Source organism: Halomonas litopenaei (assembly GCF_017303055.1).
In the GTDB taxonomy this organism is placed as follows: domain Bacteria; phylum Pseudomonadota; class Gammaproteobacteria; order Pseudomonadales; family Halomonadaceae; genus Halomonas; species Halomonas litopenaei_A.
The window spans coordinates 57,672-519,044 of record NZ_JAEKJT010000003.1; the positions used below are offsets into that span (position 1 = coordinate 57,672).

Annotated in this window: 361 protein-coding genes, 5 tRNA genes and 2 pseudogenes (1 of these 368 cut by a window edge); 141 read left to right on the forward strand and 227 right to left on the reverse strand. The window is 62.1% G+C overall.

Going from position 1 to position 461,373, the window contains the following annotated elements; genetic code table 11:
* Positions 1-305: the final stretch of a TRAP transporter large permease gene (locus JF545_RS04405; RefSeq protein ID WP_206939614.1), read on the forward strand. 1,000 nt of this gene lie to the left of the window's left edge; 305 of the gene's 1,305 nt are visible here — the last part of the coding sequence; its start codon lies beyond the left edge, outside the window; its stop codon occupies positions 303-305.
* A gap of 9 nt (positions 306-314) precedes the next feature.
* Here the strand turns inward: JF545_RS04405 and JF545_RS04410 are convergent, their stop codons facing one another.
* The 3 genes from JF545_RS04410 to JF545_RS04420 all read right to left on the reverse strand — a co-directional run bounded on the left by JF545_RS04410 (position 315) and on the right by JF545_RS04420 (position 4,455).
* Positions 315-1,517, reverse strand: a complete 1,203-nt coding sequence (locus tag JF545_RS04410) for a hypothetical protein (protein ID WP_206939616.1) — start codon at positions 1,515-1,517, stop codon at positions 315-317.
* Positions 1,518-1,786: 269 nt separating this feature from the next.
* The gene (locus JF545_RS04415) at positions 1,787-3,583 is read right to left on the reverse strand and encodes an ABC transporter ATP-binding protein (RefSeq protein ID WP_347401305.1); all 1,797 of its coding nucleotides are present in this window, start codon (positions 3,581-3,583) and stop codon (positions 1,787-1,789) included.
* A 260-nt stretch (positions 3,584-3,843) separates the two neighbouring features.
* Positions 3,844-4,455 carry a superoxide dismutase gene (locus JF545_RS04420; protein WP_206939619.1) on the reverse strand — a complete coding sequence of 204 codons (612 nt, stop codon included), beginning with the start codon at positions 4,453-4,455 and terminating at the stop codon, positions 3,844-3,846.
* Between the two features lie 367 nt (positions 4,456-4,822).
* On the opposite strand from JF545_RS04420, the gene JF545_RS04425 reads away from it, so the two are divergent.
* The 4 genes from JF545_RS04425 to JF545_RS04440 are packed head-to-tail and all read left to right on the forward strand — an operon-like array spanning position 4,823 to position 9,206.
* The gene (locus tag JF545_RS04425) at positions 4,823-5,590 is read left to right on the forward strand and encodes an ATP-binding cassette domain-containing protein (protein ID WP_206939628.1); all 768 of its coding nucleotides are present in this window, start codon (positions 4,823-4,825) and stop codon (positions 5,588-5,590) included.
* Positions 5,591-5,646: 56 nt separating this feature from the next.
* Positions 5,647-6,594 carry an iron-siderophore ABC transporter substrate-binding protein gene (locus tag JF545_RS04430; RefSeq protein WP_242520692.1) on the forward strand — a complete coding sequence of 316 codons (948 nt, stop codon included), beginning with the start codon at positions 5,647-5,649 and terminating at the stop codon, positions 6,592-6,594.
* Entirely contained in the window at positions 6,581-8,569 is a 1,989-nt protein-coding gene (gene fhuB / locus JF545_RS04435) for a Fe(3+)-hydroxamate ABC transporter permease FhuB (protein WP_206939632.1), read from the forward strand. The genes JF545_RS04430 and fhuB overlap by 14 nt, the downstream gene beginning before the upstream one ends.
* Positions 8,570-8,621: 52 nt before the next feature.
* Positions 8,622-9,206, forward strand: coding sequence for a peptide-methionine (S)-S-oxide reductase (locus tag JF545_RS04440; protein WP_206939641.1), 585 nt, complete (start codon positions 8,622-8,624; stop codon positions 9,204-9,206).
* 90 nt (positions 9,207-9,296) lie between these two features.
* Here the strand turns inward: JF545_RS04440 and JF545_RS04445 are convergent, their stop codons facing one another.
* The 3 genes from JF545_RS04445 to JF545_RS04455 all read right to left on the reverse strand — a co-directional run bounded on the left by JF545_RS04445 (position 9,297) and on the right by JF545_RS04455 (position 13,519).
* Positions 9,297-11,399, reverse strand: a complete 2,103-nt coding sequence (locus tag JF545_RS04445; protein ID WP_206939644.1) for a TonB-dependent siderophore receptor — start codon at positions 11,397-11,399, stop codon at positions 9,297-9,299.
* Positions 11,400-11,530: 131 nt separating this feature from the next.
* A complete protein-coding gene (locus JF545_RS04450; protein WP_206939645.1) occupies positions 11,531-11,713 on the reverse strand; it encodes a hypothetical protein in 183 nt (60 codons plus the stop codon).
* Positions 11,714-11,842: 129 nt separating this feature from the next.
* Positions 11,843-13,519, reverse strand: coding sequence for a multidrug ABC transporter permease/ATP-binding protein (locus JF545_RS04455; RefSeq protein WP_206939653.1), 1,677 nt, complete (start codon positions 13,517-13,519; stop codon positions 11,843-11,845).
* 518 nt (positions 13,520-14,037) lie between these two features.
* On the opposite strand from JF545_RS04455, the gene JF545_RS04460 reads away from it, so the two are divergent.
* Positions 14,038-14,637 (forward strand): PRC-barrel domain containing protein, encoded by a 600-nt coding sequence (locus tag JF545_RS04460; protein WP_206939655.1) that lies wholly within the window; start codon positions 14,038-14,040, stop codon positions 14,635-14,637.
* 122 nt (positions 14,638-14,759) lie between these two features.
* On the opposite strand, the gene JF545_RS04465 is transcribed toward JF545_RS04460, so the two are convergent.
* The 5 genes from JF545_RS04465 to JF545_RS04485 form a co-directional block, all read right to left on the reverse strand.
* A complete protein-coding gene (locus tag JF545_RS04465; protein ID WP_206939657.1) occupies positions 14,760-15,560 on the reverse strand; it encodes an ABC transporter ATP-binding protein in 801 nt (266 codons plus the stop codon).
* Positions 15,561-15,691: 131 nt separating this feature from the next.
* Positions 15,692-16,795, reverse strand: coding sequence for a FecCD family ABC transporter permease (locus tag JF545_RS04470; RefSeq protein WP_242520693.1), 1,104 nt, complete (start codon positions 16,793-16,795; stop codon positions 15,692-15,694).
* An 8-nt stretch (positions 16,796-16,803) separates the two neighbouring features.
* Positions 16,804-17,772: a FecCD family ABC transporter permease gene (locus JF545_RS04475; RefSeq protein WP_261317286.1), complete on the reverse strand. Its 969-nt coding sequence runs from the start codon at positions 17,770-17,772 to the stop codon at positions 16,804-16,806.
* A gap of 29 nt (positions 17,773-17,801) precedes the next feature.
* The gene (locus JF545_RS04480; RefSeq protein WP_206939661.1) at positions 17,802-18,764 is read right to left on the reverse strand and encodes an ABC transporter substrate-binding protein; all 963 of its coding nucleotides are present in this window, start codon (positions 18,762-18,764) and stop codon (positions 17,802-17,804) included.
* A 157-nt stretch (positions 18,765-18,921) separates the two neighbouring features.
* Complete coding sequence (locus JF545_RS04485) at positions 18,922-20,913, reverse strand: ligand-gated channel protein (protein ID WP_206939668.1); 1,992 nt, start codon at positions 20,911-20,913, stop codon at positions 18,922-18,924.
* Positions 20,914-21,233: 320 nt separating this feature from the next.
* Here JF545_RS04485 and JF545_RS04490 point away from each other — a divergent pair, with 320 nt between their 5' ends.
* The 11 genes from JF545_RS04490 (at position 21,234) to JF545_RS04540 (ending at position 35,106) form a co-directional block, all read left to right on the forward strand.
* On the forward strand, positions 21,234-22,223 hold the full coding sequence (locus JF545_RS04490) for a LysR family transcriptional regulator (RefSeq protein ID WP_224908092.1): 990 nt from the start codon (positions 21,234-21,236) through the stop codon (positions 22,221-22,223).
* 234 nt (positions 22,224-22,457) lie between these two features.
* Positions 22,458-22,676: a DUF1656 domain-containing protein gene (locus tag JF545_RS04495; RefSeq protein ID WP_206939670.1), complete on the forward strand. Its 219-nt coding sequence runs from the start codon at positions 22,458-22,460 to the stop codon at positions 22,674-22,676.
* Positions 22,677-23,540 (forward strand): efflux RND transporter periplasmic adaptor subunit, encoded by an 864-nt coding sequence (locus tag JF545_RS04500; RefSeq protein ID WP_206939672.1) that lies wholly within the window; start codon positions 22,677-22,679, stop codon positions 23,538-23,540.
* Positions 23,540-25,714, forward strand: coding sequence for an FUSC family protein (locus JF545_RS04505; protein WP_206939674.1), 2,175 nt, complete (start codon positions 23,540-23,542; stop codon positions 25,712-25,714). The genes JF545_RS04500 and JF545_RS04505 overlap by 1 nt, the downstream gene beginning before the upstream one ends.
* 30 nt (positions 25,715-25,744) lie before the next feature.
* Complete coding sequence (locus JF545_RS04510; protein ID WP_206939676.1) at positions 25,745-26,620, forward strand: AEC family transporter; 876 nt, start codon at positions 25,745-25,747, stop codon at positions 26,618-26,620.
* A 57-nt stretch (positions 26,621-26,677) separates the two neighbouring features.
* The gene (locus JF545_RS04515; protein ID WP_206939678.1) at positions 26,678-27,820 is read left to right on the forward strand and encodes a PQQ-dependent sugar dehydrogenase; all 1,143 of its coding nucleotides are present in this window, start codon (positions 26,678-26,680) and stop codon (positions 27,818-27,820) included.
* A 378-nt stretch (positions 27,821-28,198) separates the two neighbouring features.
* On the forward strand, positions 28,199-29,401 hold the full coding sequence (locus JF545_RS04520; RefSeq protein ID WP_206939680.1) for a quaternary amine ABC transporter ATP-binding protein: 1,203 nt from the start codon (positions 28,199-28,201) through the stop codon (positions 29,399-29,401).
* Between the two features lie 5 nt (positions 29,402-29,406).
* On the forward strand, positions 29,407-30,240 hold the full coding sequence (locus tag JF545_RS04525; protein ID WP_308126719.1) for an ABC transporter permease: 834 nt from the start codon (positions 29,407-29,409) through the stop codon (positions 30,238-30,240).
* Between the two features lie 144 nt (positions 30,241-30,384).
* Positions 30,385-31,239, forward strand: a complete 855-nt coding sequence (locus JF545_RS04530; RefSeq protein ID WP_206939683.1) for a glycine betaine ABC transporter substrate-binding protein — start codon at positions 30,385-30,387, stop codon at positions 31,237-31,239.
* Positions 31,240-31,560: 321 nt separating this feature from the next.
* A complete protein-coding gene (locus JF545_RS04535) occupies positions 31,561-33,231 on the forward strand; it encodes a BCCT family transporter (protein WP_206939685.1) in 1,671 nt (556 codons plus the stop codon).
* A gap of 153 nt (positions 33,232-33,384) precedes the next feature.
* Positions 33,385-35,106 (forward strand): ArnT family glycosyltransferase, encoded by a 1,722-nt coding sequence (locus JF545_RS04540; protein WP_206939687.1) that lies wholly within the window; start codon positions 33,385-33,387, stop codon positions 35,104-35,106.
* On the opposite strand, the gene JF545_RS04545 is transcribed toward JF545_RS04540, so the two are convergent.
* From JF545_RS04545 to parS, 4 genes are all read right to left on the reverse strand, one after another.
* Complete coding sequence (locus tag JF545_RS04545; protein WP_206939689.1) at positions 35,067-35,789, reverse strand: 3'-5' exonuclease; 723 nt, start codon at positions 35,787-35,789, stop codon at positions 35,067-35,069. The genes JF545_RS04540 and JF545_RS04545 overlap by 40 nt on opposite strands.
* 6 nt (positions 35,790-35,795) lie before the next feature.
* Positions 35,796-37,694 carry a DUF294 nucleotidyltransferase-like domain-containing protein gene (locus JF545_RS04550; protein ID WP_206939691.1) on the reverse strand — a complete coding sequence of 633 codons (1,899 nt, stop codon included), beginning with the start codon at positions 37,692-37,694 and terminating at the stop codon, positions 35,796-35,798.
* Between the two features lie 96 nt (positions 37,695-37,790).
* Positions 37,791-38,282 (reverse strand): RES family NAD+ phosphorylase, encoded by a 492-nt coding sequence (locus tag JF545_RS04555; protein WP_347401307.1) that lies wholly within the window; start codon positions 38,280-38,282, stop codon positions 37,791-37,793.
* On the reverse strand, positions 38,279-38,752 hold the full coding sequence (parS, locus tag JF545_RS04560) for a type II RES/Xre toxin-antitoxin system antitoxin (protein WP_242520694.1): 474 nt from the start codon (positions 38,750-38,752) through the stop codon (positions 38,279-38,281). Before parS ends, JF545_RS04555 begins: the two co-directional genes overlap by 4 nt.
* Positions 38,753-39,584: 832 nt before the next feature.
* Here parS and JF545_RS04565 point away from each other — a divergent pair.
* Positions 39,585-40,748 carry a M20 metallopeptidase family protein gene (locus tag JF545_RS04565; protein ID WP_206939693.1) on the forward strand — a complete coding sequence of 388 codons (1,164 nt, stop codon included), beginning with the start codon at positions 39,585-39,587 and terminating at the stop codon, positions 40,746-40,748.
* A 21-nt stretch (positions 40,749-40,769) separates the two neighbouring features.
* Positions 40,770-42,011 carry an MFS transporter gene (locus JF545_RS04570; protein ID WP_206939695.1) on the forward strand — a complete coding sequence of 414 codons (1,242 nt, stop codon included), beginning with the start codon at positions 40,770-40,772 and terminating at the stop codon, positions 42,009-42,011.
* 76 nt (positions 42,012-42,087) lie between these two features.
* Here the strand turns inward: JF545_RS04570 and JF545_RS04575 are convergent, their stop codons facing one another.
* The 3 genes from JF545_RS04575 to dctP form a co-directional block, all read right to left on the reverse strand.
* A complete protein-coding gene (locus JF545_RS04575; protein WP_206939697.1) occupies positions 42,088-42,477 on the reverse strand; it encodes a DUF4168 domain-containing protein in 390 nt (129 codons plus the stop codon).
* A gap of 344 nt (positions 42,478-42,821) precedes the next feature.
* Complete coding sequence (locus tag JF545_RS04580; protein ID WP_206939699.1) at positions 42,822-45,017, reverse strand: TRAP transporter large permease subunit; 2,196 nt, start codon at positions 45,015-45,017, stop codon at positions 42,822-42,824.
* 136 nt (positions 45,018-45,153) lie between these two features.
* The gene (dctP, locus tag JF545_RS04585) at positions 45,154-46,335 is read right to left on the reverse strand and encodes a TRAP transporter substrate-binding protein DctP (protein WP_224908082.1); all 1,182 of its coding nucleotides are present in this window, start codon (positions 46,333-46,335) and stop codon (positions 45,154-45,156) included.
* Positions 46,336-46,925: 590 nt separating this feature from the next.
* Here dctP and JF545_RS04590 point away from each other — a divergent pair.
* The gene (locus JF545_RS04590) at positions 46,926-47,066 is read left to right on the forward strand and encodes a hypothetical protein (protein WP_206939701.1); all 141 of its coding nucleotides are present in this window, start codon (positions 46,926-46,928) and stop codon (positions 47,064-47,066) included.
* Complete coding sequence (locus tag JF545_RS04595; RefSeq protein ID WP_206939703.1) at positions 47,063-47,971, forward strand: DMT family transporter; 909 nt, start codon at positions 47,063-47,065, stop codon at positions 47,969-47,971. The genes JF545_RS04590 and JF545_RS04595 overlap by 4 nt, the downstream gene beginning before the upstream one ends.
* Before the next feature lie 19 nt (positions 47,972-47,990).
* Here the strand turns inward: JF545_RS04595 and JF545_RS04600 are convergent, their stop codons facing one another.
* The 8 genes from JF545_RS04600 to doeA all read right to left on the reverse strand — a co-directional run bounded on the left by JF545_RS04600 (position 47,991) and on the right by doeA (position 57,274).
* Positions 47,991-48,806, reverse strand: a complete 816-nt coding sequence (locus JF545_RS04600; protein WP_206939705.1) for a DUF1206 domain-containing protein — start codon at positions 48,804-48,806, stop codon at positions 47,991-47,993.
* A 161-nt stretch (positions 48,807-48,967) separates the two neighbouring features.
* On the reverse strand, positions 48,968-49,909 hold the full coding sequence (locus tag JF545_RS04605; RefSeq protein ID WP_206939707.1) for a cyclodeaminase: 942 nt from the start codon (positions 49,907-49,909) through the stop codon (positions 48,968-48,970).
* A gap of 115 nt (positions 49,910-50,024) precedes the next feature.
* A complete protein-coding gene (gene eutB / locus JF545_RS04610) occupies positions 50,025-51,044 on the reverse strand; it encodes a hydroxyectoine utilization dehydratase EutB (protein ID WP_206939708.1) in 1,020 nt (339 codons plus the stop codon).
* Between the two features lie 131 nt (positions 51,045-51,175).
* Entirely contained in the window at positions 51,176-52,585 is a 1,410-nt protein-coding gene (locus tag JF545_RS04615; RefSeq protein WP_206939709.1) for an aminotransferase, read from the reverse strand.
* A gap of 143 nt (positions 52,586-52,728) precedes the next feature.
* Positions 52,729-54,198, reverse strand: a complete 1,470-nt coding sequence (locus JF545_RS04620; protein WP_206939711.1) for an NAD-dependent succinate-semialdehyde dehydrogenase — start codon at positions 54,196-54,198, stop codon at positions 52,729-52,731.
* Positions 54,199-54,441: 243 nt separating this feature from the next.
* Complete coding sequence (locus JF545_RS04625; RefSeq protein ID WP_206939713.1) at positions 54,442-54,927, reverse strand: Lrp/AsnC family transcriptional regulator; 486 nt, start codon at positions 54,925-54,927, stop codon at positions 54,442-54,444.
* Positions 54,924-55,940, reverse strand: a complete 1,017-nt coding sequence (gene doeB, locus JF545_RS04630; RefSeq protein WP_206939723.1) for a N(2)-acetyl-L-2,4-diaminobutanoate deacetylase DoeB — start codon at positions 55,938-55,940, stop codon at positions 54,924-54,926. The genes JF545_RS04625 and doeB overlap by 4 nt, the downstream gene beginning before the upstream one ends.
* Positions 55,941-56,074: 134 nt before the next feature.
* A complete protein-coding gene (gene doeA, locus JF545_RS04635; protein WP_206939734.1) occupies positions 56,075-57,274 on the reverse strand; it encodes an ectoine hydrolase DoeA in 1,200 nt (399 codons plus the stop codon).
* Between the two features lie 287 nt (positions 57,275-57,561).
* Here doeA and JF545_RS04640 point away from each other — a divergent pair, with 287 nt between their 5' ends.
* Positions 57,562-58,992, forward strand: a complete 1,431-nt coding sequence (locus JF545_RS04640; protein WP_206939737.1) for a PLP-dependent aminotransferase family protein — start codon at positions 57,562-57,564, stop codon at positions 58,990-58,992.
* 30 nt (positions 58,993-59,022) lie between these two features.
* A complete protein-coding gene (locus JF545_RS04645) occupies positions 59,023-59,967 on the forward strand; it encodes a 2-hydroxyacid dehydrogenase (protein WP_206939739.1) in 945 nt (314 codons plus the stop codon).
* A gap of 119 nt (positions 59,968-60,086) precedes the next feature.
* Here JF545_RS04645 and yghU read toward each other — a convergent pair whose 3' ends face one another.
* From yghU to JF545_RS04670, 5 genes are all read right to left on the reverse strand, one after another.
* Entirely contained in the window at positions 60,087-60,962 is an 876-nt protein-coding gene (yghU, locus tag JF545_RS04650; protein WP_206939741.1) for a glutathione-dependent disulfide-bond oxidoreductase, read from the reverse strand.
* A gap of 153 nt (positions 60,963-61,115) precedes the next feature.
* Positions 61,116-61,874 carry an SDR family oxidoreductase gene (locus JF545_RS04655; RefSeq protein ID WP_206939743.1) on the reverse strand — a complete coding sequence of 253 codons (759 nt, stop codon included), beginning with the start codon at positions 61,872-61,874 and terminating at the stop codon, positions 61,116-61,118.
* 252 nt (positions 61,875-62,126) lie between these two features.
* A complete protein-coding gene (locus JF545_RS04660) occupies positions 62,127-63,236 on the reverse strand; it encodes an alkene reductase (protein ID WP_206939745.1) in 1,110 nt (369 codons plus the stop codon).
* A gap of 580 nt (positions 63,237-63,816) precedes the next feature.
* Positions 63,817-64,401, reverse strand: a complete 585-nt coding sequence (locus JF545_RS04665) for a TetR/AcrR family transcriptional regulator (RefSeq protein WP_206939747.1) — start codon at positions 64,399-64,401, stop codon at positions 63,817-63,819.
* 365 nt (positions 64,402-64,766) lie between these two features.
* A complete protein-coding gene (locus JF545_RS04670) occupies positions 64,767-65,324 on the reverse strand; it encodes a DJ-1/PfpI family protein (protein WP_206939749.1) in 558 nt (185 codons plus the stop codon).
* Positions 65,325-65,534: 210 nt separating this feature from the next.
* Here JF545_RS04670 and JF545_RS04675 point away from each other — a divergent pair, with 210 nt between their 5' ends.
* From JF545_RS04675 to JF545_RS04695, 5 genes are all read left to right on the forward strand, one after another.
* Positions 65,535-66,218, forward strand: a complete 684-nt coding sequence (locus JF545_RS04675) for a hypothetical protein (protein WP_206939751.1) — start codon at positions 65,535-65,537, stop codon at positions 66,216-66,218.
* Between the two features lie 338 nt (positions 66,219-66,556).
* Positions 66,557-67,483, forward strand: coding sequence for a lysine exporter LysO family protein (locus JF545_RS04680; protein WP_206939753.1), 927 nt, complete (start codon positions 66,557-66,559; stop codon positions 67,481-67,483).
* A 97-nt stretch (positions 67,484-67,580) separates the two neighbouring features.
* Positions 67,581-68,654, forward strand: coding sequence for a LacI family DNA-binding transcriptional regulator (locus JF545_RS04685; protein ID WP_347401309.1), 1,074 nt, complete (start codon positions 67,581-67,583; stop codon positions 68,652-68,654).
* A gap of 112 nt (positions 68,655-68,766) precedes the next feature.
* Positions 68,767-70,209, forward strand: coding sequence for an ATP-binding protein (locus JF545_RS04690; RefSeq protein WP_206939755.1), 1,443 nt, complete (start codon positions 68,767-68,769; stop codon positions 70,207-70,209).
* Positions 70,206-70,913: a response regulator gene (locus tag JF545_RS04695; RefSeq protein ID WP_206939757.1), complete on the forward strand. Its 708-nt coding sequence runs from the start codon at positions 70,206-70,208 to the stop codon at positions 70,911-70,913. Before JF545_RS04690 ends, JF545_RS04695 begins: the two co-directional genes overlap by 4 nt.
* A 71-nt stretch (positions 70,914-70,984) precedes the next feature.
* Here the strand turns inward: JF545_RS04695 and JF545_RS04700 are convergent, their stop codons facing one another.
* The gene (locus JF545_RS04700) at positions 70,985-72,508 is read right to left on the reverse strand and encodes a DUF3360 family protein (protein ID WP_206939759.1); all 1,524 of its coding nucleotides are present in this window, start codon (positions 72,506-72,508) and stop codon (positions 70,985-70,987) included.
* Positions 72,509-72,849: 341 nt separating this feature from the next.
* Between JF545_RS04700 and JF545_RS04705 the strand changes: the two genes are divergently transcribed.
* A complete protein-coding gene (locus tag JF545_RS04705) occupies positions 72,850-73,680 on the forward strand; it encodes a helix-turn-helix transcriptional regulator (RefSeq protein ID WP_206939761.1) in 831 nt (276 codons plus the stop codon).
* A 103-nt stretch (positions 73,681-73,783) separates the two neighbouring features.
* Here the strand turns inward: JF545_RS04705 and JF545_RS04710 are convergent, their stop codons facing one another.
* Positions 73,784-74,383, reverse strand: coding sequence for a LysE family translocator (locus JF545_RS04710; protein ID WP_206939763.1), 600 nt, complete (start codon positions 74,381-74,383; stop codon positions 73,784-73,786).
* 350 nt (positions 74,384-74,733) lie between these two features.
* On the opposite strand from JF545_RS04710, the gene JF545_RS04715 reads away from it, so the two are divergent.
* From JF545_RS04715 to JF545_RS04725, 3 genes are all read left to right on the forward strand, one after another.
* On the forward strand, positions 74,734-75,357 hold the full coding sequence (locus tag JF545_RS04715; protein ID WP_206939765.1) for a hypothetical protein: 624 nt from the start codon (positions 74,734-74,736) through the stop codon (positions 75,355-75,357).
* Between the two features lie 799 nt (positions 75,358-76,156).
* Positions 76,157-78,202, forward strand: coding sequence for a choline BCCT transporter BetT (gene betT, locus JF545_RS04720; RefSeq protein ID WP_206939767.1), 2,046 nt, complete (start codon positions 76,157-76,159; stop codon positions 78,200-78,202).
* 234 nt (positions 78,203-78,436) lie between these two features.
* Positions 78,437-78,784 carry a DOPA 4,5-dioxygenase family protein gene (locus JF545_RS04725; protein WP_242520695.1) on the forward strand — a complete coding sequence of 116 codons (348 nt, stop codon included), beginning with the start codon at positions 78,437-78,439 and terminating at the stop codon, positions 78,782-78,784.
* Between the two features lie 87 nt (positions 78,785-78,871).
* Here JF545_RS04725 and adhP read toward each other — a convergent pair whose 3' ends face one another.
* Both adhP and exaC read right to left on the reverse strand, forming a co-directional pair.
* Positions 78,872-79,900: an alcohol dehydrogenase AdhP gene (gene adhP, locus JF545_RS04730; protein WP_206939777.1), complete on the reverse strand. Its 1,029-nt coding sequence runs from the start codon at positions 79,898-79,900 to the stop codon at positions 78,872-78,874.
* A gap of 211 nt (positions 79,901-80,111) precedes the next feature.
* A complete protein-coding gene (gene exaC / locus JF545_RS04735; RefSeq protein ID WP_206939779.1) occupies positions 80,112-81,632 on the reverse strand; it encodes an acetaldehyde dehydrogenase ExaC in 1,521 nt (506 codons plus the stop codon).
* A 142-nt stretch (positions 81,633-81,774) separates the two neighbouring features.
* Here exaC and JF545_RS04740 point away from each other — a divergent pair, with 142 nt between their 5' ends.
* Complete coding sequence (locus JF545_RS04740; RefSeq protein WP_206939781.1) at positions 81,775-82,464, forward strand: LuxR C-terminal-related transcriptional regulator; 690 nt, start codon at positions 81,775-81,777, stop codon at positions 82,462-82,464.
* A gap of 186 nt (positions 82,465-82,650) precedes the next feature.
* On the opposite strand, the gene JF545_RS04745 is transcribed toward JF545_RS04740, so the two are convergent.
* The 6 genes from JF545_RS04745 to ptsP form a co-directional block, all read right to left on the reverse strand.
* The gene (locus JF545_RS04745; protein WP_318245678.1) at positions 82,651-84,054 is read right to left on the reverse strand and encodes an ATP-binding response regulator; all 1,404 of its coding nucleotides are present in this window, start codon (positions 84,052-84,054) and stop codon (positions 82,651-82,653) included.
* Entirely contained in the window at positions 84,038-85,270 is a 1,233-nt protein-coding gene (gene nosP, locus JF545_RS04750) for a nitric oxide-sensing protein NosP (RefSeq protein ID WP_206939783.1), read from the reverse strand. Before nosP ends, JF545_RS04745 begins: the two co-directional genes overlap by 17 nt.
* Before the next feature lie 112 nt (positions 85,271-85,382).
* A complete protein-coding gene (locus JF545_RS04755; protein WP_206939784.1) occupies positions 85,383-85,949 on the reverse strand; it encodes an antibiotic biosynthesis monooxygenase in 567 nt (188 codons plus the stop codon).
* Between the two features lie 356 nt (positions 85,950-86,305).
* On the reverse strand, positions 86,306-88,063 hold the full coding sequence (locus JF545_RS04760; RefSeq protein WP_206939785.1) for a PTS fructose-like transporter subunit IIB: 1,758 nt from the start codon (positions 88,061-88,063) through the stop codon (positions 86,306-86,308).
* Positions 88,060-89,061 carry a 1-phosphofructokinase family hexose kinase gene (locus JF545_RS04765; RefSeq protein WP_206939786.1) on the reverse strand — a complete coding sequence of 334 codons (1,002 nt, stop codon included), beginning with the start codon at positions 89,059-89,061 and terminating at the stop codon, positions 88,060-88,062. The genes JF545_RS04760 and JF545_RS04765 overlap by 4 nt, the downstream gene beginning before the upstream one ends.
* Complete coding sequence (gene ptsP / locus JF545_RS04770; RefSeq protein WP_206939787.1) at positions 89,058-91,949, reverse strand: phosphoenolpyruvate--protein phosphotransferase; 2,892 nt, start codon at positions 91,947-91,949, stop codon at positions 89,058-89,060. The genes JF545_RS04765 and ptsP overlap by 4 nt, the downstream gene beginning before the upstream one ends.
* Before the next feature lie 381 nt (positions 91,950-92,330).
* Here ptsP and cra point away from each other — a divergent pair, with 381 nt between their 5' ends.
* Positions 92,331-93,335 (forward strand): catabolite repressor/activator, encoded by a 1,005-nt coding sequence (gene cra, locus JF545_RS04775; RefSeq protein ID WP_206939788.1) that lies wholly within the window; start codon positions 92,331-92,333, stop codon positions 93,333-93,335.
* Between the two features lie 128 nt (positions 93,336-93,463).
* Here the strand turns inward: cra and JF545_RS04780 are convergent, their stop codons facing one another.
* From JF545_RS04780 to JF545_RS04805, 6 genes are all read right to left on the reverse strand, one after another.
* Positions 93,464-95,644 carry an ATP-binding protein gene (locus JF545_RS04780; RefSeq protein ID WP_206939795.1) on the reverse strand — a complete coding sequence of 727 codons (2,181 nt, stop codon included), beginning with the start codon at positions 95,642-95,644 and terminating at the stop codon, positions 93,464-93,466.
* A gap of 251 nt (positions 95,645-95,895) precedes the next feature.
* Entirely contained in the window at positions 95,896-96,411 is a 516-nt protein-coding gene (locus JF545_RS04785) for a molybdopterin-dependent oxidoreductase (RefSeq protein ID WP_206939804.1), read from the reverse strand.
* A 206-nt stretch (positions 96,412-96,617) separates the two neighbouring features.
* On the reverse strand, positions 96,618-97,436 hold the full coding sequence (locus JF545_RS04790; RefSeq protein WP_206940798.1) for a DUF2189 domain-containing protein: 819 nt from the start codon (positions 97,434-97,436) through the stop codon (positions 96,618-96,620).
* Between the two features lie 338 nt (positions 97,437-97,774).
* Positions 97,775-98,203: a universal stress protein gene (locus JF545_RS04795; RefSeq protein ID WP_206939805.1), complete on the reverse strand. Its 429-nt coding sequence runs from the start codon at positions 98,201-98,203 to the stop codon at positions 97,775-97,777.
* Between the two features lie 11 nt (positions 98,204-98,214).
* A complete protein-coding gene (locus JF545_RS04800; protein WP_206939806.1) occupies positions 98,215-100,809 on the reverse strand; it encodes a TRAP transporter permease in 2,595 nt (864 codons plus the stop codon).
* Between the two features lie 201 nt (positions 100,810-101,010).
* Positions 101,011-101,994 (reverse strand): TAXI family TRAP transporter solute-binding subunit, encoded by a 984-nt coding sequence (locus tag JF545_RS04805; protein ID WP_206939807.1) that lies wholly within the window; start codon positions 101,992-101,994, stop codon positions 101,011-101,013.
* A 388-nt stretch (positions 101,995-102,382) separates the two neighbouring features.
* Between JF545_RS04805 and JF545_RS04810 the strand changes: the two genes are divergently transcribed.
* Positions 102,383-103,222 carry a carbon-nitrogen hydrolase family protein gene (locus tag JF545_RS04810; RefSeq protein ID WP_206939808.1) on the forward strand — a complete coding sequence of 280 codons (840 nt, stop codon included), beginning with the start codon at positions 102,383-102,385 and terminating at the stop codon, positions 103,220-103,222.
* 97 nt (positions 103,223-103,319) lie between these two features.
* Positions 103,320-103,847 carry a macro domain-containing protein gene (locus JF545_RS04815; RefSeq protein ID WP_206939809.1) on the forward strand — a complete coding sequence of 176 codons (528 nt, stop codon included), beginning with the start codon at positions 103,320-103,322 and terminating at the stop codon, positions 103,845-103,847.
* A 68-nt stretch (positions 103,848-103,915) separates the two neighbouring features.
* On the opposite strand, the gene JF545_RS04820 is transcribed toward JF545_RS04815, so the two are convergent.
* From JF545_RS04820 to JF545_RS04830, 3 genes are all read right to left on the reverse strand, one after another.
* On the reverse strand, positions 103,916-105,211 hold the full coding sequence (locus JF545_RS04820; RefSeq protein WP_206939810.1) for a TRAP transporter large permease: 1,296 nt from the start codon (positions 105,209-105,211) through the stop codon (positions 103,916-103,918).
* Positions 105,201-105,677 carry a TRAP transporter small permease gene (locus JF545_RS04825; RefSeq protein ID WP_206939811.1) on the reverse strand — a complete coding sequence of 159 codons (477 nt, stop codon included), beginning with the start codon at positions 105,675-105,677 and terminating at the stop codon, positions 105,201-105,203. The genes JF545_RS04820 and JF545_RS04825 overlap by 11 nt, the downstream gene beginning before the upstream one ends.
* A gap of 113 nt (positions 105,678-105,790) precedes the next feature.
* Complete coding sequence (locus JF545_RS04830; RefSeq protein ID WP_431606256.1) at positions 105,791-106,822, reverse strand: DctP family TRAP transporter solute-binding subunit; 1,032 nt, start codon at positions 106,820-106,822, stop codon at positions 105,791-105,793.
* A gap of 360 nt (positions 106,823-107,182) precedes the next feature.
* Between JF545_RS04830 and JF545_RS04835 the strand changes: the two genes are divergently transcribed.
* Together JF545_RS04835 and JF545_RS04840 are read left to right on the forward strand one after the other, a co-directional pair.
* Positions 107,183-107,941: an outer membrane protein OmpK gene (locus JF545_RS04835; RefSeq protein ID WP_206939812.1), complete on the forward strand. Its 759-nt coding sequence runs from the start codon at positions 107,183-107,185 to the stop codon at positions 107,939-107,941.
* A gap of 87 nt (positions 107,942-108,028) precedes the next feature.
* The gene (locus JF545_RS04840; RefSeq protein ID WP_206939813.1) at positions 108,029-108,907 is read left to right on the forward strand and encodes a DMT family transporter; all 879 of its coding nucleotides are present in this window, start codon (positions 108,029-108,031) and stop codon (positions 108,905-108,907) included.
* Here the strand turns inward: JF545_RS04840 and JF545_RS04845 are convergent.
* From JF545_RS04845 to gcl, 9 genes are all read right to left on the reverse strand, one after another.
* Positions 108,904-109,416 (reverse strand): DUF192 domain-containing protein, encoded by a 513-nt coding sequence (locus tag JF545_RS04845; RefSeq protein ID WP_206939814.1) that lies wholly within the window; start codon positions 109,414-109,416, stop codon positions 108,904-108,906. The two genes, JF545_RS04840 and JF545_RS04845, sit on opposite strands and share 4 nt — an antisense overlap.
* Positions 109,417-109,428: 12 nt before the next feature.
* Positions 109,429-110,586: an ABC transporter ATP-binding protein gene (locus JF545_RS04850; RefSeq protein ID WP_206939815.1), complete on the reverse strand. Its 1,158-nt coding sequence runs from the start codon at positions 110,584-110,586 to the stop codon at positions 109,429-109,431.
* Entirely contained in the window at positions 110,583-111,254 is a 672-nt protein-coding gene (gene modB / locus JF545_RS04855; RefSeq protein WP_206939821.1) for a molybdate ABC transporter permease subunit, read from the reverse strand. Before modB ends, JF545_RS04850 begins: the two co-directional genes overlap by 4 nt.
* 6 nt (positions 111,255-111,260) lie before the next feature.
* Positions 111,261-112,067: a molybdate ABC transporter substrate-binding protein gene (gene modA / locus JF545_RS04860; protein ID WP_206939827.1), complete on the reverse strand. Its 807-nt coding sequence runs from the start codon at positions 112,065-112,067 to the stop codon at positions 111,261-111,263.
* 40 nt (positions 112,068-112,107) lie between these two features.
* Positions 112,108-112,830: a GntR family transcriptional regulator gene (locus tag JF545_RS04865; protein ID WP_206939828.1), complete on the reverse strand. Its 723-nt coding sequence runs from the start codon at positions 112,828-112,830 to the stop codon at positions 112,108-112,110.
* 179 nt (positions 112,831-113,009) lie between these two features.
* Positions 113,010-114,485: a pyruvate kinase gene (gene pyk, locus JF545_RS04870; RefSeq protein WP_206939830.1), complete on the reverse strand. Its 1,476-nt coding sequence runs from the start codon at positions 114,483-114,485 to the stop codon at positions 113,010-113,012.
* An 842-nt stretch (positions 114,486-115,327) separates the two neighbouring features.
* Positions 115,328-116,251 carry a 2-hydroxy-3-oxopropionate reductase gene (locus JF545_RS04875; RefSeq protein WP_308126718.1) on the reverse strand — a complete coding sequence of 308 codons (924 nt, stop codon included), beginning with the start codon at positions 116,249-116,251 and terminating at the stop codon, positions 115,328-115,330.
* Between the two features lie 60 nt (positions 116,252-116,311).
* Positions 116,312-117,094: a hydroxypyruvate isomerase gene (hyi, locus tag JF545_RS04880; protein ID WP_206939834.1), complete on the reverse strand. Its 783-nt coding sequence runs from the start codon at positions 117,092-117,094 to the stop codon at positions 116,312-116,314.
* A gap of 105 nt (positions 117,095-117,199) precedes the next feature.
* Positions 117,200-118,975 carry a glyoxylate carboligase gene (gene gcl, locus JF545_RS04885; protein ID WP_206939836.1) on the reverse strand — a complete coding sequence of 592 codons (1,776 nt, stop codon included), beginning with the start codon at positions 118,973-118,975 and terminating at the stop codon, positions 117,200-117,202.
* A gap of 648 nt (positions 118,976-119,623) precedes the next feature.
* On the opposite strand from gcl, the gene JF545_RS04895 reads away from it, so the two are divergent.
* Entirely contained in the window at positions 119,624-121,681 is a 2,058-nt protein-coding gene (locus JF545_RS04895; protein ID WP_206939837.1) for an EAL domain-containing protein, read from the forward strand.
* A gap of 49 nt (positions 121,682-121,730) precedes the next feature.
* Here the strand turns inward: JF545_RS04895 and JF545_RS04900 are convergent, their stop codons facing one another.
* The 3 genes from JF545_RS04900 to puuE all read right to left on the reverse strand — a co-directional run bounded on the left by JF545_RS04900 (position 121,731) and on the right by puuE (position 124,079).
* Positions 121,731-122,573 carry a bifunctional allantoicase/(S)-ureidoglycine aminohydrolase gene (locus JF545_RS04900; protein ID WP_206939840.1) on the reverse strand — a complete coding sequence of 281 codons (843 nt, stop codon included), beginning with the start codon at positions 122,571-122,573 and terminating at the stop codon, positions 121,731-121,733.
* 13 nt (positions 122,574-122,586) lie between these two features.
* A complete protein-coding gene (locus JF545_RS04905) occupies positions 122,587-123,075 on the reverse strand; it encodes an ureidoglycolate lyase (RefSeq protein WP_206939842.1) in 489 nt (162 codons plus the stop codon).
* A gap of 62 nt (positions 123,076-123,137) precedes the next feature.
* Positions 123,138-124,079, reverse strand: coding sequence for an allantoinase PuuE (puuE, locus tag JF545_RS04910; protein WP_206939844.1), 942 nt, complete (start codon positions 124,077-124,079; stop codon positions 123,138-123,140).
* Between the two features lie 733 nt (positions 124,080-124,812).
* Between puuE and JF545_RS04915 the strand changes: the two genes are divergently transcribed.
* The 4 genes from JF545_RS04915 to JF545_RS04930 all read left to right on the forward strand — a co-directional run bounded on the left by JF545_RS04915 (position 124,813) and on the right by JF545_RS04930 (position 130,438).
* The gene (locus JF545_RS04915) at positions 124,813-125,565 is read left to right on the forward strand and encodes an aspartate/glutamate racemase family protein (RefSeq protein ID WP_206939846.1); all 753 of its coding nucleotides are present in this window, start codon (positions 124,813-124,815) and stop codon (positions 125,563-125,565) included.
* Positions 125,566-125,656: 91 nt separating this feature from the next.
* Positions 125,657-127,018 (forward strand): NCS1 family transporter, encoded by a 1,362-nt coding sequence (locus JF545_RS04920; protein ID WP_206939848.1) that lies wholly within the window; start codon positions 125,657-125,659, stop codon positions 127,016-127,018.
* 104 nt (positions 127,019-127,122) lie between these two features.
* Positions 127,123-128,577 (forward strand): NCS1 family nucleobase:cation symporter-1, encoded by a 1,455-nt coding sequence (locus tag JF545_RS04925; RefSeq protein ID WP_206939850.1) that lies wholly within the window; start codon positions 127,123-127,125, stop codon positions 128,575-128,577.
* A gap of 253 nt (positions 128,578-128,830) precedes the next feature.
* Complete coding sequence (locus tag JF545_RS04930; protein ID WP_206939852.1) at positions 128,831-130,438, forward strand: inorganic phosphate transporter; 1,608 nt, start codon at positions 128,831-128,833, stop codon at positions 130,436-130,438.
* A gap of 192 nt (positions 130,439-130,630) precedes the next feature.
* On the opposite strand, the gene JF545_RS04935 is transcribed toward JF545_RS04930, so the two are convergent.
* The 3 genes from JF545_RS04935 to uraH form a co-directional block, all read right to left on the reverse strand.
* A complete protein-coding gene (locus tag JF545_RS04935) occupies positions 130,631-131,365 on the reverse strand; it encodes a GntR family transcriptional regulator (protein WP_206939854.1) in 735 nt (244 codons plus the stop codon).
* A 103-nt stretch (positions 131,366-131,468) separates the two neighbouring features.
* A complete protein-coding gene (locus JF545_RS04940; RefSeq protein WP_206939856.1) occupies positions 131,469-132,707 on the reverse strand; it encodes a urate hydroxylase PuuD in 1,239 nt (412 codons plus the stop codon).
* Between the two features lie 212 nt (positions 132,708-132,919).
* Complete coding sequence (gene uraH / locus JF545_RS04945) at positions 132,920-133,273, reverse strand: hydroxyisourate hydrolase (protein ID WP_206940801.1); 354 nt, start codon at positions 133,271-133,273, stop codon at positions 132,920-132,922.
* A 291-nt stretch (positions 133,274-133,564) separates the two neighbouring features.
* Here uraH and uraD point away from each other — a divergent pair, with 291 nt between their 5' ends.
* Positions 133,565-134,083, forward strand: coding sequence for a 2-oxo-4-hydroxy-4-carboxy-5-ureidoimidazoline decarboxylase (gene uraD, locus JF545_RS04950; RefSeq protein ID WP_206939858.1), 519 nt, complete (start codon positions 133,565-133,567; stop codon positions 134,081-134,083).
* A 272-nt stretch (positions 134,084-134,355) separates the two neighbouring features.
* On the opposite strand, the gene JF545_RS20055 is transcribed toward uraD, so the two are convergent.
* The 3 genes from JF545_RS20055 to JF545_RS04960 all read right to left on the reverse strand — a co-directional run bounded on the left by JF545_RS20055 (position 134,356) and on the right by JF545_RS04960 (position 136,176).
* Entirely contained in the window at positions 134,356-134,484 is a 129-nt protein-coding gene (locus tag JF545_RS20055) for a hypothetical protein (RefSeq protein WP_261315947.1), read from the reverse strand.
* The gene (locus JF545_RS04955; RefSeq protein WP_206939861.1) at positions 134,481-134,843 is read right to left on the reverse strand and encodes a hypothetical protein; all 363 of its coding nucleotides are present in this window, start codon (positions 134,841-134,843) and stop codon (positions 134,481-134,483) included. The genes JF545_RS20055 and JF545_RS04955 overlap by 4 nt, the downstream gene beginning before the upstream one ends.
* A 619-nt stretch (positions 134,844-135,462) precedes the next feature.
* Positions 135,463-136,176, reverse strand: coding sequence for a glutathione S-transferase N-terminal domain-containing protein (locus JF545_RS04960; protein WP_206939863.1), 714 nt, complete (start codon positions 136,174-136,176; stop codon positions 135,463-135,465).
* A 356-nt stretch (positions 136,177-136,532) separates the two neighbouring features.
* Between JF545_RS04960 and JF545_RS04965 the strand changes: the two genes are divergently transcribed.
* Positions 136,533-138,236: an L-lactate permease gene (locus JF545_RS04965; RefSeq protein ID WP_206939865.1), complete on the forward strand. Its 1,704-nt coding sequence runs from the start codon at positions 136,533-136,535 to the stop codon at positions 138,234-138,236.
* A gap of 500 nt (positions 138,237-138,736) precedes the next feature.
* Positions 138,737-138,889, forward strand: coding sequence for a hypothetical protein (locus JF545_RS04970; RefSeq protein WP_206939867.1), 153 nt, complete (start codon positions 138,737-138,739; stop codon positions 138,887-138,889).
* Positions 138,890-139,044: 155 nt separating this feature from the next.
* On the opposite strand, the gene JF545_RS04975 is transcribed toward JF545_RS04970, so the two are convergent.
* The 10 genes from JF545_RS04975 to JF545_RS05020 all read right to left on the reverse strand — a co-directional run bounded on the left by JF545_RS04975 (position 139,045) and on the right by JF545_RS05020 (position 151,196).
* Positions 139,045-139,569, reverse strand: a complete 525-nt coding sequence (locus JF545_RS04975; RefSeq protein WP_206939869.1) for a gamma carbonic anhydrase family protein — start codon at positions 139,567-139,569, stop codon at positions 139,045-139,047.
* 88 nt (positions 139,570-139,657) lie between these two features.
* On the reverse strand, positions 139,658-140,686 hold the full coding sequence (gene ltaE / locus JF545_RS04980; protein ID WP_206939871.1) for a low-specificity L-threonine aldolase: 1,029 nt from the start codon (positions 140,684-140,686) through the stop codon (positions 139,658-139,660).
* Positions 140,687-140,773: 87 nt separating this feature from the next.
* Positions 140,774-143,788 (reverse strand): FAD-binding and (Fe-S)-binding domain-containing protein, encoded by a 3,015-nt coding sequence (locus JF545_RS04985; RefSeq protein WP_206939873.1) that lies wholly within the window; start codon positions 143,786-143,788, stop codon positions 140,774-140,776.
* A gap of 64 nt (positions 143,789-143,852) precedes the next feature.
* The gene (locus JF545_RS04990) at positions 143,853-145,076 is read right to left on the reverse strand and encodes a pyridoxal-phosphate-dependent aminotransferase family protein (protein WP_206939875.1); all 1,224 of its coding nucleotides are present in this window, start codon (positions 145,074-145,076) and stop codon (positions 143,853-143,855) included.
* A 178-nt stretch (positions 145,077-145,254) separates the two neighbouring features.
* Positions 145,255-146,442: a CaiB/BaiF CoA transferase family protein gene (locus JF545_RS04995; protein WP_206939877.1), complete on the reverse strand. Its 1,188-nt coding sequence runs from the start codon at positions 146,440-146,442 to the stop codon at positions 145,255-145,257.
* 24 nt (positions 146,443-146,466) lie between these two features.
* Positions 146,467-147,261, reverse strand: a complete 795-nt coding sequence (locus tag JF545_RS05000; RefSeq protein ID WP_206939879.1) for an enoyl-CoA hydratase/isomerase family protein — start codon at positions 147,259-147,261, stop codon at positions 146,467-146,469.
* 28 nt (positions 147,262-147,289) lie between these two features.
* Positions 147,290-148,576 (reverse strand): TRAP transporter large permease, encoded by a 1,287-nt coding sequence (locus JF545_RS05005; protein ID WP_206939881.1) that lies wholly within the window; start codon positions 148,574-148,576, stop codon positions 147,290-147,292.
* On the reverse strand, positions 148,573-149,154 hold the full coding sequence (locus JF545_RS05010) for a TRAP transporter small permease (protein WP_206939883.1): 582 nt from the start codon (positions 149,152-149,154) through the stop codon (positions 148,573-148,575). Before JF545_RS05010 ends, JF545_RS05005 begins: the two co-directional genes overlap by 4 nt.
* A 63-nt stretch (positions 149,155-149,217) precedes the next feature.
* The gene (locus JF545_RS05015) at positions 149,218-150,192 is read right to left on the reverse strand and encodes a TRAP transporter substrate-binding protein (protein WP_206939885.1); all 975 of its coding nucleotides are present in this window, start codon (positions 150,190-150,192) and stop codon (positions 149,218-149,220) included.
* 527 nt (positions 150,193-150,719) lie between these two features.
* Positions 150,720-151,196 carry a GlcG/HbpS family heme-binding protein gene (locus JF545_RS05020; RefSeq protein ID WP_206939887.1) on the reverse strand — a complete coding sequence of 159 codons (477 nt, stop codon included), beginning with the start codon at positions 151,194-151,196 and terminating at the stop codon, positions 150,720-150,722.
* Positions 151,197-151,389: 193 nt separating this feature from the next.
* On the opposite strand from JF545_RS05020, the gene JF545_RS05025 reads away from it, so the two are divergent.
* Positions 151,390-152,049, forward strand: a complete 660-nt coding sequence (locus tag JF545_RS05025; RefSeq protein WP_206939889.1) for a GntR family transcriptional regulator — start codon at positions 151,390-151,392, stop codon at positions 152,047-152,049.
* A gap of 339 nt (positions 152,050-152,388) precedes the next feature.
* Here JF545_RS05025 and glcC read toward each other — a convergent pair whose 3' ends face one another.
* Positions 152,389-153,162: a transcriptional regulator GlcC gene (gene glcC / locus JF545_RS05030; protein WP_206939891.1), complete on the reverse strand. Its 774-nt coding sequence runs from the start codon at positions 153,160-153,162 to the stop codon at positions 152,389-152,391.
* Positions 153,163-153,374: 212 nt separating this feature from the next.
* Here glcC and glcD point away from each other — a divergent pair, with 212 nt between their 5' ends.
* From glcD to JF545_RS05080, 10 genes are all read left to right on the forward strand, one after another.
* On the forward strand, positions 153,375-154,874 hold the full coding sequence (gene glcD, locus JF545_RS05035; RefSeq protein ID WP_206939892.1) for a glycolate oxidase subunit GlcD: 1,500 nt from the start codon (positions 153,375-153,377) through the stop codon (positions 154,872-154,874).
* A gap of 296 nt (positions 154,875-155,170) precedes the next feature.
* The gene (glcE, locus tag JF545_RS05040) at positions 155,171-156,256 is read left to right on the forward strand and encodes a glycolate oxidase subunit GlcE (protein WP_206939894.1); all 1,086 of its coding nucleotides are present in this window, start codon (positions 155,171-155,173) and stop codon (positions 156,254-156,256) included.
* A gap of 98 nt (positions 156,257-156,354) precedes the next feature.
* Positions 156,355-157,602 carry a glycolate oxidase subunit GlcF gene (glcF, locus tag JF545_RS05045; protein ID WP_206939896.1) on the forward strand — a complete coding sequence of 416 codons (1,248 nt, stop codon included), beginning with the start codon at positions 156,355-156,357 and terminating at the stop codon, positions 157,600-157,602.
* A gap of 56 nt (positions 157,603-157,658) precedes the next feature.
* Positions 157,659-158,060 carry a heme-binding protein gene (locus JF545_RS05050; RefSeq protein WP_206939898.1) on the forward strand — a complete coding sequence of 134 codons (402 nt, stop codon included), beginning with the start codon at positions 157,659-157,661 and terminating at the stop codon, positions 158,058-158,060.
* Positions 158,061-158,152: 92 nt separating this feature from the next.
* Entirely contained in the window at positions 158,153-159,049 is an 897-nt protein-coding gene (locus tag JF545_RS05055) for a DMT family transporter (RefSeq protein WP_206939900.1), read from the forward strand.
* 157 nt (positions 159,050-159,206) lie between these two features.
* A complete protein-coding gene (locus JF545_RS05060) occupies positions 159,207-159,521 on the forward strand; it encodes a hypothetical protein (protein WP_206939902.1) in 315 nt (104 codons plus the stop codon).
* Positions 159,522-160,004: 483 nt separating this feature from the next.
* A complete protein-coding gene (locus JF545_RS05065; RefSeq protein ID WP_206939904.1) occupies positions 160,005-160,367 on the forward strand; it encodes a hypothetical protein in 363 nt (120 codons plus the stop codon).
* 477 nt (positions 160,368-160,844) lie between these two features.
* Positions 160,845-162,419 carry a bifunctional GNAT family N-acetyltransferase/carbon-nitrogen hydrolase family protein gene (locus JF545_RS05070; RefSeq protein ID WP_206939905.1) on the forward strand — a complete coding sequence of 525 codons (1,575 nt, stop codon included), beginning with the start codon at positions 160,845-160,847 and terminating at the stop codon, positions 162,417-162,419.
* Positions 162,419-163,261 carry a zinc-dependent peptidase gene (locus tag JF545_RS05075; RefSeq protein WP_206939907.1) on the forward strand — a complete coding sequence of 281 codons (843 nt, stop codon included), beginning with the start codon at positions 162,419-162,421 and terminating at the stop codon, positions 163,259-163,261. Before JF545_RS05070 ends, JF545_RS05075 begins: the two co-directional genes overlap by 1 nt.
* Positions 163,258-163,953 carry a TVP38/TMEM64 family protein gene (locus tag JF545_RS05080; protein WP_206939909.1) on the forward strand — a complete coding sequence of 232 codons (696 nt, stop codon included), beginning with the start codon at positions 163,258-163,260 and terminating at the stop codon, positions 163,951-163,953. Before JF545_RS05075 ends, JF545_RS05080 begins: the two co-directional genes overlap by 4 nt.
* Positions 163,954-164,158: 205 nt before the next feature.
* Here the strand turns inward: JF545_RS05080 and JF545_RS05085 are convergent, their stop codons facing one another.
* From JF545_RS05085 to JF545_RS05095, 3 genes are all read right to left on the reverse strand, one after another.
* Entirely contained in the window at positions 164,159-165,256 is a 1,098-nt protein-coding gene (locus JF545_RS05085; protein WP_206939910.1) for a sensor domain-containing diguanylate cyclase, read from the reverse strand.
* A gap of 106 nt (positions 165,257-165,362) precedes the next feature.
* Complete coding sequence (locus tag JF545_RS05090) at positions 165,363-166,700, reverse strand: glycosyltransferase (RefSeq protein WP_206939911.1); 1,338 nt, start codon at positions 166,698-166,700, stop codon at positions 165,363-165,365.
* Positions 166,701-166,876: 176 nt separating this feature from the next.
* Positions 166,877-167,776: a LysR substrate-binding domain-containing protein gene (locus JF545_RS05095; protein ID WP_206939912.1), complete on the reverse strand. Its 900-nt coding sequence runs from the start codon at positions 167,774-167,776 to the stop codon at positions 166,877-166,879.
* 165 nt (positions 167,777-167,941) lie between these two features.
* Here JF545_RS05095 and JF545_RS05100 point away from each other — a divergent pair, with 165 nt between their 5' ends.
* Positions 167,942-169,138 carry a TauD/TfdA family dioxygenase gene (locus JF545_RS05100; RefSeq protein WP_206939917.1) on the forward strand — a complete coding sequence of 399 codons (1,197 nt, stop codon included), beginning with the start codon at positions 167,942-167,944 and terminating at the stop codon, positions 169,136-169,138.
* 29 nt (positions 169,139-169,167) lie between these two features.
* On the opposite strand, the gene JF545_RS05105 is transcribed toward JF545_RS05100, so the two are convergent.
* Positions 169,168-170,073 carry a LysR family transcriptional regulator gene (locus JF545_RS05105; RefSeq protein ID WP_206939919.1) on the reverse strand — a complete coding sequence of 302 codons (906 nt, stop codon included), beginning with the start codon at positions 170,071-170,073 and terminating at the stop codon, positions 169,168-169,170.
* A gap of 208 nt (positions 170,074-170,281) precedes the next feature.
* Here JF545_RS05105 and JF545_RS05110 point away from each other — a divergent pair, with 208 nt between their 5' ends.
* A complete protein-coding gene (locus tag JF545_RS05110; RefSeq protein ID WP_206939920.1) occupies positions 170,282-171,358 on the forward strand; it encodes a tartrate dehydrogenase in 1,077 nt (358 codons plus the stop codon).
* 29 nt (positions 171,359-171,387) lie between these two features.
* On the opposite strand, the gene JF545_RS05115 is transcribed toward JF545_RS05110, so the two are convergent.
* A complete protein-coding gene (locus tag JF545_RS05115; RefSeq protein WP_206939922.1) occupies positions 171,388-172,308 on the reverse strand; it encodes a class I SAM-dependent methyltransferase in 921 nt (306 codons plus the stop codon).
* Between the two features lie 202 nt (positions 172,309-172,510).
* Between JF545_RS05115 and JF545_RS05120 the strand changes: the two genes are divergently transcribed.
* The 11 genes from JF545_RS05120 to msrA all read left to right on the forward strand — a co-directional run bounded on the left by JF545_RS05120 (position 172,511) and on the right by msrA (position 182,844).
* Positions 172,511-173,080: a lipocalin family protein gene (locus JF545_RS05120; RefSeq protein WP_206939925.1), complete on the forward strand. Its 570-nt coding sequence runs from the start codon at positions 172,511-172,513 to the stop codon at positions 173,078-173,080.
* 118 nt (positions 173,081-173,198) lie between these two features.
* Entirely contained in the window at positions 173,199-174,218 is a 1,020-nt protein-coding gene (locus JF545_RS05125; RefSeq protein WP_206939926.1) for an SMP-30/gluconolactonase/LRE family protein, read from the forward strand.
* A 693-nt stretch (positions 174,219-174,911) separates the two neighbouring features.
* Positions 174,912-175,904, forward strand: coding sequence for a succinylglutamate desuccinylase (locus tag JF545_RS05130; RefSeq protein ID WP_206939927.1), 993 nt, complete (start codon positions 174,912-174,914; stop codon positions 175,902-175,904).
* A gap of 222 nt (positions 175,905-176,126) precedes the next feature.
* A complete protein-coding gene (locus JF545_RS05135) occupies positions 176,127-176,897 on the forward strand; it encodes an ABC transporter ATP-binding protein (RefSeq protein WP_206939928.1) in 771 nt (256 codons plus the stop codon).
* Positions 176,898-176,915: 18 nt separating this feature from the next.
* Complete coding sequence (locus JF545_RS05140; protein WP_206939930.1) at positions 176,916-177,620, forward strand: ABC transporter permease; 705 nt, start codon at positions 176,916-176,918, stop codon at positions 177,618-177,620.
* A complete protein-coding gene (locus JF545_RS05145; protein ID WP_206939931.1) occupies positions 177,620-178,351 on the forward strand; it encodes an ABC transporter permease in 732 nt (243 codons plus the stop codon). The genes JF545_RS05140 and JF545_RS05145 overlap by 1 nt, the downstream gene beginning before the upstream one ends.
* A 196-nt stretch (positions 178,352-178,547) precedes the next feature.
* Complete coding sequence (locus JF545_RS05150) at positions 178,548-179,315, forward strand: transporter substrate-binding domain-containing protein (RefSeq protein ID WP_374107035.1); 768 nt, start codon at positions 178,548-178,550, stop codon at positions 179,313-179,315.
* Between the two features lie 391 nt (positions 179,316-179,706).
* Positions 179,707-180,474 (forward strand): transporter substrate-binding domain-containing protein, encoded by a 768-nt coding sequence (locus JF545_RS05155; protein WP_431606258.1) that lies wholly within the window; start codon positions 179,707-179,709, stop codon positions 180,472-180,474.
* Positions 180,475-180,584: 110 nt separating this feature from the next.
* Positions 180,585-181,742: a beta-aspartyl-peptidase gene (iadA, locus tag JF545_RS05160; protein ID WP_206939934.1), complete on the forward strand. Its 1,158-nt coding sequence runs from the start codon at positions 180,585-180,587 to the stop codon at positions 181,740-181,742.
* Positions 181,743-181,885: 143 nt separating this feature from the next.
* The gene (msrB, locus tag JF545_RS05165; protein ID WP_206939936.1) at positions 181,886-182,332 is read left to right on the forward strand and encodes a peptide-methionine (R)-S-oxide reductase MsrB; all 447 of its coding nucleotides are present in this window, start codon (positions 181,886-181,888) and stop codon (positions 182,330-182,332) included.
* A 2-nt stretch (positions 182,333-182,334) separates the two neighbouring features.
* Positions 182,335-182,844, forward strand: coding sequence for a peptide-methionine (S)-S-oxide reductase MsrA (gene msrA / locus JF545_RS05170; protein ID WP_206939938.1), 510 nt, complete (start codon positions 182,335-182,337; stop codon positions 182,842-182,844).
* Between the two features lie 109 nt (positions 182,845-182,953).
* On the opposite strand, the gene cadR is transcribed toward msrA, so the two are convergent.
* Complete coding sequence (cadR, locus tag JF545_RS05175) at positions 182,954-183,409, reverse strand: Cd(II)/Pb(II)-responsive transcriptional regulator (protein ID WP_206939940.1); 456 nt, start codon at positions 183,407-183,409, stop codon at positions 182,954-182,956.
* Between the two features lie 200 nt (positions 183,410-183,609).
* On the opposite strand from cadR, the gene JF545_RS05180 reads away from it, so the two are divergent.
* The 3 genes from JF545_RS05180 to JF545_RS05190 all read left to right on the forward strand — a co-directional run bounded on the left by JF545_RS05180 (position 183,610) and on the right by JF545_RS05190 (position 186,712).
* Positions 183,610-186,006, forward strand: a complete 2,397-nt coding sequence (locus tag JF545_RS05180; protein ID WP_242520696.1) for a heavy metal translocating P-type ATPase — start codon at positions 183,610-183,612, stop codon at positions 186,004-186,006.
* Between the two features lie 95 nt (positions 186,007-186,101).
* The gene (vapB, locus tag JF545_RS05185) at positions 186,102-186,332 is read left to right on the forward strand and encodes a type II toxin-antitoxin system VapB family antitoxin (RefSeq protein ID WP_206939942.1); all 231 of its coding nucleotides are present in this window, start codon (positions 186,102-186,104) and stop codon (positions 186,330-186,332) included.
* Complete coding sequence (locus JF545_RS05190; RefSeq protein ID WP_242520697.1) at positions 186,332-186,712, forward strand: type II toxin-antitoxin system VapC family toxin; 381 nt, start codon at positions 186,332-186,334, stop codon at positions 186,710-186,712. The genes vapB and JF545_RS05190 overlap by 1 nt, the downstream gene beginning before the upstream one ends.
* A 77-nt stretch (positions 186,713-186,789) precedes the next feature.
* Here JF545_RS05190 and JF545_RS05195 read toward each other — a convergent pair whose 3' ends face one another.
* The 9 genes from JF545_RS05195 to JF545_RS05235 form a co-directional block, all read right to left on the reverse strand.
* Positions 186,790-187,422, reverse strand: coding sequence for a YdcF family protein (locus JF545_RS05195; RefSeq protein ID WP_206939943.1), 633 nt, complete (start codon positions 187,420-187,422; stop codon positions 186,790-186,792).
* A gap of 309 nt (positions 187,423-187,731) precedes the next feature.
* Complete coding sequence (locus tag JF545_RS05200) at positions 187,732-188,460, reverse strand: glutamine amidotransferase-related protein (protein ID WP_206939945.1); 729 nt, start codon at positions 188,458-188,460, stop codon at positions 187,732-187,734.
* 89 nt (positions 188,461-188,549) lie between these two features.
* The gene (locus tag JF545_RS05205) at positions 188,550-189,728 is read right to left on the reverse strand and encodes an iron-containing alcohol dehydrogenase (protein ID WP_206939947.1); all 1,179 of its coding nucleotides are present in this window, start codon (positions 189,726-189,728) and stop codon (positions 188,550-188,552) included.
* Between the two features lie 7 nt (positions 189,729-189,735).
* A complete protein-coding gene (locus JF545_RS05210; RefSeq protein ID WP_206939949.1) occupies positions 189,736-191,121 on the reverse strand; it encodes an aldehyde dehydrogenase family protein in 1,386 nt (461 codons plus the stop codon).
* A 44-nt stretch (positions 191,122-191,165) separates the two neighbouring features.
* Positions 191,166-192,545 (reverse strand): glutamine synthetase family protein, encoded by a 1,380-nt coding sequence (locus JF545_RS05215; protein WP_206939951.1) that lies wholly within the window; start codon positions 192,543-192,545, stop codon positions 191,166-191,168.
* Positions 192,546-192,611: 66 nt separating this feature from the next.
* Positions 192,612-193,670, reverse strand: coding sequence for a twin-arginine translocation signal domain-containing protein (locus tag JF545_RS05220; RefSeq protein WP_206939953.1), 1,059 nt, complete (start codon positions 193,668-193,670; stop codon positions 192,612-192,614).
* A gap of 273 nt (positions 193,671-193,943) precedes the next feature.
* Positions 193,944-195,266 carry a TRAP transporter large permease gene (locus JF545_RS05225; RefSeq protein ID WP_206939955.1) on the reverse strand — a complete coding sequence of 441 codons (1,323 nt, stop codon included), beginning with the start codon at positions 195,264-195,266 and terminating at the stop codon, positions 193,944-193,946.
* Positions 195,263-195,838 carry a TRAP transporter small permease subunit gene (locus JF545_RS05230; protein WP_206939957.1) on the reverse strand — a complete coding sequence of 192 codons (576 nt, stop codon included), beginning with the start codon at positions 195,836-195,838 and terminating at the stop codon, positions 195,263-195,265. Before JF545_RS05230 ends, JF545_RS05225 begins: the two co-directional genes overlap by 4 nt.
* A gap of 170 nt (positions 195,839-196,008) precedes the next feature.
* Positions 196,009-196,968 carry a LysR family transcriptional regulator gene (locus JF545_RS05235; RefSeq protein WP_206939959.1) on the reverse strand — a complete coding sequence of 320 codons (960 nt, stop codon included), beginning with the start codon at positions 196,966-196,968 and terminating at the stop codon, positions 196,009-196,011.
* Positions 196,969-197,224: 256 nt separating this feature from the next.
* On the opposite strand from JF545_RS05235, the gene JF545_RS05240 reads away from it, so the two are divergent.
* A complete protein-coding gene (locus tag JF545_RS05240; RefSeq protein WP_206939961.1) occupies positions 197,225-198,025 on the forward strand; it encodes a TraX family protein in 801 nt (266 codons plus the stop codon).
* A 69-nt stretch (positions 198,026-198,094) separates the two neighbouring features.
* Here the strand turns inward: JF545_RS05240 and JF545_RS05245 are convergent, their stop codons facing one another.
* The gene (locus JF545_RS05245) at positions 198,095-199,030 is read right to left on the reverse strand and encodes a LysR substrate-binding domain-containing protein (protein ID WP_206939963.1); all 936 of its coding nucleotides are present in this window, start codon (positions 199,028-199,030) and stop codon (positions 198,095-198,097) included.
* 224 nt (positions 199,031-199,254) lie between these two features.
* On the opposite strand from JF545_RS05245, the gene JF545_RS05250 reads away from it, so the two are divergent.
* On the forward strand, positions 199,255-200,277 hold the full coding sequence (locus JF545_RS05250) for a YeiH family protein (protein ID WP_206939965.1): 1,023 nt from the start codon (positions 199,255-199,257) through the stop codon (positions 200,275-200,277).
* 130 nt (positions 200,278-200,407) lie between these two features.
* On the opposite strand, the gene JF545_RS05255 is transcribed toward JF545_RS05250, so the two are convergent.
* Positions 200,408-201,523 (reverse strand): 5-(carboxyamino)imidazole ribonucleotide synthase, encoded by a 1,116-nt coding sequence (locus JF545_RS05255; protein ID WP_206939967.1) that lies wholly within the window; start codon positions 201,521-201,523, stop codon positions 200,408-200,410.
* A gap of 55 nt (positions 201,524-201,578) precedes the next feature.
* Positions 201,579-202,100 (reverse strand): 5-(carboxyamino)imidazole ribonucleotide mutase, encoded by a 522-nt coding sequence (gene purE, locus JF545_RS05260; protein WP_206939969.1) that lies wholly within the window; start codon positions 202,098-202,100, stop codon positions 201,579-201,581.
* 234 nt (positions 202,101-202,334) lie between these two features.
* Here purE and JF545_RS05265 point away from each other — a divergent pair, with 234 nt between their 5' ends.
* Entirely contained in the window at positions 202,335-203,060 is a 726-nt protein-coding gene (locus JF545_RS05265) for a YbaY family lipoprotein (protein ID WP_206939971.1), read from the forward strand.
* 125 nt (positions 203,061-203,185) lie between these two features.
* On the opposite strand, the gene JF545_RS05270 is transcribed toward JF545_RS05265, so the two are convergent.
* From JF545_RS05270 to JF545_RS05285, 4 genes are all read right to left on the reverse strand, one after another.
* On the reverse strand, positions 203,186-205,189 hold the full coding sequence (locus JF545_RS05270) for a TRAP transporter permease (RefSeq protein WP_206939973.1): 2,004 nt from the start codon (positions 205,187-205,189) through the stop codon (positions 203,186-203,188).
* Positions 205,190-205,348: 159 nt separating this feature from the next.
* Positions 205,349-205,927, reverse strand: coding sequence for a DUF1850 domain-containing protein (locus JF545_RS05275; protein ID WP_206939975.1), 579 nt, complete (start codon positions 205,925-205,927; stop codon positions 205,349-205,351).
* 32 nt (positions 205,928-205,959) lie between these two features.
* Entirely contained in the window at positions 205,960-206,922 is a 963-nt protein-coding gene (locus tag JF545_RS05280; RefSeq protein ID WP_206939977.1) for a TAXI family TRAP transporter solute-binding subunit, read from the reverse strand.
* A 291-nt stretch (positions 206,923-207,213) separates the two neighbouring features.
* Positions 207,214-208,647: an APC family permease gene (locus JF545_RS05285; RefSeq protein ID WP_206939978.1), complete on the reverse strand. Its 1,434-nt coding sequence runs from the start codon at positions 208,645-208,647 to the stop codon at positions 207,214-207,216.
* Positions 208,648-209,004: 357 nt separating this feature from the next.
* Between JF545_RS05285 and JF545_RS05290 the strand changes: the two genes are divergently transcribed.
* From JF545_RS05290 to JF545_RS05310, 5 genes are all read left to right on the forward strand, one after another.
* Positions 209,005-209,292: an XRE family transcriptional regulator gene (locus JF545_RS05290; RefSeq protein WP_206939980.1), complete on the forward strand. Its 288-nt coding sequence runs from the start codon at positions 209,005-209,007 to the stop codon at positions 209,290-209,292.
* 325 nt (positions 209,293-209,617) lie between these two features.
* The gene (locus JF545_RS05295; RefSeq protein WP_206939982.1) at positions 209,618-210,286 is read left to right on the forward strand and encodes a hypothetical protein; all 669 of its coding nucleotides are present in this window, start codon (positions 209,618-209,620) and stop codon (positions 210,284-210,286) included.
* A gap of 335 nt (positions 210,287-210,621) precedes the next feature.
* The gene (locus JF545_RS05300; protein WP_206939985.1) at positions 210,622-211,776 is read left to right on the forward strand and encodes a GGDEF domain-containing protein; all 1,155 of its coding nucleotides are present in this window, start codon (positions 210,622-210,624) and stop codon (positions 211,774-211,776) included.
* A gap of 353 nt (positions 211,777-212,129) precedes the next feature.
* Complete coding sequence (locus JF545_RS05305; protein WP_206939987.1) at positions 212,130-212,330, forward strand: hypothetical protein; 201 nt, start codon at positions 212,130-212,132, stop codon at positions 212,328-212,330.
* A 69-nt stretch (positions 212,331-212,399) separates the two neighbouring features.
* The gene (locus JF545_RS05310; RefSeq protein ID WP_206939989.1) at positions 212,400-212,801 is read left to right on the forward strand and encodes a hypothetical protein; all 402 of its coding nucleotides are present in this window, start codon (positions 212,400-212,402) and stop codon (positions 212,799-212,801) included.
* A 121-nt stretch (positions 212,802-212,922) separates the two neighbouring features.
* On the opposite strand, the gene JF545_RS05315 is transcribed toward JF545_RS05310, so the two are convergent.
* On the reverse strand, positions 212,923-213,609 hold the full coding sequence (locus JF545_RS05315; protein ID WP_206939990.1) for a peroxidase-related enzyme: 687 nt from the start codon (positions 213,607-213,609) through the stop codon (positions 212,923-212,925).
* Between the two features lie 174 nt (positions 213,610-213,783).
* The gene (locus JF545_RS05320; RefSeq protein ID WP_206939992.1) at positions 213,784-215,283 is read right to left on the reverse strand and encodes a CoA-acylating methylmalonate-semialdehyde dehydrogenase; all 1,500 of its coding nucleotides are present in this window, start codon (positions 215,281-215,283) and stop codon (positions 213,784-213,786) included.
* Positions 215,284-215,514: 231 nt separating this feature from the next.
* Here JF545_RS05320 and JF545_RS05325 point away from each other — a divergent pair, with 231 nt between their 5' ends.
* Positions 215,515-216,480, forward strand: coding sequence for a LysR family transcriptional regulator (locus JF545_RS05325; RefSeq protein WP_206939994.1), 966 nt, complete (start codon positions 215,515-215,517; stop codon positions 216,478-216,480).
* Between the two features lie 142 nt (positions 216,481-216,622).
* Here the strand turns inward: JF545_RS05325 and JF545_RS05330 are convergent, their stop codons facing one another.
* From JF545_RS05330 to JF545_RS05340, 3 genes are all read right to left on the reverse strand, one after another.
* Positions 216,623-217,285, reverse strand: a complete 663-nt coding sequence (locus JF545_RS05330; RefSeq protein WP_206939996.1) for a LuxR C-terminal-related transcriptional regulator — start codon at positions 217,283-217,285, stop codon at positions 216,623-216,625.
* A 258-nt stretch (positions 217,286-217,543) separates the two neighbouring features.
* Positions 217,544-219,493 carry an acetate--CoA ligase gene (gene acs, locus JF545_RS05335; RefSeq protein WP_206939998.1) on the reverse strand — a complete coding sequence of 650 codons (1,950 nt, stop codon included), beginning with the start codon at positions 219,491-219,493 and terminating at the stop codon, positions 217,544-217,546.
* A gap of 166 nt (positions 219,494-219,659) precedes the next feature.
* Complete coding sequence (locus JF545_RS05340; protein ID WP_206940000.1) at positions 219,660-220,244, reverse strand: SprT-like domain-containing protein; 585 nt, start codon at positions 220,242-220,244, stop codon at positions 219,660-219,662.
* 96 nt (positions 220,245-220,340) lie between these two features.
* Between JF545_RS05340 and JF545_RS05345 the strand changes: the two genes are divergently transcribed.
* Positions 220,341-221,042, forward strand: coding sequence for a YecA family protein (locus JF545_RS05345; protein ID WP_206940002.1), 702 nt, complete (start codon positions 220,341-220,343; stop codon positions 221,040-221,042).
* Positions 221,043-221,152: 110 nt separating this feature from the next.
* Here JF545_RS05345 and JF545_RS05350 read toward each other — a convergent pair whose 3' ends face one another.
* A complete protein-coding gene (locus JF545_RS05350; RefSeq protein ID WP_206940004.1) occupies positions 221,153-222,268 on the reverse strand; it encodes a phospholipase D-like domain-containing protein in 1,116 nt (371 codons plus the stop codon).
* Between the two features lie 236 nt (positions 222,269-222,504).
* On the opposite strand from JF545_RS05350, the gene plsB reads away from it, so the two are divergent.
* The gene (plsB, locus tag JF545_RS05355) at positions 222,505-224,940 is read left to right on the forward strand and encodes a glycerol-3-phosphate 1-O-acyltransferase PlsB (protein WP_224851831.1); all 2,436 of its coding nucleotides are present in this window, start codon (positions 222,505-222,507) and stop codon (positions 224,938-224,940) included.
* On the opposite strand, the gene JF545_RS05360 is transcribed toward plsB, so the two are convergent.
* The 6 genes from JF545_RS05360 to ampD all read right to left on the reverse strand — a co-directional run bounded on the left by JF545_RS05360 (position 224,924) and on the right by ampD (position 233,266).
* A complete protein-coding gene (locus JF545_RS05360; protein ID WP_374107033.1) occupies positions 224,924-225,670 on the reverse strand; it encodes a class I SAM-dependent methyltransferase in 747 nt (248 codons plus the stop codon). The two genes, plsB and JF545_RS05360, sit on opposite strands and share 17 nt — an antisense overlap.
* The gene (gene tsaB / locus JF545_RS05365) at positions 225,667-226,386 is read right to left on the reverse strand and encodes a tRNA (adenosine(37)-N6)-threonylcarbamoyltransferase complex dimerization subunit type 1 TsaB (protein ID WP_206940006.1); all 720 of its coding nucleotides are present in this window, start codon (positions 226,384-226,386) and stop codon (positions 225,667-225,669) included. The genes JF545_RS05360 and tsaB overlap by 4 nt, the downstream gene beginning before the upstream one ends.
* A gap of 195 nt (positions 226,387-226,581) precedes the next feature.
* Entirely contained in the window at positions 226,582-227,238 is a 657-nt protein-coding gene (gene adk, locus JF545_RS05370; RefSeq protein WP_206940008.1) for an adenylate kinase, read from the reverse strand.
* 313 nt (positions 227,239-227,551) lie between these two features.
* Entirely contained in the window at positions 227,552-229,606 is a 2,055-nt protein-coding gene (gene aceF / locus JF545_RS05375; protein ID WP_206940010.1) for a pyruvate dehydrogenase complex dihydrolipoyllysine-residue acetyltransferase, read from the reverse strand.
* A 74-nt stretch (positions 229,607-229,680) separates the two neighbouring features.
* On the reverse strand, positions 229,681-232,353 hold the full coding sequence (gene aceE, locus JF545_RS05380; RefSeq protein WP_206940012.1) for a pyruvate dehydrogenase (acetyl-transferring), homodimeric type: 2,673 nt from the start codon (positions 232,351-232,353) through the stop codon (positions 229,681-229,683).
* Positions 232,354-232,696: 343 nt separating this feature from the next.
* Positions 232,697-233,266 carry a 1,6-anhydro-N-acetylmuramyl-L-alanine amidase AmpD gene (gene ampD / locus JF545_RS05385; protein WP_347401312.1) on the reverse strand — a complete coding sequence of 190 codons (570 nt, stop codon included), beginning with the start codon at positions 233,264-233,266 and terminating at the stop codon, positions 232,697-232,699.
* A gap of 102 nt (positions 233,267-233,368) precedes the next feature.
* On the opposite strand from ampD, the gene nadC reads away from it, so the two are divergent.
* Positions 233,369-234,226, forward strand: coding sequence for a carboxylating nicotinate-nucleotide diphosphorylase (gene nadC / locus JF545_RS05390; protein WP_206940016.1), 858 nt, complete (start codon positions 233,369-233,371; stop codon positions 234,224-234,226).
* 160 nt (positions 234,227-234,386) lie between these two features.
* On the opposite strand, the gene JF545_RS05395 is transcribed toward nadC, so the two are convergent.
* Positions 234,387-234,908, reverse strand: a complete 522-nt coding sequence (locus JF545_RS05395; protein WP_206940018.1) for a GNAT family N-acetyltransferase — start codon at positions 234,906-234,908, stop codon at positions 234,387-234,389.
* Between the two features lie 234 nt (positions 234,909-235,142).
* Here JF545_RS05395 and tsaA point away from each other — a divergent pair, with 234 nt between their 5' ends.
* Entirely contained in the window at positions 235,143-235,862 is a 720-nt protein-coding gene (gene tsaA, locus JF545_RS05400; protein ID WP_206940020.1) for a tRNA (N6-threonylcarbamoyladenosine(37)-N6)-methyltransferase TrmO, read from the forward strand.
* A gap of 93 nt (positions 235,863-235,955) precedes the next feature.
* Here tsaA and JF545_RS05405 read toward each other — a convergent pair whose 3' ends face one another.
* The 8 genes and pseudogenes from JF545_RS05405 to dapA all read right to left on the reverse strand — a co-directional run bounded on the left by JF545_RS05405 (position 235,956) and on the right by dapA (position 257,269).
* Positions 235,956-236,669 (reverse strand): SH3 domain-containing protein, encoded by a 714-nt coding sequence (locus JF545_RS05405; protein ID WP_206940022.1) that lies wholly within the window; start codon positions 236,667-236,669, stop codon positions 235,956-235,958.
* A 67-nt stretch (positions 236,670-236,736) separates the two neighbouring features.
* Positions 236,737-246,342, reverse strand: coding sequence for a hypothetical protein (locus tag JF545_RS05410; RefSeq protein ID WP_206940024.1), 9,606 nt, complete (start codon positions 246,340-246,342; stop codon positions 236,737-236,739).
* Positions 246,343-246,381: 39 nt separating this feature from the next.
* Positions 246,382-247,116 (reverse strand): annotated as a pseudogene (locus tag JF545_RS20205) (hypothetical protein); the annotation flags it as partial.
* A gap of 1,041 nt (positions 247,117-248,157) precedes the next feature.
* Positions 248,158-253,233 (reverse strand): Ig-like domain-containing protein, encoded by a 5,076-nt coding sequence (locus JF545_RS05415; protein WP_206940027.1) that lies wholly within the window; start codon positions 253,231-253,233, stop codon positions 248,158-248,160.
* A 556-nt stretch (positions 253,234-253,789) separates the two neighbouring features.
* Positions 253,790-254,503, reverse strand: a complete 714-nt coding sequence (gene purC, locus JF545_RS05420) for a phosphoribosylaminoimidazolesuccinocarboxamide synthase (RefSeq protein ID WP_206940029.1) — start codon at positions 254,501-254,503, stop codon at positions 253,790-253,792.
* Between the two features lie 55 nt (positions 254,504-254,558).
* Positions 254,559-255,359, reverse strand: a complete 801-nt coding sequence (locus tag JF545_RS05425; protein WP_206940031.1) for an MBL fold metallo-hydrolase — start codon at positions 255,357-255,359, stop codon at positions 254,559-254,561.
* Positions 255,359-256,324 carry a lipoprotein-34 gene (locus JF545_RS05430; RefSeq protein WP_206940033.1) on the reverse strand — a complete coding sequence of 322 codons (966 nt, stop codon included), beginning with the start codon at positions 256,322-256,324 and terminating at the stop codon, positions 255,359-255,361. The genes JF545_RS05425 and JF545_RS05430 overlap by 1 nt, the downstream gene beginning before the upstream one ends.
* Before the next feature lie 60 nt (positions 256,325-256,384).
* On the reverse strand, positions 256,385-257,269 hold the full coding sequence (gene dapA, locus JF545_RS05435; RefSeq protein ID WP_206940035.1) for a 4-hydroxy-tetrahydrodipicolinate synthase: 885 nt from the start codon (positions 257,267-257,269) through the stop codon (positions 256,385-256,387).
* A 213-nt stretch (positions 257,270-257,482) separates the two neighbouring features.
* Between dapA and JF545_RS05440 the strand changes: the two genes are divergently transcribed.
* Positions 257,483-257,959: a peroxiredoxin gene (locus JF545_RS05440; RefSeq protein WP_206940037.1), complete on the forward strand. Its 477-nt coding sequence runs from the start codon at positions 257,483-257,485 to the stop codon at positions 257,957-257,959.
* A 68-nt stretch (positions 257,960-258,027) separates the two neighbouring features.
* Here the strand turns inward: JF545_RS05440 and JF545_RS05445 are convergent, their stop codons facing one another.
* Both JF545_RS05445 and JF545_RS05450 read right to left on the reverse strand, forming a co-directional pair.
* Positions 258,028-259,131 carry an AI-2E family transporter gene (locus JF545_RS05445; protein ID WP_206940039.1) on the reverse strand — a complete coding sequence of 368 codons (1,104 nt, stop codon included), beginning with the start codon at positions 259,129-259,131 and terminating at the stop codon, positions 258,028-258,030.
* Positions 259,128-259,370, reverse strand: a complete 243-nt coding sequence (locus tag JF545_RS05450; RefSeq protein WP_206940041.1) for a sulfurtransferase TusA family protein — start codon at positions 259,368-259,370, stop codon at positions 259,128-259,130. Before JF545_RS05450 ends, JF545_RS05445 begins: the two co-directional genes overlap by 4 nt.
* Before the next feature lie 161 nt (positions 259,371-259,531).
* Between JF545_RS05450 and JF545_RS05455 the strand changes: the two genes are divergently transcribed.
* Entirely contained in the window at positions 259,532-261,043 is a 1,512-nt protein-coding gene (locus tag JF545_RS05455; protein WP_242520698.1) for a M48 family metalloprotease, read from the forward strand.
* 83 nt (positions 261,044-261,126) lie between these two features.
* Here the strand turns inward: JF545_RS05455 and nadA are convergent, their stop codons facing one another.
* The 7 genes from nadA to JF545_RS05490 all read right to left on the reverse strand — a co-directional run bounded on the left by nadA (position 261,127) and on the right by JF545_RS05490 (position 267,780).
* Positions 261,127-262,155, reverse strand: coding sequence for a quinolinate synthase NadA (gene nadA, locus JF545_RS05460; RefSeq protein ID WP_206940043.1), 1,029 nt, complete (start codon positions 262,153-262,155; stop codon positions 261,127-261,129).
* A 371-nt stretch (positions 262,156-262,526) separates the two neighbouring features.
* Positions 262,527-262,602: transfer RNA gene (locus JF545_RS05465), tRNA-Lys, on the reverse strand.
* Between the two features lie 40 nt (positions 262,603-262,642).
* Positions 262,643-262,718 (reverse strand) — tRNA-Lys (locus JF545_RS05470).
* 150 nt (positions 262,719-262,868) lie between these two features.
* Positions 262,869-263,729 carry a 23S rRNA pseudouridine(2605) synthase RluB gene (gene rluB / locus JF545_RS05475; protein ID WP_206940045.1) on the reverse strand — a complete coding sequence of 287 codons (861 nt, stop codon included), beginning with the start codon at positions 263,727-263,729 and terminating at the stop codon, positions 262,869-262,871.
* Positions 263,726-264,640 carry an SMC-Scp complex subunit ScpB gene (gene scpB, locus JF545_RS05480; protein WP_206940047.1) on the reverse strand — a complete coding sequence of 305 codons (915 nt, stop codon included), beginning with the start codon at positions 264,638-264,640 and terminating at the stop codon, positions 263,726-263,728. The genes rluB and scpB overlap by 4 nt, the downstream gene beginning before the upstream one ends.
* The gene (locus tag JF545_RS05485) at positions 264,637-265,629 is read right to left on the reverse strand and encodes a segregation/condensation protein A (protein WP_206940814.1); all 993 of its coding nucleotides are present in this window, start codon (positions 265,627-265,629) and stop codon (positions 264,637-264,639) included. Before JF545_RS05485 ends, scpB begins: the two co-directional genes overlap by 4 nt.
* Before the next feature lie 324 nt (positions 265,630-265,953).
* Positions 265,954-267,780 carry a DEAD/DEAH box helicase gene (locus JF545_RS05490; RefSeq protein WP_206940049.1) on the reverse strand — a complete coding sequence of 609 codons (1,827 nt, stop codon included), beginning with the start codon at positions 267,778-267,780 and terminating at the stop codon, positions 265,954-265,956.
* A 351-nt stretch (positions 267,781-268,131) separates the two neighbouring features.
* Here JF545_RS05490 and JF545_RS05495 point away from each other — a divergent pair, with 351 nt between their 5' ends.
* A complete protein-coding gene (locus tag JF545_RS05495; protein ID WP_206940051.1) occupies positions 268,132-269,253 on the forward strand; it encodes an efflux RND transporter periplasmic adaptor subunit in 1,122 nt (373 codons plus the stop codon).
* A 2-nt stretch (positions 269,254-269,255) separates the two neighbouring features.
* Positions 269,256-272,327, forward strand: coding sequence for an efflux RND transporter permease subunit (locus tag JF545_RS05500; RefSeq protein ID WP_206940052.1), 3,072 nt, complete (start codon positions 269,256-269,258; stop codon positions 272,325-272,327).
* A gap of 340 nt (positions 272,328-272,667) precedes the next feature.
* On the opposite strand, the gene JF545_RS05505 is transcribed toward JF545_RS05500, so the two are convergent.
* The gene (locus JF545_RS05505; protein ID WP_206940055.1) at positions 272,668-273,471 is read right to left on the reverse strand and encodes a crotonase/enoyl-CoA hydratase family protein; all 804 of its coding nucleotides are present in this window, start codon (positions 273,469-273,471) and stop codon (positions 272,668-272,670) included.
* 181 nt (positions 273,472-273,652) lie between these two features.
* Positions 273,653-277,570, reverse strand: coding sequence for a phosphoribosylformylglycinamidine synthase (gene purL, locus JF545_RS05510; RefSeq protein ID WP_206940057.1), 3,918 nt, complete (start codon positions 277,568-277,570; stop codon positions 273,653-273,655).
* Between the two features lie 156 nt (positions 277,571-277,726).
* Between purL and mltF the strand changes: the two genes are divergently transcribed.
* The 3 genes from mltF (at position 277,727) to JF545_RS05525 (ending at position 283,359) form a co-directional block, all read left to right on the forward strand.
* Positions 277,727-279,184 (forward strand): membrane-bound lytic murein transglycosylase MltF, encoded by a 1,458-nt coding sequence (mltF, locus tag JF545_RS05515; protein WP_206940059.1) that lies wholly within the window; start codon positions 277,727-277,729, stop codon positions 279,182-279,184.
* A gap of 13 nt (positions 279,185-279,197) precedes the next feature.
* Positions 279,198-281,159 (forward strand): GGDEF domain-containing protein, encoded by a 1,962-nt coding sequence (locus JF545_RS05520; RefSeq protein WP_206940061.1) that lies wholly within the window; start codon positions 279,198-279,200, stop codon positions 281,157-281,159.
* Between the two features lie 181 nt (positions 281,160-281,340).
* Complete coding sequence (locus tag JF545_RS05525) at positions 281,341-283,359, forward strand: GGDEF domain-containing protein (RefSeq protein WP_206940063.1); 2,019 nt, start codon at positions 281,341-281,343, stop codon at positions 283,357-283,359.
* A gap of 39 nt (positions 283,360-283,398) precedes the next feature.
* Here JF545_RS05525 and tadA read toward each other — a convergent pair whose 3' ends face one another.
* The gene (tadA, locus tag JF545_RS05530) at positions 283,399-283,887 is read right to left on the reverse strand and encodes a tRNA adenosine(34) deaminase TadA (RefSeq protein ID WP_206940065.1); all 489 of its coding nucleotides are present in this window, start codon (positions 283,885-283,887) and stop codon (positions 283,399-283,401) included.
* 125 nt (positions 283,888-284,012) lie between these two features.
* Between tadA and JF545_RS05535 the strand changes: the two genes are divergently transcribed.
* The gene (locus JF545_RS05535) at positions 284,013-284,825 is read left to right on the forward strand and encodes an acyl-CoA thioesterase (protein WP_206940067.1); all 813 of its coding nucleotides are present in this window, start codon (positions 284,013-284,015) and stop codon (positions 284,823-284,825) included.
* Positions 284,826-284,920: 95 nt separating this feature from the next.
* Here JF545_RS05535 and JF545_RS05540 read toward each other — a convergent pair whose 3' ends face one another.
* Positions 284,921-285,667 carry a TerC family protein gene (locus JF545_RS05540; RefSeq protein WP_206940069.1) on the reverse strand — a complete coding sequence of 249 codons (747 nt, stop codon included), beginning with the start codon at positions 285,665-285,667 and terminating at the stop codon, positions 284,921-284,923.
* 332 nt (positions 285,668-285,999) lie between these two features.
* Complete coding sequence (locus JF545_RS05545; RefSeq protein WP_206940071.1) at positions 286,000-286,206, reverse strand: hypothetical protein; 207 nt, start codon at positions 286,204-286,206, stop codon at positions 286,000-286,002.
* Positions 286,207-286,425: 219 nt separating this feature from the next.
* Between JF545_RS05545 and JF545_RS05550 the strand changes: the two genes are divergently transcribed.
* The 7 genes from JF545_RS05550 to JF545_RS05580 all read left to right on the forward strand — a co-directional run bounded on the left by JF545_RS05550 (position 286,426) and on the right by JF545_RS05580 (position 293,445).
* The gene (locus JF545_RS05550; protein ID WP_206940074.1) at positions 286,426-287,163 is read left to right on the forward strand and encodes a Crp/Fnr family transcriptional regulator; all 738 of its coding nucleotides are present in this window, start codon (positions 286,426-286,428) and stop codon (positions 287,161-287,163) included.
* A 235-nt stretch (positions 287,164-287,398) separates the two neighbouring features.
* A complete protein-coding gene (locus tag JF545_RS05555) occupies positions 287,399-288,094 on the forward strand; it encodes a GntR family transcriptional regulator (RefSeq protein ID WP_224851855.1) in 696 nt (231 codons plus the stop codon).
* A gap of 35 nt (positions 288,095-288,129) precedes the next feature.
* The gene (locus tag JF545_RS05560) at positions 288,130-289,338 is read left to right on the forward strand and encodes a CaiB/BaiF CoA transferase family protein (protein WP_206940078.1); all 1,209 of its coding nucleotides are present in this window, start codon (positions 288,130-288,132) and stop codon (positions 289,336-289,338) included.
* A gap of 111 nt (positions 289,339-289,449) precedes the next feature.
* Positions 289,450-290,742, forward strand: a complete 1,293-nt coding sequence (locus JF545_RS05565) for a TRAP transporter large permease (protein ID WP_206940080.1) — start codon at positions 289,450-289,452, stop codon at positions 290,740-290,742.
* 87 nt (positions 290,743-290,829) lie between these two features.
* The gene (locus JF545_RS05570) at positions 290,830-291,876 is read left to right on the forward strand and encodes a TRAP transporter substrate-binding protein (protein ID WP_206940082.1); all 1,047 of its coding nucleotides are present in this window, start codon (positions 290,830-290,832) and stop codon (positions 291,874-291,876) included.
* 34 nt (positions 291,877-291,910) lie between these two features.
* Positions 291,911-292,486 carry a TRAP transporter small permease gene (locus tag JF545_RS05575; RefSeq protein WP_206940084.1) on the forward strand — a complete coding sequence of 192 codons (576 nt, stop codon included), beginning with the start codon at positions 291,911-291,913 and terminating at the stop codon, positions 292,484-292,486.
* A complete protein-coding gene (locus tag JF545_RS05580) occupies positions 292,483-293,445 on the forward strand; it encodes a hydroxymethylglutaryl-CoA lyase (RefSeq protein ID WP_242520699.1) in 963 nt (320 codons plus the stop codon). Before JF545_RS05575 ends, JF545_RS05580 begins: the two co-directional genes overlap by 4 nt.
* On the opposite strand, the gene JF545_RS05585 is transcribed toward JF545_RS05580, so the two are convergent.
* The 4 genes from JF545_RS05585 to JF545_RS05600 form a co-directional block, all read right to left on the reverse strand.
* Positions 293,438-294,376, reverse strand: coding sequence for a CorA family divalent cation transporter (locus tag JF545_RS05585; RefSeq protein ID WP_206940087.1), 939 nt, complete (start codon positions 294,374-294,376; stop codon positions 293,438-293,440). The genes JF545_RS05580 and JF545_RS05585 overlap by 8 nt on opposite strands.
* A 79-nt stretch (positions 294,377-294,455) precedes the next feature.
* Complete coding sequence (locus JF545_RS05590) at positions 294,456-297,557, reverse strand: bifunctional diguanylate cyclase/phosphodiesterase (RefSeq protein WP_206940089.1); 3,102 nt, start codon at positions 297,555-297,557, stop codon at positions 294,456-294,458.
* Positions 297,558-297,834: 277 nt separating this feature from the next.
* Complete coding sequence (locus tag JF545_RS05595; RefSeq protein WP_206940091.1) at positions 297,835-299,673, reverse strand: ABC transporter ATP-binding protein; 1,839 nt, start codon at positions 299,671-299,673, stop codon at positions 297,835-297,837.
* Between the two features lie 83 nt (positions 299,674-299,756).
* Positions 299,757-300,941, reverse strand: coding sequence for a M24 family metallopeptidase (locus tag JF545_RS05600; protein ID WP_206940092.1), 1,185 nt, complete (start codon positions 300,939-300,941; stop codon positions 299,757-299,759).
* Positions 300,942-301,117: 176 nt separating this feature from the next.
* Between JF545_RS05600 and JF545_RS05605 the strand changes: the two genes are divergently transcribed.
* A complete protein-coding gene (locus tag JF545_RS05605; RefSeq protein ID WP_206940094.1) occupies positions 301,118-301,837 on the forward strand; it encodes a YebC/PmpR family DNA-binding transcriptional regulator in 720 nt (239 codons plus the stop codon).
* Positions 301,838-302,007: 170 nt separating this feature from the next.
* Positions 302,008-303,105, forward strand: coding sequence for a GGDEF domain-containing protein (locus tag JF545_RS05610; RefSeq protein WP_206940096.1), 1,098 nt, complete (start codon positions 302,008-302,010; stop codon positions 303,103-303,105).
* Positions 303,106-303,226: 121 nt separating this feature from the next.
* Here the strand turns inward: JF545_RS05610 and JF545_RS05615 are convergent, their stop codons facing one another.
* Both JF545_RS05615 and JF545_RS05620 read right to left on the reverse strand, forming a co-directional pair.
* Positions 303,227-304,039 carry an META domain-containing protein gene (locus JF545_RS05615; protein WP_206940097.1) on the reverse strand — a complete coding sequence of 271 codons (813 nt, stop codon included), beginning with the start codon at positions 304,037-304,039 and terminating at the stop codon, positions 303,227-303,229.
* Between the two features lie 115 nt (positions 304,040-304,154).
* Positions 304,155-305,876 (reverse strand): GGDEF domain-containing protein, encoded by a 1,722-nt coding sequence (locus JF545_RS05620; protein ID WP_206940098.1) that lies wholly within the window; start codon positions 305,874-305,876, stop codon positions 304,155-304,157.
* 295 nt (positions 305,877-306,171) lie between these two features.
* On the opposite strand from JF545_RS05620, the gene JF545_RS05625 reads away from it, so the two are divergent.
* The 3 genes from JF545_RS05625 to JF545_RS05635 all read left to right on the forward strand — a co-directional run bounded on the left by JF545_RS05625 (position 306,172) and on the right by JF545_RS05635 (position 311,116).
* On the forward strand, positions 306,172-306,474 hold the full coding sequence (locus tag JF545_RS05625) for a hypothetical protein (protein WP_206940099.1): 303 nt from the start codon (positions 306,172-306,174) through the stop codon (positions 306,472-306,474).
* 1,256 nt (positions 306,475-307,730) lie between these two features.
* A complete protein-coding gene (locus JF545_RS05630) occupies positions 307,731-309,692 on the forward strand; it encodes a YadA family autotransporter adhesin (RefSeq protein WP_206940100.1) in 1,962 nt (653 codons plus the stop codon).
* Between the two features lie 677 nt (positions 309,693-310,369).
* A complete protein-coding gene (locus tag JF545_RS05635; RefSeq protein ID WP_206940101.1) occupies positions 310,370-311,116 on the forward strand; it encodes an alanyl-tRNA editing protein in 747 nt (248 codons plus the stop codon).
* A gap of 172 nt (positions 311,117-311,288) precedes the next feature.
* Here the strand turns inward: JF545_RS05635 and guaA are convergent, their stop codons facing one another.
* From guaA to JF545_RS05660, 5 genes are all read right to left on the reverse strand, one after another.
* A complete protein-coding gene (guaA, locus tag JF545_RS05640) occupies positions 311,289-312,866 on the reverse strand; it encodes a glutamine-hydrolyzing GMP synthase (protein WP_206940102.1) in 1,578 nt (525 codons plus the stop codon).
* 108 nt (positions 312,867-312,974) lie between these two features.
* Positions 312,975-314,444 carry an IMP dehydrogenase gene (gene guaB / locus JF545_RS05645; protein WP_206940104.1) on the reverse strand — a complete coding sequence of 490 codons (1,470 nt, stop codon included), beginning with the start codon at positions 314,442-314,444 and terminating at the stop codon, positions 312,975-312,977.
* Positions 314,445-314,666: 222 nt separating this feature from the next.
* Entirely contained in the window at positions 314,667-315,923 is a 1,257-nt protein-coding gene (locus JF545_RS05650) for an ABC transporter substrate-binding protein (RefSeq protein WP_242520700.1), read from the reverse strand.
* Positions 315,920-317,401, reverse strand: coding sequence for a sensor histidine kinase N-terminal domain-containing protein (locus tag JF545_RS05655; protein WP_206940106.1), 1,482 nt, complete (start codon positions 317,399-317,401; stop codon positions 315,920-315,922). Before JF545_RS05655 ends, JF545_RS05650 begins: the two co-directional genes overlap by 4 nt.
* Positions 317,402-317,435: 34 nt before the next feature.
* A complete protein-coding gene (locus JF545_RS05660; RefSeq protein ID WP_206940108.1) occupies positions 317,436-318,101 on the reverse strand; it encodes a response regulator in 666 nt (221 codons plus the stop codon).
* Positions 318,102-318,321: 220 nt separating this feature from the next.
* Between JF545_RS05660 and JF545_RS05665 the strand changes: the two genes are divergently transcribed.
* The 4 genes from JF545_RS05665 to JF545_RS05680 all read left to right on the forward strand — a co-directional run bounded on the left by JF545_RS05665 (position 318,322) and on the right by JF545_RS05680 (position 322,497).
* Positions 318,322-319,305 (forward strand): Bug family tripartite tricarboxylate transporter substrate binding protein, encoded by a 984-nt coding sequence (locus tag JF545_RS05665; RefSeq protein WP_206940110.1) that lies wholly within the window; start codon positions 318,322-318,324, stop codon positions 319,303-319,305.
* Positions 319,302-319,736 (forward strand): tripartite tricarboxylate transporter TctB family protein, encoded by a 435-nt coding sequence (locus JF545_RS05670; RefSeq protein ID WP_206940112.1) that lies wholly within the window; start codon positions 319,302-319,304, stop codon positions 319,734-319,736. The genes JF545_RS05665 and JF545_RS05670 overlap by 4 nt, the downstream gene beginning before the upstream one ends.
* A 42-nt stretch (positions 319,737-319,778) precedes the next feature.
* Positions 319,779-321,284 (forward strand): tripartite tricarboxylate transporter permease, encoded by a 1,506-nt coding sequence (locus JF545_RS05675; protein WP_206940114.1) that lies wholly within the window; start codon positions 319,779-319,781, stop codon positions 321,282-321,284.
* A 142-nt stretch (positions 321,285-321,426) separates the two neighbouring features.
* Positions 321,427-322,497: an AbrB family transcriptional regulator gene (locus JF545_RS05680; RefSeq protein ID WP_206940116.1), complete on the forward strand. Its 1,071-nt coding sequence runs from the start codon at positions 321,427-321,429 to the stop codon at positions 322,495-322,497.
* A 24-nt stretch (positions 322,498-322,521) separates the two neighbouring features.
* On the opposite strand, the gene JF545_RS05685 is transcribed toward JF545_RS05680, so the two are convergent.
* The 4 genes from JF545_RS05685 to JF545_RS05700 all read right to left on the reverse strand — a co-directional run bounded on the left by JF545_RS05685 (position 322,522) and on the right by JF545_RS05700 (position 327,703).
* The gene (locus tag JF545_RS05685; protein WP_206940118.1) at positions 322,522-323,649 is read right to left on the reverse strand and encodes an alpha/beta fold hydrolase; all 1,128 of its coding nucleotides are present in this window, start codon (positions 323,647-323,649) and stop codon (positions 322,522-322,524) included.
* A 70-nt stretch (positions 323,650-323,719) separates the two neighbouring features.
* A complete protein-coding gene (locus tag JF545_RS05690) occupies positions 323,720-325,291 on the reverse strand; it encodes a GMC oxidoreductase (RefSeq protein ID WP_206940120.1) in 1,572 nt (523 codons plus the stop codon).
* Positions 325,288-325,905, reverse strand: coding sequence for a hypothetical protein (locus JF545_RS05695; protein WP_206940122.1), 618 nt, complete (start codon positions 325,903-325,905; stop codon positions 325,288-325,290). Before JF545_RS05695 ends, JF545_RS05690 begins: the two co-directional genes overlap by 4 nt.
* 61 nt (positions 325,906-325,966) lie before the next feature.
* Positions 325,967-327,703, reverse strand: coding sequence for an alkaline phosphatase D family protein (locus JF545_RS05700; protein ID WP_206940124.1), 1,737 nt, complete (start codon positions 327,701-327,703; stop codon positions 325,967-325,969).
* A 337-nt stretch (positions 327,704-328,040) separates the two neighbouring features.
* Between JF545_RS05700 and xseA the strand changes: the two genes are divergently transcribed.
* A complete protein-coding gene (gene xseA / locus JF545_RS05705) occupies positions 328,041-329,432 on the forward strand; it encodes an exodeoxyribonuclease VII large subunit (protein ID WP_206940126.1) in 1,392 nt (463 codons plus the stop codon).
* Between the two features lie 81 nt (positions 329,433-329,513).
* On the opposite strand, the gene glrR is transcribed toward xseA, so the two are convergent.
* The 6 genes from glrR to JF545_RS05735 all read right to left on the reverse strand — a co-directional run bounded on the left by glrR (position 329,514) and on the right by JF545_RS05735 (position 337,424).
* Positions 329,514-330,899 (reverse strand): two-component system response regulator GlrR, encoded by a 1,386-nt coding sequence (gene glrR, locus JF545_RS05710; protein ID WP_206940128.1) that lies wholly within the window; start codon positions 330,897-330,899, stop codon positions 329,514-329,516.
* 19 nt (positions 330,900-330,918) lie between these two features.
* The gene (locus tag JF545_RS05715) at positions 330,919-331,506 is read right to left on the reverse strand and encodes a hypothetical protein (protein WP_224908694.1); all 588 of its coding nucleotides are present in this window, start codon (positions 331,504-331,506) and stop codon (positions 330,919-330,921) included.
* Complete coding sequence (locus tag JF545_RS05720) at positions 331,503-333,008, reverse strand: sensor histidine kinase (RefSeq protein ID WP_206940130.1); 1,506 nt, start codon at positions 333,006-333,008, stop codon at positions 331,503-331,505. Before JF545_RS05720 ends, JF545_RS05715 begins: the two co-directional genes overlap by 4 nt.
* Before the next feature lie 931 nt (positions 333,009-333,939).
* Positions 333,940-335,250, reverse strand: coding sequence for an amino-acid N-acetyltransferase (gene argA / locus JF545_RS05725; RefSeq protein ID WP_206940132.1), 1,311 nt, complete (start codon positions 335,248-335,250; stop codon positions 333,940-333,942).
* A 144-nt stretch (positions 335,251-335,394) separates the two neighbouring features.
* Complete coding sequence (locus JF545_RS05730; protein WP_206940134.1) at positions 335,395-336,660, reverse strand: inorganic phosphate transporter; 1,266 nt, start codon at positions 336,658-336,660, stop codon at positions 335,395-335,397.
* 83 nt (positions 336,661-336,743) lie between these two features.
* Entirely contained in the window at positions 336,744-337,424 is a 681-nt protein-coding gene (locus JF545_RS05735; protein ID WP_206940136.1) for a TIGR00153 family protein, read from the reverse strand.
* A gap of 134 nt (positions 337,425-337,558) precedes the next feature.
* Here JF545_RS05735 and JF545_RS05740 point away from each other — a divergent pair, with 134 nt between their 5' ends.
* Complete coding sequence (locus JF545_RS05740; protein WP_206940138.1) at positions 337,559-338,455, forward strand: inorganic triphosphatase; 897 nt, start codon at positions 337,559-337,561, stop codon at positions 338,453-338,455.
* 219 nt (positions 338,456-338,674) lie between these two features.
* The gene (locus JF545_RS05745; protein ID WP_206940821.1) at positions 338,675-339,607 is read left to right on the forward strand and encodes an ion transporter; all 933 of its coding nucleotides are present in this window, start codon (positions 338,675-338,677) and stop codon (positions 339,605-339,607) included.
* Positions 339,608-339,663: 56 nt separating this feature from the next.
* Here JF545_RS05745 and JF545_RS05750 read toward each other — a convergent pair whose 3' ends face one another.
* Together JF545_RS05750 and JF545_RS05755 are read right to left on the reverse strand one after the other, a co-directional pair.
* Entirely contained in the window at positions 339,664-340,287 is a 624-nt protein-coding gene (locus JF545_RS05750) for an L-threonylcarbamoyladenylate synthase (RefSeq protein WP_206940141.1), read from the reverse strand.
* Positions 340,288-340,421: 134 nt separating this feature from the next.
* Positions 340,422-341,360, reverse strand: a complete 939-nt coding sequence (locus JF545_RS05755; RefSeq protein ID WP_222161609.1) for a PHP domain-containing protein — start codon at positions 341,358-341,360, stop codon at positions 340,422-340,424.
* Between the two features lie 233 nt (positions 341,361-341,593).
* Here JF545_RS05755 and JF545_RS05760 point away from each other — a divergent pair, with 233 nt between their 5' ends.
* Both JF545_RS05760 and mnmC read left to right on the forward strand, forming a co-directional pair.
* Positions 341,594-341,893 (forward strand): YciI family protein, encoded by a 300-nt coding sequence (locus JF545_RS05760; protein ID WP_206940143.1) that lies wholly within the window; start codon positions 341,594-341,596, stop codon positions 341,891-341,893.
* 285 nt (positions 341,894-342,178) lie between these two features.
* On the forward strand, positions 342,179-344,212 hold the full coding sequence (gene mnmC, locus JF545_RS05765) for a bifunctional tRNA (5-methylaminomethyl-2-thiouridine)(34)-methyltransferase MnmD/FAD-dependent 5-carboxymethylaminomethyl-2-thiouridine(34) oxidoreductase MnmC (protein WP_206940145.1): 2,034 nt from the start codon (positions 342,179-342,181) through the stop codon (positions 344,210-344,212).
* Positions 344,213-344,284: 72 nt separating this feature from the next.
* On the opposite strand, the gene JF545_RS05770 is transcribed toward mnmC, so the two are convergent.
* The 13 genes from JF545_RS05770 to ccmA form a co-directional block, all read right to left on the reverse strand.
* Positions 344,285-344,557, reverse strand: a complete 273-nt coding sequence (locus tag JF545_RS05770) for a YheU family protein (protein WP_206940147.1) — start codon at positions 344,555-344,557, stop codon at positions 344,285-344,287.
* Positions 344,554-346,599, reverse strand: coding sequence for an NAD-dependent DNA ligase LigA (gene ligA, locus JF545_RS05775; RefSeq protein ID WP_206940149.1), 2,046 nt, complete (start codon positions 346,597-346,599; stop codon positions 344,554-344,556). Before ligA ends, JF545_RS05770 begins: the two co-directional genes overlap by 4 nt.
* A gap of 248 nt (positions 346,600-346,847) precedes the next feature.
* Positions 346,848-348,848, reverse strand: coding sequence for a cell division protein ZipA (gene zipA, locus JF545_RS05780; RefSeq protein ID WP_206940151.1), 2,001 nt, complete (start codon positions 348,846-348,848; stop codon positions 346,848-346,850).
* 224 nt (positions 348,849-349,072) lie between these two features.
* The gene (gene smc, locus JF545_RS05785) at positions 349,073-352,570 is read right to left on the reverse strand and encodes a chromosome segregation protein SMC (RefSeq protein WP_206940154.1); all 3,498 of its coding nucleotides are present in this window, start codon (positions 352,568-352,570) and stop codon (positions 349,073-349,075) included.
* Between the two features lie 3 nt (positions 352,571-352,573).
* A complete protein-coding gene (gene ccmI, locus JF545_RS05790; protein WP_206940156.1) occupies positions 352,574-353,794 on the reverse strand; it encodes a c-type cytochrome biogenesis protein CcmI in 1,221 nt (406 codons plus the stop codon).
* On the reverse strand, positions 353,791-354,288 hold the full coding sequence (locus JF545_RS05795; protein WP_206940158.1) for a cytochrome c-type biogenesis protein: 498 nt from the start codon (positions 354,286-354,288) through the stop codon (positions 353,791-353,793). Before JF545_RS05795 ends, ccmI begins: the two co-directional genes overlap by 4 nt.
* Positions 354,279-354,827: a DsbE family thiol:disulfide interchange protein gene (locus JF545_RS05800; protein WP_206940160.1), complete on the reverse strand. Its 549-nt coding sequence runs from the start codon at positions 354,825-354,827 to the stop codon at positions 354,279-354,281. The genes JF545_RS05795 and JF545_RS05800 overlap by 10 nt, the downstream gene beginning before the upstream one ends.
* The gene (locus JF545_RS05805; RefSeq protein WP_206940825.1) at positions 354,824-356,851 is read right to left on the reverse strand and encodes a heme lyase CcmF/NrfE family subunit; all 2,028 of its coding nucleotides are present in this window, start codon (positions 356,849-356,851) and stop codon (positions 354,824-354,826) included. The genes JF545_RS05800 and JF545_RS05805 overlap by 4 nt, the downstream gene beginning before the upstream one ends.
* 42 nt (positions 356,852-356,893) lie before the next feature.
* Positions 356,894-357,364, reverse strand: a complete 471-nt coding sequence (gene ccmE, locus JF545_RS05810; protein ID WP_206940161.1) for a cytochrome c maturation protein CcmE — start codon at positions 357,362-357,364, stop codon at positions 356,894-356,896.
* On the reverse strand, positions 357,354-357,563 hold the full coding sequence (gene ccmD, locus JF545_RS05815; RefSeq protein ID WP_206940163.1) for a heme exporter protein CcmD: 210 nt from the start codon (positions 357,561-357,563) through the stop codon (positions 357,354-357,356). The genes ccmE and ccmD overlap by 11 nt, the downstream gene beginning before the upstream one ends.
* Positions 357,563-358,303 carry a heme ABC transporter permease gene (locus tag JF545_RS05820; protein ID WP_206940165.1) on the reverse strand — a complete coding sequence of 247 codons (741 nt, stop codon included), beginning with the start codon at positions 358,301-358,303 and terminating at the stop codon, positions 357,563-357,565. The genes ccmD and JF545_RS05820 overlap by 1 nt, the downstream gene beginning before the upstream one ends.
* A 50-nt stretch (positions 358,304-358,353) precedes the next feature.
* Positions 358,354-359,088: a heme exporter protein CcmB gene (gene ccmB / locus JF545_RS05825; RefSeq protein ID WP_224908690.1), complete on the reverse strand. Its 735-nt coding sequence runs from the start codon at positions 359,086-359,088 to the stop codon at positions 358,354-358,356.
* Positions 359,085-359,726 carry a cytochrome c biogenesis heme-transporting ATPase CcmA gene (gene ccmA, locus JF545_RS05830; RefSeq protein WP_206940167.1) on the reverse strand — a complete coding sequence of 214 codons (642 nt, stop codon included), beginning with the start codon at positions 359,724-359,726 and terminating at the stop codon, positions 359,085-359,087. Before ccmA ends, ccmB begins: the two co-directional genes overlap by 4 nt.
* 281 nt (positions 359,727-360,007) lie before the next feature.
* Between ccmA and lexA the strand changes: the two genes are divergently transcribed.
* Complete coding sequence (lexA, locus tag JF545_RS05835; RefSeq protein ID WP_206940169.1) at positions 360,008-360,481, forward strand: transcriptional repressor LexA; 474 nt, start codon at positions 360,008-360,010, stop codon at positions 360,479-360,481.
* Positions 360,481-361,131, forward strand: a complete 651-nt coding sequence (locus JF545_RS05840; protein WP_206940171.1) for an IMPACT family protein — start codon at positions 360,481-360,483, stop codon at positions 361,129-361,131. Before lexA ends, JF545_RS05840 begins: the two co-directional genes overlap by 1 nt.
* A 132-nt stretch (positions 361,132-361,263) precedes the next feature.
* Here JF545_RS05840 and JF545_RS05845 read toward each other — a convergent pair whose 3' ends face one another.
* The 4 genes from JF545_RS05845 to JF545_RS05860 all read right to left on the reverse strand — a co-directional run bounded on the left by JF545_RS05845 (position 361,264) and on the right by JF545_RS05860 (position 366,727).
* Positions 361,264-362,997: a lysophospholipid acyltransferase family protein gene (locus tag JF545_RS05845; RefSeq protein ID WP_206940173.1), complete on the reverse strand. Its 1,734-nt coding sequence runs from the start codon at positions 362,995-362,997 to the stop codon at positions 361,264-361,266.
* Positions 362,998-363,200: 203 nt separating this feature from the next.
* Positions 363,201-364,523: a sodium ion-translocating decarboxylase subunit beta gene (locus JF545_RS05850; RefSeq protein WP_206940175.1), complete on the reverse strand. Its 1,323-nt coding sequence runs from the start codon at positions 364,521-364,523 to the stop codon at positions 363,201-363,203.
* A gap of 9 nt (positions 364,524-364,532) precedes the next feature.
* On the reverse strand, positions 364,533-366,356 hold the full coding sequence (gene oadA / locus JF545_RS05855; RefSeq protein WP_206940177.1) for a sodium-extruding oxaloacetate decarboxylase subunit alpha: 1,824 nt from the start codon (positions 366,354-366,356) through the stop codon (positions 364,533-364,535).
* A gap of 128 nt (positions 366,357-366,484) precedes the next feature.
* Positions 366,485-366,727, reverse strand: a complete 243-nt coding sequence (locus JF545_RS05860; protein ID WP_206940179.1) for an OadG family transporter subunit — start codon at positions 366,725-366,727, stop codon at positions 366,485-366,487.
* A gap of 187 nt (positions 366,728-366,914) precedes the next feature.
* On the opposite strand from JF545_RS05860, the gene JF545_RS05865 reads away from it, so the two are divergent.
* Positions 366,915-367,913, forward strand: coding sequence for a tRNA dihydrouridine synthase (locus JF545_RS05865; RefSeq protein ID WP_206940180.1), 999 nt, complete (start codon positions 366,915-366,917; stop codon positions 367,911-367,913).
* Positions 367,914-368,160: 247 nt separating this feature from the next.
* Here JF545_RS05865 and JF545_RS05870 read toward each other — a convergent pair.
* The 10 genes from JF545_RS05870 to JF545_RS05915 all read right to left on the reverse strand — a co-directional run bounded on the left by JF545_RS05870 (position 368,161) and on the right by JF545_RS05915 (position 376,065).
* Positions 368,161-368,237: transfer RNA gene (locus JF545_RS05870), tRNA-Arg, on the reverse strand.
* Between the two features lie 95 nt (positions 368,238-368,332).
* Positions 368,333-368,409, reverse strand: a tRNA-Arg gene (locus JF545_RS05875).
* 94 nt (positions 368,410-368,503) lie between these two features.
* A tRNA-Ser gene (locus JF545_RS05880) sits at positions 368,504-368,596 on the reverse strand.
* An 85-nt stretch (positions 368,597-368,681) separates the two neighbouring features.
* Positions 368,682-368,876: a carbon storage regulator CsrA gene (csrA, locus tag JF545_RS05885; RefSeq protein WP_206940183.1), complete on the reverse strand. Its 195-nt coding sequence runs from the start codon at positions 368,874-368,876 to the stop codon at positions 368,682-368,684.
* Positions 368,877-369,068: 192 nt separating this feature from the next.
* The gene (locus JF545_RS05890; protein ID WP_206940185.1) at positions 369,069-370,319 is read right to left on the reverse strand and encodes an aspartate kinase; all 1,251 of its coding nucleotides are present in this window, start codon (positions 370,317-370,319) and stop codon (positions 369,069-369,071) included.
* A gap of 129 nt (positions 370,320-370,448) precedes the next feature.
* Positions 370,449-373,055 (reverse strand): alanine--tRNA ligase, encoded by a 2,607-nt coding sequence (alaS, locus tag JF545_RS05895; RefSeq protein ID WP_206940187.1) that lies wholly within the window; start codon positions 373,053-373,055, stop codon positions 370,449-370,451.
* Between the two features lie 217 nt (positions 373,056-373,272).
* Positions 373,273-373,752 carry a regulatory protein RecX gene (locus JF545_RS05900; protein WP_206940189.1) on the reverse strand — a complete coding sequence of 160 codons (480 nt, stop codon included), beginning with the start codon at positions 373,750-373,752 and terminating at the stop codon, positions 373,273-373,275.
* Positions 373,753-373,921: 169 nt separating this feature from the next.
* On the reverse strand, positions 373,922-374,995 hold the full coding sequence (recA, locus tag JF545_RS05905; RefSeq protein WP_206940191.1) for a recombinase RecA: 1,074 nt from the start codon (positions 374,993-374,995) through the stop codon (positions 373,922-373,924).
* A 225-nt stretch (positions 374,996-375,220) separates the two neighbouring features.
* Entirely contained in the window at positions 375,221-375,712 is a 492-nt protein-coding gene (locus JF545_RS05910; RefSeq protein ID WP_206940201.1) for a CinA family protein, read from the reverse strand.
* Positions 375,713-375,906: 194 nt separating this feature from the next.
* A complete protein-coding gene (locus tag JF545_RS05915) occupies positions 375,907-376,065 on the reverse strand; it encodes a YqaE/Pmp3 family membrane protein (protein ID WP_206940204.1) in 159 nt (52 codons plus the stop codon).
* Positions 376,066-376,437: 372 nt separating this feature from the next.
* Here JF545_RS05915 and mutS point away from each other — a divergent pair, with 372 nt between their 5' ends.
* On the forward strand, positions 376,438-379,026 hold the full coding sequence (mutS, locus tag JF545_RS05920; protein ID WP_409995506.1) for a DNA mismatch repair protein MutS: 2,589 nt from the start codon (positions 376,438-376,440) through the stop codon (positions 379,024-379,026).
* Between the two features lie 250 nt (positions 379,027-379,276).
* Positions 379,277-379,600: a ferredoxin FdxA gene (fdxA, locus tag JF545_RS05925; RefSeq protein WP_206940206.1), complete on the forward strand. Its 324-nt coding sequence runs from the start codon at positions 379,277-379,279 to the stop codon at positions 379,598-379,600.
* Between the two features lie 834 nt (positions 379,601-380,434).
* Here fdxA and eno read toward each other — a convergent pair.
* The 12 genes from eno to pilM all read right to left on the reverse strand — a co-directional run bounded on the left by eno (position 380,435) and on the right by pilM (position 396,903).
* The gene (eno, locus tag JF545_RS05930; protein ID WP_206940208.1) at positions 380,435-381,730 is read right to left on the reverse strand and encodes a phosphopyruvate hydratase; all 1,296 of its coding nucleotides are present in this window, start codon (positions 381,728-381,730) and stop codon (positions 380,435-380,437) included.
* Between the two features lie 105 nt (positions 381,731-381,835).
* Positions 381,836-382,687 carry a 3-deoxy-8-phosphooctulonate synthase gene (gene kdsA, locus JF545_RS05935; protein WP_206940210.1) on the reverse strand — a complete coding sequence of 284 codons (852 nt, stop codon included), beginning with the start codon at positions 382,685-382,687 and terminating at the stop codon, positions 381,836-381,838.
* A gap of 5 nt (positions 382,688-382,692) precedes the next feature.
* Positions 382,693-384,348 (reverse strand): CTP synthase, encoded by a 1,656-nt coding sequence (locus JF545_RS05940; RefSeq protein ID WP_206940212.1) that lies wholly within the window; start codon positions 384,346-384,348, stop codon positions 382,693-382,695.
* A 186-nt stretch (positions 384,349-384,534) separates the two neighbouring features.
* Positions 384,535-385,953, reverse strand: a complete 1,419-nt coding sequence (locus JF545_RS05945; protein ID WP_206940214.1) for an FAD-dependent oxidoreductase — start codon at positions 385,951-385,953, stop codon at positions 384,535-384,537.
* 34 nt (positions 385,954-385,987) lie between these two features.
* Positions 385,988-390,433, reverse strand: a complete 4,446-nt coding sequence (gene gltB, locus JF545_RS05950; RefSeq protein ID WP_206940215.1) for a glutamate synthase large subunit — start codon at positions 390,431-390,433, stop codon at positions 385,988-385,990.
* A gap of 547 nt (positions 390,434-390,980) precedes the next feature.
* Positions 390,981-392,099 carry a 3-dehydroquinate synthase gene (gene aroB, locus JF545_RS05955; RefSeq protein WP_206940217.1) on the reverse strand — a complete coding sequence of 373 codons (1,119 nt, stop codon included), beginning with the start codon at positions 392,097-392,099 and terminating at the stop codon, positions 390,981-390,983.
* Positions 392,096-392,644: a shikimate kinase AroK gene (gene aroK / locus JF545_RS05960; protein ID WP_206940219.1), complete on the reverse strand. Its 549-nt coding sequence runs from the start codon at positions 392,642-392,644 to the stop codon at positions 392,096-392,098. Before aroK ends, aroB begins: the two co-directional genes overlap by 4 nt.
* Positions 392,644-394,020 (reverse strand): type IV pilus secretin PilQ, encoded by a 1,377-nt coding sequence (locus JF545_RS05965; protein ID WP_347401313.1) that lies wholly within the window; start codon positions 394,018-394,020, stop codon positions 392,644-392,646. Before JF545_RS05965 ends, aroK begins: the two co-directional genes overlap by 1 nt.
* A 24-nt stretch (positions 394,021-394,044) precedes the next feature.
* A complete protein-coding gene (locus JF545_RS05970) occupies positions 394,045-394,575 on the reverse strand; it encodes a pilus assembly protein PilP (RefSeq protein ID WP_206940222.1) in 531 nt (176 codons plus the stop codon).
* The gene (locus JF545_RS05975) at positions 394,572-395,300 is read right to left on the reverse strand and encodes a type 4a pilus biogenesis protein PilO (RefSeq protein WP_206940224.1); all 729 of its coding nucleotides are present in this window, start codon (positions 395,298-395,300) and stop codon (positions 394,572-394,574) included. The genes JF545_RS05970 and JF545_RS05975 overlap by 4 nt, the downstream gene beginning before the upstream one ends.
* Positions 395,297-395,854, reverse strand: coding sequence for a PilN domain-containing protein (locus JF545_RS05980; RefSeq protein WP_206940226.1), 558 nt, complete (start codon positions 395,852-395,854; stop codon positions 395,297-395,299). Before JF545_RS05980 ends, JF545_RS05975 begins: the two co-directional genes overlap by 4 nt.
* The gene (gene pilM, locus JF545_RS05985; RefSeq protein ID WP_206940228.1) at positions 395,851-396,903 is read right to left on the reverse strand and encodes a type IV pilus assembly protein PilM; all 1,053 of its coding nucleotides are present in this window, start codon (positions 396,901-396,903) and stop codon (positions 395,851-395,853) included. Before pilM ends, JF545_RS05980 begins: the two co-directional genes overlap by 4 nt.
* Positions 396,904-397,140: 237 nt before the next feature.
* Between pilM and JF545_RS05990 the strand changes: the two genes are divergently transcribed.
* Positions 397,141-399,669, forward strand: coding sequence for a penicillin-binding protein 1A (locus JF545_RS05990; protein WP_206940230.1), 2,529 nt, complete (start codon positions 397,141-397,143; stop codon positions 399,667-399,669).
* A 103-nt stretch (positions 399,670-399,772) separates the two neighbouring features.
* Positions 399,773-400,534, forward strand: a complete 762-nt coding sequence (locus JF545_RS05995) for a DUF481 domain-containing protein (protein WP_206940232.1) — start codon at positions 399,773-399,775, stop codon at positions 400,532-400,534.
* Positions 400,535-400,712: 178 nt separating this feature from the next.
* On the opposite strand, the gene JF545_RS06000 is transcribed toward JF545_RS05995, so the two are convergent.
* Together JF545_RS06000 and rpmE are read right to left on the reverse strand one after the other, a co-directional pair.
* A complete protein-coding gene (locus JF545_RS06000) occupies positions 400,713-401,984 on the reverse strand; it encodes a malic enzyme-like NAD(P)-binding protein (protein WP_206940233.1) in 1,272 nt (423 codons plus the stop codon).
* A 377-nt stretch (positions 401,985-402,361) separates the two neighbouring features.
* Positions 402,362-402,574 carry a 50S ribosomal protein L31 gene (rpmE, locus tag JF545_RS06005; RefSeq protein ID WP_206940235.1) on the reverse strand — a complete coding sequence of 71 codons (213 nt, stop codon included), beginning with the start codon at positions 402,572-402,574 and terminating at the stop codon, positions 402,362-402,364.
* Positions 402,575-402,742: 168 nt separating this feature from the next.
* On the opposite strand from rpmE, the gene JF545_RS06010 reads away from it, so the two are divergent.
* The 14 genes from JF545_RS06010 to tatC all read left to right on the forward strand — a co-directional run bounded on the left by JF545_RS06010 (position 402,743) and on the right by tatC (position 422,751).
* Positions 402,743-404,968, forward strand: coding sequence for a primosomal protein N' (locus JF545_RS06010; protein WP_206940237.1), 2,226 nt, complete (start codon positions 402,743-402,745; stop codon positions 404,966-404,968).
* 130 nt (positions 404,969-405,098) lie between these two features.
* Positions 405,099-406,784: an arginine--tRNA ligase gene (argS, locus tag JF545_RS06015; protein ID WP_206940239.1), complete on the forward strand. Its 1,686-nt coding sequence runs from the start codon at positions 405,099-405,101 to the stop codon at positions 406,782-406,784.
* Between the two features lie 3 nt (positions 406,785-406,787).
* On the forward strand, positions 406,788-407,531 hold the full coding sequence (locus JF545_RS06020; RefSeq protein WP_206940241.1) for an SPOR domain-containing protein: 744 nt from the start codon (positions 406,788-406,790) through the stop codon (positions 407,529-407,531).
* Between the two features lie 641 nt (positions 407,532-408,172).
* Positions 408,173-415,000 (forward strand): Ig-like domain-containing protein, encoded by a 6,828-nt coding sequence (locus JF545_RS06025; protein ID WP_206940243.1) that lies wholly within the window; start codon positions 408,173-408,175, stop codon positions 414,998-415,000.
* A 330-nt stretch (positions 415,001-415,330) separates the two neighbouring features.
* Positions 415,331-415,849 (forward strand): ATP-dependent protease subunit HslV, encoded by a 519-nt coding sequence (gene hslV, locus JF545_RS06030; protein WP_206940245.1) that lies wholly within the window; start codon positions 415,331-415,333, stop codon positions 415,847-415,849.
* A 2-nt stretch (positions 415,850-415,851) separates the two neighbouring features.
* On the forward strand, positions 415,852-417,174 hold the full coding sequence (gene hslU, locus JF545_RS06035; protein ID WP_206940247.1) for an ATP-dependent protease ATPase subunit HslU: 1,323 nt from the start codon (positions 415,852-415,854) through the stop codon (positions 417,172-417,174).
* A 168-nt stretch (positions 417,175-417,342) separates the two neighbouring features.
* Positions 417,343-417,726 (forward strand): gamma-butyrobetaine hydroxylase-like domain-containing protein, encoded by a 384-nt coding sequence (locus JF545_RS06040; RefSeq protein WP_206940249.1) that lies wholly within the window; start codon positions 417,343-417,345, stop codon positions 417,724-417,726.
* Positions 417,727-417,837: 111 nt separating this feature from the next.
* Positions 417,838-418,584, forward strand: coding sequence for a bifunctional demethylmenaquinone methyltransferase/2-methoxy-6-polyprenyl-1,4-benzoquinol methylase UbiE (gene ubiE / locus JF545_RS06045; RefSeq protein WP_206940250.1), 747 nt, complete (start codon positions 417,838-417,840; stop codon positions 418,582-418,584).
* A 7-nt stretch (positions 418,585-418,591) separates the two neighbouring features.
* Positions 418,592-419,233, forward strand: a complete 642-nt coding sequence (locus JF545_RS06050; RefSeq protein WP_206940831.1) for a ubiquinone biosynthesis accessory factor UbiJ — start codon at positions 418,592-418,594, stop codon at positions 419,231-419,233.
* Positions 419,230-420,852, forward strand: a complete 1,623-nt coding sequence (gene ubiB, locus JF545_RS06055; RefSeq protein ID WP_206940251.1) for a ubiquinone biosynthesis regulatory protein kinase UbiB — start codon at positions 419,230-419,232, stop codon at positions 420,850-420,852. Before JF545_RS06050 ends, ubiB begins: the two co-directional genes overlap by 4 nt.
* Positions 420,853-420,873: 21 nt before the next feature.
* The gene (locus tag JF545_RS06060; protein WP_206940253.1) at positions 420,874-421,206 is read left to right on the forward strand and encodes a phosphoribosyl-ATP diphosphatase; all 333 of its coding nucleotides are present in this window, start codon (positions 420,874-420,876) and stop codon (positions 421,204-421,206) included.
* Between the two features lie 58 nt (positions 421,207-421,264).
* Complete coding sequence (tatA, locus tag JF545_RS06065) at positions 421,265-421,525, forward strand: Sec-independent protein translocase subunit TatA (RefSeq protein WP_206940256.1); 261 nt, start codon at positions 421,265-421,267, stop codon at positions 421,523-421,525.
* Positions 421,526-421,531: 6 nt separating this feature from the next.
* Positions 421,532-421,960 (forward strand): Sec-independent protein translocase protein TatB, encoded by a 429-nt coding sequence (gene tatB / locus JF545_RS06070; protein ID WP_206940258.1) that lies wholly within the window; start codon positions 421,532-421,534, stop codon positions 421,958-421,960.
* Complete coding sequence (gene tatC / locus JF545_RS06075) at positions 421,957-422,751, forward strand: twin-arginine translocase subunit TatC (protein ID WP_206940260.1); 795 nt, start codon at positions 421,957-421,959, stop codon at positions 422,749-422,751. The genes tatB and tatC overlap by 4 nt, the downstream gene beginning before the upstream one ends.
* Positions 422,752-422,923: 172 nt before the next feature.
* Here tatC and elbB read toward each other — a convergent pair whose 3' ends face one another.
* Positions 422,924-423,586, reverse strand: coding sequence for an isoprenoid biosynthesis glyoxalase ElbB (gene elbB / locus JF545_RS06080; protein WP_206940262.1), 663 nt, complete (start codon positions 423,584-423,586; stop codon positions 422,924-422,926).
* 209 nt (positions 423,587-423,795) lie between these two features.
* Between elbB and hemB the strand changes: the two genes are divergently transcribed.
* Positions 423,796-424,803: a porphobilinogen synthase gene (hemB, locus tag JF545_RS06085; RefSeq protein ID WP_206940264.1), complete on the forward strand. Its 1,008-nt coding sequence runs from the start codon at positions 423,796-423,798 to the stop codon at positions 424,801-424,803.
* Between the two features lie 47 nt (positions 424,804-424,850).
* Positions 424,851-427,073 carry a polyphosphate kinase 1 gene (gene ppk1 / locus JF545_RS06090; protein WP_206940266.1) on the forward strand — a complete coding sequence of 741 codons (2,223 nt, stop codon included), beginning with the start codon at positions 424,851-424,853 and terminating at the stop codon, positions 427,071-427,073.
* A gap of 214 nt (positions 427,074-427,287) precedes the next feature.
* On the opposite strand, the gene JF545_RS06095 is transcribed toward ppk1, so the two are convergent.
* On the reverse strand, positions 427,288-429,417 hold the full coding sequence (locus JF545_RS06095) for a PhoX family protein (protein WP_206940268.1): 2,130 nt from the start codon (positions 429,415-429,417) through the stop codon (positions 427,288-427,290).
* A 487-nt stretch (positions 429,418-429,904) separates the two neighbouring features.
* Here JF545_RS06095 and JF545_RS06100 point away from each other — a divergent pair, with 487 nt between their 5' ends.
* The gene (locus JF545_RS06100; protein WP_206940270.1) at positions 429,905-430,477 is read left to right on the forward strand and encodes a hypothetical protein; all 573 of its coding nucleotides are present in this window, start codon (positions 429,905-429,907) and stop codon (positions 430,475-430,477) included.
* A gap of 262 nt (positions 430,478-430,739) precedes the next feature.
* Positions 430,740-431,339, forward strand: coding sequence for a lysozyme-like domain containing protein (locus JF545_RS06105; RefSeq protein ID WP_431606259.1), 600 nt, complete (start codon positions 430,740-430,742; stop codon positions 431,337-431,339).
* On the opposite strand, the gene JF545_RS06110 is transcribed toward JF545_RS06105, so the two are convergent.
* The 7 genes from JF545_RS06110 to rho all read right to left on the reverse strand — a co-directional run bounded on the left by JF545_RS06110 (position 431,340) and on the right by rho (position 437,598).
* Entirely contained in the window at positions 431,340-432,434 is a 1,095-nt protein-coding gene (locus tag JF545_RS06110; protein ID WP_206940274.1) for a 3-deoxy-7-phosphoheptulonate synthase, read from the reverse strand.
* A gap of 4 nt (positions 432,435-432,438) precedes the next feature.
* A complete protein-coding gene (locus tag JF545_RS06115; protein WP_206940276.1) occupies positions 432,439-432,597 on the reverse strand; it encodes a hypothetical protein in 159 nt (52 codons plus the stop codon).
* 392 nt (positions 432,598-432,989) lie between these two features.
* Entirely contained in the window at positions 432,990-433,205 is a 216-nt protein-coding gene (locus tag JF545_RS06120) for a hypothetical protein (protein ID WP_206940885.1), read from the reverse strand.
* Positions 433,206-433,280: 75 nt separating this feature from the next.
* Positions 433,281-433,994 carry a dihydromonapterin reductase gene (gene folM / locus JF545_RS06125; RefSeq protein WP_206940278.1) on the reverse strand — a complete coding sequence of 238 codons (714 nt, stop codon included), beginning with the start codon at positions 433,992-433,994 and terminating at the stop codon, positions 433,281-433,283.
* Positions 433,991-434,770, reverse strand: coding sequence for an FAD-binding oxidoreductase (locus tag JF545_RS06130; RefSeq protein WP_206940280.1), 780 nt, complete (start codon positions 434,768-434,770; stop codon positions 433,991-433,993). Before JF545_RS06130 ends, folM begins: the two co-directional genes overlap by 4 nt.
* On the reverse strand, positions 434,767-436,260 hold the full coding sequence (ubiD, locus tag JF545_RS06135) for a 4-hydroxy-3-polyprenylbenzoate decarboxylase (protein ID WP_206940282.1): 1,494 nt from the start codon (positions 436,258-436,260) through the stop codon (positions 434,767-434,769). Before ubiD ends, JF545_RS06130 begins: the two co-directional genes overlap by 4 nt.
* A gap of 78 nt (positions 436,261-436,338) precedes the next feature.
* Complete coding sequence (rho, locus tag JF545_RS06140; protein ID WP_206940285.1) at positions 436,339-437,598, reverse strand: transcription termination factor Rho; 1,260 nt, start codon at positions 437,596-437,598, stop codon at positions 436,339-436,341.
* Positions 437,599-438,036: 438 nt separating this feature from the next.
* On the opposite strand from rho, the gene ppx reads away from it, so the two are divergent.
* Entirely contained in the window at positions 438,037-439,590 is a 1,554-nt protein-coding gene (gene ppx / locus JF545_RS06145; protein ID WP_206940287.1) for an exopolyphosphatase, read from the forward strand.
* Positions 439,591-439,674: 84 nt separating this feature from the next.
* Here ppx and tilS read toward each other — a convergent pair whose 3' ends face one another.
* From tilS to rpsB, 18 genes and pseudogenes are all read right to left on the reverse strand, one after another.
* Positions 439,675-440,961, reverse strand: a complete 1,287-nt coding sequence (tilS, locus tag JF545_RS06150) for a tRNA lysidine(34) synthetase TilS (RefSeq protein ID WP_206940296.1) — start codon at positions 440,959-440,961, stop codon at positions 439,675-439,677.
* A gap of 93 nt (positions 440,962-441,054) precedes the next feature.
* Positions 441,055-442,008, reverse strand: a complete 954-nt coding sequence (locus JF545_RS06155) for an acetyl-CoA carboxylase carboxyltransferase subunit alpha (RefSeq protein ID WP_206940298.1) — start codon at positions 442,006-442,008, stop codon at positions 441,055-441,057.
* Positions 442,009-442,162: 154 nt separating this feature from the next.
* Entirely contained in the window at positions 442,163-445,672 is a 3,510-nt protein-coding gene (gene dnaE / locus JF545_RS06160; protein WP_206940300.1) for a DNA polymerase III subunit alpha, read from the reverse strand.
* A 46-nt stretch (positions 445,673-445,718) separates the two neighbouring features.
* Entirely contained in the window at positions 445,719-446,360 is a 642-nt protein-coding gene (gene rnhB / locus JF545_RS06165; protein WP_206940302.1) for a ribonuclease HII, read from the reverse strand.
* 208 nt (positions 446,361-446,568) lie between these two features.
* Positions 446,569-447,759: pseudogene (lpxB, locus tag JF545_RS06170) on the reverse strand (lipid-A-disaccharide synthase); the annotation flags it as partial.
* A 76-nt stretch (positions 447,760-447,835) separates the two neighbouring features.
* The gene (lpxA, locus tag JF545_RS06175) at positions 447,836-448,603 is read right to left on the reverse strand and encodes an acyl-ACP--UDP-N-acetylglucosamine O-acyltransferase (protein ID WP_206940305.1); all 768 of its coding nucleotides are present in this window, start codon (positions 448,601-448,603) and stop codon (positions 447,836-447,838) included.
* Positions 448,600-449,043, reverse strand: a complete 444-nt coding sequence (fabZ, locus tag JF545_RS06180; protein WP_206940307.1) for a 3-hydroxyacyl-ACP dehydratase FabZ — start codon at positions 449,041-449,043, stop codon at positions 448,600-448,602. The genes lpxA and fabZ overlap by 4 nt, the downstream gene beginning before the upstream one ends.
* 113 nt (positions 449,044-449,156) lie before the next feature.
* Positions 449,157-450,197, reverse strand: a complete 1,041-nt coding sequence (lpxD, locus tag JF545_RS06185; protein WP_206940309.1) for a UDP-3-O-(3-hydroxymyristoyl)glucosamine N-acyltransferase — start codon at positions 450,195-450,197, stop codon at positions 449,157-449,159.
* A 58-nt stretch (positions 450,198-450,255) separates the two neighbouring features.
* Positions 450,256-450,759: an OmpH family outer membrane protein gene (locus JF545_RS06190; RefSeq protein WP_206940311.1), complete on the reverse strand. Its 504-nt coding sequence runs from the start codon at positions 450,757-450,759 to the stop codon at positions 450,256-450,258.
* On the reverse strand, positions 450,759-453,107 hold the full coding sequence (gene bamA / locus JF545_RS06195; RefSeq protein WP_206940312.1) for an outer membrane protein assembly factor BamA: 2,349 nt from the start codon (positions 453,105-453,107) through the stop codon (positions 450,759-450,761). The genes JF545_RS06190 and bamA overlap by 1 nt, the downstream gene beginning before the upstream one ends.
* 189 nt (positions 453,108-453,296) lie before the next feature.
* Positions 453,297-454,655, reverse strand: coding sequence for an RIP metalloprotease RseP (gene rseP, locus JF545_RS06200; RefSeq protein ID WP_206940313.1), 1,359 nt, complete (start codon positions 454,653-454,655; stop codon positions 453,297-453,299).
* Positions 454,656-454,746: 91 nt separating this feature from the next.
* Positions 454,747-455,958 carry a 1-deoxy-D-xylulose-5-phosphate reductoisomerase gene (gene ispC, locus JF545_RS06205; protein WP_206940314.1) on the reverse strand — a complete coding sequence of 404 codons (1,212 nt, stop codon included), beginning with the start codon at positions 455,956-455,958 and terminating at the stop codon, positions 454,747-454,749.
* Positions 455,955-456,761 carry a phosphatidate cytidylyltransferase gene (locus tag JF545_RS06210; protein ID WP_206940315.1) on the reverse strand — a complete coding sequence of 269 codons (807 nt, stop codon included), beginning with the start codon at positions 456,759-456,761 and terminating at the stop codon, positions 455,955-455,957. The genes ispC and JF545_RS06210 overlap by 4 nt, the downstream gene beginning before the upstream one ends.
* Positions 456,754-457,524 carry a polyprenyl diphosphate synthase gene (gene uppS / locus JF545_RS06215; protein ID WP_224851878.1) on the reverse strand — a complete coding sequence of 257 codons (771 nt, stop codon included), beginning with the start codon at positions 457,522-457,524 and terminating at the stop codon, positions 456,754-456,756. Before uppS ends, JF545_RS06210 begins: the two co-directional genes overlap by 8 nt.
* Before the next feature lie 194 nt (positions 457,525-457,718).
* Positions 457,719-458,276: a ribosome recycling factor gene (gene frr / locus JF545_RS06220; RefSeq protein WP_206940317.1), complete on the reverse strand. Its 558-nt coding sequence runs from the start codon at positions 458,274-458,276 to the stop codon at positions 457,719-457,721.
* Positions 458,277-458,280: 4 nt separating this feature from the next.
* Complete coding sequence (gene pyrH, locus JF545_RS06225) at positions 458,281-459,048, reverse strand: UMP kinase (RefSeq protein ID WP_206940318.1); 768 nt, start codon at positions 459,046-459,048, stop codon at positions 458,281-458,283.
* A gap of 156 nt (positions 459,049-459,204) precedes the next feature.
* Positions 459,205-460,074: a translation elongation factor Ts gene (gene tsf, locus JF545_RS06230; protein ID WP_206940319.1), complete on the reverse strand. Its 870-nt coding sequence runs from the start codon at positions 460,072-460,074 to the stop codon at positions 459,205-459,207.
* Between the two features lie 149 nt (positions 460,075-460,223).
* On the reverse strand, positions 460,224-460,967 hold the full coding sequence (rpsB, locus tag JF545_RS06235; RefSeq protein ID WP_206940321.1) for a 30S ribosomal protein S2: 744 nt from the start codon (positions 460,965-460,967) through the stop codon (positions 460,224-460,226).
* Between the last annotated feature and the right edge of the window lie 406 nt (positions 460,968-461,373).

Genomic DNA, 461,373 nt, shown 5'->3' on the forward strand with positions numbered 1-461,373 from the left:
TGGGTTGCTTCCTCGACGGTATCTCGCTGATCCTGCTGGTGACCTCGATCATCATGCCGGTGATCGAGACCGCCGGCTTCGACCTGATCTGGTTCGGCATCTACCTGGTCATCGTCGTCGAGATGTCACAGATCACCCCGCCGGTAGGGTTCAACCTGTTTGTGATCCAGGGACTCACCGGCCGCGACATCATGTCGATCACCCGTGCCACGGTGCCCTTCTTCCTGCTGATGATCGTGGCCATCGTGATCATGAGCCTGTTCCCCGGCATCGCTACCTACCTGCCCCAGGCGATGAGCGGATAGCCGCCGTTTTCAGACTCGCTGGCGCTGTCTCAGCGTCTCGATGATGCCTTCAAGCCGGCGCCGGGTCTCGGCGTCGGTCTGCTGGCTCATCAACTCATCCAGGGTTTCCACCACATCGGCGTCACGCCTTGCCCTTGCAGCACGATTGGCACTGTCTGTGCTGCCATCGGACAGCAAGGCGCGAATCATTCGGTCCAGCGTGCCGAACAGAAAGTCGATACTGTAGCCGGCGAGAAATCCCAGGGCGGCGCCGCTGAGCGCGACCTCTGCGCCCTTGTCGCTGGGAATCTGAGAAACGAACAGCACGATCGCCCCTCCCGACAGGGTACCGAGCACGATGCGATTGACGTGCTCGCCAATACGCGCCGGGTCGAAGGTGCGGCTGTAGAGTCGGCTGGCGGTGACCCGCAGCACGAAGGCAAAGGCCCCGAGCGCTCCATACAGAAACGCCTCGGTGTGACGCAGACCTTCGTAGAGAAATCCCAGGAGAGTGGCCTGCGCACCAGCGCCAACCGTCATGCCTGCCTCCGCGCCGATCGCTGACATCATCACATTGGAGATGATGGCCAGCATCACCACCGCCGCGGTGCACTGCCACAGCCGCATCAGGTAGCGCCCGGTGCGGCTATCGCGAAGTCTGCCGCTTTCCCGGCTGGGACGTGTCGCCGCCAAGGTGCGTGGGGAGATGCCCGGGTAGCGGCGCGACAGCTCCCGGTAACAGGCGACCAGACCGTCGATGTCGGCGCCGCTTAACGGAACGTTCTGCCTCTGCTGCTGGCGCGCCCGATAATACGCGGAAAGATCCACATCCAGCGGCACGCCTTCCGCTTCCAGCGCAAAGTCCAGCAACGCCGCCATGTCATCCAGCAACTGATCCACCCGGTCACCGCAAGGATCGACGCCGCGACTGTCGTCGGACCTCGACGGCTCTCGGCTTGGCTGAGTAGGCCCTTGCTCACCCGCCAAGGCCGATGCACTCGAGCGTTCTCGCGCCACACCCTCTGACACCCGGTGTTCCGATACGTCGAGGCCGCCAGCATTGAGGCGATTCGCATCGCAGCGCTTGCTGTCGTGGCGACCCGTATCGAGCGCGCCCGTGTCATGGCTGGCCGTATCCTGACTGCCTGTCTCAGAGCATTCCGTCTCAGGGCATTGTGTCTCGGGCGGCTCTGATTGAGCGGCCTTGGGACGCTGCTTGGCCGATATGCCCATGGCAGTTCCTCCCGCGAGCGCGAAGTGCTCGCTGCTGTACCGGGAGCTGGCCTGGTCATCAGGCTCCGTCACTACACCCTGCCGTCCCGGCGCAGCAAAGTGTGTAGTGACTTACTCACCCTAGACGCCCCGGGCCCGCTTGGCGACTTTTGCCGCCAAGCGCGATGGGCCTCTTTTCTGCTGCAGGCACGGCTTCTGCTACAGGCACGGCTACTGCCGCTTACTCTGAGGCTGGCGCTGGCGCGGAGCTGATGGCGCCAGCGGACAGCCTAGATGACCTGAACCGACTGGGCGGCCTCACCGGTCTGTACCTGCCACTGGGCGGCGTAGCGTCCGCCGCGTTCGATCAGCTGCTGGTGGGTCCCGCGCTCGACCACTCGTCCAAGCTCCATCACCACGATGTCGTCGGCGTGAACGATGGTGGACAGGCGGTGGGCGATCATGATCACGGTGCGCTCGCTGCCAATCCGCGCCAGCGAGCGCTGGATGGCGGCCTCGGTCTCGTTGTCCACCGCACTGGTGGCTTCATCCAGCACCAGCACCGGCGGGTCCTTGAGCAGCGCCCTGGCCAGGGACAGGCGCTGACGCTGGCCACCGGACAGACGTACGCCGCGTTCGCCGACTCGAGTATCGAGGCCGTCGGGCAGGCGTTCGATAAACTCCCAGGCCTCGGCAGTGCGGGCAGCACGGACGACTTCATCGAGACTTGCCTCGGGTCGTGCGTAGGCGATGTTGTCTCGCACGCTGCCCTCGAACAGGTAGACGTCCTGACTGACGAGTCCGATGGCATCGCGCAGCGCATTCTGGCGAAGCTCCGCTACCGGAATGCCATCCAGGACGACCTGCCCCTGGTCTGGATCGTGAAAGCGCAGCAGCAGCTTGATAAGGGTGGACTTGCCGGAACCCGTGGGGCCGACCAGCGCCAGGGTACGTCCGGCGGGCACCATCAGATCCACATCATCGATACCCGCGTGGCTCTCGGCGTAGTGAAAGCTTACTTTGTCGAACCGCACCTCCCCCCTGACCGGGGTCGGCAACGTGGTCTGACCGTCGTCGCGCACACGAATGGGTGTGGCGATCAGATCAAGGATACGACGCGTGCTGGCCATGGCCCGCTCGAACAGGTCGATGACCTGGGCCAACCCTGTCAGCGGCCACAACAGGCGCTGGGTCAGGAACACCAGTACACCGTAGGCTCCCACATTCAGTTCGCCGGAAAGCGCCTGCATGCCGCCGACGATGAAGGTCGCCAGGAAGCCGGTCAGGATCGCCATGCGAATCACCGGAATAAAGGCCGAGCTGATGCGAATGGCACGACTGTTGGCATCCACATAGGCTTCACTGTCGGCCTTCAGCCGCTCGGCCTCGCGGGCCTCGGCGGTAAAGCTCTTGATGGTGGCCATGCCCTGAATATTGTTCGACAGCCGACTGGAGAGCACGCTCACCTTTTCGCGCACGTCGGCATACAAGGGGCCCGCCTTGCGCTGAAACACGAAGGCCCCCCACAGGATCAATGGCACCGGGGTAAACGCCAGCAGCGCAATCAACGGGGACAGCACGAAGAACACGGCTCCCACCGCCACGACGGTAACCCCAACCTGGATCAGCGAGTTGGCTCCGCCATCCAGAAAGCGTTCGAGCTGGTTGACATCATCGTTCATGGTGGCCACCAGCTCGCCGGATGAACGCGATTCGAAGAAGCCCATGTCCAGGCGCTGCACGTGTTCGTAGGCGTCCTGTCGCAGGTCCGCCTGCAGGCGCTGGGCGAGATTGCGCCAGAGGATCTGAAACAGATACTCGAACAGCGATTCTCCCGCCCAGATAAAGAAGGTCAGCACCCCCAGCACAATGATCTGGGACGACGCCGAGACGAAGCCCAACCGGGCGACGAAGCTCTGCTCCTGATTGACCACGACGTCGATGGCGACACCGATCAGAATCTCGGGCGCGATATCAAACAACTTGTTGATAATCGAGCACAGGGTCGCGGCGACGATTCGCCGACGATAGCCTCGGGCATAGCGCAACAGGCGACCCAAGGCCTGCAGGCTGGAGGAAGTGGACACAGTGGTGGCTCCTTGCGGCTTACATCGGCGCCAGCGCTTCGCGTCCTCGGCACGGGGCGAAGACACGGGTGCTGAGAATGCGAAGCCGTTGATGACGTGCAACATGAACACGCTGGCGCAGGGCGAGACCCGGCCGCCGACACCAGCAATACGCGGCAACTACACAGCAACTGCACAGCAAAACGCCGCGGCCCTGGGGCCGCGGCGCGTGACCTGCTAACAGGTCGGACGACGTCGTGATGACGTCATGCCGGTGTCGATCAGGCAGTGGCTGCCTGGTAACGACGCTCGACTTCGTCCCAATCCACCACGTTGAAGAAGGCGGCGATGTAGTCAGGACGCTTGTTCTGATACTTCAGGTAGTAGGCGTGCTCCCACACGTCCAGACCCAGTACCGGGGTGTTGCCGTGCATCAGCGGGCTGTCCTGGTTGAGGGTGTTTTCCACCACCAGGGCACCGTCCGGAGTCACGGACAGCCACGCCCAACCAGAACCGAAACGGCCCAGAGCGGCCTTGGTAAAGGCATCCTTGAAGGCATCAAAGCCGCCAAGTTCCTTTTCGATGGCGTCAGCCACCTTGCCTTTCGGGTTGCCACCGCCGTTCGGGGACATCACCGTCCAGAACAGGGAGTGGTTGGCATGACCACCGCCGTTGTTGATGACCGGCTGGCGCTTGTCTTCGGGCAGACGCTCAAGGTTGGCAACCAGCTCGTCCACCGGCAGGTCTTCAAGACCAGTACCTTCCAGCGCACCATTCAGGTTGGTGACGTAGGTGTTGTGGTGACGAGAATGGTGGATCTCCATGGTCTGCGCATCGATGGAGGGTTCCAGTGCGTCGTAGGCGTAGGGCAGTTCCGGCAGAGTATGTGCCATGGTGATACCTCCTTCCTTGTAAAGTTGGGCTGATTCAGGGGGATAATCCTATCCCACTCACCAGCTTGCGTCATCGTGGGCCTCATACTATAGGCAAGTCGCGACGGTCTCGCTAGCGCCTGCAGCGCTGGAAAAGTTCTCGTCCAGCGGCGTCGCTTCAGCGACCTTGGCTCACCTCGGCAAGGCCCGATGCCGTAGGCCACAGGGTGGCATCTTTTACGCCTCTTCTACAAGGGTTAGCCAACGGCGACTGCCCGATGTTCCCTGATGACACATCGGATTGACAACAGCAAACAAATTGATAACCATTCCTATCCATTAAGAGTGTATTTCCGATCGCCCGGACGACCCAGCGGAGCCCTTGTTCATGTTCGACCTTCAGTCCGCCTCTTTCACGATTCCGGGCAAGACGCTGCTGGCCCCCACCAGCCTAACCTTCGACGCGGGCCGCGTGCATGGCTTGATCGGCCACAATGGCTCGGGCAAGTCCACCCTGCTCAAGCTGATGGCGCAGCAGCAACCGGTCAGCGCAGGACGCATCCTGTTCAACGGCCAGCCCCTTGAAAGCTGGGGGCGCCGTGCCTTCGCCAGGGAGGTGGCCTACCTCCCCCAGCACCTGCCTGGGGCCGAAAACCTGACCTGCCGCGAGCTTATCGCCTTTGGCCGCTACCCCTGGAAGGGACTGCTTGGGCGTTCGCGCCGAGACGACCAGGAACACGTCAGCAGGGCCATGGCACTGACCCACACCGAGGCCTTTGCCGAGCGCCTGGTGGACACCCTGTCCGGGGGCGAGCGTACTCGCGTGTGGCTCGCCATGCTGCTGGCCCAGGGCAGCCGTCTGCTGCTGCTCGATGAGCCATTGGCAGCCCTGGATATCGCTCACCAGGTGGAGGTGATGACCCTGGTGAAGAAGCTCAGCCGTGAGCTCGACCTGGGCGTGGTAATCGTGCTTCACGACATCAATATGGCCTCACGCTTCTGTGACCGCCTGGTGGCCCTGCACAGCGGCCAGGTCATCGCCGAGGGAAGCCCGGAGACACTGATGACCGGAGACGTCCTTGAGGATATCTACGGCATCCCGATGCAGGTCATGCCCCACCCCAGTGGCGAGCACGCCGTGGCCCTGGTGCAATGATGCTCCGTCGGCTTCCACTGCCAGCCCGCCCGCTTTTTCGACGATTGCCGCGACCCTTGCGTTCATGCTGGCTGACAGCACTGGCGCTGGGCGTGTTGTCACTGTCCGCCAGTTGCCTGGCCTCACCACGCATCGCGAGCCTCGACTGGACCCTGGCAGAAACGCTGGTCGCCCTAGAGGCACCGCCCATGGCACTGGCCCAGACCGATGACTATGAAAGCTGGGTGGGGCTCGAGGCACCCGCGCAGAGTGTCGATATTGGCCTGCGCACCCAGCCCAACCTGGAATTGCTGGCCGACCTGAACCCGGACGCGATCGTCATCTCTCCCATGTTTGCGAATCTGGCACCGCGACTGTCGGCCATTGCCGAGGTGAAGCAATTCTCGATGTACAGCGGGGACGGTGACTTCTGGAACGAAGCACTGACCCTGACCCGCGAACTGGGCGAACTGGTCGGCCGCCAGGTGGAGGCGGAGCGCCTTATTGCCAGCAGCGAGGCGCATATCGCGCAGATTGCCGATCGCCTGCCCGAGGACACGCGCCCGCTGCTGCTGATCCAGTTCATGGATGAGCGTCACGTGCGCCTGTTTGGTGACCACAGCCTGTATCAGGCCGTGATCGAGCGGATGGGCCTGACCAACGCCTGGACCGGCACCACCAATGTCTGGGGCTTCAGCTTGATCGGCATCGAACAGCTGGCCAACTACCCCCAGGCGCGGATCGTGGTGGTCGAACCTTATGTTGCGGGAGTGCGCGAGGCGCTGGCCGACAGCGGGCTATGGCGCCATCTGGGCAGCGTCAAACGAAACGACGTCGTGACCTTGCCACCGGTGTGGAGCTTTGGTGCCTTGCCTTCTGCCAACCGCTTCGCCAGCAAGCTGGGTGAGGCTCTGGGTGCAGACAGCCCCGCAGCCACCACGCCAACGACGCGCTCCGCCCAGCGCGAAACGACGGTGCTCCTCCCCTCCTCCCGTGATAGCGAGACCCTTCATGCAGGCCGTTGACACCCGCTGCTGGCGATCACACCGACTGAGTGCAACCGCCGCGGTGCTAGTCGTCCTTTGCCTGCTGGCGGCGTGGCAGTCCCTTGAAGGCCTGGGTGGCGCAAGCTCTGCCCTGGCCGCACTGTCCTCGCTTGACGTGACCACCCCCTCGTCACTGGTACTGCACTACAGCTGGTGGCCGCGACTGACCATTGCCTTGACCGCCGGCGCAGCCCTGGGCTTGGCTGGGGTGTTGATGCAGCAGGTGCTACGCAACCCCCTGGCAGCACCCACCACCCTGGGCGTCGCCAGCGGGGCCAACCTGGCCCTGATGATCGCCACCCTGGTCGCGCCGGGCCTGCTCGCCCTTGGACGGGAGTGGGTCGCCCTGTCCGGCGGTGCCCTGGCCATGGGCCTGGTATTTGCGCTGGGCTGGCGGCGCGGCCTGTCGCCTGGCGTGGTGGTGCTCGGTGGTCTGGTAGTGAATCTGTACTTCGGCGCCCTGGCCATCGTGCTACTGCTGTTTAACCAGGAGGCGCTCAAGGGGGTGCTGGTATGGGGTGCAGGATCATTGGCCCAGAATGGCTGGGACGGGGTGTTCTACCTGCTGCCTCGCGTGCTGGTCGCTGGCGCCCTGGCCATCTGGCTGATTCGCCCGCTGGCACTGCTCGAACTCGATGATGCCAGCGCCAAGAGCCTCGGCGTGTCACTCAAGTGGCTGCGCCTGGGCGGCCTCGGCCTGGCGGTCTTCCTGACAGGCTGCGTGGTGGCTACTGTCGGCATCATCGGTTTTATCGGTCTGGCGGCCCCCAACATCGCACGTATGGCCGGTGCCCGACGGCTGCCGGCGCGGGTGGGCTGGTCGATGCTGTTTGGCGCGCTGCTGCTGACCGTCACCGACCTGGTGCTGCAAGGCGGCATCGACGCACTGCCGACACTGCTTCCCACAGGGGCTACCACGGCGATGCTGGGTGCTCCTCTGCTGTTGTGGCTGATCCCCCGGCTCAAGCTGACGCCCCGTCGGCCACCACCGGCATCGGCTCCCCTGGTGCTGCGAACCTCGACGCCTGTCCCGCTGCTGGCAGGACTCGCAGCGGCACTGGTGATCGCCATGCTGGTCGGCATACTCGCCGGGCAAACCAGCACGGGCTGGTCACTGAGCACAGAGGTCCAGGTACTCGACTGGCGCTGGCCACGGATCATGGCGGCCGCTGGCAGCGGCGCCCTGCTGGCCATCGCCGGTACCCTGATCCAGCGCGTCACCGCCAACCCGATGGCAAGCCCCGAACTGCTGGGCATCAGTGGTGGCACAGCCATCGCGCTGATTATCACCATCTTTGTGGTGCCCGGACCCAGCCACTTGCTGCTGCTGGGAACCGGCACCCTGGGGGCGCTGGTGACACTGGCGCTGCTGGTTGCACTCAACCGCGCCAGCGGCTTCCAGCCCGAGCGCCTGCTGCTCAGCGGCGTGGCCATCACGGCGCTGTTCGACGCGGTGCGCTCCATCATCATGGTGGGAGGCGACCCCCGCGGGCAACAGGTCATGGCCTGGCTGTCTGGCTCGACCTACTATGTCGACCCGACCTCGGCGCTGGTGGTGCTGATGGCCGGTGCGGCCGTCGCCCTGGCTGCCCAGCTACTGGCCCGCTGGCTGGATATCCTGCCGCTGGGAAGCGCCACCTCCAAGGCCCTTGGCATCCATGTGGAGAATGCTCGCCTGGGATTGTTGGCAACGGTGGCGGTGCTGACTGCCGCGGCCACGCTGATCGTCGGGCCACTGTCCTTCGTCGGCCTGCTGGCTCCTCATATGGCGCGGCTGATGGGGTTCTCTCGCGCTCGCCTGCATCTGGCGGGTGCGGCGCTGATCGGCGCCCTGTTGATGGTGCTGGCCGACTGGGTCGGGCGACAGCTGCTGTTCCCCCAGGAGATACCTGCCGGTCTGGTCGCCTCGATTCTTGGCGGCAGCTATTTCATGTGGGGGCTGAAGAGACTGTAAGGCTCGGGCATGATGGTCGACCAAGCCGACACTTCCTCCCGGGGTGCCCGACATGCCAGACCAGCCCTGCAACAGCTTGCCCCTGCTCGCGCCCAGCAAGGCACGCCTGGCGCTGGGGGGCAGCTGTTACTGGTGCCTGGAGGCGGTCTATCAGTCGCTCAAGGGCGTCGACGCCGTTCACCAGGGCTGGGTCGCCGCCGAGCCCCCTGACAGTGACTTTCATGAAGCGGTGGTGGTGGACTACGACCCCTCGCGGCTACCCATGGACGTGCTGATCGAGATTCACCTGCACACCCACCACGCCACCTCTGGCCATGCCCTGCGCCAGCGCTACCGCTCAGCGGTCTATGTCCAGAACCAGGTTCACGCCCAGCTGGCCCGCCAGGTGCTGACCCAGCTGCAGGATGACTTCGATTCCCCCCTGGTGACCCAGGTGCTGCCTCTGGCCGCCTTTCGCGATTCCAAGCTGGCCTATCACGACTACTTCTACAGCGACCCCTCGCGGCCGTTCTGCGAGCGCTGGATTACCCCCAAGCTGAAGCTCTTGCTGGACCGCTTTAGCGAGGTCGCAGACGGCGAGCGACTGGCCCAGGCAGGGGTCAACAAGGCGCCGACACCTTCACAGCGTTGTTCTTGAAACGCCAGCCATGACGTCCTCCCGGCAGACACACAAACGCCCGACCGGCAGAGCCTGGTCGGGCGTTCTCGCTTAGACTACGTGCCGTGGTCAGAAACGGTACTTGATGCTGCCTACCACGCTGCGCTCTTCACCGTAGTAGCACCAGTAGTCACAGCCGGACACGTACTCTTCGTCGGTCAGGTTGTTGACGTTGACCTGGGCGGTCCACTGCGGAGTGATGTCATAGCTGACCTTGGCGTCCCACAAGGTGTAGGAGTCCACCTGGGTATCCGAGTAACGAGGATTGTCCTTGGTCTCGCCCACATAGCGCACGCCACCGCCCAGGTTAAGTCCATGCAGGGCTCCTGGCACTTCATAGTCCAGCCACAGCGACGCCTGGTTGCGCGGAATCAGACCCGCGCGCAGGTCTTGCTCTTCACGACTCAAGTCTACCCGTACATCGGTATAGGTGTACGCGGCGGTGACCTTGAGGTCATCGGTCACGTAGCCCACCCCCTCGATCTCGAAGCCCTGGGACTCCCGCTCTCCCCCCTGGCGATTGGCCGACTCACCGCTGGTGTAGAGGGTATCGCTTTCCTTGAGGTCGAATACCGCCGCGGTGACATAACCATCCAGCCAGTCAGGTGCATACTTCACCCCCAGCTCCCACTGTTCGCCATCGCTGGGGCGGTAGGCGCGGCCGTCCGGATCGGTGCCGATCTGCGGTGAGAAGGACTCGCTGTAGCTCAGATATGGCGAGATACCGTAGTCACCGAGGTACATGATACCGCCGGAGAAGCTCGTCTCATCCTCGGTACCACCGCCATTATCTTCACCGTTGATGCGATTGGTCACATCCACGCTGTCATGGCGCAGGCCGGCAAGAAAGATCCAGCGGTCGTCCAGACGCAGCTGGTTCTGAGCGTAGAAGCCAAGCTGCTCCTTGCCTTCATCATGGTCGCTACCTGTCCGCGATGACGGCGTGAAGTTACCGTACTCGGGATCAAAGATATCGAAGGGCAATCCGAAGGCGAAGTCATCGTAGTTGTCGTAGTCGATATCCAGGTTTTGATAGTCGACGCCAAGCAACAGGGTGTTCTCGGTACGATCGCTGTACCAGCGGCCGATAGCACGGGTGTCTACCGTGACCGCATCGAAGTCACCATCGCGATAGGTCAGGCCACGTTGGGCATTGCGATCATCCAGCAGATAAGACACATAGACGTCGCGCTCCAGCAGGTCCAGATGGCTGTAACGGAAGTTCTGCTCGATGTCCCAGGTGTCATTCAGACGATGGGACAGCTCGTAGCCCAGCGCCCACTGCTCATGCTCCTGACGCTCGTAGCCCGGCTCCCCGAGGTTGTCTTCGGGATCGAGCCGACCGAAAGGCGTGCTGTCGACGGTGCCGTAAGGCAGCTTGAAGCCGTTGGTGGGCGTCCCGTGGTCCTTCAGGTAGCTTGCCAGGAAGGTAATGCTGGTATCGTCGGACAAATCCACCGCCAGACTCGGCGCCAGATAGACGCGCTGGTTGTCCGCGTGGTCGATCTGCGCATCGTTCTCGCGGAACAGTCCCACCATGCGATAGCGAACATCGTCGCGGCCGGCCACAGGGCCGGAGACGTCGACGCCGACCTGCTCGTGGTTATCGCTACCGTACTGCAGCTCGATAAGCCCCTGCGGGTCTTCCGTCGGGCGTTTGCTGATGGCATTGATGACCCCTCCGGGAGGCGCCTCTCCGTACAGGATAGAGGCAGGCCCCTTGAGCAACTCAACGCTTTCCAGACCAAAGGTCTCGGTGCTCCACCAGAAGTAGCCACCCTCGCGGAACTGACGCAGGCCATCCTGATAGAGCGAATCTTCACCGTTGAAGCCGCGAATATAGAACCAATCTGCCTTGTTGTCCTGGCCGAACGGCTGCGATACCACGCCGCTGCGGTAACGCAGCACTTCGTCGTACTTGTTGACCTGGCGGTTATCGAGCTCTTCTCGGGAGACCTGGGAGGTTGACCTAGGTGTCTCCAGCACCGGCGTATCGACCTTCAGGGTAGACGTCGTCACGACCATGGTGTCACTGGCGACCTCAGTGACCGCTTCCTCCTGCGCCATCGCCAGCGAGGCCATCGGAAGCCACCCGACGATCAGGGGCAGCGTGGCATAGTGAACCGCCCGTGCAAGCGGGTGACGGGATAGTGAATGGTGCAGGGGGAGCATGGAGAACCTCGGAGGCAGCGTCAGAGCGAACGACCAAGCAGGAACGCCAATGGGAATCCTGCTCAAGAAAACAACAACATCTACATGCTAATTGTTTTCATTTAATCTCGCAATTTATCCTCCACGAGCAGTCAACGCTTCTCCACCAAATGCGGGTTACGGTCAACGATCGGCATATCGCTACGACCCAACCCGCCAAGATCTCCTCCTCCAAGCCACTCTCCAAGCCACTTTCCAAGCCACTCTCCAAGCCGCTCTCCCAGCCACTCTCCGGGCAGCTCTCCGGGCAGCTCTCCCAGCCCCCGTACCATCACGGTACGCGCCAGTCAGGGCGAGCTTGCTTAGTTCCTAGCTTGGTTGGGCTTGGTTGGGCTTGGCTGGGCTTGGCTGGGCCCACTGCGCGCCTTAGCCGACCAGCCTTCACTGTCGGACCGGTGAGTACGCTAATGTTGTTCAAGCCGCCCCACGGCATCACGACTGGCGGCCTCGCGATTTTCCCCGGTGAGTTCGATCAACTGTCCGGCGCGCATTTCCAGCAGTCGATCAGCGTGCTGAAAATAGTGATCGTCATGGCTGATGGCGAACACCGTCTTGCCCATGCTCCGCAGCTTGGGTAGCAACTCTTGATAGAACACACGCCGGAACTGCGGATCCTGATCCGCCGCCCACTCGTCGAGCAGCAGAATGTCGCGCTCCTCCGCCACCGCCATCAGCAGTGCAAGGCGTTTGCGCTGTCCCTGAGACAGCTCTGGATTGGTCACCCTTTGCCCATCGAAGTGCAGTTTGTCCCGCATCTTGAGCACATCGAGCCAGCGTTCCACCAGTACCGGGTCAGGCGAGGCCCCGTCGGGTCCGACCAGGGTGTCGAACTGATGAAAGTCGGTATACACCGCGGAAAAGCGCTGGCGAAACCCTTCTCGATCGCTGTCATTCAACACCTCGCCATCGAGCGTCATGCTGCCCTCATGGGGGCGATACAGTCCGGTCAACAGCTTTGCCAGCGTGGATTTGCCGCTGCCGTTGCCACCGATCAAAAACACCAGCTCACCTCGCTTAAGCGATAGATCGAGGGGGCCGACCACGAATCCACTAGAGTCCCCTGCCGAGGTGTGCGACGACGAATAGCGGAAGCTGACGCCCTCCAGCCGTAGCTCTTGCCATGCTCCGCTCACCGCCGCTCGACGGCCAAATCCCTGACGGGGCTCAGCCAGATCCAGCCCACGAATCTTGTCGAAGGCAACCTGAGCGCTCAGCAGCGTGGGCAAGGCACCCACCGCAGAGATCAGGGGGGTGCGCAGGAACAACAGGGTCAGCGAAAAGGTGGCCGCGACTTCGGTCGACGCCCAGCCCAGCCCGTTGGCCAGATAGAACACCACACCGATGGCGCCCAACATCATGATATTGGACACATTAACGGCACTGAGGTGATAGGTATCGGCACGAATGATGTGGTGGCGATAGCGCCGGGCATCGCTGTCGTAAGTGTCTTCGAAGAGTGCCTGGGCTCGGTCACGATTGAGCGCCAGCTCCTTGCGACCATCAATGACCGCCTGATAGTCGCGGTACAGCGCGTCCTCGGTCTCGCGCACCTGGGACAGGTGGCGATACACGCGCCTGACCAACCAGGCTCCGGCTGCCATGGTCGCCCCGACCCAAAGGCTGGTCACGATCAACAGCCCTGGCGACAACCAGCCGAGGTAAAGCGCTGAGCCTAGCGTCAATACAATGCCTTGAACCAGCTCGGGAAGACGCACGAAAGCGATCGTGATATTGCGCACATCGCTGGACAGGCTGGCCAACAATTCGGCACTGCCTAGACGTTCCAGGCGCTCGATATCGGTGTCCAGAATCTGCTTGACCAGACGCGAGCGAAGCCCATAGACGAAGTGATGTCCCAGCGTGGTCAGCGCCAGTTGCGAAGCCAGCGTCACGGCCAGCAGCGCCACCACAATACCCAGGAACTGGGGCAGAATACTGCCGACGTCTCCCGACACTTCGATCAGGCGGCGGTTGATGAAGGCGATCGCTCCAATCCCCAGGGCCGCGCTGACAAGGCTCAGAAGCATCACCCCGACAAAGGGCCAACGATAGTAGCGGTAGACGACACTTAATAGTTCCAATGACTCACGCCTCTCAGGGGGAATTTAGCTCGCTGAATGCTGCTCTGCGCCGCAGGACTTCTCCACGCTCACAGCCCACCACAGGGCGCAGCATCTTTGGCAACGTGCGACCAGGTCCATGGCTGTCGGCGTGTCGCGGCTGGCTTGTGACGACTGGCTTGTCACGGCTGGCTTGCACCACCAGGGCGTGCATTGTCCCAGAGCGAACCGGCGACGCAAGGGAAACACTGCACAAATGCCTGCGCCGCCGATTCGCAGCGATACGCGCGGCTCAACCGCCGTGCCTTTTCCCCATGGCTTCGGGCTATACGCTTCCCTGAACCTGTCATGAAGCAGCAACACGGGCTTACATATTTCTTTCACAACGCGCCCTTGAAATCTTGTACACAACCTCCACAATAGATATCACAGCGTCGCGATGAGCATCCTTGCGTCGCTGCAAGCAAGACAGGTTGCTGCACTGGAACACGCCGCAACCGAGAGGATCGCAAGAACCACTCGCCAGAAGGAGAAAAGGAATGATCCGCAAGAATCTGCTGACTACCGCTATCGCAAGCACTGTCTTCGCCGGCTCCATGGCCGTGGGCACCACCGCCCTTGCCGATCATCACAACGAGGGCGCGAATCAGGCCGCACACAGCGAGCCGCAAGGCCTCTACTCCGCTGAAGAGCTGCTCGATGCCGATGTCTTTGCCAAAGGCTCAAGCCAGGACGAAGTGGGCGAAGTCGAGGACATCCTGCTCGACAATGACATGAAAATCCGCGCCATCGTGGTGGAAGCAGGTGACCTGCTCGACCTGGGTGAAAACCAGTACGTGGTCGAGACCGGCGACTTTACCGTTCAGACCACCAACGGCGACAGCCTGGACAACATCGAATACTCCGTTCACCTGAACATCACCCAGGATGAAATCTCCGCACAGCCTGAGTACACCAACACCTGGTGGAATCAGACCAAGACCAACGTGCAACAGGCTTGGATGGACACCAAGGAAGGCGCTCAGAGTGCCTGGCAGACCACCAAGTCCGCCACTGCCAACGCCCTGACCAGCGCCGGTAATGCCATCGAAAACGCTGGCGACAATGCCGAAGACGCTGCACAAGATGCCGCCAATTAATGGGGTAGCTTGAACGTCACAGGCTAGCGTCCTTTGACGCCATCGCACACCCGGTCATCGACCGGGTGTGTTGCGTTTTAGGCCCACACTATAGGTCTAACGTCCCTGGGCTCAGAATCGCGTCAGCCCTGCTCGGACCGCCTCAAGCCTGCCAGCAGCGGCTTGCCCGTCAGCGGATCTTCCACCAGCGAACAGTCAACGTCATAGAGCTGCCTGACCAGGGCCGGTGTCACCACCTCCTGCGGCTTTCCCTCCGCGACTAGCTTACCGTCCCGCATCGCCACCAGATGGTCGGCATAACGGCATGCGCTGGTCAGGTCGTGCACCACCATGATGATGGTGCGCCCCTTGAGCACCAGCCGATGCAATAGCTCGAAGACCTCCAGCTGGTGGCCAAGATCCAGCGCCGACGTCGGCTCGTCCAGCAGAATAATGGGCGTCTGCTGGGCGATGGTCATGGCAATCCACGCTCGTTGGCGCTGTCCTCCGGAGAGCGTCTCCAGACCACGCTCGGCAAGCGTCTGTAGTCCCGCGCTGGCGATGGCCTGGGCGACCACGGCCTGATCTTCCTCACTCCACTGGCGATACCAGGACTGGTGAGGCTGGCGACCGAAGCGGATCAGATCATTGACGCTAAGCCCCTCGGGGGCGGAGGCCTCCTGGGGCAGCAAGGCAATGCGGCGCGCCAGGTCTCTTGCACTCAGGCGCTTGAGCTCCTGGCCTTGCAGCCAGACCTTGCCCTGTGTCGGCGTGTGCAGCCGTGAAAGTCCCGCCAGCAGCGTCGACTTGCCGCAGCCATTGGGCCCCACGATGGCCGTGAGCTGGCCTTGAGGAATGGTCAGGTTCAAGCCGTCGATGACGCGCAGGCGGCCATGGCTGAGCACCAGATCTTCCACCACGTAGGGGGCGGGCTCTGGGGCCATCGGCCGAGGCTCTTGCGGTGACGATGATGGGAGTGACATCAAGACTCTCTCAACTATCTAAACTTTCTAAATTTTCTAAATAGGCTCTAGACGTGCGCCCAACCATGGGCAACCGCTCAACAGAAGCTCCATCAGCGGCGCACCAGAATCCAGATCAGCCAGGGGCCACCGACCACCGCGGTGACGATACCCACGGGCAGCTCAAGCGGAGACAGCAACAGCCGTCCCACCAGATCGGCCACCACCATGACCATGGCCCCGGCGAGCCCCGCCCCGAGCAGCGGTACCTGACGGTTGCCGCAGAGGTGGCGCGCGACTTCAGGGCCCAGCAGCCCCACCATGCCCACCGGCCCTGCCACTGATACGGCCAAGGCAGTCAGCGCCACCGAGACCACCAGCACCTGGGCCCGGCGTCGCTTGAGCGGTGCCCCCAGGCCGGTGGCCACGGCATCGGAAAAGCGCATCAATGCCAGTGACCGCGACAGCCACAGCGCCAGCGGCACCAGCACGAGCAGCCCAACACCCAACACCTGCACGGCGCCGGCAGGACGCGCGTTCAGCGTGCCTACGGTCCAGGGGTAGGCCGCATTGGCCACATCGATGGCCGCCCGCGACAGCATCAATTGGGTCACTGCCCCAAAGATGGCACCGACCCCTATCCCGGCCACGATAAAGCGATAGCCACGGGCGCCCCCTCCCGCGGCCAGGCCGAACGTCAGCACAGCGGCAGTCGCCGCCCCGGCCAGCGCCATGGCGGAAGGCGCCAGGCTGAGCCCCATGCCCAACACCGAGGCCACCGCAAAAGCGGTGGCGCCGTTATCGATGCCAATGATGCCCGGCGTCGCCAGCCGATTGCGCGCCAAGGTCTGCATCAGGCAGCCGGCAAGCCCAAAGGCCAGGCCAGTGGACAGCGCCGCCAGCAGGCGAGGAAGGCGAAGCTGCTCGACCACGAAGGTATCAAGGGGCCCCGCCTGGTTGAGCATGACGTCCCACAGGGTCTGTGGAGGCAGGTGCTGCTCGCCGAGACACAGGTAGGCAAGGCTCGCCAGTCCTAGCGCAGCCAACAGTAACAGCACCCCTGACCAATGGCGCCGGTCGAGCAGCAGGCTGATCCCGCGATAACGACATAGCCACATGCCCTGGGGCAGCGGGCCGCGATGTTCGGCGCTCTCCGGGAGCGTGGCGGGGCTATTTGAGGGAGTATGCGAAGGGCTATGTGAGGAACAAGAAGGCATCGACATCATTACAGACTCGGCAGGCGACGGGCGCGCACAACGCTGATCAGTACTGGTGCCCCGCACAGGGCGGTCAGTACTCCCAGCGGCATTTCAGAGGGTGCCACCAGCCGTCTGGAGACGACATCGGCGGTCAACACCAGCAGCGGCCCCAGCGGCAGGCACAGCCATAGCGTGCGACGCAGCTCAGGCCCGGCAATGGCGCGGGCGACAAAGGGCACCACCAGCCCTACGAACGCTATGGGACCGGCCACGGCGGTGGCTCCGCCCACCAGTACCGCGACGATCAGCACCGCCATCAGACGCAGCCTGCCGGGGTGATGCCCAAGCCCAGCGCTGGCGCGCTCGCCCAGGGCCAGACTGGCCATGGGTCGCACTACCACGATCAGTGCCAGTCCCGCGATCGCCATGCTCGGCAGCACCGCCAGCAAGTCCTCCAGCTGACGTCCTGACAGGCTGCCTACCACCCAGAAGCGAATCTCGTCGGCGGCACGGCGATCGGTCAGCAGAATAAGTGACGTCAGGGCCCCCAGCAGGCCCGAGAATGCCGCCCCCGCCAGCACCAGACGAATCGGATCACTGCCCAAGCCACGGATGCGACTGACGCCCAGCACGCACAGGCAACCGGCCAGCGCCCCCAGTTGCGCCACACCGATGCGCAGCTGAAGCAGGCTGCCTCCCGCCAGCAACATCAGCGCCACGGCGAAGGCGGCCCCCGCGCTGACGCCGAGCAGGCCAGGTTCAGCCAGCGGATTGCGGGTCATGGACTGCAGCAGGGTGCCAGACACGCCGAGCGCAATGCCCACTACCAGGCCCACCAGGGTGCGCGGCAGTCGCAGCTGCCAGACAACGAAGGACGCCTCTTCACCCCCCTGCCCCATCAGCACTCGCAGAGAGTCGACCACACCGAGCTCACCCGCACCCACGGCAAGGCTCGCCATGACGGCGAGCCCAAGCAACACAAAGAGGGCCACCAATGGCCCTCCTGGAACATGTCGAAGTGACGTCACGGTGCGGCAGTGACCTCCAGTGCCCGCTCGATGTCATCGAGCACAGCCTGGGCGGCGATGGGACCATTGGCACTGGTCCACAGCTGACCGTTCACCGCCACGACGCGATCGTTCTCGACCACCGACAGCCGGGCAAACGCATCGCTTTGGCGAGCCTGGGCCAGTGCTTCCTGTCCCTTCTCGTCGAGCGTGGCAAGGAACAGCCAGTCACCGTCGACGCGCGACAGCGACTCGAGGCTCAGCGGGTCGCTATGCGGACGGTTGTCAGGCACCAGTCCATCGTCCTGAACGTCCAGGCCAGCGGCCTCGAGCAAACCGGTGGAAAACAGCCGAGTCGACATCACCAGCGGCCCCTGGGGCATCCAGCGAATCAGGAAAGCGCTGTCACCCGCGCTGCGCTCGGCGACCTGATCAGCCAATGAGGCGGCGCGGGTTTCCACTGCATCAATGGCTGCGTCCACCTGGTCCTGATGCCCCAGTGCGGCGCCAAACAGGCGGGCCTCATCCTTCCAGGCATTGGCATCGAAGCCCTGGGTAGTGGGCACGATCGTCGGCGCCAGCTGGGATAGCAGCGCGTAAGTCTCGTCAGACAGACGCGAGGAGGCCAGAATCAGGTCAGGCTTGAGCCCGACCACCGCCTCGACATTGACCTCGCCGGAGGTACCGACGATCTGAATATCGGGAACGTCATCGCGCAGATAGTCCGCCACATCCTCGGCGGCACGCGTCGCCACGGCACCCAGCGGCGTTACCCCGGCAGCCAGAGAAGCGTCCAACGCCCCTTCGTATAGCGTGACGACACGCGTCGGCTGCCCGTTGACCGTGACCTTGCCGTTAGCGGTCTCGAGCACACGACTGTCTTGCTGGGCACTGGCACTGACAGGCGCCAACAGGGCAAGAGCGGCCAGGCCGATCGCTGCCACCACCCCTGCGGATGTTTTACGGAACATTGCTCGCATCTTCTCTATTCCTTGTCGCACGCCTCTCCTCGGTGACATGCCGAGGAGGGGCGATGTGGAACGATATAGTAATCAATCTCAGTTGCAGTTGCTTGCCCAACCTCCTCGCTCATATCGGAACGGTGCGTTCGACGGAGCGGGACGCTGACGCTCTTCCTTAGAAGTCGACGTTCAAGCCGAGCCAGACGCGGCGTCCATCTTCGACGTAGCCGTACTCGTCGTAGTCGATGTCTTCATCAAAGAGGTTGTAGATGCCGACGTTGACGCGAGCGGCGTCGGTCAGCTGATAGCCGATGCCGGTGTCGACGAAGGTGTAGTCCGGCGCCACGATGGCACTCTGCGACGGTCCGGTGGTGGGCTGACTTTCGTCACCGCGATAGGTCACGCGTGTCCACTGGGACAGACGGTCGCTCACCTCCCAGTCGAGGTTGGCGGAGAATTCATGCTCGGGCAGCTGGGTCAGGGGCTCGCCTTCATACTCGCCGCTCTTCTGCTCGGAGTCGGTGTAGGTGTAGCTGGCGGACAGCTCCAACGACTGGCCGATGGGGGTCGACAACGACAGCTCGACGCCCTGCGTGACCGCCTCATCGACATTGACTCGGTAGGTCGGGTCGCTGCCGAACTGGTTGGGGCCATCCGTACAGATATCTACCGGACAGGCGATCCGGGTGATCTTGTCGTCAAAGTCGTTGTGGAACACGGTGGCGCTGGCAGACAGACCGCTGGCATTGTTGTACAGAAGCCCCAGTTCCTTGTTGACCGACGTTTCCGGCTCGAGATCCGGGTTGCCGTAGATGTTGCCGCCGCGGCTGACCTGGCCCCAGCCAGGGGTGATCTCGCGCAGATCCGGTGCCCGGTAGCCGGTGGAGACACCGCCCTTCAGCGTCCAGTCGGAGGTCATGTGCCAGACGCTGTACAAGCGAGGGCTGACTTCAGAGCCGTAGTTCTCGTCGTGATCCATACGCACCCCGCCGGTCAGCGACCAGTCGTCGAGGAGCATCCACTCGTCTTCGGCAAACAGGGCCCACTGACTGTTGCGCACATTGGTCAGATCGGAAATCTGATTCGAGGTCTGGTCGTCCAGCTCTTCCTCTTCGAAACTGGCGCCGACGGTGACAATATGCGCGCCCAGCGGCATGACCACACTCGACTTGGCGTTGGTGTTGGTGATCTCCATCTCGCGAGTCTTGTTGCGGGCTTCTTCGCGCTGGACGTAGGTCTCTGTGGTGCCGAAGGAGAAGCGACCGGTATGGGTCAGGGCCACGTATTCCTGGGTGAACTCGTCAAAGCTGTCTTCACAGCCACCACGGCAGCCGTCCGGGTCGACGCTGTTGCCAAGCAAGGCTTCGCGATCCTGCTCGGTACGGCTGGCCTCGAGCGCCAGATCATGATTGTCGGAGGGCGTCAGCGACAGCCTCGCGGTCAAGCTCTGGACCTGCTTGTCTTCGTAGCCATTGATGATGTTGTCTTCATCCCGCTGGGTGGCACGTCCGTACACCGTCAGCCCGAGCAGTCCCTCGGACAGCGGCCCAGAGGCATAGAAGTTGGCCTGCCGGCTGTCGCCAGAATCGCTGTCCTGCTGCAGGATGGTGTCCAGCTGCAGGTTGCCGTGCCATTCATCGGCCACCTTGCGGGTGATCACGTTGATGACACCGCCGATGGCGTCGGAACCGTAAAGGGTCGCCATCGGGCCACGCACCACCTCGATACGCTCGATCGCCTGCAGCGGCGGCAGCCAATCCTGCTCGAAGCCGGCGCTGCCATTGGGACGGGTCTCGCGGGTGCTGACACGACGGCCGTCGATCAGCAACAGGGTGTACTTGGCGGGCATGCCGCGCATGCTGATGTCATAGCCATTGTCACCACCGCCACCGCCGGTCACGATGACCCCCGGAACGTCGCGCAGCGCATCGGTCACGTCCTGGTAATAGCGTTTTTCCAGGTCTTCCCGGGTCACCACGCTGATCGAGGCCGGTGCATCGGCGATGCTCTGATCAAACCCGGCGGCTGTCACCACCACGTCATCCAGGGCAACATCATCAGCGGCCAACACCGGCAGGGCCGTGCATACGGAGGCTCCCGCCAGCCCGACGGCAAGGCGGCGAATGCTGATCGACAGAGGATGACGCGGCAGGGGGTGAGACAACATCGTTTTTTGCTCCGAGTGAGGTGGCAATCCACCTGGTGGCTCTTGCTCTGGCTTCGGCCCGCTGGGTCGTGGGTCTAAAGACGAAGCCTTTATGAATGTGAATATTTATCATTTAGATTCTTCCATCAAAGTTTCATAATTGCTGCAAAACACCCCGTTGCACCCTTCGCAACAGGCGATCCGCCACAGGTCGTCCGCGACAGGCCATTCGCGATCGGGATCTGTGGCTCGAACGTCGAGAGAGACACGCGAGGGTCCCGTTCTTGCCTCGGCGACGCTGCGCCGCAGCCCTAGAGAATGATTTTCATCCGCGTCAGCGCATGGCATACTGCAAGGCCTCTTCCTCTTCTTCAGCACGCCTGCGTGATGTGATGCCTGACCTCGACGAACTGCTAGCCTTCAACCGTGTCATGGAGACCGGAAGCCTGACCCAGAGTGCGATTCAGCTGGGCCTGGCCAAGTCGACCCTGAGCCGGCGGATCAGTCAGCTGGAGGCACGTCTAGGCCAGCCATTGCTCAAGCGACAGGCCAATCAGCTGTTGCCCACAGAAGCAGGACAGCGCTACTACGTCATCAGTCGCGAGATACTGAAGCTGGCCGATCAGGGACAGCGCACCCTCGACAGCCTGCGCGAAGACGTCAGTGGCGAGCTCCATGTCGAGGCACACCGCACCCTTACCCGTAGCTGGCTGGGTGGTGTGATGGAGACCTTTCTCGAGAAACATCCCGCCGTGCGTCTGACCCTGAGCACGGGGGAAGTGGCTGCCAGGGACCCCGACTTCCAGGGTGTATGCGTCTGGCTTGGCCAGGTAGAGGACGGCAACCTGCGCCAGGAGCGCCTTGGCGCTCTGGAGCGTGGCATCTATGCCCATCCCGACTACCTCGCCCACCACGGCGAGCCTGAATCCCCGGATGCCCTGGCCCACCACGCCTGGATTGACCTGATGGGGGAAAGCCAGAACGGCATCACCCTGACTCACCGCCAGGGCGGTCAGGTGCATTTTCAGCCGCCGGCCTCTCGTTTTCGGGTCGATCAGTCCATGCTGCATGTAGATGCCATTGCGCGCGGCCGGGGCATTGGCGTGTTGCCGGTGTGGATGGTTGAAGCCCGGGAGCGTCACCACCCTGGGGAACTGGTGCGCTGCCTTGATCACTGGTCGCTGACGCCCCTGCCGGTGACACTGCTATATGGCTTCGGTCATCAGCCGCGCAAGGTCACTGCCCTGCTCGATCACCTGCGTGATGCGGTGCCTACCGACTGGATCGGCCAGCGCCAGGAGCCACTTGCGCGCCGCCAAGCCGCTGGCTGATCCAAGGCCTCTGCCGTCGCGAGCTTGCTCCCCATAGGCCACCTCCCGCAGGTCAGCTCCTCCTCCACATCAACAGCCGGTACCTCACTACCAACGTCAGGCGCAAAGACGCGACATGGGACGGCAGGGCTGCCGTCAACGTCCGTTGTTTGCTAACCTTTCTCTGGCTTACTCGCTCTGGCTTACTCGATTCACGTAACGCATCCGGCACTTGGTTTGCCCAGGAGACATTCCATGGCGCTCAAGGAAGTCGCCCTGGGCGGCATCTACTTCAGTCCCCTGCTGGTCTACGCGATCCTCGGCCTGCTCTTGGCCGCGACACTGCGCTGGCTGCTGCATCGCTGGCTGGGCAGCTCCCGCTACTGGCACGAGGCGTGGCTGGATACCTCATTGTTCGTCATCTGCACCGCTGCCTTCGCCTGGCTCGGTGCCCTTACCCCTGGAGCCACCTGAATGCGCAAGTCGCTACGTGCGCTGATCACCTTGATCGTGGTCGCCGTCGCCATCGCCTGCGGACTATGGCTCTGGCATTACTACCTTTATACGCCCTGGACACGGGACGCCCGTATCGGCGCCGAGATCATCACCATTGCCCCCGATGTCTCCGGCCGTGTCACCGAGCTGGCCGTGGACGACAACGTTCGCGTGGACGCCGGACAGACCCTCTTTCGTATCGACCAGGCGCGCTATCAAGCGGCCTTCGACAAGGCCTCTGCCATCGTCGCCCAGCGCGAGGCGGAACTGGCGCTGCGTGAACATGAAGCGTCTCGTCGTGCGCAACTGAGCCGCCAGGCCATCAGTGCCGAAAACCAGGAGAGCGCCAATCGCAACCGGGATGTGGCCGCCGCCACCCTGGACCAGGCCCGCAGCGACCTGGCAAGCGCGCGTCTCGATCTGGAGCGCACCGACGTCACCGCCCCGGCGGCAGGGCATGTGCTGAACCTGCAGCTTGCCCAAGGCAACTACGTCACCCGTGGAACCGCCGTCATGGCCCTGGTGGTCGAAGGGTCCTACTATGTGACCGCCTACTTCGAAGAGACCAAACGCCCAGCGTTTGCGGTCGGGGATCCCGCCACGGTGATTCTGATGAGCGGAGATATCGAGCTGGCTGGCCACGTCGAGAGCATCGGCCGCGGGATTGCCGACGACAACACGGCGCCCAACAACCAGCTGCTGCCCCAGGTCGAGCCGACCTTCAGCTGGGTACGCCTGGCACAACGCATTCCCGTGCGTATTGCCCTGGATGAGCTACCCGAAGGGCTTGAACTGAGCGCAGGCATGACCGCTACGGTACGCGTCCAGCAAGAGTCGCGCTGATGCCGTTCTCTGTGTGGTGGCACGCCTATCTGACGCCGCCGGCCAGCGCGGTCAAGTTTGCCATCAAGGCGACGCTGGCCATGTTGCTGGCTCTGTATATCGCGCTCTGGTGCGACCTCGACCGCCCCTACTGGGCACTGATCTCCGCCGCCTTTCTGCAGATTCGACCCATGAGCGGCATGGTCCTTGAAAAAGGTATCAGTCAGCTCAGCGGCACCCTCATCGGCTGCGTCGCCGGCATCGCCATCATGGCTGCCTTTGTTCAGGCCCCCACGCCAGCCCTGGTGTGCCTGACGCTGTGGATTTCCGTATGTGCCTACGCTGCCTCGTTGACCCGCAACAACGCGTCCTACGGCTGCATCATGGCGGCAGTCACCGCCATGTTGATCGTGATCATCACCGCCAGTGCCCCCGGGGGGCTGTTCGCGATTGCCGTTGCACGCCTGTCGGAACTGGCCCTGGGCGCCATTTGCGCCACCCTGGTCAGTGCCCTGTTGTGGCCGATCCAGGTACGCGACCACCTGGCCGACCTGGCTGACCAGGTGGTCAATCATGCCTTTCTCCATGGTGCCCTGCGCCTCAACAACAGCGACGACATCGGCGCCTTGCAGTCCACCCTGACCGCCACCCTGACGCCACTGACCCAGCTTGAGACTGACAGTCAGGCGGCACGTTATGAAGGCCCGGAGGGCAGTGGACGTATTCGCGCCAGCCATGTGCTGACACGTCGCACCTCACGCCTGCTGGCCATCCTGCATGCCCTGCAGCAGCTGCTGCGCTACCACGGCGATCGGCTGCCCGCCGAGACCCGCCAGCTGGCCCGGGACATGGCGGAAGGTCTGCGTCTTAGCGCCGAGGGGCAAGGGGTGAGCCAGGCCCGTGAGCGCCTGCTGCAACTTCGCCACCGCGCCCTCAAGTGCGTCGAGCACGGCATCGACAAAGGCGGCACTTGTCGCGGCGCTGTTGATGGCACGTCTCTCAACACGTCTGACAGCACGTCTGGCGTCACTTCCAGCCCCCCTTCCGGACCTGCTGGTGAGCATCTCGATCCGGCCACGACCGGGGACCGTGACGGCGCCGAGGCCCTGCTACAGCTACGTCTCAATATGGGCATGCGCGAAGCCCTGGGCCATGCGCTGGTCATCCTCGATGCGCGTGAGGCCATTCATACCCCTGGCAAACGCCGACTGAAGGCACCCGCCCTGGCGTGGCACAGGGACCACCTGGCAGCAGCCCTGAATGGCCTGCGGGCAGGACTGGTGTTCGCCCTGCTGGCGACCTTCTGGCGCTACACCGCCTGGGACAATGGCCAGGTCGCGATGCTGGTCGGCACCCTGTTCTCGGCGTTCTTCGCCACTCGCGACAACCCTGCCATGGTCGCCGCGACCTTCCTCAAGGGCATGCTGGCGGCCATACCGAGTGCCTTCCTGTTCGGACACGTGCTGCTGGCCCAGGCCAACGACATCGTGACCCTGGCGCTGGTCTTCATGCCTCCACTGTTCGTCGGGCTGCTCGGTGCCGCCAATCCGCGGCTGATGGGATACTGCCTGGCCTTCACCATCGGCAACATCCTGTTGACCATGCCCGGCAATGGCATGGATCTCACGTTCGATGGTTTTCTCAACCGCGCCATTGCACTGGTGATCGGCCTCTCCACCGTGGTCACGGCGTTTCGCCTGTTGCCGGGCCTCCCCCTGGCGGTGCGCAAGCGCCGCCTGGTGAAAGCAACGGTCAGCGACCTGCATCGCCTATGGCAAAGACCGCCTCACCAGGCAGAAACGCGCTTTGGTGGTACCATGGCCGACCGCCTGCTGAGTCTCGCCCGGCATGACGATGCGCTCCCGGAACAGCGGCGCTATCTGCTATCGCTGGGGCTGGTCGGCCTGGACCTGGGCTACGCCAGCCTGCACCTGAGGCGCCGCCTCGGCGAACAGGCAACCCCTATACGACAGGCGCTCGACCGCTTTGCCGCAGCCTTGGCAGACGACTACGGCGCCAGTGCCCGGGGCGAGCCACCCGAACATATGCGTGCTACCGGCGAGCAGCTGCTCGAGGCACTGGAACAGCACGGCAATGATCCCGTGGAACAACGCCTGACCGCGGGCTTGATCGAAAGACTGACCATGTCGCTTGAACGCCAGGCCGAGCGCTCGCGCCTGGCGCGTGAGCGCTGACCTCCCCAACCTCCAGGAGATTGCGCTTCCATGTTTGCCGAACTCTTTGCGGTAATGGCCCCGGTCATCACCGGAGCAGGCCTCGGGTTCTTCTGGATTCGACGCGGCTTCGACTACCCGGTGGCCTTCGTGACCAAGCTGGTGTTCAACATCGGCACCCCGTCGCTGGTCATCGCCTCTCTGGCCGGCGCCGACATCGACGCGTCGAGCTTTGGCCGAACGATGCTGGCGGCCGCGCTGGTGCTGTGCGCCATGGCCGCCCTGACCTTCCTGCTGGCCGTCATCCTGCGTCGGGACTGGCGCGTGCTGCTGGCGCCCACCATGTACCCAAATACCGGCAACATGGGGTTGCCGGTCGTGCTCTACGCCTTTGGCCAGGCAGGCTTTGCCTTCGGCATCACCGTGATGGTCACGGTCTCGCTGTTCCAATTCACCCTGGGCACGATGCTGGCCAGCCGTGGCAATCCCTTCAAGTCATTGATCAAGACCCCAACCGTCTACGCCATCCTGATCTCGATGGCCTTGCTGTTCACGGACACCCAGCTGCCGCTGTGGCTGCAGAACAGCGTTGACCTTATCTCTGGCTTCACCGTGCCATTGATGCTGATCACCCTGGGGGTATCCCTGGCCAGTATTCAGGTCAGAAGCCTGCGTTCAGGGGTCTGGTTCAGCCTGCTGCGGATTCCGATGGCGGCCGGGGTGGCCTGGGGTGTGGGTACCTGGCTATCGCTGCCCCCCACCGCCCTTGCCATTCTGGTCGTGCAGATGAGCATGCCGGTAGCAGTGTTCAACTACCTGTTTGCCCAGAAGTCCCAACGCGAACCCGCCTACGTGGCCAGCCTGGTGTTCTGCTCCACCCTGCTATCCTTGATCTATCTGCCGGCACTGCTGGCATTGCTGTTGTAGCGTCTGTCGAGGCAGCGGTGCTGTCGGAGCCAGGCATCTTGATCAACGGGAGACTGCATGATCCGCCGCCTTATCCTGACTCTGTCATTGACCGCAACGGCCCCATCCGTCTGGGCGGAACCGCCGCCGACCGAAGTGCCCGGGCTCTACCATCCGGTGGCACTGGAAGTGATCACGGACGCGCTGGATACCCCCTGGTCGCTGACGTTCCTGCCGGATGGACGCCTGCTGGTCGGGGAGCAGCACGGCTCGCTCGCCCTGATCGACGACGGCCAGGTCGACACGTTGACGGGGCTGCCCGAGGTGTCGACCCAGGGACAAGGCGGGCTCTTCGACCTGGCCCTGCACCCGGACTATGGCGACGGCGTCCACGACTGGCTCTACTTTGCCTGGGCGCGTCCCGCCCAGACAGACGACTCCCAGGATGAAGGCGCCGAGGGCGATGCCACCGCTGTGTCTCGCGTGTGGTGGGACGGTGAAAGGCTCGGCCGCGTCGAGCCGGTATTCGTGCAGAACCGATTTTCTCGACCTGGACGTCACTACGGGGGCAGGCTGCTGTTCGATCGTCAGGGTCTGCTGTGGCTCAGCATCGGCGACCGTGGCGATGGCGAGCGGGCACAAGATGCGCGAGACCATGCCGGCAGCCTGTTGCGCATGACAGCGGAGGGCGCGCCAGCCACTGACAACCCTGCTATCGAAGGCGCGGCAGCGGAACTCTACTCCCTCGGTCATCGCAACCCCCAGGGGCTGGCCCTGGCCGCCGATGGTCGCCTGTGGGCCACCGAACATGGTCCTCGTGGCGGTGATGAGCTCAACCTCATCCAGCCTGGCGAGAATTATGGCTGGCCGGACGTCACCCGTGGTCGCGACTACGCCACCAACCTGCCACTGGGCGTGGACAGCGCACCGGGCAAGCGCGACCCGCTGCACGTGTTCGAAGGGCGCTTCGCGCCTTCGGGCCTGGCCGTGGTGAGCGGCAATGAGTTTGCGGACTGGCAAGGTGACCTGCTGGCCGGAGGCCTTCGCAGCGAACGCCTGGTGAGACTGCGTTTCGACGCCGATCAGTTGATCGAAAGAGAGGTCATTCTCGACGGCGAAGTGGGACGAATACGCGACGTCAGGGTGGGTCCCGAAGGGGCCGTCTACCTGTTGACCGACGCCAACCCGGGGCGCCTGATCCGACTCTCACGGGCTCGCTGAGGCCCCCTGCCACAAGGCCCACAGCCCGTCGCGAAAAGCCACAAAACTTCCTCGCTCCCATGCCTAAACGGCATGGGTGGCGATAGCTCTCATGCACAACCCCTTGCCCTGCGCGAGATTGCTTTCAAGCACTCCTCGCCCCCATGCTTAATTTGAATGATCTTTCAAAGACCTTTAGGGTATTGCACTTTTCTGCGCCTCAACGGTGAAAGATGGCATGCTTTCACCCAGCGTGGCTGCGGCAGGGAAAGCCGCAGCCCCGAGGCCTAGCTTCCAGCATTGGACGATGAACGCCGACGCCAACGACCGCATGACGTCGACCTTCATCGTTCGAGCGCCTGGGAGCCAACACGTCACCTGAAAAGGCATCCCGTACCCATGAGCGATAACCGATCCGTCAAGATCAAGGTTCGCGGGCTGAGCAAGGTCTTCGGCGACCAGCCAAAGAAGGCGCTCAAGCTTCGCGACGAGGGACTCAAGCGTCCCGACATCCTCGAGAAAACCGGCCAGACGCTGGGCCTGTCGAACATCGACTTCGACGTCCATGAAGGTGAGCTGCTGGTCATCATGGGCCTGTCCGGCTCCGGCAAGTCCACCTTGATTCGCTGTCTGAACCGGCTGATCGAGCCGACCGAAGGTGAGATCGTCATCGATGGCGAAGATATTCCCCAGCTGTCCGACAAGGCGCTGCTGGAATGCCGTCGCAGGCACTTTTCAATGGTGTTTCAGAACTTTGCTCTGTTTCCCCATCGCACGGTGCAGCAAAACGCCGAATTCGGCCTCGAGATTCGCGGCATCGACGCGGATACCCGAGCCAAGACGGCCCGCGACGCCCTCTCCCAGGTTGGCCTCAAGGGCTGGGAGGATGCCTATCCCAATCAGCTGTCCGGGGGTATGCAGCAGCGGGTGGGCCTGGCCAGGGCACTGGCCAACGACGCCAGCGTGCTGCTGATGGACGAGGCCTTCTCGGCGCTGGATCCGTTGATTCGCAAGGACATGCAGCAGGAGTTGCTGGAGCTTCAGCACCGCATGAAGAAGACCACCGTGTTCATCACCCATGACCTGGATGAGGCGCTGAACATCGGTGATCGCATCGTGCTGCTCAAGGACGGTGAAGTGGTGCAGATCGGCACGCCCGAGGAAATCCTGACCAAACCCGCCGACGACTACGTGGAACGCTTTATTGAAGGCGTCGACATGTCGCGGGTATTGACGGCATCCAGCGCCATGCGTCCGGTGCGTGCCACCGCGCGAGAAGATGATGGTCCGCGTACGGCGCTGCGCAAGATGAAAGAAAACGCCATGGACTCGATCTACGTCACCAGCCGAGACCGCAAGCTGATGGGGCTGGTCGAGGCAGACGCTGCCAACACGGCCATTCAAGCCGGTCAGGATCGTCTCGATGGTGTACTCACGCAGGACTTCCGCACGGTGGGCCCCGACGAGCCGTTGCATAATCTCTTCGCCCTGTTCAACGAGAAGAGCTTCCCGATCGCCGTGATCGACGACGAACGACGCCTGCTGGGCGTCGTCGTCAAGGGCGCGGTACTGGATGAACTGGCACAGGCAGGAGATCAATAATGGCGATCGAGATTCCTCGCATTCCCCTCGGAGACTGGATCGAGACTGGGCTGAACTGGCTGACCACAGAGTATTCTGGTGTCACCCGCGGCATCTCGCGATTCACCCAGACCGGTATTGACGGTCTCAACGATGCACTGATGTGGCTTCCCGACTGGGCTCTGCTGGTGATCATCGCAGGCCTGTGCTGGAAACTGGCCAGCCCGCGCCTTGCCATCGGTGCGGTGATTGGCCTGGGACTCATCTGGGACCTGGGCCTCTGGGATCCGATGATCGAGACCCTGACGCTGGTGGTGATCGCCACCCTGGTCGCCGTGATCATCGCACTGCCCGTGGGCATCGCCGCAGCGCTATCAGACAGGCTGTACCGAGCGATCATGCCGATTCTGGACTTCATGCAGACGATGCCGGCCTTCGTCTACCTGATTCCGGCTATCCCCTTCTTCGGCATCGGCTCGGTGTCCGCGATCTTTGCCACGGTCATCTTCTCGATGCCCCCGGCGATCCGTTTCACCACTCTGGGTATCCGCCAGGTGCCGGTGGAGCTGATCGAAGCCGCGGACGCCTATGGCGCCACCCGAGGCCAGAAGCTGTTCAAGGTTCAGCTGCCGCTGTCCCTGCCGACCGTGATGGCCGGCATCAACCAGACCATCATGCTGGCCCTGTCCATGGTCGTCATTGCGGCCATGATCGGCGCCGACGGTCTGGGTAGCGAAGTCTGGCGCGCGATCCAGCGCCTGCGCCCGGGTGACGGCTTCGAGGCTGGCATCGCCGTGGTCATTCTGGCGATGTTGCTCGACCGTCTGACCCAGTCACTGCGCAAGGAACGCAAGCAGTAAGGGCTGGCAGCGACGGATGGGGCACGGCCGTTGACGCCCGCGCGCCCCATCCATTTGCAAGATGCCACCGCCTGCTTCAGGCTTTAACAGCTTGGAAACACGGCTGATGGAACCTGTTTCACTCATCGCAAGGAGAGTCACCGCATGTCACTGAAGGCAACCCGTACCCTCGGCCTGGCGCTGGCCGTCAGCGCCGTCGCCACTGGCGTGAACGCTCAGGACAAGGGCTCCGTGCACCTGGCCTACGTGGAGTGGTCCTCCACTGTCGCCTCTACCAACGTGGTTCGTGCCGTACTGGAACAGGCCGGCTACGAGGTCGAAACGTCCGCTTTGTCCGCCGCCGCCATGTGGCAGTCCGTCGCCAGCGGCGACGCTGATGCACTGCTGGCCGGCTGGCTGCCGACCACCCATGAGGACTACTACGCTCGCCTCAAGGACCAACTGGTCGATGCAGGGGTCAACCTCGACGGCACCAAGCTCGGCCTGGTGGTCCCGGCGGACGCGGATATCAGTTCCATTGACGAGCTGAACGACCACGCTGACGAATTCAATGGCGAGATCATTGGTATCGATCCCGGCGCGGGCCTGATGCGTCTGACCGAGGAAGTGGTCGATGCCTATGATCTCGATCTGGACCTGCGCACCGGCAGCGGCGCCACGATGACGGCGGCGCTGGGCAGTGCCATCGACCGCGGCGAGCCCATCGTGGTGACCTCCTGGACACCGCACTGGATGTTCGCCCGCTGGGATCTCAAGTATCTCGACGACCCGCAGGGCGTCTACGGTGGTGCCGAGCAGATTCACACCATCGTTCGCCAGGGGCTCGAGGACGACATGCCGGAGGCCTACTCGATTCTCGAAAACTTCGAGTGGACCCCGGAAATGATGGGCGAAGTCATGCTGATGAATCAGGAAGACGACGCCGACCCCTATGAAAATGCCAAGCAGTGGGTCGAGAACCATCCGGACGTCGTCAAGGAGTGGCTGGGCGAAGCCTGAGCCCACTTTACCGTGTTGCGTCACTCCGACGCGGCCGTTTTCAGGGGTGCCCCAGGGCGCCCCTGCTGTCGTTGATGTCCTCCACGCTGTCGTCGCGGGAACGCTCTACAGCCGCGGAATGTGACATGCTTGTGGCAGCATTGGCAGCGCGTCCTCGGCCCCTGCCGTTGAAGATGCCGCTGGCAAGCGCCTTCAGACAGGCCACACTTCAGGCAGGCACGGCCAACAGACTGGCACAACAAACGAGCAACGAGTGACAGCAGCATGGCTTGACGGCAGCAACACTTTGCACCTCATCTTCAAACGCAAGGGAGATCGCACGTGGAAACAGACCCTAACCACAAGCCCTCGAGCGCCGATACCGGCAGCGAGGGGGTACCGGCCCCGGACGGGCCCGCCAATCTGATCGATACCGATTACGTCATCGGTCAGGACAATATCGTCACCAAATCCTTCGGCGTGGACGTCGACCTGCACGGCAAGGTCTTCTCCGTCTCGTCGCTGCTGATTCTGGTGTTCGTTATCCTGACCCTGGCCTTCCAGACCAGCGCCGAGCCGTTCTTCAACGGCATCCGCGGTTGGCTGACCAGCAACCTGTCGTGGGTCTTCCTGCTGGGCGGCAACGTCTTCGTGCTGCTGTCGCTGGGGCTGATCTTCACCCCTCTGGGCAAGGTCCGTATCGGTGGTGCTCACGCGACACCTGACTACAGTTACATGGGCTGGTTCGCCATGCTGTTCGCCGCCGGCATGGGCATCGGCCTGATGTTCTACGGCGTGTCCGAGCCGATGTCGCACTTCTCGACGGCGCTGGGTGGCACGACCGTCGGTGACAACGGTATTCGCACTGACTGGGCGCCTCTTGGCGGCGCCGCTGGCGATGAACAGGCCGCCGTCAATCTGGGCATGGCCGCTACCATCTTCCACTGGGGGCTCCACCCCTGGGCCGCCTACGCCATTGTCGGCCTGTCGCTGGCCATCTTTTCGTTCAACAAGGGCCTGCCGCTGACCATGCGCTCCGTGTTCTACCCGATTCTGGGTGAACGCGTGTGGGGCTGGCCTGGACACCTGATCGACATCCTGGCGGTGTTCGCCACCTTGTTCGGTCTGGCGACCTCGCTGGGTCTCGGTGCCTCCCAGGCAGCCGCCGGCCTCAACGAGCTGTTTGGCACACCGAACACCGACACCACCATGGTGCTGCTGATTGTCGCGATCACTGGCGTGGCGCTCTGCTCCATCATGCTGGGCGTCGACAAGGGCGTACAGCGCCTGTCCCAGGTCAACATGGTGCTGGCGTTCCTGCTGCTGGCCTTCGTGATCATCGTTGGCCCGACCCTGGCGATTGCCACCGGCTTCTTCTCCAACCTGGGGCACTACCTGGCTGAACTGCCAGCACTGTCCAACCCCTTCGGCCGTGAAGACGCCAACTTCGTGCAGGGCTGGACTGCCTTCTACTGGGCCTGGTGGATCTCCTGGTCACCGTTCGTCGGCATGTTCATCGCCCGTGTCAGCCGTGGCCGCACCGTGCGCGAGTTCCTGACGGCCGTGCTGCTGGTACCGACCCTGGTCTCGGTGCTGTGGATGACGTCGTTCGGCGGCACCGCCATCGAGCAGTACATCACCGATGGCTTCCAGGGTGTGCAGGATGCCGCACTGGAGCTGAAGCTGTTCGCCATGTTGGGCGAGCTGCCGCTGGCGTCGATCACGTCGTTCATCGGCATCGTGCTGGTCATCGTGTTCTTCGTGACCTCCTCCGACTCCGGCTCTCTGGTCATTGACTCGATCACCGCAGGTGGCAAGGTCGATGCCCCCAAGCCGCAGCGCGTGTTCTGGGCACTGATCGAAGGCGCCATTGCCATTGCCCTGCTGCTGGGTGGTGGCCTGACAGCGCTGCAGGCGGCAGCCGTGTCGACCGGTCTGCCGTTCACGCTGGTGCTGCTGGTGGCCAGCTACGCCATCATCAAGGGCCTGATGAGCGAGCCCAAGGCCGTCTGATTCGGCCTGACAGCTTCGTATCATCTACCGTCGGCGGCCTTATGGCCGCCGATGGTCGTTATGGCCGCCTGAAAAAGCAGCACCCTCCTGCCGGATAAGCCTCTGCTAAGGTTTGTCGTCTAGGGTGGCGGGCATCCGTTGATGGAGCCTGTCATGTCCAAGCTGACGTTGCTTAAGCGATCCCTGTCCAAGCACTGCCTATCCAAGCACCCCCTATCCCAGCACTCCCTGTCCAAGCTACCCCTGCCCCATTTGACACCATTGACCACGGTGATGCTGGCGGCAGCGTTGCTGATCATCGTGCGCGTGGCGTCTACCCCGTTGATGCCCATCGACGAGACCCGCTATCTGGGTGTTGCCTGGGAAATGTGGCAGCGCCACCTTTGGCTGGTACCCCAGCTCAATGGCGAGCCCTATGCCCACAAGCCGCCCCTGCTGTTCTGGGTCATTCATCTGGCCTGGGCGATCTTCGGCACCGACGACCCGGTCGGACGCCTTGCGGTGCCCTTGGTAGGTCTGCTGAGCTATCCCCTGCTGGCGGCCATTGTTCGCGTCGGATTCCCGCAAAGCGTCGCACAGGCGCGCTGGGCTCCCGGGCTACTGCTGGGCATGACGCTCTGGTCGGTCTTTTTGCCGCTATCGATGTTCGACATTCTGCTGACTACCTGCCTGCTGCTGGCAGTGCTCGGCCTGGTCGGCCTAGCGCGATACGGGGGGACAGGTTGGGTAGTGATGAGCGGCGTGGGGCTGGGACTCGGATTGCTGGCCAAGGGGCCGGTGATACTGCTGTATTGGCTGCCGCTGGCGCTGGGAATGGGCTGGTGGTCGCCGCGCTCACTTGGCGCCAGCGCGATGGCACTCTGTGGCGCTGGGACAATCGGCCTGGCCATGGGCCTGGCCTGGGCCTTGCCCGCGGCACAGGCCGGTGGAGCCGACTATGCCCATGACATCCTGTGGGGCCAGTTTGCCGGCAGGGTCAGTCATTCCTTTGCCCACGCCCGCCCCTGGTACTGGTACCTGCCGCTAATCCCGCTGGCGCTGTTTCCCTGGTCGATGACATCGTTGTGGTGGCGTCCCCGACTGACGTCCCGACTGGCCCGCCTGGCTCTGCTCGGCGTGCTGCCAGCGGTCCTTGTACTGAGCCTGATCAGCGGCAAGCAGGCGCACTACCTGATCCCGACACTGCCCTTCGCTGCGCTGTGGATCAGCCTGGGCTTGCCTAACAAGGGTCAGCCACTGCTGGCAAGCCACGGCAGATGGCTACGACAGATGCCATGGCTGGCAGTCCCGCTGCTGCTGGTCATGCCGGAGCTTTTGCAGACACTGGGAGGCGTTGCGCCTGTTCACAATGGCTATCGCGCGCTGGCGCTGGTTCCCCTGCTGCTGGCCATGATCGCTGCTCCTCAACGCTCTTCGCGCCTGGCCCTGCTGGTGTGGCCGGTCACCCTGACCTGCCTGCTGGTCAGCACCAGTCCACTGCTGACGCAGCGATATGATCTTTCGCCGCTGGCCCTGCGGCTCCATCAGCTCGAGACCAGCGATGCCCCCCTTGCCTATGCCGGGCGCTACGCGGACCAGTTCCAGTATCTTGGCCGGCTGGAACGGCCATTGATCGAACTGGCCGATGACGAGGTGGATCGCTGGTGGGCAGCCCATCCAGACGGTCTCGTCGTCACCAGTGATGACCAACTGCCGCTACCCGAGAATGCCACCGCCGTCCTCTATCAACCCTATCGAGGAAAAACCTATCGCCTGCTGAAGCTGGCACCGGACGAACGCTCAGCCAGCGAGACTGAGGCTAACCCTCCGCTGCTATCTGGCAGGAGGAGCAAGGCTCAGCTCCAGAGCATTCCGATGGGCGTTTCCGGAGCGTAGTTGCCGGCGACCTGGGCCTGCAGCAGCTCGGCCGTGGCGATGGCATCGGTCAAGGCATGATGTCCGTGGTAGTGAGGCAGGCCATAGCGCACCCGGCTGTCATGCAGGCGGATGGAGGCCGGCGGCCGCCCCATCCAGCGTCGAAAGCGCGCCATCAGTGATTGCCGATGGATTCTCGCCTCCAGGGACATGGTGTCGATGACCGGAAAACTCAGAGTCTCCTGCCACTTAGCCTGCACGGCAGCCTGCAGAAAGGCCCTTTCGATGTGGCGATAGTGCACCACCAGCAGGTGCCCGGCCATCGCCTCGAAGACCTCCTCGAGCACCTCTTCGATGCGCGGTGCTCCCTGGATATCGGCGTGGGTGATGTGATGGAAGGTGACCGATTCGGCCTTGAGCGTGCGGTGCGGCCTGACCACCCAGTAGCGTCGCTCCGACAGACGAATCCGTGACAGTGAGAACGGTACCAGGCCAATCGACACGATCTCGTCTCGCTTGGGGTCCAGCCCAGTGGTTTCCAGATCCAGGGCCATCAGCGGGGCCTCCTGCACGGGCAGGATCGGGGACAGATCCGCACCAGCAAAGAAGTCCACCAGGGCACGCTGACGACTCTGCTGGCGCCGGGCCACCAGGTAGTCATGCCAGTCAGGGGCCGAGCGTGTCTTGGGTCGAAGGAGTGGCATGGCCGCCTACCTGTGCGTCATCGGGTAGCGAAACTTGAGAAACTTCTGGGCATTGCTGAGCGCCTGGAAGGCATCCTTCAGGTGATGGCGCTCTTCGCTGGACACGTTTTCGGGCTCGATGTTGTTATCCGGCTGCTGCTCATGCTCGAGATCGATGACCTGATGGCGAATCCGCGACATCGACAGAAACTCCAGCGCGTAGCGCAGCCGGTCACTGACGCCTGGCGCCAGCAGCTGAGTGCGGTCGATGTCATCGAGTCGATCGAAGCTGTTCTGGGCACGGGACCCACAGGCCAGGGCATGGATACGAATCAGATCGACCATGGGAGCGGTGCCCCGGCGCTTCAAGTTGATCGAGTTGTTGTGCTTGCCGTCCTTCTCCATCACAAACGTCCGAAAGAAGCCAAGTGGCGGCGTACGGTTGAGGGCATTGCGCGCCATGGCGGCCAGGAAGCGCTTGTGCTGTGATGCCTTGGTAGCCACCAGGTCCTGCAAGGCTTCCACCAGCGGGTTGTCGCCATGCACGGTATCCAGGTCGAAGAAGATGGAGCTGTGCAACAGCCCCTCCGGCGAGGGCTGCTCGATCCACTGCGTGAAATAGCGCTTCCATACCGCCAAGGGCTGACGCCACTTGGGATTGGTGGCCATCACGTCGCCCTTGCAGTAGGTGTACCCGCAGGCGGCAAGGCCATCACTGACGCGTTTGGCCATGGTGGCGAAGTACTCGTCATGTAGCGCCGGGTCGAAGTCGTCGGAGAGAACCAGGGCGTTATCCTGGTCGGTGACAATGCTCTGCTCGTTGCGCGCCATGGAACCCAGCGCCATGAAGCAGTAAGGAACCGGTGGCGGCCCCAACTCCTCTTCCGCCATTTCCAAAAGGCGCCGGGTAAAGCTGCGACCGATGGTCGACAGCGCCTTGCCCACCATCTGCGAGTCGGCGCCATCATGCACCATCCGCACGAACGCTGCCTGCACGTCGGGGGCCAGCTTGGCCAGACTCTCCACCGATGGCTGGTGAAAGATATTGCTCACCAGATATAGGCTGCTCTGGGTCTCGTAGCGAATGATATCGGACAGATGCACGATGCCCACCGGTGAGCGCCGATGCATGACCGGCAGATGATGGATGTTGTTACGCAACATGCACAGCATCGCTTCCTGCACCGACTCATCGGACTGTATCGCGATCAGCCGACGACCCGCCACCTCCCCTACCGGGGTATCCGGTGACAGCCCCTCGGCGACCACCTTGGTACGAAAATCGCTGTCGGTGAGGATCCCGGTCACTTGCCAGTAGGTGCCCTCGCTGTCCTTGAAGGTATAGCGGGGATTGTCCCCGGGCTTGTCCAGCACCAGCACGGCGGACGCCTGGAAATCGCTGATCTGGCGGGCCGCGTGTTGCACCGTTGCACGGGCCTCCACCATCACGGGATAGCGGGTCAGCAGCTTGCGGATCCGCGTCACCATCATGTCGTTGTTCTTGCGCTGGCTTTCGACCGCCGTCTCGAGCCGGGGGCGATCCACCTCGACAAAGTCAGAGAAGGCTTCATCGGCCTCGCACAGCCGATGGAACATGGCCTCGGGAATGAAGTAGATCAGACTGTCTTCCAGCGCCTTGGCGGGAAAGCGAACTCTGCTGTGGCGCAACAGGCTGAAATGGCCAAAGATATCGCCCTCGCCAAGCAGGTTGTAAAGCTCACCGTTGCGGCGCGAGACCTCCACCGCGCCACTGCGGATGTAGCAGAACTCCTCGTGCACCGCATCGAGCTCGAGAATCGTCGAGCCCGCCTTGAAATAGCTGACCTGTACCTGGCTCGCCACCTCATCCAGCAGCTCATCCGTGAGGCCATCAAAGGGCGGGAAGCGCCCCATGTGCTGGCTGATTTCCAACAGTTCCGCTTCCATGGTGTCCTCCGCGCGGTGCCGGTACAGGCGCGCTACATGCTCGGCGCCCTCATGCAGAAAGGATGCGGGCCATGGCAATGGCTGTAAAGCGTTTGCTCACTCGGCGGGAGGATGCAGCCGTGGGTCCAGGGCGAAGGGCTCGATCACGACGATCTCGACGCTCTCCTGGCCCGTCAGCGGATTCATCACGATATTGCGACTATGTCGGGAGACCGTCGAAGGCACTGTTATAAAGGGATAACGAGACAGCAGCTCGTCGCCATAGCACTGCTGACCAAGGCTAGGCGATCCAGGAACCAACCAGTTGGGGTTGGGCAAGTCCTCGGGCACTACCTCAAACACGCTGCCAGGATCAGTGATACGCACGCACAACAACATATGGGGGATGGTATCCAGCGCCTTGAAACCCTTATGCACCGCGACTTCGAGAATCGCCGTTGATGGATCGCAGGCCCCATACACCGCCGCTCGCCCCTTTGTATTCCAGCGTCCGCCAGCCAGCTTTGCACCGACACCACTGCTCCAGCTGGCCATATGCCGCTCTCGTTCAAGCCGCCACAGCAGCAGATCCTTGCCAGCGGATGTCACGTGTACACTCCCTGATCCAGGCGGGTAAGAAGGTCGTCCACCAGCTCGTACCCCACCTGGGTGGTGAGAAGATCTATCGGCTTGCGCCCCTCAAGCCCCAAGGCGGGTGTTCCCATCCAACGCTCTGCTTCAGCAGCATCGCCCAACACATCTTCCGCCCTGGTAAGCACCTCGGCGAAACGCCAGGCACGACTACTCTGCTCAGTGTTAAGCGGCTCCGGCGACTTGATCCGACGATAAAGCGTGCGTTCGGACATACCGATCAGCTTGACGGCCATTGCCCTATCACTAAGCAGGTCAACTGATTCGACAAATCGCAATACATCGCGAGACGGCAAGCCCTTCTCGATCATCTCGTGAATGTACAGGGCCGTCGTTGCCTCGGGTGCAGGCTTGCCCAGCAGGCGCTCCAGCGTGCGTTGCAACAGACTCGTCTTGGCATCGAGGGCACATTCGGCAACCTTCATCATCAGCCTCATTGACAGCCATCTGTCAAAATAATAGTGCCATCTGGCAAAAGTGTCGAGAGACCTCAGCTTGACGTAAAGAAGGCCCGCTGACCCGGATAGTCAGCGGGGAGCGTTCCCCCAGTTCGTCTGGCGTGATCCCTATGGGCAACCGACCAGGACGGTGCCATCTCCTGAACGCGCTTCATCATGTCAGGACTTCGCGGAATGGCCTGGCCCCTGTCATGGAACGTCTCTACCCCGAGCCCACCGCACTACCAACGTGCGCTGCACACTGGCCAGGGTATGGCGGGTATGACGGATAGAGCGCAGGCAGCGTGAAGCATGACGGATGCCTATCAAGCGTTTCGATCACAGCGTGTTTTCTTCACCGCACCTGCATGCATAACACAGGGCGTGACACGAGCAGAGTTCTCACTTGCAGCACATGCAAGCGGCACGACATCAAGAGCCTGACATAGTTCCCAGCACAGCTCCTACTACAGCTCCTAACACCGCATTTATCTACCCAGGACAATTCGTAAGTCTAAAGCGTTACGTCATCTGGTACAGCGAGCACTTTCCTCGGGCAGTCCTTAAAAGATAAGTAAAAAGCCGAAAGACCTAAAAAAGTCATTATGGTGAATCATCTCATATACAAGCAGTTCGTGTAGAAACAGAAGCAAATGCCTTTTCCATAGAGGAATGTCAATTTTTCATCCGAAACCGCCATGCATTTTTATTGCAAACAAGAACGCGCTATTAAAAAATATTAATCGACAACACCTCTAGCAGCTCCGCGAAAAAACGCATCGCGTATAAGCGGAAGTTAAATTCCTATCCAGAAGGCATCAGCATGACACCTTTAGAGTTTGCGAAAGAGAACGCCAGATACACCATTGATCTACGTCAGCATTTCCACGAAAACCCGGAACTAAGCCAGCAGGAATTTAAAACGGCAGAGCGTATTTGTCATGAGCTCGACAAATTAAACATCTCCTATGAAAAGGAGGTGTGTGGTACTGGCATACTGGCAACCATTGAAGGTCAACCTGGGGATGTCGTTCTTGGCCTTCGTGCAGACATTGATGCACTGCCGGTCACGGAAGCCTCTGGCGTCTCATTTTCCTCAAAAAACCAAGGGGTGATGCATGCATGCGGCCACGACGGCCATATCGCCATGCTACTGACTGCTGCCAAGTTCCTGTCGGAGAACAGAGATACGTTCAAAGGAACAGCCAAACTTATCTTCCAGCCTGATGAAGAGCTTGAGGGCGCCGCTCAGAAGATCGTGGCCGAAAGAAGCGATTTTTTTGAAGATATGACAGCCATTGCTGGACTACATGTGTGGCCAGATATTCCCGTCGGCACCATCTCTGTCGATAGCGGTCCGCGCATGGCAGAAGCCGACTTCTTCGATATCACCATCGTAGGAAGCAGTGGCCATGGATCCATGCCTCACCAGACCATCGACCCTGTGTTGATTTCTGCGCATGTCATTACCAGCCTTCAGAGTATCTGCAGCAGACAGGTTGATCCCTTCCTTCCCACCGTGGTCAGCGTGTGCGCGGTCAATGGCGGAGTCGCTCACAACGCTATTCCCGATACCGTCCACCTCAAGGGCACATGTCGCTACTTCTCCAATGACACGAGAGACACCATAAAGCAGCGTATTGAAACCATCGTGCAGGGTGTTACCTCATCGTTCGGCGCAACCTACGAGATTGAATACCTCTATGGAGCACCATTCGTCGAGAATGACGAACACTTTTCATCGCTGGCACAGCAGTCCGTCATCAATACACTTGGAGCGTCCGCACTTGTCTCAGTCGCGCCCTCCATGGCGGGTGAAGACTTCTCGGAATATCTCCAGAAAGTTCCGGGGTGCTTTGGCTTCATCGGCATCGGAAAAGGTGAGGGACAGTATCCGCTACACCATTCGAAATTCGATATGCAAGAAGCCGGCCTGATCAACGGCGTGGCGTTTCTTGTCGATTATGCTTCTTCTCTCCTCAAGTAAATCCATCTGCAGAGAATACCCATGAACTCAAGGCTATTTAAGTATCTACAGATACTGGCGCTATCATCGGCCGGGGCGACCATCTATCTCATTCCCTACATCAGGTATGTATTCTACGATTACCAGATTGCGGCGATGGATATCAGCAATCAGCAAATTGGCCTACTGACCACTATCTATACGGTGGGCACCACCCTGCTGATGATCCCTGGGGGTATTCTGGCAGATAAGAGCTCCACCAAGCGCTGTATTATTTTATCGCTACTCTCGACGTCAATACTGACCTTCATCTACGCCTTCAACATGGGCTATGGCATCAGTCTGGCCATCTGGTTCCTGCTATCGTTCTCTACCGTGTTTGTTTTCTGGGGTGCCCTCATGAAAACGATTCGCCTGATCGGGGGAGAAAAAGAACAAGGGTTCATGTATGGACTTTACTACATGGGCAACGGACTCTTCGGCGCGGCCATCAATGGCATTGCTGTGTGGGTACTAGGCTTCTCGGACGACATGTCGCAGCAATTCTTCTACGTTGTCATGATTTACGGCATCAGTACCACGATTGCAGCAGCCGTCGTCTGGTTCCTCATCAAGGAGGATCGCGAGGCGTCCCGCAACCTTGTTACCAATAACTTTGATAGCTCGCAGATCGTGGTCCTGCTCAAGAGCCCAGTGCTCTGGATCTTCTCGGTCATTATCTTTGCCGCCTTCATGATTTTCTCCAGCAACGTCTACTTTACGCCTTATCTGACCGACATCTATGGGGTCTCTCCTGAGCAGTCTGGCATTCTTACCATCTTCAGAACCTACGTATTCTATATACTCGCTCCCGTCAGTGGTCTTATCGCCGACAAGGTGTTCAAGTCGACCAGCCGCTGGTTCGTGGTACTTTTCGCGATCCTTGCCCTACTCTACACCGGCGTGATCTACATGCCAGAAAATGCCAGTTCGACCATGGTCAGCCTCTATTCCCTGCTGCCAGGCATCTTCAGCTTGTCGCTCTACGGCATCGTGTTCTCCATCGCCAGTGAAACCAAGATCCCGGCATCTCTGATGGCTACCGCTGCAGGCATTGCTTCGGTGATTGGGTTCTCTCCCGACCTGTTCTCAGCGACGCTTTTCGGCCACTGGCTAGATCTGGACAAGGCGCTTGGCTACCACAATATCTTCCTCACCCTGGCCTTGGTCAGCGTGCTGGGAATGATTGCGTCATTCACCATCAGCGCCAGAGCAAGAAAGCTGGCCCTCCAGGTCAGCCACTGACGTAAGGCTGACCCCAAAACGAAGACGCCCCCTCCGGCGGAAAGCCGGAGGGGGCGTCTTTATGGACAGTCACCTATCAGGACTGCGCCATCTCCTGAACGCGCTTCATCATGTCAGGATTCTGCTGAATGGCCTGGCCGATGGCATTGAACTTCTCCACCTCGAGCCCGCTTTGCTGTACGGCCTCGACCATCTTCTGGTTGGCCTCGGTGCGCACATCCTGCTGGGCCTGCTGGTCCTCGGCCTCTTGCAGGCGCTGGGTGTAATCCTGAGAAATCGTGGCGATCTCCTTGGACGCATCGGCAAACTTCTGCAGTTCGGCGTCAGAGAAGTTCTGTGCCTGTACTGCTGCTTCCACGTCGGCGCTGGACGATGCCTGTGCGCTGGCGTCTTGAGCGTGGGCCGTGGCGCTCATCAGACCGGCGGAGAGCAGTGCGGCAGTAATCAGGGCAGTGAATCGTTGCATGAAGTCCTCCAGGAGGTCATTGAGAATTCGTCAATCGCTCGCCCATTGTGACGACGCACGTTCGCATCGGTTCCCCACGATCGTGTTACGGAATGCAAGCCAGCTGTCTCCAGCGAGCGACATCAGCGTGAAGAGCTGACCCCATGGTACGCCAACGGTGCGTCAGGTGAAGTGCAGAATAGCGGACACTTCTCGCGGTTTCTGTCACTACGTGGCGGGGGCAGCGACTCAGCCGTGCCGGCGCGGATGTGCCGACACTCGCGCCTGCGGCTAGCAAGCCAAGCACTGTCTCCCCTGCCACCGGATGCTCCGGCGACAGGGGAGAAGCGTTGGCCTAGCCGGCGCTATCCGTAAGCCAGGTTGGGTAGCCAGGTCACCAGCGCCGGGAACAGGATGACCAGCAACAGCCCCAAGGCCTGCAGAGCCAGGAACGGGAAGGATGAGCGGAAAATCTGCCCCATGGTGATATGGGGAGGACACACGCCCTTGATGTAGAACAGCGCATAGCCAAAGGGAGGACTCAGAAATGACATCTGCATGTTGACCAGATAGATGACCCCGAACCACAGCGACACATCGGCGGGATCTACGCCAGGCAGCCCCAGCACCCCGGTAAAGTCGAGCCCCTTGATCAGCGGCACGAAGATTGGCACCGCCAACAGCAGGATACCGACCCAATCCAGGAACATGCCCAGCGCCACCAGCAACACCATCATCAACGCCAGTACCGCGTAAGGACCGAGCCCAGCGCCGGCGATCAGGTCCTGCACGAAGGTCTGGCCCCCCTGCAGGATGTAGAAGCCAACAAAGATGCTGGCGCCGAAGATGATCCACATCACCATCGCCGTGGCCACCAAAGTCGTCATGCAGGCGGCGTGCAGATTGGGCCAGGTCAGGCGCTTATGCAGTGCCGCCACCAGCAAGGCACCGAAGGTTCCGATACCGGCCGCTTCCACCGGCGTGGCGACGCCGGTGAAGATGATCCCGAGTACCAACATCACCAGCGCGATGGGCGCCAGCATATTGCGCAACAGCCTCAGCTTCTCGGCGCTGGACACGCGATCTTCCACCGGCATCGGCGGTGCCACCTTGATGTTCAAGGTACCCCGCATCCAGCAATAGAAGGCGTACATGCCCGCCAGCAGGAGACCAGGAATCAGCGAGCCGAGATAGAGCTCGCCTACGGACTGCTGGGCGATGACGCCGTAGATGATCGCCAGGATCGAGGGAGGGATCAGAATGCCCAGGGTGCCGCCGGCCATGATCGAGCCCAGCGCTATCTCGGGCTGATAGTTGCGCTTGAGCATCGCCGGCAAGGCGATCAGCCCCATCGTCACAACGGCGGCCCCTATCACACCGACCATGGCGGCCAGCAAGGTGGAGGCAATGATGGTGGCGATGGCCAGCCCGGCCTTGAGGCCCCCCATCCACTTGTAGACCACATCGAACAGCTCTTCGATGATGCCCGCTTTCTCCAGTACCGCCGCCATGAAGATAAAAAGCGGGATGGCCGACAGCTGGTAATTGGTCATCATCGGGAAGATCCGCGATGGCATCAGGTTCAGCATGTGCTGATCGCCCACCAGATACAGGAAGACGACACCGAGCCCACCGGTGACGAAGGCCAGCGGCAACCCGGCCACCAGGACCACCATCAAGGTGCCGAACATCAGTAACGTCAGCTCGCCGATGCCGACGGTGGCCAGGGCATTCTCCAGGCTCATCGCCAGGCTTTCATAGTCGGTCAGAGCGATGTTGACCACTTCATACAGCGTGTAGGCACCCAGCAGCAGAGCCAGCCCCACCAGTACGGCAGCAAAGGTCCGGCTACCGGCGTGGCTCTGGCGGTGATGGGCGTAGGACTGCATATCGCGAATCAGCTGCGCGATGCCCTGCAGCAGCAACAGCAATGCCCCCAGGAACAGCATGAACTTGACCGGATAATACTGTACGGCCCATTCGGTGAAGGACACCTCATTGGCGTAACTGTCTCCAAACCACCAGACATCGCTGACCGACTGTGAGAAGAAGCGCCACCCGGTGGTCAGTAGCGCCAGGGTGAAGATAAAGAAGAAAATCGAGGTGACCAGGTCCAGCGCTGCCTTGTTGAGCGGCGCCGCCCGCTGGTAGAGGATATCGACTCGTACATGCCCCCCTTCACGCAGGGCGAAGGCACCCGCCAGCAGGTATTGCATGCCGAACATCAGGGTCATCGACTCATGCGCCCAGTTGGTCGGCGAGTTGAAGGCGTAGCGCATCAGCACTTCGTAGGTGAAGACAAAGGGGGCTATCAGCGACCAGTAAGCCACATAGCGACCGGCGAACCCCGAGATGCGGTCGATACCCGCCGTCAGCGCATTTCCCGGCGGCACATAGTCAGCCTGCTCCGACGACACAGGCGTCTCGGCCGTATCACTGCCGCTGACCTGACCGCCGCGGCGAAAACTTCTGTCCACCAACAGCATCACGACCAGCGGCAACCCCGCCAACACCGACCAGTACAGCCAGTGAGGCAGAACGAAATCGATCTGAAGATTCATTGACGCTCCTCCGCAGGCCGCCGGCTTGCTGCAGGCGACCACGGACCATTCATCGAAGCCGACCGGGCAGTCCCGGCCGGCACGTCAGTCATTCAGGAGTACTCGCGACGCTGGCGCCCCAGCGTCGCGGTTGTCCTCAAGCGTTGAGCTCGAAATCCTTGATGTCTTCTTCGGTGATCAGGGCCACCGCCGGGTCGAGCATGGTGTTGAGGTGGGCGCGGAACAGCTTCGCCGCATCCGGATCCTTGTTGGCCCATTCGAACCACAGCGGGATCGCGGCATCGCGGAAGCGGTCGGCATCCTCTTCTGACAGGTGGATGATCTCGACACCCTTCTCGCGATACTTCGGCCAGGCCTCGGCGTTGGCCTTCTGGATGGCGGCGTAGTGCTCGCGGGAGTAGGCAGCGACCAGGTCGTGCATCAGGTCCTTGGTCTGATCGGACATGCGCTCGTAGACGCGGCGGTTGACCGCGATGTCCATGAGGTCGACCGCCTGGTGCAGACAGGGCGTCGAAGGCGGGCCCATGATGATGTAGTCGGTCACCTGCCAGAAGCCCAGCTCGAAGTTGACCGCCGCACCGGTGTAATCCGCCGCATCAATCGTCCCCTTCTCGAGGGCAGGATAGACCTCTGAGCCAGGCAGCAGCGTGGTACGGGCGCCGATCTTGGCGAAGGTTTCGGCGACGATGCCACCGGGCATGCGGATCTTGACCCCAGCGAAGTCGTCGAAGCTTCTCAACGGCACCTTGGAGTGAATCAGGTTGAGGTCGTGGTGCACGTAGCCCAGCAGTTCCTGACCCTGTTTGCGGTAAAGATCCTTGGCAATACCGAAGCCGCCGTAGGCGCCGAACATCATGTCCCACTGGTGAGGCACGGACAGGCCCATGGGGTAGGCCGTCAGAAACACCCCAGCCGGCATCTTTCCTGGCCAGTAGACGGTGAACCAGTTCTGTCCATCGAGCACCCCATTGCGAACCGCATCGGCTACCTCGAAGGCGCCGGCAACGGCGCCAGCAGGAAAGGGCTCGATCGTCACTTCACCACTGGTGGCCTCGGCCACACCGTTAGCCCATTGTTCGAAGATGCGATAGCCGGTCGTCCCTGGCTGCCAGGACGATTGCATGCGGATGCGAATGCCCTGCTGAGCCTGCACATTGCCGACCCAGGGAGCCGCCACCGCAGCGGCAGAGCCCACCGCCGCAGCCTTGAGGAAGCGGCGGCGATCCGGCGTCACAGGACTGGCAGCGGCCGCATGGGTATCGAGAGGTGTCGTAGACATGCCAGGCTGATCTTGCCGGGACTTGTCGATCGGAGACATGGCAAAACTCCAGGTGGATCGGCACGCCGAGGGTCGGCGGTGCCAGGTGCGTTGTTGTTGTCGATCCATGGCGTCAGCATTGACTACCGCAGGCGTTCCCGGATGGGACCCAGGCCCTGCACGCGTCCATGCGCAGACATCCGCCACCTGACTGCAGGTATTTTCCCAGCGATGCGGCATCAGAGCTTGGGTGATGTGCGGCTCGAGCTGCTGCGCAGCCATATGCCGGCTCACCGCTTTGCTCCTAAAGCCCTGATGGAACGGAGCCCTGATTCACTAGAGCACACACCTGTCGCGGGACGGCTGTCGTCGAAAAAAAGCTAGCGAAAAGCACTAATACGGCCAACGCAGTGTTTCAACGCAAGTGCCTTCTCCGATTGGTCTGACCAGTGCCCATAGAGGCAAAAAAACCCGTAAAAACAACCCAAATCATGGTCTGACCAATCATCTGGCGACGTCTCGACCTACGACCAAAGCACGACAGCGACGGGACATCGGCAGCTCCAGCCCGGCCGTCTTTTCAGGCATCATGGGCTCTGCTTTCACGGCTCGCACCTCTGGGCCCTGGCTTATCGCAAAGGAGCCTCTCCATGGAACGGATCCTGTCTTCTCGGCAGTCGCCGGTATTGCTGCCCTTACTGACCACTGCATCCACCACTTCATGCGCCACTGAATTCGCCACCGTCGCGGCCACCACAGCGCCTGACGTGTGCTCCGAGACGCACCCATGAGCAGCACGAAGACGCTGCCTGGCGGACTGACAGCAGCCATGCCGTTGGTCTTCGTACTGCTGTGGAGTACCGGCTTCATCGGTGCCAAATTCGGCCTGCCCTACGCCGAGCCCTTCACCTTTCTAACCATCCGCTTCATCGCCACCCTGGCGCTGCTGGTGCCGATTGTGTTGCTCACTCGATCGGCATGGCCACGGGGGCTGCGTCTGTGGGGGCACGTCGCCGTATCGGGGTGCCTCGTCCATGGGGCCTATCTAGGCGGCGTGTTCTATGCCATCAGTCTGGGTATGCCGGCGGGGCTGGCCTCTTTACTGGTGGGCCTGCAGCCGCTGCTGACGGCGGCACTGGCGGGCCCATTGCTTGGCGAGAGGCTCACACCGGTGCAATGGCTGGGGCTCGTGATGGGGCTGGCAGGCGTCAGCCTGGTGCTGGGCGGCAAGATGGACCTGTCGGCCCTGTCCTTCGACGGGTTCGGCTGGCCTGCGCTGGCCTGTACGCTGGTCGCGCTGCTGGGTATCGCGCTGGGAACGCTGTACCAGAAGCGCTTTTGCACCGGCATGCCTCTGCTCGGGGGCAGCGTGGTGCAATATCTGGGCGCGCTGGCGCTGCTCGGTGGGGGTTGCCTGCTGCTGGAAAGCCGCGAGGTCGAGTGGACACTGACCTTTGTCCTGACCCTTGGCTGGCTGGTGCTGGTGCTGTCGATCGCGGCCATTCTGCTGTTGATGCTGCTGATCAAGCGCGGAGAAGCTTCCCGGGTCGCCAGCCTGTTCTACCTGGTTCCGCCGGTGACCGCGGTCGAGGCCTGGTGGCTCTTCGATGAAGGCCTGCCGGCGCTATCCCTGGCCGGCATGGTCATCGCCATCGCCGGGGTGGCGCTGACGATCCGTGCCAAGCGCGGCAGGTGATGCGCCGGCACCGGGCGCATCAGTCCACCTTCACCTGTCGGAAGCGAGCATTGATCACACAGTAGGTGCCGTAATTGAGCAGTCCTCCTGCCACCGCGGCCAACCACCATGGGCCAAAGGGCTGGGCGGCCAGAGCATCCAAGGCCCCACCCAGCCCCTCGGCCTGGCCTGGGTCGGCCTGCCAGGCAGCAGCCAGCAGAAAGCCTCCGATCAGTGCGAAGACCACGCCGCGAGCGGCCAGGCCCCAGCGGCTGAGCCCTGACGCGAGGTCTTTCTGGCGCTTGCTCATGTCCTGTCGTCGCCAGCGCTCCAGGTAGCTGGCGGTCAACGCACGCCAAGACTGGCGCACGCCAACACCGATAAAGATCAGGCCCAGTGCGGCTACCAGCCAGAGACCGCCAGGGTGGGACATCAGCATCGCTGTTCGCTCCTCGGCCCCTCCCGTGGTCTCGTGAGGATCATCCAGCAGCTCAAGCCCGTACCAGCCTAGACTGGCGTAGATGAGTCCGCTGATCACCAGCGCCGCCCGTGTGCCCAGGGCCTTCAGACTACGGCCACGATTCTCCACATCGAACAGTCCCTGCAAGCCACGCCAGGCGGCATAGGCATAGAGACCCGCCACCAGTGCCGCCAGCATCAGCGAGCCAAACGGTTGCCGCGCCAGATGAGCCAGGGCTTCCTTGGTGCCGACATTGTCACCGCCCAGTCCCACCGCCCCCAGCGCGGCCAGGATTCCGATCAGCAGATAGACAACGCCCTTGGCGGTATAGCCAAGTCGCGCCAGGATGACGATCCATCTACGCCGATGACGTAGAGGCGCAGGTAGAGAGGGCATGACAGCTCCAGACACTCAAGACCCCTCTATCCTCCGCAAAAAATCTCGTTTCAGCAAAAACGATTGGCAGCGCAGCCTCCCCCAGCGTCTGGAATCGTCCTGATTCGGCCTGTTATTGGCAAACTTGGCCATCACCGCCCTGACGTTCTGGCGATGAGCCGCTAGCCCAGCCGATTCAGGGCATGGGCGGCAATGGCCGTATCCTGCACGCCCGTCCCGGTGAGGTCACACACGGTAATGGTGGCATCGGACAGGCGCAGACGATCCCCACGCGCAATGACCTGGCCCAGTTCATGCACCTTGAACGGCACCTCACGTCCATGAAACGCCTTCAGCTCGCCGTTGGACTCGCTCTGGGCGCGGGTGTCACAGACAAAGGCGTCGGCACGCGTCAGTACGCTTTCGGCCAACTCCCGCTTATCCGAACTGTCCGACCCCATGGCGGTCACATGCACCCCTTCGGGCAGGTCGGCGGCCTCCAGAATCGGTGCCTGGGAAGGCGTGGTAGTGACGATGATGTCGGCCATCGCGCAGGCCTCACGCACACTGCCATGGACGTTCACGGTAAGCCCCGCCCCACGCATGGTCTCGGCGTACTCCTCGGCAGCCGCCCCACGCCGAGACCATACATCGACGATCTCGATGTCACGTACCAGCCGCAGTGCCTCGACCTGCCGGATGGCCTGCTCCCCGGCTCCCAACACGGTGACCCGGCGACTGGAGTCACGGGACAGGTACTTGGCAGCGATGGCGCCCGCCAAGGCGGTGCGCACCATCGTCAGATAGCCCTCATCGAACAGCACCGCATCGACCAGACCGGTGCGGGCCGAGAACACCATCATCAGGCCGTTCAGGCTCGGCAGGCCTATCTTGGGGTTGTCGAAGAACCCCGGGCTGACCTTGATCGCAAAGCGGTCGTGACCACGAATATGGGCGGTCTTGACGTCCACCTCGCCATTGGCCTCCTCTATGGCCATGGACAGGATCGGCGGCTGCACCACCTCGCCTCGCCCCAGCGCAGCGAAGCCCTCTTCGACGGCTGCCAGGGCGTGATGGTCGATAGCGACAGCCTGACGAATCTGTTCGCGGTTGAAGAGCTGCATGCATGGCTCCTTGTCATGGATAGGACACCTGTCACCTATCGGTGCCCTGTGAAGAAAGTCCTGAGGCGGACGCTGGATCAAGCCTTGGTCTCATGTGCGGCCTCAAGTGCGGGCCTCAGCCGCGAGGGCCATCGGCCGCACACCGGCGCGCCTGGTCAAGGGTATCCAGCGAGACGCCATTGCCGGAAAGTACCAGCACAACGCGCTCTCCGCGAACGTCCAGGTGGCCCTGCGCCATGGCCGCCAAACCGACAGCGGCGGCCCCTTCGACCAGGATCTTGTCGTGCTCGAGCAGGTCCACCATGGCCCGGGCGATGGCACGCTCCGACACTTGGCAATGGTCGTCCATCACCTGTTTGACCAGCTCGAAGGTGCAGCGATTGTCCAAGCCGATACCGCCACCCAAGGAGTCTCCCAGGCTCTCGACCTCGTCCACCTCTACCGGATAGCCCGCCGTGAGGCTGGCATGCATGGCGGCCCCCTCGGCCAGGCTGACACCGCTGACGCGGGCAGCAGGACGCACGCCCTTGATCGCGGCCCCAATGCCTCCCAGCAGTCCTCCACCGGACAGCCCCACGATCACTCGGTCAAGCTCGGGCAGATCTTCCAGCAGCTCGACCCCGATGGTGCCCTGGCCAGCCGCGATAAGGGGGTCATCAAAGGGAGGAATCAGCGTCATGCCCTCTTGCTCCACCAATCGCGCCACCTCCATGAAGGCCTCATCCTGGCTGGCTCCCACCTGTCGAACCTGAGCACCCAGGGCCTCGATAGCGGCGACCTTGTTAGCTGGCACCAATCGCGACAGGCAGATCACGGCGGGTACCCCGAGACGCGACGCCGCATAGGCGACCGCACGCCCATGGTTGCCGGTGGAGGCAGTGGTCACGCCACGTGCCAGGGCATCGCGTCCATCTCGCTCCAGCAGCGCGGCGATCATGTTGGTGGCACCACGCAGCTTGAACGCGCCGGTGGGCTGCAAGGTTTCGAGCTTGAGATACACCTCAGCGTCAAAGCGTTCAGACAGCGGTCGCGACAACACCAGCGGTGTACGTGTCACCTGGCCGGCAATCCGGTGTCGGGCCTTGAAGATCTGGTCCAGGCTCACGCCATGGGCAGAGCACGTGGAGGCTTGCATGGCTGTCTCCTTTTATGGCGCGCGACGAAGGCGACCGTCCTCCAGTGCCCCCGCCGCCGCGTAAAAACCGACAGGGGCCGCCTCCCTCAAGGAGACGACCCCATGTCACACACCGCAGATCAGCGCTGACGTCAGGCGGTCTGCAGTACGCCTTCCTTGACCAGCTGATCGGTGACCTTGTTCACGGCACGCTCGGCACGGGCGACAATTTCATCGACCTCGGCGCGGGTAGTGGTCAGCGGCGGCGCAAACCCGAGGATGTCACCCTGCGGCATGGCACGAGCAATCAGGTTCTCCTCGAGCGCCGCGGCGGCGATCCGTGGGCCCACCTTGTGGCTCGCGTCGAAGGCCTGGCGGGATTCAGGATCCACGGCAAACTCCAGTGCCGCCAGCATGCCCACCCCACGGGCCTCACCGACGATGGGATGATCGCCGAACACCGCCTGCATGCGGCTCTGCAGGTAGGCGCCGGTATCACGCGCGTTGCCGGTCAGGTTCTCACGCTCGATGATCGCCAGGTTGGCCAGAGCCGCAGCACACCCCAGAGCGTGGCCGGAATAGGTCCAACCGTGACCGATCGGGCCCAGCTCGCTGGTACCTTGCTCAAGCACTTGCCACACGCGATCCCCCACGATCACCCCGGACAAGGGCTGATAGGCACTGGTCAGGCCCTTGGCGATGGTGATCAGGTCGGGCTTGATGCCATAGGCGTGGCTGCCAAAGTCGGCGCCGATACGACCAAAGCCACAGACCACTTCATCGGCGATCAGCAGGATGTCGTACTTCGCCAGCACCGCCTGGATGGCGTCCCAGTATCCTTCGGGCGGTGGCACGATGCCGCCAGTGCCGAGCACCGGCTCACCAATGAAGGCCGCCACGGTGTCGGGACCTTCCGCCAGAATCATCTCTTCGAGCTTCTCGGCACAATAGGCGGAGAACTCGCGCTCGCTCATGCCGGCCTGCTCTGCACTGCGCTGGTAGTAATGGGGCGCCTCGGTGTGCAGCACGCCGGCCATGGGCAGGTCGAACTGATCATGGAACGCCTTCAGACCGGTCAGCGAGCCGGTGGCCAGGCCAGAGCCGTGATAGCCACGCTGGCGCGAGATGACCTTCTTCTTCTGTGGGCGGCCTAGAACGTTGTTGTAGTAGCGCACCAGCTTCAGCTGGGTCTCGTTGGCATCGCTGCCGCCCAGGCCATAGTAGACCTTGGACATGCCGGGACCCGCCAGCTTCAGAATCTGCTCGGACAGGGCGATCTGAGGCTCATTGGAGTGACCAACGTAGGTGTGATAGTAGGACATCTCCAGCGCCTGCTGGTAAATGGCCTCGGCGACTTCGGTGCGGCCATAGCCGATGTTGACGCAGTAGAGCCCGGCAAAACCGTCGATGAATTCGCGGCCGTCCTTGTCGACGATGTGAATGCCCTTGCCGCCGGTGATGACGCGGCCAGGCGCGTCGCCATGGGCGAAGTCACGCAGGTGCGTCGAGGCGTGAAAGGTGACCTTGCGGTCGCGATCGATCAGGTCCTGATGGGTGCTCATGTGGTTTCCTTGTTTCTTGCCCGTAGCGCTTACCGCTCTCGCCGAGAGAACGGATCAGCGGTTTCGTCATCAATGTCGACCCGTACCTGCTACGGGCCGACCGTCCTGCCGCGGTCATGTCGTCCATCACCGCAGGCTGTCATCTAGCTGCCAGAGACCGAGCCCAGTGCGCCGAGGCAGTAGTACTTGGTTTCCAGATATTCATCGATACCGGTGGCGCCACCTTCGCGTCCCAGGCCCGACTGCTTGACGCCCCCAAACGGCACGGGAGGACCGGTCATCTTGACCGAGTTCACCGACACCATGCCGAACTCCAGGGCGCGCAGCAGTTTCCAGATCCGCCTGATGTCATGGGTGTAGACATAGGCGGCCAGCCCGTACTCGGTGTCATTGGCCAGAGCGATCACCTCATCGTCATCGCGGTAAGCCGTCACGCCTGCGACCGGAGCAAAACACTCCTGACGCCATACTTTCATGTCCTGGGTCACGCCTGTGAGCAGCACCGGCATGAAGAAGTTCTCTCCCGGAGCATCCGTCTGATCCCCGGCGACCAAGGTGGCACCGCGGGAGACGGCGTCGTCCACGGTGGCACGGGCGTTTTCCACCGCCCGGCGGTGAATCAACGGCCCCAGGTCCACTTCGCTGAGCATCCCGTCGCCCACGGTCAAGGCGGCCATACGCTCGCTAAAGTGCGCCACGAAGGCGTCGTGGATCGACTCGTGCACCAGGATCCGGTTGGCCGCCAGGCAGTCCTGCCCCGCGGTCTGGAACTTGGCCGCCACGGCGGCCAGGGCCGCTTCCTTGGGGTCCATGTCCGGGCCCACGATGAAGGGCGCGTTACCGCCGAGCTCCATCGACACCCGCTTGACCGTCGGCGCGGATTGCTCCAGCAACAGCCGCCCCACACGGGTGGAGCCGGTGAAGGACACCGCCTTGACCCGGTCCTCGGCGCACAGCAGCGATGACACCTGGGCGGCATCCCCCAGCACCACATTGAAGATGCCCGCCGGGATTCCGGCACGCTCGGCCAGCTCCGCCAGGGCCAAGGCAGAGAACGGCGTCTCGTTGGCCGGCTTGACGATCACCGGGCACCCCGCCGCCATGGCTGCTGCTGCCTTGCGGGTGATCATCGCCAGCGGAAAATTCCATGGCGTGATCAGCAGCGCAATGCCGACCGGCTCCTTGATCGTCCCCAGCGCCGCGTTGGGAATGTGGCTGGGAATCGTCTCGCCGTAGGTTCGCTTGCCCTCCTCGGCGAACCAGCGCACGAAGCTTGCCCCATACTCCACTTCTCCACGCGCATCGGGCAGCGGCTTGCCCTGCTCGAGCGTCATGATCGTCGCCAGATCTTCGCGGTGCTGCTGCAGCAAGTCGTACCACGCCAGCAGACGTTCGCAGCGCTCGTCGGCGCGCAGGGCTCGCCACTGGGCGAAGGCCTCGTCGGCCACGTCCACACTACGACGGATCTGGGCCGGCTCGAGCAGCGGGATATGACCGATCACCTCACCATTGGCGGGGTTGATCACCGCTTCTTCGCGGCCTTCATCACCGTGGGTCCACTTGCCACCGATGTAGGCATACTGACGAAACAGACGCGGATCGCTGAGCTTCATGACGCTACCTCCCTAGTCGGTTCCGTCGTCTCATCAGGGGGACGGAACACCTGTATCAATGCCATGGCAGGCGCCACGCAATGACGTCATGGTAGGGGAGATATCAGGGACGGACTTTTTGAAGCCGCCGCTGGAAGATGGCATTTTTTTTGTCCCGACTCGCTACATCGAGGTTTTTTCTGCCATGCAGGTTTGTGCAAACCGATGACCCAGGCAGGCCCCTGACGAGGCCCGGCCCGAGCCTCAAGTAGCGCTGCTGTTCAGGGCGTCGATATCGACCCCCTGGCGCGGCGCCTTGACCTGCTTGGTCACGATGTAGGTGAAATAGCGCTCGATCCCGATGTCCGACGTCAGCCAGTCATCGATCAATCGCTGATAGGCGTCGATGGTCTCGGTCTCGACCTTGATCAAGTAGTCAACCCCTCCGCCGACGGCCACACATTCCGTCACCTCGTTGGTCGCATGAATCAAGGCCTCGAACCGCTGGAAGCTCTCGGCGTTATGGGCCTTGAGCTCGATCTGCACCCATACGGGGGTGCGCCGAACCAATGCGGCGGCATTGATTCTGGCGCAATAGCCTTCGATGACGCCGGCCTTCTCCAGACGCCTCACCCGCTCCCAGCAGGGGCTGACCGAGAGGTTGATGGCTTCGGCCAGCCGCGACTTGGTGATGCGCCCGTCCTGGGACAGGATGGACAGTATCTTGAGATCGTAACGGTCAAGTTTCATGACTCGCCCAGGGATTCCACCACTTCCGCGATCACCGCAATGGTGTCCCCCATGTTGACCTGTGCCGGAAAGCGACGGGCCGCCAGGATGCCATCGCGTTCGGCCCGATACTCGATGGGCTTGGCACCGCTGCGCGTCATGTCATACACCCTTGCAATCACATCACCGCGTTGAACGCTGTCGCCGAGGGCGTGGGTCAGTTCGAGCAGCCCGGTGTGTTCACTCTGCACGTAGCAGCTGGCATCCGGCATATCGAGATAGACCTGGGTCTCGGGCATCGCTACCTCACCCTGCTTCAAGCCGAAGTGAATCAAGATATTGTCGATGCCGCGCTCGGTGATGGCGAGGCTCTCGGGGGTCGAGGTGCCACCGCCACCCAGCTCGGTCGCGATGAAGACCTTGCCCTGACTTTCCACCACCGTATCGAACAGGGCCGCTGCATCGAGTTCGAACATCATCATGGCGTAGGGAGCGCCAAAGGCCTTGGCGCCTTCCAGCGCCTGACGCTGCTGCTCGGGGTTGTCGAGCACATGGGATGCACCAAACGGAATAATATCGAGGGTGCGGCCGCCAGAATGCAGGTCCAGCACGATATCGGCCATCGGCACCATTTCGCGAGTGAAATAGTCGGCGATCTTTTCCGTGACGCTGCCGTCGGGGTCTCCCGGAAAGCTGCGATTGAGGTTCCCGCCATCCATCGGTGAGGTGCGTCGTCCTACCTGGGCTGCTGGCGTGTTCATCATCGGTACGATGATCACCCTCCCCTGCACCTCTTCCGGCTTGAGCGATACCGAGAGTTTCTGCAGCGCCGTAATGCCCTCGTACTCATCACCATGGTTGCCACCGGTCAACAGCGCCGTGGGGCCCTCGCCATTGGCCACCACCGTCACCGGAATCATCACCGCTCCCCAGGCCGACTCGTCGTTGGAAATCGGCAGTTTGAGAAAACCGTGCTGAACGCCCTGGGCGTCGAAATCGACGGTCGCGGAAATCGGGCTCTTGCGCTTGCTCATGGGAACTCCAGAACAGAATCTGCGGAAAGCATGTCGATGCCGTCATGGGCACCGGATTATCGTGAGATCGCATCCGGCGCTGTGGTCCTGTCATGGCAACGGGACAGCAGCGCCGCAGCGGCCAGGGGAAACGCCTACTTGACGAATAGCTGACGCGGGAAGTTGGCCAGGGGCTCAGCCCCGTTTTCGGTGATCAGGATGCTTTCGGTAATCTCGAGCCCCCAGTCATCCATCCACATGCCCGGCATGAAGTGGAAGGTCATGCCCGGTTCGAGGATGGTATCGTCAGACGGGCGCAGGCTCATGGTACGCTCGCCCCAGTCCGGGGGATAGCTGATGCCGATGGGGTATCCGCAGCGGGCGCCCCCCCGGTCAAAGCCGTACTTGTCCATCGCCGCGCCGAGTGCCAGAGCGATATCGGCGGTACGATTGCCCGGCTTGGCCACCGCAAGACCGTTTTCGATACCTTCCAGCAAGGCCGACTCACCGCGCACGAACTCCTTGGGCGGCTTGCCCAGAAACACCGTGCGCGACAGCGGGCAGTGGTAGCGCTTGTAGCAGCCGGCAATCTCGAAAAAGGTGCCTTCCCCCTCGCGGAAGGGAGTGTCGTCCCAGGTCAGGTGCGGTGCCGCGGCGTCACTGCCCGTCGGCAGCAGCGGGACGATGGCCGGATAGTCACCGCCATAGACCTGACCGGTGCTGTCGGTCCAGCCTTCGATGCCGACACGATAGATTTCCGACACCAGCTTGGACTTGGCCAGCCCCGGCTCGATCATCTCGAGGATGCGCGAGTGCATGCCCTCGACGATACGCGCCGCCACCCGCATGTACTCGATCTCACGCGGAGACTTGATCGCTCGGCACCAGTTGACCAGTGCATTGGCATCCTGAAAACGCGCGTGGGGCAGTTCCTTGACCAGACTCTGATAGGCCTTGGCGGAGAAGTAGTAATTGTCCATCTCCATGCCGACCACCCCTTCACACCATGCCCGGTCAGGCATGATCGACTGCGCCAGATACTCCATGGGGTGCATGTCGGGGTTCTGGACGTAATAGTCGGGGTAATAGGTGATGTTGTCCGGATCCATCCAGCAGGTGCGCAGCGCACCGTTGCTGTCCTGACGCCGGCCGTACCACACGGGCTCGCCCTCGAGCCCCAGCAAGACGCACTGATGTACGTAAAAGGACCAGCCATCGTAGCCCGTCAGCCAGGCCATGTTGGACGGATCGCTGACGATCAGCACATCGATGCCTCGCATCGCCATCTCGGCACGCACCTTCTGCAGGCGCTGAGCGTATTCCTCACGAGTGAACGGCAGGGATACCTGAATCATGAAACCACTCGCCAAACAATGTCATCACCGAAAACCGGGCAACTAGAGGCCCGGCGCGCCCTTGCAGATGCCTTGAACGAACCGGCGTCAACCGCTGCCGAAGATGGGCCTGGGGCCTCGCCGCTTTCGTTCAATGTCTGCTTGATGCGGCATTGCTTCCCCTGTAGCGTGCGGAGGAAAGAATTGTCATGACAATCGTCATGAAGCGTCATGACAATGACTGATCAATGCCGTCTTGCTGATACTAGCACTACGTATAAGCTCCCGGTCAAAGGCTTTATTGCATCATGACAATTGATCTACTCGGCCAACTCGCTGCCCTGATCGATGGGCTTCCCGACGACGGCCAGCCAAAGTACCTGGCCATTGCGCGGGCGCTGTCCCGAGGCATACGCTCTGGTGAGCTTATGCCGGGCACTCGCTTGCCGCCCCACCGAAGATTGGCAGAGCACATTGGCGTCAGCGTACAAACGGTATCTCGCGCCTATGCACAGGCCGAAAAAATGGGCCTGGTCCAGGCCAGGGTCGGCAGCGGCACCTGGATCAATGCGCTGGACGACAATCGCGAGTCCGCTTATCTGCGAGCCGGAGAGCCCCGCTCGGAACAGGCATTGATTGACCTGTCGATTGCTCACCCGGTATGCCCTCCCGCCCATCATCAGCGCTTTCGTGACAGCCTGCGGGAACTGGCCGACACGGCGCATCCTGACGTGTTTGCCGCGTGCCGCCCGATTGCTGGACTCCCTCATCAACGCGAGCTGGCCAGCTGGTGGCTGAACGAGCGGCTGGGGATGCCTGGCGAGCCGGACGACCGCATCCTCACCAACGGTGGCGCTCACGGCATAATGCTGGCCATTTCCAGCGTGGTGCAACACGGTGATCTGGTGCTGACCGAAGCCCTGACCGACCATGGGCTGATCGCCCTGTCGCGAACACTTGGCTTCCAGCTGAGAGGCGTCGCCATCGATGGTCAGGGCATGGTGCCGGAGGCCCTGGATGCCGCCTGTCGCCGCTTCAAGCCTCGCGCCGTGTGCCTGACATCAAGCCAGCTCAACCCTACCGGAGCGACTCAGGGCGAGGCCCGTCGGGACGACATTGCCGCGATCCTCGAGCGGCATGGCGTCTGGCTGATCGAAGATGACGTTCACGCGTTGCTTGAGCCCCAACCCCTGGCCCCGGTCAGCGCGCGCATCCCCACCCAAGGGTTTCATGTCACCAGCCTGACCAAGGCCACCATGCCGGGACTGCGCGCGGGATATCTGACCGTACCTCGCAGCCAGCTTCACCATACGCTGCCACGCCTGCGCGCGACCTCCTGGATGGCCACGCCGCTGTGCTTTGAAGTGGCCAATGCTTGGCTGGAGGACGGCAGCGTGGATCAGATGGCGGCTCATCAACGGGATCTGCTTGCCGAGCGCCAGCGCTTGGCCGCCCGCCTGCTGGCGGAGCATGGCCGCGCCTCTCGCCCCACCAGCCTGCATGTGTGGCTATCGCTACCGGGAAGCTGGCGCGCGGAGGAACTGCAGCAACTGGCCGAACAGGAAGGCGTGGCGATCACCACGGCCACGCCCTTCATGGTGGAGCAGACTCCGGCCCCGCGACGAGTGCGTCTTAGCCTTGGCGCCGAGCCGGATATCGAACGCCTGGAGGAAGGCCTCAGGCGCCTGGCGCAGCTGCTGGATGACGCCCCGCCCCCCATGATGCAGATTGTCTACTAGACCCGACCTACCGCCCGCAGAGGACTGTCCATGAAAGTTATCGTACATACCGACCAGGCAGACCAGTGGCAGCGCGCATTGTGCGAACGGCTACCCGGCGCGACCATCTGGAAGAGCCAAGACACGGATCGACAGCAGCGCGCCGAGGCCGACTACCTGGCCGCCTGGAAACCGGATGAGACGCTGATGCGGGAGTGCTCCGGCCTCAAGGGCATCATCAACCTGGGGGCTGGGGTCGATGCCTTGCTGAACAATCCGGCCCTGCCCCGAGATGTCCCGATCGTCAAGCTGCGCGATGCGGGCATGGGCGAACTGATCGCCGACTACACCCGCTATGGCCTGCTGCATTTCCAACGGGACTTCGATCGCTATCAGCGCCAGCAGCAGCAGGCCCAGTGGCGAGAACACGCCGTCATCGACAAGCAGGAGTGGACGGTCGGCGTACTGGGTTTGGGGGCCATCGGCGCCAAGGTCGCCGCCACCATCGCCGCCGACGGCTACCCGGTGCTCGGCTGGAGTCGATCGCCCAAGTCGCTGGAAGATATCGAGTGCCTGCACGGTGACGCTGGACTGGAGCAGGCGCTGCAACGCTCACGCACCCTGGTGCTGCTTCTGCCAGATACTCCCGCGACTCACCACATCATCAACCAGCGCAGCCTGGCGCTACTGCCCCAGGGTGCCAGCCTGATCAACCCCGGTCGCGGCACCTTGATTGACGAGGCAGCGCTGCTGCAGGCATTGGGCCCGGCCGATGACCATCAGGAGGGTCGTCTGCGCGGGGCGCTGCTCGACGCCTTCCCGGTGGAACCCTTGCCGTCCTCCAGCCCGCTGTGGCACCACCCGAGGGTTCTGGTGACGCCTCACATGGCTGGCCCTACCCCGCTCAACGAAGCCCTCGACCAGGTCGCCGCCAGCATCGAGGCGCTTAGCCAGGGCAAGGAGATCGAGACCGTGGACCCCGAAGCAGGCTATTGATAGCAGCGCTCATTGTGGCCTGGAATCGCTGACACACCCTTGCGAACCAGAAAAAAAGGGCACCTCATGGAGGTGCCCTTCTGCGGTGGTTGATCAACGATCTTGCATCACGTCACTGCTCAGCTGTCACCGCCGATCTTGTCCTGGGTGCGCGTGTCGAAGTCACTGGCATCGTGCCGTTCATGCAGCTGCTCGGCAGGCTCGCCGAAGGTGCGATTGACCATGCGCCCACGCTTGACGGCGGGGCGGGCATCGATGGCCTTGGCCCAGCGCAGCACGTGGGTGTACTCGTGCACCGACAGAAACTCGGCGGCATCGTACAGCCGGCCCAGGACCAGCTGGCCGTACCAGGCAAACGTCGCCATGTCGGCGATGCTGTAGCTGTCACCCGCCAGGAATTCATGGTCGGCCAGGTGGCGATCCAGCACATCCAGCTGGCGCTTGGTTTCCATGGTGAAGCGATTGATCGGATACTCGTACTTCTCAGGCGCGTAGGCATAGAAATGCCCGAAGCCTCCGCCCAGATATGGCGCGGACCCCATCTGCCAGAACAGCCAGTTCATGGCCTCGGTCCGGGCCTTGTGGTCAGTGGGCAGAAAGGCGCCAAATTTCTCCGCCAGATACACCAGGATTGACCCCGACTCAAACACCCGCGTCGCTGGCTGAGTGCTGTGGTCCACCAATGCCGGGATCTTCGAGTTCGGGTTGATCTCCACGAAACCGCTGGAGAACTGGTCGCCATCGCCGATGCGGATCAACCAGGCATCGTATTCCGCCTGGTCATGGCCCAGCGCCAACAACTCCTCCAGCATGATATTGACCTTCACACCATTGGGCGTCGCCAGGGAGTAGAGCTGCAGCGGATGTTTTCCGACCGGTAGCTCCTTGTCGTGGGTCGGTCCGGCGATCGGCCGGTTGATGCTGGCAAATTGACCGCCACTTTCGCCTTCCCACTTCCATACTTTCGGCGGCTGGTACTGTGTGTCGTTGCTCATGATGTTCCTTCACGTGATGTGGGCATCATCCCGCTCAGACCGGGATCCGCTGTCGTCATGTTCGTCGGCAAATCGAGTCGGGTGGCAACGGCGCCACCCTCCTCGCCGCAACATGACCCGACAGCTGACTCAGTGCCGATGTTCCCGCCTAGCTTACAGCTCCTGACGGGTCGGGCGCAGCACCAGCTCATTGACGTCCACGTCGGCCGGCTGCTCCACCGCAAAGGCGATCGCGCGAGCCACCGCGTCAGCATCGATGGCCAGGGTGTAAAGCTCATTGACCCCCTTGGCCGTATCATCATCGCTGATCGATTGGGTCAATTCAGTGTCAATGGCCCCAGGGGAGATGTTGGTGGCCCGGATCTCGCCACCGGACTCCTGACGCAGCCCTTCGGTCAACGCCTTGACCGCGAACTTGGTCGCGCAGTAGACCGCCGCGGCCGGGAATACCACATGGCCCGCCACGGAGGACAGGTTGATGACGTGGCCCTCGTGCTGTTCACGCATGGTGGGTAGAACGGCGGCAATGCCGTAGAGCACGCCCTTGATGTTGACGTCCACCATCTGGTCCCACTCGTCTACCTTGAGCTTGTCCAGCGGCGACAGCGGCATCAGGCCAGCATTGTTGACCAGCACATCGATCCGCCCGAACTCGTCACGCGCCAGCTGTGCCAGGGCCTCTACCTGCTCACGATCGGTCACGTCGGTCACCCGGTAGACGGCTTGCCCACCTTCGGCCTTGATCTCCTCGCACAGGCGCTTGAGGCGGTCGTCGCGGCGAGCCCCCAGCACGAGCCTGGCGCCACCCTTGGCCAGACGCTTGGCTGTCGCCTCGCCCAGACCGCTGCTGGCACCGGTGATAATGACAACCTTGTCCTGGATGCCGTCGGTACTTACGTTCTTGATATCCATGCTGATCTCCATTATCGATCCGTGAAGACATCGACGCTCGGTAAAAACACCCGTCGCCCCATGTCGTGCACGAAGCACGCCCGTCTGGGGTCGCTCCGCGAAGGCCTCAGAGCGTCACCGAATGCGTCATCGAGACTGTCGTTGAGAATGTCATCTAGCGTGCCGTTAAGAGTGTCATTAACGGTGTCGTGTCTAAGCGCCACCGCACCCCCGCGGGGTGCGGGACTCGGCTCTCCGGGGGAGCCGTCTTCATCACTGTTCGTCGAGAAACGGATAGTCGGTGTAGCCCGTTTCATCGCCACCGTAGAAGGTGTCGTAGTCCGGCTCATTGAGGGGCGCATGGCGGCGGAAGCGTTCAGGCAAGTCCGGGTTCGCGATGAACGGGCGGCCGAAGGTCACCAGGTCCGTCTTGCCGGCGGCAATACGCTCGCGCGCTTCGCTGGCGGTGTAGGCACCGTTGGCAATGTACACGCCGCTGAAGCTGTCACGGATGGCGCTGATGATGGCTTCGGGACGGCCGTTCTCATGATTGCCCTGGAAGGAATCCTCGACCACCTCCAGGTAGGCAATGCCAACGTCATCCAGTGCCGCAGCGAAGGCAGGAAAGGTCTCTTCAGGCTTCTGGTCGTGCACGTCATTGAAGCTGCCCGTCGGGCTGATGCGCACGCCGACACGCCCCTTGCCCCATACGTCGACCACGGCGCGCACGACTTCCAGCGGCAGGCGCAGGCGGTTCTCGACACTGCCACCATAGGCGTCAGTGCGTGCGTTGCTGTCCGACTTGAGAAACTGATCGAGCAAATAACCGTTGGCAGCGTGGACCTGAACACCGTCGAAGCCCGCCTCACGCGCATTGATGGCGGCCTGGCGATACTGCTCGACGATACCGGGCAGCTCGTCAACGTCCAGCGCACGGGGGGTCGGCACGTCGACCATGCCTGATTCAGCGCTGATAAACGTCTTGGCCCCCTCCGGCTTGATCGCCGACGGGGCGACCGGGTCAGCCTTGCCGGGCTGTAGCTCGGGATGGGAAATCCGTCCGACATGCCACAGTTGGGCATGGATACAGCCGCCGTCCTCATGCACCGCATCGGTGACCTTGCGCCAGCCTGCGATCTGCTCCTGGCTGTGAATGCCAGGGGTGAACGCATAGCCCTTTCCCTGGGGTGAAATCTGCGTCGCCTCACTCAGGATCAGAGCGGCGCCCGCGCGCTGACGGTAGTAGTCCACATTCATCTGCTGAGGAATATCCCCTGGCTGCGCGGAACGCGAGCGCGTGAGCGGAGACATCAAGACACGATGCGGCAGTTCAATATCACCCAGTGCCTGGGGGGTAAAAAGCGGATCCTGTTCAGCGCTCATACAAAGCCTCCTGATCAGTGGTCATCGTCTTGGCGTGACGATCTGGCAAGAAAATGAAAAAGGTCGCCGTTGTTGCTGGTGCAACGTTTTCACGTGACGAGAGATTCCGTTGGCTGTCCTGCCAATGCCATCACGCCACCGCTAGACAGCCTAGGTGAGTAGCGCTGGCCGCCAGCACTGGAGACCCGTCCTGGTTGCTGGCAATGGAAACTAGCCCTGACGTCGAAACCTGACGCCTATCCCGGAAGGGACTCACCAGTGACGCTCTCTATCAATACACTTAATGTACAACTATTGAATAGATTTTCAACCATGCTGTACAAATTTTTAGACCAGTCTATTAGTGATTGCATTCAAAAAAAAGCACCATGAGCGCTGCACACGTCCAGCGAGCGGAATGCATCGCCGGACGCACTTGTCGCGACGCCCGAACAGCGCGAAACCCGAGGCCTAAGCGCTATCGGCGAGGCGTCAGGACTGTGCCCAATGCAGCGGCTCATTCGTGCAGGCACGTGTTCAGTCTTGCCGCAGTCTCGCCGCGATGCTGCCGAAGCGGTTCACGCTCTCCTGCTCTTGCGGCTCAGGCCTTGATACACGCCAGCAACGTGTCCTCAAACTCCGACATGGGCGAGCAGGTCCTCATCATCTTGGCCCTGAGCATGGCACCCTGCCAGCCCGCCAGGATGAACGATGCCATCGCCTCTGCGGAGATATCGCTGCGAATCGTCCCTGCTTGCTGCCCTTCTTTCAGGCAGCTGGCAAAGTAGCTTTCCCAGCGCTTGAAAATGCCGTCAAGGGCGTCTCGCAAGCAGTCACTTTGGGACGACATCTCCTGTCCCAGGGTGCCAATCAGACAGCCGCGCAAGTGTCCGCATTCCGCCATGCCTTGACGCGCTTCAGCGAAATAACGGTGCAGCCGCGCAAAGGGCTCGTCAGAAGAATGCACCAGCAAGGCCTGGAAGCGCTTGTCGTACTCTTCCGCGAAAGACTCAACAACCGCAAGGCCGAACGCCTCCTTGCTGGCGAAGTAGTGATAGAAGGACCCCTTCGGCACGCCTGCCGCCTTGAGCACCGCGTTGATGCCCGTGGCCGTATAGCCGTGCTCGGCAAAGGTGGTCATGCCGACCTGAATCAACAGGTCTCTGGTGGGAGCTTTAGTCGTCATACATCGCACACTAGACCAGTCGTCTACTCACGTCAACCCCATCACAGGTGACTCCGCCGATAACCGCCAGCCTGACCACCAAGGCCCGAATAACGGGGCCTTGGCGTCGAGCAAACACCCACTTCATGGCCTCGCCAGCAGCACAATGAGGCACCGAACCGACCACTAACTATAGGGATACGCTCTATCGATGTACCTCATCGTTACCCTTCAGGGTTTCACAGCGACGCTTACTTGCGGCGCTTACTTGCGACGCTTACTTGCAGCGCTTACTTGCGGCAATCGATTGGCGACGACACCCGTGCGAGAGCCTCCTCCCCTGCATGGGTCTCGCCACCGCCCGCTGCTGTCTGCAGCAGCGCGTTCTACAGCAGCGCGTTGAACTGGCGCAACCACTCCGGATGCGCCGGCCAGGCTGGCGCGGTCACGAACTTGCCACAGGTGATCGCATCGGTCACCTCGAGGTCGACAAATTCTCCTCCGGCCAGGCGCACTTCCGGCGCACAGGCCGGGTACGCGGAGATGCGGTGACCCGACAATGACACCGCGGCGGCCAACAGTTGGGCACCATGGCAGACGGCTGCAACCGGTTTTTCACTGTCGACGAAGTGGCGCACTACCTCCAGCACCCGTTCGTCCAGGCGCAGATACTCCGGCGCTCTGCCACCTGGGATTACCAAACCGTTGTAGTCTGCTACGGTGATGTCGGCAAAGGTCTCGTTCAGCGCGAACAGATGCCCCGGCTTTTCGGTATAGGTCTGGTCACCTTCGAAGTCATGGATGGCCGTCTTGACCGTATCGCCTTCCTTCTTGTCAGGACAGACCGCATCGACACGGTGCCCCATGGCCTGCAAGGCCTGGAACGGCACCATGATTTCATAATCTTCGACAAAATCTCCCGCGAGCAGCAACAAACGTGCCATAAGGCAGACTCCTTGGTCGTTGGAAACGGCGCAGGGTCGAGGCATTGACCGAAAAGTCGACGAGCGCAGGCACTTTTCAGACCCGCCTCACGCTGACCATGCTGTCATGCAGCGTAACCACTGATCCGCGTCATCGCCAGCGTCGCGGAACCTTGTCGCGGAATCGGCCTCCCACAGTAAGCGACCCGACTTGCCAGCACGGATAACACCATGGCCTCTATTCTCCACTATCGCCGACTTGTCACCCACTGCCGCCAGGCGCTCGGCGCCAGTCTGCTGTGGCTGCTGATCATGCCTGTCACGGCACAGGCAGCGACGCTATCGGCCTTCGACGCTCGCTATCACCTGTCGGTGGACGGCTGGCCGGATGCCACCGTCCATCACCGTCTGCAGCCAGAGGGCGAACATTGGCTCAGTGATATGCGCGCTCGCGTCGCCGTTGCAGAAGGTCAGGAAAGCGCGAGGTTCCTGAGCCAGGGGGCACAGCTTCAAGCCATTGGTTACGCCAGCGGCTACAAGCTGCTAGGTATCGGCAAGCGCTACCAGCTCAATGCACCGCAGCTGCGGCAGACCCCTGATCGGCAGACAGCGTTGATTCAGCTGTCTCGCCAGGTACAGCAGCATGGCTGCTCGCCCTCCTGTGAGCTTCGCTATCTCGACCACAAGGGCGAACAGGAACGACTGATTGCCACCCCCATGGCGTCACGCAGGATGGAAGTGCAGGGACGCTCCATCGACGCGCCCAGGGTTCGACTGGCAGACCCTGACAAAGACGACCGACACATGGTGGTGACCTTTCATCCTGAGCTTGCTGGCCTGTTGCTCGGCGTGACCTATACCAAGCGGGGCGAGCAGGTCAGCGAGCTGGCACTCACCTCACTCACCCTTCCGTGACCCACCCCCCATCCCAACCGAGGTCGCAGACCTCCGCTCGGCGGCGCTTCCCCCTCTCTTGCACCGACGACGCTCTGCCGCTTTGGTCGGCTTTCCCGGCCGACCAAATTTGCATAGAGTAGTGCGCTTTATGTTGGCACCGCAGGTAGCGAGGGACTTGTCCCAGCGCTCTACCTGCCCATGTTGCCCGCGGCTATCACCCGGGCGCTTCGTGCTGCGAGTGGATCGCCCATGGGAGCGATCCAGCCACCCCTTATACCGGCCGACCATCTCCTTTTCTCCCTGCGTTCTGGGAAGCGCCGACAAGCACTCTATCTATCAAGCAAGGATGCACTTTCATGTTTAGCGGTCTGCTGATCGTTCTGCTGCCCCTGGTACTGGGCTACCTGATCCCCGTTCGCAGCGCTGCGGTGCTTGGCTGGATCAATCGAGGCGTCAGCGCCTCCATCTATCTCATCCTGCTGCTGATGGGCATCAGCCTTGCGGGTTTGCCAGACCTCGGCAACCAGCTGTCGCGCATGGGCGGCCAAGCGCTGACGCTGTTCAGCGTGATTTCGCTGTTCAATCTGGCAGCCCTGTGGTGGCTGTCGCGGCGACTGCGACTGGATCTGGGGAAAAGGCAGGTCGTTGAAGGTGCGCCCACCAGCAAACTGGCCGCCATGGCTGGCTCACTGGCGCTGGTCGGGGTGGTCGTTGCAGGCCTGGTCCTCGGCCTGCTGCTGGTCGGCCGCTGGGGGGCGACCCCTTTCCAGCTGGCGGAGCACCTCGCCGAGTGGGTGCTGTACCTGCTGCTGGCGTTGATCGGCTGCCAGCTGCGCAATTCCGGCATGCCACTCAAGCAGATCCTGTTGAACCGACATGGTCTCTACATCGCCTTGACGCTGGCAACGAGCTCGCTGCTGGGTGGGCTGGCGGCGGCCCCGCTGCTCGACCTTGAGTGGAACGAGGGGCTGGCCATGGCCTCGGGATTTGGCTGGTACTCGCTGTCGGGCATTCTGATCGGTGAGCACCTAGGCCCCGCGCTCGGGGGCGTCGCCTTCTTCAACGACTTGACGCGAGAGCTGCTGGCCTTCGTACTGATTCCTCTGGTCATGCGCCGCTATGCGCCATTGGCCATCGGCTACGGCGGCGCCACCTCGATGGACTTCACCCTGCCGGTCATTCAGCAGCACGGTGGCGTTCGCTGCGTGCCCATTGCGGTGGTCAGTGGCTTTCTGCTGTCGCTACTGTCACCACCGCTGATTCTCTTCCTGGTGTCACTGTAGCTTCAAGCGTCAGCGCCTGGCAGCGGACCAGGCTTACTGTCGGCACGACATCATCCATCGCAGCCCTGCTGGCGACTGCATCGGAGGACATCCCACCGTGAGCACGTCCGATCGCCCTATCACGCTGAAGGATCTGGCCCAGCGCCTCAAGGTCTCGACGGCCACGGTGTCCAATGCCTTCAACCGTCCCGATCAGCTGTCGCGCGCGCTGCGCGAACATATCCTGGCCGAGGCACGCCGCCTGGGATACCCCGGCCCGGATGCCCGGGCGCGCAGTTTGCGCACCGGGCAGTCGCGCATCGTCGCGGTGGTACTGGCAGAAACCCTTACCTATAGCCTGAATGACGCCGTCTCCAGCGAGCTGCTCAGCGGTGTCACCGAGGTCCTCGACGCCCACGGCCACACCTTGTTGCTGTTGTCGGGACGTCAGGCGGGCTCACCGCGCCAGGCCGACGCGCTGTGCCACCCGGGTTCCGCCAGCATGGCCGACGGCTTTATCGTCTACGGCTTGATGCCCGGTGACCGCCTGATCAACGAACTTCCCGCCCAACGACCTCTGGTTGGCGTCGATTTCCATATCGATGCTCGACCTACCGTGCACGTCGACAATGAACAGGCGTGCTACGCCATTGCGCGCCACGCTCTGACCCACGCGCCCCAACGTGCGGCCATTGTGAGTCTGCGTCTGACCGTGGAGCCGCATAATGGTCGGGTCAGCCAGGAACAGGACTATTTAAGCGCCGACCACACCATCACCCGGGCCAGACTGGATGGCTTCCAGCGCGCGCTGTCCGAGCAAGGCATAGCCCCTGACGACGTGCCGGTGTGGAACATCGATGAAAACGTTCACGCTGTATGTGCCCCCGTGATCGCGGAGATTCTTGACCTTCCCGCCGAACAGCGTCCCGATCTGCTCTTGTGCATGTCAGACCGAATTGCCCTGACCGCGCTGACCCTGGCCGAGCAACGCGGCATCCGGGTGCCGCAGGACCTGCGCCTGACGGGCTTTGACGGCATCGAAGAGGGACAGTACCGCGCACCTCGGCTGACCACAGTACGTCAGAACAGCATCGAGAAAGGACGCGTCGCAGCACGCATGATACTCGGCCTGGAGCCCGCTCAGCACCAGCGCCTTTCCACCCAGTTGGTGCTGGGCGATACCTGCCCCTGAACCACCGCCGGCGACAAGCTGCACAAAGGTTTCACCGTTAATGACGCCTTTTCATGCCGAGCAATGGCATGCTGTGCTGGAACCACTGTCATCACGGTCAAGGAACTCGCGCATGTCCGCGAAACGTCTGTTTCGCCCAGCCTTCTCACGCCTGGGACTGAAGCTTTTCGCCATTATTCTGGTCGTCAACGTGGCCATTGCTGGCCTGGTCTTCGTGGCCATTTCTCGTAGTCTCGATCAGGGCTTCATCGAATACCTGGATCGTTCCCAGACCCGGCGCGCCGAAACCCTGGCGGAGGGGCTGGGCGAAGCCTGGGCGCGGCGACAGAACTGGCAATGGCTACGCCAGTCACCGCGGGCCTGGCATCATCTGGTGCGGCGACAGCTATGGCCCGGCGACAACCTGCCACCGCTGTCGATTGAAGGTGACCTGGGGGATCCACGGGATTTCGTACTGCACGACGAGAACGGACTGCCGGTCATCGGCCTGCCACCGGACAAGGATGACATGGCGGCAGAGCTCCGCTGGCTGCCGGTCATGAGTGCCGGGCGCCAGGTCGGGACCCTGGGTTATCGGCCTCCAGAACAGCTGATGGCCCGCATGGATCGACTGTTTCTGGCCCAGCAGCAGCGCAACCTGACGATCATCGTGATCGCACTGGCGCTGACGTCGCTGCTCCTGGCAGCCGCGCTGTCGTGGTGGATGGGACGCCGCGCCCGTGGCATGGCGCTGGCCACCCGGCGCCTGACCGAAGGCGACTACAGCATTCGCCTGCCCGAGCGTGGCCGCGACGAGCTGTCGAGCCTGTCACATGACTTCAACGTGCTGGCAGAAACCCTGGAGGCCAGTCGTGAGGCAAGAAGCCGCTGGGTATCGGACATCGCCCACGAGCTGCGCACGCCCCTGGCGGTGCTGCGTGGGGAGATCGAGGCGATGCAGGACGGCATTCGCGCCCTCGATCAGGACAATCTGCACTCACTGTCCCAGGAAGTGGGACAGCTGGAACGACTGGTCGCCGACCTGCGCCTGCTGTCACAGAGTGACGCTGGCGCGCTCGAAGTGCAGCTAGCCCCGCTGGATCTGGGCGAGCAGCTGTCCTCTCGCCTGGATGAGGCGGAGGGCTGGCTGAGTGACCACGGCATCAGCCTGGAGCATGATATCCAGCAGCCCGCCTGGATTCGTGGTGACATCCAGCGCCTGCGCCAGCTTTGGAATAACCTGATCGACAACACTTGCGCCTATACTCAGGCTCCTGGGCAGCTCAGGGTCCGACTCGAACGCGACGCCGACGACTGGCTGCTGCGCTGGGAAGATAGCGCCCCTGGCGTCCCGGCCAGCGAGCTGCCCCGCCTGACCGAGCGGCTATACCGCGTTGAAGGCTCCCGCAACCGCGCCAGCGGAGGCAGTGGCCTTGGCCTGTCCATCGCCACCGCCCTGGCACGGGCCCACGACGCCGAGATGACTCCCTCTCCTTCCGCTCTCGGAGGGTTATGCTGGACCTTGCGTTTTCCGGCCCTGCCCGACCACCTGCAGCAGCACGAGGACACCGAATGACTGATAACGACGCCGCCACCGACACGATCCTGATCGTCGAGGACGAGCCCAAGATTGCACGCCTGGTGGCGGACTATCTGCAGGGCAGTGGCTATGCCACCCACCACATTGACCACGGCGATCAGGTCGTTGGCTACCTGAGCGAGGTCGAGTCGCGCCCCAGCCTGGTACTGCTGGACCTGATGCTGCCGGGCACCGATGGCCTGACCCTGTGTCGCGAGATCCGCCAGCGCTGGCCCGATATTGCCGTGGTCATGCTCACCGCCCGCGTCGAGGAAGTCGACCGACTGCTGGGGCTGGAGCTGGGTGCCGATGACTATATCTGCAAGCCCTTCAGCCCACGAGAGGTGGTGGCCAGGGTCAAGGCCGTGCTGCGTCGCAGCCAAGCCCGGCACACTGACAGCCAGGCCAATCACGACCTTATCCTGGATGAGAGCGGCTGGCGCGCCCTGGCCAACGGCCAGGATCTCGGCCTTACCGCGGTGGAATTCCAGCTGCTCAAGGTCATGATGCATTCGCCGGGCCGCATCTTTGCCCGCGAGCAGCTGATGGATCACATGTACCGCGACCATCGCATCGTGTCGGAGCGCACGGTGGACAGCCACATCAAGAAGCTGCGCAAGAAGATCGCGGACATCTGGCCAGAACGAGAAATCATCCGCTCGGTCTACGGCGTCGGCTACAAGTACCAGCCGGAAGAGTGACAGCGATCACCCGCCGACAACGCAAGAGGCCGCCCTTGGGCGGCCTCTTGCGTCTGGCACGTGCGCTCGATCTAGAACAGCGCGGGAATCCCGTACTGTCCCTCGAACATGCCCACCGCCAGCATGGCGAACAGACAGATACCGAGCACCGCGGCGGGAATGACCAGCCGATCCGCCAGCGACAGCCGCCCGGCACGCTCGCGGTCACCGATCCAGCCATTATTGTCGAGCAGCATGGTCGCAGCCCAGGCAAGCACAGGGTTGGTCACCGCAGCGGCAAACAGGCATACCCCGGCCGCCTGGGCGTCCTTCCCTTCCTTGATCATCTGTACGCCGGCCTCGAGCATCGGCAGGAACACCCCCACCAACAGCGCCACGCACATGACCGGCGGCCACACCGCGATGTCCATGGGGAACCCCAGAATGGCAATGGTGATGGTCAGCAGGCCCAGCAGGATCGCCCCCGCCGGAATCGGTCGTTTGGCAATCGCTGCCGGGATCATGTAAGTGCCCCAGGAAGAGGTGATATTGCCTCCTCCAAGCGCAGTGCCGACCACCTGGCGGATGGAGCACATGGTCATGGTGTCATCGACGTCCATCAGCACCCTGTCGGCCCCCTTGGGATAGTTCATCTCCTGAAAGATGCGATGGCCGAGAAAGTCGGGGGACCACATGGCCACCGCCAGAATGGCAAACGGCAGTGAGGCGATAAAGTGCTGCACATTGGGCAGCCCCATCATCCAACCTTGTTCGGTGCTGCCCCACCAGTAGCTTGGGCTCAAGGGCGGAAGGCCTACTTCGGTGGTCAACTCAAGGTCACCACCTGCGCCCAGGGCGAGCGCCACCAGCAGTCCAGTGACCGCACAGGCAGGAATGGCCAGCCAGCGCTTGCCCAGGCGAGCCAGCACCGCATACAGCACAATGTTCACCGCCAGCACGATCAGAGCGACGTACCCCATGTCGCCGGAGAGGCCCAGGCCCCAAGATTTAAGATTGCTGATCTGGCCGATGGCCCCGGAAAATCCGAGGAAGATCAGCAGCCCCCCAGCGGTTCCTTGAGACGTCAGGTTGACCAGCCGCGACCCGCCCTTGATCCACGACAGCCCCAGACCAAAGGCGCCGATCCAAAGCGCCAGCGCCAGGGGATGCGCCCCGGCCAACGCCATGCTGCCGATCAGCGGAATCATCGGTCCGTGGTTGCCGGCCAGGTTGGCACGGGGATTGAAGATCCCCGAACCCAGCACGCAGAACAGCAGCACCGGGAGCAGCATCTCGAGCCGTGACACGGCGATGGCGAAATCCTTGCCCAGCTGGACACCTGGCCAGGCGGCCGACAGCCCATCGGCCCAGGACATCATCACCGCCGAGTACATCGCGATGATACCGATGGTACCTGCGATCGCCGGCACCAGATCCTCGATCTCGAAATTGAAGTCACGTCCGATCAAGTTAAGGCTGAAGCGCCTGGGACGCATGATCTTGAGTTCGTGCTCCAGATAGTCGGAGCGGCTGGCAAACTCGCTGGCATCCCGATGCAGCTCACGATAGCTGAGCGCCTCGGGCGATTGCGCCCGGGACGTGGCAGTGTCCGTCATGGTGATCTCACTTGTCAGAGGAAATCGACCCACTGCTCTTGCCACGCAGCGTCGTGTCCGACGGCCTTGTCGGCCAATGGATCGTTTCAGCAAAAAAGGTAAGTCACCTTATCCATCTAAGTGGCGATACTCGTTGATCGCCGTCAGCCTTTTCCCCGCCCTTGGCGGCCACGCTGTGCTCAGGGTGCATCCCTTGACCCAGCTCAGGCTCCACGGCACTTGCCTGCCGCGGGAAGATGGATAACAGTAGCTATCGTTGCTCTCCCTTGCGGCTCATCAACGAGACGTCCTTGTTAACTACAGAGCCCTTATTGATAGAGAGCCCGTCATCGAGATCCGTCATGCGCACTATTCCGGCCACCCTGTCCCGCTATCTGCGCGCCCATGACCTGCCCCAGCTCGAGGCCAGGCGGGTGAGAGGGGGGCATCGCCTCAGTCACGCCGCCCACAGCCATGACACCCTGTCACTGGGTGCCATCGTTCAAGGACACTCCCAGTTCCGCCATCGCCACCGCTCCCTTGAAGTCACCCAAGGCGACGTGGTGATGATAGAGCCCGGCGCCATGCATGCCTGCAATGCCCTGAGCGACGCTGACTGGGGCTACGATATGGTCTATCTCGACAGCGCCTGGCTGGCCGTCCAGTTGGACGTAACGTCGGACGACCTGCCGCCTCTGATTCGGCAGATCAGTCGCGATCCCGTGCTGCACCGCTCCATCATGGTCCTGACTGACACCCTTGCCTCCGCCGATGCCGACCGGTTGGAGCGGGACGCCGCCTTGGCCTTGCTGGTGGCTGAGCTGGCCAAGCAGATGGCACGAGCCGAGCCTCTGCGCAATGCTCCGCCCGACGCCCTGGCCCGTGCCTGGCAGCGTCTGAACGATGACTGGCAACATGACCTGAGCCTCGCCGACCTGTGCCAGGAGGCAGGCTGTCGCACCACCAGCCTGATCGCAGGCTTTCGACGCCACTATGCCACCACGCCCCATGCGGCCCTGATCGATCTGCGAGTGCGCGAAGCTCGCGATCGGCTGCGCCAGGGCCAGCCGATTGCGCAAGTCGCCAGCGATTGCGGCTTCGCCGACCAGGCGCATCTGCAGCGAACCTTCAAGAAACTGCTGGCGACCACACCGGGGCACTACGCCGAGGGTTCCCTCCCCCGCCACGCATAGTCGGCTTATCTCCCGCCGGATTGTTGCCGCCCTCGGGGCGGCTCTGGGCGTGTTGATGGCCAAGGGCGAGCAACGTCCGCGGATGATAGAGGGGCCACCCCGTTCAAGGCAGAAGCATCAATACGCCACTGCACATCAGCGTCACCGCCAAGCCGCGCTGCAGCAGCTGGCGACGTCCCGCATCGGCCAGCCACTGCCCCGCATGCGACCCGCACCATGCCCATACGCAGGCACTGGCAAAGCAGACCGTCCCCCACGTCAGGGTAAACACGGCCATATCTAGCCCTCCTCGCCCCGCAGTAAAGATCCCGAGCCCCGCCATGGAGGCGATCCACGCCTTGGGATTGAGCCACTGCATCAGTGCCGCCGTCATCAACCCTGGCGCTGTGCCATGGGCCTCTGCTCCCCAGTCGCCGCGGTCCTGCAGCAGTTTCCAGGACAGCCACGCCACGAACCCTCCACCCGCCGCCTTCAACACCCACTGCAATACCGGCAGCGCCTGCCAGACGCTGCCAAGTCCGGCCGCCAATACGCCTAGCAAGAGCGTGAAGCCAGCACATGAGCCTACCGCAAGGCGCATCGCTCGGGCGCCACCGTGGCCGATCCCGGCGGTCAGTATCAGCAGGTTCACGGGACCCGGCGAAAGCGACGCCACCAAGGCAAATCCCAATATCGCCAACAGTTCATCAGCAGAAAACGTCATGTCGTACTCCACACCCAGGGGAAAGCCTCAGCCTGAGGCTTCTGCTGGTGCGGGTATTGAAGAAAATTTCACCCACTGTCCCGCCAGCCTCCTGACCCAGTCTTGTTCCCTGTCTCGCCACCCGCCTCTTCTCACCACCAGCCACGTCCACCGCCTTCAAGCCTTCCGCCTGCCACGGCGGCTTTAACTGGAACAGCGTGTTGCATAACGTCGGCTGCGCTTGCCGCTTCTCTGCACATTGGCTGCATGTCAGTTGCACGACACCCCGCCAAGATGAATCACGTCAACAAGGGCATCGCCCGGACAACATCACCCTTGGTAAAGGGTCATCAACGCTGAAGGAGTCACACATGAAAACCACGTTTGCTCGCAAGGCCCTGCTGTCTGCCGCCATCTCCGCTGCCCTGCTGCCGATCGCGATGAGCGCTAGCGCGGCTCCGGATCGCCACGAAGGACCGCGTCACGCTGGCCCTGATATGCGCGCGGAGCTGTATGAGCGTGCCGGCATCGACGCCGACACCCGCGAAGCACTCAAGCAGGCAGGTATCGAGCATCACGAGGCCATCGAGGAACTGAACGCCGATTTCCGCGAACAGCGCCAGGAGATCCTCGGGGAAGATGGCATGGCCGCGCTGGAGCGCGCCCGTCATGAACTGCGCGAAGAGCGCGTCAATGCGCTGGTCGACAAGTGGGAGCTGTCCGCTGAAGACCGCGAGGCCTTCAATGCTGCCCGTGAGTCCTTCAAGGAAGGTGCCGAGGCTCTCAAGGCCCAGGACTTCGAGAGTGACGAACAGCGACACGATGCATGGCGCGAGCTGATGACGTCCTCCAGGGACCAGATGGCCAACATCCTCGACGAGCAGCAGATGCGAGAGCTCAAGCACGCCCTGATGCCGGGCCATGATCAAGGTCCTCGCGGCCACGGCGAGCGTCATCCTCACGAGCATGGCAAGCGCCACGCTCCCGAGGCCTGATCCCCGCCCACAAGGAAACACTGGCAGCCTGTTGCAGCTGATGACGCTACCGCAGCAGGCGGCCTCGGAATGACTGACGGTCACCAGGATCGTATCGCTGCAGTCACCGTAGCCTCTTGAGCGTCATCATCGATGCCGTGTTTCCCTAGGCGCCGGAATCGCTTTCCGGCAGCCCGTCGTAAGCCCCATGCCGCCCGGTATGGGGCTTTTTCATGGGTATCGCCCCCTTGTGGCGTGGATTTCTCGGCCGCGCTTCTCGTCTTCGTTTTTCTTTCCCATTCCTTGGCCCCGCTACTTAGTCCCGTTCTCTGGCCCCGTTCGTCGGCCCCGCTCCTTGGCCCCACCCTTCGTCCCCGTTCTCTGACCCGGTTCCTGCGCACCATGCCCAACGCTTTCTCCACGGTCTTTTGGTGACGACCTTGAAAGATGCATCGGGACTCTGTATTTTATTGAACGTTCAATCAATAAAATGTGAGCCTCCAACGGCTGGATAGGATCGTCAGCGACCCCATCCAAGAGCCGCCGCTTGGGTCGCGCTTACTGTCTCGCGAACACTCGCTGTGCTGGCGACCTGCCCTATCGGCAGCAGCACAATGAGCCTTCGGCCAGACGGCATTGATCGCGACACTCCGTCACCACCATTTCGTTAATTGCTCATCCAATTAACGAAATGGCGTAGCAGCAAGGAATGCCCGCTGGGAGATGCCAGGACGGCGCTACGGAGACCGGCACAGCAGGGCCTCGGTCAGCAAGTTGCCGGATCGGCTCAGTCTCATTTCATCCTCTAGGGAGCACGTGCATGTCACAACATGAAAACGCCTCCCGCGATCGTCTCAACCCCGTCGTCTTTCATGGCGCCGTGGCAGGCATCGTGGTCTTTCTCATCTTCACCATGACCTTGACCGAGCAGGCAGGCGCCTTGTTCGATGCAGGGCTCGCCTGGGTCAACGATACCTTTGGCTGGTACTACATGCTGGCCGCCGTGGCCTATCTGGTATTCGTGCTGGTGATCAGCCTGTCCCGCGTCGGCAACATTCGGCTAGGCCCGGATCACTCCCGCCCAGAGTTCTCGCTACTCTCCTGGGCGTCCATGCTGTTCGCTGCAGGCATTGGCATCGACCTGCTGTTCTTCTGCGTGGCAGAGCCGCTGTCGCACTATCTGACCCCTCCGGACATGGCACCGGAAAGTGCCGCTGCGCTGCGCCAGGCCGTCCCCCAGACCTTCCTGCACTGGGGCCTGACCGGGTGGGGCATGTACGTCCTGATGGGCATGGCTCTGGCCTACTTCAGCTATCGTCACCGCCTACCGCTGGCCATCCGGAGCGCGCTCTATCCGCTGCTGGGCAAGCGCATCTACGGCCCGATCGGCAATGCCGTGGACATCACCGCGGTCATTTCCACGGTGTTCGGTATCGCCACCAGCCTGGGCATCGGCGTCATCCAGCTCAATTACGGCCTGACGTTCATGTTCGGCGTGCCTGAGAGCCTTTCGACGCAAGTCGTGCTGATCGTACTGGTGGTCATACTGGCGACCATCTCCGTGGTGACCGGCGTAGAGAAAGGCATCCGTCGCCTGTCCGAGTTCAACATGCTGCTGGCTGCTGCCCTGCTGCTGTTCGTGTTGTTCCAGGGCGATACGCTTCATCTGCTGAATGCCCTGGTGCTTAACGTCGGGGACTATCTGGGTGGCTTTGTCGGCAAGAGTTTCGACACCTATGCGTTCGCCGGCAGCGACGCACAGCAGTGGAAGGGCTGGTGGACCATCTTCTTCTGGGGCTGGTGGATTGCCTGGACGCCCTTTGTTGGCCTGTTCCTCGCTCGTATCTCGCGTGGGCGCACCATTCGCCAGTTCGCCATGGGTGCCCTGCTGATTCCACTGGGCTTCATGATGGCGTGGATGTCCATCTTCGGTAACTCCGGGATCGACATGGTCGCCAATGACGGGCTGACGGTGCTGGGCGAGCAGGCTCTGGCCACGCCGCAGACCACCATCTATACCTTCCTGGAGCAGTATCCCTATATCAGCATTACCGCCTCGGTGGTGACGCTGCTGGGTGTGGTGTTCTTCGTGACCTCCGCTGACTCCGGGGCTCTGGTCCTGGCCAACTTCACCTCGATCCTGCGTGACGTGAACCATGATGCACCGATTCGCCTGCGCATCTTCTGGTCTGCCATCATTGGTCTGATTACCATTGCCCTGCTGATGGCCGGTGGTCTGGACGCTCTGCAAAGTGCGGTAGTGATCACAGCCCTGCCCTTCTCGCTGGTGATGTTTGCGATCATGGTCGGGCTGACTCGTGCGCTGCGCACGGAGAAGGAAAAGGCCGACGCGCGCAAGCTGGTAGCGGCCAGCGGTGAAGGAGGCAACTGGAAGGAGCGCCTGGATCGCGCGCTGGACACCTCCAATCGCGCCGGCGCGGAGTCCACCATCAAGCACGCCTTGCGTCCCGGCCTCGCCCAGTTTGTGGAAGAGCTCGAGCGCCGTGGCCAGACCGCCACCCTGAGTGAGGAGCAGATCGACGGCGAGCCGTTGCCGCGCCTGACCCTGCAGGTGGACTTCGATGAGATGCAGAGCTTCGTCTATCAGGTCAGACCACACCGCATGCGTACGCCGAGCTTCCTGCCCGCCGATGACGACTACTACCTGCGTCTGGACGTCCATCTGGCGGAAGGCGGCCTGGGGCAGAACCTCAACGGCTACACCCGCGGCCAGGTCATCGACGATGTGCTCGGCGAATACGAGCGTCATCTGCAGTTCCTGGCCATTGCCCGCCAGGGCACGCCGACACCGGCCATGCCTGGCTTCATCGGCGAGCCACCGGAAGGGGCGACTCAAGATCCCTGAACACCTTGGCGTTCAGATATCCCTGCAACATCAGCATCAACTGCGGCGGCCCCAGGGGCCGCCGCTTTCTTGTGCGTTGATAAAAGTGGTGCAGTGAGAGTGCTGTGGGGCTGACCAGGACTGAGACTGGCGAGAAGTGGTGCTGGCCCGGTCGTGAAGCTGCAAGCCAGCCCACCACCGTTGCTCCATCCCTCCATTGGCGCGATGCTACAAGGACTACCAAGGAGCTTACCGATGCCCGATGTCGATCAGATTCGCTACTACCATGCCCACCTCTACTACGACGATGCTTCCGGGCTTGCCCAGGCGCAGACGTTGGCAGACGCCTGCCAGGCACGCTTTGCCGTGCAGGTCGGGCGCTTTCATCAACAACCGGTGGGCCCACACCCACGCTGGAGCTGCCAGCTCTCCTTCGCCGCTGAAGACTTCGGTGCCATTGTGCCCTGGCTCGCCATCCACCGGGGCGACATGGACATTTTTGTGCACCTGGGTACCGACGATGACCTGTTTGACCACACTCAGGGGGTCATCTGGCTGGGCCAGAGCCAAACGTTGAACCTCGACATGTTTCACCGCGACTGAGCGGCAGAACGCAAGCACCTGGGCCTCGGATACCTGGGCTCCACCGCTTTCCCTTACGGGACCACCCTTCAGTACAGGAAGCGATCGTCAGCCCTGCATATCGAGCACCACCCTCCCCTCAATCTTGCCATCCAGCATGCGCCCGAAGATGTCGTTGATATTGGCCAGGCGATCGGTGGAAACGGTGGCCTTGACCTTGCCTTCACCGGCGAAGTCCAGTGCTTCCTGCAGGTCCTGACGGGTGCCGACGATGGAACCACGCACGGTGATGCCGTTAAGCACGGTATCGAAGATCGGCAGCGGGAAGTCCCCTGGCGGCAGGCCGTTCAAGGCAATGGTACCGCCGCGCCGAACCATGCCCTGGGCCTGTTCGAAGGCCTTCGGCGACACCGCCGTGACCAAGGCCCCGTGGGCACCTCCGATATCGCGCTTGAGCGCCGCCACCGGGTCTTCCTTGAGGGCGTTGACGGTCACCGTGGCGCCCAGCCTTTTGGCCAGCTCCAACTTGTCATCCGCGACATCAACGGCTGCCACATTCAGCCCCATGGCCTTGGCATACTGCACCGCCATATGGCCCAGTCCGCCAATCCCCGACACCACCACCCATTGCCCCGGGCGGGTATCGGTCATCTTCAGCCCTTTGTACACCGTCACCCCGGCACACAGCACGGGAGCAATCTCGACAAAGCCCACACTGTCCGGCAGATGACCGACGAAGCCAGCATCGGCGATCGCGTACTCGGCGAACCCGCCATTTACCGAATACCCGGTGTTCTGCTGCGACTCGCACAGCGTTTCCCATCCCCCCAGGCAGTGTTCGCAGTGCCCACAGGCGGTGTACAGCCAGGGAATACCGACGCGATCACCCTCCTTGATATGGGTGACCCCTTCGCCGACCGCCGCCACCTGGCCGACACCTTCATGGCCCGGAATGAAAGGAGGATTGGGCTTGACCGGCCAGTCGCCGTGAGCCGCGTGCAAGTCAGTGTGACACACACCCGATGCCGCAATCTTGACCAGCACCTCGCCTCTGGCAGGACGCGGCACCTCGACTTCCTCGATGCTCAGGGGTTGACCAAACTGACGAACGACGGCGGCTTCCATAGTGCGTTGCATGGCATGACTCCTTGCCTTGTTTCAGGCATGAGAAGACCTTGGTACGCCCATGTCGAGGACCCGCGATACATCATACTCATCACCACGCACACGACATTGACGACCAGGCGATGGGCGCCCAACAGGCGCCGGTAACATGCGCCAGGTTCGGCGCGATCACTCGGACTCTCCACTTGGCCAGCGGCGCTGCCACTGGCCAAGTGTCATTGGATCAGAAAAAACCCAGCGGATTCGTGTCGTAGCTCACCAGCAGGTTCTTTGTCTGCTGGTAATGCTCGAGCACCATCTTGTGGGTCTCGCGACCGACACCGGATTTCTTGTAGCCGCCGAAGGCGGCGTGGGCGGGATATTGGTGATAGCAGTTGGTCCACACACGGCCGGCCTGAATCCCGCGACCCATGCGGAAGGCCACGTTGATGTCGCGGCTCCACACGCCAGCACCAAGGCCAAACTCGGTATCGTTGGCGATGGCCAGGGCTTCTTCCTCGTCCTTGAAGGTGGTCACAGCCACCACCGGGCCGAAAATCTCTTCCTGGAACACCCTCATCTGGTTGTTGCCCTTGAGCAGCGTCGGCTCGATGTAGTACCCGGTATCCAGGGCCGGATCGACCTTGGCCTGGTTGCCCCCGGTCAGAAACTCGGCTCCCTCCTCACGGGCGATGTCCATATACGACATGATCTTGTCGAACTGCTCCTTGGAGGCCTGGGCACCCACCTGAACATCGGTGTCCAGCGGGTTGCCACGTTTGATCGTGGCGACCCGCTCCATCACCTTGGCCATGAAGGGTTCATACATGCTTTCCTGAATCAGCGCCCGCGACGGACAGGTACACACCTCACCCTGGTTGAAGAACGCCAGCACCAGGCCCTCGGCCGCCTTGTCGATGAATTCCGGCTCGGCATTCATGATGTCGGCAAAATAGATGTTGGGCGACTTGCCACCCAGTTCCACCGTCGATGGGATGATGTTGTCGGCGGCGCACTTGAGAATATGCGACCCCACCGGTGTCGACCCGGTAAAGGCAATCTTGGCGATCCGCTTGCTGGTCGCCAGGGCCTCACCGGCTTCGGCACCAAAGCCATTGACCACATTGACCACCCCGGCAGGCAACAGATCCCCAATGATTTCCATCAGCTTCAGAATGGAAGCGGGGGTCTGCTCTGCCGGCTTGAGCACTACGCAGTTGCCTGCCGCCAGCGCCGGGGCCAGTTTCCAGGTGGCCATCAGTAGTGGAAAGTTCCAGGGGATGATCTGGCCGACCACCCCTAGCGGCTCATGGAAGTGGTAGGCCACGGTGTGTGCGTCGATATCGGCAGCAGTGCCTTCCTGAGCGCGAATACAGCCGGCGAAGTAACGAAAATGGTCGACCGCCAGGGGGATGTCGGCGTTCAGGGTTTCGCGAACCGCCTTGCCGTTGTCCCAGCACTCTGCCACCGCCAAGGCTTCCAGGTTGGCCTCGATGCGATCCGCTATCTTGAGCAGGATGTTCGAGCGCTCCGTAGCAGAGGTGCGCCCCCAGGCCGGCGCTGCGGCATGGGCGGCATCCAGCGCCTTGTCGATGTCCTCCGCCGTTGAGCGTGGGATCTGGCAGAACACCTGGCCGTTGACCGGGCTGACATTGTCGAAGTACTGCCCCTTCACCGGAGCGACGAATTCACCGCCGATGTAGTTGCCGTATTGCTCGTCGAAGCTGACGACGGCGCCGGGCTGTCCGGGGTTTTGATAGATCATGGCGTGTCTCCTTTGTCAGGATGTTGTCGTTGTACGCCATTCCAGTCTTGGTCACGGACCCGGCATGCGACATACTGCCCTGGCAGGAGAGCGCCTCCTCCTTCGGTAGGAGGCTCATCGTGAAGAACGCGGAGAGCCCGACATGTACAGCCTGATGGTGGCTGACGATCACCCTCTGTTTCGCGACGCCATCACCGCGGTGATCCAGGCAGGACTGCCCGGTGCCTCGCTGCGCGAGGCGGACTGTTTCGCCGCTCTGGCCCAGGGGTTGGATGCCGATGACAATGTCGACCTGGTGCTGTTGGACCTGAACCTGCCCGATGCCTCGGGGCTCGATGGCCTCGATACCCTCAGGCGTGCGTTCCCTGGCGTGGCAGTGGCCGTGCTATCGGCCGAGAGTGACCGAGCCACGGTACTGGGGGCGCTGGATCTAGGCGCGGTTGGATACCTGCCCAAATCCACGCCTCGCCCGGACCTGCTGGCGGCGATCAAGCAGATTCTTGACGGGCAGATCTATCTGCCTGCGGATATCATGCGTCGGCCAGCTGAGCTGTCTGCCGTCAGGCCCTCTCCCGCCCCCGCGCAGAGCACGGCCACTCCCGTGGACGTGTTGAACCAGCTGACGAGAAAGCAGCTTGAGGTGCTCTCACTGGTCATCCGCGGAGCCTCCAACAAGGTCATCGCACGGGAGCTCGAGATCGCCGAGACCACCGTCAAGACCCACGTTTCAGCCATTCTCAAGAAGCTCGGGGTCAGTAGTCGAGTGCAGGCCATCCTGGCCGCCGACGAGTCCACCCTCTTGACCTGCCTGGCAAACCGACGGACCCGCTAAGGCGCCGACTACGACGCAGCCAGGTTTTCAGACAGCCGTGACCAGGGTCCGGAAGAAGACGTAGGGAAGGACAGCACACCGTGCGCCAAGTCAGCTGCGTCACTTCACTCACCCAAATAAAGTGCTACCGACACACCCCCTCCCTACCGTCGCGACACGAACCTTCCAGTGGCTCCCACGCTCGCCTCAACTCAAGAGATGCACCAATGCCTGGCGTAGCCGTAGCGGTTTCACCGGCTTCAACAGGCAGGTGATGCCCTGCTCGCGACAGCGGCGCTTGATGGCAGCGTCGTGGTTGGCCGTGATCAGAATCGGGACGATACCGCGCCCGCTGGCGGCAAGACGCTGGGCCAGGGAGAGCCCATCTTCCTCGTCATCGGCCAGGTGATAATCGATCATAACCACCCTGGGTCCCGCAGGGGTATCAGGCGCAGCCTCTGCACTGTCCAGGCTTTGCTCAAGTTCGCTGACTTCAAGCGCCAGCCGCGACTCGCAGCCCCATCCACCCAGCAGCGCCCGCATCCCGTCGAGAATAGCGGGGTCGTTGTCCAGTACCCATACCAGGCTGCCCGCCAGCACCTCTTCCCCGGGCAGGCGCTGTCTGTCGGGCGTCTCCAGCGGCGTCGGCACCGACTCGACAAGGGGAACCGTGACCGAGAACAAGGCGCCATGCCCGGGCCGGCTGACCAGCCGAATGGGATGATCCAGCAAGCGCGCGATGCGCTCGACAATCGCAAGCCCAAGACCGAGACCGCGCTCCTGCGCCTTGGCGTCGGCATCACCACGCCGAAACTCGAGGAAGATGTCCTGCTGGCGTGCTGCATCGATGCCTGGTCCGGTATCGCCGACCACAATCTCGAGACAGGCCGCTCCACCGATCTGCCGACGCCGACAGCCCAGCAACACGCGTCCGGACTCGGTATAGCGCACCGCATTGGACATCAGGTTACGGATGACGCGGGCCAGCAGGGCCAGGTCCGAGGCGACCCAGGCGCTGCTGGCGACGTAGCGCAACGCCAGCCCCCGCGCCCCCGCCATCTGGCGGCATTCTTCCGCCAGTACGTCCAGCAGCTGGGCCACTGAAAAGGGGGCGATATCCGGCGTCAGCACGCCCGCATCGAGCCGCGAGATATCCACCAGCGTCCCCAGCAGCAACTCCACATCCGCCAGGGAGCGATCGATGCGGTGGACCAGGCGACCGGGCTCATGGCCTAGCTGCTGCTCTTCCAGAGCGCTGGCAAACAGTCTGGCTGCGTTCAAGGGTTGCAGCAGATCGTGGCTGACCGCCGCAAGAAAACGTGTCTTGGAGGCATTGGCCGCTTCTGCCTCGCGCCGCGCCTCCTCCAGCCGCGCATTGGCCTCTGCCAGCTCATCGAGGGTGCGGTGCAGCGTCTCGGTACGTTCGCGCACCTGCTCCGCCAGCAATACGGCGTGTTCGAAGGCGCCATAGGGCGCCGACCCCATGCCCGCCGACTCGACGCGTTCCATCAACGCCTGACAGATCTTGCGCAGTCGCCGGTTCTCTTCCTCCAGCTCGTGTTCCAGCGCCGTCGTCAAGGTACTCGGCTGTCGCTCACCTGCCAGATCCAATCGCCACCCCCGTGAAGGTCTGATTGACGTGCATGCCATGGTGCTGTTCGCCATAGGTGTTGAAGCCGAGCACCGATGCCCCGGACAGCTGGCGGGAGGCCTCTGCCACCTGATCGAGGGCTTCTATCTCGAGGCGGCGTAGAAAGCAGTCGCAGCCGATGATCAACTGCGGGCTGCCTAGCCGCTGCCGCAGTCCGCCCAGGGTGTGCTCCAGCGCGGTGAGAATGGGCTCGGCAGCCATCGCGGTCAGCACGATGCCGGTTTCCACCGCACAGTAGAAGCTGAGACTGCCGTCGGCATTGGCACGCTGGATGGAGCGCACGTAGTAGGCATCCCCCAGCTTGACCGCCAGCGGGAAGCGGGCGAACACCCCTTCATCGAGCTGGCTGGCTGGCACTCCCACCCACCGCGCGTACTCATCGACAGCGGGCAGCGCATTGAGCTCCAGCACGCGCCGCCCCTCGGCGTCGGCACGGGTCACCACCAGCTTCTCCCTGCGGGCCTTGAGATGGTGGGACGAAAACACCTCGAAGGGGTGGCGGGTGGTGATCAGCACGACAACCGCAGCACCACTGTGAAAGCGCCCTGCCGTAAACACATGGGTATGGGCCAGGTGATTGTCGTCGCCCGCTGAGCCGCCAAAGCTCGGGATACCGCCAAGTGCGGCGTCGAGCGTCGCCAGCACCTGCTCTTCACTGGCCGACAGACCATCGAGCAGTGTCAGCGCAAACGCCTCTCCCGGCAGGCGTCGTCGCGCGCTGCTCAAGAGCGCCTCGACCCGACGCTGTGCGTCCGGCAATGTGACGTCGTCCAGCTCCTCGATCAGGGTCGTGGCGACGCCATAGTGCCGACGATCAAAGCCGATGGCCACGATGGAGCCGCGGGCATAGCCAGTTGGCGTAATCTCCCCGGCGCTGGTACACCCGGCCACCGGCAATTCACCAAACCTGGCGTCGATCGCCTCGGCCAGCTCGTCCAGCGGGTATTCGGCACTGACGAAGAACAGCACGAACCCAAGATCGGGGTGATCGAGTCCTTGCTTCAACTCCTGCGCCGCTGCCCCAGGCCGGGGATCGCGACTACACGCCACGCTCAGGCCAAGCGCCTCGTGGTCGCGCGCGACCGGGGCGGATATCCCGCTATCCGTCCCACGATCCGTCTCACTGTCCAGACCGCTGTTCAGACCGCTATCCAGACCACTATCCCTATCCGCCATTGAAGGTCCTCGGCTCCTGCCCACAGGGGCGCACGGCGTGTCACGCCGCGCTCCCTTGAGTGTAGGTGCCGCCAGGGTCACGACTCAATGCTCTGGTGTGAACTCGGCTGGCTCAGCTTCGACGTAGCTTGAACCGCGGCAGGCGCCGCGTGGGGGCCTGCAGCCAAGGCGCCAACAGGCGCGTGGAAAGGGGGATGAAGAGGAACACCATGACCGGCGTCAGCATCAATGTGCTGGCCAGCACACGAGGCACCATCGGCAGTGTCGCCAGCGCATCCCCCAACCCCCACTGGAACATCAGCGACACGGGAAAAAACGCCAGCCAGATGGCGATGGCCTGCTTCCAGCGCGGGGGGACTCTCGGTCCAGGCGACGAAAACCAGCTGTCCAGTCCCACCGCACGGCGTTCTAGCGGAGCATCAAACAGCCCGGCACCACGCTCAAGCCAAGCGCGGCGAGAGGCCGAATGCTCCCAGCGGGCCAGGGTGTCGGAGTCCTGAAAGCGAAAGATGATCTGGTACTCGTCGTCCCCGGGAGGCGGTGCCAGGATGCCGGAACCGAGATAACCGGGAAAATCCGCGGCAAGTTCACGGCCTTCGTCGAGCCAGACGGTAAAGTCGTGGTAGCGGCCTCGTGCGACGCGGCGTGCCACCATCAATGTGACAGGTTTGCTTGACATGGGATCTCCTCATCAACCGGAGTCGCCGCGCGATCAGCGCCGAACGCCTCCAGATACCCAGGGTAGGGGTTACTACGGGCCCGGTAAGGCCCACGCCGCGGCGGCTAGGGTAGTCAGCGGCAGCGGCAACGTCGGTACATGCTTTATCAAGCAAAATCCAAGCCATTATGACACAGCGCCGGTGGGCGTCATCTTTCTCTTGGCACCTTCGTCAAATGACAGCTTATCTTCTCGAAAAAAATCACTTTTACAGAAAAAAGGCCCGACCCACCAAGGGGCCGAGCCTGACCATCGCACCGACAGGACCCTTCGGGTCACATCAATGCACCACACCTGTGCAGCGTGTCACCTTTCCATCAGCTGCTTTCGCCAACGGGCATGGCAGACACCTCACTGCGTTTGATCGCCGCATAACCAAGGCCTGTCACCAGCGATCCGGCGACGATGGCCAGCAGGTACCACAGCACCGGCGTGATGGCGTTAGGGATCAGCAGCACGAAGACGCCGCCATGAGGTGCCATCAACTTGGCCCCCACCAGCATGGAGATGGCCCCGGTGATGGCTCCACCCAGCATGCTGACCGGAATCACTCGCAGCGGATCCTTGGCCGCAAAGGGAATGGCGCCTTCACTGATAAAGCACATGCCCAGCACAAAGGATGCCTTGCCCGCTTCACGTTCCGCATCCGCGAACTTTCGCCCGGCCACAAAAGTGGCAATCCCCATGCCAATCGCAGGCACCATGCCAGCCGCCATGATGGCCGCCATGGGGGCATAGGTTTCCGAGGCCAGTAGACCCACGCCGAAGGTATACGCCGCCTTGTTCACCGGTCCGCCAAGGTCAAAGCACATCATCGCGCCGAGCAGGATTCCCAGCAGCACCGCGTTGGTAGATCCCATGCTTTCCAAAAACGAGGTCAGGGCTGTCAGCAGCTGTGCCACCGGCTCGCCAACCACGTAGATCATCACCAGCCCCGTTACCAGGCTCGCGACCAGCGGGATAATCAGGATCGGCTTGAGCGACTCGACGCTGGAGGGCAGCCTGACGTAGCGCGTCACCGCCTTGGCCACGTAGCCGGCCAGAAAGCCGGCAAGGATGCCGCCAATAAACCCCGCGCCAATGTTCGAGGCCAACATGCCGCCAATCATGCCGGGTGCAATGCCGGGTCGATCGGCGATGGAATAGGCGATGTAGCCGGCCAGCACCGGCACCATCAGGGCAAAGGCGGTGCCACCACCTATCTCCATCAGCGCAGCCGGTAGTGTGCCCTCTTCCTTGAACGCCTCGATCCCGAAGACAAAGGACAATGCAATCAGCAGACCGCCGGCCACTACCATGGGCAGCATGAATGACACACCGGTCAACAGGTGCTTGTAGACCCCCTTTTCCTTGAAACTCTTGGCGGACTCGGCCTTGGCCTGCTCGCCACCACTTTCAAGGCTCGCCTCCTGCAAGGCAGCCTCGATCGTCTGACGAGACTTCTTCAGGGCGTTGCCGGTGGAGGTGCGATAGATCCGCTTGCCAGCAAAACGGCTGGGGTCCACTTCGATATCACAGGCCAGAATGACCACATCGGCGCTCGCGATCTCCTCGGACGTCAGCTGGTCCTGAGCACCCACCGACCCTTGAGTCTCGACGCGAATCTGGTGACCCGAGGCACGCCCGGCCTCCGCCAGTGCCTCGGCCGCCATGAAGGTGTGCGCTACCCCAGTGGGACAAGCGGTCACCGCTACAATACGCGCACTGCTTCCCGGCTCCTCGACAGCGCCCGCTGACTGCCCCTCGGCGCCGTCATTGAGCGGTGTAAAAACCTGCGCATCACGCGCCGCCTTGTCGAGAAAGGCATCAGGATCGCCCAGCGCGTCGGCCAGCTGGCCGCGATACAGCCGCTTGCCGCTGAAACGATGCGCCCCTGCCAGCGGCTCGCCGACGGCGATGACCAGTTCAGCCGCGGCCAGGGTGTCGTTGGACAGCGCCTCGACCTTGGCCAGGTTCGAATGCATCTCTACGGATACCTGCCAGCCCTTAGCCTTGGCTGCAGGCTCCAGGCGCTGAGCCGCCAGATAGCTCGTGACGCTGCCACTCGGGCAGTTCGTCAGCACAATCACATTCATGCCATTACTCCCCGGGCTTCGACGTCATTGCGGCGTCGCACCCTGGTGTCGGAAAGAAGATCGGAAAAGTCGCCGGCGTCGCTACATCCGACACCGGTATGGCGCACCGCTTCGGCGGATAGCGCCGTGGCGAATCTCAACGCCTGCTCGGCAGACCACTCGCACAGCACCCCATGGAGTAGTCCGGCGAACAGGGTGTCTCCGGCACATACGGTGTTGCTGACCTTGACGGCAGGGGGAAGCGACTGCCACAGCCCCTGCTGACCCAACCAGGTCACTCCAGAAGCCCCGGCCGAGACCACCACATCGCCGACGCCGGCAGCGAACAACTCCAAGGTCGCCTGGTGGATGGCGTCATCACCGGGCAGCGCACGCCCGGCCCAATCAGCCAGCTCTTCCACATTCGGCTTGACCGCATCGGCGCCGGCCTTGACCGCGACTCGCAGAGCTTCACCGCTGGTATCTGCCCACACCGGGATCCCGGCGGCCTTGACCCGAGAGATCAACTCACCCAGGGCCTGGGGGGCAATTCCCGGAGGCAGACTCCCTCCAATCATGACCGCCGCAGGCCGCAGCTGAGGCTGGCTCAGGCGCTGATCCAGGGTGTCGAGCAAGCGTTGCCAGTGCTCTTCCTCGAGCGCCAGCCCCGGCGCATTGATGTCACTGACGCGACCATCCTGCTCGGTCAGCTTGGTATTGATACGGGTAGCCCCTGGCAGCCGCACGAAGGCGTCTTCGACCCCCATGTCGGCAAAGGCGTCGACAAAGGCGGCGTCGTTGTCCTTGCCAAGGAAGCCGGTCACACACACCGGATGGCCCAGCGCGGCCAGCACTCGCGCCATGTTGACGCCCTTGCCCGCCGCGGTCAGTTCCACCGATTCAGCGCGATGCAGGGCGCCCGGCACCAGCTGCGCCAGCCCTACCGATAGATCCAGCGCGGGATTGGCCGAGATCGTCAGCACCGGGGCCTTGTTGGCCTCGTCCTGGTTCCGGCTCATTGCTGGGCCTCCAGCGCGCGGCGCACGTCACTGGCGGTGGGCTGTGCCAGAGACAGGGCGGCGAGCTCGCGCGCCTTGTCCATCGTCACACTCGCCAGTCTGGCCTTGACCATGGGTACCTGGCGCGCGCTGACCGACAGCTCGTCAATGCCCAGGCCTGCGAGCACCGGGATCGCCTGGCGGTCACTGGCCAGCTCGCCGCATACACCGACCCACTTGCCATGGTCATGAGCGGCTTGCACGGTCATTCGAATCAGCCTCAATACCGACGGGTGCAGGCCATCGGAGTCAGCAGACAGCTCCGGGTGGCCCCGGTCGATCGCCAGGGTGTACTGGGTCAGGTCATTGGTCCCGATCGAAAAGAAATCGACCTCTGGGGCCAGGCTCGGCGCCAGCAAGGCGCATGAGGGAACCTCGATCATGACGCCCAGCTGGAGCGATTCCCCGTCATGTCTCACCCCCAGCGTCTCCAGCACCTCATCAAAGATGGCGCGGGCAGCGCGAAACTCCGCCACATCCTTGACCATCGGCAGCATGATGCGCAGCGGACGGCCTGCGGCGGCCTTGATCAACGCGGTAAATTGATCGCGCAAGACCTGGGGACGCTTGAGCGCCAGACGAATGCCGCGAAGTCCCAGGAAGGGATTATCTTCCTGGGGCAGCGGCCAATAGGACAGGGGTTTGTCACCGCCCACGTCCAGCGTGCGCGCGACCAGCGGACGACCGTCCAGGGCGTCCATCGCTTCACGATACTCGCGCTCCTGGGTGGCCACATCGGGCAGCGAGGCGTGGGCCATGAACAGAAACTCGGTACGCAGCAGCCCGACGCCTTCCGCGCCGCGGGAGACGGCGTCATGTGCGTGGGCGGTATTACCCAGATTGGCCATCACCTCGATACGCTGGCCATCGCCTGTGCGCGCCTCACTGAAACGGGCCTCCCACGCCTTTTCCTTGAGCGCCTCGAGCTCTTCCATGCGCGACGCGAAGCGCTCGCGGCGCTCGGCCGTCGGGGCCGCCACGACCCAGCCCTCGTCGCCATCCAACAGCATGTCGGTGCCGCTGGTCAGCTGCAGCACGCCAGCGCCAGCCCCCACCACGGCGGGTATCCCCAGCGCTCTTGCCAGGATGGCGCTATGCGCCGTCGCACCACCACGTGCCGTGACGATGCCCCTCACCCGCTGGGTGTCCAGGCGAGCCACATCTGACGGGCCGATATCATCGGTGACCAGCAGGTAAGGCTCATCCGGCGGTTGCGGTAGTTCGATCTGACACAGAATGCCCAGCACGCGCCGCCCAACATCGCGCAGATCCGCGGCACGTTCGGCCAGCAACCGATCCGCCAGCTGCTCCTGGGCCCGCGCGGCCACGTCGATCGCTTGCCACCAGGCCGCCTCAGCGGATAACCCTTCATCGATTCCCTCACGCGAGGCCTCGGCCAGTTCGGGATCATCCAGCATTTCCTGGTGCATCGAGAGGATTGCCGCGACCTCGCCGCCTGCGGTACTGCGAATCAATGCCTCGAGCTGATCGGCACCCTGCTGAATGGCATCGGCCAGACGGGCCTTTTCCGCGGCAGGGTCGGAGGCATGCTCGGGATAGTCGAAGCGCGGTGTCTTCAGCACGTACAGCGGCGCCACTGCCAGTCCAGGAGAGGCGGCAACCGCGGTGACAGGTTCATCCTCCTGGGGCACTGTCGGGACTTCACTGTCCAGCGTGTCTGCCGCCATCGCCGCGGGTGTCGCTGTCGCAGTGGCAGACAGCGGCGTAACGTGCTCGCCAAGACCGTCCGTGATGGCCTCGGCCAGCTGCTCCAGGGCCATTTCAGCGCCATCGCCTCGCGCGGACAGCACGAGTTCCTGGCCGCGACGCGCACCCAGGCCAATCACCTTGGTCAAGGACGCCGCCGAGACCGGCTGGCCACCTCCGTCGGCCAGGCGTATTTGCACTGCCACCCCCGCTTCACGGGCCTTCTGCACCAGCACCTTGGCGGGGCGCGCATGCAGCCCATGAGCGTTGAGCAGCTGCACCCGCCGGCTAGCCACGCCACCGCCTTCGCCAGCCAGCAGGCTCAGCCAGGCATCGGCATCACCCTCGTCCAGCTCAGGTGCCGGGGTCGACGCCAGGGCGTCGACCAAGGACAGGACCGCGTCTGCCAGTGGCCGGCCCGCCTCCCCCTGGGCCGCAAGGCACAGCACGGCCTTGATCCGGCCACCCTGATGCTCGATGGCAGCGGCAGGGGTAACCACAGACATGCCTGGCTCCGCCACCCCGGTGTCGCTGGCATACAGCCACAGACCATGGCCGAGGGCAGCAGGCGCTTGCTCAAGCACGTCCCCGACAAAGCGACCATCGACCAGGCCGAGATGCCTGAGTCGCTGCGCGCCCGCCAGCAGCAGGTCAAACATGTCCTGCCCGGCCTGATTGAGCACCAACGTCTTTGCGTCGAGCCGGGCGCTCACCACCTTGCGTCCAAGCAGTGCCACCACCTCAGCGGCGGTGGTCGCCGCCGCCAGCTGCTGCGACACTCCCTCTTGGTCCAGCACATGGGTCAGGCTACGCAGAATATCGAGGTGCTCGTCGCTCTGGGCAGCGATCGTCACCAGCACGTGCACCTGCTGGCCATCGTGCCACTCGACCCCCTCGGGAAACTGCAATACCTGTACCCCTGTCTGCCGCACAGCCTCGCGACTGGCGGGAGTTCCATGGGGAATCGCAATCCCGTTGCCTAACCAGGTAGACGACTGGGCTTCCCTGTCGTGCAGTCCCTGGCGATAGCCATCTTCTACCAGATCGGCCGCCTTCAGCGCGTCGAAGGCCGTATCCAGGGCGTGGCGCCAGCTCTCGGCACGACAGTCCAGCAAGACGTCGTCGGCATTCAGCGTCAGCATCTGAAGTTCTCCTGGGCGAGGCTCCTGCGGGCCCCACCGGTAATGAACAGTCACTAGGGTGATACGAGACAGGCGGGATCGCCGGGACCATGGCGTTGCTGGGCCAGCGAGCCTTGTCCCTGCTCGGCCAGGTCTGGCGTTTGATCTGCCACAAAGCTGAATCGTGTCACCTCACCATGGCACAATGCTGGTACGATTCAGCGCATAAGGCAAGTCGCGTTTGTTAAGACTTTGGCAGGGGGCACCGCGACCGCCAACAGGTAGACTATCCCTGCGCGCATCTCGCGCAGGTACGTGACAGCGCAGGCATGAACCGGCGCCGCCGTCTTTCCGGCAACACCTACGCCGATACCGTGGCATCCACAAGAGGGAGTAAACCGCATGACCCTGGCCGAAATCGCTCGCTTGGCAGGCGTCTCTCGCACCACCGCCAGCTACATCGTGAATGGCAAGGCCAAGGAGCGTCGCATTCGTCAGGACACGGTGGATCGCGTCATGGCCGTGGTCCGCGAGCATGGCTATCGTGTTGACGCCCAGGCCGCCGCCTTGCGTAGAGGGACCAGCCGCATTCTTGGCTTGATCATTCCTGACCTGGAGAACTCCAGCTATGCCAGGCTCGCCAAGCACCTGGAACGAGGTGCCAGGGCCGCGGGCTACCAGCTGCTGATTGTGGGCTCCGACGACCAGCCGGACAGTGAGAAGGACCTGGCCCTGGCACTTCGGGCTCAGCGCTGCGAGGCACTTATCGTCGCAAGCTGTCTGGAGCAGCCGGAAATCTTCTACGCCGACATGATGGCAGAAGGCCTACCCGTCATCGCCATTGACCGAGGACTGTCGGCTGACCAGTTCGCCAGCGTTGTCAGTGATGACGCCAATGCAGCGGAACAGCTGACACGGTCGTTGATGACGTCCTCGGTAAAACGCATTCTGTGGTTGGACGCGGTACCCCACCTGTCGATCACCGCCGAGCGTCGCGCCGGCTTCCACCGCGGCATCGAAGGGCGCGAGCTGGAGTGCACGCTGGCCAGCGGCCACCAGTATGCCCGGGAGGAAGGCGCCAGAATGCTTGGCGAGTACATGGATGCCAACGGGCTGCCGGATGCGCTGGTTACCGCCTCATACATTCTGCTGGAGGGTGCGCTGGACGAGTTGATCGCCCGCGGAGGGCTTCCCTCTCGCCTGGCCATGGCCAGCTTCGGAGACAACCGGCTGCTGGACTTTTTGCCGCTGGCGGTCAATTCCGCCGTCCAGGATCACCAGACCATCGCCCACAAGGCCCTGGATCTGGCGTTGGAGGCGGTCAATGGACGCTATAATCCCCAGCGCACCGTCGTACCGCGTCATCCGCGCTGGCGGCGGCCGTTGCCCACCAGTTACCGCTCTTGACAGCGTCCAGGTCATTGCGCGATACGCGGATCACTCCTCAAGGATGACTTGCCCTTGGGGCGTAACGCTACTGTCGCCCGCGCTCTAGCCAAGGCCATGTCAGAGCCAGGGCCATGCCGGAGCCAATGTCATGCCAGCGGGAAACGGTATTGGCTCTGAGCGTAGGCCTCCAGGGTTCGCTCCAGCAGATCGGGCAAGCTGTCGATCACACCCCGCGCTTCCGTGGGACGCCCTTCCCTGACCCAGAATTCCAGGGCTTGGGCGGCTTCCGCCACGGCCTGGGCCCCGACTCCCGCGGCTTCACCGCGAAGCTGGTGGGCAAGTCGCGCCAAGGGTTCATCTTCGCCCTCGCGATAGGCCCGCTCGATATCCGGCAGCCGGGCTCGCGCCTGACGCCCGAACAGCTTGACCAAGGCGTTTCTGCGCTCGCCGCCCAGGCCCTCGTCCAACGCATCCAGTGTCTTGACGTTGATCAGCGAGGTCGCCGCGCTCGCTCCCTCGACAGCATGCCCCTCTCCTTGCAGATAGCGCTTGAGAACGCTGAGCAAGGTGCCCATCAGCAGCGGCTTGTTAAGGTAGTCATTCATACCGGCAGCCAGGCAGTCTGCCTCATCATGGCTGGCTCCACCTGCGGTCATGGCCACGACCGGTACGTCCCGCCGCCAGTCGGCAAAGCTACGCAAGCGCCGCGTCACTTCTCGACCATCAAGGTCCGGCATCTGAATATCCATCAGAATCAGATCGAAGCGACGCTCGCCGCACAGTGCCAGCGCTTCCTTGCCACTGGCCGCCAGGGTCGCGGCGCAACCCAGGCGTTCGAGCATCGCCATGGCCACCTCCTGGTTGACCAGGTTATCTTCGACCACCAGCAGATCCGCTTCGGCCAGCTGCTTCGGGGCCACCCGCGGGCGCCCGGAGGGGGCCGCCGGCATGGCACGCTCGTCCTGCTCACAGGCCACCAGAGGTAAGCTGAACCAGAATCGGCTGCCCTTGCCCCAGCGACTATCGACGCCGATCTCTCCGCCCATCGACTCCACCAGCCGTTTGGAGATGGCAAGCCCCAGCCCTGTCCCCCCGTAACGCCGTGCCACCGACGCGTCACCTTGCCTGAACGGCTCGAACAGCTGGGGCAGCAGCGAGGCATCCACACCCTGACCGGTATCGACCACATCAAACTGGATCCGCTCATCGTCCAGCCGCGTCACGGAAAGACGCACCATGCCGCGTTCGGTAAACTTGATCGCATTGGCCAGCAGATTCAGCACCACTTGGCGCAGCCGCCCGGGATCGCCTTCAATCCACGGCGGCAAGGTGTCATCCATGTGGCTCAGTAATTTCAGCCGTTTGGTCAGGGCCTTGGGACGGAAAAGATCGAGGGTTTCTTCCACCAGCCGGTCCAGCTGCACCGGCTGCACGTCCACTTCCATGCGGCCGGCTTCGATCTTGGAAAAGTCCAGAATGTCATCGATCATGCCCATCAACTGACGGGCACTGGAATGGATCGTGCGAGAGTAGTGATCGGCGCGTTCAGGCAGATCAAGGTCGCTTAACAGCTCACTCATGCCGATGACGCCGTTGAGCGGGGTGCGTATCTCATGACTGACGGTGGCCAGAAAATCCGACTTGGCCTGGCTGGCAGACTGGGCCCGCCGTGCACTGATCTCCAGCTCACCGCTCAAGGTCTCCAAGGCCTTGCGAGACGCCTCGTTGTCCCGCGCTTCCTTGAGCAGCACAGTAAGCATGACGCCCCCTGCCAGGGTCATGCCCAGAATCATCACCAGCAACAGCACATACAACCACTGGAGCCGCTGACGCTCCTCCGTATTGACCTCGGCCAGGTAGCCGTTGACGGCCATGATCAAGCGCTCGGTCTCCGTACTCAGGCGGACCAGTCGCTGATCAAGTAGGGATAAGGTATCGCTGTCCAGTGCTGACAGCACACTCACTTCCGCGTCCAGGTCTTTCATCAGGTCAGTGATCAACGACAACTGACGGCGTGCCGCTGGCGCTTGCTCCAACAACTCACTGATATCGCTATGCTGAAACAGGTTTAAACGGCTGTAGAGCAGATCAAACTCCAGCCTGAAATCGGCGACACCATGCGCTCCATGCTCGCCAAACAGCAGACGGTTGCGAAGCTGCACAGTGTCCCGGTCCAGCTTGTAGCTGTGCCAGGTCACGTCTTCCATTACCCGGTGGGCCAGATTGTCCTGGCGCCACGCGACCAGCCCGATCACCACCATGGCGGCGGCAAAAAAGGCCAGCGCGGCCACGGCGCTGAAGACAAGCCGAAGCGGATAACGCCTCATGCAACGCGGACGCCCAAGACGCCCTCCTCCCGCCACGGGCGTAAACGTCTACGCCGCAGCGAATGACGACACGAGCCGACGATGCCTCTGCTGGCTGCTGCTCTGACTGCTGCTACCTCAACGACGTGCACGCGCGGCACTGCCTCCTTGCAGGTCTGCAAACCACCTCCCACCACACTTTGCACCACCGATTCCTCATTACATGGCGTTCGACGTACCCGCCCGAGGCTTGTCACCACGGCGCATAGGCCTTAAGGCACCTCGATCGCATCCACTTGCCACACCGAGCGAAATTGGATGGTTTCGTTGTGCAGCTCAGGGTGGTCATCGAAGGGATAGAGCACAAACAGCGGGCCAAAATTTCGCACCGACATGACGTTATCGTCCTGGGACATCGCCAGTATCACGTCGTAGCGCTGGGCATCGGACACCGGAATATCCGCCACAAACCCGTTCAAGGCATGCACCCGGATGTGCCCAGCCCTGACGCCCGCCAATTCGAGGACACTGCGCAGAAGCGGGCCCTTGAAACGACTCGCCTGACGGTGCCAGGGGGTATCGGTCGTAAGCTCCCGCCCTTCGAGTTGCTCGAGCATCTGACGATCCAGCCACAGCTGATTTCCCACATTGGCATTATCGATGTCGCCTGACATCTTCAGCAGTACTGGCCCCTCTGGAGCAGGCAAGGAGTGGGCGTGCCCCACTTCCGCTACCAGCAACATTCCCAACAGCACGACCACTTGGCGAAAACACCCTGGCACCCGCATGACCTCTCCTGACACGTTACGCAGGTGTAGAGTACGTCATCGCGTACAAAAGGTCAGTCCAGCAAGCGGCCCCCGCCTTTGCTGATTCAAGAAAACTGGGCCCTGAACAGGAGATAAGCCCCTTCGCCGCTGCGAATCACTCTCAGACGCCAGACCCAGGCACCAGACCCAGGCGATGAGCCCTACGCCGGCGCCTGTCGTCAGGCTCAGGCGTCGGACTCGTCCACCATCTCGCACACCACGAGATCCTCGTAGGCGTGCCAGCTGGCGTGCCCCAGCACCGGCAAGATCAAGGCCAGCCCGATATAGAAGGTCGCCATCCCGATCAACACACAGCCGGTCAGGATAGCCGCCCACAGCAGCATCGGGCGGAAATTTCTGGCCACCGAGCGGATGCTGGCCTCGATCCCTTCCATAAACGTCAGGTCCTGATCCATCAGCGTCGGAATCGCAACCACACTGATCGAGAAGGCGCCAAAAGCCAGTACACAACCCACCGCCAACCCCACGGCCAGCATGCCGAACCCTTCGGGAGTGGTCAGCAAGGAGGCATAGACGGTTGCCGGATCAGGAGACTGCAGACCGAAGAACAGCGCGAACAGCAAGGTGGCCAGGCGAATCCAGGCGAGAAAGAAGATCATCATCATCACGCCCATCATCGCCAGCTGGCCGCCATGACCGCGCCAGGCGCCAAATGCATCCCCCAACGTCGGTGATCGGCCCTCTTCCAACGCGCGACTGATCCCGTAGGACCCTACCGCCACCAGCGGGCCGATAAACATGAACCCGGCCACCAGTGGCAACAGCCAGTGCCACAGGCCCATGGTCAACGCGCCCGCCGTGACGGCGATACTGAGCCCTACCCAGAACATGCCGTAAGAAAGGCTGACGGCCGTTGCCGCCCTGAAGTCCTCGAAGCCGGAAGCCAGCCATGCTCTTGGCCGTCCCATACCGACATTCTTGATGGAGATCTTGACCCTGGCGCCGCTTGCCAGCTTGTCCCGCCGTGAAGCTGCTGCACTCATCATCTTCACCCCCTCTACCAACGGCTAAGGGCTTGTACTATCGGCCCGTTATGCCACCAGTGATTCCATCGGTTGTTGCACAACCGTCATGGGAGTCTTAGCGCCTGACAAAGGGGTGTTTCGCGCTCCTAGGCGCCGGTCGACTCTCACTTGACTGTAGTTGATGGGCCGGGGCTTCGCCTTGAACCTACGCAAGCTTACGAAAAAGCCACGTGCCTGCGACGGCACTCACTCGCTCGTCTTCGAGGCCGTACCGCGGAGGCCACATCAACAATAAAAAGCCCCCTCACAAGGAGGGGGCTGCGGATAGCGGTCTATCACCTGGACCTGCCAGCGTCTCAGCGAACGATCATCACCGAACACTTGCTGTGGTGCACCACATGCTCCGCATTGGGGCCTATCACGTAGTCAGAGAACTTGCGCTTGGTATGCGACGCCATCACGATCAGGTCGGCATCGATCTTCTTGCCGACCTTGATGATGGCCTCCCATGGGGACCCATCGACGATGATGGCCTGAGACTGGACGTCATCAGGCACGTGCTGGTCGATGAACTCCTTCTGAGCCTTCTGTAACGCTTCCCGCGCCTTCTTGGCAAAATCCTTGGGGAAATAGGAGCCCACCAGCGGCATGCGATAGTCCGGCAGGACCGTCACCAGGTGCAGGCTGGCCTCAAAGTTCCGACACAAGGACAGCGCCACAGGCAAGGCACGCTCCCAGGAGGAGGGCTCGTTGAGATCGACCGGCAACAACAGTTTCTGATACATGTCAGGCCTCCTCAGACCGTAGCCTCGGTGGAATCATGCGAGCGACGACGGCGCTGCGCCAATACCACAAAGGCGAACAGCAGCAGCGCCGGGAACCAGATCAACTCCTTCGGCCAGCGATCCACCGGCGCCTGAATATCGACGATCTCCTGATCGAAGTCGAAGCCGAGATCCGATGCCTGACTGCCGTAGGTCACCATGTCGACCATGGCACGCCCATCGTCGATGTATAGCTCAAGGCCGAGGTTGAGCAGCCGCTCTTCTCCGCTCTCACCCTCGACAACGGGCAGAGTCATGTAGGTGGTCAGAGGATCACCGAAGGCATCTTCGCCCTTGACCTGGATACGCAGGGTACTGTCTTCGTCCACCTTGCCGTAAGTCTCGACAAATTCAGACGGAGCAATACTGCGGTACGGGTCATGGATCATGTCCATCCAGAAGCCCGGGCGGAACAGGCTGAATGCCACCAGCAGCAACAGGATGCTCTCGTACCAGCGGTTTCTTGTCAGCATGTAGCCTTGGGTGGCCGCGGCAAAGATCAACATGGCGATCGTCGCCACCACGAACACCAATACCCCCTGCAAGGGCGCTACATCAATCAACAGCAGATCCGTGTTGAAGATGAACAAGAACGGCAGTGCGGCCGTTCTCAGGCTGTAGTAGAACGCCTGGAACCCGGTACGAATGGGGTCGCCTCCCGAGACCGCCGCGGCAGCGAAGGAAGCCAGCCCCACCGGCGGAGTGACGTCCGCCATGATGCCGAAATAGAACACAAACAGGTGCACGGCGATCAACGGCACCAGCAACCCGTTCTGTTCACCTAGCTGTACGATCACCGGTGCCAGCAGCGCCGACACTACGATGTAGTTGGCGGTCGTCGGCAGCCCCATCCCCAGAATCAAGCTGAGCACGGCAGTGAAGAACAGGATCAGCATCAGGTTGCCCATGGACAGGATTTCCACCACGTCCGCGAGCACCAGCCCCACCCCGGTCTGAGACACGGCACCGACAATGATGCCGGCCGTCGCCGTGGCAATACCGATACCGATCATGTTACGGGCGCCGGTGACCAGGCCGTTCCACAGGTCCATGCCGCCTTCACGCAGGTCCTTGGCAAAATCGCCGCGGCCACGGAAGGCGTGCATGATCGGACGCTGGGTCAGCATGATGAAGACCATGAAGACCGTGGCCCAGAAAGCCGACAGCCCAGGCGAAAGACGCTCCACCATCAAGCACCAGATCAGGACGATGACCGGCAGCAGATACTGCAGACCCACCATGACCGTCGGGCGCGTCTGCGGCAAGGTGTAGATAGGCTCGTTGGGGTCATCCAGCTCCAGCTCAGGATATCCCGCTGCGAGCTTGAGCAGGGCCACATAGACCACGGCCAGCGCCACCGCAACGACCCAGGGAGTGGCATCGCCCAGTACCGGTTTCAGCCAGCCAAGGCCGTAGTAGACGCCCAGCGCCACCACCATCATCAGCAGCAGACCACCGAGGAACCCGATCACCTTGCGCACCAGTGGCTTCGGCGGGTTGGAGCTTTCCAGGCCCTGCATATTGGCCTTGAGCGCCTCGAGGTGAACGATGTAGATCAAGGCAATATAGGAAATCAGCGCCGGCAGGAAGGCGTGCTTGATCACCTCCACGTAGGAAATACCGACGTATTCCACCATCAGAAAGGCGGCCGCCCCCATGACCGGCGGCATGATCTGGCCGTTGACCGAGGAGGAGACCTCCACCGCGCCCGCCTTCTCGGAGGAAAAGCCCACACGCTTCATCATCGGAATGGTGAACGTGCCGGTAGTCACCGTGTTGGCAATGGAAGAGCCGGAAATCAGCCCCGTCATGCCCGAAGCCACCACGGCAGCCTTGGCCGGCCCGCCCTTGTAGTGGCCCAGCAGAGAAAAGGCGACCTTGATGAAATAGTTACCCGCGCCAGCCTTGTCCAGCAAGGCGCCAAAGAGCACAAACAGGAAGACGAAGCTGGTCGACACCCCCAGGGCGATACCAAACACGCCTTGGGTGGTTAGCCACTGATGATTGACCAAGCCATACAGACTGACACCGCGATGCGCCAGAATGCCGGGCATCCACGGGCCTGCCAGTGAATAAATGATAAAGATCGAGGCAATGATCATTAGTGGCGGCCCGAGCGCGCGCCGAGTCGCCTCCAGCAACAGCACCAGACCGGCCACACCGACGATGACGTCCTGCAGAATCGGTGCACCAGGACGCTGGGCAAGCTGCTCGTAGAACACAAACATGTACGCGCCGGCACAGGCGGCAAGAATGCCCAGCACCCAATCCTGCAAAGGAATACGATCGCGCGGCGAGCGCTTGGTGGCGGGATACGCCATGAATGCCAGGAACAGCGCAAAGGCCAGGTGTATGGAGCGCGCTTCGGTGGCATTGAAGACGCCAATGCCCGCCATGAACGGCAGCGGCGAGGCTATCCATAGCTGAAACAGCGACCACGCTGCGGCAACCCCCACCAGCAGTTTGCCTGGTCCACCCGCCGGATTGCGCGAGCCTGAGTCGCTGGAGGCGACCATGTCCTCAAGATCCACTTCTGCCGCCGTGGATCTTTTGTTGTCCTCAGTCATAAGCGTGCCCTGCCTTGGGAGAGGAATCGTGATGATGGTTGGCCGCGGCCACCATCCCCTGAGGCCCGAATGAACGGGCGCGTTGCAGATGCTGACGAGACAGTGACTGGCTCATCTCGTCGCCGGTCCACAACGCACTGCGCGGCCGCCCACTGGCTGACCGCGCAGAAATGCATCGGATATCCGTGTAACGGTAATCCGTTACTCGATCCAGCCCTGCTCACGATAGTAGCGAGCGGCACCTTCGTGCAGCGGGGCAGACAGGCCATTGGAGACCATGTCCTTCGGATCCAGCGTTTCGAAGGCCGGGTGCAGGCGCTTGAAGCGGTCGAAGTTGTCGAACACTGCCTTGACGGTCTGGTAGACCAGTTCGTCGTCGGCTTCAGCGCTGGTCACGAAGGTGGCCGCGACACCGAAGGTTTCGACGTCCTCGTCGTTGCCCTTGTACAGGCCGCCCGGGATGGTGGACATGGAATAGTAGGGATATTCCTCGACCAGTCCCTTGATGGCGTCATCGTTAAGGGGCACCAGGCGCGCGTCGACCGTGGTGGTGGCTTCCTGGATGGAGCCATTGGGGTGGCCGACCACATAGGCCATGGCATCGATGTTGTTGTCCGCCAGGGCAGAGGCCATTTCGGCCGCGTCCAGCTGGGAAGCCAGGGAGAAGGTGTCTTCGGTCCAGCCCTTGGCGTCCATCACCACTTCCATGGTGTTGCGCTGACCGGAACCCGGATTACCGATGTTGACGCGCTTGCCAGCCAGGTCATCCAGGCTCTCGATGCCGGAATCAGCACGGGCCAGGATCGTCAGCGGCTCACCATGCACCTTGAAGACGGCGCGCAGATCTTCGTAGGCGTCACCTTCGAAGTTGCCAGTGCCGTTGTAGGCCTGATACTGCACATCAGACTGCGCCACACCCATGGTCAACTCGCCGCTGCGAATGCCATTGACGTTGGCCACAGAACCCCCGGTAGAGGGCGCGTTACAGCGAATGTTCGTCTCGTCGCTATTGCGATTAACGAAGCGGCAGACGGACTGCCCAACGACGTAATACACGCCGGTCTGACCACCGGTGCCGATGGTGATGAACTGTTCCTGATCCTGGGCCATGGCCGGGGACGCGAACATGGCAGTTCCCAGAATGGCGCTGGACAGAGCAGCGGCGGAGAAAGCATGGCGCTTCATGGTCACACCTCTTTTGGTATTGTCGACGTTGACAGCATGGAACTCTACCCTGCCCCTCCTGGGCCGGCAAAGCGTCCAATCGTCACTACTTTAGCGGGAAATTCACCTGAAGGGTCCAGGCATATCCATTGTAAAACGAGAGTTTAGCTACCGCTAACGTTTAGTGGGCGTTAATTTTACGACGACCTTTCCTCCTTACCCGACCATCAGCCTGTGACAGGCCCATCCAGCAAAGCCGCCGCGGCTGCCCTGCCACCTTGCATCAGCGTCCATGCAGACACCAGCACTCATCGTGAGCATAGTCGCTGCGGACAAAGGTGCCACACCCATGACTGTCGTCACGCCTGCACGGCAGGTAATCTTGGACATTTCCTGACACGAGAATCCGATGCGACTACTGGCCTGTCAGACCGCAATCCCCACCACCCGGACCCGCAACGAACAGCTCGGCTACCTGACACGGCTCGCGCAAGACCTGCGCCAGGCGGCCCGTCACCATCAACCGGATCTCATCGTGCTGCCGGAACTGTCGTCTCAGGAATACAGCGATGCCGCCTTTGATCACCTAGACCAACTGGACGACGATCTCAAGGGGCCGGTGGTGCAGCTGCATCGAGACCTGGCCTCCGAGCTCGGCTGCTTCATCGCCTTTGGTCTCGCCCGCCGCGCTGCTGATACTCCCGCAGGCTTGAGACGACACATCAGCCAGGTTGTGGTCGGACCAGACGGCGAGATCAGCGCTGTCTATGACAAGTTACATTGCGCGCAATTCGGCGCGAGTGCCGAGGCGGGCCATTTTGTCCCAGGAGACCGCCTGGTCACGTTCGATGTAGCGGGATGGAGGGTCGGCGTCATGATCTGCTATGACCTGCGCTTCGGCGAGCTGGCGGCCCGCTACCGCCAGCAGGGGGTGGACCTGATGCTCCATCCAGTGGCCTTTACTCGCGACTTTTCCTTCGCCAGCTGGCATAGCTTCATCACGACCCGTGCCATGGAGCATCAATGCTACTGGCTGAGCCTCAATCGTGCGGGGGACGACTGGGGGCACTCCACCCTGTGTCCGCCCCTGTTGACGGCCGATATCCCAGCCCAACCATTGAGCCACCAGGAAGGCATCGTCTGCAGGGAGCTGGATCGCCAACAGCTGATGGAGGCACGTGCGCGCCTACCGCTGGCCCGCGACCGCCGCGACGATATCGACCGCCTGCCCGTCCACCCCTTGCCCTAGAAGGCCCTAGCCGCCACTCTTGCGTGAGGCCTTTCGCAATCCCTTCGCCACCCTTTCTCACCCCCCTCTCACCCCCTAGCCACGCCAAGGAGGCCCCATGTCTCACCCGTTGATGGAATGCGTGACCGGCGATATTTCACAGCAGTCAGACGTCGACGCAGTCGTGAACGCCGCCAATGCCCAACTGGAGAGCGGCGGCGGCGTCGCAGGAGCGCTGCACCGAGCGGCGGGACCGGAACTGGCCAAGGCAGGCAGGCCCTTGGCCCCCATCGCCCCGGGCCAGGCTGTGATAACTCCCGGCTTCAACCTGCCTGCGCCCTGGGTCATCCATTGCCTGGGCCCCGTCTACGGCCACGACGAGCCGAGTGCCGAACTGCTGGCCAGCTGCTATCGACAGGCGCTTGCGCTGGCCAGTGAGCAGGGTATCCGCCGCTTGGCGTTTCCCGCCCTGTCCACCGGCATCTTTGGCTATCCGGTCGAGGAAGCCGCAGAGATTGCCATCACTACCGTGCTCAGCGAACTGGCCCGCTACGACAGCATCGACCTGGTGCGCTTCGTGCTGTTCGACGACACCACCCGCGACCTCCACCAGCGTTGGCTCGAGACTCTGACCGATCACCCTTGAGCGGCAACGACAGCCGGTAACGTCCTCGGGCGCTGCTGGCTGCCGCCCCCCCTGCGCTAGACGTTATGCTAGACGTTGTACCCCAGGATCCTGGGCAACCACAGGGCGATCTCAGGGAAAATTGCTACCAACGCCAATGCCGATGCCATGGCCGCGACAAAGATCAGCGCCCAGCCGACGGTCTGTTCGAGTCGTACCTTGGCGACCTCAGTGGTCACCATCAAATTGACCGCCACGGGTGGCGTGAACTGGCCGATGGCAATATTCATGGCCAGCAGAATGCCGAACCAGACAGGGTTCCAGCCAAAGTGCTGCATCACCGGAATCAGGATCGGCATCATGATCAGATAGATCGAAATAGCATCCAGCAACATGCCCGCCGCTAGCACAGCAAGCATGATCAGTACCAGCAGCAAGGCACCGTTGTCAGACAGACCGATGACCCATTCGGCAAGGTGGCGGAAGGTTCCCAGCATGGTGCCTGACCAGGCGAAGATACCCGCCAGCGCGATGATCAGCATGACCACGCCGGACACGATGGCAGCCTCACCCATCAGCCCCCAGAGGTCCTTCAGGGACAGCTCGCGGGTCACCACCAGGCCGACGATGACACCATAGGCGACGGCGACCACCGCAGCCTCGGTGGGGGTAAACAGCCCACTGCGCAGCCCTCCTAGAATGATGACCGGCGCGAACAGCGCGGGCAGCGCCTCCCGAAAGCTCTTGCCGATCGGCGGGCGCTCGACGTCGCGGGGGTCTTCCCAGCCATGGTGGCGCGACAGCCACAGCGCCGGTATCAGTAACGAGGCGCCAGCCAGCACGCCAGGAAACAGTCCCGCCGCAAACAGCGCTCGAAGGTCCACCCCAGGCACCACAATGGAGTAGAGAATCAAGGCCACCGAAGGTGGAATCAGAATGGCGGTGGAGGCGGATGACGCAATCAAGGTCGCCGAAAACGGTCGTGGATAGCCTGCTCGGGTCATGCTGGGCAGCATCACCATGGCCACAGCGGCAGCATCCGCCGGACCGGAGCCGCTCATGCCTCCCATGATCATGCACACCACCACCGCAACCACCGCCAGCCCACCGTGTCGTGGACCCACCAGGGCCTGCGCGAAGCGCACCAGCCGAGCCGCGACACCGGCGCGCTCGAAGATGAGGCCGGTCAGGATAAACAGCGGAATCGCAATCAGCGGATACTTTGCCACGCTGTTGTAGGTATTGGTGCCCAGGGTCGCCAGCATCGCCGGGGATAGCCCCGTGATAATGCCTACGGCGCCAGACAGGCCCAGCGAGAACGCCACCGGCACCCCGGCCACCAGCAGCAGCAGAAAGGCCGCCAGCATCCAAAGATCAGGTGTCATCGCGGCTCTCCCCTCGCAGGCGCTCGACGCAGGCTTGAACCTGGCGCAGCAGCATCAGGGCAGACAATAGCGGCAGCCATATCAGGTACCACCACTGCGGCAAACCAAGCCCAGGAGACAGGGACTGCCACTGGTACTCCTGCCAGGTCATCACTCCGCTGAACCAGGTGATCATGCCTAGCACGACCACCCCGCAGCATCCCTGGAACAGGATCAGCACGCGTTGACCTGCTGCTGGCAGCTTGCGCTCCAGCAGCCCGATACGAATATGGCGATGGCGTCGCAACGCCACGGATGCGCCGGCAAAGGTCAGGATCACCAGCAAGAAGACAGAAAACTCCTCGGTAAACGCAAAGGAGCCTCCCGTGATGTAGCGCACTACCACATTGACCAGGCTGATCACGCCAATGATCAGGATCGCCAGGGTAGCGAGGATACGCTCGAGTCGAGCATCAGGACGTTTCATTGGAACGGTACGTCGGTCGGGGGTGAGGACAACGCCGGCCCTCCCGCAGGATAGGCCGGCATGGCAGTCCACCTGTCACACCAGCGGCGCGACAAGGGACAGCGGAGGAGGCTTCAGCGAGACTCGATGGCGCTGCGGGCAGCGTCCACCAGGTCCTCCCCAATCCTCGGCACCCACTTGTCGTAGACGCTTTCCGTCGCGGTGACAAAGGCCTGATGCTGGTCGTCGGTCAGGTCGGTGACGGTGACACCACGCTCCTGAATGGCCGCCAGACGCTCGCTCTCCTGCTCCCGGGTCATCGCCACTTCCCAGGCTCCAGCCTCCACCGCGGTGTCCCGCAGCAGCGCTTTTTCGTCATCCGACAGGGTGCCCCAGACTTGCTGGTTGGCAGCAAAGATCAGCGGATCATTCATGTAATTCCACAGCGTCACATGCTCTTGGCCCACCTGGTCGATACGCGCCACATCAAACACCGACAGCGGGTTCTCCTGACCGTCTACCGCCCCCGTGGTCAGGGCAGGCTTGGCGTCCGCCCAGCTCATCTGCGTCGGGTTGGCGCCCAGGGCAGTAAAGGTGTCCTGGAACAGCGGCGATCCGACCACGCGGATCTTCAACCCTTCGAGATCACCCGGTTCATCGATGACACCGCGAGAGTTGGACAGCTGACGAAAGCCATTCTCCCCCCATGCCAGGGGCACCACACCACGGGACTCGATCGCCTGGAACACTAACTCGCCTGCCTCTCCGGTGGTCACGGCATCGACCGCTTGCTCATCCGGCATCAGAAACGGCAACGAGAACAAGTTGAGTTCAGGCACCTGGGGCGACCAGTTGATGGTCGAACCAACGGCCAGATCGATCAGGCCGGAGCGCATGGCAGAAAACTCACGGGTCTGGTCACCGCTGACCAGCTGGGAGTTGGGGAAGACCCGCAGCGTCAGCTCGCCATCGGATCGTTCCTCCACCAGGTCGGCCCATTTCTGTGCCGCCTGGCCCCAGGGGAAGGCATCGGATAACACCGTGGAAACCTTGAGCTCACGCGCCTCGGTATCCGCCGAGACACCCAGACTACCAAGCACCAGAGCGGCGCCAACCAAGGTGAGGGAACAACGAGCGGGCGCTCGAAGGCCAAACAGAGAAGACATGACGTGTCCTTGCGTTGATGCTCCCTTGGCGGCACGCGGCAAGCGCGGAGACGCGACAGCTCGGCCGACTGGGAGTCGATTATGGAGATAGGCGAACAACATGGGTCCTGACCGCTGTTCAATATGCCTGCAAACCATAATCCACCACAAGAGGAAAGCCTTCGGTCTCGCACCGGCATGAGCGGAAACGGAGAGGCAGCCACCTCCTTCACCCACCTCGAACATGCACACATCTTCCTGCCAAAAATGTATACAAACTCATTGACCTGTCGCTGGCCATCGGAAAAGCTGATCTAGGTGTTTACGGAAATATTTTCCATTAGATGCATGACGACAACCACAATGACAACGAGGACTCTCATGCGACAGCTGCCCTATTGCCTTGCCGCCTTGACGGCAACCGCGCTGAGCCTTCCGGCCCAGGCCGCTCTCTATAGCACGACCAAGGTCGAAGCCCTCTATGGCTGGGACTATGAGGACCAGGCCGATGCCGGCTTCGGTATCGACAACCGCCGCCACGGTATCCTGACGATCGCCAATGCGAGCGGCTGGACCTATGCCGACAGCTTCTTCTTCGCCGACTTCACCAACTACGACCGGGGCACCGAGGAAGAACAGGACTACGGCAGCACCCATGCGGAATTCAACGTGAGGGGAAACATCGGCAAGGTGCTCGGACAGGATCTGTCCTTCGGCCCAGTGAGCAACGTTTACCTGAACGGCCAGATCGACCTGGACCGCAACTCCGCCACCCGCAAGACCACTCATATGGTGGGGCTTGGCGTGGATCTCGACGTGCCGGGCTTTCGCTTCTTCAAGGTACAGGCCATGTATCGCGACGATGACAGCGACAAGGCCGACGGCAGCTCGGAGCAGCTGACGCTGGCCTGGAACCGACCATTTCAGCTGTGGCACGAGAACTTCAGCTTCGAAGGGTTCATAGACATCACCTCCGAGGAAGGTGACCTGGAGTCCCAGGTGCTGGCACAGCCTCAGCTGGTCTGGCACGCCACCGAGCATGTCGGCCTGGGTCTCGAATACCAATACTGGCACAACAAGTTCGGCCTGAAGGACACCGACGAATCCCTGCCGCAGGCACTGGTACGCTGGACCTTCTAGCCACCTGCTGGTCTTCTTCGGCGTAGCCCCCCTTCGGCCGGACGGGGGGCTCTGCTATCCTGCTGGCTTTGCCAACAAGGATTTCCAGTGCCTCTACGTGACCTTCTTCTCGGGCTCTGCGTCATCGTCATCTGGGCGTTGAACATCATCGTCATCAAGCTTGGAGTCACCGACATGCCTCCTCTGCTGCTGACCACCCTGAGACTGGCACTGGTCGCCGCCCTGCTGGTGCCCTTTCATCCGGTGTCACGACACCAATTGCCCTTCCTGCTGCTACTGTCCGTCACTTTCGGGGTCATGAACTTTGCCCTGCTGATCATTGGCCTGTCCCAAGCGGAGGCCGGTACCGGCGCCCTGCTGGTACAGATGGGCACGCCCTTCGCCACGCTACTGGCCGTGATCTTCCTGAAAGAACGACTGGGCATCAAACGTCTGGTGGGTCTGCTGCTGTCCTTCGGCGGGATTGCGGTATTGGCGGGCGGCCCTAGCCTGCCCGCGCCGCTGCCAACAGCATTGCTGTTGCTCAGCGCACTGGGCTGGGCCGTCTCGCAGCTGCTGATCAAGCTGGGGCCTTCGGTGTCGCCCATGGCGATGGCTGGCTGGATTGCCCTGTTTGCCACTCCCCAGCTGGCCTTGGCCTCCTGGTGGTTCGAGGACCATCACCTGCAGGCGATGCTGGACGCCGGGGTCAAGGGATGGGGCGCGGTGCTCTACACCGCGTTGATGTCATCCATCCTGGCATACGGCATCTGGTTTGGGCTGGTCAGACGTCACGCCGTCAACCGCGTGGTACCACTGACCTTGCTGGTACCGGTGCTGGCGGTGGTGCTGGGCATCCTGCTGCTGGACGATAGCGTCGACCCCTTCAAGCTAGGCGGCGGCGGTATGGTCGTGGCCGGTGTCGCCCTGATCGTCATCCGCTTCACACCGCGCCGCGAGGCGGACAGCCGCACGTCAACCACCTAGCCCTGGCAGGTTCCCTCACTCCCCGGCCAGCTGACGCAGTCGCCGGGGCCAACGCCCAGGGCATCAAAGGTGCCAGCCCGAACTTCCAGCGCCGCATGATATCGCTCGGCGGGACGCGTGGTCGGGCAACCCGAGGCGCTTCCCTCGCAGGGGTCCATGCGACGCACTTCCTGAATGCGGCCATCGGCACCAATGAAGGCAATATCCAACGGCAGCAGGGTTTGATACATCCAGAAGCCGTTGTGCACGCCCTGGGGGCTCTGGTAGAGGAACAGCATGCCGGCATCGTCTGCCAGCTGCTCCCGGCCCATCAAGCCCTGATTGCGCTCCTTTGCATCGTCAGCCACTTCTACCGTGAATCGGGTCGGGCCCTGGGCCCCATGGATCACCAGGGTCACCGTCTCCAGACCTGGCGCATTGGCAAGAGCCTGTGACAGCAACCCGGTGGAGGACAGGGCCACCGGCGTCAACGCCAGCGACGCCAGGAAACGACGGCGGGAAAGAGTCATGCAGGCCTCCAATCAAGGGCTATCGTCATCACGTGAGGATGGCAGCATATCTGCTTGCATGACATGGATACCAGCGGCAAGCAGCGACACCCTGACCCAGCCGCCCTTCACCAGACCATTGCGGCGCGCCGCATGGGTCGCGATGTCGAAGCGCAATGGCTGCGGTTCATGAGGGACCCTGAGGGTGACCGAGCTCTGCCCTCCCAACACCAGCAGCTCGTCGACCCGGGCTGTCACCAGGTTTTCGCGAATGCCGCGGGAGGGACGATCACTTCGTTGCAGCACAATATCAGATGCCGGCAGATACCAGGTCAGGTGACTGCCCACCGGATAGGCGTCCAGCCCCTGAGCCACTTCAAGACACCACTCACCCCAGCTGAGCCTGAGCCCTTGGGAGGTCGCCACCACGCGCCCCGAAAACACATTGGGGCGATCGAGCAGCCTGGCTACGGCTGGGCTGGCTGGCCGCCGAAACAGTGCTTCAGGCGCCCCCTGCTGCAAGGAGCGTCCCGCATGGAGGACACACAGGCGATCCGCCAGCGCGCTGGCTTCATTGAGATCATGGGTGACCAGCACGATAGGAATGCTGAGCCGCTCGCGCAGTTGCACCAGCTCGCGCTGCAAGCGCCGACGAGTGACCTGATCGACCGCCGAAAACGGCTCATCGAGCAGCAGCACCTTGGGCTCCCGAGCCAAGGCCCTGGCCAGCGCCACACGCTGGCGTTGGCCGCCGGACAGCTGCCGCGGCAAACGCCGCTCCAACCCCTCGAGATTGACCCTTTCCAGCCAGTCAGCGGCTCGACGTCGGCGCTCGCTGCGTGGCAGGTGCCCCATGGCGGTGGCAATGTTGTCCGCTGCATCAAGGTGAGGAAACAGGGCATAGTCCTGAAACACCATCCCCACTCGCCGTTGCTGGGGCGACCAGTCATGACCTTGATCCGCGGCGTACCATGTCTCCTGCCCGCAGCTGACCCTGCCACGGGCGGGAGCGTAGAGTCCGGCGATGGCTCTGAGCAGGGTCGATTTGCCGCTGCCCGAGGGACCTACCAGGGCCAGTAGCTCGCCCGGCCGGCAGTAGAATTCGGCATCCAGCGGAATCGGTCCGGGCTGGGACAGCTTGACCACCAGTCCTTCCCCTTGCTGGCCCGCCGGACGCTCAGCCAACGTCATCGCTCAGCCTGCCAGCGATGACGCGCAGACAGCCCATAGACCACTGCGATGGTAATGAACGAGATCGCCAACAGCAGCGCGGACATCCAGCCTGCGGCGGACTCATCGAAAGCCTGCACATGATCGTAGATAGAAATAGCCAAGGTACGCGTTTCCCCGTCGATCGCCCCACCCACCATCAGGATGACCCCGAATTCACCGAGAGTATGTGCAAAGGTCAGCGCCAGGGCCGACACCACCCCCGGCATCACCAGCGGCAGCTCGATGGACAGGAAGGTACGCCATGGCGATAGACCGCTGCACCAGGCGGCCTCCCTCAGATGATCCGGTAGCGCTTCGAAGGCGCGCTGGATGGGCTGCACGGCAAACGGAATATTGACGATCAGCGAGGCAAGCAGAATACCGCTGAAGGAGAAGTTCAAGCTGGTCCCGGTCAACCTCTGCCAAATGCCGCCCAGGGGAGCATCAGCACTGAAGGCCAGCATGAGATAGAACCCCATCACGGTAGGAGGCATGACCAGCGGCAACGCGACCAGTGACTCTGGCAGTACTTTCCAGCGAGTGCGGCTCTGCGCCAGGCGCCGCCCCAGCCAGAGCGCTGGAAGCAACAGCCCCGCACTGGTCAGCACGGCCAACTTGAGGGAAACGATCAGCGCCGGTGCATCCATGGGCCATCACCTACCATCAGCCGGTGAGCCGAACCCCTCGGCTTCAAGCACGGAGATGGCCTCAGCACTTTGCAGGAACTGATAGAACGCGGTAGCACCCGGCCCCGCTTCCTTGAGCAGCACCATGCGCTGCACGATGGGAGCGTGCCAGGAGGCGGGTATCAAGCGCCAACTGGCACGCTTGGCCAGTGCCGGCGCCTTGACCAGAGAGTAGGCGGCGAAGCCTCCTTGAGCCTCCGCCGAGAGCGCGAACTGGGCGGCCTGGGCGACGTTTTCTCCCATCAGTCGCAGCGGCTCGCTGGCGTCCCACAACCCCTCGCGAGTGAGTACCTGCTGTGCAGCCATGCCGTAGGGAGCATGGCGCGGATTGGCCATCGCAATACGCCGTACAGCGTCACCGCGTTCGCGCGCCTCGATGGCCTGGCGCACCCCCGCCAACGGCGCCTGTTCAGACGGCAGCGGGTGATCGGCGCGCTGCAGCCAGACCAGACGCCCATGGGCATACACCTGGCCTGGCTGCTCGGCGAACCCAGACTGCTCCAGCTCCAGCGCCCGGCGTTCGTCAGCCGACAGAAATAGTGAGAAGGGAGCCCCCTGCTCGATCTGGCGCTTGAGATTCCCGGAGGCGCCGTAGGTCACCACGACCTGCACAGGCTCTGCGGGATCGGCATCCGCCCTCTCGGCAAACCTCTCCACCAGTCGCGGCATGACGAATTGCAGAGATGACGCCGCAGCGACATTGACCCGCTCCGCCAGCGCAGGAGGGGCGAAGGCGCAGAGCAGCAAGGACAAGGCGGTCAGGATAGCGCGCATGGTGCAGAAGACTCACGTGGCAGTAGGGTCAAGCGATGACTCAGGCATCCCCGGCAAGTATCGACCTGAGATCGATGCGGCTGTCTCTCGGGCCGAGATCCAGCAACGACTGAAGGCTATCCAGGTGGAGCTCGACATCGCGGCGGCAGGCCTCGCCATCGCCCTCACGCAGATGGCTCAGCAGCCGCGTGTGATCGCCCTCCAGGTAGCAGCTGCCGACGCCCTGCCGCTTGTACAGGGCAATGACGATCGATGTCCGCAGGATCAGATCTGTCAGCATCGCCCCCAGTACCCGATTGGGAGAATGCTCCGCCAGCAGGTGATGAATCGCCAAGGAATGTTCGATCCGCGTCGGTTCGTCACTGGCAAGAAACGCCTCCCGCTCCCGGTCGATACGGTCCTCAAGCTGGACCAGCGCCGGAGCCTCCAGTGTGCCGGCGGTCAGCGCAGCCACCTCACCCTCGACCAATCGGCGCGCCGCAAAGGTCTGCCGCGTCTCGTCCACATCCGGCGCTCTGACTCGGGCCACTTGGTTGGGGCGCTGATCTACCACGTGTTCTGAGGCCAACCGCGTCAACGCCTTGCGCACCACCGAACGACTGACACCAAATACGTCGCCCAATGTCACCTCAGGCAGGCGGGTCCCCGGAGGCAGCCGTTGGGTCAACACCGCTCGGCGCACCTGGCGCACGATATCGCCATCACTGATCCGTCCACCGGACTTGATCTCGGCCATCACCTCTTGCTGCCAGGCGTTGCTCATTGCTGCCTACCCATTATCGCGGAAAGCTTGACCTTCTCATGTTTTCCCCTATTGCACCACAGAAGAGGCATGTCATGTATACACCGGAAGAGGCAGATCAGACGACAGCGCCCGGTCCATACGGACCGGGCGCCATCCTGACTCGACAATGATCTCGAGTATTACCTAGCAAGCGGCCATCAGCTGCTGACATGCCCCTCGTTGACGTCGAGAATCTTGAGGGTGTTGGTGCCACCATGAGCATTCATGTGGTCGCCGCGGGTCAGGATGACGTGGTCGCCAGGAGCCGCCACGCCATGCTTGACCAGCCGCTCGAGGGCTCGATCATTGAGCTCCGCTGCGGTCATGTCACTGGTATCGAAGGGCAGTGAAATGACGCCGCGATACAGCGCCATACGACGCTGGGCGATCGGGTTGTGCGCCAGACCGACGATGGGCAGACCTGAACGAATGCGCGAGGCGATCAACGGCGTGTAGCCGGTGGACGTCATGCAGGCAATCGCCGCCACTCCGGACAAGTGGTTGGCCGCATACATGGCAGACAGGGCGATGGTTTCATCGATCCGCTCGAAGCCTTCATGGATGCGGTGGCCGGATTCCTGAGCGATGCGCTCACGTTCAGCACCAAGACAGACACGGTGCATGGCCTCGATCGTCTCGACCGGATAGTCCCCTGCCGCCGTTTCGGCGGAGAGCATGACCGCATCGGTGGCATCCAGCACCGCGTTGGCCACGTCGAAGACCTCTGCGCGCGTCGGCAACGGCGACTCGATCATCGACTCCATCATCTGTGTCGCAGTGATCACGGCGCGGTTATGGCTACGCGCATGCTTGATGATGCGCTTCTGGGTGCCGATCAGCTTTTCGTCACCGATTTCCACCCCAAGGTCACCACGGGCCACCATGACCGCCTCGCTGGCCTCGATAATGCCGTCCAGGGTCTCGTCATTCGCCACCGCCTCGGCACGCTCAAGCTTGGCGACCAGCCCGATCTCGGCGCCGGCGTCACCCAACAGGCGACGCGCCTCGAGCATGTCCTCTGCGGTCCGTGGGAACGACACGGCCAGGTAATCCACGCCGATATCGATGGCCGTCTTGAGGTCCTGCTTGTCCTTGTCAGTAAGCGCCGGCGCCGACAGCCCGCCGCCCTGCTTGTTGATTCCCTTGTTGTTGGACAATTTGCCGCCCACGACAACCTGGGTGTGGATCTGGCTACCCTCGACACGCTGAACATCCAGCACGACGCGGCCATCGTCCAGTAGCAGGCGATCACCCGAAGCAACGTCCTCAGCCAGCTCCTTGTAATCGCAGCCAACCCGGGCAGCGTCGCCGGACTGAGCATCCAGCGCCACATCGATCACGAAGCTCGCACCCTCTTCCAGGGTGACGGCACCATCGGCGAAACGGGCGATGCGAATCTTGGGCCCCTGCAGATCGCCCAGTGCCGCGACACTGCGCCCAAGCTTATCGGCAATCGCTCTGACTTCCGTCAGTCGACGGCGGTGATCGTCGGCGCTGCCATGGGAAAAGTTGAGGCGAACCACGTCGACACCCGCTCGCAGCATCTCTTCCAGGACCCCCTCACGATCACTGGCGGGCCCGAGGGTGGCAACGATCTTGGTACGACGTACGGGGGTATGCGGGAATTGGCTCATGCTGTCCTCGACGGGTTCGAAAATGACGCAAGCAGGTCGGGCGGATCATCACAGAACGTGACGCGCGACCGAGTTCTGTAATTTTACTACAAGGAATATGTCAAAGCGACTACCGCCGCTGATAGGCCACTCCATCTCGTCAACCCTTTGTTGAAAATCAACAAATACTGACGACGGCCAGATCAAAAGGGGAGTGCAACGGCTCAGCGTCTGGGCTACCCCCTCTGGCAAAGGCACCATCCTGTAATTTAACTACAGATAAACCACCGACCAACGGCAAACCATCCATGTGCATGCCCTGTCAGAAGGCGTGTTCACGACAGTCTAACTAGCTCTGCGCGAGAGTCTCAAATCACGAAGGGGGCCCAGCCATTCACCTGGGGCTCTTCTGTAGGGCGATTCTATACAGCCAGGCATCGGTGGCTCCTCTATACAGCCAGGCATCGGTGGCTCCTCTATATCGCCAGGCCTCACACGTTCAGCTCTGGCATCCTCAGGCTGCCTGGAGTGAAGCGAGCCGGCAAGCCCCTCTGAATAGGCACTCAGGAGCACCAAAAAGGCCCACCGACAGGCACACAATGGAGGGGGACCCCGTCGGCGAGCAAGGGTCGCAGACGCGACCCAGCAGGCAATAGCGGTGCACGACTTGCCAGGAATGCGGTAGAACTCTCCAGGAGGTCCATGGATGCTGTAGAGATGTCCAGGTGCTTCCCCGGCAACGTCTTGAGTCAGCGTGGCGCTGCCCCAGGACGTATCGACAACGCCATCACCTGCTTGGCAGGGAGCAGTCACGCCCCTGTCATTTCCAAGCGTCAGCCGTGATACCACGGCCTCGGCTGACGCTATTGGCCAATGTCGTGACTCGCCAATGCCTCCAGGGCACGCACGATGCCAGCATGGTCCCACTCCGATCCGCCCAGCGCAGCACAGGATTGAAACAGCTGGGCGGCATTGGCGGTTCCTGGCAGGGCCAGGTTGAGGCCTCTGGCTCCTTCCAAGGCCAGGTTCAGATCTTTCTGATGCAAGCGGATGCGGAAACCGGGGTCAAATGTCCGGTCGATCATCCGCTGCCCATGCACGTCGAGAATCTTCGATTGCGCCAATCCGCCCAGCAGTGCTTCCCGCACCTTGCTGACGTCGGCACCTGCCTTGGAGGCGAACAACAGCCCTTCGGACACCGCCTCGATCGTCAGTGCCACCACGATCTGGTTGGCGACCTTGCAGGTCTGCCCAGCCCCGTGGCCGCCAATCCGCGTAATGGTCTTGCCCATAATCTCAAGTAGCGGCAGGGCTCTCTCGAAGCCCTCCTGGGTCGCCCCCACCATGATGGTCAGGGCGGCATTGATGGCACCTCCCTCGCCCCCGGACACCGGGGCATCGACGTACTCGCCGCCGGCCTCATGAATCCTGCGGGCAAATTCCTGGGTAGCCAGAGGGGCAATCGAACTCATGTCGATGACCAGCGTGCCTGGCTTGAGCCCGTGTACCACGCCCTGCTCCCCGAACAGCACCTCCTCGACGTCCGGGGTATCGGGCACCATGGTGATGATGACGTCACTGACCTGGGCCACGGCGTCAGGACTGTCGAGCTCCTGCATGCCCTTCTCGGCCAAGGCGGCAGCAAGCGTACCCCGCTTGACCGTGGTCAGTTCGTGTCCCGCGTCCAGCAGGTGCCCTGCCATGGGGCGTCCCATGATCCCCAACCCGATAAAACCGATCTTGCTCATTGTTATGCTCCTCGTGGTGCCTTGTAACTCTGTGGCGATCGCGACATCCGGCAACGTCGATGCTGCATGTCGCAATGCTGTGCTGACTGACGCGACGCCCTACTGGGCTCTGACGCTATCGAGCCAGCCAAGCCCCTCCTGGGTCGTAGTGGCTGGCTTGTACTCGCATCCGATCCAGCCGCGATAGCCGATGCGATCAAGGTGCTGGAACAGGAAGGGATAGTGGATTTCTCCTGTGCCCGGCTCGTGGCGCCCCGGATTGTCCGCCAGCTGCACGTGGGCAATACGTGACAGGTGACGCTCCATGGTCGGTGCCAGGTCCCCTTCCATGATCTGCATGTGGTAGATGTCGTACTGCAGCTTCAAGTTGTCGCTGGCGACTTCGTCGAACAGCGCCAACGCCTGCTCCGTGTGATGCAGGAAGAAGCCTGGAATATCGCGAGTATTGATAGGCTCGGCCAGCAGCAGAATGCCGGCTGTCTCGAGCCTGCCCGCGGCATAACGCAGATTGTCGACCAGGGTCCGCTGTGCCTGCGCCTGACTGACGCCCTCTGGCACGATGCCCGCCAGGCAGTTGACCTGGCGGCAGCCCAGGGCCGTCGCGTACTCAATCGCGGTGTCGACGCCGGCGCGAAACTCCTCGATGCGCTCCGGATGACAGGCAATCCCGCGCTCCCCCGCCTCCCAGTCGCCGGCCGGAAGGTTATGCAGCACCTGCACCAGGCCATGGGCCTGCAGTCGCTGCTTGATCTCCGCGGCGGAGTAGTCATAGGGGAAGAGGTACTCGACCCCTTGAAAACCCGCCTTCGCGGCTGCCTCGAATCGATCGAGGAAAGGCAACTCGGTAAACAGCATGCTCAGGTTGGCGGCAAACTTGGCCATGTGGTGCTCCTCTTGAACGTCAAGATGTTCTTTTGTGACCCGCGCCCAGCCAACAACTGGCGTGACGCGGCGTCGACACGTGGTTTCCGGTCAAGTGAAGGCGTGTCACGTCAAGGCAGCGATCGAGCTTGGCGCATCCTCGAGGTTCTCGGCCAAGGCTTCGAACTCATTGATGCCGGCAATATCTGTGCCCATCGCTATATTCGTGACGCGCTCAAGGATGATCTCGACAACGACCGGCACGCGGTGCTCCCGGGCCAGTTGGCGGGCGCGCTCCAGGGCTGGCCCGATCTCGTCAGGCGTGGTGACCCGCAGCGCCTTGCAGCCCAGCCCTTCCACCACGGTCACGTGGTCGACGCCGTATCCGTTGATCTCTTCGCAGTTGATGTTCTCGAACGACAGCTGGACGCAGTAGTCCATGTCAAAGCCGCGCTGAGCCTGGCGAATCAATCCCAGATAGGCGTTGTTCACCAGAACATGTACATAGGGCAGGTGGAACTGGGCACCTACTGCCAGCTCCTCGATCATGAACTGGAAATCATAGTCACCGGACAGCGCGACCACCTCGGCGTCAGGATCTGCCCGGCATACGCCCAAGGCTGCTGGAATCGTCCAGCCCAACGGACCTGCCTGACCGCAGTTGATCCAGTGACGAGGCTTGTAGACGTGCAAGAATTGAGCGCCAGCAATCTGCGACAGTCCGATGGTAGTGACGTACCGCGTGTCACGCCCGAACACCTTGTTCATTTCCTCGTAGACCCGCTGGGGCTTGACCGGCACATCATCGAAATGGGTCTTGCGCAGCATGGTCTGCTTGCGCTGCTGACAGGCCGCCACCCATCTGCTGCGCTCCTTCAGGCGGCCTTCCTTGGCCCAGTCCCGGGCAATCTCGATCATGGTCACGAGGGCCGCCTTGGCGTCGGACACGATGCCGTAGTCAGGGCCAAAGATACGGCCAATCTGAGTGGGCTCGATGTCGATATGGACGAAGGTTCGTCCCTCGGTGTAGGTCTCGAGATTACCGGTATGCCGGTTGGCCCAGCGATTGCCGAACCCCATGACAAAGTCCGACTCGAGCAGGGTCGCATTGCCATAACGGTGGGAGGTTTGCAGCCCCACCATGCCCGCCATCAAGGGATGATCGTCTGGCAGCACTCCCCACCCCATCAGGGTCGGAATGACCGGAATACCCAGCAATTCGGCCAAGGTCTGCAGCTCGCTAGCGGCATCAGCATTGATGACACCTCCCCCGGCCACCAACAGGGGGCGCTCGGCAGCATTGAGCATCTCCAGCGCCTTTTCACACTGGACACGACTGGCCCTCGGCTTGTAGGCCGGCAGGGGTTCATAGGTGTCAGGATCAAATTCGATCTCGGTGAGCTGCACATCGATCGGCAGATCGATCAGGACCGGCCCTGGGCGTGACGAACGCATCAACTGGAATGCCTGCTGGAACGCCCGCGGTACCTGGGCCGCCTCCCGAACCGTGACAGCCCACTTGGTGACGGGACCGGCAATGGCCTGGATATCTACCGCCTGAAAATCCTCTTTATGCAGCTTGGCGACAGGTGCCTGACCCGTGATGCAAAGAATGGGGATCGAGTCGGCAGACGCCGAATACAGCCCGGTGATCATGTCCGTGCCCGCAGGGCCCGACGTGCCGATGCAGACGCCGATATTGCCTGGCTGGGCCCGCGTGTAGCCCTCTGCCATATGCGAGGCACCTTCCACATGCCGTGCCAGCACATGATCGATGCCGCCCACCCGCCGCATCGCGGCGTAAAACGGGTTGATGGCCGCACCAGGAAGACCAAAAGCGACGTCAATTCCTTCCTTGAGCAATACGTGAACAGCAGCATCCGCAGCGGTCATGCGAGTCATGGAACACCTCCAGGCATCAAATTGTATACATTGTTGCGACGCAATAAAGGACAATTCTATTTTTGTGGAATTTCTTTCCATTATGTTTAGCAGGCCGACACCATCGCTGCAAATGTATTTGGAATTATTTTCCAAAAATCTTTCAGGAACGCACAAAACCGTAGAGGGAGTGGCGAGCCGGGACAGAAACATCACGTCATCACGGCCTACATGACCCTCGCGGAGGGAGGGAGGGAGGGAGGGAGAAGAAGGAGAAGAAGGAGAAGAGGGAGAAGAGGGAGAAGAGGGAGAAGAGGGAGAAGAGGGAGAAGAGGGAGAAGAGGGAGAAGAGGGAGAAGAGGGAGAAGAGGGAGAAGAGGGAGAAGAGGGAGAAGAGGGAGAACACGGAACGCATAGAGCAGTGTGCAATTGCAACCAGAGCCTGCTCGTAACAGCACATATGTGTAGAGCTGACGTCGCTATACTGACAGAAACTATGCAGGCTACTCCGGCCGCTGACGGAACATCAGGGACCCTCTGGGCCTGGGACAGACGCTGGCCTGCCCGAGTCATCACGCCGCTGCGGTCCAGACCAGACACGCTGCTCACCGTCGCTGGCGGTCTGGGCCAATGCATCGCGGCATGACCCACGGAGGCAGTTCCCGGACGATGCCCGACCTCCGCGACCTTGATGAGCGTTTTTCCAGCCTGGCAGCCCACCGGACGCTGCTGGCGATTCGCAATGCCTACCTGTCGATACTGCCTTATGTGATTGTCATGGCCGCGCTGACCGTCGCGGCCAACCTCTTCCATTTTGCCGGTATCGATTCCGGGATGGCCTATTACATCAGCCATCTGGCGCGCTATCTGGGAGAGCTGTTTCCCGAGGTCATCCTGCTGTCCCTGAGCTGGTCGCTCAACAGTCATCATCGGGTACGCGCCCCAGCCGTCATGCTGGTCTCCCTGCCGGTGTTCTGGATCCTTTGCGGTTGGGACCAACTGGGTACCGAGGCCGGTCCACAAAGCCGCAGTCTGGGCGCGACCATCGCCATCTATCCGACCCTGCTGTTGACGCACGTCATGTTCAAGCTATTTGGCCGGGACGGCAGTGACTCGAGCGCAGGCAAGGTCGTCATGAGTCAACTGATCACCTTCAACCTGCGCTATGTGTTGCCAGGTGTGCTGTGCGTACTACTGGCGATCCTTCTACGCCTTGCCTTCGTCACCCTCTCCGACCGCTTCGCCCCTGGCATTCATGCTGCACTCGTCGACCGCATTCCCTATGGGGTCGAGGTCATCCTGTTCGTGATGTTCCTGCAGGTGCTATCGCTGTTTGCGATCCATGGCTATGCCACCATGCTCGGCGTCTATGAGTACCTGCATCACAAGAGCGCGCTGCTCGGCCTGCCGTCTCCAGAGTTCTTCACCTTGTACGCCACCCCGGGCGGGGCAGGCTCGGTGTTCTGCCTCATGCTGGTCATGCTGGTGGTCAGTTCACGCCGGGAGTACAAGGCGCTGGCGCGAATATCGGCGCCGCTGACCCTGTTCAACATCAGCGAGACGCTGGTGTTCGGCATCCCCCTGGTGTTCAACCTGCGCATGGCGTGGGCGTTCATCGCCGTGCCCACCGTCAATGCCGTCATCGCTTACACCGCCATGGCAGCAGGCTGGGTGGAGCCACACCCCAATAGCGTCCACTGGGCGGTGCCTTACCTGATCTCCAGCTACCTGGCCTTCGATGGCTTGTACCTGCCGTCCATTCTCTTGCAACTGACCTGCATCGGCTGTGGCGTCGCCATCTATACGGTGGCATGGCGACGCTACGTGTATCGAGAGCACTCAAGTCAGGATGACTATCCCGTCTTTCCCTCGCGCAAGGCCAGTGACTCTGCCTTCGGCGACGACGCGCTGGATATCGTGCTGATGGAAGAAAATGTCAGCCGTTGGAGCCGCGTCAAGCAGGCCGACCGCACCTTGAAGTGGCTGAGCGAGGGAGAACTGGAGCTGGTCTTTCAACCTGTCGTTGACGCCTCAACGTCCCGCATCCGTCATGTCGAGGCGCTATTGCGTTACCGTGATGCCCAGGGAAGACTCCACGCCCCGCTGTTTCTCGACGTGCTACGCCATCATCCCGGCGTGATGGAGGGCATAGAGTGCTGGGTGATTCGCGAAGCCTGCCAGCATGCGCTGCGATGGCACGAACAACGGGTCAACAAGCGGCTGTTCATCAATGTGACGCCGCTGTTCTTTACCAGCGACAACGTCCGGCGCTGCTTCTATACGGCGCTCAACGAGGTCCCCGTCAATGCTCTGGGTATCGAAATCACGGAGCAGTCGCTACTGACGGACCTGCCCCAGACACTGTCCGATATCCACCTGTTTCAATCCATGGACGTGCAGTTCGCCCTGGACGACTTCGGCAGCGGTTACTCATCGTTCAACTATCTGAGTCAACTGACGGTCGATTTCGTCAAACTGGACAAGACCCTGATCGAGCACATCCATCATCCGCGCCAGGCCAGCATCGTGACGTCCATTTACCAGCTGTGCCAGACCCTCCGCCTCCAGGTCATCTGCGAAGGCGTGGACGATCAGCGCAAGCAGGCCTTTCTGGCGACATTAGGTGTCCCGCTGGTGCAGGGGTTTCTGCTGTACCGACCGATGGAAGCCGCCGCCATGGAGGCATTACTGCGGGAGGAGCATCACCGCGAAGGTCCGACAAGCTAGCCTTCGCGGCAACACCAGGACCCGACAACGAAGATCCGTGGACCAGGCCTCAGGACAGCACAGGCAGCTTCATGTGGCGATTGACGTCCTTGTACAGCAGGTAGCGGAAGGGGCCAGGCCCACCGGCATAACAGGCCTGTGGGCAGAACGCCCTCAGCCACATGTAGTCACCGGCTTCCACTTCGACCCACTGCTGATTGAGATGATAGACCGCCTTGCCCTCCAGCACGTAGAGACCGTGTTCCATGACGTGGGTCTCATCGAAGGGGATCACGCCTCCGGGCTGGAAGGTCACCACCGTCACGTGCATATCGTGGCGCATGTCCTCGGGATCAACGAAGCGCGTGGTCGCCCAGACCTCGTTGCAGTCAGGCATGACCGTCGGCGCGATGTCGTTCTCGTTGGTCACGATCGGCTCCGGCAGATCGATACCGTCAACCGCCTCATAGGCCTTGCGAATCCAGTGAAACCGCACCGCTTCCGTGCTGGAGTTGTGCAGCTGCCAATCACTGCCGGGGGGGATAAACGCATAGCCTCCAGGCGTCATCACGTGCCGCTGGCCAGCGAGGGTCAATTCAAGCTGGCCTTCCACCACGAACAGCACGCCTTCGGCCTGGGGATTGGACTCGGGGCGCTCACTGCCCCCGCCTGGCCCGACCTCCATGATGTACTGAGAAAACGTCTCAGCAAAGCCAGACAAGGGGCGTGAGAGCACCCACAGGCGAGTATTGTTCCAGTGCGGCAGCTTGCTGGTCACGATGTCGCGATACACCCCCTTGGGGATGACCGCAAAGGCCTCGGTAAACATCGCTCGGTCAGTGGTCATGACCTTCTGCCCGGGATGGCCGCCATGAGGCGCGTAGTAGTGTCGTGTGGGACGAGAGTCACTCATCTTGGTTTCCTTGTCAGTCCAGTGTCACGCGCAGGTCGAGGGGGAACTCGTCGCAGTTGTCGCCGTCCCCGCCGCGATCCACGACCAGAAACTCCCCTTCCCGGTCCAGCACCGACTGGATGGCATGCCAGGTACCTGCACGATAGTTCACACCCTGGCGACCGTCGGTCACGAACGCGCGCACCTGGTCAGCTTCAATGGCATCCCCTGGGGGAGCAACGACAATGATGAAACGCTCTTCGTGCAGCGGCATGAAGGCCTGGCTGCCCAGCGGATGACGCTCGAGAAAGCTCAGCGTCAGCGGCAGCTCGATCGGCTGGCTGACGAACAGGCTGATCATTGGCCGGGCGTTATCACCCAGCGTCTCGATCGCGACCAGGTCATGATGACGCTGGGTGCGCCCGGCATTGATCGGAAAAGACGATGACGTGCGTGCGTCGATGACATCGCCAAAGGGGGCAAAGGCCTCGGCCGTCAGCGGCCGCGCAATCAGTTCTAGCATGGGAATTCCTGGGTCTCGTGGCGGGCTTCAACGCCCGTGCAGCATGACGCTATCCGACGTCTTCAGCCAATCGGCGCGGGGGAAGGCGCCGGAAAATGCTCAGCCCAGTGGCGGGCGATGTCCACTCGGCGCGTCACCCACACCCGATCATGCGCCTCGATATGGTCAAGGAAGCGCTGCAACGCGCGGAACCGCCCGGGGCGACCGATCAAGCGGCAGTGCAGACCGACCGACAGCATCTTGGGTGACTCATCACCCTCGGCATAGAGGACATCAAAGGCGTCACGCAGGTAGGTGAAAAAGTGGTCAGCGGTGTTGAAGCCTTGCGGCGCCGCAAAGCGCATATCATTGCTGTCCAGAGTATAGGGCACCACGAGATGGGGGTGCTGCTGGCCCTGGCTGTCCGCTTCACAGGTCCAGAAAGGCAGATCATCACCGTAATAGTCGCTGTCGTACAGAAAGCCACCTTCGTCCAGCACCAAGCGACGAGTGTTGGGGCTATCACGCCCGGTGTACCAGCCTAGCGGGCGTTCGCCGTAAAGCCGCTCGAAGATCTCGATGGCCTTGCGCATATGTTCCCGCTCCACCTTCTCGGACACCTGCTGATAATGAATCCAGCGATAGCCGTGACAGGCAATCTCATGGCCCAGTTCCTTGAAGGCCAACGCCAGCTCAGGGTGACGCTCAAGCGCCATGGCGACCCCGAACACCGTCAGCGGCATGCCGCGGCGCTCGAACTCTCTCAGAACCCGCCACACGCCTGCCCGGGAGCCATATTCGTAGATCGACTCCATGCTCAAGTGACGGTCTGGGTAGCTGTCGGCACCAATGATCTCAGACAGGAACTGCTCGGATCCCGCATCACCGTGCAATACGCAGTTCTCCCCACCCTCTTCGTAATTGAGCACAAACTGAACGGCAATCTTCGCCCTGCCTGGCCAGTTGGCATGGGGCGGCGTGCGGCCATAGCCGACAAGATCCCTGGGATAGGCGGTTGTTGTCATGATGTCTTCTCCTGAAAGCCAGTGGGCGCATCCAGCGCTTGCTCGGGCTGATCGGTCCAGCGGACATAGGGCCAGGGGCCAGGGGCAAGGCGCAAGGGGCACAGCGCTTCGACACAGTGTTTCGACCTGGCGCGCAGACCTGACGCATAGACCTAGCGCTTAACACACAGGGGCGTCATGTCACCGATATGGCGCACTGCCGCCCGGCACTCCCGGCCGCGCCTCATTATGTATACAAAAGAAAGATAGACTGTACTCAAGCCACGAGCAACCACTCTATCGTCGAAGATATCGTCGAAGATCGGACTCGCTCTTCGTCAACAACGCGGCTCCAGTCGGGTCTTCCATCCCGGTCTTCAGACCCATACTTCAAGCCGCCCTCCAGCACCGCTCTCAGGCATTGTCCTAAGTGCTTGAACCGAGGGGCCAGCCGACGCGACCTGAGATTGCCGCCCCGTGTGAACGCTGCGTCCAGCGGCCCTCGACCAGGCTGCGCCACCAATTGTATACACTTTCCCAACATTCTCGTCCTCACATACTAACAAAGATCGTCATCAATATGCCGTAACGACGGAGCGAGATCGGTGGTCGCGCCATAAAAAATCTCTTAAGCATTGTTTTTTAACGTAATTTAAAACCAGGCATTGCCTGGCATCTTTCGACTTGATACGTATTCGATGTAGCACTATTTTGTGTACAAAGAGATATCGATTCGTTCACGAAGGTAGCGAGCATGCACGTACACCTGATCAACCCCAATACCACTGATGCGATGACAGAGACCATCCGTCTCGCCGCTACGGACATCGCCGGCCCCGCGACTCGCGTGACTGCCTCGCAGCCCGCCAGTGGGCCTGTCTCCATTGAAGGTCACTTTGACGAGGCCATCAGCGCTGTCGGGGTTGTCGAAGAGGTCCTGAGAATGGATCGTGAGACCCAGGTCGATGCCTACGTGGTGGCGTGCTTCGGTGATCCTGGGCTGCTGGCCGCTCGCGAAGCGACTCGGGCGCCAGTCATCGGCATCGCAGAAGCGGCCTTTCATATGGCAAGCCTGATCAGCACTCGCTTCTCGGTGGTCACCACCCTGCCACGCACGGTGATCATCGCCGAACACCTGCTGGACCAGTACGGCTTCCGCCACCAGTGTCGGCGTGTCCGTGCGGCCGATATCCCGGTGCTGGATCTTGAACAGGACGGCGATCGCGCCCTTGCCAGGATTATCGAAGAAGGGCGCCGCGCCAAGCAGGAGGATGGCATCGGCGCCATCGTTCTCGGCTGCGGCGGCATGGCAGATCTGACCGACACCATCAGCCGAGAGGTCGGCCTGCCGGTGGTTGAAGGGGTGACGTCAGCGGTCAAGCTGGCAGAGGCATTGGTCGGGCTGGGACTTGCTACCAGCAAGACCGGTGACCTGGCGTTCCCCCGGCCCAAGCCCTTCGTCGGCCACTATCAGCACCTGTCACACCTCACATTTACTCAGGAATAGCATAGGCACCAGCCACCTGCTTCCCGCCAGGCCCTTACCGCTCCGGGCCCTGCCTGCGGTCAATAATAATCCACAATAAGCGAGGTCCTCGATGACCACTTCCACCTCTCGGCCGGACGCCCCCCAAGGCATCGCCCCGGCCGCCACCAAAAGCCTCGGCGATGAATCTCTTGCGCCTCAGAAAACTCGCATCATGGGGCGCACCTCCTACCTGCTGGCCTGGTTCGGGGGCTGTGTCTCCATTGGTACCTTTACCATGGGGTCCAGTGTCGTCGGCACGCTCAACCTGATCCAGGCCACGGTAGCGATTGCCATCGGCTGCTTTATCATCGGTATCGCCCTTGCCCTGAACGGTGCCGCTGGATACAAGTACGGCATTCCCTTCATGGTCCAGGCGCGCAGCGCCTTCGGCTTTCAGGGCACCCGCTTACCCGGCTTGGTGCGAGCCGTTCCGGCGATTGTCTGGTACGGCTTCCAGAGCTGGATTGGGGCCGGCGCACTGAATCTGGTGTCTGCCACCCTGTTCGGCTATGACAACCTGATCGTGTTCTTCATCGCTTTCCAGTTTGTGCAGATCGGCCTTTCGGTGCTGGGCTTTCAGGGCATCAAGTGGCTTGAGAACGTGGGCAGCGCCTTCATCCTGGCGTCGCTGGTGTACATGTTCTACAGCACCGTGGCCCGGTACGGTGACACGCTGTCGGCCAATCTGGTCACCATGGAGGGCTCATGGGGCCTGCCCTTCTGGGGGGCTACCATGCTGTTTCTGGGCATCTACTCGACCATGATGCTCAACGTCAGCGATTACTCACGAGAGCACGTCGAAGGCTCGGGTCCCGGCCTGCTGACGACCCTCTACGCCATGTCGATACTGCCCTGCACGCTGTTCATGGGCCTGATTGGCTTCATGGTGTCCGAGGCGACCGGCGTGGCCGATCCGATACGCGTGTTTGCCAACGCCGTCGACAACACCCCTCTGCTGATGACCACCCTGCTGTTCATCGCCTTCGCTCAGGTGACCACCAATGTCCTCAACAATGTGGTACCGCCAACCTACGTGCTGATGGACACCTTCAAGCTGAGTTACCGCAAGGCCTCGGTCGTCGTTGGTCTATTGGCGTTCGCCACCTTCCCCTGGGAGTTGGTCAAGGATGAGTCAGCTGCTGGCCTGCAGGTGTTCGTACAGACCTATTCCGCCTTTCTCGGCCCCATCTTTGCCGTACTGGTGGTGGACTACTACCTGATTCGCCGGCGCACCCTGGACCTGGACAAGCTCTACGATCCGAATGGCCCCTACCGTGGCGTCAATCTGGCGGCCTTCATTGCCACCGCCGTAGGCGTCGTGGCGGCCTTCAGCTTCTCCACCATTTCCTGGTACGCCAGTCTGATTCCCGCGGGCCTCACCTATCTGCTGTTGATGCGCTACTGGCAAGGTTGCCAGCGCTTCAACCAGTAAGCGTACTGCAACGGCGAGGTGACTGACCTCGCCTTGCCTTTTCCGGCTGACAGCAACGCATCATGACATCCGCCTGACGCTATCCAACAACAAGAGTGATCCCCATGGCCGATTCCGACCTGACCCTCGATACCACGAGGGTCGACCCGAGCCTCTACAACCACGACCTGGCCCCGCTCCCCCACTCACGGCGCAGCTGGGGAGCCTTCGAAATCTTCAATGTCTGGTCCAACGATATTCAAAGCCTGTTTGGCTACACCCTGGCAGCCTCGTTGTTTCTGTCCTACAACCTCAGCGGCTGGGCGGTGATGGCAGCGATCATGCTGGCCGGCTTGATCGTGATGTTTCTGGTCAACCTGACCGGTGCCCCGAGCGTTCGCTACGGCATCCCCTTCCCGGTCATGGTCCGCGCCAGCCTCGGGGTTAGAGGTTCCAACCTGCCGGCTCTGCTGCGCGCCATCGTCGGTATTTTCTGGTATGGCGTGCAGACCTACTTTGCCTCCACCGCCGTCACGCTGATGATTACCGCCCTTATCGGCACGGATGGAGGGGAAGGCGTGCTTGGCCTGTCACCCGTCGCCTGGCTGTCGTTTGTGCTGGTGTGGCTGTTCCAGATCGCCATCTTCTGGTCCGGCATCGAGCGCATCAAGCACTTCCTGAACTGGGCAGGCCCGCTGGTCTACGTGGTCATGGTCGTGCTGATGCTGATTGTCTGGTGGCAAGCCGGCAGCGAGCTGCTGCCTGCCGTCGGGAGCATCTTCTCGACCAGCGGCGAGGATAGCGGAGGCCTATCTGCCTTTGCTGCCGTGGTCGGGACCATGGTCGCCTACTTTGCCGCCGTCGTGATCAACTTCGGGGATTTCACCCGCTTCGTACAAAGCGAGCGCCAGATGAAGCTGGGCAACCTGCTGGGCCTGCCCTTGAACGTGGCCTTCTTTTCCTTCATCGCGCTGATCATCACCGCCGGCACCCTGGTACTGTTCGGCGAGGCGCTGACCAACCCCACCGATATCGTCGATCGTGTCGATGCCTTGCCCCTGACGCTGCTGGCCGCCGTCACGTTTTTCGCCGCTACCGTCGGCATCAACCTGGTGGCCAATTTCATCCCCCCTGCCTATGACCTGGCGAACCTATTCCCGCGGCATATCAGCTTCAAGGTCGGCGGCCTGATCACTGCCTGCGTCGCCTTTTTTGTCGGCGCACTGTGGGTCTCGGTCATCAGCCAAATTGGCGTGCCGGGCTTCGTCAACGCGCTAGGCGCCATCGTCGCGCCCTTCTACGGCATCATCGTTGTCGACTTCTATCTGATCAAAGGCGGCAAGCTCGATGTGCAGGCACTGTTTTCCGCCAAGCAGGGCGATGCCTATACCTACACCAACGGTTGGAACCTGCGGGCCGTGGCCGCCTTCGCATTGGCCGCGGTGTTTTCTCTGGCGACGGTGATCGTTCCTGCCCTGCAAGGACTTGCAGGTTTTGGCTGGATGATGGGCGCCGCCCTCGGGGGCGTGCTGTATTTTGCCCTGATGCACCAGTACCGGGTCCCGCAACCGGCTCACTAGGCGACCAAGACGATGACACCATGCCCTTCCCGGCCTGGCCCGGGGAGGGCCTGCTGTGCACGTACTTCCTCCTCCCCAAAGACGTAAGCTCCTGCCTACTATCTCTACCCGCACGACCAACCCCTTCCCCAGCCTGCACGACAAAGCACACAACGCAGCCAAGATGACATCTCGCTGTCATCGCCTCTGCCCATTGTCATCCTCACGCCCTGCCGTCCCACGAGCAAGGCATGCCCACCTCAGAGGATGCACAATGACCACCCCTTCCCCCTCGCTATCGGTTCCTGCGGGGCTTCGCCCATCAGGGCTGAGCCTGGCCTTTGCGGTACTTCTCTTCGCTACCGTCGGCTACTTTCTGTTCTGGGGCTTCGGCTACACCCAGGGCCACTTTCCGCTGGTATTCACCCTGGCCACCCTGTTCGGGGTGTTCATGGCCTTCAATATCGGCGGCAATGATGTGGCCAATTCCTTCGGCACCAGCGTCGGCGCAGGAACCTTGTCGATCAAGCAGGCCTTGCTGGTGGCGGCGGTGTTCGAGGTCAGCGGTGCGGTCATCGCAGGCGGAGAGGTCACCGATACGATCCGCAAGGGCATCGTCGATCTGTCGGGCATGACGGTCGCGCCGATGGACTTCATCTTCATCATGATGTCGGCACTGGTAGCCGCCGCCCTGTGGCTACTGTTTGCCAGCAAGAAAGGCTATCCGGTCTCCACCACCCATTCGATCATCGGTGCCATTGTGGGCTCGTCCATCGTGCTCGGAACCATGACCCCAGGGGTCGACAGCCTTGGCCTGGTGCAGTGGGGCAAGATCTGGCAGATCGCTATCTCCTGGGTGCTGTCACCGGTGCTGGGGGGACTGATGTCATATGCGCTGTTCAGCATGATCAGGAAACACATCCTCAACTATAACGATGAGGCGGAGCAGCGTCTGAAGGCGATCAAGCGCGAGAAATACGAGAATGATCGTCGCCATAAGGAGGCCTTCGAGCGCCTGTCAGAGATCCAGAAGATTTCCTATACCCATGCCATGACCCGGGACGTTCAGGTCTACCATGACCAGGACTACCAGGATGATGAGCGTGCCGAATTCGAGTCAGACTACTTCAAGGAGCTCAAGCGGATCGAGCGCCAGCGCGAGGATATCGATGCCCATCGTGCCCTGCAGAACTGGGTGCCCCTGGTCGCCGCCGGCGGAGCCATGATCATCTCGGCCATGCTGCTGTTCAAGGGCTTCAAGCATCTCGACCTGGGACTGACGACGCTTAATAACTACCTGATCATGGGCATGATCGGTGCCGTGGTATGGATGGCCACGTTTATCTTTGCCGAGACGCTCAAGGGCACCTCGCTGTCCCGCTCGACCTTCCTGATGTTCAGCTGGATGCAGGTCTTTACCGCGGCGGGGTTTGCCTTTAGCCATGGCTCCAACGATATCGCCAATGCCATCGGCCCCTTCGCCGCCATCCTTGACGTACTGCGTACTGGCGCCATTGGCGCCGAAGCGACCATCCCTCCGATCGCCATGATCACCTTCGGGGTCGCCCTTATCGTCGGTCTCTGGTTTATCGGCAAGGAGGTGATCCAGACCGTCGGACACAATCTGACCGCCATGCATCCGGCATCCGGGTTTGCGGCAGAGCTGGCGGCGGCAGGCGTCGTGATGCTGGCTTCCATCATGGGCCTGCCGGTGTCCAGTACACACATCCTGATCGGCGCGGTGCTGGGCATTGGCCTGGTCAACCATCAGACCAACTGGCAGCTGATGAAACCCATCGGCCTGGCCTGGGTCATCACGCTACCGGCAGCAGGCCTGATCAGCGCCATCGCCTTCGTGACGCTGCGTACCCTGTTCGGCTAAACCTGTCGGCCTTTCCCAGCGGGCCACGATAGGCTGCAGGACACAATAGGTTGCAGGCCCAGCGCGAGGCGATGCGTTGGCGCTCTACAGAGTTCGATCCCGCGCTACCAACGAAAAGCCCCGAACCATCTGCTGATGATTCGGGGCTTTTTGGGGTGTTGTGGCGCTATGTTGGGGCGTCGCTTGGCGGTGTCAGCGGGAAAAGATCTCGAACAGGTTGGGTGCTTCGTTCTCTTCTTCGACGATGGACAGGGACGCTTCGATGGCTTTCAGGTGCCGACCCATAAATGCTGCGGCGCGCTCAGCCTTGCCCTCGGCCAGGAAATTGATGAGGTCCTGATGGTCATGGGACTCACAGCCCAGGTGACCGGTGTTACCGTACACCGCCAGAATCAGGGAGCTGCGAGAACACAGACGCTCAACGAAGTCGGCCAGTGTCCGATTGCCGGACAGCCTGGCCAGATAGGTATGAAAATCCGCCGACAGCCTGATGGCCACGCTTTGCTGCCCAGTGCGCAGTGCATCGCGTTCACGTCGCGCCATCTCACGCAGCGTGTCGATATCAGCGCTGGTAATCCTTCTCGCAATGTCGGGCATCAGCCCGCACTCCACCATCTGGCGCGCATCGAACACGTCCTTGGCCTCGTCAGCGGTAGGACGCGTCACGCTGGCGCCGCGACGTGGCGTCAGGGTCACCAGCTCCTCCAGCGCAAGACGTTGGAGGATCTTGCGGATGCCGGTTCGGCTGACACCGAACACGTCCGACAGGGCATCCTCGCGCAGGCGGGCTCCCGGCTTCAGCCGGTGCTCGATGATGGCATCACTGATGGACCGATGAATCGCTTCATGTCGCTCGGCGCCATCACCGTTCTTGCCCTGGCGCGGCGACGACGTGGCAGATGGCGACGCTTTTACGCGCTGATTCATCAGCATAGCCCTCAGAGTCAGTATGTCGTTATTGTATACGACATACGCCATCAACAAGAACCATCACCACCCGCTTGCTCTCCACGCTTGCCCCCGCACGGTGTCACTCTCCCCAGTTGGCGATCAAGGTACGTTCGTCGTCGGTCATTTGCGTCAGATTCCCGAGTGGCATGTAGCCACTGGCGACCACTTGTTGAATCTGTGCCTTGTGTTGTTGGGTCTGAGCCTCAGTGTCCAGCGCGACACCCAAGGGAGGAGCAGAGAACCCGGGATGAGAAGGTTGGGCCGCGTGACAACTGACGCAGCGCTCCTCCATGACCGCATGCACTCGTGCCAGAGGCGTCGCCCCTCCGTCGCTTGACGCCACCACTGAGCTGTCAGAGGAGGAAGAGGAGGCCACCGAACCACTTGCCAGCCACGGACTTCCCACTGCGAAGGCCAGCAGGATCAGCGCCACGCCAATGATCGGATAGCCAGGCTTGTGCTGACCACTATGCATCAACACAAAATACTGACGAATCAATGCCCCGCCAAAGATCAGCAGAGCCATGATTACCCAGGCCCAGTCGTTGCTGTAGGCAAAGGAATAGTGGTTGCTGATCATCAACAGCACCACCGGCAACGTAAAGTAAGTGTTGTGGACCGAGCGCTGCTTGCCGCGCTTGCCGTCAAGCGGGTTCGGTGCCTCACCGGCCTTCATCGCTTTGACCATGCGGCGCTGGCCAGGGATGATCCAGAAGAAGACGTTGGCAGACATGGCCGTCGCCATGACGGCACCGGTCAGCAGAAATGCCGCGCGCCCCGCAAAGATATGCACGCTAAGGTAGGCCACAACCACCATCATGACGGCCACCCCCACACTCAAGAGACCATCCCGCTCCATATTGGGGCTGACACGCTTGCACATCTCGTTGTAGACCACCCAGCCACCCAGCAGGAACAGCAATGCCACGATATTGGCCTGCCACCCCGTCATGTTGGCCGCCCACTGCCATGGGCTGTTGGGGTTGACCAGATAGAAGCCGGGATTCGCCATATACAAAATGACAAACAGGGCAAAGCCTGACAGCCACGTCGTGTACGCCTTCCAGAACGACCAGTGGAGATCATCCGGCAATTTCGCCGGAGCCGTCGCATACTTCTGGTTGTGGTAGAAACCGCCACCGTGGACGGCCCACATCTCGCCAAACACGCCCTTGCTGCGATCTTCCTCCGCCTTGGGGGTCTTCAACGAGTTGTCGAGCATGACGAAATAGATGGACTCACCGATCCAGGCAACGGCGGCAATGACATGGAGCCAGCGCAGCATGAAGTTGCTCACGTCCAACAGATAAGATGACATAGTCCTAATCCCGGCTGTTTATTATTGGAAAGCAGAGGGCTGCCCGAGTGCAGACACGTCGCGGCCCCTGGGCGAAGCGCTGCATACATCAACCGAGCAAAACAATGCGCTCGGCGCCAGCAGCTCGGTCCCCGAAGCCTCTATTCCAATGAGGTGTTCAAGCGGCGCGCAACGCAGCCATTCGCCCCGGCGAGCATGTATGCAGTGCGTTCTCAGCTGCCCCGGTAGGTGGAGTAGCTATAGGGCGAGAGCAGCAACGGTACATGGTAGTGCTCAGTGGCATCGGCAACCCCGAAACGCAACGGAATCCGATCGAGGAAACGAGGCTCGCGAGCCTCGATGCCTTGAGCGCGCAGATAGTCGCCTGCGTGGAATACCAGCTCGTATTCCCCTTCGATGAGGTCACTGCCCTCTAGAATCGGATGATCACAACGTCCGTCGTCGTTGGTGATCACATCACCCAAATGTACGCGACGGTCTCCTTCAAGGCGGAAGAGCTCGATACGAATTCCTTGGCCAGGGCGGCCAAGCGCTGTGTCCAGTACATGCGTCGTCAGGCGTCCCATCATGATCCTCACTTATGGTGGTCAGTCTTTAGGTAAACCGTCATCAGGTGGTCAGTCACGTTGGCCGCACCGATCAAGCAAGCGCAGGCCAGGACGTCAACCGGCAAGACGAAGAGACCGATATCATGGTAAACATCATTGATCGAATGTAGAGTACATTTCAAACAATTTTTTGTATACAGTTTGAAAAAGCGAAGTCGCAGCGAGATCGCCGCCTCGTCTTCAGCCGCCCATCACCGGTAGCCGAGCCGACGAACCACCCCGCTATCCTCAGATCACAGGAGCCAGCGAATGCCCACCCTCAGCGAACGTCCCAGCCAGATGGACCAACAGCGTTTTGTCGATACTTACGGAGACGTCTTCGAGCACTCACCTTGGGTGGCGGAACGCGCCTTTGCTCGGGGGCTCGCCACCAAGCACGATGACCCGGCGCAGCTAGCCCACCTCATGGGCGAGGTGCTGCTGGAGGCATCACCCGAGGAACAATTGCAGGTCATTCGCGCTCACCCCGACCTGGCGGGCAAGGCTGCCGCCGCGGGCGAGCTGACAGACGATTCCACCCGCGAACAAGCGGGAGCAGGCCTGGACCAGTGCACCCCAGAAGAACTCGCCCGATTCACCCGACTCAATGATGCCTACAAGGCACGCTTTGGCTTTCCCTTCATCATGGCGGTCAAGGGCGGCAATCGTCATACCATCCTGGCAGCCTTTGAGCAGCGACTGGACAACAGCGCCGAGCAGGAGCGCCACGAGGCCGTCATTCAAATCAACCGTATCGCTCGCTTTCGGTTGGAGGCACGAGCTCAATAGGCGTAAAAGCGGCCGTACCGGCACCGCCTGGCGATACGGGCCTCTATTGATTCAGACCTGCGATTCAGGCCTGCGTACAGCACATGGCTCGGACCGGAAAAATAGCCCGCAAAATAGCCCGCAACATAGCCCGCAACATAGCTGGGCAGATTCGCTCTGTCTGCAGCCAGGGGAGCCAGACAGAAAACGGCCCGTCGTCCTTACGACGGGCCGTCTGTCGTCCTGTGGCTCTGCCAAGCAGCAGCACGCTGTCTCGGGAGGCGACTGCGTCGTCAGCGCATTGCCGACCAGGCCATCTTCACGCCGCTCATTCTGATCAGCGCTCCGGGCTTGATCGGATCCGATGGGGCGATCAGCGCTGCGCAGCTGGCGGTATCCGATGCCTTGTCACGGCTATTCAAGACTCGTCCTTGGGTACATCCAGAGCCTGGCGGGCGACCGTCTGGCACTTTTCCTGATATTCCTTGCTCAGCGTAAACAGCTCTTCGCCTTCCACTCTCAAGGTCTCACCAATGGCTGACAGCGTTTCCTGCTGTGCCTGACTGGCATTGCGAAGACTCTCAGCATCGCTGACCTCGCACCAGGTACGCGCCTGAGCGATGCCGGCCTTGACCGCCGAGTCGATGGCCTTGAAGCGCACATCGAGCATTTTCTGTGAATACTCCAGTGTCAGCAGGCTGCTTTCGCGCCAGGGGGTGAATAGCGTGTCCATGGAGGGAATCATCTTGTCGATGGACGGCATGGCCTTGTTGTTGCTCATTTCTGTGTCTCCCTAGGAAGTCAGCCAGCACGCCAGAACATCGGTCAGGGCGACTCATGACTCACGCTTGCGTCCGCCCAGCCAGACAAGTGCTGCCTGTGATACATCGCGTCTTCAAACGAGCACAATTTAGTCTCGCCACATGAAGATTAGAACGCCCCATGCTGCGCCGCAACATCATATAAGACATATACGCGGGCGCCGCCCCCCTTCGGGGCCGAGGCAGTCAGCTATGGCAGCGGCACTCAGCATCACATCGAGAGCCAGCCTCATCTGACCATAGCAAGAGGAAAGTGACGCACCGGTGACAATCCGTTATCCGAGGGCTGGCGGCCTGTATTCGTACACTTTGTAAGAAAAGACGACATCGCGTGCTCCGTTACTATCGCGATGAAAAGCGGTGAAGCTACAGGGGTGGAGAAACACCCGAGACAGAACAAAAGACACAAGAAAACAGAAGAGTAAGACAGGCTTGCACAGTGGAAGGGAAAAACGGCAGGGAAAAAGAGCCTGAACCGGTACAAACGAAACCGTGAGGTCCTAGGGATAGGCGGCGAACAGCAGACGTATCAAGGTCTACGTCCGCCGCGTTTTACATCAGAGCTCTTCACATCAGAGCTCAGGGCCGATATGCGCCCTCGATATCAGTGATACGCACGGCCTTGCGTCCCATGCCATCGTTGACGTCCAGCATGCGTTCCAGCCAGGCGTAAACCGGATCCGCATTGGAGACCAGGTCCGCGGTCGAGACAGTGCGGGCCCACATGAAATTCGCAAAGAGCAGGTAGTCGGCGCCAGCCGGGGCATCGCCATCCACGAAATCGCTGCCAGAGAGCTGGCCCCGCAGTGGTTCCAGGGCGGAATCCAGCTGGCTCAAGCCCTTCGCCGGCGAATGGAACTGCTCAAGCGTCATGCCCAGGCGCTTTTCCCGGGTACTGCGAAAATAGTCGCGATCCTTGGGGTGAATCGCATTCATCAGATCCATCACGATGGTGCGCAGAATCGGCAGCTGCAGGGACCGTTCGCTGTAATGCTTGAAAAAGCGTGCTCGCGCCTGGCCCATCGAGTCGCCCAGCAAGGAAGGTGCCTCAGGGTAGGCACGATCAAGGTACTGCATGATCTCGAAGCTGTCGGTGATGACGTTATCGCCGTCCACCATCACTGGCACCTTGTCGTGATGGGAGAACTCAAGCGCCTCCTTCTCGGTGAAACACCAGGGGCGCGTCTCCAGCTCAAGGCCCTTATGCGCTACCGCAAGCTTGGCCCGCCAGCAAAACGGAGAGAAGCGCAGCGCCTCATCGATGCCACACAGGTCATACATCACCAGAGCCATGCCAAATACCCCATTTCAACAAAGTGTCCGCTGATAGTGCCATCCCCCACCACCGTCGCCAACGCTTGCGATGCAGGAATATCGACATTTTGCTGTCCATTAGTCTAACAATCTTGCCCGTTCGACAGCGGGAACAGGCTGAGCTGAAGACTCTAAACTATTGTAAATAAATGCTTAACTCGTTAAATCCAAAAACAACTCAGCATTCTCATTTTGGTCTGACCAATATCCCAGAGCTAGATCAACGTCGTGAGTCAGCTTATCGTGCCGCCTTGTCCGAACCTTAGGTCGAGATGCGACCGGCACGTCATACAACGGCAATTACAAACAAGGACACGACAAGAGACCCCAACACCATGACCGATACCTCCCTAGCGTTGATCGCCTTCATACCGCTCGTCCTGGCAGGCATTCTGCTGATTGGACTGCGCATGGCTGCCAAGATCGCCATGCCTATCGTCTTCGTGGTCACCGCATTGATCGCTCTGCTGGCCTGGGACATGACCTTTACCCGGGTCATGGCTTCCACCCTGCAGGGGTTGATCCTGACCGTAGCGATCCTGTGGATCATCTTTGGCGCCATCTTGTTGCTCAATACGCTGAAGCACTCGGGTGGCATTGCCGCCATCCGCAACGGTTTTTCCGGCATCAGCCCTGACCGCAGGGTCCAGGCCATCATCGTGGCCTGGCTGTTTGGCTGCTTTATCGAAGGTGCCTCGGGTTTTGGCACTCCAGCAGCGGTCGCCGCCCCACTGATGGTCGCCCTGGGCTTCCCGGCACTTGCCGCGGTCGTCGTCGGCATGATGATCCAGTCCACACCGGTGTCCTTCGGTGCTGTCGGCACCCCGATCGTGGTGGGCGTGGCCGGAGGCCTGGACAAGGCAGGCATCACTGCCTCGCTGGAGGCTGGCGGTGCCACCTGGCTGGAGTACTTCCGTTTGATCGCCGGTGAAGTGGCGCTGGTCCATGCCGTGGTGGGCATCCTGATGCCGCTGTTCATGGTCAGCGTGATGGTGCGCTTCTTCGGCGCCAACCGTTCGTGGAAGGAAGGCCTGGCCATTGCGCCTTTTGCCATCTTCGCCGGCGTTGCCTTCGTCGTGCCCTACGCCCTGGCGGGTGTCTTCCTGGGACCAGAGTTTCCTTCGATGATCGGCGCCATGGTGGGTCTGGCCATCGTCGTGCCTGCCGCCCGCCGCGGCTTCCTGATGCCCAAGGAGAACTGGGACTTTCCCGACGCGGACAGCTGGCCCAAGCACTGGATCGGCAAGCTCAGCATCAAGGCTGATGATGTCGTGGGCCGAGCGCCGATGAGCACCTTCATGGGCTGGCTACCTTACGTACTGCTGGCGGTGCTGCTGGTACTGTCGCGTACGGTAGATCCGTTCAAGCAGGCCCTGACCTCCATCAGCGTCGGCTTCAGCGATATTCTGGGCGAAGCTGGCATCTCCGGCAGCCTGCAGCCGCTGTACCTGCCGGGGGGCATCCTGTTGATGGTGGTCCTGTTGACCGCCCTGCTGCATCGCATGAACGGCAGCCAGCTCAAGGCGGCCTTCGGGGAATCCACCCGCACCTTGCTGGGAGCAGGTTTCGTGCTGGTATTCACCATTCCGATGGTGCGTATTCTCATCAACTCAGGCGTCAACGGCGCGGATCTGGCCTCCATGCCCGTCGCCATGGCCACCGCCGTGGCTGATGGTGTGGGCGGCATCTATCCACTGTTCGCACCGGCCGTCGGTGCCCTTGGCGCCTTTATTGCCGGCTCCAACACCGTCTCCAACCTGATGCTGGCCGACTTCCAGTTCAACGTGGCCCAACAGCTCGGTGTCTCCACTGCGCTTATGGTCGCGCTGCAGGCTGTGGGTGCCGCTGCCGGTAACATGATCGCCATCCACAACGTGGTCGCAGCCTCTGCAACGGTGGGCTTGCTGGGCCGTGAAGGCATCACGATTCGCAAGACCATTCTGCCGACGATCTACTATGTACTCGCGGCAGGTCTGATCGGGCTCGTGGCCATGCAAGTGGTCGGGATCAGTGATCCATTGATGGGACTTGCCGGGTAATCCCGTCACGCTCTACACGTCGCGCAACGAGGGCGTCACCACCGGTGGCGCCCTTTTTGGTTGCCCTGCCAGGCGACTTGCCTCAAGGGTCAAAACAGGCGTTGCACGGGCGTTCAAGGGCTGCCGCGAACCCTCGAAGGCCTGCAAGGTGGCTCGCCACTGCCTACCTATCGCCCGAGGCGATGCCTCCATAGCGCCAAGCCGGGCGCCCCTCTCAGCACAATTTGAATACTACTGTGCTGATATGGCGATCAGGCTCAGGGCCACCTAGAGTGACATCAAGGCAGGTAGTTAGCGCCGTGCCAGTTCTATAGCACCGCACAGATAATAGAGGAAGGCTTTCACCAAGGTCGCCGGGAATGACGGCCCATCCGGGAATGACGACCAATAAAGAAAGGCGAGACCGCGCCGCAGCCTCGCATCAAGGGACGACTCAGGACACCCTCGCCGATGGGGCGAAACCGTCCAGCGAGTCCACCACGCTGACAAGGAGACTTATCATGTCCTACTTTCTGTTCGCCCTGATCACCGTGATTGCTGCCATCATTATCACCCAGGCAGCACGCCCTACCGATGCCGCGCTGGTCCGCACCAAGATCCCCGTACCACCAAGGGCCCGGCGCTCCCATCGGCCCGCCAGGCGACGCTCCTGAGCGAAACAGCGGGAAGCTGGCCAGCACGCGTTCGCCCGTGCTGAAAGCAGCAGGCACTTGCCCTGGAGGCACACGGCCAGACAGTTTGTCTCCAAGAGGCGCCTCCTCGGCCAACCTGGCCTGAGGAGGCGCCGTCCAGGCGCTGGCTGCAAGCGCTAGCCAATCCTGGCTAGCCGCGTGCGATGCAGCCTGGCTTTCTCGACATAGCCCTGGGCATTGTCCTTCAGTGCAGCAATCGCCTTGTCATTGAGCTCACGGATGACTCTCGCCGGTGCACCTACAACCAGACTGTTGTCGGGAATTTCGGCGCCTTCCTTGACCAGAGCACCCGCACCGATCAGGCAATTCTTGCCGATCACCGCGCCATTGAGCACCACCGCCTGGATGCCGATCAGCGTCCCCTCTCCCACGGTGCAGCCATGCAACATGGCCTGATGCCCCACCGTCACGCCTGGTCCCACGACCAGCGGATAGCCGGGATCCGCATGCAGCACGGCACCATCCTGAATATTGCTGCCCTGTTGAATCTCGAGTGATTCGGTATCGCCCCTCAATACGGCCTGATACCACACGCTGGCGTCTTCGTGCAGCTTGACCTGGCCGATGACCTCGGCACTTTCGGCGACGAACACGCTGCGATGGATATGAGGGGAATGGTTACCCAGACGATAGATGGCCATGGCCCGCTCCTGACGTCGTTGTCCTTGTGGATGGGTGGCGATGAGCGTCCACCCTGACTATATAGTGGACGCTGTTTCCAAACTCTGCCTACTCCGTTGTCGACTCCTGGGCGAGGGAGGCAAAGTAGCCGGAGATTTCTGTCGCCACACGGCGCACGTCCGACTCAGAGATCCCGAGGTGCGTGACCAGACGCGTGCGGGGCCTGACGGCGACAAGAATGCCTCGCTCGGCCAGATATCCTTCCAGCGCCGCGCAATGGGGGGCCGGCACATCCATGAACACCATGTTGGTCGCTTGTCCGAAAACGCCGATACCGGGGACCGCCGCCAGCCACTCCGCCAGTTGGCGCGCGTGGCGATGGTCGTCAGCCAGCCGCTCCACATGGTGATGCAGGGCATGGCGACAGGCGGCGGCGAGCAGGCCCGACTGGCGCATGCCGCCGCCAAGCGTCTTGCGCCAACGCCGAGCCGAGTCAATGAAGCGCTCACCTCCCAGCAGCAGTGACCCTACCGGAGCGCCAAGGCCCTTCGAGAAGCACAGCGATACCGAGTCAAAACCTGAACACAGCTCCGCCAACGACTTCCCGGTGGCAACGCTGGCATTGAACAGCCGAGCACCATCGAGGTGACATGCGAGACCTCTGTCCGCCGCAAGCCCGGTGACGGCCGCCACATAGTCCTGGGGCAAGACTCGGCCTTGAAAGGTATTTTCCAGGGCAATCAAGCGCGTGCGCGCGTGGTGGATATCATCGCCCTTGATCGCCGCAGCAATGTCATCCAGGGCGATACGCCCATCAGGCTGCTGGGCCAGCGGCTGCGGCTGAATGCCTCCCAGGACGGCGGCACCGCCCCCCTCATCGCGGTAAATGTGCGACGCCTGCCCGGCAATGACTTCGTCTCCTCGCCCGCAGTGCACCAACATCGCGGTGAGGTTGCTCTGGGTGCCAGAGGGGAAGAACGCCGCAGCCGCAAAGCCGGCGCGATCGGCCACCTCCGACTCGAAGGCAGTGACGCTAGGGTCATCCCCCCACACATCATCACCCACCGGCGCAATCGCCATGGCATCGCGCATGGCATCGGTGGGCTGCGTCACAGTATCACTACGTAGATCGATCATGGCGTTATCCCCGCATTGGCTGCTCGTATGCTCGAGTATGCCAGCCCGGCTGCACTGTGAGCACTGTCATCACCGCCACGCGCTGCTTCATCTCAGTGCCTCGGCCAGGACGACGGCCACGTGGCGAGCCTCCCGTGCGGCGCCATCGCGAATCTGGTGGCGACAGCTGGTACCGTCAGCCACGATCAACGCCTCCTCGTCCTCTCGCACGGCGGGCAGCAGCGATAGCTCCGCCATCTGCATGGAGGCGTCGAAATGCTCGCGTTCGTAGCCAAAGCTACCGGCCATGCCACAGCACGATGACTGGATGGTGTTGACCTCAAGGCCGGGAATCCATGACAGCACCGTCTGCACCGGCGTCAGCGCGCCAAAGGCCTTCTGATGACAGTGCCCATGCAGCAGCGCACGCGGCGTGGCCAACGGCCCCAGTGCCAGATTCAGGCGCCCGGCATCCTGCTCCCGCACCAGAAACTCCTCGAATAGATAGCTGGAGGCTGCCAGACACTTGGCCGCCTCACCAAAGCCAAATCCCAGGAACTCGTCCCGCAGCGTGAGCAGACACGATGGTTCGAGCCCGACGATGGCGACGCCTCGTTCGACGTAAGGCGCCAGCGCCTCCAAGGTTCGCCTGGCTTCCTGCTTGGCGCGATCTACCTGGCCGCTGGCGAGATAGGTTCGACCACAGCACAGCGGTCGGCGATCAGGCCCCCTGGCCAGCGTCACCTGGTAGCCCGCTGCTTGCAGCACCCGATGAGCCGCCACCGCATTGTCGGCTTCCATGTAGTTGTTGAAGGTATCCACAAACAGCACCACTTCGCCGCTCGTGGCACCCTCACCCGCCGCCATGTCCGCCGTGTGTCCGACCATGTCGTCCAGGTAGTCCGACGTCACTCTGGGCAGGGCACGCTCCTGCGCCAGGCCAAGAGCACGCTTGAGCGGGTTGGCAACCCACGACACCTGCTCGATGGCGGCCACCAGTGGAGCCAGGCGCTTCAGCATGGGCGCTCGTCTGGGCAGGTCACCGATCAACCGCTCGCGTAGGCCGATCCCGTGCTGCGCCACCCGGGCGGCACGTGCCTCTATCTTGATCCTGGCCATGTCGACACCGGTAGGACAGTCGCGCTTGCAGCCCTTGCACGAGACACACAGGTCGAGCGCTTCCTTGACCTCATCGCTGGCCAGGCCGTCGCGACCGAGCTGGCCGGACAGCACCAGGCGCAGGGTATTGGCACGCCCGCGGGTCAGGTGTTTTTCATCTCGAGTGATGCGATAGCTGGGACACATGGTGCCAGCGTCAAACTTGCGGCAATGGCCGTTGTTGTTGCACATCTCTACCGCACTGGCGAGCCCTCCCGTGCGGTCGCTTCCAGTGCCGGGTGCCGTCTGCTCGCCGTTCATGGGGTCCCGTTCAACGTTCCACGGAGACCAGTCGAGTACCGGCGTCACCTCGATGCGCTGGTAGTCCGGGGGAAACCGGAACAGACGAGAGTCGTCCATCTTCGGGGTATCGACGATCTTGCCGGGGTTAAGCAGGTTCGACGGATCGAACAGTCCCTTGACCTCACGAAAGGCGTCGTTGAGTGTCTCGCCAAACTGCCAGGCCACCCATTCGCCGCGACAGATGCCGTCGCCGTGTTCCCCGGAGTAGGCGCCCTTGTAGGCCTTGACCAGGGCCGATGCCTCCTCGGCGATGGCCCGCATCTTCTCAGCTCCGTCACGACGCATGTCGAGAATGGGACGGACATGCAGCGCACCGACACTGGCGTGGGCATACCAGGTGCCCTCGGTGCCATGGCGATGGAAGACCTCGGTGAGCTTGTCGGTGTACTCCGCTAGATGCTCAAGTGGCACCGCACAATCTTCGATAAAGGACACCGGCTTGCCGTCGCCCTTCATGCTCATCATGATGTTCAGCCCAGCCTTGCGCACGTCCCACAGTGCCTTCTGGGCGCTGGGCTCCGGCATGTCGACCACACAGTCCGGCAGACCCAGGTCGGCCATCAGCTCATTTAGCCGGGCCAGGTTCTTCAGCAGCTGCTCCCGGTCCTCACCGGCGAACTCCACCAGCAACACGGCTTCTGGCTTGCCGATCAGGGCTTTTTCAATGACAGGGCGAAATGCCGGGTTTTCCAGCGACAGCGAGATCATGGTGTGGTCCACCAGCTCCACCGCCGTCGGTGACAGGGTCACGATGTGCTGGGTCAGGTCCATGGCCTGATAGAAGGTGGGGAAGTTCACCACGCCCAGCACCTTGTGCTGGGGCAATGGTGACAGCTTCAGGGTCAGCCGTCGCGTCACCCCCAGGGTGCCCTCGGAGCCCACCAGCAGGTGCGCCAGATTGGCGTGTCCATCGGCCTCGTACGGCAGCGGGTTCTGGCAGTCGAACAGGTCCAGGTTGTAGCCCGCCACCCGCCTGAGCACCTTGGGGAAATGCTCGCGAATACGCTCACGCTCACGCCGCGCAATCATCTCGACGCGCTCTGCCAGCATCGCCGCCCGAGAGCCGGCGACAAGCTCGTCAACTCGCCCGAAGTGCGCTTCTTCGCCATCGGCCAGCAGCACATCCATCGCCTGGACGTTGTGCACCATGTTGCCGTAATGAATCGAGCGCGAGCCGCAGGAGTTGTTGCCCGCCATGCCGCCCAGGGTGCACTGGGCGCTGGTGGAGACATCCACCGGAAACCACAGGCCATGGGGCTTGAGCCAGGCGTTGAGATGATCAAGCACCATTCCCGGCTCCACCACGACGGTGCGGGCCTCCTTGTCGAAGGACACCACACCGTTGAGGTGACGGCTGACGTCGACCACCAGGGCCTCGCCCACGGTCTGGCCACACTGACTGGTCCCCCCGCCCCGGGCTAGCACCGGAATCCCCTCATCCCGCGCAATGTCGAGGGTCAGCGCGAGATCATCCTGATGGCGCGGGATCACCACCCCCACCGGGGTGATCTGATAGATCGAGGCGTCGGTGGAATAACGACCGCGACTGGCGGCGTCGAACAGCACCTCCCCCTTCAACTCACGCGCAAGGCGCTTGGCAAAGCTCGGCAGAGGCTGGATGCGAGCGTTTCGGGGCGTGACAGTAGACGTCAACGAATTCATTACCCTCTCCTCAGCAACCTGGCTGGACCGCCGGCGTCAACGCCGCCGGCGGGCGGATGGTGGCTCAATCGCGAGCCAGGCGGGCCACGTGTGGCGCCGGGTTCTCGGAGAAGTACGCCATGGCGGCCTCGACGCCGCTGCCGGCGAGGCTCACCCCGGAGAGCTTCAGCCCCATCTCGCAGCCGGCCAGGGTCGCCATCAGCGTCAGGTCATTGCAGTCACCCAGATGGCCGATTCGGAACATGCGTCCCTTGGCCTTGCCAAGCCCGGTGCCGAGCGACAGATCGAAGCGCTCGTAGATCAGCTTGCGCACGGCATCGGCGTCGACGCCCTCCGGCATCACCACGCCGGTCAGCACCGGCGAGTAGACCTTGGGGTCCTGGCACTGAATCTCGAGTCCCCAGGCGTTCACCGCCGCACGCACCCCCGCCGCCCAGCGTTGATGGCGGGCCAGAACGTTATCCAGCCCCTCGTCCAGCAGCATGTCGATGGCCTCGTTGAGGCCGTAGAGCAGATTGGTATTGGGGGTATAGGGCCAGTAGCCGCCCTGGTTGGCTTCAAGGATCTCGTCCCAGGCCCAGAAGCTCTTGGGCAGCCGCGATTCGCGACTGGCGGCCAGGGCCTTGTCGGAGATGGCGTTGAAGCTGATGCCCGGCGGCAGCATCAGTCCCTTCTGGGAGCCGGAGATCGTGACGTCGACCCCCCACTCATCGTGGCGATAGTCGGCGCTGGCAAGCCCCGAGATGGTATCGACCAGCAATAGCGCCGGGTGGCCGGCGGCATCGATCGCCCGGCGCACCGCGGCGATATCACTGGTCACACCGGTAGAGGTCTCGTTGTGTACCACACAGACCGCCTTGAGCCGGTGCTCGGTGTCATCTTTGAGGCGTGCCTCGATCATGTTGGCATCGACACCATGGCGCCAGCCTTCAGCGCCAGGCATCCCGATAAACTCAGGCTCCAGCCCCAGGCGACGCGCCAGGCGCTGCCACAGCGAGGCAAAGTGCCCGGTCTCGAACATCAGCACCGGGTCTCCTGGAGACAGCGTGTTGGCCAGAGCCGCCTCCCAGGCCCCGGTGCCTGACGCCGGGTAGATCACTACCGGGCCATCGGTCTTGAAGATCTTGCCGACCTTGCCCAGCAATTCGCGCCCCAGCGCACCAAATTCGGGACCACGATGGTCGATGGTCGGCAGGCTCATGGCACGCAGGATGCGATCCGGTACCGGCGAAGGACCGGGAATCTGGAGGAAGTGACGTCCGCTGGGATGATAGTCGAGATTCAGCATGTAAGGCCTCCTGGCCAGGCGTCGCACTGGGCGACACCTGGATAGCTGTGAGGGCACCAAGAGCAAGCGCGCCCCTCTTGGAATAACTTGTAATAATGAATGCAATTTTTATGGCGACACCGCCCCACCGATTCGGCGACATGCCAGACACTAGCGGCCGATCGCGGAGGTGTCGGTGTCAGCGCACGGCGCCTTGCTGGCGCAGCGCGTCGATCTCGTCTGCTGCCAGCCCGATCTCCCCCAGCACCTCATCGGTGTGCTGGGCAAACAGCGGCGCCGGCTGGCGAATCGCCAACGGGGTCGCCGAGAACTTGCTGGGAAAGCCCAGGGTCTTCATTCGCCCCATGGTGGGATGATCGACTTCCAGCACCATCTCGCGGGCCAGGTAGTGTTCGTCGTGCATGGCCTGGTCGAAGTCGTTGATCGGCCCGGCCGGCACCCCGGCGGCGTCACAGCGTTCGAGCCAGTAGGCGCGATCCTGTTGCCCGAGAATGTCCTCGAGGATGGCTTCCAGTGTCTCGACGTTGGCGCCGCGATCGAGGTTGGTCGCGAAGCGCTCGTCGACCATCAGCTCGGGGCGCTCGATGACGTCTTCGCAGAAACGCTCCCAAGTCCGCTGGTTGGCGCAGCCGAGCATCATGTAACCATCGCGAACGCGCATAGCTTGATAAGGCGCCGACACCCGGTGTCGCCAGCCGGTTGCCTGCGGCACTCGGCCCTCGGAGAAGTAGGCGCCCGCCTCCCAGGTGAACCAGGGCAGGCCACACTCGGCAATGGCGATATCCAGGTGCTGGCCTTCACCACTGCGCTGACGGTGGATGTAGGCCGCCAGGATCGAGTAGATGGCGGTCAACCCGGCGCCGATATCGTAGACGGCGACCCCGGTCTTGAGCGGACGTCGACCTGGTTCCCCGGTCATCGACATCAGCCCGCTCATGCCCTGGGCCACCAGGTCGAAGCCGCCCTTGTGACGCGACGGGCCGGTCTGGCCATAGCCCGAGATCGAGCAATAGATCAGTCCCGGGTTGATCGCCTTGAGGCTGTCGTAGTCGATCTTCAGGGACTGGGTGACGCCGGGTCGGTAGTTCTCGACCACCACGTCGGCTTCCTTGGCGAGGCGATAGAACACCTCGCGGCCCTTTTCTTCTTTCAGGTTGAGCGAAATGCTCTTCTTGTTACGGTTGATCTGGGCGAAACAGGTCGATTCGTCCTCGACGTAGGGGCCCATCTGGCGGCTGTCGTCGCCGCCGTTGGCCTTCTCGACCTTGATCACCTCGGCGCCCATGTCACCCAGCACCATGGTGCAGTAGGGGCCGGCCATGATCTGCGAGACGTCGAGTACCTTGATCCCATCGAGTGGCAGCATTGTGAGTCTCCTTGCCTCAGGGCCTTAGTGACCCTGCCAGCGGAAGGGTGTCTTGTTGACGAACTTGTCGACCGCGGCCTTGAAGTCGCGGCTGGTGTAGCAGGTAGCAATCCAGTCGTCGCTGGCGTCGAAGGCCGGGCGGCGCGCCTCGATCACCCGCTGGATCACCTCCTTGGCCGCCCGCACGGTCAAGGGAGCGCGCTCCTTGAACGCCTGCGCGCGCTCGACCACCGTCGCCTCGATGGCCTCGGCGTCGACGACCTCGCCTACCAGTCCCAGGGCCAGGGCCTCCTCGGCGCGTACCAGCTCACCCGCCATCAGGACCTGCTTGGCCCGGGCGATACCAGCGTGCTCGACCAGCCGCGAGACGTTGGTGATCGACAGGCAGTTGCCCAGGGTCCTGGCGATGGGAATGCCGAACTTGAGCGTTGGCGTGGCCAGGCGGAAATCACAGGCCAGGGCGATGGCGGCGCCACCACCGACACAGAAGCCTTCCAGCAGCGCCAGCGTCGGCAGCGGCAGGTTCTCCACCCGCCCGACCACTCGGTCGATGCGACGCTCGTAGGCGATGGCATCCTCACCCTTGTCGAAGGTGGCGAACTGCTTGATATCGGTGCCGGCGACAAAGGCTTCGCCGCCGGCGCCGCGCATCACCACCGCGACCAGCTCTGGATCGTTCTCGATGGTCTCGCAGTGAGCCTCGAGCTGGTCGTACATCTGCCAGGTCATGGCGTTGCGACTGGCGGTGCGATCGAAGGTCAGCCAGGCGACGCCGTCTTCACTGTGGTAGTGCACCTGGCCTTGATCGTTGTCGCTCATGTCATTGTTCTCCTTTAGGTGGTCGCGATCACACGCCGTAGATCAGGTTGACCAGCGCCAGGGCCACGGCGGGCACGTAGGTGTTGATCAGCAGGATCACGAACAGCACCGCCAGGAACCACAGGTTGGTGCGGGTGGTGGCCCAGATGTCGGCCTTGGCGATGGAGCAGGAAGCGATCAGCACGCTGGCTACCGGAGGCGTCTGCTGGCCGATGGCCAGGTTCAGCGTCACGATCAGGCCGAAGTGCAGCGGGTCGATGCCCACCGCGGTGACCAGCGGCAGCACGATGGGCACCACCAGGATGATCGCCGCCGCCGAGTGCAGGAAGATGCCCAGCACCAGGAAGATGACGTTCAGAAGCGCCAGTACCACGTACTTGTTGTCGGTCATCTCGGCGATAGAGTTGGCCAGCTGCTGAGGAATCTGGGTCTCGGTGAGATACAGACCGACCACCGCCGAGGATGCCACCAGCAGCATCACCACCGCCGTCTGGACACCGGCGTCGAGACAGGCTTTGTAGAAGATCTTGAGGCTGAACTCGCGATAGATCACCGCACTGATGAAGATCGCCACCACCACCGCCAGCGCGGCGCCTTCTGTCGCGGTGACGATACCGCCGAAGATGCCGCCGAGGATGATCACCGGAATCAGCAGCGCCCAGATGGCGCCCTTGAAGGCCTTCCACAGCCGCGATGCCTGGAAGTTCTGCTCCGCCGGCAGGTTGTGACGACGCGCCAGGTAGTAGCACATGGCCGCCAGACCCAGGGCGCCTAGCAGGCCCGGGAAGATACCGGCGACAAACATCTTGACCACCGACTCGCCGGACATGACCGCGTAGAGAATCATCGGGATCGAGGGCGGCAGGATGATCGCCAGACTCGCCGCCGAGGACGAGATGGCCGCGGCGAACTCCTTGGAGTAGCCCTTCTTGCGCATGGCCGGAATCAGGATCGAGCCGATCGCCGAGACACCGGCGACGGCAGAGCCCGAGATCTCGGCAAAGAAGATCGAGGCGCCGATGGTCACCATGGCGAGACCGCCCTTGATAAAGCCGACCATGGCAGACGCCAGATCGATCAGACGGCGCGAGATGCTCGAGGCGTTCATGATGGCGCCGGCCAGGATGAACAGCGGAATCGCGATCAGCGGGAACTTGGTGGCACCGTCGAACATCACCATGCCGACGTTGGGCAAGGCCAGGGTGCCGTAGCTGGCCACGGTGGCCAGGGCGCCGACAAGACCGAGGGCGATGGCCACCGGCACGTTGATCAGTATCAGCCCGATCAGGCCGAAGAACATGGACGCGATGATCATGGGGTTCTCCTCGGCATCTGACCTTCAGGCATGGCGGGCGGGTCATCGCTGCGCACGTCATCGGCCAGCACACCGGCCTCTTCGAGTTCGTGATCGACGAAGCCGGCTCCCTTGGCCGCCCGGATAACGTCGGGGAGCCTGAGCAGCTGGGCGAGAATGAACATGGCGGCTCCGATCGGGATCACCGACTGGGTAAACTGCACCGAGATGCTGGGCAGGCTCACCAGCGTGGACCCCTCGAGGATCTGTACCACCTGAAAACCGGTGACGCCGAGCAGCACGAAGAAGCCAATGGTGATCGCCTCGGCGAGCAGCGCGATAGGCAGGCGAATGGATGGCGAGACCATGTTGATCACACTGGGACAGGCGATGTGGGCGCCCTTGAGGGCGGCCAGGGCGGCGCCGTAGTAGGTCAGCCAGGCCAGTCCGATGGAGGCGACCTCGTCGTACCAGCTGAAAGGAGAGCCCAACAGACGTGACGCGAACCCGATGGTCACCACCAGGGTCAGCGCCAGCACATTGAGAAAGACGATGACCTCCAGAAGCTTCTGGTAGGCCGCGGAAATGGTGGTAAGCACAGAGCATCCCTCCGAAGGTGGATGCGGCCTCACCAAGGGTGGCAAGGCCGCAGTGGACAGGCGTTATTCGCGCAGTGCTTCCACCCGCGACAACAGTTCCTCACCCCCTTCCACCTCGGCGGCGAACTTCTCGTAGATACCGCGAGAGCCCTCGACGAAGGCGTCGGTGTCGACCTCGTTCACCTCCATCCCTTCTTCTTCCATGGTGCTGACCAGGCTTTCGTCCAGCGCGGCGCCCTGCTCCAGTGCGAAGGCCTCGACCTCTTCGGCGGTCTCGATCAGTACTTCACGGACATGCTCGGGCAGGCGGGTCCAGCTGGCACCGGCCAGCACATAGGCCGGCGAGTAGACGTGGTTGGACAGCGACAGGTAGTCCTGGACCTCCTGGAAGCGCTGGGAATAGATCTGTACCAGCGGGTTTTCCTGACCGTCCATGGCGCCGGTCTGCAGCGCAACGAAGGCCTCGGACAGCGCCATGGGCGCCGGCGATGCGCCGTAGCTCTTGAACATCTCGACCCGCCACACACCGTTGGGGGTACGCAGCTTGATGCCATCGAGATCCTCGGGGACCACGATTGGGCGGACGTTGTTGGTGATCTGACGGAAGCCGTTCTCCCAGATGCCGATGATGCGGTAGCGCTTGTCTTCGGCCACGGGGTAGAGCACATCGCGCAGCACCTCGTCGCGGACGCGGGCGAGGTGCTCCCGATCCTCGATCAGGTAGGGCATCTCGAACAGCGAGAATTCCGGCGCCACGCTGCTCATGATCGAGGACGGCAGCGACAGATCGATGGTGCCGAGCTTCAACTTGTTGAGCATCTGCTCGTCGGAACCCAGCTGGCTGGAGCCGTAGGTGACCACCTCGGCCTCGCCTTCCAGCCGCTCGTTGGCCAGGCGGGCAAATTCGTTGGCGGTCTTCTCGAACAGCGAACCTGGCCCACCCACATGGCCAAACTTGATCTGCACTTCGTCGGCCTGAGCGGTGCCGACGCCTAGCGCCAGCACGGAAGCGGCCAGTACGGTCTTCAGCAGTTTCATAACCCTCACTCCGAATTGTTGTTGTCCTGCATGGTCTGGCGGAGGGCGCGGGATAACGCCCTGGAGGATGGCGCATCGGGAGCTGGCGTGCTCCTGTCACGCCTGCTTCAACCGGCGTCGTCGGGGCAAACTCTCGATGGACCACTGGAAGAATGGATACATAATTCAAAATTAGGTATTATACTTTTGTCTTTGCCTAACTCGGCTTTATCGAAAAAAATAGAATAAATATCAATTACTTAAAGATTGACAGGGCTAGACCAAGGATGCCATGGCGCTGGCCGCCAAGCGGAAGATGCCGAAGAGGCCGGCAAAACAAGCGGAGAAAAAGACAAGCGGATAAAAAGACAAGCGGATAAGGCGGGAAGCAAAAAGCAGAGTGGGGAACAGGAAAAAGGCAGATACAGAGAGAAAAGGAAGATGAACCCAAGAATCGACGGGAACACGGGAAAGGGGCGCACTTCTTCCACAAAAGGCGGCTCTTTCACCGTGATTCCACTGTGACAGGTCGTCCGGGACGAGCCCGCTCAGGACGCCGAGTCGTCTCCTGGTTGCAGGCCTGCCTGCCAGCCTTGCGCGCAAATCCCCGCTATCGCCGCCGCCTGATCCTCAGCGGACGATGCACCGCTGACGCCCACGGCACCGACAATGCGCTGCTCTTCATCGAGTATCAATACGCCGCCGGCGACGGGCACGAAGCGTCCCTGTGCCGCATCCGCCACGGACGCCAGAAAGGCAGGCCGTTGAGCGTTACGCTCTCCGGTGACACCGCTGGCTACGCCGACCCCGAGGGCGGCATAGGCCTTGCCATTGGCCACCGCCCAGCGTAGCGGACTACAGCCGTCTTCACGCTCACCGACCACCAGCTGGCCGCCGCCATCCAGCACCACCGCCGTCAGCGGAGGCATTCGCTGTTGTCGCGCATGTTCGAATGCTGCATCCAGAATGCCTCGCGCCAACTGCCGCGGAATCTGAACCTGTGCAAGAAATACGTTCCCAGCCATCACCCCTCCATCACATCATGTTTTGTATGGAACCTCTGCCAGCACCTGTCGCACTCGCTTTATTTGAATAATGAATTCATAATACCGAAAACGGTGGCCGTCAACTGCGGTATCCTGCATGACATCCAGCACACGCCACCGGCTATCGCCTGCTGACACCCTTCACCGACCTTTTGATCCAGGGACTCGAGACATGGAAAAGATTCAGCCGCGCAGCCTCTACCTGGAAGTCGCCGACCGGGTACGCGATCTGATCGAGCAAGGCAGTCTGCTTCCCGGCGAGAAGATTGCCGAAAAGGAGCTGTGCGAGAGTTTTGGCGTATCACGCACCCCGCTGCGCGAAGCGCTCAAGGTGTTGACGTCGGAGGGGTTGGTCGAGAACCTGCCCAATCGCGGTTCACGAGTCGTCAGGCTGACTCGCCAGGGGGTCAAGAACACCTACGACGTTATGGGTGCCCTTGAAGGACTGTCCGGCGAACTGGCCTGCCAACATCTCAGTGATGAGGATGTCGAGCAGATTCGCGCGCTGCATCAACGCATGTTGAATCACTACCGCAACGGGGAGCTAGCCCCCTACTTCGAGGTCAACCAGCAGATTCATGAGCGCATCCTGGCCGCATCGAACAATGATGTGCTTATCGAGATGTACAACAACTTGAGCCAGCGGGTAAAACGCATTCGTTATAGTGTCGAAATGGGACAAGCCAACTGGGCCAAGGCGGTCGCCGACCACGAGGCCATGCTGGAAGCCATCGATGCACGGGATGGCAAGCGCCTGGGCGACATCCTCAGGGCCCACCTGGGCCACAAGCTGGAAGTGGCAACCGTCAGCGGCATCATCGACGAAGAATAGGGGTTCCGGGACGGCGTGGAAGGGTGTCTGCCGTCGTCTCGGCACTTAGGAAACGCTGAATAAATGTTTCGAGCGATGACAGGTCGGTAGCTGCCGGAGCGCAAAGACCGGAGTTTAGGAAGCGCTGAATAAATCAGCCGAGCGGCATGAGGCGCCAGGCGCCCGCAGCGCAGAACCCGGAGCCTATGGGGTATAGGTGAGGAGTTCGAGCAGCGCGTAACGCAGCGAATCGGCGGCGTAGGCATTTATGCAGTGTTTCCTTTGCATGCGGTTAAATGAGGATCTTGAGCACCGCCAGCAGCCGAGATGTCGAGCGCAGTAGTTTATGCAGTGTTTCCCTTACCACTCTTCCAGCCGCATGGCCGAGCGCTCCAGGCGCTGATCCTCTGCCTCGATCTCCCGCAGCATGTCACCGATGGTAGACAGATGCTCCAGCGCCACTCGGCGCGCTAGCTGCGGCTTGCCTTCCACCACCGCCCGGTGCAGACGGGCATGCTGGCGATTGATCATGTCTCGTGCATCCGGCCGATGATAGAGGTGCTTCACCGAGGCAAACACTGAACTCAGCAGCAGGTCGGTCAGGCTTTGCAGCGTGTGCGCCAGCACTGGGTTGTGCGACGCCTGACAGATCGCCAGATGGAAGGCGTGATCGAGACGCGCCAGACGCTCGACTTCAATGTCCTGGGTCCCACTCACGTAGTCCGCCATCTCCCGGTAGCGCCGGGTGATCAACACCCTGTCCGAGGCGGTCCCGCGACTGGCGGCCAGACTGGCCGACTCCCCTTCCAGCAAGGCGCGCACTTCAAGCAGGTCATACAGGGTTCTGGGGTGCTCGCGAAACAGGTGCATCAAGGGGCTGGCGTGGGGGGCTTCCACCAGCGGGGCGACCTCGGATCCCCTTCCCTGCCGGGTCACGATCACGCCCTTGCTGCGCAGCGTGCCCAGCGCCTCGCGCAACGACGAGCGCCCAACCCCCAGCCGCTCGCACAGGCGGCGTTCAGAGGGCAACAACTGCCCTGGCCGAAAGACACCATCCAGAATCAGCGTCTCAAGTTTTGCGGCGATCGCCGCCGAGGTGTTGCTCGGTGCGAGTCGCTCGTCCCGGTCCCACATATCCGCGTAGCCCCTCACCTCTGTCCCATGTGTCGTCCGCCGGTCAGTCGTTTGCCGATCTGATCATGGACGGAAGAGAAGCGCCAGCGCTACAACAACTGGTCAGACCAGCAAACCAACTGGTGGACAGCAGGACCGATAGCACGCAGATTGTAGTGCAGACAATAACCATCAAGTACGCACGACCGTGCTAGCTGAGGCGAACAAGCATCATGAACATCCTCTACGACGAACGCCTGGACGGCGCCCTGCCGCGCCGCGACAGGCAGGAAGTCCTGGCGGAGCTTTCTCGCGTTGCCCCTGATCTTACCCTGTTGCACCGTGAGGAAGACCTGCGCCCCTTCGAATGTGACGGCCTTTCGGCCTACCGCGTCCTGCCCATGCTGGTGGCCCTGCCCGAGCGCCTGGACCAGGTCGAGGCCCTGCTCAAGCAATGCCGCGCGCTCGGCGTACCGGTGGTGACCCGGGGAGCAGGCACAGGCCTGTCCGGCGGCGCCCTGCCGCTGGAGCAAGGGGTGCTGCTGGTCATGTCACGCTTCAACCGCATCCTCGACATCGATGCCGACGCTCGCGTCGCGCGTGTGCAACCGGGGGTGCGCAACCTGGCCATCTCGGAAGCGGCCTCGCCCTTTGGGCTTTACTACGCGCCGGACCCCTCCTCCCAGATTGCCTGCTCCATTGGCGGCAATGTCGCCGAGAACGCGGGCGGTGTGCACTGCCTCAAGTACGGCCTCACGGTACATAATGTGCTGAAGCTGGAGGTGATGACCATCGAAGGCGAGCGCATGACGATCGGTTCCGAGGCGCTCGACAGCCCAGGCTTCGACCTGCTGGCGCTGATGATGGGCTCCGAGGGCATGCTCGGAGTGGTCACCGAAATCACGGTCAAGCTGCTGCCAAAACCCGAAACCGCCAAGGTGCTGATGGCGAGTTTCGACGACGTCGAAAAGGCGGGTGCCGCCGTGGGCGATATCATCGCTGCCGGCATCATTCCTGGCGGCCTAGAGATGATGGACAACCTGGCCATACGCGCCGCCGAGGACTTCATCCGAGCCGGCTACCCGGTGGATGCCGAGGCGATCCTGCTATGCGAGCTCGACGGCGTCGAGGCCGACGTCGACGACGATATCGAGACCGTGCGCGGTGTTCTCGCCAAGGCGGGTGCCAGTGATGTCCAGCTGGCCCGCGACGAAACCGAGCGAGCCAAGTTCTGGGCAGGTCGCAAGAACGCGTTTCCCGCCGTCGGGCGCATGTCGCCGGACTACTACTGCATGGATGGCACCATCCCCAGGCGTGAGCTTCCGCGAGTGCTCATGGGCATCAGCGACCTGTCGCAGCAATATGGCCTGAAGGTGGCCAACGTGTTTCATGCCGGCGACGGCAATATGCATCCGCTGATTCTGTTCGACGCCAATCGTGAAGGAGAGCTGGCCACCGCCGAGGCACTGGGCGGCAAGATTCTTGAGCTGTGCGTGGAAGCGGGCGGATCGATCACCGGCGAGCATGGGGTAGGCCGCGAGAAGATCAACCAGATGTGCGCCCAGTTCGACAGCCTGGAAATCTCTACCTTCCATGCGGTCAAGGCAGCCTTCGACCCCGACGGTCTGCTCAACCCTGGCAAGAACATCCCGACGCTGGCGCGTTGTGCCGAGTTCGGAGCGATGCACGTGCACAACAACGAGCTACCGCATCCAGAGCTGCCCAGGTTCTAGCCATGACAGCTACACGACCGTCACGGCGCTGGCCCGCTGTGCCCGATCAAGGTTCAGAGCGATGCACGTGCACAACAACGAGCTACCGCATCCAGAGCTGCCCAGGTTCTAGCCATGACAGCTAGGCGACCGTCACGGCGCTGGCCCGCTGTGCCCGATCAAGGTTCAGAGCGATGCACGTGCACAACAACGAGCTACCGCATCCAGAGCTGCCTCGGTTCTCGTGAACCGGTCATCGCCGTATAGCGCGACTGCACGGATGTTTGTTTCTCTTTTGCCGGAATGCAGGTACCCGCATGTCCAACAACGATGTTTTTTGTTCTGCTGCCGACAGCCTTCCCGCCCTGTCTGAGGCCGTTGCAGCGGCCAGCAGCGCTCATCCCATCCGTATCGAAGGTGGCGGCACCAAGTCCTTCTATGGCCGCCCCGTGGAAGGTACGCCGGTATCCACCCGCGAACACCGTGGCATCACCAGCTACGATCCGGTCGAACTGATTGTCTCGGTGCGCGCCGGCACCCCGATCGCCGAACTGGAAGATGCACTTGCCGACCAGGGCCAGATGCTGCCCTTCGAGCCACCTCACTTCGGCAGCAACGCCACCGTGGGTGGCACCATCGCCACCGGGCTGTCCGGCCCACGCCGTCCCTGGGCAGGCTCGGTGCGCGATTTTGTGCTGGGACTGCGGGTGCTCGACCACCAGGGGCGTGAGCAGCGCTTCGGCGGTGAAGTCATGAAGAACGTGGCCGGCTACGACCTGTCACGCCTGATGGTCGGCGCCCAGGGCACGTTGGGGCTGATTACCGAAGTGACGCTCAAGGTGCTGCCGAAGGCCACCGCCAGCGCCAGCCTGCGTCTAGAGATGAGCCAGCAAGATGCGCTGCAGCGCCTGGCAGAGTGGGGCCGCAAGCCACTGCCGCTGAGTGCAGCCGCCTGGCACGCTGGCGCCCTGCACGTGCGCCTGGAGGGCGGTGAGAGTTCGGTGAAGGCGACCGCCAGCATGATCGGTGGCGACACGCTGGAGCCAGGCTTCTGGAGCGAACTCAAGGAGCTGTCACTGCCCTTTTTTGCGGCCTCGGACGCGCCGCTATGGCGGATCAGTCTGCCGACCAACAGCGCCATGCTCAAGCTCGACGGGGTTGCCCCGGATACCCTGCTGCTCGACTGGGGCGGCAACCAACGCTGGCTGAAAGGCGCGGTCGATGCCCATGAACTACGCGCCGTTGTCCAGCGCGCTGGAGGGCATGCCAGCTGTTTCACACCGGGCGCTGCCGAGCCCTTTACCCCGCTCTCCCCAGTGGTCGCCAAGTACCACGAGCAGGTAAAGCGCCAACTCGACCCCGACGCCATCTTCAATCCGCGTCGGCTGTATCCGGACTGGTAATGCGCCCCTGGCGCGCCAAGCGATTGCCACAGGCGACCTGTTTCATCGCAAGACTGCAGTGACGCTGCAAGCCTTGACCACGACTAGCGGATAACAACATGCAGACGCATTTCACCGAACAAGATCTCGAGAAGCCTCACCTGCGTGAGGCGGACAGGGTACTGAGAAGCTGCGTACACTGCGGCTTCTGCAACGCGACCTGCCCCACCTACCAATTGCTCGGCGATGAGCGCGATGGCCCTCGCGGGCGTATCTACCTGATGAAGGAGATGCTCGAGAGCCCAGCTGACGACCAGCGCATCACCGAAGAGACGCGGCTTCACCTGGACCGTTGCCTGACCTGCCGCAACTGCGAGACGACCTGTCCGTCAGGCGTCGAGTACCACAAGCTTCTGGATATCGGCCGCGCCGAGATCGAACGCCGGGTGCCGCGCTCCACCGCCGACAAGGCGTTGCGCTTCGGTCTGCGCAAGGCATTGGTCGAGCCTGCTCGCTTCAAGGCGCTGCTGTCGCTCGGCCAGACCTTCAAGCCACTGGTCCCGGGCGCGCTCAAGAGCAAGATGCCGCCTCGTCCGGTCGATGCAGGCATCCGCCCCACCCGGCGACATGAGCGGCAGATGCTGATCCTGGAAGGCTGCGTTCAGCCGGGCCTGTCGCCCAACACCAATGCCGCTACTTCCCGCGTGCTGGACCGGCTAGGCATCGCGCTGACCCCGGCACCGGAGGCAGGCTGCTGCGGCGCCATCGACTTTCACCTGAACGCCCAGGAAGCCGGACGCGAGCGAGCCAGACGCAATATCGACGCCTGGCTGCCTCACCTTGACGCCGGTTGCGAGGCCATCATCCAGACCGCCAGCGGCTGCGGCGCCTTCGTCAAGGAATATGTCGAAGTGCTCGCCGACGACCCTGACTATGCCGAGAAGGCACGTCGGGTCAGCGAGGCCGCCAAGGACCTGGTCGAGGTGCTGGGACAGGAAGACCTGACCACTCTCGACGTGCGCGCCGACCAGCGCCTGGCCTTCCATTGCCCCTGCACCCTGCAGCATGCCCAGAAGCTCAACGGCGCGGTGGAAACGGTACTGACCAGGATGGGCTTCACCCTGACACCGGTGCGAGATGGGCACCTTTGCTGCGGCTCCGCCGGGACCTACTCGATCACCCAGCCCGAACTGTCGCTCCAGTTGCGCGACAACAAGATGGACGCGCTGGAGGAAGGCAAGCCGGATGTGGTCGTCACGGCGAACATTGGGTGCCAGACCCATCTTGCCTCCACCAACCGCACCCCAGTGCGCCACTGGATCGAGATCGTCGACGAGGCGCTGGTCAGACAGTCCCAGAGCGCCTAGACTGAAAACGAAAATATTTTCCACATTTTGAACTAACTGTAACAACAGGAGCCACCATGCCGACCAAGCCTTACCTCGACCAGTCTCAGGTCAATGCCATTCTTGATGCCGCGCAACAGGAAGCCGACGCCAACGGCTTCGCCGTCACCATTGTGGTCAGCGACGACGGCGGTTATCCGCTGGGTCTGCGCCGCCTCGATGGCGCAGCGCCCTTCAGCGCTGACGTTGCCATGGCCAAGGCACGCTCCGCCGCCATCGGCCGCAAGGACACCCAGATTTTCGAGGACATGATCAACGGTGGCCGCAATGCCTTCCTGTCGGCGCCCATGCAGGGCCTGATGTCAGGCGGTGTCCCCGTCATGATCGATGGCCAGGTGGCAGGCGCCGTGGGCATCTCCGGGGTCAAGCCCGATCAGGACATCCAGGTGGCCAAGGCTGGCGCCGCTGCCATCGCGTAACACGCCGTCGCCGACAGCTGGATCCACCACCGCCGCCGCTTCTGGCGGCGGTGGTGCTTGTGACTCACCGAAGTGCTGACACGGAAGGTCCCATGCCACTTCTGCCCTTTCTCGCGCCGCTGGGTGCCGTGCTGATCTGGTCCGGCAACATGACCATCAACCAGCTGACTGTAGGCACCATCTCTCCCAGCAGCATCGCCTTTCTACGCTGGGTGCTGGCCGTACTCGTGATGACTCCCTTTGTCTGGCCACGATTGTGGTCAGAGCGACGGCAGGTCATCCAGCATTGGCCAAGGCTCGCGCTGCTCGGTCTGCTTGGCATGGCACTCTGGCAGGGCCTTGCCTACGTGGCAGCGGCCACCACCAGTGCCACCAACATGGGCATTCTAGCCGCCATGGTGCCGCTGCTGACCATTCTGCTCAGTGCGCTGGTGCTGCGAGAGGCGCCGACCTGGGGTGGATGCATCGGTGGCCTGCTGGCATTGATCGGGGTGCTCTGGCTCTTGAGCCAAGGCCGACTCGCTACCCTGGCAGCGCTGGAGGTCGCCCCAGGCGATGCCCTGATGGTGGTGGCCGCCATCTGCTACGCGCTGTATGGCGTCATGCTCAAGCGTTGGCCGCTCCCCATCTCCCCCTGGGTCATGCTCTACGGCCAGGCGCTGTTCGCGGTGATCGCGCTGTTGCCTTTTTATCTGATGGGACCCATGACCCCCATTGATTCAAAAAATATAGGACTGATCCTGTACGCAGGCATCCCTGCGTCCATCGTCACCACCTACCTGTGGATGCTGGCCATTCGACAAATTGGCGCCAGCAGAGCCAGCATATTCATCAACCTGATGCCGCTATTCAGCGCCCTTATCGCCATGTCCTTCCTTAGTGAAACTCTTTCGTGGCACCACCTTAGCGGTGGCGCGCTAGTGCTTTCCGGGGTTCTCCTGGCGCAGACCTTGCGTCGCCCCATCGGCCTAAAATCCCCTGTTACCTAGGGGACATACCTGCCGTTGTCGCCATAACAGTGAACAATACTTAGACTTAGTTATCAGGCTTATTTGCATTTTCAGATCAGGTTGTATAGCTTTAGTACAACCGCTGAGCACAGGACGCCGGCGGTCCACTGCACCCACCAGCGACGAGAGGTTCACCATGAAACATATCGTCAAGGCAGCAGCACTGATGAGCGCCATGGCGTTGTTTTCCAGCATGGCCCTGGCAAACCATCATGAGGAAAGCGATGCACAGGAAAGTGGCGTCGACTCTTCCAATAATGTCACCGAGCAGCACGATGCAAGCGGCCAGCATGGCAGCGATGCCATGAACACTGATGAGCCGATTGTCGAGGACGGTGGCGTCGACTCTGCCAACAGCACAGAAGGTGCTGACGACGGCATGACTCAGACCCAGCCGACCGGTGACCTGGCAGAAGACAGCGGCGTCGACTCTGCCAACGACACCGAATAAACGCGCCCTGCCAAGGACGGCATTTAGCGGCACGGACATGCCGCGGGTCGGCGGCCAGGACGGCCGCCAGTGGTTCCAGGACGGAACCGCAGGAGCAGGAGGCTCCACGACGAGCAGACGGACTCGCTCACGCCCGACAGCGACACGGAAGATTGACGGGCCCATGGAAGGGCCCAGGCCAGATCAGCACGGCTGCCAGGAAGGCTGCCGACAGTTCCAGGACGGAACTGATGGGCTTGGATGCCCACATTGAGCACAAGGATCGGCTCGCGCCGGACAGTGAAAAGGATGCCACCCGAGCCCAAGGAAGGGTTCACGCCTCCCACGCCCTCGTCCGGCTAACGTTTCTTGGTTGTTAGCCCCCACCCACAGCGACCTTCTTTGCCCTGAACTGAGACGTATGCGCTCTCACTGATGAGCCAGCGCACAGGCATCGACTGACCCTGTACAGACCATGACCAGTGAACATCTGGAGGTACTGCAATGAACACTTTCTCAACCACGTTGCTCAAGCGCCTGGCCCTTGCTGGACTGCTTGGACTCGCCTCCGGCGCCGCACTGGCAGACCACCACGGCGACGACCATGCGCACGCCCAGGGTGATATGCAGCAGGAGGAGGTCACGCCGGACAACAGCGGAGTCGATTCGGCCAACGACCCGTCCATGGCCGACCATGCCGATGGCGCCATCCCCGGTGGCGAAATCGTCAAGGATGGTGGAGTCGATTCCAGCCACATGCCTTCTGACAAGGCCTCTGACAGCGATAATCCCTCCGCTCTCGACGAGGGCAAGCTGGTTGAGGATAGCGGCGTCGACTCAGCCAACAAGCCGGAAAACGAGGTCTGAGACCTCTAGCACTGCGGCACGCGCCGCTGCACCTGCCCGCAAAGTGACTCGTCAGGCTCCGCCCCTCATTGGGCGGGGCCTTTTTATGTCCTGGGGCTATCGGTTGCCTTAGTTGTCTTGCGTGTATGGTGTCTCCTGCCACCCTGACGATGGGACAGGCGCTGGCTCACGTCACAGACGTGCCTAAGGTATACTCGTTACCACCTGTTTTTCGAAGTCCTGACACTACCGCCACTGTGTAGCGGAACACCTTACATGGGTCGTTGATACAGGGCTCGTGGCTGTTGTACAGATGCTTTTCCAGCGATGCTCTTGTGCCGCTGCTGTTACCCCGATGGTCTTATGTGAGCGATCTTGTACAGCACCTGTTTACCGCGTCTTCCTGTCAACCAACGCTGATCCCCACCTATTCCCGGCTTTTCCACCTGCCGCAAGCGGCATGTTAGCCTTAGCGACTCATTTCCGGAGGAACGTTGCATGTCCCTCGATGATCTACAGCTGAATCTCCGCAACCTGACCTGCGACGACTATCCCCAGCTCAAGGGGCTGATGGACAAGGTCTATCACGATATTGGCGGAGCCTGGCCCAGGAACACCATCGACAAGCTGGTGGCAGAATTTCCTGACGGCCAGATCGTCATCGAGGACGATGGCCGCCTGGTGGGCGTTGCATTGACCGCCCTGGTGGACTACGAAGAGTTCTCCAACCCTCATCGCTACGACGATCTCATCGGTAAGCGCGAGACCATCCAGAACGACAAGGATGGCGATGCCATGTACGGCATCGATGTACTGATCGACCCCGCCTACCGCGGCTATCGCCTGGGCCGACGCCTGTACGAAGCGCGCAAGGAAGTCTGTCGCCAGCTCAACCTCAAGGCCATCCTGGCCGGGGGCCGCATCCCAGAGTATCACCGGGTTGCCGAGCAGATGTCTCCCAGTGAGTACATCGACAAGGTATCGCGCAAGGAGCTGCACGACCCCATCCTGTCGTTTCAGCTGTCCAACGATTTCCAGGTCAAGCGACTGCTGCGCAAATACTTGCCCGAGGACGAGAAGTCCCAGGGATATGCGACCCTGCTCGAGTGGAACAACATCCTGTTCGAGCCGGCCGAGCGCATGCTGGAAAGTCGTCCCACCCAGGTTCGGGTTGGCGCGGTGCAGTGGCAGATGCGCGAATTTGCATCGGTCGAGGCGGTACTGCAGCAGGTCGAGTACTTTGTCGATGCGCTGTCGGACTACCAGAGCGACTTTGCCGTCTTTCCCGAATTGTTCAATGCCCCGCTGATGGGGCTGCAGGATCGCGCCGCACAGCAGGACCAGATGGCGGCCATTCGCTTCCTGGCCGGATTCACCGAGCGCTTCAAGACCGAAATGTCACGCATGGCGGTCGCCTATAACATCAACATCATCGCAGGGTCGATGATCGAGGAAGGGCCCGAGGGTCGCCTCTACAATGTGGCGTACCTGTGCCATCGTGACGGCAGCGTAGAGCGCCAGGCAAAACTGCACATCACCCCGCAAGAGCGGCGTGATTGGGTCATTGAGGGCGGCGACGACCTCTGCGTGTTCCAGACCGATGCCGGGCGCATCGGCATCCTGATCTGCTACGACGTGGAATTCCCGGAGCTGGGCCGACTGCTCGCGGATCAAGACATGGACATGCTGTTCGTGCCGTTCTGGACCGATACCAAGAATGGCTACCTGCGGGTGCGCCATTGTGCCCAGGCTCGCGCCATCGAGAACGAGTGCTATGTCGTCCTGTGTGGCAGCGTGGGCAACGTGCCGTCCATCGAGAACCTGGATATCCAGTACGCCCAGTCATCGGTGTTCTCACCGTCGGACTTTGCCTTTCCCCACGATGCGGTCATGGCAGAGACCACCCCCAACACCGAAATGATCATGTTCTCGGATCTCGACCTGTCGCGGTTGACCGTGGTGCGTGCCGAGGGCTCGGTGACCAACCTCAAGGACCGCCGTAAGGACCTGTTCGACCTGCGCCTGCGCGACTGGTCCTGGAAGTCCGGCGCCAGGGATCAGGACGACAGCTGATGTTGTCCCGCCTCAGGCGATGGCGAGCGGCGCGTTTCGATGCCCGTCATCCCTTTCCCGCCGACACCTGGGCAGCCGCGCGAGCGCGGCTGCCCTTGCTGGCCCGGGTGCCCGAGGCGTCGACCCAGCGCCTGGGGCAACGCGCCTGGCGCTTTCTTCACGACAAGCGTCTGAGCCTGCACCCGGACCTGGATCCTGCGGCACTGGATAGCGAGGAACGCCTGGCCCTGGCGGCCCAGGCCTGCCTGCTGACGCTCGGCTGGAGCGAGCACGAGCACCAGGACGCCTTCGCCAACGTGCACGAAGTACTGGTGTTGCCCGACGCCTTTCGTCGCCAGGTCGAAGAGATGGACGAGGCCGGCGTGATGCACGTCTACGAGGACGAGCGTGCCGGCGAGACGTTCTATCAGGGGCCTGTGGTCATTGCCCTGCCCGACCTGCTGGAGAGCGGTGGCCTGGAGGGCTTCAACGTGGTCATCCACGAGTTCGCCCATAAGCTCGACATGGGCAATTCTCAGGACGTCGACGGCTTCCCCCCGCTTCCTGTGACCATTGCCTCGGCGCAGTGGCATCGCGAATTCTCCGCGGTCTGGAACGACCTTCAGGAACGTGTTGCCAGCGGCGAGCCGACGCCTATCGATGACTACGCGGCCACTCACCCTGGAGAGTGTTTCGCGGTCTGCTGCGAGACCTTCTTCAGCGCACCCGACCTCCTATCGCAGGCCTATCCCGGCCTGTACGAACTGCTCTGTCGCTACTTCAAGCAGCAGCCGCATCAATGGCACCTACCCACCGCTGCCCTTGACGCTCCGTCATCCGACTCACAGGCTCGCTCGTCATGACCCGTCGCTGGCTTCTCCCTACTCTGGCGCTGACGCTTGTCCTCGCCTGCGGTCTGACCTGGCAATGGCTGGCGATGCATGACCTGCTGACGGTCGACACCTTGTTGACGCTGGCACAGGGCGCCGCGGCATGGCGCGATAGCCCATGGGCGATGGTGGTGGTGGCCAGCGTCTACGCCGGCCTGTCGCTGGTGATGTTCCCGCTGAGCCTGCTGGTAGCGGCCACGGGCCTGCTGTTCGGGCCCTGGTGGGGGTTTGGTTATGCCCTGATTGGCACCTTGGCCGCGTCATGCCTGACCTGGTGGGTCGGCCGGCAACTCGGTCGGGACGCACTGCTGCGCTATGGCGGCAAGCGACTCCACGGCGTATCGCGCTACCTTTCCGGCCGCGGCATACGCACCATGACCATCGTCAATCTGCTGCCATTGGCCCCCTTCACCCTGACCAATATGCTGGCAGGTGCCTTTCACCTGCGTTTCAGGGATTACCTGATCGGCTCCGTCATCGGGATCGCCCCTGGGCTTGCCGGCGTTACCCTGCTGGGCAGCCAGCTGGGTGAGCTGGTAACGGCAGACAGCCGCAGCGAGGTGATCTACTCCGTGATGGGACTGGCCATCGGCGTTGCCGTGCTGGTGGCGCTCAAGCGCTGGGCGGACCGGCGCAAACACTCCCGGCGCGAGATAACGCGGTAAGCCCTCTCTTGAACAGCGCGTCTCGAGAGCAGGGCGTGAAGTGAGCGCCCCCCAGGTGCGGGCGAGGCTTTGTCCGAAAAGTCGACGAGCGAAGGTTAGACAAGGCAAAAATCGGTGAGAAAGCGCAGTTTACGAAGTGTAAATGAGCATTTTGACCCGATTTTTAACGCCGTATCACCAAGCGCAGGCACTTTTCGTACAAGCCCTAGGTGGCACTTTCCTTAAGGTGAACAAACTCGATGCGGTTACGCCCGCCGGTCTTGGCACGATACATGGCCTTGTCGGCATGGCTGACCAGCTGGCTCAGGTCCTCGTGCCCCTGATCGATCAACAGGGCGCCAATACTGGCCGTGACCGCAATCGGCGCTCCTGCGGCCGACACATCGAGACTGGCCAGCGCCTGGTTGAAACGCTCCAGCGCCACCATCAGCGCCGGCTTGTCCACATCGGCCATGACCACGCAAAATTCTTCGCCTCCCATTCGCGCGATCAGGTCAGACTTGCGAAAGCTGGACGTGAGCGCTTTCGCCACGGCGACCAGAACCTGGTCGCCCACGTCATGGCCGTAAGTGTCGTTGATGGACTTGAAGTGATCGAGATCGATGAGCGCGATTCCCAGAGCCGCGCTATGGCACTGCCAGCGCTTGGTCAGTGCACCAAAGCGGGTGGCGAAGGCCCGTCTGTTGCATACCCCGGTCAGGGGGTCGGTACCGGACAGCAGCGCCATTTCTTCCATCTGGTGATGAATACGAATGCTGGCCGCCACCCAGTGCGCCATGGCCTGCAGGCGCTGCCGATCAAGGTCGCTGAAGGCGTCAGGCGTCTCATGGGCAATATTCATGGTGCCCATGCAGCGACCGCTGCTGATCATCGGCACATCGAGACAACACCTTAGTCCCTTGCTACGCAGCATCTGGCAATCCAGATCGCTGCTACCTTCGAAGCTGGCGGCGTACTCCGCCTGACGGGTGCGATAGACCCGCCCCACCATCGTCCCTTCGATGGGCATGGGAGCGTCTACGGGAATGGCGTTGTTACCCTGCATGGCAATCAATGCCAGTTCGGTCTCGGACTTGGCCAGGGTGATGGACGCCCGATTGGCGCCAAACACGGTATGCGACCACCTGGCCACCGTGTCCAGCACGTCCTGCAAAGACTCGGCAGCAGACAGCTCGTGCACGAAGCGCACCGGCAACTCGATGGTCAAGTCGACGTCGAGAGACGTCATTTCCCCTGGTTCGCTTGCCTTGGACACCCTGCCACCTCCACGCCAGGCATTCATGCCATCCTGCTGCATTGTCATGACACTATCGTGCACCAGCCAGGGAGAGGGAACAACCGCCAAGCGACGCACCGCAACGGCATACTGACGACAGCAAGCCTTCGACATGTCTTAGGCCAGGGTACGCCTACGACTCTTCTCGGCGAGCCGGTGTCTTCGGTTCACCATGGTGGTGCCCAGGCCACCAGGAAGGACGCTCTTCCCGCCATTCGTCTTGCACCACGTGACGCAGGACTCGCCCTCGGTAGCACAGCATCTGCCATTCAGCGCCAAGACGGCTGCGCACCCGCTCCCAGCCGCCATCGTCTGCGTGTGTAAAGGGGCCGCCATGGGCGATGGCCAGGCGATAGACGCACAGGCAACGCTCGGCACAGCGCGACTCATCGTAGTCTTTTGCGGTTGTCAGCGCGGCCTGATGCCTGTCCTGCCAGCACTCGGGCTCACCGCACTCCAGCAGCGCCTCGGCAAAGGCACTCTCGTCCTCGCTCTGCAGCAGGCGGCCGTTGGCACCGTCACGCACCACCTCGCGCACGCCTGGCGCGTCCAGGGCCACCACCGGCAAGCCCGCCGCCATCGCCTCGGCGACGACCATGCCTTGCGTCTCGCTAAACGAAGCAAAGGCAAACACATCCATCCCATGGTAGGCATCGATCAGCTCCTGACCATGCAGGCACCCGGTAAAGCAGACGCGATCCAACACCCCCTGTTCCTGGGCGATGCTCTCGACCACCTGCCGCGCATTGCCGTCACCCACCACCAGCCACCAGGCGTCCGTTCGGGCCGTCAACGCCAGGCACACAGCACGGGCCAGGAAGGCCAGATTCTTCTCCTTGGCAAGGCGACCAAGATGTCCCAACACCAGCGCATCGTCACCGATACCGAAGTGCTTACGCCAACGGTCACGCTGGCCACCGGCAAACCGACGGGTATCGACACCGCTTGGTACCACCGTGGTCTGCGGATTGCCGGCACGTTCCGCCAACAGCGCCTTGATGCTCTCGCTCGGCGCGATGACCTCGTCACACAGCCAGGTGTACTGGGTCGCCAGGGCGATGGCGAAGCGCTGCATCCGGGGCGAATGCCCGGGCACATAGTGTGTGTAGTGTTCATACAGTGTGTGGTGGGTAAACACCAAAGGCAGTCCGTACGTTTCCGCTGCTCGAGCCGCGGTATCCCCCAGCAGGAAAGGATGATGGGAATGCACGATGTCTGGCTCGAAGGACTCGATGGCATCGAACAATTGCCCGGGAATCGGTACGGGGAGGGAAAAGTCACTGCCATTGAACTGCTGGACCGCCGCCACTCTGACCACATCCGGCTCGTTGTCCGGCTGTCCCTCAAGCCGAGGTGCCACCACCAGCACAGCATGGCCGGCGTCCTGGAGCTGGGACTTGAGACGCTGCACGGATTCGCTCACCCCGCCCACAATGGGTGCATAGGTGTTGGTGAACATCAGCACATTCACGGTGGCTATTCGCTCCCGAAAGCAGGTAAAAAAAGCGTATAACGCCTGCGTGAAACGGTCGTCACTCGAGTGGCGTAAACGACGGCAACGGCGCTGGCAACAAACCCTATGAGGACAAGTTTACGCGTGTATGGTTCGCCCCGCCTGGCCATCATGGATACGAGCACTCAGGTGACTCAGGTGGAGGCAGGGGTGATGACAGAACGTTCGGCATCCTCCCGATCGGCCAGCAGCCACGTCCACAGACCGTGTGCGGCCTGACCCTGCTGCCGTTTTGGCCGACACAGCCAGAACCCTTCATCCACGGGCAATGCCGTCGCGAAAGGAGCCACCAGGGAGTGCCTGCCACTTAGCAGGCGCTGATGCACCAATGCCACTCCGACGCCCTGCTCGGCAAGGCTGATGACCATGCTGAGGTTGTCACATACCAGGCTATGGCACTGGCGCGACAGTGCTGCCTGGTCCACCAGAGACAGCCACGCCGGCCAGCCTGAGGCGAATCCTGCAGCGTGCAACAGCGTCTGTCCAGCCAGATCCCCCGGTGAGGCCAGACGCTCGGCCAGCGATGGTGAACATACGGGGATCAGCGACTCCTTGCCCAGGCTGATGCTCTCCACATTCCCCCAGTCCCCTCGGCCGTAGCGGATTTCCATATCCGCCCCCTGGGCGCCAAAGTCGGCGCTCCAGATGGCACTGACCACCCTGACCGAGATATCGCGATGAGTGGCGTGAAAACGCGCCAGCCGAGGCGCCAACCAATAATGCTGCAGGGCGGGCGTGGTGCGCAGGGTGACCTGGCCTTCCGAGGTGGTACCGAACACCTCAAGCGTTCCCTCTTCCAGGCGCGCGAAGGCTTCCTGCACGCTCGGCAGCCAGGCTTGGCCTGCCGGGGTCAACGACAGGCTGCGAGGGTGTCGTACGAACAGGGCTTGCCCCAGACGGTCCTCCAGCAACCTGATGCGCTGACTGATGGCCGCCTGAGTCACCGACAGTTCCTGTCCTGCTGCGGTGAAGCTCAGCGTGCGCGCCGAGGCCTCGAAGGCCTGCAGCCAGTGGAGAGGAGGAAGAGCGCTCATCTCGTATCCATCCGCGTAGTGGTTGGTTTACTTGGCACCAAGCAAAAAGGTGCCATAAGCAGAGCTTGGCCTAAGACCCCATATTAGTCGTTTGTCGACACGGGCTCGAGCCGCCACCATGTTTCCCCTCCCTCACCTTCAACATGCCGCTTCAGGAGAGTTTCCATGCAAAGCGATGCCGTGCCGCCTCAAGCGACTGACGTCTCCCTACACGCTGACGCGCTGATCGACATGCATGAACTCGCCCCCTACCCCGAGCGGCCATGGCTTGCCACCGTCAGCACCAGCGAATCCCACGTCAGGCTGACCTGGGAAAACGGTGACGAGGGCAGCTACCCGCTGATCTGGCTTCGTGATCATTGTGCCTGCGAGCGATGCCGACACCCACAGACCCGGGAGCGGCTGGTGATGCCCCTTGAGGAAACGCCACGGCTGTCTGGTGCACGGGTCGTACAAGGGCAGCTGCAGCTGTCCTGGCAGGATGAGCATATCAGCCGGTTCGCCAGCGGCTGGCTGCATCAGCGCCGGCCAGGGTATTCAAGCCCGTCGCCGCTGCCCAGCACAGTGGCGTGGCCCCATGGTTTCGCTGCCGAGCGTGTACGCCACTCAGACCTCATCGCCGGCGGTGAGGGCGAACAACGGTGGCTCACCGCACTGCTGCGCGATGGCCTGGTGCTGCTGGATGACGGCCCGCTGGCCCTGGACGAAGTCAGCCGACTGGCGCAGCGTATCGGACCGCTCAGAGCGACCAACTTCGGTGCACGTTTCGACGTGGTCTCAAAGCCCAACCCCAACAACGCAGCCTATACGGCCATCGGCCTGGCGCTGCATACGGACCTGCCCAACTGGCGCCAGCCGCCGGACATACAGCTGCTTTACTGCCTCAAGAACGATGCCGAAGGAGGCGGCTCGATCTTTGCCGACGGCGTTCAGGTCGCTGAGGCATTGCGGGCCGAACATCCCGCCCACTTCACCCTGCTGGCGACAACGCCCATCGACTTTCGCTTTCAGGATGACGAGCAGGATATTGGCGTGCGCGAACCGGTCATAGACGTGGCGCCGGATGGGCGCATTCGCGAGATTCGCTTCAATAACTGGATTCGTGACACCCTCCACCTGCCGGAGGCGTTGATCGCCCCCTGGTACGAGGCCTACGCCCATTTCTGGGCGTTGCTGAACGCCCCGGAGCACCGAATCTCCCTTGAGCTCAAGCCAGGGCAAATGGTCGCCTTTGACAATCGCCGGGTTCTCCACGGTCGCGAAGCGTTCGACCCCAGCACCGGCGAGCGCCACCTGCAGGGCACCTACCTGGACCGCGACATGCTGGAGTCACGCTTGCGCGTGCTGGCCAGACAGGGCTGAGCCAGCGCCCTATTGCGCCAGCCCGTCGCTCAAGCCGGGACAGCAATGCGGTCTTCCAGTCCCTTCGCGAGAAAGTCGACCAGCGCCCGCAGTCGAGCCGGCACGTGACGGCGCTGGGCATAGACCGCGAAGAAGTCGGCCCTGACTCCCTGCCACCCCGGCAGCAGCTGAACCAGTCTTCCCGCCGCCAGGTCATCACAGACATCCCACCAGGAGCGCAGCATGATCCCGTGGCCGTCTAGCGCCAGCCGCTTGATGACTTCCCCGTCATTGCTGGCAAGGCGGCCACCGACCTTCACCGATGCCTCCTTGCCCTGGGCATCTTCAAAGCGCCACTGAGCAAAGTCACTATCGTTCTCGCGAAGCACCAGACAGGCATGGCGTTGAAGGTCGGAGACGGCGACGGGCCGTCCGTGCCTGGTCAGGTAGTCAGGTGAGGCACAGGGCACTCGACGGTTGATGACCAGCCGACGCGCGACCAGGCGCGAGTCCGGTGGCTCGCCGATACGGATCCCCAGATCGACCCCCTCCACCAGCGGCGCAGGAAAGTTCGACAGTTCAAGCGACGCCTCGATCCCGGGATGCTGGGCACAGAAATCGGATAGCAGTGGAGCCACGTGGCGGCGACCGAAGCCAAAGGTGGCATTGATGCGAATCGGCCCCGCCAGTGCGCGGCGGTCCTCCCCCAGGCTCTCTTCCAGCTCTGCCAGCTCTTCCAGCAGGGCCATTCCACGGGCCAGATACCGCTCTCCCTCGGCGGTCAGGGTCCACCGGCGGGTGGTACGCGTGGCCAGCTCAACCCCCAGCCGCGCCTCGATCTGCTTGAGCCGTTTGCTCACCGCCGACAGCGACAGCCCAAGCTCCCGCGCCGTAGCCGTCAAGTTGCCTGCCAGCGCCAGCTGGCGAAAGAACGCAAGATCATCCAGTGACGCCACGCCACTCTCCACCAAGATTCAACAATGAATTGCCATAAAGCCCCATTATCCCATTCACGTAAAGGGCTACACTGGCTTCAGCGACGGCGACCTGGCCAACGTCAGGACCGCCGACCTGACGACAGACGGCCGTTCAACCCGCAACCACTCGGCTGGCAGTCTCTCCACTAACAACAGATCAACATCAACGCTGACAGGAGCTCGCCCCATGTCCCATCGCATTGCGATCATCGCCGGAGACGGCATCGGTACCGAAGTCATGCCAGAGGGCGTGCGCGCTCTGGAGGCCGCCGCCAAGCGTTTCGATATTGCGCTCGACACCCAGACCTTTGACTTCGCCTGCTGTGACTATTACCTCGAGCACGGCAAGATGCTGCCGGACGACTGGCGTGAGACGCTGATCGGCTTTGATGCCATCTTCTATGGTGCCATCGGCTGGCCCGACAAAGTGCCCGATCACATCTCGCTGTGGGGATCGCTGCTCAAGTTTCGACGCGAGTTTGACCAGTACGTCAACCTGCGCCCCTGCCGCCTGCTACCGGGGATCAAGAGTCCTCTGGCAGGACGCGTGCCTGGGGACATCGACTTCTATGTGGTTCGCGAGAACACCGAGGGCGAGTATTCGAGCGTTGGCGGCACCATGTTCGAGGGCACTGATCGGGAAGTCGTCATTCAGGAAACCGTGATGACCCGCCACGGCGTCGACCGAGTCCTCAAGTACGCCTTTGACCTGGCCCAGAGCCGGCCTCGCAAGAAACTGACGTCCGCCACCAAGTCCAACGGCATCGCCATCACCATGCCCTGGTGGGACAGCCGCGTGGCCGAGATGGCCAAGCACTACAGCGATGTCGAGGTCGACAAGTTTCATATCGACATCCTGACCGCCAACTTCGTGATGCACCCGGACTGGTTCGATGTGGTGGTCGCCTCGAATCTGTTCGGCGACATCCTGTCTGACCTGGGGCCTGCCTGCACCGGCACCATTGGCGTCGCGCCCTCTGCCAATATCAACCCTGAGGGCACCTTCCCCAGCCTGTTCGAGCCAGTACACGGCAGCGCACCGGATATCGCCGGCAAGGGCATCGCCAATCCCATCGGCCAGATCTGGTCCGGAGCCATGATGCTCGAACACCTGGGACACAAGGACGCCGGCGACGCCATCCTCGCGGCGATCGAAGCCGTACTGGAAGACGGCAACAAGGCGGTCCTGACGCCGGATCTTGGTGGCACTGGTACCACCGAGCAACTGGGTGGCGCCATCAGCGAGCGGATTGCTCACGGCTGAGGCCGACGGGGCAGGCCTGATCGAACAGGTCAGCCCCGCTGCCACACGCCCTGTACCACCCTCACCCGATCGTGCTGAAGGTTGTCGAGCAGGTTACGCCCCATGTCGACAAACGACTCACCGAAGATGGCCGCCGCGCCGGGCAGCGTGTGACGGCTGCCCTCCGTCTTTGCGGGCGTCCCCTGCGTCGTCTCAGCCTGTGGCGGTTGTTCGTGGCGTGCATGCTTGCCCCGCCATGCCAGGGCATCGGCCGTCACGTCCTCAAGTGTCAGGCATTCAAAGCCAGCGCTTTCCAGGCGCCGCTCAAGCTGAGTCAGTGACTCGAGCTGGCTATGCTCTCGGCGACTTGCCCAGGGCACCGGCAGCACCAGCGGTGAGGGGTTGTCACCGCTGACCACCTCATGCAATAGCAGCTTGCCCTGACCGGCAAGGACTCGACACCATTCGCCGATCACCGCATCGGGGGTCGGCATGTTAAGCAGCGCATGCTGACACCAGACCGCGTCAACACTTGCGCTGGGCAGCGGCAGTTCGGCAGCATCGGCACAGATGAACCGGGTCCTGGACGACAGCCCGGTGGCACGACTGAGCCATCTGGCCACATCGATAAACTCCGCCGTGACGTCAATCCCCACCACCTGGCAGTCGCCTTCAGCGGCAAGCAGGCGACTGGCACCCCCGGTGCCACAGCCGATATCCAGCACGCGGCTGCCAGGGGGCAGTTGAGCCAACCGACTCAGCCGTCGACTCGCCGCGCGGCCGCCAAGATGAAGCTGGTCGACACCCGCTATCTCGTCCAGGCTCAGTCGCTCCACATCGCAGCCTGCCGCCTGAAAGGCATCTCTCAGCCGGTCGGTCAAACTGGCATGAAGGCGGCCAGCGGGTTTGCCAGCATAGTGCTCATCGACTCTTGCCAATACCGCCTCACTACGTGACCTCGTGTCCTTCATCCCCAGGCTCCCTATTGTTTTCTGATTCCCTGTCGTACTGTCCTTCATGGCCACGCCCTGATTCCCTGTCCCCCACTAGCCATCTGACCACGCCGGTATCAGCACCGGAGTGGCTATTGGCAGAAGCCGTCCCATCCTTGGACAACATTGATACCAGAGACATACACTAGCTTTACATCATGAACGTTTCTCTGGAGTCACCATGTCTTCGCACGGACGCCGTCTTCGCTCTCTGACCACCCTGTTTCCCCTCAGCATGCTGGCGCTGGCCGGCTGCACCGGGCTGCCTTCGGGTACCCAACCCATCAATGACTTTGCCCTTGATGACTACCTGGGGCGCTGGTACGAGATCGCTCGCTTCGATCACAGCTTTGAAGAGGGGCTGGACTGCGTGACCGCAGACTACTCGCTGCGCGACGACGGTGGCGTGCGAGTGATCAACCGCGGCGTCAACCTCGCCGAGGGCAACGTGGATGTGGCAGAAGGCAAGGCCTACCTGCTCGAGGAAGACAATGTGGGCCGCCTGAAAGTGAGTTTCTTCGGCCCCTTCTACTCAAGCTACAACATTCTGGCGCTGGACGACGCAGGACAATGGTCGTTGGTCACCGGACCAGACCGCGACTATCTCTGGGTTCTGGCGCGGAGTCCTCAGCTGGACCAGGCGACCTACCAATCGCTGGTCGAGCGCGCCGAACGCCTCGACTACCCGGTTGACGAGTTGATCAACGTCGACCAGGGCGAAGCCTGCACCGCGTATCGACAAGGGGCGTGAGCCGCCGATCAGGTCCACCAGCCCTCGTCAGAATGTATAACATACAGATGCATGATTACCTCATACGCTGAAGGGGCGGCCATGGTGGCTGCCTTTTCACTGCATGGAGGTTTCCCCAATGTCACTTGGAAGACGAGAGTTTCTTGCTGCCACGGCAGCCATCGGCGCCAGCAGCTTTGCACCGTCGCTGTTCGCTCAGGCCCCCGCCCCCCAACGTTACCCGGTCGATGCATGGCAGGTGGTAGACGACCGATTCGCATCGTACAAGCTGTTCAACGCTCCGCTGGAGCGCGAATGGACAGGCGGGCTGTGGCTGGAAGGGCCCGCCTGGAACGCCGTCGGCCGCTACGCGGTGTTCAGCGATATCCCAAGAGCGCGACAGATGCGCTGGGACGAGGCCAGTGGTCAGGTCAGTGTGCTGCGTGACCACGTGGGGCACTCCAACGGCAACGCGTTCGATGATCGCGGTCGGCTGGTGGCCTGCGAACACTCCCCCGCACGGGTAGTACGCTATGAGTGGGACGGCAGCCTCAGCGTGCTGGCGAGCACCTACGAAGGCAAACCCCTGAATGCCCCGAATGATCTGGTAACGCTTCCGGGGGGCGCGATCATCTTTACCGACCCGGGTTACGGCGCTCACTCCGACTACGAGGGGCAAAAGCGTGAGCTGGAGCTGGACACTGCGATCTACTATTGGGAAGAAGGCCTGGATGAGCCTCGACGGCTCACTACCGAGCTGTTCAAGCCCAACGGCATCGCTCTGGGCCCGGACGGCACGTCCCTATACGTCACTGACACGGCCCCCTCTCACCATCCCGACCAACCTGCGACCATTACCCGCTTCACCCTGGACAGCGACCAGAAAACGCTAGGCGAAGCAACGCGGCTGGTCGAGAGCAAGACCGAGGGCTACGACGGCATGTGCTGCGACGAGGACGGCAACCTGTGGGTAGGTACGTCTGGAGGAGAGGGCATCGATGGTGTCAGCGTCTTCGCCAGTGACGGCACCCTCATCGGCCGTATTCTGCTACCAGAGGTGTGCGCCAACGTCTGCTTTGTGGGTGAGAAACGCAACCGCCTGCTGATGGCTGCCAGTCAGTCGATCTACACCCTATACACCGGTGCACGGGGAATCTAGGGCTTGCCTGAAAAGTGCCTGCGCTCGGTAATACGGCGTTAAAAATCGGCTGGTACGCCAGCCCGGTCAAAATGCTCATTTACACCCTGTAAAATGCGCTTTCTCACCGATTTTTGCCTTGTCTAACCTTCGCTCGTCGACTTTTCGTACAAACCCTAGACCTCCTGAGCCTAGCCCCGGCTCGCCCAAGCGAATTGGCGAGCCGGGGCGAATCGGCGAGCCGAGGCGAATGTAGCGGCAAGGCCGTGAGACGCCAGCACTGCGCCGTGACGTCCTTGCAGCCACCCTTTACCGGTGCTCGCCGGCGACGCTACACGACCTTTCATCTTCGCACCCCGGGTTTACACCAGATCGACGCCCGCCCTTGCAGCTAGCGTGAAGCGTGCCGAAGCTGGCTCAGTTCTCATCGGAACCTGCACCGGAACTTGCATCGGAACGTGCACCGGAGCAGGCGTCAGAATGTGCTCCGGGCCAGCGCCGCTGGATCCACATGATGGCGTGATCACCGTGAGGGCAGCGCGCTCCTCGGCGCCGGTTCGCCAGACTGGCGTCGCGTCAGCGTGCCGAGTTGGCGACGCCCAGCGGTAGGCGTCACACACCACCACCGCATACGACAACAAAGAACGCTGCCCATGTTGCTTGCTCTACCTCGCCATACCCGTATGTTGTGTAGCACCACAGAGGAAGCTCGACATGCTTTCTGATTGGCTGTCGAAAAGCCTCGACGCTGCTTCCGCCTCGCTCCCGTCAGACGGCAGGATTCACGGCGGACACTACCGCATCGAAGCGCCAGGGGTGTTGCGCCTTACCCCAGACCACGTATCTCCCCACGCACGCGCCTGCGTGCTGTCAGCCGGTATCCACGGCAACGAGACGGCCCCCATTGAGCTGCTCGGAGACTGCCTGGCACGCCTTGAGGCCGGCTTCATCGAGCTGGGGGCTCCCGTGCTGGTGATCCTGGGCAACCTGGAAGCCATTCGACGCAACACGCGCTTCGTCGAGACCAACCTCAATCGACTGTTCCGCCAAGGCCTGGACCAACCCGGTGATGAGGCCGACCGTGCGCGTGAACTGATGGCGGCAGTAGATACCTTCTTTGCTGACCACCCCCAGCTGCCACGCTTGCACTACGACCTGCATACCGCCATTCGCGACAGCCATTATCCGCGCTTCGTGGTGGCCCCCTTCGCTGACACGCTTACCGAACCACAGCAGTGGCGATGGATGGCCGGTGCTGGCATTCAGGCGGCGCTCAAGCAGCATCAGCATAGCTGGACCTTTTCCCACTACAGCAAGCACTACCATCAGGCCCAGGCGTTTACGCTGGAACTCGGCAAGGCGCTGCCCTTCGGTCACAATGATCTTGCGCCCCTTGCTGCCATGGGTGATTTGCTGTTGGCCTTGCTGAGCGGACTGTCTCCGCGAGAGGGGCAGATCGCGGATCTACAGGGCTTCGCGGTGGAAATGGAGGTCTTTCGCGAAAGCGAGGACTTTACGCTGTGCTTTGCCGACAACACCCCGAACTTCACCGAGTTCGCGCCGGGCGAGGTCGTCGCCCGCGACGCCAAGGCCGGTGAAACGCGCATCGGCGCAACTCCACTGAGCGTGGTATTTCCCAACGCCAAGGTGGAACTCGGCGCCCGTGCAGCGCTTCTGGTCGCCCCTGTTGCTCTCGACATGGACTGACCCTGTACGCTGCGATCTCCCCGATATTCTCGAGATAACAACAACTTGGAGATAACATTATGATGACCCGCCCCTCCAGATTAGACGAAGGTATAATGCCTCTGTATTTCGCTTCGTCTGCTGCGCCGACCCAAGCCTGTTAGAATCCCCCGTTTTTTCGCGCCAGCCCGCGCCATACGGCCGGCTTACCAGGCACGGCCGTTTTTTTCTGGAGCCCGATCCATGGCTGATACACCGATTCCGCTGGAAGTGCGCAACATCAAGAAGCGCTTCGGCAACACCGAAGTGCTCAAGGGGCTGTCCCTGGAGGCCCGCAAGGGTGACGTCATTACCCTGATCGGAGCTTCCGGCTCCGGCAAGAGTACCTTCCTGCGTTGCATGAACCTGCTCGAGCAGCCCAATGAAGGCGAACTGATCGTTCATGGCGAGCAGATCCGTTTCAAGGAAACCAAGCACGGGCGGGAACCCGCCGACTGGAACCAGGTGGTGCAGATGCGCGCCAAACTGTCGATGGTGTTCCAGAGCTTCAACCTGTGGGCCCACATGACCCTGCTGGAAAACGTCATCGAAGCGCCCGTGCATGTGCTGAAGAAGCCCAGGAAGGAAGCCATCCAGCATGCCAGGGCGCTGCTTGAGCGCGTTGGCCTGGCGGAGCGCGCCGACTACTATCCCGCCCAGCTTTCCGGAGGCCAACAGCAGCGCGGCGCCATCGCCCGCGCCCTGGCCATGGACCCGGAGGTGATGCTGTTCGACGAGCCGACGTCAGCGCTTGACCCGGAGCTGGTCGGCGACGTGCTCAAGGTCATGCGCGACCTGGCCGAAGAGGGCCGCACCATGATCGTAGTCACCCACGAGATGGCCTTTGCCCGGGACGTGTCCAGCCAGGTGATCTACCTGCACCAGGGGCAGGTAGAAGAAGCCGGACCTCCCGATGAGGTGCTGGGCAATCCCCGTTCCGAGCGACTCAAGCAGTTTCTTGCACCCAAGCGCTGAGACGGCCAGGAGAGACCCATGATTGACCTTCACGGTTACGGGCCGCGCCTTCTCGAGGGAGCGCTGGTCACCATCGAGCTGGCAGTACTGTCATTGATCCTGGCCATTGTGCTGGGACTGATTACCGCCAGCGCCAAGATGTCACGCAACTGGGTCGCCCATCGTCTGGGAACCCTCTATACCACCATCATCCGCGGTGTCCCCGACCTGGTGCTGATGATGCTGCTGTTCTTTGGCGGCCAGATTGGCATCAATATGGTCACCGACTGGCTGTATGACCGCTTCGACATCGATATCTTCATCAACGTCAACGAGTTCGTGGCAGGCGTCCTGACCATCGGTCTGATCTTCGGCGCCTATATGGGAGAAACCTTCCGCGGCGCCTTTCTGGCCGTCGACAGCGGCCAGATCGAGGCCGGACGCGCCTACGGCATGAGCCATGCGCTGGTGTTCAGGCGCATCCGCTTTCCCCAGATGATGCGCCACGCCCTGCCCGGCCTTTCCAACAACTGGATGGTATTGCTCAAGACCACCGCACTGGTCTCGGTGATCGGCCTGTCGGACATGGTTCGGGTGGCCGCCGAAGCGTCCAAGGCCACCCGGGAACCCTTCCTGTTCATGATTATCGTCGCGATCATCTACCTGCTGATCGCCAGCGTCTCGGAGTGGTTCTTCGCCAAGCTGCAAAAGCGCTATGACGTCGGTTTTGGAGGCCATGACTGATGGAATCTGTGCTCGCCTCACTGGAGGCAATGCTGGCCGACAACAGCATCTTCACCCTGGACACCCTCTCCTACTACGGTGAAGGACTGACAACAACGGTCCAACTGGTCTTCCTGTCGCTGATCGTTGGCCTGGTTGCTGCGGTCCCCCTGTCCATTGGCCGCGGTTCCAAGCGCCGGTGGATCAAGATGCCCATCTTCTTCTACACCTACGTCTTCCGCGGCACGCCGCTGCTGGTGCAGCTGTATCTTATCTACTATGGCGTCGTCTTCGTCGAGGGCATCCAGGACACCTGGCTCTGGGTGCTGCTGGAGAAGCCGTTCTTCCCGGCGCTGGTGGCGTTCTCCCTCAATACGGCGGCCTACACCACCGAGATCTTCCATGGCGCCATCAAGGCAACTCCCCGTGGAGAGATCGAAGCGGCCAGGGCCTACGGCATGCGCTACTCCCTGATGATGCGTCGCATCGTGCTGCCCAGCGCCTTTCGTCGGGCGCTACCGGCCTACGGCAACGAGGTCATCTTCATGCTCCACGCCAGCGCCATTGCCAGCGTGGTGACCATCATGGACCTGACCGGCGCCGCTCGCTTCGTCTACGCACGTTTCTATGCGCCCTTCGATGCCTTCCTGTTCGTCGCGGCCATCTACCTGTGCCTGACCTTCGCTATCCTCTATCTGTTCCGCTATCTCGAGAAGCGCTTGCTGGCGCACCTTAAGCCGGCTTCAGGCTAGAGACCAACGCCGGAGGCCAGTCCCTCCGGCGTCCCTTGAGGATCGTCAAACGAGCGTTGGGAACTACCGTTTCACTGCCCCCTTTTTTTCCTTCCTGACGGGGGCGTGATTCGCTAAGGTGGCATCATGCGTCCACGAGACGCCTGCCATTACCCTCCTATCAACCATCTCTCATCAACAATAAGGGTCACTCCACATGACACTGCGCAACCTTTTTACCGCGAGTCTCATCGGCACGGCGGTTCTTGCCTCCACCGCCCAGGCTGAGGTTCGTGATATTCGCATCGGCGTCGACGTTCCCTACGAGCCCATGGAGTACCGCACCCCTGACGGCGAGCTGACCGGCTTTGACATCGACCTGGGCAATGCCCTGTGTGCCGAGGTCGGTATCCAGTGCGAGTGGGTGGTGCAGGGTTGGGACGGCATCATTCCTGGCCTGATGGCACGCAAATACGACGCCATCATGTCGTCCATGACGATCAACGACGAGCGCCGCGAGCAGGTGCTGTTCTCTGACCCCTACTTCACTCCGCCGTCAGCCTGGTTTGCCCCTGCCGACCTGGAGATGGGCAATCCCGATGCCGAGGCCCTCGAGGGCATGACCATCGGTGTGCAGCGCGGCACCCTGCAGGACAACTACGTCACCGACCTGTACGGCGATGTCGCTGATGTCAGCCGCTACGCTACCGCCGACGACCTGGTCCTGGACATGGACTCTGGTCGCGTGGATATCGGCTTCCTCGACTATCCGGTGGGCAAGTCCACGCTGCTGGACAGCGATGCCGGTGACTACAAGGTGGTCGGCGAGCAGATCACCGAACCGAAGGAATACTTCGGTGACGGCTTCGGCATTGCCTTCCGCCAGCGCGACGAAGACCTGGCCAAGGCCTTCAATGACGCCCTGGCCACCCTCAAGGGCAATGGCACCTATGACGAGATCCATGCTAAGTACTTTGCTGAATAAATCGTACTTTGCTGAATAAATCGTACTTTACTGGATACACAGTGCGTTGCTGAGTCACCTCACCCTGGCACTGCATGACGTCGACCCCCTGGGGTCGGCGTCAACCACCACCGATCTGGACCTGAGCTGACCTGACGTGCCTTCACCCTTGCTCCTCCACGGCGCGATGCCCCTGTCTCGTCCCCTATGCCTGCCCCAGTCGCCCTGGCTGGATGGCTTCGCCCTGAGCGAGTGGTTCGACGAATAATCGCTGGCGTCATCGGCGCCTGGCTATCTCCCGTACGACATCCCCCCGGTGTCTTTCCGCCTTATTATTGTGGGCGGTGAGCTTGTGTCTCGACCACACAACACTTTTCCGTTATTTGAGGATTTCCCCATGCCACGCTCTCCCATGCCGTTTGCCTCCACCCTGGCAGCTCTGATGCTTGCCACCCCTCCCGTCCTGGCCGACGACCCCCTGCGCCTGGCCGTTGACGTGCCCTACGAACCGTTCGAGTACAAGACCGCAGATGGCACTCTGACTGGCTTTGAAGTGGACCTGGGCAATGCCGTCTGCGCGCACCTGGAGATCCAGTGCACCTGGGTGGAGCAACCCTGGGACGGCATGATTCCGGCGCTGATGGCGCGCAAGTTCGACGCCATCATGTCGTCCATGGCGATCACCGAGGAACGCAGCCGCCAGGTACTGTTCTCCGAGCCCTACTACACCACGCCGAGCGCCTGGATCACGCCGCGCGGCCGGGAGATCGACATCTCCGACAAGGCAAGCCTTGAAGGGCTCACGGCTGGCGTCCAGCGCGCTACCCTGCAGGATCGCTATGTGACCGACCTGTACGGCGATGTGCTCGAGGTACGCCGCTATGCCAGCGCCGACGATGTGGTCGCCGACCTGCGTGCCGGCCGTCTTGACCTGACCTTCATGGACTACCCCATCGCCGAGGCGATGATCGAGATCGATACCGAGGCAAGCGACTTCGTGCGCATCAGCGACTTCATCAAGGAGCCCGACAACTACTTCGGACAAGGCGTCGGCGTTGCCTTCCGCAAGCGTGATCGCGACCTCGCCGAGCGCTTCAATCAAGCGCTGGCAGAGCTCAAGGCCAATGGGACCTACGACGAGATCATGAGCGAGTACTTCAGCTACGACATTAAACTGTAGCCATGCCCCTACCAGATCCGGGCGGTGAACGCCGCCCGGCCTGGAGTGCCGAACGCTGGCTGGCGTTGCGCCAGCCACATCCCAGCCTCGACCGACCCGCAGGAACCGCCATGCTGACCCTTCTCAAGAATGCGCGGCTGTATGCCCCAGCTCCGCTTGGCCTCAAGCATCTGCTGATCGCCGACCAACGCATCGCCGCCATACTCGACCCGCAGGATAGCCCGGACATTCACTTGCCCGGTCTCACGGTCCAGGACCTGGAGGGGCGGCGAGTGATTCCTGGCCTGGTGGATCCGCTAGTCCATATGACCGGCGGCGGCGGCGAGGGCGGCTTTGGCACCCGCACCCCGGAGCTGCGTCTCGAGGACGCCGTGAGCTCCGGCGTCACCACCCTGATCGGCGCCCTGGGGACCGACGCCCTGACCCGCACCCCGGCCAACCTGCTCGGCAAGGTGCGCGAGCTCGCCGCCGGGGGACTGAGTTGCTACGCCTATACCGGGTCCTACCAGCTGCCCCCGGTCACCCTGACCGGCTCCGTCGCTCAGGACATTCTGTATATTCCTGAATACATCGGTGTGGGAGAGGTCGCCATCAGCGACCACCGCGGTTCCCAACCGTCCGTTCAGGAGCTGGCCCGGCTGGCATCGGATAGCCGCACTGCGGGCATGCTGGCGGGCAAGTCCGGCATTGTGTTCATCCACACCGGCGACGCCGCAGGGGGACTCGAGATCCTGCGCGAGGTGGCACGCACCACGGCGCTGCCTATCGCTCAGTTCATGCCCACCCATATCAACCGCACCGCGACCCTGTTCGAAGACGGGCTGCGTTTCGCCCGTGACGGCGGCCGCATCGACCTCACGACCAGTACCACCCCGGAGCTGCTCGCCGAGGGCGAAGTCCCCGCCTCGGAAGCGGTCGCGCGGGCGCTCAAGGCGCGTGTCGAGCCCTCGCGCGTGACGCTCTCGTCAGACGCCAACGCTTCTCTGCCGCGCTTCGATGACCATGGCCGCTTCATTGGCCTCAAGGCGGGACGCCTCGACAGCCTGTTCGAGGTCGTGGGCGAATGTGTCAACGACCACGACATCGCGCTGGAGAACGCACTAGGCTTCGCCAGCAGCCACAGTGCGGACGCCTTGGGCCTTGCTCGCAAGGGACGCCTCGCGGTGGGGCAGGATGCGGACCTGCTGGTCCTTGCTGACGACGCCTGGGCAATTGACGAGGTCTGGGCGCTGGGACGATGCGTGCATCGACGTGACACAGATCGTTAGTCGTGTAAGGATTATTGGCGGATCACAGACTGAAGGCTGTCCCACGAGCTTGGGCGGCCAGCGCAACGACCGTTGAGTGAGCGTGCGATGGCTGACAAATCGATGTGCCAAGCCCGTGTCTCCCCCATCCACGAGGAGAGCCTATGAAAACCTACGACAAGTCACCCGAGGCCATTGCCCGTCTCAATCGTGAACAGTACCGGGTCACTCAGGAGAGCGGTACCGAGCGTCCTGGCACCGGCGAGTATCTGCATCATCATGAACCGGGCATCTACGTGGACATTGTCTCCGGCGAACCCCTGTTCGCGTCGTCGGACAAGTATGAGTCCGGCTGCGGATGGCCAAGTTTCACCAAGCCCATTGCGCCTGCCTACGTCAATGAACTGGTGGACTCGTCCCATGGCATGATCCGTACCGAGGTGCGCTCCAGCCATGGCGACAGCCACCTGGGTCATGTCTTTCCAGACGGCCCTAGAGACAAGGGTGGCATGCGTTATTGCATCAACTCGGCGTCGCTCAGGTTCATCCACCGCGATGACATGGAAGCCGAAGGCTACGGCGAGTACCTGGATCAAGTGGAGGAGATCTGAACATGGCACTACAACGCGCAGTTCTGGCAGGAGGTTGCTTCTGGGGCATGCAGGATCTGATCCGCAAGCTGCCAGGCGTCGAAAGTACACGTGTCGGCTACACCGGTGGCGACGTGGAAAACGCCACCTATCGCCACCATGGCACCCATGCCGAGGGCATCGAGATCATGTTTGACCCGGCGGTGATCAGCTATCGTCGACTGCTGGAGTACTTCTTCCAGATTCATGATCCGACGACGGTCAACCGTCAGGGTAACGATCGTGGCATGTCCTACCGGTCCGCCATCTACTACGTGGACGAGGACCAGAAGGCAGAGGCGCTGAACACCATTGCCGATGTCGACGCCTCGGGACTGTGGCCGGGCAAGGTGGTGACCGAAGTGGAGCCTGTAGGCGACTTCTGGGAAGCCGAGCCGGAGCACCAGGATTACCTGGAACGTCTTCCCAACGGCTATACCTGCCACTTCCCGCGCCCGGATTGGGTCCTGCCCAAGCGCACGGAAGAGGCCTGAGGTTGCCTCCAGGCAGGCGGCAATCGCGCGCTAAGCACGCGATATCCTGCCGTTGGTATGCGAACTGCGACACCGCCCTTCTGGGCGGTGTCGTCGTTTCTCACGGGGTTCAACGCCGGGGATGCGCACCGCCCACATGAACCCCGGCGTCTCCTCCACGACTCACGTCCCCTACCGGCTGCGCCAGTTCGTTGAGAATGCCGCACTCTCCCGCCGTGCCATGCCCCGCGCAGCGCTGCCTGAGCCCCTCGAGCTCCGCCTTCAATCGGGACAGCTGGGCAATTCTCTGCTCCACATGGCCCAGGTGTGCCTCGATCAGCGCATCGGCATCTTCACAGGGATGCTCCGGGTGATCCTGGCAGACCAGCAGCGCGCGGATTTCGTCCAGGGTCATGTCCAGCGCGCGGCAGTGGCGAATGAAATCCAGCCGCTCGGCGTGGGCATCACGATACACGCGATAGTTGCCGTCACTGCGCTCGGGCTCGGGCAGCAACCCTTCGCGCTCGTAGTAGCGCAGCGTTTCTACCTTCACCCCACTACGACGGGCCAGTTCTCCTATCTTCATCTACGGCCTCCCCATTCTCTCGACGTTCTTGGCATGTCACCGACGCTCTTGGCATGTCACCGAAGCTTGCGCCATGCCTTCGCCGCCCATGCTGGACGTCTTCTCGCGGCAGGTGATCTCGTGGCTCACTTGGATGCTTGACTCTGTAGTCACTACAGGGTGTCAACTTGGATACCAGAATCCTCTTTGGAGTTCCAGGCATGGCTGATCTTGAGCGCCAGACACCGTCAGACGACCCCTCATCCTGCTGCAGTGTCGGGCACACGAAAGCGCCCTGCGGCAACGACCCGAGCAGAACGTCGAGTGCGCACTGTGCGTCGACCGAGCCTGCGTCGAGCAAGAGTGCGTCGACCCAGAGTGCGTCGACCCAGAGTGCGTCGACCCAGAGTGCGTCGACCCAGAGTGCGTCGACCCAGAGCGCGTCGACCAAGAATGCACCGACCGACAGTACCTCTGCGGCTACGCCGGAAGGCACTCAGCGCCTGGACGTGATCGTTGACGAAATGTGCTGTCCGACTGAAGAGCGCGTCCTGCGCAAGGCACTGAACAGCCTGCCAGGCGTCGAGCAGCTGACCTTTGACACCATGCAGCATCGGCTCACCATCCATCACCGAAATGTGGACCGCCGGGCGGTCGCGTCGCGTATTCAGGAGGCGGGAATGACGGCTCGCTTCCTTGACCAGGCCAAGCAGGAGCCCCCCCGCGATAGCGCTTCTCTGCCCTGGGCTCGCCTGGCCGTCGCCGGCGCACTGGCTCTGGGGGCAGAGGTCACCGGCTGGCTTGGCCTGGGCGTGCCCTGGTTGGCGGCGCTGCTGGCCATTATCGCCATCGCCATGGTGGGGCTGCCCACCTGGAAGAAAGGCTTGCTGGCGCTACGCCAGGGCACCCTCAACATCAATGCCCTGATGAGCGTTGCCGTCACCGGCGCGATGCTGATTGGGCACTGGTCCGAGGCGGCCATGGTGATTGTGCTGTTCACCCTGGCGGAACATCTGGAAGCGCGCTCGCTGGAGCGCGCCCGCCGGGCCATCTCAGGCTTGCTTGACCTGGCGCCGCCCATGGCAAGAGTGCGCGACGAGAGCGCAGCCGAGGCAAATCGTTGGCGCGAGATCAAGGCAGAAGAGGTCAGGCCTGGGACTTTGGTCAGGGTGTTCGCCGGTGAACGCCTGGCGCTGGATGGTGAGATCGTGCGCGGTGAAGCGAGCCTGGATGAAGCCCCTATCACGGGCGAAAGCCTGCCTCGCGAACGCGGTCCAGGCGACACCGTTTACGCAGGCTCGATCAATCTATCCGGCGATCTCGACTATCGCGTGACACGCGACGCCAGTGACACCACCCTGGCCCGCATCATTCACGCCGTAGAGGACGCCCAGTCACGGCGTGCGCCAACTCAGCGCACCATCGATCGCTTCGCCGCCGTCTATACGCCGGTGGTCTTTGTCCTGGCGCTGGTCGTAGCTGTCGGCTGGCCTTTGCTGGGCCTCGGTCCGTGGCTCGACGGCGTCTATCGTGCCCTGGTCCTGCTGGTCATTGCCTGCCCCTGCGCCCTGGTCATCTCGACCCCGGTCACCGTGGTCAGCGGGCTCGGCGCCGCCGCTCGCCAGGGAATTCTGATCAAGGGAGGCGCCTTTCTGGAGCAGGCCACCCGCCTGACCCACCTGGCCATGGACAAGACCGGTACCCTGACCGAGGGCAAGCCACACCTGGTCAGCGCCTGTGCCATCGGCAACACGTCCGACAAGGACTGCCACCGCCTGGCCGTGGCCCTGGCCGAGCGCTCCAACCATCCGGTGTCCCGCGCTCTGGTGGTGGGGTTGGGCGCGCAGCCCGATGTCTCTCTCGAGCAGGTCGAGGAGCGCAGTGGTCGTGGTCTAGTGGCCAGGGAGGCGACAAGCGACACCGATATGGCTGCTCGGTTATGGCTCGGCAATGGCCGTCTGGCCCGCGACATGGGCGTCGACGACACGGTACTGCTGAGTCATGGACCAACGGATGATGCTGCTGGCGTCGTCTGGCTTGGCCGCGACGCGAACGTGCTGGGTAGCTTCAAGGTACGGGATGCCCTGCGTCCAAGCAGCAAGGCGGCGATCAAGCGCCTGCACCGTCAAGGCGTCAAGGTCAGCGTGCTCAGCGGCGATACTCAGTCTCGGGTCGATGCCATCGCCCTGGAAGCCGGCATCGACGAGGCCTTCGGCGAGTTGCTGCCGGAAGACAAGCTCGAGCACCTCGATGCCCTGGCCAAGCGCGGCACCACCGGCATGGTCGGCGATGGCATCAACGATGCACCGGCGCTGGCCCGAGCCGATGTCGGCATCGCCATGGGCGCGGCGGGCAGCGACGTGGCCATCGAGACCGCCGATATCGCGTTGATGAACGATGACCCGGCCAGCCTGCCGAGGCTGATCGACCTGGCCCGCACCACTCGGCGACTGCTGGTGCAGAACATTGCGCTGGCGCTGGGGATCAAGGCCGTGTTTCTGGCCCTCGCCCTGACCGGCAACGCCACCCTGTGGATGGCCGTCTTCGCCGACCTGGGATCGAGCCTTCTGGTGGTAGGCAATGGGCTGAGGATTCTGACGTATCGGACCGAGTCATAAGCGCGGTGGGATCGAGGGAGTCAGGCATATGCTCTACATCTGCCTATCGACGCAACTACGCTATGCGGAGAGCGAAGCCTAAGGAGGAGCGCGACATGCGAACCGTGTCGATTTTCAAGAATGGCAAGAGCCAGACCGTTCAACTGCCCGCTGACATGGCCTATGAAGGCATAAGAGAGCTGGAAATCACCCGAGACGGCGATGTGATTACCCTTCGTCCTGCTCGCCCGTCCTGGGAGTCATTCAAGGATTTACCCAAGGCAGACGACGACTTCCTGCAGGAGCGCCCCTCCGTCGTGAACAACGAGAACAGGTTCCCCTTGTGATGACCTATATGCTCGAAACCTGCACTTGCTTGTTCATTATGCGAGAACATCCGGTGAGGGTTATCCAGCGTTTGAGCGAAGAGGCCGAATCGGGAAACCGGAACGTCGTATCGGCCATCACCTACGCTGAAATGCGCTACGACCAGGTCGGCAAAAAGGCGTTGGCCAAACACAAGACCTTGGTGGACGAGTTCGTCAAACGACTCGATGACATCTTGCCGTGGGATCAACTCGCGGTAGACGCTGCGCTGACAATCATGAGCACTCTAAGGAGCGCGGGCACCCCCATCGAGTATAACGATACGGGGATCGCAGGGCACGCCATAGCATCCGGCGCCATTTTGGTGACCAATAACGTTCGAGAATTTGGCCGCGTCTAAGGCCTTGTGTATCAGGATTGGTGTCATCAACACCCGACGTGATCCGGGGTCGAGTGCAGCAATTGAGCAGCGTTTCCCTAGGCGAGCGGGGCATCGAGAAGATGACGATCGAACCCCGACTCGACAAGCATGCGCCAGGCGCACAGTACATCGCCAGGAATGGAGACCGGTGACTGATATCCGAGTTTGGGATAGTGCAGCATCCGATGAAGGTCACCCACCATCTCATCGATCAGCCCAAGCACCCCGATCTGGTTGGATACGTCATCGGGAAAGGCCGTAGCAGGGGCATCGATGGCAGCTGTCAACTCTGGCCACTGCACAGCGAGGGTATGCTTCACGCGTAAAACAGAATTCCGCTTGGTCACAAACGTTGCACGACGCACCCCGGGGAGGAGATCACGGGAAAAGCGGATATTCTCCGCGAAATTGGTTGCACGTCTTTCCAGCGTGATCTGCCCTGCGTCAACCCCCAGCGAGCGTGCTCGATCAAGGAACACATCGGCCTCGCTTCGCTCCCACAAATGACGTGTCCAGTTGCCAGTAGCCCCGGTTATCAACATACGAGGAGCGGTACCCGCTCTCATCAATGCACTGGCATGATCGCACACGCGCAGATCATAGGAACCACAGACAATGATGATATCCGAAGGCACCAGACAAGCCGGCTGGCCTTGAAGAAACGCCCAGAGCGTCTGAGCATCGCGCATTACCGGCGTCATCGGCGGCCCCCAACAGTATCGTAGACGTTGATCGATTCGCACCCTCACTTCGCATTCAGTCACGTCCCGCTAGGCTTTGTCCAAAGAAGTCCGAAAAATCGGCAAGTGATGGCTAGCCAAGGCAAAAATCGGTGAGGAAACGCAGTCTACAGGGTGGAAGCGAGCCGCCTGATCCGATTTTTAACGCCGTATTACCGAGCGCAGGCACTTTTCAGACAAGCCCTGGTGCCGCGAGTCTATCTCTACCCCGCTGTACCTATACCCCGCTAGCGCATCGCTTCGCCTTGCTCTGCCCTCCTACCTGACCGCGATCGCCTCGCGCATAAAGCGCAGTATCCACTCGGCCATCACGGCGTCGTCGATGCGCCCGGACAATGATGCCTGTCCCTGGCGCACCCGGGCGTCTCCCACCAGGCCCTGGCGCAGGTTCATCAAGTCACGGGAGTAGTCCGGGCGAAATTCCGGGTGCCCCTGAACCCCGAGGAAGCAGCGGCCCACCCGGATCAGGTAGTGGGGACAGAAGCCACTCCCCCCAAGCGTACAGGCGCCATCGGGCAGCACCTCCACCTGGTCCTGGTGACTGACCAGCAGGTCAAGCGCTTCCTGCCATGGCGTCATCCAGGGTTCGCGTTCGACTACCCGATTGTTGGACAGGCCAACCCCCCACCCCTTGGGGCTCTTGATGACCTCGCCGCCTAGCGCCTTGACGATCAACTGGTGGCCAAAGCAGATGCCCACCAGCGGCTTCTCGGCACGATAGAGATCGCGTACGAATCCCTCGAGACGATCGATCCAGTCATGGCCGTCGTTGACCCCAAACTTGGAACCGGTGGTCAGCCAGGCGTCCACCGCTTCGATATCCGTTGGAATCTCGCCATCCAGGCAGCGATAGACCTGCCACTCTAGCGTCACGCCAAGATCGTATGCCGCCGGCGCCAGCAACGCCTCGAACATGGCGGGATAGTTGCCATGGGCGGCGATCAGTTCAGGTGCCACGTCATCGCACTGCAGTAGACCGATTCGCATGATGTTCTCCATCACCAGTACTCCCTTGACGCTGGCCGGCCACCTTGCCAGAGAGCCGCCAGGGCTGTGTCATCGGGCGAGGCCGGCCGCTAGAGTCTGCCCTCAAGGGCCGCCAGAAAGACCCGACGGTAGTCCTCGGCCGTGAAGGCGATGGGGTTGGATCCCGCAGACGGGTCCACCACCGCCATTTCGGCGACCTTGTCGGCCTGTGAATCGTCGATACCGATAGCCGCCAGATCATGAGGAATCGCCAATCGTTCGCGCAGTTCCAGCACCCAATCGATGGCGCTGGCGGTGCTGGGCTGGCGCAGATCCAGATAGCGACACAGGCGGACCATGGGCTCGCCGATGGCGCGCTCGTTGGCCTTGAGCACATAGGGCATCAGGATGGCATTAAGGGTGCCGTGATGCGCGTCATAGAGCGCTCCCAGAGGATGCGCCAGGGCGTGCATTGCCCCCAGCCCTCGTTGAAAGGCCGTCGCCCCCATGCTGGAGGCCACCAGCATGTTAAGGCGGGCCTCCAGGTCATCGCCATGAGCATAGGCCCTCGGCAAGAAGTCTCGTACCCGCCGCATGCCTTCCACCGCGATGCCTTCCGCCATGGGGTGGTAGCCTGGCGCGCACCATGCTTCCAGGCAGTGGGACAGGGCATCCATACCGGTCGCTGCGGTCACCGCAGGAGGCAGTCCGACGGTCAGGGTCGGATCAAGGATCACCCGCGCCGGTACCATGCCAGGGTGAAAAATGATGCGTTTGACGTGCTCTGCCTCGTCGGTAATCACGGAGGCACGTCCCACTTCGGAGCCGGTGCCCGCGGTGGTAGGTACCGCTACCACCGGCACGATGGCCTTGGCATCGGCATTCTTCCAGTTGTCGCCGATGTCCTCCAGCGACCACAGCGACAGGCCGTCACGTTGATTGGCCATCAGGGCCACCGCCTTGGCGGCATCAAGCCCGGAACCGCCGCCGAAGGCGATCACGCCGTCATGCTCCCCCTCGCGAAAGGCATCCACGCCAGCGATGACATTGGCACCGGTCGGATTGCCCTTGATCTCGCTGAACAGCCCGACCCGGAGTCCTTCCGATCGACAGTGTTCAAGGGCATCCGCCACCATCGGCAGCGCCGCCAGTCCAGGGTCGGTCACCAGCAGCGGTGCATGCATGCCAAGCTCATGGCACTGTTGCGGCAGGTCTCGAATACGCCCCGCGCCGGTCAGGATCGAGGACGGATAATTCCAGCTGGTGGTAAAGCGGCTGATATCGCTCATGGTGACCTCAGGGATGCTTGAGATGGAAGGATTTGGGCCGGGTCAGGCTGTCAAAGCCCAGGCGCGATAGCGAGCAACCGCGTCCTGATAGCTTGACTCCCGTCCAGGCGAGCTCGGGATCCAGATAGTCGCAGCGGTTGACGAAGGCCGTACCGACGTCGAGGCGGGCCGCCAGTGCCTCACCGGCCTCCAGGTCGCGGGTAAAGATCGCGCCGGTCAGGCCAAAGGCGGAGTCATTCATCAGTGCAATGGCCTCGTCGTCGCTATCGACGGGCATGACGGCGACCACCGGGCCAAAGCTCTCCTCCTGCATCACCGCCATGGAGTGATCGACGTCCGTCAGCAGCTGCGGCGCCAGATAGGCACTACCTGGCCGAGACAGCGGGTAGTCGCCAGGATCGATCCAGGCACGTGCGCCGGCAGCGACCGCCGCTTCTACCTGGCCACGTACAAAATCCGCGGCAGCAGGTTTGACCACGGGCCCCAGGGTCGTGGCGGGGTCGGTGGGATTACCGAGCTTGAGCTGCTTCAGCCAGGCCACGGCGCGCGCGACGAAATCATCGAAGATGGCCCGCTCGACATAGATGCGTTCAATGCCACAGCAGCTCTGGCCTGAGTTGAAGAAGGCGCCATCCATGACACCATCCACTGCGCTGTCCAGGTCGACATCGCCACGCACGTAAGCCGCATCCTTGCCTCCCAGTTCCAGCGCTGTCGCAATGAAACGCCCCGCCGTTGCCTGCTCCACGGTGCGCCCACCCGCGACCGACCCGGTAAACGAGACGTGGGCAATGCGTGGATCTCCCATCACCTGCTCGGCGTCGGCGTGACTCATGTGCAGGAACTGAAAGACGCCCTCCTCGATACCCGCCTCCCGGGCGGCCTCCACCATGCGCTCTGCGCACAGCGGGGTCTGGGCCGAGTGCTTGAGGATCACCGCGTTTCCGGCAAGCAGCGCCGGGATCACCGCATTTACAGCCGTCATGTAGGGAAAGTTCCAGGGCGCCACGATCAGTGACACGCCGAGAGGTTCGCGGCGGATGTAGCGAGTAAACCCCGGCTTGTCGCCTAGCCTGAGGGGAGACAGCGCCCCAGGCGCCATCTCGATCATGGCCCTGGCACGTTCCTCGAAACCGCCGATTTCGCCTCCCGATTGAGCGATGGGCCGCCCCATCTGCCAGCAAAGCTCTTCCACGTGTTGATCGCGCCGGGAGATAAAGGCATCCACCATGGCGCTGGCCAGACGGCAGCGTTGTTCCACACTGACGTCACGCCAGCGCTTCTGGGCATCGGTCGCCAGGGCAAGGGTACGCTCGATATGCTCGGCATCGGCCTGCTCTCGTTCTACGTACACCGAGCCGTCCACCGGCGATAGGGTCTGTTGAATGGCCATGCGGTTCTCTCGTCAGTCGATGGGCGGGATGCCGGGCATCCGCGTCAAATGATTTCGAAATAGCGATCCAGCTCCCAATCGGTGATATGACGTCGGAACTCGCGCTCTTCCCATTCTCGGGTGGCCGCGAAGTGCTCGACGAAGTCGTCACCGAACAGCGCCCGCGCCGGGGCTGATCCCTTTAGCCGCTGCGCTGCGTCCCACAGTGTTCGAGGCAGCGCCTGATGCTCCGGGTGATCCAGTGTGTAGGCGTTACCAGTGACCGCCGTGTCGGGTTCAAGCTGCTGCTCGATCCCATAGAGGCCGGCGCCGACTGCCGCGGCAAGCGCCAGATAGGGATTGGCATCAGCGCTACCCAGGCGATATTCGACGCGCTGAGACTTGGCGCTGCCTGGAATGACCCTCAGCGCCGTCGTGCGGTTTTCCACCCCCCAGGTGGCGTCTGTCGGCGCCCAGAAACCAGGTATCAGGCGGGTGTAGCTATTGACGGTAGGCGCGAACATGGCCAGGAACTCTGGCATCAGGCGCTGCTGTCCGGCGACGAAATGACGCTGGATGGCACTCATGCCGTACTCGGCCTCACCGTCATAGAAGGCCGACTGGCCGTCATTCAGGTGGGTCATCGACAGGTGGATGTGCCCACTCTGCCCGGGATAGTCCGGCGACCACTTGGCCATGAAGGTGGCCATCAGGCCACGCCGCTGAGCCCAGACCTTGGTGAAGGTCTTGAACAACGCCGCCTTGTCACCGGCAGCCAGGGCTTCGTCGACGCCAATGGCCGCCTCCAGCACTCCTGGCCCGGTCTCGGTGTGCAGCCCCTCGATGGGGAAGTCCATGCGTTCCGACAAGGCCAATAACTCGTGATACAGCTCGGCGTGGACCGAACTTCTGAGCATCGAGTAGCCCATCATGTCGGGCGTCAGGGGACGCAGCTGACGAAAGCCCTTCTCGCGCACCGACTCAGGCGTCTCCTGGAACATGAAAAACTCATATTCGAGCGATCCATGCACCTTGAATCCCATGTCGGCGGCCCGGGCCAGCACTCGACGCAGCAGCCCGCGGGGACAGATCGCCTCGGCCCGCTCGGTGAATTCCGCCATGAACAGCAGCATGTCGCCCTCGAAGGGCACCTCGCGGCAGGTCTCCGGCAATAGCCTCAACTGGGCGTCGGGGTAACCGGTATGCCAGCCGGTAAAGCGCGTGTTGTCGTACAGCTCGTCCTTGCTGTCCCAGCCCAGCACGACATCACAGAAGGCAAAGCCCCCCTCCAGCGCGGCGAAGAACTTGTCACGCTGCATGTACTTGCCGACCATGACCCCGTCCAGGTCGAGAAAGCCGACTTTGACGTGGCTGAGGTTGCGCGCTTCGACCACGCGCCGAGCATCCTCTGCCGTGCGCACGTCCCTCGGGTTGAGTCCTGACATCGATCACCCTCCTCATGGGCGAAGGAATGAAGGGCCGGCCCGCAGGCCGGCCTGCACTGCCTCATATCAGCTGTAGCGATAGGGAGGGCCCGCCTGCTGCATGGTCTGGCGGTAGTCCTTGAGGATCTGCACCACCTTGGCATTGCGCTCGCTCTGGGCCGCAATCTCATCCCAGAACCCCAGCGCTTCATCCTCGATGGTCTGCCACTCTTCTTCCGGGATGGAGGTCAGTTCGAGCTTGCCACCCTTGGTGCGGTAGTGGGCTTCACCCCACCAGTACCAGTGCTGACGATAGTAATGAGAGCTGTCCATGCACATCCTGAACAGCGTCTTCAGGTGATCCGGGAGCTCGTTCCAGCGTTCGCTGTTGGCAAAGTAGGACCCCGCCCAGGCGCCCGAGATGTTGTTGGTCAGGTAGTAGCTGGAGACATCCGCCCAGCCCACGGTGTAAGCCTCGGTGATGCCCGCCCAGGCGATGCCATCAAGCTCGCGGGTCTGCATGGCGACCTCGATGTCTTCCCAGGGCAGGGTCACCGGCACCACCCCGAAGCGAGTCAGGAAGCGCCCGGCAGTGGGGAAGGTAAACACCCGCTTGCCCTCGAGGTCCTTGATGCTGCGAATGGGCTCTCGGGTGACGAAGTTGCAGGGATCCCAGCTGCCCGAGCCGAGCCAGGTCACGCCCTCGATCTCGCCGTAGGCCTCTTCCCAGATTTCCTTCAGACCGTAGTGGTTGAACAGGGTCGGTACATCCAGGCTGTAACGCGAGGCAAACGGGAAATAGCCGCCGAACACCGACACGTCCACCGGTGCATTGATCGAGTCATCATCGCTCTGCACGGCGTCGATGGTGCCTCTCTGCATGGCCCGGAACAGCTCCCCGGTGGGGACCAGCTGATCGGAAAAATACAGTTCGATTTCCATCTCGCCATTGGCGGCCTTGTTGAAGGCATCAATGGAAGGCTTGATGACATGCTCCGCCAGCGCTGGCCCCGCATAGGTCTGCAGACGCCAGCGTATCGGCGTCTTCGACTGGGCATGCACATAGGGCGCGGCAAGAGTGCCTGCGCCCACGGTAGCGGCGGTAGCGACACCGGCCTTTTTCAAGAAGTCGCGACGGTTGGTCATTGGATCTCTCCCTACTCTGTCGATTGTTGTGGTCAGGGGTGATGCCATCGGGTACTGCTGTGACTCATTGCACCTGTCGGTGTGTTGCCCGGCCTCCTGCCGTTTTTCGTGTCCTGTTTGTTGTCGATGTTGCGCTATCCTTCGCTCGCTCCGGCATCCGGCATCCGGCATCCGGCATCCGGCCTAACATGCCTTGTGGCGCACCTTCGTCGCCGCTGGCCGGTGCGCGATAGACCCTGGCAATGCAGGTCCGGTCGCTGCTTTCGCCCAGGCTCAGTAATCCCGGAACAGCTCGGGGAGCCACAGTGCGAGCTGGGGAAAGGCGGTAATCAGCGCCAGGCCCGCCAACATGATGGCGACAAACGGCCACACGCTCTTGTAGATATCCCCCAGGCTGATCTCCGGCGGTGCCATGGCCCGCATCAGGAACAGGTTGTAGCCGAAGGGCGGGGTCATGTAGGCGATCTGCACCGTGATCGTGTAGAGCACGCCATACCAGATCGGGTCGAAGCCAAGACTGATGACCAGCGGCACGTAAAGCGGGGCCACGATGACCAGCATGGCGGTGTCATCGAGAAACATGCCAAGCAGGATGTAGGACAGCTGCATCATCACCAGGATCTGCCAGGGGGTCAGGCCAAAGGCCTCGAGGAATACAGACTCGATGGCACGAACCGCGCCGAGACCATCAAACACCGCGCCAAAACACAAGGCCGCCAGGATGATCCACATGAACATGCAGGTGATGCCCAGCGAGCGGCGCACCGTGGTCTCGATGACGGCGCGATTCAAGCGTCCCTTGATCAGGGCAGCCAGAGTGGCCGACAGCGCCCCTACCGCAGCGCTTTCTACCAGGCTGGTCACTCCCATCACGAACAGGCCGGTCATGAAAAAGAAGATGGCCAATGGCATGATGCCGGCGCGCAACAGCTTCAACTTGTCAGCGGTGGAGAGGTTGCGTTCTTCCGGCGGCAGGGTCGGCCCCAGGCTCGGCTGCAAGCGACAGCGGATGACGATATAGGCCACGAACATGGCCGCCAGGATCAAGCCGGGTATCGCCCCGGCCAGCCATAGCTGGCTGACCGGCTGGCGCGCAATCATGCCGTAGAGCACCAGCACCACGCTGGGCGGTACCAATATGCCCAGCGAGCTGCCAGCCTGGATCACGCCGGTGACCATGACCTTGTCGTAGCCCCGTCGCAGCAGTTCCGGCAGGGCAATGGTGGCGCCGATGGCCATACCGGCCACACTCAGCCCATTCATCGCCGAGACCACCACCATCAGACCGATGGTGCCCACCGCCAGCCCCCCTCTCAGCCCCCCCATCCACACGTGGAACATCTCGTAGAGCTCGGAGGCGATGCCCGATTCCGACAGCATGTATCCCATGAAGATGAACAGCGGCAGGGTCAACAGCGGGTACCAGTTCATCAGCTGAATGGCGGCACTGAAGGGCATCTCCATGCCGCCGTCGCCCCACAGCACCAAGGCGGCTGCCGCGCCGACAAAGCCAATCACGCCGAACACCCGCTGTCCTGTCAGCAGCAGCAGCATCATGGAAGAGAACATGGTCAGGGCGATCATTTCGTAGCTCATCGGTCGCCCTCCCCGTCCTTGCGGTTCTTGCCTTCCCTGGCATCCTTCTCCCCTTCACTCTCCTCCAGCGGTCGCCCGAGCAGCACGGCGACATCCTTGAACAGGGTGGAAAGACACTGGGCCAGCATCAAGGCCACACCGACGGTCATGATGGTCTTGATGGGTGCCAGTGGCGGCGCCCAGGAGCTGTAATTGGTCTCGCCGTACTTGATCGCATAGCTGGTACTGGAGATGCCGCCAGCCAGTAGTGTGCCCAGAAACACCAGCAGCAACAGCATCGTCAGCACGTCACTCATGGCCTTGGCACGAGGGGACAGCCGGGTATAGAACAGATCCATGCGCACGTGGTCATCGAGCTGCATGGAATAGGCACCGCCCAGCAGAAAGTAGGCCACCATCAGAAACTGCGAGACCTCGACGCCCCACAGCAGCGGCCGGTCAAACAGCGTGCGCGAGAGCGAGGCATACAGCAGTACACCTATCATCACGAAGATCAGGTACATGACGATACGCCCGATGCGCCGGTTGAAGCGGTCGACGTAACGAACGTAGAGACGAATGGCTGCCGGCATGGGGTCTCCCGGACTCAAGAGGAATCTCATGAGTCTTGGTTCAGCCAGACCAACCTCGCCAGTTGCATCGACTTCAACGACACCCGCACTATCGAAGCTTTCGATATTGCCACCGCTTGGCGCATCGTGAGGACCTCGACGCACCAGGACGGATCACCCCGCGGGGAACGTCACGACGTCGTCGTGATCTGTGCGTCTACCCAGGGCAGCTCGGCTGCCAGGGTGCGGCGAAAGCCAGTGTCCAGCAAACGCCGTGCGTCACGGGCCAGCTGCCCAGGCAGGCCTCCCAGCTCATCCCGTCGCGCGACCAGCGTCAGCGTGCGGCTAAGCGGCGATAGGGGCAGCGGCTCGATCCGCACCCTGAGCTGGTCAAGACCCGCCTGGTACAGGCACAACGGCGTCGTCACGGTAAAGCCGACACCATCGCTGACCGCCTTGAGCAAGGCACAGGTATTGTCCAGATGAAGACGCGCCGGCAGCTCGACGCCAGACAGCCGCAGATGGCGCTCGATGCTCTGCCCGATCAATGACTGCGGGACATAGCGCACCAGATCGAGTTGACGCGATAGCCAGCGCAAATTGTCGGCAGGGCCTGACCAGTCGGCCGGAAGGACCAGCACGAAAGGCTCCACCAGCACGCTGTGGCGCTCCAGGCCGTCATAATTCTCGAGGCGATCATCCGAAATGATCACGTCCACATGTCGGGTCAGCAGTGAGTGACCATGCATGTGGGAGAGCCCCGTGGTCAGGGTATAGTCCCGGGTGTGTCGCCGGATAAGGTCGATCAAGGGCTTGCCCACGGCGGTGGCCAACGAGTCGACCAGTGCCAGCCGCATTTGATGCAGTTGGCCAAAGGCGCCGGAAATCAGCTCGCGGCGCGTATCCCTGGCTTCACTCAGCAGCCGTCTCGCCCGGTCATAGAAAAACCGCCCAGCGCTGGTCGGCTCCAAAGGACGTGAGCGACGCTCGAACAGCGTCAGTCCAAGGCTCTCTTCCAGGGTCGCCAGACAGTGGGATACCGAGGATTGGGTCAACCCCAGCGCTTCCGCGGCGGCACTCTGGCTGCCCCGTTCCAGCGTCTCGACGAAGATTTCCATACTGCGCAGATCGAAACCGAAGCCATTCTTCATGGCAACTCCTGAAGGGTTGTCTTGTTATTGTCCCTGTGACGCAGCGCCTGCCGTCATGCACCCCATCTTATCCTGCTCTTCACCGGCGGTGACGTCCAAAGGTGCCACTGCATGAAGGCCTGCCCCGACGAGCCGCTGCGAGGCGCGCCGCTCGGATGCCTGACCCGTGCAGCTCCCAACGGCTAAAATGTGCCGTATTGGAACTTGTGGGACGTCCATCAGTCTATCCTGACATCGCGAACAACAGGGATGTCCGATGAACCTCGCCACCAACGCCGGCTACGCGTCGCGCCCGTCTTCCGCCTGGACCGGTTGGGGACAGTGGATTGCACTGATCACCATGACCCTGGATCATGTCGCCCGCTACCTGGCCACTGATGCCTGGCATATGGGCTGGATCGATTCGAGTGTCGGTCGCATCGCCTTTCCCTTGTTCGCCGGCATGGTGGCCTGGCATGGTCTGTTCAACACCCGAGATCCCCTACGCTACGCCCGCAGAGTCATGGTTATCGGTCTGCTCGCCCAGCTTCCCTACCAGCTGATGCCACGTGAAGCGATCTTCCAGCTCAACATCTGCTTTACCCTGGCCCTTGGCCTGATGGCGGGTCACTGGCTCGAGCAACTGACCCGGCGCCAGGACGGCGGCGAACTGGGCTATCCACGCCTCGCCCTGGAGACCCTGGGCATTGCGCTGGCATGGTACTTCGCCGGCTTCTGGGTGGAGTACGGCCACCAGGGGCTGTTGCTGGTTCCCTTCTTCATGCTGGCGATCGGTCAGTTGCATCGCGCCGACGACGATATCCCATCGCGGCTGCTGGCCGTGGCAGGCTGCCTGCCGCTGCTGGCAGTGGCCGGCCTGATGAATTCCTCTGACATGGCGAAGTCGGTGACGGTAGCCACCGTGCTGCTGGTCCTGCTGCTGGCTGCCGGTGCCAGCCGCCTGGTCCGAGCCCCCTCTGTGACCATGCCGAGAAAGATGTGGCTGGCGTGGTATCCCGCTCACTTCGCGGTGATCGCGGCCATATTGCTGTGGAATGGCAATGCGCAGATCCTGTAGATCGCCACGGGGTGGCTAGCCTGCTCGCTTCAATTGCCCCGTCATCGCAAGTTGCGTGACGAGGCTGAATCAGCGACGGTGAATGACGCGATCCTTGTGCTCCACCAGAAACACCTTGAAGGCTTGCCATGCCGGGCTACGGTAGCGGTCCGGATGCCACACCAGCGAGAAGTGGCGCGTCAATGGCAGGTCATGGGCCAGCTCGACCAGGTCGCCCCGCTCCAGCTCCCCACGCACGCTCAAGCGTGATAGACAGCCAAGGCCCAAGCCGGCCGCGACGGCCTGCTTGATGGCTTCGTGCTGCCCCAGCTCCATCCGCACCTTCAGTCTGGCCACTCGAGGAAGCACCGCTGCCTCGAGCACCTCCCGGGAGCCAGAGCCCAGTTCACGCAGTATCCAGGGCTGCTCGGCCAGATCCACGTCCGAGATGCGGCCCTTTTCCACCAGTGGATGCCCAGGCGCGCAGACCACCACCATGTGATCTTCGCACCACACCTCACTGGCCAGGCCCGGTTCATGGCAGCGCCCCTCGATCAATCCCAGGTCCGCATCGAAACGCTGCACCTCGGCAATGACCTCGCCGGTATTGCGCAGGCGCAGTCGCAGATCGACACCGGGATGCCATTCACCGAACTCACCGGCCAGGGGCGGCAGCAGGTAGGTCCCGATGGTGGCACTGGCAGAAATCGCCAGGCTACCGTGCAGCACATCCCCTGGCTCTACCGCTGCGGCGACCAGGTCATCAAGCTCATCCAGCAACTGCTCGGCTCTGGGCAACAGACGATGCCCCATATCGTTGAGGCTGAGTCTACGCCCGGGACGCTCGAATACCACCACGCCAAGCTGCCGCTCCAGATCGGCCAGCGCCTGGCTCGTGGCCGATTGAGAAAGGCTTAGCTGTCGAGCAGCGGCGCTGACAGTCCCCAGTCTGGCGACGGTTACAAAGACTTCCAGCTGGCGCAAGGTGATGCGCGAGCGTGATCGCTGATGGGTAGGGTGGGACATGATGACCTCTCACTGCGTGATCAGGAGCCTCGCAAACGCCGCCTGCTCTTATATCGGTTTTACTTATAACCGGTTTCGTTATTACACGATAATCAAAAGATATATCAAAGCCTAGAATGGCCCCATCAGAGCAAAGCTGACGTCGGTAGCCAGATGAGGCACGCCTTCCCGTGCCGCTCGCAGAAGTATCGATGCCAGCACAATAATGAAAGGAGGTCAGGATCATGTGGCAAGGATTGGTACTATGCGCCCTACTCACACTGGCCGGCCAGGTGATCAGCCGCCTGCCAGGCATCAGTGACACGGGGATCAGTCCGCTGGTGTTCGCCCTGCTGCTGGGTATCATCGTGGGCAACCTGCCGTTGGGGCGTACCCTGGAGTCTTCCCACAAGGGACTGGCGTTTGCCACCCGCTGGCTGCTGCGCGGTGGCATCGTGCTGTTCGGGCTATCGTTGACCTTTGCCCAGGTGGTAGGACTCGGTCCCAAGGTGTTGTTACTCGATGCACTGGTGATTACTGCCGTACTGGTGAGCGGCTATCAGATCGGCACCCGGGTGCTCGGCATGGACCGAGAAACTACCCTGCTGACCAGCGCAGGCAGTGCCATCTGCGGGGCGGCGGCGGTTCTCGCCACCGAGTCTACCATCCGCTCCAGGCCTGCCGCTGCGTCCATGGCGGTGGCCACCGTGGTTCTGTTCGGTTCTCTGGCGATGCTGACCTATCCCCTGCTGTACCCGTGGCTGGGCATGGAGGAAGGGTTGTTCGGCGTCTATATCGGCGCCACCATTCATGAAGTCGCTCAGGTCGTCGCCGCGGGCGACGCGGTCGGCCCGGACGCGCTGGCCAATGCGGTCATTGTCAAGCTGGTCAGGGTCATGCTGCTGGTCCCCTTCCTGCTGATCGTCGGCCAGTGGTGGCTACGCCAGCCCAGTGAAGCAGACGCCGCCACGCTGGATGGACAGGCCGGCGGTCAGGTCGAGAAAGCCAAGCTGGTCATTCCGTGGTTTGCTCTGGGCTTTATCGTCATGGTCGGGGTCAACAGTGTCATCAGCCTGCCGGCTCCACTCCATGCTGCGCTGGTGCTTGGTGGTCAGATCGCGCTGACCATGGCCATGGCGGCGCTGGGCATCAATACCCGGATATCACGCCTCAAGGCGCTGGGCATCAAGCCCTTCCTGCTGGCATTGATCCTGTTCGTGCTGCTGGTGGTCGGCGGTGGCCTGGCCAGCGCCGTGTTGATGGGGTGAGCGGCCCCATCATCCTGGATAGCGGCCAAGCGTCTGACCGCCAGCGGCTAAGTACAAACAGTACAAGCAGCACAAACGACAGCGGGCCCCCAGAAGGGGCCCGCTGTGCTTGCTGCCACGCAACCTGCGCTCAGTCTTCGAAGCTGAAGCGCACCTCAGGGGCATCGGGTACCAGCGCTGCGCACTGGCGAACACGATCCAGCAAGGTCGCATGATCGGCGGCCACCAGATTGATGTGGCCCAGCTTGCGGCCTGCTCGTTCGCTCTTGTCGTAGCGATGCAGATGGGCATCGGGCATGGCCAGCACCTGGCTCGGGTCCGGCTCACGACCGATCACGTTGACCATGCAGGTGGGAGCACGCGCGCTGGTATCGCCCAGCGGCAAGCCCTGGATGGCGCGCAAATGGTTCTCGAACTGGCTGGTGACCGCACCGTCCATGGTCCAATGACCGGAGTTATGGACCCGTGGCGCCATCTCGTTGGCCAACAGGCTACCGTCGGCACACTGAAACAGCTCCAGCGTCAGCACGCCGACATAGTCCAGCTCGTCCAGCAGCGCACGAATGTACTCATCGGCAGTATGCTGAACACTGTCATCCAGGTTGGGCATGGGCGCCAGCGAGTAACGCAGGATGCCGTCGACGTGCACGTTCTCGGCCATGGGATAGAACACGACCTGTCCATCACGGCCGCGCACGGCAATGATCGATACCTCGCGAACAAAGTCGACAAAGGACTCGACGATCAGCCGCGGGTGGTTGATGCGCGACCAGGCGTCTGCAGCGTCGCTTGGCTGCTTGAGCACCGCCTGCCCCTTGCCGTCGTAGCCCTCGGTGATGGACTTGGCCACCACCGGAGTCCCCAGTTCCTTGGCGGCGGCCTCCAGCGCCTCTGCGCTGTCTACCAACCGATAGGCGGGAGTGGGAATGCCCAGGCGATCAAACAGTGCCTTTTCCTCGGCCCGGTTCTGACACACGCGAATCGCTTCGCTGCCCGGATAGACCGGCCGCTCTGCCTCGATCGCCTGAACCAGCGAGACTGGCAGATGCTCGAACTCATAGGTGACCAGGTCGACATCTTCGAGAAAGCTCTGAATATGTTTCTGGTCGGTGTCGATCATCACCTCACCGATGCCGGCACTGGGATTCCCGGTGGTATCGAGAAAGCGGAACCGGTTGGCCAACGGGTAGCCGGCGAGCGCCAGCATGCGGCCAAGCTGTCCGGCCCCGAGAACACCAATCTTCATGACTTGCTCCTATGCTCTTACGACGGTCGTGCAAGGGTTGGGGCGCCTACCACGCTCAGCCCTGGCGAGCTTCCGGCGGACGGGGATCAGGGTTATCCAGCACCGTCTGCGTCTGCTCGGCGCGGAAGGCTTCTACCGCATCACGCACCGCGCTATCGGCAAGCCCGACGATCTGAGCCGCCAGCAGCCCCGCGTTGGTCGCGCCAGCCTTGCCGATCGCCAGCGTACCCACCGCTACGCCACCTGGCATCTGGGCGATCGACAGCAACGAGTCCAGCCCTTTCAACGCCTTGGATTCAACCGGAACACCCAGCACCGGCAATGCCGTCTGCGACGCCACCATGCCCGGCAGGTGGGCCGCGCCTCCTGCACCAGCGATGATGACCTGGATGCCACGCTCGGCAGCACTCTTGGCGTAGTCGAACAACAGGTCCGGCGTCCGATGCGCGGAGACGACCTGGGTTTCATAGCTCACGCCCAAGCGCTCCAGCATGGTGACGGCGTGCTCCATGACAGGCCAGTCAGACTTGGAACCCATGATCACGCCGACCCGGGGCGCTGGGGAGGTGGATGACATCGGCAACTCCTCGAAGAAACGACGGTGCCGCAGCAAAGAAATCGCCGCGACTAGGGAACAATCGGGAAGCGCCATAGTCTAGCAGAGCCGAGGGAGCGATACCTCTCCCGATACAGACGTCGTCAGCCAGCGACAGCAACATTCATTCTGACTGCGCATTGGTCTGCTACTTTTTTCTGTCATCGCCAATGTCACAGCGTCTATTAGGACGACACGCTCACCAAGGAGAGAGCCATGAAACCGACCCTGCTGCTTATCGCCGCCTTAACATCTGGCCTGGCGCTGGCCGGTTGCGACGATAGCCAGAGCAACGCCAGCAGCTCCCAGAGCAGTGCCGAGACCAGCCAGCAGGCCAGCGCCGAGCAGGCCACACAGATGACCCTCAAGGGTACCGTCAGCTTTGCCGAAACCGGGCAGACACTGCCACAGGGCGCTGACGTGAAGGTTCTTCTTAACGATGTGGCCCTGGCCGACGCACCGGCCAAGACCATTGCCGAGACCACGGTCTCGATCGACCGCCAGGCGCCCACCGATTTCTCTTTGAGCTATGACACCAACGATGTCAGCGAACGTCACACCCATAGCCTGCGTGGGGAAATCCGGGGCGACGACGGCCAGCTGATCTGGACCAGCACCCAAGCCAACCCGGTCGAGGTCGGCCCAGACGCCGACCAGCCTCCGGTGTCCATCGTGCTCCAACCGGTGGGAGCCGATGGCAACGCGCAGAGTGAAAGCATGCAGCAAGCCCAGGAGGCCTTGCTGTCGAGCGGTGATGAGCCCACCGCCGCAGAGAAGCAGGCCGCTGAGCAGGCCGACGCGGTGGCCGAGCAAGCAGCTGGCATGCAGGAACCCAGCCAGGGGGCAGCGGCCGCCGGCGGCGGCAATGCGACAGCCCCTGATGCTACAGCCCCTAATGCGACAGCCCCTACTGAAGGCAGCGACAGCGCTCAAGCCCAGTAACGCGGGCCCCCGTACGGATCTGGCCTAGCGGTTCCACAACACAGCGTGTGCCACGACACAACGACAGCGCCGTGCCCTGAGGCACGGCGCTGTCGTCACGCTGGGAAAACCTGTCACTCGACCGACTAGGCGGGCGTTGCCACCCTGCGTGACTCCCAATAGTTGAAACCAATGATCGCCGCCATCACTGCGGCCCCGGCAACGTCGAACATCATTGACGGCAGGAACACGCCCACGATTGCCGGCAACAGCAGCAGCCGCTGCCACAGCAGGATCCGGGTGAACAGGTAGCCCTCCAGCGTCGCCGCAAAGGCACCCAACGCCAGCAGGCCCGTCACGCCCTTCCAGATCAACAGCCAGACCGGCCCACCGATAATGATTTCGGGGTTGTAGACCATGAACAGCGGCACCAGATACAGGCCCTTGGCGAACTTCCAGGACTGGAAGCTGGTCTCCATCGGCTTGGCACCCGCAATGGCAGCACCTGCAAAGCCTGCCAGTGCAATAGGTGGCGTCACGTTGGAATCCTGGGAGTACCAGAACACCACCAGGTGAGCGATCAGCAGCGGTACGCCAAACTCATTGGAGAGTGCCGGACCGACCAGCACGATCAGCACGATGTAGCTCGCCGTTACCGGCAGGCCCATGCCCAGTACCAGACTGGCCAGCAGCACCATGATCAGCGCCAGCAGCAAGTGGCCGTTGGAGAAGGCCAGCATCATGGCCGAGAACTTGAGGCCGAGGCCGGTCAAACCAACCACGCCAACGATGATACCGGCCACCGCACAGGCCATGGTCACCGCCACCGCGTTGCGTGCCCCCAGCTCCAGTCCCTCAAGCAGCTTCATCAGGCCATTGCGACAGGCCAGGGCCAGGCGCTGGGCGTTGACCGGCTGCCCCTCCTTTGGCGCAACGAACAAGAACCAGACGGCGAAGCGCAACACGGCCACCACCAGCATGCAGACGATGGCGTAATAGCCGACCCGCATCGGCGACATGTTCATCACCAACAGCCACACCAGCACTGCCAGCGGCAGCAGGAAGTGCCAGCCATGCTTGAGCACGTCGCTCATCTGCGGCAACTCTTCCTTGGCCATGCCTTGCATGCCCTCTTTCAGGGCGATGATGTGGACGAAAAGATAGACGGTGCCAAAGTACATGAAGGCCGGAAGAATGCTGACCTTGACCACCTCGAGATAGGGCAGCCGGGTGTACTCCGCGATCAGAAATGCCCCAGCCCCCATCAATGGCGGCATGATCTGCCCCCCGGTAGAGGCCGCCGCCTCGATCCCCCCCGCCTGATGCGGCTTGTAGCCAAGGCGCTTCATCAGAGGAATGGTAAAGGCGCCGGTGGTCACCACGTTGGCGATGGCACTCCCTGAGATCGACCCCATCCCGGCAGAGGCAATCACTGCAGCCTTGGCGGGCCCACCGCGCTGGCGCCCGGTGGCGGCATACGCCAGATCGATGAAGAACTTGCCTGCGCCAGTGATCTCGAGAAAGGCACCAAACAGGACAAAGATGAAGATGTAGGTGGCGGCTACCCCCATGGGCAGACCAAAAATGCCTTCCTGACCTAGGTACAGCTGGCCCACCAGGCGATCCAGATTGTAGCCGCGGTGTTCCAGGATGCCCGGCAGGAACTGCCCGAGCCAGGGCAACTCGCCCCGGGGGCCGGCAAAAGCGTAGAGAATGGCGATCATGCCGATGATGGTCATGCCAAGCCCCACCGCTCGCCGACTGGCCTCCAGCACGGTCACGGTGGCGATGATGCCCACCCAGATATCGGTCTGGCTCCAGAATCCTGCGCGATTGATGATCTCGTCAAGATACAGCGCCATATAACCGCCGGTGACGACGGCGCCACAGAAGAACACCAGGTCGATGAGCGCTCCCACCGGGCCTCGCCCTCGGGACGGGCCAAACACCGGGAACATGAGGAACGCCAGCATCATGACCAGCGCCAGGTGGATGCTGCGCTGATAGAACAAGCCGAGCGGCTGGATGCCAGCCGAATAAAGCTGAAACAGTGACAGGCCGATCGCTACCAGAGAGATCAGCCACAGTACGATTTTCGAGTGGTTGGCCTGGCTGCCAGGCACCACGGGAGAAGCTGGCGATTCGCTCATCGTTATCTTCCTGGGAGTGTCAGTCAGGGGCATGCTGGTGTCAGCCTTGCGCCATCAAATGGCGCAACAGCGACGGTCGCTCCCTGCCTTATCGGCGAATTTCGCCTTGCATGTACGTTAGACAATGGCTGGTCGTGCCAGCCTTGGGGGTGCTCAAGCCTAGCCTGGACCATGGTCATCCACGCCGCGCCCCTCCAGGCCAACGCTGACCAAACGCCCGGCCGCGATATCGCTTAAGCTGATCGGGGTAGCCTGCGCGGGCAACGCTTCCGCCCAGGCGGCTGCACACGACCGTCCCGCCGCGACCAACCTTTCCAGCGTGGGCTTTCCACGGCTGACCAGGCGGTGATCAACGCGCTTGGCGCCGACCCGCAGCCGGTAGTGATTACCCGGTACCGCCTCGTCGATATCGTTGATCCAGTAGCCTCCCTGCCCATCACTGACCTGCCGCCCGCGGCCCGGCACATGGTCAAGGCCGGCGGCAAAGTCGGGCAAGTGGCTGCGCTCCAGCACCATTTGGCCTTCTACGTGACGGTAGCAGTCGAGCACCTCGAACCCTTCCACGGAATGGTTCCAGGCCATGCACCACCCTGCGCCAGGCGGCATCGGGATTGCCACCAGCAGCCTGCCCTCACTATCGCGAACCGTCAGTTGATCGTCACAGCTCGACGTCAGCTCCGCAGCCACTGCGTTCATCGGCGCCACACCCAGCCATAGCACGCACAAGGCGAGCCCCATGGCTCGCCTTGTGAAGCGTGTCCCCATGACCATCAGGGACGCTGCTTGTCCTGCACCTCAGCACCGACTTCCTCGTAGTAACGCAGGGCACCCGGATGGAAGGCAATGGGCGTGGACTCCACCGAGAACTCAACCGTGGTGTCATTGGCGGCAGGATGAATGGCGATCAGTTCATCGGTCTGCTCGAACAACGTCTTGGTGATCTGGTAGGCCAGCTCGTCATCCATCTCGCTGCTGGCAATCAGCACATTGGGTACGCCCAGGGTCTGCACCGCGGCGTCCATGCCTTCATAAAGGCCTTGCTTGAGCTCGTAGGCGGCGAACACCGGCTCGTCTTCCTGGGCGTTGGCGACTTCCTCGTCGCTGAGACCGATCAGGCGCACGTCGCTGGTGGTCGCCAGATTCAGAATCGAGCTGGTGGGCGGACCGACACTCCAGAAGCCGACATCGATATCGCCGTCACGCAAGGCATCAGCGGTTTCGTTGAAGTTGAGGCGCCGTGCGTCGAAATCGTCATAGCTGAGGCCGTTGGCCTCAAGGATGGCACGAGCGTTAAGTTCGGTACCGCTACCCGGGGCGCCCACCGATACCACCTTACCTTCCAGGTCATCCAGCGAGTCGATACCGGAGTCCGCCATGGTGACGATCTGCACCGCGTTGGGGTAGATCGACGCGATAGCACGAATGTTCTCGAGCTTGCGCCCCTCGAAATCGCCGGTGCCGGTCGCACCCTGGTACACCGTATCCGCCAGCGCCAGGGCAAGGTCCGAGTCGCCGCGCCACACCAGCCCCATATTCTCTACCGAGGCACCAGTGACCTCTGCCACGGCATCATAGCCATCAACATGCTTCTTGATCAGCTCTGCCAGGCCCCCGCCATAGGGGTAATAGGTGCCGCCGGTGCCGCCAGTGGCAATCGACAGCTGGCTCTGGGCCACCGCGGTGTGGCTGGCAACCAGCAGGGACGCCGTCAGGGCGAATGTCAGTGCTCGCATGATCTTCCTCCGTTCCTCGTGGGAACCATCGTGACGTTGTTGTTGATCGATTCGAGATGCGCTAAGCAAACTAGCAAGTGCCTAGCGACTTCGCCAATGCCAACATTTCGACGTTTTTTGTCTTTGTCTGCAATTCTCACAAGGTCTTAGATGCATCGCTGCTGATTCATGACGTCAACGCTACCCACGAGGCCGCTGCCGCGGCCTGGCTGCGGGCGCGAGGCTCCGCGCCCGCTCACCCGCTAGCGTTGAATAACGGTTCATGACGGATCGGCCGGTGACGCGGCGGACTCAGACGTCCTGCCCAGCCCCCGCCAGCTCACGCTTCATCTGGCGTTCGCTGTAGTCGGTGCCGTAGCGCTGGCGGGACCACACATACAGCCCCAGTCCAAGTCCCATCCAGCCGGCGAACAGTCCCCACTCGATCGCAGACAGCGCCGAAGGACTGCCGGGCAGGTACAGCGCAATCAGGCCCAGCGACATCACGACCGCCAGCCAGCCCACCAGCCTGGCATGCTTGACCCGGAAAGGACGTTCGAGCTCCGGCTCCTTACGCCGCAGTATCAGGAAGGAAATGGACACAAACAGGTAGGCAATGACGATGCCCAGTCCGCCCGCCACGACCAGCCAGACCATAGCCTGGCGCCCCAGCAGCGGAGCCAGACTGGACACAAGTCCCATCAGCAGAATGGCGTTGACCGGCGTCCGATGACGGGGATGCAGCTTGGCCAGGAAGGCCGGCAACATGCCGCAATGCGCCAGGGCATAGATGGCCCGGGAGCCTCCCACATAGAAGGCATTCCAACTGGTCAGGATGCCCGCGATACCTGCCAGCACCATCAGATTGGCGGCCCAGGGAGTGTTGAACACCGCCCGCATCGCATCCGGTACCGCGAGGGAGCTGTTCTCGAGTTCAGCGGGAGACAGCATCAGCGCGGTCCCCAGCACGATGAAGGCGTACCAGAACACGGCCAGCACCACGGACAGCATCAACACGCGTCCGATATCGCGAAACGGCAGGTCGATCTCCTCCGCAGCCTGGGGGATGACATCAAAGCCGACGAACAGGAACGGCACCATGATCAGCACCATGGTGATTCCCCCAAGCACCCCGCTCTCGGTGTTGAACAGCGGTGTCAGATTGGCGCTGCCGCCCTCGAACAAGGCGCCAGTAATGAACATCACGCCCACCGCCAGGATCAGCAAGGTCACCAGCTTCTGCACCAGCGCAGCGGTGCGCACGCCGACGTAGTTGATGATCATCATGACGATCGAACCGGCCATGCCCACGGCGACCCAGGTCGCCTTGACGTCCCAGCCGGCCAGCGTCCAAAGATGCCCGACCGCATAGGAAGGGAACAGGTGTTCGACGACGGTGGGCAGCGCCACCGCCTCGAACGCCACCACGCTCAGATAGCCCAGCACGATGGCCCATGTACACAAAAATGAGGCGAAGTGCCCCATGGCGCGATAGCTGTAGACGTGCTCCCCGCCCACCTGTGGCATCGCCGACGCCAGCTCGGCGTAGGTCAGGCCCACTAGCACGATGACCGCTCCACCGAGCAGAAAGGCCAGAATGGCACCAAGGCTCCCGGCTGAGGTGATAAAGCCTCCGGTGAGGACAATCCAGCCCCAGCCCACCATGGCACCAAACGCCAGGGCCAGAACATCCTTGCGCGCGAGCACTCGACTTAGCTGTGCTCCTTCACTGCTGTTCGCTTGCATAATCTATCGCTCGTTGTGACTCCCCCGCCCTGGCTACCCGCGAAGGGACAACAGGTCAGAACAGGTCAGGCGGGGGGAAAGCTCTCATGTCAGAGCCTTTCTTGTTGAAGGTATCCCTCGAGCGAGAAAACTATCACGCGCTACTCTGCCGTCAGCAGCACTGGTTGATACCTCTTTCGTCTAAGTTTACATCGGCGCAGCATACCTCCATTCGCCCGTGCACCCGGGCGTAGCGGGCCTCCCTGCGCTTTCCCCTGACGGCCCCGTCAATGACACTAGCCGTTTGCCGATTTTGGACTGGCAAGGGAGCAAAAAAGGTTGCATGCTGTAGGGGTCGCAAACGCCCATTGGAGCACCATGAGCACCGCAGATTCCTTGTCTCGAGCAGACGCCTCAGAACCGCCTCCTCGACGATGCCCTGACCTCGACGTCAGGGACCTGGAACAGCGCACACGACTGATGCGCATCGTCACACGGCTGATTGCCGTATCCGATCTCGGAAGCCGTGAGATCGCCCGCCGCGCAGGCCTACCCATGCAAAAGATCAGTGATCTATTGTCTGGAAGGCTGGAGCACTTCACCTGCGATGAATTGCAGGCCATCCGCCGAATCATCGACGATGGCCACCTATCACTGAATCACTGAACTGAACCTCGGAACAGAACCTCTGAGCCGAATCACTGAATAGCTCACGCTGACGACGTCGCCCGCAGGCGATGACGTCAGCTTCCGTGTATCCCGATCGCGCCTGGCTCAGTGTTGCCAAGCAGGAGGCGCTGTGCCCTTGGCTGCGTCAGTCGTCGCGGGCACCGCCCGGGGGCTACACTGACGTGGCCGCTAGGCCGTTCTGGCGATGCCATGGAACCTTCGCTGACTGCCGAACTCTCACTTTCCACGTATCTCTGCATCACGCGTCTTCACCCTTTGTGCTTCTTTCCCCCTTCTTTACCCCTATGTAGAGGAAATCCCCATGCGCCGTTCCCTTCTGGCAGCCTGCCTTCTGTGCATGTCCCCCATGGTGCTGGCCGACGGCCAGGCCACCCTGGTAGACGGCAGTGGCGATCCCGATAGCGCAGTGACGGCACGTTGGATAGGAGACCAGCTTCGCCTGGACTTCCCTCGTCACGCCGCCAAGGGCTACTTGCTACTTCGCGATGGCAAGGGGTATGCGGTGACCAACTTCGGCGGACAGCCGGTGGTTCTGGGTATCCGTGACCTGCAGTCGATTGCCGGGCAGCTCGGCGGACAGGACATGTCCCAACTGGGCAGCTATCAGGCTCAGCAGGTGCTGGCCCTAGAGCCCACTGGCTCAACGGAGAGCGTTGCGGGTATCGAAGGAGACGTATACCGCCTCGACTGGATCAATCGTGACGGCGATCGTCGCCAGGACTCACTGGTACTCAGCCAGCGCGGCGAGGTCCGAGAATTACTGCAGGTGGTCGACCGCTATCAGCGCATCATGACGGGACAACCGGATCCAGTGGCCGCCCAACTGGAACAGCGTGGACTTGGAATCCTGCGTTTCGGTGACAAGTTCCAGGTCTCCCAACTGACCTCCACTCCCCCTGATGCCGCCGCTTTAGCCCTTCCCGCGCAAGGTGGCAACGTCTCCGACCTGCTCCGCTCAGTGATCCAGTAAAGACGTCGACTCATACGGCTGCGCCGTCATCCTGGCATGACGGCGCGGGCGCGTAGCACCCGCTATTTCGCGTCACCCTCCAATCTCTCCCCCTGCCTCTCGGCGCCACGCCCTTCCCCCCTTGTACACTGGTGCTGACGACCTTCTCGCCAGCCAACATGTACTCATTTGCGCACTGCGTGGAATCCTCATGTGTCAATGGCGTGCACAATCGCCAAAATGCGGTGCAAGCCCGGCCGTAACGCGATATATGTTGAAGACACACTTCTTCTTAATGTCGGCGCCGGGGATTTTTGTCAATCCGCGAGCGGCGCATCAATCCGGTGAGAGTCGCCATGAGGCCGATCGACAAATCCCTGCTCGAGCAGATGCATATCAGCGAGGTAGAGATTCAGCGCCGCAAGGAGTTCCTGAATCTTGATGAGGCAGGTCTGGCAGATCTGGCTGCGCTAAAGCCCATCATTAATGAACATATCGAAATCATTGTCGAAGAGTTCTACGAACGTCAGACCGAAATCGATGAAATCAGCCTGCTGATCGGCGACTCGGAAACCCTTCAGCGGCTGCGTTCCGCTCAACGCCAGTACGTGCTTGATCTGTTCACCGGTTACTACGATGCGGAGTACGTCAACAGCCGGCTGCGTATCGGACTGGTACACAAGCGTATCGGGGTGGAACCCAAGCTGTTCCTGGCCGCCATGAGAACCCTCAAGGAAATCCTGTTTCGGGTGATCGACGAGAACCTGACAGACCAACACAGTCTTACCTCGGCCAAGGATAACCTCGACAAGTTGATGTACTTCGATATCACGCTGGTCTTCGATACCTATATCGACACCCTGCTCAATGAAGTGCACAGCGCCAAGCGGCGAATGGAAATCTATGCCCGCAATCTCGAGGAAAAGACGAAGGAGCTTGCCACCTACGCCGAGAAGGACGCGCTTACGGGACTGTTCAATCAACGCGGCATGAGCGAGGCCTTGAGTCGCGAAATCCGCATGGCAGAAAGGCGTCACTCGCTGGTCAGCCTGATCTACTGCGACATCGATGACTTCAAGCAGATCAACGATACCTATGGCCATCACAAGGGTGACGAGATACTGATCACCTTTGGCCAGATCATGCGTGAGACCGTGAGGTCCAGCGACATCTGCTGTCGCCTTGGCGGCGACGAGTTCTGCTGCATCCTGCCTGACTGCGACGTCAAGAGTGCGGGTACCATTGGCAGCAAGATCGAACTGGCCTTTCAGGACAAGTACCCGGACTTCTCCATTAGCTTGGGGGTGGCCGAGACGGGCGACCGCGAGTATCTGCGCGAGGAGGAATTGCTGCGTGCGGCAGATGCCATGATGTATCGCAACAAGGAAGCCAGAAAGCGAGGCCGCAGCAATAAGGCCGCCAAGCCCTCCCCCACTGACGACGCGCAAGAAACGGACAAGCAGGCTGCTGCACCTCATCAGCCCACCACGGCCCACAACGATGAACGCTAGGCACCGAGCAGCTGATCGATCATCTGGCCTGACGCCCTAGTCAAGCGCTGAACACATCAGCCGAGCACAACGCGATGCCAGGCAACCGAAGCACAGCGTTCGGAGCCTATGCGGTATCGCTGTTGAAATCGAGAGCGCGCAACGCAGTGAATCGTCGGCGCAGATATTGATGCAGTGTTTTCCTGGCACCGGGAACCCCACGAAGATATCTGCGCAACCATAGATAAGGCCGTCGCTCAGACCGTCAACAAGACCGTCCAGCAAGACAGCCGTTGCCATGCTTAAAGAAACAGGATTAACTTATTAAGCTAAGCAAATGACACTATTCGCCCGGCTCTCGAGGACATGTCGCCATGCCATACAGCGAAGCCAAGGAACACGCGCCCTGCCGTCTGCATCGCCTGTTCACCTCGCCCTATACTGCATTCGACAATCAGGCCAACGAGCGCCAGCTACACTTGTTACTGGCATTGCAGACGCTGCTGTTCGGCCCTCTTGAGCAGGGCAGACTGACCTTGAGACTGCTCGATGGCTGGCAGAATGGCGACTGCTAGCCTCATACGCTGGTCTATCAGGATATCGATATCCGTCGACCCGAGGACTTGGCCACGGCCTCCCCCGCGATGCCATGGCGCCCGCTGCTTTCCACCACCCTGGAAGAGTCTCTTTCCCAGGCCCTGGAAGACGATGTTGCCCTTCCCGATGATATTCGCCACACCCCCGCCAGATGGCCTGCTTTTGCGGGTGGGCTCTCGCTCTATACGCGCTACAAGGTGTGCCATCGTCTGATCTATGGAGAAGACGACAGCTATCGTTCGATACGCTGCGAGACACCTGCCGGCTTGCGGGAAATCCACGAGTTCCACCTGCAGGAGGGTGATTTTGCCATCAGCCTGCCACACGCCGATGCCAAGGACGGCAGCGACGATACCGTGGGCCTGGTTGCACATGGTTCCCAGCGCCAGCTGCTTGCACGATGGCTGATCGAGCTGGCCGAAAAGCCGCTGCTCTCCCTGCTGAGCTGACGGCACAGGGGTACGGGGACACTGAGGTCACCAGCCAAGCGACACCAGGCACCCGCGACGCAGCGACTCGTCCGCGCAGGCTGGCATGCTGTGTTTCCTCGAGCTCGCTTGCCTGGCGAACCTAAGAGTTGGACTCACGGGGCACTCGCCCCATCAGGTAGAACTCTGGATTCGGTGGCGTGCCGGTCAAGGTGACCAATCGATTGGACAGGCCAAAGAAGGCACAGATGGCGCCAATGTCCCAAATGTCGTCTTGGGTAAAGCCCACTGCCTCCAGCCGCGTCATCCACTCTTCGGTCAACTCTCCTACGTCGATGCCGCAGTGAATGGCGGCGTCCAGCATCACACGATGCCGCTCGCTCAGATCCGCGCTATGGTGATTGATCGCCACGCGATCTGCCAACAATGGATCCTTGCTGTAGAGCCTTACCAAGGCGCCATGGGCCACCACACAGTACAGGCAGCGGTTACGCGCGCTGGTGGCGACCACGATCATCTCCTTTTCGGCCTTGGTCAGGGTATCTGACTCCCGCTCCATCAGGGCATCGTGATAGGCAAAGAAGGCACGAAACTCAGCGGGCCGATGGGCCAACATCAAGAACACATTGGGGATAAAACCCGCCTTGTCTTGAACGGCAAGAATGCTGTCACGAATATCGTCGGGCAGCTCGTCAAGAGATGCTGGAATGGGAAAGCGACTCAGGGACGGATCACCGGACGACGGTACCGGCGATGACAAGGAAGAAGATGAGGCAGAAGATAACGAAGACGAGAGAGGAGGAGAAACGGATGACGAGCGAGACGACATGGGCGGACTCCAGCATTGAGTGAGGTGGCTCTCAAAAAACTGACTTTACGTTAACGTAAAGCAAGCGCTCTCACTCTTGTCCTTTGATCGAACACGCTCCACCTGTCTACACACGACAATGCCCCGTGGCCGGGGCATTGTCGGGGGTTCTGGCTTCCTTCAGTTCGGTTCAGCTCAGCTCAGCGAGATCGTGCTGTTAATGCCAGAGGAGACATTTTCAGGCTCAAACCAGCGCGCAGTCACCGTCTTGGTCTGGGTCCAGAAACTGATCGCCTGCTTGCCGTTGGGGCCCAGGTCGCCCAGCTTGGATGCCCGTGAGCCGGTGAAGCTGAAATAGGCGACCGGTACCGGGATCGGCACATTGATGCCTACCTGCCCCACATCGATATCCGTCTCGAAGCGCCGCGCCACCCATCCCGAGTTGGTAAAGATCGAGGTGCCGTTACCGTTAGGATTGGCATTGATGAAGGCGATTGCCTCATCCAGCGTGTCCACTTCCACCACGCACAGCACTGGGCCGAAAATCTCTTCCCGGTAGATGTCCATCTCGGCGGTAACACCCGCAAACAGTGTAGGCCCCACAAAGTTGCCCTGGGGATAACCTTCCACCTGACAGCCACGCCCATCGACCAGCAGCCTGGCGCCCTCCTGCTCACCCTGGGCGATCAGGCGTTCAACCCGGTCCTTGGCCGCCGGAGACACCAGTGGGCCGAGATCCGCCTGACGGTCGGTGCCTGGCCCCACTCGCATGTTGCGTGCACCTTCCACGATATCGTCCAGCCATTCCCGCGCCTGGCCGACCAGCACCACGACGGAATTCGCCATGCAGCGCTGCCCAGCAGCGCCAAAGGCGGAACCCAGCAGATTGTTGATAGCCTGGCTGCGATTGGCATCGGGCATGACCACACAGTGATTCTTGGCTCCCATCATGGCCTGGGCACGCTTGCCGGACTCGCTGGCCCGGCGGTAGAGCTGGGTACCGACATGGGTCGAGCCGATAAAGGACATGGCCTTGATATCCGGGTGCTCGCACAGACGGTTGGCCACATCTGGGCCACCGTGCACGACATTCAGCACGCCAGGCGGGACACCGGCTTCAAGGGCCAGTTCGACCAGCCGCATGGTCGAGCTGGGATCCTGCTCGGAGGGCTTGAGGACGAAGGTATTGCCCGTGGCGATCGCCAGCGGAAACATGAAGCATGGCAACATGATGGGGAAGTTGAAAGCGGTGATCCCGGCGCCCACACCAAGGGGCTGGTTGAGGGTATAGACATCCACCTCACTGGCCGCGTTTTCCGCCACCTCGCCGAGCTGCAACGAGGTAATCGAGCAGGCATGCTCCACCACCTCGAGCCCACGCCCCACCTCTCCTTCTGCATCGGGCAACGTCTTGCCATGCTCCTCGCTGATCAAGGCCGCAAGCTCAGGGGTGTGTTCGCGGATCAGCGCCTGCAGCTTCAGCATGATCCTCATGCGCTTGCCGAGCGGCACCTTGCGCCAGCTGGAGAAGGCCTGGTGGGCGTTGGCGACCGCCTTGTCGACCTCTTCGAGGGTACAGAAGGGGACCCTGGCTACCACCTCCTGGGTGGCCGGGTTGGTCACGTCGCGCCATTCACTGCACTGCGAGGGGACGGCCTGGCCATCGATGATCATCGGAATATCGCGGACTGTCATGGCGTGCTCCTACTCTTGTCGTTGTCGTATCGCGTTGTTGCCGTATCGTGTCGCTGTCAACACCAGCGGCTCGCGTGGTGCAGGGCGATCCACCAACGCCCAGCGTGAGGCTACACACGCAAGCAAAGAGGGTCAGTCTAGCCACAGGTCGGATAGCCAAACAATGTTCAGCGGGGCACATTGCTTGTGCAATTTTGCAAAAGCGATGTCGGCGGACAACCGGAGGCAAACGTGCTCGACTGGCAGGATCTGCAGGTCTTTCTTGAAGTGGCCAGACACCCTCGCCTGGCCGATGCCGCGCGGCGCCTGGGGGTCGATCATTCCACCCTATCTCGTCGAACGCGCCGGTTTGAACAGCGCCTCAACACTCAGCTGTTTGAACGCAGTACTCATGGCTACCGTCTTACACCAGCCGGCGAGCGATTGAAGGTGCACGCAGAGCTCATGGCACGCCATGCAGACGACGCCACTGACGGTCTGGTCGACCACAACCTGAGGCTGGAAGGACAGATTCGACTGGGTGTCACCGAGGGCTTTGGCACCTGGGTGATAGCGCCCCTGCTCAGCGCTTTCTGTCGCCGACATCCAGGCCTCACTCTAGACCTGCTGGCACTCCCTAGAGTCGTCAACTTGAGCCGTCATGAGGCCGACCTGGCGATCACCATCGAACGGCCGGCCAATCAGGGCCTGGTCACATCCCGGCTGTGCGATTACCGCTTGAAGCTTTACGCCGCGGATCGCTACCTGCGACAGCACGGTGCACCGCTGCACCGCACGGAACTCAGCCAGCACCCGCTGATCGGCTACGTGGATGACTTGCTGTTCAGTGAGCAGCTCAATTATCTGGACCCTCTGCTGGCACACCGTCGCGAGGACACCAAGGCCCACTTTTCACTACGCAGCACCAGCGTCACGACGCAGATGATGGCAACCGAAAGCGGTGCCGGTCTTGGCGTGCTGCCATGCTTCATGGCTGCCGGGCGCGCCGAGCTGAGGACAGTGCTTGACCACGACGTATCGATCGACAGGCAGTTCTGGGTCACCGCGCGGCAGGAACAGCGGCAGCTGACGCGCATCCGTTTGCTGTGGGACTACCTGCGGGAGGCTCTGGCGCTCAACCAGGACTTCCTGATGGGAAGGCAGGCGCAGCTGGTCATGCCGGACGACGACCCCGGCAGCGACCAGGCCTCGCCCTGATGCCCCCTGCCGAGCCCCCTCGCTAAGCACTCCTGGCCGAGCCCCCCTCGCCGGGCGCCCCTCGCCGGGCACCCCAAAACACAACACCCCGCCGGATGGCGGGGTGTTGTTGTGGTGCTCTGCAGCGCTGGGCCAGGTCCGTTCAGGACTCGACCTTGGGCGGCTCGACCTCAAGCTTCTGCGCGGCGATCACCGCCTGGGTGCGTGAATGCACCCCAAGCTTGCGCAGAATCGCCGTGACGTGGGCTTTGATGGTGGCCTCAGACACATTCAACTCGTAGGCAATCTGCTTGTTGAGAAGCCCTTCTGTCAGCATGTTCAGCACGCGAAACTGCTGGGGGGTCAGCGAGGCGATCGCCTCAGCGAAACGGGCTTCTTCTTCATCGGCTTCACCGAGGGCGTCCGCCATGTCTTCCGGTAGCCACACCTCACCATCGAGAATCTCCCCCACGGCTTCAGCAATCAACGCCAGCGAAGAAGACTTGGGAATGAAGCCGGACGCACCGTAGTCGATGGCTCGACGAACCACGTGCAGCTCATCACTGCCGGACACTACCGCCACCGGCACGTCCGGGGTCTGTCCACGCAACTGGATCAGCCCAGAGAAGCCGTGAGCGCCAGGCATGTGCAGGTCGAGCAGAATCAGATCGGCATCAGGATGCCGGATCACCACGTCGGAAGTGGCTTCCATGGTATCCGCTTCAATGATCTCGGCCTGAGGTGCCAATTGGCGCAGCGCCTGCGTCAAGGCAGCACGGAACAGCGGATGATCATCGGCAACGATGAATTTCTGGGCAAAGGCCATGGATTCTCCTCCGGATTCCGCTGCGGCGTGTCAGGCCCTGACGCCACAACGCAAGACGCTTGTTTGACCAGCATGTTACCCCATGGCCACCGGCTTTCCCAAGCACCCTTGCACTCCCGTCATCAACGTCAGCCACAAGATGCCCATCAAGTCCGCACCATTCGGTGCACTCCAGACGAAAAGACGCCGGTGGCGGGCATCGCCGCCACCGGCGTTTCGGCATGATTCATGCCATGTCGAGCGTCTGCCAACCCGCTGTTACTTGATGGCGCGGTGCTCGATCAGGTCTTCCACCACCGTGGGATCGGCCAGCGTGCTGGTATCACCCAGTCCATCGCATTCGTTGGCCGCGATCTTGCGCAAGATACGCCGCATGATCTTGCCAGAGCGCGTTTTGGGAAGCCCCGGCGCCCACTGGATATGGTCAGGCGATGCGATGGGGCCGATGTCCTTGCGCACCCACTGGGTCAATTCCTTGCGCAGTTCATCGCTGGGCTCCGCCTCATCGTTAAGGGTCACGTAGATATAGATGCCCTGCCCCTTGATATCGTGCGGGAAGCCCACCACCGCGGCCTCCGCGACGGCGGAGTGAGCCACCAGCGATGACTCGATCTCGGCCGTCCCCATGCGGTGGCCCGAAACGTTGAGCACATCATCTACCCGGCCGGTAATCCAGTAATAGCCGTCCTCGTCGCGACGACAACCATCGCCGGTGAAGTAGGTTCCTTCATAGGTCGAGAAATAGGTCTGCACGAAGCGCTCATGGTTGTTCCAGATGGAACGTGCCTGCCCCGGCCAGGAATCGAGGATGACCAGGTTGCCCTCGGTCGCGCCGTCAAGCCGCTTGCCTTCGTTGTCCACCAGTGCGGGCTGCACCCCGAAGAAAGGCAACGTCGCCGAACCCGGCTTCTGCGCAATGGCACCGGGGAGCGGGGTAATCATGATGCCGCCGGTCTCGGTCTGCCACCAGGTGTCCACGATTGGGCACCGGCCGTTGCCGATGACTCGGTGGAACCACTCCCAGGCTTCCGGATTTATCGGCTCCCCGACAGACCCCAGCAGACGCAGGCTGCTGCGCGAGCTGGAGTCCATGACATGGTCACCATGGGCCATCAGGGCGCGCACTGCCGTGGGGGCGGTATAGAGAATGTTGACCTGGTGCTTGTCGACAATCTCGCCCATACGGCCATGAGTGGGGTAGCTGGGCACCCCTTCAAACATCAGGGTAACGGCGCCATTGGCCAAGGGCCCGTAGACGATATAACTGTGTCCGGTGACCCAGCCCACGTCCGCGGTACACCAGTAGACCTCGTCCTCGTGATAATCGAACACGTACTGATGGGTCAGGCTGGCGTAGGTCAGGTAGCCACCGGTGGTGTGCTTGAGCCCCTTGGGGGTCCCGGTAGAGCCAGAGGTATACAGGATGAACAGCGGGTCTTCAGCGCCCATCTCTTCCGCGGGGCAGTCAGTGTCCTGTCCTGCCACCAGGTCGTGGTACCAGACATCACGATCCTGGTGCCACTCGATATCCCCACCGGTGCGCTTGACCACCAGCACCTTCTCCGCCACATCGGTGCCATCGCGAGTCAGCGCCGCATCCACGTTGTCCTTCAGCGGCACGTGCTTGCCACCACGAACCGACTCATCCGCCGTGATGATGATGCGAGAAGCAGCGTCCTTGACCCGCTGTGCCAGCGCATCAGGGGAGAAACCGCCGAACACGACCGAGTGCACCGCGCCAATACGCGCACAGGCCAGCATGGCCATGGCGGCCTCGGGAATCATCGGCATGTAGAGCGTCACCGTGTCACCCTTGCCAACGCCAAGCGATTTCAATCCGTTGGCCAACTGACAGGTACGCTCGTACAGCTCGCGGTAGGTGATGACCGACGACTCGCCGGGATCGTCACCTTCCCAGATGATGGCCGGCTTGTCGCCACGGGTCTCGAGGTGACGGTCCAGGCAGTTGGCGGCGACATTCAGGGTGCCGTCCTCGAACCAGCGGATATCCACATTGTCACTGGCGTAGGAGACCGACTTGATGGTGTTGGGGGCTTTGATCCAGTCGAGGCGAGCGGCCTGCTCTTTCCAGAAAGCTTCAGGGTCTTCCACCGACTGCCGATAGAGCTTGTCATAGGTGGCCTTGTCGGCCCAGGCGGTCTTGGCGAACGTATCGGAGACCGGATAGACGTGCTTGTGATCGCTCATGGTGCTCTGTCCTTGGATACCCATTGAAGTGGAGAGCCAGCCGCCAACAGAGGCGTGTCCGGCGCGAATAACCTGCTAGCCAGCATAACGTTGCCAGCCCAGGCTTTCCCCTTAGACATTGGTATGACTATTTTTGTTATTACAAACAAAGAGTTATGCCATGTTTTCAGTCGGCCCGATCGATGTAGCAAAGCCGCCCACGACAGTGACGACAGCGATACTCTTGACCGGCCTTCGCGTTGGCGTGGCGGCGAGCAGAAAAATGGTGGTCACGACAGTGGCAACGATAGCGAAACGGTGCAGGACTGGACCGGCTGGTGTCAAAGCGATGAGTCACCCTGGGTGACAGGCCAAACAGGCGCACCATGACGGTCTGCCACTCCCGCCCGTGCGGACGAAAGGAAGGACCATCCTCAAGGTGCCAGACCAACCAGTGGGCTACCTCATGGGGAATCACCTCATCAAAGAAGGCCTGGCGGTTCTCCTCCAGCAGCCTGGGATTGAAACGCAGCCCCCCTCGGCCGAAATGCGCCTGACCAGCGCCCTTCCCCCGCAGATCACACCACACGGCGGGTTCCGGCAGATGCGGGTGAACGTCGCGACACAGGGCCACCGCCGCTTTCACTCTGGCATTCACCGCCGCATGCAGTGCCTTGGCCCCGAGCGCTTCCAGCCACTCTCCGTCCACCGCGGGAAGTACCGGGGCGGTGCCTGCCAAAGCAGCATGCGGTCTGCGTCGCGTCTCACTCATTGAATCATCAGTCTCCCTCAAGGAATGCTAGAATGCCGCCTCGAACCAGGGCGGTAAAGACCGCCCCCATTCCACCCCCGACCAAGTGAGCGCTCCATGTCCGACGCCGAAACGCCGCTCCCGCAACCGCTGCTCGAAGATGATGCCCTGGACCTGCTCGATGACTTTCTCGAGGAACGGGCCGGCGCTGATGCGCTAGACCTGATTGGCGCGCACGGCTTTCTGGTCGCCCTGGCAGTAGCGCCACGGGAAATCGATGCTGCCACTTGGGTGGCCGAGCTGTTCCACGGCTCACCGGAGTTCGAGTCAGAGCAGGAGCGTGAGATCATCCTGGGGCTGTTCGAGCAGCTCAAGTCCAACGCCATCAATGTGCTGGAAAGTGGGGGGCTGCCAGAGCTGCCCTTCGAGCTGACGCTGGATGGCATGGCAGCGGAAGAGACCCCCATCGGGGACTGGTGTGCCGGCTTCATGGAGGGCGTCTTCCTGGACGAGGCCCCCTGGTTCGAGGGCGACGAAGAAAGCGTCGCCACCTTGCTGCTGCCCTTCATGGCACTGTCGGGGCTGTTTGCCGATGAACCCGACATGGCGGACCTGGCCGGCGATGCAAAACGTCTGGAGGAGCTGGTCAACCAATTGCCTGAACTGGTGCTGGATCTGTATCTGCACTTCCGGGTGCCGCCGGATACCCCCAAGCCCAAGCCAAGAGGCAAGTCCCCCGCACGGGGCAAGGGCGCGCCACCTTCCGCCAAGAAGGGAGCAGGCGGCAAGGGCGGCGCCAAAGGCAAGGGCAAGCGCTGAGCCTTACTGCCACTAGCGCTGCCACCGGCGCTGCGACCGGCACTGTCATCGGGTTCGGCGAGGCCTGGCGTCGTCGAGCCCGCGCTGGACGAGGCGGTATCCACCGTCCATCAGCGCAAGCGCGTCATCCAGCCATCGAGAGTGCCATACAGCCAGGTTCTCAACTTTGCCCACAGTGAGCGGCGGCTCCAATGCTCATGCGAGATTTCCTTGCTGACGGCAAAATTGCGCTGGAACAGCGTCGCCACCTCCTGCGCCAAGCCAGCATCTTCCACTTCCTGGTTGGCCTCCAGGTTCCATTGCAGGCTCCAGTGATCAAAGTTGCACGACCCTAGACTGACCCAGTCGTCCACCATGACGAATTTGGCATGGATAAAGCTCGGCTGGAATTCGTAGATGCGCACTCCAGCGCGGAGCAGGCGCGAGTAGAAGCGCTGTCCGGCATATCGAATACCGGGATGGTCATGGTCCTGCCCTGGCAGCAACAGGCGCACATCCACCCCTTTGCGTGCCGCTCGCTGCAGTCTCAGTCGCGTACCCAATGTCGGCACGAAGTAGGGCGTACATAGCCACAACCGACCCTGACTGGTATCGATACGCTGCTGCAATGAATGACGGATCGCCTGAAAGCGATAGCCACGCCCCCACATGACCCTGGCCCGCATCTTGCCATCCGCCGCGTCAGCGGTGGCGGGTACGCGAGGTAGCGCCGGCGCCTGGTCGGCGCCTCTGGCCAGCGGTGAATTCCACACCTGGGCAAACAGCGCTACCCAGTCGTTGACGACCGGGCCCCGCACCCGTACTGCCACCTCGAACCAGGCCGACAGGAAGTCATCCACCGCCCCAAATCCGCCGGTGAAGGCAAGCCGCTGGTCGACCACCACCAGCTTGCGGTGATCGCGGCTGACGTTGCGAGCCAGCGAATGCCATCCCAGCGGGTTGAAGTCACGCAACCAGACTCCACCTGCCGTCAGCCGCTGTCGATCAGCGCGTGACAGCCCCATCGCGCCGAATCCATCCAGCAACAGATAGACCGCCACCCCCCTGGCGGCCGCACCGACCAACGCCTCGATGACTCGGTTGGCCAGCTCACCCGATTCCATCAGATATAGCTCTACCAGCACAGATTCCTGTGCCTGAGCCACCGCCTCGAACAAGGCTGGCAGAAATCGATCTGCCTCTGGCAGCAGTTCCACCGCGTTGTGCTCACGCCATTGGGTACTCATCTCGCCTGGCCTCCATGCCATTGCATGCGGGTCGTTGCCTGGCCATGGCAGCGTCACACCCGCCACCATCGTGACTCCTGAATACCCTAATCAAAGGGCACAGAAAAGTCGCGAGAGAAGGTGGCCTAACGTCAGCCTTATTCGCAATTAATCCCAAGTTTGCGTGTCCGATCGTTATACTGACGGCACACATGGACGACCGCCGAGCCCGGACTGCTCGCGGCATGGACAACGGGATGGCTATGTTTCACGCGCCGCTGCGACGACTGATCAAACTATGGACAGAGGTCCGTCTGGCCGAGCCGGCTCCGCTGCAGCTCAATCCCGACCTGCCGACGTTGTATGTGCTGCCAAGGCCAGCACTCAGCGATGTGCTGCTGCTGGATGCCTACTGTCGGGAGCATGGACTGCCTCCCGCCCACGGCAAGTTGGCGGAGCTTTCACTGCCACGCTGCGTGGCGCTTCCGGCTCGTGGCTCGCGCCTGTGGCGCGGCCGCGCGACCAGCGTTGCTCCATTTACCCAGCTTGTCGCCAACGGTATCCAGGTCCAGCTAGTACCGGTCAGCGTGTTCTGGGGTCGCGCCCCGGGCAAGAATTTCGGCTTCTGGCACCTGCTGGCAGCAGATAGCTGGCAACTAACCGGGCGAGTTCGACGGGCCTTGTCGGTCTTGATCAACGGCCGCGATGTGGAGCTGCAGTTCGGCGCGCCTCTGCACCTCGAGGAGCTGCACAATGGTGACCCATCGCTCACCAACCGCAAGGCCGCTCGCCTGCTCCGCGTGCATTTTCGCCGCGTGCGCACACGGGTGCTGGGCCCGGATCTGTCTCACCGCAGCACCATGATCCAGGGCGTCGTGGCCAGCGATGCGGTACGCCACGCCATCGGACAGCAGGTCGACCAGGGGATGTCGCCCTCGCGGCTAAAGCGACGTGCACGCCGTTACGGGCATGAGATTGCGGCAAACATGACCTATCCGGTGTTGCGCTTCCTTGCCGGCGCCCTGCGGCGGTTGTGGAATCGCCTGTACGATGGCGTCGATGTGACCGGCCTGGACAAGGTCAAGTCCTTGGCAGGCGACCACACCCTGATCTACGTGCCCTGCCACCGCAGTCATATCGACTACCTGCTGCTGTCCTACGTGCTTTACCGAGAGGGGCTGATGCCGCCGCACATCGCGGCGGGCAAGAACCTCAACATGCCGATCATCGGCCCCCTGTTGAGGCGCGGCGGGGCCTTCTTCCTGCGCCGCAGCTTCCGCGACAACCGCCTCTATGGCGCCGTCTTCAACGAGTACCTGCATCGCTTGCTGGCCGGTGGCTACCCGATGGAGTACTTCATCGAAGGCGGGCGTTCGCGAAGTGGCCGCATGCTGTCTCCGCGTCCCGGCATGCTGGCCATGACCCTGACCTCATTCATGCGCTGTCAACGCGGCGACGACCGCCCGATGGTGTTCGTGCCTGTCTACATTGGCTATGAGCGCATTCTCGAGAACTCGAGCTATCAGCGCGAACTGAGCGGCGGCAAGAAGCGCAAGGAATCACCGCTGGGTCTGTTGCGGGTCATTGGCCGGCTGCGAGAGCCTTACGGCCGGGTCGCCGTCAACATCGGGGAACCGCTGCCCATCGCCGACTTCCTTGACCGGTCCGCCCCGGAGTGGCGCACTAGCGGGGCCGATGATCACCCCTGGTTGAAACCCACGGTCACGGGTCTCGGACACCTGCTGACGCAGCGTATCAATGAGGTCGCCGCGCTGAATGCTGCCAACCTGACCGGCCTTGCCCTGCTGGCGTCACCTTATCGCGCATTGGAACACGCGACGCTGTGTGACCAGTTGGCGCTGCTGAGCCGGCTTGCCCGCAGTCCGGCCTGCGCCCAGACGCCCAGTTTACCGGCCGAATCGCCAGAGGACTGTGTGACCAAAGCCGTCGCGCTGGAGCTGGTCGAACGCCACCATCACCGCCTGGGTGATATCGTCAGTGCCACCCCCGCACAGGCCGCGCAACTGGCCTGGTATCGCAACAATGTGCTGCACCTGTTTGCTCTGCCGGCCCTGGTGGCCTTTGCCTTCCGTAGCCGAACTCAGCGCAGCCCAGCAGAGCTGCACGACCTGCTGCGTCCTCTATGGCCACCCTTGGCACATGAATTCTGCATCAGCGATGATGCCGATCTTGGAGAGCGTATCGATGCCATCCTGACCAGCCTGTGTGATCTCGACCTGCTGGAACGCTACGGCGCGAGCTTCACCCCGAAGGACAGCCTGGCGGCGCGGGAGCGGCTGCAGCTGGTCGGACGCATGATTCAGCCGTCGCTGGAACGCAACGCGCTGCTGATCGAAGTTCTGCTGCACGCGGGCAGCGGCACCCTGACCCGGCAGGAATTGACCGAGCGCTCCCGCGACCTGGCAGAACGGCTAGGCCTGCTCAGCGGCCGCGAGGCACCGGAATTCTTTGATCCCAAACTGTTCGAGACATTGATCGACACCCTGGGGCAGGAAGGCTGGATCTGGCTTGACCAGCAGCAGGTCCACTTCGATGAGTGTCTCAGACAAGCCGCCCAGCGTGCCTCTCGCTTGCTCGATGCATCACTGCGCAGACGCCTGGCGCTGATCACCCGCTACCGCGAAAACAGTGACGTGCGCGACCGCCAGTCCGCGCTCAACCCTGAGCCTTGAGCGAGCGATGCACGTAGATATCGTAGCGGCTGGTTTTCTCTTCCAGCCGGTGCCTTGGCTCGGGCCCATCGATCGGCGGAGCCTTGCGCGGGCGCTTGACCACCACCCGGTGAGTCGCCACATCAAGCGCCGCCTCCAGCAAGCGCGGCGCGTCAGCATCATCACCGGCCAACTCCCGGAAAACCCGCATCTCCTTCTTGACCAGCGCTGACTTGTCCCGATGAGGAAACATGGGATCGAGATGGATCACCTCGGGTGCCTTGTGATGGTCCGCCACCAGCTCGGCGAGATCACGGCTGCTGTCGCCGTGACATAGGGTCATGCGCTGCGCCGCATCACGGGTTTCCTCGCAGCCACGTGCCCGTTGCAGGCCATCGTCAAGCAGCGCGGCAATGGCGGCCACCCGCTCGATCAGCAGCACATCGGCACCCAGGCTCGCCAGGACGAAGGCGTCACGCCCGAGCCCAGCGGTGGCATCGACCACCTGGGGCGTAATGCCCTTTGCCAGGCCACAGGCCCTGGCCACCAGCTGACCGCGTCCTCCGCCGAAGCGTCGGCGATGACCATCACGACCACCGATGAAGTCGACCCACAGCGGCTTGCCGTAGAGCGCCTCATCTCCTGCCAGCACTAGCCGTCCCTGCTCATCTCGCTCAAGCAAAAGCCCGGCTTCGGGGCAATGCTCCAGCGTGAAGGGCAAGGCGAGCCCTGGGGCCAAGCGTACGCTCACTGAGCACGCTTCCTTTCCGTCTTCTTCCAGGCCACCTGGTCTCGAAGATAGACAGGCTGAGCGTCATGGGGCCGCTGACCGCCGCCAGCGTCGAACACCTCCACGGCAAGTCGCGCCATGTCTTCGGCAACCGGATCGATGTCCACCACTGTCAGGTTCAGGTTGGCCTGGAGCTCTGCCGGCATCTGATCCCACAGGGCCCAGCCAGACCCAAGCCCGACCCAGTCATGATCCTCATGCTCTCGAGGCAGTAGCAGCCGCTCCGGTGGCAACACCGCTTCGTCCACCAACGCTACTGGGAGGCCATCATCGATACGCCAGGCAGCGGCATAGACTTCACCCATACGAGCGTCCAGAGCCGTCACCATGTAACGATAACGGTGGCTGCGATAACCGCTCAGAGCCAGCGCTTGCAGCGTCGACACACCGATCAGCGGTCGTCCCAGACCATAAGCAAGCCCCTGAGCCACTCCCGCCGCGATACGCAGTCCAGTGAACGAGCCTGGCCCACGACCGTAAGCCACGGCATCCAACGCATTGGCCGTGACGCCAGCCTCTGCCAATACTTCATCCACCATCGGCATCAAACGCCGAGTGTGCTCTCGCGGGGTCTGCGCAAAACGTGCCAGCACTTCATCCGGCTGGCCGTCGATACGGCGCAGCAAGGCCGCAGAACAGGCGCTGGAAGAAGCGTCGAGGGCCACAATCAGGGTCATGTTGGACTCATCCTGCAAGGGAAAAACCGGCGCATTATAAAGCAAGTGACCGGAAAATGGGGGGAGCCGGTACCCGAGCTCATCGGACATTTGGCGGGCTCACTCGACGGGCTCATTTGACAGGCTATGCCCGGTAAACGACCACGGCCCGCCAATGGCGGGCCGTGGTCAGCGATGCACGGGCGTGAAGCCTGACTAGCCCTCCAGGGCCGCGAGCACCTGACGGGTGATGTCGTCCACGCTGCCGACACCTGCGACACGGTGGTAGCGAGGTGCAGCCTCAGGCGCCTCGGCTGCCCACTCCTGGTAGTAACCCACCAACGGCTCGGTCTGTTCGTGATACACGGACAGGCGATTGCGCACGGTGCTCTCGCTGTCGTCTTCACGCTGGATCAGCGCCTCGCCGGTGACGTCATCCTTGCCTTCTTCCTTCGGCGGATTGTAGACGACGTGATAGACGCGACCGGATGCCGGGTGGACACGACGACCGGCCAGGCGATTGACGATCTCTTCATCGGCCACGGCAATCTCCAGCACGTGGTCAATCTTCACACCACCGTCCTTCATGGCGTCGGCCTGGGGAATGGTGCGGGGGAAGCCGTCGAACAGGAAGCCATTGGCACAGTCAGGCTGAGCGATGCGCTCCTTCACCAGAGCGATGATGATGTCATCGGACACCAGACCGCCGGTATTCAGGATTTCCTTAACCTTGAGCCCCAGCTCACTGCCTTCCTTGACCGCTGCGCGCAGCATGTCGCCAGTGGAAATCTGCGGAATGTCATAACGCTCGCAGATGAATTGAGCCTGGGTGCCCTTGCCGGCTCCCGGTGCACCCAAGAGGATCAAACGCATCAGTAGAACTCCTTCGAAAAAGCGAAAAATTCGGGGTGAAGAATAGGGTTAGCGAACAATACCCGCGCAGCTCTGGCGACACAACCTGAGACAACCGCCACAGCACCGGAAAAAGAGGATAAACAACTGTAATATCAAATAACTAAATACTGGATTGCACTTTCGTCAGGCGTCATCAAAGGTTCATGATTCGCGTGACGTAGCACAGCATGGCACCAACACCTCTGATCAGGTGAAGGGCCACTTGATGGGCGGGCCGCCAACGACGAACGGCGCCTTGCGGCGCCGTTCGTTGCTCCCAGGTGGAGCAGGCTTACAGCAGCAGACGCCGGACGTCGGTCAGCAGCTGTCCCAGCAGCGCGGTAAAGCGCGCCGCGTCGGCCCCGTTCACCGCACGGTGATCATAGGACAGCGACAGCGGCATCATCAGGCGTGGCTGGAAGGCCGCACCATCCCATACCGGCTTCATGGACGCCTTGGACACCCCGAGAATCGCCACTTCAGGCGGGTTCACAATGGGGGTGAAGGCGGTGCCGCCAATCGACCCAAGGCTCGAGATGGTGAAACAGCCACCGGTCATCTCTTCGCGCTTGAGTTTCTTGGACTGGGCTTTCTTGGCCAGCTCCACCGACTCCTTGGCCAGGTCGATCAGCGACTTCTTGTCGGCATCACGAATCACCGGCACCATCAGGCCGTCAGGCGTATCCACGGCGATGCCGATATGCACATACTTCTTGTGCACCACGGTCTCGCCGTCGGCCTTGAGGCTGACGTTGAACTGCGGGTACTTGGCCAGGGCGTATGCACACGCCTTGATCATGAACGGCAGCGGCGTCAGTTTCGCCCCCTGCGCCTCGGCTTCCGCCTTCATCGACTTGCGGAAGGCCTCGAGCTCGGTGATGTCGGCCTCGTCAAACTGCGTCACGTGGGGAATGTTGACCCAGCTGCGATGCAGGTTGTTGGCGCCCATCTTCATCAGGCGGCCCATCGGCTTCTCTTCGATCTCACCGAACTGGCTAAAGTCCTGATCAGGAATCGGCGGAATACCGGAACCACCCGCGGCGGCGGCCGGAGCAGATGCCCCCTGGCTCTTGCCTTGATTGGCCATGGCCTGCTTGACGTAGTTCTGGACGTCTTCCTTGAGCACTCGGTCCTTGGGACCGGAGGGCTTGACCAGGCCAAGATCGACACCCAGCTCACGTGCCAGCATGCGCACCGCCGGACCCGCGTGCACGTTCTTGGCATCGCGAGGCTTGTCCGCCACGGCAGAGCCCTTGGCGCTATCCGCCGAACCGCCGCCAGACGCCTGCTGCTTGGACGCCTCCTGCTTGGGCGCTTCCTGCTTGGGCGCTTCCTGCTTAGCCGCTTCCTGCTTGGGCGCTGCCTTCTTCTTGGGCGCTGCACCGGCCACTTCGATGTAGCCGATCAAGTCGCCCTCGGAAACGGTGTCGCCTTCCTTGACCGACAGTTCGACCACCTTGCCCTTGAAGGGGCTTGGCACGTCCATGGAGGCCTTGTCGGACTCCAGCGTGATCAGGGCGTCTTCGACATCGACCTCATCACCCTCACTGACGGCCATCTCGATGATCGGCACGTCACTGGAACCGGAGAGATCGGGCACGCGCACTTCCTGACGGCCGCCTTCTGCGGCGGCGTCATCATCGTCACCGTCATCCTCGGATGCCGGCTCGCTGGCCTCAGGCGCGCTGGCGGACGCAGCGTCATCCGACGCGCCATCATCCTCGTCGCCGCCTTCACCCGCCACTTCCATGGTGCCGATCACATCGCCTTCAGAGACCGTGTCGCCTTCCTTCACGCTCAGGCTGACCAACTTGCCGGCGTGGGGGCTGGGCACATCCATGGAAGCCTTGTCGGACTCCAGGGTGATCAGGGTATCTTCTTCGGCGACATCATCGCCTTCGGACACCGCCACTTCGATGATCTCCACATCGCTGGAGCCACCGAGATCTGGAACCTTGATCTCCACGGTACGACTGCCGCCGCTCTGCTTGGGAGCAGGCTTGCTGTCGCTGGCCGCTGACGCCTCCTGCTGGCTGTCGGCCTCCGCCTTGGGGGCGTCGTCCTTGGCATCGTCAGCCGCGTCGTTGCCTGCATCGGCATCACCACCGCCTTCGGCTTCGATCTCGACGATGTCGTCACCTTCGGAGACAGTATCCCCTTCCTTGACCAGCACCTTGATGACCTTGCCGCCCTTGGGCGCGGGCACATCCATGCTGGCCTTGTCAGACTCCAGAGTGATCAGCGTATCTTCCGCTTCGATCACGTCGCCCTCGGATACGGCGATCTCGATGATTTCTACATCGGTGTCCCCACCGATATCGGGCACTTTGATGATTTCGCTACTCAAGGTCGCGCTCCTTCAAACTCTTGACGGAGGCGGGCCTCCCGGCCCGCCATGCCACCGAACATTCCCTTGTCGCCTCAGACGTCCAGGGGGTTGGGCTTGTTCGGGTCGATGTCGTACTTCTTGAGTGCCTCGGCCACGACCTTGCGATCGATCTCGTCGCGATCCGCCAGCGCCTTGAGCGCCGCCACGGTGACGTAGTAACGATCCACCTCGAAGAAGGCACGCAGCGCTTCGCGAGTGTCGGAGCGACCGTAGCCGTCGGTGCCCAGTACATGATAGTCGGTCGGCACCCAGGCGCGAACCTGGTCGGCGTACAGCTTCATGTAGTCGGTGGACGCGATAGCCGGACCCTTGCGCCCTTCCAGGCACTTGGTGACATGGGGCTTCTCGGGCTTGGCCTCAGGGTTGATGAAGGCCTGACGATCGAGACCGAGCGCTTCACGACGCAGCTCGTTGAAGCTGGTCACGCTCCAGATGTCCGAGCCGACACCCCATTCTTCGGCAAGCATTTCAGCGGCAGCCTCGACTTCGCGCAGGATGGTACCCGACCCCAGCAGCTGGACGTGTCCCTTCTTGCCTTCGGTCTCGCGCAGCAGATACATGCCCTTGATGATGTCCGCGGCGGGAATCTCGGCAAGCTCCGGATGCTCGTAGTTTTCGTTCATCAGGGTCAGGTAGTAGAAGCAGTTCTCCTTGTCGGCGAACATGCGCTTCAAACCATCCTGCACGATGACGGCCACTTCGTGGGCGTAAGTGGGATCGTAGGTCCGGCAGTTCGGGATCATCGCTGCCTGCAGCAGGCTGTGCCCGTCCTGGTGCTGGAGACCTTCGCCATTAAGCGTGGTACGGCCGGCGGTGCCGCCACACAGGAAGCCTCGCGCCTGCATGTCACCCGCGGCCCAGGCCAGATCACCGATACGCTGGAAGCCGAACATCGAGTAGTAGATGTAGAACGGCAACAACGTGGTGTTGTTGTTCGAGTAGGACGTGGCGGCGGCAATCCACGCCGACATGGCGCCGGCCTCGGTGATGCCTTCCTCGAGGATCTGACCTTTCTGATCCTCGCGGTAGAACATGATCTGTCCCTTGTCGACGGGCTCGTACTTCTGCCCTTCGGAGGTGTAGATCCCGAGCTGACGGAACATCCCTTCCATGCCGAAGGTACGGGCCTCGTCGGGGATGATCGGCACCACGCGCTTGCCGATCTTCTTGTCCTTGACCAGGCCATTCAGGACACGCACGAAGGCCATGGTGGTGGAAACCTCACGGCCCTTGGACCCTGCGGTCTGGGACGCGAAGGTCTTGTCGTCAAGACCAGGAATTTCCAGCGCTTCAAAGTCCGCACGACGACTCGGCAGGTAGCCACCCAGCTGCTCGCGGCGGTAGTGCATGTACTTCATTTCCGGAGAGTCATCTTCGGGCTTGTAGTACGGCACATCCTTGAGCTGCTCGTCGGAGATGGGAATGCCGAAGCGATCACGGAACCGCTTGAGCGCTTCGTACTCCATGGTCTTGACCTGGTGCGCTTCGTTGGCCGCCTCACCATCGCCGCCACCCATGCCGTAGCCCTTGACGGTATGCGCCAGGATCACAGTGGGACGGCCGTTGGCGTTGGTGGTCGCCTCGTGATACGCCGCGTAGACCTTGAACGGGTCATGACCACCGCGGTTGAGCTTCCAGATGTCCTCGTCGGACATGTCCTTGACCAAGTCGGCGGTTTCCGGGTACTTGCCGAAGAAGTGTTCCCGGGTGTACGCGCCGCCGTTGGCCTTGTAATTCTGATAGTCGCCGTCGACCGCCTCGTCCATGCGCTTCTGCAGCATGCCCTTCTTGTCTTTCTCGAACAGCGGATCCCAGTGGCGTCCCCAGACGACCTTCAGCACATTCCAGCCGGCGCCGCGGAAGACACCTTCGAGCTCGTCGATGATGCGGGAGTTACCGCGCACCGGGCCATCGAGACGCTGCAGGTTGCAGTTGATGACAAAGATGAGGTTGTCGAGTTTTTCGCGGCTGGCCAGGTGAATGGCACCGAGGGATTCCGGCTCGTCACATTCGCCGTCACCCATGAAGCACCAGATCTTGCGGTCCTGCATATCATGCAGTTCGCGGGAGTGCAGGTACTTCATGACGTGGGCCTGGTAGATCGCCTGGATCGGGCCCAGACCCATGGACACCGTGGGGAACTGCCAGAAATCCGGCATCAGCCAGGGGTGCGGGTAAGAGGACAGGCCATTGCCGTCCACTTCCTGGCGGTAGCTGTCCATCTGCTCTTCGGTCAGACGACCTTCAAGGTAGGCACGGGCATAGATACCCGGCGCCACGTGGCCCTGGATATAGATCAGGTCGCCTTCGAAGTCTCCGTTCGGGGCGCGGAAGAAGTGGTTGAAGCCCACGTCATACAGCGTCGCGGAGGACATGAAACTGGCGATGTGGCCACCAAGCCCTGGCTTGGCACGGTTATTACGAATGACCTGGGCAATGGCGTTATAGCGGATCACCGAGCGGATACGACGCTCCATGAACAGGTCGCCCGGCATCGGCGCTTCACAGTGCACCGGAATGGTGTTGCGATGCGGGGTGGTGACCGAGAAGGGCACCTGCATGCCGTCCTGGCGATAACGGTCGGCGAGCCGTGTCATCAGGTACCGGGCACGATCCTCGCCCTCGCGATCCAGGACTGACTCCAGGGAATCCAACCATTCCTGGGTTTCGACCGGATCGAGATCTTCTCTTGAACCAAGACTCATAGAACGTCTCTCCGAATGACGATGGGGGTCCACTGCCCCGCGATCGAGGCCAATGAGCGAGCGGGATTGAGGAGTAATCCCCGGCCGCCTCGCAGCGTCAGGCATGTAGTAATATTACGAGATTATCCGTGCCAACCGGGCACGATTGGGCAAGAAGATACCTCAATCGCCCTGCACTGCCAATTGAACCAGCTATGGAAATGTTTTTCAATTCAGCTATATTGCACTGCAACACAATGGCTTAGCCACGCTCCTCTGCCAGTTATGTGACGAAAGTCAGCCACTTGTAAACAAACTACCGTTTGACACCCGGCTCGCGACCAAACTATGCAAGAACGCTGGCCTAGGGCATCGACTCGCGGCACTGCAAACAGCGGCGCAGGTAAGCCCAGTCAAAAGACGGACCCGGGTCGTCCTTGCGTAGTGGGGCGATTCGAGCATGACTGGTCAGCCTTTCGGGGGTGATGAGTGGATAGGCGTCAAACAGATCGTGCAGCACCTGTGCCAGACGTCGGTATTGTGCGTCTCGATATGGCGTCGATGGATCACCTTCGAGTTCGATGCCAATGGAAAAGTCATTCAGCTCGTCACGCATGCGATGCCCATCGAACCAGCGCGAGCGCCCAGCGTGCCAGGCGCGAGCCTCGAAGGGGGCAAACTGCACGCACTCGCCATCTCGACGAATCAGCAGGTGCGCGGACACCTTGAGCCCCGCTATCTTGGCAAAGTAAGGATGGGCCTCTGGCACCAGCCGGTTACAGAACAGCGCTTCGATATGATCACCGCCAAACTCGCCCGGCGGCAGGCTGATCGAATGCAACACCACCACAGACACTTCCTCGTCGGGCCGCTCATTGATGTTCGGTGAAGGCACTTGGCGAGCACCGTTCAACCATCCGTTCACACAGGTCACTGGCCTCTCCTTGCCGGTATCGGAGTCTGTCGCCCAGGCACTGACGCCGAGGCTTATCCCCCCTATAATGTCGGCTCCACGCGCCGCAATACAGAGATATCCATGCATTTCCAGGACGCCCTTGCCGAAGAGATCCGCAACAGCGCCGCACGCCTGCTGGCAGAGGATGTCGGCCCGGTGGACATTACGGCCCAGCTGATTCCCGAAAAACACCAGGGCCACGCCCGAGTCATCAGCCGCGAGCCGGCCATCCTGTGCGGCGTGGCCTGGGTCGACGAGCTGTTCCGCCGCCTTGATCCGCGCGTCACCTTGACCTGGCATGCCGCCGACGGTGATCGACTGACGCCCGACGTGCCGTTTCTTGAGCTGACAGGCCCTGCCAGGAGCCTGCTCACCGGCGAGCGGGCCGCTCTGAACCTGCTGCAGACGCTATCTGCAACGGCCACCCGAACGCGCCACTATGTGGACCTGCTGGAAGGGACCGGGGTCAAGCTGCTGGATACCCGCAAGACGCTACCCGGCATGCGCGTCGCGCAGAAATATGCGGTAGCCTGCGGGGGCGGCACCAATCACCGGATTGGGCTCTACGATGCCTTCCTGATCAAGGAAAATCACATCTGGGCCTGCGGCGGTATCGCCGGAGCAGTGAAGGAAGCACGCGGCATCGCCAAGGATCTCACCGTGGAGGTCGAAGTCGAGACCTTTGATGAGCTCAACCAGGCGCTGGCAGCCGGTGCAGATGTCATCATGCTGGACAACTTCTCGCTGGACGATATGCGCGAAGCCGTGCGCCAGGTCGCCGGTCGCGCCACGCTGGAGGCCTCCGGCAATGTCGATGAGACCACCCTGAAAGCGATCGCTGACACCGGCGTCGACTGCATTTCCAGCGGCGCCTTGACCAAGGACATCAAGGCGATTGACCTGTCCATGCGGATGGTGGAAGACGGCCCAGCCAGCTAGCTGACAGGGGCTTGCGGCGGGCTCGTTACTGATTGAGGGCCTATCGCTGACAGAGGGCTGACAGAGCGTACCCCCGCACGCTGGCAGGCGTGCGGCCGGGTCATCGTCTCAGCGAAATGTCAGAGCCTACGTCGGAGCCCAGGTCAGAGTCATGCCAGCATCATGTGAGAGCCTTGCTCAGACACAGGCGAGGCAGGCGTTCCCCGTTACGCTCGACCCACTCTTCACCATGGGATACCCAGCCAGCCCTGAGCAAGGGTTCGGCCAACAGCAGGCTGGCCTCGATGATCATTCGTCTGGCTCCCGCCTGCTTGAGTCGTTCCTCTGCCAGCTCGAGCAGACGCCCGCCGATCCCCTGGCCAGCCAGGGATGGCCAGACGTAAAGCGTCTCGATTCTGGCACGGGCGATGTCGTACTCGACAAAGCCGACACAGCGGCCGTCACAGTCCGCCACCAGGGTCGTAAACAGTGCCTGACGAGCCCGCCAGGCGGCGCCCTCGCGGGGCAATGCGGAGGCCCAGGCATGACGTTGCTCGATGCTGTAATGACGACTGGCACCGGTCATGACCGCGTGATAGAACACTTCCGCCTGGTCCGAGGCGTCATCCGCCAGGGCTTCGCGATAGCGGATACGCGGAAGCCGGACTTCCTGTGCGGGCGATGCTGGATGAGGGGCAGACATGAAAGACACTCCTGGGGGACTGGCAGCCATCAACCTCGCCTGGCGAGGTTCGCCAAGCCTACCCACAAGCCGAGCTCTGTCCAATAGCCAGCTCCATCTTGATACCAGCCGAGAGAAGATAATGCCCCACTGCTTTGCCATGACACGATGCCTGCATCCGCTGATCACCGGTACGTCGGCCCTCCCTGCGACGCCACTCGACCATTTTTCCCTTGCCGGAGCCACTGCCTGAGCATGTCCGACTCCAGCTTCACGCTTACCCCTATCGGCACCATTCACAGCGACTTTCCCGACAAATTTGGTGTCCCCCGGCAACCGGGACTCGTCAAGGACGCCAGAGCCTGGCTCAAACTCGAGGGCGAGTTTGCCGATCCCTTGGCGGTCAGGGACCTCGAGGAATTCAGCCACCTGTGGCTGACGTTCATCTTTCACCTTAGTCCGCAACGCTGGAAACCGATGGTTCGACCGCCTCGCCTCGGCGGAAATGCCCGAATTGGCGTATTCGCCAGCCGCAGCACACATCGTCCCAACCGGCTCGGGCTATCCCTGGTCGAGTTGCTCGACATCGACACCACGGCGGGAGTCCGCTTGCTATTGGCTGGCGCCGACCTGGTGGATGGCACGCCGGTGGTCGATATCAAGCCGTACCTGCCTTGGGCCGAGAGTCGACCCGATGCCAAGGCGGGATTCGCACCCGCAGCCCCTATCCAGCATGCCGTGTCCTTTTCTTCCGAAGCGCAGGCTGCACTGGATGATCACCCACACGGTGCATCGCTTAGTCGCTTGATTGTCCAGGTCCTGAGCCAAGATCCTCGACCGGCCTATCGTGGTGATGACGACCAACGCCAGTACGGCGTCAGCCTGCGCGACGTCAACGTGCGCTTCCATGTCGAGCATGAACATGAAAAAGGCGCCCTACGCTTCTGCGTGGACGCCCTGGAGCGGAACAGCTGACACGATAAGTAACGTACAGCCTTTAGGTAACTGCGGCCTTGCCGATAGAGCTGCGCGATCCAATACATCCTACGACATCAGCGAGCGCTTCCCTCAGCTGGGATCCGCCGCCTGCAACAGGCGGCTGGCCACCCAGCCTACCGCACGATCATCATCGACGTAGACGTGACTCCAGCCATCGACCTCATCGATCACGTGGACCTGCTCACCTTGGCCGGCCCACTCAATCACGGGGAAGGCAGTCGAGCCCCCTTCACGCACATTGGCCCCGCGTACCTTGATCTGCCTGACCGCAAGCCCCGCCAGGACGGCCTCGAGGTTTTCCGCGGCCACGGCGACACCCGCTGAAGACGCCCGTGAGAAACGACTCAAGGCCTGGCCAATATCACGCTCTACCCCCGCCCCCTTGAGGTACAACAACCCAAGGTTGTTCTGGGCCAGCGGCGAGCCCGCCTCAGCGGCTTGGCGATACCACTCGGCCGCCTTGGCGACATCCTGAGGGACCAGTCGTCCCGCTTCATAGAGCCCGGCGAGTTCAAGTGCTGATGAGACGCTGCCGAGCTCTGCCGCTCGCTCCAGCAGGGACAGGGCTTGCCCGGTATTCTGCTCGACGCCTCGTCCCTCGAGAAACAGGATGCCGAGGTTATGCAGTGCGTCCTTGTCACCCTGTTGCGCCAGAGGCAGCCACTGTTCATACGCGGCGGGGTAGTTGCCACTGACATAGGCATCGATGCCGCTTTGCACGCTTGCCAGGGCCATTGCTGGCGTCAGCAGCAAGCCCGCTGCTACGCTTATCCATCGCTTCATTGTTTCACGCCCTCTTCCAACATATGTCCATGCGACACCCCACACCATGCAACGCGGGAATGCATTCTCAGTCGATGACCCCGGAGACACCCAGCCCCACCGTCGGCCCCCCATGGGATGCGCCGATCCCTAGCCCCACACTCCAGCGACCGTCATCTGCCGTGCGCCGGAGGCTCACACCCAGGGCCGTTTCTCCGTTGTGGTAGCCAGTACCAATGTGGTAAGTGAATTTCCCCGCGACATAAGGGGCATCCGCCATGGCAGCCAGGGCGGCGATGCCACCACTGGCATCACGCTCGACTTCATTGATCTTGTCGCTGAGATGGTCATAGGCGTGGCTGAACTTGCTATCCAGCGCATTCAGCTGGCCAACGTTGACCGCATCGTAGGTCGACGTCCCTGACGCAACATTGTGAATCTGTACAGGCTCATCACCCTTACCGAGACTGACAGATCCATAGTCGACGCTGCCGTCATCCTTGCGGTCATAGTTGACAGCGCCCTCCTGCACGGACTTGAGCTGACGCACATTGACTGCATCGGTATCTTCGGTACCTCCGGCCACGTGGGTGATCTGGCGTTCACCGCCTTCGCTCCCGACCGACAGCGCGCCCTGGGACGATGCCACCGCAACGTCAGAGAAAGCTTCCTGCTTGCCATTCATGCCCTCGCGATCGGCAATTGCCCCGCTGCCGAGAGCCACGCCACCCTTGGACTCAGCGACGGCCTCTCCGCCAATGGCGATGCTGTCATCGCCCTTGGCCTGGGCGGCAAGAGCGCTGGAGTTGGCCTGGAAGTACTTGCTGTCCTGCGCCGACACTTGCAGATCGCCAACGTCTTCCATCAGGTCCCAGATCTGACCGCCATTGACAGCCTCGCTGCTGCCTTGACTGATGCTGCCATCCGCCACGTTGGTGATAAGCGTACCGCCAGTGCCCCCTAGCGTGATCTGACCCTTGTCACCGTCTGCGTCATATTGCACCGCGCTATCCGCCAGCGCTGCGACATCGCCGTTCATGTCATCGATGACGTCCTCGATGCCATCCACATCGCCTTCCACCCGAGCCACACGGTCATTGGTGTCCTTGAGCTGGCTGCCGTTGATCGCTTCCTTGCTATCACTGGCAATCTTGCCGTCAGCCACGCCATCCAGCACCGTTCCGCCCGCAGCCCTCGTCTTGGCACCGAGGGTCACCCGGCCCCAGTTGACGCTGCCATCGCCCATGCGGTCGTAGGCCACCAGCTCGTTCATCGCCTGATGGGTCGCGAAGAGCTGACTGCCATTGATGGCATCGGTGGAATCCGCTGCCACACGTCCCGCCGCCAAGTGGGTCAGCGTGCGCTCCTTGCCCACTGCACCGACACTGACCGTCGCCAAGGGGGAACCGCCTGCCACTGTACGAGACTGACCAAGAAGGGTGACGGTATTCGTTGCCACGGCATCCTCTGTCACGGACTGCGCGCCCAGGGCAACAGCACCTGCCTGAGTGGCCTTGGCCCCGGCACCGAGAGCCACGGACTGTTCCCCGCCACCCTGTGCCGACGAGCCGATCGTCACCGCATCGGCCAGGGAGCTATGGGCCTGGTCGCCGATGGCAATTGCCCCGGCTGCAGCCTCTTCCACCTTGGCTTGGTAACCGACACCGATGGCGTCGTCGGCATTGACCACAGCACCAGGGCCCGCCGCCATGGCATTGTCACCTGATGCGACGGAGTCTTCGTCTACGATGCCGTTGGCATGGAAGAACAGTGCATTGGTATCCGATAGCGAGCCGATGGCCCCCTTGAGCTGACGCAACGTCACCGCGTCATGGTCCTCGACACCATCGGCGACATGAGTGACCTGTCGGTACTCGCCAGTCTTGCCAACAGAGACTTCACCCAACAAGGTGCCGTCACCCGTGTTGTAGGAGACCACACCGGAACCCGCTGCAAACTGCCCAGAAACCGGAGCAATCGCGCGATCGGCCTTTGCCCCGCTGCCCAGTGCGACGCTGGACGCGACGCTGACAGAGGCTCCCTTACCGATGGCGAGGCTATTGTCACCCATGGCGCTGGCAGAGGGCCCCATCGCCAGGCTATCCACACCTGTGGCGACAGACACGTCACCAGTGGAGTTGGCCTTGTAGTAGCGCGCGTTAGCCTCTATGCCTCCGATGGCATCGATATTGTCCTGAATGTCATCGCGGTTATCTCTGATGGCGCTGGCATTGATGCTGATATTGTCGGCGTTGTCGCCGATATCCGTTTCCGCCTCGCCCAAACGGGTATCCAGTCCCCCCACCGCCTGGTTGGTGGCGTATAGCTGGCTGCCGTTCACCGCATCGGTGCTGGTCGCGGTCAGGTTTCCTTTCGCCACATTAGTCAGCTTGGTGCCATCGGTTCCGCCGGCGAGGGTGATACTGTCGGTATCGACATGGTCGTTACTGTCCAGGTCATACTTGACCACGCCCGCATCCAGGGCACCCACCGCCTGATTGGTGGCGTAAAGCTGGCTGCCATTGACCGCGTCGGTACTGGTAGCGGATAGCTGGCCCGCCGCGACATTGGTGATAGTGCGCTCGCTACCAGCAGCGCCAACGCTGACGGTACCCTTGGCATCGCCACCCGCGAAGGTGTACTCGGTTCCCGCCACGGTACCCTTGGCGGTATCGACGACTGCCGCCGTGGTGGCACCGTTACCTAACGCCACGCTGTTGGCAATGCTAGCGTTGGCCCCATTGCCGATGGCCACACTATTACTGGCGCTGGCCTTGGCCACCGGTCCCATGGCCAGGCTGTCGGTACCGCTGGCATCGGCGCCATCAAGAGTAGACTTGGCTTGGTAGTACTTGTTGCCGCTCTCGAGCGCATCGATATCACTATTGATCGTGGTGATATCGCCTCTGTTTTTGGCCACTTCTGTATTCGTAGCGAACAACTGACTACCGTTCACTGCATCGGTACTGGTCGCGGATAGGCGACCTGCTGCCACGTTGGTGATGGTGCGCTCGCTACCGACGGCACCCACACTGACGGTGCCCTTGGCATCGCCACCAGCGAAGGTGTACTCGGTGCCCGCCACGGTACCCTTGGCGGTATCGACGATAGCGGCCGTCGTGGCCCCGTTACCCAGGGCCACGCTGTCGGCTACCGAGGCATTGGCACCATTGCCGATAGCCACGCTGTTGGTGGCGCTGGCCTTGGCCGCCGGACCCATGGCCAGGCTATCGATGCCAGTGGCCGACGCTGCCGCACCGGTGGAGTTGGCCTGGTAGTACTTAGCGTCCGTCGTCAGGTTGGCAATATCACTATTGATCGTGGTTATATCGCCTCTGTTCTTGGCCACTTCTGTATTCGTAGCGAACAACTGACTACCGTTCACCGCATCGGTACTGGTCGCGGATAGCTGGCCCGCTGCCACGTGGGTGATGGTGCGCTCACTGCCCACTGCCCCCACGCTGACGGTGCCCTTGGCATCGCCTCCGGCGAAGGTGTACTCGGTGCCCGCCACGGTGCCCTTGGCGGTATCCACGATAGCCGCCGTGGTCGCTCCGTTACCCAGGGCAACGCTGTCAGCCACCGTAGCCTTGGCGCCGTTGCCGATAGCCACACTATTGGCCTTGTCTGCCACCGCAGAGGGCCCCACCGCCAGACTATCGGTGCCGGAGGCCGACGCCGCCGTGCCGGTGGAGTTGGCCTGGTAGTACTTGGCGTCCGTCGTCAGGTTGGCAATATCGCTATTGATCGTGGTGATATCGCCCCTGTTCTCGGCCACTTCTGTATTCGTAGCGAACAACTGACTACCATTCACCGCATCGGTACTGGTCGCGGATAGCTGGCCCGCTGCCACGTGGGTGATGGTGCGCTCACTGCCCACTGCCCCCACGCTGACGGTGCCCTTGGCATCGCCTCCGGCGAAGGTGTACTCGGTGCCCGCCACGGTGCCCTTGGCGGTATCCACGATAGCCGCCGTGGTCGCTCCGTTACCCAGGGCCACGCTGTCGGCTACCGAGGCATTGGCACCATTGCCGATAGCCACGCTGTTGGTGGCGCTGGCCTTGGCCACTGGGCCCATGGCCAGGCTATCAGCGCCGGTGGCCGACGCTGCGGCACCAGTCGAGTTGGCCTGGTAGTACTTGGCGTCCGTCGTCAGATTGGTGATATCGCCTTCGTTCTTGCTCACTCGCTCGTTAGTGGCAAAGAGCTGACTGCCATTCACCGCATCGCTGCTCTCTGCCGTCAGGCCTCCATCTGCCACGTTGGTCAGCGTAGTCCCATCAGTCCCACCGGCCAGGGTAATCTTGTCAGTATCGACATTGTCGTCTCCGTCCAGGTCGTACTTGACCACACCCGCATCCAGGGCACCCACCGCCTGGTTAGTGGCGTATAGCTGGCTGCCATTGACCGCATCGGTACTGGTCGCGGACAGCTGGCCCGCCGCCACGTTGGTGACGGTGCGCTCGCTGCCCACTGCCCCCACGCTGACGGTGCCCTTGGCATCGCCACCGGCAAAGGTGTACTCAGTGCCCGCCACGGTACCCTTGGCGGTATCCACGATGGCGGCCGTGGTCGCTCCGTTACCCAGGGCCACGCTGTCAGCCACCGAGGCATTGGCCCCATTGCCGATAGCCACGCTATTGGCCTTGTCCGCCACCGCAGATGGCCCCATGGCCAGGCTGTCAGCGCCGGTGGCCGACGCCGCCGTGCCGGTGGAGTTGGCCTGATAGTACTTGGCGTCCGTCGTCAGATTGGCAATATCACTATTGATCGTGGTGATATCACCTCTGTTCTTGGCCACTTCTGTATTCGTAGCAAACAACTGACTACCGTTCACCGCATCGGTGCTGGTCGCAGACAAGCGGCCCGCCGCCACGTTGGTAATGGTACGCTCACTACCCACTGCACCCACGCTGACGGTGCCCTTGGCATCGCCACCGGCGAAGGTGTGCTCGGTGCCCGCCACGGTGCCCTTGGCGGTATCCACGATGGCCGACGTGGTCGCCCCGTTACCCAGGGCTACGCTGTCCGCCACGGTGGCCTTGGCGCCATTGCCGATAGCCACGCTGTTGGTGGCGCTGGCCTTGGCCGCCGGACCCATGGCCAGGCTATCCGTGCCGCTGGCATCGGCGCCATTCAGCGTCGAGTTGGCCTGGTAGTATTTGTTGCCGTTCTCAAGCGCATCGATATCACTATTAATCGTGGTGATATCACCTCTGTTCTTGTCCACTTCTGCATTCGTGGCATAGAGCTGGCTGCCATTCACCGCATCGGTACTGGTTCCGGATATCTGGCCCGCCGCAACGTTGGTAATAGTGCGCTCGGCGCCGCTGGTGCCTACGCTGACGGTGCCCTTGGCATCGCCACCGGCAAAGGTGTACTCAGTGCCCGCCACGGTGCCTTTGGCGGTATCCACGATAGCCGCCGTGGTCGCTCCGTTACCCAGGGCAACGCTGTCAGCCACCGTAGCCTTGGCGCCGTTGCCGATAGCCACACTATTGGCCTTGTCTGCCACCGCAGAGGGCCCCATCGCCAGACTATCGGTGCCGGTAGCCGATGCCGCCGTGCCGGTGGAGTTGGCCTGGTAGTACTTGGCGTCCGTCGTCAGATTGGTGATATCGCCTTCGTTCTTGCTCACTCGCTCGTTAGTGGCAAAGAGCTGACTGCCATTCACCGCATCGCTGCTCTCTGCCGTCAGGCCTCCATCTGCCACGTTGGTCAGCGTAGTCCCATCAGTCCCACCGGCCAGGGTGATCTTGTCAGTATCGACATTGTCGTCTCCGTCCAGGTCGTACTTGACCACACCCGCATCCAGGGCACCCACCGCCTGGTTAGTGGCGTATAGCTGGCTGCCATTGACCGCATCGGTACTGGTCGCGGACAGCTGGCCCGCCGCCACGTTGGTGACGGTGCGCTCGCTGCCCACTGCCCCCACGCTGACGGTGCCCTTGGCATCGCCACCGGCAAAGGTGTACTCAGTGCCCGCCACGGTGCCCTTGGCGGTATCCACGATGGCCGACGTGGTAGCACCGTTACCCAGGGCGACGCTGTCTGCCACCGTGGCCTTGGCGCCATTGCCGATAGCCACGCTATTGGCCTTGTCCGCCACCGCAGATGGGCCCATGGCCAGGCTGTCAGCGCCGGTGGCCGACGCCGCTGCACCAGTGGAGTTTGCCTGGTAGTAGTCAGCATCAGATTTAAGGTCAGCAAGCGCCGCCGTGTGACCATCGATGGTGGTCTTATTACCATCAATGGCGAGATTACTGGCGTGCAGCTGGCTACCGTTCACCGCATCGGTGCTGGTCGCGGACAGCTGGCCCGCCGCCACGTTGGTGACGGTGCGCTCGCTGCCCACTGCCCCCACGCTGACGGTGCCCTTGGCATCGCCACCGGCAAAGGCGTACTCAGAGCCCGCCACGGTGCCCTTGGCAGTATCCACGATGGCCGCCGTGGTCGCTCCGTTACCCAGGGCCACGCTGTCGGCTACCGAGGCATTGGCACCATTGCCGATAGCCACGCTGTTGGTGGCGCTGGCCTTGGCCACTGGGCCCATGGCCAGGCTATCAGCGCCGGTGGCCGACGCTGCGGCACCAGTCGAGTTGGCCTGGTAGTACTTGGCGTCCGTCGTCAGATTGGCAATATCACTATTGATCGTGGTGATATCACCTCTGTTCTTGGCCACTTCTGTATTCGTAGCGAACAACTGACTACCGTTCACCGCATCGGTACTGGTCGCGGATAGCTGGCCCGCCGCCACATTGGTAATGGTGCGCTCGCTACCCGCTGCGCCCACGCTGACGGTGCCCTTGGCATCGCCACCGGCGAAGGTGTGCTCGGTACCCGCCACGGTGCCCTTGGCGGTATCCACGATGGCCGACGTGGTAGCACCGTTACCCAGGGCGACGCTGTCTGCCACCGTGGCCTTGGCGCCATTGCCGATAGCCACGCTATTGGCCTTGTCCGCCACCGCAGATGGGCCCATGGCCAGGCTGTCAGCGCCGGTGGCCGACGCCGCTGCACCAGTGGAGTTGGCCTGGTAGTAGTCAGCATCAGATTTAAGGTCAGCAAGCGCCGCCGTGTGACCATCGATGGTGGTCTTATTACCATCAATGGCGAGATTACTGGCGTGCAGCTGGCTACCGTTCACCGCATCGGTGCTGGTCGCAGACAAGCGGCCCGCCGCCACATTGGTGATAGTGCGCTCACTACCCGCTGCACCCACGCTGACGGTGCCCTTGGCATCGCCACCGGCAAAGGTGTGCTCGGTGCCCGCCACGGTACCCTTGGCGGTATCCACGATGGCGGCCGTGGTAGCACCGTTACCCAGGGCCACGCTGTCGGACACCGAGGCCTTGGCGCCATTGCCAATAGCCACACTATTGGCCTTGTCCGCCACCGCAGATGGCCCCATGGCCAGGCTGTCAGCGCCGGTGGCCGACGCCGCCGTGCCGGTGGAGTTGGCCTGATAGTACTTGGCGTCCGTCGTCAGATTGGCAATATCACTATTGATCGTGGTGATATCACCTCTGTTCTTGGCCACTTCTGTATTCGTAGCGAACAACTGACTACCGTTCACCGCATCGGTACTGGTCGCGGACAGCTGGCCCGCCGCCACATTGGTGATGGTGCGCTCACTACCCGCTGCGCCCACGCTGACGGTGCCCTTGGCATCGCCACCGGCGAAGGTGTGCTCGGTGCCCGCCACGGTGCCTTTTGCGGTATCCACGATGGCGGCCGTGGTAGCACCGCTACCCAGGGCCACGCTGTCTGCTACCGAGGCATTGGCCCCATTGCCTATAGCCACACTGTTGGTGGCGCTGGCCTTGGCCGCCGGACCCATGGCCAGGCTATCGGTGCCAGTGGCCGACGCTGCCGCACCGGTGGAGTTGGCCTGGTAGTACTTGGCGTCCGTCGTCAGATTGGCAATATCACTATTGATCGTGGTGATATCGCCCCTGTTCTCGGCCACTTCTGTATTCGTAGCGAACAACTGACTACCGTTCACCGCATCGGTACTGGTCGCGGATAGGCGTCCTGCTGCCACGTTGGTGATAGTGCGCTCGCTGCCCACCGCACCGACGCTGACGGTGCCCTTGGCGTCGCCACCGGCAAAGGTGTGCTCGGTACCGGCCACGGTGCCTTTTGCGGTATCGACGATGGCAGCCGTGGTAGCACCGTTACCCAGAGCTACGCTGTCTGCCACGGTGGCCTTCGCCCCATTGCCGATAGCCACGCTATTGGCCTTGTCCGCCACCGCAGATGGGCCCATGGCCAGGCTGTCAGCGCCGGTGGCCGACGCTGCGGCACCAGTCGAGTTGGCCTGGTAGTACTTGGCGTCCGTCGTCAGATTGGCAATATCACTATTGATCGTGGTGATATCACCTCTGTTCTTGGCCACTTCTGTATTCGTAGCGAACAACTGACTACCGTTCACCGCATCGGTGCTGGTCGCGGATAGCTGGCCCGCCGCCACATTGGTAATGGTGCGCTCGCTACCCGCTGCGCCCACGCTGACGGTGCCCTTGGCATCGCCACCGGCGAAGGTGTGCTCGGTGCCCGCCACGGTGCCTTTTGCGGTATCCACGATGGCGGCCGTGGTAGCACCGTTACCCAGGGCCACGCTGTCGGCCACGGTGGCCTTGGCGCCATTGCCGATAGCCACACTATTGGCCTTGTCCGCCACCGCAGATGGCCCCATGGCCAGGCTGTCGGCGCCGGTGGCAGACGCCGCCGTGCCGGTGGAGTTGGCCTGATAGTAGTCAGCATCAGATTTAAGGTCAGCAAGCGCCGCCGTGTGACCATCGATGGTGGTCTTGTTGCCATCAATGGCGAGATTACTCGCGTGGAGCTGGCTACCGTTCACCGCATCGGTGCTGGTCGCGGATAGGCGACCCGCCGCCACATGGGTAATCGTACGTTCGGTGCTGGCAACGGCATTACCTTCGCTATCTGTCGTCGCCGCAGAACCAACACTAACGGTGCCCTTCGGCGCAGTGCCGGCAAACGTGTATTTGGTTCCCGCTACCGTTGCATCAGTCGTGCCAACGGCCTGCTCCGTGGTCGTACCACTGCCCAGCGCAACACTCGAGGCTTCGCTGGCATTGGCGCCGTGCCCAATAGCGACAGCCTCCAGGGCAGACGCGGTACCGTTGGTGCCCATCACGATGGTGTGATCGGCGCTCGCGGTTCCCGAGCTACCGATAACCGTAGCTCCCAACCCGTCAACATTGGCATTATTGCCAATAACATTGGCCTGTTTCGATGCAGAAGACACCGTGTTGCTGGATCCAGCAACGCCTGCAAAATCTGCGCTGATATCGTTGTTGTTGCCCAGCACGCGTACTGCGTTACCGTCCACGTCATTATTCATGCCGATAACGCTGGAGTACTGCGACGCGTCGCTGATCGTGTTGGAGTCACCAATGGCGTTCGCACTCTCGGCGTTGGCACCGATAGAACTATTCGTGCCAATCACCACGCTATTTGCAGCGCTGGCGGCCAGTGCGCTGCCGAGACTCACCGCGCCATCAGCGCTAGAGGTACTCCCCTCGCCAATGGCGATGGCCTTCGCCCCAGTGGCGCTAGACTCTCCCCCCAAGGCGATGGCACCGTCTTCCGTCGCCTGGGCTCCTGCGACGGCATTGCTTCCCATAGCAATGGCGCCCACGCCAGATGCCGTTGTAGGCGTCTGCAAGGTGTCATCGTTAAACAGCTTGTCAATAGCGGCACCAATGGCAATAGACTGACTTCCCGTAGCTTCAGCCCTTGCCCCCATCGCCATGCTACTTAACGCTGTAGCGCGCGCGCCTCCATCTGTATTGGCACCCAACGCGATTGCGTTATCGGCAAGCGATTGAACGCCCCCCTTCCTGGGCATGGTGCCGGATACCGCCATGGCGCCACCTATCGCGATGCCATTCTTATGGCTGGTATAGGCGGAGCGGCCAATGGACACACCACCAGATCCATCAGTGACCGTCTGATCACCGATTGCCACGCTAGATTCAGCACTACCGCCTGTCGTTGCTGCATAGCCTACTGCGACCGAACCAGGGCTACTTGCCAAGGCTCCAGCACCTAGCTGGACAGTAGTGGTTGCCCGAGTCAGTTGACGGCTGGTTCGACTGTCGCTACTGGCAGAGGTTAAGGTACTTGCATAGGGTTGCGTTTGGTCGGCGTCGTCACTACTAGATATTAGAGCGCCATCACACTCTAGACTTTCTGTCTCCGCATCTAGCACATCAACCTCAATAGAAACGCCGTCACTACCCACCTTCTCACAAGGTGTCGTCGTCTCCGTCGTGGTCGCCAATACTGGCCCAGCTGCGCTCAATAGCACCACTAACCCGAGTGAAGTGACAAGGGTCCGGCCAGAGTGCTCGTGCCCTGCCCTTCTAATTGCATCCGCAAGAGGTGTTAAGCGCGTGGGTATCCGCCCAATCCCGCTAACCAGTGCATGACACTCCATTATCACTATCCTCCAACTTCAGCAGTATTCATAAGCGAGCACCATCTTTCCGTTGAGACAAGATCTCGTCCCTCCAAAAAAGTGCCTCTAGCATGATCAAGGGAACAGGAAGCCACTAGGGAGATAGTCACCTACCTTCTCAATCAAGCGTCGCATAAAGATGCACTTAATTCACACGACCACAACGTGTCGCAATTCGTCTCCTAAAATGCATCTGACATAACAAAACATTTGCGTGCCAGCCAAAACCAACACCGACCAACCATCTTGGCTCACCATAAAATGCGGACAGAATACGCAACATTAGCTAGATACGAATATTTACACAAAGACTAATACCGATACCTACTGACAATCAACCAAATAATTGATTCGTTAATCAGCCATTAAGATGAACATTAAAATCACAACGTGCACACTAGATTCATTAGATCAGACAAAAAGAATCGGGCAGCATGAAAAATATGGACGTTAACCCGCAAAATGCGAACTCATTATCTACCAAGAGCAGGTAGGCCAACCTATTGATTCTATTGATCTTATAAACCATTTAGAAAAAACATAAATAAAACCTATATTCTCACAGGATAAAGACTCCGCCACATGACCTAATAATACTTCCTGAAAAACAATGAAGATTGCCACAGATCAACCTCCTAGACGCATGGGGCACCGAGTCAGTCAGTGGAGGTATTGGGCGGCCACAAGGTTATCTCAGTCGCCGATAGGAGATATCAGGAAGTTAGGTTGCATCAGGTGCTGCCGCCAGCCGTCGGGACAGAGAGTCAGCCACCTGCATCATACAGTCACCTAGCAGGCGGGCTAACTGGCAACGCGACATGGGGGCAACACGACGGCAGGCAACGGTCTTGCCCACCTCCTCACGCATAGATATACGATGAATCAAAAAAAGCGCCCGGTATTCACCGGGCGCTATACACTTAACCATCGAGATGAGCGTCAACACGCCCATCTCAAGTGAGCATTACTTGGACTACTGAGCCTTGCCTAAGCCCAGGAATGCTATGAGAGCGGATACTATCACTGTACCTCCAATTGACCGTTTTGAATCAGTTGGTTAAGGAAGTCACCGCTGGTGTCCCCCCCCATGCTGACACCTTGTAGCAGGATGGTCTGATCCGCGTTCGCTCCGGAAGACGCGATGCCGCCGTCCGATTTCACCGAGATCAGTGTGTCAGCGCCCTGTTGGCTGGCCACCAGATAGTCGGACACATCGCTCTCGACAGCACCATCGAGAAGATCCGAGACGTCGAGCTTGTCCGCCTCGCCGCTGGCGGTGAAGCTGCCAAGGCCAAAGTCAGCGATGGTGTCCTTAGCGACGGTACTGCTGGCATCCCCCTGCTCAAAGGCAAAGACATCTGCCCCAAATCCTCCCATCAGCAGGTCATCGCCAGCACCGCCGATCAGCAGATCGTTACCACCACCACCCACCAGTACATCATCGCCGGCGCCACCACGCAGGGTATCGTTACCACCATCCTGGCGGGCTGAGTCCAGCAGCGAGGTGTATTTGTCACTGATGTACTGACTCACCTGATCGCTGGTCGCCGCAACACCGTCATTGACCGCCCACTTCAGATACTCGGTCAGACCTTCATAACCCAAGCCATCATGCCCCGCGGCGATAAAGGCTTCGCCGGTGTCACCATTGGTCCAAGCCAGATGGTCGGTATTGATGGTATCGCCGAAGAGGACGTCGTCACCCGCCCCCCCTTCCAGACTGTCGTTGCCCAATGACTTGAGCGCGTCGACCTGGCCACCGTTCGCCAGGGCAGCATTCAGGTCATCGCTGTCGTAGACGATATCGAGCTGGCCGTAGCTGGCCATGTCGTCATCGCCCAGCAAACGAGTTTCAAGCCGGATATCGTCAACATCCAGGCGATCATCACCTCCAATATTGTTCGCGACCTCAAAGACTAAACGGTACTGCCCTGCCTCCAGAAAGCCCGCATCCCGGGTGACCCAGCTGGTCGTCTCACCGAGCGAGGAGCCCGAATAATACTGCCAGCTACCGCCAACAAAGGTTTCGATGGTATAGCTGATCGAGTCTTCCGGCGATGTATCATCTGTCCCATATCTGAAACGCAATGCGGTCTTGAGGTTGTCGCTGCCCGTCTCCGACACAAAAAAGGAGGGGCTGATGACCTGAGCCGCAGCACCGTCAGCCTTCCAGTCTTCTATGCGGAATAAGTCACTGGTCTGATAGGCCTTGGTGCCATCGCCAGAGGTGCGCAACCAGTCCTCGACACGCAGCGGTTCCATGGAGCCGGCGAAGAAGCGGGCCAGGTACTCAGTTTCGACCAGCGTACCCGTATAGGGAATCCCATCCGCTCCCTGAACATCGGTGTTGTCGAAGAAGCGAAGGACATCCGTCACCGTGCCTCGACCGATCCCGACGGCGTTGACCTCGCTGAGGGAGGAAAGCTCTTCAAAGGCTTCAACCGCCTCGACAATGGCATTCTTGTTGACAGATCCCGTGCCACTGACAATACCGCCATTGTCATTGAGCCAATAGTTGGGTGCACCATCCGTCAGGAAGAAAGTCAGGTCTTCATAGTCGCTGTAGGCCGGATTGGCATCCTGCGCCGTCAGCCACTCGCTGGCCTTGCGAATCCCTGCTTCGTAGTTGGTAGCGCCTTCTGCGTCCAGGCCATTGATGAAGTTGATGACTGAATTGATGTCACTCCCGCTGGAGCCCAGGTCAAACGCAACATGCTGCACGGCATTGCTGTCGAAATCGACGATCTGCAGGTTGACCTTGCCATCGTGGCCAACCAGGTCGACCACGAGCTTTGTCAGGGCCTGCTTCACCAGCTGTATCTTGGTCAAGCCATCGGTTCCTGACCCCACCGCCATGCTGCCGGTGGTGTCGACGATCAGCGAGATGTTGTAGTTGGTCGACGGCTTCAGGGTGGTCATCACGCCGCCTTGATCACCTACCAGAGCGTCGTCGCCGGCACCAGTAGTCGCACCATTGTCGCCATTATCGCCCACGAACAGTTCGTTGGATGCGGCCTGGGTCACCTGCACCCGAAGATCAGCGGTCGTGGCATCACCGTCACCGTCGGTGAGGGTATAGCGAATGCTGGCACTTCCATCAAAACCGGCTGCTGGGGTAAAGGTCAAAGTGCCGTCAGCGTTAACGACAACGGAACCCACGCCCGCGCCACCGACCACGTTGGCGCCAGTGATGCGAGCGCCATCGGCACCGGTACCGTCATTGGCCAGTACATTCACCGTCACTGGCTCACCATCGGATGACGCGGCGGAATCAGCACGGGCAATCGGGGTGTCGTCATCGATGATCACACCCAGCTGACCATTCGCCGTATCTCCGTCCGCATCAGTGATGGTGTAACCCACGTCCAGCTTGATGTCGTCTTCAATGCCTGCGACCGAATGATCCAACGGCTTCGCCAGGGTTACCTCGTAAGCACCGCTTGCGAGGTCCGTCAGTTCAATCGTAAGCACCGGCGCCCCATTGGCACTTCCGACCAACGTCTGTCCATTGGCGCTGACCGACCAACTGACGCTCTGGCCTTGTGAAGTCAGGTTTGCAAGCCCGCTGGTGTTCCAGCTGAAACTGCCAGCACCATCTTCCCCAAAGCTGTAGCCAAGCGTCCCGGTCGCCACGGGGCTATTCTTCAGCACATCCTTGATACCACCCGCTACGCCGCCCGCCAGCCCATCTTCGTCCACCACCGCCAAAGGCACCTTGCCGGACGGGTCTCCTTCGCCACCAGGTGTCGTCGGTGTGCCATCGGTGCCTTCCACGGCTACCGACAGACGCCCCACCACGGAGTCGCCATCACCGTCGGTCACGGTGTAGTTGATCACCGCATCGCCACTAAATCCACTGCTAGGCTGGAACGTCACGGAACCGTCGGCATTGACTGTCACCGTCCCGACGCTGGCACCGCCCACCACGCTGGCGCCACTGACTCGGCCGCCATCGGCACCGGTACCGTCGTTGGCCAGTACATTTACCGTCACCGACTCGCCATCGGAGGTCGTTGCTGAGTCATTGCGAACCACTGGGGTGTCGTCGTCGATGATCACACCCAGCTGGCCATCCGCCGTATCGCCGTCCGCATCCGTGATGGTGTAACCCACATCCAGCTTGATGTCGTCTTCGATGCCTGCGACCGCATGATCCAACGGCTTCGCCAGGGTCACCTGGTAAGCACCGCTTGCGAGATCCGTCAGTTCAATCGTAAGCACCGGCGCCCCATTGGCACTTCCCACCAGGGTGTGCCCATTAGCGCTGACCGACCAGCTGACGCTCTGCCCCTGGGATGTCAGGTTAGCAAGCCCACTGCTGTTCCAACTGAAGCTGCCAGCACCATCCTCCCCGAAGCTGTAGCCCAGCATCCCGTTCGCCACGGGGCTATTCTTCAGCACATCCTTGATACCACCCGCTACGCCGCCCGCCAGCCCATCTTCGTCGACCACTGCCAGAGGCACCTTGCCAGAGGGGTCCCCCTCGCCACCAGGTGTCGTCGGCGTGCTACCGGTGCCACCGCCACCTTCCACCCACACAGACAGACGACCAACTACCGTATCTCCATCACCGTCAACCACGGTGTAGTCGATGACCGCGTCGCCGCTATAGCCATCGGTGGGCTGGAAGGTCAAAGAACCGTCAGCATTGATCGTTACGCTGCCAACCAGGTCTCCTTCGTCCACCGATGCGGCAAGGACACCACCCGCGCCATCAGCACCAAAAAGATCGTTGTCGAGCACGTTGACCGTGACCGCCTCGCCCATCTGGGTTTCAGCGGTCTCATTGGCGACCACCGGACGATCGTCATCAATCACAATCTTAAGCTTGCCAGAGGCAGTGTCTCCATCAGCGTCCGCAATGGTATAGCGAGCGTAAAACTGTATGTCGTCTTCCACACTCGGATTCACGTGATCAAGCGGCTTGGACAATACGACGCGGTAGAGACCGTCGAGCACACTGGTTAGCTCGATGGTGATGACCTGCTCCCCGTTGCCATCCACGCCTGTAACGGTCATTCCGTTGCTCGACAGTGACCAAGTCACCGCACTACCGCCTGAGGTCAGGCTGGGCAAACCATCGGTGCTCCAGGTAAAGCTGCCGGCTCCATCGTCGCCGAAGTCATACCTCAAGCTGCCCGAGGCCACCGTAGGGTTGGTCGGCACATCCTGAACTCCACCAGCGATCCCTCCGGCCAAACCATCCTCATCGACGATAGCCTGGGACGGCTCGGAGTCGGGGTCATCATCAATTTCGGGCGTCGTCGGCCCCTCGCCGCAGCCACAGTCAATCTCCACGGTCGCGCTACTCTTCGCAGCGTCTCCGTCACCATCGGTGGTGATAATGTCAAAACGCAGCGTGCCCGCCGCCAACTCGTTTGCAGTGAACTTCCAAGTACCGTCGGCGTTCACGATAAGAGTCCCAGCACCCGTCTCGATATCACTGCCAAGCGGATATTCGGTGCTATCACCCGGCAGCTTGACCACGCTGCTACGAATGCCATCGGCACCACCTGACTCGGCCCAGGTACCAGTCACCACATCTCCTGGCTGCACACTGTCAGGCGCATCGATCCTGTTCACCGGGGAATCGTCATCGACGTCGATGGCCAGGCGGGATGAGCTTTGGTTGCCTTCCTGATCGGTAATGGTGTACCCCACCGAGAAGACCAGATTATCTTCCACACCAGATTCCGGGTGATCCAAGGGGCCCAGCAGAAATACCCTGTACGCACCTGTCGCGACATCGGTCAATTTAATATGCAGGATTGGCGTACCATCCGGCGTCTTGGCGGCAATCACTTGGCCATCCACAGAGCGCTGGAAGGTCAGCGGCTCGCCTTGGGATGTCAGGGTCGGCAGTCCATCAGAGTTCCACTGAAAAGCACCACTATCGGCTGGGCCAGCCGCACCGAAGCTGTAGGGTAACGAGCCCTGGAAGAGCACTGCCTTGCCCGCATCATCAGCGGCTCCCCCCACCAGTCCTCCTGCAAGACCGTCTTCATCGAGGTGAGCAATATCAGCAAAGCCCGAGTCGCTACTCGTGACGGCGGTACTGATGAGCTGTGTAGCATCTACATTTTGTGACGAACTCATTGATTAAGCTCCCTAGGCGACAACAGAGATACATTTTTTTACACGCCTACAGACTAGGAGACTCTTTTGCGGCCCAACATTGTACTCATGTGCACGCAACACTTACGGGAAGCAAAAATATATGGAATATGCACAATTTATGAGAAAAAGCCCAGCACTCGCTCCAAAAAACCTCACACATACGCTCAACGACGTAAAAGATAGAGAAAAAAAATACTTATATTACAATCTATTAAACAATTCCAATATCGGTTTACTGCAGGGCATCACATATACAGAAGGTTCTTATATTTACAGTAGCGCATGTGACAATTCGAGTTAGTAATGAATACAATCAAGTATGAAGAACCTCAGGTCCTGCTCGTATAGAATTCCGAAATATCTCAAAAAAAATTTCTAATAAATAGCTGAGTGTCCACCCTTTTCTCCTCTCCTTCCCGGCAGATAAGCCTCCCCTCTCTTTTCAAGAAAAATCATACCCACAAAAAAACGCCCGGACCATTGTCCGGGCGCTATGCGTGATGTTGCAGAGCAGAAGAGAGACTGCGCCGCTCTGTCAGCTAAAATCGATGCCGATACGCCGACCGACTTCTTCATAGGCCTCGATGACGCCGCCGAGTCCCTGACGAAAACGGTCCTTGTCGAGCTTTTCTCGTGTTTCGGCGTCCCAAAGGCGACACCCATCAGGCGAGAATTCGTCTCCGAGCACAATCTTTCCGTGAAAAACACCGAACTCCAGCTTGTAGTCCACCAGCAGCATGCCGCCATCAGCAAACAGCTGTTTCAGCACCTCATTGACCTTGAAGGTCAGTGCCTTCATTTCGGCCAGCTGCTCAGAGGTTGCCCAGCCGAAGCTTTCCGCCAGCGACTCGTTGACCATGGGGTCATGCAGCTCGTCATTCTTCAGAAACAGTTCAAACGTCGGAGGATTGAGTGCCTGACCTTCTTCCACCCCTAGTCGCTTGACCAGGCTACCGGCGGCGATATTGCGCACCACGCACTCCACCGGAATCATGTCGAGCTTCTTGACCACACACTCGGTGTCCGACAGCAGTGTCTCGACGTGGGTGGGAATGCCCGCTTCCTCCAGCTTCGCCATGATAAAGGCATTGAAGCGGTTATTGACCTTGCCCTTGCGCTCCAGCGATTCCATGCGGCGACCATCGAAGGCGCTAGTATCATCTCGGAAGTGCAAAATCAGCCGATCAGGATCATCGGTGGCGTAGACGGACTTGGCCTTACCGGCATAGAGTTCTTCGCGCTTTTCCATGGGTGCCTCCACAGGCAATCAAAAGGGTTCTTAGTCAAAGGACCGAAGTCCTGAATCAATGGATCGCTTGCCAATCCAGGCCGTCGTCCTGGGCAGCCACGGTCAGGCGAGATTCATCGCCGCTCATCAGAGGCATCAGAGCCTCCAGAGCGAGTTCGGGGCGATTATTATGCTCCGACAGATGCGAGCAGACGATACGCTGAAGGCGGTCCAGCCCCAGTGTGGTCAGCAGTGCCGAAGCCTGGGCATTGGCCAGGTGCCCCCAGTGCCCGCCCACCCGACGCTTGAGGCTGGGCGGATAGGGGCCATCTGCGAGCATCTGGACATCATGATTACATTCGAGAACGAGCGCATCGCAGCCGCGAAACGCTCTCTGGACGTGCTCGGTGGGGTGTCCCAGATCCGTCAACAATCCCAGCCGAACATCGCTGGCGCTGATGCGAAACTGCACGGGTTCTCTGGCATCGTGAGGCACCGTGACGGCATCGACCTCCAGCCCCTTCACCGCAAACCGAGACTGGGGAGTGATCCAATGGGTACGAGGCAGGCGCCCCAGCTTTCCCGATAACCAGGTGCCGGGCGTCAGGTGCACAGGCAGATCGTAACGGCGCGCCAGCGGGCCCACACCACGCACATGATCACCGTGCTCGTGGGTAACCAGCACGGCGTCGATCTGCCGCGGGTGAACGCCTAGCCGAGCCAGGCGTCGCTCGGCTTCCTTCAGCGCAAAACCACAGTCAACCAACAAAAGCGCATCGCCGTCGGTCACCAGGGTCGCATTGCCCTTACTACCGCTCCCGAGAGAGGCAAAGCGAAGGCCTCGGTGCACCGACTCGCTGGTAGATCCTTCCCCCATCAGCGCAGCAAGCCCTCCATGCGCTGCAGCAGCTCACGCTGGTCATCACCGGACAGAGGCTCCTCGTCGACCGCCCGAGCTTCCATCACTGTCTCTTGTCCCTGAGGCGTCAGCCGCATCTCGACGCGATGCATCGACTCGGTCAGGTCCATGGACATCAGTGAGTCAACGAAGCCGCGGGTGCGCTCGCTTTCGGTCACGTAGTCGATGACAAACCGCTTGCTGGCTTCATCTGCAGAGACCAATTCGCGACGATCTTCCATATCGAAGTTGTTCTCGAGCTGAAACGCCAGTTCGGCATAGGCCCGGTCGATATCGAAGGGCAGCACCATTACCCAATCGTCGCCGCGGGGCTCGAAGCGAATGCTCTGACGATCCGTCGCCTGCTGGGCCGAGGCAGACGCGATACTGGCGGAGGCGCTGCGAGCCTCGAAATGACGCTGCAGCGAGTTCAGGCACAGACGGTTGAGCTGCCCCGCGGTATCACAGCGAATCTCGCTGGTACCCGTGCGCAGCCCCTGACGCAGCAACAGGCTGGCGTCGGAAGTCTCGATAACCCCAGTGGCGCTATCACTGCGCGTGATCTCGAGTCCCCGCTGCTCGGCAAAGCGCTCAAGCTCTGGCCACACCACCGCGGGCGCAGCACCCACCACCAGCCAGCGATCTGCATCGGTTTCTCGAACCGCCACATCACCGGCAGCCACCGCGGTGCTGGCTGACAAGGTCTGAGGCAAGGGCGCCGCAAAGTCACCCTCTCGAGCATAGAAACTGCCGCTCGCCTGAGGCACCGGCATGATGTCGCGGTAGCGGCTCTGGTCCCGGGTTCCAGGCAGCGTCAGAGGAGCCGCCTGCCGAGCGTCAGCATAGTCCTCGTTGCGGTCGTGATAGTGCCCTTCCTTGGCACAGCCAGCCAAAGCCAGTGCCGCGATCATCGCCAGCGGCAATCCTTTAAGCGCAGAATTCATGCGTCCACCTTGGTTGATAATTGAGTCCACGTCATCACGACCGAGAGGAATGCCGCAGCATCAGTCCTCGATCAGTCCCGCCAGCTGCAGCGCTTCGCTGATGGTGGAGTGGTATTTCTCGCTGAGCCAGGTCAGCGGCAAGCGGATCCCCGGCTCGATAATGCCCATACGGTTGAGCGCCCACTTCACGGGAATCGGGTTAGCCTCGATGCCGAGATTGGTGTGCAGTGGCAGCAACCGCGTGTTGATCTGGTGCGCTTTTTCCGTCTCGCCGGCAATCGCGGCGACACACAGGTCGTGCATGGCCTTGGGTGCGACGTTGGCCGTAACCGAGATATCACCGTGGCCGCCCATCAGCATGAAGTCACAGGCCGTGGCATCATCGCCGGAATACAGCATGAAGTCGCTGCCTTCGAGGCGTTCGATCAGGTCCTCTGCCCGCTCCAGGTTACCGGTGGCGTCCTTCAGGCCGATAATATTATCCACCTCGGCCAGACGCAGCACCGTCTCGTTGTAGATATCGGAGCAGGTACGGCCCGGCACGTTGTAGAGGATCACCGGCAAGTCACTGGTCTCGGCGATGACCTTGAAGTGCTGGTACAAGCCTTCCTGGGTCGGCTTGTTGTAGTAAGGCGCCACGGTCAGACAGTAGTCGGCACCGACTTCCTTGGCGTAGCGGGTCAGCTCCACCGCCTCGGTGGTGTTGTTGGAGCCAGTGCCAGCGATAACGGGAATACGGCCATTGACCTCTTCCACTACCGTGCGAATCACATCGAAATGCTCGGCAAAGGTCATGGTCGTGGGCTCACCGGTGGTGCCCGCCGCCACGATGGCATCGGTACCGTTATCCAGGTGAAAGTTAACCAGTTTGCGCAACACTTCCCAGTCGATATCGCCATTGGCCTTCATCGGTGTCGCCAGAGCGACGATACTGCCCGTGATCATCCTCGTTGTTCCTCTGTTGTCGGCTTGCCAAACACCTGATTTCCGCGATTCCGGCAAGCGTGGTTGGCCAAGGGGGTCGCGACCCGGGGAAGCGTGATCGTGACCAGAGCACAAATGGTACTCAGGCGGCCATACCCTGTACAGCCGCGTCTTTACATAGCGTGTTGCATTGCGTGTAATCGGACATCCATCTACGCCAATTTCGGAGCCCCCATGACTGTAACTGTTGGCGAACAGGTCCCCGACTTCAGCGCCACCGCCACCGGTGACACCACCTTCTCTCTGGCCGAGCAACGTGGCCGCCAGGTCGTGGTCTATTTCTATCCCAAGGCTAGCACCCCCGGCTGCACCACCGAAGGGGGCGACTTCCGGGACCACAAGGCCGACTTTGATGCTGCCAACACGCTGATTGTTGGCGTGTCTCGGGATGGCATCCGCGCCCAGGAGAACTTCAAGGCCAAGCAGTCCTTCAACTTCGAGCTGATCTCCGACAAGGACGAAGCCGTCTGCCAGCTATTTGACGTCATCAAGCTCAAGAAGCTTTACGGCAAGGAACACCTGGGTATCGAGCGCAGCACCTTTCTGATCGACGCTGAAGGGCAACTGGCCAGGGAGTGGCGCAAGGTCAAGGTGAAAGGCCATGTGGAAGAAGTGCTGGAAGCAGCGCAGGCACTGAACGCCCAGCGCTAGCAGCAGGGCCAGGCCGCGACGGGCACGCCCCGTCGCATCCACTGACCGACCGGCATCGACGCACGAGATCAGCCGTCGGTGCCGGTACTCCCCGGTAGCCTGGCCATGCTGCGCTCCTTGATGCCCCGTGGCCAGGCATAGACCAGCGCCTTGAGCAGGGTCGCCAGCGGGATTGCAAAGAACACCCCCCAGAAGCCCCACACGCCGCCGAAGAACAGCACCGCCAGAATGATCGACACCGGATGCAGGTTGACCGCTTCGGAAAACAGCACCGGCACCAGCACGTTACCATCCAGCGCCTGGATGACCCCATAGGCGACGATGACATACAGAAACTGATCCCCCAGGCCGAAATGAAATCCTGCCACGGCCGCCACGGGCAGTGTCGCCACCGCTGCGCCGATGTAAGGCACCAGCACGGAGAAACCCACCAGCACCGCCAGCAGCGCTGAGTAAGGCAGACCGAAAAAGGCGAAGGTGAAAAACGTCACCGTCCCGACGATGACAATTTCCGTCGCCTTACCCCGCACATAGTTGGCAATCTGGCAGTCCATCTCCTTCCATACCCGCGTCATCAGATCACGCTTGGCCGGCAGCAGTGACACCGTGAAGCCCACCAGGCGATCACGATCCTTGAGCATGAACAGCACCAGAATCGGCACCAGCACCAGATAGATGATCAATCCCAGCACGTTGCCGAGGGAAGCCAGCGACAGCGTCAGCGCGCGCTGGCTCAACTGCGTTGCTTCACGGCTCAGCACCCCGATCCAGTCCTGGACCAGGTCTGGAGTGATCAGCTGGGGGTAGCTCATCTGCAGGTCATCCAGCATCTGCTGGCCGGCGGCGAACATCCTTGGTGCTTCCTGTATCAGGCTCGCCAGCTGATTCCAGATCAGCGGCAGCAACACCAGCGCCATCGCCAGCAGCACACCGACGAAGGCCAGGAAGACGGTCATTACCGCGACGAGATGCGGCACCTTGCGTCGCGTCAGGCTGTTGACCGCGCCCTGCAACAGAAAGGCCACTACCAGAGCGGTGAGGAACGGCGCCAGCATCTGGCCCAGCCAGATCACCACCGCAAAGCCGGCCACCAGCAGCACCAGCAGCAGAACCGCTTCCTCATCCGAGAAATAGTGGTCTACCCAGCTACGGAATACCGTCCGCAGGCTCATGCGTCACCCGCCTTGCGCAGCCAATAGACATAGACATCGTCGCGCTGTTCACGCCCTTCCAGCACATGAGAACTATGCTCGGCAAAGCTCTCGAAATCTCGCCAGGAACCGGCGTCGGTCGCCCTGACTTCCAGCAACTGCCCAGGCGCCAGGCGTGAAAGCGCCTGCTTCGCCTTCAGCAGCGGCAGCGGACAGGGAAGTCCGCACGCATCTAGCACATCGTCAGGTTGCACTGCCATGATCTCTCCCGAGAGAATGCGATATTGGTCCGCCCCAAGCGTTGCCACCCCATGGGCATACAGCCCCGCTGGCAAATTTGAGGCACTTTGATTTAAAGGCACTTTTCCGGCCGAATCAATGTCCCAAGGCAACCCCTTCATCGCTATCGACGAGGATCACGATGCTCAAGCGATCGCTGTTCGCCGCCACCGTTCGCCCCCTGCCCAGCGCGGGGTTGATCCTCGTTATGGCCCTGACCCAGACCGCGCCCCTCGCCCAGGCACAGTACCTGGACCAGGGCATTCGACTGAATGAGCCCAGAGAGCTCGACCTGCCCTCGCTGATGTCCACCGGCAGCAACGCCATCAGCGGTGAGGAAACCCGCCTAGGCCGAGCCTGGCTACGCCAGTTTCGCGCCCACGTACCGGAATGGCGGGACCCGCTGGCCCAACACTATGTGGAAACCCTGGTAGGCCGTCTGGTGCCTTACAGCGATCTGGGCGGGATCAATATCGCGGTTACCCTGGTCGACAACAAGACCCTCAATGCCTTTGCCGTTCCCGGAGGTGTGGTCGGGGTCAACAGCGGCCTGTTCGGCTTCGCCACCCATGAAGCTGAGGTCGCCTCGGTTCTGGCCCACGAGCTGGGGCACCTGTCCCAGCGACACTACGCGCGCAGCAAGGCTCGCGCGGAACAAACCCAGGTTCCCGCCATGGCCACCATGCTGGCAGGTTTGATCCTGGCCGCCAGTGGCGCCGGCGACGCTGGCATCGCTGCACTGGCAGGCAGCCAGGCGGCGATGATCCAGGACCAGCTGCGTTACTCCCGTCGCTATGAGGAAGAGGCCGATCGCATCGGGCTGCAGGCGATGGCCAGCGCCGGCTACGACCCCCAGGCGATGGTGGATATGTTCCGCTCCATGCAGCGCATGATGAGCCTGCAAGGCGGCACTCCGCCTGAATTCCTGTTGACCCACCCGATTACCGAGTCGCGCATCAGCGATACTCAGTCACGGGTCAACCAGACGCGCGTCAGCGGCTCCGCACCGGACGACCTGCAGTACCAGCTCATCCGGGCCAGGGCGCTGCTGGCGATCCACGAGCGCGCCCCAGGACAAGCCCTGACGGTACTACGTCAAGACCAGGCACCCGCCGACGCACAACGCTACCTGCAAGCCTTGATCGACGCCCGCTCGGGTCAGGCCGACACGGCTCTCTCGGCGCTGGACAGCCTCTCCAGGGCTCACCCGGACACTGCGCTGCTTCCGGCCAGCGCCGTCCAGGTCGCACTGGAAGGCGGCCGCGTGGATGATGCCATCGCACGCGCTCAACGCCAGCTGCGACTGATGCCGGGATACCCCCCCACCAGCCAACTGCTGGGCGAAGCGCTGCTTCAGCGTGACCCCGATGCGGCCTATCGCGAGCTGTTCGATCTGGCTCAACGGCGCCCTGAAGACCCCACCGTCTTCGGGCTGTTGGCCGAAGCCGCAGGCCGCAGCGGTCGCGAAGCGTGGGGGCACCTGGCGCGTGCCGAACAGCTGCAGCTGACCGGCGAGATCGATCGCGCCATTCGTCAGCTGGAGGTGGCCGAAGCGGTGGCGGATCGTCAGGGCGACCTTAACGCCAGAGCCAGCATTCAGCGACGCCGCGACGCTTTCCTCGACTACCGCCGCACGATGGAAAAATTCCGCTAGCGACAACGACAACGCCCACGAGATCCCTCTTCATCTAGGGCCTCGTGGGCGTTTCTTGCGGCAAGCGTTCTCCAGCGACGATCTCAGGCCTGGAACTCGAGCATCCGCGTCAGCGGCTTGAGCGCCTGAACCCGCAATGCATCACTGACCTGAATCTCACCCGAGCCATGCCTCAGTGCTTCTGCCAGATTGTCGAGGGCGTTCATCGCCATCCAGGGACAATGCGCGCAGCTGCGACAGGTGGCGCCATTACCGGCAGTAGGCGCTTCAAACAGTGTCTTCTCGGGCACAGCCTGCTGCATCTTGAAGAAGATGCCGCGGTCGGTGGCCACGATCAGCTTGTCGTTGGGCAATTCCTTTGCGGCCTTGATCAGCTGCGACGTGGAGCCGGCCACATCGGCCAGGCTGACCACCGCTTCCGGTGACTCCGGGTGAACCAGTACGGCGGCATCGGGATAGACCGACTTCAGATCCTCGACGCCCTTGGCCTTGAACTCTTCGTGGACGATACAGGCGCCATCCCAGAGCAGCATGTCGGCACCCGTGTGCTTCTGGATGTAGCCGCCCAGGTGCTTGTCCGGCGCCCACAGGATCTTCTCGCCCTTGGCCTTGAGGTGCTCGATCACGTCGACCGCGATGGATGAGGTGACGACCCAGTCGGCACGGGCCTTCACCGCCGCCGACGTGTTGGCGTAGACCACCACAGTGCGATCTGGATGCGCGTCGCAGAAAGCGGCGAACTCGTCCGCGGGGCAGCCCACATCCAGCGAGCAGGTCGCCTCCAGCGTTGGCATCAGCACGCGCTTTTCCGGCGACAGGATCTTGGCCGTTTCGCCCATGAAGCGCACGCCGGCCACTACCAGGGTGTCTGCCTCATGGCGAGCGCCAAAGCGCGCCATCTCAAGCGAGTCTGCCACGCAGCCGCCGGTCTCCTCGGCAAGCTGCTGGATCGCGTCATCGGTGTAGTAGTGTGCGACCAGCACGGCATTATTGGCCTTCAGCAGTCGCCTGATCTCATCGACGCGAGCGGCGTCTTCCGAGGGAATACGGGTGGGGCAGTAGGGACGCGCGAGATGCTCTCGAATCTCGGCGCGGGAAGTCATGATTGTCATCGTGTCTACCACTGTGACCGGCAGGGAATCCCCCTGCAGATGGGACAGTGCCACCAGCCATCCGCTGCATGGCACGCCAGGAGGACCCTCTGTCAGAGCGGCCAGCCCTTCAGGCCGGCGGCACCCTCGATGCGGGGTCCTCACCCTCGCCCATGCGTCTATCGCTACGGCGAGCTGCTACACAGTTTAACCCAGCAACCACAGGATGCCGAGTTCCGCTGCGTCAAGCTGACCAAGGAATGACACCAGCACACCGGTGTGTCTCGGTCTGGCGGGCCTGACGGCAACGGGCCGTGGCCCTACGCCAGCATGCAGTGTCATGAATACCCAACAAAAACGGCCCCCGCTCCGAAGAGCGAGGGCCGCGAAACTGGTGGGTCGTGTAGGATTCGAACCTACGACCAATTGGTTAAAAGCCAACTGCTCTACCAACTGAGCTAACGACCCAATCATGGAGGCAATCAGCCTGACCATGCACAGGTTCGGTTGGTGGGTCGTGTAGGATTCGAACCTACGACCAATTGGTTAAAAGCCAACTGCTCTACCAACTGAGCTAACGACCCTTCCGAACGGGTGCAGATATTACGGATATGCCCCTTTAGACGCAAGCCTTTTTTTCATTACCTGCGTTTTCTTGTTCCTCGGGGCATATCCGTGGGGCACCTCGACGCTGCACCCGGCCCAGGTCCGGGCTCGCCTTCGCGCCACCAACATCAGCCCTTGCGGGTAGGCTTGCCACCACGCTTCATGGTCTGTACCGGACGGCGCTTGTGCTTGTCACGGCTCCAACGGTTCTTTTCATCAGGGGTCAGCTCAGGCACCTTGCGCGACTCAAGTCCCGCCACGCTGGCAAGATCGTCCACCTCGTCCTGGGACAGCTCCACCCACTCTCCGGCCTTGGCGCGCTTGTCGAGGAAGATGTTGCCGTAGCGCACACGCTTGAGGCGACTCACGGTGAGGCCTTGCGACTCCCACAAGCGTCTGACCTCACGGTTACGCCCTTCCATGATCACCACATGGAACCAGGTATTGATGCCCTCACCGCCGAACTCCTGCACGTCGGTGAAGCGTGCCGGGCCATCTTCCAGCATCACGCCGTCGACCATGGCCACGACATGCTCGCGCTTGACCTCCCCCATGACGCGAACCGCGTATTCGCGTTCGACCTCGGTGGAAGGGTGCATCAAGCGGTTGGCCAGCTCGCCGTCAGTGGTGAACAGCAGCAAGCCGCTGGTGTTGATGTCGAGTCGCCCGATGGCAATCCAGCGCTCGCCCTTGAGACGCGGCAACCGGTCGAACACGGTACGACGCCCCTCCGGATCCTTGCGCGTGCACAGCTCACCCTCCGGCTTGTTGTACATGATCACTCGGCGCGGCACCTCATCGGCCGCGCGCAAGGTAATCGGCCGATCATCAAAGCTGACTCTATCGCGGGCCTCGACCCGATCACCCAGAGTCGCCACCGAGCCATTGACCTTGACCCGTCCATCGGAGATCGCGGTCTCCATCTCGCGGCGGGATCCCAGGCCGGCACGGGCCAGCACCTTTTGCAGTTTTTCGCTGGTGGTCGTCATTCATCGTTCTCGCTTTCTGTGGGTTCCACCCCCGAGGCAGTGTCATCGTCGACGCGGCCCCGGGCGCGCTCGGACAGCCTGGCTTCAAGATCGGCGAAGCTCAGCCCTGCCCGCTCGGACGCCTTCCCGGCGTGCTGTTCGTCGGCCATCCCGGCCGTCGTGTCGGCGCCCTCAATGGGCGCCTCGGTTTGATCGCCTGCCCCACCCTCAGCCGTCCCAGCGTTCTGGTGAGGGACGTCTGCCTCATCCCGCCCTTGGCCTTCCTGAAGGTTATCCTGAAGGTCCTCCTGGAGATCATCCTCCACAGGCTCGTCGGCCTGGGACAGCAGCGCGGGAGGTGGCGGAGGCGGCTCATCCTCGGTATCAAATTCCTCGAACTGCTTTAGCTCATGCATCGGCGGCAGCTCATCCAGCGTCTTGAGGCCGAAGTCATCAAGGAAGCTGCGGGTGGTGGCGTAGACCGCCGGACGGCCCGGTACATCCCGGTGTCCCACCACACGAATCCAGCCCCGGTCCAGCAACGTCCGCATGATCGAACCGCTTACGGTCACGCCGCGCACCTCTTCAATATCGCCGCGGGTGACCGGCTGACGGTAGGCAATCAGCGCCAGCGTTTCCAGCAGGGCGCGGGAATATCGCTGGGGCCGCTCGTCCCACAGCCTCGCCACCCAGTTGGCCAAGCGCGGACGAATCCGCAGCTGGTAACCCGAGGCGGTCTCGATCAACTCCATGGCACCACTGACGTGGCGCTCGGTCAGACGCTCGAGCGCTTCCTTGAGACGTCGTCTGGTCGGACGCTCATGATCGTCAAACAGCTGCTCAAGCCGGTCCAGCGCCAGCGGCTGACCGGCAGCCAACAGCGCTGCCTCGACGATCTCGTCCAGCGCATCGGGCGTTTCCATCACGCTCATGCGGGCTTGTCTCCCTCGCTCAGCCCCTCTCCGGTGGAGGCTGGTGCAGACTCATCGTAGGCATCACTGTGCCCATCGTCCAAGCTATCCTGGCCGGATATGTCGTCGTCCAGCATCTCATCTTCCACCCCCCCTTCCTCGAATGGCTCGACATCGAACGCGCTTTCGCCGTCATCGTCGAGCGCCTCGTAGGGGTCTTCTTCCTCGTCGCCGGCCAGTCTCGCTCGAACGTGGATCGGTGACATCGGCGCATTCTGCACAATTTCGATCATCGCTTCCTTGGCCAGCTCAAGGATCGCCATAAAGGTGACCACCACTCCGGCCCGGCCCTCCTCCAGCGAGAACAAGGCTTCGAAGGGCGTGTAGTGCTCATGGGTCAGGCGCTCCATGATGGCCAGCATGCGCTCGCGGGTGGACAGCACCTCGCTCTCGATCTGGTGCGCCTGGTTGAGTTCGGCGCGACGCAGGATGCCCGCCAGGGCACCCAGCAATTCGTCGAGTTCCACCTCGGGGTGGATGACCCGCGACTCCACCGGAGGCAGTACCGCTCGGGCCGGAAACCAGTCGCGACCTATCCGCGGAAGCTCGGCCAACGCTTCGGCCGCCAGCTTGAGCCGCTCGTATTCCTGCAGGCGCCGAATCAGCTCGGCACGAGGATCTTCGTCTTCATCGCCGTCTTCACTCTTCGGCGGCCGCGGCAGCAGGGTACGCGACTTGATCTCGGCCAACATCGCCGCCATCAGCAGATACTCGCCCGCCAGCTCGATCTCCATGGCCTTCATCAGCTCGACATACTCGATGTACTGATGGGTAATGGCGGCGACATTGATCGACAAGATGTCGAGATTCTGGCGGCGAATCAGATAAAGCAGCAGATCAAGCGGTCCCTCGAACGCCTCGAGAAACACCCGCAGCGCCTCGGGGGGAATGTAGAGATCTTCGGGTAATTCGGTGATCGGCTCATCAAACAGCCGGCCCAATGCCTGCACCTGGGTCGGCGCAGACGCCGTGTTCGCTGAGGAAGCATCCTCCCCCCCGGCATCGTTCTCGCTGGTTGTCGGCAAATCACTCACACACGTGAACCTGGTCGCGTTGGATCTGGCCCCGATGTGAGACCGACATGAAAGAACTACCGCTGCTTTACCGATCGCCCAGTTTATCAAGCTCTGCGCGTTCTGGCTAAGCCGAGACCGATGCCCGGAAGCGTCTGTTCAATAGCCTCGAGCCTCGACGACAGGGACGGTCGTTCCCTGGCTGCAGACGACAGCGCATGCACCACGCTGCCGGCGCTTTTGCACTCTTGCACTTTTGCACTACTGCGCGCTGTCGGCGGTGCGGTAGCGACCATGGTAGTCGAATAATTTCTCGCGAATCTGCCAGTGCCGCCCCACCTTGCGCCCTACCACAAAGTCTGGCGCTCTCAGCCGGTGCTGATCGTCGCAGACCTGCTGCGGCGTCGACGGCGCCAGTTCTACCCCAGGTGCACGGGCGTGGTCGCGCAAAAAGATCGCCGTAAAGGCCCTGCGCTGTGCCGGCGTTTCCAGCGCGAACCACTCCGACAGACTAGCGCCATCTTCGTCGTGATAGGTGACCTTGAGCCGAGGCAGGCCACGACCGTTGGTGGTCGCCTCAAGCTGCATGCCCGAGACTCGGAGCACTCTGGCATCCTTCAGCTTGAGCGCGTCGCGCAGCTTGTCATCGGCATCCACCAGCAACGCCTGACACCCATGGCAGCGTCGCGCCGCAATATCGTTCTCTGCGCCGCAGTCGCCGCAGGTCTTGAAGCGGAAGCGGAAATCGCACTGTCTTGCACCTGGCTCCGCCTGCGTCAACGCCTGCCCCTGGGCATCGACCAGCCCCTGACAGCGCCGACCGAAGTGCTCGATCACCAGTTCGCCATCGCGCTTTCCCCAGAAAAGGTTGGCATGTCCGCACTGCGGGCACGCCACCTGAACCGGCTCGCTATCGCTGTCTGGACGCGGGCTCCCCACCTCAGGCGCGTACAGGTCCCAAGGGTTACCGGCATAGTCCAGGATCAGGCAGTCCTGCTTGCCCGGTGAGAGACGCAGCCCACGGCCGACGATCTGCTGGTACAGACCGACCGACTCCGTAGGCCTCAGGATCGCAATCAGGTCTACATGGGGCGCATCAAACCCGGTGGTCAGCACCGACACATTGACCAGATACTTGAGGCGTTTGGCCTTGAACGCATCGATGATCCGGGTGCGCTCGTCCCCAGCGGTGGCTCCGGTGATCAAGGCGGCGTCCGCCGCGGGCAGATAGCCCAGAATTTCCTCAGCGTGGGCTACGCTGGCCGCGAACAGCATCACCCCCTGACGATCGGCAGCGCGCTCCATCACTTCACTGATGATACCAGGCGTCGCACGGTGACCTGCCACGACACGATTCAGGTCCTCTTCGCGGTATATACCGGTGCTGCCAGGCACCAGTCGGGAAAAGTCGTAACGTGCCACCGCCGCATCAATCTTGACCGGCTTGGCCAGGTAGCCCTGGCGTACCATCAGCCTCAGCGGCTGTTCGAACACACAGTCGCGAAAGAAGCAGTCTTCATCCCCCCGCACCATGCCATGGTGATGACGATGATAGAGAAACCCCTGCCCCAGCCGATAAGGCGTCGCCGTCAGGCCCAGCACCTTGAGCGACGCGTTGCGCTGACGCAGGTGATCAATGACCCGATGGTAGGAAGACGAGGCCTCCAGCGACACCCGGTGACACTCATCGATCACCAGTAAGGTAAAAGGCCCGTGGGCGTTCTGTTCATCACTGACGGCATCCAGATGGCGCACCACCGACTGCACCGAGCCAAACACGACCTGCCGTGCACTTTCCTTGCGGCCAAGGCCCGCGCTGAAAATATCTGCCTCCAGGCCGTAGGCCAGATACTTTGCGTGGTTCTGTTCCACCAGTTCCCGCACATGGGCAAGGACCAGCACACGGCCCTTGGCCAGACGTGCCAACTCAGCAATCACCAGTGACTTGCCACTGCCCGTGGGCAGCACCACCACGGCGGGGTCATCGCTACGACGAAAGTGACTGACCACTTGCGCCACGGCCTGCTGCTGATAGGGGCGCAGTGTCGGTGTGCTTATTTGGTCAAAATTCGCACCAGCTACCGCCATTCGCGCAACACTCCTCTGCCGAGTTCGGCATGTCTTGATCTAGCGCAGGATACTTAACCCGTTCGATTCGTAGCATGGAGCGCCTGCGCGTGCGTGCGTGCCGAAGGGATAAAGGCCGCTATCGAAGGCGATGCTGCCACCGGCATCTCGACAATGAGCGTCGTCAGGGTCCCCATCAGGGCACCCAGCGACGCGAGCCACCGCAGGTCATCCCACCAAGAAGGCGATGCACTCTACGCCATCTTGGTAACCCGTCACAACAGGCTGACAGCCGGGCTCTCCCCGCCCAGCTGCGTCATCCATGTCGGCACCTCCCGCCGACCACCTTGTCCCCTTACCAAGGACCCCTTCATGATCCTTCGCCACTTTCGCCAGCTGGCTACGTGTTTCGTCATCGCCGGGTTACCGCTGCTGCATGGCTGCAGCGAAGAAACGCCTGCCCTGACCAAGCAGGTGACTCGACCGGTCAAGTTACTGACCTTGGACGAGATCGGAAACAGCTCGATGAGCGCCTACCCCGGCGTCGTCGAGGCATCAGAGCGTACCGACCTGTCCTTTCGGGTCGGCGGCGAACTCAAGGAGCTGAATGTTCAAGCAGGCCAGGTCGTCAGCAGCGGCGAGCGGGTGGCCCTGCTTGACGACCGTGATGCTCGCAACGCCCTGTCCAACGCTCAATCCAGCTATGATCTGGCCCAGGCGACCTACCACCGCATGCAGGTCTCGGTGGAAAAGGGCGCCATCAGCCGCGCCGCCTTTGACGAAGCTCGCGCGGCCTTTCTCTCGGCCCAGGCCCAGTTCGACCTGGCCAAGGATCAGCTCGACTACACCGAGCTGAAAGCTCCCTTCGATGGCGTCATCGCCAGTGTTCCCGTCGACAACTTCCAGGTCATCGCCCCCCAGCAGACCATCGCGGTGCTGCAGCAGCCGGGCAATATCGACGTGACCTTCGAGCTGCCGGAACAACAGGTGCGCCGCCTCAATCGGGAGCGCATTCGCGATATCCAGAGCCGTGACGCTTCCCTGGCCTGGGTGCGTCTGGGTGACGATCCACGCCGTTTCCCGGCGCGCTACAAGGAGCACGACTCCCGCGCGTCAAGCGGCACCCTGAGCTACGAGGTCAAGCTGACCCTGCCCACCCCCGATGACGTCAACGTTCTGGCGGGCATGAGTGCCGTGGTGGAGATCGACATCAACGCCCTGACCGGGGACAGCGAGGGCCTGTGGCGGGTGCCTCTCGGCACCGTCGTCACCCTTGAGGATGCCCCGGACAACACCGTGGTGTGGCGCTACGTGGCCGACGACGAGACCGAAGGCCATGTCGAAGCAGTCGCGGTCGAGGTGCACACCACCAATGACGATGGCGTCTTCATTGCCGGTGATCTCCAGCCGGGAGATCAGCTGGTCACCGCAGGCGCCCACCTTATGCGTGACAAGCTGACGGTCACTCCCTGGGTCCAGGAAGCGGGGCTCTGACCATGATCGGCTATTTTCTACGCAACAAGACCATCAGCTGGATGATCACCCTGCTGCTATCGGTGGGCGGCGTGGTCTCCTTCCTTGGCCTTGGCCAGCTCGAATTCCCTGACTTCACCATCCGCATGGCGCTGGTCAGCACCGCCTACCCTGGCGCCACCCCACAGCAGGTCGAAGAAGAAGTCACCCTGCGGCTGGAAAAGGCCATTCAGGAGATCCCCAACCTCAAGCGGGTCAGCACGGTCAACAGTGCGGGCCTGTCCCAGATTACGGTAGAGCTCGACACCGATGTGCAGGGCACCGCTCTGCCCCAATACTGGGACCTGCTCAGGCGCAAGATCGGCGATACCCAGGCCAGCCTGCCGCCCGGCGCCGGCCAGTCGCTGGTGGTAGATGACTTCAGCGACGTCTACGGCCTGCTGCTCAACCTGTCCGGCGACGACTACAGCCTGTATGACCTGAAGAACCAGGCCGACTTCCTGCAGCGGGAGCTGCGCCTGGTCGATGGCGTCAAGAAGGTGGTCATTGCCGGCGACCGTCCCGAACAGGTCACCATCTCGCTCAACCGCGAGCGGATGCAGGCGCTGAACATCCCGCCAGATGCACTGATCGCGCTGCTTAACGCCCAGAATGCCGTGGCCGATGCCGGCAGCGTGCGTCGTGACGGCAAGATCATCTCACTGCAGCCTAGCGGCGAGTTCAAGAGCGTTCAGGCGCTGGAGGATCTGATCATCGGGCGCCCAGACGCCAACCCGGTCCACCTGGGCGATATCGCCACCGTGACGCGTGGGCTGACGGACCAACCCGGGCAGCTCTATCACGCCGACGGAAAACCGGCGATCTCCATCGGCCTGTCCTTCGTTTCCGGTGTCAACGTGGTCAAGGTAGGCGAGGCCGTGGATGCGCGCCTGGCCGAGCTAGAATCCCGCCTGCCACTGGGCATGGAGCTGACGCCGGTCTACCACCAGCCCGAAGTGGTCAAGGAAGCGGTATCCGGCTTCGTCATCAACCTCATGGAATCGGTCGGCATCGTCATCGTCGTTCTACTGATCTTCATGGGCGTGCGTTCGGGCCTGCTGATGGGGCTGATCCTGACCATCACCATCCTCGGCACGCTGATGCTGATGGCCGCCCACGGCCTGCAATTGCAGAAGGTCTCCCTCGGCGCGCTGATCATCGCGCTGGGCATGCTGGTGGACAACGCCATCGTGGTGACCGAAGGCATGCTGATTGGCCTTGGCAAGGGCAAGAGCAAGCTCGCAGCGGCCAAGGAAGTGGCTGGCCAGAACTGGCTACCGCTGCTGGGTGCCACCGCCATCGCCATCACCGCCTTTGCTCCCATCGGTCTGTCGCCGGACGCCACTGGCGAACTGGTCGGTTCACTGTTCTGGGTGTTGTTCTACTCGCTGCTGCTCAGTTGGGTGACCGCCCTGACGCTGACGCCTTTCTTTTTCGACATGTTCTTCAAGGACGCACCGGCGGACGCGGAGCAGACAGACAGCGATCCCTACAAGGGACTGATCTTCGTCATCTTCGGCTGGCTGGTCGACAAGGGCATCCGCTTCCGCTGGCTCACCATCGCTACCTGCATCGGCTTGCTCGTCGGCGCCTTCGCACTGTCCTCCAATATCAAGAATGCCTTCTTCCCCGACTCCACCACGCCACTGTTCTTTGTCGACGTGTGGATGCCGGAGGGCAGCGATATCCTCGAAAGCGAGCGGATCGCATCGCAGCTGGAGGCCCAGGTGGCCAAGATGGATGAAGTGGTCCACGTCACCAGCGTCATCGGCGGCGGCGCCCAGCGCTTTACCCTGACCTATTCGCCGGAGGACCGCTACGCCAGCTACAGCCAGCTGATCGTCGAGACCGACGACCTTAACAGCAGAGCCCAGCGCATGGCCGACATCATCACCCTGCTGCGCGATGAATACCCTCAGGTACAGTACAAGGTCCAGGCACTGCAGGTGGGGCCATCGGCCAAGGCAAGTCTGGAGGCGCGGATCTACGGACCTGATCCTGACACCCTGCGTACCCTGGCCACCCAGGTCAGCGACGTGTTCCGTGCCGATCCGCTGGTCGACAGCATCCGATTGTCCTGGGGCAATCGGGTGGAAGAACTGACCCCGGACTTCCTTGAACAGCAGGCCCGCCGCGTGGGCGTCACCCGCCAAGCCCTGCATCAGGCGCTGCTGATTCACAATGACGGTCAGGTCGCCGGGGTCTACCGCGAGGGCTCTGACCTGATACCCATCGTCCTGCGTGACGAAGCCTCCCAGCGCTACGGACTCAATGACCTTTCCAGCCTGAATGTGTGGAGCGCCGAACAACAGAAGTACGTCAGCGCCGGGTCCGTCATGGGGCCGCTGCAGACACGTCTGCACGACCCATTGATCAAGCGCCGAGATCGTCAACGCATGCTGGCCGTGTACGCCGAACCGCTGCCGCTGTCCGGCGAGACGGCGGCCAATATCCTGGCCAGGCTGCAGCCGAAGATCGAGGCGATCCCATTGCCTGAGGGCTACCACCTCGGCTGGGGGGGCGAGGACGAAACCTCACGGGATGCCAAGGAAGCGCTGTTCAAGCTGCTGCCCCTCGGCATTCTCGGCATGTTCATCCTGACCATGCTGCTGTTTGGCAATCTGCGCCAGTCGCTGGCGATCTGGTCCATCGTGCCGTTGACCGTCATCGGCATCGTCGGCGGTCTGCTGGCATTCAACGCCCCCTTTACCTTCATGGCGCTGCTCGGCACCCTCAGCCTGGTGGGCATGGTGCTCAAGAACGCCATCGTGCTGGTAGAGGAAATCAAGATCCAGATGGGTGAGCACGATGCGCCCTTCGACGCGATCATGGCCGCCGCCATCAGCCGGGTACGTCCCGTCTCCATGGCCGCGATCACCACCATGTTGGGCATGATTCCGCTGTTCGGTGACGCCTTCTTCGCGTCCATGGCAGTGGTCATCGTGTTCGGCCTGGGGGCGGCGACACTGCTGACCCTGGTGATTCTGCCCGTGATCTACGCCACCCTGTTCGGCATCTACCCGAACACACCGGCCCGAACCGCCACTGCGGGCTGACCACAAGGGTGAGTCCCCAGTGATAACGCGGGGGATAGCGTCAACGACAGGGCCCCGACGGTGCTGCTGCACCGCCGGGGCCCTGTGCCGACTGCCGGAGCAACGCTCCCTGGACAGCGCTCAGTCGAACCGCGGCGGTCTGCCATCCAGGCGAGCACGGCGGTTTAGCTCGCGCTCAGTCAAAGTGCGGCGGTCTGCCATCCAGGCGAGCACGGCGGCTTAGCTCGCGCTCAGTCAAAGCGCGGCGGTCTGCCATCCAGGCGGGCACGGCGGTTTAGCTCGCGCTCAGTCAAAGCGCGGCGGTCTGCCACCCAGGCGGGCACGGCGGTTTAGCTCGCGCTCAGTCAAAGCGCGGCGGTCTGCCATCCAGGCGGGCACGGGTTGCCTCGCGCTGTTCCTGCCCGGCCAGCAGATTGCGCTGGAGCTCGGCCTCCATCGCCAGACGCCCGCGCTGGTCGAGACCGGGGGCTTCACGCCACAACTTGCGCGCGGCGGCCACCGCCTTGGGCGAGCGTCGCGCCAGATCGCCCGCCAGTTCAGCCGCGGCATCCCGCGGATCCTCATCCAGGCGCGACGCCAGGCCCAGTACCATGGCTTCATCGCCGGCAAGATGACGCCCGGTCAGCATCATGTCCTGAAGGATATCGTGGCGCAGCCAGGCGGCGGTTACGCTGACCCCCATGTCCGCCATCAGCCCCCACTCTATCTCCGGCAACGCCAGGATCGCCTCGGGATGAACAATCCGAATATCTGCCCCCAGCGCCATCTGCAGGCCTGCCCCATAGACATGGCCATGCAGCGCCGCCACCACCGGTGCGCCCAGCTCGCGCCAGCCCAGCGCCAGACGCTGAGCGGGGTTGATGCCGCGGGCATCCGGGCTCAACAGCCAGGCGATGCGCTCCGGGGACGCCACGACCGAGGCCACGTCGAGACCAGAGCAGAAGCTTTCGCCCTCACCACTGAGCACCACCGCGCGAACCCCGACACGCTCGGCAAGCCACTGCTGGGCATCCAGCAGAGCGTCGATCATCGGGGGGTCCATCGCATTGTGACGATCTGGTCGCTCAAGGTGAACGCTGGCCACGTGGTTGGCCAGGGTCACGCTCAGGCGATCATGGAAACGGCGCTGGGTGGGAGGCGACATGGGGGCTCCATCTGAAAAAGACCGATATCGGCAGCATCAAACTTGGCACCTGTTGCGTAGCAGCACAAGCTCAAGCATCAACCTTTCCAGCGAGTCACCATCGCCAGCAACGACAACGCCGCCCGAAGGCGGCGCTATCACAGGGTCTAGCAGACACGCTGAGTCCTGAGAGGGACCTGGTTCAGCCCAGCCACACCCGCGCATTGCGGAACAACCGCAGCCAGGCGCCATCCTGAGACCACTCTGACGGACGCCAGGAGTTGGTCACGGCGCGTACCACCCGCTCGGGGTGCGGCATCATGATGGTGACGCGGCCATCCGGTGTCGTCAGTCCGGTGATGCCGGATGGCGACCCATTCGGGTTGGCCGGGTAGCGCGTTGTGCACTGGCCGTAGTTATCGGTATAGCGCAATGCCACCTGCCCCGAGCCCTGCATGCTGCGCAGGTGGGCGCTATCGCGGAACTCGGCACGCCCCTCACCATGGGCCACGGCGATAGGCAGTCGCGATCCTTCCATCCCGGCCAGCAGGATCGACGGTGTCTTTTCCACCTGAACCATGGCCACACGGGCCTCGAACTGCTCCGACTCATTGCGCACGAAGCGCGGCCAGCTCTCGGCACCGGGAATCAGTTCCTTGAGCTGCGACAGCATCTGACAGCCATTGCAGACGCCCAGCGAGAAGCTGTCCTCACGGGCAAAGAAGGCGGCAAACTGCTCGCGAGCGCGCTCGTTGAACAGCACCGACTTGGCCCAGCCACCGCCCGCGCCGAGTACGTCGCCGTAGGAGAAGCCACCGCAGGCGGCCAGCCCTTTGAACTCGTCCAGACCCACGCGCCCTTCCAGCAGGTCGCTCATGTGCACATCGACGGCCTCGAAACCGGCCTTGTCGAAGGCCCAGGCCATCTCCAGATGCCCGTTCACGCCCTGCTCACGCAGGATGGCCGCACGGGGGCGCGCCAGATTGACGAAGGGCGCCGTAATGTCCTCGTCCACATCAAAGGTAGGCGTGGCGCTCAGCCCGGGATCACGGGTATCCAGCAGGTTGTCGAACTCGTTCTTGGCGCACTCGGGGTTATCACGCAGCGCCTGCAGACGATAGCTGGTCTCGGACCAGGTACGCTGAGTCAGCTGGCGCGTGGTCTCGAGCAGCGGCTCCTCGAACAGTGTCACGCGGATCTGGTCGTCGTAGCGAGGACGGGCGATGACGCCGCAGGTTTCGATCCCCGCCGCCGCGAACTGCGCCAGCACCTCTTCGGTGTGCTCACGGCTCACCTGGATGACGGCGCCCAGCTCTTCACTGAACAGGGCATTGACCGCCTCGGACGCTTCATCGATCAACCAGTCCAGCTTGATCTCGAGACCGGCGCGGCTGGCAAAGGCCATTTCCAGCAGGGTGACGATCAGGCCACCGTCGCTGCGGTCATGGTAGGCCAACAGGCGGCCATCGGCATTGAGCCCCTGGATCACGCTGAAGAACGCCTTGAGGTCCTCGGCATCGTCCAGGTCAGGACATTCGTTGCCCACCTGGCCATAGACCTGAGCCAGTGCAGAGCCACCGAGACGGTTGAGACCAGCGCCCAGGTCGATCAGCAGCAGGTCGCTCTCGTCCTGATCCAGGCGAATCTGCGGCGTCAGCGTCTTCATCGCGTCGGTCACCGGGGCAAACCCGGTGATCGCCAGGGTCAGCGGCGAGGTGACGGCCTTCTGCTCGCCATCCTGCTCCCAGGCCGTGCGCATGGACATCGAATCCTTGCCGACCGGTACCGCAATACCCAGCGCCGGGCACAGCTCCATGCCTACGGCGTGCACGGCGTCGAACAATGCCTGGTTCTCACCGACGTGGTCGGCAGCACTCATCCAGTTGGCGGACATCTTGATATCGCCCAGCTTGGCGATGGGGGCCGCCGCCAGGTTGGTGATGGACTCGGCTACCGCCAGTCGCGCGCTGGCCGCAGGGTTGATCAAGGCCACCGGCGAACGCTCGCCCATGGCCATGGCTTCACCGGCATGGGTATCAAAGCTGGCGGTGGTCACGGCCACATCGGCCACCGGCACCTGCCACGGACCCACCATCTGGTCGCGCGCCACCTGTCCGGTGATGGAGCGATCGCCGATCGTGATCAGGAAGCTCTTGGACGCCACCGTCGGCAGTCGCAGCACTCGGTCCAGGGCTTCGCGTAGGTCCAGGTTATCGAGCATGACGCCCGGTAGCTCGAGGCTATTGCGCTCGAATTCCCGCTGCATTTTCGGCGGTTTGCCGAACAGCACGCTCATGGGCAGATCAACCGGGCGCGTATCGAAGTGGCCATCCACCACGGCCAGATGATGCTCGGCAGTCGCTTCACCGACCACCGCGTAGGGGCAGCGTTCGCGCTTGCACAGGGCGTCGAAGGTCTCGAGATCTTCGGGGGCCACCGCCAGCACGTAGCGCTCCTGGGCCTCGTTGCACCAGATTTCCAGCGGGCTCATGCCCGGCTCGGCGTTGGGCACTTCGCGCAGGCTGAACAGTCCACCACGGTCGCCATCCTTGACCAGCTCCGGCAAGGCATTGGACAGTCCACCGGCGCCCACGTCGTGAATGAAGCAGATGGGGTTGTCTTGACCCAGGGCCCAACAGCGGTCGATGACCTCCTGGGCACGTCGCTCGATCTCGGGGTTGTCGCGCTGGACCGAAGCGAAGTCGAGATCAAAGCTGGATGAGCCCGAGGCCATGGAAGAGGCCGCGCCGCCGCCCAGCCCGATCAGCATGGCCGGGCCGCCCATCACGATCAGCTTGCCGCCCACCGGGATCTCGCCCTTGGCAACGTGTTCATCACGAATGTTGCCGTAACCGCCAGCGATCATGATCGGCTTGTGGTAGCCACGACGCTCGATACCGCCGGCGCCCAGGGCGTCCTGCTCGTAGGTACGGAAGTAGCCCGTAAGGTTGGGACGCCCAAATTCGTTATTGAAGGCGGCGCCACCGATGGGGCCCTCAAGCATGATGTCCAGCGCGGTGACGATCCGCTCGGGCTTGCCGTAGTCGAAGGCTTCCCAGGGCTGCACGAACTCGGGAATGCGCAGGTTGGACACGGTAAAACCGGTCAGGCCCGCCTTGGGCTTGCCGCCGATGCCGGTGGCGCCTTCATCGCGAATCTCGCCGCCAGCACCGGTCGCGGCGCCCGGATGCGGGGCGATGGCGGTGGGGTGGTTATGAGTCTCGACCTTGGTCAGGATGTGGATCGGCTCCACCTTGCCGCCATAGCTGGCACGCTCTCCGGCCTTGCCGGTCAGCGGCGTGGGATAGAAACGTCGCGCCTCGCTGCCCTGGATGACGGCAGCATTGTCGCTGTAGGCGGACAAGATCCCCTCAGGCGAGGCCTGATAGGTGTTCTTGATCATCTTGAACAGCGAGTGGCTCTGGGCCTCACCGTCGATCAGCCAGTCGGCGTTGAAGATCTTGTGACGGCAGTGCTCTGAGTTGGCCTGGGCGAACATCATCAGCTCGACGTCGCTGGGGTTACGCCCCAACTCGACAAAGGCGTCGACCAGATAGTCGATCTCGTCCTCGGCCAGGGCCAGGCCGAGCTCGCGATTGGCGGTTTCCAGCGCGCTGCGGCCGCCTTCAAGAACGTCGACCTGGCCGAGCGGAGCCGGCTCGTGGTGGGCGAACAGGGTCGCCGCGTCGGCGCTATCATGCAGCACGGTTTCGGTCATGCGATCGTGCAGGCCAGCGACGATGGCATCAAAGTGTGCTTGCTTGAGCTCACCGCGGACGCTCAAGCGGTAGCGAATACCGCGCTCCAGACGTTTGATCTGGGTCAAGCCACAGTTACGAGCAATGTCGGTGGCCTTGGACGACCACGGGGACTGGGTGCCAACCCGCGGCACCACCAACAGCGTCAGGCCTTCCACGTCGGATTCCTGTTGCGCCGGACCGTAGTCGAGCAACCGTGACAGCAGGGCCTGCTCGTCAGCGTTGAGCTCCTCCCCCACATCGGCAAAGTGCACGTACTCGGCGTGCAGTGCCTCGATCTCGGGGACGGATGCACGCAGTTGAGCCAGCAGCTTGGCGTGACGGAAGTTGGACAGGGCGGGCGCTCCGCGCAGTTCGAGCATATCCAGGAGCCTCTGAAGGTCAGCGATAAAAGAAGGGGCCGCGGCGGGCGAGACGGCATATGATACTGGAAACCGGCGGGTGCGAGAAATCGTCGCGGATGACAGTTTCGCAGGGGCTGGGTAAGGTGGGCGCTCCACGGCCAGCGATGTCTTAAGATGAAGGACGGTTTACGTCACGCGCGACACCTGCGCACCCTTGTCACCATCGGCCTGGGCCTGGTTCTCGCATGCTGGCCCAGACCGCCCGTGCCCCCCTCCGACGTCACGCTGCAGCGAGTGCTGGAGCGCGACTTCATCACGGTGCACACCCGCAACACCCCCTTCACTTACTACGAGGGACGCCAAGGGCCCACAGGGTTCGAGTACGAGTTGATGCGGCGTTTCGCTGATCGCCTCGGGGTCAGCCTGAACCTCAGCGATGATCACCACGTGCAAAGCGTGCTCGACGCGGTGCGTGATCAGGGAGACCTGGGCGCCGCCGCGCTGCCGCTGGACCCGCTGGCACCGGGGCTGATGTTCTCGCGTCCGATTCTGTCGATGCAGCCCATGGTCGTCTACCGGCGTGACCTGCCACCGCCAGACGAGCTTGATGATCTGCTCGAACTGAACATCGGCATCGCCAAGGGCACCGGTATCAGTCGCGTCATGCACGAGCTGCAGCAGCGTCGTCCACAGCTCAGCTGGAAGGAGGCGGAGGACCTGGAAATCGCCGCCCTGCTGCGCCGAGTCGAAGATGGCGATCTGGACGCTGCGGTGGTCTATGCCCACCAGTTCCGGCTCAACCGACTGTTCTTCCCTGAGGTGGAAGATGGCTTCGATGTCGGCCAGCCGGTCACCATGGCCTGGGCCTTTGCCTCCCTGGACGGTCTGGCCCTGGTCGAACAGGCCAACGCCTTTCTGGAGGATCTGCAGGACAGCGGTGAGCTGGACCTTCTTGTCAGCCGCTACTTCGGCCACGATGATTATCTCGAGTATGTCGGTGCCCGGGTCTTCATCCACCACGTCAACCAGCGCCTGCCCCGCTACGATGAACTGTTCAAGCAGGCGGCAAGAGAGCAGCACTTTGACTGGAAGCTGCTGGCCGCTGTGGGGTATCAGGAGTCCCATTGGGACCCGGAAGCGACGTCACCCACCGGCGTCCGCGGCCTGATGATGTTGACCAATGCCACCGCCGAGGAAGTCGGCGTGGCCAATCGCCTGGACGCGGCCCAAAGCATCGAGGGAGGCGCCCGCTACTTGCGCAGCATCGAGGAACGTCTGCCTGACTCGATACGCGGCGACGACAGACTCTACATGGCCCTGGCGGCCTACAACGTCGGCCTCGGGCACCTCTACGACGCCCGTGATATTGCCCGGATGCGGGGTGGCAACCCGGACCACTGGCGAGATGTACGCGACGCGTTACCGCTGCTGCAGGAAAGCCAATGGCACAGCAAGACCCGCCATGGCTACGCCCGGGGTGGCGAACCGGTGATCTATGTGCAGAATATCCGCCGCTATCTTGAGATCCTCGATTACGTCGACCGCAGCCAACAGCAATTTCACAAGCTGAATGCGCGCTTGCCGGACCAGGCGGATTCCGAGATCTTTGAACTCGTTCCGCCGATGCCATAGGACACCCCTGCCAATGTCGCGAATCGCCCTGGTCCTCACCCTGCTGGTTGCTGTGCTGGCAGCGACGGGCCTGATCATCAAGCCAGTGATGATCCAAGACCAGAGCTACATCGCCAGTTGGTCGCTATTGCTCGCGGTGAGCCTGGGGCAAGCCGCCTGGTACTGGCGGGGGGTGCGTCTGTCTGCTGTCTGTCTGGCGCCGGTGCTCGCCGTGCTGCTGTTGGGCCTGGCCAGCTACCTGCTGCCCGAGGGACTGATTCCTTACGCCACGCTCGAGCACTGGGCCGCGCGCCTGCCCGGCGTCAGCGGTATCGACAGCCTGCGTCCTCCGTTGATCGAGCTGTTCGTTCTGCTGGCGCTGGCCGGAGGAGTGCTCGGACGCACACGTGCCAGCCTCGCCACGCCCCTGCTCCAGTCACTGTCACTGCTGTTGCTGATCACCGAGCTGTGGCTCGTGCTCAACGGCCACACCGACTCCCCGCAGAATCTTGCGGGCACCCCCGCCAGCATGGCGCTGATGACGCTGCTTCTTGGCGCCCAGTTCAGCGGCGTCGTCGCCGGCTGGCGCCATACCCGTCCCAGCATTCTGCGCAGTCTGTTACCGTCCCTGGCACTGGTCTTGGTGACCATACTGGTGTGGCACCAGCAACGGCTGTACGAAGATCGCCGCCTGCAGGCCCAGATGCAGGAAGAGACGGATCGACTGTCGGAGCAACTGAGCAACGAGGTGACGGCTCACCTTGAAGCGGTACGTCGCTTTGCCAGTTTCTGGAGCCTGCTCGACGTGCAACCTACCGCGACACAATGGCAGCGCCAGGCAGAACGTTACCATCGCGATTTTGCCTACTTCCTCAACATTGCCTACGTCGAACCCGACGGCACGATTCGCTACGTCTACCCCCGGGACGACGCCAATCTCGCCATCGTCGGGATCAATGCGCTGGACGTTAACCGCCCCTATATCGACGCCTTATCACGGGCGCTGCGCGAGGGCGAGGAGGGGCACACCGGCGTCGTGCCCTTGCTGCAAGGAATGCCGGGCATGATCTACTATCTTCCCATCATCAGTGACCGCACCCAGCAGGTCACCGGGGCAGCCGCCATGGTGCTCAGCCTGCCGGTGCTGGCCGATCAGCTGTACGCCGCAACGCGCCTGAACCGCGAGCATAACCACATGCGCCTGGCCGTTGCCGATAATGTGATCCGCGACTGGCCCACAGCAGAGACACCCGGCCCCTGGACCCACGACAGCGTCATCGCCTTGGGACGTCACGAACTGGTGGTGTCACTCAGCGCCTCCTCGGCGTACCTGCTGGCCCAGCAGTCACGCCAGCCGGCCGCCAGTCTCAGCATTGGCTTGTTGCTGGCCTACTTGCTGTACATGGTGGTCTTCGGCCACCACCGCATGTCCGCGCAGCACACCAGCATGTTCCGCTCCAACGAGGAATTGCGTCGGGAAGTGCGCCACCGAACCCAGCTTCAGCGAGAGGTGGAATGGCTCGCCGGCCACGATGAGTTGACCCTGTTGCCGAACCGACGGCTGTTTCTCACCACCCTGCAGCGTGAACGACAGCAGCGTCCCTTGGCGGTCCTGCTGTGTGATATCGATCACTTCAAGAGCATCAACGACCAGCTGGGCCATCAGGCCGGTGATGAGGCCCTGCGCCGCTTCGCCAGAGTCGGGGCCCTGGCGATACCGGCAGATGCCGTGCTGGCACGCTACGGAGGTGAGGAGTTCGTGGTTCTACTGGTCGGGGATGATGCCGACAACGCCCTGGAAATCGCCGAGACTCTACGCCAGGCGGTGATGCATAGCGGCATAGAGCATGCCGATGGTCGCCCCATGACGGTCAGCGTTGGCGTCGCGACCCACGACGAACAGACTCTGGTTCCCGAAGATCTGCTGCATCGCGCCGACGTCGCGCTCTATCGTGCCAAGCGTAATGGGCGCAATCGCACTGAGACCGACGCCTAACTTGACAAGGATCAAGCCACCGCCAAGTAAACGAGGGTTATGGAGGCACGAAGACATTAGGTTGCTTACCATTGGCGCATGACCGCTGAAATTTGCCGATACGAGCACACCAGCCGATACGGGAAGGTTCAGCGACCCGCACTGACAAACAGCATCTGACATGTCTTCCCGGAGCCACATCATGCCCCCCCTGCGGATTCCGCTGACGCTCGCCGCTCTGGCGCTATCTGCAGCCGGGCTGTGGGCAACGCTGGTAGTGTCAGATACAGCCTTCGGCGCCTCATCGACCGGCACCGCTCTTTGTCTGGCGCTGTTGATCAGCCTGGGGCAACTCGCCTGGTACCGCCAGCGACTGTGGCTCAGCCAGTGCCTGCTGGTGCCATCACTGATGGTGATGCTGATGATCCTGTCGGGCTATCTACTGCCCGTACCGTGGTTATCCGCTCCGCTCTTCGACCAACCGTTAGCGCTGGCTACATCGCCGCCACGTTGGGGCTTTAGCCCGCCCAGCCTACTGGATACCCTGCTGTTGACCTGCTTGAGTCTCAGTCTGCTGCTGCGTACTCGGGCAAGTCTCGGAGCGCCGCTCATGCATGCTCTGGCAGTGTTGGTCTGGTCGATGCTGGCCTATCTGCAATGGTGGCCTGGAGCCATGAATCCCCTCGCGCCGATGGCCGGTCCATGGCTCCTTGCAGTGGCAGCACTGCTACTGGTCACCCAAGTGGTTACCGTCGTCACCGGATGGCGTAACGCCTTGCCCAGCGTTTTGCGCGGCCTGGGGCCAGCCTGTCTGATCGCCGGCATTGCCACGGGGGTGTGGTATCTACAGGAAAGCGAGGCCAATCATCAATTGATGGACCGGGCCCAGCGCGAGTCGGATCGTCTGGCCCAGCAGATCACCTCAAGGATCAATGAAAAGCTGCTGGCCGCGCGTCGCCTGCGCCTGGACTGGGAACTCGACGGAGCGCTACCGGACGCACTGCGCTGGCAAGCGCAGACCCAAGCCTTTCTCGCTGACTTCCCCAACCTTGCCTTCATCGCCTTGGCAGGCCCAGAGGGCAGGTTGAGACGGTTTCAGTCCACAGGTCTCACCGGCCTGGATCGCGACGCTGCTCGCCATGTCGGCCTGCTGATGCCAGACGCGCAAGACTCCGCAACATCCCCCCGTGAGAGCGCCTCTGCCGTGCTGACCTTGCCGGACGGTGCACGTGGCATCATCAGCTTCCTGCCGGTCAGGTCGTCCTCCAGCCATCAGCCGCTGGGCACGATCTGGCTGGCCTTCGACCTGGACCGGCTGACCACTCAGGTCATGCCTGCTGAAGCTCGCGACGGCCGTGTCTGGCAGGCCACGCTATGGTCAGACAAGCGTCCGGTGTGGCGTCTTCCTGGCCCAGATATAGAGGGGCCCTGGTCTGTCAGCAGTACAGTGCAACTCTTGACGCACCCCCTGCGACTGGAGATTCGCCCCAGCCACGCCCTCCTCAGCCAACTCAAGCTGCACTATCCTGCTGCCTCGCTGTGCGCCGGTTTCATTGTGGCCTGGTTGCTGTATCAGCTGCTCTACAGCCGTCACCAGCAGCGTCAACAGCACCACCAGATCGCCGACACCAACATTGAGCTACGTCGCGAGATGCGTCGCCGTTCGCGACTGCAGAAAAACATCGAATGGCTGGCAGACCATGACGACCTGACAGGACTGTTGAATCGCCGCAAGTTTCTGGCGAGCTTGCCGAAAAGCGCCTCACAGCAGCCGCTGAGCTTACTGCTGTGCGACCTGGATCACTTCAAGAGCATCAACGACCAGCAAGGCCACCAGGCGGGTGATCGGGCGCTCAAGCGATTCGCCGAGACCGTTCGTAGACGACTGCCCGAGGGCGGACTCGCCGCCCGCTACGGGGGGGAAGAGTTCGTCATCTACCTTCCTCAGGGCGACGCTGCGAAGGCCAGAGAGTGGGCCGAGTCGCTGCGTGAAGCGGTTCAGTCCAGCGGCATACAGCATGTCGATGGCCGCCCTCTGACCGTATGCATTGGCCTGATGACGCAGGCCCAAGGCCGCGTTGCGCCCAAGGATCTGTTGCACCAAGCGGATCTGGCGCTCTATCGGGCTAAGCGAAGGGGGCGCAACCGAGTGGAGGAAGCCTCAGCGGCCCCCGAGGTAGCTGTCGATAGCACAGACCTTCACGCTGAGCCCGGTGGCTGACGCCAGCCGCTGACGGACTTGAGTTACCTGCCACCTGTCTCAGCTAGCGTCCTGCCCCTTGCGCTGTTCAGCCGCGGCGCGGCGCTCCACGAAAAATGCCTTCAACAGTCGAGAGGCGCGACTGGCCAGGACACCGCCTTGCACCTCCACCCGGTGAAAGTGCCAAGGCTGGGCCAACAGATTTGCCTTGGACTCGACCATTCCCGAGCGTGGTTCACTGGCGCCATACACCAGGCGGCGAATGCGCGCGTGAATGATCGCGCCGCTGCACATCATGCAGGGTTCCAGCGTGACGTACAGCGTGCACCCTTCCAGACGATAATTGGACAACGTGACGCCTGCGTCTCTTAGCGCCTGGACCTCGGCATGGGCGCTCGGATCATGACGGGAAACGGGGGAGTTGAATCCTCGGCCGACGATGTTTCCCTCGGCATCCACCACGATCGCCCCCACCGGCACTTCTCCCGCGCGCCCCGCCTGTTCGGCCAGCTCAAGCGCTCGGTGCATATAGAATTCATCACTGCGCAAGATGGGTCTCTCCCGTAAACTGGTCAACAAGCACATTACTGATTTCTGATCGCCGCGGCGAAGAACACCTTGTCGCAGCGGTCATCGACAGGCCGGTTTCATGCCGGCTCATGGAGGATACGCGAATGTCCGACGCCTTGAAGGGCCTGGTTGACCTGCTGGGCCTGGAAATGCTGGAGGAGAACCTGTTCAGGGGCCGTAGCCAGGATCTGGGACTGCCTCAGCTGTTTGGTGGACAGGTGCTGGGGCAAGCCCTGTCCGCGGCCACTCAGACGGTCGATCCTGAGCGCCAAGTGCACTCGTTGCACGGTTACTTCCTGCGCCCGGGTGACGCATCCATGCCAGTGGTCTACCAGGTCGATCGCGTGCGCGACGGCGGCAGCTTCACCACTCGTCGCATCACCGCTATTCAGAAAGGGCGTCCCATTTTCTTCTGCAGTGCGTCCTTCCACGGCCGTGAAGACGGCTTCAGCCACCAGGCCAGCATGCCCAGCCTCGATATCAGCGAACCGGACGCCAGCGATGCGATACTAAGGTTCCCCGGTCATCCCATCGAGTTTCGCCACGTCGAGGACAGCGCTGAGCCGGGACAGCCTGCGCGCAAGCGACTGTGGTTCCGCCTGCGTGGCGAGCTTCCCGATGACGCCGCCCTTCACCGCTACCTGCTGGCGTACAGCTCGGACTTCAATCTGCTGACCACGTCGCTGGTTCCACACGGTATTCGCTTTGGCGATCCTTCACTGCAGATCGCCAGTCTCGATCACTCGCTCTGGTTCCATCAGGACGTCGTCGTCAACGATTGGCTATTGTACGACATGGACAGCCCTTGGGCAGGAGGAGCGCGAGGCCTCGCCCGCGGCAGCATCTACAACCGCAAGGGCGAGCTGGTGGCCTCCAGTGCCCAGGAAGGTCTGACACGGCTGCGCCAGGGGTCCTAGCGCCCACTCAGCACGAACAGCAAGGCGCTTGCTGTTCGTGCGAGCCAGCGGCGGCTGAGCATGTCGACGCCTGTACCCGGCCTCTCGCTGCGGGGTCAGCCGTCGGAAGGAACGTCCTTCTGGTCTGACCGCTGGTTCCTTGCGCGGATCTTGAGATTGAGCATCTCGACGGTGACCGAGAAGGCCATGGCGAAGTAAATGTAGCCTTTCGGAATATGGAAGCCGAGTCCCTCGGCCACCAACATGACGCCGATCAGAATGAGAAAGCTCAGTGCCAGCATCTTGATCGTCGGGTGACGATCAACAAACTCCCCTATGCCTTTGGCGGCCACCATCATCACACCCACGGCCGCCACTATCGCAATGACCATGACCGGAACATGGTCGACCATGCCCACTGCGGTGATGACGGAGTCCAGCGAAAACACAATGTCGATCACGGCAATCTGCGCCAGCACTGCCACCATGCTGGACGCCGCGGCCTTGGTCGCGGAAGTGTCGCCGGCACCTTCCACCGCCGCATGAATCTCGTGAGTGCTCTTTGCCAGCAGGAACAGCCCACCCAGCAACAGCACCAGATCACGCCCCGATATCTCCACGTCCAGTATCGTGAACAGTGGTGCCGTCAGGCTCATCACCCAAGCCAGCGATAGCAAAAGCGCAATGCGTGCCCCCATCGCCAGTCCCAGCCCCAGCATCCTGGCGCGCTGGCGCTGATGCTCCGGCAGGCGTCCCACCAGTATCGAAATGAAGATGATATTGTCGATGCCGAGCACGATTTCTAGCGCCGTCAACGTGCCCAGCGCAATCCATGCCTCGGGTGATGCCACCCAGTCGAACATGCCTTCCCTCCCGCCAGAACAGAGCCCAATGAGAAGGCAAGACGCCTTCCCGAGCACTATCAGCCACCTTCCGATTCAGCACAAGATGGTGAAGAAAAGAAGCCTAGGGAAGGAGAATGAGGGAACGAGGAAGCGGGAATCAGAGCGAGGGAATGAGGATGAGGAAATGAGAGTGAGTGAAGAAAGATAGTGCGCGCTGGATCCTGGCCAACGAAGCCTCTCTAAAGACATCGCCACCTCGCCGGCACTGGCCGACGAGGGAGACCTACCGCTTGGATGCACGAGCGTGCCGCAACGGCACGTCAGGGCTTCGCCCCAACCTCAAAAGAGCATTACGTGAGGCGATCAAGGATGGTGCACGAGCACTCATGCTCGCCTACGTCGTCGATCAACACGCGATAGCGGGGTAAGGGATCCTGGTGGTCGTCCGGGCTAAGGCCTGATGTATCAATGATGTCTGCCGTATTGCCGGACACGAGCTGGTCATCTGCGACCATCACGAGCTCGCGACGGATCCGCAGGGTGTCGCCGATATGCATGATGCTTTCCTTTCGGTGGAGAGTGGGAGGAAGCTCCCTCGCCCACGGGATGCCCGACACCGCCGTTCAAGGCAGTGTCGAGCGCAGACCGGGTGATGCTGAGGGAATCCCTACGACAGCTCGTCCATCCTGCGCCCACGACTACCGCCCCGACATAACCTGGGTTAACGTAACCGCAGGATTCATCTGCGTCACGATCACACCTCAAGGAGCCTTGCCGTGCCGTCCAAGGACAGCTGCATCGTCAGACACTTCCGTCATTACCGCAGCTTGAGCGAGCATGACCAACAGTTGGTGGAAGCGCTGGAAAAGTCCCCGCTGGATGTGACCGCGGGCTCGCAACTCTGGGAAGAGAGAGATCCCGCCAACGACTTCCTGACGCTGAGCGAAGGCTGGGCCTACTCCTATCGGCAGCTGGAAGATGGATCGCGCCAGATTCTCGAGGTTTACCTTCCCGGGGACGTGATCGGGCTAAGGGAGTACGCCTTTCATCAGCGCCTGACCGGCGTGCGCATGATCGAGGATGGAGTGGTCTGCCGCTTTCCCCACGACCGACTCGACGACATCTTTCGCCAGTCACCCAATCTGACCGCCATCCTGTTCGCCATGGCCAGCCGACAGCAGGTGCTGCTGACGGAACGCCTGGTCAACCTGTCGCGCCGCAGCGCTCGTCAGAAGCTCGCCCACTTCATCATGGAAATGTATGAACGCCTGGCCAAGACCGCAGGACGACAACAGGACCATGCACTGCGCCTGCCCCTGTCGCAGGAAATGCTGGCCGATGTGCTGGGCTTGAGCCCGGTTCACGTCAGCCGCACCTTTACTGCTCTGGACGAGGAAGGCCTTATCCATCGCAGCAGACATCGCCTGCTGCTGCCGGATCCGGCCGCCCTGGCTGACGCCGGACAGTTCGACAAGCGCTACCTGGCCGACAGCCTGTTCGCCGCGCATCGTTGACGCAGGTCGCTGACCGCGGTGGGGCCTGATCATCAGCGCCCCCTCGCTGCGGCTATCTTGTGCTGCCCTGCTTGCCCCTGTTTGCCCCTACCTGTCCGACCAAGCCTTCGGCTCGTCCTCGCCCGTTCCTGCCCATAGTTGACGCAGGTTGCATGCAATTTCGTTCCAAAGTCTAACTTCAGACGCTGATGTTAGCCGCTACCCTTGGAATTGCATGCAATGTGAGAGAAGCGCCGTGACGTCTACCGACCACAGCACCGCCACGCCCGGCCCCACGGCCACTGCCCAGGTCCATGAGGCCATCAAGCAGCGAATTCTCGACGGGACCTATCGTCCCCTCCAGTTCGTCCGCGAGGCGGCGGTAGCCAGAGAGCTGGCGGTCAGTCGCACCCCAGTCAGAGAGGCGCTGCGCGAACTGGTGTCTGAAGGCTGGCTCGAGGCGATTCCCCATCAGGGCGCCAGGGTCAGCGAATGGACCGCAGACGATGCCCGGGAGGTCTTCGAGCTGCGCCTGGTCCTGGAGCCCATGGCCGTTGGCCTGGCGGCCAGGCGCATGGATCCCGCGACCATGACCCAACTGAAGGACCTGGCAACTCGCATGGAAGCGCTGACGGAGGGACCACTCGGCGGCGCGGAGCACAGTGAGCTTGCCTCGCTCAATCACTGCTTTCATCGGCTGTTGATTCAGGCCAGCGGCAATCAGCGACTGGCCCAGATGCTCGAGAGTGTCGTGCGAACCTCGATCATCCGCCGCAACTTCGCGAGCTACGACCGCGAGGCCCTGCATCGCAGCATGCAGCATCACCGGGAAATGCTGACCGCCATCGCGGCAGACAATGCCGCCTGGGCCGAGAACGTGATGCGAGCCCACCTGCTCGCCGCCCGCGAATTGCATACCACTATCGTCACGTCGCCTGACACGGCCAGGTAACGCGCCCCATTGAACCTCTACCTACGGACTCCGCCATGAAAGACCTCATCGCCAACCTGCCTCTCGATGACCTGAAGGTGCTGGAACTAGGACAGTTGATTGCCGGCCCGACCTGCGGCCAGATCCTGGCCGACTTCGGCGCCCAGGTGGTCAAGATCGAGCCACCGGGCAAGGGGGACGCCATGCGCCAATGGGGCCAGACCGACGCCAACGGCGAGCCGCTGTGGTGGAACGTGATCGCGCGCAACAAGCAGTCGCTCACGCTGGACCTGCGCAAGCCCGAAGGTCAGGCCCTGCTCAAGCGCCTGGCGGCAGAGGCCGACGTGCTGATCGAGAACTTCCGTCCAGGCACCATGGAGCGCTGGGGGCTCGACTACAACAGCCTGTCTGCGGATAACCCTGGGTTGATCATGGTGCGGGTCACCGGCTTCGGTCAGGATGGCCCCTATGCCTCACGGGCAGGGTTTGCCGCTGTCTGCGAGGCCATGGGCGGACTGCGTTACATCAGCGGTTATCCCGATCGTCCGCCGGTCCGGGTAGGCATCTCGCTGGGGGACACCCTGGCCGGCGTCCAGGGCGCCATGGGCGCGCTGCTTGCCCTTCACCAGCGCGAGCGCAGCGGGCAGGGCCAGGTGGTGGACAGCGCCATCTTCGAAGCGGTAATGGCGATGATGGAAAGCTTGATACCCGATTACGCCAGGGCCGGTAAAATTCGCGAACGCGCCGGCAGCTTCCTGCCCAAGATTGCGCCGTCCAACGCCTACCCCGCCAGGGATGGACGTGACGTCATCATCGGCGCCAATCAGGACACTGTCTTCCGCAGGCTGTGCCAGGCCATGGGCCAGCCAGGACTGGCAGACCACCCCGACTACGTCGACCATCGTGCCAGAGGCGACAACCAGCAGGCCATCGATGCGCTGATCGCCGGTTGGACGTCCCGCCGCGATGCCCAGCACATCGTCGACCTGCTGGCCGAGGCAGGTGTGCCCGCCGGTCTCGTGTATACCGCCAAGGACATGCTGGAGGACGAGCACATCCGTGAGCGCGGCTCCATCGTCGACGTGCCTGACCGCAACGGCCAACCGCTGCCCATGCAGAATGTCTTTCCTCGTCTGTCGGCGACTCCTGGCCAGGTCCGCCATGTTGGTCCCGCCCTGGGCGAGCACACCGACACCATACTGGGAGACTGGCTGTCGATGGCGTCAGGCGATATCGACCAGCTGCGTAGAGACGGGGTCATCTGAGGGAGCGCTGACGTCATCAGCCGAGCGGCGCAGGCATTTATGCCGTGTTTCCCTAAGCCGCTGCTGCTCGTCAGTGCCGGCAACAGGCTACAACAACAACGAGGCCTCTGAATGGAACCCATCATCGTGCTGGCGCTGCTGATTGCGCTGATTGCCTTTGGCATCCCGATCTTTCTTTCACTCGGGCTTGCTGGCCTCGCGGGCCTCTATATGGCCCGCGGCTCCATGGCGTTCTTCTTCGCCCCTTCATCACTGTTTGGTCAGCTCAATGCGTTCGAGCTGATTGCCTTGCCCCTGTTCATCCTCATGGGCAATCTGCTGGGGGCAACGCCGGTAGGCAGCCATCTGTTCCGCGCGGCCCTGGCGTGGCTGCATTGGCTCAGGGGCAGCCTGGCCATTTCATCAGTGGGCGCTTCTGCGGTCTTCGGTGCCGTGTCGGGAGTCAGTCTGGCGGGGGTGGCAGCGGTCGGCTCCATCGCCGTGCCCCAGATGCTCGAACGTGGCTACAGCCGTTCGTTAGCGGCTGGAGCGGTCGTCAGCGCTGGCGCCCTGGCCATGCTGATTCCACCGAGCGTTCCCTTCATCATCTATGGCGCCGTGGCCAGCGTGTCGGTCGCCGACCTGTTCATTGGCGGCATCGTGCCAGGCGTCGTACTGGCGCTGGCCCTGTCACTCTTCATCTTTGTGCGGGTAAGCCTCAGGCCTGCAGAGGCGCCCGCCGTCGAGCAGCGTTTCAGCTGGCGAGAACGCTGGTACAGTCTCGCCCATATCTGGCATGCCGCATTACTTGTGCTGGTCGTGCTGGGGTCGATCTACTCGGGATTGGCCACCCCCAGCGAAGCCGCGGGGATTGGTGCCTTTGGGGCCCTACTCATCGCTGCGCTGGTGTTCCGCTGCCTGTCCTGGGCCTCCTTCGCCAGGATTCTCGCCAGTACGGCACGCATCAGCGGCGCCATTCTGCTGATTATCGGCTGCGCCAAGATCTTCGGCGACTATCTCAACATGGTCCGCGTGCCACAGCTTTTGACCGAGTCACTGACGGTGTCTGGTCTGCCTGACTGGGCGATCATGCTGGCCATCATGCTGCTGCTGATCCTGCTCGGCATGATTGTCGATGCGGTGTCCCTGATCGTGGTGACCACCCCTGTGCTGCTGCCGCTGATTCAGGCCATGGGCTATGACCCGCTGTGGTTCGGCATCGTCATGGTGCTGAACCTGGAGATCGCGGTCATCACACCGCCGGTGGGCCTTAATCTTTACGCGCTCAGAGGCGTCTGCCCCGAGCTATCCGTCGAGGAAATCATCAAGAGTGCGCTGCCCTTTGTCGCGGTGCAGTTCATCGTGCTGATGCTGTTCGTCATGTTTCCCAGCATCAGCCTATGGCTACCCGGCCTGATGCACTGACCAGACAAGCCTCAAACAACACTTCTGCCCAAGAGCCAAGCAACCGCTGAAGCAACGACAACGACAATGATAAGAGGACACGTTCCCATGACACTGACTCGCCGCCAACTGCTGAAGACCACCGCACTCGCCGGAGCCGGTACCGCACTGCTGGGGCCCCAGGCGCTCATGACACGGCGCGCCCAGGCCGCCACGACCTTCACCGGCGTCACCTATCTGCCACCGTCCTACAAGGCCTTGACCTACGGGTCGGCAGGATTCGTTGACTACCTGAGCAACAACGGGGGCGACGTCCTGGAGGTGGACTTCTATGATTCGGGCCAGCTGCTCAAGGCCGACGAGCAGCTTCCGGCGCTGCGCTCGCGCACGATCGATTTCATGTTTCATACCACCTCCTACATCACCCGCTCTCTCCCCATTCTTGGCATCACTGGCTTGCCCGGCGTCGTCGGGGAGCTGTACCGACACCCGGAGCGCCTTCGCCTTGGCAGCCCACTGTTCGAGCTGATCAACGAACAGCTGGCCAAGGAGAACCTCTACATGCTGTCCTCGGGCGGCGGGATTCTCGAGCCGGAATACATCTGGAGCACCCAGCAGCACGCAGTGCGTCAGCTAGACGATATTCGTGGCAAGAAGGTGCGCGTCGTCAGTTTCGAGGCCACCTCAGCGCTGGAGGCCTACGATATCGGCGCCGTGCGAATTCCCTCTTCAGAGACGTATATGGCCTTGCAGCGCGGCACCGTGGATGCGGGGGTCTTCAACATTTCGACCATCATCGGGCGCAGCCTTCAGGAGCAGGTCGACGTGTGCTACCAGCTGCCCATCACCGGCTTTTCGGTCGCCCCTTTCATGCTGCGAGATCGCTGGGACGCGCTGGATAACGACAGCCGGAACCTGCTGACTGACGCCGCACGGTGGTACGACGACAACTTCATCCACCACTGCAATGACGACATTTACCCCAATGACTACTGGCCCCAGGTGCGCGCCGAGAACGTCGAGGTCATCGCGCCCACCGAGGAGGACCTGGCGGCCTTCAACGAAACCACCCACAAGGTCTGGGATCACTGGAAAGGCGAGGTGGGTGAAGACATCGGAGAACGCGCCATTCAGCTGGCGCTGGGACAGTCGTGAGCGCCTGGGGTCATCGGAAGGAGAACGACAACACATGAACACACTTGCTCTGACATTGGTTCGTCTGGGCTGGGACAGGGTACTCACCTTGCTGCGGGCGGCATCCATGCTGGTGCTGGTCTTCATGATGGTGTCCATCTGCTACGACACCCTGATGCGCTACGCCTTCGCCGCCCCCACTCACTGGAGCCTGGAGATCAACTCCTTCCTGCTGGTCTATCTGGCCGTCATGGGCGCCGCCGAGGCCCAGCGCTTCGATGCCCATATACGCATCACCTTCTTCAAGGACAAGCTGCCCCAAGCGGTTCGCCGCTGGCTGGAGGTCCTTACGGGTCTTGCGGGCGTCATCTTCTGCGCCATTCTTGCCTGGCGTGGGGGGCTGATGGCGTATCAAGCCTTCGAATACGGCGAGCGGGTCTCAAGCTCTCTCGGCACGCCCATGGTGCTGCCCTACGCCTTGCTCCCCATCGGCTTCACCGCGCTGGGGCTGCAGTTTCTGATCGACACGCTAGCCAGCATGGGTCGCGGCGGACCGCTGCCGCCTCCCGATCAGCCGATCGCTGACCAGCCATCCCCTTCTGCCCTTGAACACTCTGGAGAATCGTCATGACTGCTACACCCGCCGCTGTCGAACTGGTCGAAGTCGCGCCCCGCGATGGCTTCCAATCGATTGCCGAACCCTTGCCCACCGAGCGCAAGATTCAGGTGATCCAGGCGCTGCTCGATGCCGGCATCACGCGCATGGAAATCGGCTCCTTCGTGAGTCCTCGCGCCATTCCTCAGATGGCAGATACCAGCGAATTGATTCACGCCTTCGCACATCGCAAGGACGTGCGCTTCTCCGCCCTGGTGCCCAACCTCAAGGGCGCGGAACTGGCCCTGGCCCATGACCTGGATGAACTGGTCTACGTGGTGTCGGTGTCAGAGGCGCACAACCTCAACAACGTGCGCCAAACGGTGGAGCAATCCCTTGAAGGGCTTTCCCGGGTGGTCGAGGCGCTGCGGGCCAAGGGCAATACCACGCTGCGCCTGGGTCTGGGCACCTGCTTCGACTGCCCCTTCGACGGCACGATCCGCTGGCAACAGGTGGATGACGTGCTGGAGCGGGCGCTAGCGATCATTGGCGATGTGCCGCTGGAGGTCGCGCTGTGTGACACCACTGGGCGGGCATCGCCCTACCAGGTAGCGGACCACTTCACCCAGCTGACGGAACGTCACCGCTCCTCGACGCTGGCCTGGGCCTTCCATGGCCACGATACCTTTGGCATGGGCGTTGCCAACGCGCTGGCCGCGGTGGCTCAGGGCGCCACCGCACTGGACGCGGCCAGCGGTGGGCTGGGTGGCTGTCCTTTCGCCCCTGGAGCCACCGGCAACACCGCCAGCGAGGATCTGGTCTATGCCCTGCAGGGCGGTGGTCTGGTCAGCGACATTGATCTGCCGCGCCTGCTGCACGCCGCCGACTTGATCGCCGCCCTGCCAGGGGGCAAGACAGAAAGCCACCTGCGGCGTGTCCCGCGGGATACCCTGAACAGGCCAGCCTCAGCCCCGGCTAGCCCATCGACTAGATAAAGCGCCAGCGCTTGAGCACGACCATCTCGACCGCGACAAGCACGACCATGAAGATGCAGAACAGCGCGAAGGCCAGCGGGCTATCGACACCGGGCATGCCGCCAATATTGACCCCAAGCAGCCCGGTGAGAAAGCTGATGGGCAGGAACACGCCGGAGATGATCGAGAGCAGGTAGGTGTTGCGATTGACCTTCTCCGTGTGCTGGTGAGCCTGGTACTGCTGCACCATCCCCACATGCTCGAGATAGAAATCCACCGACTCGTTGATGCGTTGAATGGTGTCTCGTCCATTGGCCAGGTCAAAGCGATCGTCGCCCAGCAATGGCGGCAAGTTGTCGATCATGGCCTCCAGGGCATAACGCTGGGGCTTGAGGAAGCGTCTCAGCTTGATCAGGCGCTTGTTGAGCGCCATCAGCACACTATTGTCGGTCTCGCGTGCTTCTTCCTGTGACGCGATAATGGCATCGAAGGGTTCGACAAAATCTTCGATCCGCTGGTGCAGCTTCTCGATGATCTCCACCACCACCGCTCCTAGATCATCCGGGCCGGTGTCCTGTTCCAGGTCATGGCGAATGTCGGCGATGGCACGGGAGGGCAATTTGCGGGTCGAGATCAGCACCCCGTTGTAGTGCAGGATGCGAATACTGAGCATGTCATCCGGCTGCTCGCCTGCGTTGAGGTTGACGCCCCGCAAGATCAACAGAAAGTTGCCATCGCCCAGTGACTCAAAGCGTGGTCGTGTGTCCTCGGCCAGAACACCGTCAATTGCGGACTCCGGGATACCGGCCTGTTCCAGCCGGTGATACGTCTCCTCGACATCCCGCTGAAAGTGGTACCAGGCGCCCACTTCGAGGGGGCCTGGTGCGGGCTCAGGCAGCTGGCGCCGCCCATGGGTGAACGACCAGGCATCGATAAAGAATGGCGCTGTCATCATGGCTCCATCATGGTTCAACACAACACCGGCGATAGGGCTGGCGATAGGGTTTGCGATAGTACCGGCGATAGAACGGCTACAACACGGTAAGGCTCAGCTCCGATATGCGCGCTGGCTGGCCGTAGAGGTAGCCCTGGAAACGATGGCAGCCATGCTGAATCAACCAGTCACGTTGCTCAAGGGTTTCCACCCCCTCGGCGATCACATCGAGCCCGAGACTGCGCGCCAGGGCAATGGTACTGGCCACGATGGCCGAGCTGGTGGCATTGTCGAGGACATCGCGAACGAACGACTGATCTACCTTCAGTTCGTCCAAGGGCAGGCGTTTCAGGTAGGCCAGCGATGAGTAACCGGTGCCAAAGTCATCCAGCGCAAAGGTCACCCCCAGTGCCTTGAGCTGTCTCATGGTGCGCTCGACGCCGTCACGGTCCCCGACAAACAGTGTCTCGGTCACTTCGAACTTGAGTCGCTCGGCAGGCGCCTTGGTACGGGCCAAGATGTCGCTGACCCTGGCCACAAAGCCCGGATCCTGAAACTGCCTGGGGCTGACATTGACCGACACGCTGGGACACGGCGTCTTCTTTGCTGCATCTGAGCCCGTTGTTCTCGCACCTTGCGTGACTGCCGCGCTCGTTGTCTCCCCTGGCTCTGTTCCCGCTGGCTGCGCCGCGATATCGCCCTGTGCCTGTTGCCAGGACACCAGAGTCAAGCAGGCCTGTTCGATCACCCAGAGTCCGAGCTCCTGGATCAGTGGGCGTTCCTCGGCCAGGGGAATGAACTCGGCAGGGGGCACCATCCCACGCTCAGGGTGCTGCCACCTCAACAGCGCTTCGACTCCAGTCAAGCGGTCGTATTCGTCGACTTGCTTTTGATAGGCCAGATAGAGCTCTCCACGATCGATCGCTCCGACCAGATCTTCGTAGAGCTGGGCGCGTTGCTGCATTCGCTGCTGCATGCCCGGGTCGAAGAAGCACACTGGCGTCACGGCGCGCGACTTGGCGTGGAAAAGTGCCATATCTGCCTGCTGCATCTGACGCTCTTTGGACACCTCATCACGGAACGGACTGATGCCAACACGGGCGGTGAGGGTCATGGGTCGCCCCTCGATCCACATCGGCGTTTCCAGCGTCGATAGCAGCTTGCTGGCGATGACCTCAGACAGGCGGGTAGCGGTTTCCAGCTCGGCCCCCAGGTGGCTCGCCACCACGATAAACTCATCCGCGCTGAAACGAGCCAGCGTATCGCTTTCCCGCAGTACCGCCTTGAAGCGCTTGGCGGCCTCGCGTAGCAGTGCATCACCACCACGATGCCCGAGGATATCGTTGACCTGCTTGAAGTTATCAAGATCGACAATCAGCAGAGCACCGTAGTGATTTTCGCGACGACTTAACGCCAATGCCTCTTCCAGGCGATCGAGCAGCAAGCGTCGATTCGCAAGGCCAGTAAGAGGGTCAAAAAAGGCCAGCTTGTGAATCTCCTCTTCGGCGGCCTTGTGTTCGGTGATGTCGCTAAGGGTCGCCACGTAGTTGCGCACACACCCCTGCTCGTCATGCACACTACTGATGGTCAGCCATTGCGGGTAGATCTCACCGCTCTTGCGGCGATTCCATATCTCCCCCTGCCACACCCCGTACTCTCTTATCTGGCACCACATCTCACGATAAAAATGCTCATCGTGTCGTCCTGAACGCAGAATGCCGGGACGCTGACCTCTCATTTCGCTCTCGGTGTATCCGGTGATCTCGGTGAACGTCTGATTGACGTTGAGAATCACGCCAGCTGCATCCGTGATCATCATTCCCAGGTGGGTCTCGAAGGCCACCGCGGCAATGCTCATGCGTGCTTGCAGCAAGCGATCCTGAGTGACATCACGCACCACCATCAAGGTCCCATCATGGACCCCAGTGTCACTGAACAGCGGACTGATCAACGCGCTGAACTCATGGCGCTCGCCATTAAGGCTCAAGCTATAATCAAGCCGATGGGCCTCGCCGCTGTCGATCTTCGATGCAAGAGTACTCCGCAGTCGTGCCGCAATGTCCTCAGGTAGAACGTCCGTGTAATGGCGTCCGATCAGCTGCTCGACAGGAGCCATCAACAGCCCTTCATCACCGGCATGGACGAAGGTGAAGACCCCTCTTCCATCCAACACCATCACCACATCCTGCATGGACTTGATCAACGCCTGTAGGCGATTTTCTCGCCGATGTGACGCCTGCTCTGCCCGCTGACGCTCGACCACCTCCCCGCGCAGCTCGGCCTGGACACGCCACTGTGCCAACATATGGCGCAACAGCCATCCACCGCTCAGAGCCAAGAGAGCGGCCAACGCCAGCAGCGACCACAGCCGCTGATACCAACCTGCCAACACCTCATCGGTCGTTTGCCCCACCACCAGCCATAGCGGCATCCCGTTGACCCGGCGAGCCAAAAAGAAGCGTGCCTGGCCATCCAGATGAGAGACTTCACGGAAGCGCAGTGTGTCAGGGGTGTTCGCCGTCAACAGCGGTGCTTCCACCCGGGGAACCACCTCACCTGTCGCCAGCGCCACATGGGGTACGCGAACCAGCAGACGCGAGGCGCTATCCACCAGTGCAATGCTTTCACCATCCACCAGCCCCAGGCCTGCGATCAGTTCGGCCAACGGCTGCGGATCCACCAGCGCCAGGGCCACGTGCTGCGATGAGGTCGGTGAGACACCGCGCTGCGCTACGGTCACCCGGAAACCATCGGCACGCGCTGTCCGGTGCAAGGGGGAGATCAAGGTGTCTCCAGGGGCCAGCGCTGCCAGGTGTTGATGAAAGCTATCGAGGGGAAGCCACCCATTGGCCAGCGCCGACTCTTGAGGTAAGGACAGCGGAGCCATCATCAGGCTATCGACCAAGGATAATTGCGCAGCCCGCTCGGTCAGCAAGGCATCTCGAGAGTAGCCTGCATCCACACCGTCGAGGGCATCGTCGAGGGTGAGAATTCCAGATAGCGTGCTGGACACCGTGTCGAAGGCGCCACTGACAAGGGCTTCTACTACACTCACGCGCGCCAGCAGACGCTGGTCGGTCCGTTCGAGCTCGCTTAGGTATTGCGCTCGCAAGGAACCGGCCAGCGTCACCACCAACACCATCAGAGCAACGACATAAATCGCGACGGCAAGACGCCGCCGCTGCCCTTGGGGCGACATTGGTCGGGACTCAGGCTCAGCGTGGCCTTCTGCTGTAGCGCGCCTGCCTGTCACCGACGCCACCAGCGGGCTTCACCCCGTCCGCCAGAGCGCTCATGACGTTGTCGGTGCAGGCCATGAGCACTCTCAGAAGCCTTCATGGGATAGGTCATCTCCGCTGGCGGTTGAAATAGCTGTCCAGTATCACACGAATGGTAGCCAAGACGTTGACTTGGCGCACATATAGCGAAGTTATCAGCTAAGAAAATGCAGGAAAACCGCCAAAGCACAACGAGGATTACTCCCCCAGAAACCCTCCGACCTGGCGTTGCCACAGCGAGGCGTATAGCCCGTCCTGGGCCAGCAAGCTGTGATGATCTCCCATCTCGACAATGCGTCCCCTGTCGATCACCACGAGTCGATCCAGCATCGCGATGGTGGACAGGCGATGCGCAATCGCGATGACCGTCTTGCCCTCCATCAACGTATAGAGCTGTTCCTGAATCGCCGACTCCACCTCTGAATCCAACGCGGATGTGGCCTCGTCCAGCACCAGGATGGGAGCATCCTTCAACAGCACCCGGGCGATCGCAATCCGCTGGCGCTGGCCGCCAGACAGCGTCACACCACGCTCTCCCACTTGCGCATCGAGCCCGCGCCGTCCCTGCGGATCGACCAGTTCATTAAGGAACTCATGCACATGCGCCTGACGCAATGCCTGCCACAGGCGTTCCTCGCTACATGGCTGGCTGCCATACAGCACGTTTTCGCGCAACGACCGATGCAGTAACGAGGTGTCCTGGGTCACCATGCCAATCTGCTGACGCAGTGACGACTGACTGACGCCGGCAATGTCCTGATCGTCCACCAGGATTCGTCCATCCTGGACATCGTGAAATCGCAACAGCAGCGATGCCAGCGTCGACTTGCCCGCACCCGAACGACCGATGATGCCGACTCTCTCACCCGGAGCGATCTGCAGCTCGAAGCCATCGAATACCTTGCGTCCAGGCAGCTGTCCCCGCGCATAGCCAAAGGTGATGTGGTCGAACACAATCTTGCCTCGAGACACCACAAGCCGGGGAGCGCCAGGCTGGTCTTGCACCTCAGGGACCTTCGACAGGGTGTTGATGCCGTCCTGCACGGTACCGATGTTCTCGAATAGACCTGCCACCTCCCACAGAATCCAATCCGACATGGAGCGCACTCGCATGACCAGGCCAATGGCGACGGCGGTCACTCCGAGTGATACCCACTCGTGGTACCAGGCCAGCACCACCAGCGAGGCCATGGCCACCAGCAGCATGGTGTTAAGCACCGTCAGCGCTACCGACAGTCCCGTCGCCAACCGCATCTGCCGATGTACGGTGCCCATGAAGCCATCCATGGCCTCCCGGGCGTAGGCCTGTTCGGCGCCGTCATCGGCAAACAGCTTGATGGTCTGGATGTTGCTGTAGCTGTCCACGACCCGCCCCGTCATCACCGCTCGCGCGTCGGCCTGGGCCATCGACACCCGACGCAACCGAGGAATGAACCAGCGCATCAATCCCAGGTAGCCTCCCAACCACACCAGCAGCGGCACCATCAGCCAGGGCTCTGCGCTGCCCAGCACCACCAGTGCGCCGGTAAAATAGACCAGCACATACACCAGCATATCGAGCAGCTTGGTCACCGTCTCACGCATGGCAAGGGCGGTCTGCATGACCTTCTGGGACACCCGTCCCGCGAACTCGTCATGAAAGAACGATAGGCTCTGGTTCAACATCAAGCGGTGAGATAGCCAGCGCCCCAGCATTGGATAGTTGCCGAAAATGCCTTGATGGGTGATCAGAGACAGCACCAGTACCAGCAGCGGCAACCCCACCAACACCGCCACCCCCAACCCCACCAGCGGCATCAGGTGGGTATCGACAAAGCGGGTTCGATCCGCCTCGGCCAGCCAGTCCACCAGCTCGCCCATGGCGGTAAAGAACACCACCTCGGCAGCGGATACGAGGGCGGTGACCAGCGCCATGGACAGCAGCAGCCCGGCGAAGGGGCGCGAGTAGTGCAGGATAAAGGGCCAAAGCTGGGGCGTCGGCACCGATTCGGGCTGATCCGGGTAGGGATCGACCAGCCGTTCAAAGAAACTCAGCATGTCGTGCTCTCAAGCGCATTGGCGCGCCAGTCTAGCGCTGAATGTGGTGCATCGGCACCCATGTCCCCAGCTGCAGACCAGGCCTACCGCTGGACCAATGCCATGTCGTGATTCGTCAGGCGCACCGCCCCTCGCTCGGTAACACGCACGGTGTTGCTCAAACCGATACCGAACTGCCCGGGAACACGCAAGCACAGGGGCAAGTGAAAGACCATGTTGCGCTCGAATCGAGTCGTCTGGCCCGGGGCGAGGTAACCGGTTCCCTCCACCCAACTAGGCGGAAACTGGGCCCCGACCGAGTATCCGTAGACCCCGGAATGAAAGAAGCTGTCGCGCTGCGGCGCCAGCAGCTGATCGGCCACGTTGGCGGCTTCCTCGAACCGGCGTCCTGGCACCATGGCCTTGCACAGCTCGGACTCCATGACGGCACAGAGCTCGGCTGCGCGCTGCATCTCGTCGGTGACGCTACCGATCACCACGGTGCGCATAACAGGGGCGGTATAGCGGCGCCAGACCGCGCCAAACTCCAGAAAGACCACATCCCCCTGGTGAACGGGGTGACGCTGATGGTTGACATGAATCGTGCCACTGCGCGGGCCGGTGGTCACGATAGGCGCCAGGCTGAAAAACTCGCTGCCAGCCTCCAGCATGGCCTGGGCGCCAGCGGCGGCGATGTGATTGTCGCTGACGCCCGGCTCGACCGCCTCAATGGCTCGTTCCAGTCCCTCAGCCGTCATCGCGGCGCTGCGCACGAGACAATCGATCTCGGCGTCGCTCTTGACCAATCTCAGTGCGGCCATCAAGGGTCCTGCTGCGTGCTGGAAACGATCACCTCCCAAGCGTCCCTGAAGGTGCTGCATCACGCTGTGTCGAAGACCAGGGCTGTTGCCATCCACCCCGATGGCGCGACACTCTGACAGCACCTGCGCCAGCGGGTCGATGATCTCCTCGGGCGCCTCCCAGCGATAGCCGACAATCTCGTCGACCCGCGCGGTCACCACTGCGGGCCCGGTTTCGATCGAGGCCACCTGCAACATGGTGCGCCGAGTCGTGACCACCAGCGCGGCATGTACCGACACTTCAAAGGTGTGGTACCCGCACAGATAGAAGATATCCGATGGCTGACACAGCAGCAGCGCATCCAGCCCCTGACGCTGCATCGCATCGCGGGTCCGGGCCAGCCGTCGATCAAACTCTTCAGCGGCAAAGGGAAGCTCGGCACCGGCCAGGCGTTCCGTCAACGCATGACGATAGGCAAGATGATCCATAAGCGCTCTCCTTGGTCAGTATCCCCAGTGTAGACAGCTCATGCCCTATGCTTGGGCGACCCGGGCCGGTCACCCAGCAGGGCAATAAGCCCTCTCGGCGGGAAATAAGGCTTCTCGCCAGGGGGCAGACTCTCGTAGAATTCTGTGTTCGTGTTGTCACGTCACAGGAATACGCAATGGGTAGGGCCTTTCAGAACCGCAAGGAATCCATGGCCAAGACGGCCGCCGCCAAGACCAAGGTCTACAGCAAGTATGGGCGCGAGATTTACGTCTGCGCCAAGGCCGGGGGGCCTGACCCCACCGCCAACTTGTCGCTGCGCAGTCTGCTGGACCGCGCCAAGAAAGATCAGGTACCCGGCCACGTCATCGAGCGCGCGCTCGAGAAGGCCTCCGGAGTGGGTGGTGAGGACTACTCCAGTGCGCGCTACGAAGGCTTCGGCCCCGGCAATGCCATGGTCATTGTCGAGTGCCTGACCGACAACCCCAACCGCACCTTCGGCGACGTGCGCGCCTGCTTTACCAAGACCAAAAGCAAGATCGGCACTCCCGGCAGCGTCAGCCACATGTTTGACCATCTGGCGATCCTGTCCTACGCCGGCGAAGACGAAGAAGCGGCGCTGGAAGCCCTGATGGAAGCTGACGTGGACGTCACTGACATCGAGAACGAAAACGGCGTGATCACCGTCTTCGCTCCGCCGACCGAATACGCCAAGGCTCGCCAGGCACTGCGCGATACCGTGGGCGCGGCAGAGTTTGAGGTGGACGAGATCCAGTTCCTGCCCCAGGCGACGACCCCACTGGAAGGGGACGACGTGGCCCTGTTCGAGAAGCTTCTCGACATGCTCAACGATCTCGACGACGTACAGAACGTGTATCACAGCGCTGAATTGGCGTGAGTGCGTAGCACTATTCATCTACCGGAACTGCTACATTGGATGTAGCAACCTGTAGCCGGGTGTCCGGCGGGAGCCTGCTTCCAGGCACGCTCTTCGCCCCACCCTGATGGTCAAGCACGTCGTCTGACGAGACGTCGAGACTCCCCTTACCGAATGCGAGGCTCCCGTGCATGGACCGACACTCGATTCTCGCCCAGACGGCACTCCAGCGCCCGGCCTCCATCCGCCATCGACGCCTGCGCAAGCACCTGCTGACGCGCTGGGCCAGCCTGATGGGGGCTGGCGTTCACTTCCTGTTTATTCCGCTGTTCTGGTGGCTGGGCTATCCCGCGCTGGCACTGACCAACATCGTCAGCGTCGGCATGTGGCTGGGCGCCTATCTGGCCAACGAGCGGGGCGAACAGGATCGCGCTGTCTATCTGATCATCGCGGAGGCCTATTGCCACGCTATCATCGCCACGCTGGTGCTCGGCACCACAGCGGGCTTCCACTTCTACCTGCTGACCCTGGCCTGCTGGGCCGCGGTCACCCACTCGGTGAGGTGGGTATCGCTGCTGCTGGGGCTGATGGGGATGGTCATCTTCCTCTTCCTCGAATTTCCGATCGCCCAGCTGTTTCCCGTCGAGCAGGCAGCGCCCTTCCCGCTGATTCTGGCGACGCTGAATCTGGCGATCGCGCTGTTCACCATGATCGGCTTTGCCATGCTGGCAAGACACGTCTACGAAACGCAGGAAGAAAGCCTGACCAGCATGGCCACCCGAGACGCGCTGACCGGTCTTCACAACCGCCGCTACGCGGGGGAATACCTGCGTCAGCTGGCAAGCGACCGCAGGGAAGGCAAGGGCATCCCCTACAGTCTTGCCTTGATCGACATCGACCACTTCAAACTGATCAATGACAAGCATGGTCATCGCGTGGGCGACCAGTGCCTGATCCAGCTGTCGGACCTGCTGTTGCGTCATTTTCGACGCTCCGACGTACTATGCCGCTGGGGAGGCGAAGAGTTTCTGCTGATCTTCCCCGGCGCCGACCTTGGCGAAATACTGCCGGTACTGGAGAGCTTCAGAAAGCGACTGCACAGCTTGCCGATCATGCACAATGGCGATGTGATCTCGCTCACGGTCAGCGCTGGGGTGACCAGCCATTCTCCCGGCGTCAGCTACGATGCGCTGATCAACCATGCGGACAGACTGCTGTACCGTGCCAAGGCCGAAGGCCGAGATTGCATCGTCAGCGACCGTGCAGACGTCAGCACGACGACCGCCTGATAGCGCCTTGAAGGGACTGAGCTAAGCCGGGCCAGCCTAAGTCAAGCTAGCCCAGCCCAATTCACATCAGCCCAGCCCAGTTCACACCAGCCCAGCCCAGTTCACATCCGTTCAGGCCAGGTCAGGTCAGATGCACGACCTCGAAGCGCGCCAGGGTCGCGCCCTGGTCTCCCAGCAGGAACAGCTCGTCACCCAGTATTCGATAGCGGCGAGTCGCTTGAAGCGCTTCCAGCAACTCCTGTTCCTGGATCATCGTCTCTTGAGCGCAGGCCATTTTCGTCGTACCGAGCGGCGATAGCGCCAACGCGTCCGCTTCTACCTGGTAGTGGCCCATCAAGCGGTTGCAGCCGGTAAAGCCGGCGACGCGCCCCTCCTTTTCATGCAATACGAGATGCGCTTCACCGGTCAGCGGCGACTTGCCCGACAGTTCGACCAGCTTCCAATAGCGCCCTTCCAGCGGCTCTGACAGCACGGTCTCCAGTCGCTCCAGGCGGGCCCCTTGTTCACCTGCTTGATCCCCCTGGCCAAGCCAGCCACCATTGGCGCCCATTCGCCACTCATCAAACGGCTGAGGGACTGCCCCCATCAGTGCCAGACGACTCGCCTGGAGCTCATAGTCGCCGCGGTAGCGCCGGTCAGGCTGTTCCCCCGGCCCCAGGTGACGCTCCTTGAGCAGCAAGCGGCCAGCACCATCCAGGGACAGCTCGAGTCGTATGCCACGACAGTCATCGCAGGGTAGCTCTCCCAGGTAGGTGGCCGGCAGCGCCAGTGGCGCCTGTCCCTCTGACGGCTCTGCCGTATCGTCGTCTCGCTTGTCCATCGCGGCACTCGCTCCACCCGATACCAGCAGCGCCATCGACAGGACCGCCGCTACCACCAGCAGAAACACAGCGCCGGCCGCTGTTGGCCGAGGTAACACAGAGACATCTTTCATGCCGGTTCCTTGGATTATTGAACAACGTGACACCCGCTAGCTTCGACCCGCACCACCACCAGGGTTCCCTGAAAAGAATGGCCTGGTGCGGCAGGTCATGGGGAAGGCGGTATGTTCAGGGCGTGTCGCCGGCACTGACAGCAGACGCATTGAGTACCACGCGGTCGCGCCCGGCGTACTTGCCACGGTACAGCGCCTGATCGGCACGTCGCAGCAGGTCACTGGCCGACTCTCCCCGCTGGCGTCGCGCTACTCCCAGGGTGCAGGTCAACAGCACCGACTCGCCGCTATGCAGCAGCAGCGGTGTCGAGGCCAACCCATGGCGGATTCGCTCGGCCACTTCCATTGCCTGGTGCTCATCACGCTCCTTGAGCAGAATGACAAATTCTTCACCACCGTAGCGGCAGACAGGATCCACATCACGCACCACGTCCTCTATTACCGTTCCCAGGTGCTGCAGGGCGCGGTCCCCCTCGGCATGCCCCCAGCCATCATTGAAGCGTTTGAAGTTATCGATATCCAACATGATCAGTGACAGCGGGTGCTCACTCGCCTCGGCCTGAGCGATGGCTGCGGGCAGTGCTTCATCGAGATAACGCCGGTTGTGCACGCCGGTCAGCCCGTCCAGATAGCTCATGCCATGCAGCCGCGCCTTCTCTTCCAGCAATGTTTCGCGCTCGTGCTGCAGCAAGCTGATGCGATCGGCCAGGGCCAACGACAGCAAGATGGCTTCAAGCCCGGAACCCATTTGAAAACCGTGTAACGTCCAGACGTTATGGGGAATGATCCCATAGGTGACCAGCAGTAATAGCGATACCCCCACCACCAGCACCGACCACGCCATCAGCAGCCACTGGGCTGGGCGAAACCCTCGCCACAGGCCTCGTAGTGATGACACCAGAAAGGCCGCCAGCACTAGCGCACCCAGCACCGAGTAGATCACTACCGTCAAGAAGCTGGGTAGAAGCCAGGCCACCGCTATCGCCGCACACAACGGCCAGCACAACCAACGCATCAGCCTGTCCACCCAAGGGTCCTGAAAGGGCGTGCGCAAGAAGCGACGACAGAACTGGATACCGAAAATACTGATCACCGACAGGGAGGACAGCAGCAGCGCCTCGTTGAGGCGAGCGCCCATATGCGGAAAGAGCATCATCAAAAGGCCGTTCTGGCTCAGGAAGTAAAGCCCGGACCCGCTGAGAAACCCTAGGTACCACAGATAATTACCGTCGCGTAGACTGAACAGCAAGAGGCTATTGTAGGCAGCGAGTCCGGCAATCAGGCCGAAGTACAGCCCCTGGCCCAACAGCAGCTGACGCCAGTGATGATGCAGCTGAGCGTCATCGAGCACGGTAAGGTCAAAGCGGATCGCCTGATTGGTCACCACCTTAAGCAAGTACTCGCTCACTCCGTCAGGCAGCACAAACTGGGGAAGCGCTGCAGCGACACCCTCATTGTCGGCGAAATGCGCCGCCCTACGAACGGGATGGCAATCGTTCGCGGTGCATCCAAACAACTCGATGCCCTGTACCAGAGGATTCGAGAACACCAGGCGCTGGCCCGCCTGCACATTATGAATGACGACACGCAGCCACACGGGATGCGCCCTGAGGCCGAGGCTCACCTGCTCTTCCAGCCGACGTTGCACCAAGGCATCAGAGCTGTTGGGCGGCGGCGGCAGCTCATCTGTGTGGTCGAGCACCCACATTGTGACATTGGGCGGTGGCCGCGACGCTTCACCCGCCAGGTCCCAGGCCAGTGATACCACTGCCACCAGCAGTACCAGCCATAGTCGCCTATCCCTGCCGATTGCCGCTCCTGTCCCCCGAGACTGCATCGCAGCACTCCCCGTGACCCCGGTTCAGTGTAGCCAGTTTCCACTGGCGCTCAGCCGCCCGAGGCCGCAATCCGAGGACCTTTTGTTCAATCTCTCAGCATTCTTTTGTTCTGCCCCAGCAAGGACTCGCTTACCCAGTACGACCCAATAGAACCGACCCTAAAGGCCCCATCCAATAGAAACAGGGGACCGCCCCCGAGGGAGGGAGTGGCAAGGAGGACATATGCGAGTATGCTGAAACCTGGACGTGATGAAGGAACAGGAGAACGCTCACTTCACCAGCAAGGAGGTTACCATGAAGGTCTACAAGCCTCAGTGGCAGTGCACCCTGGACGTGACCGAAGGCGTGGAAACAACCGCAAGCTGGAAACACCGCCTGGCATGGCAGCTCAGGCACCTTGCCGACCGCCTCGAAGGCGGCAAGCGCACCCTCACCCTGGACGTGGATGTGCGGCCCGGCATCCCCCGTGAAGACGTGGATCGCTGCCTGGGCAAGGGCTTCGCCCTGTCCCAGACGTTGATGACAGAGCTGGCCCAGCACGCCGCCTGTGAAAACATCATGCGCGATGCCAAGGCAGAGCTTTACGAGAGCGACTGACCCACAACCTGGATCGACGACGCCAGGTCGACCGTACCCACTCAAACACAACACCCGCCCATCGGCGGGTGTTGTGATATTGGCAGCGTCATATCGACCGCTCTAGTGGCCTCGCAACAAGCAGCGAAGCAGGCTCTCCGTCACCATCTCGAGTATCAGGCTCCATCGGAAAGACTCCCTAGACAGGGCTATGAAACCGCAAAAAAATGCTTGAAAAAAACACCCATAAACAGTGGTCGAGGGCAAAGGTGACGACCTACCGCTACCGCAACATCTCTACTTTCAAACACATCAATTGAGGCGTCTAAGCGAAGACCTCTTCCTGGTATTTCGGAGTCTTCACTCATCTTCTTTCAGATACAACTATGCCTTTTCATACCCAGTCGTAAGAAATTTGAGCATAGCCTCAAATTAAACTTAGCATTTGTGTCTATTTTGCAAACACAACTATGCCAAAAAGAGCTTTTGACAATAAAACAATGTCGCAACACACATGCATTAAGCAATGCAACACACTGATTTTAAATTAAAAAAATAAACAAATTACTGCAAAATTAATACCCTTTATCTGAGTCACGAACAGGCATTTCAGCACAGCTCCATCCCCACACGTCTCCTACATCAATTCACATGCATATTCACCAGTGTGTCATTCGATGAGCAAAACAAAAACGCAGCAGATTCCAAGCATTTGTTTTATATATTAAAATTCTAGACACCATCAAACTTCACCTTACATGGCGAAGCAAATCGAGATCGGACGACACATCTCCTCCCCGCATACATAGGCAGCTTGCTCGCCTGATTCAGCACAGAAAATCTCGACGAGGGGCTCGCTCTCGTCTCAGGCACCACCTCTCTGTTACCTAAGGTTACATTGCGGCATTCTTAACGCCGTAATAGTGAGCATCGTAATCCTGATGACCAGATTACTAAGACGCCTTTATTCCAAAGGCCAAGTGATATCGACAGCACAATGCGCGGCATAGACTACCGCCGCTTAGTGCGACAGTAGGCAGAGAGTAGTGAACATGAAGACATCTTACGAAGACGCAAAGCTCAACTCGGGAACCATTTCCTTTACGCGCCGGCCACTCGCCGCCGCGATAGTCAAAACTGGGCGCGCACTTTTCCATTATCCCCTACTGCCAGCGCTAAGCCTTGTCGTAATGGCCGGCATGGCAACAACGGCTCAAGCGAACTCCATCAATACAGACGAGTCATGTACTGGAAGTACTCTGACGAATTCGGCCCTCATGGATCACGAGGGGACTCTTCTCAACACGCCGCAGGCCACCAACGGCAACGGGACCTCGCCCCTTTCAAACGACTGTAACGCCGCTGAAGGCGCCAGTGAGGCTACCGACGAGGACACCGCAGCGATCAGTGGTTTCAGCGCAGCCATCTCAACGAGGCAGTTAAGAGTGACCGGGGCTCAAGCCATCGAGATGGGCGACGGAAGTGAAGCCAGTGGCGGCAAGAGCATCGCCATAGGGGTCGATTCAGCGGCGTCAGGAGACCGATCAATCGCGCTGGGAGATGGCAATACGTCAAGCGCGACTCGAGCAGTGAGCCTGGGCAGTTCCGTTACCGCAAGCGCCGAAAATAGTGTGGTCATCGGCACGGATAGCTCGATCGCTACCAACGCGATCAATGCAACGGCGATCGGTTACTCCAATAGCGTGAGCGATCAGTCGAAGTACACCAGCGTACTCGGTATGAAAAACACTATCGATGGAAATGCCGTTCGCGTCCTTGGTAATAACAACGAGATCAATGCGGCCTATGCCGGCATTTCCGGCTCGAATAACACGGTATCCTCGGTTTCCTCACATGCCAATGTCGTAGGTAACAATGCTGCCGTCGACGGCCTCGAGGCTATTGTTGTGGGTAATTTCGGTGTTGCCAGCGCTGATCATACGATCGTGCTCGGTGCCGAGGGTGCTTCAACCGCCGCAGAAGCCATTGCGATTGGGCATGGCGCCAGCGCCAGCGAGGCGTCGAGCGTGGCGCTGGGAAGCAACTCGGTGACCGATGCAGCAGTGGCGACGTCGGGTATCACGCTCGCCGGTACGGACTACACCTTCGCCGGTAGCTCGCCAATCGCCACCGTGGGCATTGGCAGCGCTGGTCAAGAGCGCACCCTGACACATCTGGCCGCGGGCCGGGTCAGCGCCAGCAGCACCGATGCGATCAATGGTAGCCAGCTATACGCCACCAACCAGGCTGTGGAGGGCATCTCAAGTCGAGTGGATGACCTCGAGGGGCAGTACGCCAGCCTGAGCGACGATGCCCTGACCTATGACGCCGGCTCTGATAAAGGCAGCCTTACCCTCGGTGGAGAAAATGGCACCAGCATCACCAATCTGGCCGATGGCGACATCAGCAGTGGCAGCACTGATGCGGTAACCGGCGGACAGCTTTGGGACCTCAGTCAGCAGCTGAGCGGTGCTGGAGGTGGAGGCGGCCTTTATAGCAACATCAGTTCATCAGGGCCTGGCGCCCAGATCGATGCAGCAGATGGCATTGCCATGGGGGGCGGCGCGCGCGTTGAAGAGGGAGCTGAGGGCGGCATCGCCCTGGGCTCAGGTTCCGTCGCTGATCGAGGTGGAATGAACGGTGCCCGCGAGGCGTTCTCGGATGTCGCTGTTGGCTCTACCGCGGGAGCACTGTCGGTGGGTAGCGCGGGGGGTGAACGTCAGATCACCAACGTTGCAGGGGGCACCGAAGCCACCGACGCGGTCAATGTTCGCCAGCTTGAGTCCGTTCAGGCGGGCGCCGTCAACTACGACCGGCACGAGGATGGCAGCGTCGACTATGGCTCCGTGACCCTTGGCGATGCCGCTGCAGGCCCTACCACCGTTCACAACGTCGGACCTGGCGTCGCTGACACCGATGCAGCCAACGTCGGGCAGCTGAATGCCCTCAACCAGAACGTGCAGCGTCAGTTCAGTCGACTGGCGGACAAGATCGGTGACGTAGAGGACGAGGCGAATGCCGGCTCAGCTACCGCCATTGCCATGGCATCCGTTCCTCAGGCGTACCTGCCGGGGAGGAGCATGATCGCAGTCGGTGGAGGCAACTACTCAGGCGAATCCGCAGCGGCGGTAGGCGTTTCGCACCTGACTGAGAACGGCAAGTGGGCCTTCAAGCTCAACGGCTCCGGCGACTCTCAAGGGAATATGGGTGTCGGTGTCGGCGCAGGCTTCCACTGGTAACACGAACGGGTAGAACGCCTTTCTCGTACTAGGAAAAGCGAGATGGTGGTGGCGGGACTAGCCGACGATGCACTGTCCAAGCCGGCAATGCTCCAGGTCGACAACGTCCCTGCCACTCACCATCCGCTTTCTTCTCTTGTGATGAGATTCCTTATCGTAAATCGTACGATAGCTAGACAGTGCTCTATGCCAAGCCATAGACGCCATCGCAGTTGGCAATATCGCTCTACGCCTGTGCATTCAGGTACGCGAATGCCTCACCTATCATCTGACCTTTCCCCCTGGCATGTACGCCATGGATCACTCATGTTTGCTCCATGTCGTTAAGGCATTTGTGGTTGGCACACTCTTACGCAGCAACACGTACCCAAGTAACGTGGTGCTTGTACGCTGCCCTTCGTGGCTCAATCCTCCGGGGCTCTGGCGTAGCCTGGTGGCCACCATCGGCGAACTCTCCGCGGGCGTCGCAGCGCTTGGCCGCTTTCGTATTTTCTGCTGGCTTCGTTCTTCTCTCGGTGTTCGCCGTCAATATTAGGACACACTATGAGAATGCTACTATTTGCCTGGCCTGATGAGCCCATCCGCCCCCTTGACCCGCGTTGCCTTCCTCGAGCGCTTCTCCGAAAGACTGCGGGACAAGAGGCTATGTAGGCCCACATTACGAGGTAATGTGCATCATGCAAACTGATCACCTGTATCTCAACGACGCTTATCAAGTCGCATGCAGGGCCATCGTGTCTCATGTCTCAAAAGAAGGGCTACTGCTTGACCAAACGGTTTTCTACCCACAGGGGGGAGGCCAGGCAGGAGACAGCGGCTGGTTGACCCTGAAAGGTGGGTCCCGGTTACGGATTACAGAGTCGCGCAAGGCAGGTGAGGCATTTCCTGACAAGAATACCGTGCAGCATATCCCGGCTCTTGGTCAGACACCCCTGCTTCAGAGAATCAAGCCTGGTGACGAGGTGTGTGCCAACATCGACTGGCAGCGCCGCTACCGACACATGCGCCTACACACCGCCGCACATATGTTGTGTGCCGTGCTGCCGTATTCGGTCAACGGCTGCAGTATTACCGCTGACTATGCGCGCCTTGACTTCGTGACCAGCGACCCGCTGTCACGTGAACGCATTGAGACAGCCCTGGCGGCAATGGTCGAGGCGGCGCACCCGGTGACGGTCGAAACGATAAGCGACGAGGCACTGCAAGCCCATCCAGAGCTCGTGCGCACCATGAGCGTCTATCCGCCCATGGGCTGCGGGCAGGTGCGACTCGTGAACATCAAGGATACCGATCTACAGCCATGCGGGGGGACCCATGTCGCCAATACACGGGAGGTTGGCGCGGTGAGCGTGTCCAAGATAGAGAAGAAATCGGCGAGCACTCGCAGGGTGGTACTGGCACTGGAATGGCCGAAGGCAGAATGAGTCGCGCGCACAACGACGGATGCGCTCTCGGAACGGATCACCACGCCATACTCTGTCCTCTCCCCGTGTCGTTCCACTCTCCACGAAAAGCACAACACCCGCCTAGGCGGGTGTTGTGCTGATCGAACGGTGTACACGCAGTCTCAGGCCAACACGGTCTGGCCCGGCGACATCACTCCCACTCAATCGTCGCCGGCGGCTTGGACGACACGTCGTAGGTGACGCGGGAGACGCCGGACAGCTCGTTGATGATGCGGTTGGACACCTTCTCCAGCAGCTCGTAGGGCAGGTGCGCCCAACGAGCGGTCATGAAGTCGATGGTCTCGACAGCGCGCAGGGCGATGACCCACTCGTAGCGGCGCCCGTCGCCCACCACACCAACGGACTTCACTGGCAGGAAGACGGCGAAGGCCTGGCTAGTCTTGTGGTACCAGCCGGAGTTGTGCAGCTCTTCGATGAAGATGGCGTCGGCTTCGCGCAGGATATCGGCGTACTCCTTCTTCACCTCACCGAGGATACGCACCCCCAGGCCCGGCCCCGGGAAGGGGTGACGGTAGACCATGTCGTAGGGCAGGCCGAGCTCAAGTCCCAGCTTGCGCACTTCGTCCTTGAAAAGCTCGCGCAGCGGCTCGACCAGCTTGAGCTTCATGGTCTCCGGCAGGCCACCCACATTGTGGTGCGACTTGATCACGTGAGCCTTGCCGGTCTTGGCCGCGGCGGACTCGATCACGTCCGGGTAGATGGTGCCCTGGGCCAGGAAGTCCACGCCGTCGATCTTGGCAGCTTGTTCATCAAACACGTCGATGAAGGTGTTGCCAATGATCTTGCGCTTGGCCTCGGGGTCGGCCTCGCCCTCGAGCTTGCCGAGGAACAGGTCTTCGGCGTCGGCGCGGATGACGCGAACGCCCATGTGCTGAGCGAAGGTCTCCATGACCTGGTCACCTTCGTTCTTGCGCAGCAGGCCGTTGTCGACGAATACACAGGTCAGCTGGTCGCCGATGGCCTTGTGCAACAGGGCGGCCACCACCGAGGAATCGACGCCGCCAGACAGGCCCAGTAACACGTGACGGTCGCCTACCTGCTCGCGCACCCGGGCGATCTGGTCTTCGATGATCTTGGCCGGAGTCCAGTTGCGTTCAGCACCGCAGATGTCCAGCACGAAGTGCTCGAGGATACGCTGGCCCTGCTGGGTATGCGTCACCTCAGGGTGAAACTGCACGCCGTAGAAGCGCTTTTCTTCCCAGGACATGGCAGCGATCGGACAGCTAGGGGTGGAGGCCGTCACGGTGAACGCTTCAGGCGCCTGGGCAACCTTGTCGCCGTGGCTCATCCACACATCCAGGAGGCCGCGACCGGTCTCGGGATCAACGTGGTCCTTGATGTCCTTGAACAGCGCCGTCTCGGCATCCAGGCGAATCTGGGCATAGCCGAATTCGCGCTTGTTGGAACCTTCGACCTTGCCGCCCAGCTGCTCGGCCATGGTCTGCATGCCATAGCAGATGCCAAACACCGGCAGGCCCATCTCGAACACGCAGGCAGGCGCCCGCGGCGAATCCAGCTCGGTCACCGACTCCGGCCCACCGGCCAGGATGATGCCATTGGGGCGATACTCGCGGATTTCTTCTTCGGTGATGTCGAAGGCGCGAATCTCGGAATAGACGCCAATCTCGCGAACCCGACGGGCAATCAGCTGGGTGTACTGGGAGCCGAAGTCGAGGATCAGGATCTTGTGGGCGTGGATATCGGTCATGGGAATTACCTTGCAGGCGGTGGCCAAAAGGCCTGGCGATCAAAGGGCAATAAAGTGAAAAGCTGGAAGCGCCAGGGCGCTTCCAGCTTCAGGGCGACGGTGGACGCCTCACCCTACGCGATAGTTCGGGGCTTCCTTGGTGATCTGCACGTCATGCACGTGGGACTCGTTGAAGCCGGCACCCGTGATCTTGACGAACTCAGGCTTGGTGCGCATCTCGTCGATGCTGGCGCAACCGGTATAGCCCATGGACGCTCGCAGGCCACCCATCAGCTGGTGCACGATGGCGCTCATCACCCCCTTGTAGGGGACACGGCCTTCAATGCCTTCCGGTACCAGCTTCTCGACACCGTCATCCTTGTCCTGGAAGTAGCGGTCGCTGGAACCCTGGGTCTGGGACATGGCGCCCATGGAGCCCATGCCACGATAGGCCTTGTAGGTACGTCCCTGGAACAGTTCCACCTCGCCCGGGGCTTCCTCGGTACCCGCCAGCAGACCACCCACCATGATGCAGCTGGCACCGGCTGCCACCGCCTTGGCGATGTCTCCAGAGAAGCGCACACCGCCGTCGGCGATCAGCGGAATGTCATAGGGCTTGACCGCCTCGGCCACGTTGGACACGGCCGTGATCTGGGGCACGCCCACACCGGCCACGATCCGGGTGGTACAGATGGAACCGGGACCGATGCCCACCTTGACCGCGTCGGCGCCCGCCTCGGCCAGTGCCTTGGCGGCGGCGGCCGTGGCAATGTTGCCACCGATCACCTGGATCTGGGGGAAGTGCTCCTTGACCCAGCGCACGCGCTCGATGACGCCACGGGAGTGGCCATGGGCGGTATCGACCACGATGGCATCGACGCCAGCTTCTGCCAGAGCCTTGACCCGGTCAGGGGTCTCGGGACCAGTGCCCACGGCGGCGCCAACCAGCAGACGCCCATCGGCATCCTTGGCGGCATTGGGGAAGGTGCGCGCCTTCTCGATGTCCTGGAAGGTCACCAGGCCGCGCAGGCGGAACTCAGCGTCCACCACCAGCATCTTCTCGACGCGGTGTTCCTGCATCTTGCCCTTGATGACGTCCAGCGGGGTGCCTTCCGGTACCGTCACCAGACGCTCGCGCGGGGTCATGATGTCCGACACGCTGTCGCCATGGTTGGGCTGGAAGCGCATGTCACGCTCGGTGACCAGGCCGACCAGGGTCTCGCCTTCCACCACAGGGAAACCAGAGAACCCGTGTTCCTTGGCCATGGACAGCAGATCCTGCAGCTTGGCCTTGGGACCTACGGTCACCGGATCCTTGACGATGACGCTCTCGTGCTTCTTGACCTTGCGCACTTCCAGCGCCTGCTGGGCAATGCTCATGCTCTTGTGGATGATGCCAATGCCACCTTCCTGAGCCATGGCAATCGCCAGACGGGCTTCGGTCACAGTGTCCATGGCAGCAGAGGCGAGGGGGATATTCAGGAAGAGGTCGCGAGTCAGGCGGGTCCGGAGGCTGACGTCCTTGGGCAGAACATCGGAGTAGCCGGGAACGAGCAATACGTCGTCAAACGTAAGTGCTTCTTGGGCCATACGTAGCATAATCGGCAACACCCACAGAGGCTTGGAGGGAGGGAAGAAGTTAATCGCGCATTATAACGTTTCGCCCCACCATCGGGCAATGTGCCCACTCGATACTGCCATGGCCCGGCCCTGTCCTGCGCCCTCTTGCACCGTCCTCAAGCCCGCCTGTGACGGGCGCTGCCTGCCCTCGATGAAGTCCCGCTATCGACGCGACAGCCCAGCTTCATCTGCGCCCACTGCTTATCTGTATCGAGAGTCTCCCTGTGTCGAGAGTGACCCCGTGTCGATCGATGCTTTCGCATCCGCTGTCTCACCCTTTATCTCCGACGGTGCCTCTATCTCCGACGGTGCCTCGATGTCGGCCTTGCCTGCGCTATCGCCAAAGCGTGCTTCCCAGCGATCGATAAACTCCTGGCGCCGCACCGGATCAACAAACGCCAGCAAGGACGCCTTGGGCAGAATCGGATACAGCCTCTCCCCGACCTGAGAGCGCAGCCGTGCTGCCGTATAGGGCCCGGTCACGTCGGGGCGAATGCTGAACAGTGGGGTCTGCCCCGCCAGCACATGCTGGCCGGCTCGACTCAACAGAAACTTGACGAAGGTGGCGGCCGCCTGCGGATGGCGGGCGTGACGATGAACGAACGCCAGACGCATCAGCACCAGGGAGTAATCCATGGGCACCTGCACGATGACCTCAGGATGCTCCTGGGCGTAGACCATGGCGTAGGACCCCAACAGGTTGTAGCCCAGCCAATAACGCCCGTCGCTCAGCCCCCGCAACATGTCTCGCGTGCTAGCTTCCAGCTGGGTGTCGACCGCCCCCATCGCCGCCACCAGATCCCAGAAGCGCGAGGAATAGCGTGCATCCTGCTGTGCCAGGGTATAGCCCACACCGCTGTCCAGCGGTGAGTAGGTCGTCACCCGGCCGGACAACCGCTCTGCCTCGGTTGCCAGCAGGCGGTGCAGGTCACCATGACTCTGGGGTGGCAGCATGTGTCGGGACAGGTCGAGTCGATAGGCCATCACCACCGGCTCGAAGGTAAAGGCGAACACCTCATCGCGCCAGCGCGCCCAGGCTGGCCAGCTGTCGACTTCGGCCCCCTGCAGACGCTGAGCCAGCCCCTGGTTGGCGCGGTCCATCTGCCAGGGCATCGCAGAGCTGATCACCACGTCAGGGGGCTCTGCTCTCCACTCCGCTCTCCACTCCGCGCCCCCTGGCTGAGACTCCTCGCTAGGATCGGCCGACGCGGAGCCTGCCACCACACTGCGATCCACCTCAAGCGTCGACCGGTCGATAAAGCTCAACGGAATCTCCGGATACGCGTCGCGGAAGGCCTCAAGCAGAGGCTCGACCACATCCAGATCAAGAGCGGCCGAGATCACCAGTGGATCCTCCACCGTCGGCACGCTGTCCTGTGAATCACCACAGCCCGCCAGCGACACTGCCACCAGCGACAGCGCCATCACCCACAGCAGCATGCTTCGCCAAGGCTTCATGCCTGCCCCCCTACTGGCACGTCGCTCTTCTCTTCTGACGCCGCTGTCAGCGGAGCCTGTTGCATCTCGTCGTCGGCCAGCGGCAGCGACAGTGTCACCCTCAACCCCTGGGGCTGGCAGTGCGCGAAGGACAGCGTTGCCCCCATTCGGCGGGCCGTGGTCTCGACGATGGCGAGTCCCAGACCTGAACCAGCGGTGTCCTGGCGCCCCGCCCGCTGGAACGGCTGGCCGAGGGTAGCCAGCGCCATGTCGCTGACGCCCGGGCCATTGTCCACCACTGACACCTGAACACGCCGAGATGCCAAGTCCCTGGACGAGGTCTCTCGTTCCATCATCACCGTTATCGCGCTCCCTGCCGGGGTATAGCGCAGCGCATTGTCGATCAGATTGCCCAGCGCTTCTCGCAGCGCCCAACCCTCGACGCGCACCAGCACAGGCCCGGCGGGCACCTCGCCCAGCCCCAGGTCGTGATCCCGGGCCTGGTCTCGCCCCGCCCAGTCCAGCGCAACATCGCGCACCAGCGCGGTCAGCTCCAGCGCCGGGCATCCCTGATCCTGGTCAAGGTGCCTAAGGCGCGCCAACGACAGCAACTGTCCCGCCAGGCGACTGGTATCGTCGACCCGCTGGTGCACCCGTACCAGCGCATCGCGCCAGTGCTCTGGGGAATGACTGCGAAGCCCGAGTTCACAGGTGGTCTTCAACCCGGCCAATGGGGTCTTCAACTGGTGGCTGGCATCGGCGGTAAAACGCAGCAGATCTTCCCGTCCCTGGCGCTGACGGGCAAACAGGTGATCCAGGGCCTGGACCAATTCGTGCAGCTCCTGGGGCACCTTGGCCGACAATGGCCGAAAGTCATCGGCACTACGCGACCTGAGCTGTCGTCGCAATCGTCGCAGCGGCAGCAGCACTGCGCGCACGGTTAGCCCCATCAGCGCGCTGGTCATCAGCACCATGGCCACAAACCGCGACAGGGAGCCGCGGAACAGCGCCCAGGCGAGCGCCTTGCGGCCTTCCAGGGTGTGACCGACCCAGACCTGTACCGGCAGCTGACTGACCCAACCCGCCGAGGCCACCCGCTGCCCATGGACCCGCAGATCACCCCGGGAGGTCATCAAGTCGCGGGACAGGCCACCGGCATCCAGCCTGTCCTGCCAGGCGGAGGGGATCACCACCGGCCAGTTGCGCGACAATACGCCGCCGTCCTCGTCGAGCACTGCATAGAACACGCGATCCTGACTGTCGGTGGAGAGTATCTGCAGCGCCGCTTCGGGCACCACCACATGGGGCACCCCCTCTCGCCAGCGAACCGCTTCCGCAATCGTCAGTGCAGCCGCCTGCAATTGGGCATCGAAGGCGCGATTCGCCGCGCGCTGGCTGCTGATCCAGGCCTCCGCCATCAACGCCAGGCCCAACAGCAACACGGTGACCGACAACCACCCGAGCAACTGCCGTTTCAGCGAGCTCCCGAGGGTGATCACAGCATCGCTCCATGGCTAGACTGTCGAGACGACATCACGCGTCATCTTCCAGACGATATCCCAGCCCCCGAAACGTGCGAATCCGCAGTCCAGAGTCCTTGAGCCGCTTGCGCAGACGGCTGACATAGACCTCAAGGGCATTGGAGCCGACCTCACCAAAACCAAACAGACGCCCTTCCAGGGTTTCCCGCGGGGCAATGGCCCCGGCATGCAGCAGCAGGCTCTCGACCAACAGCAATTCGCGATGAGGCAGGGCCATGGGCTCACCGAACAGGCTGGCGGCACCGCTGGCCGGGTCGAAGGTCAGTGGGCCAAGGCTCAGGCGGTTATCGGCACGTTGCTGGCTGCGCCGCAGCAAGGCGCGCACGCGCGCTTCCAGCTCGGCCAATTGAAAGGGCTTGGCCAGGTAGTCGTCGGCCCCCAGGTCGAGTCCCCTGACTCGGTCATCGAGAGCATCCCTGGCCGTCAGCAGGATGACCGGCGTGCGATCGCCGCCATCACGCATCTCGGCCAGCAGCGACAGGCCATCACCGTCAGGCAGCCCGATATCGAGCAGCACCAGGTCGACGCCACCCTGGCGTAACGCTGAGCGCGCGGCGGCACGGGTCGACAGCACCTCGACAGTGTTGCCAAGCGGTGTCAGGGCCTCCACCAAGGAGCGGCTGATGAGGGCATCATCTTCAACGACGAGAAGGCGCATGAGACTAATGTCTTATCCGTAAATCAGGTGGATGACAGGTTGATGAAAGCTAGAAGGCCTAGCATCCGCTGGGCTGACGATACGCGCCGTATGCTTCGCTCCGGTTGGCCAGTGCTGCACGCCACTATCTTGCGCTAGCTTGCGCCAGCGCCGTGCCAGGCGCCGTCGGCAACACCAATCACTTTCGTCGACTCATAATAATATCTGATCAGGAGTACGCATGAAGACTACCATAGCCCTTCCCGCAGGCCTTGCTGCACTGCTGCTGGGTGCCAGCCTGACGACCGGCACGGCCCAGGCTTCCGACGACGCCGAGTGCATCGCTCCGGCCAAGCCCGGCGGCGGCTACGATCTGACCTGCCGTCTGGCCGCCAATGGCCTGCTCGAGACGGGGCTGATCGAAGACCCGATGCTGGTGACCTACATGCCCGGCGGCATCGGCGCGGTAGCCTACAACCACGTCAACGGCGTGCGTACCGATGACCCCAACCTGATCGTTGCTGCCAGCACAGGCGCCGCCGTCAACCTGGCGCTGGGCAAGTTTGGCCAGTATGACGCCAGCGAAGTGCGCTGGGTCGGCGCGCTCGGCGTCGACTACGGTGCCATCGTGGTCAAGGCCGATGCTCCCTGGCAGAACCTGGAAGAGCTGATGACCGCGCTGCAGGAAGATCCGACCCAGGTCGCCTTCGGTGCCGGCGGCAGTGTCGGCAGCCAGGACTGGATGAAGGCAGCCCTCACCGCCAAGTCCGCAGACGTCGACCCCAGAAGCCTTCGCTACGTGGCCTTCGAAGGCGGCGGCGAAGCCCTGGCGGCTCTGCTTGGCAATCACATCCAGGTCTTCACCGGTGACCTCTCCGAGCTCAAGTCGCAGCTGGAAAGCGGTGATATCCGAGTCCTGGCCGCATTGGCCGAAGAGCGCGTCGAGGGCCCCTACGCCGACATCCCCACCGCCGCGGAACAGGGCTATGACGTCGAGTGGCCGATCTGGCGCGGCTACTACATGGGCCCCGAGGTCAGCGATGAGGCTTACCAGGCCTGGGTCGAGAAGTTCGAACAGCTGGCCGAGAACGACACCTTCGCCGAGCTGCGGGAAGCTCGTGGCCTGTTCCCCATGGCGCTGTTCGGAGATGACTTCGACGGCTACGTGAAGGATCAGGTTGCGGAGTTCAAGCAGCTGGCCGCTGATGTGGGTCTGACACAATGAGTCTTGCCGCCGACCGCTGTCTGGGGATTGCCCTGATGGGGTTGGCGGCGTTTACCGCCGTCAACGCCCTGTCCCTCGAGGTGCCGTTCAGCTACGACCCCGTCGGCCCCAAGGCCTTTCCTCTGGGGCTCTCGATCCTGCTGGGCCTGCTGTCTGTGGTGCTGGTGATTCGTCCCGGCGAGAACGGCCACTGGCCGGACAAGCGCCTGGCGCTGCGCCTGATCGGCGTCCTGGCCCTGCTGCTGGTCTACGCCTTGCTGTTCCCGCGCCTTGGTTTTGCCATCAGCTCGATGCTGGTGATCGCCGCCCTCGCCCGGCTGTTCGAGGCAAGCTGGCCCAAGGCCATTGCCACCGGTGTGCTGATGGCCTTCGGCGGCCAGTGGCTGTTCACCCATGGCCTTGGCATCACCCTGCCCGGCCTGCCCTGGTAAGCCAGGCCACCGACGCGACCGCTTTCTGCTCAAGGTATCCCCATGTTCGACTTCCTTATCGAAGGCTTCGGCGTTGCCCTGACGCCACTCAACCTTGGCCTGGCCTTTCTTGGCGCCCTGCTGGGCACCCTGTTCGGGGCTTTGCCGGGGATCGGACCGATCAACGGTATCGCCATCCTGATGCCGCTGGCCTACACCCTGGGCCTGCCGGCCGAGTCCGCACTGATTCTGCTGGCGGGTATCTACACCGGCGCCGAATATGGCGGCCGGATGTCCAGCATTCTGCTCAACGTGCCGGGCGATGCCGGCGCCGTCATGACCACCCTGGACGGCCACCCGCTGGCCAAGAAAGGCCTAGCCGGCCCGGCTCTCGGCCTGTCTGCCGTGGCTTCCTTCATCGGCGCCACCATCGCCATCATCGGCCTGACCCTGTTTGCCCCGCTACTGGCCCGGGTAGCGGTGATGTTCGGTCCCGCTGAATTCTTCGCCCTGATGGTGTTCGCCTTCTCTTCCATGTCCGTCATGATGGGCAAGGATCCGATCAAGACCGCCATCGGCGCCGTGCTGGGCGTACTGATCGGCACCGTTGGCGTCGACTCCGGTACCGGCGTCATGCGCTACACCTTCGGCATGCCGGAGCTCTACGATGGCATCGACTTTGTGGTGATGATCATCGGCCTGTTCGCCATCAGCGAAATTCTGCTGATGCTGGAACACGCCCATCGCAAGGACGTGGACAACGAGCTGCCACCGCTGGGACGCGTGTTCGTCAGCCTCAAGGAAGTGCTGGCCTGCAAGGGCACCATGCTGCGCTCAGGGGTGCTGGGTTTCATCATCGGGGTGTTGCCAGGTACCGGTGCCTCGGTCGCTGGTGCCGTCTCCTACACCACCGAAAAGCGCCTGGTCGACAAGGACAACACCTTTGGCACCGGTGACATGCGCGGCCTGGCCGCCCCCGAGGCCGCCAACAACGCCTCTGCCGCCGGTTCGTTCGTGCCCATGCTGACCCTTGGCATTCCCGGCTCCGGCACCACCGCCGTGTTGCTCGGCGCCCTGATGCTCTACAACATCACGCCGGGCCCGATGATGTTCTCGCAGAACCCGGAAGTGGCCGGTGGTCTGATTGCGTCACTGTATATTGGCAACCTGGTGCTGCTGGCTCTCAACCTGCCCCTGGCCGGGGTGTTCGCCAAGGTGCTGACGATCCCCCGTTGGGTACTGGTGCCCGCCATCGCCGTGCTATCCTTCGTCGGGGTCTATCAGCTGCATTCCGACCTGACCGCCATCTACCTGATGCTGATCATCGGCGTGTTCGGCTACCTGCTGCGCAAGCTGGGCTTCTCGCTGGCCCCGGTCATTCTCGGCTATGTGCTGGGCGGCTTGATGGAAGAGAACCTGCGCCGTGCTCTGGCGATCAGCGGAGGCGATACCTCCATCCTGTGGCAGTCCGGCATCTCGCTGGGACTGTGGATCGCCGCCATCGCGCTGCTGGTGCTGCCGTGGCTGGTGCCGATGTTGCTGAAACGGCGTCCGTCAGCACAGTCTTGACGCTATCCCTGCGCGGCGCCTGATGGCGCCGCGCGCCGTTTATCCACGACCCACATCGACGGCCATCTGAACCGATCGACCACTATCCCCGATATCGTTACTTACCCACGACCCACTGCCGGTCGCCCTGCCAGGAGACGCCATGCCCGCCATTCCCTCTTCTCTTCCCTCCGGCGCCTGGCGATTCCTTCCCACCCTGGCCCTGGGCTCGGTGGGCGGCTACCTGGCCTACCTCATCGATCTGCCGCTCCCGTGGCTGCTGGGGGCGCTGATCACCACCACCCTGATCAGCCTGACCGGCATCAAGCTGGGTTCCCCCGGGCGCCTGCGCAAGGGGGTTCTGGTGGTGATCGGCGTCATGCTGGGTTCGGCCTTCACCCCGGAGCTTTCAGGCGATCTCTCGGACTGGCTGGCCAGTGCCGCCATCATGCTCGCTGCCACGGCAGTGATGATGGTGGTCGCGGTCGCCTTCAGCTACAAGGTGGCGGGGCACTCGCTGGACACGGCCTTGTATGCTGGAGCCCCTGGTGGACTGTCGGCGCTGCTGATGATGGCCCATGAGTCCGGCGCGGATCTCAAGGCAGTGGGCATCACCCACGCCGTGCGCATCCTGGTGCTGCTGCTGGCGATTCCTCCTATCCTCACCATCATGGGCCATGTGGATCTGGCCGGCGCCAGCAACGGGCCCACCCGCTGGAGTGAACTACCCACCCTGAGCGGAACCGCGTGGCTGGTGGCAGCGGCGGCTCTGGGCGCACTGGTAGGCAAGGTCCTGCGCCTGCCCAACGCCCTGCTGTTCGGCCCCGCCCTGGTGTCGTCGATACTGCACTTCTCAGGCATGACCCACGCGGTGCTTCCGCCTGCGTTGATCGCCCTGGCCCAGGTCGTCATCGGCACCTCGGTCGGCGTGCGCTTCGTCGGGGTCGCGCTGTCGGAGATGGCCAGGCATCTGGGGCTGGCCGTGGTGCAGGCGCTGATTCTGGTGATTCTGGCGGTCATCGCCGCCTGGGTCGGCCAGGCCCTGACCGGCATGTCCGTCGCCGCGGCCCTGCTGGCCTACATGCCGGGTGGCGCGCCAGAGCTGAGCCTGGTGGCACTATCGCTCAACATCGAGCCGGCGTTCGTCACCTCCCACCATCTATTGCGCATCACCGTGCTGCTGATCGCCCTGCCGCCGCTGGTGACATGGGCCCACCGGCGACTCAAGCGCTAGGCTTTGTCCCTCGCCGCCTGCGACTCATGCATTGGCGCTGAGAAAGTCCATCAAGCGCGGGAACACGTCTCGGTCGACCCGCGCCCCCATGAACACGTCCTGGTGGCCATAGCCCTCGACAACTTCCAGGCGGTGGCGACCAGGCGCCGCCTTCTCCAGTGCGCGGTGGCAGTGCAGATTGCTGTCGCTGAAGACTCGGTTATCGCGGCCGGTAAGCAGCAGGCATGGCGTCTCGATGCGCTCTGCGGCGACCAGGTAGTCATCGGGCAAGACGTCATACTCGGGCGCCTTGCGCATTCTCACGGTGCGATGCCCTCGGCGCAGCATCTTCATGACGTGACGGTGATAGTTGAGCCCTACCGGGCCATACAGGTCTCCACCTCGCCGGTGGGTGCGCTCGTCCAGGTTGTGATGGTGATATAGCGCCGGCCAGCCGGTGCCCCACATCAGCGACAGCATATGGCAGGCAGGCACGTCGCACTCCCGGTGAAACAGCGAGACGCCCTTCGACAGCAGCTTGCCCAGGGTCAGGCGAGGGTCGTCGCTCCAGCGCGGGCTGACATAAGGCTGCTGCAGGATGCGCTCAACGATAAAGGGAAACACGTGGCCCTTGACCATCGACCAGCGTGGCACGTGGGGCGTCAACGCCACACTGTTGAGCACGCAGGAGCGAATCCCCCGGATGGTGCCACCAAACAGAGCCATGGCGACACTCATCGACCCCAGGCAATGAGCAATGACATGCAGCTGCAGCTCATCCCCGGCGGGATCGCCGGTCAGGCGACGAATCGCCGCCACCGCTGCCGGTATGTCATACACCGCGCAGTCATCCAGAGAATAGCGGCTGGGCTGCAAGTTGTAGGGGTGGCGGTTGCTCATGCGGAAATCCAGCGTCCACACCTCGTCGACCCCTTCGTCCAGCAGAAAGCTTACCAGGTTGCGGTGTTCGGGCTGGATGAACATGTCGCTTGATGTCGTCAGCCCATGCACGATCATGACCGCCCGGCGCCCTTTGGCGCAGGAACTGGAACCGCGACTACGGACAAAACGCAGCAACGACAGCCCCAGACCGTCACCGGTGCAGAAGCCATGCTGGCTGATCTCGGCATCGGTCACGCCTTCCAGGGTGTGCAGTGCGATTTCCCGGACCATGGGGTCACCTCTCTATCATCGACCCTGCCGCCACCGAAGAGCCTCATCCTGCCCAGGCAGCAATGTCTTCTCAGGCCAACATCCGCGCCATGGCACGTTCGGCCAGGGCAGCGATGGTGCGTGATGGGTTCAGCCCCAGCGCGCGCGGCACGACGGCACCGTCGAGCACGTACAGCCGCGGATATCCGAATACCTCGCCGGCGTGGTCGACCACCCCGTCCCAACGGTTCTCGCCCATGGGGCAGCCTCCCAGGGGATGAGGCGTCACCAGGTAATCCAACAGGCGCCAGCTGGGTGGCTCGATGGCGACGCCTCCGGTGAGCTCACTCAACTGCTTGTGTCGATCGCACAGGGCCTGAACCACCGAGCGTGACGCATCCACGCGGTAATCCAGCGACAGCGCGGGCTCTCGCTCCAGCCAACGGCGCGAGAGCCGCAGCACGCCATCGGCAACATCCACGCCCTGGCCGAACCACGGCATCAGGCAACGATCCGGGTCGTTGTGCTTGAGCGCTTCCGCCAACACCGCACGCCAGCCGCTTCGCAGCATGCCGGCGACAGAGGAATGGGCCAGCAGCCGCGACAGCGCATGGCCTATAAGGTCCGGGTAGCCGCCGTCCTCGACAAGGTAGCGCCGGCCCTGGTCGATACCGTCCAGAAAGTCGATGGCCGCACTGATGGTCGGGCCGCGACAGGGATCGATACGCCGATTCGGATACATCGCGGGCGTCAGGAAGTCGCCGTTGGCGCACCAGCGATGGCCCAACAGGGGCGACAGTTCCGGCAAGGTGCGGTACTGGTCGCGGGCCCGCAGCAAAAGCTCGGTGGAACCCAGCGAGCCCGCCGCCAGGATCACCCGTTCGGCCCGCTCGTGGCGGATGGTTGGTGCGCCCTCGAGATGCTGAAAGGTGACCCGGTAGCCATCGCCCTCTGGCACCAGCGAGCGGACCAGGCTCAGCGGGCGAATATCGCAGCCAAGTTGCTCTGCCCTGGCCAGATAGTTGAGGTCCAGGGTATTGCGCGCTCCCACGGGACAGCCGATATCGCAGTAACCGCAGTGGATGCAGGTCCCCTGGGACTTGCCGTAGGCATTGAGGCTCTGCCGACTGTGCCGACGATGATGCGGCTCTTCCAGCCGGTAATGCCAGTCCGGGTCAAAGCGCACCGCCAAGGGCAGCGAGCGGAAGCGTTCAGGGTGCCCGCTGGCCTCCGCCGCCTGCTTCAGCAGCTTGTGGCGCTCGCTGACCTGAGCCGAGGGCACTTCACAGACCTCCAGCATTTGCCCGACGCGCTGCTGGTAGGGCGCAAGGTCACTGTAGCTGATCGCCTCAGGCCAGCCGCTGTCGAAGGCAAACGGCTGAGCAGGCACCGAGACATTGGCGTAGACCAGAGAGCCACCGCCGACCCCCGCTCCCTGAGCCACCGCCATGCGCGGAAAAAAGCGCAGGTCGAGCCAGCCATGGCGACCCCGCGGTTCTTCAACGTCGAAGCACCAGTCATCGTCAGGCCCCCGCGGGAAGTCCTCGCGCTCCCAACGCCGTCCTCGTTCCAGCACCAGCACCCGCTGGCCAGCCTCGGCCAGACGACAGGCCGCCACTGCGCCACCAAATCCGGAGCCCACCACAATCGCGTCGTAGCTCATGCGTCGGACTCCCGGCGGATCACCCAGGGGGCATACAGGTGCCACAGTTCACCGAAGAAGAAGCGACCAAAGTCCGCGACCGTCGCCAGGCCCCCCCGACCGCTGGGCGTCAATGTCCCGAGCATGGCCATCAGCTCCGCTACCCCCAGGTGGAGTACCCCCGCCCCTATGATGTCGGCGGTGTCGCTGACACCTTCATGCAAGGTGGTATACAGCGTCGTGGTGTCTCTCCACAGATCGGGCCCAGGATCATCGTGTACGCGCTTGACGCCATGCAGAAAGAGTCGCCTGTGGCCGTATTCCAGCAACGCATCGTAGACCATCTGACGCCCGGCTCCGGGCCCCTGGGAAAACAGCTGAAAATCGCCTTCCAGAATGACCAGTCCCAGCCCCAGGGGGGCAAAGTCGACCACGCCACCCAGCTTGCCATGGTGATGCTCGTCGGCCAGAAAGGCATTCATGTCGTCGATCTGGATCTTGGCGTGCAGCGCAAGCTCGGTGCCTTCGCGATGTCCCAACCGCTCACCGCGCTCGGGCATCTGGCTATCCAGCGAGAAGTGGCCGGACATGGTCTCCTCGAAGGTCAAGCCTGGCGCCATGGTGATTCTGTTCACACGCACCTCCCTGCCACGATGGTTGCTCCCCTGGCTCGCCTCAACTGCCAACGGTCATCGGCTACCAGGGACTCAGCTCGAGGTCGTTATAGGCCACGGTCTGGCCATTCGGTCCCGCTACCTTTACCTCGTGACCGTCCCTGTCCAGCACCCTCACCCTCAGCCGATGGCGCTGGCGATCCACCTCGAGGCGGCAGAAGTTCTCCTGCTGATAGAAGCCGTATGCCCGGTAGTGCAGGGTCATGGCACCGTCGAACAGCGGGAAGCCATCGCGCTGTCCCGCCACCCGAGAGTCGTGCACGAAGCCGTTGGGGTCTCCATCGGCCCAGAAGAACGGCCAGTACAGGGCCGAGGAGGTAATGTCGTAGAGCCGCTGACCGCCGCCGCCTCCCTCTTCTTCAACATGCATCTCAGCAATATTGGCGCAATGAACGTCGCCGCTGAGAAAGATCACGTTGTCGATACCGGCGGTGACGATGTGCTCGATCAAGGCCTTGCGGGTCGTTGGAAAACCGGACCAGCTGTCGCTGTCGGCTCGGCGTGACAGGTTGGTGCGCGCCAGGTCCACCGCCGCCTGGTCGTCGTGGCCATCTAGGCTGGGGTCCAGTCGCTCGTCCAACGGGCTGGGGGCAAACACCGTGGAGGTCACGATGAACTTGGGGACCGCTCCCCACCGCGCCTGCTGGTCGCTCAGCCATTGCAGCAACAGATCCAGCTGAGAGGGGTGCAGGGGGTCGATACTGGGCCGCCCCAGCAGGTGATTGTCCATCACCCGCCCCTCGCGCCCGTAGGTGCGATGGGTGCGGGTATCGCAGACGAAGAAGGGATAACCGCCGCAGTCGAAGTGATAGTGCAGATGGCGACCGAAGCTGCGTGGCCCGTGGGACCACTGGTAGCTCATGTAAGCACCGATGGCGACGTTGAACAGCTCGCGCTTGGCGCTCAGCCGATCGCGATGCCAGTTGTCCTCGATCTCGTGGTCGTCGAGGATCATGTACACCGGGGCCTGGCGCAGGAAACGCCGCGCCAGCGGCGAGCCAAAGGCCGTGCGATAGCGCTCCTGGAACTCCGCGAAGGTATCGGCCCGACCGATCGGCAGGTAGCGACTGTACTGGTCGGCGTAGATCTGGTCACCGACCAGCAGGCTGAAGCGCGCTGCCGCTCGGCTGCCTCGAGGGCGCAGGTGCTGCTGCATGGGACCGAAGATGCGGTCCGACTCCTTGGTCTTCCATAGCGTGCCAGGATAGCGACAGGACCCCAACAGAAAGGCCAGACGGGCTGACGGCTGCGCCGGAAAGGTCGTGAACTCCGCCTCGCAGTGAGCGCCCTCCAGGCTGGCCAGCAGTTTGGACATGCCACCGATATCCGGCAGCCGCGCCACGATCTCGCTATCGCTGAGACTCTCGACGTCTGGGGTGGTGTCATCCAGGGTCAGGGTGGCGACACGCACCCGGTAGCGGGTGTCCGGCGCCAGGGGCACCACGCCATCTGGCTGCCCCAACGGAGCGACACCGTCCTTTGCGCCAAGGCCCTGCTCGGCACCCAGCTCGAAGGTGCCGGTGCGGTCAAATTCACGATGCAGGCGGAAGTAGAAAGCATGCGCCCGGGGTGGGCTGCCTGCCAGCCGACACGGCATCCCGTTGTCTTCCACCACGGCTACCAGCCCCACGGTTCTCAGCGAGGCGCTAAGATCGACTCCGTCATCGCTGGGGGCGATGCCACGCACCCACAGCCGGCAACTATGGGCGGTGGTATGTCCGACGATAGGCCCGATATCGGGCGAGCGCAGTCCCGACATGGGGCCTCCTGCGTCACGATGTCTCGTCCCTGTGTGTCCAGTCCCTGTGTCCGCGTCACGATGTGTCCAGCTCACTGTATCTAGGTCAGTGTGTCTGCATCACGACGTCGCCTGCGCGGTGCGGCTCGCTACGGCTCCCACCTCCGCCATCGCTCAACGTTGTGCAAACGCTGCTATCACACACTGAGAGTAAAGATAGTTCGCCTTTGGTGAAGCGGCGACCTGGCCTCTGCTACCCTGTGGCTTCACTGCTGCCATGCCTGTTCCGACTGCCTGTCTTCTGGTGGAGTCGTTGTGACTGGCCTGGTTCACGCCCCACCCTTCAGGAATTGCCGTCATGTTGGATCCTTCGGACGACCCCCAGCACGTGCTATCGGTCAGCGATCTCAACCTGCGCGCGCGGCAGGCACTGGAAGCGGATCTTGGCGAACAGTGGATCGAAGGCGAGCTGTCTGGGGTCTCCAGGCCGGCCTCGGGCCATCTTTACTTCACCCTCAAGGACGAGCGCGCCCAGGTAAAAGCCGTGCTGTTCCGCACTCGGGCGCGATTCGTCTCTACGCCCATGCGCGACGGTGACCTGGTTCGAGTACGCGCCAGGGTGTCGTTGTTCGAGCCAAGAGGGGACTATCAGCTAATCGTGGAGGCGGTCCAGGCCGCGGGCGCTGGGGCGCTTCTGGCGGCACTCGAGGCGCTCAAGACCCGCCTGGCCAACGAGGGCGTCTTCACCAACGCACGCCCCCTCGCCTACCCTCCCCGCCATGTGCTGGTGCTGTCGTCGGCCACGGGAGCCGCCCTGCGCGACGTGCTGGCGGTGCTGAGCAAACGCTGGCCGCTGACCACGGTGACGTTGATTGCCGTGCCGGTGCAAGGCGCCGAGGCGGCACCGGCGATCATTGCCGCCCTTGGCCTGCTCAATCGCCAGCCAGCACTCGATCCCGCACAAGACGTGGTACTGATCACCCGTGGTGGCGGCAGCCTGGAGGACCTGTGGGCCTTCAATGACGAACATCTGGCCAGAGCCATTCATCATTCCCGTCTGCCGGTGATGTCAGCGGTAGGTCATGAAACCGACCAGAGCCTGTCCGATCTGGCGGCGGATGCCAGTGCGCCGACGCCCTCAGCCGCGGCCGAGCGGCTGGTGCCATCGAAACAGGAGCTGGTCAGCCAGCTCGGGCAACTCGAAGGGAGACTCAAGGGCGCCCAGTTACGCCACTTGCAGCGGGAAGGACAGCGGCTGGATCACCTGCGGGCGCGGCTACGCCATCCCGGGGAGGCCATCGTGCGCCAGCGCCAGACACTCGACCAGCTGCGCTCACGCATGGCGCGGGCCATGGCCGGGAGGATGAACGGCGAGCAGCAACGATACCTCGATCTGACCCGGCGCCTGGCGCTACGCTCTCCACAACGGGCTGTGGCGGAGCATCACAAACAGCTGACCGATCTGAGGCGACGGCTTGTGGCTGCCCAGTACCAGCAGCTGACGCGACAGCGCCAGCGACTGAGCGCCACTGTGCGCGAGCTGCAGGCTGTCAGTCCACTGGCCGTGCTGGCCCGTGGCTACAGCATCCTGACCAATCCACGGGGTGAGGCGCTGACCCAGGCGAGCCAGACGCACCCAGGGGAGCACCTGCAGGCTCGCCTGCAGGAGGGGGTCCTGCATCTCGAGGTGATCGATACCGCCCCGGCCAGCGAGCGCTCCCCCACCGTCATCGATCCTGGCGGCTCCTGACAAAGGGGACTGACAACGGCTTCTGGCGACGGAGCCCGACTCACTGCGGAAGCCGTCGCCGGCTGGCGCTCCTACGCCAGGCTAGCGCGCCTGATCGGCCGTTCCCGGCTTGAACGAGGCGGGTTCCAGCTCGTGACGGGACAGCAGCTTGTAGAAGTCGGTGCGGTTGCGGCCTGCGATGCGTGCCGCCTGTGTCACATTGCCTTCGGTGATCTTCAGCACCTTGACCAGATAGCTACGCTCAAAGCCTGCCCTCGCGTCGTTGAAGGTCGGCATGGCATTGTCTTCCGCCGCCAACGCCTGGGCCACCAAGGCTTCGGGAATCATTGGCGCACTGGACAGCGCCACGCACTGTTCCACCACGTTGACCAGCTGACGCACGTTGCCAGGCCAGGCGCAGGTTGCCAGCAGATTGAGCGCTTCCGGCGAGAAGCCCTTGACGAACGGCTTGTGGCGCGACGCCGCCTGGGCAACCAGGTGCTTCACCAGCAGCGGCACATCCTCGGCACGATCCTTGAGCGCCGGCAGCTTCAGGTTGACCACGTTCAGTCGATAGTAGAGATCTTCACGAAACTCGCCTTCGTGCATGGCCTGGTCGAGATCGCGGTGGGTCGCTGACAGCACCCGCACATCCACCGGTACCGACGTGGTGGAGCCCACTGGCCGTACCTGACGCTCCTGCAGCACGCGCAGCAGCTTGACCTGTATCGCCAGGGGCATGTCCCCGATTTCGTCCAGGAACAGGGTGCCGCCATCTGCCGCCTGGAACAGGCCACCATGTTCGCTGATGGCGCCCGTAAAGGCGCCCTTGGCGTGGCCGAACAGCTCGCTTTCCAGCAGTTGTTCCGGCAAGGCACCGCAGTTGATCGCAATGAAAGGCTTGTCGGCCCGCGCGCTGGCCTTGTGAATCGCGTTGGCCAACAGCTCCTTGCCGGAGCCAGAAGGTCCGGTGACCAATACGCTGACGTCGGAGCCTGCCACCATCCTGGCCTGCTCGAGGATTCGCTCCATCTCGGGACTGCGGGTAATGATGGCCTCGCGCCAGCTGTCATCACCTTCGACACCGCTGGCGGTGTTCGACAATGCATCGTCAATGGCACCGAACAGCTCTTCACGGTCCACCGGCTTGGTCAGGAAACTGAACACACCCTGGCGAGTGGCGCTGACCGCATCCGGGATCGACCCATGGGCGGTGAGGATGATCACCGGAAGACCCGGCATGCGCCGCTGAATTTCCTGAAACAGCGCCATGCCGTCCATTTCATCCATGCGCAAATCCGACAACACCAGATCCGGGCGCCCTTCCTCCAGTCGCTTGAGCGCCTCACGACCGCTCTCGGCAGTGGTAACGCGATAGCCGCGGCTTTCCAGGCGCATGCCAAGAAGTTTCAGCAGGCTGACATCATCGTCAACCAGCAGTACATGGGCACTCGTCTTGGCACTCAGGGTTGCTGCGACTTGCTTCATATCGCCGTCTCCACAGGTTTCATTCCGTCTGTTGGCGCAGATTGATGTTCTGTTCGATTTTGGTCAGCGCGTCCAGCTTGTCGGCCAGCGCCTGATTCTCCTCACGCAGTCGCGATAGCTCGCCATGGCGACGTCCGGCCCGCTGGCTGAGGGCACGGCGACCCTCCAGCTCGTTAAGCCAGTAGCGCATCAGCGGCTGCAATTCGCTGGGGGCCATGCTGAGGTCGGCCTTGTACAATTCGGAGGCCTGGTTCCACTGCGCCTCGCTGCCCCAGGCAAGCACCACGGCACGGCCAAGGCGTTGTTCCGGCGCGTGTCCCTCCAGCAGGGCCAGCATGGTATTGCGCCACTCGCGGTCTCCCCGCTGGGAGGCAAGCCCAAAGGCGACCCAGTCCGTCAGCATGCACTCTGACTCAGCGAAGGTGGGAATATCGGCATGGCATGCGCTCAGGTCGAGCGTTTCGACCTTGGGTGCGGTCACGCCACCAGGCTCGATAGGCAGGTACTCACAGCCGCTGAGTAGCGCCACCAGGGCGACAACAGCAGCGGGGCCGGCGGCGCGATATCGCGAGCGCCGGGGTGTCAGGGTCACACCCCTAGAGGTCATAGCGTCAGGTTCCTTGCGTGCTGGCCCGTCAATGCGGGCCTTGTATCGTTATAGGGGTCGCTACCGCGACCCTGTGGCGGCGCCACGGGCAGACTCAGGCGAAAGCACACCGGCCAGTCTGGATCGTCGACCAGTTCGAGCCGGCCATTTTGCAGCCGTGCGCAGTCTGCCGCCACCGACAGGCCAATCCCGGAGCCTTTGAGGGCGCCCTTGCGGCGAGCCCGGCCTTGATAGAAGGCCTCGAACAGATGCTCGCGATCCTGCTCTGCGATCGGATCGCCGGTATTGGCCACCTCAAGTTCCAGGCGGTCCTGGCGGGTCCGAGCACGAATAAGCAGCTTGCCGCCGTCTTCTCCATATGCCACCGCATTGGATACCAGGTTATCCAGCAGTCTGGCGGTGGCCTGGTGATCGGCGTTCCACTGCAGCGGACCGGAAAACACCTCGACCTGCATGTCCTTCGATTGCAGGCTGAGCCTGTGCTTGGCCAGCACCTCTCGCGCCACGGTCGCCATGTCGATGCGCTCGATGGAGGCACTGCGGTGATGCTGCAGCAAATTATAGTCCAGCAGCTGCTCGATCAGCCGTTGAAGCTCGGCGCCACTGGCGTCGATCAACTCCAGCACTTCTCGCTGACGTGGGCTGAGCTCACCTGCCACCCCATCAGACAGCAGGGCAGAGCCCTCTCGCACACTGGCCAGCGGCGTCTTCAACTCGTGGGACATATGCCGCAGGAACTGCTGCTTCTGGGCTTCGAGCTCTTCAAGGCGGTGGGTCAGCCAGTCCAGACGCTCACCCAGGGCGACCAGCTCCGCGGGACCCTGAACGCGACCAGCGAGACGATCCTGATGACCACTGCCGATGCCGAGAATACGCCGCTCCAACTGACGCACCGGGCGAATGATCAGCCGCGTGAACAGCAGCATCAACAGCAGGCTGGATGACACCAGCGCCCCCGTCTGCCACCACAGCCGCTGCTGCACCTGCTCGGCCCTTTCGCGTATGGCATCCAGGCGCTGATCGATGCGCAGGTTGGTGGCCTGGCGCATGCCTTCGACGTGTCGGGAAAAGGGGACAAAGGTGTCCAGCGAACCGATGAAGGCGTCCTGCTCCTTCTCGGGCAGGGTCGCCAGCTGATTCAACAGCCGTTCCAGTGCCAGGATGTCGGGATCCTCAGGCAGCAGCAGGCGCTGGCGCGCCAGCAACTGGCGGAATTCCGCCACCCTCTCGGCGTAGATGTCGAGCAGACTCTCTTCCTGAACCACGGCGTACTGGCGCGCCCCACGCTCCATCTCCACCGCCAGGGAGCCCAGGGTGCGGGCACGCCGTGTCTCCGACACCGCTTGACGAGCGCTGACTTCGGCAAGGCGCGACAATTCGGACAGCGCCTGACCTGCCTGGTACATCAGTACACCAAGCGGCAGCATCACCACCACAAAGGCCAGCAATACCAGTTGCAACAACGAACGGGGGCGCCAACGGCGCGTAGCGGCAGTGGTCATGACCAGAGTTCTGTGAAGGAAGGTGAATGAAGCGTCCATCAATCCATCCAGAAGGATACCAGAGTTAGGCCACTCGCCCCGCGTCAACCTCTCATTCGGCATCGCTTGCGAAAAAAAAGGGGCCGGCTGAGCCGGCCCGAATACGCAGGGAACTGAAGGGTCGAAAAACAGATCAATCGATGGCCTGGTCCGCCCATTGAACGGTTTTCCGTTGGCCCGAAGGCCCGAAGCCAGAACACCGCCGTCGTCACCAGGGACCTGACGGTGTTCAGCGGATGGTCTCCCATCCCGCCTCGTTCTGGCCCCGTCGCCGCAGCGCCGGAGCAACATACTCCCCCGAAGGGGTCGGCATCCTTGCCAGAGCATCCTTGCTCTTCACGATACCTGTCCATGCCAACAAGGCCGGTACCGTCTCATCGCAACCTTGTGTTTCACATAGCGTGTCGCACATCACGCGGAGCAGACGCAGAGATCGACATAGACGCACAGGGCAGTGATTCTGTGCCAACCTCGGAGAATTAGACGGCTATCCGGCTAGTCCTCCCCGCTCGTTAAATACATAGCGAAAGCTGTGCCAAAAAAACATAAAAGCCATTAATATCAACAAGTTAAAAAATAAGAAACGTCACCAAACTGTGCTGTAAGCTCAATCAGCGTCGATCGACATGTCGCCCACGACCAAAAACGTCTCTGTTTGCCGACGCAATTTCAGGATTTTTTCAGAAAACCTGGAAAAACAAAAAGATGCGGCGTCTCCTATTGGAGACGCCGCGTCTTTTCTGAGACTCCCTACCAACAACAGGGCTTGTCGCTAGGGCGGATAAACCGGGCTGACAAACAGCGCTTGTCGGTGCCGACGGTCAATCTCCCCGCGAATGCACGCACGGCGATCATCGTGACCGGTCAGCTACTCACCCGGAGCTTGCCTAGGCTATAACCCCTTGCAGAGAACCTTGGACTGCCGCGCATGATTGTAGGCATCGCGCCTGAGCGGAGGGAGCTCGTCCAGCGCCGATGGCACGAAACCATGCTCCAGAAACCAGTGGGCCGTATGCGTCGTCAGTGCGAACAGACGCTGAATCCCCTGCCGCCGAGCTAGACGCTCGATCTCCGCCAGCAGGCGCTCCCCCCTGGCCCCACTGCGATAGTCAGGATGCACCGCCACGCAGGCCAGCTCGGCGACGCTTGCGTCAGTGAAACGGTGCAGTGCGGCGCAACCGATCACCATGCCATCCCGCTCGATGACCAGGTAGTCATCAATTTCATGCTCCAGTCGCTCGCGGGAACGTGGCACCAGCATACCGCGCTTCTCGAGGGGCTCCAGCAGCTCGAGCAACCCTCCGATATCATCGATCTCGGCCGCTCGGAGCTGCTCATAGCGATGCTCAGTGATCATGGTGCCGACACCATCACGGGTGAACAGCTCGGCCAGCAATGCATCCGCATCACGCCAGGACAGCAGGTGGGTGCGCGCCACCCCATGGGTGGCCGCCTCGCAGGCGGCCTCCAGATGTCGCGAGCGCTCTTCCGCCGGATCAGCCTCGGCCAACAGCGGGCGCGCCTGGGCAGGGGTGAGCTGGCGTAACAGCTGCCCGCCCTCATCGCACAGGCCGTCGGACTGCCCCAGCAGGATCAGCTTGTCGGCCTTGAGCGCCACAGCGACCTGCTGGGCGACTTCTGCCGCATCCAGGTCAAACACTTCGCCGGTGCTGGAGAAGCCAAGCGGTGGCAACAACACCAGCGACTGCTGGTCGAGCAAGGCCCGCACCGCACCAGAGCGCACCCGGCGCACCTCGCCGGAGCGTTGAAAGTCGACACCGTCACGCACGCCCAGCGGCTTGGCCATGACCAGATTGCCGGACACGGTCGTCAGCTCGATGCCATGCAGCGGCGTATTGGGTAGCCCCAGCGACAGCCGTGCTTCCAGCCACAGACGCTGCTCGGCGGCGACACGCTCCACCCGAGCCATGATGGTGTCGTCGGCCACCCAACGTGCCTGGTGGCGCACCGGAACGATGCCCTCACTGTCGAGCACGGCGTGCACCTGGTGACGAATGCCAAAGACCACCACCAGCTTGACCCCCAGGGTATGCAGCAGTGCCAGATCCTGAATCAGGGACTCGCCTCGGCCGGCCGCCATCGCCTCCCCTTCGACCAGCACCACAAAGGTTCGGCCTCGGTGGGCATTGATGTAGGGGGATGAGTGGCGAAACCAGTCAACGAAGGAGAAAGAGGTAGTCAAGGACCGAACCTGCTGCAGCGGACGAGGGGAATGATGGAGTCATCACTATATCAGAGCCTGCTGGCGCTCCACACCTGCGCGCCCAGGGTCGCAAACGACGACGGCGCCCGCAGGCGCCGTCGATATCCAGGGCAGACACTGAGATCAGTTGAAGATGCCCTTGAACATGAAGAAGAACATGATGGCAAGACCCGCACCCGCCGGCAGCGTGATCAGCCAAGACATCACGATGGTGCCGATGACGCGCAGGTTGAGCGCGGCCAGACCGCGTGCCAGTCCCACACCAAGCACCGCACCTACCAGCGTATGGGTGGTCGAGATCGGCAGACCGGTGCCCGATGCCAGCACCACCGTGGTGGCGGCGGCCAGGGTCGCGGCGAAGCCACGGCTCGGCGTCAGTTCGGTGATGCCGGTCCCCACGGTGGCGATGACCTTGTGGCCATAGGTCACCAGGCCGACGACGATACCCCCGCCGCCGAGCACCAGCACCCACCAGGGCACAGCCGACGCCCCTTGAATGCTGCCGTGCTCATGCACCACGCTGATGACCGCCGCCAGCGGGCCCACGGCGTTGGCCACGTCGTTGGAGCCATGGGCAAACGCCATGGCGCAGGCGGTAAAGATCATCAGTACGCCGAAGACTCGCTCGACCCCTTCAAAGCCGAAGGCATCGGTCTTGCGCTGGCTGCGATCGATGCTGCGCTCACGCCAGACACCCAGACCCGCCAGCGCCACACCAAAGGCCAAGGCAATCAGCAGGCTCTCGAAGGGCGCCAGGTGCAGACCCACATGCTTGAGGCCCTTGGTCAAGGTCACCATGGCGACGATGAAGCCGACCAGGAACACATACATGGGCACGTAGCGCTTGGCCGCGACGAACGGATCGTCGGCCTCGAAGACCAGGCGCTGGACCGATTTGAACAGCATGAAGCCAATGGAACCCGCCAGCAGCGGGGACACGATCCAGCTGGCGGCGATCTGGCCGACCTTGCTCCAACCGACGGCCTCGATACCAAGGCCGGCCAGGGCAAAACCGACAATCGCGCCGACGATGGAGTGGGTGGTGGACACCGGCCAGCCCTTCATCGAGGCGATCAACAGCCAGGTCCCTGCCGCCAGCAGCGAGGCCAGCATGCCGTAGACCAAAAGTTGTGGATCGTTTTCGAGCAGCGCCGGATTGATGATGCCTTTGCGGATCGTTTCCGTGACCTGGCCACCGGCCAGCCAGGCGCCGAGGAATTCGAAGATGACGGCGATAATGATCGCCTGTTTGATGGTGACCGCCCGAGACCCTACCGAGGTCCCCATGGCGTTGGCGACGTCATTGGCGCCGACACCCCAGGCCATGAAGAAACCAAACACGCAGGCCAGTAGGATGAAGATGTCACCGTGCTGGGCAATGATCGACATGGGAGAAGATCCCTTGATTGCTGACTGAGGAAACTCTGAATGACGTCAGGCCGCGCTAGCGCGGCCTGTAGGAGCGACGGTCTTCAATTCGCCGTCATGATCTGGAGGCGACTGCCGACCCGCTCGGCGCGGTCCGACACTTCACCGATCCATTCGATGATCTGATAGAGGAACATCACGTCAACCGGCGGCAGGTCCTTCTCGAGGACAAACAGCTGGCGGCGAATGGCGATCTGCTGCTCGTCGGCACGTTGTTCCAGCGCGTGCAGATCACGAATCAGCTTCTGCATCAGCTCGGTCACGTTCTTGCCGAAGCCGGACTCGAGCAGGTCCTTGAGCTCTTCCAGGGCCTGGCGTGCCTGGGCGACACAGTCCACCGATGTGGCGATGTACTCGCGCATCGGCGTCGCCAGGGAGTCAGGCACCTGCATCTGACGCCCGAGCATGATGCCGGTGATATCGCGGGTCTTGTTGGCGATCTTGTCCTGCACGCTGACCAGATCGAGCAGGTCAGAGCGAGATACCGGCAAGAACAGGGTATTGGGCAAGTTGAGACGCAGCTCGGTCTTGAGCGAGTCGGCCTCATGCTCGAGTCGAGTGATCACTTCGCGGTGCGCGGCGGCAGCATCCCAGTCACCCTGCAGCGTTGCCTCGAAGAACGGCAACAGCTCAGCAGAGCAGTCGTGGGCCTTTTCGATGTGGGCCAGCAGCGGTTGAAACGGGGAGCGGCCAAACATCGCCGAAAACGGATTTGATGTCACCATAGGGAGTCACGGACACTGGAGAAATGGCGGCGACAGTATAGTGACCCCAAACTGTCACGTCATGGAAAAGTTACCGTCATCACCGCGTAACCTTGACCCGGTCCACATTCCCTTTGGCACGCCAGGACACCACCATGAGCCATGAAATCGAACTGAAGCTCGCCCTTGGGCAGCATGGCCCCGACGCGCTGCGCCGCCACCCTCGCCTGGCCGGCGCCGACAGCCAGCGCAAGACGCTGATCAATACCTACTTCGACACCCCTGAAGATGACCTGAAAAAGGCACGCGTCGCCCTCCGGCTCAGAAAGATCGGCGACCAGTGGCTGCAGACCTTGAAAACCAGTGGCCAGGGCAGCTCCGGCTTGTCCACCCGTGGCGAGTGGGAGTGGCAGGTAGACGGCGACCAGCTGGACCTCGACGGTCTGCGTGACTTGCCGCCCTTTCAGGCGCTGGCCGATGACGTCGATATCGATGTGCTGCTGTCGCGCCTGAGACCTCGCTTCACCACCAACTTCCAGCGCCAGCTGTGGTGGGTAGACAGCGATGGCAGCCAGATCGAAGTCGCCCTCGACGAGGGCTCCATCGAGGTGGGCGAGGCCTGCTGCGTCATTCGTGAGCTGGAGCTCGAACTCAAGCAGGGTGAGGCGTCGCGCCTGCTCGAACTGGCCGAGGGCTTCGCTGAAAGCGTGCCGCTGCGGCCTTCCGACTCGAGCAAGGCCGCACGCGGCACCGCCCTCACCCAAGGCTGGCAACTGCCCCTTGGCAGAGGACCACAGGATCGCCTGCACCAGGTGGTCGTTGCTCTGGATGCCTACGCAGATACCCAGCAGCAGCGCTGGCGCGAGGCCGCCTGCGAGGCGCTTGGACACCTAGCCGAGGACAGCGACAGTGCCGACATCAGCCACGACGCTCACAGCTTGCGCGACGCGTTGCAGCAGGCACCGCAGGAGCAGGACTGGCTCACCTCGGAGATGGGAGCGCTATTGTTGCGGTTGGGTCGCCGGCTACCCCAGAGCGTCGAGATGGAGTAACGTCAGTGACGAGGTAGCGCGCCGTCTACGGCGCGCCCACCCCAGGCCTGTATCCCGATCGATCAGGCCCTGTGTCGCTCAGACCCTGTATCGAGCAGCCCTTGTATCGAACAGACCCTGGCCGATACAGATCATGATCACGCTTATGTCTCTCACGACTGTCTCTCAGCCCTATCTATCAGCCCTATCTCTCACTACAGCGAAAGGAAAGCGCCCGTGATCAATGGCCATAAGCCGGCTGCCGAAGGCCTCAAGACTCGCGTGTTTCAGATCATCTTCGAGTCCGACACGCGCCTTGCCAAAGGCTTCGATATTGCCCTGATCACGGCCATTCTCCTCAGCGTGCTGGTAGTGGTGCTTGAGAGTGTGGATGGACTGCGCGCCGAGCATGGAGAGCTGTTTCGCTCGCTGGAATGGACCTTCACGATTCTCTTCACTATCGAGCTTGGCCTGCGGCTCTACTGCCTGGAGCGCCCACTCAACTACTTGAAGAGCTTCTACGGCGCCGTTGACCTGATCGCGATCCTGCCAAGTTGGCTGGCGCTCCTGATTCCCGGCGCACAGTCGCTGATCGTGATTCGTCTGCTCAGAAGCCTGCGCATCTTCCGAGTACTGCGACTGATGGAGTTCGTCGGCGAAGGCAGGTTGCTGATCGATGCCCTGAAACGCAGCGGCCATCAGATCTTTCTGTTTCTGTTCACCGTGTTCATGCTGGTCACGATCTTCGCCTCCCTGATGTACTTGATAGAGCCCAGGGAAGCGGGCTTCACCAGTATCCCCGTCGCCATCTACTGGGCGGTGGTCACGCTGACCACCGTCGGCTATGGCGATATCTCACCGGTCACACCGCTGGGCCAGGCGATCAGTGTGGTGGTCATGCTGATCGGCTACTCGATCATCGCGGTGCCCACCGGCGTGTTCTCCGCCGAGGTCATCCGTTCGATCCGATCAGACCGCTACTCGGACGAGGCCTGCCCTGGCTGCGGCCATGACCGTCATGAGCAGCGGGCCAAGTACTGCCTGATCTGTGGCACCTGGCTGGACGAGGAAACGCCGGACCCCAACGCCCCAGAGCCAGAACCCGAACCTGAGTCTGAATCAGAGGGCGACGCGGGCGATGAACAAACGCCCAGCCCTGCTGACGACAAATAGACAGCTCGCACTCACCATGCCTCGGGGCAGGCTTCCCCGGGGCAACTCCGGCTCGCCTACTCGGTGAACGGCGCAACATCCCCACGGCCTTCACGCACGATGACGGGCGGCATCTCGCGCAGATCGATGACGCTGGTGGGCTCGAGCGTGCAGGCCCCGGCATCGATGATCAGGTCGAGATGCGCACCGAAGCGGTCACGAATCTCTTCCGGATCGGTCATAGGCAGCGTCTCGTCCACGGGAATCAGAGTCACGCTCATCAAGGGTTCGCCCAGCCGCTCCAACAGCGCTCTCGATATCTCGTGGTCCGGCACCCGCACGCCGATCGAGCGGCGCTTGGGATGCAGCAACAGCCGGGGCACTTCCGTGGTGGCGTTGAGGATAAAGGTGTAAGCACCAGGCGTATGAGCCTTGAGCAAGCGGAAGACGGCATTGTCCACCTTGGCATACGTACCGATCTCGGATAGGTCCGAACACACCAGGGTGAAATTGTGCTTGTCATCCAACGAGCGCAGCCACTTGATCTTCTCGATGGCCTTCTTGTCACCCAGATGACAGCCCAGGGCATAGCCCGAATCCGTCGGATAGGCCACCACGCCCCCCTTGTGGATGATCTCCACCGCGCGATCGATCAAGCGCTTCTGGGGGTTGTCCGGGTGTATCTGAAAATACTGAGTCATGTCGCCTCCCTGGCGATGCAATAGAGCGTATGTAATGACAGCAGCGCATCAGGCATCCCGGGCATCCGCTGTCTTTCAGGCCTTGCTGTGAGCCTAGACCGAATTGCTCCGGACGGCGTCCTCGCTCGCGCCGCTCAGGCGGTCCACCGAGACAGCTGCGGATGGGTCCATACCGGCCGCACGGCAGTGCGCGGGACCGCCGTCATGGTACCTGGCGCCAGATGCCCCCCAGGAAAATGAAAATCGCTGCCGAGGGATCCATACATGTCGCGTTCCATCAGCTGTCGCGCCAGATCCCGCGTGACGTCTGGATTCTGGGAACCGCTGACCAGTTCGGCTGCCTGTCCGCCAGCCGCACAGAACTCATCCAGCAGCAGACCACGCTTGCGCCGGGTCAGCTTGTAGCGCAAGGGATGAGCCAGCACCGCAACGCCGCCACTATCGAGGATCCATTCGACGATTTCCGACAGATACGGCCAATGCGATTTCACGTCACCTATCTTGCCGTTGCCCAGATACTTGCCAAACGCGGTCGGCAGATCGGCCACCAGTCCCTCGGCGACCATGACATGGGCAAAGTCCGGGCGATTGAGCGGACGATCACTGCCGGCCCAGGCACGCGCCTTGGCCAGCCCGTCGCTCAGCCCGATGCGCTCCAGCCGCTTGGCGATAGTGTCGGCGCGTTTTTCCCGCGCCAGCGCCTGCCCGGCCAGACCGCTTTCGAGCAGGGGACCGGCGCCACCAGGCAGCAAGCCCACCACATGGATATTGATCCCGCGCCACTGGCAGGAAAGCTCCGTGGCCGGCAGCAGTGACATGCCCAAGTCGCGGGCACGCTGGCCCGCCTCATCCACCCCAGCCAGGGTGTCATGATCGGTGAGAGCGACGTGGCTCAGCCCTTTCTGATGGCAAAGGTCCATCAGCGCAGTGGGTGCGAGAGCGCCATCCGAGGCCGTGGAATGCATGTGGAGGTCAACGGCGAGGGGCGCGCCTTCGAAGGTATCAACCAGCGCAGCGCGGCTGTCCAGCGCCGGCGTATCAGCAAGCGCAGGGGTATCAAAAAGGGAAGGCATGGGACAGGAAACTGGCTCCTCGACATGACGCCGGGCGGCGACTTTGACAGAATATGCCGTCCATGGTGCGCGTGGCGCCCGCCACGGTCAATGCTGACGCCCTGAACGCCAGCCTGTGCTGCCGCTCCGGTGACCGGTTCAACGGGCATTTACCTGTCCGCGCCGACGCCATCCGGTGATGCCAGTTAGCCTGCCCCAGCTGTCACGCTCGGGCCCTAATCGAGGAAGATGCGATGCTCTACGCTATCATCAGTGAAGATGTGGATAACAGCCTGGAACGGCGCCTGGCCGCGCGACCGGACCATCTGGCCCGCCTTGAAGCGCTGCGTGACGAAGGACGACTGGTGTTGGCTGGCCCGCACCCCGCCGTCGACAGCGACAACCCTGGAGATGCCGGATTCAGCGGCAGTCTGGTCGTGGCCGAATTTGCCGACCTGGCCACCGCCCAGGCCTGGGCGGACGCCGATCCCTACGTGATCGCGGGCGTCTACGCCAACGTCAGCGTCAAGCCTTTCAAGAAGGTCCTGCCCTGAACCAGGCACGCGCGACCCCGACACGTCGGTCGGGGCGCCATCACCCCTGAATCCAACGCAGCACCCTGTCAGCCAGCGAGCCAATGTGTCAGGCGTTCCGCTCCCCAGAACCTGGGGCCCCTCGCTGCGACGGCGCAGACGCCATTATCCACAGCAGCTTGTTCACAGAGACTGTGGAAAAGTCTGTTGAAACGCCGCGGACGCATTGCTGCAGCCCTGCTGTCACGCTTATGACAGCAAGATGATCATTTCTTGACCAGCTCTCATCCGCAGGAACCGATAGCCGTGACCCACGCTCCCGACGGCCTTCCCGCCCTGACCTCCGCAACGCCGGCCGAGCTTGAATGGCGTGAGGAAAGCAGCGGCCTGAGCCCGCACTCACGCGTCTTCGACGACGTCTACTTCTCCCGCCATGACGGTCGCGCTGAGACCGAGCACGTGTTCATTCACGCCAATCACCTGCCCCAGCGATTCCGGGAATGGACTCTGGAGCGGCCCTTCGTGATCGGCGAGACAGGCTTCGGTACGGGTTTGAATATGCTGTGTGCCTGGCAAGCCTTTGACCAGCATGCCCCCGCCGGTGCCCGCCTTCACCTGGTGTCCACTGAACGCTACCCCATGTCCGCCGCTGACCTTGCCCAAGCGCTGGCGGGGTGGCCAGACCTGGCGGATCGCGCCGCCGCGCTCATCGAGGCCTGGCCTGAACCGGTCATCGGCGTTCACCGATTGACGCTGTCCCCACGGGTGACTCTGGACCTCCACATCGGGGACAGTAGCGAGCGCCTGGCATTGCTGGATGGCCGAGTGGATGCCTGGTTCCTGGATGGCTTCGCCCCGGCCAAGAACCCTGACATGTGGCAACCCGCGCTGTTTGAGCAGATGGCGGCGCGCTCGCGCCCAGGCGCGACGTTTGCCACCTTCACCTGCGCGGGTATCGTCAAGCGCGGCCTCAAGGCAGCGGGCTTTCAGTGGCGCAAGGTCCCAGGCCATGGACGTAAACGCGAGATGCTGGCAGGCGAGATCGACACGCCCCCAGCCGACAAGCGGCGTCAGGCCACCCCCTGGTATAGCCCACCGCCTGCTCTGCCCCATCGCCGGGTGGCCATCATCGGCGCCGGGATCGCCGGCTGTGCCACCGCCGAAGCGCTGGCTCGCCGTGGTATCGAGGTCACCTTGATCGACAGCACTGCGCCCGGGGCCGGGGCGTCGGGCAACGAACAGGGCGCCCTCTACGTCAAGCTGGCGGCCGACACCAACCACCAGAGCAGGGTCTACCTGGCTGGTCTGCTCTATAGCCAGCGCTGGCTGGCTCGGCTCGACGGCGAGGATCAGCTGTGGTCACCCTGTGGCGTGCTGCAGCTGGCTCATGGGGACCGCGAGGCTCGTCGTCAGCGGCGCTTCCTCGAGCATCACCCGCTGCCGCACTCGGTGGTGCATTCGATCGATGCCGCGCAGGCATCACAACTGGCAGGAGTGCCTGTGACAGCGGGTGGGCTCTGTTATCCCGGAGCGGGCTGGGTCAAGCCACGCGCCCTGTGCGAGTTTCTGGTCGCGCGTACTGGCGTGAACTTCGTGAAGGCCCAGATCCATGACCTGAAGGCCTCAGACCAGGGCTGGCGTCTGCTGGGCACCGCAGCGGATGGCAGTCAGGTGGCGGTTGACGCAGACCAGGTCGTCATCGCCACTGCCCACCAGGCGAACCAGTTCGAGTATACCCAGGGGCTGCCGCTGCAGCCGGTCAGAGGCCAGGTCAGTCGCTGGCGACTGCCCCCTGACGCGCCGGCGCCGCAGCGGGTCGTCTGCGCAGGCGGCTATGTGGCTCCGCCCCTGGAGGGCGTACTGACCTTTGGCGCCACCTTCGTCCCCGGCCGCAGCGATGCCGACACGCTGCCAGAGGATCATGCGGCCAATCTAAGAGAACTCGACCAGACCTTGCCTGGCTACACCGACCGGCTGCGTGCACAGGGAATCACGCTAAGTACCGTGTCTCTCGACGGCAGAGGTGGCGTACGTTGCGCCAGCCCTGACAAGAGCCCCTACGCAGGCCCGCTGCCCGACCAGCAGGCCTGGGTCGAGGACTATGCGGTACTGGAAAAGGACGCCACCCGAGTGCCTGATACACCAGGTCGTCACCATCGGGGGCTCTGGATCAGCGCCGCCCACGGCTCCCGTGGCCTGGCCAGCGCGCCACTGTGCGCTGAGGTGCTGGCATCACGGATCTGCGACGAACCACTGCCACTAGAAGCGCCACTGGCCGACCATCTGCACCCCGGGCGCAGGGTGATCAGAGACATCATTCAAGGCAAGCGTCGCCACTGATACCCGCCCTTGCTTCACTGGGGAAGCGGCAGCGGAGGGGCGCTAGACGTGAGTCGAGCGTCCCTTCGCTGTTTAGATATCGCCTTCTTCCTCGTCGTCAGCCAGATCCCTGCCAAAGGCACGCCACTGGGCCAGTGTCAGCACTTCGGTACTCTCGGTTTCCAGGTCGTGGGCGATGATCAACTCTGAGCGCTCCAGCTGGCCCTTGAGTTGCTTGACCCAGCCGTGCATGCCTTCCCCTGTGTCTGTGGTGTCGTAGCCCTGACGAGTCACAAAGCTCTCGAGCAGTGCATCGAGGGTCTCGCCAGGCAGCATCCGATACGGCACTTCCACGAATCGACTCATGCGTCCTCCTTATCGCTAGCTTCCCATTGCGCTAGACGCTCGAGAAACGTGGCTTCATCGATGACCGGGACACCGGCTTGTTCGGCCTTGGTTAGCTTGCTTCCCGCACCGGGGCCAGCCACCAGGCAATGGGTCTTCTTCGAGACGCTGCCCGAGACCTTGGCACCGAGCGCCTGCAGGCGCGCCTTGCCCTCATCCCGCGTCATGGTTTCCAGGGTGCCGGTCAACACCCAGGTCTGGCCTTCCAGCGGTGTTGCCTGCTCGCTGACGCTGATCTCGTCCCAGCGGACTCCAGCCGCCAGCAACGCCTTGATGGTATCGACGTTGTGCTCCTGGTCGAAAAAGGTGGCCACATGCTTCGCCACCACCGGCCCTACGTCCTCGACAGCTTCCAGGGCCTCCCTATCGGCCTGCATCAGGGCCTCCAGGCTGCCAAAGTGACTAGCCAGGTTGGCCGCCGTGGCTTCACCCACTTCGCGGATTCCTAGCGCATAGATGAACCGACCCAGCGTTGTGTCTTTCGAGCGCTCGAGCGCCTTGACCAGATTGGTCGCGGACTTCTCCGCCATGCGAGGCAGCCCGGCAAGCTCCGGTGTCGTCAGCGAGAACAGGTCCGCCGGCGTCTTGACCATGTCACGATCCACCAGCGCCTCGATCAGCTTCACCCCAAGTCCATCGATATCCAGCGCGCGACGTGAGGCGAAGTGCTTGAGCGCTTCCTTGCGCTGGGCAGCGCAGTAAAGCCCGCCGGAGCAGCGAGCCACCGCCTCGCCCTCGATACGCTCGATCTCGGACTCACAGACCGGGCAATGCTGGGGAAAGGCGATGTCTTGGCCGTCGCCGTCGGCGGCAGCCTCGACCACCCGAACCACCTGAGGAATAACGTCACCTGCGCGCCGAATGGCGACACGATCACCGATGCGCACACCCAGGCGGGCGATCTCGTCCGCGTTGTGCAGGGTCGCATTGGACACCGTGACGCCTGCCACGCTGACAGGCTCCAGTCGCGCCACTGGGGTGATGGCGCCGGTTCGGCCGACCTGGAACTCGACATCCTTCAAGGTGGTGGTCTGCTCCTGGGCGGGAAACTTGAAGGCAATCGCCCAGCGTGGCGCGCGCGAGACGAACCCCAGCTCCCGCTGCAGGCGCAACTCATCCACCTTGATCACCACGCCATCGATGTCCACATCCAGGGAATCGCGGCGCTCGCCAAGGCGCCGGCAGTAGTCGATCACCCCCTCGGCGCCGGTGACCACCTCGAGGTCACGGCTGACCGGAAGCCCCACCGCTGCCAGAGAGTGCATCAGCTCACTGTGGGTCCTGGCGCCCTGATCCGGCTCCAGCCTGGCGACCTGATAAGCGCTGAATTCCAGGGGACGCTTGGCCGTCACTCTGGGATCGAGCTGACGCAGACTGCCGGCGGCGGCGTTGCGGGGATTGGCGAAGACCTTGCCATCCTGCTCCCGCGCCCTTTCGTTCATGGCTTCGAACTCCCGGTGGCGCATGACCACCTCGCCACGCACCTCCATCAGGCTAGGCGCCTGGTCACCGCGCAAGCGCAGCGGAATCGACTTGAGGGTCTTGAGGTTGGACAGAATTCCCTCGCCGGTACGGCCATCTCCGCGGGTGGCACCGCTGACCAGCACACCCTGCTCGTACACCAGCGACACGGCGGCGCCATCCAGCTTCGGCTCGCAGACAAACGACAGCGCCTCAGGCGAGAGCTCCAGCCGTTCGGCCACGCGGTTCACGAAGGCGCGAAGCTCCTCATCGTCAAAGGCGTTATCGAGGGACAGCATCGGCAGCGCATGGGTGACTTCAGGAAAACCATCGGCAGGCTTGGCGCCGACCCGCTGGGTCGGGGACTGCGGGCTGGCGAGGTCGGGGTGCGCCTGCTCGAGCTCGCTCAATCGACGCAATTTGCGGTCATACTCGATGTCCGGCAGACGCGGATCATCCAGCACGTAGTAGCGATAGTTGGCGTCATCGAGTTCGGTGCGCAGTTGCGCCACCTCGTCGCGAATCGAAGCGTCGGTGGTCATGTCAGCCCTTTGGCGAATAGCAAACGTCTTGGTCTGGCACCATTTTACCCCATGCCCCTCGGGAAAAAACCGCTGCGGGACCGCTCTCGCCAGACGACGCAAATGCAAGCGGCCCCGTGTTTTCACGGGGCCGCTTTCTCTTTACTGCTGACTTGACCGGCTGTCTGGTATCGCTGTCACGGTGGCAGTCTTCGCCATGCATCACGCCGTAGCCGTCGGTCGATGGAGAACGAGCGTCGCCGCTCCTCTCAGTTGACCTGGTAGCGATGCAGACGATGCCTGCGCTCGAACTCCTGCACGCGCTGACGAGCGAACTCCACGGTTTGAGCGGTCATTACACTGCGGTTTTCATCCTTCAGCTCGCCCCCCATGTGGCGCACGATCACCATGGCGGTCTCGACCATGGCCTCAAAGGCAGCCGAGCTGTCCTTGGCGCTGGGTAGCGGCATCAACAGGGTGATGCCCGGGGTCGTGAAGTCGTCCATCGCCTCGATCGGGAAGGTGCCCGGCTTGAGCACGTTCACCATGGAGAACTGCAGGGCGCTGCCCTCGTCCTCGGTCTCGAACCGGTGGAAGATCCCCATCTCACGACTGTAGCGCAGGCCGCAGGCCATCATCAGCTCTAGCAGCGTTGTGCCGGGGAAGCCGTTCTCATCACGGGACATGACGCTGATGACGATGATTTCCTCGGCGTTGCTGAGACTGTCGCGGGCGTGCTCGGCATTGACATCATGACGAAGCGCCTTTTCCAGCACAGGATGCGGGCGTACCTTGCCGCCGTGCCCGCTATCGAAACCTTCGTCGTAAGCGGCATACCCACTACCATCCTCAACGTCAAACTCGGGCTCGGGAACGTCTGCTTCCCAGCGCGGCTCGGCCGCTGGTGCCTGGTGGGAGGCCTGAAGCGTCTGCTCGTGCTCGGCTGTTGCCCGCTGGCGCTCGGCTGTTATCCGCTCGCGCTCGGACCGCTTCAGCGCAGCTTCCCGCTCTGCGGCCAGGTGCTGTCGCTCTGCCTGCTCGCGTTCCCGCTTGGCGGCGTTTTCGGCATCCTGCTCGGCCTTGCGCTTGGCAGCTTCTGCTTTCTGCTCAGCCTTGAGGCGGGCCTTTTCCGCTTTCTGCTGTTCACGCCGTTCGCGGCGCTCGCTGACGCTCTTCTGCAACGAGGCGCCAAAGCGCTGCATGGAGCTTCCCATGCGGCGTGAGCGATCCTTGAGCGAGTCACCCATGCCCTCGAAGTCGACCAGGCGATACTGATCTTCATCGAAGTCTTCATGATCTTCAGGATCGGCAGCCAGGTGCATGGCGTTCGGGTCGCGTTTTGCAGTGCGCTCTTCCGCACCCTTGACGCCAGCTTCGCCAGTGGTGTCGCTATCGTCAGCGGTGGCAGACAGCACCGGCTCGCGACGATCTCCAGCATCGGCCGGACCAGCCGTTTCTGCGTCCACGTGCGCCGCCGGTGTCTCGGCAACGCTCGGGGTGTTGGCGGGTGGAACCTCTGACGCTTCTGGGGCCTCACTCGGGATAGCGGGTGCAGGGGCTTTTTCTTCAACACCAGCCGCAGGCGCTTTCTTCTCAACCTCAGCCGCCGGCGCTGTTCTATCCACCCCAGCCGCAGGCGCTGACCTTTCAACCTCAGCCGCGGGCGCTTTCCTTTCAACCTCGGCGTCAACCCCGGCCGCAGGCGCTGTCGTTTCAACACCAGCCGCGGGCGCTGACCTTTTAACCTCAGCGTCAACCCCGGCCGCAGGCGCTGTTCTATCCACCCCAGCCGCAGGCGCTTTTTCTTCAACACCAGCCGCGGGCGCTTCAGCAGTCGTCACCCCAGCCCTACCACGGTGGGCCTGACTGGAGCGGAATTCGGACAATACCCGAGAAGGTCCAGGATGCTCCTGGCGCTCAAGCTTGGGTTTGGGCTGCACACTGGAGAAATCCGCGGGCTTGATCACCCGAGCCCCTCCGTTGGGCAGCTCCCAATTGATTTCTTCCTCGCGCGCTCTCTCTTCGGGGTCATCCAGATCAGTGCCCCCGTCTACTGTGTCACGTCTGGCGGACACATTGACGCCAGGATGGCCCGCAACGGCGGCCTCCTGTGTCTGGCTTCGATCCAAGCCAGCGTCATCGAGAACATCTCCCTGCACCTCATCCAGGCGGGGAGTGCGACGTTGGCGCTGCAGGCGACGCGCCCCATCGATAACGATGAGGGTCACCAGTGCCAGCCCCAGAATGATCAGCCACTCTCTTAGTTCCATGGGTCGTCATGCCTTTGCTAAGGCGCCATGCCTGATGGTTGTCCGTCAACAGCATAGCGTGATTGCGAAAAAAAGGGCCACTTTTTTGTTTGTCAAGCGTCGGATTTTTTCCGCTCTTCTCGACAATGCCCTTCGCATTCGCCCTTCCAACTCCCTTTGCTTACCTTGCCATGCAGCATCATGGTCTTATTGGGACACCCTATTATAACCGTCTTTAAAGTGCATCATGCTTCTGCCAAAGCCGCGGCTTCGTCAACGCCAACAGACACCAGACGAGAGACACCGGGCTCCTGCATGGTGACACCCATCAATCGTTCCCCGGCTTCCATGGCGATCTTGTTATGGGTGATATAGATAAACTGCACGCTGTCGGACATCTCCTTCACCAACTTGGCATAGCGGCCAACATTGGCATCGTCCAGAGGTGCATCCACTTCATCCAGCATGCAGAACGGTGCCGGATTCAATTGGAAGATCGCAAATACCATCGACAGCGCGGTGAGGGCTTTTTCTCCCCCTGACAGCAAATGAATGGTGCTGTTCTTCTTGCCCGGTGGTCGTGCCATGATCGCCACGCCGGTCTCCAGCAAATCCTCGCCTGTCAGGGTCAACCATGCGGCTCCGCCCCCAAAGACTCGCGGAAAAAGAGACTGCAGCCCGGCGTTGACCCGCTCGAAGGTATCGCGGAAACGGGCACGGGTCTCCTGGTCAATGCGCCGAATCGCCTTGTCCAGTGTCTCCAACGCTTCATTCAGCTCGGCCTGCTGCGCCTCCAGATAGTCGCGCCGCTCGGCCTGCTGCTCGTACTCCTCGATGGCCGCCAGGTTGATGGCACCCAGCCGCCGGATCTTCTCACCCAGCTCTTCCAACCGGGTCTGCCAGGCCGATTCGGTGGCATTCGGGTCGAGCTGCTCGGTCAATGCCGCCGCATCGTGCCCCAACTCCTTGAGCTGTTCGTCCTGGGTCTCGGCCTTCAGCGCCAGCGCCTGCACCTGCATGCGCGCTTCCTGCAGCCGCTCACGAACCCCGTCCAGGTTACGTTCATGGGTCTGTCGCGCCTGCTCGTCATCCCTCAGGCGCTCAACCAGCGCGGCCGCTCTGGCCCGGGACTCGTTGAGCTGACGCTCCTCCTGCTCACGCCGATGCAGCAACTCATCCAGTTGCTCACGACGCTCTTCATCAGGCTCATGCAGGCCTTCGCGGGCCTCTTCAAGCTCTGCCACACGCTCTTCCAGGCGTGCACGGGTATCCCCCGCACGGCCCTGCTGCTCGGCCAGGCCGGCTCTTTCGGTGGTCAGCCGCTGGTGCTCCAGCGTCAGTTGCTGAGCCCGTTCGGCCAGCGGGCGTTGGCGAGCACGCAACGTGGCGAGACGCTCGCGGGCCTCGCTGCGGGAGCGCTCGAGGCGCTCGCGTACGCTGGCGCCGTCTTCGAGGCGGGCCATCGCCGTTTGCCACTGCTCGCGCATTTCCTCGATGGCGAGCCGCGCCTCTTCATCTGCCTCACTGAGTCCTTCCAGCTCTTCGTGGATCTCCGCACCCCGACGTGAAAGGTGCTCCAGCCGGCTGGCCAGGCCGCTGTCCTGAACCGCCAGCTGCTGCCGCTGCTGGTCGAGCTCGCGCTCGGCAAGACGCAGCTGCTCAAGCTCGTGCTCGGCCTGGTCCATGGCCTGCTGGGCGCTTTCCCGTGCCTCGTCCAGCGCCTCCAACCGCTGCGCTTCCTGCGCCAACGACTCGCTGGCCTCACTCAGCCGTGCGCGACTGACCAGCAACGCGTCAGGACCTTCCCCGTGACCGCGCTGGCGCGCCCAGTCAGGTCCTAGCCACAGACCGTCAGCCGACATCAGGCTGTCGCCGGGATCAAGCTGGGACCGAGCCTGCCAAGCGGCGTCGCGGGACTCGACGCAGCGAATTCGCGACAGCCAGCTGGCCGCGGCACCGGCTCCGGACACCTTGGCTGCCAGGCTATCGCCCGGGGGCGACCCTGGGGAGGCAGACGACAGCAAGGCGAGTTCCGCGTCCAGGGGCTCGCCCAGGGCATTGCGCAGGCTGCTGTCAGGCGCTAGCCGAGCCTTGAGCCAGGGCGCCAGCACCCACGACACCACCTCTTCCCAGCCGGGCTCGACCACCAACTGCTCGCCCAGGCGCGGGGCCTGGTCAAGCTGATAGGCGGCGAGATGGCGGTCGAGTCCTTCGTCGTGGTCGGCCAGGGCGGCCTCGATCAATGCCTCCAGCGAGGCGATTTCACCGGTCAGGGCGCTGTGGCGTGAGCGAGCCTGCTCCCGGGAGGCATCATGCTCGGCGATCTGGCGGCGACTGACGTCACGCTGCTCACTGACACTCTCTCGACGTTGCTCGAGCTCCTGGGCGCGGGCGTCGTGCTCGGACAGCTGCGCACGCACTTCGTCGCGCTGAGCACTCAGTTCGGACAGGTCGGGCAACTCACCCAGCTGCTGACGCCGCTTGGTCTGATCGCCAGCGATTCGCTCCAGCCGCGCCTCCAGTTCGCGCAGCCGATCCTGGGTACGCTCGGCCTCATGACTGTCCCCACGCCAGCGTTCGTTGAACGCTTCCCACTCGGCGTCGGCGTCTTCTACCGCGGGCTCGGCTTCCTCCAGCGCTGCCTCGAGCTCGGCCAGTTGTTCGGCCAACTCTTCCTGCTCGGGTCCCAGTGTCTCTAGCCGGTCATCCAGGGCCGCCAGACGTTCGCTGTCGGTCTCCCCCAGGCGATCCAGCTCACCTAGCTCACGCCTGGCACTCTCAAGATCTCGGGCGAGCTGTTGATCCCGGGTGCGGGTATGCTCGAGCTCCTGTTCCAATCTAGCGATGGCGGTGGTGGTCTCGTAGAACCTCGCCTGACGCTGGTCCAGCTCAGAGGCCAGGCCGTCGTGCTCGGCACGCGCCTCTTCCAGGCGCGTCTCGCACTGGCGCATGCCCAGCACCTCGCGCTCGACGGCGGTTTCCAGCTCGCGTACTCGACTGTCCTGCTCGGTCTGGGCGGCTCGCAGGGCACGCCCCCGCAACAGCGCCAGCTCTCCCTTGACCCGATGCTCTTCCTGCTTGAGCGACTGATACCGTTTGGCGGCTTCTGCCTGTCGCTTGAGTCGCTCGAGCTGCTTGTCGAGCTCTTCCCGAATATCGTCCAGACGATCCAGGTTTTCCTGGGTCCGACGCATGCGATTTTCCGTCTCGCGTCGTCGTTCCTTGTACTTGGAGATGCCGGCCGCCTCTTCGAGGGTAGAACGCAGCTCCTCGGGGCGAGCTTCGATCAGCCGCGAGATCATTCCCTGGCCGATGATGGCGTAGGATCTGGGACCAAGGCCGGTCCCCAGGAACAGATCGGCGATATCGCGGCGACGGCACTTCTGGCCGTTGAAGAAGTAACTGGACTGGGCGTCACGGGTGACCTGGCGCTTGACCGATATCTCGGCGTACTGGGCGTAGACGCCCCCCATGGTCCCGTCACGGTTATCGAACGTCAGTTCGATAGATGCCATGCCCACGGGTTTGCGCCCGGTGGAGCCATTGAAGATGACGTCGGTCATCGACTCGCCGCGCAGGGTCTTGGCCGAGGATTCACCCATGACCCAGCGCACGGCATCGATGATGTTCGACTTGCCGCAGCCATTGGGACCGACGATCGCGGTCATGTTGCTGTCGAAGGGCACCGTGACCGGGTCGACAAAAGACTTGAAGCCGGCCAGCCGGATCGACGTCAGACGCATGGGTTATTCAATCACTTGATCGATGACAAGCGTGACAGGATCCTGATCCGAGGCCCCCACTGCAACCCCTTCACGCTGTCCCATCAGATCACCGGGCTGCGGCTGCGCCTGACCGCTGGGTGAGACCCGTGCCAACAGGCGTACCTGGTCGACATCCTCCAGGCTGGCCATCGGCGACATGGCATCACCGGCATCCAGGGTAATGCTCGCTGGCAGCTCGGCCAGGGTCAGGCGCTGGATCGCCAGAGGAGGAAGCTTGCCGTCGCTGTCACGGGCCACCACAAACACGGTGGTGGATGGCGGCAGCCGGTCGCTCTTCAGCGCCTGTGCCAGCGACAGGCGAATGCGAATGGCGTGCTGACCCGCCGGAGCGAGACGTTGTTCCGCCTGGGCCACGCCCTGCCGCATGGCTTCCTGCAGGGGGGAGCCGTCTGCGGCGGAAAGTCCTCTGCGCCAGTACCCCAGGGCCGCCTGATAATCATCCTGCTGAAAGGCCTCGACTCCCAGGAACCACATGGCGGAGGGCAGGTTCGGCGCCTCACGACTGGCCTCCCGTGAAAGCGCCAGGATACGCTCGTTCAACCGCCCTTCGTTGGTGAAGTACTCCATCTTGGCCAGCTCACCAAGCCACCAGGGGGAGCGCCCTTCCAGCGCCAGCACCCGCTCGATGGCCTGACCGGCCTCGCGGTAGGCGCCGCTATCTCGGTAGAGGGGATAGAGGGTTTGCCACACGCGGGGATTGTCGGGCTGGCGGTCGGCCTGGGCCTCAAGGCGCTCCAGCATCAGCGCCAGGCTGGCCGCGGGGTCGTTACGCACCTCTTCGATGGTGTGATAAAGCACCAGATCGCCTTCGGCACCTTCGCGCTGATACCACACCACACTGGTCACGATGACCAGCAGCAGCACCACAGGAATCGCCAGCTTGCCCGATCCCGCTGACTTGAGCGGAGCCCGCTTTAGCCGTTCGGTATCGTCGAGCAGCGCACGCTTCAGTTCGCTGACATCCTCATCGAAACGGGTAGCGTCAATGTCGCCGCGAGACCTGGCGGCCTCAAGCGAGGCCAGGCGACGGCGATACACCGCCACATTCTGGGCAGCCGCATCGTCGTTGGCTTCCAGCTCGCGCTGACGTTGCTCCAGAGACGCCGCTCGCCGCAAAGGCAGGATCAGCAGCCAGGCAGCCGGTAACAGTAACAGGGCAAAGGCGAGCCACAGCAGCGTCATGAGCGTCTCTCTCGATCAATCAGTTCGTCCAGACGGGCCTGCTCTTCGGCAGACAGCTGCCGGACACTCACCCGACGGCGAGAGCGAATGATGGCCCACAGCGCCAGCCCGCCGACCACCACCAACGCCCCAGGCAGCCCCCACAGCAGCAGGGTGCGACCTTCCAGCCGGGGGTTGTAGAGCACGTAGTCGCCAAACCGCTGGACCATGAAGTCGATAATTTCCTTGTCAGACCTGCCGTCATTCAGCTGTTCATAGACCTTGTCACGCATGTCCGCGGCAATCGGCGAGTTGGAGTCTCCAATGGCCTGGTTCTCGCACTTGGGGCAGCGTAAGGTCGCCGTTAGCGACTGATAGCGCTGCTCCGTCACCGGACTCTCAAAGCGACGCACTTCAATCGCTTCTGCCATGACCTGCAGGGCCAGCAGCCAGCCCGTCAACAGCAGCACGCTGGCCAGCCAAGGGTGACCTTGAGAAGGTGCCTTCAGCGCCATTTCTCCACCTCCGGCATAATGATGCTCTCCACGTCATCAGCAGTGATGTAACCGGTGTGGTGGTAGCGAATGATACCGTCTGCGTCCACCAGAAACGTCTCGGGAGCCCCGTAAACGCCGAGATCAAAGCCCAGGCTGCCCAGCGGATCAAACACGTTGAAGGCAAAAGGGTTACCGAACTGGGTCAGGAACGCCTGCCCCTGCGCACGCTTTTCCGCATCGCTGGCAGCGGTCTCCTTGTAGTCGACACCGATCAAGCGCACGCCTCGGTCCGCCAGGTCCAGAAGCTGCGGCATTTCCTGGCGACAGGTGGGACACCAGCTGCCCCATACGTTGACCAAGGTCACCTCTCCCTTGATATCCCCTTCATCCACGCGCTGCTGAGGATTATCCAGCGTGGTCAGCTCGAAGGCGGGAAACTCGCGCGCCATCAGCGCCGACTCTCTGTCGAAGGGGTTGATCGACAGCCCCTGATACAGGAAGGCTCCCAACACCAGAAACAGCACCAGTGGCACCAATAGCAGTAACCGTCGTTTCATGCCCGCACTTCCTTGGAGGTGACCTGACTGGCGCTGACCACGCCGGAGCTGGCCGCACTGCTCGACTCGCGCTCAGGTGCACGGGTGCTGAGCTGGCGTCGATAGCGACGGTCCGCCACGGCCATCATGCCGCCTGCCGCCATCAGCAACGCCCCCAGCCACAGCCAGCGAACAAAGGGTTTGATCTGCACCCGCAGCGCCCAGCTGCCATCGTCAAGCTCTTCGCCCATGGCCACATACAGGTCATGGAACAGTCCCGGACGCAGCGCGACCTGGGTCATCGGCATCCCCCTGGCAATATAGAGGCGCTTTTCTGGATGCATCTCGAAGCTCCGCGTGGCGCCTTGGCGGGTCACTTCGATGGTCGCGGCATCGGAGACGAAGTTGGGCCCCCTGCGCTCATCCAGAGCGGTCATGTGGAAACGGATGCCAGCGACATCGACGCTATCGCCGACATTCATCCGCACATTGCGCTCCACCGAATAGTTGGAGACCAGAGCGACACCGACAATCGTGACCGCGAGGCCTAGGTGGCCCAGCACCATGCCCCAGTATGCTGGCGTCAGGCGCTTCACTGCCTGGCGTCGGGAAGCGCCGCGGGAGGTCTTGTCCCACAGGTCCCGTGCCAGCGACAGCACCAGCCACAGGGCTGCCACCAGGCCAATGGACGCCTTGAGATTCCATGCCCCGGTATAGGCGAGCGGTGCCAGCACGCCAATGACCAGCGCAGCGGCTCCCGCCAGCCACAGCCGCGACAGCAGCTCGCGACCACTCATGCGCTTCCAGCGGGCGCTGGGCCCCAGCCCCATGAACACGCATAGCAATACCGTCAACGGCACGAACAAGGCATTGAAGTAGGGCGGCCCCACGCTGATCTTGCCGAGGTTCAGCGCATCCAGCAGCAGCGGATAGACCGTCCCGAGCAGCACCGTCACCGTCATCACCACCAGCAGGATATTGTTGACCAGCAACAGCGCATCCCGAGACAGCCAATTGAATCCGCCTGGCTGGCTGACCCGCGGCGCACGCAGGGCAAAGATCAGCAACGACAGGCCGACGGTGATACCCAGCAGGACCAGGATGAACAGTCCCCGCGACGGGTCATTGGCAAAGGCATGGACCGAGGTCAGAACGCCGGAGCGGACCAGGAAGGTCCCCATCAACGATAGCGAGAAGGTGGTGATCGCCAGCAATACCGTCCAGCTCTTGAAGGTCCCGCGCTTTTCGGTCACCGCCAGCGAATGGATCAACGCAGTGCCGGCCAGCCACGGCAGCAGGGAGGCATTTTCCACCGGGTCCCAGAACCACCAGCCGCCCCAGCCCAATTCGTAGTACGCCCACCAGCTGCCGAGGGCGATGCCGACCGTGAGGAAAGCCCAGGCGATGTTGGTCCAGGGTCTCACCCAACGGGTCCAGGCGCTGTCGAGACGCCCCCCCAGCAGGGCCGCAATGGCAAAGGCAAAGACCACGCTGAAACCGACATAGCCCATGTACAGCATCGGCGGATGAATGATCAGGCCGACGTCCTGCAGCAGCGGATTGAGGTCTGCACCGTCCGCCGGAATATTGGGCAGCGAGCGCTCGAATGGGTTGGACGTGATCAGCACGAAGGCCAGAAAGCCGACGCTGACCAGTCCCATCACTCCCAGCACCCGCGCCACCATGTCAGGCGGCAGGCGACCCGAGAAGCAACCGACCGCGAAGGTCCAGATTCCCAGGATAAGGCTCCACAGCAGGACCGAGCCCTCGTGGTTGCCCCACACCGCGCTGAACTTGTAATACCAGGGCAGCAACGAATTGGCGTTGTTGGCCACGTTGACCACGCTGAAGTCATCCAGCAGGTAGCTGGCTGTCAGGCAGCCGTAGGCGATCAGCAGAAAGGCCAGCTGGCCGGCCGCCATGGGCCTGGCATAGGCCATCCACAAGGGACGTCGCGTGGCAGCCCCCGCCAGAGGCAGCACCGCTTGCACCACTGCCATCAACAGCGCGATAACCAGCGCATAGTGTCCGATCTCGGGGATCATCTTGATCAGCATGACATCACCTTGGTCTGCCCGGTCTGTGCGTCACTGGGGGGAACCCGGCGCGGCTTGCTTGTAGTCGGCGGGCGAATAGCCGGCCTTTTCAAGCGCCTCGGCAACCTCGGGCGGCATGTAGTTCTCGTCGTGCTTCGCCAGTACCTTGTCGGCAGCGATGATGCCATCACCGGTCAATTTACCGACCACCACGACCCCCTGCCCTTCGCGAAACAGGTCCGGCAGAATGCCGCTGTAGCGCACTTCAACGTCGTCGACATAGTCAGTGACCACGAAGCTGACGTCCAGACTGTCGCTATCACGCCGCACGCTGCCTTCCTTGACCATGCCTCCGGCACGCAGCTGGCGGTCGACGGGAGCTTCTCCCGCGGCAATCTGCACTGGACTGAAGAAGAGATTGATATTGGAGCGCAACGCATACAGCGTCAGCCCCACCGCCACCGCACACAGCGCCACCAGACCGAGCACCAGCAACATCCGGTTTCGACGCTTAGCCCTCATGACGACCCTCCGTGGACTTCAGCGCCGCGGCGCCTTCTCGCCTGAGTCGACGACGCAGGGTGCGCCGAACGTCACGACTTTCACCGCATACCAGCAACACGCTAAGCAGCAACACACCCAGGGTGGCACCCCAGGCCGTCCAGACGTAGGGGCCATGGGAGCCCATCTGCCACAACTCAGCCAATGATTCGAATGCCATCACGCATCCTCCTTGAACAGCTCCTTGACCCAGCGCTTGCTGCCTTCGCGGCGTAGAATTTCAGTGCGCGTACGGGTCAGGGTGAAAGCGGCAAAAAAGGCATAGAAACCCAGCACCATGATCAACAGCGGTAGCCACATCTCGGTAGGCATGGCCGGCCGTTCGGTGAGGGTGAAGCTGGCCGGCTGATGCAGCGTGTTCCACCACTCCACCGAGTACTTGATGATCGGAATGTTGATTACTCCGACCATGGCCAGCACCGAGGCCGCCTTCGAGCCACTTAGTGGACGCGGGAAGGCGCGCCGGATCAACATCACGCCCACGTACAGGAACAGCAGAATCAGCATCGAGGTCAGGCGCGCGTCCCACTGCCACCAGGTGCCCCAGGTCGGCTTGCCCCAGACGGAGCCTGACAGCAGCGCAATCGCGGTCATGGCGGCGCCCAGGGGCGCCATCATCGCCGCGGCCATGTCGGCGATCTTGACCTTCCAGACCATGAACACGAAGCCTGACGCGGCCAAGGCGATAAAGATCGACTGGGCCAGAAACGCCGCCGGCACGTGGACGTAGATGATGCGAAAGCTGTTGCCCTGCTGGTAGTCGGATGGCGCAAACGCCAGCCCCCAGACGCTCCCCACCACAATCAACGCCAGCGCCAGGCCCCAGCACCATGGTGCCAGCCTGGCCGCGATGCCGTAGAACCAGCGCGGCGACCCCAGTTTGTGAAAGAAGGCCCACATGAGCGTTGTACCTCGATCAAGCGTGAAATCGTGACGCCGACATCAGCGCATCAGCCATGCACGCTGATGCGCAGTGACGCGGCAATCGCCAACGGTGCACTGGCCAGTGCCAGCGCCAGCATGGCGCCGATCACCGCCAGGTGAGGCAGCCACTCGCCCCCCGACAGCGCCGCCCCCATGGCTCCTGTACCGAAGATCAGGACCGGCATGAACAATGGCAGCACCAACAGCGACAACAGCATGCCTCCGCGGGCCAACCCTACCGTCAATCCGGCGCCAATGGCCCCGATCAGGCTGATGCAGCCGCTGCCCACGGCCAGGGTGACACTCAAGGCCAGGTAGCTGCCCTGGGGCAAGGCCAGCAGCACTCCCAGCAACGGGGCCATCAGTGCCAGCGGCAGACCTGTGGTCAGCCAGTGCACCAGCACCTTCGCCACCACCAACAGTGACAGCGGGTGGGGAGCCAGCAACAGCTGCTCCAGCGTGCCGTCTTCATAATCCGCGCGGAACAATCCATCCAGCGACAGCAGCGCGGACAGCAAAGCCGCCACCCACAGCACGCCGGGGGCTATCCAGGCCAGACGCTCCGGTTCCGGTGAAATTCCCAGGGGAAACAAGGTGATGACCATGGCGAAGAACACCAGCGGGGTTAGCGCGTCAGCGGGACGCCTGGCCACGCCGACGAGATCTCGCTGAAAGGTCGCCCATAGCGCCATTCCCAGCCCCGCGCCGGCCTCCTTGACCGCCACCACCGCGGGCTCGACGTCAGTGGAACAAGCGCTCATGCCACCTCCCGGGCTGGGCCTGACAGGGACAGCCTGCGCAGACCAGGCACATTGGCCAGGGCATGATGGGTGGTGACCAGTACGGCACCGCCCCGGCCGGCGTGCTCGACCAGACGCTGCTCCAGCGCCGACACGCCATCGACGTCAATGGCCGTGAAAGGCTCATCCAGAATCCACAGTGGATGACGACTGAGCACAAGGCGGGCCAAGGTCACTCGGCGTTGCTGTCCAGCTGACAGCTGGGAGGCCACCACATCCTCGAAGCCCGCCAGGCCGACCTCGGCCAGTGCCGCGCCAAGCTCGCGATCGCTACATCGGTGACCTGCCAAGGCCTGATACCAGCGCAGGTTTTCCATCGCCGTCAGGTGGGCCTTGATACCCGGCGCGTGGCCAAGGTAGAGCAGATTGGCCAGCAAGTCGGCGCGTGCCTTGGGCAGCGCTCTGCCGTCCCATAACACCTGCCCTTCCACGTCACTGATCTGGCCGCACAGCACCTTCAGCAGCGTCGTCTTGCCGCTGCCGTTGGGGCCCTCGATCCGCAGAACGTCGCCTGCCCCGAGAATGAGGTCGAGCCCATGAAACAGCCAGCGACCGTCGCGCTCACAGGCCAGTTGTCGGGCTTCAAGACACAGACGCAAAGGGCACTCCACTGCCAGGACCGAGAGGGGGAAAACACGCACAGACTTTACACCGATTGCCACATCCGAACCAGACAGCCGGCCCCCCGTACCAGCGCAATCGCACAGCCAATGCACCTTTCGTTGATCCATGGCACTTGCGCGAACGCTAGGCCCTGCTATCTTTCTCGTGTACTGTATGAATCGACAGTATCCAGTATGACCCGCCGCCGGAGCCCAGCCCGCGCCGCACTTCCGTACCCGTGACAGCCCGACCCTTACCACCAGGGAGACACCGTGCCATGGATATCGCGACCTGCCAGTTCCTTCAACGCCTGCCCAACCTGCCCATCGCCGACAGCTGGGAGCCCATTGACACCCCCGATGCGCTGGTGGACATCCCCCTGCTGGGACATGTCTCCGCCGGGATGCCCATCGAAGCCTGCCTCGACAACGCGACTCTGCAGGTGCCTTCGCGCATGGTGCGTCGCAACACCTACGCGCTGAAGGTGTGCGGCAACTCGATGATCGATTGCAATATCTTCGACGGCGATGTGATCATTATCGAACGCCAGGAAAGCGCCGAGAACGGCGAAACCGCGGTGGTGATGATCAATGACCAGGAGGTCACCCTGAAAAAGCTGTACATCGAGAAGAATGGCGTGCGGCTTCAGCCCGCCAACGAGACTATGCCGCCCATCTACCTGAAAAACAGTGACATTCGGGTGCTTGGACTGGTGATGGGCGTGGCTCGCCAGGCAGAACTGGTTGCCTGATGCGCTACCCGATACCGGATCTCGCGGCAGGCGAATGGCACGTGGCGGAAATTGAGGTGGAAAAAAGCCGCTTCATCACCTGGGTGGCTCACGCCCCTGATGTGGACGCTTTCAATGTGCTGCTGGCCGGGGCCCGGCGACAGCACCCCAATGCCAGCCACCACTGCAGCGCCTATCTGGCTGGCCCTCCCGGCGAGCAGGTCCACATCGGCTTTTCCGACGACGGCGAGCCAGGCGGCACCGCGGGACGTCCCATGTTCCAGGCGCTGGAGGGTGACGGAATCGGCCAGACCGCGGCGGTGGTGATTCGCTACTTTGGCGGCACCAAGTTGGGCACTGGCGGACTGGCGCGGGCGTACACCCAGGCCCTGGTCAAGGCCCTGGAGACACTGCCCAGGCGCGAATGCGTTGAGCGCCGCCAGGTGCGTATCCAGGTCGACTTTGCGGGCGAAGCCGACGCGCGCCAGTGGTGTGAGTCCCGGCACATTCCTGTCGACGCGGTCGACTACGCGGCCGAAGGCGTCAGTCTGACCCTGGGCTGGCCCACTGAAGCGCCCGTGGACCTGAGTGAGTTGAGCACCCGCCTCAAGGGACGCATCGCCATTGCCCGGGACGACGACCTGAACAACGAGCAAAACGACACGGCCTAGGCCCCTCGCCGTCCGACGGTTTGGCTCATGCCCTGTCAACGCGCCCTATCCATTTGCCCACGCATGCGCCCCTCATACGTGCACACCCAACCTATGCACACCTCGTGTTGGCACACCAAGGTGGTGACACGCCTATGCATGGGCAGGGGCTGATGCAGCCCCGATGTAGCGCTTGCGCTTGTCCGCCTTGAGCCGCGCCACATCCACCACCACCAGGCCGTCGATGCAGTAGCCAAACGCCGTGTCGACGCCAAAGGCCTTGAACGACACCCCGCCAGGCTCAGCGACATCGACATACTGCTTGTAGAGTGCGGGCACACCCGCCCCCATGGTCTGAAGCGCGGCCTTGAGGCGCAAGAAATCCTCTGCCACATCATTGCCATCAAACAGGCGATCCGCCTCTTCGCGCCCGGCGCGGGACAGTGGGCAGACCGCCTTGGCCCGAATCAGGCTGTCGCCATCGGCATGGTAGTGCCGGTAGTAGCTGACCAGCAGGTCCTTGGCCAGCGGTGGCAAATGGTTGGGTATGGTGACGGGGCCAAACATCCAGCGCACCTCTGGATGGTGGCGAAGATAGGCGCCTAATCCGTGCCACAGGTAATCCAGACTGCGCCGTCCCCAGTAGCGTGGCTGGACGAAACTGCGGCCCAGTTCCAGCCCATGGCGCCACTGCTCCCAGGGCGCCTGGTCGAGATGAAAGATGGTCGCACTGTAAAGCCCCTCGATGCCGATGCTGTCGAGGATGTGGCCCACATCCCCCAAGCGGTAGGCCCCGGCGATTTCCAGATCGCGGTCATCCCACAGCACCAGATGACGATAGTGCTCGTCGTATTCGTCCAGGTCGCGCTTCTTGCCCGTCCCTTCACCGACACGGCGAAAGGCAATCTCCCGCAGCCGTCCGATTTCCCGCATGACGGCGGAATCTGGCTGGTGCTCAAACAACAGAATCTGCTTGCCATCCGGGGTCTTACCCAGCACCTCGGCCTGCGCCAGCTCTTCGCGCAGGTGCTGGCGGTTCTCGGGATGCGCGATCCCCGCCTCGCTGACAAACACCCCCTTCTTGCCGCGCCCCAACCGATAGATATGCTTGCGCAGCAGCTTCAGCTTCGCCTGAGTCGCCAGGTCGTCTCGATCAAACCGAGCCAGCGGAATTTCGCCGCCGATCTTGATCGTGATATGGCGCCCCTGCTGGCGAAACATCTCGTTGGGTAGCAGCAAGGTCCCCAGCGGGGAGTACAGCGACGTCAGGGAGTAGAACAGCGGAGAGTTTCTGCCGCCCACATGCACCGGCAGGATGGGCGCGTTGGTGCGCCGCGCCGCATGCAGGAAACCAGACAGCCAGTTGCCATCCCGGATGCCTCCAGGACCTGCCCGAGAGACCTCCCCCGCGGGAAACACGATCACTGCCTGCTCATCGTCCAGGGCGTCGACGATACCCTGCAGGCTCTTGCGGAAACCGCGGCGAGACAGGTTGTCCACCGGCAACAGCAGCGGCGCCAGGGGAGACAGCTGCATCAGCAGGTCGTTGGCGATGATTTTTACATCCGGCCTCACGTCCGCCACCATGCGCACCAGGGCAAGGCCATCAAGGGCGCCCAGTGGATGATTGGCCACGATGACGACCCGACCGGCCACCGGAATGTTGTCTCGATCTCGCGACGACAGCGAATAGCCGAAATTCAGGTGATCAAGCACCGCATCGATAAACTCGAGCCCACCGGCACGCCGATGCTGCTTGAGGAAGGCATTGATCTCACGCTCGTGTACCAGACGCTTGAGGCCGGACATCAACAGCTGTCGTCCCCAACGAGGCCAGCCCCCGACCTTCGGCGCCTTGGCCAGCAGAGCCTTCTCTACATCGATCATGCGCATTCCCCCTGACGTGTCGAACGTCAGACTAGGAAGCGAGCATGACAGAAGCGTGGCGATTCGATGTTGAGCGGATGACGTGCCCGACGCAGCTGAACGGCAAAAGCATGCGGCGCCCCCACCTTTCAGCAGGGGCGCCGCATGTGGCTGCCAGGATCAGACGTCACGCCGACCCTGGGCATATGGCGTAGTGCTGGAACCTATCCGAGGTACTTGATCATCACCCCAGCCGCCACCGCGGAACCAATGACACCCGCCACGTTTGGTCCCATGGCATGCATCAGCAGGAAGTTGTGAGGATTGGACTCGAGCCCGACCTTGTTGGACACTCGCGCCGCCATGGGTACCGCCGACACGCCGGCAGAGCCGATCAACGGATTGATCGGGTGCTTGCTCACCAGGTTCATGAACTTCGCCATCAGCACCCCGCACGCCGTGCCAATGGCAAAGGCCACCATACCAAGACCGAGGATGCCCAAGGTTTCTACCGCCAGGAAACGGTCGGCCATCAGCTTGGAGCCCACCGACAGCCCCAGAAAGATGGTCACCGTGTTGATCAGCGCATTCTGTGCGGTATCCGACAGACGCTCGACGACGCCACATTCGCGCATCAGGTTGCCGAAGCAGAACATGCCCAACAGGGGTGCAGCGTCGGGCAAGAACAGCACCACCAGAATCAACAGCGCCAGAGGAAACACGATCTTCTCGAGCTTCGACACCGGGCGCAGCTGGGTCATGGCGATGCTACGCTCCTTTTGCGTCGTCAACGCCTTCATGATCGGAGGCTGAATCAACGGCACCAGCGCCATGTAGGAATAGGACGCCACGGCGATGGCACCCAGCAGTTCCGGCGCCAGAATGCTCGACACGTAGATCGACGTCGGCCCATCGGCGCCGCCGATGATGCCGATCGCAGCGGCCTGATTGAGGCTGAAATCCATCCACCCCATCGCCGTCATCGCTACCGCCCCCAACAGGGTGGCAAAGATTCCGAACTGGGCCGCAGCACCGAGAAACAGGGTGCGAGGGTTGGCCAGGAGCGGGCCGAAATCGGTCATCGCCCCCACCCCCATGAAGATCACCAGAGGCGCAATACCTGAGGCAATCGCCACGTTGTAGAACTGGAACAACATGCCGTGGGCATAGCCACCGTCCATGGCCACATCGTTGGCCGCGCGAATCAGCGCCGGGGACATGTCCCCGTGCAGCGCGTCAGACAGGGTGTGGCGCCAGATATCCAGCTCAGCACCGGTGGGCAAGCTGATCCCCAAGGCTTGAGCCATCTGCGCCAGCAGTTCAGGGCGACCCAGATGAGCGGCCTGCTCTGCCGCGGACAGCGCCAGACCCGCCTCGGGAATATTGGCGAGAATTCCACCAAAACCAATCGGGACCAGCAGCAGCGGCTCAAACTTCTTGGCGACGGCCAACCACAGCAGCAGTAGACCCACCACCAGCATCACCGCCTGGCCGAGCGTCAGGTTATACAGGCCGGAGCCGTACCAGAGCGTCAGTATCTTCTCCATGACCCGTCCTTAGAGCACTACCAGTACATCACCGACAGCGACGCTGTCACCCTCAGCCACCTTCACATCGGACACGGTTCCCGACGACGCAGCGCGTACCTCTGTTTCCATCTTCATCGCTTCAAGGATGATCACCACGTCGCCCTCCGCCACGCTATCACCGGGTTTGACGTTGACCTTGAAGATGTTGCCCGCCAGCGGCGCCTGCACCGTGGCTCCGGATGAGGCCTCGCCGCCAGCGGCGGGCGCCGGAGCTGGCGTAGCGGACGCTGCTGCAGGCTGAACCTGGGAAATATCTCCCCCTTCGGCAACCTCGACCACATAGGCGGTGCCATTGACGGTGACGGTGTAGGTGTCTGAACCACCGGACTGAGCCGCCGACTTGGCCGGAGCACTGGCCGCGGGCGCTGTTGCGGCCGGCGCCGTCTCGGCTTCGGGAGCAGGCTCAAAGGCGTCTGGGTTGTCCCGGTTTTTCAAGAACTTGAGACCGATCTGCGGGAACAGTGCATAGGTCAGCACATCATCGACCTGCTGCTCCCCGTCGGCCAGGCGAATGCCATCCTGCTTGGCCTTGGCAAGCAGCTCCTCGGTCAGGCGCGGCATCTCCGCCTCAAGGCGATCCGCCGGACGCTCGGTCATCGGCGAGGCACCCTCCAGCACACGCTGCTGCAGGTCTCGCTCGAAGGGCGCAGGCGCGGCACCGTACTCCCCTTTCAGCAGTGCCTGCACCTCCTTGGAGATAGAGGCGTACCGCTCCCCCATCATTACGTTCATGACCGCCTGGGTGCCCACAATCTGTGAGGTAGGCGTCACCAGAGGAATGAAGCCCAGGTCTTCGCGCACCCGCGGAATCTCGTTCAGTACATCGTCGAGCCGGTCACCCGCACCCTGCTCTTTCAGCTGGCTCTCCATGTTGGTCAGCATGCCACCAGGCACCTGAGCCACCAGAATGCGTGAGTCAATGCCCTTGAGAGAACCTTCAAATGCGGCGTACTTCTTGCGCACTTCGCGGAAGTAGGCCGCAATGTCCTCGAGCGCTTCAAGATCAAGGCCGGTATCGCGGTCGGTTCCCTTGAGCATGGCCACCAAGGATTCAGTGGGGCTGTGACCGTAGGTCATGGACATGGAAGAAATGGCCGTATCGACGTTATCGACACCCGCCTCAGCCGCCTTCAGGGCCGTCGCCGACGATAGACCGGTCGTGGCGTGACAGTGCAGGTGAATGCGAATATCCAGCGCCGACTTGAGCTTGGTGACCAGCTCATAGGCATCGTAAGGCGTCAGCAAGCCCGCCATGTCCTTGATCGCCAGGGAGTCGGCCCCCATGTCAGCGATCGACTGCGCCAGCTCTACCCAGCTGTCCAGGGTGTGCACCGGACTCTTGGTATAGGAGATCGTGCCCTGGGCATGGCCGTCGTTGGCCTTCACCGCCTTGATCGCACGCTCGAGGTTGCGCGGATCATTCATGGCGTCGAAGACACGGAAAATGTCCACTCCATTGGTCTTGGCGCGCTCGACAAAGCGATCCACCACATCGTCGGCGTAATGACGATAGCCGAGCAGATTCTGCCCGCGCAGCAACATCTGCTGTGGAGTACGTGGCATGGCCTCCTTCAACGCCCGTATCCGCTCCCACGGATCCTCACCGAGATAGCGGATACAAGCGTCAAAGGTGGCCCCACCCCACGATTCCAGTGACCAGAAGCCGATGTTGTCGAGCTTCTCGGCGATGGGCAGCATGTCATCGATGCGCATACGGGTCGCAAACAGAGACTGGTGTGCGTCTCTCAACACGACATCGGTGATGCCAAGTGGGCGTGCAGTGTCGCTCATGGTCGAGTCCTTATCATTATGGCTTGTCGATACCAAGCGCTTTCGTCGAAAATCACGGCCGCCGGCACTGTGCGAGGGAGCTCATCAACAACGTGGTTTGACGAGCCCACTGACAGCGCCTGGCAGACTCATCGCTTTTGGCGGTGACGGTGAACAGCAGCAGCGATTACCGCCATCAGGGTGTCGTCCTGCGTCGGCGCCGCTCTTGAGCGGGGAGCGGAAGCCTCGGCTACCGGCTCCGGGAAGAAGCGCCCGATGACACGCGACATCAGTGTCGTCGTGACCACCAGAACCGTAAGAAAAACAAAAACGAAGCCCATCCCAAGGGCCATGAGGGACAAACCCTCGCTAACAAGCTGTGATTCGTTCATGCGGGATCCTCCGCTTTACGACGACTAAGTTGCCTTGATCTTTCTAGATCATTCGGCTTGCGCATATTTTTTGTTGCTATACCCTGCCACACCCCCGGCGTATAGCCATGGTCTAAAGGTAGCAGTTTTGGTTGTTAATTTACTACATAGACATAGGTTGGACGAAGGTCGCATAGGGCTGGCGCCCATGGAGGGCGTCATTGATGCCAACACCCGCGACCTGCTGACCCGACAGCAGGGCTTCGACTGGACGGTCACCGAGTTTGTCCGCGTCGTTGACGCACGCCTGCCGCCCCGAGTGTTCTACAAGCACTGCCCTGAACTGGCGACGCAAGGCGTCACGACGCCGTCACGCATCCCGGTACACCTGCAATTGCTCGGCTCAGACCCGGACGCCCTGGCAGCCAACGCGCGACAAGCGCTGCGCCTGGGCGCCATCAGCCTGGACCTCAACTTTGGCTGCCCGGCCAAGCTGGTCAACCGTCACGACGGCGGCGCGTCGCTGATGCGCGACCCTCACCGACTGGCCGCTGCTGTCGCCGCAGTGCATCAGGCCGTCGGCGAGGACATCCCGGTGACCGCCAAGATCCGGCTCGGATTCTCCCACCGCCGCCTGGCCCTGGACTGCGCCCTGGCAGCGGAAGCCGCCGGCGCCAGACAGCTGGTCGTCCATGCGAGAACCCGCGACGAAGGCTATCGCCCCCCGGCCCACTGGGAGTGGATCGGCAAGATCCGCCAACGCCTGCGCATCCCGGTCGTGGCCAACGGCGACATCTTCACCCTCGAAGACTACTGGAAGGCACGCACCCTGTCGGACTGCACCGACGTCATGCTGGGCCGCGGCGCCCTCGCAGACCCCCTCCTCGCCCCGCGCCTGAAACATTGGCAGCTCACCGGCGAACGCCTTCCAGCCACGACCTGGGCACAGCGCGCACAAGTGCTCATGGAATATGCTGCAATGCAGCGTAGCATACTCCCGGCGAAAGTGGTGGTATCACTACTAAAGCAGTGGATGAACCACATGAGAGCACGTGACGAGGAGTCCGCAGCCCGCTTCAAGGCCTTGAGACGCATCACCGATCTCGATGACTTTATCGCCGGACTCTCCGCTGACACCCCCGAATCCGGCTCACCTGCCCGCCACAGGGCACTAAACGCCAGACCCCAGGCGATAGCCGCAGACTGACACCCGTTTGTGCCGAGCATAAAAAAAGGCGTCCATCGAGAGATGGACGCCCAAACGATCGCGACCGGGCGGCGAGCCCGCAAGCCGGTCAGCATGAAAAAACGCGAGAGTAGACCGCTGCCACTAGCTCCTGAGGCGAGTGCACGTCACCGTCGACCGACAAGCGCTCAACAGGACACTCAAGCAGAACCGTCGCAGCACGGTAACAAACAGAAAACCCGCCCTCCGGAGAGAGCGGGTGAAATTCTGGCGCGCCCGGGAGGATTCGAACCTCCGACCACCTGATTCGTAGTCAGGTACTCTATCCAGCTGAGCTACGGGCGCGTGAGCAATACATCGTATTGCAGGTGACATGTGCTCATTCTTTCCTGCAGCGCTTGGCGACATCAGGACAGCACAAACCACGATGTGCAAGTGTATGGCGCGCCCGGGAGGATTCGAACCTCCGACCACCTGATTCGTAGTCAGGTACTCTATCCAGCTGAGCTACGGGCGCGTTTCACACTTACGATAACAAGACGACAGATACGCCTTCTTGTCAGTACCCATGAAGACCTTTGACTGCCGCTACTCGCTTCACGACAGGCAAATGGCGGAGAGGGAGGGATTCGAACCCTCGATGAGGCTATAAACCCCATACTCCCTTAGCAGGGGAGCGCCTTCAGCCACTCGGCCACCTCTCCCTCATCGGCACGGTGCGTATCCTACCGAGACTTAAGGCCTTTGTCCAGCCCGTGACAAAAAAAGTTGCGCAAGGTCTCTGCGCTGTCACTCGTCATCAACGCTACCGTCATCCGCTTTCTCACGCTGAATGCGCTGATAGATCTCTTCGCGGTGTACAGCAACGTCCTTCGGCGCATTGACGCCGATACGCACCTGGTTTCCCTTCACTCCTAGAACCGTAACGGTGATATCGTCACCGATCATCAGAGTTTCGCCGACGCGGCGTGTCAGGATAAGCATGACTGATCTCCTTCTCAGACTTGTTACGTGAGCCGCTACGCCGTCCCGTCTCCGAACGACGTGCCCTCTTTCTTGGTGGCGAGCACTAGCGACTCATGACACCTGATTGTGCCGTTTAAGGGAAGCCCCCTACCGCCGTAGCGGTACCGGGGACTCCTTAAAGCGTAGATGGTGTGCGCCGCGTCGAGGAATTTATTCGCTCTCGATGTCTGCCTTATCGAGACCAAAAGCCTTGTGCAGGGCGCGCACCGCTAGCTCCATCTGCTTCTCGTCAATCACCACGGAAATCTTGATTTCCGAGGTGGACACCATGCGGATGTTGATATTTTCCTCGGCCAGCACGCGGAACATCTTCGAAGCGACCCCCGCGTGAGAGCGCATACCGACACCCACCAGTGACACCTTGGCGATGTTATCGTCTCCACGCAACTCACCGCCGCCCAGATCAGGGATAACCTGCTGCTCGAGGATGCGCATGGTCTGCTTGTAATCACCCTTGGCGACCGTAAAGGTGAAGTCAGTGTAGTCACCCGCCGGCGCAACGTTCTGCACGATCATGTCGATTTCAATGTTGGCATCGGCAATCGGACCCAGGATGCGCGAGGCCACGCCCGGCACGTCAGGAGTGTGAAGCAGGGTCAGCTTGGCTTCATTGGCGGTGAAGGCGATACCGGAAATCAGCGGTTCTTCCATGGAATCCTCGTCTTGGTCAGAGTCTGCAACGATCAGGGTGCCGGGGCCGTCTTCAAAGCTAGACAGCACACGCAGCGGGACATTGTACTTACCGGCGAATTCGACAGCGCGAATCTGCAGCACCTTGGAACCGAGACTGGCGAGCTCCAGCATCTCTTCCACGGTGATCTCATCCAGGCGCTGGGCCTTGCTGCAGACGCGGGGATCGGTGGTATAGACACCGTCTACATCGGTATAGATCTGGCACTCATCAGCCTTGAGCGCGGCCGCCAGCGCCACACCGGTGGTATCTGAACCACCACGACCGAGGGTCGTGATATTGCCTTCCGCATCGACGCCCTGGAAGCCGGCAACGACTACCACCTGCCCGGCATCCAGATCCTCGCGCATCTCATCTGTCTCGATACGCTGGATACGCGCCTTGGTGTGAGCGCTGTCGGTCATGATGCCAACCTGCGAGCCGGTGTAGGACGTCGCGGGCACTTCCAGCTTGTGTAGCGCCATGGCCAGCAGGGAAATGGTCACCTGCTCACCGGTGGACACCAGCATGTCCATCTCGCGGGGGGTAGGCTCGTCGTTGATCTCGTTGGCCAGACCGATCAGGCGATTGGTCTCGCCACTCATGGCAGATACCACCACCACGACCTGATGGCCCTGGTCTCTAAAGCCCTTGACCTTCTCGGCGACCGCCTTGATCCGCTCCACCGAGCCGACCGACGTCCCACCAAACTTCTGTACGTATAGTGCCATATGCCGTCATCCTCGCTCGTTGGATTCCAATGAATGAAACTGTTGTCTCTGCGAAGCTGTATCTGCACAGCGCTGTGTCAGACAGAAAAAAGGGCCGTGGACTCTCTCGAGTCCACGACCCCGCAGGGGCTACAACCTGGCATCGAGCCAGGCGGGCACACTCTCCAGTGCGCCAGGAAGCGCCTGAACGTCACTCCCCCCTGCTTGTGCCATATCCGCGCGGCCACCGCCCTTGCCACCGACCTGACTGGCGACATGATTGACGAGCTCGCCAGCCTTGACCTTGGCGGTCAGATCATCGGTGACACCGGCAATCAAGCTGACCTTGCCAGTGGCCTCATCCGCCACACCGAGCACCACGATGCCTGAGGACAGCTTGTTCTTGAGCTGATCCAGCATGCCGCGGAGTTCCTTGCCTGACACGCCCTCCAGGCGGGTGGACAGGACCTTGACGCCCTTGACCTCGACCACCTTGGCCAGCATGTCGCTGCCTGCCGCGCTGGCCAGCTTGGCCTTGAGCCGCTCCAGCTCCTTCTCGAGGCCGCGATTACGCTCCACCAAGCTCTCGACCCGCTCCTCCAGCTGTTCAGGCTTGGCCTTGAGGCGCTCGGCCACCCGCGACAGGCGCGCCTCCTGCTCGGCGAAGTGGGCCAGCGCCCCCTCTCCCGTGATCGCTTCAATACGACGCACGCCAGAGGCAATGCCGCTTTCCGCGACGATATGGCAGCAGCCGATATCGCCACTACGTGCCACGTGGGTGCCGCCGCACAGCTCTATCGAGAAATCGTCGGCACCGATGGTCAGGACGCGGACGCTGTCGGCGTACTTGGCTTCGAACAGCGCCGCGGCCCCCTTCTCCTTCGCCTCATCGAGGGTCATGGTCTCGACGCGGGTCGGAGCATTGGCCAGCACCTGCTCGTTGACCAGGCGCTCCACTTCCTTGAGCTGCTCGGCGGTCATCGCTTCAAAGTGGCTGAAGTCGAAGCGCAGGCGCTCGGGCGTCACCAGCGAGCCCTTCTGCTGAACGTGCTCGCCCAACACCAGGCGCAGCGCCTTGTGCAGCAGGTGTGTGGCCGAGTGGTTACGCACGGTAGCGGCACGCAGGCTGGAATCCACCTGCGGCGTGACGTCTGCGCCCACGACCAGCTCACCCTCCAGCAGCATCCCCTGATGCAAGTGGTGGCCGGACTGCTTCTGGGTATCCTTGACCAGGAAACGTCCCGAACCAAAGGACAGATAGCCGGTATCCCCTACCTGCCCGCCGGATTCTCCGTAGAACGGGGTACGATCCAGCACCACCACGCCGGACTGCTCCTGGGTCAGCCGCTCCAGAGCATTGCCTTCGCTGTCATAAAGCCCGACCACGCGCGCCTGGTCGTCGAGGCGGTCATAACCGGTGAATTCGGTCTCGCCATCCAGCTCGATAGTGGCGCTGTAGTCGGCTCCAAACTGGCTGGCGGCACGGGCACGCTCGCGCTGGGCCTCCAGCTCACGGTTGAAGCCCTCTTCATCGAGCGTCACGCCACGCTCGCGACACACGTCTGCCGTCAGGTCGTAGGGGAAACCGTAGGTATCGTAAAGCTTGAACACGGTCTCACCGGCCAGGGTATCCCCATCCAGTTGCGACAGTGCCTGCTCGAGCAGCCCCATCCCGTGGTCCAGGGTGCGCGCAAACTGCTCTTCTTCCTTGAGCAGCACGCGCTCGATCTGATCGCGGGCCTTGCGCAGCTCGGGATAGGCCTCGCCCATCTCGCTGTCGAGGGCCGCCACCAGCTGGTGGAAGAATGCATCCTGAGCGCCGAGCTTGTGCCCGTGGCGGATGGCACGACGAATGATCCGGCGCAGGACGTAGCCGCGCCCCTCGTTGGAAGGCAGCACGCCATCAGTGATCAGGAATGCGCAGGAGCGGATGTGATCGGCGATCACCCGCAGCGACGGGGACGCCAGATCGTCGGTACCGGTAGCCTCTGCAGCGGCCTTGAGCAGATTCTGGAACAGGTCGATCTCGTAGTTGGAGTGCACGCCCTGCATGACCGCGGCGATCCGCTCGAGGCCCATGCCGGTGTCGATGGACGGCTTGGGCAGCGGGGTCATTTCACCGCTGGCGTCACGATCGAACTGCATGAACACCAGGTTCCAGATCTCGATGTAACGGTCGCCATCCTCTTCCGGACTGCCGGGAGGACCACCCCACACCTCAGGGCCATGGTCGTAGAAAATCTCAGAGCTGGGCCCGCAGGGACCGGTGTCGCCCATCTGCCAGAAGTTGTCTTCATCCAGCTTGGAGAAGCGCTCGGGATCAATCCCGATCTCGTCCTTCCAGATGCGCTCGGCCTCATCATCACTGATGTGCACCGTGACCCACAGCTTTTCCTTCGGCAGCCCCAGCACGTCGGTCAGAAAGGTCCAGGCAAAGCCGATGGCGTCACGCTTGAAGTAATCGCCAAAACTGAAGTTGCCCAGCATCTCGAAAAAGGTGTGATGGCGAGCGGTGTAGCCGACATTGTCCAGGTCATTGTGCTTGCCTCCAGCACGCACACAGCGCTGGGAGGATGTGGCCCTGACATAGTCGCGGGGATCACGCCCCAGGAACACATCCTTGAACGGCACCATGCCGGCATTGGTGAACAGCAGGGTCGGGTCGTTGCCCGGCACCAGGGAGCTGGACGGCACGCGAGTGTGACCGTGCTCCTCGAAGAACCTCAGGAAGGCCTGTCTGATATCTGCGCTTTTCATGAAATACCCGTGACGATGAGCGATAGAGCGCGTCGAGCCGGCCAGCTGGCGTGGCACGCCGGCAGCTACCGGGCATGACACCACACCCCGGAGCCGTCGCAAAAGAGGACATTATAGCGTAGTTGTCAAGCGACTAAAGTGGGTCACGTAAAACACCTGCACACGAGCCCTGGGATGGGCGGACAACCACACCGCTTTATATGAGCCTTCAACGATACTAGGTATCTGCCTCAGACATGGCGCGCAGTGCCTCGCGGACGTGATCAAAATCAAACCCTCGCCCGGCCAGGAAGCGCTCTCGCCTTGCCCGCTCTTTCGGGTCGCCTGCAGGCCCTCTGCCGAATCGACGCTGGAGGGCCTCGGTCGCCAGTTGATACCAGTCCACCGACTCCTCCTGCTCTATCTCTCTCAGGGCGTCTCTGGCCAACTCCCGGTCGACCCCACGCTGCCCCAACTCCGCCAGCATCTTGACCGGCCCCTGCCCGCGCAGCACTCGTCCACGCAGAAAGCTCTCGGCGAAGCGACGATCACTCTGCAGGCCCTGCTCGGCCAGTTCGTCCAGCAGCGCTTCGACCTCATCATGCTCGTGCCCTCGGCTCAGCAACCGTGTCGTCAGCTCTTGACGACCATATTCACGCCGGGCGAGCAGTTCGACCGCCTGCTCCCGTGGCGACATCTCCGTTCTCGCCTTGCGCATGCAAGCCTCCCGTCTGTGCACTGCATGACCACCAGCATTCATGCTCGGCGTGGTACGGCGCGCGCCCCACCCACCTGGTGAACGTCAAAACGCAACGGGCCCCTAGCAGGGGCCCGAATGGCGATGGAGGCCGGCGTTGCCTACCCCCATCCAGTACCGCAGCAGCGAATTACAGCAGGTCATCGCCGAAGTCGTCACCCGCTGGTGCGGCTTCCGCTTGCTTGTCCTGCTCTTCCTTCTTGGGATCTGGCTGGACCAGCAGCTGAGCACGAATCTGAGACTCGATCTCTTCCATGATCGCAGGGTTGTCTTCCAGGAACTGGGCGGCATTGGCTTTGCCCTGACCGATCTTGTTGCCCTGGTAGCTGTACCAGGCACCTGCCTTGTCCACCAGCTTGCACTGGACGCCCAGATCGACCACTTCGCCGGCGTGATAGATGCCCTTGCCGTAGAGAATCTGGAACTCGGCCTGGCGAAACGGCGGAGCCACCTTGTTCTTGACGACCTTCACCCGGGTTTCGTTACCGGTGACCTCATCGCCCTGCTTGACCGAACCGGTGCGGCGGATATCCAGGCGCACGCTGGAATAGAACTTCAGGGCGTTACCACCAGTGGTGGTTTCCGGGCTGCCGAACATCACACCAATCTTCATACGGATCTGGTTGATGAACACCACCATGCAGTTGGCGTTCTTGATGTGGCCGGTAATCTTGCGCAGCGCCTGGGACATCAGACGCGCCTGGAGACCCACGTGGGAATCCCCCATTTCGCCTTCAATTTCCGCCCTGGGAGTCAGGGCCGCCACCGAGTCGATGATGATCACGTCCACACCGCCGGAACGGACCAGCATGTCGCAGATTTCCAGGGCTTGCTCGCCGGTATCCGGCTGGGAGACCAGCAGATCATCCAGGTTAACACCGAGCTTTTCTGCATAGCTCGGGTCAAGGGCGTGCTCAGCATCGATAAAGGCACAGGTCTTGCCGTCCTTTTGTGCCTGAGCGATCACCGACAGCGTCAGCGTGGTCTTGCCCGAGGATTCCGGGCCAAAGATTTCCACGACGCGCCCGTAAGGCAGACCGCCAATGCCCAGGGCGATATCCAGACCCAAGGAGCCGGTGGACACCGACGGCATGACCACCCTGGGGGCATCGCCCAGACGCATGACCGTGCCCTTGCCAAACTGGCGATCGATCTGAGAAAGAGCGGCGTCAAGCGCCTTGCTGCGGTTTTGATCCTGCGCCATTTCGGAGCTCCTGTAGACAATGGATCGGGGCCGAACGGCGTGTCCTGGTCCCCATCGGGCCCTGCGCCGGACCCTGGCAATTACTGTATGACTGAACAGTAGTATGACGAAAAAATGCGCTGACCACCACCCCTGCTCCAGGCCTATTGCTGCCATCGGAGTCCAATGCCAGCGAGCCGCCGGCCGCCAACATCATCACCCTGGGGGCTAACGCTAGCTTTGGCGTTAGCTCAGCCGATCAATCAGCCCCTGCAGCGCGTAGGCAATGGCTTGGCGGCGCACGTCATCGCGATTTCCTGCAAAGTGGCAACGTTCTGCCACGCATACGCCATCTGCGGCAAAGGCAAACCAGACCGTGCCCACCGGCTTATGGTCGCTGCCCCCGCCAGGCCCCGCAACACCACTGATGGCGACGCCATGGGATGCGCCACTTTCGGCACATGCTCCAGCCACCATGGCTTCGACCACTGACTCACTGACGGCCCCGTGGCGCTCCAGCAAGGCCAATGGCACCCCCAGCAGGCGCTGTTTGGCGGCATTGGAATAGGTCACATAGCCCGTCTCGAAGTAGTCCGAGCTGCCTGCGATATCGGTGATCGCGGTGGCCACGCCGCCACCGGTGCAGGACTCGGCGGTGGTCACCTGGACCTGACGCTTGAGGCACAGTTCACCCAAGCGACTCGACAGCACTCGGATATCTTCTGGTGCAGGCGTCATGGAGATAGCTCCTGAAGTGAAGGTGGGGGGCACGGGCCGCAACGCTGGGGCCGAAACGATAGGGCCGCGACGTCATGCAGGCGCGCGGGATACGACGCCAACATCGTGCCCGCAACTCGGGATCAACGCATTGCGGCGACCTCAGTCGCCGCAATGTGCTCTACCGCCGATCACAGGATTGACGACGAGGCCACCTAGCGCCTCGCGATAATCCACACCGCGTGAACGATCCCGGGAATATAGCCGAGAAGCGTCAGCAGGATGTTCAGCCAGAAGTGCAGACCGAAGCCAACTTGCAGGAAGACACCCAGCGGGGGCAGCAGGATGGCCAGAATGATGCGAATAACGTCCATATACTTGCTCCTTTATTCAACGTCCTTGAATCATCACCCAACTTGGATCATCGCCCAAGAGGGATCGGGAAGCGTGGTCCTTGCAGTGACATCTGTTGGCTGATGCTCCCAGGGGCAGCGGTGACTCCGTCACCGCCTTTGCTCGCGCCCTGAGGCATACCACCTAGGGTAGCCGGAGATCTCTCCGACAAACAGATGCCGTGTCGCGCATGCATCATATTGCCATGATGTAGGCGGTTCTATCATCCCCCTCCGTCGTCCTGGCTGCGCTACAGATCGGCCCGTAGGCCATGCTATCCTTATGGGCTTTCGTCGGCCTTGTTCCGACCGATCCTCGCTTTATCCATCCGCCCACCAGCGCATTGAGATTCCATGAACGACATGGCCAAGCCCAGTGCTCCCAGCCATACGCCGATGATGACCCAGTACCTCAGGATCAAGCGCGAGCATCCTGACGTCCTGCTGTTCTATCGTATGGGGGACTTCTACGAACTGTTCTACGACGACGCCAAGCGCGCCGCGGCACTGCTTGATATCACGCTGACACAGCGTGGCCAGTCAGCAGGCAAGCCGATTCCCATGGCCGGTATTCCCTACCATAGCGCCGAGGGGTATCTGGCTCGCCTGGTCAGTGCGGGCGAATCGGTGGCCATCTGCGAGCAGATCGGTGACCCGGCGACGTCCAAGGGCCCGGTAGAGCGTCAAGTGGTGCGGATCGTCACCCCAGGCACCCTGCATGATGAGGCACTGCTGGATGCACGCCGCGACAACCTGCTGGTGGCGGTAGCTCCCTATGGCGACCACCTTGGCCTGGCCTGGCTGGAGGTCTCCAGCGGACGCTTCAGCGTGCTCGAGGTCGACAGTGAAACCGAAATGCTGTCCGAGCTGACGCGCCTGGATCCGGCTGAACTGCTGGTGCCGGAAAGCCTGGAACTACCCGCCTCCATGTCCGAGCGACGCGGGCTTCGACGCCAGAGTGACTGGCTGTTCGATCATGAAAGTGCGCACCGGGTATTGTGTGATCAGTTCCGGGTTCAGGACCTCAAGGGGTTTGGTTGCGCACACCTGCACTCCGCCATCATTGCGGCTGGTGTGCTGATGGACTACGCCAGGGACACCCAGCGCAGCGCCCTGCCCCATGTCACCGCGATCGGTGTGGAAAATCGTGACGATAGCGTGGTCATTGATGCAGCAAGCCGGCGCAACCTGGAGATTGACATCAACCTGGGAGGTACCAGCGACAACACCCTCGCCAGCGTCCTGGACACCACCACCACGGCAATGGGCTCGCGCCTGCTCAAGCGTTGGCTGAACCGCCCGCTGCGAGACAGGCAGCAGGTCATGGGACGTCAATCCGCGATCAGCTTGCTGCTGGACCAGGAAGGCTACGAGCCGCTGCGCGACGAGTTGAAGGCCATTGGCGACATCGAGCGCATCCTGGCCAGGGTGGCGCTGGGCAGCGCTCGCCCGCGGGACCTGGCGAGACTGAGAGACGCCTTCAATGCGTTACCCGCTCTGCGCGATCAGCTGGCTGGCTACGCTGAAGGCACCACGCTTGACGAACTGCGCGTCCATATCCAGCCGTTTCCCGAGCTGGCGGACTTGCTCACCCGTGCGCTGATCGACAATCCCCCGGTGGTCATTCGGGATGGGGGCGTGATCGCTGACGGTTTCGACAGAGAACTGGACGAACACAGAGGGCTGGCAGAGCACGCCGGTGACTACCTCGTGCAACTGGAAGCACGGGAGCGGGCACGCACCGGACTCGCCGGGCTCAAGGTGGGGTACAACCGCGTCCATGGCTACTTCATCGAGATTCCTCGGGCCCAGGCCAAGGAAGCCCCTGCGGATTATATCCGGCGCCAGACACTGAAGAACGCAGAGCGCTTCATCATCCCGGAGCTCAAGGAGTTCGAGGACAAGGCGCTATCCGCCAAATCCCGCGCACTGGCCCGGGAAAAGCTGCTTTATGATGGCCTGATCGACAGCCTCAACGCGGAGCTCGCTCGCCTGCAGGCCACCGCCAGAGCACTGTCTTCCCTTGATGTGCTATGCGCCCTGGCCGAACGCGCACGGGCACTGGATTTTGTACGCCCCACGCTCGCTGATGTGGCCGGGTTCGATATTCGCGGTGGACGCCACCCGGTCGTCGAACAGGTCAGTGACACGCCATTCGTGCCCAACGACCTGCTGATGGATGACGACCGCCGCATGCTGGTCATTACCGGCCCCAACATGGGCGGTAAATCGACCTACATGCGTCAGGCCGCGTTGATCACCCTGCTTGCCCACTGTGGCAGCTTCGTTCCCGCTGACAGTGCCACCATCGGCCCGGTGGACCGCATCTTTACCCGCATAGGGTCCAGCGATGACCTGGCCGGTGGCCGCTCCACCTTCATGGTGGAAATGACCGAGACTGCCAACATCCTGCACAACGCCACAGATCATAGCCTGGTCTTGATGGACGAAATTGGCCGCGGCACCAGTACCTTTGATGGACTGTCGCTGGCCTGGGCCAGTGCCGAACACCTGACCCGCACGCGGGCCTTCACCCTGTTCGCCACCCACTATTTCGAAATGACCGCTCTGGCCGGAGATTCTGCTGCGGTGGCCAACGTGCACTTGACCGCTGCAGAGCACAATGAAGGCATCGTGTTCATGCACCGGGTGGAAGAAGGCCCAGCCAGCCAAAGCTACGGTCTCCAGGTCGCGCAACTGGCCGGCGTCCCCCAGTCCGTCATCGCCGAAGCCAGGATCAAGCTCGCCGCGCTGGAGCAGCAGGAAGTGGATCATGGACAAGGCCCGTCCAGCCTGTCGCGAGCGGAGCCTGCCCCCCAGCAGGCAGACCTGTTCGCCAGCACGCCTCACCCCTTGATCGAAGAGCTCGAGCAACTGGCCATCGATGAACTGTCACCGCGTCAGGCACTGGAGCTTCTATACCGCTGGAAATCGTCAGTATGACCGTGCACCCCGCGCTTGCCCCTACAGAAGTGCGGGTCTAGAATGTGGCACCCAAGGACCGTGCATTATAAGAAAGCCATTTCCATATAACTTTAAGGCTTAACACGCGACAGGCGAAACGACGCTCAGCTCCTCTGCGTCGGGGCGTGAGCTACCCATGATCCGGAGCGTCGCCATGGCGACCTTTCGGGCGCAAGTGACCAATGATTGAGCGGCCAGCACCGAACTGGCCCGAGGAAGGGAGACTGGCATGACATTCGTCGTCACCGAAAACTGCATCAAGTGCAAGTACACCGATTGCGTCGAGGTCTGCCCGGTGGACTGCTTCTACGAGGGTCCCAATTTTCTGGTGATCCACCCGGACGAATGTATCGACTGCGCCCTGTGTGAGCCCGAGTGCCCGGCCGAGGCCATCTACTCCGAGGATGAGCTACCCGAGGGCCAGGAGGCGTTCATCGAGATCAATGCGGAGCTTTCCGAGGTGTGGCCCAACATCACCGAAAAGAAAGATCCACCGGAAGACGCCGAGCAGTGGGACGGCAAGACAGGCAAGCTGGAGCAGCTCGAACGCTGATCTGGCACGACAAGCCACTACCTGCTCAACACAATAGCCGCCCAACGAGGCGGCTATTGTGTTGCTGGCGGTGTGGCGAGCATCCTTCAGACGATAGCTCCATGGCGCTCGCTTGCCCGGCCATCAGGCGTCTCTCCGAACTCGGCTGGCCGTTTTCACTGTCCAAACGACCTGTCCAAACCACCTGCCCGGACCCGCTGTTCAGGGCAGCTGTTCGAGCCGACCGCGCCGGCCACCAGGCCCAGCATCTCGTCACGACAGCCAACCTGCTGGCATAAAAAAAGGCGGCCCGTAGGCCGCCCGCTCCAAGCATTTCCTTGGGCGGCTCCCTCCGCCCGACTCCCTGAGTGCCCTCCGTGCCCAGAAGCGACATCCTGTCGCACCAGGCGCACTCTTGACTCTAGAACGCATCCCGAAAACACCCAACTGAATCGAACGTCGAGCCACATGCCGTGATGGTCCTGCGATCGGCGTTCCATGCCTGCCTGTTGTTGCCGAACCTGTCTACCTCCATGCAGACGAATCCGACCACACTAGGCGTCTCGCAGTCCTGGCAAGCAGCCTGATGCCGCGAAGCCTGACCTCTCGATTCATGAGTGCATTCTGTCAGCTTTGGGCATCATCTCAAGTCGCCTTATTTTGCACTGCGACATGTCCTACGTGACACGCTTCTTTGCGACGCCCCAAAAAATATATAGAAATTAACAACATAAAAAAGGCCCGCGATAACATCGCGGGCCTCTTCGGGTCATATGGGGTTAATGTCCTACATAAAATGTAGTCAATGTCTTACAAAATGTGAGGACACAACCACCCCAAAGGGTTTATCAAACCCTACGCCTGTCCCTTGATCGCCGCGCGACCTGGGTAAGTAGCGCGCTCTCCCAGCTCCTGCTCGATGACCAGAAGGCGGTTGTACTTGGCGACACGATCACTACGGCACAACGAACCCGTCTTGATCTGGCCCGCGCAAGTGCCTACCGCCAGGTCGGCGATGGTCGTGTCTTCGGTTTCACCGCTACGGTGGGAGATGACCGCCGTGAACCCCGCGTCCTGTGCCATGCGGATGGCATCCAGCGTTTCGGACAGTGAACCAATCTGATTGAACTTGATCAGGATGGAGTTGCCGATGGATTCATCGATACCACGCTTCAGAATCCGCGTATTGGTCACGAACAGGTCGTCACCGACCAGCTGGACACGGTCTCCCAGCTTGGCAGTCAGAGACTTCCAGCCGTCCCAGTCGGACTCGTCCAGGCCGTCCTCGATGGACACGATCGGATACTCGTTGGCCAGACCCACCAGGTAATCACCGAAGCCTTCGGCGTCGAAGCGCTTGTCCTCGCCTGCCAGCACGTACTGGCTGTCCTTGTAGAACTCACTGGCGGCACAGTCCAGCGCGAGAGTGATGTCCTTGCCGAGCTCGTAGCCGGCGTTCTCAACGGCCTGCTTGATGACCGCCAGCGCCTCGGCATTGGAAGACAGGTTAGGGGCAAAGCCACCTTCATCACCTACGGCGGTGGCAAGACCCCGCGACGACAGCACCTTCTTCAAGGCATGGAAGATCTCGGCACCGGCGCGCAGGCCTTCGCGGAAGCTGGCGGCACCCACCGGCTGCACCATGAACTCCTGAATGTCGACGTTGTTGTCGGCATGCTCACCACCGTTGAGGATGTTCATCATCGGCACCGGCATCAGGTACTGCCCCGGCTGGCCGTACAGCTCAGCGATGTGGGCGTACAGCGGTACGCCCTTGGCGTTGGCCGCTGCCTTGGCGGCGGCCAGTGACACCGCCAGGATAGCGTTGGCGCCCAGGTTTTCTTTGTTGTCGGTACCATCGAGCTCGAGCATGGCGTCGTCCAGGCCACGCTGATCACGCGCATCCATGCCCACCAGAGCGTCACGAATCTTGCCATTGACCGCGTCGACGGCCTTGAGCACACCCTTGCCCAGGTAACGACCCTTGTCGCCGTCACGCAGCTCCAGCGCCTCGCGGGAGCCGGTGGAGGCGCCGCTCGGCGCGCAGGCGACGCCCACGGCGCCGCTTTCCAGGCGCACTTCTGCCTGGACGGTGGGGTTACCGCGTGAATCCAGCACCTCTAGGGCGCGAATATCGACGATCTTGGTCATCTCGATGGGTCCTTGTGGGTGATAAAGCTCGTGTCAGCGTTGTCGATCTACTCTGGACGTGCCATAGGCCCTTGGGTCAGGCCCGTCAGGCTATCAGAGGTAGCGCTAGCGTATCTCGATGGACGGAAGCTGTTTCACGACGTCGTCCAACGTCTTGATCTGTGCCAGGAAGGGCTCGAGTCTATCAAGCGGCAAGGCACATGGGCCGTCACATTTTGCCGAGTCGGGATCCGGGTGCGCTTCCAGGAAGAGCCCGGCGATACCGACGGCAACCCCGGCACGGGCCAGGTCCAGCACCTGCGCACGGCGTCCGTCCGCACTGTCGGCGCGTCCGCCCGGACGCTGCAGTGAGTGGGTGACGTCAAACAACAGCGGGAAGCCGGTGTCTTTCATCTCGCCGAAACCGAGCATATCGACGACCAGGTTGTTGTAGCCAAAGCTGGAACCGCGCTCGCACAGCAGCAGCCGTTCGTTGCCGGCCTCACGGAACTTGGTGATGATATGGCGCATCTCGTGGGGGGCAAGAAACTGGGGCTTCTTGATGTTGACCACCGCCCCGGTCTCGGCCATCGCCACCACCAGATCCGTCTGGCGCGCCAGAAACGCCGGCAGCTGGATAACGTCAGCCACCTCAGCGGCGGGCGCCGCCTGGTAGGGCTCATGAACGTCAGTAATCACCGGCACATTGAAGCGCGACTTCACCTCGTCGAGGATCGCAAGCCCCTTGTCCAGCCCAGGCCCACGGAAGGAATGCACCGAGCTGCGATTGGCCTTGTCGAAGCTCGCCTTGAACACATAAGGGATATCGAGCTTGCCGGTCACCTCGACGTAGGCCTCGGCCACCTCGAGCGCCAGCTCGCGGGATTCAAGCACATTCATCCCGGCAAACAGCACCAGGGGCAACGAATTGCCGGCCCTCAGGCCGGCAAACTCGATAATACGCTGGGCGTCAGACATCAGTATCACTCCTGATGGGTGGACTGGGCGCGGGTGCGCTTGGCCTTGTGCCCGAGTGCCGCATTGACGAAACCGGTAAACAGCGGATGCCCGTCACGCGGCGTCGAGGTGAATTCCGGATGGAACTGACACGCCACGTACCAAGGGTGATCCGGCAGCTCGACCATTTCCACCAGGGAGTTGTCGACGCTGCGACCGGAGATGACCAGTCCTGTCTTCTCGAGCTCTTCAATAAACTGGTTATTGACCTCGAAACGATGGCGATGACGCTCGACGATGACCTCGTCGCCGTAGGCGTCACGCGCCTTGGACCCCTTGGCCAGCCGGCACTCCTGGCCGCCCAGGCGCATGGTGCCGCCGAGATCAGAGGCCTCATCCCGGATTTCGATCTTGCCCTCCGGATTGAGCCACTCGGTGATCAGGCCCACCACCGGATGCTGGGTATCGTGGGTGAACTCGGTGGAGTTGGCATCGTCCCAACCTGCCACATGCCGAGCGTACTCGATCACCGCTACCTGCATCCCCAGGCAGATGCCCAGGTAAGGAATGTCGTTTTCACGGGCGAAGCGCGCGGTGGCAATCTTGCCTTCGACCCCGCGCTCACCAAAACCACCTGGCACAAGAATCGCGTCCTTGCCTGCCAGCCGCTCGGTGCCGTGACGCTCGATATCCTCAGAGTCGATGTAGTCGACGTTGACCTTCACACGGGTCTGGATACCCGCGTGGATCAAGGCCTCGTTGAGCGACTTGTAGGCGTCCAGCAGCTCCATGTACTTGCCGACCATGGCGATGTTGACCGACTTCAGCGGATTGAGCTTGGCATCGAGCACCTTGACCCACTCGCTCAGATCGGCCTCGCGGGCTTCCAGACGCAGCTTGTCGCAGACGATGTCATCAAGGCCGTGCTCGTGCAGCATCAGCGGAATGCGATAGATGGTGTCGGCATCCTGAAGCGGCACCACCGCACGCTCTTCGACGTTGGTGAACAGCGCAATCTTGCGACGCTCGGTCTCTTCCAGCTCGACCTCGCTGCGGCAGATCAGGATGTCCGGCTGGATACCGATAGAGCGCAGTTCCTTGACGGAGTGCTGGGTCGGCTTGGTCTTGGTCTCACCTGCCGTCTGGATGTACGGCACCAGGGTCAGGTGCATGAAGATGGCGTTACTGGCGCCCTTCTCGCTGCGGATCTGACGGATGGACTCAAGGAACGGCAGTGACTCGATGTCGCCAACGGTACCGCCGATCTCGACCAGCGCTACGTCGAACCCTTCACCACCCTCGTACACGCGACGCTTGATTTCGTCGGTGATGTGCGGAATCACCTGCACCGTACCACCGAGGTAGTCACCACGGCGCTCCTTGCGCAGCACGTGCTCGTACACTCGGCCGGTGGTGAAGTTGTTGGCCTGGGTCATCTTGGTCCGGATGAAGCGCTCGTAGTGACCCAGATCCAGGTCCGTCTCTGCGCCATCCTCGGTGACGAACACCTCGCCGTGCTGGAAAGGGCTCATCGTGCCCGGATCCACGTTGATGTACGGGTCGAGCTTGAGCATGGTGACCTTGAGGCCGCGAGCCTCGAGAATCGCCGCCAGCGAGGCCGACGCAATGCCCTTGCCAAGAGAGGACACAACGCCGCCGGTCACGAAGATATATCGTGTCATGGAGAACCTGTCGAAACGTGATCGGTAGGCCCGGCAGGAAGCCGCGCCAGGATGGGACGACAGACTAGCAGAATTCGATCAACGGCTCAATTTGCACAACAGGGAAGCTTCTTCTCTCTGCCCAACTCGCCAGCGCTTTGGCGCCCGCCCAACTGATCGAACGGGCGCCAGCATCACTCTCGGTTTCTAGATATCGAGGTAGTCGAGGATGCCCTCGCCCGCCTGGCGGCCTTCATACACGGCGGTCACCACGAGATCGGAGCCGCGTACCATGTCACCACCGGCGAAGATCTTTTCATTGGTGGTCTGGAAAGCAAAGCTGCCGTGCTCCGGCGCTTTCACCCGGCCACGCTCGTCAACCTCGATACCAAAGGTCTCGAACCAGGGGGCCGGACTAGGCTGAAAACCGAAGGCAATGACCACGGCATCCGCCGCAATGATTTCCTCGGATCCTGGCACCACTTCAGGACGACGACGTCCGTTCTCGTCGGCCTCGCCCAGCCGCGTGCGCACCACCTTGACGCCTTCGACTCGCTCCTCACCGACGACCGCCACCGGCTGCCGATTGAACAGGAAGTCGACACCTTCCTCCCGGGCATTGGCTACCTCGCGACGGGAACCCGGCATGTTCTCTTCATCACGACGATAGGCGCAGGTGACTTCCCTGGCACCCTGCCGGATGGCGGTACGGTTGCAGTCCATGGCCGTGTCGCCGCCACCCAGCACCACCACCCGCTGACCTTCCAGAGACACGAAGTCCTCGGGGTTCTTTTCGAAGCCCAGACGATGATTGACGTTGGCGATCAGGTAGTCGAGCGCCTTGTGCACGCCGGGCAGATCCTCGCCCGGGAAGCCACCTTCCATGTAGGTGTAGGTACCCATGCCGAGGAACACCGCGTCGTACTTCTCGAGCAGCTCGTCGAAGGCAATGTCCTTGCCGACTTCAACGCCCAGGCGGAACTCCACGCCCATCTCCTCGAATACGGCGCGACGACGCTCCATGACGGTCTTTTCAAGCTTGAATTCCGGAATGCCGAAGGTCAGCAGACCACCGATCTCGGCGTACTTGTCATACACCACCGGCTTGACCCCATTGCGCACCAGAATGTCCGCGCAACCGAGCCCGGCGGGTCCGGCACCGATGATGGCGACCTTCTTGTCGGTCCAGGTCACCTGACTCATGTCCGGGCGCCAGCCCATGGCAAAGGCCGTGTCCGTGATGTATTTCTCCACGGAGCCGATGGTCACGGCGCCAAAGCCATCATTGAGGGTGCAGTCACCCTCGCACAGGCGATCCTGGGGGCACACCCTGCCGCATACCTCGGGCAGCGAATTGGTGCGATGAGACAGCTCTGCCGCCTCGAGAATGTTGCCCTCGCTGACCAGTTGCAGCCAGTTGGGAATATAGTTGTGAACAGGGCACTTCCATTCACAGTAGGGATTGCCGCAGTGCAAGCAGCGATGGGCCTGACTCGCCGCATCCATGGGCTTGAACGGTTCGTAGATTTCAGCGAACTCACGGGCGCGGGTGCGCGCCGCTTTCTTCTGCGGATCCTGACGACCGACGTCGATGAACTGGAAGTCGTTGCTCAAACGGTTTGCCATGATGTTCTCCTGCCTTGTTCGGGACGCCGTCGGGTTATTCGGGCTGACGCGTGGACTGGGCGAGCAGACCGCTCAGGCTCGCCGCCTTGGGCTTCACCAGCCAGAAATGGCGGATGAAGTCGCTGAAGTCCTCAAGGATCGCCTGGCCGCGTTGTGAGCCGGTCTCGGCAACATATTCCTCAATGGTCTCCCTCAGGTGTCTCCGATAGGCCTCCATGGCCTCGGTATTGACGCGATGGATCTCCACCAGCTCGTGGTTGTAGCGATCCACAAAGCAGCGATCTTCGTCGAGCACGTAGGCAAAGCCGCCGGTCATGCCTGCACCAAAGTTGACGCCAGTTTCACCGAGCACGCAGACGATGCCGCCGGTCATGTACTCACAGCAGTGATCGCCAGAGCCTTCGATGACCGCATGGGCACCGGAGTTGCGCACGCCAAAGCGCTCGCCGGCCGTGCCCGCGGCGAACAGCTTGCCACCGGTCGCGCCGTACAGGCAGGTATTACCGATGATCGCTGTCTTGTGGCTGTCGAACTGACTGTTCTTCGGCGGCGTGATGACGATCTTGCCACCATTCATGCCCTTGCCGACGTAGTCGTTGGCATCCCCTTCCAGGTACAGGTTGAGCCCGCGAGCGTTCCATACACCAAAGCTCTGACCCGCCACGCCGGTAAAGCGTGCCGTCACCGGGGCATCGTCGAGACCGGCCTCGCCATACTGCTTGGCAATGGCGCCAGAAGTCAGCGCACCCACCGAGCGATCACAATTGGTGATGGTGAAGGACACGTCGGCCCCGGCCTTGGACTCGATCGCCGACTTGAGCGCATCGAGCACCTCGAGGTTCTTGGCACCAGGGTCATGTGGCACGTTGCGGCTGACCTGGCAGGACTGGGGCGCATCTGCCGGCACGTGATCGTTGGCCAGCAGCGGCGTCAGGTCCAGCTTGTTCTGAGACGGCGTCAGCCCTTCAAACACCTCGAGCAGATCGGTGCGGCCAATCAGGTCGGTGAGCTTGCGCACCCCTACGAGCGCCATCAACTCACGCACTTCTTCGGCAATGAAGCGGAAGTAATGCTTGACCATGTCCACCGTGCCGCGGAAGTGCTCATCACGCAGATACTGCATCTGGGTCGCCACGCCGGTGGCGCAGTTGTTCAGGTGACAGATGCGCAGGTACTTGCAGCCCAGGGCCACCATCGGCGCCGTACCAAAGCCGAAGCTCTCGGCACCGAGAATCGCCGCCTTGATCACGTCGAGACCGGTCTTCAGACCGCCGTCGGTCTGCAGTCGAATCTTGTCGCGCAGGCCGTTGATACGCAGCGCCTGATGCACTTCCGGCAGGCCCAACTCCCAGGGCGAACCGGCGTGCTTGATGGAGGTCAGCGGACTTGCCGCGGTACCACCGTCATAACCGGACACGGTGATCAAGTCTGCATACGCCTTGGCCACACCGGTCGCGATGGTGCCGATACCCGGCTCAGACACCAGTTTCACCGACACCTGGGCATCAGGATTGACCTGCTTGAGGTCGAAGATCAGCTGAGCCAGGTCCTCGATGGAATAGATATCGTGATGTGGCGGCGGCGAGATCAAGGTCACCCCCGGCACCGAGTAGCGCAGACGGGCAATCAGCTCGTTCACCTTGCCACCCGGCAACTGGCCGCCTTCACCAGGCTTGGCACCCTGGGCGACCTTGATCTGCAGCACTTCGGCATTGACCAGATAGGCCGGAGTGACACCAAAACGACCAGAGGCGATCTGCTTGATCTTGGAGCTTCTGATAGTGCCGTAACGTGAGGGGTCTTCACCGCCCTCACCAGAGTTGGAGCGCCCACCGGCCTCGTTCATGGCCTGCGCCAACGCTTCATGGGCCTCAGGAGACAGTGCCCCCAGGGACATGCCGGCGCTGTCGAAGCGTGGCAGCAGGTCCTCGACCGGCTCGACCTCCTCAAGCGGAAGCGGCTCGGCGGCGGGCTTGAGCTTGAGCAGGTCACGAATGGTGGCTGGGTCACGCTCATTGACCAGTTGGGCAAACTTCTTCCACTTGCTGTAGTCGCCCTCCTGCACCGCCTCCTGCAGCGCTTTCACCACATCGGGGTTGTAGGCGTGATACTCGTGCCCGTGAACGTACTTCATCAGGCCGCCCTGGGAAATACCCTTGCGCGGCTTCCAGGCGTCCTTGGCCAGCGCCACCTGGGTCAGCTGAATCTCGTTGAAGCCAGTACCCTGAATGCGCGACGCCATGCCGGTGAAACACAGATCCATGACTTCCGAGGACAGCCCCACCGCCTCAAACAGCTGGGAGCCACGGTAGGACGCCAGGGTCGAGATACCCATCTTCGACAGGATCTTGTAGAGCCCTTTTTGCAGGCCCTTGCGATAATTCTCGCGAGCATCAGCGGGGTTGCCAGAGAGCTCACCGCTACGGTGCATATCGGCCATGACCTGATAGGCAAGCCATGGATAGACCGCCGTCGCCCCGACACCGAACAGCACCGCCATCTGATGCGCGTCGCGGGCATAGCCGGTCTCGACGATCAGGTTGACGCGAGGACGCAGGGCCTTGCGACCGAGTTCGTTGTGGATCGCCCCCACCGCCAGTGCCGGATGGATCGGCACCTGCCCCTGGGGAAGGTCAGCGTCGGACAGGACCAGAATGACCTTTTGCTCATGCACCGCGGCTTCTGCCTCGCGGCAAAGCTCCAGCAGCGCAGCCTTGAGCCCCTTCTCTTCCGGGTCATAGCCCAGCGACAGGGTGTGACTGGCGAAGGCGGGGTCGTCCTGACTCACCAGGGCGGTGAACTTGCGTGGCGACAGGATCGGGGTGGTCAGCACGATCCGGTGGGCGTGTTCCGGGGTCGCCTTGAACACGTTGCGCTCGGCGCCGATGCAGGTCTCCAGCGACATGACGATGGCTTCACGCAGCGGATCGATGGCCGGATTGGTCACCTGGGCGAACTTTTGACGGAAGTAGTCCGAGAGCATGCGATGCTTGCCCGACAGGACCGCCATGGGGGTGTCGTCACCCATGGAGCCGACGGCTTCCTGACCGCTTTCTCCCAGCGGGCGCAGCACCTGGTCGCGCTCTTCGAAGCTCACCTGGAACATCTTCTGCTGCACCTGCAGCGTTTCAGGGTCCATGTTCTTGAAGGCGGCAAGCTCGGTCAGGGCAGACTCGAGGAACTGGGCTTCCTGCTTCAGCCAGCGCTTGTAGGGATAGGCAGACTTCAGCCGCTCATCGATGTCGCTGGTGTGCAGCACCTCACCGGTCTCGGTGTCCACCGCCAGAATCTGACCGGGACCGACACGTCCCTTGGCGACCACGTCTTCGGGCTTGTAGTCGTAGGTGCCGATCTCGGAGGCCAGGGTGATGAAGCCGTTCTTGGTGATCACCCAGCGGGCCGGACGCAGGCCGTTGCGGTCAAGCATGCACAGCGCCTGACGCCCATCGGTCATGACCACGCCGGCAGGACCGTCCCACGGCTCCACGTGCATGGAGTTGTATTCGTAGAAGGCGCGCAGGTCGCCGTCCATGATTTCCACGTTCTGCCAGGCAGGCGGCACCATCATGCGCACCGCACGGTGCAGCTCCATGCCACCGGTCAACAGCACCTCCAGCATATTGTCCATGCTCGAGGAGTCGGAACCGGTGGTGTTGACGATCTGGTCGAGGCTGGCGATGTCGGGCAGCCGCTCGGAGATGAAGTTCTCCTTGCGCGAGTTGGCCCAGCCACGGTTGGCCTCGATGGTGTTGATCTCGCCGTTATGGGCCAGCAGACGGAACGGCTGAGCCAGCGGCCAACGGGGGGCGGTGTTGGTGGAGAAGCGCTGGTGAAACACGCAGATAGCGGTTTCCAGGCGCTCATCACCGAGGTCCTGATAGAAGGCCGGCAGGTCTACCGGCATGACCAGCCCCTTGTAGGACACCACTTCACTGGACAGCGAGCTTACATAGAAGTCGGGCTCATGAATCAGGGCCTGCTCGGCCAGACGACGAGCCATGAACAGGGAAACATCAAACGCTTCTTCCCCCGCACCCGGCTCGACAAACAGCTGACGGATCCGCGGCAGGCAGTCGAGGGCCATGGGACCACAGACACTGGGGTCGACCGGCACGTCGCGCCAGCCGATGACCTTGACACCACGCTGGGTCAGGCAGTCTTCCAGTGTCTGTCGGGCGGCCGTCTCGCGCTGGTCGTCATCCGGCAGAAAGATCACCCCTACGGCGTAGCGATCCCCCAAGGCCACATCAAGGCTCTCCTGAGCCACCTGACGCATGAAGCCGTCGGGCATCTTCAACAACAGCCCGCAACCATCGCCGGTCTTGCCGTCGGCCGCGATACCACCGCGGTGGGTCATGCAGGTAAGGGACTCGATGGCAGTGCTGAGCAATTCATGGCTAGCCTGCCCTTCCATGTGGGCGATCAGGCCAAACCCGCAGTTGTCACGGAACTCGCCAGGCTGATGAAGACCTTTGTTCATGGGCGCGCCTCGGGTGAAAGGGTTGTAGTCACAGCATTTTCGCGATATTGTTATCGGTTTTTCTTTTTATTTAGCGCCCACTCGGGCCATCGCTAACTGCAGGAAAAATGGGTTCCCAGCATAGCCAGCACCCCGCCCTTGCGCAATTACCCGCGACCTCCACATAGATAAAAAAACACCGTAAATCTGAAGGTTGCACAGACAGGCAAGAAAAAAAACGTATCAGGTCAACCACTTGGAAGTGTTTTCCAGCAAGTTCGACTACCCCGATTTCGCCACTAGACTTTAGTCGTAAAAACTGTCGACACCCCATGCCGATCAGGCATATGACATACTGATCGACGCATGAACGCTGTTCGTGAACCTGCTCGTCAGCCGCTCTGATTGCCTGTGACTGGCTGACAGACTGACGGAATACCCCCCCCTTGCATCAGTCTGTCGCGAGCGACGCTACCCTCAGACACGCAAACGCCCGCACAATGGCGGGCGCCGGCGATCCACGCTCGAGCAAAACCGGTCGGGCACTACCCCCTGCCGCAGCCCAGCATCAGCAACGCGGGAACTCCTTGATGCAATCGTGAAGGACCGCGGATGGCGTCTGATCATGGACGCAGGCCTTGCCGAGCTCCTGCAGCAGGATCAGTCGAATGCGATCGTCGAGATTTTTCTTGTCGAGTTTCATGCGTGACACGAAGTCCTCCACACTCATCTCGGCCGGCGCCGACACCGGGAGACCACAGCGCTCGATCAGCCGCCGTGTGCGGTCGACCGCTTCGCTATCGATAAATCCGAGCCGCATCGACAGGTCGGCAGCCATCATCATGCCCGCTCCCACTGCCTCGCCGTGCAACCAGGCACCGTAGCCCATATGGGCCTCGATGGCATGACCAAAGGTATGGCCCAGATTCAACAGCGCCCGAACACCTTGCTCGGTTTCATCCAGGGCCACGATCTCGGCCTTGATCGCACAGCTACGCTCGATGGCCGTGGCCAGAGCCACGTCATCCAGCCGACGCAGCGCGTCGAGCTGCTGCTCCAGCCATTCGAGAAAAGCGCGATCGTAGATAAAGCCGTACTTGATCACCTCGGCAAGCCCGGCGGACAACTCCCGCTGGGGCAGCGTCGCCAGCGTCGCCGTATCGATCAGCACGGCACGGGGCTGCCAGAAGGCACCAATCATATTCTTGCCCAGGGGATGATTGACCCCGGTCTTGCCTCCCACCGAAGAGTCCACCTGAGATAACAGCGTGGTCGGCACCTGAATGAACGAGATGCCACGCTGATAAGACGCTGCGGCATACCCGACCATATCCCCGATCACCCCGCCACCCAGGGCCACGAGCGTCGAGCGGCGGTTGAAGCCAGCCTCCAGCAAGGCATCCCAGATGCGCGACACCCCTTCGATATTCTTGTACGCCTCCCCATCGGGCAGTACCAGGGTTTCGATACGCAGCGTTTCGTCCGCCCGGGCGAGCGCCGTCGTCAGGCGCTCGAGGTAGTGCGCCGCCACGGTCTCATTGGTCACCACCATCACCTGCCGCCCGGACAGGTGCGAGACCAGGCGCTCGCCCTGGTCCATCAGTCCCGCACCGATATAGATGGGGTAGCTACGCTCTCCCAGGGAGACGTTCAACGACAAGGGATCAGCAATCGATGCGGTGGTCATGAGGAAGCCTTGCAAGTCAGGGGGTCGAGAAGACGATGGACACGCCGCACGATATCGTTGACCACGGAGCGCGGTCCGCGGCGATCCGTACGCACTACCAGGTCGGCGGTGGCACGATACAGCGGGTCGCGCAGCGCAAACATGTCACGCAAAAGCTGCTCGCGATCACCGCGCTGCAACAGCGGACGGTTGCGATCCTTGGCGGTACGCTTGAGCTGCTGTTCCACGGTGGTATAGAGATAGATGACGGTGCCACCCTCCCGGATGCACTGTCGATTTTCCTCGCGCAGCACGGCGCCACCACCCGTGGCAATGACGACCTGATCGTAATCGACCAGCTCGCTGATCATGCTGCTTTCACGATCACGAAAGCCACTCTCGCCCTCGACATCGAAGATCCAGGGAATATCCGCGCCGCAGCGTGCCTGAATCTCATGGTCGCTGTCGTAGAAGGGACGTGACAATTCGGCCGCCAGCAGGCGGCCGATGGTGCTCTTTCCAGCCCCCATGGGGCCTATCAGAATCAGGTTCGGTACATCCTGCATCAGTGATTCGCCAGGCCGTCGTCAAGTATCCGGGGTGTAATGAATACCAACAACTCTACCTTATCGTTGACGTCCTCGGTATAGCGAAAAAGCCTACCCAGCACCGGCAGGTCACCCAGCAAGGGGGTCTTGTAGAGGGTATGCAGCTGCTGCGTGGTCAAAATTCCGCCCAACACCACGGTTTCACCGTCATCCACCAGCACCTGGGTCTGAATCTCGTTGGTATCAATAGCGGGCTCGCCGTCGATGCTCTGCTCGGCCAAGGTATCGTTGTTGATGGTCAGATCCATCACCACCCGGTCGTCACCGGTGATCTGTGGCGTTACCTCCAGCGCCAGCACGGCCTCCTTGAACTCGACGTTGGTGGCGCCACTGGAAGTGGACTCCTGGTAGGGGATCTCCGTACCCTGCTTGATCAGCGCCGCATGCTGATTGGAAGTGATCACCCTGGGCTCGGAAATGGTCTGGCTCTTGCCTTCGCTCTCCAGCGCTCGAAGCTCCAGGTCCAGCAGCACGTCACCGGCCAGATAGCCGATGTTGAAAGAGTTACCCGCTTCCAGGGCATCTCCCAGGTCCACGGACATGCCGCCGTAGGTATCCCCTCGATTGCCCGAAATCACATCCCCGATGGTGATATCCCCACTATCGCCGACGGTCTTGCCATGGCGACTGCTGACACCCCAGTTGACGCCGATTTCCTCGGCGGTATTGTCCCTGGCGACGACGATACGCGCCGAGATCTGTACCTGCTTGACCGGCACATCGAGCCGCGCCAGGGTTCTTCTGATCTCGAGCAGCTGAGCCGGCACATCCTGGATCAGCAAGGTGTTGGTGCGCGGATCCGTGGCGACCCTGCCGCGCTCGGTCAGCAGACCAAAGCCACTCTCACCTCGCAGCAGCGCCGCCAGCTCACTGGCCTTGGCATAGCGCACCTCGACATGCTCCGTCACCAGCGGCTCCAACAGGTCGCGTCGAGAAGCGGCCTCCAACGAGAGCCGGTCCCGCTCGGCAAGCTCCGCCACCGGGGCCACCAGCAGGATATCGCCCTGGCGGCGACTACCCAGCCCCTGGGTCTGCAGCACCATCTCCAGGGCCTGGTCCCAGGGCACGTTATCGAGATTCAGCGTGACGCGACCACTGACGCTATCACTGACCACGATATTGAGGCCGGTGAAGTCACTCAGCACCGACAGCACGGAACGCACCTCGACATCCTGGAAGTTCAGCGTGATCGGCGCGCCCTGATAGTCCGCCTGCGGATAATCTGCCGCCTGCACGCTGCAGGACGCCACTCCCAAGATGACCGGCACGAGCCAGAGCAACAGCCCCCGCCTGCGGTGCTTGCGGCCCTTCATCGGGCTGCGCCATGATTTCATCAGTCTCTGCATGTTCGCCCCGCGTCATTGAGTTGCTGTGGCGACGACGGACCCTGCTGGCCCTTCGCCCACCGACACCAGGCGATCCCGCCAGGCATAATGCTCCGGATCATCGGCTTCCAGCCTGACCGCATCGGGTTCGATGGCTGCCACCTTGACCGCTGGAGAGGCCAGCGACTGCCCCTCCATTACGGCATGCACCCGCCCTCCAGGCGTCTCGAACAAGGCCCAGCGCTGGGACTGGCGCTCCAGCACCCCGACCAGGGTCAATTCGTCCAGAGCAAAGGCGGCCAACCCTTGGGGGTCGCGCTGCACCTGGCCGGCGAAGCGAAAGGGGCTTCTCGACTCGGCATACAGGTAGTGAAGAATCGGAAGCTCAACGCTCTCAGGCAGCTCTCCTGCCGGCTGGCGCCATTCGGTGGTCAGCGCCGCCGCCAGTCGTTCATCCAACGCTTCCAGGCTGTCGTGTTCACAGCCCGTCAAGACACAGCCCGTCATGACACAGGCCAGAAGCAGCCACAGACGGGTGAACTCTCCCCGACAGCGGCTGCTCATTGACGCCGTACCTGCTCATCGGAGACGCGCACAGCGGCGGCCGACGCATCGCCAATACTGTAGGTCTGCACCCGAGCACTCAGCTCAAGCTGGCCTTCCACGGGCAGCAGACTGAAGTCGTGAATGGTCACCAAGCGCGGCAGATTGGCGAGGTCAGCGATAAAGCCACCGATGGCGTGATATCCCCCCCGCACCCGCAGCTCGAAGGGACGCTCCACATAGAGCGCCAGCGGACGAGGCTGCCCCAGCGCCAGCTCCTGCAGTGCCAGCCCCCGGGCTCTGGCCTCATCCCCGATACCTTCAAGCAGCGAGGGGATATCAGCCCCATCCGGCAGCATCTGCCGACGCTCGCTGACCATCTGATCCAGATTCACCAGCACGCGCTTCATGCGATCCAGCTCCGCCAGCTCACGCGCCCGCGCCTCAAACTCCCCGATCGCCTGCTGCTCCTGCAGCTCAAGCTGCTCCAGGCGTATCGCTAGCGGTCGCACGTAGCACACCAGCGTCACAACAAGCGCAACGCAAAAGGCGCTGGAGCCCACCAGCACGCGCAACATCCATGGCCAGCGCCCGGCCTCACCCAGCTCCAACCGTCGCCAGTCGACCACACCCAAGCGACGCCACTCTTCCCTTAGGCGCAGCCACCGGGAGCGCGATGATGGCACCCCCGCTATCGCGTCGGCCCCATGCCCCACCGCCCTGCGCCGATCCAGTGACGGCATCATGGCCTTGGCCTCTCGACGGCGTGGGACGCCAGCTGCAACTGCACGACAAAGTGCTGGCGACCGTGCTGTGCCCCTACCCGAGACAGCTGCGGCTCCAGGAACGTCGGCACTCGCTCAAGGGCACGCAGTTGCTCGACCAGGCACGCACTGTCGACCGCCTCCCCCTCGAGGATAAGCGCATCATCGCGGCGCTCGACCCGGTCATAACGCACGCCATTGACCAGCGTCGCAGCCAGACCATTGACCACATCCAGGGTCTGCCGACGCTGGTCCTGCAAGCGAGACAGCAGTGCCTCTTCCTGGTCAAGCAGCGCCAGCTGCCGGTCAAGGTCCGCCATTTCCCGCGACGTTGCCTCGAGCTGCGTCATCGCCTGCTGCACGTGCTGGTCGCGCTCAGCCATCAACGACAGCTGCCACTGCAGCCACAGCGACGCCAGCAAGGCCACTCCCACGCCTGCTGCTGCAGCCATGACCACCGTCAGCCAGAAGCCATGGGTGCGCCGCACCCTGGCCGCGTCGCGCCAATCGAGCAGATTGATGCGCACCCGGCTCATGCCCGCCCCCTCAGCGCCAGGCCACAGGCGGTCAGCAGCGCGGGGGCCTCGGCGCGCACGGCGTCGACGTCCAGGGATGATGCAATGCTCATGCCCTCCAGCGGATCGACCAGGCTGACCGGCAATCCGATCGACTCAGATAGCCGTTCGGCGAAGCCGCCGATCAGGCTGGTGCCCCCCGCCACCAACAGGCGACTCAGCGGGCGAAATCCCCCCGACACGCGATAGAGCTGGAGCGAGTTTTCGATATGGCCGATCAAGGTATCGAGAAACGGCAGCAGCACGGCATGCCCATAGTCCCCCGGCAAGCCGCCGCGTTTCTTGGCGAAACCCGCTTCATCAAGACTCATGCCGTAGTGACGCTGGATGGCCTCGGTCAACTGCATGCCGCCGTAAAGACTGTCGTGGCTATAGATGATCCGCCCTGCCTCAAGCACATGCAGCGCATTGAGATAGGCACCAACATCCACCAGCGCCAAGGCCTCATCCCCCATCTGCAGACGCCGATAGAGCCCAGCCATGGCTCGTTCGATGGCAAAGTTCTCCACATCGACGGCGGCCGGCACCAGCCCACTGGCCTCCAGCGCCTGGGTCAATTGCTCGACATCGTGGCGTCGACACGCCACCAGCAACCACTCCCGAAATGCCGGATCATCGACACACTCACCGAGGCATTGAAAGTCGAATGCCACCTCACGGAACGGAAACGGAATGTGCTTGTCAGACTCCCACTCGATCCGGGCTTCGACCTGGTCCTCGTTCAAGTCCGCCGGGAAACGCAGCAAGCGTGTGATCGCCGCTCCAGAAGGGACCGCCACGGCGGCATGCCGACTGCGCGGGGCGGCGCGCTCGACGACACGGGACAGGACCTCGATCACCTCGCCCATATCGCGAATACGGCGTTCGACCACGGCTCCCTGGCGCAAGGGTCCCACCGCATGGCTGACCACTCGGTGGCCACCCGCTACCGACTCAAGCTCGATCAGCTTGACCGTGGCAGACGTGATATCCACACCCACCAGGCCATTGGCCCTTGAGGTAAACCACATGTCGTCGTCGCATCCGCAGCTATGGCATGCACCCGATGCACATTACCGTGGTGCCAGCCTAGCCAACCGTAGGCAAGAGGTTACTGATCTATGCCACGACTTTGTGCAACAAGGCGGGTAATTCGTCACAAAGGTGGTGACGGCTGCGCCCAGTTCCTATAATGGCCGACGCAAAGGATTGCCTTTTTCAGTGATATACCCCGCCGTTTTCGTTTTCAGCATGGACACCGCGATTTCATGAAGTATCTCAGAACGCTCTTATTCTCTGCCGTGTGGCTAGTGATCTCACTGGGCGCCGCAGCAGCCTTGGGTGTCGTTGGTGCCGCCCTCTATTTTGCGCCCGGTCTTCCCGATGTCCGCCAGCTGCAGGACTTCGAGCTGCAGACCCCGCTGCGCATCTACACCAGGGACAACCAGCTGATTGGCGAATTCGGCGAGGAACGCCGCATGCCCGTCGATTTCGATGAGATCCCCGAGCCCATGCTGCAGGCCCTGATGGCCGCTGAGGACGCGGCGTTCTTTGAACACCCGGGGGTGGATCCGAAAGGGCTGGCGCGGGCCGTCAAGCAGCTGATCACCAGCGGCGGCACGCCCCAGTCCGGGGGTTCGACCATCACCATGCAGGTAGCGAGAAACTATCTGCTGACGTTGGACCGCACCTTTACCCGCAAGCTGCGTGAAATCCTGCTGTCGCTGCAGATGGAACAGATTCTGTCCAAGCAGGAAATCATGGAGCTGTACGTCAACAAGATCTTCCTGGGCCACCGCGCCTACGGCATTGCCGCTGCGGCAGAGGTCTATTATGACAAGCCGCTGGACGAACTGACCCTGGCCGAAAGCGCCATGATTGCCGGGCTGCCCAAGGCGCCTTCGTCCTTCAACCCGCTGGCCAATGCCGAACGCGCTCTGATTCGCCGCAACTGGATCCTGTTCCGCATGCGCGAGCTCGGGTATATCGACCAGGCAGCCTACGACGACGCCGTCCAGGCCCCGATCACGGCTAGCCGTCACGTCGCCCGTGCCGAAGTTCAGGCCGATTATGTCGCGGAGATGGCGCGCCAGTTTGCCACCGAACGTTTCGGTGACGAGGCCTATACCGGCAGCTATCGCATCACCACGACCATCGACAGCGAGCTGCAGCCCATGGCGCGCCAGGCGCTGGCCAATGGCCTGATCGCCTACGATACCCGCCACGGCTGGCGGGGCCCGGAAGACACCGATATCCCGCAAAGTCTGGCAGAAGCGCAGGACCAGACCGAGCGCACTGGCCTGGAAGAAGAGCTGTCTGGCTCACCCGAGGTGATGGAGACCGCTCGTCGTGCCGCAGAACGCAGTCAGACAACGGTCGAAGGCATCGATGGCGACGTCAGCAACTGGCTGCAAGTGCTCGAGCGCACCCCCTCCTTCGGCCCCCTGGAGCCCGCCATTGTGGTGGCGACCGATGGCCGTGAAATGAAGGTTCTTACCCACGACAGCCAGCTGATCACCCTGGACTGGGCGGGCCTTGAGTGGGCAGCACCTTACAAGAGCGCTCGCTATCGTGGGGCCAAGCCCACGGCAGCCTCCCAGATCGCCAGTCGCGGTGATCTCGTGCGCATTCTGCAGCGCGAAGACGACAGCTGGCGACTCTCCCAGCAGCCCGATGCGGAAGGCTCGCTGGTGGTGATGGATCCCAAGACCGGTGCGATTCTGGCCCTGCAGGCGGGCTTTGACTTCGATGCCAGCAAGTTCAACCGCGCCATTCAGGCACGTCGCCAGGCGGGCTCGATCTTCAAGCCGTTTATCTACCTGGCAGGCCTCAACAGCGGCGATGTGACCCCCGCCACCGTGATCAACGACGCCCCCGTCGTGCTCAACGATGGCAGCAACGAACTGTGGCGCCCATCGAACTCCAGCGGCGACTTCCTTGGCCCGACCCGTCTGCGCACTGGTCTGGCACGATCGCGCAACCTGGTTACCATCCGCCTGCTGCAAAGCATTGGCCTTGATCGCACCATCGATTTTCTGGTCGACTTCGGCTTCTCCCGAGAGCGTCTGCCTAACGGTCTGTCGCTGGCTCTGGGTAGCGCCAGCCTGACGCCACTGGAGATGACCAATGCCTACGCCGTGCTCGCCAACGGCGGTTTCCGCGTCACTCCCTGGTTTATCGAAAAGATTACCCAGGGTGAGCAACAGACGCTGGTGGAAGAGGCAAGCCCGCGGGTGGCATGCCGTGAGTGCGAGGAAGGACAAAGCACCACCGAGATCGACGGCAAGACCTATGAAGTCGCTCCGCGGGTGGCCAATGCCCGCGCGGTCTACCTGCTGCGTGACATGTTGCGTGACGTGGTCGAACGCGGCACCGCTCGTCGCGCGCTCTCCCTTGAGCGCAGCGATATCGTCGGCAAGACCGGTACCACCAACGATCAGCGCGACGCCTGGTTCGCGGGCTTCAACGGCGACTACGCCACCACCGTATGGGTCGGCAAGGACGACAACACTCCCACGGCGGAGTACGGCGCCCAGGCCGCACTGCCGATCTGGGTCGACTTCATGGGCCAGGCGCTGGCGGGCAAGCCGGAGAACATTCCGCCGCAGCCGCCAGGTATCGTGACGGCCCGCGTAGACGCCAACACCGGCCGGTTACTCGGCGACAACCAGGGCGGTGGCATCGAGGAAATCTTCGACGAAGATCACATGCCCAGTGTCCAGCCCCGTCGCGTGGAAAGCGCCGTGGAGCGTCACAGCGGCTCCCAGGGCACTGGCGCCTACGAAGCTATCTTCTAGCCTCATCCCGCAAGTCGCTTCTCCCCCGCCCGGGGGAGAAGCAAGACTGCCGCCATGGCGGCATCCTGATCTCTTCCCCTAGCCTTATCCAGGTGACCACCACATGGTGCTTTCCCGCTTACGCACGCTGGCAGCCACACTGTGCTTCTTTGGGCTTTTTGTGCCGATATCGCCATCCCTGGCCGATTCCTTCTACGCCCCTGCGGCGCCGAACGACGACGCCCCCGACTTTATCGGGCATGTCGAATTTGGCTATACCCGCCTCTCCGGCAATACCAACACCGAGACCGTGCTGGGCAAGACCCAGCTGACCTGGCTCAACGGCGCCTGGCTATCGCGCTTTCGGGCCGAAGCCCGCCATGCCAGCGAGGACAGTGAAACCAGCGCCGAACGCTACATGACCTCGTTTCGTCAGCGCCGCGAGCTGGTGGGTCCTCACTATCTGTTTGCCTTTGGTCGCTGGGAGAAGGACCGTTTCAGCGGCTACGATCATCAGTTCACCGCCATTACCGGTTACGGCCGGCAGATCCTCGACTCTCCCCGTGCCCATCTTGAGCTTGAGGCAGGCCCAGGCTATCGCGCAGACATCCTGCCCGACGAGGACGATCAGCGCCTGGCCGTCGCCTACGGCGCCATGGAAGCCGGCTACATCCTGAGCGCCAGCGCCAGTCTTGAACAGGAACTCTCGGTCGAGACCACGCGCAAGAACTCGACGCTACGCTCTTACACCGCACTCGATACCCGGATCAATGCGCACATGTCGCTGCGACTGTCGCATGAGATAAAGCACAACTCGGATCCACCCGAAGACGCCGAAGCACGGACGGATCGAATTACGTCAGCCTCATTACGCTACGAGTTCTAAGACGACGTCAGCCTGGATCAGCGCCCGTGCCAGCGTTGGTGAACCAGCCGCTCTCGATACACCAAGCACTGCGCTCCCTGATCGAGCCCGCCCATACAAAAAAGCCCATACAAAAAAGCCCTCCAGTGGAGGGCTTTTTCATTACCGCATGACCAGAGAGCCACGCTTGAGACGGCGCTCAGCTGCCGTAGACGTCGTCGATGGTCTTCAGCGGATAGTGCGAAGGATAGGGCTTGCGTGCCACCCCTGAGTCGACAGCCGCCTGGGCGACGGCGGAGGTCACTCGCTCCAGCAGGCGCACATCCACCGGGGTCGGAATGATGTATTCCCGGCCAAAGCTCATGGCGTCACGCTCGTAGGCATCCAGCACCGCCTGAGGAACAGGCTCGCGAGCAAGGTCCTTGAGCGCATGGACCGCCGCTACCTTCATCTCCTCGTTGATGCGAGTTGCACGCACATCCAGCGCGCCACGGAAGATGAACGGGAAACCCAGCACATTATTGACCTGGTTGGGGTAGTCAGACCGCCCCGTCGCCATGATGACGTCCGGGCGGGTTTCCCGGGCCAGATCGGGATGAATCTCGGGGTCCGGGTTGGTGCAGGCAAAGACGATGGGATCCTTGGCCATTTTGCGGATATGGTCGGCCGTCATCAGGCCGGGGCCGGACAGGCCGATAAAGACATCCGCGCCATCGATGGCGTCGTCCAGGGTGCGCTTGTCGGTATCTACCGCAAACATCGCCTTGTGCTGATTCAGGTCTTCCCGCCCGCTATGGATGACTCCCTTGCGGTCGAGCATCACCAGGTTGGCGGGATTCGCACCACAAGCCACCAGCAGCTTCATGCAGGCAATCGCAGCAGCACCAGCCCCCATGCAGACGATCCGCGCCTGCTCAAGCGACTTGCCGGCGATGTCGAGCGCATTCAGCATGCCCGCCGCCGTCACGATGGCGGTGCCGTGCTGGTCATCATGGAAGACCGGGATCTTGCAGCGCTCAACCAGGGCTTGCTCGATCTCGAAGCACTCCGGCGCCTTGATGTCCTCGAGATTAATGCCACCCCAACTGTCGGCAATGCGCGCCACCGTGTCGATGAACGCCTGCGGACTCTCGGCATCGACCTCGATATCGACCGAGTTGATGCCGGCAAAGCACTTGAACAGCACCCCCTTGCCTTCCATGACCGGCTTGCTGGCCAGCGGACCGAGGTTGCCAAGGCCAAGGATGGCGGTGCCATCGGAAATCACCGCGACGGTGTTGCCCTTGCCGGTATAGCGATAGGCATTCTCCGGGTCCCGAGCGATTTCGCGCACGGGCTCCGCCACGCCAGGACTATAGGCAAGCGCCAGGTCCTTGGCGGTGGCCGTCGGTTTGGTCAGCTCGACCGACAGTTTGCCGGGAATGGGAAGTGCGTGATAGTCCAGCGCAGCCTGCTTCTTTGCGTCTGTCATGCTTGGTGTCCGGATATCCTTGTGGAACGTGGCCACACAATATAGAAAAATATTCCATTTCTCAACATTGGCACCAAAAGCGATATTTACACGCTCGTTTGAAGATGTTCGCTGACAATGTCGACAACTTTTGCTGCATTGCACCAACGTCTAACAAAGCGCTGAATCCATCAGCCGAGCGACGCAAGCGTCCTTAGAAGACTAGACCTCAGCGACATCTTACGCATTGATGCGCCGCAACAGCGATACCCAGAAACGTGGTGCGATGCGTCCTCCAGATACAACAAACCCGCCAATGCTGGCGGGTTTGTGACGGGCAAAGCCCGAGCGTCATCATGACATTGCGCCGTCGCCTGACGACGGCGCCCATCAGACGATCAACGCTTGAGTGCAGCACCAAAGCGCTTGTTGAAGCGCTCGACGCGGCCACCGGTGGTAGCCTGCTTCTGCTTGCCAGTGTAGAAGGGGTGGCACTGAGAGCAGACGTCCAGGTGCAGGTCGTGACCGACAGTGGAGCCGACTTCGAAGCTGGCGCCGCAGGAGCAAGTCGCGTTGACCGTCTTGTAATCCGGGTGGATACCTTGTTTCATCGTGAACCTCACTTTTCGGTATGCCGCCACCTGATCCATTGCCAGGCACCGCATACGGGTAATGGCACGGCCATCGTGCATGCTGTGACGCACCACCGTGCCGGCCGGTGAACCGCCTGCCTGTTACAGGCGGCGGAGCATTCTAGCAGACTTCATTGTGGAGGCCAATTGCCTGACACCCCTGCCCCGCGCGTACTGCGCATTGCTATTCCCTCACCTCTGCGCAGACTGTTCGACTACCGTCCTGGCGGCCCAGTTCCGCCCGACGGCTGGCAGGAGGGCCTGCGCGTGCGCGTCGAATTCGGTCGTCGGCAGGTGGTGGGCGTCATCGTGGCCTGCGCCGATGACAGCGACTTCCCACTGGACAAGCTGAAGCCCATTCAGAGCTGTATCGACAGCACGCCGCTACCGGCGGACTGGCTTTGGCTGTGCCGGTTCACCGCACGCTACTATCAACATGCGCTGGGCGACACCCTGGCACATGCCATGCCGGTGCTCCTCCGCCAGGGGCGACCACTGCAGGCCCGCACCCGTGAGCGCTGGATGATCAATGCCAACGCCGACCGCTCGCGACTGGGACGCGCGCCTCGCCAGGCCGCACTACTCGAGATGCTGGGCCAGCATCCTCACGGCCTGACGACCCAGGTGGTCCTGGCACAGTCCTTCAGCCGAGACCAGCTGGGCTCCCTGGAAGCCAAGGGACTGATCATCCGCCATGAGGAAGCGCTCGCCGCGGCCCCCACGGACGACACCAAGGGCCTGCTCGCCAGCCCCGCCCTCAGCCTGAACGACGAACAGGCGAAAGCGCTCAATCGGTTGCACCAGGGCCTGGATCGCTTTCACCCGTGTCTGCTGCACGGTGTCACGGGAAGCGGCAAGACCGAGGTCTACCTGCAGCTGATCGAGGCCGTCGCGGCCAAAGGTCGCCAGACCTTGGTGCTGATTCCGGAAATCGGGCTTACCCCCCAGACCCTGGGACGCTTCCGCCAGCGCTTTCGTGTGCCCGTCGTCGCGCTACACTCCGGTCTGACCGACCATGAACGCCTGGATGCCTGGGAAGCCGCTGCCAGCGGCAGAGCGCTGATCGTCATCGGCACCCGCTCGGCCATCTTTACGCCGCTGGCGAGGCCAGGCCTGATCATCGTCGATGAAGAGCACGACGGCTCCTTCAAGCAGCAGGACGGACTGCGCTACCACGCGCGAGACCTGGCGGTGGTGCGCGCCAAGCGCGACCAGACCCCGCTGCTATTGGGTAGCGCAACCCCCTCATTGGAAAGCCTGCATCGCGCGTTGACAGGGGACTACGCCCACCTGCGGCTGACCCAGCGAGCCACCCGCCACGCTCCCGCTCGCCTGGAGCTTGTCGACCTGAAGGGGCGCACTCGCCGCGGAGGCCTGATTCCACCGGTTATCGACGCCATCAAGGCCACTCTGAGCGCCGGACATCAGGTCCTTGTGTTCATCAATCGCCGCGGCTTTGCACCCACCCTGTCCTGCCATGCTTGCGGCTGGATGGCGGACTGCGATCATTGCGATGCTCGCATGACGTGGCATCGCCAGCCTCCCATGTTGGCCTGCCACCACTGCGACCGCCGGCGAGTCCTTCCCGACGCCTGCCCAGAGTGTGGCAGTGCTGACCTGCGTCCGCTGGGCAGCGGCACCGAGCGCACCGAGGAAAGCCTGGCCGAGAGTTTTCCCGACGTTCCCGTGCATCGTATCGACCGTGACAGTACCCGTACCAAGGATGCCCTGGAGAAGATGCTGACTGAGGTGCGCCGTGGCGAGCCGGCCATCCTGGTGGGCACTCAGATGCTCGCCAAGGGACACCATCTGCCTCATGTCACTCTAGTGGTCGTGGTCAATGCCGACGCAGGTCTCTATGCCAGCGACTTTCGTGCCCTCGAGCATTCCGCTCAGCTGCTCGAGCAGGTGGCCGGCCGCGCCGGGCGCGCGGCCCACCCGGGCAGGGTGCTGGTACAGACCATGCACCCGGACGACCCGAACCTCCGCTTGCTGGCAGACCGGGGCTATGACGCTCTGGCCCAGACACTGCTGGATGAGCGACGCATCGCCGCCCTTCCTCCCTACCGTTTCATGGCCCTGCTGCGCATGGAGGGGCCTCGAGAAGAGGCACTGACCACCCTGGCACGAGAGCTCGCCCGCGAATTGCGCGATCACATCAAGCAACAGGCGCTCGAACTCGACTGCCTCGGCCCAGTGCCCGCCCCCATGGAGCGGCGACAGAACCGCTACCACTTGCAGCTGGCGCTGATGTCTGACAAGCGCAGTCAGCTGCACCCTGCCCTGGCGTGGCTGGCACAGCGGCTGGAGGCCTGGCCCGACGCCCGACGCGTTCGCTGGTCGATCGATGTCGACCCTCAGAGCCTGAGCTGATCCGGAATTTCCATGAGCAGACGTCCGGCCTTTAAAGGCTGGACGCAATCATCGATAATGCACGGTCTGCCTGCCGACTGGCGCCCTGATCGCCGCGCTCGGCCACCGTGCCACAGGACATAGACGCCTCATGAAAGACACTATCGTTGCGCTGCTGGATGCCGCCCTTGCCGAGCTCAAGCAGCAGGAAGTCATTCCCCAGGAACTCGCCCCCACCTACAAGGTCGATCCGACCAAGGACAAGGCTCACGGTGACTACGCCACCAACCTCGCCTTGATGCTGGCCAAGCCCGCCAAGTCAGCCCCGCGCCAGATAGCGGAAAAACTGGTGGCCGCTCTCCCGCAAAGCGATGCTGTCGCCAAGGTCGACATCGCGGGCCCAGGCTTCATCAACTTCTTCGCCGCCACGGATGCCGCTGCCCAGGTCGTGCGCCACGTGCTGGATGCTGGCGATACGTTCGGCCGCAGCCTGACAGGCCAGGGAGAGAAGGTGCAGGTGGAATTTGTCTCGGCCAACCCGACCGGCCCGCTGCACGTGGGACATGGCCGTGGCGCTGCCGTCGGCGACTGCCTGTGTCGCCTGCTTGAGGCCACCGGCTACGACGTCACCCGCGAGTTCTACTACAACGATGCAGGCGCTCAGATCAGCAACCTGGCGCTGTCCGTCCAGGCCCGCGCCAAGGGTCTCGGGCCAGACGACGCAGGATGGCCGGAGGACGGCTACCGCGGCGACTATATCACCGACGTGGCCAACGCCTACCTGGCCGGTGACACCGTCCATGCCGACGATCGCCATGTGACCGGCAAGGGCGACCCCGATGACCTTGAGGCCATCCGCGACTTCGCCGTGGCCTATCTGCGCCGGGAGCAGGACCTCGACCTGCGTGCCTTCGGCGTCAGCTTCGACGTGTACTTCCTGGAGTCCTCGCTGTATGAAGACGGCAAGGTCGAGGAAACCGCACGCCGCCTGGCAGAGAATGGTCACACCTATGAGCAGGAAGGCGCTCAGTGGCTGCGCACCACGGACTTTGGCGATGACAAGGACCGGGTAATGCGCAAGAGCGAGGGCGGCTACACATACTTCCTGCCGGATGTGGCGTACCACCTCGACAAGTGGCAACGGGGCTTCACCACCGTCGTCAATGAGCAGGGGGCCGACCACCACTCCACCGTGACCCGGGTACGCGCAGGGCTGCAAGCCCTTGACGTGGGTATTCCCAAGGGCTGGCCCGACTACGTGCTGCACCAGATGGTGCTGGTGACCCGTTCAGGGGTCGAGGTCAAGCTGTCCAAGCGCGCGGGAAGCTATGTCACCCTGCGTGACCTGATCGATGAGGTCGGGCGAGATGCCACCCGTTTCTTCCTCGCTGCCAGGCGGGCAGACTCCCAGCTGACCTTCGACATTGATCTGGCGCGCTCCCAGTCCAATGACAACCCGGTCTACTACGTGCAGTACGCCCACGCCCGCGTCTGCAGCGTGCTGCGCAAGGCCGAGAGCGAAGGCCTGGCCTTCGACCACGCCACGGGCATGGCCAATCTGGGCCTGCTCGAAGCGGATCAGGAAAAGGCGCTGCTCAATCGACTGGCCCGCTACCCCGAGGTGGTCGAACACGCCGCCAAGGCTCGCGAGCCCCAGCAGATCGCCCAGTATCTGCAGGACCTCGCTGCCGATTTCCACAGCTGCTACAACGCCTGCAAGGTCATGGTCGAGGACGCTGCCTTGCGCAATGCCCGCCTGGCACTGGGCCTTGCTGCGCGCCAAGTGCTGCGTAATGGGCTTGACCTGATGGGCGTCGGCGCGCCGGAGGAGATGTAAGCCATGGCCACTCGCAAGGCGCCGCCCCGCAAGCGGGGAGCCACCAGCAGCCAGAAGCGCAAACAGCCCTCCACGCGCGGCCGCGGCGGCATTCCCGGCTGGCTGTGGGCGGCCGTCGGCCTGGCGGCTGGCTTTCTTCTGGCACACCACCAGAACGGCACCGCGCCATGGCAGGATCCGCGATCGCCGATCGCTGCGGTACTGCCCAAGCCATCGAGCAATGATGGTCAGGGCGGTGGAACAAGTAGTACTTCCACCAGCGGCGGACAAGGTCAGAGCAGCGACAGCGAACCGCCCATGCCGACCTTCGAGTTCTACACCCTGCTCCCCGAGTCAGAGGTCATTGCGTCAGACGAGGAAGTGCCCGAGTCCACGGCTCGTCGACCGGAAGCGGCAACGTCCAGTGATGATGCCATCTCGGACGATGACCCCATTGCCGCCGTGATCGCCGCCAACTCCCGCGAGGACACATCGGCGAGCACGCCCTCCGAGACGCCCCGCAGCGCCGAACGCCGCTACATGCTGCAGGCAGCGTCATTTCGTGAAGTGGGCGATGCACGTCAACTGGCTGGCCGGCTTAAGGACTTCGGCTTGCTGGCCAAGATCAGTGAGGTCGAGGCCACCGGCGGGGCGACATGGCACCGGGTGCAGGTCGGTCCTTACAGCGACCGCAACGAGCTGGCACGCGCCCAGGACCTGATGAGCACCCAAGGTATCGAACCCTTGCTGATTCAACTGCAGAATTGATGCCTTACCCCGTCACTTGACGACGCCTTGCTGACACCTCAAGGCCCGCTTCCTGCCCCCAGGAGCGGGCCTTGTTGTTTACGACAGCCATCTTCATCCTGCCGGCTTCGACCTCTCCATAGAGGCTTGTTCCGTTTGCCCGTCACGCCATCGCTCTTTTGGAACCGCCTCCCGCAGCACCGTACTGGCCATCATCACCGCGTCTTCCGTCTTCTCTCTTGGCTACCTGTCAAGTTAATGATCGTTGAGCGGGAGCCGTCATATCACCCTGTACCATTTTGACACGCTCCCCCTAGTACCGAAGTGCATGCAGCGCTGACCTAGCTCAACAGACATGCATGAAAAACAACACACTTGCATAAACAATACTCTTAAACGTCATCCAATGAGCTGATCAAGATAAATATCATCCTTCTTACATTACCCAAACACGCAGTAATTAGATTACCCACCTGCCCATGCAGCCAGTATAACCACTTTGTCCTTATCACTAGCATGGTTTTCGCCAGCGCATGCCCATTTGATGGGGTTACGCCTACAACCCTGAAACTGCACAACAATGGCGAGTTCTGTCATTGAGCGTCGGCACATTTTCCTCTACTAACAGGTGGATAGTGATGGCTGAAAGCAACGTTGAAACAGTGAACACAACCGCGTTCCTTGATGAAGATGGACTGACAGGCGGCAATGCTGGTGGAATCAATGACCTCCCCGGCACGGATATCACCACCCTGGGATTGATCAGTTTTTCCTACAAGAATGGAACCCCTGCCAGCAGCTCGCCTTTTACCTGGAACACCACAGGCATTCAGGCAATCACGTCCAGTGGCTCCGCCGTGACGTATTCAGTGTCAGGTGACGGTCTGACCCTGACAGCCGCCGACGAAGGTGGCGAAAAAGTCTTCGAACTTGTTATGCAAGACACCTCTTCGGGTCTGTTTGAGGCGACACTTTTCAAGTCAGCCGACCATGGCATTCCCACGGCGGAAGACGATCTGCTGTTGCAGGTTGGCTTCACCCTGACCGACAGTGCCGGCGCCACCTCGAACGATATGATCGCTGTCTTTATTGACGATGATTCGCCTGCCATCACTTACCAAGATGGCAGCGAAATCGAAGTTTCCACCACGCACACCGGCAACTGGACGCTCAGCGGCGGTGCCGACGGTCTGGAAGATGCCAGCGTCAAGGTGCCTGGCGACAGCACCAGCTATGCACTCGATACCGCCATTCAGCTGGACAATGGCGTGCTGACCATCAAGAGCGACGGCACATGGACCTTCACCATCGACAGGGACGTCATCGAGGATGACCCTAAACTCAGCTTCACCGTAACGGCCAGCGATACCGACGGTGACGTCACCAGCCGCACCTTCAATACGACGGTGAAACTCAAGGCTGTCCCCGTCACGCCCGAGACGGACGATGATCCCGCGACCACGTCGCCGACGGCTACCGTAGACGAAGATGGTCTAGAAGGTGGGGGCGAAGGAGGCATCGGCGATGTGCCTGGAAGATCTACCACGGCACGGGGCGAACTCGGCTACAGCTTTGGTGCCAACGAGCCCGCAGCGGGGAATGGGGCCTTTTCCTGGCACCTGGAGGATATGCCAGCCCTGACGTCCGGGGGCGAACCTCTCAACTACACCTTGAGTCCCAACGGACGGGTCATTCAGGGCAAGACGGCCGATGGAGACACGGTCATCGCTCTGCAGCTCAACGATCTGCAGCAAGGGAGCTATACCCTCTTCATTCAGCAGGGGCTGGATCACGCTGACGCGACCAAGGAGGACAATATCGAGTTCTCCGTCGGCTTCACCATCACCGATGCCGAAGGCCTGAGCGCAGATGGCAAGCTGAACCTCGTCGTCAATGATGACTCCCCCGCGCCGACCGAGGACACAGCCTCTACTGACAGCGCCACGGCGGTGACGGTAGACGTACTTGGCAACGACCTTCTCGGTGGCGACGGGGGCACGCTGACCCAAGTGAGCGTTCAGGGCGGCGCCGCTACCGGTACCGCCGCGATCAACGCCGACGGTACCGTAACCTTTACGCCTAACGTCACCTTCGCAGGAGACGCCGTCATCACCTATACCCTCATGGATAGAGACGGTGATCAGGCCAATGGGGAGCTAACAGTCGGCGTCGACCGGGCCGGTAACATAGGGCCGACGACACCAGGAGGCGATGGTGACCCTCTGACTGAAAATCCGATAACGGTAGTGGACGAGGAAGGTTTATCCGGCGGTGTGCAGGGCGGTGACTTCGATGCGCCAACCACCGAGAGCGAACGCTTCAGCAAGCTCGGATATGACTTCGGTATATACGGGGCAGCGGACAACGGCGCCTTTCGCTGGAGTCTCAGCGACAGCAACCTCCCCAAGCTCACCACCTCTGGCGAAGCCATCATCTTTCGCTTGAGCGGCGACGGGCACTCGCTGGTCGGCAGCACTGATGCAGGCGACGAAATTGTCATCATCCAACTGACGGATGTTGCTACCGGCACGTACAAGGTGGCCATCACCAAACCACTGGACCACCAGAACCCTAACGCCGAGGATGACCTCCGACTGTTGGTTGGCTATACGGTGACCGACAAACAGGGACTGACAGCCGACGGCGCGGTTCGGATCTTTATCGACGACGACTCTCCACTGGTACAGGACGATCAGGCCAGCACTGATAACCTGACCCCCGTCACGGTGGATGTCCTTGCCAACGACCAGGCCGGCGCTGACGGTGCGGGCAGCGTATCCGCGACCGTCACGGGCGGCAATAGCGTAGGGACCGTTGTCGTTAATGCCGACAACACCCTAACATTCACTGCCGCTCAGGGTTTTGCTGGCAAGGCCATCGTCGACTACACCTTCACCGATGGTGATGGTGATATCGCCCATGGCACGTTAAAAGTGAATGTAACTCAGGCATCTACCGGCCCGATTACCCCCGAGACCGATGACGATCCCGCTTCCAGCGCCCCTCGCGCAGTTGTGGATGACGAAGGCCTAGCCGGCGGCGTGCAAGGCGGCATTAAAGATGCAGCGACCACCGACACAGAACGTTTCGGCTCATTGGGATACGACTTTGGCAGCAATGGGGCTGCGGACACCGGAGCCTTCCGCTGGAATACGAGCAACCTTCCACGACTGACTACTGGCGGTCAAGCCGTCACTTTTGACTTGAGTGACAACGGGCAATCACTGGTCGGCAGTACCAGCTCTGGCGAAGCGGTCATTTTCATCCAGCTGACGGACCTGACTGACGGCACGTACAGGGTGGCCATCAGCAAGCCGCTTGACCACAAAAGGTCTGGTATCGAAGACGATATTCTGCTGAGAGTCGGCTATACCGTCACAGATAAGCAGGGGCTGACCGCGGACGGCGTACTGGACATCATCATTGATGATGACTCGCCGGTGGTACAGGACGACCAGGCCAGCACTGACAACGAGACTCCTGTCGTGGTGGATGTCTTGGCTAACGATCAGGCTGGTGCCGATGGCGAGGGCAGCCTATCCGCGACCGTTGTGGGCGGAAATAGCGTAGGCACTGTTACGGTCAACGACGACAACACCCTGACCTTTACTGCCGCACAGGACTTTACTGGGCAAGCCATTGTCGACTACACCTTCAGCGACGGTGATGGCGATACTGCCCAAGGCAAGCTCAAGGTGGACGTCACTCAGGCTGCCACCGGACCGACCACCCCCGAATCCGATGGTGATCCCTCATCAGACACCCCTCTTGCGGTAGTGGACGAAGACGGTTTGCTTGGTGGTAACGAAGGCGGTTCGGGCGACGTTGCAGGCACCGTTATCGAGACGACGGGGCTATTGAACTATGACTTTGGCTCTCGTGGCCCGGCGGGACCCCGTGAAGCCTTCACCTGGGACGCAGGTACACTGCCTCAGCTGACCTCAGGAGGCAGCCAGATAAGCTTCTACCTGAACGGCAACGGGCGCTCTCTGGTCGGCTTTGACGAGAATGACAACAGGGTCATTACCGTACAGTTGACCGACCTGGCGTCAGGAAGCTACCGAGTGGTGCTTAATAAGCCGCTGGATCACACCGACCCGACGGAAGAGGACGACATCGAGCTGGCGTTGGGCTATACCATTACTGACAGTGCAGGGGCCGAGGCATCTGGCACCTTGAACATTCAGGTCAATGACGACTCACCCACGTCAAGAAATGACAGCGTAGAGGCCGAGAACAACTCGCCTGTGACGCTTGACGTGCTGGCAAACAATGCGCTGGGCGCCGACGGCGGCCACATCAGCAAAGTGAGCGTCGCCGGTGGCGCCGACGTTGGTACCGTCTCGATCAACCCTGACGGCACCTTGACCTTCATCCATGCTCCCGGATTCGAAGGCACGGCTACAATCTCCTACACCCTCGTGGACGGTGACGGCGATACCGCCAGCGGTTCGGTCAAGGTCAATATCGTGGATAACGGCATTGCCCCCACGACCCCTGAGACCGATGGTGATCCTGCCACCACCTCACCCGTTACCACCGTCGATGAGGACGGCCTGGCAGGTGGCCTTGCCGGCGGCAACGGCGATGTGTCCGGCGAGACCGTGAAGACGACGGGATCTCTGGGCTATACCTTCGGCGAGGATGGTCCGGCCAGCACCGGCGCCTTCACCTGGCAGACGGCGGGTCTGCCGTCGCTGACTTCTGGCGGCGATGCCATCACCTTTAACGTCAGTGCCAACGGCACCGTATTGACGGGCAGCAAGGCCGATGGCACGCCGGTACTGACGGTCAAGGTCACCGACCTTGCCTCCGGCAGCTACGAGGTGGTCCTCAGCGATGTGCTTGATCATCCTATGATCAACATCGAGGATTCCATCTCCCTGAACCTCGGCTATGCGCTGAAAGATGGTGATGGCGATGTTGTCTCCGGCAAGTTGACCGTCAACATCAACGACGACATGCCGGAAGTGTTCATGACGGACCCGGCCTTCCTGGAAGATGGCGCGTCCGGCGCTATCAACTTTGCCACCCATGCGGGTGCCGATGGTGCCGATAGCGTGGTGTTCTATGAAGCCATCGATGGCACCGCAGCGCTGGACAGCGCTGGCAACGCTCTGGTCTACCTTGGAAAGCCCCTGACCTACGCACTGAGCGACGATGGCAAGATGCTGTCAGCGGTTACCGCTGATGGCGACGTCGCCTTCTCAGTGGCCCTGTCGGACGATGGGACCAGCTATTCTGTGATGGCCAGCGATGCCTTTACTACGGGTGAGACCAGTGACCTCGTGGTATCAACGGGTACCGCTGCCGGGGATAACAGCTTCATCGGCTACAACGTGGCAGACGCAGAGCCCGGCAACGATGTGCTGATCAGCTCCAAGGGCCAGACCATCGTTCGTGAGGGCAGTGCCTATGGGGTCGGTGATGCCAAGATCAGCGCTGGTGAGGTCATCCGCGTCGACTTCCTCAACAATGCGGTCATCAGCAAGAGTCAGGTATCCTGGGATAGCCATCAGTCCATCAGCCGCTACCAGCAGACGCTGCATGTCGATGGCAAGTCCAGCTCGAAGGCGTCGCTCTCGGTCTCCGCATTTGCCTTTGATGCCGATGGCGGCGCCGGCAGCACGGTACCTGCCCTGGGCAGTGGCACCCCCGTCGACCTCTCGGTCAGCGACATCTCGGTGTTCGATGCCGTGGGTGTCGAGGTCACCTCGGAAATCACCCTGACCGATACCGGCAACAGCATCACCGTGGCCGGCATCCAGGACGGATGGCGTATCGAACTCGAGAGCAGCCAGCCCTTCCAGGCGGTGGAAATCACTGGCCAGGCGGGCAATGACCTTAGCCTCGGCGGCATGGAATATCGCTCAGGTGGTGAAGGTGGCAGCCTCGATGTCACCTACGAGCTGACCGGTACCGATGGGGATGGCGACTACGCCGAAGGCCACCTGACCCTCGAGACCCGCGAGGAAGACAGCGTGCAGGCCGGTGGTGACGGCGATGACACTATCACCGCAGGCCACGGCGACGATGTCATCATCGGCGACGATGGCGGCAGCGCAACCATCATCGAGAACGGCAAGGACTACAACCTGGCTCTGGTGCTCGACTTCTCGGTGAGTACTGCGGCGTATACCGACATACCGAAAGACGGCTACCCCGGGTACTTCAAGACGCGTATCGAGATCTTGAGGGAGGCGGTCACCGAATTCGTCAATGGCCTCAAGGATCATGTTGGCGTCATCAACATGAACGTGGTCATCTTCAACGATCACGCCTACACCATGGAGTACAAGGACGTCGTCGGCAACAACCTGTTCCAGTCCATCATCGACCGTGTCAACGGCTGGGGCCCGGGTGGTTACACCAACACCGAAGACGCGTTCCGCAAGACAGAGACCTGGTTCAAGCAAGTCAGTACTGACGACGTGGAAAACCAGACCATCTTCTACACCGACGGTACGCCTCAGTTCTACATGGCGGGCGTGAACAACGACGCCAAGGTGTGGACGGCCAACACCACCCAGGTCACGATGCAGGAGACGGTAGATGCCTTCAACGACCTGACGCAGTACACCGATGTGCACGCGGTGGGCTGGGATGAAACGCCCAAGACCCGCACGATTCTGCCCGACGATACCAACGTCTCGCAGATCACCCAGTACTTCGACAACACCAACGTGGTCGGGGAATCTACCGTCATTCTGGATGACGGCACCGAATTCACCGGCACCATTGGCGAGGCGGAGATTGTCGACACCCAGTTCGAGCTCAACCTGGCCTTGGCCACCGGCTCCAAGGAAACTGGATACAACGGTCTTGGCAACGACACCCTGGATGGCGGCGGCGGCAACGACATCATCTTTGGTGATACCACCAACAGTGACGAGTTGAGCTGGACCAATGGCGACACGGGAGCAAGCTTCGCTGCTGGCACCCATGACGGCATGGGCCTGAGAGGGGTATTCGAGTTCCTGACGTGGTCTCCGGAGCACGGTGATGGTGAAGCACCGACCAATGCCCAGCTCAGCGACTACGTTCGCGACAACTACGAATCGCTGCTGGAAACCACTCGTACCCAGGGCGGTGACGACACCCTGAGGGGCGGTGCCGGCGATGACATCCTGATCGGCGGTGGCGGTGCAGACACCTTTGTCTTCACTCTCGCTGACGCAGGCGTCGAGGGCTCGCCCGCGACGGACACCATTGTCGACTTCCACACCGGTGTCTATGGCGCTAGTTCCAGTGCCGACAAGCTGGATCTGTCGGATCTGCTGGAAGATGCATCAGAGGCGTCGCTGTCTGACTACCTGCTGGCAGAACAGCAAGGGGCCGACACCGTGCTGCACATCGACGCAGGTGGCAACATCAGCGCCGACGGCAGCAACGCCAGCCAGGTCATCGTGCTGTCCGACGTCAGCATGTCGGGCTCCAGCGATGACTTCCTCAAGGGTCTGTTGGAGAACCACCAGCTCGATATCGAGTAAGGCTTGCATTGAGCCCCTATCGATACCCGCAGTAGCAAGGAAGCAGTTGATGTAAAAGGAAGAAACAGCACCCGGCCTCGGCCGGGTGCTGTCGTTTACGGGCCCGGAGCGATGAATGCAGCGTCAGCCATGGCCAACGACAGTCTTCATGGCTACGCCACGAACGTATTCTGCCCCACCGCCAGCGCGATGCCCGCTGTGCCCGGTTGAAATCTCGGCATGGTGCCCACACCTCCCAGACTATCGTCTTCAACGAGGGATCCTTCCCTCGAAAGTCACAGGAAACCCGAGGCCGGTCGAATGCCGGGGTTTCCTCAAGGAGAATGCTCCATGACCACGATTGTTTCCGTTCGCCGCGGCGACCAGGTGGCGCTGGCTGGTGACGGCCAGGTGTCACTGGGCAACACGGTAATGAAGGGCAACGCCAGCAAGGTGCGGCGGCTCTATCATGGCCAGGTGCTGGCAGGCTTTGCCGGCGGTACCGCGGATGCCTTCACCCTGTTTGAACGCTTCGAAGCCCAGCTCGAGAAGTATCAGGGCAACCTGGTCAAGGCAGCGGTGGAGCTGGCCAAGGACTGGCGCACCGATCGCGCTCTACGTCGTCTTGAAGCCCTGCTGGCGGTCGCCGACAAGAAGGCCTCGTTGATCATTACCGGCAATGGCGACGTGGTCGAGCCCGAGCGCGGCATTATCGCGATTGGCTCCGGCGGCAACTTTGCCCTGTCCGCCGCCCGCGCACTGCTGGAAAACACCGAGCTGTCGCCCCGCGAGATCACCGAGAAGTCGCTGGAAATCGCCGGTGACATCTGCGTGTACACCAATCACCACGTGACCCTGGAAGAGCTTTGATCATGACCCAGATGACACCCCGCGAAATTGTCCACGCGCTGGATCAGTACATCGTCGGTCAACAGGATGCCAAGCGCTCCGTGGCCATCGCCCTGCGCAACCGCTGGCGTCGCATGCAGCTCGACGGTGAGCTGCGCCAGGAAGTCACGCCGAAGAACATTCTGATGATCGGCCCCACCGGTGTCGGCAAGACCGAGATTGCTCGACGCCTGGCCAAGCTGGCCAAGGCACCGTTCATCAAGGTCGAGGCCACCAAGTTTACCGAGGTGGGCTACGTCGGGCGCGACGTCGAGTCGATCATCCGCGACCTCACCGAAGCGGCCATCAAGCTGGTCCGTGAACAGGCAAAGGAAGAGGTCGGCCACCGCGCCGAGGACGCCGCCGAGGATCGCATCCTCGACGCCCTGCTGCCGCCGCCGCGGGGCCAGGAAGACGAACCGCGTCAAGACTCGTCCACCCGCCAGATGTTCCGCAAGAAGCTGCGCGAGGGTCAGCTCGACGACAAGGAAATCGAGATTCAGGTGTGTCCCCAGGCCCCCAATCTGGAATTCCAGACGCCGCCGGGCATGGAAGAGATGACCAACCAGCTCCAGAGCCTGTTCTCCGGCATGGGCAAGGGCAAGACCGAGACCCGCAAGGTCACGGTCAAGGAAGCCTTCTCCATCCTGCGCGACGAAGAGGCCGGCAAGCTGGTCAACGAGGACGACATCAAATCCCGCGCCGTGGAGGCGGTGGAGCAGAACGGTATCGTCTTCCTCGACGAAATCGACAAGGTGGCCAAAGGCAGCGGACAGTCCAGCGGCGGGGAGGTCTCCCGCGAGGGCGTTCAGCGCGACCTGCTGCCGCTGATCGAGGGCTCCACCGTGTCGACCAAGTACGGCATGGTGAAGACCGACCACATCCTGTTCATCGCCTCAGGGGCCTTCCACCTGTCGCGTCCGTCAGACCTGATTCCGGAGCTGCAGGGTCGTCTGCCTATCCGCGTCGAGCTGTCGGCGCTGACGCCGGAGGACTTCAAGCGCATTCTGACCGAGCCGTCCGCCGCCCTGACCCGTCAGTACGAGGCGCTGCTGGCCACCGATGGCCTGGAAGTGCAGTTCACCGACGACGGCATCGAGCGCATCGCCGAGATCGCCTATAACGTCAATGAAGGCACCGAGAACATTGGGGCTCGCCGTCTTCACACCGTGATGGAACGACTGCTGGAAGAAGCTTCCTTCAAGGGCTCCGACATTGGCAGCCCGCTGGTCATCGACCGCGCCTACGTCGACTCTCAGCTGGGTGAGCTGGCGATGGACGAGGACCTGAGCCGGTATATTCTGTAATACCCTGCCATGCCCGACGAGGCTTGAGCATCACTCCCACGGGCCGCCGCGCATCGCGCCGCGGCCCGTGTCGTGATGGTAGGCTGTCATGACCATCCCTGATGATCAGCTTCAACCACAAGGGCAGCAGCAAGCGCAAGATCGGCATATCACTCCGTGGAGATCGACATGACATCCCCTACCCCTACCCTGGTGCACTATCACAGGAAAGCGCGAGAGCTGGAGATTGGCTATGCCGATGGCTCTCGACACCGCCTGCCGGTGGAATACCTGAGGGTGTTCTCGCCGTCTGCCGAGGTTCGCGGCCACGGCGCCGATACCGCCACCCTGCAGGTAGGCAAGAAGGATGTAGGTCTTGCCGATATTCGCCAGGCCGGACGTTACGCGCTCAAGCTTCACTTCGATGACGGCCATGACAGTGGGCTCTACAGCTGGGACTACCTGGCCTGGTTGATCCGCGAGCGCGACGCCAACTGGGCCGACTACCTCGAACGCCTCGAAGCCGCTGGCGCCAGCCGCGAGCCGCTGGGTATCGAGATCCGTCAGCTGTAGCAGCACTCGTCTTTCCGAGGCCAGGCCACGGTCAAAGACAAGCCCGGCCCGCAAGGCTACAATGGCCGTTTTCTAGGCCCATCTCGCGACAGCTCACGACTCGGGAGTCCCATGGATAAGCGCACTACCCACTTTGGTTTTCAGGACGTGCCGGTCGACGAAAAGGCGTCACGCGTCGCCGATGTCTTCCACAGCGTGGCAGCCCGTTATGACGTCATGAACGACCTGATGTCCTTCGGTATCCATCGTCTGTGGAAGCGCCTCACTATCGAGCGCTCCGGTGTTCGCCCAGGCCACAGCGTGCTTGATATTGCCGGTGGAACGGGGGATCTGGCGCTCAAGTTCTCGCGTATGGTGGGCCCTCGCGGCAAGGTCGTTCTGGCCGACATCAACGCATCGATGCTGGGAGTGGGCCGTGACAAGCTGCTCGACCGCGGCGTCGGTGGCAACGTCGAGTACGTTCAGGCCAACGCGGAATGCTTGCCCTTTCCCGACAATACCTTCGACTGCATCACCATCGCCTTTGGCCTGCGCAACGTTACCGACAAGGATGCCGCGCTGGCGTCGATGGCGCGCATCCTGAAGCCTGGGGGCCGTCTGCTGGTGCTTGAGTTTTCCAAGCCCGGCAACCCCCTGCTGACCCGAGCCTACGACGAGTACTCATTTCGCCTGTTGCCGAAGATGGGCGAAATGGTGGCGGGTGATGCCGACAGCTATCGTTACCTGGCCGAATCGATTCGCATGCATCCTGACCAGGAGACACTGAAGGGCATGATGGAAACGGCCGGCCTCGAGCGTGTTGAATACACCAATCTCACCGGTGGTATCGTCGCCCTGCACCGCGGCATCAAGCTTTGAGGACATGATGGCCTTGACCCCGACCCTGCTGCTGGCCGGCATCGAGAAGACCGTCAACACCCTGCTTGCCCGCGACCCCGCTGCCCCCTCGCGGCTACGCCAGCTGGCGGGCCAGCGCGTCCTGCTGTGCCTGGAATCGCCGCCGGTGCAGCTGGGCCTGTGCTACCACCCTCAAGGGCTTGACCTGCTGCTGATCGACGAGGTCGAGGAAGCTGCCTGGGACGCGGTGGTCGAGCTGGACACGGATACCCTGGGACGCCTCGCCGGCGGTGCCGACATGGAGCGCCTGATGTTCGAGGGCCGCCTGGCGGTGCGCGGCAAGATCCACCTGCTGGAGGCAACCCGCGACCTGCTGCTGGACCTGGATCTGGACTGGGAGGCCGAACTCGCCCGCTGGCTGGGGGATCTACCCGCCCACCAGCTTGCCGAAGGGCTACGCGGTCTATCCCGCTGGGGGCTTCGCACCCAGCGGGAACTGTGCGCCGATGTCTCCGAGTACGTGTTCGAGGAAGCTCGCTGGCTGCCCGGCCGCCACCAGCTGGAAGCCATGCGCGACGCCCTGACCGAGCTCGAACTCGCCACTGATCGCACCGAAGCACGCCTCAAGCGCCTGACCCGCCGCCTGGCCCAGGAGAACGACGCCCCATGATCCTTCGCCCCCTGCGCATCATCTGGGTCGTCACCCGTTATCGCCTGGATACCCTGCTGCCCCTGGAGAAACTACCCTGGTGGCTACGCCTGGTGTTCACCTGGTCGCCGCTCAAGCTGGTGCCCGTAGGTGAGCGCTCACGGGGTGAGCGGTTGCGCCTGGCGCTGGAGTCGCTGGGACCGATCTTCGTCAAGTTTGGCCAGATGCTGTCGACGCGACGCGACCTGTTTCCCGACGATATCGCCAACGAACTCAAGCGACTGCAGGATCAGGTACCGCCCTTCCCTGGCGAGCAGGCAGAAGCGCTGATCGAAGAGTCCCTGGGTGAACCGCTGTCGGCGCTGTTTGCCGAATTTTCGCGGGAGCCGCTGGCCTCTGCATCGATCGCCCAGGTTCACACGGCGCGCCTGCACGATGGCCAGGATGTGGTGGTCAAGGTCATCCGCCCGGGCATTGATCGGGTCATGCGCCAGGACATGTCGCTGATGTATCTGCTGGCCAAGGCCCTGAGTTTTCTGCCCGAGGCACGCCGGCTGCATCCGCTGGAGGTGGTACGCGACTACGAGGTCACCCTGTTCGATGAACTGGACCTGACCAAGGAGGCGGCCAACACTTCCCAGCTCAAGCGCAACTTCGAGCGCTCGCCACTGCTTTACGTACCGTCGATCCACTGGCCGCTGACGCGCCAGAAGGTCATGGTCCAGGAGCGTATCCACGGCGTTCCGGTGGCCGATATCGATGCCCTCAAGGCCCAGGGGACAGACCTCAAGCGGCTGGCAGAGCGAGGCGTCGAAATCTTCTTCACCCAGGTCTTTCGCGACAATTTCTTCCATGCCGATATGCACCCGGGAAACATCTTCGTCTCGCGCCAGAATCCGAGCGATCCCCAGTACATCGCCATCGACTGCGGCATCGTCGGTAGCCTGACAAGGGAAGACCAGGACTATCTGGCCCGCAACCTGCTGGCCTTCTTCCACCAGGACTACTACGAGGTGGCGGCGCTGCACATCGAGTCCGGCTGGGTGGCAGAAGACACCCGCGCCAACGAGTTCGCCGCCGCGGTGCGTACCGTGTGTGAGCCGATCCTCGAAAAGCCGCTCAAGGATATTTCCTTCGGCCAGGTGCTGCTGGGACTGTTCCAGACCGCACGGCGCTTCAACATGGAAGTCCAGCCACAGCTGGTGCTGTTGCAGAAGACCCTGTTGAATATCGAGGGACTCGGCCGCCAGCTCTATCCCGATCTTGACCTGTGGGCCACCGCCAAGCCGTATCTGGAGCAGTGGATGAAAGAGCGCGCCGGCGCCCACGGACTCTGGGACTCCTTCAAGCGGCAAGCGCCGGAGCTCACCCGCCAGCTACCGGAACTGCCCGTGTTGGCCCACAAGGCGCTGTCGGAAACCGAAAAGCGCTCCCGACAGATCACACAGCAGGCCGATGTACTGACCCATATCCTGAGTCAGCTCACCCGCCAGGCCAAGCGCGTCCGACGGACCCGCCTGGGCCTGGCGCTGGCCGCCGTCGCACTGGCTTGGCAGCCATTGACGGCATGGCTATCGGGCCAGCCATGGCCCGTCCTGCTGGCGGCAGGCATTGGCACCCTGCTGGTGATCTGGAACTGACCCTTCATGGAACCTTCACCGATGAGCGATATTCTGAAGCAGCTCGACGCCGCCCTCACTGAACGTCGACACGCCGACCCCGAGTCCTCTTACGTCGCTTCCTTGCATCACAAGGGCCTGAACAAGATACTCGAGAAGGTGGGGGAGGAAGCGGTGGAGACCGTCCTCGCCGCCAAGGACGTTGACGCAGATCCAGCCAGTCAAGAGGCGTTGATCGCTGAAACGGCAGACCTGTGGTTTCATAGTCTGGTGATGCTCTCGCACCTGGGCCTTGACCATCAGCAGGTGCTGGATGAACTGGCCCGTCGCTTTGGCGTATCGGGCCACGAGGAAAAGGCGTCCCGCCCCCGCTGACAAGGCGGCCGGAACCAACGATTCAAGGCGCTTGGCGCCGTACATTGAGGAAGCACTTATGTTAGGTGGTATCAGTATCTGGCAGCTGCTGATCGTGCTCGGCATCATCATCCTGATCTTCGGCACCAAGAAGCTCAGGAATGTCGGCAGCGACCTGGGAGGCGCCGTGAAGGGCTTCAAGAAGGCCGTCAACGAAGACGAGGAGAAGTCCGAGGACGACAAGCCTCAGGCCCAGGTGCGTCATGACGAGCCCAACGGCACCCACACCTACGATGTCGAGGCAGAGCGCAAGCCCGAGTCCTCCGACGAACGCAAGTAACGCCACATGTTCGATATCGGCTTTCTCGAACTGCTGATCATCGGGGTGGTGGGGCTTCTGGTGCTGGGGCCCGAGCGTCTGCCCAAGGCCGCGCGTACCGCCGGCCTGTGGGTAGGCCGGATCAAACGCTCAGTGGCGGGCATGCAGCGCGAAATCAGCGCCCAGCTCGAAGCCGAGGAACTGCGGCAGAAACTCAAGGAGCAGGAGCGCAAGCTCAACGAAGGCGTCAGCCAGGCGAAGAACAGTGCGGCAAGCGCCAAGCGCAGTGTCGAGTCCATCGCCGACGCACCGCCTCGTGACAGCGCTCGCCCGCAGAGCGACGGCAGCACCAGCGCGGACCAGCGCCTGGACGCCGCCATTGACAGCGCCAGCCAGCCAACCTCGTCCGCCGACTCAGCTGCCACTTCCGATCACAAGGATTCCACCGCCCGATGAGCCATTCTGGTGACACGCCGCCGTCCGGTCAGGGCCACGCCCCGCTGATTGAACACCTGGTGGAACTGCGCTCGCGACTGATGCGCGCGGTGATCGCCATCGTGGTGATCTTCCTGGCGCTCTACGCCTTCTCCAACGACATCTATCAGTTTGTGGCAGATCCCCTGATGGAGCTGTTGCCGGAAGGCTCGCAGATGATCGCCACCGAGGTCGCATCGCCCTTCCTTGCGCCCTTCAAGCTGACGCTGGTGGTGGCGGTATTCGTGGCCATTCCCTTCGTGCTGCACCAGGCCTGGGCCTTCGTCGCTCCGGGACTTTACGACAAGGAAAAGGCCCTGGCGCTGCCCCTGCTGGCCTCCAGCGTGGTGCTGTTCTATCTCGGCGCGGCCTTCGCCTACTATGTCGTGTTTCCCCTGCTATTCGCCTTCTTCACCCAGACCGGGCCGGAGAACGTGCAGGTAATGACCGACATCAACCAGTACCTCAACTTTGTACTGAAGCTGTTCTTCGCCTTTGGCATTGCCTTCGAGATCCCGATCGCCACTTTCTTGCTGGTGCTTACCGGAGCCGCCAGCGTCGAAAGCCTGAGCGCCAAGCGCCCCTACGTCATACTCGGCTGCTTTGTGATCGGCATGCTGATGACGCCCCCGGACGTGGTCAGCCAGAGCCTGCTGGCCATTCCCATGTATCTGCTCTATGAGGTGGGGCTGCTGTTCGGCCGGCTCGTCAAGCGCCGCCGCGCTGATGCCGACCAGGAAGACAGCACCAGCGAAGACGCCAACGACGCCTGATCCCGGAGCATTGTGCAAACCTGCGCGTCGCTAGGGACACAGCAACCGACGCCTCTGTAGCGAAAGACCTGTAGCGAAAGACCTGTAGCGAAAGACGCAAAAAAGCCGACGTAAAAACGTCGGCTTTTTTGCTATCCAATCCCGATCACTGGGTGATGTGCGTACCGCACATTCAGTGATTCAGGTCCATCATCTCGTCGATGCGCTCGACCAGCTTGTTGATGCCTAGTGCCGCTTCGCTCATGCGGGTCGCCAGCATGTAAGCAGGCGTCGTGACGATACGGTGTTCGAAATCCACCACGATATCGTCAACGGCGCAGCTACGATGCAGCCCGCCCATGGCACTGATGCAGCCGCACACTTCCGGATCGCTGCCGATGGTCACTGCAATTCCCGGCCCCAGGACCTTAGGCACCAGCACCGGGGCAATGCACATCAGTCCGATCGGCTTGCGGGCGTCGTGAAACTCGATCAACAGCTCACTCAAGTCCTGGTGCACGTCCATATCGGACTTGGCTGTCGCATAGTTCGACAGGTTCTTGGCCACCCCGAAACCACCGGGCAAGATCAGCGCATCAAAGTCCGAGGCAGACAGCTCATCCAGCGGAGAAATCTCTCCCCGGGCCAGGCGCGCAGATTCCACCAGCACGTTCCGCGTCTCCTCGACCGCCTCGCCGCGGTGATGATCGACCACCGCCTGATCGATATCCGGTGCGAAGCAGCGATAGGCAATGCCCAGTTGATCCAGGCGCAGCAGGGTCAGGGTGGTTTCATAGACTTCAGAGCCATCCTGGACGCCACAACCTGACAGGACGATCGCTACCTGTTTACTCATTTCATTCTCCTTATGAGCGCACTTGGCTCTCCAGGGCGCCAAGTGCAGCCAAGACAGCCACTACTCTAGAGAGTCACCAAGGGTGCGACAAGACGCGACTTTCGACGAACAGGCGAGGAGGAATATACTCGACGGATGTCACGCGCCTGTCATCTAACGCCACCACACTAGCGCGTGGCGCCAAATCTCGTTCCCAGTGGAGTGCCGTCTTGAGTGCCATCACCCCTCGCCTGTTTCCTGCTGCTCGTCCCCGTCGCATGCGCAAGGACGACTTCTCTCGCCGCCTGATGCGTGAGAACACCCTGACCCCCGATGACCTGATCTGGCCAGTGTTTGTGCTGGAAGGCGAAGGTCGTCGCGAGGCCGTGCCGTCCATGCCCGGTGTCGAGCGCCTGTCGCTGGACCTGCTGATTGAAGAAGCCCGAGAAGCGGTCGAGCTGGGGATCCCCGCGATTGCCCTGTTTCCGGTCGTCGATGCCGACAAGAAAAGCGAGCTGGCGGAAGAAGCCTACAGCGCAGGCGGACTCGTCCAGCGCAGCGTGCGCGAGCTCAAGGCGGCCCTGCCGGAACTCGGCGTCATCACCGACGTGGCGCTGGACCCTTACACCAGCCACGGCCAGGACGGCATCCTCGACGAGCACGGCTACGTGGCCAATGACCGCACCGTGGAGACCTTGATCAAGCAGGCCCTGTCCCATGCCGAGGCGGGCGCCGACGTGGTGGCACCGTCCGACATGATGGACGGCCGCATCGGCGCGATCCGCGAGCTGCTGGAGCAGGAAGGTCTGCACAACACTCGCATCATGGCCTACAGCGCCAAATACGCATCGCGCTACTACGGCCCCTTCCGCGACGCCGTGGGCTCCGCGGCCAACCTGGGCAAGGCCGACAAGTCCACCTACCAGATGGATCCCGCCAACAGCGACGAGGCGCTCCACGAGGCGGCCATGGACATCACCGAAGGCGCCGACATGGTGATGGTCAAGCCAGGTATGCCCTATCTGGATGTGGTGCGCCGGGTCAAGGACGAACTGCGTGTGCCCACCTACGCTTACCAGGTCAGTGGTGAATATGCCATGCACATGGCGGCATTCGACCATGGCTGGCTGGATGCCGACAGCGTCATTCTGGAGTCCCTGATGTGCTTCAAGCGTGCCGGAGCCGACGGCGTGCTGACCTATTTTGCCAAGCGAGCGGCCAGACTGTTGGCAAGCTGACGAGGGGAAGGAACGGCGCCTTCCCGGGCCCTTTTTGAGGAATGACCATGGAAGACGCACAGACCGACAACGCCACCATTGAACAGGCCACCCTGGGCAAGTCCGATGTCTCGGTGGGAGACTCCCCCCAGGCCGATACCCCGGTGCCGCGGCTGAATCAGACGCGCACCGGGATCAAGCCCAAGGCTCTGCCCGACCCGGAGGCGGATCTTAGCGATCCCAGCCTCTACTTCAATCGTGAGTTGTCGCATCTGCAGTTCAACATCAGGGTGCTCGAACAGGCACTGGATGAAGCGCATCCGCTGCTCAACCGCTTGATGTTCCTGCTGATCTTCTCCTCAAACATGGACGAGTTCTTCGAAATTCGCGTCGCCGGCCTGAAGAGCCAGATCGCCATGGGCGATGACGCCACCGGGGCCGATGGGCGCAGCCCGCGCTCCGTGCTGGACGAGATTTCCAAGATCGCCCACGAGCATGTCGAACGTCAGTACCGCATTCTCAATGAGCAGCTGATTCCGGCAATGGAGGCACAGAACATTCGCTTCCGCCGCCGCAGCGACTGGACCAAGGCTCAGCGCAAGTGGGTCCATGACTACTTCTCCAACGAAATCATTCCGGTCGTCAGCCCGATTGGCCTGGACCCGTCGCACCCCTTCCCACGCCTGGTCAACAAGAGCCTGAACTTCATCGTCGAGCTGGAAGGCAAGGATGCCTTCGGCCGCGAAGGCGGCCTCGCCATTCTTCCGGCGCCCCGCTCCCTGCCACGGGTGATCGCACTGCCCAGCGAGCTGTGTGAGGAAGGCTTCAACGAGTACCTGTTCCTGTCCTCGATGATCCATGCCCACGCCGACGAAGTGTTCCCGGGCATGAAGGTCAAGGGCTGCTATCAGTTCCGCCTGACCCGCAACGCCGACATGACCGTGGACCCGGAAGAAGTCTCGGACCTGGCCTCGGCCCTGCGTGGTGAGCTGCTGGCCCGCCGCTACGGCAGCGGCGTGCGCCTCGAGGTGGCCGACAACTGCCCGGAAGGCTTGTCCGACTTTCTGCTCAAGCAATTCCAGCTCGAGCCCAATGACCTCTATCGCGTCAACGGCCCGGTCAACCTCACTCGCATGATGTCGGTACTGGGGGACGCGGAGCGCCCAGAGCTGATGTATCGCTCCTTCGTGCCGGGGATACCCAAGCAGGTCAAACAGCCCAACAGCATCATGCAGGCCATGCAGGAAGGCGATATCCTGCTGCACCACCCCTTCCAGTCCTTCACTCCCGTGGAAGACCTGTGCCGTGAAGCCGCTCGCGACCCGGACGTGCTGGCGATCAAGCAGACGCTGTATCGCACCGGCGCCGACTCCCCCATCGTCACCGCCCTGGTGGAGGCCGCCGGCAATGGCAAGGAAGTCACCGTTGTCATCGAACTGCGTGCCCGCTTCGATGAAGCCGACAACCTGGCCCTCGCCTCACGCCTGCAGGAGGCCGGCGCCATCGTCATCTACGGTGTCATGGCCTACAAGACCCACGCCAAGATGATGCATATTGTGCGCCGCGAGAAGGGCGCGCTGCGTCACTATGCCCACCTGGGCACCGGCAACTACCATTCCAAGACGGCCAAGCTCTACACCGACTACAGCTTGCTGACCGCAGACCCAGTACTATGTGCCGATGTGCACAAGGTATTCCAGCAGCTGTCCGGCATGGGCCGCACTCGCCAGATCGAAAAGCTGCTCCACGCTCCCTTCACCTTGCACGAGCAAGTCGTCGCAATGATCGAGCGCGAAGCCGACTTCGCGCGCAAGGGAAAGCGTGCCCATATCATCGTCAAGTGCAATTCCCTGACCGAACCCAAGCTGATTCAGGCCCTCTATCGCGCCTCCCAGGCCGGGGTCGAATGCGATCTGATCATTCGCGGCATGTGCTGCCTGCGCCCCGGACTTCCCGGCATCTCGGAGAACATTCGCGTGCGCTCGGTCATCGGTCGCTTTCTGGAGCACACCCGAGTCTTCCACTTCCACAATGACGGCAAGCCCGAAACCTGGGGCTCCAGCGCCGACTTCATGGCCCGCAACATGTTCCACCGGGTCGAGACCTGCTTCCCGCTGCTGGACAAGAAACTGGCCGCACGGGTGCGCAAGGACCTGGAAACCTACCTGGTCGACAACTGTCAGAGCTGGCTGTTGCAGGGCGACGGGACCTACATCAAGCAGGATCCCGGCGAGGCCGCCCCGATCTCGGCCCAGGAAACGCTGCTCTACGCCTATGCCGCCCGGGCCTGACGGCTTTAGCTCCAGGACACAGCGCTCCTAGAAAGCCCCCGCCAGCGATGCTGTCGGGGGCATATCATGCCGGCACCGCCAACATCACGGACATCAGGGCGCCTTGGCGCCAGCACCGCCCCTGTTGCCCCCTGCCCCAAAGCAAAGTCCCCGGCTCCGATGAAGGAGCCGGGGGCCGGTGCTGGACGCCGCAGTCAAAGGCGGCTAGCGAAGGCTAGAGCCCGATCTGGCCACCGTCTTCGCGCTGAATGACCACCGTGGCAGCACGCGGACGCACGCTGGAATCGGTGGCCTGGGTCGCATCATCACTGGCAGGCCAGTTGCCAGGATGCTGGATGTTGATGAACAGCGCCGTCTTGTCAGGCGTCGAGAAGATACCCGTCACCTCGCAGCCGTTGGGGCCCACACAGAAGCGCTTGAGCTTGTCCTGGTTGGCACCGGACAGCACCGCAGCCGCACCATCGGCACGCTCCAGTCCTGCCGGCACCACCGCCAGAACCTGGTCATTGGTACTTTCGGCAACGCCCTCATAGCCATTGTCGGTCTGAATCCACAGGATACCTTGGCCGTCGCCGCGCTCGTCGAAGTAAAGACCGTCGGGACTGGCGAACTCGTTGTCTGCGGTCAGGCCCGACAGGTTATCGGCATCGCTGGCGGCGGCACCGAAGACAAAGACCTCCCATTCGAAAGCACTGGCATCTGCCCCCTCACGCCAGCGGATGATTTGCCCCGCCTCATTGTTGGCCCTGGGGTTGGCGGCATTGACCGGAGCGGTGGCATAGCCATTCCCCAACGCCTCGATGCTGTCGCCATCGCCGGTCAGGGTCGCCTCGGTGCCTTCCTCGGTACGCTTGGAGTTGTTGGTAAGGGTCATGTAGACCTCACCGGTGGAAGGATCCACCGCGCCCCACTCCGGGCGATCCATCGGCGTTGCCCCCATCAGGTCAGCGGCATCGCAGGTATGGATGATCACCCCTGCCAGATCGTCGGCACCGAGCTCCAGGGCCTCGGCCAGGGGGCGACCATCCTGGGTGGTGGCTTGCGGCGTCAGCGGCAACCACTGGCCACTGCCATCGGCATTGAAGCGAGCCACGTACAGCGTGCCCTCATCCATGTACTTGCTGCCTAGCGCCAGACGGTCGGCCTCGGCACCGGGCGCGATGGCATCCGCCGGGTCCCAGACCGCCCTGGACACGAACTTGTAGATGTACTCGTTGCGGGAGTCGTGGCCAGAGTAGAACACGACCGGCTGGCCAGCCTCCAGCTTGCCCGGCCAGCACCCCTCGTGGCGGAAACGCCCCAACGCCGTGCGCTTCACCGCTTGCTCGCCGGTGTACGGGTCGATCTCGACGATATAGCCGAACTGACGCGCCTCGTTGCGATAGTCGCCGGTGGCATCGCCATCGCCGGGGTTGCCGATCAGCCGGGTAAACTCGTCATCACGTTCGCTGGCGTCGCCCGCTGCGGTTTCCCAGCCATAGCGACCGCGCCCGGTGGCGATGCCAAGACGATCATCGTCCCGCGTCCGCCCTTCGTCCTTGACGAAATAATCCGGCCAGTTTTCTTCGCAGGTCAGATAGGTGCCCCAGGGGGTATACCCATTGGCACAGTTATTGTTGGTGCCCCGCGCCTGGGTTCCCCCCGGAGAGAACCGGGTCTTGACGTAGTCACTGCCGGCCACCGGGCCAGACAGGTGCATCGGCGTGGCACTGGTATAGCGACGGTTGTAACGGGATCCCTTGACGTGACTCCAGTGTCCGTTGGCGCCCTTCTGCACCTCTACGACCGTGACCCCGTGGGCATTGATTTCCGTTCGGACTTCATCGGCAGGACGCTTGCCCTCCGCCATGTTGGTGGGACCGCCCTGGGGCGCCCACAGGGCATTTTCATCAATGTACTCATTGTTCATCACCAGCAGGAAGCGCTCAGAGCCGCTGGCATCATCCAGAGCGAAGGGGTGCATGCCGTCGTGGTGCATGCCGACGCTGGCTGCCTGTCCCTCTGGCGTCATTGCCAGGTCTTCGCGCCATTGGGGGGCGCTGTCATCGAGCGGGGTCCCCCAGGGCACTAGTACCTGGGCGGTATACCCCGCAGGCACCACTACCGCATCCGTGCGCGACCCTTTGACCGCGTCGAAGGCCAGTGCCAGCGGCGTCTTGGACATGCCCGACCCATGCTGATCGGCGATAGCGGTCAGCCCGAAGCCCCCCAGCATGGACATGGCTGCCATGCCCATGCCGCCCTTCATCACAGCGCGGCGCGACAGGCGACGATCGAGTATTGAAGAAAAGGGCTCATTGCTGCTGGGGTTCAACAGGCGGTGATCTTCGATTTCCTTGCTCATTGCGCAGTCCTCTCTTGGCCGTCGACGTGTGGAACGTCGGCAGACGGGATGTCGTTGCCGGCTGCGGGCCGGTGGCGGGCGGTCACTCGCGCCGATCTGCGCTATTGGGTGCGCTATCTCGGCGATGTCGGTCCTCGCGACACCCTAGGATGTCTAGATGACAGGGATGTGACGATGCGGTACGCCGGACAAAGCATAAGAGGTAACTGAAATGTTAAAAGGGTAACAATTAGTGAAAGAAACTAAGCTTACGTGACGACAGAGTGATCCAACGCTTGCTCTCGACAGGACCAGAACCATGTGGCATCTGGGACACCGACATCAGCGCATTCTGCTCATGCCGCAAAAGGCACCCTCTAGCGATGAGGACCCAGAACCTTGCTGGCACTGGGTACATTGCACCGATCAAAGGCAGCAGCGAGGGGGGAGCCACTCCCGGCTGGATCTCCTTGGTCAACTGGATCCTGCCCTACCCTGCGTGCTGGTCATGCCACCCCACACTATCGCTCTGGTGGCGCTAGAGCGGGGGGTACTGGGCCATAGTGACCCGCAAGCGTCACTCGACACGCTGATCGCGAAAGAGCTGTGTGTGAGTCGACAGAGCCTGGCGGTACATGTGCTCAGTCAGGACCATCAGTACCTGGATGTGATGGTGATCCAGCGGGGACTGCTGGCCCAGTGCTTGAACCGGCTTCACCGCCAGCAGCTCCACCCCACCTGGTGGTCCAGCGCCTTCCAGGGACTGCCGTTGCCAGACCCCGGACATCTGGCGGTACTACCCTGGGGCGACGACTGGATGCTCAAGTGGCGTCAGCCCCAGGCCCTGGAGAGGGAGCGTTGGCTCAGCTGGCCAAAGAGCCAGGAGCTGGAGCAGCTCAGCCAACAGTTGCCCGATGAGCTGCGCGATTCCCCATGGAATTGCCCGCTCGCTCCCGACGCCTCCAGCAGTCTCGACTGCCTGGCATTCTTCGCCCGCCATATACCCGTCGACCTGCCACGGGTGCCGGAGGACATGCAGGATCCAGGGGAGCTCTCTCAGGCGACGCCTGAAACGGCATAGAACAAGTCGATGAAAGCGGCATAGGTGACGCCAAGTGTTCTCCAGGTGGCGAGAACGGCATAATGCTCAAGCTCATCACGACAATGGAGTGTCCATGCCCGCCTCAAGGCCTGCCCCCGAGTCTTTCTTCAGGAGCTCCTTCTCCAGGAGCTGTTGCTCTCAGCGCTCTGTCTATGGGCGCTGTATCTCCAGGAGCGCTGTCTCTCAACCGGCTCGCAGGGTCTTGAAGTGCTTAGTCTTGAAGTGCTTGGTCTTGAGCGGCGTGTTGCTGCTGGGAGGCTGTGCGGCCTTCGCCCCAGCGCCACCGGCCCATCAGGACAATCTGTGCGACGTCTTTCGCCAGCAGCCGGACTGGTATGACGCGACGCGTGCCTCGTATGAAAAGTGGGGGACTCCCCCCTGGACCCAAATGGCATTCATCAAGCGCGAATCATCGTTTCGCAGCCACGTCAGGCCTCCCAGAACCACGCTACTGGGGTTCATTCCGTGGACGCGTCCCTCTTCGGCCTACGGCTACGCCCAGGCCCAGGACCCGGTCTGGGGAGAATACACTGATGATGCGGGTGGGCTGTTCTCAAGCCGCAGCGACATGGACGATGCCACCGACTTCATCGGCTGGTACAACGCCCGAACGCAGCGCATGACCGGCGTCTCGCTGGCCAATCCGGAACACCTCTACCTGGCCTACCACGAGGGCCAGGGGGGCTATCAGCGCGGTAGTTATCGCGCCAAGCCTGCGGTCATGCGCGCGGCGCGCGAGGTTGCAACCACCGCCTCGCGTTATCGCGGCCAGCTGGCCGCCTGCGAGGCGGAGTTTCGTTGCGATGGATTCTTCGAGGTCTGGCCATTTTGCCGGGGTTGATCAGGCGCCCTCGGCCAGGCGCTCTGCGGCCACACTCAACAGGTGTTCGGTGGTCTCCCAACCAATACACGCGTCCGTGACGGAGACACCGTAGCGCAGCTTGCCGGGGTCCAGAGGCTGCTTGCCTTCATGCAGATGGCTCTCGAGCATCACCCCGATCAGCGCCGTATCGCCCGCCAGCCGCTGAGCCAGCACGTCGAGCAAGACTTCGCTCTGGCGGCGGTGGTCCTTGCGTGCATTGGCATGACTGCAGTCGACCATCAAGCGCGGCGACAGCCCGGCCTCGCGCAGAGCTCTACGCGCTGCCGCCACCGCAGCAACATCGTAGTTCGGTTCGCCGTGGCCGCCCCGCAGCACCACATGGGTATGGGGATTGCCCTGGGTCTCGACCATCATCGGCTGGCCGTCGCTGCCTACGGCAAAATGTTGATGGGGGTGGGCAGCACTGTGCATCGCATCCAGGGCCACCTGCACATCACCACTGGTGGCATTCTTGAAACCGACGACAGCCCCCAGGCCACTGGCCATCTCGCGGTGCAGCTGAGACTCGGTCGTGCGCGCGCCGATGGCGACCCAGGCCAGCAGATCCTCCAGGTACGGGGCCATCATCGGCTGCAGAATTTCGGTGGCGACCGGCAGCCCCATCTCGACGATGTCCCGCATCAGCTGGCGCGACAGCCCCAGGCCACGGCTCATGTTGCCAGTCCCATCCAGGTCTGGATCGTAGGCCAGCCCTTTCCAGCCCACGGTGGTGCGTGGCTTCTCGACGTAGACGCGCATGACCACCAGGACACGATCGCGGATACTGGCCGCCAGGCCGGCCAGGCGCTCGGCGTATTCCAGGGCCGCCTGGGGATCATGAATCGAACAGGGCCCCACCACCGCCAGCAGGCGGTCATCTCGGCCTTCCAGTATGTCGCGAATTTCCTGACGCTGTGCGTCGACACGGTCCGCCAGAGTGGCGCTCAACGGGTACTGCTGCTTGAGCGACAGCGGTGCGGGCAATGTGGTCCCATTAGATCGATCCTGCACAGCAGTCTCTGGGGTCGTCGTGGCCATGTGGGAGGTCGTAGCAAGGGAGAGGGTCGCGGTCATGGTATCAGCTCCAAAGGGTCGTACATCGTTGAACATGTCGACCACCGAGGCGCTCACGGTCGGAGGTGGCCAGTTGGGCCGACCGCGTGTCGATAAATCGCCAGCCATACCCATAGGCGTAACCCTGGAAGTCGGCGTAGACGAAATCTCGATATGCGGTCATCGGTTATCTCCTGTTACCTGCCACTGCAGGCTGTCGCGACGCTCTGGAGCATCATGCCAAAAACAAAGAACCCCCGGACGGGCTGCCGTCCGGGGGTTCTGGGAGGCGGCCCTGGGTGGGAGCGCCTCGCGAGTGCCGACGTTGTCGTCAGGCCTCGCGCACCAGCGCCCCGGTATCAAACCAATACCAGGTAAAGCTGGACCAATAAAAGGACACGCCCGTCATCGCTTGCCCACCACTCAGCGACGCGACATCGGTCGCCAGCGCACCACTTGCGGAGCAAGATGCTCCGTCAGGGCAAGCTGTTGGCTGAGAGGTGACTGATAACATGACGATCTCCTGAATATGCCTTCATCCTGCCCGGCGCCGAGACAAATGGCAACCCCTGACACCTATCCTGCTGTTGCCAGCGTCACCCAGGCGATGGTCGCCGGCAGGCACGTCATGCCCGCCATCACCACCAGGCCAAGAAAGATCGTCAGAAAGCCGCTCTCATCACGAAAGTCAGCCGGGTCGTGGGGGCTGTCATGGACATTGCCATGCGTCTTGCCGTGAACGCTGGCGTGGCCATCGGTGTGGCGCTGGTCAGGAGCGTTGTGGTGGGCCATGGAAGCCTCTTCTCATCGTTGGATTGTCAGGGCACACCACGAGTCTAGCTCACCAGGGCCTGCTGGCGAGGCCTCTCAGCGCAGATGGCGTCCGCCATCGACGGCCATCACGGTACCGGTCACGTAACGATTGTCGAGCAGGTAGCGCAGACTCTGATAGATCACACCGGGGCCAGGCACCATGTCCATCAACGACTTCGCTCGCGCCTTGGCGGCATAGGCCTCGTCATCCTGTTCGTTCAGCATGATCAGCGCCGGCGCGATGGCATTGACCTGGATCTCAGGGGCGTACTGGGCCGCAAACGATAGCGTCAGGTTATCCAATCCGGCCTTCGTCGCCGCATAGGCCGCGTGCTTCTTGGACCCCTTTTGCACGACGTAGTCGGTCATATGGATGATATCGCGCTGGGGTTCGCTGCAGGCGTCCAGCAGGCTCTTGGCGTGCAGGTTGATCAGGTAAGGCGCCAGCATGTGGACGCGAAACAACCGCTCGAAATTGGCCCCGGCGTCGCTGTCCAGACTGTCCGGCGCCCAGTCACTGGCATTGTGGACGATTGCCCGCAAAGCGTTAGTCTGGCCCTTGAGGCGCTCGATGAAGTCAAGAATGCCGGCTTCACTGGAAAAATCGGCCTGAAGGGTCACGATGCCTCGCTGGCGCATGCTGTCCAGCTCCGCTCGCTCACGGCGATAGCTGACGATGACCGGATGTCCATCTTGCACCAGGCGCTCGGCACAGTGCCTCCCCAGCCGCTGGGCGCCACCGGTAATCAGGATCGGCGACGCGCTCACGGGGCCTCTTCCTTGATCAGGCTGCCGACCACCGGCACCAAGGGGTCACGCGGGGCATAGGCAAACACATCGGAAAACACCCGGGACGGCTCAAGACCCAGCGACGCCAGCACATCGACGCAGGCATAGACCATGCCAGGAGAGCCGGACAGGTAGACATCATCCTGCGACACATCCTCCAGGTGATCGCCCAGCGCCGCATCGATACGGCCATGGTGGGCGTATACCCGCTCACCATCGAAGCCTTCCTCGAAACCCGCCTCACAGACCGCGTGGAACACCAGGTTATTGCACTCGGACACCCACTGTCGCGCCAGCTCCTCTGCATACAGGTCGCGTCGCTCCTTCGCTGCCCACCACAGGGTGATGGGACGCTCGGGGTGCTGGTGACGGGCTGCCTCGACGATGGCCTTCATCTGGGCAAAGCCGGTGCCGGCGGCAATCAGCGTCAGGGGCCGGACACTCGATTCGTCCAGCACACAATCACCACTGGGCAAGCGCACCGTCAGGTGCTCCGCCACCACCAGCATGGCGCGCAGTTGCGCCGAGTTGGAGCGCTCCGGCCAGTGTTGAATGTGCAGCTCCAGTCTGCCGTCATCGCGATGGCGACTGGCGATCGAGAACGGCACCCAGCAGTCGTCTGACAGACGCATCTCCAGATACTGTCCCGGCGCATGCGCCATGGCCTCGGCGCGTCCTTCAAGCACCACACGAAATACGTCAGGAGTGAGATCCTCGACCTCGATAACCTGGCAGGTCAGGGTCCTTGCCGTCATGTCGACCTCTTGTCGGTGTCAGGGAGGGGAATACCATAGTCGTCCCAGCGTTCGCTGACCCGGGACTTTATGCTGTCGTCCATGCTGATTGCCACGCCCCACTCACGATCGGTCTCACCGGGCCACTTGCTGGTCGCGTCCAGCCCCATCTTGGAGCCGAGTCCGGCTACCGGAGAGGCAAAATCCAGGTAGTCGATAGGCGTGTTCTCGACCATCACGGTATCCCGGGCGGGGTCCATGCGGGTCGTAATCGCCCAGATCACGTCTTCCCACTGGCGGGCGTCGACGTCGTCATCCAGCACGATAACGAACTTGGTGTACATGAACTGACGCAGAAAGCTCCAGACCCCCATCATCACGCGCTTGGCGTGGCCAGGGTACTGCTTCTTCATGGTCACCACCGCCATGCGGTACGAACAGCCTTCCGGGGGCAGATAGAAGTCGACGATCTCGGGAAACTGGCGACGCAGGATCGGCACAAACACTTCGTTCAAGGCAAGCCCGAGAATCGCCGGCTCGTCCGGGGGGCGACCGGTGTAGGTCGAGTGATAGATGGCATCCTTGCGCATGGTCATGCGCGTCACCGTAAACACCGGAAACGTCTCTACCTCGTTGTAGTAGCCGGTGTGGTCACCATAAGGCCCTTCTGGCGCCGTATCATCGGGGTAGAGAAACCCCTCAAGGATGATTTCGGCGGACGCCGGTACCTGCAGGTCCGCATGACCACACTTCACCAGTTCGGTGCGCGACCCACGCAGCAGGCCGGCAAAGGCGTACTCGGACAGCGAGTCGGGCACGGGGGTGACGGCGCCCAGGATCGTGGCGGGGTCGGCTCCCAGAGCCACCGCGACGGGAAATGGCTCGCCAGGATGCTGTTGCTGGAATTCCTGGAAATCCAGCGCCCCACCGCGGTGGGACAGCCAGCGCATGATCAAGCGGTTCTTGCCGAGCTTCTGCTGACGATAGATGCCCAGGTTCTGGCGGGACTTGTGCGGGCCCTTGGTGATCACCAGTGGCCAGGTCACCAACGGCGCCGCATCACCGGGCCAGCAATGCTGGATCGGCAGCATGTCGAGATCGACCTCGTCACCCTCGAACACCCGCGCCTGGACAGGTGCGGAGCGCACGGTCTTGGGCCCCATGCTCATCACCTGCTTGAAGATCGGCAGTTTTTCCCAGGCATCTCGGAAGCCCTTGGGGGGCTCCGGCTCCTTGAGGAAAGCCAATAGCTCGCCGACCTCGCGCAGCGCTTCCACCGACTCCTGCCCCATGCCCATGGCCACACGCTTCGGGGTGCCAAACAGGTTGCCCAGCAGCGGCATGTCGCTGCCTTTCACGTTTTCAAACAGCAGCGCCGGTCCGCCGGCCCTCAAGGTCCGGTCGCAGATCTCGGTAATCTCGAGATACGGATCCACTTCCGCGCTAACGCGCTTGAGCTCGCCAGCCGCTTCAAGACCCGCGATAAAGTCACGCAAGTCGCTATACTTCATGCGAATTTCTCGCTGTCAAATACACCAAAGGGGCAGCATAGCATGCTGCCCCTTCGACTGACCTCGAATGAACGACGATCAGCGCCGCTTCATGGCCTCAAAGAACTCGATATTGGTCTTGGTGTCCTTGAGTCGATCAATCAGGAACTCGGTCGCAGCCGTATCATCCATGGGATTGAGCAGCTTGCGCAGGATCCACATCCGCTGCATCTCGTCATCGGAAGCAATCAGGTCTTCGCGACGGGTGCCACTGCGACGGATGTTCAGAGCGGGATAGACGCGACGCTCGGCCAGGCGACGATCCAGATGGGCTTCCATGTTGCCGGTACCCTTGAACTCCTCGAAGATCACCTCGTCCATCTTGGAGCCGGTATCGACCAGAGCCGTCGCGATGATGGTCAGGCTGCCACCTTCCTCGATGTTTCGCGCGGCGCCGAAGAAGCGCTTGGGCTTCTCGAGTGCATGGGCATCGACACCACCGGTCAGCACCTTGCCCGAAGACGGCACCACGGTGTTGTAGGCACGGGCCAGACGAGTGATGGAGTCGAGCAGAATGACCACGTCCTTCTTGTGCTCGACCAGCCGCTTGGCCTTCTCGATGACCATCTCGGCGACCTGTACATGACGCGCCGGGGGCTCGTCGAAGGTAGACGCCACCACTTCGCCGCGCACTGTCCGCGACATCTCGGTCACTTCCTCCGGACGCTCGTCGATCAGCAACACGATCAGCTGGCATTCGGGGTTGTTGCGCGTAATGGATGTCGCAATATTCTGCAACATCAGTGTCTTACCAGCCTTGGGCGGAGACACGATCAGACCACGCTGGCCCTTGCCGATGGGCGCCGTGAGGTCGATGATGCGGGCCGTCAGATCCTCGGTGGAACCGTTGCCGATTTCCATGCGCAGACGATCCTGCGGAAACAGCGGCGTGAGGTTCTCGAACAGGATCTTGTGCTTGGCGTTCTCCGGACGATCAAGGTTGATCTGGCTGACCTTGAGCAAGGCAAAGTAGCGCTCGCCTTCCTTGGGGGGGCGAATCTTGCCGGAGATGGTGTCGCCCTTACGCAGGTTGAAGCGACGGATCTGAGAGGGCGAGACGTAGATGTCGTCGGGGCCGGCCAGGTAGGAACTGTCGGCACTGCGCAAAAATCCGAAACCGTCCTGAAGGATCTCCAGTACGCCATCGCCGAAGATGTCTTCGCCGCTCTTGGCGTGCTTCTTCAGAATGGCAAAAATGATGTCCTGCTTGCGGGACCGGGCCAGATTATCGATACCCATCTCGCGTGCGATATCGAGAAGCTCCGGCACGGGCTTTTGCTTGAGTTCGGTCAGATTCATCAGAGTTCAGAAATTACTCGTGGAAGCCGGGCGACAGGGCGCCGTGGGGCGAAAAAAGGACACGCCGATTGAGTGCGTTCAGAGCCCGGGGCTGCTCGTGCGAGGCCTGGTAAAGATGATAGGGCCATGGGCTGGATTCTCCAGAAGGGAGAACCACGCCAGCGTCTGGACGAGGGAGCAGATTCATTCGCCATTGCCAGATCTCGATTGCTGGAACCCTTGGGGGGCTCTGGCAGAGCTGGCATCGTGCGGGCTGTCTGACGACTTGGGATGGTCACGCCGCGGCAGCGACGCGACCGGGAAAACACATTCGAAACAGGCGAATGACCCGATACTAGACAAGCCGGCGAGGGAACGCAAGCCCCCTGCCTCCCCCAGATCATTGACATACCAGAAAGCGATACGCAACCTTGACCCATCTCCAGTGAAGGACCCCACATGAACCAACCCTCGGATTCGCTCAGCGCCCTGCGTGAGACGCCCCATGACCCCGGCAAGGACCCTGCTCGCCTGGCCGCCATCGATCTGGGCTCCAACAGCTTCCACCTGCTGGTGGCCAATTATCAGGACGATCGGCTTCAGGTGGTGGCGCGACTGGGCGAAAAGGTCCAGCTGGCAGCCGGGCTCGACGATGACGGCTACCTCAATGAGGACGCCATGGCGCGCGCACTGGACTGTCTGGGGCGCTTCGCCCCCTTCCTTGAAGGGATTCCGGCGACGCGCATGCGTGTCGTGGGCACCAACGCCCTGCGCGACGCGCACAATAGTCAGGAGCTGATCGATCGCGCCGAAGCCTTGCTCGGCACGCGCATCGAGATCATCGCCGGTCGCGAGGAGGCCCGCCTGATCTATCTGGGTGCGGCCCATGCCCTGGCGGAAAGCGGTCGACGCCTGATCGTGGATATCGGTGGCGGCTCCACCGAGTTCATCATCGGCGAACAGTTCGAGCCCAAGGCGCTGGAAAGCCTCTCCATGGGCTGCGTCACCTTCACCCGCCGCTTCTTCGGCGATGGCGACATCACCGAGAAGCGCATGCGTAACGCCGAGCTTGCCGCGCTGTCGGAGCTCGCCAACATCCGTCGCCCCTATCAACGTCTGGGCTGGGATGATCCGGTCGGCTCCAGCGGCACCATCAAGGCGGCAGCTGCGGTGTTGCATGCTGCAGGTGACTCCCCAGAGGGCGTCATCACTCGCGATGGGCTGGCCAAGCTGCGCAAGCGTCTGATCAAGACCAAACAGCTGGACAAGGTGTCGATGGAGGGTCTGAAGGCCGATCGTGCACGAGTGTTTCCGGCCGGAGTGGCGATTCTCAGCGCTATCTTCGAAGCCTTTGAGCTGACGCAGATGCGCTTCGCCGATGGCGCCCTGCGCGAAGGGGTGCTCTACGACATGGCGGGCCGCAACAGTCCTGAGGACTCGCGCCTGAAGAGCCTGGAGACGCTGGCCCGCTACAACGCCGTGGACACACGCCAGGCCGACAATGTCGCCGCCTCGGCACGGGCCATGTTCGAGCAGGTCAAGCAGGACTGGAACCTGGACGAGGAGCGCGGACGCTATCTGGAATGGGCCGCCTGGATGCATGAGATCGGCCAGTCCATCTCCCATAGCCAGTTCCACCGTCACGGCGCCTATCTGCTTGAATACTCCGACCTGGCCGGCTTCTCGCGCCCGGAGCAGCGCCTGCTGTCATTCCTGGTGCGGGCGCACCGCCGCAAGTTTCCGCTCAAGGAGTGGCAAGCGCTGCCCGAAAGCGAACAGCGCGACAGCCAGCGCCTGGCCCGGCTGTTGCGCCTGGCGGTCATTCTCAACCATTCGCGCCCCGAGCAAGCGCCCGCGGCGCCGCGCCTCGAGGTGGATGACGACACCCTTCACCTGCACTACGAAGGTGGCGATGAGCCAGGACTCTTGTGCACCGACCTGGAACGAGAAGCCGACTATCTTGCCAGCACCGACTTCGCGCTGGTGCTGCATGCGGTGACCGCGGACCGCTGACGACGTGGCCAGACAACAGACGCACGCTGGCGGGATCACCTAGCGGGGTCACGTACTAAGGTCCCGTCGGCGAGCAAACTCCCATCAGGGAATGGTCGTCCAGCCTTGTGCTACCGCGATCCAGGCCCCTGAAGCGGCATCCAGCACCGCGACGCATTCGTCGGCTCGCCACAGCAGCACGATATGACAACGCTGCCAGGGAGGCACCGCAGCCTCCTGCAGCAGCCGCTTCACATCGCGCCGTCCACGGCCTTCCAGGCAAATGCGCTCTCCCCCCTGGCGCGCTCGCAGCGTCAGCAGGCAACGCGCCTGGCCAGAAGGCGCGACCAGGGCAAGCGTCCTCCCTGCCACCACGACCTCACGCCCAGACCACCACGGCATCTCCGGCAGCGAGACCGGGGTCGTGCGGCTGTCCGCCAGCAGATACAAGGTGCCGCGCCAGCAGCGCGCTTCGCCACCTGACCAGTGGATCCTCACTTCGGCATCACGTCGTGCCCGGCACTGGGACATGATCTCATCCAGCCGTGTCCCCGGTGGCGTGGCCAGGTCCAGACAGCGCAGACACCAGCCCAGCAGCCAGCGCTGGCGCGGTCGCGACAGCGCCAGTAGCCCATTTAGCGGCAACCTGGCCGGATCGCCCCCCAGCCTGTCCAGATCCTCCTGGGCGTATTCCTCGAGCAGCGATACCGCCTCACCAGCATGCCGTGCACTGGCGGACAGCGCTTGAAGGGCGTCAGGCCAACGCTCCAGCAGTGACGGCACCAGCCGATGGCGCAGGAAATTGCGATCCAGCGACAGGTCCTGATTGCTGGGATCCTCGATCCAGGCAAGCCTTCGCCTGGCGGCCTCCTTCTCCAGCGCGAGGCGTCCGACACTCAATAGCGGACGGACGATGACCCGTCCTTGCTGCTGACGGCGTGTCGGCATGCCAGCCAACCCCATCACCCCCGACCGACGCAGGGCCGCCAGCCAGAAGGTCTCGGCCTGGTCATCAGCATGCTGCGCCAGCCACAGATGATCTCCAGGCTCCATGACATCCATAAAGGCCCGGTAGCGGGCCGCCCTGGCCGCTGCCTCGAGGCCCTTGCCCGCCGCCACATCGACACTGACCCGGACCACCTCCAGCGCGACGCCCTGCTCGCGACACAGGGCACGGCTGTGGCGCGCAAAGTCGTCCGCCGCCGGCTGCAGGCCATGGTGGACATGAATCGCCCTGAGCGCCCGCCCACGGCGCCGGCAGGCATCCGCGGCCAGTGCCAGCAGCACGCAGGAATCCAGTCCTCCCGAAAGCCCCACCCATAGCGTGCGATCATCGGGCAGGTCATCGATAAAGGGCGCGACAATGGCCTCAAGGCCAGGGGACTCAGACATGCCTGCTCTCCACCCGATACCCGGGCATCACATGCAAGCGGCCCCTATCGCAGAACGACAGGGGCCGCGGGGTTACCACGAAGACCCGACGCTTCAGGCGGGGGCGCCGTAGCTCATCAGGCGCTCATAGCGACGTGCCAACAGGGCGTCGCTGTCCAGAGCGTCCAGGCGCTCCAGACTCTCGCTGATGGCGTCACGCACTCGCGTCGCTGCCTCGTAAGGGAAGCGGTGCGCACCGCCCAGCGGCTCCTTGATCAGGTTATCGACGAAACCGAGCTCCTTGAGACGGCTGGCGGTAATCCCCATGGCCTGAGCGGCATCGCTGGCGCGTTCCGCGCTCTTCCACAGGATCGAGGCACACCCCTCAGGAGAAATGACCGAGTAGGTAGAGTACTCAAGCATCATCAGCTCGTCACAGACACCGATGGCCAGGGCGCCACCGGAGCCACCTTCACCTACCACGGTGGAGACGATGGGGGTCTTGAGACGCGACATCACCGCCAGGTTATAGGCGATGGCCTCACTCTGGCCGCGCTCTTCCGCGTCGATACCCGGATAGGCGCCAGGGGTGTCGATGAAGGTCAGCACCGGCATCTTGAAGCGCTCGGCCATTTCCATCAGACGGCACGCCTTGCGGTAGCCTTCCGGGCGGGGCATGCCGAAATTGCGGCGGACCTTCTCCTTGACGTCGCGGCCCTTCTGATGACCGATGATCATCACCGGACGATCATTGAGGCGCGCAACACCGCCGACGATAGCGGCGTCATCGGCAAACTCGCGATCACCATGCAGCTCATCGAAGTCGCTGAACACATGCTCGAGATAGTCCAGCGTGTACGGGCGCTGCGGATGGCGAGACAGCTGCGATACCTGCCACGGCGTCAGATCCTTGAAGATCGACTCGGTCAGCTTGCGGCTCTTTTCCTCAAGGCGCGAAATCTCGTCAGCCAGGCTGACCTGACTGTCGTTGCCGACCAGACGAAGCTCTTCGATCTTGGCCTGCAGTTCGGCGATGGGCTGTTCGAAATCGAGATAGTTGGGGTTCATGGGCCAGCCTTGTGATCATGGTCAGGCGGGCGCGACCGCAGGTCGCAGGCCCACCCATGGCAAATAAAAAGTGGTGTGCATTATCGCACCCTGACGGGGCCACGCAAGGCGCAGCCGTCCAGCGACCTTAACGCCGCAGCGTATTTTGGCCACCTCAGCGATACTTGAGACGTACGCCATCCTGTCCTTCGACATCCCGCAGGGCGATCAACAGGTCATCAGATGGCAGGACCTTCCACTGCTCGTCGAACTCCAGCCAGCCGGTAGCGTCGACATTGCGATAGCGCAGGCGCACCGGCAGGCCTTCCTCATGTCGATGGGGCTCAAGGCTTGCGCGCAGGCTGTCAATCAACCGGCCGTTCGCCTGACGACCATCCACCGAGACCTCCACCGCCTGGCCAAAGCGCGAGCGTGCCTGGACCATGGGGGTGACGTCCTTGCCTCGCAGGCGCAGGCCACCGGAGTAGTCATCGCTGGAGACTTCTCCTTCGACGATCAGCACCTCGGCATTGTCGAGCTGCTCACGCACGCTGTCATACAGCTCGCCGAACAGTGACGCCTCGATCCGCCCCGTGCGGTCGTCCAGGGTGAGGAAGGCCATGGTGTCGCCCCGCTTGGACTTCATGGTGCGCTGCGCCACCACCAGCCCGGCCACCCGCTGCGGCTCCCGGGAAGGCTTCAAGTCCGCGATGCGGGTCGAGACAAAACGTGCCAGTTCCTCTTCGTACTCATCGATGGGGTGGCCCGTCAGATAGAGACCAAGGGTGTCCTTCTCGCCGGCCAGCCGATCGCGATCGCTCCATTCCCGCACGCGCAGATAGTCCGCATAAGGATCGCTGGCCCCTTCATCGGCGTCCGGTGCAAACGCTTCGCCGAACAGGTCCATCATCCCGGCGTTGTGGTTCTTGTGACTCTGCGCAGCGGCCTTGAGGGCGTCATCCAGGGCCGCGCTGAGCACCGCACGATTGGGCCCCAGGTTATCCAGCGCTCCGGAGCGGATCAGCGCCTCCAGGGTACGCTTGTTCATGCGCTTGGGGTCGATACGGCGACAGAAGTCGAACAGATCGGTAAAGGGGCCTTCGGCGGTACGCGCCTCGACAATGGCGCCGATCGGACCTTCCCCCACGCCACGAATGGCACCCAGGCCATACACCACCCGGCCTTCATCATCGACCGTGAACTTGTAGCCGCCCACGTTGACGTCCGGTGGCGTGACCGTGAGCTTGAGATGGCGACACTCCTCGATCAGCGGCACCACCTTGTCCAGGTTGTCCATTTCGGTGGACATCACCGCCGCCATGAACGGGCCCGGGTAATGCGCCTTGAGCCAGGCGGTCTGGTAGGACACCAGCGCGTAGGCCGCCGAGTGGGACTTGTTGAAGCCGTAACCGGCAAACTTTTCCACCAGGTCGAAGATGTTGCCAGCAAGGTCCGCATCGATGCCGTTGGCCGCACAGCCTTCCATGAAACCGGTACGCTGCTTGGCCATCTCTTCCGGCTTCTTCTTACCCATCGCGCGCCGCAACAGGTCAGCCTGACCCAAGGAGTAGCCCGCCATCACCTGGGCAATCTGCATCACCTGCTCCTGGTACAGGATGATGCCGTAAGTCGGCTGCAGCACGGGCTTCAGCAGCTCGTGCTGGTAATCCGGGTGGGGGTAGGAGATCTCCGCCCGTCCGTGCTTACGGTTGATGAAGTCATCGACCATGCCGGACTGCAGCGGCCCCGGACGGAACAGTGCCACCAGTGCGATCATGTCCTCCAGCGAGTCCGGCAAGAGGCGCTTGATCAGCTCCTTCATCCCCCGGGATTCCAGCTGGAACACCGCGGTGGTCTCGGCCTTCTTGAGCATCTCGAAGGTCTTGCCGTCGTCCAGCGGGATCGCATCGATATCCAGCGCCCCCTTGCCCTCGCTGGCGCGCACCCGATCGACCATCTCCAGCGCCCAATCGATGATGGTCAGCGTACGCAAGCCCAGGAAGTCAAACTTGACCAGCCCGGCATCCTCGATGTCGTTCTTGTCAAACTGAACGACCAGCCCGGAGCCATCCTCGTCACATAACAGCGGTGAGAAGTCGGTCAGCTTGGTGGGCGCGATGACGACGCCCCCGGCGTGCTTGCCGGTGCCTCGCGTCACCCCCTCGAGCTTGAGCGCCATGTCCCAGATTTCCTGGGCTTCCTCATCTACCTCAATGAATTCCTTGAGCTGAGGCTCCTCTTCGATGGCCTTGGACAACGTCATGCCCACCTCGAAGGGAATCAGCTTGGACAGCTTGTCCCCCAGCGAGTACGGCTTGCCCTGGGCGCGGGCAACGTCTCGCACCACGGCCTTGGCCGCCATGGTGCCGAAGGTGACGATCTGCGACACCGCGTTACGGCCATAGCGCTCGGCCACGTAATCGATGACGCGATCACGTTTTTCCATGCAGAAGTCGACGTCAAAGTCCGGCATCGACACCCGCTCGGGGTTCAGAAAGCGCTCGAACAGCAGGTCATACTGGATCGGATCGAGATCGGTGATCTTCTGCGCGTAGGCCACCAGCGAGCCGGCACCGGAGCCGCGCCCCGGCCCTACCGGGACATCGTTGTCCTTGGCCCACTGGATAAAGTCCATCACGATCAGGAAGTAACCGGGGAACCCCATCTGCAGGATGATGTCCAGCTCGAAGTCCAGGCGCTCTCGGTAGCGCTTCTCGAGCGCCGCCCAGTCGTCGCTGTCGCGTGGGTGACTGTCCACCGGGTAAAGAGCGTCAAGGCGCTCGGTCAGGCCATCGTGGGAGATCTTGCGGAAGAACTCGTCCTGGGTCATGCCCTCGGGAATACCGTATTCCGGCAGGAAGATCTCGCCCAGGCGAACGTTGACGTTACAACGCGCGGCGATCATGACGCTGTTTTCCAGCGCCGCGGGAATATCGGCAAACAGCTCCGCCATCTCCTGTGGCGACTTGAGGTACTGTTCCTCGGTGTAGCGCCGCTCGCGACGGGGGTCATCCAGCGCCTTGCCCTCGCCAATGGCCACGCGGGTTTCGTGGGCCCAGAAGTCCTCACGCTTGAGGAAGCGCACATCGTTGGTCGCCACCACCGGAACCCCGGTGTCCATGGCCAACGCCACCGACGCATGCACGCAGTCTTCTTCCAGCGGGCGACCGGTCCGGGTCAGCTCCAGATAGAAACGGCCGGGAAACGCCTGACACCATTCATCCAGCAAACGCCGCGCATCGGCATGATGATCGCTGAGCAAATGGCGGCCCACGTCTCCTTCACGCCCACCAGACAGCGCGATCAAGCCTTCGCTCTGCTCCAGTACCCAGGCTTTCTCCAGGTAAGCCCGGTCCTGACGCTGGCCCTCGACCCAGCCGCGAGAGATCAGTTCGGTCAGGTTGCGATAGCCGACGTCATTCATCGCCAGCAGCGTCACCCGATACGGATGATCCAGGTCATGGGCGTTGACCAGCCACAGGTCGGCACCGATCACGGGCTTCATGCCAGCGCCCTGGACCCCGTTGTAGAACTTCACCAGGCCGAACAGATTGGATTCATCGGTCAACGCCAGCGCTGGCGCGCCATGCTCGACGCCAGCCTTGACGTAAGGCTTGAGGCGCACGAGGCCGTCAACCAGAGAGAACTCGCTATGGACGCGAAGATGAACGAAAGGAGCGGACATGTGAAAGCCTTACCTCGACCCGCCGTGGCGGGGCTGTGAATACGGGTCAGAATAGCGCCAGCTGGCGCTTGACAGGGGCAAAGGAGCGACGATGTTCGTCGAGTGGCCCCAGACGTTCCAGCGCGGCCAGATGTTCAGCCGTCGGGTAGCCCTTGTGGCGGGCGAAACCATAGTCAGGATAGCGCCGGTCGAGCGACACCATGGCAGCATCCCGCGCCACCTTGGCGAGGATGGATGCGGCGGCGATGGCCGGGTGACGGGCATCACCCTTGACCACAGCCTGGCCGGGAACATGATGCCCGGGGAGGCGATTGCCGTCCACCAGCAGGTATTCAGGCGAAGGCATCAGCCCATCGATGGCACGGCGCATGGCAAGATGCGTGGCGTGGTAGATATTGAGCTGATCGATTTCCTCGGGGCTGGCGGCTGCCACGTGGAAGGCCAGCGCACGTTCACGAATCAGCCCATCGAGGGCTTCTCGGCGCTTGGCCGACAACGCCTTGGAATCGGTCAGCCCGTCGATGGGCCGCTCGGGATCCAGGATCACCGCCGCGGCGACCACCGCGCCGACCAACGGCCCCCGCCCGACCTCATCCACCCCGGCCAGGAGCTGGCCATCATAGTCCACCACCAATGGCGGCAACGGCGCCTTCGCGGCGCGCCCCTTGCGAGCCGAATCAGCGGCCATCCTTGTCTCCTCTGGCCTGCGCAGGTCCAGCGCCGGTGTCGCTAACCTGAGAAGCCATCTTGTGAGAGGGGCCTGCAGCGGTCTTATGAGAAGCGCCTGCGGCGGTCTTATTAGAGGCACCTGCGGCGGTCTTGTAAGAAGCGCCAGCGTCGCTCCCGGCACTGTCCGGGTCCGCCACCTCCTGCGCGCACTCCGGGGCCACACTCGGTGGCAACGGCCGACCTGCCACCAGCGCTTCGATGGCCTCCGCCGCGCGACGGCTGGCATCACGCTGCAGGCCTTCATGCATCGCCGCGAAGCGCGTCTCGAGCGCGCTACGCCCCTGGGGATCCGACAACATGGACTCCAGCTGCCGGGCAATCGCTTCGGCACTGGCCTCGTCCTGAATCAGTTCAGGCACCAGCGACTCCTGGGCGATCAGGTTCGGCAGCGAGATCCACGGGGTCTTGACCATCCAGCGAGCAATCCGATGCGTCATCGGCGCCATGCGATAGCCCACCAGCATCGGCCGGTGACACAGCATGGCTTCCAGCGCCGCCGTACCCGAGGCGAGCAGAACCAGGTCGCTGGCCACCATGGCTTCGCGGGCCTGACCGTCCAGCAGCATGACGCGATCGCGAAGAGCCGGCCGCTGTTGCAGCAGAACCTCGAGCTCCTGGCGACGCTCGGGCGTGGCAGCCGGAATCACCACCCGCAGGCGCTCACGCGTTTCCACCAGTCGCTGTGCGGCCTCCACAAAGGTCGCCGCCATGAAACGCAGTTCATTGCGCCTTGAACCTGGCAGCAGCGCCAATACTTCTTCGTCCGGCTCGAGCCCAAACGCCCTGCGGGCAGACTGCCGATCGTTCACCAGCGGCAGCTCGTCTGCCAGCGGGTGGCCGACGAAGGCCACCGGCACGCGATGCTTGACGTAGAAGGCTGCCTCGAACGGCAAGAAGGTCAGCATGGCATCCACCGAGCGGGCAATGCCCTTGACCCGCCCCTGGCGCCAGGCCCATACCGACGGGCTGACGTAATGAGCCGTGGTGATACCCGCCTCGCGCAGCTGTCGCTCGAGCCCCAGATTGAAGTCAGGCGCATCGATGCCCACCATGATGTCAGGCTGCCATGCCAGCGCGTCGCGGCGCAGATGGCGACGCACACGCACCAGCTCGGGCAGGTGCTTGAGCACCTCGACCAGACCCATGACCGACAGGGTTTCCAGGGGATACAGTGACGTCAGGCCCTCGGCCAGCATGCGTGGCCCGCCGAGCCCACGAAACTCGACGCCAGGATGTCGCGCCTTGAGCGCGCGCATCAATCCCGCGCCAAGAATGTCGCCAGACAATTCTCCGGCGACCAGGTAGACACGGCGGACAGGGACGGCGTCACTCTCGGCTTGGCGAACGACGTGGGTCATGGGGGCTCCCCGGATCAGCGATGGAGTGTCCCGGGGGCAGCGGCCTCACCGGATGGTCAGGCAAGGCCGCTGTTCATCAGCGGATAATGCCCCGGGTAGACGCCTCGATGGAGGCCACGAAGGCGTCGGTTTCCGCCAGCGAGAACCGCTGGCGAATCTCGGCGACCGCTTGCTCGACGGTCAGTCCCTGCCGGTAGACCAGCTTGTAGGACTCGTTGAGCGCGCGGATCGCCTCACTGGCAAAGCCACGCCGCTTGAGGCCGACCACATTGAGACCATGGGCCTGAGCAGGGTTGCCGTTGATCATCACGAAGTCGGGTGTGTCCTTGGTGATGATCGAGCCTCCCCCGGCCATGGCATGGGAACCAAAGCGGCAGAACTGATGGATCGCCGACAGACCGCCGATGATGGCGAAATCGCCCAACTGCACATGTCCGGCCAGGGTCACCTGGTTGGCCAGAATACAGTCATCGCCGATGATGCAGTCATGCCCGACATGGACATAGGCCATGAACAGATTGCGCGAACCGATGGTGGTCTCGCTGCGATCCTGCACGGTGCCGCGGTGCAGGGTGACTCCCTCACGGACAACGTTGTCATCGCCCATCACCAGGCGCGTCGGTTCTCCGTTGTACTTCTTGTCCTGGCAAGCCTCGCCGACAGACGCAAACTGAAAGATGCGATTGCGCTTGCCAAGGACCGTCGGCCCCTGCACCACGACATGGGGACCAATCACGGTGCCTTCGCCAATCTCGACGTCGGGACCAATCACGCTGAAGGGCCCAACCTCGACATCGTCGGCCAGGCGGGCGCCGGGATCTACGATGGCGGACGGATGTATCAAGCGATCTTCCTCTCGGCGCAGATGATGTCGGCTTCACAGGCCAGCTCACCTTCCACGGTGGCACGGCACTTGAACTTCCAGATGCCGCGCTTGGCCCGCTCGACCTCGGCACGCAGCTGCAGGGTATCGCCAGGCATGACCGGACGCTTGAAGCGCACGTTATCGCTACCGACGAGGTAGTACACGTAGCCGTCGGCGGGCAGCTTGTTGACCGTCTTGAAGCCAAGAATGCCGCAGGCCTGGGCCAGCGCCTCGACCACCAGCACCCCCGGCATGATGGGATGGTGCGGGAAGTGACCATTGAAGAACGGCTCGTTGATGCTGACATTCTTGTAGGCAACGATGGTCTCGCCGTGGGTCAATTCCGTGACCCGATCCACCAGCAAGAAAGGATAGCGGTGGGGCAGATATTCGCGAATCTCGTTGATGTCCATAACCATCGTAGCGACCTCTAAAATGACAAGAGCCCTTCTCCGAGAAGGACACGAGCGGCGTCGGGCTTGCGCGCCGAGCCGACAATAGGCGGTGGATTATACCGACCTGAACCACCCCCTCAAGTATCGCTGGAATCCCGCTTCTCCAGGCGACTGACGCGCTTGGCGATACTATCGAGCTGCTTGAAGCGCACGGCATTGCGGCGCCACTGGCTGTTTTCCATTGCACCGGTGCCGGAGGAGTAGACACCTGGCTCAAGAATCGAGTTGGTGACCAGGCTCATGCCGGTGACCTGCACGCCGTCACTGATGGTCAGGTGTCCGGACAAGCCGACCCCGCCTCCCAGCATGCAGTGGCGTCCCACCCGGGTGGAGCCCGCAATGCCGACGCAGCCGGCCAGGGCGCTGTGATCGCCGATCTGCACGTTGTGCGCGATCTGTACCTGGCTATCGATCTTGACGTCGTTACCGATCACGGTGTCACCGAGTGCACCGCGATCAATGCTTGAACAGCTGCCGACCTCGACATCATCGCCCAGCACCGCGCCACCCAGCTGGGCAATCTTGCGCCAGCCGCTTCCATCGTGGGCAAAGCCGAAGCCGTCGCCGCCGATCACGCAGCCACTGTGCAAGATCACCCGCTTGCCGATGACCACCCCGTGATACAGCGTGACATTGGCATGCAGGAAACCGTCATCGTCGATCTGGCTGTCGCTTCCGATCACGCAGCCGGGACCTACGACAACGCGGTCGCCCAGCTTCACGCCGGATTCGACTACCGCATTGGGGCCGATGCAGACATCCTCACCCAGTACCGCATCGTCGGCCACCACGGCACTATGATGCACACCCGGGCGATGAGCGCCGACCAGGGGATCGAGCAACCTGGAGAGCTCGGCGTACCCCAGATAGGGATTGTCCAGCACCAGTGCGGGCACTGGACAGGCTTCTAGATGATCAGGATGCAGCAATACGGCAGCGGCACGTGTAAAGGGAAGGTCCTTGAGGTAGGCCCGGTTGGCGAGAAAGCTGACCTGGTCAGGCCCGGCATCCTTGAGCGTCGCCAGCCCTCGCACGCGCTGATCGCCATCGCCGTGCAGGCGCGCGCCCAGTTGGCTGGCGATCTCGGAAAGGCTTGGCTGGGTGCGTGATGATTTCATGAATGACCGTGATGCGGTAACGACAAAATTCGAGAAAGGAAGCGCTGGTCACGCGCTGTCAGGGCGTGTCCAGCAACCGAGTCACCTCGGCGGTCAGGTCGGGCAGATCGCGGCTGCTGTGCAGCACGCCATCCGGCGTGACCAGCACGTCCACATCGTGGCGATCAATGACCTGCGCCACCGCCTCGTCGACACGACCTTCAAGGCGACTTATCAAACGCTGTTCGGTTTCCTGGCGAGCGTTGAGGATATCACGCCTTAGCCGATCGAATCGCTGTCCCTTCTGTTGAAACTCCTGGACGCTGGCGGGATTCGGCTGCTGCCCTTGCTGGGCAAGCTCATCGGCCAACCCTTCCAGCTCCAGGCGAAGCACTTCAGCCTCTTGCTGCCACGGCCCCACCTGCTGCTGGAGGGACTGCATGGCACCTTGGGCCATGCGGGTGTCCAGCAGCGCTTGCTGCCAATCCAGCACCGCGACTCCCGAGGCCTGCGCCGCCTGCCATGGCAGGGCGGCACACGCCACGATGACTGCCAGGCAACGGCGCAGTCCACTCACTGACATCAGAACGTCTGACCGAGCGAGAACTGGAACACCTGGGTGTCATCCTCGTCCTTGTCATTGAGCGGTTCAGCGATACTGAAGGTTAGCGGCCCGACCGGCGTCAGCCAGGACACGCCGACACCCGCGCTGTAGCGAATATCACCGAACTCCACTCCAGAATCACACTTCTGGCGACCTTCGTCTTCAGACAGTACGTCATAGCACTCGGTCAGGAAGGTATTACCGGCATCAATAAACAGCGACGGCTGCACCGAACGCTTGTCTTCGACGAAAGGCATCGGGAAGATCAGTTCCATGCTGCCCTCGATCAGCACGTTACCGCCCAGCGTCTCGTCGTCACCGTCTTCACGCTCGGTCGTCAGCTGACCCAGGGTGTTGTCGGTGAAACCACGTACCGAGCCAAGACCACCGGCCAGAAAGTTCTCGTAGAACGGATAGGGGTCGCTCGAGTTGAGCGCGTCGGCGTAACCCACCTGTCCGCTGAACTTGAGTGACCAGGTTTCTTCCTCGTTGAACGGGAAGAACTGCTTGGCCTGGGCACGGGCCTTGTAGTACTCGGCGTCGCTGCCGGGCACACCCAGCTCCAGCGACAGGCGCTGGTAGTTACCGGCGGTGGGCATGATGCCCCGGTTCAGATCGTTTCGGGTCCAGCTACCGGTGACCGACAGGGTGTTGGCGTCATCACCTTCATCCAGCACGTAGCGCTTGATTTCCGACGGCGTGTCGTCATAGGTGTCGATCTCGAGCTTCTCGATGTTGGCGCCAAAGTTCATGCGCGTCAGCTCGTTGATCGGATAGCCGAAGTTGATGCCTGCCCCCAGCGCATCGGTGGAGTAGGTGGAGATATCGGAATCTTCGTAGTCGGTCGCGCGGTAGTAGAAGTTGTAGCCGCGAGAGATACCGTCAAGCGTCCAGTAGGGGTCAGTGAAACCAAAGTTGATGCTGGTGTAGGTATCACTCTTCTGGGCACCGATATTGACCCGATTGCCGCTACCCAGGAAGTTGTTCTGGGACAGCGAGGCGCCGTAGATGACGCCGGCACTCTGAGAGAAACCAAGGCTTGCCGAGAGCGAGCCAGAAGGCTGCTCTTCGACGTTGTAGGTGACATCGAGCTGGTCGCTTTCGCCCGGCACCGGCTCCGTCTGCACCTCGACCTGCTTGAAGAAGCCAAGACGTTCCAGGCGCTGACGCGATTGGGAAATGGCCTCGGTCGACGCCGGCGCGCTTTCCGCCTGGATCATCTCGCGGCGCAGCACCTCGTCCTTGGTCGTGGTGTTGCCGACAAACTGGATACGACGCACATAGGCGCGACGTCCGGGGGCGACCTGGAAGCTCAAGTCGACGGTTTCGCCGTCACTGCGTACTTCCGGGATGCCGTCGACCTCGGCGAAGGCAAAACCTTCTGCCCCAAGGCGCGAGCGCATGGCTTCAGAGGACGCAATGACCTTGCTGCGGGAGAACACGTCACCGGACTGGAACTGCAGCAGATCGCGGGCTTCTGCCTCGGCTACCTTCAGGTCGCCGACGAAGTTGATATCTCCGACCCGATAGCGGTTGCCTTCATCGACATTGATGGTGATGAAGATCCGGGACTTGTCAGGACTGATGGACACCTGGCTCGAGGTAATCTCGAAATTCACGTAACCGCGGTCGAGATAGTAGGAGCGCAGGCGCTCCAGGTCACCCGCCAGGGCTTCCCGGGAATATTCGTCGGCGGAGAACCAGCCAAAGAACAGGCCGGGATCATCCTCAAGCTCGAACTCATCAAGCAGGATATCGTCGGAAAAGGCCTCGTTGCCCACGATGTTGATCTGGCGAATCTTGGCAACGGCACCTTCATTGATATTGATATCGACGCGCACCCGGCCTTGGCCGACCGGCGTCACCTCAGTATCAATGCGGGCGCTGTAGCGGCCCTGGGACTGGTACAGCCCCTCCAGCTCACGCTTCATCTCGTCGATGGTCGACAGCTGCAGCACCTGGCCTTCACTGATCCCGGCCTGCTTCAGGCCGTTGCGCAGATCTTCATCGGTGATCTGTGAGTTGCCTTCGATATTGAGGGCGGAAATGGTCGGACGTTCCTCGACCTGGATGATCAGCACATCGCCCTCACGAGCAAGCTCGATATCTTCGAACAGCCCAGTGGCAAACAGCTGGCGCGCGGCGTCGGCCAGCTCGCGGTCATCCACCTGGTCGCGAGCGTTGACGGGAAACGCATTGAAGACGGATGCAGCGGAGACCCGTTGAAGGCCCTCCACACGAATGTCCGACACGGTAAAGGAATCCGCGTGCGCCACCTGGGCACAGGCGGTCAAGAGTGTCGCCAATCCGATGGTCTTGATTTTCATGCAGTCAATTCGCTCGCGTTGAGTCAGCGTACCTGTCCAGACAGGCACCTTATACATTTCTCCGCCTTACTGACAAGTTGACAGCGGCGTCTCAAAAAAGGGGCACCGTCTCCCGTCACTCGCCGCCACCACCCCTGGTGACGACTGCGGCGTCTCCCGACACTCGGGCCTTGCTGATGGTCTGTCGCCCTACCAGAGCCGCATCACATCAAAGTACAGGGCCATGATCATCAGCGTTCCGACCAGCGCTAGACCCACCTTCAGTCCGACCGCCTGGGTGCGCTCGGAGACAGGCCGTCCGCGCACCGCCTCGATCAAGTAATACAGCAGATGGCCACCGTCGAGCACCGGGATGGGCAACAGATTGAGCACCCCCAGGCTGATCGACAGGTACGCCATGAAGTTGACGAAGCTCTCCAGACCCGAGCGAGCCGTATCGCCCGCGATGCGCGCAATCGTGATCGGGCCCGACAGGTTGGTCGGTGAAATCAGGCCCACCAGCATCTTGCGCACCGCGTCGAAGGTCAACACTGTCATTTCGGCGGTGCGCGATGCAGCTTGCCCCACGGCCTCCAGAGGTCCGTAGCGGATATCTCGCTGATACTTCTGGGGCCAGTCTACCGGTGCAACGCCGGCACCGATATAGCCGATCTCGCTACCATCATCGAGACGGTTCCCGCGCGGGGTCAGGCTTAGCGTGACAGAGGCATCGCCTCGCTGCACGTCGAGCTCCATGGCCTCGCCGGGACGCGCCCGGACGCGCTGGACCAGGTCCGGCCAGTCCGCCACCGGCTCGCCATCAATCGCCACCACCCGGTCACCGGGCTGCAGCCCCGCCTGGACCGCTGGCTCGTTCTCGACCAGTTGGCCGATCACTGCCGGCATGTCCGGGCGCCACGGCCGGATACCCAGCGTTCCCAGCGGCTCCGGTGGGTCCTGCCCCACCAGCCAGTTGTCCACCTCGACCGGGTAGGTCCGGGCAACGCTGCTGCCCTCCGCCCGTGTCTCGATGGCCAGGCTGCCGCTGGCGCCAATGGCAGCCACCAGCTTCAAGTTGATGTCGTCCCAGGAGCGAACCGGCTCACCGCGGACGGCGGTGACTTCCATGCCCTGCTCCAGCCCCGCCTCGGCCGCCGGAGACTGCGGCGTCACCTCGCCCACTACCGGCACGACAGTCGTGGTACCCGCCACAAACAGCGCCCAATAGGCCACCAGCGCCAACAGGAAGTTGGCCAGCGGACCCGCTGCGACAATCGCAATACGCGCCCACACTGACTTGCGATTGAAGGCCTGATCCAGCTGGTCAGCCGGGACATTGCCCTCACGCTCGTCGAGCATCTTGACGTAGCCGCCCAATGGAATGGCGGCGATCGCGAACTCGGTGCCATGGCGGTCCACTCGCGACCACAAGGGCTTGCCGAAACCTACCGAGAAACGCAACACCTTCACGCCACAGCGGCGCGCCACCCAGAAGTGACCGAACTCATGGAAGGTGACCAACAGGCCGAGCACCACCAGCACGGCCAGAATGTTCTGAATCAGGCCCACCTACGTCTCCTTGGCAATGTCGCGTGCGTCGGCGCCAGCGCCGTCGTTGTTCCGGCAGCAGAGAATGAGAAAGGTTCCACTAAACAACGCATCAGCGGCGTGCCTCCAGCCAGGCCAGCGCATGACGCCGGGCCTGGCGGTCGGCGGCCAGCACCGCCTCCAGATCATCGGCGCGGCCATCAAAGTGGCCCTCCCTGACGTCCTGTACCAGCGCAGCAATGGCATTGAAGCTCAGGCGCCGATCCAGGAAGGCCTCCACCGCGATTTCGTTGGCGGCGTTGAGTACGGCAGGCTGCAGTCCCCCTTCCGCCATCGCCTCGCGAGCCAGACGCAGGCAGGGAAACGCCGTTTCGTCGGCCGGCTCGAAGTCCAGACGAGCCACCGCGAACAGATCCAGCGACTGCACACCGGCATCGATCCGCTCGGGCCACGCCAAGCCGTAGGCGATGGGCGTGCGCATATCCGGGTTGCCAAGCTGTGCCAGCACCGACCCATCGCTGTAAGCCGCCATGGAATGAATCACGCTCTGCGGGTGTACCACCACCTGAATCTGCTCGGGCCGAGCATCGAACAGCCAGCAGGCCTCGATCAGCTCGAGCCCCTTGTTCATCAGGGTGGCACTGTCTACGGAAATCTTGCGGCCCATCGACCAGTTGGGATGCGCACAGGCCTGGTCGGGGGTGACCTGGGCCAGCTGCTCGGAGGAGTAACCGCGAAAGGGACCGCCCGAAGCGGTCAGCAGCAGCTGGGTGACCCCATGCTGCGCCAACCCTCCACGGTGTTCACCGGGCAGACACTGAAAAATGGCATTGTGCTCGGAATCGATCGGCAACAGCGCCGCGCCGCTCTCCTCGACGGCCTGCATGAACAGCGCCCCCGACATGACCAACGCTTCCTTGTTGGCCAGCAGCACGCGCTTGCCCGCCCGCACCGCAGCCAGCGTCGGCAACAGTCCGGCGGCGCCCACGATGGCCGCCATGACCACCTCGGCTTCCGGCGCACTGGCGACCTCCGCCAATGCCTGATCACCGTGGCGTACCTCGGTGGCAAGGCCAGACTCCCGGAGCTTCAGTGCCAGCCAGTCGGCATCGGCTGCACCGCCCAGCACGGCCACCTCGGGATGGTGAGACAGGCACTGTTCCAGCAGCGCCTCGCGGGACCGGTGTGCCGTCAGGGCGTGGACGCGATAGCGGTCGGGATGCCGGGCGATGACATCGAGGGTACTGGTGCCGATAGAGCCGGTGGCTCCCAGCACAGTCACCCCCCTTACCGCCTGTGCGTCAGAGCGCTTAGGATCTGTCATGACGCCACCAGCCAGGTAAAGAAAAGTGCGAAGACGGGAATCGCAGCCGTCAGGCTGTCGATGCGATCAAGCACGCCGCCATGCCCGGGCAACAGGGCACTCGAGTCCTTGATCCCGCGATGGCGCTTGAGCATGCTCTCGAGCAGATCCCCCAGCACCGAGATCAGGGTCACGGCCAGTGTCAGCAGCACCAGCGTGATGGCAGCGGACAGCGATAGCGCCTGCCACAGGGCAAACACCACCGCCAGACAGGCGGTGACGGCCATGCCACCGTATACGCCTTCCCAGGACTTGCCGGGACTGACGCTGGGCGCCAGCTTGCGACGGCCAAAGGCGCGACCAACGAAGTAAGCACCGATATCGGCTCCCCACACCAGCAGCAGCACGAACAGTAGCCAGGCGGCGCCGCTCTCCCGCAGCAGGTTGAAGCCGACCCAGGTGGGCAGCAAAACCCAGCCGCCCATGGCCAGGCGCATGCAGGTCGACGACCACTGCGGCGTGCGCTCAGGATGCCCCAGCACCCACCACAGATTGATCGACCAGCCAACGGCGCCTATCACCAAGGGCCACAGGGCGTGAGACTGACCGGTTAGCCACATCACCAGCATGACCCCGGCCAGCGCCGCCGGGGCTAGCCAACGCCTCACTCCCCGATCCAGGCCTGCCAGGTTGGCCCACTCCCAGCCCGCCAGCACCACGATGGCGCCGGTGAACAGCGCGAAGGCGCCCCCTTCCAGTCCAAACAAGCCTGCCAGCGCCAACGGCGCCAGCCAGACCGCGGTAATGATTCGCTGTCTAAGCACCCTGGGCCTCTAGCTGTTCGTCAGTCATGCCGAAGCGGCGCTTGCGCTGGCAGAAGTCCTCCAGCGCGTCGTCGAAGGCCTCGCCATCGAAGTCGGGCCAGAGCACGGGCGTGAAGTACAGCTCCGCATAGGCCAGTTGCCACAGCAGGAAGTTGGAGATACGGCGCTCGCCGCTGGTTCGGATGCACAGATCGACTGGCGCCGCGTCACTCAAGCACAGCTCCTGTGCCAGGGTGTCTTCGTCGATGGCATCCGCCTCGAGCTCACCCCGCGCCACGCGCTCGGCCAGCCGCCGCGCGCCGCTGGCGATGTCCCACTGACCGCCATAGTTGGCGGCAATGACCAGGCGCAATCCCTGATTGCCCTGCGTCAACCGCTCGGCATCTTCAATCCGCTTCTGGATCGCCGACGAGAACCCCGAGGTATCACCGATCACCGACAGACGGATATCGTGCTCGTGGAGCTTCTTGACCTCGCGCTTGAGCGCCATCAGGAACAGTTCCATCAGCGCGTTCACTTCAGCGGCGGGACGCTTCCAGTTCTCACTGGAGAAAGCAAACAGCGTCAGCGTCTCGATACGTCTCTCGGCGGCACGACGAATCACCGCTCTCACGGCTTCGACACCCGCGTGATGCCCGCGCACACCGGATAAACCGCGCGCCTTGGCCCAACGGTTATTGCCATCCATGATCACGGCCACGTGACGAGGCAGACTCGCAGAGGGCGGCAGCGGGCGAAGTTCGGGAGACGGCGTTGACTTCATGGGGTCTCGCATGACGTTTGAATCCAGCCTCACCGCATCCTGGCAGCAAGACAATCGGTTCATTTGTCGGCCATCGGCCAAGGCGATGGCCGACAAAGCAACCTCGGCCACTGGTCACATGCACCACGATAGCGCACGCCCAGTGCAGCGGCACCCCGGGCCTGCCGTCGCGGCAGCCCCGGAGCAGCGCCGGATCAGACCTGCATCAGGTCTTCTTCCTTGGCCGCCAAGGTCTTGTCGATTTCGGCGATGAAGCGATCGGTGATCTTCTGCACCTCATCCTCGCCCTGACGCTCTTCGTCCTCGGAAATTTCCTTGTCCTTGAGCAGCGCCTTGATGTCGTTATTGGCATCACGACGAACGTTACGGATCGCGACCCGCGCGTTCTCCGCTTCCTGACGCGCCTGCTTGATGTAGCCCTTGCGCGTCTCCTCGGTGAGCATCGGCATCGGCACGCGGATCACGTTGCCGGCAGACGCCGGATTGAGGCCAAGGTCAGAGGTCATGATCGCCTTCTCGACCTTGGGCACCATGCTTTGCTCCCAGGGCACGACGGTCAGCGTGCGGGCGTCCTCGACGTTGACCGACGCCACCTGGTTCAGCGGCATCATGGAGCCGTAGTATTCGACCTGGACGGCATCCAGAATGCTGGGATGCGCGCGGCCGGTGCGAATCTTGTTCAGGTTATGATGCAGCGACTCGATGGTCTTCTGCATTCTCGTTTCTGTGTCTTTCTTGATGTCGTTGATCACGATCTCACCCTCTGTCGATCAGCGTGCCTTCCTTGCCACCCACTACCAGGTTGAGCAGGGCGCCAGGCTTGTTCATGTTGAAGACCCGAACCGGCATGTCATGGTCACGCACCAGACAAATCGCGGTCAAATCCATCACCCCGAGCTTCTGTTCGAGGGCGTCGTCATAGGACAGTTGGTCATACTTGACGGCATCGTCGAACTTGACCGGATCCTTGTCGTAGACACCATCTACCTTGGTTGCCTTGACCACCACGTCGGCATCGATCTCGATGCCGCGCAGACACGCAGCGGAATCGGTGGTAAAGAACGGGTTACCGGTACCGGCGGAGAACAGCACGACATCGCCGGACGTCAGGTAACGAATCGCCGTGCGTCGGTCGTAGTGCTCCACCACCCCACTCATGGGAATCGCCGACATGACCCGCGAGCGGATGTTGGAACGCTCAAGCGCATCGCGCATGGCCAGGGCGTTCATCACCGTCGCCAGCATGCCCATGTGGTCACCGGTGACACGCTCCATACCGGCTTCATGCAGGGCGGCACCACGGAACAGGTTGCCACCGCCGATCACGATGCCTACCTGGACGCCGATGCCTACCAGCTGCCCAATCTCGAGGGCCATGCGATCAAGCACCTTGGGATCGATCCCGAACTCGGCATCCCCGGTCAACGCCTCGCCTGACAGCTTCAGCAGGATGCGCTTGTACTTCGACACATCGGCACGGGGCTTGTCGAGCTTGGACTGGGGGGAAGAATCGGCGCTACTCATGGCATTTCTCCACTGGGGACTGGATGGGTCGAGTGACGGTCGGTCAGGCCGTACGCTCACCGCTGACGCATACACGAAGGCGTGCGCTTTCGCGCACGCCATCTTTACACTGTGCTAGCACAGTATGGAACCTTGGGCCTCGGGAAACACATCCCTTTAGCTACGCTTGGCCTGTTCCATGACTTCCTTGGCGAAGTCGACCTCTTCCTTCTCGATGCCCTCGCCCACTTCGAAGCGAGTGAAGCCGATCACTTCACCACCGGCGGCCTTGACGAACTCGGCCACGCTCTGGTTCGGATCCTTGACGAAGGGCTGCTCGGTCAGGCTGTTCTCGGCCAGGTACTTCTTCAGGCGGCCCTGCACCATCTTCTCGGCGATCTGCTCGGGCTTGCCCGCCATATCCGGCTGCGCCAGGATGATGGCCTTTTCCTGGTCGAGCGCTTCCTGAGGCATGTTCTCAGGACGAGCAACGGCCGGGTTGATCGCAGCCACGTGCATGGACACGTCCTTGGCGGCTTCCTGAGTGCCACCCTTGAGCTCGGTCAGCACGCCGATGCGGCCACCGTGCACATAGGCACCCACCAGGTTGCCGTCAGCCGCATCGACGACCACAGCGCGACGCACGCCGATGTTCTCGCCGATTTTCTGGACCAGCTGCTCACGAGCAGTTTCCAGCTCGCCAGCGGTCACAGCGGCGACGTCTTCGCTCTTGGCGGCGAAGAAGGTATCCGCAACCTTGTCGGCAAATGCCTTGAAGTTGTCGTCACGAGCAACGAAGTCGGTCTCGGAGTTGATCTCGACCATCACGCCGTAGCTGCCGTCCTCGGACACGCGAGTCACGACAACGCCTTCAGCAGCGGTACGACCCGCTTTCTTGGCGGCCTTGAGACCAGAGTTCTTGCGCAGATCCTCAATGGCCTGCTCGATGTCACCGCCGGCTTCGGTGAGTGCCTTCTTGCACTCCATCATGCCGAGCCCGGTACGCTCGCGCAGTTCCTTGACCTGGGAGGCGCTGATAGCTGCCATGGTATTCACCTCTAAATGGTTCGACCTGGGTGTCGGAGAGGCCCTCGGCTTGACCGCGGGCCAGAGTAGAGAAAAGGGGGCCTCGGCCCCCTTTGCGCCTGTCCGGCGTGGATCGCTTGCGCGATCAGCTGGCCCAGGCGGGCCGAAGCTTACTCGGCAGCAGCGGCGGCATCGCCTTCGCTGTCGGTCACTTCGACGAACTCATCGGGGCGACCTTCCTTTGCACGACCGCAGGCATCGGCGATGGCCTTGACGTAGATCTGGATGGCGCGGATGGAGTCATCGTTGCCCGGGATCACGTAGTCGACGCCGTCCGGATCGGAGTTGGTGTCAACCACGCCGATGACCGGGATGCCCAGCTTGTTCGCTTCGTTGATAGCGATACGCTCGTGGTCGACGTCGATCACGAAAAGTGCGTCCGGCAGGCCGCCCATTTCCTTGATACCGCCGATGGAGCGCTCGAGCTTCTCTTGCTCGCGAGTCGCCATCAGGACTTCTTTCTTGGTCAGCTTCTCGAAAGTACCATCTTCGTGCATGGTCTCGAGTTCGCGCAGACGCTTGATGGACTGACGAATGGTCTTGTAGTTCGTCAGCATGCCGCCGAGCCAGCGGTGGTTGACGAACGGCTGACCAACGCGGTTGGCTTCTTCCTTGATGATCTTGCTCGCGCTACGCTTGGTACCGACGAACATGATCTTGTTGTTGGCAGAGGCCATCTTCTCGACCACATCGATCGCCTCGTTGAGCGCCGGAAGGGTATGCTCGAGGTTGATGATGTGAATCTTGTTACGAGCGCCGAAGATGAACTTGCCCATCTTCGGGTTCCAGTAACGTGTCTGGTGACCGAAGTGTGCGCCTGCCTTGAGCAGGTCACGCATATTGACGTGTGCCATGGATGACTCCTGAAAAATCGGGTTAGGCCTCCATGCACCCCATGGATCCGACCAGAGGTTTCCCTCAGGCACCCGGGACCATGTGTCGGTGCATGTGTGTTTTCAAGGCTCGAGGCTTCCACTGTGAAAGCCTCTTCTGTTTGCCGCCTTCCCGTAACGCGCCGCCTGGCGAGGGCGTCGCAGGCAGGGAGCGAAGGATCGTAACCCTTCCTTATCTCACCCGCTCCGTGATCGACACACCCATGCAGGGAACGGCGATTGCAGGAAAGCGCGCAGCTTTATACCATGGATGACTTTCGAATTGAAGTCGCCCAGCGTCTCGCGCGCTCGACGCCGCCGCATCGACACCCGCATACGGCCATTCTGCGCTGTGTCAGCCGCAGCCTCCTGCCCCATGGCGACCCCA

Coding starts and splice junctions, on each gene's coding strand:
- JF545_RS04410 (WP_206939616.1), bottom strand. CDS start 1,517: ATGGGCATATCGGCCAAGCAGCGTCCCAAGGCCGCTCAATCAGAGCCG.
- JF545_RS04420 (WP_206939619.1), bottom strand. CDS start 4,455: ATGGCACATACTCTGCCGGAACTGCCCTACGCCTACGACGCACTGGAA.
- JF545_RS04425 (WP_206939628.1), top strand. CDS start 4,823: ATGTTCGACCTTCAGTCCGCCTCTTTCACGATTCCGGGCAAGACGCTG.
- fhuB (WP_206939632.1), top strand. CDS start 6,581: ATGCAGGCCGTTGACACCCGCTGCTGGCGATCACACCGACTGAGTGCA.
- JF545_RS04440 (WP_206939641.1), top strand. CDS start 8,622: ATGCCAGACCAGCCCTGCAACAGCTTGCCCCTGCTCGCGCCCAGCAAG.
- JF545_RS04445 (WP_206939644.1), bottom strand. CDS start 11,399: ATGCTCCCCCTGCACCATTCACTATCCCGTCACCCGCTTGCACGGGCG.
- JF545_RS04460 (WP_206939655.1), top strand. CDS start 14,038: ATGATCCGCAAGAATCTGCTGACTACCGCTATCGCAAGCACTGTCTTC.
- JF545_RS04465 (WP_206939657.1), bottom strand. CDS start 15,560: ATGGCCCCAGAGCCCGCCCCCTACGTGGTGGAAGATCTGGTGCTCAGC.
- JF545_RS04470 (WP_242520693.1), bottom strand. CDS start 16,795: ATGCCTTCTTGTTCCTCACATAGCCCTTCGCATACTCCCTCAAATAGC.
- JF545_RS04480 (WP_206939661.1), bottom strand. CDS start 18,764: ATGCGAGCAATGTTCCGTAAAACATCCGCAGGGGTGGTGGCAGCGATC.
- JF545_RS04485 (WP_206939668.1), bottom strand. CDS start 20,913: ATGTTGTCTCACCCCCTGCCGCGTCATCCTCTGTCGATCAGCATTCGC.
- JF545_RS04490 (WP_224908092.1), top strand. CDS start 21,234: ATGGCATACTGCAAGGCCTCTTCCTCTTCTTCAGCACGCCTGCGTGAT.
- JF545_RS04495 (WP_206939670.1), top strand. CDS start 22,458: ATGGCGCTCAAGGAAGTCGCCCTGGGCGGCATCTACTTCAGTCCCCTG.
- JF545_RS04500 (WP_206939672.1), top strand. CDS start 22,677: ATGCGCAAGTCGCTACGTGCGCTGATCACCTTGATCGTGGTCGCCGTC.
- JF545_RS04505 (WP_206939674.1), top strand. CDS start 23,540: ATGCCGTTCTCTGTGTGGTGGCACGCCTATCTGACGCCGCCGGCCAGC.
- JF545_RS04510 (WP_206939676.1), top strand. CDS start 25,745: ATGTTTGCCGAACTCTTTGCGGTAATGGCCCCGGTCATCACCGGAGCA.
- JF545_RS04515 (WP_206939678.1), top strand. CDS start 26,678: ATGATCCGCCGCCTTATCCTGACTCTGTCATTGACCGCAACGGCCCCA.
- JF545_RS04520 (WP_206939680.1), top strand. CDS start 28,199: ATGAGCGATAACCGATCCGTCAAGATCAAGGTTCGCGGGCTGAGCAAG.
- JF545_RS04530 (WP_206939683.1), top strand. CDS start 30,385: ATGTCACTGAAGGCAACCCGTACCCTCGGCCTGGCGCTGGCCGTCAGC.
- JF545_RS04540 (WP_206939687.1), top strand. CDS start 33,385: ATGTCCAAGCTGACGTTGCTTAAGCGATCCCTGTCCAAGCACTGCCTA.
- JF545_RS04545 (WP_206939689.1), bottom strand. CDS start 35,789: ATGCCACTCCTTCGACCCAAGACACGCTCGGCCCCTGACTGGCATGAC.
- JF545_RS04550 (WP_206939691.1), bottom strand. CDS start 37,694: ATGGAAGCGGAACTGTTGGAAATCAGCCAGCACATGGGGCGCTTCCCG.
- parS (WP_242520694.1), bottom strand. CDS start 38,752: ATGATGAAGGTTGCCGAATGTGCCCTCGATGCCAAGACGAGTCTGTTG.
- JF545_RS04565 (WP_206939693.1), top strand. CDS start 39,585: ATGACACCTTTAGAGTTTGCGAAAGAGAACGCCAGATACACCATTGAT.
- JF545_RS04570 (WP_206939695.1), top strand. CDS start 40,770: ATGAACTCAAGGCTATTTAAGTATCTACAGATACTGGCGCTATCATCG.
- JF545_RS04575 (WP_206939697.1), bottom strand. CDS start 42,477: ATGCAACGATTCACTGCCCTGATTACTGCCGCACTGCTCTCCGCCGGT.
- JF545_RS04580 (WP_206939699.1), bottom strand. CDS start 45,017: ATGAATCTTCAGATCGATTTCGTTCTGCCTCACTGGCTGTACTGGTCG.
- dctP (WP_224908082.1), bottom strand. CDS start 46,335: ATGTCTCCGATCGACAAGTCCCGGCAAGATCAGCCTGGCATGTCTACG.
- JF545_RS04590 (WP_206939701.1), top strand. CDS start 46,926: ATGGAACGGATCCTGTCTTCTCGGCAGTCGCCGGTATTGCTGCCCTTA.
- JF545_RS04595 (WP_206939703.1), top strand. CDS start 47,063: ATGAGCAGCACGAAGACGCTGCCTGGCGGACTGACAGCAGCCATGCCG.
- JF545_RS04600 (WP_206939705.1), bottom strand. CDS start 48,806: ATGCCCTCTCTACCTGCGCCTCTACGTCATCGGCGTAGATGGATCGTC.
- JF545_RS04605 (WP_206939707.1), bottom strand. CDS start 49,909: ATGCAGCTCTTCAACCGCGAACAGATTCGTCAGGCTGTCGCTATCGAC.
- eutB (WP_206939708.1), bottom strand. CDS start 51,044: ATGCAAGCCTCCACGTGCTCTGCCCATGGCGTGAGCCTGGACCAGATC.
- JF545_RS04615 (WP_206939709.1), bottom strand. CDS start 52,585: ATGAGCACCCATCAGGACCTGATCGATCGCGACCGCAAGGTCACCTTT.
- JF545_RS04620 (WP_206939711.1), bottom strand. CDS start 54,198: ATGAAGCTCAGCGATCCGCGTCTGTTTCGTCAGTATGCCTACATCGGT.
- JF545_RS04625 (WP_206939713.1), bottom strand. CDS start 54,927: ATGAAACTTGACCGTTACGATCTCAAGATACTGTCCATCCTGTCCCAG.
- doeB (WP_206939723.1), bottom strand. CDS start 55,940: ATGAGCAAGCGCAAGAGCCCGATTTCCGCGACCGTCGATTTCGACGCC.
- doeA (WP_206939734.1), bottom strand. CDS start 57,274: ATGATTCAGGTATCCCTGCCGTTCACTCGTGAGGAATACGCTCAGCGC.
- JF545_RS04640 (WP_206939737.1), top strand. CDS start 57,562: ATGACAATTGATCTACTCGGCCAACTCGCTGCCCTGATCGATGGGCTT.
- JF545_RS04645 (WP_206939739.1), top strand. CDS start 59,023: ATGAAAGTTATCGTACATACCGACCAGGCAGACCAGTGGCAGCGCGCA.
- yghU (WP_206939741.1), bottom strand. CDS start 60,962: ATGAGCAACGACACACAGTACCAGCCGCCGAAAGTATGGAAGTGGGAA.
- JF545_RS04655 (WP_206939743.1), bottom strand. CDS start 61,874: ATGGATATCAAGAACGTAAGTACCGACGGCATCCAGGACAAGGTTGTC.
- JF545_RS04660 (WP_206939745.1), bottom strand. CDS start 63,236: ATGAGCGCTGAACAGGATCCGCTTTTTACCCCCCAGGCACTGGGTGAT.
- JF545_RS04665 (WP_206939747.1), bottom strand. CDS start 64,401: ATGACGACTAAAGCTCCCACCAGAGACCTGTTGATTCAGGTCGGCATG.
- JF545_RS04670 (WP_206939749.1), bottom strand. CDS start 65,324: ATGGCACGTTTGTTGCTGCTCGCGGGAGATTTTGTCGAAGATTATGAA.
- JF545_RS04675 (WP_206939751.1), top strand. CDS start 65,535: ATGGCCTCTATTCTCCACTATCGCCGACTTGTCACCCACTGCCGCCAG.
- JF545_RS04680 (WP_206939753.1), top strand. CDS start 66,557: ATGTTTAGCGGTCTGCTGATCGTTCTGCTGCCCCTGGTACTGGGCTAC.
- JF545_RS04690 (WP_206939755.1), top strand. CDS start 68,767: ATGTCCGCGAAACGTCTGTTTCGCCCAGCCTTCTCACGCCTGGGACTG.
- JF545_RS04695 (WP_206939757.1), top strand. CDS start 70,206: ATGACTGATAACGACGCCGCCACCGACACGATCCTGATCGTCGAGGAC.
- JF545_RS04700 (WP_206939759.1), bottom strand. CDS start 72,508: ATGACGGACACTGCCACGTCCCGGGCGCAATCGCCCGAGGCGCTCAGC.
- JF545_RS04705 (WP_206939761.1), top strand. CDS start 72,850: ATGCGCACTATTCCGGCCACCCTGTCCCGCTATCTGCGCGCCCATGAC.
- JF545_RS04710 (WP_206939763.1), bottom strand. CDS start 74,383: ATGACGTTTTCTGCTGATGAACTGTTGGCGATATTGGGATTTGCCTTG.
- JF545_RS04715 (WP_206939765.1), top strand. CDS start 74,734: ATGAAAACCACGTTTGCTCGCAAGGCCCTGCTGTCTGCCGCCATCTCC.
- betT (WP_206939767.1), top strand. CDS start 76,157: ATGTCACAACATGAAAACGCCTCCCGCGATCGTCTCAACCCCGTCGTC.
- JF545_RS04725 (WP_242520695.1), top strand. CDS start 78,437: ATGCCCGATGTCGATCAGATTCGCTACTACCATGCCCACCTCTACTAC.
- adhP (WP_206939777.1), bottom strand. CDS start 79,900: ATGCAACGCACTATGGAAGCCGCCGTCGTTCGTCAGTTTGGTCAACCC.
- exaC (WP_206939779.1), bottom strand. CDS start 81,632: ATGATCTATCAAAACCCCGGACAGCCCGGCGCCGTCGTCAGCTTCGAC.
- JF545_RS04740 (WP_206939781.1), top strand. CDS start 81,775: ATGTACAGCCTGATGGTGGCTGACGATCACCCTCTGTTTCGCGACGCC.
- nosP (WP_206939783.1), bottom strand. CDS start 85,270: ATGGCGGATAGGGATAGTGGTCTGGATAGCGGTCTGAACAGCGGTCTG.
- JF545_RS04755 (WP_206939784.1), bottom strand. CDS start 85,949: ATGTCAAGCAAACCTGTCACATTGATGGTGGCACGCCGCGTCGCACGA.
- JF545_RS04760 (WP_206939785.1), bottom strand. CDS start 88,063: ATGAATGTGATTGTGCTGACGAACTGCCCGAGTGGCAGCGTCACGAGC.
- JF545_RS04765 (WP_206939786.1), bottom strand. CDS start 89,061: ATGAGCCGGAACCAGGACGAGGCCAACAAGGCCCCGGTGCTGACGATC.
- ptsP (WP_206939787.1), bottom strand. CDS start 91,949: ATGCTGACGCTGAATGCCGACGACGTCTTGCTGGACTGTCGTGCCGAG.
- cra (WP_206939788.1), top strand. CDS start 92,331: ATGACCCTGGCCGAAATCGCTCGCTTGGCAGGCGTCTCTCGCACCACC.
- JF545_RS04780 (WP_206939795.1), bottom strand. CDS start 95,644: ATGAGGCGTTATCCGCTTCGGCTTGTCTTCAGCGCCGTGGCCGCGCTG.
- JF545_RS04785 (WP_206939804.1), bottom strand. CDS start 96,411: ATGCGGGTGCCAGGGTGTTTTCGCCAAGTGGTCGTGCTGTTGGGAATG.
- JF545_RS04790 (WP_206940798.1), bottom strand. CDS start 97,436: ATGAGTGCAGCAGCTTCACGGCGGGACAAGCTGGCAAGCGGCGCCAGG.
- JF545_RS04795 (WP_206939805.1), bottom strand. CDS start 98,203: ATGTATCAGAAACTGTTGTTGCCGGTCGATCTCAACGAGCCCTCCTCC.
- JF545_RS04800 (WP_206939806.1), bottom strand. CDS start 100,809: ATGACTGAGGACAACAAAAGATCCACGGCGGCAGAAGTGGATCTTGAG.
- JF545_RS04805 (WP_206939807.1), bottom strand. CDS start 101,994: ATGAAGCGCCATGCTTTCTCCGCCGCTGCTCTGTCCAGCGCCATTCTG.
- JF545_RS04810 (WP_206939808.1), top strand. CDS start 102,383: ATGCGACTACTGGCCTGTCAGACCGCAATCCCCACCACCCGGACCCGC.
- JF545_RS04815 (WP_206939809.1), top strand. CDS start 103,320: ATGTCTCACCCGTTGATGGAATGCGTGACCGGCGATATTTCACAGCAG.
- JF545_RS04820 (WP_206939810.1), bottom strand. CDS start 105,211: ATGACACCTGATCTTTGGATGCTGGCGGCCTTTCTGCTGCTGCTGGTG.
- JF545_RS04825 (WP_206939811.1), bottom strand. CDS start 105,677: ATGAAACGTCCTGATGCTCGACTCGAGCGTATCCTCGCTACCCTGGCG.
- JF545_RS04830 (WP_431606256.1), bottom strand. CDS start 106,822: ATGTCTTCTCTGTTTGGCCTTCGAGCGCCCGCTCGTTGTTCCCTCACC.
- JF545_RS04835 (WP_206939812.1), top strand. CDS start 107,183: ATGCGACAGCTGCCCTATTGCCTTGCCGCCTTGACGGCAACCGCGCTG.
- JF545_RS04845 (WP_206939814.1), bottom strand. CDS start 109,416: ATGACTCTTTCCCGCCGTCGTTTCCTGGCGTCGCTGGCGTTGACGCCG.
- JF545_RS04850 (WP_206939815.1), bottom strand. CDS start 110,586: ATGACGTTGGCTGAGCGTCCGGCGGGCCAGCAAGGGGAAGGACTGGTG.
- modB (WP_206939821.1), bottom strand. CDS start 111,254: ATGGATGCACCGGCGCTGATCGTTTCCCTCAAGTTGGCCGTGCTGACC.
- modA (WP_206939827.1), bottom strand. CDS start 112,067: ATGCGCGCTATCCTGACCGCCTTGTCCTTGCTGCTCTGCGCCTTCGCC.
- JF545_RS04865 (WP_206939828.1), bottom strand. CDS start 112,830: ATGAGCAACGCCTGGCAGCAAGAGGTGATGGCCGAGATCAAGTCCGGT.
- pyk (WP_206939830.1), bottom strand. CDS start 114,485: ATGAGCCAATTCCCGCATACCCCCGTACGTCGTACCAAGATCGTTGCC.
- hyi (WP_206939834.1), bottom strand. CDS start 117,094: ATGGCCAAGTTTGCCGCCAACCTGAGCATGCTGTTTACCGAGTTGCCT.
- gcl (WP_206939836.1), bottom strand. CDS start 118,975: ATGACTCGCATGACCGCTGCGGATGCTGCTGTTCACGTATTGCTCAAG.
- JF545_RS04895 (WP_206939837.1), top strand. CDS start 119,624: ATGCCCGACCTCCGCGACCTTGATGAGCGTTTTTCCAGCCTGGCAGCC.
- JF545_RS04900 (WP_206939840.1), bottom strand. CDS start 122,573: ATGAGTGACTCTCGTCCCACACGACACTACTACGCGCCTCATGGCGGC.
- JF545_RS04905 (WP_206939842.1), bottom strand. CDS start 123,075: ATGCTAGAACTGATTGCGCGGCCGCTGACGGCCGAGGCCTTTGCCCCC.
- puuE (WP_206939844.1), bottom strand. CDS start 124,079: ATGACAACAACCGCCTATCCCAGGGATCTTGTCGGCTATGGCCGCACG.
- JF545_RS04915 (WP_206939846.1), top strand. CDS start 124,813: ATGCACGTACACCTGATCAACCCCAATACCACTGATGCGATGACAGAG.
- JF545_RS04920 (WP_206939848.1), top strand. CDS start 125,657: ATGACCACTTCCACCTCTCGGCCGGACGCCCCCCAAGGCATCGCCCCG.
- JF545_RS04925 (WP_206939850.1), top strand. CDS start 127,123: ATGGCCGATTCCGACCTGACCCTCGATACCACGAGGGTCGACCCGAGC.
- JF545_RS04930 (WP_206939852.1), top strand. CDS start 128,831: ATGACCACCCCTTCCCCCTCGCTATCGGTTCCTGCGGGGCTTCGCCCA.
- JF545_RS04935 (WP_206939854.1), bottom strand. CDS start 131,365: ATGAATCAGCGCGTAAAAGCGTCGCCATCTGCCACGTCGTCGCCGCGC.
- JF545_RS04940 (WP_206939856.1), bottom strand. CDS start 132,707: ATGTCATCTTATCTGTTGGACGTGAGCAACTTCATGCTGCGCTGGCTC.
- uraH (WP_206940801.1), bottom strand. CDS start 133,273: ATGGGACGCCTGACGACGCATGTACTGGACACAGCGCTTGGCCGCCCT.
- uraD (WP_206939858.1), top strand. CDS start 133,565: ATGCCCACCCTCAGCGAACGTCCCAGCCAGATGGACCAACAGCGTTTT.
- JF545_RS04955 (WP_206939861.1), bottom strand. CDS start 134,843: ATGAGCAACAACAAGGCCATGCCGTCCATCGACAAGATGATTCCCTCC.
- JF545_RS04960 (WP_206939863.1), bottom strand. CDS start 136,176: ATGGCTCTGGTGATGTATGACCTGTGTGGCATCGATGAGGCGCTGCGC.
- JF545_RS04965 (WP_206939865.1), top strand. CDS start 136,533: ATGACCGATACCTCCCTAGCGTTGATCGCCTTCATACCGCTCGTCCTG.
- JF545_RS04970 (WP_206939867.1), top strand. CDS start 138,737: ATGTCCTACTTTCTGTTCGCCCTGATCACCGTGATTGCTGCCATCATT.
- JF545_RS04975 (WP_206939869.1), bottom strand. CDS start 139,569: ATGGCCATCTATCGTCTGGGTAACCATTCCCCTCATATCCATCGCAGC.
- ltaE (WP_206939871.1), bottom strand. CDS start 140,686: ATGATCGATCTACGTAGTGATACTGTGACGCAGCCCACCGATGCCATG.
- JF545_RS04985 (WP_206939873.1), bottom strand. CDS start 143,788: ATGAATTCGTTGACGTCTACTGTCACGCCCCGAAACGCTCGCATCCAG.
- JF545_RS04990 (WP_206939875.1), bottom strand. CDS start 145,076: ATGCTGAATCTCGACTATCATCCCAGCGGACGTCACTTCCTCCAGATT.
- JF545_RS04995 (WP_206939877.1), bottom strand. CDS start 146,442: ATGCTGCCACTCGATGGGATCAAGGTACTCGACGTCTCGCAGATCATG.
- JF545_RS05000 (WP_206939879.1), bottom strand. CDS start 147,261: ATGAGCGACAACGATCAAGGCCAGGTGCACTACCACAGTGAAGACGGC.
- JF545_RS05005 (WP_206939881.1), bottom strand. CDS start 148,576: ATGATCATCGCGTCCATGTTCTTCGGCCTGATCGGGCTGATACTGATC.
- JF545_RS05015 (WP_206939885.1), bottom strand. CDS start 150,192: ATGAAACTGCTGAAGACCGTACTGGCCGCTTCCGTGCTGGCGCTAGGC.
- JF545_RS05020 (WP_206939887.1), bottom strand. CDS start 151,196: ATGGCTGGGAACGTATTTCTTGCACAGGTTCAGATTCCGCGGCAGTTG.
- JF545_RS05025 (WP_206939889.1), top strand. CDS start 151,390: ATGGAAAAGATTCAGCCGCGCAGCCTCTACCTGGAAGTCGCCGACCGG.
- glcC (WP_206939891.1), bottom strand. CDS start 153,162: ATGTGGGACCGGGACGAGCGACTCGCACCGAGCAACACCTCGGCGGCG.
- glcD (WP_206939892.1), top strand. CDS start 153,375: ATGAACATCCTCTACGACGAACGCCTGGACGGCGCCCTGCCGCGCCGC.
- glcE (WP_206939894.1), top strand. CDS start 155,171: ATGTCCAACAACGATGTTTTTTGTTCTGCTGCCGACAGCCTTCCCGCC.
- glcF (WP_206939896.1), top strand. CDS start 156,355: ATGCAGACGCATTTCACCGAACAAGATCTCGAGAAGCCTCACCTGCGT.
- JF545_RS05050 (WP_206939898.1), top strand. CDS start 157,659: ATGCCGACCAAGCCTTACCTCGACCAGTCTCAGGTCAATGCCATTCTT.
- JF545_RS05055 (WP_206939900.1), top strand. CDS start 158,153: ATGCCACTTCTGCCCTTTCTCGCGCCGCTGGGTGCCGTGCTGATCTGG.
- JF545_RS05060 (WP_206939902.1), top strand. CDS start 159,207: ATGAAACATATCGTCAAGGCAGCAGCACTGATGAGCGCCATGGCGTTG.
- JF545_RS05065 (WP_206939904.1), top strand. CDS start 160,005: ATGAACACTTTCTCAACCACGTTGCTCAAGCGCCTGGCCCTTGCTGGA.
- JF545_RS05070 (WP_206939905.1), top strand. CDS start 160,845: ATGTCCCTCGATGATCTACAGCTGAATCTCCGCAACCTGACCTGCGAC.
- JF545_RS05075 (WP_206939907.1), top strand. CDS start 162,419: ATGTTGTCCCGCCTCAGGCGATGGCGAGCGGCGCGTTTCGATGCCCGT.
- JF545_RS05080 (WP_206939909.1), top strand. CDS start 163,258: ATGACCCGTCGCTGGCTTCTCCCTACTCTGGCGCTGACGCTTGTCCTC.
- JF545_RS05085 (WP_206939910.1), bottom strand. CDS start 165,256: ATGACAATGCAGCAGGATGGCATGAATGCCTGGCGTGGAGGTGGCAGG.
- JF545_RS05095 (WP_206939912.1), bottom strand. CDS start 167,776: ATGAGCGCTCTTCCTCCTCTCCACTGGCTGCAGGCCTTCGAGGCCTCG.
- JF545_RS05100 (WP_206939917.1), top strand. CDS start 167,942: ATGCAAAGCGATGCCGTGCCGCCTCAAGCGACTGACGTCTCCCTACAC.
- JF545_RS05110 (WP_206939920.1), top strand. CDS start 170,282: ATGTCCCATCGCATTGCGATCATCGCCGGAGACGGCATCGGTACCGAA.
- JF545_RS05115 (WP_206939922.1), bottom strand. CDS start 172,308: ATGAAGGACACGAGGTCACGTAGTGAGGCGGTATTGGCAAGAGTCGAT.
- JF545_RS05120 (WP_206939925.1), top strand. CDS start 172,511: ATGTCTTCGCACGGACGCCGTCTTCGCTCTCTGACCACCCTGTTTCCC.
- JF545_RS05125 (WP_206939926.1), top strand. CDS start 173,199: ATGTCACTTGGAAGACGAGAGTTTCTTGCTGCCACGGCAGCCATCGGC.
- JF545_RS05130 (WP_206939927.1), top strand. CDS start 174,912: ATGCTTTCTGATTGGCTGTCGAAAAGCCTCGACGCTGCTTCCGCCTCG.
- JF545_RS05135 (WP_206939928.1), top strand. CDS start 176,127: ATGGCTGATACACCGATTCCGCTGGAAGTGCGCAACATCAAGAAGCGC.
- JF545_RS05140 (WP_206939930.1), top strand. CDS start 176,916: ATGATTGACCTTCACGGTTACGGGCCGCGCCTTCTCGAGGGAGCGCTG.
- JF545_RS05145 (WP_206939931.1), top strand. CDS start 177,620: ATGGAATCTGTGCTCGCCTCACTGGAGGCAATGCTGGCCGACAACAGC.
- JF545_RS05150 (WP_374107035.1), top strand. CDS start 178,548: ATGACACTGCGCAACCTTTTTACCGCGAGTCTCATCGGCACGGCGGTT.
- JF545_RS05155 (WP_431606258.1), top strand. CDS start 179,707: ATGCCGTTTGCCTCCACCCTGGCAGCTCTGATGCTTGCCACCCCTCCC.
- iadA (WP_206939934.1), top strand. CDS start 180,585: ATGCTGACCCTTCTCAAGAATGCGCGGCTGTATGCCCCAGCTCCGCTT.
- msrB (WP_206939936.1), top strand. CDS start 181,886: ATGAAAACCTACGACAAGTCACCCGAGGCCATTGCCCGTCTCAATCGT.
- msrA (WP_206939938.1), top strand. CDS start 182,335: ATGGCACTACAACGCGCAGTTCTGGCAGGAGGTTGCTTCTGGGGCATG.
- cadR (WP_206939940.1), bottom strand. CDS start 183,409: ATGAAGATAGGAGAACTGGCCCGTCGTAGTGGGGTGAAGGTAGAAACG.
- JF545_RS05180 (WP_242520696.1), top strand. CDS start 183,610: ATGGCTGATCTTGAGCGCCAGACACCGTCAGACGACCCCTCATCCTGC.
- vapB (WP_206939942.1), top strand. CDS start 186,102: ATGCGAACCGTGTCGATTTTCAAGAATGGCAAGAGCCAGACCGTTCAA.
- JF545_RS05190 (WP_242520697.1), top strand. CDS start 186,332: ATGACCTATATGCTCGAAACCTGCACTTGCTTGTTCATTATGCGAGAA.
- JF545_RS05195 (WP_206939943.1), bottom strand. CDS start 187,422: ATGCGCGATGCTCAGACGCTCTGGGCGTTTCTTCAAGGCCAGCCGGCT.
- JF545_RS05200 (WP_206939945.1), bottom strand. CDS start 188,460: ATGCGAATCGGTCTACTGCAGTGCGATGACGTGGCACCTGAACTGATC.
- JF545_RS05205 (WP_206939947.1), bottom strand. CDS start 189,728: ATGAGCGATATCAGCCGCTTTACCACCAGCTGGAATTATCCGTCCTCG.
- JF545_RS05210 (WP_206939949.1), bottom strand. CDS start 191,121: ATGGCCATTCAACAGACCCTATCGCCGGTGGACGGCTCGGTGTACGTA.
- JF545_RS05215 (WP_206939951.1), bottom strand. CDS start 192,545: ATGTCAGGACTCAACCCGAGGGACGTGCGCACGGCAGAGGATGCTCGG.
- JF545_RS05220 (WP_206939953.1), bottom strand. CDS start 193,670: ATGACCAACCGTCGCGACTTCTTGAAAAAGGCCGGTGTCGCTACCGCC.
- JF545_RS05225 (WP_206939955.1), bottom strand. CDS start 195,266: ATGAGCTACGAAATGATCGCCCTGACCATGTTCTCTTCCATGATGCTG.
- JF545_RS05230 (WP_206939957.1), bottom strand. CDS start 195,838: ATGCCGGCAGCCATTCGTCTCTACGTTCGTTACGTCGACCGCTTCAAC.
- JF545_RS05235 (WP_206939959.1), bottom strand. CDS start 196,968: ATGAAGAATGGCTTCGGTTTCGATCTGCGCAGTATGGAAATCTTCGTC.
- JF545_RS05240 (WP_206939961.1), top strand. CDS start 197,225: ATGAACCTCGCCACCAACGCCGGCTACGCGTCGCGCCCGTCTTCCGCC.
- JF545_RS05245 (WP_206939963.1), bottom strand. CDS start 199,030: ATGTCCCACCCTACCCATCAGCGATCACGCTCGCGCATCACCTTGCGC.
- JF545_RS05250 (WP_206939965.1), top strand. CDS start 199,255: ATGTGGCAAGGATTGGTACTATGCGCCCTACTCACACTGGCCGGCCAG.
- JF545_RS05255 (WP_206939967.1), bottom strand. CDS start 201,523: ATGAAGATTGGTGTTCTCGGGGCCGGACAGCTTGGCCGCATGCTGGCG.
- purE (WP_206939969.1), bottom strand. CDS start 202,100: ATGTCATCCACCTCCCCAGCGCCCCGGGTCGGCGTGATCATGGGTTCC.
- JF545_RS05265 (WP_206939971.1), top strand. CDS start 202,335: ATGAAACCGACCCTGCTGCTTATCGCCGCCTTAACATCTGGCCTGGCG.
- JF545_RS05270 (WP_206939973.1), bottom strand. CDS start 205,189: ATGAGCGAATCGCCAGCTTCTCCCGTGGTGCCTGGCAGCCAGGCCAAC.
- JF545_RS05275 (WP_206939975.1), bottom strand. CDS start 205,927: ATGGGGCTCGCCTTGTGCGTGCTATGGCTGGGTGTGGCGCCGATGAAC.
- JF545_RS05280 (WP_206939977.1), bottom strand. CDS start 206,922: ATGCGAGCACTGACATTCGCCCTGACGGCGTCCCTGCTGGTTGCCAGC.
- JF545_RS05285 (WP_206939978.1), bottom strand. CDS start 208,647: ATGCAAGCGAACAGCAGTGAAGGAGCACAGCTAAGTCGAGTGCTCGCG.
- JF545_RS05290 (WP_206939980.1), top strand. CDS start 209,005: ATGAGCACCGCAGATTCCTTGTCTCGAGCAGACGCCTCAGAACCGCCT.
- JF545_RS05295 (WP_206939982.1), top strand. CDS start 209,618: ATGCGCCGTTCCCTTCTGGCAGCCTGCCTTCTGTGCATGTCCCCCATG.
- JF545_RS05300 (WP_206939985.1), top strand. CDS start 210,622: ATGAGGCCGATCGACAAATCCCTGCTCGAGCAGATGCATATCAGCGAG.
- JF545_RS05305 (WP_206939987.1), top strand. CDS start 212,130: ATGCCATACAGCGAAGCCAAGGAACACGCGCCCTGCCGTCTGCATCGC.
- JF545_RS05310 (WP_206939989.1), top strand. CDS start 212,400: ATGCCATGGCGCCCGCTGCTTTCCACCACCCTGGAAGAGTCTCTTTCC.
- JF545_RS05315 (WP_206939990.1), bottom strand. CDS start 213,609: ATGTCGTCTCGCTCGTCATCCGTTTCTCCTCCTCTCTCGTCTTCGTTA.
- JF545_RS05320 (WP_206939992.1), bottom strand. CDS start 215,283: ATGACAGTCCGCGATATTCCGATGATCATCGATGGCCAGGCCGTCCCC.
- JF545_RS05330 (WP_206939996.1), bottom strand. CDS start 217,285: ATGGCCTTTGCCCAGAAATTCATCGTTGCCGATGATCATCCGCTGTTC.
- acs (WP_206939998.1), bottom strand. CDS start 219,493: ATGAGCGATCACAAGCACGTCTATCCGGTCTCCGATACGTTCGCCAAG.
- JF545_RS05340 (WP_206940000.1), bottom strand. CDS start 220,244: ATGAGTGAGACGCGACGCAGACCGCATGCTGCTTTGGCAGGCACCGCC.
- JF545_RS05345 (WP_206940002.1), top strand. CDS start 220,341: ATGTCCGACGCCGAAACGCCGCTCCCGCAACCGCTGCTCGAAGATGAT.
- JF545_RS05350 (WP_206940004.1), bottom strand. CDS start 222,268: ATGAGTACCCAATGGCGTGAGCACAACGCGGTGGAACTGCTGCCAGAG.
- plsB (WP_224851831.1), top strand. CDS start 222,505: ATGGCTATGTTTCACGCGCCGCTGCGACGACTGATCAAACTATGGACA.
- tsaB (WP_206940006.1), bottom strand. CDS start 226,386: ATGACCCTGATTGTGGCCCTCGACGCTTCTTCCAGCGCCTGTTCTGCG.
- adk (WP_206940008.1), bottom strand. CDS start 227,238: ATGCGTTTGATCCTCTTGGGTGCACCGGGAGCCGGCAAGGGCACCCAG.
- aceE (WP_206940012.1), bottom strand. CDS start 232,353: ATGAGTCTTGGTTCAAGAGAAGATCTCGATCCGGTCGAAACCCAGGAA.
- nadC (WP_206940016.1), top strand. CDS start 233,369: ATGCATTTCCAGGACGCCCTTGCCGAAGAGATCCGCAACAGCGCCGCA.
- JF545_RS05395 (WP_206940018.1), bottom strand. CDS start 234,908: ATGTCTGCCCCTCATCCAGCATCGCCCGCACAGGAAGTCCGGCTTCCG.
- tsaA (WP_206940020.1), top strand. CDS start 235,143: ATGTCCGACTCCAGCTTCACGCTTACCCCTATCGGCACCATTCACAGC.
- JF545_RS05405 (WP_206940022.1), bottom strand. CDS start 236,669: ATGAAGCGATGGATAAGCGTAGCAGCGGGCTTGCTGCTGACGCCAGCA.
- JF545_RS05415 (WP_206940027.1), bottom strand. CDS start 253,233: ATGAGTTCGTCACAAAATGTAGATGCTACACAGCTCATCAGTACCGCC.
- purC (WP_206940029.1), bottom strand. CDS start 254,503: ATGGAAAAGCGCGAAGAACTCTATGCCGGTAAGGCCAAGTCCGTCTAC.
- JF545_RS05425 (WP_206940031.1), bottom strand. CDS start 255,359: ATGGGGGAAGGATCTACCAGCGAGTCGGTGCACCGAGGCCTTCGCTTT.
- JF545_RS05430 (WP_206940033.1), bottom strand. CDS start 256,324: ATGAATTCTGCGCTTAAAGGATTGCCGCTGGCGATGATCGCGGCACTG.
- dapA (WP_206940035.1), bottom strand. CDS start 257,269: ATGATCACGGGCAGTATCGTCGCTCTGGCGACACCGATGAAGGCCAAT.
- JF545_RS05440 (WP_206940037.1), top strand. CDS start 257,483: ATGACTGTAACTGTTGGCGAACAGGTCCCCGACTTCAGCGCCACCGCC.
- JF545_RS05445 (WP_206940039.1), bottom strand. CDS start 259,131: ATGAGCCTGCGGACGGTATTCCGTAGCTGGGTAGACCACTATTTCTCG.
- JF545_RS05450 (WP_206940041.1), bottom strand. CDS start 259,370: ATGGCAGTGCAACCTGACGATGTGCTAGATGCGTGCGGACTTCCCTGT.
- JF545_RS05455 (WP_242520698.1), top strand. CDS start 259,532: ATGCTCAAGCGATCGCTGTTCGCCGCCACCGTTCGCCCCCTGCCCAGC.
- nadA (WP_206940043.1), bottom strand. CDS start 262,155: ATGACAATCATGACTTCCCGCGCCGAGATTCGAGAGCATCTCGCGCGT.
- rluB (WP_206940045.1), bottom strand. CDS start 263,729: ATGACGACCACCAGCGAAAAACTGCAAAAGGTGCTGGCCCGTGCCGGC.
- scpB (WP_206940047.1), bottom strand. CDS start 264,640: ATGAGCGTGATGGAAACGCCCGATGCGCTGGACGAGATCGTCGAGGCA.
- JF545_RS05490 (WP_206940049.1), bottom strand. CDS start 267,780: ATGGCGGTAGCTGGTGCGAATTTTGACCAAATAAGCACACCGACACTG.
- JF545_RS05495 (WP_206940051.1), top strand. CDS start 268,132: ATGATCCTTCGCCACTTTCGCCAGCTGGCTACGTGTTTCGTCATCGCC.
- JF545_RS05500 (WP_206940052.1), top strand. CDS start 269,256: ATGATCGGCTATTTTCTACGCAACAAGACCATCAGCTGGATGATCACC.
- JF545_RS05505 (WP_206940055.1), bottom strand. CDS start 273,471: ATGTCGCCTCCCACCCAGCGCCGTTTCCATGATCGCCTGAGCGTGACC.
- purL (WP_206940057.1), bottom strand. CDS start 277,570: ATGCTCGAACTGCGCGGAGCGCCCGCCCTGTCCAACTTCCGTCACGCC.
- mltF (WP_206940059.1), top strand. CDS start 277,727: ATGAAGGACGGTTTACGTCACGCGCGACACCTGCGCACCCTTGTCACC.
- JF545_RS05520 (WP_206940061.1), top strand. CDS start 279,198: ATGTCGCGAATCGCCCTGGTCCTCACCCTGCTGGTTGCTGTGCTGGCA.
- JF545_RS05525 (WP_206940063.1), top strand. CDS start 281,341: ATGCCCCCCCTGCGGATTCCGCTGACGCTCGCCGCTCTGGCGCTATCT.
- JF545_RS05535 (WP_206940067.1), top strand. CDS start 284,013: ATGTCCGACGCCTTGAAGGGCCTGGTTGACCTGCTGGGCCTGGAAATG.
- JF545_RS05540 (WP_206940069.1), bottom strand. CDS start 285,667: ATGTTCGACTGGGTGGCATCACCCGAGGCATGGATTGCGCTGGGCACG.
- JF545_RS05545 (WP_206940071.1), bottom strand. CDS start 286,206: ATGCATATCGGCGACACCCTGCGGATCCGTCGCGAGCTCGTGATGGTC.
- JF545_RS05560 (WP_206940078.1), top strand. CDS start 288,130: ATGAAAGACCTCATCGCCAACCTGCCTCTCGATGACCTGAAGGTGCTG.
- JF545_RS05565 (WP_206940080.1), top strand. CDS start 289,450: ATGGAACCCATCATCGTGCTGGCGCTGCTGATTGCGCTGATTGCCTTT.
- JF545_RS05570 (WP_206940082.1), top strand. CDS start 290,830: ATGACACTGACTCGCCGCCAACTGCTGAAGACCACCGCACTCGCCGGA.
- JF545_RS05575 (WP_206940084.1), top strand. CDS start 291,911: ATGAACACACTTGCTCTGACATTGGTTCGTCTGGGCTGGGACAGGGTA.
- JF545_RS05580 (WP_242520699.1), top strand. CDS start 292,483: ATGACTGCTACACCCGCCGCTGTCGAACTGGTCGAAGTCGCGCCCCGC.
- JF545_RS05585 (WP_206940087.1), bottom strand. CDS start 294,376: ATGACAGCGCCATTCTTTATCGATGCCTGGTCGTTCACCCATGGGCGG.
- JF545_RS05590 (WP_206940089.1), bottom strand. CDS start 297,557: ATGTCGCCCCAAGGGCAGCGGCGGCGTCTTGCCGTCGCGATTTATGTC.
- JF545_RS05595 (WP_206940091.1), bottom strand. CDS start 299,673: ATGCTGAGTTTCTTTGAACGGCTGGTCGATCCCTACCCGGATCAGCCC.
- JF545_RS05600 (WP_206940092.1), bottom strand. CDS start 300,941: ATGGATCATCTTGCCTATCGTCATGCGTTGACGGAACGCCTGGCCGGT.
- JF545_RS05605 (WP_206940094.1), top strand. CDS start 301,118: ATGGGTAGGGCCTTTCAGAACCGCAAGGAATCCATGGCCAAGACGGCC.
- JF545_RS05610 (WP_206940096.1), top strand. CDS start 302,008: ATGGACCGACACTCGATTCTCGCCCAGACGGCACTCCAGCGCCCGGCC.
- JF545_RS05615 (WP_206940097.1), bottom strand. CDS start 304,039: ATGAAAGATGTCTCTGTGTTACCTCGGCCAACAGCGGCCGGCGCTGTG.
- JF545_RS05620 (WP_206940098.1), bottom strand. CDS start 305,876: ATGCAGTCTCGGGGGACAGGAGCGGCAATCGGCAGGGATAGGCGACTA.
- JF545_RS05625 (WP_206940099.1), top strand. CDS start 306,172: ATGAAGGTCTACAAGCCTCAGTGGCAGTGCACCCTGGACGTGACCGAA.
- JF545_RS05630 (WP_206940100.1), top strand. CDS start 307,731: ATGGATCACGAGGGGACTCTTCTCAACACGCCGCAGGCCACCAACGGC.
- JF545_RS05635 (WP_206940101.1), top strand. CDS start 310,370: ATGCAAACTGATCACCTGTATCTCAACGACGCTTATCAAGTCGCATGC.
- guaA (WP_206940102.1), bottom strand. CDS start 312,866: ATGACCGATATCCACGCCCACAAGATCCTGATCCTCGACTTCGGCTCC.
- guaB (WP_206940104.1), bottom strand. CDS start 314,444: ATGCTACGTATGGCCCAAGAAGCACTTACGTTTGACGACGTATTGCTC.
- JF545_RS05650 (WP_242520700.1), bottom strand. CDS start 315,923: ATGAAGCCTTGGCGAAGCATGCTGCTGTGGGTGATGGCGCTGTCGCTG.
- JF545_RS05660 (WP_206940108.1), bottom strand. CDS start 318,101: ATGCGCCTTCTCGTCGTTGAAGATGATGCCCTCATCAGCCGCTCCTTG.
- JF545_RS05665 (WP_206940110.1), top strand. CDS start 318,322: ATGAAGACTACCATAGCCCTTCCCGCAGGCCTTGCTGCACTGCTGCTG.
- JF545_RS05670 (WP_206940112.1), top strand. CDS start 319,302: ATGAGTCTTGCCGCCGACCGCTGTCTGGGGATTGCCCTGATGGGGTTG.
- JF545_RS05675 (WP_206940114.1), top strand. CDS start 319,779: ATGTTCGACTTCCTTATCGAAGGCTTCGGCGTTGCCCTGACGCCACTC.
- JF545_RS05680 (WP_206940116.1), top strand. CDS start 321,427: ATGCCCGCCATTCCCTCTTCTCTTCCCTCCGGCGCCTGGCGATTCCTT.
- JF545_RS05685 (WP_206940118.1), bottom strand. CDS start 323,649: ATGGTCCGGGAAATCGCACTGCACACCCTGGAAGGCGTGACCGATGCC.
- JF545_RS05690 (WP_206940120.1), bottom strand. CDS start 325,291: ATGAGCTACGACGCGATTGTGGTGGGCTCCGGATTTGGTGGCGCAGTG.
- JF545_RS05700 (WP_206940124.1), bottom strand. CDS start 327,703: ATGTCGGGACTGCGCTCGCCCGATATCGGGCCTATCGTCGGACATACC.
- xseA (WP_206940126.1), top strand. CDS start 328,041: ATGTTGGATCCTTCGGACGACCCCCAGCACGTGCTATCGGTCAGCGAT.
- glrR (WP_206940128.1), bottom strand. CDS start 330,899: ATGAAGCAAGTCGCAGCAACCCTGAGTGCCAAGACGAGTGCCCATGTA.
- JF545_RS05715 (WP_224908694.1), bottom strand. CDS start 331,506: ATGACCTCTAGGGGTGTGACCCTGACACCCCGGCGCTCGCGATATCGC.
- JF545_RS05720 (WP_206940130.1), bottom strand. CDS start 333,008: ATGACCACTGCCGCTACGCGCCGTTGGCGCCCCCGTTCGTTGTTGCAA.
- JF545_RS05730 (WP_206940134.1), bottom strand. CDS start 336,660: ATGTCGATCATTGCCCAGCACGGTGACATCTTCATCCTACTGGCCTGC.
- JF545_RS05735 (WP_206940136.1), bottom strand. CDS start 337,424: ATGGTGACATCAAATCCGTTTTCGGCGATGTTTGGCCGCTCCCCGTTT.
- JF545_RS05740 (WP_206940138.1), top strand. CDS start 337,559: ATGAGCCATGAAATCGAACTGAAGCTCGCCCTTGGGCAGCATGGCCCC.
- JF545_RS05750 (WP_206940141.1), bottom strand. CDS start 340,287: ATGACTCAGTATTTTCAGATACACCCGGACAACCCCCAGAAGCGCTTG.
- JF545_RS05755 (WP_222161609.1), bottom strand. CDS start 341,360: ATGCCTTCCCTTTTTGATACCCCTGCGCTTGCTGATACGCCGGCGCTG.
- JF545_RS05760 (WP_206940143.1), top strand. CDS start 341,594: ATGCTCTACGCTATCATCAGTGAAGATGTGGATAACAGCCTGGAACGG.
- JF545_RS05770 (WP_206940147.1), bottom strand. CDS start 344,557: ATGAGTCGATTCGTGGAAGTGCCGTATCGGATGCTGCCTGGCGAGACC.
- ligA (WP_206940149.1), bottom strand. CDS start 346,599: ATGACCACCGACGCTTCGATTCGCGACGAGGTGGCGCAACTGCGCACC.
- zipA (WP_206940151.1), bottom strand. CDS start 348,848: ATGGAACTAAGAGAGTGGCTGATCATTCTGGGGCTGGCACTGGTGACC.
- smc (WP_206940154.1), bottom strand. CDS start 352,570: ATGCGTCTGACGTCGATCCGGCTGGCCGGCTTCAAGTCTTTTGTCGAC.
- ccmI (WP_206940156.1), bottom strand. CDS start 353,794: ATGACGCTGCTGTGGCTCGCCTTTGCCCTGTTACTGTTACCGGCTGCC.
- JF545_RS05795 (WP_206940158.1), bottom strand. CDS start 354,288: ATGGCGCTGAAGGCACCTTCTCAAGGTCACCCTTGGCTGGCCAGCGTG.
- JF545_RS05800 (WP_206940160.1), bottom strand. CDS start 354,827: ATGAAACGACGGTTACTGCTATTGGTGCCACTGGTGCTGTTTCTGGTG.
- JF545_RS05805 (WP_206940825.1), bottom strand. CDS start 356,851: ATGATCCCCGAGATCGGACACTATGCGCTGGTTATCGCGCTGTTGATG.
- ccmE (WP_206940161.1), bottom strand. CDS start 357,364: ATGAGGGCTAAGCGTCGAAACCGGATGTTGCTGGTGCTCGGTCTGGTG.
- ccmD (WP_206940163.1), bottom strand. CDS start 357,563: ATGGCATTCGAATCATTGGCTGAGTTGTGGCAGATGGGCTCCCATGGC.
- JF545_RS05820 (WP_206940165.1), bottom strand. CDS start 358,303: ATGTGGGCCTTCTTTCACAAACTGGGGTCGCCGCGCTGGTTCTACGGC.
- ccmB (WP_224908690.1), bottom strand. CDS start 359,088: ATGAGCGCTTGTTCCACTGACGTCGAGCCCGCGGTGGTGGCGGTCAAG.
- lexA (WP_206940169.1), top strand. CDS start 360,008: ATGGATATCGCGACCTGCCAGTTCCTTCAACGCCTGCCCAACCTGCCC.
- JF545_RS05840 (WP_206940171.1), top strand. CDS start 360,481: ATGCGCTACCCGATACCGGATCTCGCGGCAGGCGAATGGCACGTGGCG.
- JF545_RS05845 (WP_206940173.1), bottom strand. CDS start 362,997: ATGATCGATGTAGAGAAGGCTCTGCTGGCCAAGGCGCCGAAGGTCGGG.
- JF545_RS05850 (WP_206940175.1), bottom strand. CDS start 364,523: ATGGAGAAGATACTGACGCTCTGGTACGGCTCCGGCCTGTATAACCTG.
- oadA (WP_206940177.1), bottom strand. CDS start 366,356: ATGAGCGACACTGCACGCCCACTTGGCATCACCGATGTCGTGTTGAGA.
- JF545_RS05860 (WP_206940179.1), bottom strand. CDS start 366,727: ATGAACGAATCACAGCTTGTTAGCGAGGGTTTGTCCCTCATGGCCCTT.
- JF545_RS05865 (WP_206940180.1), top strand. CDS start 366,915: ATGGAGGGCGTCATTGATGCCAACACCCGCGACCTGCTGACCCGACAG.
- csrA (WP_206940183.1), bottom strand. CDS start 368,876: ATGCTTATCCTGACACGCCGCGTCGGCGAAACTCTGATGATCGGTGAC.
- JF545_RS05890 (WP_206940185.1), bottom strand. CDS start 370,319: ATGGCACTATACGTACAGAAGTTTGGTGGGACGTCGGTCGGCTCGGTG.
- alaS (WP_206940187.1), bottom strand. CDS start 373,055: ATGAAAAGCGCAGATATCAGACAGGCCTTCCTGAGGTTCTTCGAGGAG.
- JF545_RS05900 (WP_206940189.1), bottom strand. CDS start 373,752: ATGCGCAAGGCGAGAACGGAGATGTCGCCACGGGAGCAGGCGGTCGAA.
- recA (WP_206940191.1), bottom strand. CDS start 374,995: ATGGCGCAGGATCAAAACCGCAGCAAGGCGCTTGACGCCGCTCTTTCT.
- JF545_RS05910 (WP_206940201.1), bottom strand. CDS start 375,712: ATGACGCCTGCACCAGAAGATATCCGAGTGCTGTCGAGTCGCTTGGGT.
- JF545_RS05915 (WP_206940204.1), bottom strand. CDS start 376,065: ATGGACGTTATTCGCATCATTCTGGCCATCCTGCTGCCCCCGCTGGGT.
- mutS (WP_409995506.1), top strand. CDS start 376,438: ATGAACGACATGGCCAAGCCCAGTGCTCCCAGCCATACGCCGATGATG.
- fdxA (WP_206940206.1), top strand. CDS start 379,277: ATGACATTCGTCGTCACCGAAAACTGCATCAAGTGCAAGTACACCGAT.
- eno (WP_206940208.1), bottom strand. CDS start 381,730: ATGACCAAGATCGTCGATATTCGCGCCCTAGAGGTGCTGGATTCACGC.
- kdsA (WP_206940210.1), bottom strand. CDS start 382,687: ATGTCTGACGCCCAGCGTATTATCGAGTTTGCCGGCCTGAGGGCCGGC.
- JF545_RS05940 (WP_206940212.1), bottom strand. CDS start 384,348: ATGACACGATATATCTTCGTGACCGGCGGCGTTGTGTCCTCTCTTGGC.
- JF545_RS05945 (WP_206940214.1), bottom strand. CDS start 385,953: ATGGCAAACCGTTTGAGCAACGACTTCCAGTTCATCGACGTCGGTCGT.
- gltB (WP_206940215.1), bottom strand. CDS start 390,433: ATGAACAAAGGTCTTCATCAGCCTGGCGAGTTCCGTGACAACTGCGGG.
- aroB (WP_206940217.1), bottom strand. CDS start 392,099: ATGACCACCGCATCGATTGCTGATCCCTTGTCGTTGAACGTCTCCCTG.
- aroK (WP_206940219.1), bottom strand. CDS start 392,644: ATGCAGGATGTACCGAACCTGATTCTGATAGGCCCCATGGGGGCTGGA.
- JF545_RS05965 (WP_347401313.1), bottom strand. CDS start 394,020: ATGAAATCATGGCGCAGCCCGATGAAGGGCCGCAAGCACCGCAGGCGG.
- JF545_RS05970 (WP_206940222.1), bottom strand. CDS start 394,575: ATGAGCAGCCGCTGTCGGGGAGAGTTCACCCGTCTGTGGCTGCTTCTG.
- JF545_RS05975 (WP_206940224.1), bottom strand. CDS start 395,300: ATGATGCCGTCACTGGATCGGCGCAGGGCGGTGGGGCATGGGGCCGAC.
- JF545_RS05980 (WP_206940226.1), bottom strand. CDS start 395,854: ATGAGCCGGGTGCGCATCAATCTGCTCGATTGGCGCGACGCGGCCAGG.
- pilM (WP_206940228.1), bottom strand. CDS start 396,903: ATGTGGTTTACCTCAAGGGCCAATGGCCTGGTGGGTGTGGATATCACG.
- JF545_RS05990 (WP_206940230.1), top strand. CDS start 397,141: ATGAAGTATCTCAGAACGCTCTTATTCTCTGCCGTGTGGCTAGTGATC.
- JF545_RS05995 (WP_206940232.1), top strand. CDS start 399,773: ATGGTGCTTTCCCGCTTACGCACGCTGGCAGCCACACTGTGCTTCTTT.
- JF545_RS06000 (WP_206940233.1), bottom strand. CDS start 401,984: ATGACAGACGCAAAGAAGCAGGCTGCGCTGGACTATCACGCACTTCCC.
- rpmE (WP_206940235.1), bottom strand. CDS start 402,574: ATGAAACAAGGTATCCACCCGGATTACAAGACGGTCAACGCGACTTGC.
- argS (WP_206940239.1), top strand. CDS start 405,099: ATGAAAGACACTATCGTTGCGCTGCTGGATGCCGCCCTTGCCGAGCTC.
- JF545_RS06020 (WP_206940241.1), top strand. CDS start 406,788: ATGGCCACTCGCAAGGCGCCGCCCCGCAAGCGGGGAGCCACCAGCAGC.
- hslV (WP_206940245.1), top strand. CDS start 415,331: ATGACCACGATTGTTTCCGTTCGCCGCGGCGACCAGGTGGCGCTGGCT.
- hslU (WP_206940247.1), top strand. CDS start 415,852: ATGACCCAGATGACACCCCGCGAAATTGTCCACGCGCTGGATCAGTAC.
- JF545_RS06040 (WP_206940249.1), top strand. CDS start 417,343: ATGACATCCCCTACCCCTACCCTGGTGCACTATCACAGGAAAGCGCGA.
- ubiE (WP_206940250.1), top strand. CDS start 417,838: ATGGATAAGCGCACTACCCACTTTGGTTTTCAGGACGTGCCGGTCGAC.
- JF545_RS06050 (WP_206940831.1), top strand. CDS start 418,592: ATGGCCTTGACCCCGACCCTGCTGCTGGCCGGCATCGAGAAGACCGTC.
- ubiB (WP_206940251.1), top strand. CDS start 419,230: ATGATCCTTCGCCCCCTGCGCATCATCTGGGTCGTCACCCGTTATCGC.
- JF545_RS06060 (WP_206940253.1), top strand. CDS start 420,874: ATGAGCGATATTCTGAAGCAGCTCGACGCCGCCCTCACTGAACGTCGA.
- tatA (WP_206940256.1), top strand. CDS start 421,265: ATGTTAGGTGGTATCAGTATCTGGCAGCTGCTGATCGTGCTCGGCATC.
- tatB (WP_206940258.1), top strand. CDS start 421,532: ATGTTCGATATCGGCTTTCTCGAACTGCTGATCATCGGGGTGGTGGGG.
- tatC (WP_206940260.1), top strand. CDS start 421,957: ATGAGCCATTCTGGTGACACGCCGCCGTCCGGTCAGGGCCACGCCCCG.
- elbB (WP_206940262.1), bottom strand. CDS start 423,586: ATGAGTAAACAGGTAGCGATCGTCCTGTCAGGTTGTGGCGTCCAGGAT.
- ppk1 (WP_206940266.1), top strand. CDS start 424,851: ATGGAAGACGCACAGACCGACAACGCCACCATTGAACAGGCCACCCTG.
- JF545_RS06095 (WP_206940268.1), bottom strand. CDS start 429,417: ATGAGCAAGGAAATCGAAGATCACCGCCTGTTGAACCCCAGCAGCAAT.
- JF545_RS06100 (WP_206940270.1), top strand. CDS start 429,905: ATGCCACCCCACACTATCGCTCTGGTGGCGCTAGAGCGGGGGGTACTG.
- JF545_RS06110 (WP_206940274.1), bottom strand. CDS start 432,434: ATGACCGCGACCCTCTCCCTTGCTACGACCTCCCACATGGCCACGACG.
- JF545_RS06115 (WP_206940276.1), bottom strand. CDS start 432,597: ATGACCGCATATCGAGATTTCGTCTACGCCGACTTCCAGGGTTACGCC.
- JF545_RS06120 (WP_206940885.1), bottom strand. CDS start 433,205: ATGGCCCACCACAACGCTCCTGACCAGCGCCACACCGATGGCCACGCC.
- JF545_RS06130 (WP_206940280.1), bottom strand. CDS start 434,770: ATGACGGCAAGGACCCTGACCTGCCAGGTTATCGAGGTCGAGGATCTC.
- ubiD (WP_206940282.1), bottom strand. CDS start 436,260: ATGAAGTATAGCGACTTGCGTGACTTTATCGCGGGTCTTGAAGCGGCT.
- rho (WP_206940285.1), bottom strand. CDS start 437,598: ATGAATCTGACCGAACTCAAGCAAAAGCCCGTGCCGGAGCTTCTCGAT.
- ppx (WP_206940287.1), top strand. CDS start 438,037: ATGAACCAACCCTCGGATTCGCTCAGCGCCCTGCGTGAGACGCCCCAT.
- tilS (WP_206940296.1), bottom strand. CDS start 440,961: ATGTCTGAGTCCCCTGGCCTTGAGGCCATTGTCGCGCCCTTTATCGAT.
- JF545_RS06155 (WP_206940298.1), bottom strand. CDS start 442,008: ATGAACCCCAACTATCTCGATTTCGAACAGCCCATCGCCGAACTGCAG.
- dnaE (WP_206940300.1), bottom strand. CDS start 445,672: ATGTCCGCTCCTTTCGTTCATCTTCGCGTCCATAGCGAGTTCTCTCTG.
- rnhB (WP_206940302.1), bottom strand. CDS start 446,360: ATGGCCGCTGATTCGGCTCGCAAGGGGCGCGCCGCGAAGGCGCCGTTG.
- fabZ (WP_206940307.1), bottom strand. CDS start 449,043: ATGGTTATGGACATCAACGAGATTCGCGAATATCTGCCCCACCGCTAT.
- lpxD (WP_206940309.1), bottom strand. CDS start 450,197: ATGAAATCATCACGCACCCAGCCAAGCCTTTCCGAGATCGCCAGCCAA.
- JF545_RS06190 (WP_206940311.1), bottom strand. CDS start 450,759: ATGTCAGTGAGTGGACTGCGCCGTTGCCTGGCAGTCATCGTGGCGTGT.
- bamA (WP_206940312.1), bottom strand. CDS start 453,107: ATGAAAATCAAGACCATCGGATTGGCGACACTCTTGACCGCCTGTGCC.
- ispC (WP_206940314.1), bottom strand. CDS start 455,958: ATGACAGATCCTAAGCGCTCTGACGCACAGGCGGTAAGGGGGGTGACT.
- uppS (WP_224851878.1), bottom strand. CDS start 457,524: ATGAAGTCAACGCCGTCTCCCGAACTTCGCCCGCTGCCGCCCTCTGCG.
- pyrH (WP_206940318.1), bottom strand. CDS start 459,048: ATGAGTAGCGCCGATTCTTCCCCCCAGTCCAAGCTCGACAAGCCCCGT.
- tsf (WP_206940319.1), bottom strand. CDS start 460,074: ATGGCAGCTATCAGCGCCTCCCAGGTCAAGGAACTGCGCGAGCGTACC.
- rpsB (WP_206940321.1), bottom strand. CDS start 460,967: ATGGCACACGTCAATATGCGTGACCTGCTCAAGGCAGGCGCACACTTC.